This is a genomic window from Flavobacterium sp. UW10123 (genome assembly GCF_040538975.1).
Taxonomy (GTDB): Bacteria; Bacteroidota; Bacteroidia; order Flavobacteriales; family Flavobacteriaceae; genus Flavobacterium.
Genome location: NZ_JBEWQE010000002.1, coordinates 57,672 through 451,504, shown reverse-complemented (window position 1 = coordinate 451,504; position 393,833 = coordinate 57,672). Strand labels below are relative to the sequence as shown.

General features: G+C 33.9%; 316 protein-coding genes, 6 tRNA genes, 2 other RNA genes, 1 pseudogene and 1 riboswitch (1 of these 326 only partly in view). Of the genes and pseudogenes, 173 read left to right on the top strand and 152 right to left on the bottom strand.

The genetic code is table 11. The features are described from left to right. From ABXT06_RS04270 to ABXT06_RS04260, 3 genes are all read left to right on the top strand, one after another. Nucleotides 1–3,712 (top strand): T9SS type B sorting domain-containing protein (locus tag ABXT06_RS04270; protein ID WP_354589631.1); only part of this gene is annotated, 3,712 nt, incomplete at its 5' end. Between the two features lie 137 nt (nucleotides 3,713–3,849). Further along, nucleotides 3,850–4,767, top strand: coding sequence for a PorP/SprF family type IX secretion system membrane protein (locus tag ABXT06_RS04265; protein ID WP_354589630.1), 918 nt, complete (start codon nucleotides 3,850–3,852; stop codon nucleotides 4,765–4,767). Nucleotides 4,768–4,779: 12 nt separating this feature from the next. Next, nucleotides 4,780–6,723 (top strand): OmpA family protein, encoded by a 1,944-nt coding sequence (locus tag ABXT06_RS04260; protein WP_354589629.1) that lies wholly within the window; start codon nucleotides 4,780–4,782, stop codon nucleotides 6,721–6,723. A gap of 118 nt (nucleotides 6,724–6,841) precedes the next feature. Here ABXT06_RS04260 and ABXT06_RS04255 read toward each other — a convergent pair whose 3' ends face one another. From ABXT06_RS04255 to pyrR, 6 genes are all read right to left on the bottom strand, one after another. Beyond that, nucleotides 6,842–7,357, bottom strand: coding sequence for a CAP domain-containing protein (locus ABXT06_RS04255; RefSeq protein ID WP_354589628.1), 516 nt, complete (start codon nucleotides 7,355–7,357; stop codon nucleotides 6,842–6,844). Nucleotides 7,358–7,529: 172 nt separating this feature from the next. Continuing rightward, on the bottom strand, nucleotides 7,530–8,174 hold the full coding sequence (pdxH, locus tag ABXT06_RS04250) for a pyridoxamine 5'-phosphate oxidase (RefSeq protein ID WP_354589627.1): 645 nt from the start codon (nucleotides 8,172–8,174) through the stop codon (nucleotides 7,530–7,532). A gap of 207 nt (nucleotides 8,175–8,381) precedes the next feature. Beyond that, entirely contained in the window at nucleotides 8,382–9,287 is a 906-nt protein-coding gene (locus ABXT06_RS04245) for a ribonuclease Z (protein WP_354589626.1), read from the bottom strand. Between the two features lie 95 nt (nucleotides 9,288–9,382). Next, nucleotides 9,383–9,715 carry a ribonuclease Z gene (locus ABXT06_RS04240; RefSeq protein WP_354589625.1) on the bottom strand — a complete coding sequence of 111 codons (333 nt, stop codon included), beginning with the start codon at nucleotides 9,713–9,715 and terminating at the stop codon, nucleotides 9,383–9,385. 197 nt (nucleotides 9,716–9,912) lie between these two features. Then, entirely contained in the window at nucleotides 9,913–10,839 is a 927-nt protein-coding gene (locus tag ABXT06_RS04235; RefSeq protein ID WP_029273654.1) for an aspartate carbamoyltransferase catalytic subunit, read from the bottom strand. Between the two features lie 107 nt (nucleotides 10,840–10,946). Continuing rightward, on the bottom strand, nucleotides 10,947–11,486 hold the full coding sequence (pyrR, locus tag ABXT06_RS04230) for a bifunctional pyr operon transcriptional regulator/uracil phosphoribosyltransferase PyrR (RefSeq protein ID WP_354589624.1): 540 nt from the start codon (nucleotides 11,484–11,486) through the stop codon (nucleotides 10,947–10,949). Between the two features lie 148 nt (nucleotides 11,487–11,634). Here pyrR and ABXT06_RS04225 point away from each other — a divergent pair, with 148 nt between their 5' ends. Then, entirely contained in the window at nucleotides 11,635–12,105 is a 471-nt protein-coding gene (locus ABXT06_RS04225; RefSeq protein WP_354589623.1) for a hypothetical protein, read from the top strand. 514 nt (nucleotides 12,106–12,619) lie between these two features. Then, nucleotides 12,620–12,793, top strand: coding sequence for a hypothetical protein (locus tag ABXT06_RS04220; RefSeq protein WP_008468862.1), 174 nt, complete (start codon nucleotides 12,620–12,622; stop codon nucleotides 12,791–12,793). A gap of 180 nt (nucleotides 12,794–12,973) precedes the next feature. Here the strand turns inward: ABXT06_RS04220 and ABXT06_RS04215 are convergent, their stop codons facing one another. From ABXT06_RS04215 to ABXT06_RS04180, 8 genes are all read right to left on the bottom strand, one after another. Further along, nucleotides 12,974–14,593, bottom strand: coding sequence for an ABC-F family ATP-binding cassette domain-containing protein (locus ABXT06_RS04215; protein WP_354589622.1), 1,620 nt, complete (start codon nucleotides 14,591–14,593; stop codon nucleotides 12,974–12,976). Between the two features lie 315 nt (nucleotides 14,594–14,908). Beyond that, nucleotides 14,909–15,709: a TlpA family protein disulfide reductase gene (locus ABXT06_RS04210; RefSeq protein ID WP_354589621.1), complete on the bottom strand. Its 801-nt coding sequence runs from the start codon at nucleotides 15,707–15,709 to the stop codon at nucleotides 14,909–14,911. Nucleotides 15,710–15,862: 153 nt separating this feature from the next. Next, the gene (locus tag ABXT06_RS04205; protein WP_354589620.1) at nucleotides 15,863–16,540 is read right to left on the bottom strand and encodes a DUF3592 domain-containing protein; all 678 of its coding nucleotides are present in this window, start codon (nucleotides 16,538–16,540) and stop codon (nucleotides 15,863–15,865) included. Nucleotides 16,541–16,804: 264 nt separating this feature from the next. Next, entirely contained in the window at nucleotides 16,805–21,541 is a 4,737-nt protein-coding gene (gene chiA / locus ABXT06_RS04200; RefSeq protein ID WP_354589619.1) for a T9SS-translocated chitinase ChiA, read from the bottom strand. Between the two features lie 487 nt (nucleotides 21,542–22,028). Continuing rightward, on the bottom strand, nucleotides 22,029–24,095 hold the full coding sequence (locus tag ABXT06_RS04195) for a beta-N-acetylhexosaminidase (protein WP_354589618.1): 2,067 nt from the start codon (nucleotides 24,093–24,095) through the stop codon (nucleotides 22,029–22,031). 155 nt (nucleotides 24,096–24,250) lie between these two features. Next, a complete protein-coding gene (gene nagB / locus ABXT06_RS04190) occupies nucleotides 24,251–26,188 on the bottom strand; it encodes a glucosamine-6-phosphate deaminase (RefSeq protein ID WP_354589617.1) in 1,938 nt (645 codons plus the stop codon). Between the two features lie 105 nt (nucleotides 26,189–26,293). Next, nucleotides 26,294–27,871, bottom strand: coding sequence for a RagB/SusD family nutrient uptake outer membrane protein (locus tag ABXT06_RS04185; protein WP_354589616.1), 1,578 nt, complete (start codon nucleotides 27,869–27,871; stop codon nucleotides 26,294–26,296). A gap of 156 nt (nucleotides 27,872–28,027) precedes the next feature. Then, nucleotides 28,028–31,075 (bottom strand): SusC/RagA family TonB-linked outer membrane protein, encoded by a 3,048-nt coding sequence (locus tag ABXT06_RS04180; RefSeq protein ID WP_354589615.1) that lies wholly within the window; start codon nucleotides 31,073–31,075, stop codon nucleotides 28,028–28,030. Between the two features lie 276 nt (nucleotides 31,076–31,351). On the opposite strand from ABXT06_RS04180, the gene ABXT06_RS04175 reads away from it, so the two are divergent. The 3 genes from ABXT06_RS04175 (at nucleotide 31,352) to ABXT06_RS04165 (ending at nucleotide 34,739) form a co-directional block, all read left to right on the top strand. Continuing rightward, nucleotides 31,352–32,404, top strand: coding sequence for a sensor histidine kinase (locus ABXT06_RS04175; protein ID WP_354589614.1), 1,053 nt, complete (start codon nucleotides 31,352–31,354; stop codon nucleotides 32,402–32,404). Continuing rightward, the gene (locus ABXT06_RS04170; protein WP_354589613.1) at nucleotides 32,394–33,095 is read left to right on the top strand and encodes a LytR/AlgR family response regulator transcription factor; all 702 of its coding nucleotides are present in this window, start codon (nucleotides 32,394–32,396) and stop codon (nucleotides 33,093–33,095) included. Before ABXT06_RS04175 ends, ABXT06_RS04170 begins: the two co-directional genes overlap by 11 nt. Before the next feature lie 174 nt (nucleotides 33,096–33,269). Beyond that, entirely contained in the window at nucleotides 33,270–34,739 is a 1,470-nt protein-coding gene (locus ABXT06_RS04165; protein WP_354589612.1) for an MFS transporter, read from the top strand. 121 nt (nucleotides 34,740–34,860) lie between these two features. Here ABXT06_RS04165 and ABXT06_RS04160 read toward each other — a convergent pair whose 3' ends face one another. The 4 genes from ABXT06_RS04160 to ffs form a co-directional block, all read right to left on the bottom strand. Continuing rightward, nucleotides 34,861–35,358: a hypothetical protein gene (locus ABXT06_RS04160; protein ID WP_354589611.1), complete on the bottom strand. Its 498-nt coding sequence runs from the start codon at nucleotides 35,356–35,358 to the stop codon at nucleotides 34,861–34,863. A gap of 91 nt (nucleotides 35,359–35,449) precedes the next feature. Then, nucleotides 35,450–36,106: a fructose-6-phosphate aldolase gene (gene fsa, locus ABXT06_RS04155; RefSeq protein WP_354589610.1), complete on the bottom strand. Its 657-nt coding sequence runs from the start codon at nucleotides 36,104–36,106 to the stop codon at nucleotides 35,450–35,452. 243 nt (nucleotides 36,107–36,349) lie between these two features. After that, nucleotides 36,350–37,153: an SDR family oxidoreductase gene (locus ABXT06_RS04150; RefSeq protein WP_354589609.1), complete on the bottom strand. Its 804-nt coding sequence runs from the start codon at nucleotides 37,151–37,153 to the stop codon at nucleotides 36,350–36,352. Nucleotides 37,154–37,330: 177 nt separating this feature from the next. Then, nucleotides 37,331–37,428, bottom strand: an RNA gene (gene ffs / locus ABXT06_RS04145) — signal recognition particle sRNA small type. A gap of 88 nt (nucleotides 37,429–37,516) precedes the next feature. On the opposite strand from ffs, the gene ABXT06_RS04140 reads away from it, so the two are divergent. Next, nucleotides 37,517–38,566: a glutaminyl-peptide cyclotransferase gene (locus ABXT06_RS04140; protein ID WP_354589608.1), complete on the top strand. Its 1,050-nt coding sequence runs from the start codon at nucleotides 37,517–37,519 to the stop codon at nucleotides 38,564–38,566. Between the two features lie 97 nt (nucleotides 38,567–38,663). Next, nucleotides 38,664–39,902: an imidazolonepropionase gene (hutI, locus tag ABXT06_RS04135; protein WP_354589607.1), complete on the top strand. Its 1,239-nt coding sequence runs from the start codon at nucleotides 38,664–38,666 to the stop codon at nucleotides 39,900–39,902. Nucleotides 39,903–39,993: 91 nt separating this feature from the next. Here the strand turns inward: hutI and ABXT06_RS04130 are convergent, their stop codons facing one another. After that, complete coding sequence (locus ABXT06_RS04130; RefSeq protein ID WP_198856302.1) at nucleotides 39,994–40,872, bottom strand: DUF8428 domain-containing protein; 879 nt, start codon at nucleotides 40,870–40,872, stop codon at nucleotides 39,994–39,996. A gap of 98 nt (nucleotides 40,873–40,970) precedes the next feature. Between ABXT06_RS04130 and ABXT06_RS04125 the strand changes: the two genes are divergently transcribed. Both ABXT06_RS04125 and ABXT06_RS04120 read left to right on the top strand, forming a co-directional pair. Further along, a complete protein-coding gene (locus ABXT06_RS04125; protein WP_354589606.1) occupies nucleotides 40,971–42,008 on the top strand; it encodes a formimidoylglutamase in 1,038 nt (345 codons plus the stop codon). A gap of 135 nt (nucleotides 42,009–42,143) precedes the next feature. Then, nucleotides 42,144–43,391: a DEAD/DEAH box helicase gene (locus ABXT06_RS04120; RefSeq protein WP_111379190.1), complete on the top strand. Its 1,248-nt coding sequence runs from the start codon at nucleotides 42,144–42,146 to the stop codon at nucleotides 43,389–43,391. On the opposite strand, the gene ABXT06_RS04115 is transcribed toward ABXT06_RS04120, so the two are convergent. The 3 genes from ABXT06_RS04115 to aroC form a co-directional block, all read right to left on the bottom strand. Beyond that, a complete protein-coding gene (locus ABXT06_RS04115) occupies nucleotides 43,388–45,571 on the bottom strand; it encodes a response regulator (protein WP_354589605.1) in 2,184 nt (727 codons plus the stop codon). The genes ABXT06_RS04120 and ABXT06_RS04115 overlap by 4 nt on opposite strands. Nucleotides 45,572–45,693: 122 nt before the next feature. Continuing rightward, on the bottom strand, nucleotides 45,694–46,956 hold the full coding sequence (locus tag ABXT06_RS04110; protein ID WP_354589604.1) for a dicarboxylate/amino acid:cation symporter: 1,263 nt from the start codon (nucleotides 46,954–46,956) through the stop codon (nucleotides 45,694–45,696). A gap of 52 nt (nucleotides 46,957–47,008) precedes the next feature. Further along, nucleotides 47,009–48,067, bottom strand: coding sequence for a chorismate synthase (gene aroC, locus ABXT06_RS04105; protein WP_354589603.1), 1,059 nt, complete (start codon nucleotides 48,065–48,067; stop codon nucleotides 47,009–47,011). Nucleotides 48,068–48,255: 188 nt separating this feature from the next. On the opposite strand from aroC, the gene ABXT06_RS04100 reads away from it, so the two are divergent. Continuing rightward, nucleotides 48,256–49,077: a UDP-2,3-diacylglucosamine diphosphatase gene (locus ABXT06_RS04100; RefSeq protein WP_354589602.1), complete on the top strand. Its 822-nt coding sequence runs from the start codon at nucleotides 48,256–48,258 to the stop codon at nucleotides 49,075–49,077. A gap of 139 nt (nucleotides 49,078–49,216) precedes the next feature. Further along, entirely contained in the window at nucleotides 49,217–49,714 is a 498-nt protein-coding gene (locus tag ABXT06_RS04095; protein WP_095930509.1) for a hypothetical protein, read from the top strand. 181 nt (nucleotides 49,715–49,895) lie between these two features. Here the strand turns inward: ABXT06_RS04095 and ABXT06_RS04090 are convergent, their stop codons facing one another. From ABXT06_RS04090 to ABXT06_RS04060, 7 genes are all read right to left on the bottom strand, one after another. Then, on the bottom strand, nucleotides 49,896–50,318 hold the full coding sequence (locus ABXT06_RS04090; protein ID WP_354589601.1) for a protease complex subunit PrcB family protein: 423 nt from the start codon (nucleotides 50,316–50,318) through the stop codon (nucleotides 49,896–49,898). A 15-nt stretch (nucleotides 50,319–50,333) separates the two neighbouring features. Beyond that, entirely contained in the window at nucleotides 50,334–51,479 is a 1,146-nt protein-coding gene (bshA, locus tag ABXT06_RS04085; RefSeq protein WP_354589600.1) for an N-acetyl-alpha-D-glucosaminyl L-malate synthase BshA, read from the bottom strand. 246 nt (nucleotides 51,480–51,725) lie between these two features. Further along, the gene (locus tag ABXT06_RS04080; protein WP_026730146.1) at nucleotides 51,726–52,208 is read right to left on the bottom strand and encodes a hypothetical protein; all 483 of its coding nucleotides are present in this window, start codon (nucleotides 52,206–52,208) and stop codon (nucleotides 51,726–51,728) included. A gap of 100 nt (nucleotides 52,209–52,308) precedes the next feature. Beyond that, nucleotides 52,309–53,100: a heterodisulfide reductase-related iron-sulfur binding cluster gene (locus tag ABXT06_RS04075; protein ID WP_308069154.1), complete on the bottom strand. Its 792-nt coding sequence runs from the start codon at nucleotides 53,098–53,100 to the stop codon at nucleotides 52,309–52,311. A gap of 136 nt (nucleotides 53,101–53,236) precedes the next feature. Next, nucleotides 53,237–54,577, bottom strand: coding sequence for a 4Fe-4S dicluster domain-containing protein (locus tag ABXT06_RS04070; RefSeq protein WP_354589599.1), 1,341 nt, complete (start codon nucleotides 54,575–54,577; stop codon nucleotides 53,237–53,239). A 6-nt stretch (nucleotides 54,578–54,583) separates the two neighbouring features. Further along, nucleotides 54,584–55,549: an MlaD family protein gene (locus ABXT06_RS04065; RefSeq protein ID WP_354589598.1), complete on the bottom strand. Its 966-nt coding sequence runs from the start codon at nucleotides 55,547–55,549 to the stop codon at nucleotides 54,584–54,586. A gap of 50 nt (nucleotides 55,550–55,599) precedes the next feature. Beyond that, a complete protein-coding gene (locus ABXT06_RS04060; RefSeq protein WP_354589597.1) occupies nucleotides 55,600–56,721 on the bottom strand; it encodes an N-acetylmuramoyl-L-alanine amidase family protein in 1,122 nt (373 codons plus the stop codon). 82 nt (nucleotides 56,722–56,803) lie between these two features. Between ABXT06_RS04060 and ABXT06_RS04055 the strand changes: the two genes are divergently transcribed. Together ABXT06_RS04055 and ABXT06_RS04050 are read left to right on the top strand one after the other, a co-directional pair. Next, a complete protein-coding gene (locus ABXT06_RS04055; protein ID WP_354589596.1) occupies nucleotides 56,804–59,506 on the top strand; it encodes a putative LPS assembly protein LptD in 2,703 nt (900 codons plus the stop codon). 28 nt (nucleotides 59,507–59,534) lie between these two features. Continuing rightward, nucleotides 59,535–59,915 (top strand): RidA family protein, encoded by a 381-nt coding sequence (locus tag ABXT06_RS04050; RefSeq protein ID WP_354589595.1) that lies wholly within the window; start codon nucleotides 59,535–59,537, stop codon nucleotides 59,913–59,915. Here the strand turns inward: ABXT06_RS04050 and ABXT06_RS04045 are convergent. From ABXT06_RS04045 to ABXT06_RS04025, 5 genes are all read right to left on the bottom strand, one after another. Then, nucleotides 59,896–60,270, bottom strand: a complete 375-nt coding sequence (locus ABXT06_RS04045; protein WP_053470300.1) for a methylglyoxal synthase — start codon at nucleotides 60,268–60,270, stop codon at nucleotides 59,896–59,898. The two genes, ABXT06_RS04050 and ABXT06_RS04045, sit on opposite strands and share 20 nt — an antisense overlap. Nucleotides 60,271–60,280: 10 nt before the next feature. Beyond that, nucleotides 60,281–61,132, bottom strand: coding sequence for an N-acetylglucosamine kinase (locus ABXT06_RS04040; protein ID WP_095930500.1), 852 nt, complete (start codon nucleotides 61,130–61,132; stop codon nucleotides 60,281–60,283). A 131-nt stretch (nucleotides 61,133–61,263) separates the two neighbouring features. Next, nucleotides 61,264–62,268 (bottom strand): type I glyceraldehyde-3-phosphate dehydrogenase, encoded by a 1,005-nt coding sequence (gene gap / locus ABXT06_RS04035; RefSeq protein ID WP_012026555.1) that lies wholly within the window; start codon nucleotides 62,266–62,268, stop codon nucleotides 61,264–61,266. Between the two features lie 96 nt (nucleotides 62,269–62,364). Continuing rightward, a complete protein-coding gene (gene pfkA, locus ABXT06_RS04030) occupies nucleotides 62,365–63,351 on the bottom strand; it encodes a 6-phosphofructokinase (protein WP_290965757.1) in 987 nt (328 codons plus the stop codon). A gap of 308 nt (nucleotides 63,352–63,659) precedes the next feature. Next, a complete protein-coding gene (locus ABXT06_RS04025; protein ID WP_354589594.1) occupies nucleotides 63,660–68,186 on the bottom strand; it encodes a translocation/assembly module TamB domain-containing protein in 4,527 nt (1,508 codons plus the stop codon). A gap of 206 nt (nucleotides 68,187–68,392) precedes the next feature. On the opposite strand from ABXT06_RS04025, the gene tsaD reads away from it, so the two are divergent. The 8 genes from tsaD to ABXT06_RS03985 all read left to right on the top strand — a co-directional run bounded on the left by tsaD (nucleotide 68,393) and on the right by ABXT06_RS03985 (nucleotide 75,624). Beyond that, entirely contained in the window at nucleotides 68,393–69,415 is a 1,023-nt protein-coding gene (gene tsaD / locus ABXT06_RS04020; RefSeq protein ID WP_354589593.1) for a tRNA (adenosine(37)-N6)-threonylcarbamoyltransferase complex transferase subunit TsaD, read from the top strand. 3 nt (nucleotides 69,416–69,418) lie between these two features. Continuing rightward, on the top strand, nucleotides 69,419–70,123 hold the full coding sequence (locus tag ABXT06_RS04015) for a 16S rRNA (uracil(1498)-N(3))-methyltransferase (RefSeq protein ID WP_354589592.1): 705 nt from the start codon (nucleotides 69,419–69,421) through the stop codon (nucleotides 70,121–70,123). Nucleotides 70,124–70,267: 144 nt separating this feature from the next. Beyond that, nucleotides 70,268–70,906 carry a DUF4159 domain-containing protein gene (locus ABXT06_RS04010; RefSeq protein ID WP_354589591.1) on the top strand — a complete coding sequence of 213 codons (639 nt, stop codon included), beginning with the start codon at nucleotides 70,268–70,270 and terminating at the stop codon, nucleotides 70,904–70,906. A 10-nt stretch (nucleotides 70,907–70,916) separates the two neighbouring features. Beyond that, on the top strand, nucleotides 70,917–71,414 hold the full coding sequence (locus tag ABXT06_RS04005; protein WP_354589590.1) for a TrmH family RNA methyltransferase: 498 nt from the start codon (nucleotides 70,917–70,919) through the stop codon (nucleotides 71,412–71,414). A gap of 297 nt (nucleotides 71,415–71,711) precedes the next feature. After that, nucleotides 71,712–72,674, top strand: a complete 963-nt coding sequence (locus ABXT06_RS04000; protein ID WP_354589589.1) for a zinc metalloprotease — start codon at nucleotides 71,712–71,714, stop codon at nucleotides 72,672–72,674. Between the two features lie 103 nt (nucleotides 72,675–72,777). After that, a complete protein-coding gene (locus ABXT06_RS03995; RefSeq protein WP_354589588.1) occupies nucleotides 72,778–73,869 on the top strand; it encodes an AI-2E family transporter in 1,092 nt (363 codons plus the stop codon). Nucleotides 73,870–73,871: 2 nt separating this feature from the next. Then, the gene (locus ABXT06_RS03990) at nucleotides 73,872–75,053 is read left to right on the top strand and encodes a class I SAM-dependent methyltransferase (RefSeq protein ID WP_354589587.1); all 1,182 of its coding nucleotides are present in this window, start codon (nucleotides 73,872–73,874) and stop codon (nucleotides 75,051–75,053) included. A gap of 4 nt (nucleotides 75,054–75,057) precedes the next feature. After that, nucleotides 75,058–75,624 carry a hypothetical protein gene (locus tag ABXT06_RS03985; RefSeq protein WP_354589586.1) on the top strand — a complete coding sequence of 189 codons (567 nt, stop codon included), beginning with the start codon at nucleotides 75,058–75,060 and terminating at the stop codon, nucleotides 75,622–75,624. Here ABXT06_RS03985 and ABXT06_RS03980 read toward each other — a convergent pair whose 3' ends face one another. Further along, a complete protein-coding gene (locus tag ABXT06_RS03980; protein WP_354589585.1) occupies nucleotides 75,625–76,272 on the bottom strand; it encodes a M15 family metallopeptidase in 648 nt (215 codons plus the stop codon). It abuts the gene before it with no gap. Between the two features lie 207 nt (nucleotides 76,273–76,479). Here ABXT06_RS03980 and ABXT06_RS03975 point away from each other — a divergent pair, with 207 nt between their 5' ends. Beyond that, nucleotides 76,480–77,001 (top strand): Ivy family c-type lysozyme inhibitor, encoded by a 522-nt coding sequence (locus ABXT06_RS03975; protein ID WP_354589584.1) that lies wholly within the window; start codon nucleotides 76,480–76,482, stop codon nucleotides 76,999–77,001. 75 nt (nucleotides 77,002–77,076) lie between these two features. Here the strand turns inward: ABXT06_RS03975 and ABXT06_RS03970 are convergent, their stop codons facing one another. Together ABXT06_RS03970 and ABXT06_RS03965 are read right to left on the bottom strand one after the other, a co-directional pair. Next, nucleotides 77,077–78,180, bottom strand: coding sequence for a fatty acid desaturase family protein (locus ABXT06_RS03970; RefSeq protein ID WP_354589583.1), 1,104 nt, complete (start codon nucleotides 78,178–78,180; stop codon nucleotides 77,077–77,079). A gap of 171 nt (nucleotides 78,181–78,351) precedes the next feature. Next, complete coding sequence (locus tag ABXT06_RS03965; protein ID WP_354589582.1) at nucleotides 78,352–78,675, bottom strand: helix-turn-helix domain-containing protein; 324 nt, start codon at nucleotides 78,673–78,675, stop codon at nucleotides 78,352–78,354. A 122-nt stretch (nucleotides 78,676–78,797) separates the two neighbouring features. Here ABXT06_RS03965 and ABXT06_RS03960 point away from each other — a divergent pair, with 122 nt between their 5' ends. The 5 genes from ABXT06_RS03960 to ABXT06_RS03940 all read left to right on the top strand — a co-directional run bounded on the left by ABXT06_RS03960 (nucleotide 78,798) and on the right by ABXT06_RS03940 (nucleotide 82,577). Continuing rightward, entirely contained in the window at nucleotides 78,798–79,067 is a 270-nt protein-coding gene (locus ABXT06_RS03960; protein ID WP_354589581.1) for a hypothetical protein, read from the top strand. A 48-nt stretch (nucleotides 79,068–79,115) separates the two neighbouring features. Continuing rightward, the gene (locus ABXT06_RS03955; RefSeq protein WP_354589580.1) at nucleotides 79,116–79,319 is read left to right on the top strand and encodes a hypothetical protein; all 204 of its coding nucleotides are present in this window, start codon (nucleotides 79,116–79,118) and stop codon (nucleotides 79,317–79,319) included. 184 nt (nucleotides 79,320–79,503) lie between these two features. Beyond that, the gene (locus tag ABXT06_RS03950) at nucleotides 79,504–81,273 is read left to right on the top strand and encodes a glycoside hydrolase family 9 protein (RefSeq protein ID WP_354589579.1); all 1,770 of its coding nucleotides are present in this window, start codon (nucleotides 79,504–79,506) and stop codon (nucleotides 81,271–81,273) included. Nucleotides 81,274–81,299: 26 nt separating this feature from the next. Then, nucleotides 81,300–82,073, top strand: a complete 774-nt coding sequence (locus ABXT06_RS03945; RefSeq protein WP_354589578.1) for a ThuA domain-containing protein — start codon at nucleotides 81,300–81,302, stop codon at nucleotides 82,071–82,073. A gap of 60 nt (nucleotides 82,074–82,133) precedes the next feature. After that, a complete protein-coding gene (locus ABXT06_RS03940) occupies nucleotides 82,134–82,577 on the top strand; it encodes a GNAT family N-acetyltransferase (RefSeq protein ID WP_354589577.1) in 444 nt (147 codons plus the stop codon). Between the two features lie 31 nt (nucleotides 82,578–82,608). On the opposite strand, the gene ABXT06_RS03935 is transcribed toward ABXT06_RS03940, so the two are convergent. Next, nucleotides 82,609–83,127, bottom strand: coding sequence for an STM3941 family protein (locus ABXT06_RS03935; RefSeq protein WP_354589576.1), 519 nt, complete (start codon nucleotides 83,125–83,127; stop codon nucleotides 82,609–82,611). Between the two features lie 277 nt (nucleotides 83,128–83,404). On the opposite strand from ABXT06_RS03935, the gene ABXT06_RS03930 reads away from it, so the two are divergent. After that, entirely contained in the window at nucleotides 83,405–83,575 is a 171-nt protein-coding gene (locus tag ABXT06_RS03930; RefSeq protein ID WP_354589575.1) for a hypothetical protein, read from the top strand. A 6-nt stretch (nucleotides 83,576–83,581) separates the two neighbouring features. Continuing rightward, nucleotides 83,582–84,094, top strand: a complete 513-nt coding sequence (locus ABXT06_RS03925; RefSeq protein WP_354589574.1) for a PRC-barrel domain-containing protein — start codon at nucleotides 83,582–83,584, stop codon at nucleotides 84,092–84,094. A gap of 70 nt (nucleotides 84,095–84,164) precedes the next feature. Here ABXT06_RS03925 and ABXT06_RS03920 read toward each other — a convergent pair whose 3' ends face one another. From ABXT06_RS03920 to ABXT06_RS03900, 5 genes are all read right to left on the bottom strand, one after another. After that, complete coding sequence (locus ABXT06_RS03920; RefSeq protein ID WP_354589573.1) at nucleotides 84,165–84,689, bottom strand: AAA family ATPase; 525 nt, start codon at nucleotides 84,687–84,689, stop codon at nucleotides 84,165–84,167. 91 nt (nucleotides 84,690–84,780) lie between these two features. Then, nucleotides 84,781–84,854: transfer RNA gene (locus ABXT06_RS03915), tRNA-Arg, on the bottom strand. An 81-nt stretch (nucleotides 84,855–84,935) separates the two neighbouring features. Then, nucleotides 84,936–85,009: transfer RNA gene (locus ABXT06_RS03910), tRNA-Arg, on the bottom strand. A gap of 16 nt (nucleotides 85,010–85,025) precedes the next feature. Further along, nucleotides 85,026–85,100, bottom strand: a tRNA-Pro gene (locus ABXT06_RS03905). 14 nt (nucleotides 85,101–85,114) lie between these two features. Then, nucleotides 85,115–85,198 (bottom strand) — tRNA-Ser (locus ABXT06_RS03900). Between the two features lie 239 nt (nucleotides 85,199–85,437). Here ABXT06_RS03900 and ABXT06_RS03895 point away from each other — a divergent pair. Beyond that, nucleotides 85,438–86,616, top strand: a complete 1,179-nt coding sequence (locus ABXT06_RS03895; protein WP_354589572.1) for an acetyl-CoA C-acyltransferase — start codon at nucleotides 85,438–85,440, stop codon at nucleotides 86,614–86,616. A gap of 66 nt (nucleotides 86,617–86,682) precedes the next feature. Next, nucleotides 86,683–87,444, top strand: a complete 762-nt coding sequence (locus ABXT06_RS03890; RefSeq protein ID WP_354589571.1) for a C40 family peptidase — start codon at nucleotides 86,683–86,685, stop codon at nucleotides 87,442–87,444. 228 nt (nucleotides 87,445–87,672) lie between these two features. Here the strand turns inward: ABXT06_RS03890 and ABXT06_RS03885 are convergent, their stop codons facing one another. Then, entirely contained in the window at nucleotides 87,673–88,518 is an 846-nt protein-coding gene (locus ABXT06_RS03885) for an AraC family transcriptional regulator (protein WP_354589570.1), read from the bottom strand. 116 nt (nucleotides 88,519–88,634) lie between these two features. Between ABXT06_RS03885 and ABXT06_RS03880 the strand changes: the two genes are divergently transcribed. From ABXT06_RS03880 to ABXT06_RS03865, 4 genes are all read left to right on the top strand, one after another. Next, entirely contained in the window at nucleotides 88,635–89,621 is a 987-nt protein-coding gene (locus tag ABXT06_RS03880; RefSeq protein ID WP_354589569.1) for an aldo/keto reductase, read from the top strand. Nucleotides 89,622–89,829: 208 nt separating this feature from the next. Beyond that, on the top strand, nucleotides 89,830–90,435 hold the full coding sequence (locus ABXT06_RS03875) for an NAD(P)H-dependent oxidoreductase (protein WP_354589568.1): 606 nt from the start codon (nucleotides 89,830–89,832) through the stop codon (nucleotides 90,433–90,435). A gap of 2 nt (nucleotides 90,436–90,437) precedes the next feature. Beyond that, nucleotides 90,438–90,716: a putative quinol monooxygenase gene (locus ABXT06_RS03870; protein ID WP_354589567.1), complete on the top strand. Its 279-nt coding sequence runs from the start codon at nucleotides 90,438–90,440 to the stop codon at nucleotides 90,714–90,716. 163 nt (nucleotides 90,717–90,879) lie between these two features. Further along, a complete protein-coding gene (locus ABXT06_RS03865; protein ID WP_354589566.1) occupies nucleotides 90,880–91,356 on the top strand; it encodes a DUF3291 domain-containing protein in 477 nt (158 codons plus the stop codon). A 72-nt stretch (nucleotides 91,357–91,428) separates the two neighbouring features. On the opposite strand, the gene ABXT06_RS03860 is transcribed toward ABXT06_RS03865, so the two are convergent. Beyond that, nucleotides 91,429–95,106 carry a PKD domain-containing protein gene (locus ABXT06_RS03860; protein WP_354589565.1) on the bottom strand — a complete coding sequence of 1,226 codons (3,678 nt, stop codon included), beginning with the start codon at nucleotides 95,104–95,106 and terminating at the stop codon, nucleotides 91,429–91,431. A gap of 259 nt (nucleotides 95,107–95,365) precedes the next feature. Then, nucleotides 95,366–96,085 (bottom strand): class I SAM-dependent methyltransferase, encoded by a 720-nt coding sequence (locus tag ABXT06_RS03855; protein ID WP_354589564.1) that lies wholly within the window; start codon nucleotides 96,083–96,085, stop codon nucleotides 95,366–95,368. A gap of 302 nt (nucleotides 96,086–96,387) precedes the next feature. Here ABXT06_RS03855 and ABXT06_RS03850 point away from each other — a divergent pair, with 302 nt between their 5' ends. Both ABXT06_RS03850 and ABXT06_RS03845 read left to right on the top strand, forming a co-directional pair. After that, on the top strand, nucleotides 96,388–97,269 hold the full coding sequence (locus tag ABXT06_RS03850) for a LysR family transcriptional regulator (RefSeq protein WP_354589563.1): 882 nt from the start codon (nucleotides 96,388–96,390) through the stop codon (nucleotides 97,267–97,269). 312 nt (nucleotides 97,270–97,581) lie between these two features. Next, nucleotides 97,582–98,868 carry a DUF2130 domain-containing protein gene (locus ABXT06_RS03845; RefSeq protein ID WP_354589562.1) on the top strand — a complete coding sequence of 429 codons (1,287 nt, stop codon included), beginning with the start codon at nucleotides 97,582–97,584 and terminating at the stop codon, nucleotides 98,866–98,868. A gap of 56 nt (nucleotides 98,869–98,924) precedes the next feature. On the opposite strand, the gene ABXT06_RS03840 is transcribed toward ABXT06_RS03845, so the two are convergent. Both ABXT06_RS03840 and ABXT06_RS03835 read right to left on the bottom strand, forming a co-directional pair. Continuing rightward, nucleotides 98,925–99,356 (bottom strand): META domain-containing protein, encoded by a 432-nt coding sequence (locus ABXT06_RS03840; RefSeq protein ID WP_354589561.1) that lies wholly within the window; start codon nucleotides 99,354–99,356, stop codon nucleotides 98,925–98,927. 105 nt (nucleotides 99,357–99,461) lie between these two features. After that, nucleotides 99,462–100,235: an META domain-containing protein gene (locus ABXT06_RS03835; protein ID WP_354589560.1), complete on the bottom strand. Its 774-nt coding sequence runs from the start codon at nucleotides 100,233–100,235 to the stop codon at nucleotides 99,462–99,464. 266 nt (nucleotides 100,236–100,501) lie between these two features. On the opposite strand from ABXT06_RS03835, the gene nirB reads away from it, so the two are divergent. The 10 genes from nirB (at nucleotide 100,502) to ABXT06_RS03785 (ending at nucleotide 112,530) form a co-directional block, all read left to right on the top strand. Next, nucleotides 100,502–103,015: a nitrite reductase large subunit NirB gene (gene nirB, locus ABXT06_RS03830; RefSeq protein ID WP_354589559.1), complete on the top strand. Its 2,514-nt coding sequence runs from the start codon at nucleotides 100,502–100,504 to the stop codon at nucleotides 103,013–103,015. A 251-nt stretch (nucleotides 103,016–103,266) separates the two neighbouring features. After that, nucleotides 103,267–103,644, top strand: coding sequence for a nitrite reductase small subunit NirD (gene nirD, locus ABXT06_RS03825; protein WP_354589558.1), 378 nt, complete (start codon nucleotides 103,267–103,269; stop codon nucleotides 103,642–103,644). A 270-nt stretch (nucleotides 103,645–103,914) separates the two neighbouring features. Next, nucleotides 103,915–104,499, top strand: a complete 585-nt coding sequence (locus ABXT06_RS03820; RefSeq protein ID WP_354589557.1) for a DUF4202 domain-containing protein — start codon at nucleotides 103,915–103,917, stop codon at nucleotides 104,497–104,499. 6 nt (nucleotides 104,500–104,505) lie between these two features. Then, nucleotides 104,506–106,317 carry a sensor histidine kinase gene (locus ABXT06_RS03815; RefSeq protein WP_354589556.1) on the top strand — a complete coding sequence of 604 codons (1,812 nt, stop codon included), beginning with the start codon at nucleotides 104,506–104,508 and terminating at the stop codon, nucleotides 106,315–106,317. Between the two features lie 633 nt (nucleotides 106,318–106,950). Then, nucleotides 106,951–107,610: a response regulator gene (locus ABXT06_RS03810; RefSeq protein ID WP_354589555.1), complete on the top strand. Its 660-nt coding sequence runs from the start codon at nucleotides 106,951–106,953 to the stop codon at nucleotides 107,608–107,610. 97 nt (nucleotides 107,611–107,707) lie between these two features. Then, entirely contained in the window at nucleotides 107,708–109,192 is a 1,485-nt protein-coding gene (locus tag ABXT06_RS03805) for an MFS transporter (protein ID WP_354589554.1), read from the top strand. Nucleotides 109,193–109,287: 95 nt separating this feature from the next. Beyond that, on the top strand, nucleotides 109,288–110,556 hold the full coding sequence (locus tag ABXT06_RS03800; protein ID WP_354589553.1) for an alginate export family protein: 1,269 nt from the start codon (nucleotides 109,288–109,290) through the stop codon (nucleotides 110,554–110,556). Between the two features lie 138 nt (nucleotides 110,557–110,694). Next, on the top strand, nucleotides 110,695–111,060 hold the full coding sequence (locus tag ABXT06_RS03795) for a hypothetical protein (RefSeq protein WP_354589552.1): 366 nt from the start codon (nucleotides 110,695–110,697) through the stop codon (nucleotides 111,058–111,060). Between the two features lie 132 nt (nucleotides 111,061–111,192). Beyond that, nucleotides 111,193–111,906: an endonuclease/exonuclease/phosphatase family protein gene (locus ABXT06_RS03790; RefSeq protein WP_354589551.1), complete on the top strand. Its 714-nt coding sequence runs from the start codon at nucleotides 111,193–111,195 to the stop codon at nucleotides 111,904–111,906. A gap of 3 nt (nucleotides 111,907–111,909) precedes the next feature. Beyond that, on the top strand, nucleotides 111,910–112,530 hold the full coding sequence (locus ABXT06_RS03785) for a class I SAM-dependent methyltransferase (RefSeq protein WP_354589550.1): 621 nt from the start codon (nucleotides 111,910–111,912) through the stop codon (nucleotides 112,528–112,530). Between the two features lie 86 nt (nucleotides 112,531–112,616). Here the strand turns inward: ABXT06_RS03785 and ABXT06_RS03780 are convergent, their stop codons facing one another. Next, complete coding sequence (locus ABXT06_RS03780; RefSeq protein ID WP_354589549.1) at nucleotides 112,617–113,321, bottom strand: Crp/Fnr family transcriptional regulator; 705 nt, start codon at nucleotides 113,319–113,321, stop codon at nucleotides 112,617–112,619. A 177-nt stretch (nucleotides 113,322–113,498) separates the two neighbouring features. Here ABXT06_RS03780 and ABXT06_RS03775 point away from each other — a divergent pair, with 177 nt between their 5' ends. From ABXT06_RS03775 to ABXT06_RS03765, 3 genes are all read left to right on the top strand, one after another. Next, complete coding sequence (locus ABXT06_RS03775; protein ID WP_354589548.1) at nucleotides 113,499–117,014, top strand: molybdopterin-dependent oxidoreductase; 3,516 nt, start codon at nucleotides 113,499–113,501, stop codon at nucleotides 117,012–117,014. Nucleotides 117,015–117,264: 250 nt separating this feature from the next. Further along, nucleotides 117,265–118,695: a rubredoxin gene (locus ABXT06_RS03770; RefSeq protein WP_354589547.1), complete on the top strand. Its 1,431-nt coding sequence runs from the start codon at nucleotides 117,265–117,267 to the stop codon at nucleotides 118,693–118,695. Between the two features lie 143 nt (nucleotides 118,696–118,838). Then, nucleotides 118,839–119,468, top strand: coding sequence for a hypothetical protein (locus tag ABXT06_RS03765; RefSeq protein ID WP_354589546.1), 630 nt, complete (start codon nucleotides 118,839–118,841; stop codon nucleotides 119,466–119,468). 209 nt (nucleotides 119,469–119,677) lie between these two features. On the opposite strand, the gene moaA is transcribed toward ABXT06_RS03765, so the two are convergent. The 9 genes from moaA to ABXT06_RS03720 all read right to left on the bottom strand — a co-directional run bounded on the left by moaA (nucleotide 119,678) and on the right by ABXT06_RS03720 (nucleotide 127,232). Further along, the gene (gene moaA, locus ABXT06_RS03760; protein WP_354589545.1) at nucleotides 119,678–120,685 is read right to left on the bottom strand and encodes a GTP 3',8-cyclase MoaA; all 1,008 of its coding nucleotides are present in this window, start codon (nucleotides 120,683–120,685) and stop codon (nucleotides 119,678–119,680) included. Next, complete coding sequence (gene moaCB, locus ABXT06_RS03755; protein ID WP_354589544.1) at nucleotides 120,672–121,586, bottom strand: bifunctional molybdenum cofactor biosynthesis protein MoaC/MoaB; 915 nt, start codon at nucleotides 121,584–121,586, stop codon at nucleotides 120,672–120,674. Before moaCB ends, moaA begins: the two co-directional genes overlap by 14 nt. Nucleotides 121,587–121,595: 9 nt before the next feature. Beyond that, on the bottom strand, nucleotides 121,596–122,027 hold the full coding sequence (locus ABXT06_RS03750; RefSeq protein ID WP_066034044.1) for a molybdenum cofactor biosynthesis protein MoaE: 432 nt from the start codon (nucleotides 122,025–122,027) through the stop codon (nucleotides 121,596–121,598). A 218-nt stretch (nucleotides 122,028–122,245) separates the two neighbouring features. Continuing rightward, nucleotides 122,246–123,316 (bottom strand): molybdopterin-synthase adenylyltransferase MoeB, encoded by a 1,071-nt coding sequence (moeB, locus tag ABXT06_RS03745; RefSeq protein WP_354589543.1) that lies wholly within the window; start codon nucleotides 123,314–123,316, stop codon nucleotides 122,246–122,248. 3 nt (nucleotides 123,317–123,319) lie between these two features. Beyond that, nucleotides 123,320–123,559, bottom strand: a complete 240-nt coding sequence (locus ABXT06_RS03740; protein ID WP_354589542.1) for a MoaD/ThiS family protein — start codon at nucleotides 123,557–123,559, stop codon at nucleotides 123,320–123,322. A gap of 2 nt (nucleotides 123,560–123,561) precedes the next feature. After that, entirely contained in the window at nucleotides 123,562–124,350 is a 789-nt protein-coding gene (cobA, locus tag ABXT06_RS03735) for a uroporphyrinogen-III C-methyltransferase (protein WP_354589541.1), read from the bottom strand. A gap of 6 nt (nucleotides 124,351–124,356) precedes the next feature. After that, a complete protein-coding gene (locus ABXT06_RS03730; RefSeq protein WP_354589540.1) occupies nucleotides 124,357–124,929 on the bottom strand; it encodes a molybdenum cofactor guanylyltransferase in 573 nt (190 codons plus the stop codon). Nucleotides 124,930–125,159: 230 nt separating this feature from the next. Then, nucleotides 125,160–125,906, bottom strand: coding sequence for a sulfite exporter TauE/SafE family protein (locus ABXT06_RS03725; protein ID WP_354589539.1), 747 nt, complete (start codon nucleotides 125,904–125,906; stop codon nucleotides 125,160–125,162). A 153-nt stretch (nucleotides 125,907–126,059) separates the two neighbouring features. After that, a complete protein-coding gene (locus tag ABXT06_RS03720; protein ID WP_354589538.1) occupies nucleotides 126,060–127,232 on the bottom strand; it encodes a molybdopterin molybdotransferase MoeA in 1,173 nt (390 codons plus the stop codon). Nucleotides 127,233–128,156: 924 nt separating this feature from the next. On the opposite strand from ABXT06_RS03720, the gene ABXT06_RS03715 reads away from it, so the two are divergent. The 10 genes from ABXT06_RS03715 to ABXT06_RS03670 all read left to right on the top strand — a co-directional run bounded on the left by ABXT06_RS03715 (nucleotide 128,157) and on the right by ABXT06_RS03670 (nucleotide 146,903). Next, nucleotides 128,157–131,288, top strand: a complete 3,132-nt coding sequence (locus ABXT06_RS03715) for a SusC/RagA family TonB-linked outer membrane protein (RefSeq protein ID WP_354589537.1) — start codon at nucleotides 128,157–128,159, stop codon at nucleotides 131,286–131,288. Between the two features lie 15 nt (nucleotides 131,289–131,303). Then, complete coding sequence (locus tag ABXT06_RS03710) at nucleotides 131,304–132,776, top strand: RagB/SusD family nutrient uptake outer membrane protein (protein WP_354589536.1); 1,473 nt, start codon at nucleotides 131,304–131,306, stop codon at nucleotides 132,774–132,776. Nucleotides 132,777–132,808: 32 nt separating this feature from the next. Further along, nucleotides 132,809–134,725 (top strand): arylsulfatase, encoded by a 1,917-nt coding sequence (locus ABXT06_RS03705; RefSeq protein WP_354589535.1) that lies wholly within the window; start codon nucleotides 132,809–132,811, stop codon nucleotides 134,723–134,725. Between the two features lie 187 nt (nucleotides 134,726–134,912). Next, nucleotides 134,913–135,971 carry a sterol desaturase family protein gene (locus ABXT06_RS03700; protein WP_354589534.1) on the top strand — a complete coding sequence of 353 codons (1,059 nt, stop codon included), beginning with the start codon at nucleotides 134,913–134,915 and terminating at the stop codon, nucleotides 135,969–135,971. A gap of 11 nt (nucleotides 135,972–135,982) precedes the next feature. Further along, nucleotides 135,983–136,699, top strand: a complete 717-nt coding sequence (locus ABXT06_RS03695) for a thioredoxin domain-containing protein (RefSeq protein ID WP_354589533.1) — start codon at nucleotides 135,983–135,985, stop codon at nucleotides 136,697–136,699. Nucleotides 136,700–136,900: 201 nt separating this feature from the next. After that, nucleotides 136,901–138,520, top strand: coding sequence for a sulfatase-like hydrolase/transferase (locus tag ABXT06_RS03690; protein WP_354589532.1), 1,620 nt, complete (start codon nucleotides 136,901–136,903; stop codon nucleotides 138,518–138,520). Between the two features lie 124 nt (nucleotides 138,521–138,644). Continuing rightward, a complete protein-coding gene (locus ABXT06_RS03685) occupies nucleotides 138,645–139,904 on the top strand; it encodes a YeiH family protein (protein ID WP_354589531.1) in 1,260 nt (419 codons plus the stop codon). Between the two features lie 810 nt (nucleotides 139,905–140,714). Further along, nucleotides 140,715–143,762, top strand: coding sequence for a SusC/RagA family TonB-linked outer membrane protein (locus ABXT06_RS03680; protein WP_354589530.1), 3,048 nt, complete (start codon nucleotides 140,715–140,717; stop codon nucleotides 143,760–143,762). Nucleotides 143,763–143,772: 10 nt separating this feature from the next. After that, nucleotides 143,773–145,221, top strand: coding sequence for a RagB/SusD family nutrient uptake outer membrane protein (locus ABXT06_RS03675; protein WP_354589529.1), 1,449 nt, complete (start codon nucleotides 143,773–143,775; stop codon nucleotides 145,219–145,221). A gap of 29 nt (nucleotides 145,222–145,250) precedes the next feature. Then, nucleotides 145,251–146,903 carry an arylsulfatase gene (locus ABXT06_RS03670; protein ID WP_354589528.1) on the top strand — a complete coding sequence of 551 codons (1,653 nt, stop codon included), beginning with the start codon at nucleotides 145,251–145,253 and terminating at the stop codon, nucleotides 146,901–146,903. Between the two features lie 129 nt (nucleotides 146,904–147,032). Here ABXT06_RS03670 and ABXT06_RS03665 read toward each other — a convergent pair whose 3' ends face one another. Further along, complete coding sequence (locus tag ABXT06_RS03665; RefSeq protein WP_354589527.1) at nucleotides 147,033–148,121, bottom strand: glycosyltransferase; 1,089 nt, start codon at nucleotides 148,119–148,121, stop codon at nucleotides 147,033–147,035. 193 nt (nucleotides 148,122–148,314) lie between these two features. Further along, a complete protein-coding gene (gene rocD / locus ABXT06_RS03660; protein WP_354589526.1) occupies nucleotides 148,315–149,568 on the bottom strand; it encodes an ornithine--oxo-acid transaminase in 1,254 nt (417 codons plus the stop codon). 224 nt (nucleotides 149,569–149,792) lie between these two features. On the opposite strand from rocD, the gene ABXT06_RS03655 reads away from it, so the two are divergent. The 4 genes from ABXT06_RS03655 to ABXT06_RS03640 all read left to right on the top strand — a co-directional run bounded on the left by ABXT06_RS03655 (nucleotide 149,793) and on the right by ABXT06_RS03640 (nucleotide 153,169). Further along, the gene (locus ABXT06_RS03655; protein WP_008468693.1) at nucleotides 149,793–150,245 is read left to right on the top strand and encodes an Lrp/AsnC family transcriptional regulator; all 453 of its coding nucleotides are present in this window, start codon (nucleotides 149,793–149,795) and stop codon (nucleotides 150,243–150,245) included. Nucleotides 150,246–150,353: 108 nt separating this feature from the next. Continuing rightward, the gene (locus ABXT06_RS03650) at nucleotides 150,354–151,127 is read left to right on the top strand and encodes a dienelactone hydrolase family protein (protein ID WP_354589525.1); all 774 of its coding nucleotides are present in this window, start codon (nucleotides 150,354–150,356) and stop codon (nucleotides 151,125–151,127) included. A 42-nt stretch (nucleotides 151,128–151,169) separates the two neighbouring features. Continuing rightward, nucleotides 151,170–152,144, top strand: a complete 975-nt coding sequence (locus ABXT06_RS03645) for a DUF3667 domain-containing protein (RefSeq protein ID WP_354589524.1) — start codon at nucleotides 151,170–151,172, stop codon at nucleotides 152,142–152,144. Nucleotides 152,145–152,152: 8 nt separating this feature from the next. Beyond that, the gene (locus ABXT06_RS03640; protein WP_354589523.1) at nucleotides 152,153–153,169 is read left to right on the top strand and encodes a M28 family peptidase; all 1,017 of its coding nucleotides are present in this window, start codon (nucleotides 152,153–152,155) and stop codon (nucleotides 153,167–153,169) included. A gap of 170 nt (nucleotides 153,170–153,339) precedes the next feature. Here the strand turns inward: ABXT06_RS03640 and rho are convergent, their stop codons facing one another. Beyond that, on the bottom strand, nucleotides 153,340–155,187 hold the full coding sequence (rho, locus tag ABXT06_RS03635; protein WP_354589522.1) for a transcription termination factor Rho: 1,848 nt from the start codon (nucleotides 155,185–155,187) through the stop codon (nucleotides 153,340–153,342). A gap of 181 nt (nucleotides 155,188–155,368) precedes the next feature. Between rho and ABXT06_RS03630 the strand changes: the two genes are divergently transcribed. The 3 genes from ABXT06_RS03630 to ABXT06_RS03620 all read left to right on the top strand — a co-directional run bounded on the left by ABXT06_RS03630 (nucleotide 155,369) and on the right by ABXT06_RS03620 (nucleotide 157,512). Continuing rightward, nucleotides 155,369–155,779, top strand: a complete 411-nt coding sequence (locus ABXT06_RS03630; RefSeq protein WP_354589521.1) for a DUF4293 domain-containing protein — start codon at nucleotides 155,369–155,371, stop codon at nucleotides 155,777–155,779. A 148-nt stretch (nucleotides 155,780–155,927) separates the two neighbouring features. After that, on the top strand, nucleotides 155,928–156,587 hold the full coding sequence (locus tag ABXT06_RS03625) for a response regulator (RefSeq protein ID WP_354589520.1): 660 nt from the start codon (nucleotides 155,928–155,930) through the stop codon (nucleotides 156,585–156,587). Between the two features lie 13 nt (nucleotides 156,588–156,600). After that, nucleotides 156,601–157,512 carry a sensor histidine kinase gene (locus ABXT06_RS03620; RefSeq protein WP_354589519.1) on the top strand — a complete coding sequence of 304 codons (912 nt, stop codon included), beginning with the start codon at nucleotides 156,601–156,603 and terminating at the stop codon, nucleotides 157,510–157,512. Here the strand turns inward: ABXT06_RS03620 and ABXT06_RS03615 are convergent, their stop codons facing one another. Then, nucleotides 157,513–158,007, bottom strand: coding sequence for a metallophosphoesterase family protein (locus ABXT06_RS03615; protein ID WP_354589518.1), 495 nt, complete (start codon nucleotides 158,005–158,007; stop codon nucleotides 157,513–157,515). A gap of 259 nt (nucleotides 158,008–158,266) precedes the next feature. Between ABXT06_RS03615 and truA the strand changes: the two genes are divergently transcribed. From truA to ABXT06_RS03440, 35 genes are all read left to right on the top strand, one after another. Next, a complete protein-coding gene (gene truA / locus ABXT06_RS03610) occupies nucleotides 158,267–159,001 on the top strand; it encodes a tRNA pseudouridine(38-40) synthase TruA (RefSeq protein WP_354589517.1) in 735 nt (244 codons plus the stop codon). 83 nt (nucleotides 159,002–159,084) lie between these two features. Further along, the gene (locus ABXT06_RS03605) at nucleotides 159,085–160,839 is read left to right on the top strand and encodes an ABC transporter ATP-binding protein (RefSeq protein WP_354589516.1); all 1,755 of its coding nucleotides are present in this window, start codon (nucleotides 159,085–159,087) and stop codon (nucleotides 160,837–160,839) included. A gap of 16 nt (nucleotides 160,840–160,855) precedes the next feature. Beyond that, nucleotides 160,856–162,433: a sensor histidine kinase gene (locus ABXT06_RS03600; protein WP_354589515.1), complete on the top strand. Its 1,578-nt coding sequence runs from the start codon at nucleotides 160,856–160,858 to the stop codon at nucleotides 162,431–162,433. An 86-nt stretch (nucleotides 162,434–162,519) separates the two neighbouring features. Further along, nucleotides 162,520–165,114 carry a zinc-dependent metalloprotease gene (locus tag ABXT06_RS03595; protein ID WP_354589514.1) on the top strand — a complete coding sequence of 865 codons (2,595 nt, stop codon included), beginning with the start codon at nucleotides 162,520–162,522 and terminating at the stop codon, nucleotides 165,112–165,114. A gap of 16 nt (nucleotides 165,115–165,130) precedes the next feature. Next, on the top strand, nucleotides 165,131–168,469 hold the full coding sequence (locus tag ABXT06_RS03590) for a SusC/RagA family TonB-linked outer membrane protein (protein WP_354589513.1): 3,339 nt from the start codon (nucleotides 165,131–165,133) through the stop codon (nucleotides 168,467–168,469). A gap of 13 nt (nucleotides 168,470–168,482) precedes the next feature. Continuing rightward, entirely contained in the window at nucleotides 168,483–169,802 is a 1,320-nt protein-coding gene (locus tag ABXT06_RS03585) for a RagB/SusD family nutrient uptake outer membrane protein (protein ID WP_354589512.1), read from the top strand. 149 nt (nucleotides 169,803–169,951) lie between these two features. Further along, complete coding sequence (locus ABXT06_RS03580) at nucleotides 169,952–170,716, top strand: LytR/AlgR family response regulator transcription factor (protein ID WP_354589511.1); 765 nt, start codon at nucleotides 169,952–169,954, stop codon at nucleotides 170,714–170,716. A gap of 225 nt (nucleotides 170,717–170,941) precedes the next feature. Continuing rightward, nucleotides 170,942–171,526, top strand: a complete 585-nt coding sequence (locus ABXT06_RS03575; protein ID WP_354589510.1) for an NUMOD4 domain-containing protein — start codon at nucleotides 170,942–170,944, stop codon at nucleotides 171,524–171,526. A 390-nt stretch (nucleotides 171,527–171,916) separates the two neighbouring features. After that, nucleotides 171,917–173,305 (top strand): dihydrolipoyl dehydrogenase, encoded by a 1,389-nt coding sequence (gene lpdA / locus ABXT06_RS03570; RefSeq protein WP_354589509.1) that lies wholly within the window; start codon nucleotides 171,917–171,919, stop codon nucleotides 173,303–173,305. Nucleotides 173,306–173,703: 398 nt separating this feature from the next. After that, the gene (locus ABXT06_RS03565; protein WP_354589508.1) at nucleotides 173,704–174,453 is read left to right on the top strand and encodes a DUF2314 domain-containing protein; all 750 of its coding nucleotides are present in this window, start codon (nucleotides 173,704–173,706) and stop codon (nucleotides 174,451–174,453) included. Between the two features lie 157 nt (nucleotides 174,454–174,610). Continuing rightward, complete coding sequence (locus tag ABXT06_RS03560; RefSeq protein ID WP_354589507.1) at nucleotides 174,611–175,123, top strand: TPM domain-containing protein; 513 nt, start codon at nucleotides 174,611–174,613, stop codon at nucleotides 175,121–175,123. 82 nt (nucleotides 175,124–175,205) lie between these two features. After that, nucleotides 175,206–175,640 carry a GNAT family N-acetyltransferase gene (locus tag ABXT06_RS03555; protein WP_354589506.1) on the top strand — a complete coding sequence of 145 codons (435 nt, stop codon included), beginning with the start codon at nucleotides 175,206–175,208 and terminating at the stop codon, nucleotides 175,638–175,640. 16 nt (nucleotides 175,641–175,656) lie between these two features. Continuing rightward, nucleotides 175,657–176,043 (top strand): DUF1801 domain-containing protein, encoded by a 387-nt coding sequence (locus ABXT06_RS03550; RefSeq protein WP_354589505.1) that lies wholly within the window; start codon nucleotides 175,657–175,659, stop codon nucleotides 176,041–176,043. Between the two features lie 110 nt (nucleotides 176,044–176,153). Further along, the gene (locus ABXT06_RS03545; RefSeq protein WP_354589504.1) at nucleotides 176,154–176,528 is read left to right on the top strand and encodes a YdeI/OmpD-associated family protein; all 375 of its coding nucleotides are present in this window, start codon (nucleotides 176,154–176,156) and stop codon (nucleotides 176,526–176,528) included. Between the two features lie 57 nt (nucleotides 176,529–176,585). Next, on the top strand, nucleotides 176,586–177,584 hold the full coding sequence (locus tag ABXT06_RS03540) for an ankyrin repeat domain-containing protein (RefSeq protein ID WP_354589503.1): 999 nt from the start codon (nucleotides 176,586–176,588) through the stop codon (nucleotides 177,582–177,584). A 61-nt stretch (nucleotides 177,585–177,645) separates the two neighbouring features. Next, nucleotides 177,646–178,326 carry a DUF4919 domain-containing protein gene (locus ABXT06_RS03535; protein WP_354589502.1) on the top strand — a complete coding sequence of 227 codons (681 nt, stop codon included), beginning with the start codon at nucleotides 177,646–177,648 and terminating at the stop codon, nucleotides 178,324–178,326. A gap of 135 nt (nucleotides 178,327–178,461) precedes the next feature. Further along, nucleotides 178,462–179,004, top strand: coding sequence for a DUF2975 domain-containing protein (locus ABXT06_RS03530; protein WP_354589501.1), 543 nt, complete (start codon nucleotides 178,462–178,464; stop codon nucleotides 179,002–179,004). Nucleotides 179,005–179,014: 10 nt separating this feature from the next. After that, nucleotides 179,015–179,221, top strand: a complete 207-nt coding sequence (locus tag ABXT06_RS03525) for a helix-turn-helix domain-containing protein (protein WP_008468622.1) — start codon at nucleotides 179,015–179,017, stop codon at nucleotides 179,219–179,221. Between the two features lie 79 nt (nucleotides 179,222–179,300). Further along, nucleotides 179,301–179,894: an NAD(P)H-dependent oxidoreductase gene (locus tag ABXT06_RS03520; protein ID WP_354589500.1), complete on the top strand. Its 594-nt coding sequence runs from the start codon at nucleotides 179,301–179,303 to the stop codon at nucleotides 179,892–179,894. A 24-nt stretch (nucleotides 179,895–179,918) separates the two neighbouring features. Beyond that, entirely contained in the window at nucleotides 179,919–180,359 is a 441-nt protein-coding gene (locus ABXT06_RS03515; RefSeq protein WP_354589499.1) for a hypothetical protein, read from the top strand. A 105-nt stretch (nucleotides 180,360–180,464) separates the two neighbouring features. Continuing rightward, a complete protein-coding gene (locus ABXT06_RS03510; protein ID WP_354589498.1) occupies nucleotides 180,465–180,953 on the top strand; it encodes an SRPBCC family protein in 489 nt (162 codons plus the stop codon). A gap of 34 nt (nucleotides 180,954–180,987) precedes the next feature. Further along, complete coding sequence (locus ABXT06_RS03505; RefSeq protein ID WP_354589497.1) at nucleotides 180,988–181,404, top strand: hypothetical protein; 417 nt, start codon at nucleotides 180,988–180,990, stop codon at nucleotides 181,402–181,404. Nucleotides 181,405–181,410: 6 nt separating this feature from the next. Continuing rightward, entirely contained in the window at nucleotides 181,411–181,623 is a 213-nt protein-coding gene (locus ABXT06_RS03500; protein WP_354589496.1) for an ArsR family transcriptional regulator, read from the top strand. A gap of 79 nt (nucleotides 181,624–181,702) precedes the next feature. Next, nucleotides 181,703–182,071 carry a nuclear transport factor 2 family protein gene (locus ABXT06_RS03495; protein ID WP_354589495.1) on the top strand — a complete coding sequence of 123 codons (369 nt, stop codon included), beginning with the start codon at nucleotides 181,703–181,705 and terminating at the stop codon, nucleotides 182,069–182,071. A gap of 126 nt (nucleotides 182,072–182,197) precedes the next feature. After that, the gene (locus ABXT06_RS03490; protein ID WP_354589494.1) at nucleotides 182,198–183,244 is read left to right on the top strand and encodes a serine hydrolase domain-containing protein; all 1,047 of its coding nucleotides are present in this window, start codon (nucleotides 182,198–182,200) and stop codon (nucleotides 183,242–183,244) included. 1 nt (nucleotide 183,245) lies between these two features. Further along, nucleotides 183,246–183,671 carry a DUF1801 domain-containing protein gene (locus tag ABXT06_RS03485; protein ID WP_354589493.1) on the top strand — a complete coding sequence of 142 codons (426 nt, stop codon included), beginning with the start codon at nucleotides 183,246–183,248 and terminating at the stop codon, nucleotides 183,669–183,671. Continuing rightward, nucleotides 183,668–184,771, top strand: coding sequence for an MBL fold metallo-hydrolase (locus ABXT06_RS03480; protein WP_354589492.1), 1,104 nt, complete (start codon nucleotides 183,668–183,670; stop codon nucleotides 184,769–184,771). Before ABXT06_RS03485 ends, ABXT06_RS03480 begins: the two co-directional genes overlap by 4 nt. A gap of 123 nt (nucleotides 184,772–184,894) precedes the next feature. Then, nucleotides 184,895–186,019, top strand: a complete 1,125-nt coding sequence (locus tag ABXT06_RS03475) for a lactonase family protein (RefSeq protein WP_354589491.1) — start codon at nucleotides 184,895–184,897, stop codon at nucleotides 186,017–186,019. Between the two features lie 146 nt (nucleotides 186,020–186,165). Then, nucleotides 186,166–186,690: a GNAT family N-acetyltransferase gene (locus ABXT06_RS03470; protein ID WP_354589490.1), complete on the top strand. Its 525-nt coding sequence runs from the start codon at nucleotides 186,166–186,168 to the stop codon at nucleotides 186,688–186,690. 90 nt (nucleotides 186,691–186,780) lie between these two features. Then, on the top strand, nucleotides 186,781–187,362 hold the full coding sequence (locus tag ABXT06_RS03465; RefSeq protein WP_354589489.1) for an LOG family protein: 582 nt from the start codon (nucleotides 186,781–186,783) through the stop codon (nucleotides 187,360–187,362). A gap of 61 nt (nucleotides 187,363–187,423) precedes the next feature. Beyond that, nucleotides 187,424–188,086 carry a porin family protein gene (locus ABXT06_RS03460; protein ID WP_354589488.1) on the top strand — a complete coding sequence of 221 codons (663 nt, stop codon included), beginning with the start codon at nucleotides 187,424–187,426 and terminating at the stop codon, nucleotides 188,084–188,086. A gap of 111 nt (nucleotides 188,087–188,197) precedes the next feature. Then, the gene (locus ABXT06_RS03455) at nucleotides 188,198–188,665 is read left to right on the top strand and encodes an SRPBCC family protein (protein ID WP_354589487.1); all 468 of its coding nucleotides are present in this window, start codon (nucleotides 188,198–188,200) and stop codon (nucleotides 188,663–188,665) included. A 261-nt stretch (nucleotides 188,666–188,926) separates the two neighbouring features. After that, nucleotides 188,927–189,295: an iron chaperone gene (locus ABXT06_RS03450; protein ID WP_354589486.1), complete on the top strand. Its 369-nt coding sequence runs from the start codon at nucleotides 188,927–188,929 to the stop codon at nucleotides 189,293–189,295. Between the two features lie 41 nt (nucleotides 189,296–189,336). Then, nucleotides 189,337–190,236 (top strand): TlpA family protein disulfide reductase, encoded by a 900-nt coding sequence (locus ABXT06_RS03445; protein WP_354589485.1) that lies wholly within the window; start codon nucleotides 189,337–189,339, stop codon nucleotides 190,234–190,236. Nucleotides 190,237–190,245: 9 nt separating this feature from the next. Beyond that, nucleotides 190,246–190,929 carry a 2'-5' RNA ligase family protein gene (locus ABXT06_RS03440; RefSeq protein WP_354589484.1) on the top strand — a complete coding sequence of 228 codons (684 nt, stop codon included), beginning with the start codon at nucleotides 190,246–190,248 and terminating at the stop codon, nucleotides 190,927–190,929. Between the two features lie 107 nt (nucleotides 190,930–191,036). Here the strand turns inward: ABXT06_RS03440 and ABXT06_RS03435 are convergent, their stop codons facing one another. Genes ABXT06_RS03435 through ABXT06_RS03425 form a run of 3 tightly spaced genes read right to left on the bottom strand, consistent with a single transcriptional unit; the run spans nucleotide 191,037 to nucleotide 194,351 of the window. Further along, entirely contained in the window at nucleotides 191,037–191,396 is a 360-nt protein-coding gene (locus ABXT06_RS03435) for a VOC family protein (protein WP_354589483.1), read from the bottom strand. Between the two features lie 33 nt (nucleotides 191,397–191,429). Beyond that, nucleotides 191,430–192,173, bottom strand: coding sequence for a DUF2625 domain-containing protein (locus tag ABXT06_RS03430; protein WP_354589482.1), 744 nt, complete (start codon nucleotides 192,171–192,173; stop codon nucleotides 191,430–191,432). 30 nt (nucleotides 192,174–192,203) lie between these two features. After that, nucleotides 192,204–194,351, bottom strand: coding sequence for a cation:proton antiporter (locus ABXT06_RS03425; protein WP_354589481.1), 2,148 nt, complete (start codon nucleotides 194,349–194,351; stop codon nucleotides 192,204–192,206). 295 nt (nucleotides 194,352–194,646) lie between these two features. Between ABXT06_RS03425 and ABXT06_RS03420 the strand changes: the two genes are divergently transcribed. From ABXT06_RS03420 to ypfJ, 8 genes are all read left to right on the top strand, one after another. Beyond that, the gene (locus ABXT06_RS03420; protein WP_111366177.1) at nucleotides 194,647–196,074 is read left to right on the top strand and encodes an L-serine ammonia-lyase; all 1,428 of its coding nucleotides are present in this window, start codon (nucleotides 194,647–194,649) and stop codon (nucleotides 196,072–196,074) included. 99 nt (nucleotides 196,075–196,173) lie between these two features. Further along, nucleotides 196,174–197,367 carry an SH3 domain-containing protein gene (locus tag ABXT06_RS03415; RefSeq protein WP_354589480.1) on the top strand — a complete coding sequence of 398 codons (1,194 nt, stop codon included), beginning with the start codon at nucleotides 196,174–196,176 and terminating at the stop codon, nucleotides 197,365–197,367. Between the two features lie 51 nt (nucleotides 197,368–197,418). Then, nucleotides 197,419–198,237 carry a 3-methyl-2-oxobutanoate hydroxymethyltransferase gene (panB, locus tag ABXT06_RS03410; protein ID WP_354589479.1) on the top strand — a complete coding sequence of 273 codons (819 nt, stop codon included), beginning with the start codon at nucleotides 197,419–197,421 and terminating at the stop codon, nucleotides 198,235–198,237. A 174-nt stretch (nucleotides 198,238–198,411) separates the two neighbouring features. Beyond that, nucleotides 198,412–199,101, top strand: a complete 690-nt coding sequence (locus ABXT06_RS03405; RefSeq protein ID WP_354589478.1) for an RluA family pseudouridine synthase — start codon at nucleotides 198,412–198,414, stop codon at nucleotides 199,099–199,101. A 75-nt stretch (nucleotides 199,102–199,176) separates the two neighbouring features. Continuing rightward, nucleotides 199,177–200,505, top strand: a complete 1,329-nt coding sequence (locus ABXT06_RS03400) for an aldehyde dehydrogenase (RefSeq protein ID WP_354589477.1) — start codon at nucleotides 199,177–199,179, stop codon at nucleotides 200,503–200,505. A gap of 120 nt (nucleotides 200,506–200,625) precedes the next feature. Beyond that, a complete protein-coding gene (locus ABXT06_RS03395; RefSeq protein WP_354589476.1) occupies nucleotides 200,626–201,432 on the top strand; it encodes a hypothetical protein in 807 nt (268 codons plus the stop codon). Between the two features lie 87 nt (nucleotides 201,433–201,519). Beyond that, nucleotides 201,520–205,566, top strand: a complete 4,047-nt coding sequence (locus tag ABXT06_RS03390; RefSeq protein WP_354589475.1) for a PAS domain S-box protein — start codon at nucleotides 201,520–201,522, stop codon at nucleotides 205,564–205,566. Nucleotides 205,567–205,694: 128 nt separating this feature from the next. Next, nucleotides 205,695–206,549 (top strand): KPN_02809 family neutral zinc metallopeptidase, encoded by an 855-nt coding sequence (gene ypfJ / locus ABXT06_RS03385; RefSeq protein WP_354589474.1) that lies wholly within the window; start codon nucleotides 205,695–205,697, stop codon nucleotides 206,547–206,549. A gap of 238 nt (nucleotides 206,550–206,787) precedes the next feature. On the opposite strand, the gene ABXT06_RS03380 is transcribed toward ypfJ, so the two are convergent. The 4 genes from ABXT06_RS03380 to ABXT06_RS03365 form a co-directional block, all read right to left on the bottom strand. After that, nucleotides 206,788–206,861, bottom strand: a tRNA-His gene (locus tag ABXT06_RS03380). Nucleotides 206,862–206,940: 79 nt separating this feature from the next. Then, on the bottom strand, nucleotides 206,941–207,657 hold the full coding sequence (gene bshB1 / locus ABXT06_RS03375; protein ID WP_354589473.1) for a bacillithiol biosynthesis deacetylase BshB1: 717 nt from the start codon (nucleotides 207,655–207,657) through the stop codon (nucleotides 206,941–206,943). Between the two features lie 82 nt (nucleotides 207,658–207,739). Further along, nucleotides 207,740–208,804: an isochorismate synthase gene (locus ABXT06_RS03370; protein ID WP_354589472.1), complete on the bottom strand. Its 1,065-nt coding sequence runs from the start codon at nucleotides 208,802–208,804 to the stop codon at nucleotides 207,740–207,742. Nucleotides 208,805–208,806: 2 nt separating this feature from the next. Continuing rightward, nucleotides 208,807–209,238, bottom strand: coding sequence for a PaaI family thioesterase (locus tag ABXT06_RS03365; protein WP_354589471.1), 432 nt, complete (start codon nucleotides 209,236–209,238; stop codon nucleotides 208,807–208,809). Nucleotides 209,239–209,542: 304 nt separating this feature from the next. On the opposite strand from ABXT06_RS03365, the gene ABXT06_RS03360 reads away from it, so the two are divergent. The 6 genes from ABXT06_RS03360 to ABXT06_RS03335 all read left to right on the top strand — a co-directional run bounded on the left by ABXT06_RS03360 (nucleotide 209,543) and on the right by ABXT06_RS03335 (nucleotide 221,553). Continuing rightward, on the top strand, nucleotides 209,543–211,054 hold the full coding sequence (locus ABXT06_RS03360) for a hypothetical protein (RefSeq protein ID WP_354589470.1): 1,512 nt from the start codon (nucleotides 209,543–209,545) through the stop codon (nucleotides 211,052–211,054). A 525-nt stretch (nucleotides 211,055–211,579) separates the two neighbouring features. Next, nucleotides 211,580–215,251 carry a phosphoribosylformylglycinamidine synthase gene (purL, locus tag ABXT06_RS03355; protein ID WP_354589469.1) on the top strand — a complete coding sequence of 1,224 codons (3,672 nt, stop codon included), beginning with the start codon at nucleotides 211,580–211,582 and terminating at the stop codon, nucleotides 215,249–215,251. 298 nt (nucleotides 215,252–215,549) lie between these two features. Then, the gene (locus ABXT06_RS03350) at nucleotides 215,550–217,961 is read left to right on the top strand and encodes a TonB-dependent receptor (protein WP_354589468.1); all 2,412 of its coding nucleotides are present in this window, start codon (nucleotides 215,550–215,552) and stop codon (nucleotides 217,959–217,961) included. A gap of 144 nt (nucleotides 217,962–218,105) precedes the next feature. Further along, on the top strand, nucleotides 218,106–218,540 hold the full coding sequence (locus ABXT06_RS03345; protein ID WP_354589467.1) for a hypothetical protein: 435 nt from the start codon (nucleotides 218,106–218,108) through the stop codon (nucleotides 218,538–218,540). Between the two features lie 177 nt (nucleotides 218,541–218,717). Next, nucleotides 218,718–220,496, top strand: a complete 1,779-nt coding sequence (locus ABXT06_RS03340; RefSeq protein WP_354589466.1) for an AMP-dependent synthetase/ligase — start codon at nucleotides 218,718–218,720, stop codon at nucleotides 220,494–220,496. Nucleotides 220,497–220,638: 142 nt separating this feature from the next. Continuing rightward, the gene (locus ABXT06_RS03335; protein WP_354589465.1) at nucleotides 220,639–221,553 is read left to right on the top strand and encodes a phytanoyl-CoA dioxygenase family protein; all 915 of its coding nucleotides are present in this window, start codon (nucleotides 220,639–220,641) and stop codon (nucleotides 221,551–221,553) included. 6 nt (nucleotides 221,554–221,559) lie between these two features. On the opposite strand, the gene ABXT06_RS03330 is transcribed toward ABXT06_RS03335, so the two are convergent. The 10 genes from ABXT06_RS03330 to ABXT06_RS03285 form a co-directional block, all read right to left on the bottom strand. Next, nucleotides 221,560–222,105, bottom strand: a complete 546-nt coding sequence (locus ABXT06_RS03330) for a 3'-5' exonuclease (protein ID WP_354589464.1) — start codon at nucleotides 222,103–222,105, stop codon at nucleotides 221,560–221,562. A gap of 156 nt (nucleotides 222,106–222,261) precedes the next feature. Then, a complete protein-coding gene (locus ABXT06_RS03325; protein WP_354589463.1) occupies nucleotides 222,262–222,765 on the bottom strand; it encodes a hypothetical protein in 504 nt (167 codons plus the stop codon). A gap of 1,324 nt (nucleotides 222,766–224,089) precedes the next feature. Continuing rightward, the gene (locus tag ABXT06_RS03320; RefSeq protein WP_354589462.1) at nucleotides 224,090–224,371 is read right to left on the bottom strand and encodes a hypothetical protein; all 282 of its coding nucleotides are present in this window, start codon (nucleotides 224,369–224,371) and stop codon (nucleotides 224,090–224,092) included. A 286-nt stretch (nucleotides 224,372–224,657) separates the two neighbouring features. Beyond that, nucleotides 224,658–227,486, bottom strand: a complete 2,829-nt coding sequence (locus ABXT06_RS03315; protein WP_354589461.1) for a KGGVGR-motif variant AAA ATPase — start codon at nucleotides 227,484–227,486, stop codon at nucleotides 224,658–224,660. Continuing rightward, nucleotides 227,483–227,995 carry a hypothetical protein gene (locus ABXT06_RS03310; RefSeq protein WP_354589460.1) on the bottom strand — a complete coding sequence of 171 codons (513 nt, stop codon included), beginning with the start codon at nucleotides 227,993–227,995 and terminating at the stop codon, nucleotides 227,483–227,485. The genes ABXT06_RS03315 and ABXT06_RS03310 overlap by 4 nt, the downstream gene beginning before the upstream one ends. Nucleotides 227,996–228,203: 208 nt before the next feature. After that, nucleotides 228,204–229,001, bottom strand: a complete 798-nt coding sequence (locus tag ABXT06_RS03305; protein ID WP_354589459.1) for a TatD family hydrolase — start codon at nucleotides 228,999–229,001, stop codon at nucleotides 228,204–228,206. A gap of 247 nt (nucleotides 229,002–229,248) precedes the next feature. After that, entirely contained in the window at nucleotides 229,249–230,670 is a 1,422-nt protein-coding gene (locus tag ABXT06_RS03300; protein ID WP_354589458.1) for an RtcB family protein, read from the bottom strand. 73 nt (nucleotides 230,671–230,743) lie between these two features. Continuing rightward, nucleotides 230,744–231,304, bottom strand: a complete 561-nt coding sequence (locus ABXT06_RS03295) for a hypothetical protein (protein WP_354589457.1) — start codon at nucleotides 231,302–231,304, stop codon at nucleotides 230,744–230,746. A 233-nt stretch (nucleotides 231,305–231,537) separates the two neighbouring features. Next, the gene (locus ABXT06_RS03290) at nucleotides 231,538–233,778 is read right to left on the bottom strand and encodes an RING finger protein (RefSeq protein ID WP_354589456.1); all 2,241 of its coding nucleotides are present in this window, start codon (nucleotides 233,776–233,778) and stop codon (nucleotides 231,538–231,540) included. A 246-nt stretch (nucleotides 233,779–234,024) separates the two neighbouring features. Beyond that, nucleotides 234,025–234,141 (bottom strand) — tRNA-OTHER (locus ABXT06_RS03285). Between the two features lie 288 nt (nucleotides 234,142–234,429). Between ABXT06_RS03285 and ABXT06_RS03280 the strand changes: the two genes are divergently transcribed. From ABXT06_RS03280 to ABXT06_RS03245, 8 genes are all read left to right on the top strand, one after another. Next, complete coding sequence (locus ABXT06_RS03280) at nucleotides 234,430–235,044, top strand: HD domain-containing protein (protein WP_354589455.1); 615 nt, start codon at nucleotides 234,430–234,432, stop codon at nucleotides 235,042–235,044. A 133-nt stretch (nucleotides 235,045–235,177) separates the two neighbouring features. Then, nucleotides 235,178–236,215 (top strand): helix-turn-helix transcriptional regulator, encoded by a 1,038-nt coding sequence (locus ABXT06_RS03275; protein ID WP_354589454.1) that lies wholly within the window; start codon nucleotides 235,178–235,180, stop codon nucleotides 236,213–236,215. A 222-nt stretch (nucleotides 236,216–236,437) separates the two neighbouring features. Then, the gene (locus tag ABXT06_RS03270) at nucleotides 236,438–236,896 is read left to right on the top strand and encodes a MarR family winged helix-turn-helix transcriptional regulator (protein WP_111288579.1); all 459 of its coding nucleotides are present in this window, start codon (nucleotides 236,438–236,440) and stop codon (nucleotides 236,894–236,896) included. A gap of 36 nt (nucleotides 236,897–236,932) precedes the next feature. After that, a complete protein-coding gene (locus ABXT06_RS03265) occupies nucleotides 236,933–239,323 on the top strand; it encodes a 3-hydroxyacyl-CoA dehydrogenase/enoyl-CoA hydratase family protein (RefSeq protein WP_354589453.1) in 2,391 nt (796 codons plus the stop codon). 97 nt (nucleotides 239,324–239,420) lie between these two features. Then, a complete protein-coding gene (locus ABXT06_RS03260) occupies nucleotides 239,421–240,602 on the top strand; it encodes a thiolase family protein (protein ID WP_354589452.1) in 1,182 nt (393 codons plus the stop codon). A gap of 127 nt (nucleotides 240,603–240,729) precedes the next feature. Continuing rightward, on the top strand, nucleotides 240,730–241,080 hold the full coding sequence (locus ABXT06_RS03255; protein WP_354589451.1) for a four helix bundle protein: 351 nt from the start codon (nucleotides 240,730–240,732) through the stop codon (nucleotides 241,078–241,080). 52 nt (nucleotides 241,081–241,132) lie between these two features. After that, nucleotides 241,133–242,923 (top strand): acyl-CoA dehydrogenase FadE, encoded by a 1,791-nt coding sequence (locus tag ABXT06_RS03250; protein ID WP_354589450.1) that lies wholly within the window; start codon nucleotides 241,133–241,135, stop codon nucleotides 242,921–242,923. A 231-nt stretch (nucleotides 242,924–243,154) separates the two neighbouring features. Beyond that, on the top strand, nucleotides 243,155–244,249 hold the full coding sequence (locus ABXT06_RS03245) for a glycoside hydrolase family 18 protein (protein ID WP_354589449.1): 1,095 nt from the start codon (nucleotides 243,155–243,157) through the stop codon (nucleotides 244,247–244,249). Between the two features lie 62 nt (nucleotides 244,250–244,311). Here the strand turns inward: ABXT06_RS03245 and ABXT06_RS03240 are convergent, their stop codons facing one another. The 4 genes from ABXT06_RS03240 to ABXT06_RS03225 all read right to left on the bottom strand — a co-directional run bounded on the left by ABXT06_RS03240 (nucleotide 244,312) and on the right by ABXT06_RS03225 (nucleotide 246,790). Then, complete coding sequence (locus ABXT06_RS03240) at nucleotides 244,312–244,797, bottom strand: hypothetical protein (RefSeq protein ID WP_354589448.1); 486 nt, start codon at nucleotides 244,795–244,797, stop codon at nucleotides 244,312–244,314. A gap of 82 nt (nucleotides 244,798–244,879) precedes the next feature. Beyond that, entirely contained in the window at nucleotides 244,880–245,794 is a 915-nt protein-coding gene (locus ABXT06_RS03235) for a transporter (RefSeq protein ID WP_354589447.1), read from the bottom strand. 44 nt (nucleotides 245,795–245,838) lie between these two features. Then, entirely contained in the window at nucleotides 245,839–246,357 is a 519-nt protein-coding gene (locus tag ABXT06_RS03230; protein ID WP_354589446.1) for a DUF4251 domain-containing protein, read from the bottom strand. 4 nt (nucleotides 246,358–246,361) lie between these two features. Further along, nucleotides 246,362–246,790: an META domain-containing protein gene (locus ABXT06_RS03225; RefSeq protein ID WP_354589445.1), complete on the bottom strand. Its 429-nt coding sequence runs from the start codon at nucleotides 246,788–246,790 to the stop codon at nucleotides 246,362–246,364. A 213-nt stretch (nucleotides 246,791–247,003) separates the two neighbouring features. On the opposite strand from ABXT06_RS03225, the gene ABXT06_RS03220 reads away from it, so the two are divergent. Next, complete coding sequence (locus ABXT06_RS03220; RefSeq protein WP_354589444.1) at nucleotides 247,004–247,531, top strand: superoxide dismutase family protein; 528 nt, start codon at nucleotides 247,004–247,006, stop codon at nucleotides 247,529–247,531. A 109-nt stretch (nucleotides 247,532–247,640) separates the two neighbouring features. After that, nucleotides 247,641–248,843 carry an LETM1-related biofilm-associated protein gene (locus ABXT06_RS03215; RefSeq protein WP_354589443.1) on the top strand — a complete coding sequence of 401 codons (1,203 nt, stop codon included), beginning with the start codon at nucleotides 247,641–247,643 and terminating at the stop codon, nucleotides 248,841–248,843. A 41-nt stretch (nucleotides 248,844–248,884) separates the two neighbouring features. Here ABXT06_RS03215 and can read toward each other — a convergent pair whose 3' ends face one another. The 4 genes from can to ABXT06_RS03195 form a co-directional block, all read right to left on the bottom strand. Beyond that, complete coding sequence (can, locus tag ABXT06_RS03210; RefSeq protein WP_111366243.1) at nucleotides 248,885–249,520, bottom strand: carbonate dehydratase; 636 nt, start codon at nucleotides 249,518–249,520, stop codon at nucleotides 248,885–248,887. Nucleotides 249,521–249,634: 114 nt separating this feature from the next. After that, nucleotides 249,635–251,281, bottom strand: a complete 1,647-nt coding sequence (locus tag ABXT06_RS03205) for a SulP family inorganic anion transporter (protein ID WP_354589442.1) — start codon at nucleotides 251,279–251,281, stop codon at nucleotides 249,635–249,637. 83 nt (nucleotides 251,282–251,364) lie between these two features. Then, a complete protein-coding gene (locus ABXT06_RS03200; RefSeq protein WP_354589441.1) occupies nucleotides 251,365–251,646 on the bottom strand; it encodes a hypothetical protein in 282 nt (93 codons plus the stop codon). 122 nt (nucleotides 251,647–251,768) lie between these two features. Beyond that, entirely contained in the window at nucleotides 251,769–252,248 is a 480-nt protein-coding gene (locus ABXT06_RS03195; RefSeq protein ID WP_354589440.1) for a Dps family protein, read from the bottom strand. A gap of 107 nt (nucleotides 252,249–252,355) precedes the next feature. Here ABXT06_RS03195 and ABXT06_RS03190 point away from each other — a divergent pair, with 107 nt between their 5' ends. Beyond that, on the top strand, nucleotides 252,356–253,300 hold the full coding sequence (locus tag ABXT06_RS03190) for a LysR substrate-binding domain-containing protein (RefSeq protein WP_202003428.1): 945 nt from the start codon (nucleotides 252,356–252,358) through the stop codon (nucleotides 253,298–253,300). 30 nt (nucleotides 253,301–253,330) lie between these two features. On the opposite strand, the gene ABXT06_RS03185 is transcribed toward ABXT06_RS03190, so the two are convergent. Next, nucleotides 253,331–253,528 (bottom strand): hypothetical protein, encoded by a 198-nt coding sequence (locus tag ABXT06_RS03185; protein ID WP_202003427.1) that lies wholly within the window; start codon nucleotides 253,526–253,528, stop codon nucleotides 253,331–253,333. A 166-nt stretch (nucleotides 253,529–253,694) separates the two neighbouring features. Continuing rightward, complete coding sequence (gene mnmC2, locus ABXT06_RS03180; protein WP_354589439.1) at nucleotides 253,695–254,357, bottom strand: tRNA (5-methylaminomethyl-2-thiouridine)(34)-methyltransferase MnmC2; 663 nt, start codon at nucleotides 254,355–254,357, stop codon at nucleotides 253,695–253,697. A gap of 308 nt (nucleotides 254,358–254,665) precedes the next feature. Here mnmC2 and ABXT06_RS03175 point away from each other — a divergent pair, with 308 nt between their 5' ends. Next, on the top strand, nucleotides 254,666–255,736 hold the full coding sequence (locus ABXT06_RS03175) for a branched-chain amino acid aminotransferase (RefSeq protein WP_274253832.1): 1,071 nt from the start codon (nucleotides 254,666–254,668) through the stop codon (nucleotides 255,734–255,736). Nucleotides 255,737–255,976: 240 nt separating this feature from the next. On the opposite strand, the gene ABXT06_RS03170 is transcribed toward ABXT06_RS03175, so the two are convergent. After that, entirely contained in the window at nucleotides 255,977–256,357 is a 381-nt protein-coding gene (locus tag ABXT06_RS03170) for a pyrophosphohydrolase domain-containing protein (RefSeq protein WP_057116704.1), read from the bottom strand. A 418-nt stretch (nucleotides 256,358–256,775) separates the two neighbouring features. Here ABXT06_RS03170 and ABXT06_RS03160 point away from each other — a divergent pair, with 418 nt between their 5' ends. The 4 genes from ABXT06_RS03160 to ABXT06_RS03145 all read left to right on the top strand — a co-directional run bounded on the left by ABXT06_RS03160 (nucleotide 256,776) and on the right by ABXT06_RS03145 (nucleotide 259,532). Then, a complete protein-coding gene (locus ABXT06_RS03160) occupies nucleotides 256,776–257,969 on the top strand; it encodes an SRPBCC family protein (protein ID WP_354589438.1) in 1,194 nt (397 codons plus the stop codon). A 77-nt stretch (nucleotides 257,970–258,046) separates the two neighbouring features. Continuing rightward, a complete protein-coding gene (locus tag ABXT06_RS03155) occupies nucleotides 258,047–258,589 on the top strand; it encodes an RNA polymerase sigma factor (protein ID WP_111379018.1) in 543 nt (180 codons plus the stop codon). Between the two features lie 33 nt (nucleotides 258,590–258,622). Continuing rightward, nucleotides 258,623–259,042, top strand: coding sequence for a hypothetical protein (locus tag ABXT06_RS03150; protein ID WP_354589437.1), 420 nt, complete (start codon nucleotides 258,623–258,625; stop codon nucleotides 259,040–259,042). 31 nt (nucleotides 259,043–259,073) lie between these two features. Continuing rightward, a complete protein-coding gene (locus ABXT06_RS03145; protein WP_354589436.1) occupies nucleotides 259,074–259,532 on the top strand; it encodes a sensor of ECF-type sigma factor in 459 nt (152 codons plus the stop codon). A 71-nt stretch (nucleotides 259,533–259,603) separates the two neighbouring features. On the opposite strand, the gene ABXT06_RS03140 is transcribed toward ABXT06_RS03145, so the two are convergent. Beyond that, nucleotides 259,604–260,665, bottom strand: coding sequence for a beta propeller repeat protein (locus ABXT06_RS03140; protein ID WP_354589435.1), 1,062 nt, complete (start codon nucleotides 260,663–260,665; stop codon nucleotides 259,604–259,606). A gap of 120 nt (nucleotides 260,666–260,785) precedes the next feature. On the opposite strand from ABXT06_RS03140, the gene ABXT06_RS03135 reads away from it, so the two are divergent. The 4 genes from ABXT06_RS03135 (at nucleotide 260,786) to ABXT06_RS03120 (ending at nucleotide 266,088) form a co-directional block, all read left to right on the top strand. Continuing rightward, entirely contained in the window at nucleotides 260,786–261,232 is a 447-nt protein-coding gene (locus ABXT06_RS03135) for a hypothetical protein (RefSeq protein ID WP_354589434.1), read from the top strand. A 94-nt stretch (nucleotides 261,233–261,326) separates the two neighbouring features. Then, on the top strand, nucleotides 261,327–262,622 hold the full coding sequence (locus ABXT06_RS03130; RefSeq protein WP_354589433.1) for a hypothetical protein: 1,296 nt from the start codon (nucleotides 261,327–261,329) through the stop codon (nucleotides 262,620–262,622). Nucleotides 262,623–262,755: 133 nt separating this feature from the next. Then, nucleotides 262,756–264,735: a KUP/HAK/KT family potassium transporter gene (locus ABXT06_RS03125; RefSeq protein ID WP_111379013.1), complete on the top strand. Its 1,980-nt coding sequence runs from the start codon at nucleotides 262,756–262,758 to the stop codon at nucleotides 264,733–264,735. Between the two features lie 138 nt (nucleotides 264,736–264,873). Next, nucleotides 264,874–266,088 carry an RsmB/NOP family class I SAM-dependent RNA methyltransferase gene (locus ABXT06_RS03120; protein WP_354589432.1) on the top strand — a complete coding sequence of 405 codons (1,215 nt, stop codon included), beginning with the start codon at nucleotides 264,874–264,876 and terminating at the stop codon, nucleotides 266,086–266,088. Nucleotides 266,089–266,292: 204 nt separating this feature from the next. Here ABXT06_RS03120 and ABXT06_RS03115 read toward each other — a convergent pair whose 3' ends face one another. After that, nucleotides 266,293–267,336: an AMP-binding protein gene (locus ABXT06_RS03115; protein WP_354589431.1), complete on the bottom strand. Its 1,044-nt coding sequence runs from the start codon at nucleotides 267,334–267,336 to the stop codon at nucleotides 266,293–266,295. A gap of 4 nt (nucleotides 267,337–267,340) precedes the next feature. Beyond that, nucleotides 267,341–268,273: a CPBP family intramembrane glutamic endopeptidase gene (locus ABXT06_RS03110; RefSeq protein WP_354589430.1), complete on the bottom strand. Its 933-nt coding sequence runs from the start codon at nucleotides 268,271–268,273 to the stop codon at nucleotides 267,341–267,343. A gap of 115 nt (nucleotides 268,274–268,388) precedes the next feature. On the opposite strand from ABXT06_RS03110, the gene arsC reads away from it, so the two are divergent. Beyond that, nucleotides 268,389–268,733 (top strand): arsenate reductase (glutaredoxin), encoded by a 345-nt coding sequence (gene arsC, locus ABXT06_RS03105; RefSeq protein ID WP_354589429.1) that lies wholly within the window; start codon nucleotides 268,389–268,391, stop codon nucleotides 268,731–268,733. 91 nt (nucleotides 268,734–268,824) lie between these two features. Further along, nucleotides 268,825–271,332 (top strand): TonB-dependent receptor, encoded by a 2,508-nt coding sequence (locus tag ABXT06_RS03100; RefSeq protein ID WP_354589428.1) that lies wholly within the window; start codon nucleotides 268,825–268,827, stop codon nucleotides 271,330–271,332. Nucleotides 271,333–271,545: 213 nt separating this feature from the next. On the opposite strand, the gene ABXT06_RS03095 is transcribed toward ABXT06_RS03100, so the two are convergent. Then, nucleotides 271,546–271,719 carry a hypothetical protein gene (locus tag ABXT06_RS03095; protein WP_111288649.1) on the bottom strand — a complete coding sequence of 58 codons (174 nt, stop codon included), beginning with the start codon at nucleotides 271,717–271,719 and terminating at the stop codon, nucleotides 271,546–271,548. Nucleotides 271,720–272,059: 340 nt separating this feature from the next. Between ABXT06_RS03095 and fumC the strand changes: the two genes are divergently transcribed. Next, complete coding sequence (gene fumC / locus ABXT06_RS03090) at nucleotides 272,060–273,445, top strand: class II fumarate hydratase (RefSeq protein ID WP_354589427.1); 1,386 nt, start codon at nucleotides 272,060–272,062, stop codon at nucleotides 273,443–273,445. 108 nt (nucleotides 273,446–273,553) lie between these two features. Here the strand turns inward: fumC and ABXT06_RS03085 are convergent, their stop codons facing one another. Continuing rightward, nucleotides 273,554–274,756 (bottom strand): NAD(P)-dependent oxidoreductase, encoded by a 1,203-nt coding sequence (locus ABXT06_RS03085; RefSeq protein WP_354589426.1) that lies wholly within the window; start codon nucleotides 274,754–274,756, stop codon nucleotides 273,554–273,556. Nucleotides 274,757–274,997: 241 nt separating this feature from the next. On the opposite strand from ABXT06_RS03085, the gene ABXT06_RS03080 reads away from it, so the two are divergent. Next, a complete protein-coding gene (locus ABXT06_RS03080; RefSeq protein WP_354589425.1) occupies nucleotides 274,998–276,200 on the top strand; it encodes a serine hydrolase domain-containing protein in 1,203 nt (400 codons plus the stop codon). Between the two features lie 67 nt (nucleotides 276,201–276,267). Then, nucleotides 276,268–276,665, top strand: a transfer-messenger RNA (tmRNA) gene (gene ssrA / locus ABXT06_RS03075). A gap of 74 nt (nucleotides 276,666–276,739) precedes the next feature. On the opposite strand, the gene ABXT06_RS03070 is transcribed toward ssrA, so the two are convergent. Next, a complete protein-coding gene (locus ABXT06_RS03070) occupies nucleotides 276,740–280,225 on the bottom strand; it encodes a patatin-like phospholipase family protein (RefSeq protein WP_354589424.1) in 3,486 nt (1,161 codons plus the stop codon). Nucleotides 280,226–280,740: 515 nt separating this feature from the next. On the opposite strand from ABXT06_RS03070, the gene ABXT06_RS03065 reads away from it, so the two are divergent. Beyond that, a complete protein-coding gene (locus tag ABXT06_RS03065) occupies nucleotides 280,741–281,031 on the top strand; it encodes a hypothetical protein (RefSeq protein WP_354589423.1) in 291 nt (96 codons plus the stop codon). Between the two features lie 11 nt (nucleotides 281,032–281,042). Beyond that, complete coding sequence (locus ABXT06_RS03060; RefSeq protein WP_354589422.1) at nucleotides 281,043–281,507, top strand: hypothetical protein; 465 nt, start codon at nucleotides 281,043–281,045, stop codon at nucleotides 281,505–281,507. A gap of 13 nt (nucleotides 281,508–281,520) precedes the next feature. On the opposite strand, the gene ABXT06_RS03055 is transcribed toward ABXT06_RS03060, so the two are convergent. The 13 genes from ABXT06_RS03055 to ABXT06_RS02995 all read right to left on the bottom strand — a co-directional run bounded on the left by ABXT06_RS03055 (nucleotide 281,521) and on the right by ABXT06_RS02995 (nucleotide 298,157). After that, on the bottom strand, nucleotides 281,521–282,699 hold the full coding sequence (locus ABXT06_RS03055; RefSeq protein ID WP_354589421.1) for an MFS transporter: 1,179 nt from the start codon (nucleotides 282,697–282,699) through the stop codon (nucleotides 281,521–281,523). A gap of 45 nt (nucleotides 282,700–282,744) precedes the next feature. Then, nucleotides 282,745–283,965: a DUF763 domain-containing protein gene (locus ABXT06_RS03050; RefSeq protein WP_354589420.1), complete on the bottom strand. Its 1,221-nt coding sequence runs from the start codon at nucleotides 283,963–283,965 to the stop codon at nucleotides 282,745–282,747. A 266-nt stretch (nucleotides 283,966–284,231) separates the two neighbouring features. Continuing rightward, nucleotides 284,232–285,323 carry an AI-2E family transporter gene (locus tag ABXT06_RS03045; RefSeq protein WP_354589419.1) on the bottom strand — a complete coding sequence of 364 codons (1,092 nt, stop codon included), beginning with the start codon at nucleotides 285,321–285,323 and terminating at the stop codon, nucleotides 284,232–284,234. A gap of 107 nt (nucleotides 285,324–285,430) precedes the next feature. Then, nucleotides 285,431–286,135, bottom strand: a complete 705-nt coding sequence (locus ABXT06_RS03040; RefSeq protein WP_354589418.1) for an ion channel — start codon at nucleotides 286,133–286,135, stop codon at nucleotides 285,431–285,433. Between the two features lie 225 nt (nucleotides 286,136–286,360). Next, entirely contained in the window at nucleotides 286,361–287,929 is a 1,569-nt protein-coding gene (locus ABXT06_RS03035; RefSeq protein ID WP_354589417.1) for an efflux MFS transporter permease, read from the bottom strand. Nucleotides 287,930–287,932: 3 nt separating this feature from the next. Continuing rightward, the gene (locus tag ABXT06_RS03030; protein ID WP_354589416.1) at nucleotides 287,933–288,997 is read right to left on the bottom strand and encodes an HlyD family secretion protein; all 1,065 of its coding nucleotides are present in this window, start codon (nucleotides 288,995–288,997) and stop codon (nucleotides 287,933–287,935) included. Nucleotides 288,998–289,008: 11 nt separating this feature from the next. Beyond that, nucleotides 289,009–290,352 carry a TolC family protein gene (locus tag ABXT06_RS03025; protein WP_354589415.1) on the bottom strand — a complete coding sequence of 448 codons (1,344 nt, stop codon included), beginning with the start codon at nucleotides 290,350–290,352 and terminating at the stop codon, nucleotides 289,009–289,011. A 325-nt stretch (nucleotides 290,353–290,677) separates the two neighbouring features. Beyond that, nucleotides 290,678–291,154 (bottom strand): cupin domain-containing protein, encoded by a 477-nt coding sequence (locus ABXT06_RS03020; protein ID WP_354589414.1) that lies wholly within the window; start codon nucleotides 291,152–291,154, stop codon nucleotides 290,678–290,680. 258 nt (nucleotides 291,155–291,412) lie between these two features. Further along, nucleotides 291,413–292,885 (bottom strand): aminotransferase class V-fold PLP-dependent enzyme, encoded by a 1,473-nt coding sequence (locus tag ABXT06_RS03015; RefSeq protein WP_354589413.1) that lies wholly within the window; start codon nucleotides 292,883–292,885, stop codon nucleotides 291,413–291,415. A 176-nt stretch (nucleotides 292,886–293,061) separates the two neighbouring features. Next, nucleotides 293,062–294,051 carry a redoxin domain-containing protein gene (locus ABXT06_RS03010; protein WP_354589412.1) on the bottom strand — a complete coding sequence of 330 codons (990 nt, stop codon included), beginning with the start codon at nucleotides 294,049–294,051 and terminating at the stop codon, nucleotides 293,062–293,064. Nucleotides 294,052–294,289: 238 nt separating this feature from the next. Further along, nucleotides 294,290–294,390, bottom strand: a riboswitch (SAM riboswitch). 218 nt (nucleotides 294,391–294,608) lie between these two features. After that, a complete protein-coding gene (locus tag ABXT06_RS03005; RefSeq protein WP_354589411.1) occupies nucleotides 294,609–295,058 on the bottom strand; it encodes a response regulator in 450 nt (149 codons plus the stop codon). 2 nt (nucleotides 295,059–295,060) lie between these two features. Next, nucleotides 295,061–297,733 carry a PAS domain-containing sensor histidine kinase gene (locus tag ABXT06_RS03000; protein WP_354589410.1) on the bottom strand — a complete coding sequence of 891 codons (2,673 nt, stop codon included), beginning with the start codon at nucleotides 297,731–297,733 and terminating at the stop codon, nucleotides 295,061–295,063. 223 nt (nucleotides 297,734–297,956) lie between these two features. After that, complete coding sequence (locus tag ABXT06_RS02995) at nucleotides 297,957–298,157, bottom strand: hypothetical protein (protein ID WP_354589409.1); 201 nt, start codon at nucleotides 298,155–298,157, stop codon at nucleotides 297,957–297,959. 397 nt (nucleotides 298,158–298,554) lie between these two features. Between ABXT06_RS02995 and ABXT06_RS02990 the strand changes: the two genes are divergently transcribed. Continuing rightward, nucleotides 298,555–300,135 carry an FAD-dependent oxidoreductase gene (locus ABXT06_RS02990; protein WP_354589408.1) on the top strand — a complete coding sequence of 527 codons (1,581 nt, stop codon included), beginning with the start codon at nucleotides 298,555–298,557 and terminating at the stop codon, nucleotides 300,133–300,135. Between the two features lie 156 nt (nucleotides 300,136–300,291). Here the strand turns inward: ABXT06_RS02990 and ABXT06_RS02985 are convergent, their stop codons facing one another. From ABXT06_RS02985 to ABXT06_RS02945, 9 genes are all read right to left on the bottom strand, one after another. Continuing rightward, complete coding sequence (locus tag ABXT06_RS02985; RefSeq protein ID WP_354589407.1) at nucleotides 300,292–300,558, bottom strand: hypothetical protein; 267 nt, start codon at nucleotides 300,556–300,558, stop codon at nucleotides 300,292–300,294. A 251-nt stretch (nucleotides 300,559–300,809) separates the two neighbouring features. Continuing rightward, nucleotides 300,810–302,672: a TonB-dependent receptor plug domain-containing protein gene (locus ABXT06_RS02980; protein ID WP_354589406.1), complete on the bottom strand. Its 1,863-nt coding sequence runs from the start codon at nucleotides 302,670–302,672 to the stop codon at nucleotides 300,810–300,812. A 542-nt stretch (nucleotides 302,673–303,214) separates the two neighbouring features. Further along, complete coding sequence (locus ABXT06_RS02975; RefSeq protein ID WP_354589405.1) at nucleotides 303,215–304,519, bottom strand: serine hydrolase domain-containing protein; 1,305 nt, start codon at nucleotides 304,517–304,519, stop codon at nucleotides 303,215–303,217. 3 nt (nucleotides 304,520–304,522) lie between these two features. After that, on the bottom strand, nucleotides 304,523–307,024 hold the full coding sequence (locus ABXT06_RS02970) for a beta-N-acetylhexosaminidase (protein WP_354589404.1): 2,502 nt from the start codon (nucleotides 307,022–307,024) through the stop codon (nucleotides 304,523–304,525). A 13-nt stretch (nucleotides 307,025–307,037) separates the two neighbouring features. Further along, complete coding sequence (locus tag ABXT06_RS02965) at nucleotides 307,038–308,519, bottom strand: glycoside hydrolase family 10-like protein (RefSeq protein WP_354589403.1); 1,482 nt, start codon at nucleotides 308,517–308,519, stop codon at nucleotides 307,038–307,040. Between the two features lie 225 nt (nucleotides 308,520–308,744). Then, nucleotides 308,745–310,580, bottom strand: a complete 1,836-nt coding sequence (locus tag ABXT06_RS02960) for an outer membrane protein assembly factor BamB family protein (protein ID WP_354589402.1) — start codon at nucleotides 310,578–310,580, stop codon at nucleotides 308,745–308,747. 231 nt (nucleotides 310,581–310,811) lie between these two features. Continuing rightward, entirely contained in the window at nucleotides 310,812–311,639 is an 828-nt protein-coding gene (locus ABXT06_RS02955) for an alpha/beta hydrolase (RefSeq protein WP_354589401.1), read from the bottom strand. A gap of 55 nt (nucleotides 311,640–311,694) precedes the next feature. Continuing rightward, entirely contained in the window at nucleotides 311,695–314,610 is a 2,916-nt protein-coding gene (locus tag ABXT06_RS02950; protein WP_354589400.1) for an FAD-binding and (Fe-S)-binding domain-containing protein, read from the bottom strand. 331 nt (nucleotides 314,611–314,941) lie between these two features. Beyond that, nucleotides 314,942–315,691 carry a DeoR/GlpR family DNA-binding transcription regulator gene (locus ABXT06_RS02945; RefSeq protein WP_354589399.1) on the bottom strand — a complete coding sequence of 250 codons (750 nt, stop codon included), beginning with the start codon at nucleotides 315,689–315,691 and terminating at the stop codon, nucleotides 314,942–314,944. A 249-nt stretch (nucleotides 315,692–315,940) separates the two neighbouring features. On the opposite strand from ABXT06_RS02945, the gene ABXT06_RS02940 reads away from it, so the two are divergent. The 10 genes from ABXT06_RS02940 to ligD all read left to right on the top strand — a co-directional run bounded on the left by ABXT06_RS02940 (nucleotide 315,941) and on the right by ligD (nucleotide 334,900). Further along, complete coding sequence (locus ABXT06_RS02940) at nucleotides 315,941–319,225, top strand: SusC/RagA family TonB-linked outer membrane protein (RefSeq protein ID WP_354589398.1); 3,285 nt, start codon at nucleotides 315,941–315,943, stop codon at nucleotides 319,223–319,225. A 33-nt stretch (nucleotides 319,226–319,258) separates the two neighbouring features. Continuing rightward, entirely contained in the window at nucleotides 319,259–320,992 is a 1,734-nt protein-coding gene (locus ABXT06_RS02935) for a RagB/SusD family nutrient uptake outer membrane protein (RefSeq protein ID WP_354589397.1), read from the top strand. A gap of 252 nt (nucleotides 320,993–321,244) precedes the next feature. Then, entirely contained in the window at nucleotides 321,245–322,447 is a 1,203-nt protein-coding gene (locus ABXT06_RS02930) for an exo-beta-N-acetylmuramidase NamZ family protein (RefSeq protein ID WP_354589396.1), read from the top strand. Between the two features lie 299 nt (nucleotides 322,448–322,746). After that, a complete protein-coding gene (gene murQ / locus ABXT06_RS02925) occupies nucleotides 322,747–323,574 on the top strand; it encodes an N-acetylmuramic acid 6-phosphate etherase (RefSeq protein ID WP_354589395.1) in 828 nt (275 codons plus the stop codon). A gap of 170 nt (nucleotides 323,575–323,744) precedes the next feature. Beyond that, nucleotides 323,745–325,253 (top strand): sodium:solute symporter, encoded by a 1,509-nt coding sequence (locus ABXT06_RS02920; protein ID WP_354589394.1) that lies wholly within the window; start codon nucleotides 323,745–323,747, stop codon nucleotides 325,251–325,253. 76 nt (nucleotides 325,254–325,329) lie between these two features. After that, nucleotides 325,330–328,326: a serine hydrolase domain-containing protein gene (locus tag ABXT06_RS02915; RefSeq protein WP_354589393.1), complete on the top strand. Its 2,997-nt coding sequence runs from the start codon at nucleotides 325,330–325,332 to the stop codon at nucleotides 328,324–328,326. Nucleotides 328,327–328,424: 98 nt separating this feature from the next. Then, nucleotides 328,425–329,696, top strand: a complete 1,272-nt coding sequence (locus tag ABXT06_RS02910; protein ID WP_354589392.1) for an acyltransferase family protein — start codon at nucleotides 328,425–328,427, stop codon at nucleotides 329,694–329,696. A gap of 293 nt (nucleotides 329,697–329,989) precedes the next feature. Then, nucleotides 329,990–331,480, top strand: coding sequence for an aminotransferase-like domain-containing protein (locus ABXT06_RS02905; protein WP_354589391.1), 1,491 nt, complete (start codon nucleotides 329,990–329,992; stop codon nucleotides 331,478–331,480). 392 nt (nucleotides 331,481–331,872) lie between these two features. Further along, the gene (locus ABXT06_RS02900; RefSeq protein WP_354589390.1) at nucleotides 331,873–332,352 is read left to right on the top strand and encodes a hypothetical protein; all 480 of its coding nucleotides are present in this window, start codon (nucleotides 331,873–331,875) and stop codon (nucleotides 332,350–332,352) included. Further along, nucleotides 332,339–334,900, top strand: coding sequence for a DNA ligase D (ligD, locus tag ABXT06_RS02895; protein WP_354589389.1), 2,562 nt, complete (start codon nucleotides 332,339–332,341; stop codon nucleotides 334,898–334,900). The genes ABXT06_RS02900 and ligD overlap by 14 nt, the downstream gene beginning before the upstream one ends. 83 nt (nucleotides 334,901–334,983) lie before the next feature. Here ligD and ku read toward each other — a convergent pair. From ku to ABXT06_RS02785, 22 genes and pseudogenes are all read right to left on the bottom strand, one after another. Continuing rightward, nucleotides 334,984–335,676, bottom strand: a pseudogene (ku, locus tag ABXT06_RS02890) (non-homologous end joining protein Ku); the annotation flags it as partial. A 289-nt stretch (nucleotides 335,677–335,965) separates the two neighbouring features. Then, the gene (gene metQ / locus ABXT06_RS02885; RefSeq protein ID WP_354589387.1) at nucleotides 335,966–336,784 is read right to left on the bottom strand and encodes a methionine ABC transporter substrate-binding lipoprotein MetQ; all 819 of its coding nucleotides are present in this window, start codon (nucleotides 336,782–336,784) and stop codon (nucleotides 335,966–335,968) included. Nucleotides 336,785–336,826: 42 nt separating this feature from the next. Then, a complete protein-coding gene (locus ABXT06_RS02880; RefSeq protein WP_248727742.1) occupies nucleotides 336,827–337,480 on the bottom strand; it encodes a methionine ABC transporter permease MetI in 654 nt (217 codons plus the stop codon). Then, entirely contained in the window at nucleotides 337,473–338,504 is a 1,032-nt protein-coding gene (metN, locus tag ABXT06_RS02875; RefSeq protein ID WP_354589386.1) for a methionine ABC transporter ATP-binding protein MetN, read from the bottom strand. The genes ABXT06_RS02880 and metN overlap by 8 nt, the downstream gene beginning before the upstream one ends. A 329-nt stretch (nucleotides 338,505–338,833) precedes the next feature. After that, entirely contained in the window at nucleotides 338,834–339,862 is a 1,029-nt protein-coding gene (locus ABXT06_RS02870) for an NHL repeat-containing protein (RefSeq protein WP_354589385.1), read from the bottom strand. Further along, on the bottom strand, nucleotides 339,853–341,067 hold the full coding sequence (locus tag ABXT06_RS02865; protein WP_354589384.1) for a hypothetical protein: 1,215 nt from the start codon (nucleotides 341,065–341,067) through the stop codon (nucleotides 339,853–339,855). The genes ABXT06_RS02870 and ABXT06_RS02865 overlap by 10 nt, the downstream gene beginning before the upstream one ends. 176 nt (nucleotides 341,068–341,243) lie before the next feature. Continuing rightward, nucleotides 341,244–342,161, bottom strand: coding sequence for a DMT family transporter (locus tag ABXT06_RS02860; RefSeq protein ID WP_354589383.1), 918 nt, complete (start codon nucleotides 342,159–342,161; stop codon nucleotides 341,244–341,246). A gap of 20 nt (nucleotides 342,162–342,181) precedes the next feature. Then, on the bottom strand, nucleotides 342,182–343,300 hold the full coding sequence (nagA, locus tag ABXT06_RS02855) for an N-acetylglucosamine-6-phosphate deacetylase (RefSeq protein WP_354589382.1): 1,119 nt from the start codon (nucleotides 343,298–343,300) through the stop codon (nucleotides 342,182–342,184). 8 nt (nucleotides 343,301–343,308) lie between these two features. Then, a complete protein-coding gene (locus ABXT06_RS02850) occupies nucleotides 343,309–346,506 on the bottom strand; it encodes a LamG-like jellyroll fold domain-containing protein (RefSeq protein WP_354589381.1) in 3,198 nt (1,065 codons plus the stop codon). A 91-nt stretch (nucleotides 346,507–346,597) separates the two neighbouring features. After that, nucleotides 346,598–347,785, bottom strand: coding sequence for an AGE family epimerase/isomerase (locus ABXT06_RS02845; protein ID WP_354589380.1), 1,188 nt, complete (start codon nucleotides 347,783–347,785; stop codon nucleotides 346,598–346,600). Nucleotides 347,786–347,900: 115 nt separating this feature from the next. Next, nucleotides 347,901–350,006 (bottom strand): GDSL-type esterase/lipase family protein, encoded by a 2,106-nt coding sequence (locus ABXT06_RS02840; RefSeq protein ID WP_354589379.1) that lies wholly within the window; start codon nucleotides 350,004–350,006, stop codon nucleotides 347,901–347,903. A 122-nt stretch (nucleotides 350,007–350,128) separates the two neighbouring features. Next, nucleotides 350,129–351,364, bottom strand: a complete 1,236-nt coding sequence (locus ABXT06_RS02835; RefSeq protein ID WP_354589378.1) for an MFS transporter — start codon at nucleotides 351,362–351,364, stop codon at nucleotides 350,129–350,131. Between the two features lie 115 nt (nucleotides 351,365–351,479). Beyond that, nucleotides 351,480–352,640 carry a galactose oxidase gene (locus tag ABXT06_RS02830; RefSeq protein ID WP_354589377.1) on the bottom strand — a complete coding sequence of 387 codons (1,161 nt, stop codon included), beginning with the start codon at nucleotides 352,638–352,640 and terminating at the stop codon, nucleotides 351,480–351,482. Between the two features lie 31 nt (nucleotides 352,641–352,671). Continuing rightward, nucleotides 352,672–353,592 (bottom strand): dihydrodipicolinate synthase family protein, encoded by a 921-nt coding sequence (locus ABXT06_RS02825; RefSeq protein WP_354589376.1) that lies wholly within the window; start codon nucleotides 353,590–353,592, stop codon nucleotides 352,672–352,674. Nucleotides 353,593–353,685: 93 nt separating this feature from the next. Next, a complete protein-coding gene (locus tag ABXT06_RS02820; RefSeq protein WP_354589375.1) occupies nucleotides 353,686–355,149 on the bottom strand; it encodes a RagB/SusD family nutrient uptake outer membrane protein in 1,464 nt (487 codons plus the stop codon). Nucleotides 355,150–355,167: 18 nt separating this feature from the next. Next, nucleotides 355,168–358,602: a SusC/RagA family TonB-linked outer membrane protein gene (locus ABXT06_RS02815; protein ID WP_354589374.1), complete on the bottom strand. Its 3,435-nt coding sequence runs from the start codon at nucleotides 358,600–358,602 to the stop codon at nucleotides 355,168–355,170. Nucleotides 358,603–358,932: 330 nt separating this feature from the next. Beyond that, nucleotides 358,933–360,165 (bottom strand): ROK family transcriptional regulator, encoded by a 1,233-nt coding sequence (locus tag ABXT06_RS02810; RefSeq protein ID WP_354589373.1) that lies wholly within the window; start codon nucleotides 360,163–360,165, stop codon nucleotides 358,933–358,935. 165 nt (nucleotides 360,166–360,330) lie between these two features. Then, a complete protein-coding gene (locus ABXT06_RS02805; RefSeq protein ID WP_354589372.1) occupies nucleotides 360,331–361,134 on the bottom strand; it encodes a DUF2490 domain-containing protein in 804 nt (267 codons plus the stop codon). A 229-nt stretch (nucleotides 361,135–361,363) separates the two neighbouring features. Then, the gene (locus tag ABXT06_RS02800) at nucleotides 361,364–362,761 is read right to left on the bottom strand and encodes a TolC family protein (RefSeq protein ID WP_354589371.1); all 1,398 of its coding nucleotides are present in this window, start codon (nucleotides 362,759–362,761) and stop codon (nucleotides 361,364–361,366) included. Between the two features lies 1 nt (nucleotide 362,762). After that, complete coding sequence (locus ABXT06_RS02795; RefSeq protein ID WP_354589370.1) at nucleotides 362,763–364,115, bottom strand: HlyD family secretion protein; 1,353 nt, start codon at nucleotides 364,113–364,115, stop codon at nucleotides 362,763–362,765. A 2-nt stretch (nucleotides 364,116–364,117) separates the two neighbouring features. Beyond that, nucleotides 364,118–365,773 carry a peptidase domain-containing ABC transporter gene (locus ABXT06_RS02790; RefSeq protein ID WP_354589369.1) on the bottom strand — a complete coding sequence of 552 codons (1,656 nt, stop codon included), beginning with the start codon at nucleotides 365,771–365,773 and terminating at the stop codon, nucleotides 364,118–364,120. A gap of 102 nt (nucleotides 365,774–365,875) precedes the next feature. Further along, nucleotides 365,876–366,184, bottom strand: a complete 309-nt coding sequence (locus ABXT06_RS02785; RefSeq protein ID WP_354589368.1) for a hypothetical protein — start codon at nucleotides 366,182–366,184, stop codon at nucleotides 365,876–365,878. A gap of 449 nt (nucleotides 366,185–366,633) precedes the next feature. On the opposite strand from ABXT06_RS02785, the gene ABXT06_RS02780 reads away from it, so the two are divergent. Both ABXT06_RS02780 and ABXT06_RS02775 read left to right on the top strand, forming a co-directional pair. Further along, nucleotides 366,634–367,092, top strand: a complete 459-nt coding sequence (locus tag ABXT06_RS02780; RefSeq protein ID WP_354589367.1) for a DUF1810 domain-containing protein — start codon at nucleotides 366,634–366,636, stop codon at nucleotides 367,090–367,092. 185 nt (nucleotides 367,093–367,277) lie between these two features. Then, a complete protein-coding gene (locus ABXT06_RS02775) occupies nucleotides 367,278–367,670 on the top strand; it encodes a DUF4345 domain-containing protein (protein WP_354589366.1) in 393 nt (130 codons plus the stop codon). A 1-nt stretch (nucleotide 367,671) separates the two neighbouring features. Here ABXT06_RS02775 and ABXT06_RS02770 read toward each other — a convergent pair whose 3' ends face one another. Together ABXT06_RS02770 and ABXT06_RS02765 are read right to left on the bottom strand one after the other, a co-directional pair. Beyond that, complete coding sequence (locus tag ABXT06_RS02770) at nucleotides 367,672–368,247, bottom strand: Crp/Fnr family transcriptional regulator (protein WP_354589365.1); 576 nt, start codon at nucleotides 368,245–368,247, stop codon at nucleotides 367,672–367,674. Nucleotides 368,248–368,320: 73 nt separating this feature from the next. Next, on the bottom strand, nucleotides 368,321–368,911 hold the full coding sequence (locus ABXT06_RS02765) for a murein L,D-transpeptidase catalytic domain-containing protein (RefSeq protein WP_354589364.1): 591 nt from the start codon (nucleotides 368,909–368,911) through the stop codon (nucleotides 368,321–368,323). A gap of 204 nt (nucleotides 368,912–369,115) precedes the next feature. Between ABXT06_RS02765 and pdxR the strand changes: the two genes are divergently transcribed. Then, entirely contained in the window at nucleotides 369,116–370,525 is a 1,410-nt protein-coding gene (gene pdxR, locus ABXT06_RS02760) for a MocR-like pyridoxine biosynthesis transcription factor PdxR (protein WP_354589363.1), read from the top strand. A gap of 87 nt (nucleotides 370,526–370,612) precedes the next feature. Here the strand turns inward: pdxR and ABXT06_RS02755 are convergent, their stop codons facing one another. Further along, nucleotides 370,613–370,876 (bottom strand): DUF2024 family protein, encoded by a 264-nt coding sequence (locus ABXT06_RS02755; protein WP_354589362.1) that lies wholly within the window; start codon nucleotides 370,874–370,876, stop codon nucleotides 370,613–370,615. A gap of 157 nt (nucleotides 370,877–371,033) precedes the next feature. Here ABXT06_RS02755 and ABXT06_RS02750 point away from each other — a divergent pair, with 157 nt between their 5' ends. Beyond that, nucleotides 371,034–371,765, top strand: coding sequence for a YggS family pyridoxal phosphate-dependent enzyme (locus ABXT06_RS02750; RefSeq protein WP_354589361.1), 732 nt, complete (start codon nucleotides 371,034–371,036; stop codon nucleotides 371,763–371,765). Between the two features lie 29 nt (nucleotides 371,766–371,794). Beyond that, complete coding sequence (locus ABXT06_RS02745) at nucleotides 371,795–372,508, top strand: AAA family ATPase (protein WP_354589360.1); 714 nt, start codon at nucleotides 371,795–371,797, stop codon at nucleotides 372,506–372,508. A gap of 254 nt (nucleotides 372,509–372,762) precedes the next feature. Here the strand turns inward: ABXT06_RS02745 and ABXT06_RS02740 are convergent, their stop codons facing one another. Beyond that, a complete protein-coding gene (locus ABXT06_RS02740) occupies nucleotides 372,763–374,208 on the bottom strand; it encodes a glycosyltransferase (RefSeq protein WP_354589359.1) in 1,446 nt (481 codons plus the stop codon). Between the two features lie 534 nt (nucleotides 374,209–374,742). On the opposite strand from ABXT06_RS02740, the gene ABXT06_RS02735 reads away from it, so the two are divergent. Then, complete coding sequence (locus ABXT06_RS02735; RefSeq protein WP_354589358.1) at nucleotides 374,743–375,189, top strand: response regulator; 447 nt, start codon at nucleotides 374,743–374,745, stop codon at nucleotides 375,187–375,189. 12 nt (nucleotides 375,190–375,201) lie between these two features. Then, nucleotides 375,202–379,221, top strand: a complete 4,020-nt coding sequence (locus tag ABXT06_RS02730; protein ID WP_354589357.1) for a PAS domain-containing sensor histidine kinase — start codon at nucleotides 375,202–375,204, stop codon at nucleotides 379,219–379,221. A 79-nt stretch (nucleotides 379,222–379,300) separates the two neighbouring features. On the opposite strand, the gene ABXT06_RS02725 is transcribed toward ABXT06_RS02730, so the two are convergent. Beyond that, on the bottom strand, nucleotides 379,301–379,717 hold the full coding sequence (locus ABXT06_RS02725; RefSeq protein ID WP_354589356.1) for a lipocalin family protein: 417 nt from the start codon (nucleotides 379,715–379,717) through the stop codon (nucleotides 379,301–379,303). A 187-nt stretch (nucleotides 379,718–379,904) separates the two neighbouring features. Here ABXT06_RS02725 and ABXT06_RS02720 point away from each other — a divergent pair, with 187 nt between their 5' ends. The 4 genes from ABXT06_RS02720 to ABXT06_RS02705 all read left to right on the top strand — a co-directional run bounded on the left by ABXT06_RS02720 (nucleotide 379,905) and on the right by ABXT06_RS02705 (nucleotide 382,323). After that, nucleotides 379,905–380,096: a hypothetical protein gene (locus ABXT06_RS02720; protein WP_354589355.1), complete on the top strand. Its 192-nt coding sequence runs from the start codon at nucleotides 379,905–379,907 to the stop codon at nucleotides 380,094–380,096. 37 nt (nucleotides 380,097–380,133) lie between these two features. Beyond that, nucleotides 380,134–380,319 carry a hypothetical protein gene (locus tag ABXT06_RS02715; RefSeq protein ID WP_354589354.1) on the top strand — a complete coding sequence of 62 codons (186 nt, stop codon included), beginning with the start codon at nucleotides 380,134–380,136 and terminating at the stop codon, nucleotides 380,317–380,319. Nucleotides 380,320–380,500: 181 nt separating this feature from the next. Continuing rightward, a complete protein-coding gene (locus ABXT06_RS02710) occupies nucleotides 380,501–380,686 on the top strand; it encodes a hypothetical protein (RefSeq protein ID WP_354589353.1) in 186 nt (61 codons plus the stop codon). Between the two features lie 284 nt (nucleotides 380,687–380,970). After that, nucleotides 380,971–382,323: a GH1 family beta-glucosidase gene (locus ABXT06_RS02705; protein WP_354589352.1), complete on the top strand. Its 1,353-nt coding sequence runs from the start codon at nucleotides 380,971–380,973 to the stop codon at nucleotides 382,321–382,323. A 138-nt stretch (nucleotides 382,324–382,461) separates the two neighbouring features. Here the strand turns inward: ABXT06_RS02705 and ABXT06_RS02700 are convergent, their stop codons facing one another. Continuing rightward, nucleotides 382,462–382,824, bottom strand: coding sequence for a hypothetical protein (locus ABXT06_RS02700; RefSeq protein WP_354589351.1), 363 nt, complete (start codon nucleotides 382,822–382,824; stop codon nucleotides 382,462–382,464). A 1,056-nt stretch (nucleotides 382,825–383,880) separates the two neighbouring features. Here ABXT06_RS02700 and ABXT06_RS02695 point away from each other — a divergent pair. Beyond that, entirely contained in the window at nucleotides 383,881–384,054 is a 174-nt protein-coding gene (locus ABXT06_RS02695) for a hypothetical protein (RefSeq protein WP_354589350.1), read from the top strand. 59 nt (nucleotides 384,055–384,113) lie between these two features. Beyond that, the gene (locus ABXT06_RS02690) at nucleotides 384,114–385,859 is read left to right on the top strand and encodes a tetratricopeptide repeat-containing sensor histidine kinase (protein ID WP_354589349.1); all 1,746 of its coding nucleotides are present in this window, start codon (nucleotides 384,114–384,116) and stop codon (nucleotides 385,857–385,859) included. Between the two features lie 68 nt (nucleotides 385,860–385,927). On the opposite strand, the gene ABXT06_RS02685 is transcribed toward ABXT06_RS02690, so the two are convergent. After that, entirely contained in the window at nucleotides 385,928–386,461 is a 534-nt protein-coding gene (locus tag ABXT06_RS02685) for a 5' nucleotidase, NT5C type (protein WP_354589348.1), read from the bottom strand. Nucleotides 386,462–386,549: 88 nt separating this feature from the next. On the opposite strand from ABXT06_RS02685, the gene ABXT06_RS02680 reads away from it, so the two are divergent. From ABXT06_RS02680 to ABXT06_RS02670, 3 genes are all read left to right on the top strand, one after another. After that, nucleotides 386,550–387,299, top strand: a complete 750-nt coding sequence (locus tag ABXT06_RS02680) for a DeoR/GlpR family DNA-binding transcription regulator (protein WP_354589347.1) — start codon at nucleotides 386,550–386,552, stop codon at nucleotides 387,297–387,299. Between the two features lie 46 nt (nucleotides 387,300–387,345). Then, nucleotides 387,346–388,155, top strand: coding sequence for a helix-turn-helix domain-containing protein (locus ABXT06_RS02675; protein WP_354589346.1), 810 nt, complete (start codon nucleotides 387,346–387,348; stop codon nucleotides 388,153–388,155). Nucleotides 388,156–388,308: 153 nt separating this feature from the next. After that, nucleotides 388,309–388,791, top strand: coding sequence for a YybH family protein (locus tag ABXT06_RS02670; RefSeq protein ID WP_354589345.1), 483 nt, complete (start codon nucleotides 388,309–388,311; stop codon nucleotides 388,789–388,791). A gap of 219 nt (nucleotides 388,792–389,010) precedes the next feature. Here ABXT06_RS02670 and ABXT06_RS02665 read toward each other — a convergent pair whose 3' ends face one another. The 5 genes from ABXT06_RS02665 to ABXT06_RS02645 form a co-directional block, all read right to left on the bottom strand. Next, nucleotides 389,011–389,664, bottom strand: coding sequence for a hypothetical protein (locus tag ABXT06_RS02665; RefSeq protein ID WP_354589344.1), 654 nt, complete (start codon nucleotides 389,662–389,664; stop codon nucleotides 389,011–389,013). Between the two features lies 1 nt (nucleotide 389,665). Further along, nucleotides 389,666–391,108 carry a zinc metalloprotease gene (locus tag ABXT06_RS02660; protein ID WP_354589343.1) on the bottom strand — a complete coding sequence of 481 codons (1,443 nt, stop codon included), beginning with the start codon at nucleotides 391,106–391,108 and terminating at the stop codon, nucleotides 389,666–389,668. 3 nt (nucleotides 391,109–391,111) lie between these two features. Further along, nucleotides 391,112–392,965 (bottom strand): phage baseplate assembly protein V, encoded by a 1,854-nt coding sequence (locus tag ABXT06_RS02655; protein WP_354589342.1) that lies wholly within the window; start codon nucleotides 392,963–392,965, stop codon nucleotides 391,112–391,114. 19 nt (nucleotides 392,966–392,984) lie between these two features. Further along, nucleotides 392,985–393,377, bottom strand: a complete 393-nt coding sequence (gene tssD / locus ABXT06_RS02650; protein ID WP_091130700.1) for a type VI secretion system tube protein TssD — start codon at nucleotides 393,375–393,377, stop codon at nucleotides 392,985–392,987. A 332-nt stretch (nucleotides 393,378–393,709) separates the two neighbouring features. Further along, nucleotides 393,710–393,833 carry the end of a TolC family protein gene (locus tag ABXT06_RS02645; protein WP_354589341.1) on the bottom strand. Its footprint extends 1,328 nt past the window's final position, so only the last 124 of its 1,452 coding nucleotides appear in the window; its start codon lies off the right edge, out of view — the gene reads right to left on this strand; the stop codon is at nucleotides 393,710–393,712.

Below are 393,833 nucleotides of genomic sequence, written 5' to 3'. Positions count from 1 at the left end.
TACCGTGGCCGGCACACTAAACGCAACTTTAGAATGCAGCGACACCGAAGGGCTTGCTGCCGCTCAGGCTCAATTCCCTACAGCTTCTGACCTATGCGATGCCGATGTTTCGAACATAACTAAAGTAAGCGGACAGTTTGTGGCTTCTGAAGGATGCGCAAACGCTGGAACATACACCAACACTTGGACTGTAAAAGACGATTGCGGAAACACTTCTGAAACTTTCACTCAGATAATTACAATTGAGGATACTACAAAACCAACTTTCGTAGGCGACCTTCCTTCAGACATTACAGTTTCTTGCGATGCAGTTCCAGAACCATATAATATGGAGGCTTCAGACAATTGCAATGGAGACTTACCAATTGTTTTTAGTGAAACTAAAAGTGATATTAAAAATGAATGCGGTACAGAATATACCTTAACTCGTAATTGGTCTACAAGTGATTGTGGTGGAAATTCAATTTCTTATACTCAAATTATAACAGTAAGAGATACAACACCTCCAACTGGTACTGCACCATCAGATGTTGCTAATCTTCAAAGTGCTTCAGACATTCCAGCTGGAAGCCCTGAAGACATAAAAGATGCGACAGACAACTGTGGAGGAACTGTAACCATTACAGTAAATGACACTAACAATGGAGGCACTGGATGTAATGGCGAATCTTATATTTTAACTAGAACTTACACTCTAACAGACTGTGCAGGTAATAAAACTGAATTAGTTCAGACCTTCACAGTTGAAAATAAAGTTTCTGTAAGTGGTATTCCTACCAATGTAAGCTGCCAAGGAGAAAGTGATGGTTCAATTGCTGTTACCAGCAGTCCTGGCGCTACTGTAGTTATTACAAATCAAAATAATGAGGTAGTTGGAAATACTAATCTACCAGCTGGAACCTATACACTTACTGCAACATCTGTTGTAAATGGCGAGAATGAAACTTGTACAGCAACTGCTACAGTTGTGATTACAGAACCAAATTACAGAGTTAAAATATCTGGACAAATCATAAATGTGGATACTAACACTCCAATTGCAAATGTTCCTGTAACACTGATTCCACAGGGAACAACTACCGGTCCAATACAAATGCGTATTACAGGTGCCGACGGAATGTACAGTTTCACAGGAATGCCAGCAGGAAGTTATTTGGTACAAGTACAAGATGCTAATTTAAATAGTGCATATCAACTATACCCTGTTGATTCAAGTCTGTTCTTTACCACTCTTGAAGAGTGCGCATTCCAAGTTCATAACTTTGAATACGGAAAATCAACGCTTCCTGTTTTAGGAGATTACGTTTGGTATGATCTCAACAATAACGGAATTCAAGACGAGTGGTATGATGCTAATAATGATGGTGTAGTTACTAAGAACATCCCTGATTCTAATGGAGCTATTGATTACAGTCAATGGGAATGGATAGATCTTAACGGAGACGGAAGGTATACAGGTCCTGAAAATAACGGAGAGTTAAATGCTGCAGGTTTTGGAAATGCTCTTAGTGCCAATGTAATCATTGATGGTCCAAACGGATATCACGAAGAAGTTATTGTAGGTATTGAAGGATTCTGGAGAGATCGTCCAGAAACAGCAAACCCTTATGGAGACTATACCATAAAATTGGTACGAGATGCTAATTTTGATGCTGTAGCTGCTGCTCTGGGTGCTACAGGTTTAGTAAAAGTTATACCTTCTTCATCTGCGAAAAACATAACTGCAAAAACAAGCAAAATGCAATTGCATACAGTTTGTACGACAACAACAGATAGTGGCTTTGTTGTAACAGTAACTCCAGAAGATCTGGTTCATTTAGATGCCGACTTCGGTGTAAGCTGTAAAGATTACAGAGACATTGTTGCCAATGACGATAGTGCGGGTCCAATTGCAGGCGTAAATCATACTACACCTAATGTACTAAATGTATTGACAAATGATACTTTAGAAGGAAATGCGATAACTGCATCTGATGTTATCATAACAACTGTAACGCCAAACGAGTTTTTACAGTTAAACCCTGATGGTTCAGTAGATGTATTGCCAAATGCTCCAGTAGGAACATTAACAATGGTATATCAAATTTGCGAAGCCGATCAGACAGATAATTGCGATACCGCAACGGTTACAGTTACAATCGAAGCTCCAGTCATGAATGTTACCGCAACATCAATATGTGTAAATGACGTTCCTTACTTCGATTACACAGTAACACCAGTAAATTTCACTCCAGTAAATGGCGTAACCATTGCTTGGGCAGATATTAATAACAATGTAGTAACAACAATGACCGATCTTCCTTTGAGCGGACGTGTACTATGGCCAGGAGCAGTAGTAGATAATCAAGGAAATGGAATTGACTGGCCAGGCTGGATTTTTGAAAACAACAGATGGGTTGAAGGTGCCGATGGATTCGAGAAATTACGTCCAACGGTAAATGTGACAATATCTGTTAATCCAAGTCAGACTATTACAGTAAATTATCCACCAGCAGATCCATTCTGTACTGCAAGACCTACATTTGCCATTGTTGCAAATGATGATAATCCTTCTCCAATAATGGAAAGTGCAGAACAAGTTAATGTGGGTAATGCTTTAACCAATGACACATTGAATGGTACAGCGGTTAATATAAATGATGTTACTCTAACAACTACTGTTCCCGACCCAACTGGCTCAATAACTTTAAATCCTGATGGATCGATAATTGTCGCACCAAATACGCAAGGCGGTACGTATACATTAACTTACCAGATTTGCGAAAAAGCAGATTTTGGAAACTGTGATACTGCTATAGTGACTGTTATTGTAATTCCTCCTGTAATTGCAAATGATGATGTTTACAATAATATTGGCTGTAACTCTTTTGGACTGGTTGGTAATGTACTAAGCAATGATTTTAAAGGAAGAACTCCAGCAACGATAGAATTAGTAAACTTTACACTTCTTGCTGAAGGAAACAATACTAAAACAGATCCAAACATTACTGTTGATAGTTCTGGAAATGTAAATGTATCCAGCTTAACACCTCCCGGTACTTACATTTACAACTATACAATCTGTGATAAATTGAATTCTCAAAACTGTGATTCTGCAACTGTAACTATTACAGTGCTTCCACAAGGTGTCATTGAAACCAGAAGTACAGCGTGTACAGATGATTCAACATTAATAAATTTGAGCAGCCTACTTCCAGAAGGAAGCCCTCTAACAGGAGTTTGGCAAGATAGAAATAATACGAATGCCCTTCAGGATGGTATTCTTAATCCGTTTGGTTTAGCATTGGGTAATTACATTTTTGAATATATAATAGCTGATGAAAGATGTCCAAGAAGCATCGTTCTGAATATGGAAATCAATGATGATTGTAGAGTTTTAGCATGTGGTGATGTATTAGTACATAATGCTTTTTCTCCAAATGGCGACAACATAAACGATTTCTTCAAAATTGACAATATAGATGACTTAACTTGTTATCCAGGCAATTCTGTAGAAATATACAACCGCTGGGGAGTTTTAGTTTTTGAAACTACGAACTACAATAATACAACAAATGCTTTTGATGGAACTTCAAGAGGAAGAACAACTGTTAAGCAATCTGACGGACTACCAACTGGAACTTATTTTTACATTATTAATTATAAATCTCTGGATGGAAACAACAATGTTCAAGATCATAAATTAGACGGGTACTTGTATCTATCCAAATAGCAACTAAAAGTACGCTGTAAAATAACAATTTACAGCGTACTTAAAAAACCGCAAATTTTGATTAATTTTGAATATAAACCATTGAATTTCATTGATTTAAAAATTCAATAGTAATTATTAAACTAATAAAATCTACTATGAGAACAAAATTATTTTTCTTCGTCATTCTGTTAGTTACATGTTCAGGGTATTCACAGCAAGATGCTCAGTATACACAGTATATGTACAACACAATAAATATAAATCCTGCTTATGCAGGTTCTCGTGGGGTATTTAGTGTTTTTGGTCTCTACCGTACCCAGTGGGTTGGTCTTGATGGAGCACCAGAAACTAGCAGTTTTTCAATTAACACACCTATAAATAATAGCAAACTAGGTATAGGAGCTTCGTTAGTTAATGACAAAATTGGTCCCACAAATGAAAACAACATCTCTGTCGATCTTTCGTATACAATTCAGACATCTGCAGATTTTAAGCTTTCATTTGGTATTAAAGGAACTGCAAATATCTTCAATTTAGATGTAAGCAAATTAAATCCTGCTGATCAGGGAGATCCACAATTTCAGGATTTAAGCAACAAATTTACTCCTAATGTAGGAGCAGGTGTTTACTGGCATTCTGACAAAGCTTATATTGGCTTATCTGTTCCAAACTTTATTGAGACAAATCGTTATGACGATAATGACGTAGCGATTTACAAAGACAAAATCAATTTTTACTTAATGGGAGGATATGTATTCAATCTTGATAAGTATGAATATGTGAAATTCAAACCTGCTATTTTGACCAAAATGGTTGAAGGTGCACCGCTTCAAGTGGATGTTTCTGCCAATTTTATGTTCTACGATAAATTTATGGCTGGTGTAGCTTACAGATGGAGCGCTTCATTAAGTGCTATGGTGGGGTTTCAGATTACAGACGGACTTTATTTAGGTTATGGGTATGATCGAGAAACCACACACTTAAATAATTACAATTCAGGCTCACACGAAATTTTCTTGCGCTATGAATTCTTCTCAAACAAAGGCAAAATGACAACTCCTCGTTTCTTCTAAAAATTAGGTATCATGAAAAACTATACACTACTTTTACTTACAATTATAGGTGCTTTTTCATTTAGCAGTTATGCACAGCAGTCAAAAATCAATAATGCAGACAAAAAATATGACGGCTATGCTTATGTTGATGCAATAAAAACCTATGAAAAAGTTGCTGCTAAAGGCTACAAATCTGAAGACATGTTTAAAAAACTAGGAAATGCCTATTATTTCAATTCAGATTTTCAAAATGCAGCCAAATGGTATGGCGAATTATTTGCAATGAACGCCAACGTTGAACCTGAATACTATTTTAGATATGCGCAATCTTTAAAATCTACTGGAGACATTAACAAAGCAAATAAGCTACTGGATGAATTTAATGCGCTATCAAAAAATGACAGCAGAGGAAAACTTTACAAAGAAGATGCAAACTATCTGGATCAAATTAAAGCAAATTCTGGGAGGTACCAGATAGAAGACGCGGGCATTAACAGTAAATACTCAGATTACGGCTCATTTGTTTATAACAATAAAATTTATTTTGCCTCTGCACGTGATACAGGAAACTTTACGCAACGAAAACACAAATGGACGGGAGAATATTTCACCAATATCTACGATGCCGATCTAGATCCTTCAACAGGAAGCACATCTAAAGTAAATAAGTTTAAATCGGCCATTAACACCAAATTTCATGAGGCCTCTCCTGTTTTTACCAAAGATGGAAAAACAGTTTATTTCACCAGAAATAACTATATTGATGGAAAAAAAGGGAAAGACGAAAACAAAGTTACCTTAATCAAGCTTTACAAAGCGGAACTAGGAAAAGACAACAAATGGACTAATATTACCGAGCTTCCATTCAACAGCAATAATTACAGTACAGCTCATCCAGCTTTAAGTCCAGACGAAAAAACACTGTATTTTGCTTCAGATATGCCAGGTTCTATTGGAGAATCCGATTTGTATAAAGTCAGTATAAATCCAAACGGAGGCTATGGTCCACCAGAAAACCTTGGAAGTAGTATAAATACAGAAGGAAAAGAAACTTACCCATATGTTACCAGTGAAAATGAGATTTATTTTTCATCTAACGGCCATCCTGGTTTGGGAGGTTTAGATGTTTTTGTTGGCAACATTGACAACAACGGGAAAGTAAGTAATATTCAGAATGTGGGAGCAGATATCAATTCTCCAAAAGATGATTTTGCGTACATTATTGATCCTGAATCAAGAAGAGGTTTTTTTACTTCCAATAAAGATGGAGGACATGGATCTGATGACATTTACAGATTTTTGGAAACTAGAAGACTTAGATGCATTCAGGAACTATATGGTACCATCACAGATGCTGAAACTGGCATAGCTTTACCAGGTGCAAAAGTCACTTTATATGATGCTGGAATGGAACTAAAAAACTCTACCGTTGCAGACGGCTCTGGACTATACTCGTTTGCTGTCGAATGCGGAAAAACATATTATGTAAGAGCAGAGAAAACAGATTATACTACAAAAGAAGTAAGTATAGCTATCGACAAAGTAAGTGGCAAAACAAGTCTTCCAATTGCATTGGAAAAATCAACTTGTAAAGTTACTGTGGGAGATGATTTAGGAAAATGCTTCGGTATCAAAATGATTTACTTTGATTTAGACAAATCTAACATCAGAACTGAAGCTGCATTAGACTTAGAAAAAATATTGGCTGTTTTGAATGATTATCCTACTATGAAACTAGATATACGTTCACACACAGATAGCAGAGCTTCCCACCAGTACAACGAAGCTTTATCTGACCGCAGAGCTAAATCAACTATTCAATGGCTGGTTAAAAACGGAATTGCTCCTAACCGATTAACAGGAAAAGGATATGGTGAAACCGAACTTGTTAACAAATGCGCCGATGGCGTTCCGTGTACTGAGGAAGAACATCAAGCCAACAGACGAAGCGAATTTATTATCACTGCTTTATAATCATAAACAAATAGATATAAAAAAAGCTGCCTATACGGCAGCTTTTTTAAATTTAAAAAGTCGTTGCAACTCAATGAATCACAACGACTTTTAAAAAACCAACCTGTTCAATATATTTTTAAAGCTTAACAAATATGTTAGTATAATATTTTTTTCCTGTATTCGGATCTGTTGTTACAGACAATCCAAAATGAGTAAAATCACCTTCTATATTTTCTTTGTGACCCGGACTATCTAACCACGCCTTTAAAGCAGCTTCAGGAGTTTTATAATTGTAAGCAACATTCTCCCCTACTTTTTTTGCTCCCAAAACACTAGTTATATTACTAGATCTAGCAGTAAAGTCATTATGATTTACAACATTATTTGCAATCATATATTTATTATGCTCTTCACATTTAAAAGATATATGATTAACTCTTTCTAAAGCATTTAAACCAATACTCACGCGGTATTCGTTTATTAACCTCATCGTTTCTATTTCGGTATCATTATAAGTATAGTTTGCGACAAGCATTTCTGTTGGAGGAGTATCCAGGCTTGCTTCGGCAGCATCAGCAGAACATGCGTTCATTGCGACTAAAATCGCAATGAACAACATGGTGCGCATAATCTTTTTCATAATCATCAGCATTTTAGCGGTTTAAAGTAAATGTTGGGGCAAATCCTTTAAATTTATCTTTGAATAAATTCGTTCGTATTATTATATCCCAAACGTATTCAATTTACCGTTAAAGTGCAAAATTAATCGATGAAATGCATATATTTTTTTATTTTACATATAAAATTCCTATGTAAAAGTACTTTTACGAAGATAGCCTTTCAATCTTCCAGGAAAAATCTGACTGGCTTGTGTAGCGAATTCGATCATGAAGTCGATTTGGTCTTCCTTGCCAAAATTCAACTTGTAATGGAGTCACAATATATCCTCCCCAATTTTCAGGTCTAGGAATTGGCTTTCCGTCAAATTCTACTTCTAGTTTTTTCAAATTTTCTTCCAAAAATGTTCTCGACGGAATCACTTCGCTCTGATGAGAAACAATTGCTCCAAGCTTACTTCCATCAGGACGTGAATCAAAATAATTGTCTGAAATAATTTCTGATGTTTTCTGCGCAATCCCTTTTATAATAACTTGGCGTTCCATTTCCTGCCAAAAAAAAGACAGACAAATGTTTGGATTTGCTTCTATCGCTTTTCCTTTTTCCGAATTATAATTGGTGTAAAATATAAATCCTTCCTCAGAGAATTTCTTCAATAAAACCACACGAGATTTAGGAAAGCCATCCAATCCGATTGTCGAAACTGTCATGGCATTTACCTCTCCGCTTCCGCCAAAATCTTCTACTTCATGAAACCATCGGTTAAAAAGATTAATTGGATCTTCTGGAATGTTCGTTTCCAGTAATTCACTTTTCTCGTAAGATTTTCTATAATTACTTAAATCGTTCATGATTTATTATTTTAGATTATTGACTTTAGATTTTAGATTTTTTACTTCAAGTTTCAAGTTTCAGGTTTCAAGTTTGTCAGGCTGAGCGGAGTCGAAGCCCATATTTGCAAAGCACGTTCTGCTTAAAAAAGCACTTCTACTCCGCTCAGTGTGACAACAATTTTCAAAACTTCGAACCTTAGCATCTTAGAATCTTAGCATCTTTTTTTAAAACTCAAAACTCACTCCGTCATCTGCTAAAAGCACATTTGGAAAAACTTCTTCTGCTTCTGTTTTAAAAGGCTCCAAGCCATCATAGCGTGTTGAATAATGCCCTAAAATAAGTTGCTTTACATTAGCTTTTAAAGCAATATTTGCCGCTTCTTTTGCTGTCGAATGCAGTGTCTTTTCTGCCAGTCTAGCTTCAGATTCTAAAAAAGTCGATTCGTGATATAAAATATCTGTATTCTGAATAACTGGAATTATCTCTTCGTTATAAACTGTATCAGAACAGAAAGCATAACTTTTTGGTGGCGATGGATCAAAAGTAAGTTTTTCATTTTCAATTACTGTTCCGTCATCAAGCGTAATATCTCCGCCATTTTTTATTTTCTGATAATAAGCGACATGAATATTATAGCGCTGAACTGCTTCGACATTTAATTTCCTTTCATCTGGTTTTTCTTGAAAAAGATATCCATTTGTATAAACGCGATGTTTTAACGGAATTGTTTTCACAATAACTTTCTTGTCTTCAAAAATAACTTCACTTTCTTTCGATTCTAATTCGTGAAAAAACAAAGAATAAGTCGTCCAAGATTCTGTCAGTTTTAATTGAATTAGGATCAATTCCTTAATTCCTTTAGGCCCATAAATATGTAAATCTGTGGTTCTTCCTAAAAGCGAAAAAGTCGAAATAGTTCCTATTAATCCAAACAAATGATCTCCATGAAGATGTGAGATAAAAATGTGATTAATTTTAGAGAATTTAATCTTGTTTTTACGAAGCTGTACTTGAGTTCCTTCGCCACAGTCAATTAAAAACAAACGATTCTTTATTTCTAAAACCTGCGAAGTCGGATTAGTAAGCGTTTTGGGAGTTGCGGCATAACAGCCAAGTATAGTTAGTTTCAATTTTATTGTTTATTCGTTTATTTGGTAAATCGTTTAATCGGTTAAAATTAATCAAATCGATTAAACGGTTAAACGAATAAACAATTAAACCAATATTAAAATCCTAAATCACGTTCGATTTCTTCCATTTCGATAATATCGTGAGCTTCCAAAAGAGAAGGAACTACAGCCAATTTATCTGAAATAGCGTTAAAATCAAGATCGGTTGCTACAATTACAAACGACTTTTTTGCTTTTTTCTGAATCTTAGAAAGCGGTAAAAAAGCTTTTAAATCATTTTCAGAAATATTAGAATCTGATGATAAATCGATTACAATATTTTGTTTTTCAAAGGTTTTAAATTGTTGCGTTACTTTTTCCAAGAAAGCGTTTACATCTCCTTGCGTATCTTTAATCGTAACGGTATGTCCTTTTTGATCTACTTTCATTTTATTATGTATGGGGCTTATATTTTATGATGCTAATTTACTAAGTTTTTTGTTGTTGTTTCAAGTTTCATGTTCGAAGTTTCAAGTTTGTCAGGCTGAGCGGAGTCGAAGCCCAAGTTTGCAAAGCACGTTGAGCTTAAAAAAGCACTTCGACTCTGCTCAGTGTGACACTTATTTCAAAACCGAACACTAAAAAACTACTGTATCTTAGAAGCCAGCAAATAAATAACCGCCATTCTAATCGCAACACCATTTTCCACCTGATTCAAAATCACTGAATGATCAGAATCAGCCACTTCAGAAGTAATTTCTACTCCTCTGTTGATTGGTCCTGGGTGCATGATTACGATTTCTTTTCCTAGCGAATCCAAAAGCGGTTTATCTACTCCGTATTGTTGTGCGTACTCACGTGTTGATGGGAAGAAATTCACATCCATACGTTCGTTTTGTACACGAAGCATATTCGCTACGTCGCACCATTCCAAAGCTTTTCTTAAATTCGGTTCAACTGTAACACCAAGCGATTCAATATATCTTGGAATCAACGTTTTTGGCCCGCAAACTTTTACTTCAGCGCCTTGCATCTGCAAAGCATATATGTTGGATAAGGCAACTCTTGAATGCAGAATATCACCTACAATAACTACTTTTTTTCCTGCAACATCTCCCAATTTTTCTCTGATAGAATAACTGTCTAACAAAGCCTGAGTTGGATGTTCGTGCGCTCCGTCTCCAGCATTTACGATGCTTGCTTTAACGTTTTTTGATAAAAAATAAGCCGCTCCGGGATTAGAGTGGCGCATTACAACCATATCCACTTTCATCGAAAGGATATTGTTTACAGTATCAATCAAGGTCTCTCCTTTTTTAACGGATGATTGAGCTGCAGAAAAACTGATTACATCAGCAGATAAACGTTTCTGCGCTAATTCAAAAGAGAGTTTGGTTCTGGTACTGTTTTCGAAGAAAATATTGGCAATGGTAATATCTCGTAATGAAGGAACTTTTTTAATCGGTCTATTAATGACTTCTTTAAAATGATCTGCCGTTTCAAAAATCAGGTTAATATCATTCTCGTTGATATATTTTATTCCTAATAAATGATTTACGCTTAATTCTTTCATTTGTATTGTTTATTTGTTTAATCGTTGAATTGTTTAATCGTTTTTTTTTCAAATCGCTTAATCGGTGTTATTACCGATTAAACAATTAACCGGTTAACCGATTAAACTTAATTCGTAACTAAGTGAACAACATCTTCACCATCATTTTCTTTCCAGCTTACAATTACTTTTTCACCATTAATAGCATCAACCTGACGACCTCTGTAATCGGGCTGAATTGGTAAATGACGGCTGAAACGTCTGTCAATTAAAACCAATAATTCAATTTCTGAAGGTCTTCCAAAAGATTGAATCGCAGTTAAGGCAGAACGAATGCTACGTCCCGTAAACAAAACGTCATCGATAAAAATGACTTTTTTGTCTTCGACTATAAAATTGATTTGGGTTTTATTGGCTTCAAGCGGTTTATCAGTACGACGGAAATCATCTCTAAAAAAAGTGATGTCCAGATATCCTAAAGAAATTTCAGGAACCTTGTATTCCTTTTCTAATATTTGTTTTAAACGTTCAGCTAAAAAAACGCCTCTTGGCTGAATTCCCACTAAAATAGTTTCAGAGAAATCAAGATGTTTTTCGATTAACTGGCAAGCCAAACGATGGAGTATGATAGTAACTTCTTTCGAATTAAGTAATACTTTTTGACTCATAAGTGATTGTAATGTTTGGTTGCGCAAATATACGGAATCTGATTTTATTTGTTGGGGTGTTGAGGATTGAAATATATTTTTTTTGATTTGGTAATCAATTACAGATAAAATCATATTTTAGCAAAGTCACTGTTAATCAAAACAAAAAATGCTTAATTCGATTAAATATTTCTTCTTTATTTTAGTTCTAATGGCTTCTTGCAAAGAGTCTTCAAATTCAAAAAGCGAAAAATCTAAAATAGATTATAACATCGCTTTAGAATTTATAAATGAATACAACAAAGAATTTTTTAACCCAACATCAGGAAGTATAGACTGGCTCACCAAAAGTAAATATGCTTCAAAAAATTTAATTGAAAACTATAAACAATTACAACACAATGCAGAAATCGCAGATCCAGAACTTGGATTAGATTTTGATCCAATTCTAGATGGACAGGATTCTGATGAGAAAGGATTTGAAATTAAAAAAATAGACTCAATAAATAATTACGTAATTGTTCGTGGAAAATCACTTCAAGATTATGAAATTACTATAAAGCTAATTGAAAATAATGGTAATACTCTGGTTGAAGGTGCAGGAGTATTAAATATTTTAAAATCTAAACTCAAAAAGTAAAATGATATTTTCTTGTCACTAATAATAACAATTTATAATGAAAGAAAATAACTTAAAGTTTCTAACAAAACCCAAAAACATATTTTTATTAGACAGCTTTGGAGCTTTACTAACAACTATACTGCTCTATTTTATCCTTAGAAATTTCAATGATTTTTTTGGGTTATCTAAAACCGTTTACGAATACCTTTCATTCATTGCTCTATTTTTTTTCATTTACTCCATCAGCTGTTATTTTTTCGTCAAGCAGAATTGGAAATCGTTTTTAAAAATAATCTGTACTGCTAATATACTTTATTGTCTTTTGACTTTAGGCGTAATCCTATATAACTACGAAACTATTTCAGTTTATGGCATTGTTTATTTTCTAACAGAAATATTTTTTATTATCGGGCTTGTCATTTTAGAAATCAAAATTATAATCTCCAAATCCTAAAACATTTCCAAAAAATTCTATAACACATTTCGCTGATTCCTGAAGTAATTTTAAGTATCAATTTAAAATATCAGAGTCATGCAAAATAAAATACTAAGATTGTTAATGGTATTTGTAATACTGTTTTCATTTACAAGCTGTGAAGTTATAGGAGACATTTTTAAAGCCGGAATGGGATTCGGGATATTTATCGTAATTTTTATAATTGCGATTATTATCTGGATTTTCGCCAAAATGTTCGGAAGCAAATAAGACATAAAAATCCTCGCTATGCAAATAGCGGGGATCTTTTTTTTGCCACGAATTACACAAATTATCACAAATTTAATTCGTGGAAATTCGTGCAATTCGTGGCTATATTTTTTACATACAAAAAATCCCAAATTCACAGAAATTGGAATTTGGGATTTTAATATATTGGAATTTCAAAAATTAAAGATTGTACATCTTCTTTCTTTGTTCTTGAATTTTTTCATCATCAAGATATTCGTCAAATGTCATGTAACGATCGATAACTCCGTTTGGTGTCAATTCTACGATTCTGTTACCAACAGTTTGCGCGAACTCGTGGTCATGTGTTGTGAAGATTACAGAACCTTTAAAGTTTTTCAATGAGTTGTTGAAAGCTGTAATAGACTCCAAATCTAAGTGGTTTGTTGGCTCATCAAGCATTAAAACATTTGCACGCTCCATCATCATTCTAGACAACATACAACGTACTTTTTCTCCTCCCGATAAAACTCTTGAAGTTTTAAGAGCTTCTTCTCCAGAGAAAATCATTTTTCCTAAGAAACCTCTAATAAATACCTCATCACGCTCTTCTTCTGTTTTAGCATACTGACGTAACCAATCAACTAAAGTCAAATCGTTTTCGAAATATTTGTGGTTTTCAGCTGGCAAATACGCTTGGTTAGTTGTAATTCCCCAATCGAAAGTTCCTGAATCTGCTTTTTGTTCACCGTTTAAGATTTCGTAGAAAGCAGTTGTTGCACGTGAATCTTTAGAGAAAAGAACGATTTTATCGCCTTTTGCCATATTCAAATCAACATCTTTAAACAGCACTTCTCCGTCTACAGAAGCAGATAAGTTTTCTACATTCAAAATCTGATCTCCAGCTTCACGATCTTGATCGAAAATAATCGCAGGGTAACGACGGCTAGATGGTTTGATTTCGGCAATATTCAATTTCGAAATCATTTTTTTACGAGAAGTTGCTTGTTTAGATTTCGCCACGTTTGCACTAAAACGACGAATAAATTCTTCCAACTCTTGTTTCTTCTCTTCTGCTTTTTTGTTCTGCTGCGCACGTTGTTTTGCCGCTAATTGGCTAGACTCGTACCAGAACGTATAGTTTCCTGAGTAGTGGTTGATTTTTCCGAAATCAATATCAGAAATATGTGTACAAACCGCATCCAAAAAGTGACGGTCGTGAGATACAACAATTACAGTGTTTTCGTAGTTTGCTAAGAAGTTTTCTAACCAAGCGATTGTCTCGAAATCCAAATCGTTGGTAGGCTCATCCATAATCAGCAAATCAGGATTTCCGAAAAGTGCCTGCGCCAAAAGCACACGTACTTTCATTTTTCCTTCCATATCTGCCATTAAAGTATAATGATCTGCTTCTGTGATTCCTAAGTTAGATAACATTGCTGCAGCATCAGAATCAGCGTTCCATCCGTTCATTTCTTCAAACTGAACTTGTAACTCCCCTATTCTGTCTGCATTAGCATCATTATAATCTAAATAAAGTTCATCCATTTCTTTTTTAACAGCGTACAGAACTTTATTTCCCATTAAAACGGTTTCCAAAACAGTATGCTCGTCGAACATGTTGTGGTTCTGGTTTAAAACCGACATACGTTTTCCTGGCTCTAAATGAATATGACCAGAAGTTGGATCAATATCACCTGAAATTACTTTTAAGAAAGTAGATTTTCCTGCTCCATTTGCTCCAATAACTCCGTAAATATTTCCGTGAGTAAACGTAGTATTTACTTCGTCAAATAAAATCCTTTTACCAAACTGAACTGATAAATTATTGACTGTTAACATGAATGTCTTTTTAATTAATTTGGTGCAAAAGTACGGAAAAAGGTTCAGAGTTGCAAAGGCGCATAGAGGCAAAGTTTTTTTATGCTGATGAAGATTTCTCGCAAAGTCGCGAAGGCGCAAAGTTTTGTTTTTTTGACGATGATTATTGCGTGATATTGTCATTTCGACGAAGGAGAAATCTTCCCAAGAAACTCCGTCCCTATAATTGCTAATCTTTGTCGAGCTACTTGTGGAGATTTCTCCTTCGTCGAAATGACAAAAATGGGTATACTTTGCTCAAAAAACTTTGCGCCTCTGCGTCTTTGCGAGATTTAATTATAAATTACTTTCCTTTGCTAGTGCCACTTCTAAACTTTCAAAATTAGGAAGAACTTTAGCAATCATTCCTTCTTTATTTATAATAAAATGTGTTGGAAATGAATTTAATTGCAACGATTCATTCATATAAACTTTCATGTCTGGAATTACAGAATATGAAAGCGGTTTTCTAGCCAAAAATGTTTTTAACTGTTCTACTGAATCTTCGGCTAGACTCATAAAAACAATATCGTTTCGGTCTTTGTATTCTGAAACTAATTTGTTGACTTGCGGAAATTCTCTAATGCATGGTGTGCAGTGAATGTACCAGCATTTTATTACGATGATTTTTCCTTTCATGGATTCGTTGGTTACCAGATTTCCGTCTAAATCTTTGAATGAGAATTGCGGAAAAGCGGTTCCTTCCATTTTATAATTTTTAAAAGCATCAAAACCAATTTGGTTAATTGTCGCTTTTATGCTTGTATCTGTTTTTGGCTGAATTTTGAATAGTTTATAAACATAAATATTCGCTTCAGATTTTAATCTAATTGGAATGTAGTTTTCGTTTGCTAATTTATCTAGAAAAGCCTCTTTTGAAATTTCTTTTGATGTAACATCCAAAGCTATAAAATCTCTAGAAAGCATGATGTTTCTACTTTGATAAGCAGACCAATCTGTATATGTTTTTTGAATTTGAATGGGATCTACTTCTGGATTTCCGAATTTAGTTTGGGCTGAACTTGTGAGGACGAAAAGGAATGTAATTAAAGTGATAAATTTCTGCATGGATTCTGAAACAATTGTATTTGATTTCAAAAATAGTGAAAGTTTTTTAACCGCAATCCCGATAGCTATCGAGAGCGAAGGTGTGCGCAAAGTTCGCAAAGTTTTAATTCTGTATTTGTCATCTTGACGAAGGAGAGATCACAATATTGTCTTTAAATCCTAATCAAAGAAAAGCTTTAATCATTAATTCTTTACAGATAAAAAAGAAATATCCATATAATATTCTTCCGGATTTAATGGATCAATTAAAACTTCAATTTCCTGAGGAATTACAATATCTTTAGGATCAAGCCAAATATCTTCACTTTCAAAAGCATAGGTCTTATTATTTGTAGAATCCAGCCATTTGCTACAAATAAAATAAGGATGACTGCTGTTGACAGTCACATGCATATTAAGCTGTAGTCCTTTAAATCTTGTCACAATGCGTTTGCCATTTTGCTGTAAAAAGTGTTTTTTCTTCCTCTTTAAATAATCGGATTTAAAAAATGAGAAGCTAACTAAAACGAAAACTGTTCCAAAAATTCCTGCAACTAATATTCCGAGATATAAAAAAAAGAAAGCATTTAATTTTGCTATTTTAGGATTGTTTGGATCGTACAAAACTTCAACTTTTTCACCTGGACTATAGTTTAACGGATTATTATTGCTATCAGGTCTAAATTGAATCTGTCTGCCCTCTTTTGTAATAAAAGATATAGTTGGACTATTGGTTTCTGCTTCATCTACCACAATACCCGGAACGGCACTTAACTTTTCTAAAAAAGTCTGTTTTTCTTGATAAATGTAAAAGGCTTGCGCCCATATTATCAAACCAATTATACAGAAAATATATTTCATAATAGAGATGCTATTTTTCATCTTACCTTGCATTTAAATATTACTGCAAAATACTTCTAAAAGAAATTAAAGAGCATTATATATTCCATTTTTTTATCAATACAAATAAAAAAACCCGACAATAGTATTGTCGGGTTCATAATGCGCTACTTGAGGCAAAAACCAAATAACAAATTACCTCAATTCACAGCATTTAAGAAATAAAAATTAGGTTAAAAAATAAATAACCAAACTCAATTTTAACCGTCCCAATTTTCTTATTTCTAAATTTTCAATTCTTTTATTTTAGTTTAAAAAGTTCATTACTTTCAATGACTTTTTGTGTCCAGATTTATCTGTTACGATCACAACAAAAATCTGTTTGCTAGCAAAACTTGGGCTATTTAGCAGTACTTCTTTGTTGTTCTGAATATTTCTATGACTTGTAACAGTTTGTCCTATCGTATTAAATACATCAACTTGAGCAATATCTCCTGTGTCATTAGCAACAGATAGTGTATTATTTCTAAAATAAGCAACAGTTGCATTACTCTCAGGCGTAATATCTTCTACAACCAATGTTTTTGCTGTGCCTTGCGATGCAAAATAAGCTGCATATGCTTTAGACAATTCAGATGAATTTCCGCAAGAAGAGGCATCCCAGTTTACAGACCAAGTCATTAACCCTCTTAAAGAAGGATATGGACCGCCTGGCTGCATCGTGTATGTTCTTCCAGAAAAATTGGTTCCGTTTCTTAAATAATCCATAGCATTAATTCCTTCTGTTGGAGTTAGATATCCGCTACCTGCTGCACTTGGACAAGCTGGCAATGCAATAAGAACTTTTGAAGCTGGCAAGCCATCAAAATGCATTCCTGTTGAAGCAATGTTATATCCTTTTATGATCATATCAGTTAAGGCTGTAACCATGTTTGCTTTCTTAGCCGTGCCATAATATTGACCGTCTAATCCGTTTTCTCCTCCTGTATTATACAATTGTACCGCTAACAAATCCAATTCGTTACGCAAGTTTTGAATAATAGGCAAGAACGAACCGAAAGTATCCGTATAAGTCGTATATCCTCCTTGCACATATTGTGTTTCTGGAGCTGCAGTCAATAAGAATCCAGGACCATAGTACGCTTTTAATTCTTTAAAAGCATCTACTACGTTTTTCAATCTTGGATAAGCAGAAATACCCGCATAAGAAATATCTCTTAAACCTCCTGCGCTAAAATTCATAGATCCGCCTTCAAAATCAATATCAACTCCATCAAATTGATATTCATCAATAATCGCTTTTAAACCATTAACGAAAATATTTTTCTGAGTTACATTCTCGAGAACAACGTGACCATTTTGACCTCCAATAGAAACAATAACAGGAACACCGCTATCTCTTAAAGTTTTGATATCATTTTTCAATAATTGCTTATCGAAAACGCCATTGGTCAAATATCTAGCGTCATTTGTAGTTAATATTGGTGTATAACCATCACGATTAACTGTTTCTACGAAAGAATAATCCACAACATTAAACTTACTTCCCTTTATTTGAGAAAAATATAAAAATGGAGCTGAAGTATTTTCCCAAGAATGCGCATATCCTAAAATAATTTTAGACGGAAGCGGAATAAATCTATTACCACTTATTGTAGCAATTTTAATAGTATTGTTTAAAGTAGTCACAGCAGCTTTATTATCTGTTGCTTTGATTACAATTGGATAATCCTGATAAGCAGTTGGCGTAAAATTGTACGTATAAGTATTATTTGTACCAGCTGTCATATTAAATGTACCGCCGTTTATGGTAATGGTAACACCAGAAACTGTTCCGTCGCTGTCAACAGCTGTAACTGAAATTGGCACCGCTTGGAAAGAACTTTGATATACGGTTGTATTTGATGGCGAATTCCAAGTAATTACAGCTAATGTATTTGGACAGTTTGCACCTGAACAAGTTAATGTAAAAGTATAAGTTTTTGAATCTGTTTGTCCGTTTGAAGCAGTCGCTGTAACCGTTAAGGTATGAGAAACTCCAAACTGATTGGCAACTGGTGTCCAAACTGATGTATAAGTTCCTGATGAATTAGTAGCACTTATAGTTTGTCCGTCTAAACTAAATACAACAGATGAGATTGTAGTCGCATCTGCGGCACTTAATCCAACAGTTGCCACAAAATTAATTGATGATCCTAAGTTTATAGCTATCGACGAAGCTGTTGGAGCTGTAATGGCAACCACTGGCTTAGTCACAACTGTTGTTTGTGTATTGAAATTATAAACCGTTGGCGTTGTTGGAACTGCGAAGTTTGCCAAGTTATTTGGGTAATAAGCTACTTCCCCATTTTGCCAAGAATTTAATTTCAAGCTTAGAATTTGTGTATAACCTGCTACAACTGAATTATCGAAAGTATAATTTCCTGATGCATCTGTTGTTGCCAGAACGCTTTTCCAGTTGTGTGTGTTGTCTGTCCAAGGTAAAACAATTTCCACTTTGGCATTTGCTACAGGCGTAGAACCATTTTTCACAGTTCCGCTGATTAAGTTTGTCGCTGCCGCTAATGCTGCTTTAGCCGTTGAACTTGTATTAAAGTTGTAAACTGTTGGAGTTGATGGAACAGGAAAGTTTACCAAATTATTTGGGTAATAATTTACTTCTCCATTTGACCAAGTATTTAATTTTAAACTTGTAATGGTTGTATAACCGTCTGTAACAGAATTATCAAAACTGTATTTTCCTTGTGCATCCGTTGTTGCCAAAACACTTTTCCACGGATGTGCATTATCTGTCCATGGCAAAACGATTTCTACTTTTGCACCTGCAACAGGAATAGTTCCGTTTTTAACTGTTCCGCTAATTTTACTTGTAGTTGTTGCAACATCTTGAGTAAAATTCAATGTTTTATTAGCATTCAAATTAGAATATACTGTTGAAGCTGGTGTAAATGTTTGACCTGTTAAAGCAGCCGTTACGGTATAAGTTCCACCTGAAGCTAAAGTCAATGAATAAGCTCCGCTTGAATTGGTTGTCGCAGTAACATTTCCAGCTGTAGAAGATGCAGTAACTGTTACACCAGAAACTGGAGCACTTCCGTTAAGAACTGTTCCGCTTACAGTATACGTTACCACTGCTGCTCCTTGAGTGAAATTCAATGTTTTGTTGGCATCAATTGCATTGTAAACTGTTGATGCTGGAGTATAAGAGAATCCAGATTTTGCAGCGGTAACTGTAAAGTTTAAACCAGCTGTTAATCCTGCTACGCTATAAGCTCCACTTGCATTTGAAACTCCTGTTAATGTTGTAGTTCCAGAAACTGCAGAAACTGTTACACCAGAAACTCCTGTTGTTCCGTCTAGAACGGTTCCGCTTACAGTATAAGCTGGCTGTGATCCATTGATTGTAACGCCTGTCTGATTGACTGTAACATTCGTTAAACTTACAGGAACAAAAGTATAACTAGCTTTTGCTGCTGTTAACGAATAGTTTTGCCCAGAAGTTAAATTGTTGAATGTGAAATTTCCTGTTGCAGAAACTACTGTCTGAATTACTGCATTGCTTGCATTTCGCAATTCAACTGTAACGTTTGTAACTAAAGTTGCTCCGTTTTTAACAGAACCCGCAATACTTACAGTTCCTGGAACAACGCTACCAAATGAAGTATCGACTTGGTTTAATAATGAATTTGGAATTGCACCTCTCGTATCTTGAGATAATTCCCAAATCATACCTCCCGCTAAGTTTCTAGATTTTATATACTGAACTTTTAAGTCCATTGACTGTTTATCTTCGTAAGAAATAAACTCTTTTCTAGTAGCATTATATAAATAAGGAACTTTTGTAGTGTTATCCCAATATCTCACCCATCCTGCCGAAGCTGCACTTGCAGTAACCTGCATTGTATTTGGATCTAAATAAGCATGCGAATTGGTAACTGGATTTCCGACTAAATCGCAGATTTCGATACTTCCAGATTTTTCACAAGCCCCAGAACCATCCCATGTTCCTGTTGGGTTTTGTGGGTTCGTACATCCAGGAACTACATATCTTGGTGCTGAAACAAACAATCCGTTTGTAGAATTTGCAGCAACGTTATCGAACTTTTTTCCGTAGAAAGGCAATCCCATGATTAATTTATTCGCAGGAAAACCAATTACATTTAAATATTGATTCGTCAATTCGTCTAATGATTCAGATTGTGCTGCACCATACAATGGATCATTTGGATTTCCGCTTGCATATAGAGGAGCATTGTAACAGGTTTTATCATACCAGTTACCTCCAAAATCATACCCGAAATAAGTAATGTAATCACAATAAGTCGAAATGTCTTCTGTCATTCCGTATTGTGCTCTGTTGTTTGGTCCTAAATACTGTTTAGCAACATTTCTAACATTGTTACCAGCAGCAATTGTAACCAATTTATTTGGCATTGCCTGACGCATTGCTTTTAATAAAAGCACTAAATTTTTATTATCGTCTGGGCTATATTTTTGTGGAGGAACAGGCGCACCATTTACTATTTCTGTACCGTCAGTTCCGCCAGAAAGTGGATATTCCCAGTCGATGTCGAAACCATCAATAAACGGATATGTAGTAATGAAGTTTGCCATATCTGCTGCTAAAGCCGCTCTTGCTACAGGACTTGCAGCAATTGGAGAAAGATCTTGACCTTTTGTCCAGCCTCCCACAGAGATTAAAATTTTTAAATGAGGATACTTTTCTTTCAATTTCATTAAATCATAAAAATTTCCTTTTACTGGTGCATCCCACGGAATTCCACCTTCCATATGCTCATAATCAGCATAAGTGTCCAAACATTTTAATTTTGTATTCTCAGGATGTGCGGGATCATAAGTTGTCCCATAAAAAGAATAATTTAAATGCGTCAATTTACTTCCATCGATTTTCGGAACATTAAAGTCCCGAGCATAAATAGACCATTGCGCATAATACCCTACTACTTTTTTTCCGTGGGCTGGTTGTGCCAACGCAAGTAAGGGAAACAGTAACAAAAAGAGCAATCTGTAATAATGTTTCATAATTAATAAATATTAGTTAATAGAAAATAAGTAATTGGGCCACAGCTGCGTTACGCTTCTGGGTTTCGCTCAACCGCAGGTTGGAAGGCTGCTGTCGATTGGAAATAAACTCAAATTAAATTCTATAGATAAATATTACTATTACTGATTTTTACATAATCATTAGCCAATAGTAGTGATTGATATTTATTTATAATTTTTTAAAAAATTAATCTTAAATACAAATGATAAATTTGGGACGACTCATCAATCTATACTCTTTTATTGTCATGTTTTGTTGTATTCTTTCTATTTGGTTTTTTAAAGGTTAATACTCCGTTATTGGTTATTGTTTATATTAATTATTATTGATAACATCTGATATATCGTTCTAAAAAAAGGCTTCAAAATTGTAATTACCCCTGCCATAAATATGGCAGAGATAATCAACACTCTAAAAAAACATTAGTAACTCAAAAACGTACTAAATACTAATTCAAATCCAACTCTAAATTAATTTCTTTAAACTCTCATATACAGACAGTTCTACATCTGCATGATCTTTTGTATTGCATTGTTCAATCAATTTTTTCAGATCTGCCGGCGCTAAAGTTGATTTATTATCTAAAACCAATAACAATTCCTGAGAAGCATCATTTAGTTTTTTAGACAATGGTAATATTGGTTGCACCAATGGCGCATTACTGCTTAATTCTGTTAATCCTTTGTGAACTGCAATCCACTTCGTAAAAAATGCAGCTACTTTGGCTTTGTTATCTGCCGACTTATTTCCTAAATATTGGCTTACCGCTGCATCAAATGCAAGAGCATCTTTTGCGTCTGGCCCGCAAGCGTCTGCAAATAAGGTAAACGGAGAATACATTTGGTATTCTGTTCCGCCTTTATTTCTAGTATATCCTTTCAATGGTTCACTTACATAAGAGAACTCCTCCAATGATTTGATGTCTTGATTGTTTGCAATATTTCTTAAAATCACATCTTTGTTTCGGATATGTGTAATACCCAATTCTTCCAATCTAAAAGAAATATTTTCTAAGCGTTTACGCATATTCTCAACATCAACAACATCTTCTGCCGACCACAATCTTTCTGCAATTGCTGCAGTTCTTGGCCAAATTCTTGAATCAATAGTTGTCGGTGTGGCCAATTCTGTCCACATTGTCGCTTCTCCACCTAGAATTCTTGCTTTTTCGTCACTAGTTAAATTAGCTCCTTTTGGCATTGGGTCGTTTAGGTAATGGCTTGCAATTGGATACATCAAATCGATATAATATCCGTTTGATAAAACTGTTTTATATCCTTTTTTAACAGCATCTACAAGAGATTGTCCTGCTGGCATTCCTTCGTTTGGACCTCTCCAAGAATGCACAATAGCTTCTTTTGATAAATCTTTAGTCAAAATTTCTTCCCACCCCATCAACTGTTTTCCGTGTTTCTTTAACATCGGAGCTAACTGCATTGTAAAATACGTCTGCAGTTCGTGGTTGTTTTTTAAATTATGTTTCTTTTTGAATTCCTGAATTTTAGGATTTGCATCCCAATCTTTTCCTTCGTTTTCATCTCCTCCAATGTGGAAATAAGCTCCTGGAAACAACGGACAAACCTCATCAAAAACTTCGCTTAATAATTGATATGTTTTAGGATTTGAAGGATCTAATGTTGGTGAAAAAATACCAGCATTTCTTTCAATTCCATAGGTAGCGATTGCTGTACCTTGAATATTTTTTTCGGATGTTCCTCCTGTCAGCGTAATCACTTTGCTTCCAATTTCTGGATAAGCTGTTAATATTGCAGATCCGTGACCTGGAACATCTATTTCTGGAACAATTAAAATACCACGCTCATCGGCATATTTTACGATATTTTTAATTTCCTCTTGTGTGTAATACATTCCATCTGAAGCTACTTGCGTAAACCTTGGATGTTTTTTCATTTCGATTCTCCAACCTTGATCGTCAACCAAATGCCAATGGAAAACATTCATTTTCATTGCGGCCAATGCATCAATATTTCTCTTAACTACATCAATAGGCTGAAAATGTCTTGAAACATCCATCATTAAACCTCTCCATGTAAATCTTGGAAAATCTGCAATTTTTGAAACTGGAAAATAAAATGTTTTTGAATTGTTCTGAAGCATTTGCAATAATGTCTCCAAACCATGTAATGCTCCTAAATCGCTTGAAGCATTCAATGTAATTTTGTTTGAAGTAATATCTAAATGATAACTTTCGTCTTCATACAAACCAATTTTACCGCTTTTGGTACAATTAATTTGTAATTCTGCATTTGGAACTTCATTTAGCTTTTCAATAAAACCTTGTTCGAAAAATATACCTGTTCTACCATCTAAACGGCGCAAAAAACGAGTTACTCCTCCAAAAATTCTTGGATTTGGATTTCCTGTAATGTTTACTTTAAAATTTTTGCTTAAATTAAAATTACCGTCATTAATAACAACATTCTGAGGCCAAGGCATAAGGTTCAGCTGCTCTTTCTGGACTTGAGCTCCTGCCGATATACCTGCAAATAATAGTACAAATAGATATTTCATTTTTCTTTTTTTTGGTTGGATAGTTTTTAAATAAGTATCCTAATAATTTATATAAAAAAACAAAACTCAGAATGATTTCAGCTTTTACCTCACTTTTGCAATGAGATCAATCTGAATTTTGCTATTTGATTCATTAAAAAACGAATCGAATTTTTTTAGTAATCAAAACGTTTAAAGGCTTCAATCGCTTCGTATTCAGCCAAACCTAGTTCATCATATAATACGGCTGTGTTTTTATTTCGATCTTCTGCCCTAACCCAGAATTCACGAGAATCATTTCCTTGAAACATCACCCTATCTTTTTGAGACTGGTGGTGTAAAATGGCATGACGTTTTAATAAAACTTCAGACGGACTTAACGGAACAGCCATATCAATTTCATGAATATCCCATTCGTGCCAAGCACCTCTGTACAACCATAACCAGCAATCATTCATATACGGTTCTGGTTTAAGTTCTTTTAATGCAGCGAAAATGGCATTTAAACAAACCTCATGAGTTCCGTGCGGATCAGCAAGATCTCCAGCAGCAAAAACCTGATGTGGTTTTATTTTAGCAATGATATCTTTTACAATCGCAATATCTTCTGGTCCTAACGGATTTTTTTTAACCTGCCCTGTTTCATAAAAAGGAAGATCTAAAAAGTGCGTATTCTCATCTTTCAGTCCGATGTATCTTGTTGCTCCGTAAGATTCTCTTCTTCTAATCAATCCTTTTAATTTTCGAACTTCCAAAGAATCGATTTGATTTTCAGACTTGTTATTCAAAAACTCAATAACCGATTTGAAGTTGATATCTGCTTGACCTTCTCCAATAAAATCACTGGCTACTTCTGCAAATTTTAACGCTTCATCATCTGAAACTGCGATATTTCCTGAAGTCTGGTACACTACATGAACATCGTGTCCTTGTTTGATTAGCTTAGAAAATGTTCCTCCCATAGAAATCACATCATCATCTGGGTGCGGACTAAAAAGAATTACTCTCTTTTTTGCCGGATTTGCCCTTTCTGGACGAAATGAATCATCTGTGTTTGGTTTTCCTCCTGGCCAACCAGTAATAGTATGCTGTAGGATATTAAACATGTTAATGTTCATATCATAAGCAGAACCTTCTTGAGCCAAAAGATCAGACATTCCGTTATTGTTATAATCACGGTCAGTCAATTTTAAAATAGATTGTTTTGTTTTTTGACAAAGCCAAACAATTGCTTTACTTTTTAATTCAGGAGTCCAAAGACATTCGCCTACTAACCAAGGCGTTTTGAAACGAGTTAATTCTGATGCTGCTGACTGATCTAAAACAAAGGTTGCATTGGGATGGTTTTGTAAAAATGTAGCAGGAACTTCTGAACTGATATCTCCTTGAATAGTTCTTTTGATAATATCGGCTTTGTTTTGTCCCCAAGCCATCAAAACAATACGTTTTGATCTCATAATGGTCGAAACCCCCATTGTTATGGCACGTTTCGGCACATTATCTATACCGTTAAAAGCAGATGAAGCATCGACTCTTGTGATATGATCTAAGGTAATAATTCTTGTTCCTGAATTGATGTGAGAACCAGGCTCGTTAAATCCAACGTGTCCTGTTCTACCAATTCCAAGCAATTGAAAATCAAGACCGCCAGCGTTTTTAATATTCATTTCATAATCGATACAATATTGATTAATTTCATCAATTCCCACTGTACCATCAGGAATATTAATATTTTCAGGTTTGATATCAATATGATTAAAAAGATGTTCATGCATGAAATAATGATAGCTCTGATTGTTTTCCTTAGTCATTGGATAATATTCATCCAGATTAAAGGTGATTACATTGCTAAAACTTAGTCCTTCTTCTCTGTGCATTCTCACTAGTTCCTCATAAACTTTGATAGGAGAAGAACCTGTTGCCAGACCTAAAACACAAGGTTTATTTTTTTCTTGCTTAGATCTAATTAGCTGCGCAATTTCATGCGCCACAATTACAGAAGCTTCAATAGAATTTTTGAAGATTTCGTTATGAATTTTCTCAAAACGAGTTTCTTCAAATTTCCCAGCGCTTTTGTAACTAATATCAGGTTTTATTTCTAAAGCACTTTTCATTTTTTCCTTTTTTGTAGTATTTACCATTTTGGTTTTAAGAATGGTATAAACAGCTTTCACCATCTATACCATACCACTAACCAAACTTAATATTCCATTTTTTTTCTAGAATTTGTTTACTCCAGTATCCCACCAAAGTCTTGTTGCTCCAGTATCAGGACCTCCTAAAAGCTGAACACCTTGCGCGTAACCTGTTGGATTCGAAGTTTTCTCATTTACATAGAAATTCAATCTTCTTACAAAAGTTCCATTAGGAATTTTTCCTCCAGAGAAGTTATTTGCTGGCAAGAATAATTTTGGATATCCAGTTCTTCTTGTCTCAGCCCAAGCTTCTTGACCGTCAGGGAAACCAGCGATCCATTTTTGAGTAATAATTTTTTGTAGTTTAACTTCATTAGAAGCCGATTCTGACCATTTTACTGTCACTAAATTTTGCGCTGCAATATTATTCGCTGCATTTAATGGGTCAGTAAAGTTTGCTGGCATTGAAGTATCGTCATTAATGTAAGTAGACGCATCACCTGCTGCTAACTGAGCAAATGAAACTGCAATTCCTGCTTCGTAAAGTGACTGAGCAGATCCACCAACATTCCATCCTTTTAATGCTGCTTCAGCTTTTAAGAAATAAGATTCAGATGCATTAAACCAAGGAATCAAATTATTCTCAACGATTGGTCCAACTTTAGAGAATAAATCAGCTTTTGCTGTTCTATAATTAGCATCAACTAAAGTTCCCATTCTAATACCTTGATAAACACCTCCAGTAGCTTTATGGAAAAATACATCTCTTCTTGGATCATTATAACCATTCATAATAGATGTAATTGCTCCACCTGCATTGATATCTGCCCAAGGACCAGTGTATGTTTTAACAGGATGCTCAGCAATATAAGCCATATTATCAGCATTAGAAGTAATCACTCCTAATCCAGCCAATGCCGCTTCTCCTTCAGCTTTTGCTTTTACAGGATCAATATTAGAAATACGCAATGCTAAACGTAATCTTAAAGAGTTAGCAAATTTTACCCATTTCTGAATATTTCCAGATGCAGTAGTTCCGTCTGTTGCGTCTCCTGCCGCAAAGAAAGTTGCAGAAGCATCTGCCGCTTTTGGAGTTAAAATATCAATCGCAGTTTTTAACTCTGTAAAAAATTGATCATAAACCGCTTTTTGAGAATCATAAGGAGTTGATCCATCAGCATTTCCAAAACCTGAATATACGATTGGTCCGTAATAATCTGTTGTTTTATGCATTGCATAAACTTTTAAGATTAAAGACCAAGCATAAAACTGAGGATATTTTTCTTTTGTTAATTTCTCAAGATTATAAGCATTTACCATCTCCTTTTGGTACTTCTGAACCCATTCAGCACCATTCCATCCATCCAAAAGCGCATATGTTGAGTTATTTGCGTTTCCTTCAAAATCATGAGGTGTTCCCATGTATCCTGAAAAGATATCGGCATTTAAGTTAAATTGAATATCTCCCTGCCAATCATCGGCAACCAAGATATACATTCCTCTCTGCATTGTTTTAAGAGGCGCTTTAACTTGGTTAAAATCTTGTTCCAATTGTTCGTTGCTAAAGCCACTCTCATTGGTGTTTATATCTTCAAAGTCACCTGTACAGCTCCCTAATGCAAGAGCTAAAACTGAACCTAATATTAATAATTTATTTTTCATCTGTGAATTTTTATCGTTAATTAAAATCATTTTTATTGATTTATAAGCCACCCCATTCAAGGGTTTAATTGTTTGCTATTTTACATTATTTCTACATTCAATCAACAAACAAGAGTCTTACAACAACCAGAAGGTTTTGTCCTTTTATTAGTTATTTTAGAAAGTTAAATTCAAATTAACACCAATACTTCTTGTTGAAGGCAATCCGAAAATATCAACACCTTGCAATCCTTCTCCCGAACTTAATGTTACGTTTGGATCAAACGGAGCATCTTTGTAGAAGAAAAATAAGTTTTTACCAACAAGAGAAACATTCACTGCTTTGAAGATTGTAGTTTTACTGAAATCAAAAGTATATCCAAGAGAAAGCTCTCCTAATTTAACATTTGTTGCTTTGTACATATACTCTCCAGTAGCACCAGCTCTATCTCCAACTGAACTATAGTAATTCTGCGCAGACATTGTAGTTACCGGAACTCCGTTTGCATCAATTGCATCTACCTTAATTCCTCCCGCAGCTCTTGCATCTCCACTAGCTTTAGATACACCATAAGAATCAAGCATTGCTTCTGTCATACTCATTACATTACCACCAAATCTTCCATCAATAAGCACATTTAAGAATATTTTTTTGTATTTGAAAGAGTTTGAAAAACCTAGCATAAAATCAGGGTTTGAACTTCCCATGTCTACCCAGTCCGTTTTTTGAACTCTAACATCATTTCCAGAACCAGCAAGCAACATTTGACCTTGTGCATTTCTCAAAATATTCTTCCCTTGAATCGTTCCGAATGGCTGTCCTTCTTTCATAACGTATCTGTAACTATTTGGATCACCATTAGTCAAGATAACTGTATTAAGTTCTCCATTAGCACCTGTACCTAAATCAAGTACTGTATTTTTATTTGAAGCATAATTCAATCCAAGATCCCAAGAGAAATTCTCATTTTGAATTGCTTTAGCAGTTACTGTGATCTCAAAACCTTTATTTTCAATACTTCCTGCATTAAATGCATAGTTAGTATATCCTGTAGTATTTGGGATTGGTGCTGGAGACGTGATTAATTGATTTTTAGTTTCGTTATGGTAGTAAGTAAAATCAAATCCTATTCTATTGTTTAAGAATCTCCATTCTGTACCAAATTCATAAGAATTTTGCATTTCTGGCTTCAAAGAAGTTCCTGGTTGTGGACCAACTATTGGAGGTGTAAGAATACCACCAACTAAAGTATTTACTGGTGAAGTTAAGAAAGGAGAAATATCATTACCCACTTGAGCAAATGAAGCTCTAACTTTTGCATAGCTAATCGCCTCAGGGAATGATACCATTTGGCTTAAGACAGCTGATAGACCTACTGAAGGATAAAAGAAACTTAAATTATCTGTATTTACCAAAGTTGATGACCAGTCATTTCTTCCAGTCAAATCAAGATAAATCATGTCTTTGTATCCAATAGTTGCACTTGCAAAAAGTGATTGAACTTCTTTTTTACCTCCAATAGTATGAGCATTTCTTTCTGCAGATACAAAGTTTCCTGTACTAAACCAATTTGCATATACAAGTCCATTTTTTTGACCTGAATCGCTGATGTAAGCATCATTGATCGTAGATTTTGTGATACTCGTACCAAGGTTAGCACTGAATGAAAAATCTTCACTGAATTTTGTATTGATAGTAGCAATTAAATCTCCATACAATTGATCACTTTCACTATCTGAATAAATATATCTACCTGTAGATGGTGCCAATGTTTCATTTGTACCAGCATACATTCTCTTATCAAAAATATTATCAAATTTATTATAACCACCTCTTGCTTTAATACTCAACCAATCAGTTGCTTTATATGTAATAGCTGCAGAAGTAATTAACGATTGGTTTTTATCAATAGATTGATTTCTGTTTAAGATCCAACCTGGATTTTGAATAATATCCGAAGTTTGAGAAGGCCATCTTTGAGTCATCAAGTTTCTTGCTGGATCAAATACTTCAAAGTTTTTATAGTAATCGTTAAAATCATTTCCTCTTGGAAATAAATAAACTCCAGTCAATGGGTTGAAGTACAATCCGTTTGTTGGTTTATTTATAATTTTTTGCTCTGCATAAGATATCGCACCATCAATAGTTACTTTATCATCAAATAATTTAACGCTTTGACGAAGTGCAATGTTATTTTTCTTAAACTCGTTTGTTGGAATTACACCGTCAACTTTAGTGTTTGCATAAGTAAGACTAGTTGACATTTTATCAGATCCACCATTTACAGATACAGAGTTGATCATAGTAAGACCTGTATTGTAAAAATCTTTTACGTGGTCAGGAGAATTTTTAGGATCACCCCAAGTTTTGTCAGATGATGGCGCTGCACCATAACTAGTTTGAAATTTAGGTAATGAAACTACATTATCAACAAATACACTCGCGTTATAAGACGCTGTTACATTTCCTTCTTTTCCTTTTTTAGTTGTAATTACGATAACACCATTTGCTCCTTGAGAACCATATAAAGCAGCTGCAGAAGCTCCTTTAAGAACTGTCATGGATTCAATATCATCAGGGTTCATCATAGAGATTGCATCTCCACCATCTCTATTTCCTCCAGCTGTATCACCAAAAACCTGATTTGCTTGAGATGAGTTAGAGTTTAACATTGGAATCCCATCAATAACATATAGTGGCTGGTTATTTGTCGCAGATGAGTTACCACGTATTGTCACTTTTGCTGCACCGCCAGCTCCAGCCGAACTTTTTCCAACAATAAGACCAGCAACTTTACCAGATAAACTGTTCATTAAGTTAGCATCTTTTACTCTTGTTACCTCTTCCCCTTTAACTTCTTGGGCTGCGTAAGTCAAAGTCTTTTTTGATCTTTTTAATCCCAATGAAGTTACTACTACTTCATTTAGCGCATTTGATGCAGCCTGTACCATTTTTACATTTATTGTAGCAGCATCGCCTACAACTATGTTCTGTGTTCCAAGACCTACATAACTAAAAACTAATGTCTGTCCTTTTTGAACTTCAATCGTATACAATCCGTCAAAATCGGTAGTTGTTCCTTTTTGACTTCCTTGTACCAAAACAGAAGCTCCTGGTAATGGCATACCTTCAGAATCTGTAATCACACCTTTGACATTTTTTACTTGTGCAAGAGAAACTTGCGCCGTAAAAACAATCATAAAGATTAAGAAAATTTTTTTCATGTTTATTTTTATTTTGTTAGTTATGGAGTAAAATTATTCTTAAGGCATTGTTAAAAAAAATAAATTAAACCAACAGCAATAAAATTTAAACGAACGACATAAATCATTCAATAATACGCTTTACGAAAACGTTCTAATAGAAAAATTAGACACCAATATCCTTTTTTTGCGAAATTTTATTCAAAAAAATTGGCATTTTGCAGTTAATTGTTTAAAGTTGCACAATATTTCAATATTGTTAAGAAAAACCAAAATTCCCTAAATACTCATAATCAGTTGAAAGAAATAAGAAAAGTTAAATTTGATATCAAACTGCAAAATCATGTCTGGTTTTGGGGAGTATATTTTACTTTAAACTTTTTAAGATGGGGCGCATACTTTAATGATTATCCATATTCATTCAAATCAAACTTAATTGAGTTTTCACTGGTTATTCCTTTAGTGTATCTGAATTTATTTGTTTTAGTTCCAAAATATGTATTGAAGCAAAAATATATTATGTATACATTTTTATTGCTTCTGAGCCTATTTGCGATTTATTTGGCTAAAACAGCTCTTACTTATTATATAATATCTGAAAATATCTGGCCAGAAGCCAACAGAGAATATCATCCTTTTGAAATTAACCATATTGTTGCCGTTTGCATCGGAGAGTTATACGTACTAGCAATGGCTTCATCTGTTTATCTTACTTTAACCTGGTTAAAAGAACGAGAGAGAAATAGATCTTTACGAGAAAACCAATTTAAGATTAAACTAAAGTATCTTGAAAATCAGATTCAGCCTCATTTTTTCTTTAACACATTAAATAATCTCTATGCTTTATCGCTAGAATCTTCAAAAAAAGTTCCTGACGTAATTATCAAACTTTCAAACTTGATGGAATATGTTTTGTATGATGTAAAAGGCACCAAGTTTGTTCCGCTTATAAAAGAAATCGATTATATCCAGAATTATATTGAAATTGAAAAGCTTCGTTTTGAAAATGTTGAAGTAACTATAAACTTGGAATCTAATATTGATGATGTTGTTGTTCCGCCACTAATCTTCATTTCATTAGTTGAAAATGCTTTTAAACATGGCGGATTAAACAATAAAAATTTAAAAATAAAGATCAATTGTAGAGTTTTGGACAATAAAACACTTGATTTTGAAATCTTAAATAATTTTGTAATTTCACAAAATCATAATCCAAAAAGAGGAATCGGTTTGGTAAATACAAAAAAGAGACTAAAACTGATTTATAGGAATAATTTTAGTCTTAAACATACCACTAAACTAAATTTCTACATAATCAGATTACAAATACCAACTCAGAATGAAAATTAAATGTGTGTTAATTGATGATGAGCCTTTAGCTATTAAAGTTCTGGAAAACTATTTTACCAATTTTACAGACTTTGAGGTTATTGGAACATTCACTAACTCTCTAGAGGCGCTCGATTTTATAAACAGTACTCCTGTAGATGCCGTCTTTTTAGATATTAACATGCCTATGATGACTGGTTTTGAACTTATCAGTCTTATTGAAAACAAGACCAAAGTTATTATCACCACTGCTTTTAGAGAATTTGCAGCCGAAAGTTACGATTTGGATGTATTGGATTATTTGGTCAAGCCGATTCCGTTACCAAGATTTATAAAATGCATCAATAAAATTACAACCGAATACAATCTCAAAAACAATATTAAAGTTGAAACCTCAAAAGGTGATTCTCATATTTTTATTAAAGTCGATAAAAAAATGATGAAAATCAATATTGAAGAAATTCTATTCGTTGAAGGAATGAAAGAATACATAAAAGTTGTCACTCCTGATAAAACCTATATTACCCATAAATCTCTTACATCACTATCAGAAGAATTACCAGCAGACCGCTTTCTTAGAATCCACAAATCCTATGTAATTGCACTAAATAAGGTGAAATCTATAGAAGGAAACCGCGTTCAAATACAATCTTACAACATTCCGATAGGCAGAAACTACAGTAAAGAAGTTAAAAATAAGATATTGGAATAAATACAATTGCGAATTACATTTTCTAAGTAGGTTAAAATTAACACTTTGTTGAAAAAACACAGCCGTTGGTTTAAATTTAACATTATTTATACCTTTTTATTTTTTTTTGATAATCCTAACAAATATATTTACGGTCTTCAAAAAACAATAAAATAAAAAATTAACCTTATTATTATGAGTTCAGAAAATGTGCAAACCAAATGGGGGCAATTTATCTCTTTGATAATCGTCTTCTTCTTTTGGGGTTTTGTTGGTTCAGCCAATGACATCCTGATTCCAGTATTCAAAAAAGTATTTACGTTATCGCAAGTACAATCTCAATTAGTAGCATGGGCTTTCTATGCAGCTTATTTTGTTGGATCAATTATATTCTTTATCGTATCGTTAAAAGTAGACGTTTTACAAAAATACGGCTACAAAAGAACCTTATCTGCAGGATTAATTTTGTCTGCTGTAGGTTCGTTTTTATTCGTTCCAGCAGCTACAATTCAAAGTTTCCCTTTCTTTTTAACTGCTTTATTTACAGTAGGATTAGGATTCTCAATCCAACAGATTGTAGCAAATCCTTTAGCCATTAAAATGGGAAGTCCAGAAACTGGAGCACACCGTTTAACTCTTGCAGGAGGAATCAACTCTTTTGGAACAACTATCGGAGCAATTTTATTAGGTATTGCTTTATTCGGAATGGGAGATAACAAAAAAACAGCTCTTTCATTAGAAGATATTAAATTGCCTTTTATCATTTTAGGTCTTGCCTTTATTGCTGTTGCAGTTTTTATGAATTTTTCTAAAATTGAAGATCCTGTTAAAGAGGAAGAAGCAATCATTAAAGACAAACACAGTAAATTCAATATTCTTGACTACCCGCAACTATACTTGGGAATGTTAGGGATTTTTATTTATGTAGGAACTGAAGTAACTATCATCAGTAATTTACCTGCTTTACTGCATACTCACGAATTCGGAAATATCTTAGAAGATGCAGTAGCACCATTTATTGCTCTTTATTGGGGAAGTTTAATGATCGGCCGTTGGAATGGTGGAGCAAACGTATTTAACACTTCAAACTTAGTAAATACTGCACTTAAGTTTATTGTTCCTGCTTTAGCATTTGGAGTAATTATCGGAGCAAATATATTTGCCGCTCACGATGTTTCTTCATTCTACATCTACCCAATCTGGATTTTATTATTTATTGCGGTAAGTTTTGTTGGTGGAAAAAACGCTGGAAAAACATTAATGCTTTTCGGAATTTCAGGATTAACAATGATGGCATTAGGATTGGCTTGGCCAGACCCAGAAATTGCTAAATTCTTCTTCATTTCTGGAGGATTGTTCTTATCTATCATGTGGCCTTCAATCTTCGATTTAGCGATTGCTGGATTAGGAAAAAACACAGGAAAAGCATCTTCTTTCTTGATTATGATGATTCTTGGTGGAGGAGTAATACCATTGCTACAAGGAAGTATTTGTGATTTAGATGCAACAAATCCAAACGGAATTTTCGGCATCACATACACACATTTCTCATACATTGTACCACTTATTGGTTTTGCATATTTAGGATTCTACGGTTTCTATTGCCCTAAAATCTTGAAAAAACAAGGAATCAGCCATATTGAAAGCGCTGGTGGCGGACACTAAAAATTAAAAGACTCCAATATATAAAAATCCAAATTCCAATTTTACCAATCGGAATTTGGATTTTTTTTATTGCAAAAGAAAAAAACCTTTGAGCCTTTGCAACTCTGGACCACTGAGCCTTTTACTTCGCATTAATAATATTACTCAAATTCTTCTTAAAAACAGCTTTATTTTGTGCCGATAAAGGATAAACTACATCTTTGTCCGCATGGACAATTACTTTGTCTATATTAGCATTTAAAAGCGCCTGAGGGTCCTTAATCTTTAACGTACAAGCCCCATCAAAAAAACCGTCATCTTCTATAGTTTTTCTAGCCTCAATAACTGTTCCGTCACTTAAAACAGCAGAAATAGTCATCTCGCTGTTTAGCGTTTTCGAATAAAATCCGTCCATTACCAATAAAAGCCGATACGTATTCTTCAATTCTGATCCTTTAAATTCATGTCTCGTAATATTATACCGAAGACCCTTAGCGAGAGTTTGAAATTTAACCGAGCAATCCAACTCATAAGTTGCAACATCTCCCGCTTCATTTACAGAAGTTATAACTTTAGCAGCTTGGGCGCTTATCGAGAAACTCGCTACAAAAAATGACAACATAAATAAGACAACTTTCATATTTAACTATTTAAGATTCAATATAAAAGTAAAAAAAATCGTCTTTTCTCGTTAGAAAAAAGACGATTTTAATTTTGTAAATAACTAAGGATTATTTATTTCCTTTTTCAAAGTCAGCTACGAATTGAGCTAAACCGATATCTGTCAATGGGTGTTTCAATAAACCATAAATTGCAGAAAGAGGTCCAGTCATAACATCAGCACCAATTTTAGCACAGTTTACAATGTGCATCGTGTGACGCACAGAAGCTGCTAAAATTTGAGTTTCGTAACCATAGTTATCATAAACTTCTCTAATTTCCTGAACCAAGTTCAATCCATCAGTAGAAACATCATCTAAACGTCCAACAAACGGAGAAACATAAGTTGCTCCAGCTTTAGCAGCCAAAAGCGCTTGTCCTACAGAGAAAACAAGAGTAACGTTAGTTTTAATTCCTTTATCAGAAAAATATTTAGCTGCCATAACACCTTCTTTAGTCATAGGAAGTTTTACAACAATCTGCTCATGCAATTCAGCTAGCTCCTCGCCTTCTTTAACCATACCGTCAAAGTCAAGAGCATTAACTTCAGCACTTACATCACCTTCAACAAGATTGCAAATATCAACATAATGCTTAAGGATATTGTTTTTTCCAGTGATTCCTTCTTTTGCCATTAATGACGGATTAGTTGTTACACCATCCAAAACACCTAAAGCTTGTGCTTCTTTAATTTGAGCTAAATTAGCTGTGTCAATAAAAAATTTCATAATTTATATTATTTAAATTGTGTTGATTTATTCAGGGCGTGACCAGATTTGCAAAAGGCGCACCAATCAAACCGCTTACAAGCGCCTTTTCCAAATCCGGTCGGGCTATCCGTACTACTTCGGTAGTTTACTTCTATCCCTCACGCAAACGCAGCTGCAAAATTACGAAATCAATACCAATAACAATTTCAAAAATCAAATCAATTTGTGATTTAAATCTAAAATCAAGTAATTAATTGCGATTTATAACTTATAATGATTCATTAACATCTTCTCGTACATTTTATCTGGAAGCGCGCGTTTCAACACAATCGAAAACTTCTGCATAAAAGCACCAACTTTATAATGCACATTCGGTTTTTTGGTCTGAATGATTTTATAAACGGCTTCTGCCATTTCGTTCGGATTGCTTCCTGCGTCAACATGATCGTTCATCGTTGCCAACATATCCCCATAAACTTTTTCGTAAGCTGAATCTTTAATAACTGGAGCATGGTAACGGCCAGCAGCAATATTGGTTGCAAAATCTCCAGGCGCAACATTCGTAATTTCAACTCCAAAAGCCTTCACTTCCATTCTTAAAGCTTCTGTAATTAATTCTAAAGCTCCTTTTGAAGCAGAATAAACACTTCTATACGGAAGTCCCATATAACCCGCAATTGAAGTTATATTTATAATAAGTCCCGAATTTTGTTTACGCATCTGCGGAAGCACAGCTTTCATAACTTCAATAGGTCCGAAAAAGTTTGTTTCAAAATTATTTCGAATTTCTTCCGTCGGAATTTCTTCAAGAGGCCCCGTAATTCCAACTCCAGCGTTGTTAATTACAATATCTAATCTTCCAGAAGTTTCAATAATTCTATTGACTGCCGTTTTTATAGAATCTGCATTTCGGACATCTAAAGCAACCAAAGGGAAAATAGAATTCAGAACTTTTTCGGGATTTCTGCTCGTTCCGTAAACAACGAAACCTTTTTGGTGTAAAAATTCACCAATAGATTTTCCAATTCCTGATGATCCTCCGGTAATTAAAACGACTTTACTCATTTTTTTAAGTTATAAGTTATGGATTATGAGTTATAAGTTTTGGAGAATCGTATTATTTTGAACAGTATATAAAATGCTCAATGTTAACTTTTAACCAATAACATCTAACTTCAGATTGGGTCAAAAATAAAAAAATCCTCCTGAAAGGAAGATTACAAATTAAATTTATTCTAAAAAAAATGGCAAGCGACCTACATCGCACCGCTCAACCACGTACCCTTGCTATGTTCCCATCCTGGGGGAGTCTGCAGGAGCTGGTCGTGTAGGACTTGCCGGTGCAAATATACAATCTTTTTATATTTTTGCAAGAGCTTTGTTGCTATAAAAATAACATCGTATATTGGCTTATTGAAATTTTAAACTATGAAAAAATATAACTTCCTAGCTGTCATTTTATTAGGAATCACATTAATCGGATGTGGAGATACAAAAAAAGGTGAAAATTCTTTGTTTACTATCGACGATTCTGCTTTTCCAGCTCATTTTACACAAAAAGAAGTGCTTAATATTGGAATTTTAAACCCAAATTCGAAAGAAATCGACAGCGTTGCTTACTTCATAAACGACCAAAGAGTTGGAGGTACAAAAGGCAAAGAAAACTTTAGATTTGAATTAATAGATCAGAAATTAGGTTATCAATACCTAAAAGCTACTGTTTATTTTGGAGGAGATTCTTCTGATGCTACTAAAAGAATTGAAGTTGTTTCAGATGTTGAACCAAAACTTTTAAATTATAAAATCGTAAATACTTTTGCACACGATTCTTTAGCTTTTACTGAAGGTTTAGAATTTCACGATGGAAGACTTTTTGAAAGTACGGGACAAAAAGAAGATTCATACTTCAGGGAAGTAGATTATAAAACTGGAAAAGTAATCAAACAAGTTGATCTTCCGAAAGAATATTTTGGAGAAGGAATCACTTTCTTCAATGGAAAATTATATCAGCTTTCATGGCAGGAAAAAACTGGTTTTATTTATGATGCTAAAACTTTTAAACTGGAAAAAACATTCAAATACGATAAAGATATTGAAGGTTGGGGAATGACGCATGATGATAAATACATTTACCATTCTGATGGAACAGAGAAAATTTGGAAAATGGATCCTGCTAATCAAAAACTAATTGATTACATCAATGTTTATTCTGGCAGTTCAAAAATTAAAGCATTAAATGAATTAGAATTAATCAATGGGAAATTTTATGCTAATGTTTGGCAAAAAGACGCCATTGCGGTTGTAGACCCAAAATCTGGTGCAGTTGAAGGAATTATCAATTTATCTGGACTACGCAAATTTGTAAAAAGCAAAAATGCTGAAGTTTTAAACGGTATAGCCTACAACCCTGCTACTAAAACCATTTTTGTTACAGGTAAATATTGGGACAAAATATTCGAAATAACAGTTTCTGAATAATCTTTAGAGAAAAACATTTTTACGAATTTCACAAGTTTTCACATATTAATCCGTGAAAATTTGTGAAATTTGTGTTTTTACATATATCCCATAAAAAATGATCACTTTAATCACAAACATACAAGAGTTACTACAGGTTCGCGAAACTTCAATTGCTAAAGTTTCAGGTTCTGAAATGGCTAATTTACCAACAATTAAAAATGCTTTTTTAGTTTTAAAAGACAATTTAATCGAAGATTTCGGCTCAATGGATAATCTTCCAAAAATAAATGCCGACAAAACAATTGATGCAACAGGAAAAGTTGTGCTTCCGTCTTGGTGCGATAGTCACACACATATTGTTTATGCAGGAAATCGCGAACAAGAGTTCGTAGATAGAATCAACGGACTTTCTTATGAAGAAATTGCAAATCGCGGTGGTGGAATTCTTAATTCGGCTAAAAAATTAAATGAAACTTCTGAAGAAGAAATCTACGAGCAATCTAAAATCCGTTTAGAAGAAGTAATGCATTTAGGAACCGGAGCTGTAGAAATTAAATCTGGCTATGGCTTAACTGTTGATGGAGAATTAAAAATGCTTCGAGTTATTAAAAAACTGGCAGAAAACTACCCTATTGCAATCAAAGCGACATTTCTAGGCGCACATGCGTTTCCTACTCATTACAAAGACGACAAAGCAGGATATATTGATGAAATAATCAATGAAATGCTTCCTGAAATTTCAAAAAATAATCTTGCCGATTATGTAGATGCTTTCTGTGAAAGCGGTTATTTTTCTGTAGAAGAAACCGAAAAAATAATGGAAGCAGGTTTAGCATTTGGCTTAAAGCCAAAAATCCATGTCAATCAATTTAATTCAATTGGTGGAATTCAGGCTGGAGTTAAATTTAACGCGCTTTCTGTAGATCATTTAGAAATAATGAACCCAGAAGATATTCAAGCATTAAAAGGAACCGAAACAATGCCTGTTGCATTACCTTCATGTTCTTATTTTTTAAGCATTCCGTATACTCCTGCCCGCGAAATGATAAAAGCTGGTTTACCAATAGCATTAGCAACAGATTTTAATCCTGGTTCTACTCCATCCGGAAATATGAATTTTGTAGTTGCAACGGCGTGTATTAAAATGAAAATGACTCCAGAAGAAGCAATCAACGCAGCAACAATAAACGGAGCATACGCAATGGGACTTTCAGAAACTCATGGAAGTATCACAAAAGGCAAAAAAGCCAATCTGATTCTAACAAAACCTATTTCTTCTTACTACCAAATTCCTTACGCATTTGGAAGCAATCTTATTGAATCTGTTTTTGTGGAAGGAAAAATTTTAGAATAATTCTTTCAACCATTTAAAATCAACCATAAAAAAAGGTCTGTGAAAATCACAGACCTTTAATATCTAAGTGGTATTTTTCCCTTCGGCAGAATTATCTTAAACTGAAACTAGTTTTAGAAACTAACTCATCATTATCAAAAACATTGATAAAGTAAGTTCCTTTAGCGAAATCTTTTCCTGGTAAATCTTCACTAACTTGAACAGTTTTATTTTCGTATTTTACTGTTGTTTTAAAGCTATAAGTTAATGTATTGTCTCCAAAGTTTTCTGTTTTCTTTTCGCCTAAAACATTGTTTTTAGCATCGATAACTTGAACATAATACGTTTTATCTCCAGATTTTGCAATTTGATTTTCAGCTATTGTAAAACTAACTTTCAACATATCAGCACGGCTTGCTTTATCTGTTTCGATTTGTTTCCCAGAGCTTTTCAATTTATAAGCTGAAGTTTTAGTATTTAATACAGATAATTTAGAACCTTTTTCTACAGTTTTAGCTAATTCTTCGTTTTGACCAACTAATACTTCATTATATTTTTTAGATTCTCCTAAAACTACAATAGTACTATCTCTTTGAGTAGTTAAAACACCATTTTGTTTTTTCAACTCATCGTTTTCAGCAACTAAAGTTTTCATTTTGCTTTGCATTGCCTGAACTTGAGATCTGTATTTAGAAACATCTCCTTTAGATTTGTTCAAATCATCCATTAAAGCTACTACTTTATCTCTTTCTTGGATCAATTCATCAGACATAGAAGTATTTTCAGCAATAGCAGCATCATAAGTCGCTTTTAACTCCTGTAAATCTTTCATTACAGATTCTTTCTCAGTTAAAGTTGTTGTAAGCTCGGTTTTAACTACCTCTGTATCAGAAGACAATTTAAAAATATACACTAAACTACCGATCAGTAGGACTGCTAAAACTGCGATTACCGCCTTTAGACTTGAATTGTTGTTCTTTGGGTTTTCCATATTTAAATAATTTTCTTTAATAACAAATTTAAGAATTAATATAAGGTAATAACGTAAGTTTCTACAATTATATTATTTTTGGAAAATAAATTTTTTTCATGGAAAAATTAATCCCTTTCACTATAAATGATTTAGCAAAAGTCACAAATCATAGAAGTGGTGAATTAAAGTTCGGAGAAAAGATGATTGTCATTCCTTCTGGAGTTGACAAAGTTAATTTTCTCAAAGAAAGCGAAGCAAAGTATGTTCTTTTAGGAATTCCTGAAGATATTGGCGTTCGAGCCAATTACGGAAGACCTGGAGCCGCTTCTGCATGGCAATGTGCTATAAAAAGCATTGCAAACATTCAGCATAATCGTTTTTGCAAAGGAAGCAACATTATTGTTTTAGGACAAATTAATGTTGCAAATGAAATGCGTGAAGTAGAAAATCTTGACTTTAATGATATTGACGATCGTTCAAAATTAAGTCAGCTGGTTGAAAAAATAGACAAAGAAGTATCCCATATTATTTTTACCATAATCAAAGCTGGAAAAACTCCAATTATTATTGGCGGAGGCCATAACAATGCTTACGGAAATATTAAAGGCGCTGCTCTTGCAAAAGGGAAACCTGTAAACGCCGTAAATTTTGACGCACATTCTGATTTTAGAATTTTAGAAGGTCGTCATAGCGGAAATGGATTTTCATACGCTTATGAAGAAGGTTTTTTAAAGAAATATTTCATTTTTGGGCTTCACGAAAATTACACTTCCAAAAGCGTTTTGGACATTATAAAAAAATTGGAGGATCGTGTTCGATATAACACCTATGACAGCGTCAATATTAGAAAAGAAAAAGACTTTAACCGTGAAATGATTACGGCTTTGGATTTTATTAAAAATGATGCTTTCGGAATCGAAATTGATCTTGATGCAATTCCAAATATTGCCAGTAGCGCTATGACAATAAGCGGATTTTCTGTCGAAGAACTGAGACAGTTCGTTTCTTTCTTTGGTGAACATAAAAATGCAGCTTATTTGCATATTTGCGAAGGTGCGCCAGATTTAGACAATTCTCCGAACAATAACTTAATCGGTAAATTAATTGGTTATTTAGTAACCGATTTTGTTAAAGCAAACATTGAAAAAGACTGATTTAAAAAAGCCAATTGCAAGTATAACAAATTGGTTTTTGCCAAATAAAAGCCAATTCAAACAAACGATTGACTGAATAAACCTATCTTTGCACGGCATTTTAGACTTAAAACTAAAATAGTTAATCACTAAGATATGTTATTCGAAGATCTATCACTTTCAAAAAGTATACAAAAAGCCGTATTTGAAGAAGGCTATTTAAATCCGACCCCAATTCAAGAAAAAGCAATTCCGATTGTTTTAGAAGGCCGTGATTTAATTGGCTGTGCGCAAACAGGAACAGGAAAAACGGCAGCATTTGCCATTCCAATCATACACCAATTACATCGTATTGTTGGTTCGTCAAAAAAAGCCAAACAGATTCGTGCGCTTGTAGTTACACCTACTCGTGAGCTAGCAGTGCAAATTGGACAAAGTTTTGACACTTACGCAAAATACACCAATTTAACACAGCTGACTATTTTTGGAGGAGTTTCGCAAAACCCTCAAGTAGACGCTTTAAAAAACGGAGTTGATGTGTTAATTGCTACACCTGGACGTTTGCTTGACCTTCATAAACAAGGTTTTCTTGATTTAAATCATTTGCACACTTTAGTGCTAGATGAAGCCGATCAGATGTTGGATATGGGTTTTATTAACGATGTGAAAAAAATCGTAAAACTTACTCCAAAAAACAGACAAACTTTACTTTTCTCTGCAACAATGCCAATCGCTATTCGTGAACTTGCAGAAATGTTTCTTCAAGATCCAGCAAAAGTAGAAGTTTCTCCCGTTTCATCTACTGCTGAAAATGTAGAACAACGCATTTATTTTGTTGATAAAACAGAAAAAAGAAACTTGCTATATACTTTAATTAAAGAAGAGAATTTATCAAACGTGCTTGTTTTTTCTAGAACAAAACATGGCGCTGATAATGTGGTAAAAGCGCTTCGCAAAAAAGACATTCCTGCGGAGGCAATTCATGGAGATAAATCACAAAATGCAAGACAAAGAGTTCTTGACGCCTTTAAAAATAAAGAAGTTGGAGTACTAGTTGCAACCGATATTGCTGCAAGAGGAATTGATATCGAACAGCTTCCTTATGTAATCAATTTTGACTTACCGAATATTCCTGAAACCTACGTTCACCGTATCGGAAGAACAGGTCGTGCAGGAAATGGCGGAATTGCAATTTCTTTCTGCGGAAAAGATGAACTTCCTTATTGGAAAGACATTCAAAAATTAATCAAAGTAGATGTAAAGACTATTGCCGACCATCCGTATCAATGGCATTCTGGAAGTCCAGAAGCTGGAGAAAAGCCTAAAAACTCAAACAGAAGCGGTGGCGCTCATAAATCGAGAAAATCAACAAACGCTAAGAAAAACAAAAAACGCTGGTACTAAACAGCGTTTTTTTCTTTTATAAGGAAATTGATTATTTTAAATAATTTAACCGGTTCAAAAGGTTTAATTATAATATCATTCATACCAGAGGAAATAGCTTCATCTGTAATTTCATCTTTATCAAAAGCAGTCAAGGCTACAATTGGAGTTTCTATGCCTTGAAGACGTATTCGTTTTGTGGTTTCAAATCCGTTCATCAAAGGCATATTAATATCCATTAAAATTAAATCGAATGTTTCATTTTGTAAGGCTTTAAGAGCCGCAAAACCATCATCAACCACTTTGCAGGAATAATTATTTTTTTCGATAATTTTTTTCGTCACAAGCTGATTAATCAGATTATCTTCTACAACTAAAATTTTATAAATTTCGCTAGAAGTCAAATCAACTTCAATTTCATTAATAATGCTTTTAGTTTTAGCTAAATCGTGTTCAAAAGCAATTGTAAACGAAAATGCGGTTCCTTTTCCGAGATCACTATCCAGCGTAATTGTACTTCCAAAAAGCCCTAACAATCTTTTTACAATACTAAGCCCTAAACCAGTACCTTGATAATCTTCATCCTTTCTGCCAACTTGTACAAACTTCTCAAAAATCTTATTTTGATCTACAACTGCGATTCCTATTCCATTATCTTTAATTAAGAAATCTAAATAATGAAGCTTCCCTTCTACTTTATCGAGCTTTACTATAATCTCTACTTTTCCGTCTTTTGTAAACTTCAATGCATTACTCACCAAATTCATCAAAATCTGAGCTAGACGGAGTTTATCACCAATTAAATACTCTGGAATGTTAGTATCTATATCAATAGAAATACTATTATTATTTTTCTGCGAAAGAAAAGAAAGTGAATTTTTAATTACCGTAATTTCATCAGAAATATTAAAAGTCAGATTTTCAAGTACGATTTTGTTTTCTTCAATTTTATTAATCTGTAAAATATCATTTACTAAGGACAATAAATATCTAGCAGAAAATTTAAGAGAACTTAAATGCTGGCTTCTAGAGATTTCTTTATGTTCTTCGAGCAACATGTTGGTTATTCCCACAACTCCATAAAGCGGCGTACGCAATTCGTGGCTTATGGTAGATATAAATTGAGTTTTGAGTAAAGAAGCTTCTTCTGCAATTTCTTTAGCTTTAAGAAGCTCTAAATTATGCTTTTTCTTGTATCTAATATTCTTTATAAGTGTGATAATTAGAATTAAAAGAATCAACGAAATTAAAATAAAAAGAATTACAATAATTTTTGATTTCCTTAAGCTTTGAGATTGTTCTACTTTTTCTCCCTCAACTTTATCAATCTGCCTTTTATATTCGTCCAATTCTAGACTTAAACCAGCCTGAGAAGCTTTTTTAATTTTCTTAGCATCATATAGATTATCTGAAATATCATAATGCTTAACAAGTGCATCGTACGCCTCTTTATGCCTGTTGGTTTTATTTAAAAAATGCGAATATTCTAAATAAGCACGCGACAGATCTATTTTCTCCTGACATTTTTTGCCTGATTCAATAGCACTTAAAAAATAGGCGTTGGCTTCCTTATTATCATTTTTATAGCTAGAGTAAATACCATTCAACATAGCAACAATAACCTCTGTTGATTCGTCATTGTACTTTATTTTAGTACTATTTACATACTTTAAAAAGAGATATCCCTGATTGTAATTTCCAATATCAAAATAAGCCCATGCAATATTTACGTTTGTAAAATAAACTTCTTTTAAATCATTTATTTTCAAAGCGTAAGCCACTGCTTTTTTATAACTGCGAATTCCTTCATCAAATTGTTCTTTTCCAAAACAATACATGTTTCCTAAATTATTATAAAGGTTACATTTTAAGGAATCATTATTAGTTTTATTAGCATAATACAAACCTTTTTTATAGAAAAAAATGGCTTTATCATACTCTTCTAATTCGTTATAATTGGCAGCTATAATATTATAAGAACGAGCTGTAAGGCAATAATCTTTTATTGCTGTCGCTGCATTTAGGGCAGCTCTGGAATAGATAAGTGATTTTTCGAAATTGGATTCTCTAAAATTTAAAAGCGCTTTCTTTACATTCTTATCAATTTTAGGATCGAGGTTACAATTAGATTGCGCGATTGCTGAATTGGCAAAGCAATTCAGAACCAAGAATAAGAGTAAAAAAATCCGTTTGTGGGGCATTAATCGGCTAATTTGATCAAATATACACTTTAAAATAAAAAAAAGCTGCATTTCAATAAAAAATACAGCTTTTCAAATATTATTACAATAACTAAGATAAAAATTAAAATCTCAGTATATTTTTATTCTTTATTTTCCTCCCATTGTCCTACAACAGAAGTAGCTAATGCATTTCCTAATACATTCGTAGCACTTCTAAACATATCACAGAAATGGTCAATTGGAAGAATTAACGCAATTCCCTCAATCGGAATATCAAACATACCGCAAGTTGCAGCAACTACAACTAAACTTGCTCTTGGCACACCTGCAATACCTTTACTGGTAAGCATCAAAACTAAAAGCATCGCCATTTGCGTTCCCAAATCTAAATGCACGTTATAAAACTGAGCAATAAAGATACTTGCAAAAGTCATGTACATCATACTTCCATCCAGGTTAAAAGAATATCCAAGAGGAAGCATAAAAGAAACGATTTTATCTTTTACTCCAAAACCTTCTAGCTCTTCTGTCAATTTCGGAAATACAGCCTCACTACTTGTTGTTCCAAAAGCAATAGCCAAAGGTCCAGTAATACGTCTTAACAATTCAGTCATTCTTCCTTTAAGGAAAATATATCCAATAGCAATTAAAATAACCCATAGAGTACTGATACCAATTAAAAACGAACCGAAAAATTTGAAGTAAGTAATTACCAATTCTTCTGCATCTCTTATAGCAAACACACCTGCAATTGCTCCAAAAACTCCAATTGGCGCAAATTTCATTACATAGTTTACCATTTTTAAAACGATGTGCGATAATTTATCGAAAGCACCTATTATTGGCTTTACAGTAGGCCCTAAAGAAGCCGCTGCCAATCCAAAGAAAATTGAGAAAACTACAATTTGCAGAATCTCATTAGTTGCCATTGCTTCAACGATACTTTTGGGTACAATATGCTCAACAAAATTATCAAAAGACAGGTTTTGTGTTTTACCTGTAACTTCAGAAGCAGCTGCCATATCTACGTGATCCAGTTTTAGACCAACGCCTGGCTGTAAAATATTTACATAAAACAATCCAATTAGAAGAGAAATAAATGAAGCAGTAAAAAACCATCCAATAGCTTTTCCTCCAATTCTTCCAACAGTTTTAATATCACCTAATTTCGCAATTCCAACCACCAAAGTTGTAAAAACCAATGGAGAAATAATCATTTGAACCAAACGAATAAAGATGGTTGCCAGCATTTTAATTTTACTACTAAATGCCTGCGCAGATTCGGGCGAAATACTATTGTGCAATATAATTCCTAAAATAGCTCCTAGAACCATTGCAATTATAATCTGCCCTGTTAATCCCGAAAGAAATGATTGTTTTTTAGTTTCTGTAACTTCTTGCATTAAATTATTTTTTAATTATTAAAATATAAGACCCTCACTGTCTTACCTTTTATTAATATGTTTTGTTGATTAAATAAAAATCTGCCAAAACAATTGCCGCCATCGCTTCTACGATTGGCACTGCGCGAGGCACTACACACGGATCATGACGTCCTTTTCCTGTCATTGGTGTAATGTTACCTTTATTATCTAAAGAATCTTGAGTCTGCATGATAGTTGCAACAGGTTTAAAAGCAACTCTGAAATAGATATCCATTCCGTTGCTAATACCACCTTGGATTCCGCCAGAAAGATTTGTTTTTGTCGTTCCGTCTGGATTATATAAATCGTTGTGTTCGCTTCCTTTCATTTCAGCACCAGAGAAACCGCTTCCGTATTCAAAACCTTTTACCGCATTAATAGAAAGCATTGCTTTTCCTAATTCAGCATGAAGTTTATCAAATACTGGTTCTCCTAAACCAACTGGAACATTCTGAATTACGCAAGTCACAACACCTCCAACAGTATCTCCCTGCTTGCGAATATCGCGAATATATTCTTCCATAATTGCTGCAGATTTTTCATCTGGACAACGTACCGGATTGTTTTCAATTTTAGAAAAATCCAATTCCTGATAAGGTGTATCTAAATGAATTGGACCAACAGAAGAAACATAAGCATTGATTTTGATTTCTGGCAGCATTTGCTTTGCAATTGCACCCGCTACTACTCTACTTGCTGTTTCTCTTGCAGAACTTCTTCCGCCACCGCGATAATCGCGAAAACCATATTTCTGATCGTAAACATAATCAGCATGGCTTGGTCTGTAATTATCTTTTATATGAGAGTAATCGTCTGATTTTTGATTGGTATTTGGAATAATGAAACCGATTGGAGTTCCAGTTGTTTTTCCTTCAAATATTCCAGATAAAAATTGAACACTGTCTGGTTCTTTTCTTTGCGTAACAATTGCTGACTGACCTGGCTTTCTACGAGCCATATCTACTTCAATTGCTTCAAAATCTAATTGTATTCCTGGAGGACATCCGTCAATAATGCCGCCTAAAGCTTCACCGTGAGATTCTCCAAATGTAGTTACTTTATATAATGTGCCGAAGCTGTTTCCTGCCATTGTGTTTTGTTTTGAGCAAATGTAAGTTTTATGAATTAAATTAAAAAATTTAAAACTGGTATTATTAACGAAACATTAAATGGGATAAAAATCACAATTTGGTAAAATTATCCTCTTTTTAATAACCTTTTAATAAACTCAAATTTCACAAACTTTCTTTCATTTGTAAAACTTCAAATCAAGAAAAATTGAAAAAAAGAAATGTTGAATTGGTCATTCTTTCTGATGTCCATTTAGGAACTTACGGAAGCCACGCAAAGGAATTAAACAACTATCTTTCAAGCATTAAACCAAAAACTTTAGTTTTAAACGGTGATATAATTGATGCTTGGCAGTTTCGCAAATCTTATTTTCCAAAAGCACATTTACGCGTCATTCAGCGTATTATCGGAATGGCTTCTAAAGGAACAAAAGTGTATTATATTACTGGAAATCACGATGAGATCCTTCGAAAATTCAGTGATATGAATATGGGAAATTTTGCTCTTGTTGATAAATTGGTTTTAGAATTAGACGATAAAAAAGCCTGGATTTTTCACGGAGACGTTTTTGATGCCTCTGTTCAGCATTCAAAATGGATTGCTAAATTAGGTGGTTTAGGTTACGATTATCTAATTTTAACAAACAGATTTGCCAACTGGTGCTTGGCAAAATTAGGACGCGAACCTTATTCTTTTTCTAAAAAAATAAAAGCAAGCGTTAAAAAAGCAGTAAAGTTTATTTCTGATTTTGAAACTACTGCCACCGATCTAGCTATAGAAAAAAATTACGACTATGTTATTTGCGGGCACATTCACGAACCAAAAATCGTAACGAAAGAAAACAAACACGGTTCTACTTTATACCTCAATTCTGGTGATTGGGTAGAAAACTTAACGGCTCTTGAATATCATAAAAAACGCTGGAAACTGTTTTCTTATAAAGCCAGTAATTTTGCAGAAGAAGAAAATCTTTTAGAAATGGAAGATATCCTCACTTCTCAGCTAATTTCATCCATAATCCTAAAATAAACACCTCAAAAGCAGGTTTTTAAGAATTTTAACACTCCAAAATCTCGAAAATGTAAATTATATAACAATTTTCAAAAATGTTATACGTTTTGTATCTGACTGTAATAATACATTTGAAAAAAATTAATTTACCATTTTTATGAAAAAGATACTTTTATCTGCCCTTATGCTTCTTGGTTTAGCATTTACGGCTCAATCACAAGAAATTTCAAAACACGCTTTAGGATTACGTTTAGGTGACAACAACGGATTTGGAGGAGAAATATCTTACCAGTTAGGATTAAATCAAAAAAACAGACTTGAATTTGATTTAGGATGGAGAAACAGCAGTGATGTAGACGCAATAAAAGGAGTTGCTCTTTACCAATGGGTTTGGAACATCGACGGAGGTTTTAACTGGTATGCTGGTGTCGGAGGAGGACTAGCAGCTTGGGATCACGATTACTATAACAACAATTACAGATACAGCGATAGCGGAACTTATGTTTTTGCTGCTGGAGATATCGGTATAGAATATAGATTTAAAGAAGTACCGCTTACTTTATCATTAGACGCAAGACCAGAAATTGGTTCAGGTTATTATGACGATGATAATTTCGGATTTGATGTTGGTTTAGGAGTTAAATTTAGATTCTAAATAAAAATAAAAAATAATTGTAAGAAGAAGCCTGTCGTTTAAAAGCGACAGGCTTTTTTTATGGTTTCAAAAGAAATTTAAAAAGGGCTTTGACTCCGCTCAGCTTGACAAACTTTTAAATCGCTTCCTAAAAACAATCAATGTCAGGCTGAGCGGAGTCGAAGCCAGTCTTTATATAATTTTATTTAATAATAATTTCTTTCTTAGAATGAATTTTTACAACCGTATAAGGATACGAAATCACCTGCATTGTCATTGCGTCTTTTGCAGGACTATTTTCTTTTACTGTTATAATAATATTTTTATCTGTTTCTTCAACCTTTTCAACATCGATAGTATAGCCGCTAGTGTTTTTTTCGCCCATATTCAGAATCACATAATTATAATCTTGAACATCTGGATTCTTCATCTTATTAGCCAAAAGCGGATCATTTTCAAGCATTTTAATTTCGTTAGGCTCAGTCAGAATTTCGAAAAATTTAATATTGCCACCGCCATCTGATTGTATTGTTAAAACTTCATACAACGCATTTGATTTTTCAACTTTCTTCACTCCGCACGAAATCAAAACAAAAATCGCTAAAACAGAAATTACTTTTTTCATTTTATCCTTTTTAAATTAGTGTTTCTCCAACTTATAATCATCAACCGCTTTTTGGTATAACGCCTCGTATTTAGGTAAGATGTTTTTAATGTCAAATTTTCTTGCCACTTCTAGAGCATTTGCTTTAAACTGACTTAAAGTAGCATCATCTTTTAATATTTTTAGTGCATTTTGAGCCATTTCTTCAACATTTCCGACATTGCTTAAGTATCCAGAAAAACCATCAAAATTAACTTCAGGCAATCCGCCAGAATTACTTGAAATTACTGGAACACCACATGCCATTGCTTCCAATGCTGCCAAACCAAAACTTTCGGTTTCTGAAGGCAATAAAAACAAATCGGTCATACATAAGATTTTATCAATCTCATGGCTATTTCCAAAGAAAATAACTTTATCTAAGATACCCAATTCCTGACATAAAATCTCTGCCTTTTCTTTTTCAGGTCCATCACCAACCATCATCAGTTTGGCCGGAATTTCTTTTTGAACATTATAGAAAATCTTAATAATATCTGGAATGCGTTTTACTTTTCTAAAATTACTAATATGAGTAATAATACGCTCATTCTCATTGGCCATTACATAACGATGACAAGGCGCATTTGGGTCTTTCTTTACTTTGTCTAGCTCAATAAAGTTTGGAATCACCTTAATTTTATTCTTGATTTTGAATAATTTCAAAGTATCATCTTTCAAACTCTGAGAAACCGAAGTCACATAATCAGATTTATTGATACTAAAAGTTACAGCAGGTTTATAAAAAGGGTGATTCCCTACAAGCGTAATATCAGTTCCGTGAAGAGTCGTAATCATCGGAAGATTTATTCCTTCGTTCTTAAGCATTTGTTTTGCCATATAACCTGCATAAGCATGCGGAATAGCATAATGCACATGCAGAAGCTCTATTTTATACAGTTTAACCATATCAACCAACTTGCTCGATAACGCTAATTCGTATGGCTGATAATGAAACAAAGGATATTCCGGAACATTTACTTCGTGATAATGAACATTCGGATTTAAAAGAGCCAATCTAACTGGCTGACTATATGTAATAAAATGTATTTCGTGTCCTCTTCTGGCTAACTCGAGACCTAACTCTGTGGCGACTACACCACTACCTCCAAAAGTAGGATAACAGACGATTGCTATTTTCATGGATTAAATTTAATTCTACGAAAATACTCAAAAATAGCGTTTCATCAGGCTTTTAAATTGTTAGATTTTTGACAAAATTAGATTAACTCTGGTTGATAAATATTTCGAGAAAGCTCCTAATATCTCAAATAAACCTAACAGGTTTTTAAAACCTGTTAGGTTTCAAATCTTACACTTGAAACCAAAAACCATAAAAAAAGGCACAAAATCTACATTTCATGCCTTTTAAATATATTTTAAATACTTTTAGAAAAATCTGCTATGCCAGCTATCGGCAGCAGGAACTTCCCAAGATTCGTTGAATTCTTCAATATTGTTTACCAAGTTATTGAAAACAATTGTATTTTCAGAAACCGATTTATCTTTAACCATTTTCTTGAAATCAATTAATGGTTTGTGTGCAATGTGTTCTCCAAGCTTAAAAGTAACATTCATTTTATCAAGCAAATCAACGTTATATTTTTTCTCTAAGCTTTGAATAAATTCAACAGAACTATCAATAGAACAGCCTGTCGCAGCTTGCACTTCTTGATTTACTGCTAATATTATAAAACGATTGTATTTCAACAAAAACGAAGCTTCTAAACTTGTGCCGTGCGCAGCCCATTGTTCTACAAAAGCTTTTAAATCAGTTTCTATTTCAGAAAATTCTTCCTCAGAAAATTTTCTGTTAGACTGGTAAATCCAAACTCTAGATTCACCTGGTAAATTTTCAAAAGGTATATACATTTTAAAATTTTGTTTTGTTTGTTTTATTTGTTTCAGGTTTCAAGTTCAAAAAAACTTAGCAACTCAGAACCTTAGCATCTTAGTAACTTAGAACCTCAGATTACAAATCTTGCGCATTTGCAATCAACTCAGCGATATCAAGCACTTTCACTTGACCTTCTTTTTCTTTATTCTTAATTCCATCTGTTAACATCGTATTACAGAACGGACAACCTGCAGCAATAATATCTGGTTGAGTTTCTAAAGCATCTTCAGTACGAAGAACGTTTACTTCTTTGTTTCCAGGTTCTGCATCTTTAAACATCTGCGCTCCACCTGCTCCACAACATAAACCGTTGGCTTTAGAACGCTTCATTTCGACTAATTCAACATCCAATTTCTGAATTAAATCTCTTGGCGCTTCGTAAACTTTATTTGCTCTTCCTAAATAACAAGGATCATGAAAAGTAATTTTTTTCCCTTTAAATTGTCCGCCTTCAACAGTTAATCTTCCGTCATCAATTAATGACTTTAAAAACTCTGTATGATGAATCACTTCGTAATTACCTCCTAATTCTGGATATTCATTTTTCAAAGTATTAAAACAATGCGGACAAGCGGTAACAATTTTTTTTGCTTCATAAGCATTCAAAACCTCGATATTCATCATGGCCTGCATTTGAAACAAAAATTCATTTCCAGCTCTCTTTGCAGGATCGCCAGTACAACTCTCTTCTGTACCTAAAACCGCAAAAGAAACATTAGTGCGATTTAAAATTCGCACGAACGCTTTGGTAATTTTTTTTGCTCTATCATCAAAACTTCCTGCGCAACCTACCCAAAACAAAACCTCTGGCTGTTTTCCTTCGGCAAGCATTTCTGCCATTGTTGGTACTACTAAATTTTCTGACATTTCTCTCACTTTTGTTTAATCGGTTGATCGTGAAATTGTTTAATCGCTAAAAGCAAAATGACAATTCTATAAAAACCGAAATATTATTTTAAAATCGATTAAACGGTTAAACAAATAACCAATTAAACAATAAATCTTAATTCTCGTTTTTCCAATTTAAACGGTCTTGTTGGCTATATTGCCAAGGAGCACCATTATTTTCAATATTAGTCATCATCGCGTTTAATGACATTGGAGCAGCACTTTGTTCCATAACCAAATAACGGCGCATATCCATAATGATAGACAACGGACTAATATTTACAGGACATTCTTCCACACAAGCATTGCAAGACGTACAAGCCCATAGCTCTTCTGGTGTGATATAATCGTTTAAAAGTGATTTATTATCTGGAACAAAAACACCTTTATTTGCATCTATATTTTTACCAACTTCTGTCAAACGATCTCTTGTATCCATCATAATTTTACGCGGAGACAATTTTTTACCTGTTTGATTTGCTGGACACGAAGAAGTACAACGTCCACATTCTGTACAAGTATATGCATTCAATAACTGAACCCAGTTCAAATCCTGAACGTCACTTGCTCCAAATTTAGCTGGCGCTGCATTCTCGTCTGCTGGCGGAGCCGCAGCAAAAGGATCAGCATTTGGATCCATCATTAATTTTACCTCATTAGTAACTGAAGCTAAGTTATCAAACTGCCCTTCTGGTTTTAAATTAGCAAAATATGTATTTGGGAAAGCTAAAAGAATATGTAAGTGTTTTGAGAAGTACAAATAATTCATAAAAATCAAAATACCTACGATATGCAACCACCAGAAAACTTCAAATAATAATCCAACAACTTCGTTGGATGTACCATTAAAAATTGGCGCTATAAACTGGCTTATTGGGTAACTTCCTGCTTTGTGAAAATGAGAATATCCTCCTGGAACATTCTGCAAGTGAAGATCAGAAGCGTTCATCAACAAGAACAGAATCATTAAAACAGTTTCAAAATACAAAATGTAATTGGCATCGCTTTTAGGAAATCCAGTCAAATCAGAATGAATAAAACGCTTTAATCGAATAAAGTTTCTTCTAAGCCAAAAAACTGTAACAGAAAAAATTACAAGTATGGCCAATATTTCAAATGAAGCAATTAGAACATCATAAACTACACCTAAATAAGGCGCAAATATTCTATGAGTACCAAATAAACCATCAATGATGATTTCTAGTAATTCAATATTAATAATTACGAAACCTACATATACAATGATATGAAGAATTCCTGCAACAGGGCGTCTCACCATTTTTGATTGCCCTAGAGCAATCAATGCCATGTTTTTCCAACGAGCTTTAGGATTATCCTTTCGATCTACATCGACTCCTAGATTAATATTTCGGATGATTTTTTTTACGCTCGCTGTAAAAAAACCGAAACCTACTATAAGAAGTACTGCGAATAAAATATTATCTAAATAACTCATTTATAACTATTTTTTATCGGTTGAGTTTGTTTCTTCAGTTGGTGCTACGTATGGTTTATTTTTCTTTCCGAAAAGAGAAACGTTTACGTAACGAGTTGGATAAAGACGAAGATCTTGCAATAACAATTCAAGTTCTTTTGAAGTTTTAGTCAGGTTGTTATACAATGCCTCATCATTAAGTATTTTTCCTGCCGTACCTTTTCCTGAATTCAGATTGCTCATTAAAACATCAACTTTAGCCAAAGTTTGGTTCAAGTTACGAACTGTTTTTCCTAAATCTGCTTTATTTAATGAATCTGAAATTTTATTAAAATTACCAGACATCTTATTGAAGTTTGATACCATTCCATTAATCTGTCCTTTGTTTGTATCCAAGATACTGTTAAGACTACCTGATGCTTTATGAAACTGTGTCATAGTCTGGCTTAGTTCAGTAATTGTTTTCTTTAGATTTTCTTGAGTATTTTTATCTAAAGTATTGTTTAATCCTGTAACCAAATTATCAATATTCACAAGCATTTTATCAAGCTTTTGCTGAATTGGCTCAATTTTTCCGCCTAAAGATTCTGTCAATCCTAATTCAACACTCGAAGCCAATTTTTGCCCGTCTTCTGCTAATTCTTTATCAGCAAAATTTGGAACAATTTTAATTTGCTTTCCTCCAATTAAACTTGGTGAATAAATATAAGCTGTACTTGTTTTAGAAATTGGAAAATCTGTTTTAAGTTGAAGCTCCACTAATAGTTTTCCTGTAACTTCATCAATTGTAATTTTATTTACTTTACCAATCGCAAGTCCGTTAAGTGTTACTGGTGCTGATGGTGATAAATCTTCAACATTATCATATTCAGCATATAATATTGTATAATTAGTAAAAAGGTCTCTTCCCTTTAAAAAACTATATCCCCAAATAAATAGTAGAATGGATCCGATGACTAATATAGCCGTTTTAATTTCTCTTGTTAGTTTCAAAATTCTAAGTGTTTGTACAAAATTAATATAAATATTCGAACTTGCGATTATTATTTAATCGCGTCCTGAATACTGATTTTCTCACCATCTTTAGTTGCTACTAAAAATGCTGCGCCATATCCTTTACTTTTAGCTTCTTGCAGATATTTTTGTGCTGTTTCGTAACTTGTAGTTTCTTCGTAGAAATATTTATAAATATTGTTTTCGTATACCATTGTTACATTTTTAAGCCCTTTAAAGTTTTTAGGCTCTAAAGGTGTTTTTTTGATACTTGCAATAAGCTGCACTTTAAAAAATGTTCCTTTTGGAGCATTCTTCGCAACAGCGACTGGAGCTGTTGCTTTAGATTTTGAAGGAGTCGTATCTCTTATGGGCCGACTATCCTCTGATTCAGTTCCTGAACCAAAGTATTCTCTTTTATAACTTAAGATAGCTTCTGCAATTGCTTTTGCAATATCATCTTGACCTTCTTCAGAATTCAAGATATTTCCTTCTGTTGGATTAGACACAAATCCGGTTTCAACCAAAACTCTAGGCATATATGCTTTATGAAGCACCATAAAGGGTGCTTGTTTTACACCACCGTGTCTAAGCTTTTTTCCTAACTTCTCAAAGTTTTCTTCGATTTTAGTTGCTAAAGTAATACTGTTATCTAAATATTCTTCTTGCATCAAGGTCATACCAATCATAGATTCTGGCGAATTTGGATCGTAACCTTCATATTTACGTTTGTAGTCTTTCTCTAATGTAATTACCGAGTTTTCTTTTTTCGCTGCTTCAAGGTTTGATGCTACTTTACTTAAACCCATTACATAAGTTTCGGTTCCATCTGCTGCAGTATTTTTATTGGCGTTGCAGTGAATCGAGACAAAAATATTTGAATTTGCTCTGTTTGCAATATTTGCTCTTTCAACCAAATCAACAAAAACGTCTGTTTTACGAGTATAAATTACATTAACATTTGGATTTAGCTCTAAAATCTTCCCTACCTTCAAAACAATAGCTAAAGCAATATTTTTCTCAATTCGTCCGCTGTAAACAGCTCCAAAGTCATGATCTCCATGTCCAGCGTCAAGTGTCACTTTAAATACATTTGACTGGCTATGAGCACAAAAGGACGATATAGTTAGAAATAAAGTAAATATTACCTTAAATTTGTTAATTCTATTCATAAATCTAAAAGTTAATTTTAATAAAACGCAGCTGTTATAATTTTTAGAATTGATTATTTTTGCCAAAAAATTATATGTAAGTTTGACGTGTCAAAAAACAAGCCATAATTTTACAAAAATAGCATTTAAACCTTTGCATACAAACTTATTTAATATCGTTTTAGTATCATTTTTCCTAACTATAGGTTGTGGTAATTTATATTCGCAAGAAATAAAAAACAAAAAAAAGCCTTTACCTGCTGTAAAACAAACAGATAAAGAAACTACTGCGATTACAGACACCATAAAACTAGACACTGTTAAACCAAAAAAGACTTTTTTGGACGGAAAAGTTAGATACAAAGCAAAAGATTATGCTAAAATTGATCAGAAAAAAAAGCTGATTACTTTATATAACGAAGCTGAATTATATTATAAAGATGTTGAGTTAAAGTCGGGTATAATTGTACTTAATTATGAAAAGGACGAAGTTTATGCTGGAAGAATTAAAGATTCTGCAGGCGTTTTAACTCAATATCCAAACTTCAAACAAGGGTCAAGCGAGGTACAGCCAGATTCTATCCGTTTTAATTTTAAAACAAAGAAAGCTTTAATTTATAACTCGAGAACAAAACAAGGTGAATTAAACATTAAGGCTTCTGTTACTAAAAAAGAAAACGACTCAGTATACTTTTTAAAAGGCGCTCGTATTACAACTGCCCAAGATATTGACCACCCTGAGTACTACTTTCAAACCAGCAGGATTAAATTTGTACCAGGTAAAAAAATTGTTGCTGGATTGACGCAATTAGTAATTGCTGATGTTCCTACTCCACTTGCATTGCCTTATGGTTTTTTCCCTTTAAGCAAAGAAAAAAGCGTTTCAGGTATTATCATTCCAAGTTATAACGATTCTAACACAAGAGGTTTTTCATTACAAAATGGAGGTTATTATTTTGCTCTAAGCGACAATTACGATTTGACTGTATTGGGAGATTATTACACCAACGGAAGTTACGCCATGAGATTTGAGTCGGCTTATGCAACACGATATAAATATAGGGGAAATGTAAACATCCGTTTTGAAAACTTAATCAATAGTGAACGTGGTTACCCTGATTATTCTAAACAAAGCATTTACAACATTCAGTGGTCGCATTCTAAAGATACTAAATCAAACCCGAATTCTACTTTCTCTGCTTCTGTAAATATGGGTAGTAGTAAGTACTTCAAACAGTCCATCAACCAAGCCAATATTGGATCGAACTTAAACAACACTTTAAGTTCTTCAATTTCATACAATAAAACTTTTAACACAATTCCTGGCTCACGTATTTCGCTATCGGCAACTCACAGCCAGAATACACAGACAGAAGACATTATCATGACGCTTCCGTCTCTACAAGGAAGTATTGACCGTGTATATCCTTTTGTTGGAAAGAACGGCGTAAAAAAGGGATTAATCAAAAATATCAACTTACAGTATAATGTAAGCGGTAAAAACTACTTTAAAACAAAAGATTCATTGTTTTTCAAACCTCAAATGTTTGATGATGCCCAATTAGGATTACAGCAAACAATTCCGTTGAGCACCAATTTCAAGATTTTTAAATATTTTAGTGCCGGTGCTTCTACTACTTATCAGGAAACATGGGTTAACAAGACCATTCAGAAAGTTTATGACCCTGCTGCAGGACAAACTATCAACAAAACAGTAAATGGTTTTGACGCTTTTAGAACGTACAATTTCAGCACCAATTTAGGAACAACAATTTACGGAACTTTTAATTTTGGAGATGATAAAAAAATTCAATCTATTCGACATGTCATGCGTCCAAGTATAACATATGCTTATACTCCAAGTTTTGAAAAATATTATGATACCTATGCCGTAGACGCTTCTGGAAGAATTACTTCTGAATATACCAGATTCGAAAACGGATTATACGGAGCGCCTGGAAAAGAGAATTCTAATATTGTTGGTTTTGCTCTGAGTAATACTTTTGAAGCAAAAGTAAGAGACCGTGACAGCACAAAAACAGAACCTAAAAAGATAATGCTGTTAAACAACTTAAACTTCAGCACAAGCTATAATTTCAATGCTGACGGAAAGTCGACTTTCGGATGGCAACCAGTCTTAGTTAGTGGTGGAACTCAGTTTTTTGACAATAAAATGAATATGAATTTTGGCGCTACATTAGATCCGTATGCGATTGATAATGGAGGCAACAAAATTGATAAATTCAACATTGACAATGGCGGAAGTTTATTTAGAATGACAAGTGCAAACGTAACTTTAAATTATTCATTCTCAAACAAAGGAACTGGAAAAGAAAAGGAGAAAAATAACCAAAGCCAGCGAAACGGTGGTCGAAGTGACGACTTATTCGGTACAAATACAGACTTAAATGACAGTCGTAACAGTCAGTTTGCTAATGAACCAGAAAAGGAAGATGTGATTACAGAATTTTTTAATTCTAAAGTTCCATGGGACATGACTCTTGCCTACTCCTTAACATATTCAAACATAAAACGAGAAAGCACTATTTCTGGAAACTCTATCATGGTCTCTATTAATACTGATCTTACTCCTAAATGGAAAGCTGGGGTTTCAACAGGTTACGATTTTGTACAAAAAGGAGTTACCTTTACACAATTTCGTTTTGAAAGAGATTTGTTAAGCTGGAGAATGGCTTTTAACTGGCAGCCGTTAGGAACAAATTCTAACTGGAACTTCTTTATCGGAATTAAATCTGGTATGCTTAGCGATATCAAATGGAACAAACGTAGCGTTTCAAATAGATAAACTACTTTCGAATCAAAATAATTTTATTATGAAAAAAATCATTTTTACCGAGAAAGCTCCGGCTCCAATCGGACCTTATAATCAAGCGGTATTATCTGGAAACACTCTTTATGCCTCTGGACAGATTGCAATCAATCCTGAGTCAGGAGAATTGGTTACAGACAATATTAATGATGAAACCGATCAGGTTATGAAAAACATTGCAGCTATTCTTGAAGCAGCAAACATGACTTTTGAGAACGTTGTAAAGTCAACTATTTTCATCATGGACATGAATAACTTTGGAGCAATAAATACTGTTTACGGTTCTTATTTTAATGAAAAAACCGCTCCAGCTCGTGAAACGGTTCAAGTGGCTTGTCTGCCAAAAAATGTTAATGTAGAAATTTCTATAATTGCAGTGCAATAGCATCTAATAATAATTGTGCCGTTGCTTCATTCGTTGCTAGCGGCACATTATGCACATCGCAAACACGAATTAGCATATTGATATCTGCTTCATGCGGATGACTAGACAAGGGATCTTTAAAAAAGAAAACCATCTGCGTAATTCCTTCCGCAACTCTTCCTGCAATTTGCGCATCGCCTCCAAGAGGCCCAGAAAGCATTCTCTGAGTTTTAAACCCTGCCGCTTCAGCTTTCCCTCCTGTAGTACCAGTACCAATTAACCTTATTTTTTCATTGTGCAAAACAGCTTCATTTTTGATTAAGAAATCAATCAAATCTGCTTTTTTTCCATCATGAGCAATAATGGCAATTTCCATAAACCCAGAACTATTGATTAGCGACATGGTATGCAATTAATCCATCAATAGGTCTTCTTAAAACATTCCCTAATTGAAGTTCATATTTATTGAATGTTTCTTGTAATTCATCTTTCAAATAAAATGCAATAGAACCAACAAAATGCACTGGAACTTCTTTGCAATTATCAAACTGTTTGATGTAATTCTTAACGAAAGATTTCATTCCTTTAAAAATGATTTTTCTGCAGAACTCAGTGTCTTTATGCTTAATTAAGAATTTAGCATAAGTAGCTAAATAAGCATTTGGATTTGGTTCTTTATATAATTTGTTTTTAATAAAATCTGGATCAACGTCGTACTCTTTTTCAAGTTCAACAGCCAATTCTTTAGGCATTTTATTAAAATAGTATTTTCTAATTAATTCTTTTCCAAAAACATTACCACTGCAATCATCCATTACGATATAACCTAATGATTGAACTTTTTGATGCAATACTTTTCCATCAAAATAACTGCAGTTAGAACCTGTTCCTAAGATAGAAACAATCGCTTCTTCCCCTTTTGGAGTTGTTGCATAAACAGCAGCGTAAGTATCTTCTTGAACGTCTACAATTGCGTTAGAAAAATATTCTTGAAAAATTCTTTTCAACCACTCTTTCATTCTGTCTGTACCACAACCGGCACCATAAAAGAATAAATGTGTAGCATTTTTTTTGTTTTGTAAGATATCAAAACGGTCATTTAATCTTTCGATAATTTCTGGCTCGTCTAGAATTTCAGGATTTAATCCTAAAGTTTGTGTTGTGAATAATACTTTTCCATTATCATCTATCGCAATCCAATCGGCTTTAGTAGATCCACTGTCAACTATTAATTTCATTTGTTTAGTTTTTGGAATTAGGTTTCTCTATTCTTAATTTAAAAGTGTGTTTTTTACATTAATTATAGAAGTAACAAAATAAGAAAATCCCGTTATTGTAAAGTAACGGGATTTTGCAAAAATATATATTATTATTTTAAACCTGCAATATGTACAGATAAATCAATTAATTTGCTTGAGTATCCGTACTCATTGTCGTACCAAGATACTAATTTGAAGAAAGTAGAGTTTAATCCGATTCCTGCACCAGCATCAACGATAGAAGTTCTTTTGTCTGAGATAAAATCTTGAGATACAACAGCATCTTCAGTATATCCTAAAATACCTTTCATTTCATTTTCTGAAGCTTTTTTCAATACAGCTAAGATTTCTTCGTAAGTAGTTTCTTTAGCAACTTTTACTGTTAAATCTACTACAGAAACGTCAGCAGTAGGAACACGGAAAGACATTCCAGTTAATTTTCCATTCAAAGATGGGATAACTTTTCCAACCGCTTTAGCAGCACCTGTTGAAGAAGGAATGATGTTGATTGCAGCAGCACGTCCACCTCTCCAGTCTTTTCTAGAAGGTCCGTCAGCTGTCATTTGAGTTGAAGTAGTTGCGTGAACAGTAGTCATTAAACCTTCAACGATTTCGAAATTATCGTGGATAACTTTAGCTAGTGGAGCTAAACAGTTTGTAGTACAAGAAGCGTTAGAAACAACTAAATCAGAAGCTTTTGCAGTTTCGTGGTTTACTCCCATTACAAACATTGGAGCATCAGCAGAAGGAGCAGAAATGATAACTTTCTTAGCACCACCTTTTAAGTGCTCACTTGCAGTTTCAATAGTTGTAAAGATACCAGTACATTCAGCTACTACATCTACATCAACTTCGTTCCATTTTAAGTCAGCAGGATTTCTTTCTGCAGTGATACGGATATTTCTTCCGTTTACATATAATTTTCCTTCTTTAACTTCTACAGTTCCGTTGAAACGACCGTGAACTGAATCATATTTTAATAAATAAGCTAAGTGGTCTACGTCTAACAAGTCATTGATTGCAACAACTTCTACATTATCTCTATTGAAAGACTCTCTAAAAACGATTCTTCCGATACGTCCAAATCCGTTTATTCCTAATTTTACTTTTGACATTTTACTAAATTTTTTGCTTTTGTTTTTATTACACTATTTCAAAGTCTAATTTCCTCACAATAAACTTCTTTTCTTTTTTTAAACTTTTTATATTGCTTATGTAGACATAATGTCTGACACTCTTAACAATTCTCTATCAATTTCTGATTTTCCTTTAATAGCTTGCTCAAGTGGAGTCAAGATTACTTTATCTTCGCGAAGTCCAACCATATAATTAGATTTTCCTTCAATTAAAGATTCTACTGCTTTTACTCCTAAACGGCTTGCTAAAACACGATCAAAACAAGATGGAGAACCACCACGCTGCATGTGTCCTAAAACAGAAACTCTTACGTCGTACTCTGGAAGGTTAGCCTCTACGTAATCTTTTAATTCGAATACGTTTTTACCAATTTTATCTCCTTCAGCAATAACAACAATACTTGATGATTTTCCTGATGCTTTACTTTTTTGAAGCGAATCTAAAAGACGATCTAAACCTAAATCTTCTTCAGGAATAAGGATTTCTTCTGCTCCTGCACCAATACCTGCATTAAGAGCAATATGACCAGCATCTCTACCCATAACCTCTACAAAGAAAAGACGGTTATGCGAACTTGCCGTGTCTCTAATTTTATCAATACAGTCTACAACAGTATTTAAAGCGGTGTCATACCCTAAAGTAAAACTTGTACCATAAATATCATTATCAATTGTACCTGGAATTCCCATTACAGGAAAACCAAATTCTGAATTAAAAATTAATCCTCCAGTAAAACTTCCATCACCACCAATAACAACCAAAGCATCCACCCCTGCCTTAACAAGATTCTCGTGTGCTTTTTTTCTACCTTCAGGGGTTCTAAACTCAACTGAACGAGCCGATTTTAAGATCGTTCCACCTTTGTTTACAATATTATTTACGCTTCGTGGTCCCATCTCCTTGAAGTCGCCTTCAATCATTCCTTGATACCCTCTATAAATTCCGATGCATTCTATATTATGGTATGCGCAAGTTCGAACAACTGATCGTATTGCAGCATTCATTCCAGGTGAATCTCCTCCTGAGGTAAGAACACCTACTTTTTTTATTGTTTTTGGCATTATTTAAGTATTAAAGTGTAAAATTAGCAAACATTCAGCACTTTTCGGGTTACGATTATCATAAATTAATAAAATCTGTTAAATTCAAACGTTTTCGTTAATAAGTTTTTTCTAGGAAAAAATTTCATTAAAAATAATAAAACGCTATTTTTTTAATTAAATCGTCAAAATTAACAATACCCTAATGAAGTGTTATAAAAATAGAATTTTCCGCTCACATGGAAAATTTTAAAAGAGTGCCTAAATTTAGCATAAAAAAAACCATTATAAGAATAATGGTTTTATAAAAGGTTATTTTTAACAAAGTGTTAATAATCGTTGTCAGGAATTAGTCCTTGATTATTACTTGGTGTTTGTTCCTGTTCTTTTTTCTTTTTCTTTTCTTCTTCTTTTTTCCTTTTCTCTTCATCTTCCTTCGCTTTCTTCTTATTTTTTTCTGAATCTTTCTTGCTTGAGAAATTCATATATTCAGGAAGATACGAATCTTGAAGATCGTCATGAGAAGAATTTTTTACAGCTTTTTCAATTTTATGGTTTTTAAACAGCTTGTTTACAAGCTCGCTAAAGGTATCAAAATCTACTTCGTAAGAAATACCGACACCTTGCGTATATCCAATTCCTTGTCCTATGTAATTAATGTCGTTTTCTTTATTAAATAAACGAAGGTTCATTGTTCCGTCTTCATTTACACGATATAGAATTTCAATATCTCCTACAATTGCAGATTCATTTACACCTCCAACAGGAACTCCTAATTTTCCGTTGATGGTAATTCTTTCATTTATCTGCGAAGATATATTAGCCACAAACTGACCGTCAACCTCCTGCCCTGTTCTTCTATCTGCAGCAATGTAGTTCAAGTCAATATTGACTTTATCATTATCCGATTTAATAATGCCACCCAACAAACTCGAAGCTGTTTCTGTCAATGTTCCAGAAAAATCTCCTTGGCTAAATCCGTCGGTACTCATAAACGAACCAGTCGATAATAAATAAAGTGCTTGTGTCTGACGAATATCTTTATCGTCTAACTTATATTGTATTTCTGATTTTAAAACATTACTTACAGATGGGAACTGAATATCAAAATTAGGTTCTGGACTCGCCAAATCTCCTCTTAATCCAATTACAACTTCTACAGGAACTTTTTTATTGAATGACGAAGTGTTATCTAAAAGAACTGCCGGATTGGCCTGAGTTTTATAAACTGCTTCTAAATTCAGCTGGGCACGCATCGGGTTTCCTTCCCAAATAATTGAACCTCCTTTTTTAACTGTAAACTTTTTATCGATAAGTCCGCCGTATTTAAAATTATAGGTTCCTTCATATGCCTGAAAATCTCCCCACATATTAAATTTACCTAACGTATTGATTTTAAACAAAAGCGATCCATATCCTTTTCCTTTCATACCATGGCCCGAATTTCGATCTAGAATAACCTCTACTTCGGCATCAGGCGTAATATCAAAATCAAATTCCAGCTCAAGTCCGTTATAATCTCTTGTTTTTTCAACAATTCCGTTTTCAAGATTGTACTTTTCTTTTGGCGTTACAAAATGAATCCAACTGCTTTCTCCAACACTTTGCGTATTATTAATTGGAATCTTAACTTCTGTACCTTTTTCAGATTTTGCATCTACCTTAATAAATAAACCTTCTACAGGACCTTTTATGCTGGCCGTTCCATTTATAAATGCTGTTCCAAAATACGCCGCATCATCACTGTCTTTTGTATCCAATGCCACTAAACGTTTCGAAGTAATATTTAAATCTAGTTTCCAATCGCCAAAATTATGATGCTCAATACTTCCGTTTAACAAACCTTTTGTACCGTATTTTGTATCCGTTAACTGGTTATTTCTAAACAGGAATTTCTCATTAGTTAAATCAATAACTGTTCGATCGCTTAATTCATAATCCGTATTAAGGTAAGGAATTGTCATTCCTGCTTTTTCAACATACAAACGTCCATTGATTTCAGGTTTTTTCAAATTACCAACAACAGCAGCATTTCCAGAAACAGAACCGCGTACATTTGATAGAACATCTCCTCCGATAGTTCCTAAAGTAGCCAAATTAAAGCCTTCCAATTTCAGGCTCATATCCATGATGGTTTCCTTATTCTCTACAGCAAAAGTTCCGTTAGCCCTAAACGATTCGGTAAAGCCATTCTGGATCGACGAGTTAACAGTGAATTTCCTAAAAGATTCATCTCCAGAAATATCAAAATTAAGCGTACCGAGTTCAGTCTTGTTCATTACAAGATGGTCAATCTTTATGGATGCCGTGGGCTGATAAACATTTCTATTCTGCTTATAATTGACATTTCCATTCAAATTACCATTAAATACAAACTTGGAATTGACGGGGGTTATTTTATTAATATCAACATCTTCAAAAGTCAGTTCGAGATCTTTATAATCTGTTCCTTTTATAACTCCATTTAAATCAATTTTCTGATTTTCATGAGATAAAACGATATTATCAAACGTGAAATTTTTAAAGAACTGATCAAAAATGATCTGATTATCTTTTTCAGCATCTTCATTCAAGTACCAGATATAGTCCTTAAACTTCATTTCAGATTTCTTGATTCCGACAATATTATTTTTACTCTTGTCTATTGTATGATATAAATCTAGATTAAAATAATCTTCTCCTTTATCTCCGCCTTTAAACTCCGAACGAACAAAAAGTGTATCATTTGCCGTAACATTAATCAAGTTAAAATCACGGATTTTATAATAAGGTGTCTTAATACTATCTAATTCGACATAAGCATTATAAAGCGGATTTTTATTATCAATATTAATACGTATGTTGTCAAATGTATTTTTGTCTGCTGTAATTTTTTTGGATCTGAAACGGAATTTAAATTCCTGTAAATCAGAATCTATTTTTCCTCTTACAACCGTAGACGAATCAATATTTATTTCTGGATAAAGCATTTCGACTACTTTATCATAAACACGGAAATTGAAATTCAGAAATTGACCTTTTCTAACTTTATAAGGTTTGTAATTGGTATATAAACTACCAACCGAATTCATCACCAATTTATCTAATTGATCAAATCTAAATTTACCTACAATTTTTCCATCTACAACATCATTGGAACTTACTGTAATGGTTCTCAAACGATCTGCATCAAAACTCGAATTCAAATTTACTTGATCAAAAACGTAGGTCGCTTTTGGATTTTGATATTCTGCATCATTAATAAAAATATCTCCCTGCAAGTTTTCAATAGAATTTCCAGACAGCTGAACCACAACATCTCCTTTAAAATGAGAAATCGAATCGCCAACGAATTTAAGCTTTCGCAAATCTGAGTTTTCAACATTAATATGAAAATCATATCTATTTTCTTTTCTGCTCAAATCCAATAAACCATCAAAATTTAAATTTAAATTCGGATCATTTATAGCAATTTGACCTTTATAATAAGGAAGCTTAAAATTTCCGTTTACTACTATATTATTATAGGTGTATTTATTGTAATCCAGTTTCGAGATGTCTCCTTTAATAACTGTATTCAAATATTTCTCTGTAAAACCAACTCCATCCACATCAAGATTCAAAGTCGTTTTTCCAATATCCTTTCGATCTAAAACTGCACCTACATCAAAACCATTTAAAACAATATTTCCAGAATAAGAAGCCTTATCAATAAAATCCATGTTATTCAAATGAAGATCAATTTCCCCATTTCCTATATCAGTAGCGATTTTAAAAGCGGTTTCTAATTCCGTTGTCGTCACTTTTGCTTTTCCTACAATATTAAATTTACCGATTCGCTTCATCTCTTTCGGAAGTCTCTTTCCTAAAACAACAGGAAGCAGAACTACCAAATCATCATAGCTGGAAAGCAGTTTATTAAACTTTCCATCCATAGAAAATTTCTGCGTTTTACTGCCCAACAGATTTCTGAAATTGATTGTTCCATTAATTTTCGATCCATTTGTGTCGCTTAGTCTCAATCCTGTAAGCGTAATATTATTTAGTGGACCGTCTAATTTGGTTTTAAGTTTAAAATGCTGATTTTTACCTAATCCATCATAAAAATGGCGAATATCATTTGTTGCAATAGAAGAAGAATCGATCAAAACATCAAATCGGACTTTATCTGTAAAATCAAGAAAATCGGATGGTTTATAATTTAAGATCGCTACACCATAAATAGAGGACCTTTTGGTTTTAATAGCCAGATTTTCAACTTTAATCTGTTTTTTGGTATAACTAAACTTTCCTGCAAAATTAGAAACATACAAACCACGGTGATCCATAAACGAAAACCTATGAATATTTGTATTCACATCTGGCCCATACAATTTAAACTCACTGATATATGCGTTTAATTTTGTAAAATCCAGAAATTTGGGAGTTGTTTTATTTTCGTCAACAACAGAAAATCTTCCTTTTTCGATATACGCGTTTTTAGCTGTTAGCAAAAAATGCTTTGTTGATTTTTTCTTAGGAGTATCTTCAACTTCAAAAGCCTGTATAAATTTGTTGATATTGTTCTCGTCTTCGCCTTTGTAGGTTTTCAGATTAAAAATCAAACCTGTCAGACGCAAATCTCCAAAAATTAAATCTCCGTCTAACAGTCTGCTAAAACTAGCTATATCGGTTGTAATGATATCCGAATAAATCATCGTTTTTTTATGATGATCCAAAATTGTTACTTTCTTCAATTTTACACCGCCAAAAATATTAATTGCTGTTTTTTCAACATTAATATTAACCTTATAATCTTCGTTTAATGAGTTGGTAACATAATTGGCAATCTGAGTCTGAACGACAGGAAGAGATAGTATGATAGCAAGCGCTAACAAAAGTAAAATCAGCCCAATTAGGGTTCTAGATATTATTTTCTTTACTTTTTTGATAGCTTCTTTAATTTTAGTTTTTCTTTTAATTTTTTTGAACAGACAAAGAACGGCTGTTTTTGATAAAAATTCTTTAATTTTGGGGCACTGCTTAAATCAAAGAAATTTAATAATTTGATTTGTCAAATATAATTCAAAATTTGTGCCTTTATATGCAAAATCCAGAGGTTTTTATTCTAGCCATCGAAAGTTCATGCGATGATACTGCTGCCGCGGTTTTACATAACGACAAAGTATTGTCAAATGTTGTAGCCAATCAATTAATTCATAATCAATACGGAGGTGTTGTTCCCGAATTAGCTTCCCGAGCGCATCAGCAGAATATTGTACCAGTGATAGATGCTGCACTTCGTAAAGCAAATGTACAAAAAGAACAGTTAAGCGCAATCGCATTTACACAAGGCCCCGGATTAATGGGCTCTTTATTGGTAGGGACTTCTTTCAGCAAATCATTATCATTAGCCTTAAATGTTCCATTAATTGCTGTAAATCATATGCATGCGCATATTTTGGCTCATTTTATTGATGAAGAAGGCTACGACAAACCAGAATTTCCTTTTTTAGCTTTAACAATTAGCGGAGGACACACTCAGATTGTAAAAGTGAATAGTTTTTTTGATATGGAAATTATCGGAGAAACCACAGATGATGCTGTAGGTGAAGCTTTTGATAAAAGTGCCAAAATTCTCGGACTTCCTTATCCTGGCGGACCTTTGATTGATAAATATGCGAAAGAAGGAAATCCGAAAGCGTTTCCTTTTACAAAACCGAAAGTTCCGGGATTAGATTTTAGTTTCTCTGGATTGAAAACGGCTATTTTATATTTCATTCAAAAGAATAAACAGCAGAATCCAAATTTTATCGAAGAAAACTTAAATGATATTTGCGCTTCTATCCAGCATACAATTATCGAAATTCTGATGGATAAAATTAAACTCGCTGTAAAAGAAACTGGAATTACACAAATCGCAATTGGCGGCGGAGTTTCAGCAAATTCAGGAATTAGAAGTACGCTAAAAGAAACCGAAAGCAAATATGGCTGGAAAACTTTTATTCCGAAATTTGAATATACAACAGACAATGCCGCAATGATTGGAATTGTAGGCTACCAAAAATACTTATCTAATCGTTTTGAAACTTCTGCTGTGGTTTCTAAAGCAAGAATCGAATTTTAAATCATGCAGTTATTTTTTAATCCGAATATAGACGAAACAACAGAAAGCTTTTCTTTTGACAAAGAAGAAAGCCGTCATATTATAAAAGTTCTCAGAAAGAAAGATTCAGATATCCTGCATGTTACAAATGGTTTTGGATTATTGTTTGAAACCCAGATTACATTGGCTTCAGATAATAAATGTACGGTTAAAGTCCTTAACATTACCAATGCCGAAAAACCAAAATTTCACTTGCATTTGGCAGTCGCACCAACCAAAATGAATGATCGTTTTGAATGGTTTCTAGAAAAAGCTACCGAGATTGGCATTCAAGAAATCACGCCAATTTTCTGTGATCGCTCTGAAAGAAAGGTGATTAACCGTGATCGCTTTGAAAAAATCATTCTTTCGGCAATGAAACAATGCAATGAAACTTTTTTGCCAAAATTGAACGAAGCCATTTCGTTTAAAGAATTCATTAAGCAAAAGCAAAATGGTTTATCTTTAATTGCACATTGCGAAGAAACCGATAAAAAATCACTAAAAGAGGTTCTAAAACCAAATGAAGATGTAACGATTCTAATTGGTCCCGAAGGAGATTTTTCGGAGAAAGAAATTGCATTGGCATTAGAAAACAATTACAAGCCCGTAACTCTAGGCAATACGCGTTTAAGAACAGAAACAGCTGCCGTTGTGGCTTGCCATAGTGTTGTTTTTCTTAATGAATAATTAACCGCAAAGTTTGTCATCCTGAGGAACGAAGGATCTCACGCGATTAGACAAAGATTGGCGACAAACTATGCGGAATTTCAAGTGTGATTTCTCCTTCGTCGAAATGACAAAAAATGCGAAAACAAGATATTTAAAACTTACATGAAAAAAATATTTTACTTATTATTACTTTTTTCAATCTCTTCATTTTCACAAGAAATTGCTTTGCTTAAATACAGCGGTGGCGGCGATTGGTATGCCAATCCGACTTCTTTGCCTAATTTAATAAGTTTCTGCAATGCCAATATCAATACGCGCATCAAAAACAAACCCTCAACTGTAGAACCAAGCAATCCAGATTTGTTTTCTTATCCGTTTGTACACATGACGGGACACGGAAATGTTGTTTTTAGCGATGCCGACGTAACAAACCTGAGAAATTATCTGACTGCTGGAGGTTTTCTGCATATTGATGATAATTATGGAATGGATCAATATATTCGAAAAGAAATCAAAAAGATATTTCCGAATAATAATTTAATCGAGCTTCCGGCAAATCATCCTATTTTCCAGAAACCTTTTCCTTTCCCAAATGGATTGCCAAAAATTCATGAGCATGACGGAACTCGTCCACAGGCTTTTGGAATTTTTATAGAAAATAAACTAGTATTACTTTATACTTACGAATGTGATTTGGGCGATGGCTGGGAAGATGCAGAAGTACATAATGATCCTGCTAACGTAAGAGACAAAGCACTTAAAATGGGTGCAAACATTATCAATTATATTTTTACTAATTAAATTTTAGAAGGTGCAACTGACTCACGAAGAAAATCAATTTGAGAGAAAAACATTTCCCATTACTTTAGTTTGCGATCATATTTACTTTCAGCAGAATATAGGTTCTTTGTTCCGAATTTCTGAAGCTTTCGGAGTTGAAAACATTATCTTTTTCGGAAAAGACATTCCATTGACACCTCGTAAAATCAATAAAACTTCTCGGAGTACACATCTTCATGTAGCACATTCTATAATTGAAAATTTTAACGAGCTTCAATCTTATTTACTTGATAATAATTTTGAGATTATCGCTTTGGAAATTGCTTCTAATAGCAAACCATTAAAAGAAGTTAATATTCCGAAAAATAAAAAAATAGCGCTTTTAATAGGAAGCGAAATCAACGGAATATCTGAAGAACTTCTTAAACTTTCTCATCAAATCGTACATATCAATATGTTTGGCAAAAACAGCAGTATGAATGTTGTTCAAGCTGCGAGTATTGCTCTTTATGAAATTACTGCTTTGTAAAAAATTGAACTCGAAAAATCTTTTTTAAAGCAACATTTAGATTTTATATTAAATTTATTTGTTAAAAATTATCGTTAAACGACAGATAATCACGACGAAATACATTTAGAAAACAAAAAGACAGAAAATACTGCATAATATTTTTAAATTAATTTTTGTAGGAATCAATGTTTGTAAGGGGTTGTAAAATTTCTCACAAAATTTTTATTCTAATATTTTGCAAGAAAGGTATTTTGTTATAAAATTGCTGCATTATTCAACTAATCAACATTTTTATAACAAAAAACCCAAATTATTATGAAAAAAGTTATTATTACCACATTTGCAGCATTAATGCTGTTTGCTTGTCAAAATGAACAATCTGATTCTGCTAATGCAGATGCTAGTGTTGCTTCTAGAAGAGGATGTGCCACACAAGAAGTTTTAGAAGCTCAATTGAAAGCTGATCCTTCATTGGCAATTAGAATGAATGAAATAGAAACTTTTACAGCACAACACGCAGGTTCTAATTTCACTGGCCGTTTGGTAAATGGTAAAATCGAAATTCCAGTTGTAGTAAACGTTTTATACAAAACTGCTGCACAAAACATTTCGGATGCGCAAATCCAATCACAAATCGATGTTTTAAACAAAGATTTTAATGCTTTAAACTCTGATTACAATAATGTACCAGCATTATTCGCAGGTGTTAAAGCTAACATTGGAATTACTTTTGTTTTAGATCAAGTTATCAGAAAATCTACTACCAAAACTTCTTGGGGAACAAATGACGCTATGAAGAAAACAGCGCAGGGCGGAATTGCACCTACTTCTCCAACTACAAAATTAAACATGTGGTCATGTGCAATTGGTGGTGGAATCTTAGGTTATGCACAATTTCCTGGTGGTTCTTCATCTACTGATGGTGTTGTAATTGATTCTCGTTACTTCGGATTATCTGGTTCTGCAAATGCGCCATTTAACTTAGGAAGAACAGCTACACACGAAGTGGGTCACTGGATGAACTTACGTCACATTTGGGGAGATGCAACTTGCGGAAGCGATCTTGTTGCAGATACTCCAACTCATAATACAGCAAACTACGGTGTTCCTGCTTACCCTCATTACAGCACTTGTACAGGTACACCTGTAGAAATGACAATGAACTACATGGATTATGTTGATGATGCTGCAATGTACATGTTCTCGACAGGTCAGAAAAATAGAATTTCGGCTATTTTTACAACAGGAGGAGCTAGAGCTTCTTTTGCACAGCCGTGATAAAAGAAACTTAATTAAAAGCGAGATGAAATCATCTCGCTTTTTTTGTTTATCCCCGAATTTTACAATGCTTTTTCCTATATTTATGGTCTAAATTTTAAGCATGATCACATCAAAAACTATTTCGAACGGAATATTAAGAGCTTTAGCTACAATCTTAATAATTAGCATCGTTTTATATTTTTTATATGAAATCCAAACCGTAATTGTCTACTTGTGCATTTCGCTAATATTGTGTCTTATTGCAAATCCGATGGTCTTATTTTTAAAAAATAAATTAAAATTCAACAATTCGCTAGCGGCCACAACGACAATTATCTTTTTCATTTTTCTAATAGTCGGTTTTATTCTATTGTTTGTTCCTTTAATTATTTCTCAGGCAAATAATCTCGCACTTCTTGACACCGCGCATCTTCAGTCTCAGTTTATAGAAACAGAAACCAGTCTTGAAAAATATTTTAATATTCCTCATATTGATTTAAATAAAGTGATAAAAGATTCGAAACTTATTTCATTCTTAGATTTTAGCTATTTTACAGGATTCATCAATACTATAATTAACTTTATGGCCGATATGGGGATGGGATTGGTATCGGTTTTCTTCATCACTTTCTTTTTCATAAAAGATCAAGACATCTTTAAAGATCAAGCAAGAAGAATACTACCAGATTCTAATGAAGACAAAATTTTAAATTCTATCACTAAAATAAATCATTTATTGACTCGCTATTTTATTGGCTTATTATTGCAACTGATGGTTGTGTTTATACTATATCTGATTGTATTGCTGGTTTTTGGAAATAAAAATGCTTTTGTAATTGCTTTTTTATGCGCAATCTTAAACATAATACCATATTTAGGGCCAATTATCGGAACCACTTTAGCAGCAATCCTTACCATGATAAGCATGATTGGAAAAGATTTTCAATCAGAAATTCTGCCAACAACAATTTATGTCGTTATTGGCTTTTTATTGGTTCAGGCAATCGACAACAATATTAGCCAGCCAATAATTTCATCAAAAAGTGTAAATTCGCATCCGTTAGAAATATTCTTGGTTATATTAATCAGCGGTATTACGTTTGGAATTGTGGGCATGATTATAGCGATTCCTGCTTTTACAATGATTAAAGTAATTTTAAAAGAGTTTTTTCCTAACAACAAAATCGTCTCCGTATTAACAGAAAGAATCTAGCTTTGAACAATCCTATTTTGCATCCAGAAATTCAAGAATTTATAAAAAAAAATACTGGTGCAGATATAACAAAATTAGCGCTTCAAAAAAATCCGTTTCCAGAAGTGGACTGGATTTTGATTTTGAATCAGATTGAAGCGCGAACAAAAGCAAAGGAAAAACTTCCGACTTGGTTTGCTGCCGAAAATATTATTTTTCCAAGTAAAATTTCTATAGAACAAACTTCTTCAGAAAAAACAGCAGCATATAAAGCTTCTCTGCTATCTGGAGAATCTTTGATTGATTTAACTGGTGGTTTTGGCGTTGACGATTATTATTTTTCGAAGAAATTTAAATCGACAACACATTGCGAAATAAATGAAGAATTATCCAAAATTGTAGCATACAATTTTAAACAATTGGAAGTTGAAAATTGTACTTTTCATTCAGGTGATTCTATTCATTTATTAGAAGAATCAAATCAAAAATACGATTGGATTTATATTGATCCTTCTCGAAGAAATGACAGCAAAGGAAAAGTCTTCATGCTAAAAGACTGTCTGCCAAATGTTCCTGAATTACTTGATTTTTATTTTGAAAAAACAGATTCCATTTTAATTAAGACTGCACCTTTACTAGATATTTCGGCGGGACTATCAGAATTAAAAAACGTAAAGAATATTCATATTATAGCACTTGAAAACGAAGTAAAAGAATTACTTTTTGAAATTCACAAAGGGTATTCCGGCAAAATAACTTTAAAAACTGCTAACATTTTAAAAGAAAAAATAGAAACTTTTGAATTTGTTTTAGGCACCGAAACCAAATCGTTTTCTTATGGTTTACCACAGCAATATCTTTACGAACCCAATTCAGCAATTATGAAATCTGGTGGTTTTGACGAAGTTAGCGCTACTTTTCAGATTAATAAACTGCATAAACATTCGCATTTATACACTTCAGAAAATTTAATTGATTTTCCTGGAAGAAAATTTGAGGTTCAAAAAGTCATTTCTTATAACAAAAATGAGATGAAAAATGAACTAGCCAATAAGCACGCAAATGTTACAACTCGCAACTTCCCAGAGACTGTAGAAAACATCAGAAAGAAATGGAAAATAAAAAATGGCGGTAATTTGTATTGTTTTTTTACGACAGATGTAAAAGATAACAAAATAGTTTTAATTTGCACCAAAATAATCTAACACAATGAAACAATTAATTACACTAACTCTTTTTTTATTAACCTTTACCGCATTTGCCCAAAAACCGTGTGAATATAGTGTGAATGTAAATGACTCTATTGGATCTTATAAAGTAACAAATGAATATTTGATAAGTGAGAAATATTTTGGCGGAAGCTTTAATTATATTTTCTTCTCCTTGGCTCAAACTGATGGTTTGCCTACACTGAATCTACAATCTATTCAAAAAAGCAAGGATTTTATCAAAGCTAACTGTTTTGATAAAAATTCAAAAGTATTTTTACAGCTAGAAAATGGAAAAATAGTGACATTAATGCACATCAATCAAGAAAATTGCGGTACATTGATTCGCGATGAAAAAGGTTTTGACAACCGCATCAACACTGGGATTTTTATGTTTATGAAAGACAATTATGAGGAACTTAAAAAATCTCCAATTTCTATAATGCGAATAAAATACCTTACCAATACAGAAGATTATATCGTAAAACGAGAACTTACTTCTGAGTTAACCGGAAAGGTAACCAATCCGAATACTTATTTTATGGATAACATTAGATGCGTTGAGTAATTAATTGCATTTCCATTTCTGATTGGACACTTTATCTTTTAAACCTGTTTTCAAATTGTAATGCCACCATTCAGAATCAAAAGAGTTAAAGCCATTTTTAATCATGGTCTTTTTTAAATAAGTTCTATTAGAAAGTATTTCTTTTGAAAGTTGTTTAAAATTATGACTTGCCATAATCCCGAAAAAATCAAAAGAAGTTCCCATATCAACTTCTTTTCCTGTTATATCTACTAAAGAAATATCTACGGCTCCTCCTCTATTATGGATGGAGCCTTTTTTTGGATCTGCAACATAAATCGGATTCGATACAATCTCCCACATTTTCTTTTGGATATCCAAAGGCCTGTAACAATCATATAATTTGATTCTATAGCCTTTCTTCAAAAAATCTTTATTGGCCGCTATTAATGCATTTACAGTCTTTAAACGAAGCATACATTCTGCACAGTCATAAACTTTTGTTTTCAAGAAATTGTCTTCGGTAGCATATTTCATATCATAAACAAAATCGTTGCTGTAATCTCTTAGATTTACAAATGTAGTATCCGAAATTTTAACTTCAGCTGGAGAAGTGTAAGTTTCATTCTGAGCTTGTAAAAAGCTAATTCCTAAAAGAAAAAATATTAAAATTTTGAAAGTATGATTCATTTTAAGATGATTTAAAAATTGAAATTAAACAAAAAAAACTAAAAAACCGATTCTGCGATTTCTCTTTAAGAGCAAAAGTTTGCTTTTTACAAATCTAAAATTCGTCATAAATTCCTTTCAAAACAAAGATTATTTTTAATATCTTTATGAAAATTAGATCATTACGACTTTGTAAAATAAATTATTAATTCTAAAATCAGTTATATTATGAATTACAGAGCCAAGTACATTTCGGCAGCACTTGTAAGCAGTGTAATCTTGTTTTCGTGCAAAAAAGAAATTAGTAAAGAAGTTCCTGAAACAGATTCTACTTCTATAAAAACGGAGGTTATACAGGCAGACAGCACGACTTTAAACCCTAACGATTCTTTATATAATCTAGTAGATAAAAGTGTTGTTGGAATACAGTTTTTAACGAAAAGCAGTTTAGCTCCTAGATTAAAAAAATTATTAGGAGCAGATTATGACCAGATGGTTAAAAATTGGAACACCGAAACTCCTTTTGAAAAACAAGACAATATTCTGCACGCATGGGGCTGCAAACAGCATGATTGCAGCACTTATTCTTATGATTTGTATATTGATGTTAAAAACAATAAAATAAATGTCTACAAATTTGCCGAATCTAAATTGACTGTTTTTAAAGAAGATAATTTTGAAATTGAAATAAAAGGCAACTTCTTGAAAGATCTCGAAATTAAAAAGGAAAATATCACAAATAAAAAATAAGCATAGCGCTAAAAAGGTTCAAAAAAAGGCTAGTTCACTATTGAACTAGCCTTTTTATAAAATATCTTTTGACAACTATATTTCTCCTGTAACTAAAATATTTTCTCTTACACCTTTGTCTCTCAGCATTCTAAAATGAGAACGAACAGCGTGATAAAACGGATACGAGGTGTATGGCAGATTGTATTCTTCTGCATAACGTTTTATAATTGGAGTAATATATGGATAGTATGTATGTCCAACTGCAGGGAAAAGATGATGCGCTACGTGATGCGTAAATCCGCCATAAAGAAAATTAGCCAATTTACTTTCAGTACTAAAATCCTTAGTCACAATCATTTGGTGCATTACCCATGTATCAGAAAGATTTCCATCTTCATCAGTATGTGGAAAGTGAGCATCTTCATCAACATGTGTCGAAACCAATGCTACGACACCAATTGCACTACCACATAAATGCATAGACAGCCAAGCAAGCAAAACCATATACCATGGCTGACTTAATAACATCATCGGAATAAAAAGCAGATAAATAAGATTAACGATCTTAGCCGCAAAAAGTCTATATACTTCTTGTCGAGGAATCTTATCTACAACTCTTTTTACATAATTGTCCTTTGTTCCAAAAAAGTCTTTAAAGTCTCTAATATAAAGCCAGTTTAGACTATAAAAAGGATAAATAAACCACATGTAAATATGCTGGTACTTGTGGTAATTAAACAATGGACTATTTGGAAATATTCTAATAATATCGCTCTGTTTGATATCGACGTCCCAATCAGGCACGTTTGGATAAGCATGATGCAGACTTATATGACGTCGCATCCAAAGCCAGTGATTACTCCCAAAGAGTTCTAAAACATATAAAAACCATTCATTATGCTTTGGCTTTTTAAATAAAGCTCCATGCGCAGCATCATGAAAAGCATTTATAAATAAAACGATCATTGTAATACCAGACAGAATATAAAAAAGAAATAGTAAGGGCGTCTGGTTGCCGAAAATCAATATACAGGCGTAGAACAAAAAAAATACTGCCAGAAGTCCTAAAGACTTCACAACATTTAATACATACAAGGACGAGTTTTTTAAGACCGTTTCATTCACTTCTAAACGCATCTTTTTAAAAAAATCATCTGCTCCTGGTTTAACATAAACCGGTCGTTTTAATTTTTCCATATTGGTTACTGCTAGAAATTGTTAATCAAATTTAGTAAAAAAAAACTTAAACTGTAAGCGTTGATTTAAATAAAAAAGGAGTATTTTAAACAAAAAAGCCACTCAAAAAGAGTGGCTTAAGTTATTACTGAGACATTTTAAATTGTTAGATACTTTTGGAAAAACTTTTTATTATTCCTCAAACTTTTTGTCAGCCAGACGTACACGAATATTATGAATTCGTCCTTCAATTTCTTGCAAGTCATTCAGAATATTCTGCTTCTCATAAACTGGCCCAACTTCATTAACCTTATTTTGCTCATCGGCAAAAAGATCATTCAAATCCACATCTGGAAAATTTTTACTTAAGCTAAGAATAAATTCAGAACCTATGCTAGCTGTTCCATGTAAATATCTTCCAATCATTGCAGGGCTAAATCCTAAAATTGCCCCAACTTCCTTTTGCTTTAATCCTTTATCCTTAAAGAATTTGCTTAGTTTCTCGTGATACATCATTATTAAAATTCAAACAAAATATAGCTATAATACATTTTTTAACACTAAAAAGAATAAATAATATAATATTATTCCTACATTTACACGTAATAAAATACATACAAATAATTATTAGCAAATATATGTCAAAATTAATCAATAATAGCAATTTTAAAGAAGATAATTCTCACAATAAAAAAGCTTATGAATTTATAGATAGGCATTTACCTGTTACTTATGTTGATCTTACTATTGCTTGTATCATTAAAAAAGGTCAGCCAGCTCCAAGCAAAGCGTTAATTAGAAACGTCAGAAATAAAACTATCCTTAGAAACGATATTTTACTTGCATTAGTAGAAGTTGCTAATGAAAACAAACAAGCAATAGAAAAGATAAAATTGTTAACCTCATAATTATAAAAGAATATATCAAAACCGTTTTTTAACCAAAGTCAAAATTTTATGACCACTCACAATACTAACAAAAAAGAAAATAATCAGTCAGATTCTATTCAAAATCAATATAAAATCTCATCTTCAAACGAAACTAGTTTAGAAAACACTCCAAATCTATACGGAATGAGTCTTGAACAGTACAGAGAAGGTCTCGAAATTCATTCTAGATGTTTTAACCAGATGAAAAAAGTGCAAAGAATTGTGAATTAAAATAATCTTAATCCATTCTCAAAAATCACATCAAATACACATCATCGGTTTTTAAATTTTAGCACAAACCCTTATAAAACTTGTCTACATTCTAAATTTCAGTTTTTAGTGCAAGACCTTTTAGCTTAGAAAAATTTTCCCTTTTTTGTAATTTGCCTTTTCTACTAGCTAAAAAACTAAAACCATGCTAAAACTCAGAAAACAATTAAGATGGATTCTAATAGTTTTGTTCCTTTCTATTTCAGCTTATAGCAAAACTATCATACATGTAAACCAAGTAGGCTTTGATCCAAAAAGTCCAAAAATTGCTATTATTGAATATAACAACAATCTTTTGAATTCAACTTTTGACATTATAGATGCCGATTTTGGAAAAACCGTTTTTACTTCAAAAATTGGTAAACCAGAAAGTGTCGATGACTGGAAACTTGGCAATTTTTATTATAAAGCTGATTTTTCGTCTTTCCAAAAACTTGGGAATTACAAAGTATCATTCAAAATTGCAGATCAGATTTATACTTCTGCCCGTTTCTCTATTGAAGAAAACATATTAGCTAAACGCACCATTTCTTCTATAGTTCATTATTATAATAAACAAAGAGCCAATACGCCAGAAGAGCTTGAAGCTGACAAAAAGATGTTATTGTTTGGAAGCACAAAAAAGGTAGACGTACACGGCGGATGGTGTGACGCTTCTGGAGATGTAAGCAAATATTTTTCGCATTTAGCCTACGCTAATTTTGTATCACCTCAACAAACACCATTAGTTACTTGGTCACTCATAAATACGTCTGAAACCATTTCAAAAAAACTGACACAATGGAAAATAAAAGACTCTTTGGATAATGAAGCCATTTGGGGAGCCGATTATATGATGCGCTGTCTTTCTGATGAAGATTATTTTTATATGATTGTTTTCAGCTACTTTGATAAAAACCCTTCAGCAAGAAGAATTGTTGGATTAAAAGCCAATAGTGTTACTACTGACGAATATCAATCTGCTTTTCGCGAAGGCGCTGGAATGGCAATCGCATCACTTGCTAGAATTTCAAAATGGAATAAGAGCGGAGATTTTACTTCAAAACAATATTTGGATGGAGCAAAACGAGCTTATGCCCACCTTTTAATCAATAACACCAAATATGATGACGACGGAAAAGAAAATATCATAGACGATTATTGCGCTTTGATGGCAGCAACAGAATTATGGATTGCTACTAATGATAATTTTTATAAAGATGAAGCAAGAAAATGGGCTCACAAACTCGAGAATCGAATGACAGATCAAGGCTGGTTTAGAAGCAATGATACAAATCGTCCGTTTTGGCATGCAGCTGATGCAGGTTTGCCAGTTGTAGCACTAACGAGATATCTAAAAAAAGAATCTGACGGTAAAGAAAGAGCTGTTGCAGAAAATGTTATCAAAAAAGCTTTGGAATACAATTTAAACGTTACAAACAATGTAGCTAATCCGTTTGGTTATGCAAGGCAAAGTTTTTTATTTAACGATAAAATCCAAGATGGCTTTTTTATTCCGCATGATAATGAAACTGGCTGGTGGTGGCAGGGAGAAAATGCCCGATTGGCTTCATTGGCAACAGCAGCCATAGAAGGAGGAAAAAGTATTTCGCTTCAAAAGAATAGCGATACGAAAAAATCGCTCGATTTATATGCGTCACAGCAATTATCTTGGATTTTAGGCTGTAATCCGTATTCAATGTGCTTTTTATATAAATTCGGAGAAAATAATGTGCCATATATGCATTCTAATTACGGACATGGATCTGAAAAAGGCGGTATTTCTAACGGAATTACAGGAAAAGATGGAAACGGCGATGGTTCGGGAATTGATTTTAAAATGGAAGACAAAGGAAACGAATGGCGCTGGACCGAACAATGGATTCCGCATTCAGCATGGTTTTTACAAGCTATAACTGCAACGGTTGAACCGTAATTAATTCGACTTAACAAATTGCTTTCATGAAAAATTCGATAGTATTTCTTGTACTTATTTTAAGCTGTTTCTTTCAGCAGGACAGTCTGGCTCAAAAACAGAAAAAAACACGTTTTAAAGCTTTAGTTTTATATGAAAATGGCGGACATCATCTTCCGTTTACTAAAGCTGCAAAACCGTGGCTGAATAAACTCGCCATTGATAGCAGTTTTACAATCGATTATATCGAAAGCACCAAAACAATCAACGAAGCACTTTTAAAACAATATCAAGTTTTTATACAATTAGATTATCCACCTTATACTTGGAGCGAAGAATCGATGCAGGCGTTTCAGAAATACATGAACAGTGGAAAAGGCGGATGGGTTGGTTTACATCATGCTACTTTACTTGGGGAGTTTGATGGATACCCGATGTGGAAATGGTTTTCTGATTTTATGGGCGGAATAAGATTTGTAAATTACATTCCAGACTTTGCTAGCGGAAAAGTTACTATTGAAGACAAATCTCATCCTGTAACGAAAGGAATTCCGTCTGATTTTCTTATCCAAAAAGAAGAATGGTATATTTATGACAAAAGTCCGCGACCAAACGTTCATGTTCTAGCTTCAGTTGATGAATCTACTTATCAACCAGACTCAAAAATAAAAATGGGAGACCATCCTGTAGTGTGGACAAACGATCACTTTGCTTCACGAAATGTTTACACTTTTATGGGACACGCCCCAGAATTATTCCAAAACGAAGCATACACTGCCCTACTGCGAAATTCTATTTTCTGGGCAGCAGGCAAAAAATAATTCAACATTACACATAATTGCTATTTTTGCCAGTCATCAAAAAATTAAACAATCAAAACTGTGATTCAAAAAGTAAATAAAACAGAATATCTTGAACTGATTTCAGTTTGGGAATCTTCGGTAAAAGCGACACATGATTTCTTAAAACCTGAAGATTTTATATTTTACAAAGAACTTATTCCAAACTTTTTTGACAATGTTTCTTTGCACTGTATAAAAAATGACCAACAACAGATTATTGGTTTTGTCGGAACTCATGAAGAAAACTTAGAAATGCTATTTGTAACGGCAGACCAAATTGGAAAAGGAATTGGCAAACAACTATTATTGCATGCAATTGAAGAGCTTAAAATCTCGAAAGTTGACGTAAATAAAGATAACCAAACAGCCACTGCATTTTACAAGCACTTTGGATTTGAGATAAAATCTACCTCTGATTTAGACGGCTGTGGAAAACCCTATCCGATTTTGCATTTAGAATTAACAAAAGAGCCACTTCATTAAAGTGGCTCTTTAAATTTTATAACTGACTATTTTATTTTTTCCAACGTTCTAAAAACAGCCTATACAATTCATCTGCATTAATTTCAATTTCTGAAGCCGAGTACATTATATTCAATTTCGAATTTTGCTCATCATAAGCCATTTTCCAAAGAAATTTAGAAACACGGCCATCATACTTAGATATATTGTCAATAGTAATGGCTACCAAAGTATCACCTCCTACTTTCGTTAATTGCAAATCGGTAACATCTTGCCACTCTATTCTTCCGAAAGCTTTCGCTACTGGAGTTGTTCTTCCAGAAAATCCATTTGCATCTATTTGAATTAATGGCGATTTATCTTTTATACTGGCAAGCATTCTAAATATCAAAACAAGCATTATCAAAAAAATAGCACCAGAAGCAATTGAAAGTTTTATTTTAAATACTCCATCAAAGACTCCTATTCCGTATAAAAATGCAATTGCTAATAAAAAACTTAATGCACTAGCATATAAAAGTAAGCTTCTTGTTTTCTTGGCGTTTCGGTAAAAATTTATTTCTTCATTCATGGGGCGTAGTAAAAATTTTTATTTGTTATTAGAATTAAAAATGAAGAAGCAATTTACTACAAAATATTTTAAGAAAGGTAGAAATGCCCGTAAACATTGGGCATATTTAAAATACCCAAGATCAAATAAACATGTTTCAGGCAATTAAGCCTGCAAAAATCTTTTTTCAGCTAACTGGGAATTGTATAAATTCTATCAAAAATTAAATACTTCCCAAGACTTCCCTCATTTGTACCTTTATTTTAAAATTAAATATTCACAATTAAAAATATAGGTTATGGCAGAAATTAAGATTGAGAAAAAGAAGCCAATTTGGCCATGGATTGTAGCAGTCCTATTGATCTCAGCACTTGTATACTATGTCTTTTTGAGAAATGATCAAGTGCAAAACGAAAACAGAATGGAAATCGAAAACAATTCAAGTGCAGATAGTACAGCAAATTATTAAGAAACTATGGAAAATAAAGATAGAAATTTATTCAGATTAGACGAGCTTTCTGATTATAAAGTCGCTTCAAATTATTCTGACGTTAGAGGTTGGAAAATTGTAGATTCGGACAACCGTACAATAGGAAAAATTGATAACCTTTGGGTTAATAAAGATATGCAGCGTGTTGTTTATCTTGACGTTAATTTAGACAAAGGATTAATTGAAGACAGTCGCAATGAAGTGCATGACGCAATAGCGAATGACAATGGAAAAGAATTCGTATATAAAGATGGAGACAGTCACATTATTTTACCAATTGGTTCTGTGAGCATAAATAAAGACACTAAAATTGTCATGGCCAACAACATCGGGTATGATACATTTAGAAAAACAAGCAGATACAACTGGCAAAATGATTTTGATAGGGAGTACGAAAGAAGAGTATTGAATTCTTATTATCCTACTGAAGAATCGCGCCTTGCTTCTGAAAGTAATGACGATACTTTTTACAAACGAAGAGAATTTGACAATTATTGATAAATGTAATTAGCATTAAAAACAAATATTATAAACGAATAAAGACCAAGCGTTCAAGAATGTTTGGTCTTTATTTATTTTTTCTCTTTAATATTTTATTTTGAATTTGATCTGATCTTTCAGATAAACTTCCTTTTACTTCAATTACTTCCAAATCAAAATCATCAATTAATTCTCCGATAATATCATTTACTTCATACCTCAGTTCAGGCAAATCAGAGGCTGAGCACAAAATTCGATCTGGCTTTTCAATAGGAACAAATACAAAAACATCAATTTCCTTAATTGCATTTTGAATTTTATTAAATATTAACGAAAAATTTAATTTATCATCGACCGCTAAAGCATATGCTAAAAGATCAATCGGACAGCGGTCAAAAATAGCGTTTCTGTTACTTCTTACAATTTGCTTTAAAGAATGTTCTAACTGGACCCTATAATCATCTGCAGTAGGTATTTCAGAAAAATCAAAACCTATTTCCTGCAGTTCAAAATACGGTTCTGAATAAAACTCATAATCAGGAAGAGCTTCATGCAGTTTTTCTGCAAATGTGGTTTTACCTACCTTATGAGTTCCAAGTATTGCTATTCTCATATCATTAAAATTTTTTAATCATGAACAACTAAAAATAAGCAAAATAGATCCAAAACAAAAAAGGATGATCAAAAATGATCATCCTATAAAGTGATCCCAGAAGGATTCGAACCTTCGACCTACGCATTAGAAGTGCGTTGCTCTATCCAGCTGAGCTATGGAACCATTATTTTAAAATTTCTAAAGATAGAAATCAAACGTACATACATAAAAACAAAAAAGTCACTCTATTTGAGTGACTTTTTGTGAACGCAGAAGGATTCGAACCTTCGACCGCCTGCTTAGAAGGCAGGTGCTCTATCCAGCTGAGCTATGCGTCCATTATTTCAATTGTAGTCGGGGTGGCAGGATTCGAACCTGCGGCCTCCTGCTCCCAAAGCAGGCGCGATAACCGGGCTACGCTACACCCCGAGGCAAAATTTAAGCGGAGAGACAGGGACTCGAACCCTGGCGACGGTTACCCGTCGACAGATTAGCAATCTGCTCCATTACCGCTCTGGCACCTCTCCTTGCTAGTGGAATTGCTTCCGTTTTGCGAGTGCAAATGTATAACAACATTCCTTTTCTCACAAGCTTTTTTTTGAGTTTTTTTAGTTTTTTTTCATCTTTTTTCAAAAACACTTCACAATCAAACAAATAGAATTAACAAAAATTTCACCTTAAATTTAAAATCAACCCTATTCAATACAAAATTTGAATTTATTCAAATAAACAGTAAATTTGCTTACTAACTATTATTAAACAGAAAATGAACAAAAGAGTTGTTATCGTTTCTGCCGTTAGAACACCTATCGGAAGTTTCATGGGCGGGTTATCTACTGTACCTGCACCAAAATTAGGCGCTGCTGCTATAAAAGGAGCCCTTTCAAAAATTAATCTTGACCCAAAATTAGTCGATGAAGTTTTCATGGGGAATGTAATTCAGGCAGGTGTCGGACAAGCACCGGCGCGCCAAGCAGCACTTTTTGCTGGTTTGTCTGAAGAAGTTGCTGCCACAACAGTCAACAAAGTATGTGCTTCTGGAATGAAAGCGGTAATGTTTGCTGCACAAGCAATCGCATGCGGTGACGCTGAAATTGTAGTAGCGGGCGGAATGGAAAGCATGAGCTTGATTCCTCACTATGTACAAATGCGTGCTGGAAACAAATTTGGTCCTGCAACTATGCTTGACGGAATGCAGAAAGATGGTTTAACAGATGCTTACGACAACAACGCAATGGGAGTTTGCGCTGATTTGTGTGCAACTGAATACAAAATCAGCCGTGAAGAACAAGATGCTTTCGCAATTCAATCTTATGAAAGAAGTGCAAAAGCTTGGGACGCTGGAAAATTCGACAATGAAGTTGTCCCTGTTGAAGTACCGCAAAGACGTGGCGAACCAATTATATTTTCAAAAGATGAAGAATATACTAATGTAAAATTAGATAAGATTCCATCTTTAGCACCAGTTTTCACAAAAGACGGAACTGTAACCGCTGCAAATGCTTCTACAATCAATGACGGAGCCGCTGCTTTGGTTTTAATGTCTGAAGAAAAAGCAAATGCTTTAGGTTTAAAACCTTTAGCTTACATAAAAGGTTACGCAGATGCTGCTCAAGAACCAAAATGGTTTACAACAAGTCCAGCAAAAGCATTACCAAAAGCTTTAAACAAAGCTGGAATTTCAATCTCAGATGTTGATTTCTTCGAATTTAATGAAGCTTTCTCTGTTGTTGGATTAGCTAATGCTAAAATATTAAACCTTGATAACGATAAAGTAAACGTAAACGGTGGCGCTGTTTCTTTAGGACATCCTCTTGGAGCTTCTGGAGCACGTATTATCGTAACTTTACTGAATGTTTTAGAACAAAACAATGCAAAAACTGGAGCTGCTGCAATTTGCAACGGTGGTGGTGGCGCATCGGCAATTGTTATCGAAAGAGCTTAAACAATATCTCAAAAAATCAGGAGTTATAATATGACTCCTGATTTTCAACTTTATAAATTTCCTTAGATGTTTGGAATTTGCAATTTAGCCATAGTACCCGTTCGAGCTGAAGCTAGTGACAGAAGTGAAATCGTAACACAGCTTTTATTTGGCGAACATATCGAAATTTTAGAACGCCATAATCAATGGGCTAAAATAAGAATTCAGTTTGACGACTACGTTGGCTGGGTCGATTCTAAACAATATCAGGAAATTACCAAAGAGCAATTCGATCTTTTGAGCAAAGAATCAATTATCTTAAATGCTGATTTAATTGATTATATCACTGCACCAAATAATCTATTGCTTCCTATTCCGCTTGGAGCTTCTCTATCCTTTTTAAATAATAGCGAAATCAATACTTCCAACTTTGATTTTGAAGGAACAAAAACCAGCGGCATCAAACCTAAAAGCGCCTTAATCAAAACCGCATTTATGTATTTAAATGCTCCGTATTTGTGGGGCGGAAAAACACCTTTTGGAATTGACTGTTCTGGATTTACTCAAATGGTTTATAAGTTAAACGGTTATAAAATTCATCGTGACGCTTCTCAGCAAGCGCTTGAAGGAGATCCGTTAAGTTTTATTGAAGAGTGCGAACCAGGCGATTTAGCTTTCTTTGATAATGACGAAGGAAACATTACTCACGTAGGCATCATAATGGAAAATAACTACATCATTCATGCAAGTGGAAAAGTTCGCATTGACCGTTTGGACCACACTGGAATTTACAATCCTGAATTAAACAAACATACACATAAACTTCGCGTAATTAAGAAGATTATATAATTAAAGGCTTTAAATTAAAGTACACAGATAAAACGGATTCGCTTTGCAAAAACGCGGATTTACACGGATTTTTTATTTTTTTTCTCTCGCAGATTAAGCAGATTAAAAAAAATAAATCTGCTTAATCTGCGAGAGAAAATTAATAAGCAAAAAAAATCATTTTTAATCCACTTAATCTGTGGCAAAAATAAAATTAGTGCAAATTCGGGAAATTCGTGGCTAAATAATCTAAGCACTCAATCGAATCGTCTTTCTAAACTCAGACGGACTATACCCTTTTTGCTTTCTAAAAAACTTATTAAAGTGGCTTTCATCCGTAAAACCAAATTCATACGCAATTTCGTTAATACGCTTCTCGCTGAATTGCAAACGATGCTCTATCAATTTTGTTTTATAATTACTTATGTACTGTTGCATCGTTTCGCTGGCATGTTTCTTAAAATAGCGACCTAAGTACGTATTCGAAATTCCGAAATAATCGCTAATTGATTCCGCTTTGATTTTTTCAGGATAGTAAATATTATTCTGAATATATTGCAGAATATCCATTGCTTTGGCTTCCGTATTTATGGTTACTTGCTCAGGAAGATATTTTGCAATATTTCTTGCCACAATAATAATCAACGTATTCACCAACTGCTGAATCAATTCCTGATTGTAAACATCTTTATCTTTATGTTCTCGACAAATTGCTTCAATCATTACTTTGACCAAACATTTATCAGGATCATTTTTAAGAATGCAGCCTGGCTGATGATTTGCGTTTTGAAGAATATACTCCAATCGCTGAATATTCTCATTCTGCAAACTTGAGTTTTTTAAATAAATATCATTAAACCTCAAAAAGAAAAATTTCGTTTTGGTTTCAATGGTAAAATTATGACAATCCTCAGGCGTCAATAAAAACAAATGCCCAGGATCATATTCAAAAATATTCTTATTGATACACTGTCTTCCTGTTCCTTCTAGAATATAAACCAGTTCGAAAAAATTATGACGATCTCCAACATCTGGATATTCATTCAGCGTTTCAAAAGAAACCGTAAAAGGTTCGTATAAATTTTCTTTTTTCATAATCTCATTTATTTGAAGATGCAAATATACCTAAAAAAGACAAATATATACCAAATAAGAATCACAAAAACAGTATAATTTTGCCTCATCAATTTTAAACATAAAAAATCACAATCATGGAATATAGAAAACTAGGCAACTCAGAACTTGAATTATCAGCTATTACATACGGTGCATTTGCCATTGGCGGAACCATGTGGGGCGGTACAGAAAAGAAAGATTCAATCGAATCTGTTCAAGCTTCTATTGACCACGGAGTTACTACAATTGACACTGCTCCTTTTTACGGATTTGGTTTAAGCGAAGAAATGATCGGCGAAGCTATAAAATCTTACGACCGTTCTAAAATTCAATTACTTACTAAATTTGGTTTGGTTTGGGATGGAAGCAATAACGGAAAGGGCGATTTCTTTTTCGACGCAGATGATAATGGAAAAAAAGTTCCAATCTACAAATACTCATCAAAAGCAAACGTAATTAAAGAGGTTGAAGAAAACTTAAAACGCCTTCAAACCGATTATATCGATTTACTGCAAATTCACTGGCCAGACTCAACAACACCAATTTCTGAAACAATGGAAGCCGCAGAAAGCTTAATTCAGCAAGGAAAAATCAGAGCATTTGGAGTAAGCAATTACAATGTTGCACAAATTCAGGAAGCACAAAAAACAATTCAAGTCGCTTCAAATCAAGTGGCTTATAGTATGTTGAACCGTAAAATTGAAGAAGAGCTAATTCCTTTCACAGTTGCAGAAAACATCGGAATTATCGCTTACAGTCCAATGGAAAGAGGTTTATTGACTGGAAAATATTTTACAGACAGTAAATTAAAAGAAAACGACCATAGAAATGGATATTTCAATCAGTTTGATCTTCAAAAAGTAAAAACTTTAGTCGAAGAATTAACTTCTTTAGCTCATGCAAAAGAAGCAAGTTTATCACAATTAGTATTACGTTGGACATCTTTACAAAAAGGAATTGCAATTGTTCTAGCAGGAGCAAGAAACGCAGAACAAGCTATTTCAAACGCCAAAACAATGGATTTCGACCTATCTGCTTCAGAATTAGAATTCATCAATCAGGCTATTGCTAAAATAAAATAATTTCATCAAACGCATAGAGACATGGTTCCAAGCAATAACAATCTATGCCTCTATGTGTTTAAAAAAATCTCGAAAATTAAATAATTTAGAATTTGTGCGTGTCCCTCCGGGTCGGGCTTTCAGCTATATCTTTTGCTCCATTTCATTACGCAAAAGGATACCGCCTCAATCCCTCACGCATCACGTATCCATAACAACATAAAGTAAAATGAAAAAGATATTCATAATCAACGGCGGGCAAAAATTCGCACATTCAGGAGGACAATTCAATAAAACCGTTCAGGATTGGACAGTTGAATTTCTTTCAAAAAACAATAATTACGAAATAAAAACAACGCACATCGAAGACGAAATAGATCTTCAAAAAGAAGTAGAAAAATTCGTTTGGGCAGATTTAATTATCTATCATACACCGGTTTGGTGGTTTCAAATTCCGAATCTTTTCAAAAAATATATCGATGATGTTTTCACACAAGGACACAACAACGGAATTTACAAAAGCGACGGAAGAAGCCGTGTAAATCCTGACATCAATTACGGAACAGGTGGACTTTTACACGGCCGTAAATACATGCTGACCACAAGTTGGAATGCGCCCGCAACTGCTTTTACCCTTCCAGGAGAATTCTTCGAAGAAACTTCTGTTGATGACGGCGTTATGTTTGGTTTCCACAAAATGAACAAATTTACAGGAATGGAAAAAATAGATGGATTCCATTTTCATGATGTAGAAAAAGGCGCAACCCCAGAAAATATTGCTATATTTAGAGAGAATTATACGAAACATTTAGAACAAACTTTTAAAAACTTATAATTATGATTTCGATTACAGCAATTTTAAAAAGTAAACCAGAGCATTTAATTGAAGTTCAAAACCTGCTGACACATCTAGTAAACGAAACTAGAAAAGAAGTTGCATGTATTCGTTACGATTTACACACTTCCGAGAATGTTTTTATTCTTTGGGAAGAATGGAAAGATCAACCGGGATTAGACTTGCATAACAATCAATCATATCTACAAGAATTTATCAAAAAAACCGAAAATCTGGTTTCAAGCCCAATTCAGGTTTACAAAACTGCACAGATTTTATAAGTTTAGTTTACCACGAATTACACAAATTTTCACGAATTGTTTTTTTAATTTAGAATATAAAAATTAGTGCAATTCGTGTAATTCGTGTAATTCGTAGCAAAAAAAATCCTACACAATATTCAGAAAAAAGCTAAATTGCCTAAAATTCAGAAACCTATATTTTATGAGCAATTATCACCTTGCCGAAATTAATATTGCCAAGATGAAAGGAGTCGATATTAACGACCCAATTATGAAAGAATTTGTAGACAATTTAGATGCTATAAATACCATAGCTGAAGAGAGTGAAGGTTTTGTCTGGCGCTTAAAAGACGAAACTGATAATGCTACAAGCCTGAATCCGTACAATGATGAACAAATTATTATCAACGTTTCTGTTTGGGAAAGCATCGAAACTTTAGAACATTACATGTACAAAACTTTTCACAGCGACTTTTTAAAACGCCGAAAAGAATGGTTTCAGAAATTCGGAAAAGCGCATACTGCCATGTGGTGGATTCCAAAAGGTCACATTCCTACGCTTGAAGAAGCCGTTGGGAAATTAGATTATTTACAACAGAATGGAGCTTCAGAATTAGTTTTTAATTTTAGGTCTAAATTTCCTGCTCCGAAAGTAAAAAACACTTCAGAAATAGAGTAAATATATTTAAAAAACAAAAAAAAGACTGCAATCTATTACGATGCAGTCTTTTCTTTTTATTTTAATTTTAAACTATTGCTTTATTATTTTCTGGCTAAAAGTCTTTTTAGACGAAGAAGTCAAATTTAAAAAATATACTCCTTTTGCCTGCCCTCCCAAATTAATAGCTTTACTATTATTATTTTTGGTTTGGAATTTTTCGTTATAAATCACTTGTCCAGCAACATTAAGAACCGTAACAGTATAATTATCTCCAGAAGATGGTGTTGTCAAGTAAAATACATCGCTTGACGGATTTGGATATATTTGAACGCCATCCAAATTAATTGGTTTCTGAGGTTTTGCACTAGATAAATTTGGTCCATTATCTATTTTAAAATTATCAAACCAAATTCTTGTTCCGTACCCTGAGGTATTCTTTATTTTAAGCAGCACATTCTTTTGATTCTTCACAATGCTTAAATCAATTTTCTCTTCTCTCCAATCAGAGTTTTTAGTCGGAATCCAATCATTTGTTTCATTTGTTGATGGAGTTGACTTATCGTCTTCAATTGGAGGCGAAACAGTCTGCAATTGCAATTGATTTTTTAAATAAACTGAAGTCCATGTTGCTCCACAATCTGAAGACGCGAATATCTCAATTTTATCAGGAGCAGGTGTTGGATCAAAGGCATTTAAATATTGGGTATATGCTAAATCGAAGTATAAAAACGGACTTGAAGCAGAAGAAAAATCAAATGGTTTTAAGATCAGCTCGTCAATCAAACCTGAAGGGTTATCTGCATTATTAATAACCAAACAAGACAAATCTCCTTTTCCAACATCAGAACGTTTCTCCCAAGTTATAGCATCTTTATCAGGGTTAATAATTTCCCAATCCTGAATAGGAAAACTTGGTTCAAAATTCTCAAAATACGGAATACTGTTTTTTTCTTTTACAACCACTACTCCTGTTTTATGCATTACGGTTCCAATTCCATAAAAATTAGTAGCTGTTAAAGTAACATCATAAGTTCCTGGGTTTTCATAAATAACACTTGGCGTTTTGCTTGTAGAAGTAGATGGAGAACCACCTGGAAACGACCACAGCCAAGAAGTTGGTTCTCCTGTTGAAATGTCCTTAAATGCAATTGGCAAATCACTGCATATTTTATCATTTTCTATGGCAAATTCTGAAAACGGACTTTCTTTACTGTCAAAAGTAAATTTAACATTGTCAATCCATATTCTAGATCCATATCCCGAAGTGTTTTTGAATTTAAGCAAAACATTTGAAGAACCTTTAAATTCTGTCAGCAATATTCTTTCTGTCCTCCAATGCGAATCTACGGTCGGAATCCAGTTATTCGGGTCGGAGCTTACAAATGTTTCCAACTCCATATGCGTCTTTAAATAAACACTTTTCCATGTAACGCCACAATCTTTAGAGGCAAGAATTTCCAAAACATCCGGACTTTCAGCATCAAATTTTGCGTAGGCAACATCAAATGAAAAATCGGTTACTCCGATAGACATATCGACTGGTTTTAGAATAATTTCATCAATTGCACCAACCTTATCATTATCAGCATTATTCATTACCATACATGATGGCGAATTATGCCCTGCATCTGCTCGTTTCTCCCAAGTCAATTTATTGTCTGGATTCACAATCTCCCATTCTGCAGGTGGAAAAGAATTTTCAAAATTCTCAGTATAAGAAATCCTGTCTGGATCAACTATCTTTACAAAGTTACTTTTAGTTAAAACTGTTCCTGTTCCATTTGGATTTTTTGTTGAAAGCGTAACTGCATAAGAACCTGGCGAATTATAAGTTACCACAGGATTTTTATCTGTAGAAGTTGCTGGTGATCCTCCTGGAAAAGACCATTCCCAAGATGTAGGGTTTCCTGTTGAAACATCTAGAAACGGAACCGTAAGATTTGTGCATCTTGTGTCTCTAATATTTGAAGTAAAATCAGAAATCGGAGTTGCTGCTTGTGTTACGGCTACATTTACGTTATCAATCCAAATTCTAGTTCCGTAACCAGATACATTTGCAAATCGAATAGAAACATTTGCATTTCCTTGATAGGCACTCAAATCAACAACTTCTTTTCTCCAATTAGCATCGGAAGTTGGCACCCAATTATTTGCTAAAGCAGTTGGCACTTCGGTAGTCTGCAAAACCGTATGTGTTTTAGAGTAAACATCATTCCAAGTCTGTCCGCAATCTGTTGAAACCTGCACTTTTAAAACATCTGGACTTGCATCATCAAATTTTGTATAAGCTACATCAAAAAACATCTGACTATTTTGTCCTGCCGTAAAATCAAAATACGGCAATCTTATATAATCTAAAGAACCCAAAACAGCATTATCTGCATTGTTCATAATCATACAAGAACTGTCGTTATGTCCAATACCATTTCGCTTTTCCCATTCTAATCCATTATCAGGATTAGAAATTTCCCATCCTCGTGGAGGAAAAGTTCTCGAAAAACTCTCCGCTAAATTTACAGCCGATTTTTGGTCTACTTCAGTATAATTAGGTGTTTCTATGGCATTTGTTCCTAAAGAATTTGTAACCTCTAATTTTACCTTGAATACTCCTGAAGTATTATAAACAACAGTCGGATTCGATTCTGTAGATGTAGAAGGAGTTCCGCCTTCAAAAGTCCACAACCTTGAAGTAGGCAAACCTAAAGAGCGATCTTTAAAAACAATTGCTTTTCCAGAACAAACCGCAGTAGTACTACTAGTAAAATTTGCTACAGGCGCAGATTCTATCACTCCAACGGAGCTTAGATTACTTTGCTGCCATAAAAAACCTCTTGGATATTGTGCCACAGAAGTATCATCTAACCAATAAGTCATGGCATTAGTCTGGTCTCTGGTAAACATATTTTGACAGTCTACATTGTAATCCATGTGATTCTCAGCATTGGCATAAACCCCACAACTATTGAGTACATTTCTAGCACAGCCTTCACCAACTTTTGTTGGCGGAGTATCGGCCATACCATCATTTATAAGATCGCAATCATCTTGAAAAGTATGTTTTAATCCAAAATAGTGGCCGAACTCGTGCGTCATTACTTTTGCAAAAGCAGCACTGGCATCAGATCCGCATGTGCTTCCAATATATCTATGATTGTAAGTTACTCGGGGAATAGCATCTTGAATTGGCAAAAATGCATGTCCGGAACCAACAGATCCTTGACCTGTATTAGGCTCATCAACAACTAAAACATCCAGATAATATCTGCTATTTTTACCATACCAAATATAATTGTAGATTTTAGGATCATACCCATCACTCACATGTGCCTCTGGATGCCAGTCCAAACCAGGTATTTCTAATGGGTTTCCGTCTGGATCAACAGTTGCCAAAACAAACTGAATATTCATTTTACTTTTAACACCATCAAAACGAGGGTCCGTTGTAGCATATTCGGGAAACAAACCATTAAAATCTTTATTTACAGTAAGCAAAGCATCATCGATTCTGCATTTCATCTGCTGTTTGGTTAAACCGCTACTAACATTGGTTCCGTCTGTAAGAATATGAAATACAACCGGAATAATATAAGGCGCTGAAGTCATTTTTGCCGTACTCCCTTTTTTCCAGGTTTTAATTTTTGATAATGATTTTACGAAAGCGGCCTCTTCTTTTTGAGATAATTGGGTACCGCATCGGGTTGGATTCTGTCCAAAGGACACAAAAAACTGAAGCAGAAAAACTGCTCCAAAAAAGTAGTGTTTTTTCAAAATGGTAGTTATTAGGTTAGTGATACTGGTTAATTCCCATAAAATCAATAAAGAGACGCGTCACTTTATCCCTTTATTATTTTATGTATTGTTATTTTTTTTGATAAAAATATTTAAATGAGACACAAGAAAATGATATTATCTTATTGTAAATCAATTGTATATTAACTAGTTCCGATCAAAATTTCAAATTACTACCAGAAAATAAAAAACTGCCCCGTAAGGCAGTTTTAGCGAAATATCTATATTTTTTTTGTGTTTAATTGACGCCCTGTTTTATTCCTCCAAAAGCTCCAAAACACATGTTTTTATGCAAAATTTCTGCTTTAGAAAAACCTACTTTTTTCATCAAATCCAATTGATAATTCATAGATCTTGGCGAATCTTCTTTTTCGATATAATCCAAAACTTTCTGGCGGTACTCTGCCCCTCCTATTCCTTCTAAATATTCACCGTAACGTTGCCAAGTATATTCATTCAATAATTCTGTGTCTTGCGTGATCAAATCTGAAATCATTAAACAGCCTCCTGGTTTCAATAATTTAAATAATTTAATGAAAGTAGTTTCCCAGTCCTGATCATCTCTTAAATGATGCAAAACAGCACCCGCCAAAATAATATCAAAGCTATTTTCTTCTAAATCTATTTCTCGAATATCGCCCTGTTTGATTTCGACTTTCCCGTTTGTTTCTGCTGAAACTCTTTCAAAAGCGCGATCTAACATTGGCAAACTCAAATCGGCCAAAGTGCAATTCAAGTTTGGCACTTTTGACAACATTTTTAAAGTATAATTTCCTGCTCCGCAACCTACATCCAAAACATTTGTAGCATTTGGAACAATACGTTTTGAAGCTTCAGTTATTAATTCCAAAGAAATAGTAGCGTCGATTGTAGCGACTTGTCCAGTTTCTAAGTTTGAAAATCGTTCGACATCATTGTCAAATCGTTCTTTGATTTCTGCAATAGTTGATTTTTTCATGGTCTTTTGTTTTTTTAATCTCTCGCAAATCAAGAAGACTGAGCTAATCTTTTTGCTATTATATGATTGGGATATTATTATGATTAAGATGATTTATCTAAATTAATAATCTGCCATATCTTCTCAATCTGCGAGAAACTTATTTTGTTTTAAAAGGTTATAAGTTTTTTGTTATGGGTTATTCGTTACAACTCTCACTTTTAACGTTTCACTTCTAACATTTAACCTAAAATCAAAACTATTCTTTTCATAAATACTTTAAAAATACTATTTTTATCAATTAACAATACCTTTAAAGTATCATGGAATTACGCCACTTAAAATATTTCTTAGCTGTCGCCGAAGAACTGAACTTTACCAAAGCTTCAGAAAAACTCTTTATTTCTCAACCGCCATTAAGTCGGCAGATTGCTGAATTGGAAGAAGAACTTCAGGCAAAACTTTTTATCAGAAACAATAAAAAAGTAGAACTTACCGAAGCTGGAAAATATTTTAAAGAAGAAACTACAGCTCTTTTTCAGAATTTGGAACGTATTTCTGAGAAAACAAAAAAGATAGCAGAAAATGTTTCGGGAGAATTCAGAATCGCCTATATCAGTTCGATATATTCTGCTGTCATTTCAGATTTAATCAAACATTTAAAGGCACAATTTCCTTATGTTAATTTCAAACTTTTCGAAATTTCAACCACAAAACAAATTGATGCTTTAGAACAAGGGAAAATTGAAATGGGAATTATTCGATCACCAATTCAGTCTCCTAAAATAAAACCACATTTATGGTTTAAAGATGGTTTCTCATTAGTTTATAATAAAAAATCCATTCATATAAAGTCAGAAAATGAAATTGCAAATCTAAAAGACGAAACGTTTGTATTCTTCAATAAAGATTACGCTCCACATTATCATGAAGTTTTATTAGAACTTTGTGCTTTTTATGGCTTTACACCAAAGATTATTCACGAAGCGAATAATATTAACTCAATCGTGCAATTAGTCAAAAACGGCTTGGGAATTTCGATTGTTCCCTCAAACGTTACCAAAAATAATCAAGATTCTGAGATCGGTTTTATTGAATTAAAAAAAGTGAATTTATATACGAATGTTTCCTTGATTACTTCAAAAGACGATGATTCTGAGATTACTCGATCTGCTGTTGAGTTTTTATTGCCACAAAGGCGCTAGGACGCTAAATTTTTTTTAAATCTCGCAAAGTCGCAGAAGCGCAAAGTTTTATTTACAAAATGTAAAAAATTAAGTTTCATGCAGATTTAGCAAATTTGATTTTTATAAATCATCTGCAGAATCTGCTTAGATCTTATAAAATCTGCGTGAAATAAAATCTTTGCGCTTCTGCGATTTTGCGAGAGGCATAATCAGAATACATTGTGGCTATAAAAAAATTCGTTACAAATTAGTACAGAAATCCGCATCACAAAAAGAGAACTTTTAAATATCTTAGCAAATTCAAATTCTACAATAAAATTTCAATATAAAATGGCTGAGCAATCTTCAATTCAGTGTCCAAACTGCGGAACTCCTATCGACGTAAATGATGTTTTAAAACATCAATTGGAAGATAGCATCCGTAAAGAATTCCAACAAAAAGCAACTATTCAAAATAAAGAATTAGAGCTTAAAAACGAACAACTGGACAAAGCCAAAGCCGAATTTGAAGCGAAGAAAAAACAGGAAAACGAACTTTTTGCAGAACGTCTAGAACGTGAAAGAAAAATTGCAGAAAAAGAAATCTCTGAAAAACTAAAAACCAAACTTGAAGAAGAGAACAAAGACCGTTTGCTTTTAATGGAAAAAGAACTCTCTGAAAAATCGGAAAAAATCAGGGAATTAAATAAAATGGAAGGTGAAATCGCAAAATTGCAGCGCGAAAAACTGGAAATGAAAGAAGCTATTCAAGCCGAAGCCGAAAAACAATTGAACGCTCAATTGGCTATGGAACGCGAAAAAATCAGAAAGCAAGAAGACGATAAAAACGAACTGAAATTCAAAGAACTTCAGAAACAGCTCGAAGAACAAAAAAAGCTGACGGAAGAAATGAAGCGCAAGCAGGAACAAGGTTCTATGCAGTTGCAGGGCGAAGTAATGGAATTAGCGATTGAAGAATGGCTGGCAAATAATTTTCCTCTTGACAGTATTGATGAAATTAAGAAAGGTGCAAACGGCGCCGATTGTCTTCAGGTTGTAAACACCAGAGAACATCAAAATTGCGGTTCTATTTATTATGAAAGCAAGAGAACAAAAGCATTTCAGCCTTCTTGGATCGAGAAATTCAAAAACGATATCAGAACCAAAAGAGCAAACATTGGAGTTTTGGTTACAGAAGTTATGCCTTCGGGAATGGATCGAATGGGAATGCGCGACGGAATCTGGATTTGTACCTATGAAGAATTTAAGGGTTTGAGCGCTGTTTTGCGTCAATCTTTAATTCAAATTAATCAAGCGGTTCAGGCTCAAGAAAATAAAGGCGATAAAATGTCTATGTTATATGATTTTCTTACGAGCAACGAATTCCGTTTACAGATAGAAGGAATTGTAGAAGGTTTCACTCAAATGCAAAGCGATCTCGATTCTGAAAAAAGAGCGATGCAGAGAATTTGGAAACAGCGCAAAAAACAAATTGAAAAAGTAGTTCATAATACTTTAGGAATGTACGGTTCTATTCGTGGTATTGCTGGAAATGCGGTACAAAGCGTAAGAGCTTTGGAGCTGGATTTTATTGAAGGCAACGATGAAGAGGAAGAAACTAAAGAATTATTTGAATAATAATATTTTGATAAAAAAAAAGGCTTCGAAATCAATCGAAGCCTTTCATTTTTTAATTAACCTTTTTTAAAAGACATTGTTAGTCCAAATTGGTTAGAAAGAAAAAGTTTATTATCCTTAATAGAATAACCAGATGTAGTTTTTAACAACTGTACCAATTCCCCCTCTTTTTTTGCATCGCACTTTTTAGTTTCCGCAGTAAAATTTGAAAATTGAATTTTCCCATCACCTTTTGAAACTAAATTTCCCTTTACAGCATTACATCCAGTCGAACCAGAAAATGCAGATGGCGTAATGACAATTTTCGGAGCACTTGAAAAATCTTTATCGGTAATAACTTTTCCGTTTAAGTTTTCCAAAATCCAAGTTTGCTGTAGTTTCTTTTCAACTAAGTCTTGACTGGTAGCCGACGTTGCTGTTGTTTCCTTAGTCGATTTACAACTGCAAACTAAAACCATTGCAATTAATAACAGTAAAATCCTTTTCATGTAAAATAAATATTTATAAGTTTTATTTTACAAAAATATTTTAGCGCTAAAATGTACAAGATCCGAATAGGCTTTTTTTTAGATACAATAAGACATTTTAAAATCCTAGTCTACCTTCTTAAAAACAGCTAATTTTTTAGAGGGATTTGACAAAATAAGCTGATTATTTTCAATAGAATATGTTGTCGTACTTTGCAACGCTTTTAAGAATTCGCCCTCTTTATTTCCTTGCGGACAAGCCATTAGCGTTGAAATTACTTTAGCGAAACGCAAAACATCTTTTTCAAAAAAGATTTGTCCTGTTACGGAATTACAGCCTCCATAACCCGAAAATCTATTTTCAGTAGAATTAATCTCGATTCTCGGAAACTCTTTCTGAAAATCGGTTGCAAAGACTTTATAACCATTTAATTCTTCCAAAACCCAAATATCATGAAGTCTATAATCTGTCAGATATTTTCCGCAACCACTTAATTTCTTTGTTTCTAAATCTGAATTATTTTTAATTTCGACTTTTACACTATAAGGAGAAATCGCACCAGACATAGAATCTTGACAATCTAGTTGTTGGATGCTAATCATGGCTGAAGCAGTTTCATTACCTACTTTATACATTTTCACATTAGCATCCATCGCTCTAATGGCTTCAACAGCTGGAAAAGTGATTTTTTCCTTTCCCGGAATTAATGATGTAAAAACGATTTCTTCATTTCCCATTTTGATTCCCCAAAACGGTTCGTTTCCAGTTGCTTTAAAATAATATTTTAAATCTTCTTCTGTAGAACTTACAGAAGATGTTGTGCCAGATTCCTTGTTTGCAGTCGTTTTGCAACCGATTATTAAAGCTGATAATAACAATATTGAAAGTATTTTTTTCATGAGATTTTAGTTTAAAAATATTCTTTAATAAAACATCGGTAAAATTCTTATGAATTTACGATATTTTTTTGAAACGCTTATTTAGAATCCTTTCAAATTTAGAAAAATGAAATTACTTCAAAATCATTCAAAACCTATACTACGTAAAAGATCACGACAAAATACGTAGTAAAAAATCCTATCATTTACTTAAAAAATAAATTAATTACGTATTTTTATAAGTACAAATACTTATATTTGCCTTGTAATACTTAATTAAAGAAATCATGATTAGAGTAATAGTAGTTGGAAACGGCATGGTTGGCTATAAATTTTGCGAAAAGTTTGTTGCAAAGTCTGAACAAGAAAAGTATCAAATCACGGTATTTGGAGAAGAACCCAGACGCGCCTACGATCGCGTTCACTTAAGCGAGTACTTTGGAGGAAAAACGGCTGATGATTTATCATTGTCAACAACAGATTGGTACGCAAAAAACAATATTATTCTAAACACTTCTGAGTTAATTACAGATATTAATCGTGATGCAAAAACTATACATACCCACTTAGGTAAAACACATACGTACGACTACTTAGTTTTGGCAACAGGTTCATCGGCTTTTGTTCCGCCAATTGAAGGTGTCGAAAAAGAAGGTGTTTTTGTGTACAGAACTATCGAAGATCTAGACGCCATTATGGCTTACGCTAAAAAGATAAAACAAAAAGGCGCAACCGAAGCGGCAGTTTTAGGTGGCGGTTTATTAGGACTTGAAGCAGCAAAAGCCGTTAGAGATTTAGGATTGAATCCGCATGTGGTCGAATTTGCTCCACGCTTGATGCCGAGACAATTGGATCAAGGCGCGAGTGATATGCTTCAGTCAAAAATTGAAGAATTAAACATCGGAATTCACCTTAACAAAGCAACGCAATATATTGACGGAAAGGAAAGTATAACAGGAATGATGTTTGCAAACGACGAATTGTTAAAAGTAGACATGTTGGTTATATCTGCCGGAATTAAACCTCGCGACGAACTGGCAAGAGTTTCAGGGCTTGAAGTTGGTGTACGAGGCGGAATTGTGGTAAACAATCAAATGCGAACATCAGATCCTTCTATTTTTGCGATTGGCGAAGCGGCTCTTTACAATCATAACATTTACGGACTTGTTGCGCCAGGTTACGAAATGGCCGATGTAGCTGCTGAGCAAATCTTAAATGGTGAGAAAACCATGAGAGAAACCATCGATATGTCAACACAATTGAAATTAATTGGTGTTGAAGTTGCGAGTTTTGGTGATCCTTTTATTGAAAATAATGACGTCACAGCTATTATTTATGAAAATAAATTGAGTGGCGTTTATAAAAGAATCAACGTTACAAAAGATTCTAAAAAATTATTAGGCGGAATTTTAGTTGGAGATTCCAGCGATTACAATTCGCTTTTCCAGATTTACATTAACGAAATGGCATTGCCAAAAAATCCTGAAGATTTGATTTTAGGTTCTCGTGACGGTTCTGAAGGTTCATCTTTAGGAAGTGTGATGGATTTACCAGATACAGCTGTAATCTGTTCTTGCGAAAATGTAACTAAAGGCGCTATTTGCTGTAAAATTTTAGACGAATCTTGCGCGACACTTTCAGATGTTGTAAAAGCAACGAAAGCAACTTCTGGTTGTGGAGGTTGTAAACCAATGGTTTCTGATTTGGTAAAAGCAACTCAAAAATCTTTAGGAAAAGAAGTAAAAGAAGTCATCTGTGAGCATTTTAGCTATACACGTCAAGAATTATTCGATTTGGTAAAAATCAACAAATATGAGAACTTCTACGACGTTCTGGATCATCACGGAAAAGGCGACGGATGCGAAGTCTGCAAACCAGTTGTTGCTTCAATTTTCTCTAGTATTTATAATGATACAGCAAATAAACATGTCACGACGCAAGATACAAACGACAGATTTTTAGCGAATATTCAAAGAAACGGAACCTATTCTGTCGTTCCAAGAGTTGCAGGGGGTGAAATTACCGCCGAAAAACTAATCGTAATTGGTGAAGTTGCAAAACAATTCGATTTGTACACCAAAATTACCGGAGCACAAAGAGTCGATTTATTTGGAGCGCATTTAAGTGATTTACCAAAAATCTGGAAAATCTTAATTGACAATGGTTTTGAAAGCGGTCATGCTTACGGAAAATCACTTCGCGCTGTAAAAAGTTGTGTTGGAAATGCTTGGTGCCGTTACGGAATGGACGACAGCGCAGGATTTGCCATCGAACTAGAAAACAGATATAAAGGAATCCGTTCTCCGCATAAACTAAAAGGTGGTGTATCTGCCTGCATTCGCGAATGCGCCGAAGCACGTGGAAAAGATTTCGGACTAATCGCTGTTGAAGGCGGATGGAATTTATACATCGCAGGAAATGGTGGTGCAAATCCAAAACACGCAGTTTTATTGGCCGAAAAAATTGACAAGGAAACTGTAATTAAATATATGGACAGATTCTTAATGTATTACATCCGAACAGCTGGCCCACTGATTAGAACTTCAACCTGGTTAGAAAAATTAGACGGAGGTTTAGAATATTTAAAACAGGTAATTATAGAAGATAGTTTAGGAATCTGCGAAACGCTAGAAACCGAAATGCAAACTTTGGTAAATACTTTCGAATGCGAATGGAAACAAGTTCTGGAAAAACCAAGATTATTAAAACGTTTCAATCATTTTATAAACTCAGACGAAAAAGATGAGAATGCTGTTTTTGTTCCGCTAAGAGATCAAAAAGCACCAAAAGCCTGGTCGTAAAAAATGTTTTAATCTCGCAAAGACGCAAAGTCGCAAAGTCAAATTACAAAAACTTAAAAAAAGCTTACAGAAAAAAACTTTGAGACTTCGCAACTTTGCGAGCAATCTTCGTCCTACATAAACAAGCTCCAAAAAAAAAGAAAAAATCACAAACGTTTGCTGTCCTTCTTGCCCTCTTTTTTACTGCGCCATCAAATCTCTCTTGATTGTAAAAAGAGGGCCAAGAAACAGGAAATCAAAACAAAAACAAAATGGAAGAAATCTTAAATCAATACGAAACAGTTCACGCAAGCGACGCTACAATTTGGTTCAAAGCAGGCAAAGTAGAAGATTTCCCAACCAATCGAGGCGGATGCATCAAATACAAAAACAAACAAATCGCGATTTTCAATTTCACCCGACGCAACGAATGGTATGCTTGCCAAAACGCCTGCCCGCACAAAATGGAAATGGTGCTTTCTAGAGGAATGACAGGCTCAACAGATGATATCCCGAAAATCGCCTGCCCAATGCACAAAAAAACATTTTCATTAATAGACGGCTCAAACCTAAACGGAGACGATTATAAAATAGCAACCTATCCTATAAAAATTGTTGAAAACGAAGTATTTGTTGGTTTTGCGGACTAATTTTAAAGCCACAGATTACACAGATTAAAAGGATTTTTTCTTTGCCACAAATTTCACGAATTTACACTAATTTAATTCGTGGAGATTCTTGAAATTCGTAGCAAAAACAATTCAAATTATCACCAAAGATTAAAGTTTGCGTTAGAAAAAATCCTTTTAATCTGTGTAATCTGTGGCAAAAACAAAAACAATAATTTGCTCAAATTCGTGAATTCGTGGCGAAAAAAAACATAATTCCGTATCTTTGAAATCTATTACTTAACCAAAAAAATGAACACACCTTTTCAAAAAGCAAGTGAATGGATTGATGCCGAAAACGCACAAGACCCAAACATCGAGACCGACCAAAACAAAGAATATCCAAAAGAATTACTGTATTCTGACAGGATGTACAAAAGACTGATGAACTTTGAACCCGATGCATCCGAAGAAATTCAGATTGCTTCAAAAGCCCAGCATATCTGCCGTTGGAAAGTCGCTCGCGAATCGTATCCAATGGATCGCGTTGGTTATTTGAAATGGAGAGAAGAATTGAAAAAATTCCATGCAAAAACTACTGCTGAAATTCTAGTAAAAGCAGGTTATGATCAAACTTTTATTGATCGTGTTTCTTTTTTAATTGAGAAAAAATTACTTAAAAAAGATGCTGAAACCCAATTACTAGAAGATGTTATTTGTTTGGTATTTTTAGAATATTACTTAGAACCTTTCGTAGAAAAACACGACGAAGAAAAGCTTAAAAACATCATAAAGAAAACTTGGGATAAAATGTCGGACAAAGGACATCAGGAAGCTCTGAAAATCAATTATTCTGAAGAAAACTTAAACTTAATAAAAGCTTCTTTAGGATTGTAAAAAGATATGAAGAAAAGCAATCAAGAAGCTGCAGAAAAAATCACTTTCAAAAATTTACGCCGTCTGTATTTTTTTGCGCTTCTTACTATTGCCTTAACTATAATTGTCAGTCAGTTTTTAGTCCAATACAATCTGAACCAGCAGTTAAGTGATTCTAAAATCATTAATTTTTCTGGAAAACAAAGAATGTTGAGTCAGAAAATTGTTAAAGAAGTTCTGATTCTACATTACGTTTCTGATTCGGCTACAGCCAAAAAAACATCGCATTTAAAAGAAGTTTTAGAGCTTTGGAAGAAAAATCAAAATGCGCTGGAAAACGGAAATGACAGTTTAGCTTTTCCAAAAGAAAAATCAGAAACGCTCAATAAACTGTATTTAGAAATAAATCCAATTTTCAATAAAATTGCCCAAACTACAGATGCTTTTTTACTGAATTTACAGCAAAAAAAATCCGCATCTGAAAACCAAAAATTGGTTCAGATTATTTTAGAAAACGAAGGGATTTTTCTTTCGAAAATGAATCAGATTGTAACCCAATACGATCTTGAAGCACACGAAAAAGTAACAGAACAACGCAAAATCGAATATTGGATTTTTGGTTTTACGCTTTTGGTTCTGCTTCTAGAATTCTTCTTCATTTTCAAACCAACCAACAAGAAAATCGAAAAGTTAATTGCTCAGCTTTTATCTTCTGAAAAGAAAGCATTGAAACTGGCATACGACACCGAAATCATCAGCGAAATCAAAGAAAATTCAGTAAAAGAGTTAAAATCGCTCAATTATGCGATGGAAAATACTTTACTGTATTGCCGAATTTCACCAGACGGTTCCATTATTCATATTGGAGAAAAATTTGCCAAACTTTTAAATTATACAAAATTTTCATCCAATAAAAAATTCTCTGAAGTTCTAACAGAAGATGAAAAAGAACAGGTTAATTTCGACCGTTTAATTTTCGAAAAACAGCGCAGTGGCTGGCAAGGCGAAATCAAAATTGTAAATAAAGACGAAAAAGAAATCTGGCTCGATTTGTCGATGGTTCCAGTAATGATCAAAAAAGATGAACTGGAGCTTTTGATCGTTTGTTTTAACATCACCGAACGCAAAAAAGCACAACGCGAAGTCGAACGTTTAAATCTTGAAAATACAACTGAAAAAATCAATCAGCAGAAGATTATTTCAAGTAAAATAGTTGAAAATCAAGAAAATGAGCAAAACCGAATTGCCAAAGAAATTCACGACGGAATTGGTCAAATGCTAACAGGTTTAAAATTTAGTCTGGAAAGCATCAATCTGAACGACAGAGAAAAATCAGAACAAAAAATTGAGTATCTAAAGAAACTTTCGCTAGACATTATAAAAGGTGTTCGAACAGCAACTTTCAACCTAATGCCACCTGAATTAAGCGACCACGGAATCGTTTCGTCACTTTCAAAACTTACTCAGGAACTTTCAAAATTAACTGGAAAAGAAATTCTTTTTTACAACAAAACTGATTTCGATCAACGTTTAGATTCCTTAATCGAAATCAATATTTACAGACTTACACAAGAAGCAATCAACAACGCGATCAAATATGCCGAATCATCACATATTATCGTTCAGCTTTCGCATAGCGAATCCCTTTTAAGCATCATCATAGATGACAACGGAAAAGGTTTCGACATCAATTCCGTCGACAAAAAACGCAACAGCGAATCCGGAATGGGATTATTATTCATGAACGAACGCATCCAGTACATCAACGGGCGCGTTTTCATCAAATCAATCCCAGGCGAAGGAACTAGAATCACTTTCAATATCCCAATTTTAAAATGAATCAATGTGCCAATTAGAAAATTAGATAATTATTTAACGCATCCAAAGAAATTATCTAATTGACACAATATCTCATTTTCTAATTATCATTTGGGCGAGACAGTATTAGAAAAAGTGGGCTATCAATCTTTATCTATATTCGCCCACTTTCCCTAATACTGTCGGGCTATCCGGGCTACTTCGGTAGCTTGCTCCTATCCCTCTCGCGGGCACTCGTTTTCAAAAGAGGACTTATTTACTTAGCATCTTTTTTGCCATTCTGAGGAACGAAGAATCACACAAGAAACTCCGCAATCAAAATCCACAATCTTTACAGCTTTACAATAAAAAAATCTGTTTAAATCTGCGGAATCTGCGTGCAAACAAAACACAATCAAAATCGCCAATCTTTGTAGAGCTACTTGCGGAGATCCTTCGTTCCTCAGGATGACAAACTGGGTGGGAAAACTGGACAAAAAAACTTTGCCAAAGTTTAAAACTTTGACAAAGTTAAACCCATAAATCCTTTGAAATTTGGAATTTCCAACATTAGAAATTTTAATATTGGAATTTACTTTTAAAAAAAGTACGTATATTAGCATCTTCTTTTTAGATGAATATACGTAAAAATCCAGAATCAAAATTAAGTAAACTATGAGCAATATCATTCGTGTAGTATTGGCAGATGACCATGTTTTTGTTAGAGACGGAATCAAATCTTTGCTTGAAAACGAAGCAAACATAGAGGTTGTAGGCGAAGCAATTGATGGTGCAGATGCTCTGGAAGTTGTTTCGGAAACAAAACCAGATTTACTTATAGTAGATATTCGTATGCCAAACTTAACCGGTATCGAGGTAGTAGAAAAACTTAGAAGCGAAAATAACAGCGTAAAAATCATTATGCTTTCGATGCACGAATCAGAAGAATATGTTTTGAAATCTATCAAAGCAGGAGCCGACGGTTATCTGCTAAAAGGTTCAAGCAAAGAAGAATTTCTAAAAGCACTGCATAGTGTTGCCATTGGAGGAAAATATTTCAGTGGTGATATTTCTTCTATATTAATCAGTCAACTGACTAATTCATCATCATCTTTAGAACCTAAGCAAACTCTAGGCGAAGAAATGATGATTACCAAAAGAGAAAAAGAAATCTTAACGCTTCTTTTATCAGGAAAAGGAAACAAAGAAATCGCTGAAGCACTTGACATCAGTAAACGAACTGCCGAAGTGCATCGCTTTAATCTAATGAAAAAGCTGAAAGTAAAGAACTTGATGGAACTTTCGAACAAAGCGACTGAGTATTCTTTAATTTAAAAAATACGTATAAATACGTAATTATTTTTCTAAAACTGCGTTTTAGCAGGTTTTGATTAAGTTATAGTACTTATTTTTACATAAAAATATAAGTACTATGAAAACGACAAACTCATTATCGCAATCACACAAAATTTTATTTTTGAACACATTGGCATTTACAGTGTGTTTTGCCTGTTGGACATTAAATGGGGTTTTAGTAACCTTTTTAGTTGATAACGGAATTTTCCATTGGGATGTTATTCAAGTTGGATGGCTTTTAGGGATTCCAATTTTAACCGGTTCCATCATGCGTCTTCCTATCGGAATCTTAACCGATAAATTTGGCGGAAAATATGTTTTTTCTCTTTTATTATTATTAAGTTCAATTCCGCTCTTCTTTCTTCCCTATGCCGACAGTTTTTTCATGTTTGCCGTACTTAGTTTTTTCTTCGGAATGGTCGGAACCAGTTTTGCAGTTGGAATTGGATATACATCAATTTGGTATCCAAAAGAATGGCAAGGTCGCGCTTTAGGTATTTTCGGAATGGGAAATGCTGGTGCCGCAATTACCACGTTTTTAGCGCCTTCATTATTAAATCATTTTTCAGTAAATGATCCGCAAAACGGCTGGAAAGTTCTTCCTGTTATTTATGCCGTTTCTTTAGTAGTAATTGGCATTGCCTTTTTACTTTTCACTCAAAACAAAAAACCAGAAAGCAGTACCAAAACGGTTTCACAAATGCTTGTGCCATTAAAATCACAAAGAGTTTGGCGATTTGGAGCTTATTATTTCTTGGTCTTTGGCTGTTTTGTGGCGTATTCACAATGGCTATTACCTAATTTTATGAACGTATATCAAACTAGTTTAGTAATGGGCGGTTTGTTTGCCACTATGTTTAGTTTACCTTCTGGCGTTATTAGAGCCTTTGGAGGTTATTTATCTGATAAATTCGGAGCAAGAAAAGTAATGTATTGGGTTTTGGGTTCTTCAGTAATTTTGAGCGCTTTATTGTCAATTCCTAAAATGGAAATTACGACTTCTGGCCCTGGAATCTTAGCAGCTAAAAAAGGCGTTGTAAACCAAATCAGCGATAAAACCGTAAAAGTTGGAGATAAAGAATATCCAATTGCGCAAAAAACAGCAAACACAGCTCAAAATACGATTTTTCCAACCACTTCAAGCTGGCAAGATGTAGTAGTATCACACAATCAAAACGTTGCGAAAAAAGAGCTTATCGCCAAAGGAGTAACGGTTATTAAATTTGATGCCAACATGTGGGTTTTCTTAGTACTTGTAATTCTAATCGGAATTTCATGGGGAATTGGAAAAGCTGCTGTTTACAAACATATTCCAGAATATTTCCCTAATGAAGTTGGCGTTGTGGGCGGAATGGTTGGAATGATCGGCGGATTAGGAGGTTTCTTTGGTCCAATCATCTTCGGATATTTATTAACAGCAACGGGAATCTGGTCAAGTTCATGGATCTTTATTTTAATCTTTTCAACTGTTTGTCTGGTTTGGATGCATTACACTATAACACAACTATCTAAAGAGAAACAAATTAAAGTAAGTAAAGCAAAATTAGAACCAGCATATTAGACTTAGATTAAAAAAAAATTATAAATATGATTGAAATCATAATAAAAAACGGCTTTTTCTTATAATTTTACCTTCGATAAAACCCTAATAATTTTATGAAAAAACTTAAACTAATTTTAATACTTATCGTAGGATTAAGTTTTGAAATACAAGCTCAAGAATTAGATGTAAATCTGCAAATTAGGCCACGTTTTGAATATCGCAACGGCTACAAAACCCTTCTTCCAGAAGGACAAAAAGGAACTTCTCAAATTTCGCAGCGTTCTCGTTTAAACTTTAATTATAAACAAGAAGATTTAATTGTGAAATTGACTTTGCAAAACACGAGAACATGGGGTGATGTAACTCCTGCAACAGTTGCTGATAAAAATGGTGTGGCTGTTTTCGAGGCTTGGGCACAATATAATTTCACTGAAAAATGGAGTGCCAGAATGGGGCGTCAGGTTCTTTCTTACGATAATCAGCGTATTTTGGGTGAAATGGATTGGGCACAGCAAGGTCAAAGCCACGATGCGTTAACGGTTTCTTTTCATGACGAAACTCAAAAATTAGATTTTGGAGGCGCTTACAATTCAGATGCCGAAAATGTATTTCAAACACCTTATAAAGTTGCGAATTATAAAACAATGCAATATGCTTGGTATCATAATCAATTTAACGAAAAATTAGGTGCAAGCTTTTTACTGCTTAATACTGGTTACGAATATGCTCCCGATCCTGCGCCCTCCAAAAAGCTATTAATAGATTACATGCAAACCTTTGGCCCTTATTTAACTTATAAAAAAGATAAAATTGATACTAGTTTTTGGTTGTATGGCCAAACCGGAAAAAGCACCGATCAGCAAGTTAGTGCTTGGAATGCTGCCGCTAACGTTACTTATAGCATAACTGATTCTTTTAAAGCCGGTTTAGGATACGAATTTTTATCAGGAAAAGCGACAAATGACGGAAGTACGGTAATCAAATCATTCAATCCTATTTTTGGAACCAACCATGGCTTTAATGGTTTTATGGATTATTTCTATGTTGGAAATCACTTAAACAGTGTAGGTCTGCAAGATGCTTTTATCAAGCTAAGTTACAATGTAAACAAATGGCAGTTTGGCTTAAGTCCACATGTTTTTTTGGCAGCTGCAGATGTCGTTACACCATTAAATGAAAAAATGGACTCTTACTTAGGAACTGAGATTGATGCTTCTTTTGGCTACAATTTCAAAAAAGACATTACAGTTACAGGAGGTTATTCTCAAATGTTTGGTTCTAAAACCATGGAATTTATCAAAAATGGAGACGCCAATCATACCAACAATTGGGCTTGGCTTATGGTTTCTGTCAATCCAAGAATTTTTAGCTGGAAAAAATAGTTTTTCTTTAAAATTGACTTATATATTTTACCCTTTTCTTATTTCTGGAAAAGGGTATTTTTTTTGTCTTACTGAAATGCTATTATATCATTTAATTATTTATATTTGAATCGATTATGAACCCCCAATTCTATCCTAATGAAACCATTTCTAAAATTATCTCTGGTGACTTTTATTGTCACACAGACAGGTATCGCACAAAAGTACAATGATGCCTTAGTTTCTAAAAACTCAGAAATAAACTTTGCAAAAACGCAAAAAAGAGGAATCAAGAAAAACAACATTGTTTATTATGTTGAAAATGATTTACAAACCATTTCGGCCTATAAAAGAAGCAAATTGAAATGGCAGACTAATGTAATTTCTGTTTGCGGAAAACCAAAAAAAGGAGAACCTGAAATTAGATATGTAGGCTACAATTCAGATAAACTGCTTATCGTAATCGGAAAACATAATTTTGCAGAAATCGACATTAATAGTGGTGAAACAAAATTTGTTGGCTAAGATTTAAAAAATGAAGAAATTTATATAGAATGCCCTTTTTGAAAACAGAAAAAGGGTATTTTTTTTGGTTTGACAGAAATTTAGTTTGTTCTTTAATCTCTATATTTGAGGTAGAAAAAATTTAATTTTCAAATGAAAATCATCGCTTGGAATTGCAACATGGCATTCAGAAAAAAAGCAGCATTCATTCTCGCTTACAATCCTGATATTGTTGTAATTTCTGAGTGCGAAAATCCAGACAAATTAAAATTCCCAAACGAGATACAAGCTCCAAACGATATTCTTTGGTACGGAACCAATCCGCATAAAGGAGTTGGTGTTTTCTCTTATACTGATTATCGGTTTCAATTATTAGAATGCCACAATCCAGCTTTCAAAAACATCTTGCCAATTTCCGTTACAGGCGGAAAAATTGATTTTATCTTATTCGCAATTTGGGCAAATAATCCTGGCGATAAAGACGGAGCTTATGTTACTCAGATTTGGAAAGCAATTCATTTTTACGAAGATTTGATCAAAGAAACCAAAACCATTTTAATTGGCGATTTCAACAGCAATACGATTTGGGATAAACCGCGTCGCGAAGGAAATCATACAACTGTCGTAAACAAATTGGCCGAAAAAAATATCTTCAGCACTTATCACAAATACTTCAATCAAATTCAAGGCAAAGAAGAGCATCCTACTTGGTATCTGTATCGTCATGAAAACAAACCCTATCATCTTGATTATTGCTTTGCTTCAAATGATTTTATAGAAGCTCTAGAAAGTGTCGAAGTCGGGAATTATAAAGATTGGACTTCGTGCAGCGACCATAAACCTTTAATCATTAATTTCAATATATAAACTATGAATAATTGGACCAAACGTTGGGACGACCGCTACAGCACCGAAGAATTTGCATACGGCGAAGAACCCAACAATTACCTTAAAGAACAAATTGAAAAACTAAATCCTAGCGCGATTCTTTTCCCTGCCGAAGGCGAAGGACGAAATGCCGTTTTTACATCAAAACTAGGCTGGAATGTTTCTGCTTTTGATATTAGTGAAGAAGGAAGGAACAAAGCTTTAAAACTCGCTGAAACAAACAATGTTTCGATTGACTATCAAGTTGGCGAATTAGAAACTTTAGATTTTGAGGAAAATCAATTTGATGCGATTACTTTGATTTATGCGCACTTTCCGGCAGAAATTAAATCGGATATTCACAAACAGCTGAATTTATTATTAAAAAAAGACGGAATTATAATCTTTGAAGCTTTCAGCAAAAAACATTTAGAATATGTAACTAAAAATGAAAAAGTAGGCGGACCAAAAGACATTGAATCTCTTTTTTCAATAGAAGAAATCAAAGCCGATTTTTCTAACTACGAAATCATCGAATTAGAAGAAAAAGAAATCGAACTCAGCGAAGGTTTATTTCATAATGGAACGGGTTCTGTTATTCGATTTGTGGGAAGGAAAAAATAAGCGCATTCGACGTGGAGATGCTCTGTAGTGCATCTCCACAATAGGAAACCTTTGCATCTTTGAACCTTTGAGCCTTTGCCCCTCATCTAAAAATATTTATGCTCCATAATTTCAGCGCGCAAAGCTGAAACTTCCAAAATCCCAATTCGCTTCCCAACTGTCTGAATCAAAGCTTCCTTTTTAAGACTAGAGATAATACGAATAGCTTGCTCTTCCGTCGTTCCTGCAAAATCAGCTATTTCTTTTCTTGAAAGATCAATATCAATTAAACCATTGATTTGTCCGAATTTGCGATGAATATAAAGCAGTAAATCAATCACACGTTCACGAACATTCATGTGAGCGATTTTACGAATATTGTTTTCGCTTTTATTTAATTCTTCTGCGTAAAAAAGCATTAAAGCGTAGGTAAACTCAGGAACTTCTTTTAAAATTTCAAGCATCGTTTCGTTGCTGAAATTACACAAAACAGTATCTTCAAGCGCATAAGCACCAATTAAGTATTTTTTACTTGTTCCGAATCCGCGAAAACCAATAATATCACCATTTGAAGTTAAACGAACTATTTGTTCACGGCCGTTTATTCCCGTTTTAACCGTTTTAGCTTTTCCTTTGCAGATAAAATAAAGCCCTTGCAAAGATGCTCCTTCCACAATAAACGGATCCGCTTTTTTGCAAATTACCTGCTGTTTCTTAGATACATAGTTTTTCATCTGCTCCAAATGCAGATGCTTCTTGATAAAACAATTTTCATTGGTACAAGAATAACAAAGGGTTTGTTCTTCTTTCATGAGTCCAAATTTTTATCAAATTAAAAACTAATTTGTTGTTGCTCATTTTATTGCATCAAAAATAAAAAAATAAATTTAAAAATTACGTATTAATACGTAAAAATACGTATTTTTGTATACGTAATTTATTTACATCGAAAAATAGATTTCAGAATCAGCATCTAAAAAAGTACGCTAATGCAAAATACCAAAATCAAAACTACCTGTTCCTATTGCGGCGTTGGCTGTGGTATCATTGTGACTAACGATGCCAAAAACGGCGTAATGGCTGAAGGTGACAAAGATCATCCTGTAAACAAAGGAATGTTATGTTCAAAAGGAATGAATCTGCATTACGTAGTCAACGATACTTCTGACCGAATTTTATACCCTGAAATGCGAGGCAGTAAATCATATCCGCTTGAGCGAGTGAGTTGGGACACTGCCTTGGATCGTGCGGCAGCCGTTTTTTCTTCTATTATAAAAAAACACGGACCGGACAGCGTTGGTTTTTACATTTCGGGACAATGTTTGACAGAGGAATATTATTTGGTAAACAAACTCGTAAAAGGTTTTTTAAAGACCAATAACATCGATACCAATTCCCGACTTTGCATGAGTTCTGCTGTTGTGGGTTATAAAAAGACTTTTGGGGAAGATTCTGTACCAATTGCTTACGATGATATCGAATTAGCCGATACATTTTTAATTACAGGTGCAAATCCAGCATGGTGTCACCCTATTCTTTTTAGAAGATTAGAAAAACACAAAGAGAAAAATCCGAAAACAAAAATAATCTGCATCGATCCAAGACGCACCGATACGGCCGCTTTCGCCGATTTACATCTTCAAATTCTTCCCGGATCTGATATTATTTTATATCATGCCATTGCCAAACGAATTATCGAAAAAGGCTACGTAGATCATGATTTCGTTAAAAATCATGCAGAAAATTTCAAGCAATACAAAGACTTGGTTTTAGGAACTTCATTAGAAAAAGCTTCTAAACTTTGCGGTATCTCAGTAAACGATATTAAACTCGCTGCAGATCTTATCGGAAAAGCAAAAGGTTTTATTTCGCTTTGGGCAATGGGGTTGAACCAAAGCGCTGTTGGTGTTGATAAAAACACAGCCTTACTAAACTTATCTTTACTAACGGGGCAAATCGGAAAACCAGGTTCAGGACCATTTTCATTGACAGGTCAGCCAAACGCAATGGGCGGACGCGAAGTGGGCGGAATGGCAACACTCCTTGCTGCACATAAAGACATTGCAAATGCAGAACATCGGAAAGAAGTTGCCGATTTTTGGGGCGTTGACGAAATCTCAGATAAACCGGGTTTAACGGCAACGGAAATGTTCGAAGCACTGGAATCAGGAAAAATGAAAGCCGTTTGGATTATCTGCACGAATCCGTTAGTGAGTTTACCAGATTCCCGAAGAGCCGAAAAAGCGCTTAAAAACGCCAAATTTGTGGTCGTTCAGGATATTTCGCATAATGCGGATACTGCTAAATTTGCCGATTTACTTTTACCTGCTGCCGGCTGGTTAGAAAAAGAAGGAACGATGACGAATTCGGAGCGACGTATTTCTTATTTACCAAAAGGAATCAATGCTCCTGGAGAAGCACTTCCAGACATTGAAATTTTGATTCGTTTTGCTCAAAAAATGAATTTCAATGGATTCAATTTCAACAGTGCAGAGGAAATCTACAAAGAACATTGCGCCCTTACCAAAAACACTAATATTGATATTTCATTCTTAAATTATAATCGTTTAAAAACAGAAGGCACTTTTCAATGGCCAGTTCCTGATTACAATCATCCGGGAACTCCAAGATTGTTTACAGATAAAAAATTCTATACGCCTTCGCAAAAAGCAATTTTCAACTTGCCTGTTTCGATTGAAAATACTTCAGTTCAGCCAAACCCCGAATTTCCTTTTATTCTAACAACAGGAAGAATTCGCGATCAATGGCACACAATGACGAAAACTGGAAAAGTGTCAAGATTATTAACCCATATTCCGAGTCCGGTTTTAGAAATTAATCCGATTGACGCTTTTAAAAATGATATTAACAACGGAGATATTGTCACCGTTTCAAGCAAAAATGGCGAAGTTCGGGTAAAAGCAAAAGTGACGGACACAATCAAAGAAAAAGTCCTTTTCTTGCCAATGCATTGGGGAAAACAACTTGAAAATGATTTAAACCGAACGAATAATTTGACGAATACTGTTGTCGATCCCATTTCAAAAGAACCAGATTTTAAGTTTACCACCGTTTCTATCAAAAAATACGTAAAACCATTTCAAAAAATTGCTATTGTGGGCGCGGGGGCGGCTTCGTTCCGATTCATTCAAAACTATCGTGAATTCAATACAACCGATGAAATTATTGTTTTTTCCAATGAAGTAAATCCGTTTTACAATCGTGTTTTGCTTCCAGAATATATGACGGGAGAATTCACTTGGGAACAGCTTTTAAAAGTAAAAGACGGTGAAACTTTCAATAAGTTAAAAATAACGATGAAAGCTGGAGTTGCTATTGATAAAATAGACACTCAAAACAAAATTATAAAAGACAGTCAAGGTGAAACCCATACTTTCGATTCGTTGATTCTTGCAACAGGAAGCCGTCCGTTTGTTCCTGAAAATGCACAGCTTCATCTTCCCGGCCGATTTACCGTTCGAAGAAAAGAAGATGCTGATCGTTTGAAAAAACATCTCGACAGCACCAATCTTCCACCAGAAGAACAACATGTTGTCATTATTGGCGGTGGATTATTAGGATTGGAATTGGCAGCGGCTTTAAAACATAAAAAAGTAAAAACAACAATAGTTCAAAGAGCTTCCCGTTTGATGGAACGTCAACTGGATCGTATTTCGAGTAAGCTTTTAGCCGAAGAAGTACAGCTTCGTGATATTCAGATTTACTTTGATAATGAAGTCAGCACCGTTTTTGAAACCGATAATCCAAACGAAATCGAGATTGCTTTAAAAAGTGGTAAAATATTGACTGCGAATGCGATTGTATATACGATTGGAACGATTCCAAACATTGAAATTGCTCGAGAAAGCGGTTTAATCTGCGGAAGAGGCGTAAAAGTCAATCAATATTTACAGACTTCAAATCCCGATATTTTTGCGATTGGCGAAATAGCCGAATTCAACAACAAACTATTCGGAATCACTTCTGCCGCCGAAGAACAGGCTGATATTCTGGCAAATTTCTTAGCAGGAGATATCAGCAGTTATTACAAAGGTTCGATTTTAATGAATATTCTAAAATTAGAAGACATCAATCTTTGCAGTATTGGCGATTTGACGATTCCGGAAAATGACGATTCGTATGAAGAAATTGTCTTCACAGATTTGAAAAAACGCTATTACAAAAAATGCATCGTAAAAGACGATCTTTTGGTTGGAGCCATTTTAATGGGCGATAAAAACGAGTTTGCCGAATTCAAAACCATGATCGAAAGTAAAATCGAATTATCAGACAAACGAAACACGCTTTTAAGAGGAAGTTCAAATGCAAAACCAGTTCTAGGAAAATTGGTTTGTTCATGCAGTCAAGTCGGTGCCGGAAACATTGAAGAAACCATTAAAAGTGGCGTCAACGATTTCACTGAATTATGCAAAAACACAGGCGCAGGTTTGGGATGCGGAAGTTGTAAAACGGAGGTTAAGGAGATTCTAGCAAAATGTAAATAGGTTTTGTTGTCTTACTTTGAGCATAAATTTTAACGCAAAGAGCGCAAAGTTTTTTCGCAAAGTTTCGCAAAGTATATTTAAAGGAGACAAAGTCCGCAAAGCTTTGAGAATAAATTTTAGTCAAGCTTTATGAACTTAAAAAAACAATTTCACACAAAGAACATAAACCTTAAAAACCTTTGCGCTCTTTGCGTTAAAATCAGCATAATACAACAACCTGAAACAGAGAAAACCTGAAACAAAAAACAAAATGGAACTAACAAGATTAATAGTAAAAGGAGGCGTTATATCGCCGGGGGAACTTAGAGAGGTTGTAAATATTGCTTCGGCAGAAGGTTTGGATTCCATTTCTTTTGGTTCAAGGCAGGATATTATTTTTCCGAAAGGATTCAAATCTTTGGATAAAACCACTTTAGGCAAACATCATTTTGTTTATCCTGATCAAAAGAGCGGGAACAATATCGTTTCGTCTTATGTTTCGACTGATATTTTCAGAAATACCAATTGGCTAACCGGAAATCGTTTTCTCTATATTTTAGAAGAATTCAAGGAACAACCAAAACTAAAAGTCAATATAACCGACCCAAAACAGCAGTTAGTCCCTTTATTTACAGGACAATTGAATTTTATTGCTTCAGAACAAGAAGATTATTGGTATCTATATATTCGTCTTCCAAATTGGCAAAAAATGGAAATTTATCCCGTTTTGCTTTACACTTGGGATTTGGCGAAGATTTATTACGAAATCGAAAAAATCTGCGAAGAAGAATCCATCGATATCGAAATGCTTTTTTCGTTAGTCAGCGAAGCTTTAGACACTAATAATCGTACAATCGACAAACCTCTGAATGTACCATTTTATCCATTTCCATATTACGAAGGAATGAATCATATGGGAATCGATCAATACTGGCTGGGATTGTATTGGCGAAATAATTTATACGATTTAGATTTTCTGAAAGAAATGTGCGATTTGTGTTTTGAATGCAAAATCGGGAAAATCTGCATCACGCCTTGGAAATCTTTCATTATCAAAGGAATCCCAAAAGACCGAAAATTAGAATGGGAAAAATTCCTTGGTAAAAGAGGAATCAACGTTCGTCATTCATTATTAGAATTAAACTGGCATTTACCAGTTGCAATGGAATGGGCTTTGAACTTGAAAACTTTCCTAGTTCGAACATTAGATCAATTCGATATCAGCACTTACGGATTGAATTTCGGAATTTCAGAATACAATCGCGACGGACATTATTTTACATCGATTGTCATCGAAAAAAACGAATTGCCAAAGGATTTAGAATCCATTAAAATCCGAGACACTTATAATGTATTATTTGCCAAGAATTTCGATCCTAATACGCGCGAATACATTGTGCATTCGCAAGATATTGACAAACTGGAGCTTCCAACAATTTTGATCGAATTAAGCCGAAAATATTTTGATGAACTCGGAAATAATACAGCAGAAACAGTCGAAAATCCTCAGAAAAAAGAAAAAATCCAGCAGGAAATTTATCAATGCCAGGAATGTTTGACGCTATATAAATCAGAATTTGGAGATGAAAGTCAGGGAATCCCAAAAGGTATTTTGTTTACTGATTTAGGAGATGATTATTGCTGTTCGTTATGTGAAGCTCCGAAAAGCAATTTTAAAATTTTGGAAGCAATTGAAAACTAACACCTTCTATAAAAAGCTTAACATTTCTGTATTTAAAAATTACGTATATTTAGCTTAACTAAGAATTTCTATTGAAGCTTGGCACTCCAAAAGCTTTTTCTACTCTTAGTTCTAATCTATTTTACTCAATAAAAAATACTGCTATGATAAAAAGAACAACCAAAACTCCTGCTGTACAACCTAGTGATATTCCAGCAGAAACAGCTGTAGAAAGCACAACAGAAGTAATGCCAGAAGCAAAAACAACAGTTAAAAGAACTACAAGAACAGCTGCGAAAACTCCTGCTTCAAAAACAACAACTGCAAAAGCACCAGCTGCAACCGTAAAGCCTGCTGCCAAAACTCCAGTGCGATCAGCATCTAAAACAACTCCTAGAGCAACGGTTAAAAAAGAAGCTGTTACACCAGAAAAAAAAGAACCGATTGTTTCTGAAATTATAGAAATTCAAACGCAAGATAATCCTTCGCCTCTACAAAATGAACCGATCTTAGAAATTGACGGAACCATTCTTGAAATTGTAAAAAATAAAAAGAAGGATATCAAATCACAGCTGAAAGCAAAACTTAAAGCTAAAAAAGAAAAAGAGAAAAAAAGAGAAAAGGCTATAAAAGCCGTAATCAAAAAGCTCGAAAAAGCGAAGAAAGTAAAACTGAAAGCTGCTGAGAAGAAAAAAGCCAAAGCTAAAAAAGCAAAGGAGAAAGAGAAAGCTAAAAAAGCTGCTGAGAAAAGAGCTAAAGCTTTGAAAAAGGCTAAGGCTAAAAAGAAAAAATAATATAGAAAGGTTTGACTTTGAAAAGAAGTTGAACCTTTTTTTTGACTCTGATTCGTCATTCTGAGGCGAAGAATCAAACTAGAAACTCCGTACAGCATGTCGCCAATCTTTGTGGATTCCCGTGTGCGATTCTTCGTACCTTAGAATGACAAACTTTGCGTATTATCTTTATCAAAGTTTTAAACTTTGACAAAGTTATCTCGAAATTATTATCCTCCAATCGCAATCATACTACGATTATCGAAATGAAGCGCAGGATCATCAATTTCTTCTACTGTAGACATTCCAGCACGAACTTTCTTTTTATTTTGAATCGATTCTGAAATCAAATTTGTAATGGATTCCCCATTTCTAAAAGCGGTCAACAAATCAGTTTCAGAATTGGAGAAAAGGCAGTTTTTTATTTTTCCGTCAGCCGTCAAGCGGATTCTGTTGCAGCTGTCGCAAAACGGATTTGTTATAGAACTAATAATCCCGAAATCGCCTTGAAAACCGTTTATTTTATAATTTCTTGAAGTGAAGTTTTTTTCATCTTCCAGTTTTTGGATTTCTTCTGAAGAAAATTGTGTTTCAACTAATGATAAAATTTCTTTCTGCGAAACCATTTTACTTCTGTCCCACTCGTTTCCGGCAAAAGGCATAAACTCTATAAAACGTACCGAAATGGGCAAAAACTGAGTCAGTTTTACAAAATCGACAATTTCGTTATCGTTAAAACCTTTTATCAAAACGACATTTACTTTTACCTGAAAATCGTTATTCAAAAGTAAATGTAAATTGTCAACTACTTTCTCAAACTGGTTTCTGAGCGTTATAGAAGCAAATTTGGATGAAACCAAAGTATCTAAACTCAAATTGATCTTTTTGACTTTAAATTGCTTTAAAGTCTCGATATGTCTGTCTATTAAAATTCCATTTGTGGTTAAGGAAAGTGAAATATCTAAAATTGATAATTTAGAAACAATTTCAGGAAAATCTTTTCTTAACAAAGGCTCTCCGCCTGTTAATCTTATTTTGTCAACACCATTTTTAACGAAAGTTTCGGCAATTGCAAAAATCTCATCAGCCGTCATTAGACTAGCTTTTGGAGAAAGCGCGATTCCGTCAGCGGGCATACAGTACGTACAACGTAGGTTACATTTTTCCAGCAACGAAATACGCAGATAATTATGTTTGCGCCCAAAACCATCCGTCAAAATTGTGTTAGAGGCTATCATGGTTTTTTCCTTTTAAAATATGAAAGACGTGCATTACATGCGGAAATACTGCGTCCATCGATTCTTTTACTCCGTTTGTTGAGCCTGGCAAAGCCAAAACTAAACTTTTACCCAAAGTCCCCGCTACGCTTCTAGAAAGCATTGCATACGGCATTCTCTGCTGTCCGTAATTGCGAATAGCTTCTTCAATTCCCGGAATTCTACTTTCTAAAATTGGTGATAAAGCTTCTGGCGTTACATCTCTTGGCGACAAACCTGTTCCACCTGTAAAAATTACCAGCTGATTTTCTTTAGCGAAAGCTTTAGTTTTTTCCTGAATAATATCCAATTCATCCGGAATGATTTCGTAATGTGAAGTTTCAACTCCGTAAAAATCCAGTTTTTCTACAATTGTTTTTCCAGAACGGTCTTCTTTATCTCCTGCAAAAATAGAATCTGAACAAACAAAAACCGCAGCTTTTATCGCATTCGGGAATTTATTTTTGAAAGACGATTTTCCGCCTTCTTTATTAATCAATTTAATGGTTGAAATTTCGATTTCTTTATCAATCGGTTTCAACATATCGTACATGGTCAATGCCACGATTGATGCGCCGTGCATAGCTTCAACCTCAACTCCGGTTTTGTAAACGGTTTTTACATTGAAAATAATATGGATTTCTAAACCTTCAATTTGATATTCTACCGAAGTAAACTCAATAGGAAGCGGATGACAGTCTGGAATAGACAAATGCGTATTTTTTACCGCAAATAATCCCGCCGTTTTTGCCATTTCAAATACGTTTCCTTTTGGCACTAAATTATTCACAATTGCATCAATTGTTTCCTGTTTGCTAACTTTTACAATTGCAGTTGCGGTTGCGACTCTTAAAGTGCTTATTTTATGCGTAATATCTACCATTTTAATTTCTTAGGTATTTTGTTTCCAAGTGAATGTATCGTTCTCAAACATTTCTTTACCAAAAATCGGAACGTCGGTTTTAATCCAATTTACTATGGCTTCTGTTGCTTCATAAACTTGCTTGCGACGTGTAGCCGAAACAAAAACAAACAAACAGATTTCGCCAGCTTTTACTACGCCTAAACTGTGATAGATATGCATACAAGTCAAATCGAATTTAGCGAAAGCTTTTTCACGAATGGCATACAAAGCTTCGTTCGCCATGTCTTTATAAGCTGAATAATCAATTGCAACGACTGTATTATCATGAATAACATCGGCACGGACTTGTCCTAAAAAGATATTATGCGCCCCGATGGTATGTTTCGATTGATGTTTGGCAATCGACTCGGCTATAAATTCAGGCGAAATTGGGCCTTCTACAAATACATTTTTACTCATTTTTTATGTTTTTTTGCCACAGATTATATGGATTAAAAGGATTTTTTTTCTCTAGCCACGACTCGAGCGATAGCGAACAGGCAGAGCAATTACACGAATTTTCACAAATTTTTATTCGCAAAAATCAAAAAAATAATTCGTGAAAATTCGTGTAATTCGTGGCAAAAAAAACACAACACAAAGTATTTCAAAATCTTTTTAATCCTTTTAATCTGTGGCTATAAATTTATCTCAGCCGTTAATAATTGTTTCATTGCCAAAGCTCCTCCAGCAATGCTCTTTATATTTTTAAATCGATGTCTTTGAAGAAATTCTACTGCAATTTTACTTCTGATTCCGGATTGACAGAAAACATAGATTTTTTGATTTTTATGCAGTTTATCAATTTCTTTTTCTAAGTTCATTAGCGGAATCTGAATCTGATTTTGCAAACTTATTTTTGGTGATTCATCAAAATTTCTAACGTCCAAAAACAAAATCTCATCATTGTTTATTTCATCCAAAACCGAATCAAAACTTACTTCTTCGATCACACATTTATTATATTTTTCTTCGAATGTTTCTCTGTTTATGGTTTGAAAATCACTTTTATCAAAATCATACTTTTGCTGTTCGTTAGTCAGCGTATTATAAACCAATATTTTTCCACTGAGAACTTCCCCAATTTCGAGAATCATTTTTAGAACTTCATTGGCTTGAAACATTCCGATAATTCCAACCGAAACACCAAGAACTCCCGCTTCTTCACAATTTAATGCATCCAAATTTTCTTCTGGATACAAACATCTATAAGTTGGTCCGTTTTGATAATTGAAAACTGAAACTTGTCCCTGAAACCTGAAAATAGATCCGTAAACCATTGGTTTATTGGTTACCAAACAAGCGTCATTTATTAAATATTTAATTGCAATATTATCTGTCGCATCAACAATAATATCATATTTTCCAAATAACGAAAGAGCATTTTTTCCCGATAATTTTTCAGAAATCGCTTTTACTTTTACCAAAGGATTTAAATCTGAAATCATTGCTTTGGCTTCTTTCGCTTTTGATTTTCCGATAGCATCCGTTTTATAAATCACCTGTCGCTGAAGATTCGAAATCTCAATAACATCATGATCTACAATTCCGATTTCGCCAACTCCAGCTGAAGCCAAATAAGGCAAAATCGCAACACCCAAACCTCCGGCACCAATTACCAAAACTTTGGATTCTGCTAATTTTTGCTGTCCCTTCTCTCCTATTTCTGGAAGAATTATTTGTCTGTTATATCGGTTATCTGCATTCATAATCTATCCTCCGGCAAATGGCGGTAATAAAGCTACGATATCACTTGTCTGTAAAGTGTAATCGGATGTTTTTGAAACTATTTTTTGATTGACTGCAACTCGGAAAGTCAGTGATTCCAATTCATATTTTTCGTCTAAATCCTGCAATAATTTTTGCAAAGACAATTCTTCAGAAAAAGATAATTTTTCGAATTCGCATTTTGTCTTTTCAGCGACAGCTCCAAAATATTTAACCTCAATCATTGTTATAAATTTAAATTCTGAAAAATGAATTCATCTTCAAAATGTTCCTGAAAATAAGAAATCCAGCTTGATGTATTTCGCACCACTTCACCAATTACAATAATGGCTGGCGATGATATGTTTTTTTCAGCTACCAATTTAGTAATTGTGCTAATAGTTCCAATCACTTTTTGCTCAGAATTTTTAGTCCCGTTTTGAATAATGGCAATTGGAAGATCGTCATTTCTGTTTTCTTCATAAATCGAAATGATTTCATTCAGTTTATGCATTCCCATTAAAATTACCACCGTTGCTGCCGATTTTGAAGCCAGATGAACATCTTTTGATAATTCGTGAGCCGAAGTTGTTCCAGTAATTACCCAAAAACTCTCCGCTACTTTTCGTTGTGTCAAACTTATTCCAACCGAAGCAGGAACTCCTAATGCCGATGAAATCCCAGGAACAATCGCAGTTTCAATTCCGAAATCTTCTGCAAACTCGATTTCTTCACTTCCTCTTCCAAAAACAAAAGGATCACCACCTTTTAAACGAACGACATGTCCATGTGTTTTTGCCATAGAAACAATCAAATCGTTGATTTGATCCTGCGTATAAGCATGACAACCTAATCGTTTTCCAACAAAAATAATTTCGGCTTGCGGTGCATATTCTAACAATTCTTCGTTTACCAAGGCATCATACAATACTACATCGGCACTTTTTAAAGCTTTTATGGCTTTCATCGTAATTAGTTCAACATCGCCTGGGCCTGCGCCTACGATTGTTAACTTGGGTGTTTTTAAAGTTTCCATACTGCTTTAAATTGAATTGATATTTAAATCATCTAATTCATCTGGTGAATTAACATTGGTCAAATGATAATTTTCACTTTCTTCTATACTGATAATCTGATGAGGCACTTTTGCCAGCAGATCCATCATTCTCAGTTCATTCGAATCGATAGCATTTTTTATAATCGGGACAATTTCTTTAGAATAAATTCCGATTAATGGATGTGTTTTACTTTCGGAAGCAAAAACCGTAATTCCGGCTTCAGTAGTATGTTTTGAAATTAATTCCTGCAATAATTCTGTTGAAATTAAAGGAATATCACAGCTTAAAATCAGATTGAATTCAGTTTCCGAATGTGATAATGCCGTATAAACTCCACCCATTGGGCCTTTTTCAGCAATTAAATCTGGTATTTTTTCATAGTCTAAATAATCGTATTCTTTAGAAGTCGTGATTAATTTTATATGGTTCGTAATGGGCAAAATCGCTTGAATGATATGCTCAATGAATGGTTTTTCCTGAAACAAAACCAATCCTTTTTCTGACTGCATTCTGGAGCTTTTTCCTCCACAAAGAATAAATACTGTTAGTGTTTTCATAGTTTTCTTATTTCAGGTTTCTTTTGTCTATTCTTGCCACAGATTAAAAGGATTAAAAAGATTTTGAAATACTTTGTGTTGTGTTTTTTTGCCACAAATTGCACAAATTTCCACGAATTATTTTTTTGATTTTTGCGAATAAAAATTTGTGTAATTCGTGTAATTCGTGGCAGAAAAAAAATCCTTTTAATCTGTTAAATCTGTGGCAAAACCATATTTTCATTTCATTATCATGGAAAAATCAATTTCACGCTTGCCATTAAAATTACTGTTCCTAGAACCATTTTTAAAGTTCTGTTTGAGAATTTTCCGCTTCCGTAAAATCCGCCTAACATTCCTCCTACAACAGCAATTGGAACTAAGTAAAAACTTTCCATCGGGATTGTATTTCCTCCTAAAAAGAATCCAAGCATTCCAGCAAACGAATTCACAAAAATGAAAAGACTCGAAATTGCCGCTGATTCTTTTACAGATGCCCATCCTAAGAACAATAAAATTGGACTCAAAATAATTCCGCCGCCAATTCCTAGCATTCCAGATAATAATCCGATCGTAAAACCAATTACCAAAGCAAACGGAAGATTTATTTTTACTTCTTCTTTTTCTTTAAAATTAAATACTCCAAACAATCTCAAAGCTGCAAAAACCAATACAATTCCGAGAACTATTTTATAAATCGCATTGTCTAAAGTGATAAAACCGCCAATAAACGCTGCGGGAATCGATGCAATGGCAAACGGAAAAAAGAGCTTTGGTTTGAAATAATTATTTTTATAATAAAATAAAAACGAAATACTCGAAACAAACAAATTCAACAGCAAAGCCGATGGTTTCATTACCGAAACCGGAAAAGCAAAAATGCTCATCAATGCCAAATATCCCGATGCTCCGCCATGTCCAACGCTTGAATATAAAAACGCTATTATAATTAATGCGAAACTAAATAATAGCATATTTTCGGAAGTTAAGAGGCTCATGTTTTTTTGTTTTGTTTATTTATTTCAAGTTAAGGTTTCAAGTTTATAGCTATGTGTTTTTATTTATACAGCGCTTTTCATTTTTTATCTGAAACTATTCTCTTTATTCTATCTTCTATTTTCTATTCTCTTCTTTCTCGAATCTAAAAAAAGCTAATCAATCGGAAGAATGATAACTGATTCTCCTTTTTTCATTTTTTCGCAATCATGTTCTACGATAACTAAACCATTGGCAATAGCAAAAGAATTTAGCATGGACGACGCTTGCCCATCTAAAATGGTCACATTTGTTTCATCATATAATGCCTTTAAAAAAAGTGTTTTTCCTGTGTTATTTATGATCTCGCTATCTAATTTTCGAACAATCTTCGGCAAATGTGTGTTAGAAAATCCCATTTTATTTTTTACTGCCGGATAAACATAAATATAAAAGTTTGTCAACGATGATGCAGGATTTCCTGGCAACGCAAAAACTAAAGTATTCTTTTTAGAACCAAAAAACATTGGCTTTCCCGGTTTTTGATTTATTTTATAAAAGAGTTCTTGTACTCCGTTTTCCAGAAGCGCTTCTTTTACAAAATCATAATCCCCAACCGATATTCCGCCAGAAATCAATATTATATCATTTTTTTTCAATAAGTCTTTTAAAGCGTTTTTAGTTTCTTTCAAACTGTCTTTCACTTTAAAAACCTTTGCATTTTTAATTCCTATCGTTTGCAATGCGGCCTGAAGCATTATGGAATTACTCTCGTAAATTTTCCCTTTTTTCAGCTTTTTTCCTGGCTCTATCAATTCGTTTCCTGTGACTAAAATAGCCACTTTCGGTTTTTTATATACTGTTATTTCTGTAATTCCTAAACAGGCTAAGAAACCAATTGCTGCTGGAGTGATTAATGTATTGGCATCAAAAACAACATCTTCTGCATTAATTTGCTCGCCCTTGCTTCTTACATTGGCAAACGGTTCGGGCATTTTTGCAATCAGAATAGAATCTCCGTTTACCATTACATGTTCCTGCATAACAACTGTATCTGCGCCATTAGGAACATATGCGCCAGTAAAAATACGAACAGCTTCAGTCTCTTTTAGTTTTATATCGGCATGATCTCCAGCTTGAGAAATACCAACCACATCAAACTGATGTCTTCTTGAATGAATAAAAGCATAACCATCCATAGCTGACTGGCGAAAAGGAGGCATTGAAATTGGCGAATAAATTGTTTCTGCTAAAATATATCCCAACGCCTTATCCACTGATATTTTCTGAGTGGTCAAAACAGAACTGTTTGCTGCAACAATTTCTAAAGCTTCTTTTACTTCTATCATTTCTTCGGATTATAAAACTAAGTAAAAATACTTATTACAAATATAAGTATTTATCATTAGGTTGATTAAAAAATTTGAATTTTCTTTTTGCTTCGTATAAAATTACTCTAATTTATTCAAAATCAACTTTAAATTCATGTTTAGATTTTACAAAATAAATGCGAAAATAGCTTTTTGCGCCTTTTTTTGCCTCTTTTTATCATTCATAAACCTATTTAGTGCTATTTTTTAATTGAAAATAAAGTGTAAAATACTACAATTTCACTTAATTTCTAAATTCCTTTTAACATTTGTTTGAAAATTAAAAATTTGGTAAACACCATTAAAATAAGGCCATAACAAAAATAAACCCCTCTACAATATCCTGCAAATGCATATTTTTCAAAAAAAATTCAACAAACTTTTGGTTTTTATTATATAAAATTTAACTTTGTCTATAGGATTAGTAGAGTTTAAAATAATATTTCAAACCATAAAAACTATTATTGTGAAAACAACAGAAAGCATATCGCGTTACATTCTTCCTAAAAAATACACTTATAACACTATTTGTTATATGTGTTTCTGTTGTTAATAATCTACTTTTATTTTGTTTGCCTTTAGATTTCATATCGAAGCAAATCAAAAAACACCACCAAAAATATTTACTGAATTTTAACCAAAAATCTCTCCGATGCATTCAATTGTGTTGGTCAGATTCTTGAAACCATACCTATTTGTTCAACAAATTAAATGACTAACAACTAAAAAAGACTAAAATGAAAACAATGCAAACCTGCTGCTGTAAATAAAAAAAGCCATTTCTGCGGCAACAGAAATGGCAAGGCTTAAAGAACATTTATCACTAAATCAAGAACACTTTTAGAGTGCTGTATAAACAGTGCTCAGGGCGTCTTGTTAATTACTTAAAACCAATACAAAGAAATGAAAAAAAAGTTAAACATACACATACTGCTGTTTCTACTCTTCATAACAGCAGGAATACAAGCCCAGAATACCACCCCGCTTATACAATCAAAACTGGACGGAACAGTTGTTGATGCTATTACAAATCAGCCCATTATAGGTGCTTCTGTAACTATTAAAGGAACAACTCATGGCGTTGTGACAGATGCAGAAGGAAAATTTTATTTTCAGACGGGACAGAAATTTCCTTATACTTTAATTGTAAGCTACATTGGATATAAAAAATTAGAAATAGTTGTTGAGAAAAATCCAGTAATCATTAACCTAAAAGAAGAACGCCAAGAACTTGATGAATTAGTAGTTGTTGGATACGGAACTCAAAAAAGAAAAGACATTACAGGGTCTGTGGCTTCGGTTCCAAAAGCCAATTTATCTCAGGTAACTTCTTCTGCAGACAATTTATTAAGAGGTGCTGTAGCCGGAGTTGTAGTTACACAAAGTTCTGGCCGTCCAGGCGCTTCTTCAAGTGTTCGTATTCGTGGAGGAAACTCTATTACAGCAGGTAACGAACCTCTATATGTTGTTGATGGAATTTTGATTTACAACGACAATAGCAATAGTGGCGCAGGCGTAACTTATGCAGGCGCAAGCGTAAATGTTTTGTCAACAATAAATCCAGCCGATATTGAATCGATTGAGGTTCTTAAAGACGCTTCTGCAACGGCAATTTACGGTTCGCGTGGTGCTAATGGAGTTGTTATTATTACCACGAAAAAAGGAACAAAAGGACAGGACAATATTTCATACCAAGGTTATTTCGGATTTCAGAATATTTCAAAAAAACTAAAACTGATGAATGCCAGCGAATGGGCAAGTTTAAGAAACGACGTTCAGGCAAGTATTGGTCAGGCGCCCTCTTTCTCAGCAGCACAAATCGAGGCTTTAAAAACTTCTGGAAATTACGATTGGCAATCGGCAGCATTTATTACTGCGGCACCTGTACAAAACCATAATTTATCTTTTTCTGGCGGAGATGAAAAATCAAGATACGCCGTTTCTGCAGGATATTTTGATCAAGATGGTATTGTTTTAGGATCTGATTTTAAACGTATTTCTCTTCGAGCAAACTATGAGAGAAATTATTCTCAGAAATTTAAATTCGGAGTAAATGCCAATTATACCAATTCAATTGCAAATGGTGTTGGTACAAATGGAGGCGCGGCGGCCGGAAGAAATCCAAACCCGCTTGTTAGTGTGGTTTTGACAGCTCCTGTTGTTCCTATCAAAAATGCAGATGGGAGTTATAATGTAACGAATAATCCTTATGCAACTTCTGTAAATGGTTATGTTCCGAATCCGATTAATGATTTGGAAAACACAACGAACGAAACCAAATTAAACAGAATCCTAACCAGTTTATTTGGCGAATATAAATTCAATAAAGAATTAACGGCTAAAGTTGCAGTAAGCGGCGATGTTTTAAATACAAAACAAAACTATTACGCGCCATCGAATACAACAACAGGAGCTGGAACAAAAGGATTGGCTTCTATTGGAGAAAGATTGGTAAGCTCTGTTTTAAATGAAAACACACTTACGTATAATACTAATTTTGGCCAAGATCATAAATTCTCTGCTTTGGGAGGTTACACACTTCAATACACAAAAGGCGAAGTGGTAAATGCAGGAGCTCAGACTTTTGTAAATGATGCCAATACTTACAATGCACTTCAAGATGGTGTGGCGGTAAAACCATACAGCGAAGCTTATGAAAGTGTTTTGAAATCTTGGCTGGCAAGGGTCAATTATTCTTATAAAGGGAAATACAACTTTACACTTTCTGGACGAGCAGACGGTTCTTCAAGATTTGGTTCAGAATCGCTTTGGGGCTACTTTCCTTCTGCTGGATTTTCATGGAATATTACTGACGAAGAATTTGCTAATAACATTAAAGGCGTAACCGAAGCAAAACTGAGAATTACAGCTGGAACAACAGGAAACCAAGAAATTGGAAACTACCTGCCTTTGGCTTCAATGGGATCTGTAAACTATTCTTTTGGAGGAACATTATATACAGGTTTAGCTCCTACTCGATTGGCAAATCCAGATTTGAAATGGGAAAAAACAAATCAGTACAACATTGGATTAGATTTATCATTATTAGACCGAAAAATCAATTTTGTTTTTGATGTTTATTATAAGAAAACAAAAGATCTGTTAATCAACGTTCCAGTACCATTGAGTTCAGGTTATGCAACAGTCCTTCAGAATATTGGAGGAGTTGAGAATAAAGGTTTTGAGGTTGGTTTAACAACTGAAAACATAAAAACAAAAAACTTCGCCTGGAACTCAAACATCGTATTCTCTTTAAACAGAAATAAAGTTACTGAGATTGGAAATGGTGTAAACCAGTTTTTTCCAGTAGTTCCAAACGGTTCATTGCTGCAACAGCAGCCTGTTATCGTAAAAGTTGGTTTGCCTCTTGGTACTTTCTGGGGATACAGAACCAACGGAATTTTTCAGACTCAGGAAGAAATTAATACTCAACCAAAAATCAACAGTTTGGCAAACACAAAAGTGGGTGACAGAAAATATGTTGATACCAATGGAGATGGTGTAATTACAGCTCTTGACAAAGGAAACTTAGGCACATCTCAGCCCAAATTTGTTGGAAGTTTCAGCAACACGGTTTCATACAATGATTTTGATTTGAATTTCTCTTTTCAAGGTGCATATGGAGGAAAGATCTTCAATGCTTTAAATCAGCAGTTAGAAATTTCTACACTTGGAACCAATGCAGCGGCAACTTTAAATGATCGCTGGACACCAACCAATCCGAGTAATGAAATTCCGAGAGCTTCTAGTTCTCCGTTAGGAATTGTTTCTGAACGTTATGTAGAAGATGCTTCTTTCTTACGATTAAAATTAATCACATTAGGATACACTTTACCTAAAAGCGTTTCTAAAAAACTGGGAACAAAAAGCGTAAAAATCTACGTCTCTGCAGAAAACTTAATTACATGGACCAAATACACTGGCTATGATCCAGAGGTAAGTTCATACGAACAAAACAACTTATATCCGGGAATTGACTTTGGCTCTTATCCAAACTCCAAAACATTCATCTCGGGCTTGAACGTAACTTTCTAAGTAAAAAAATATATAATGAAAAAGATAATCATAACATTCCTTTTAAGTGCCGGTCTATTGGTATCGTGCGCTGATCTTGAGGTAACGCCAACCTCGTTTGTAACCGAAGACAATTATTTTATCTCTCAAGATGATGCTGTTGCAAGTGTAACCGCTGTGTACGCTTCTTTAAGTCTTGATCCAGGTGAACAGAGTTTATTTGGCCGAAATCTTTATTTCTTAACCGATATGGGTTCTGATTACGCCGCTGCAGGAGTTTCTGCTACAAATCCGCAAGTTAGAGCGATGAGCAGTTTAACTCACGATGCTACTAATGACCGTGTTCAAGTAGCATGGAGACAAATTTACAACGGAATCAACAGGGCTAATGTTTCTATTGATAATATTCCGAAAGTTTCAGGTTCTGAAGCGATCAAAACTAGATTGATTAATGAAGCTAAATTCATCCGAGCATTGCTTTATTTTCAAGCAGTTCGTCTTTGGGGCGGAGTTCCAATTGTTTTGCACGAAGCAACTTCCATCAATTTGGGAGATTTAAAAACAAATCGTTCTACAGTTGATGAAGTTTATACTCAAATCGTTAAAGATTTAACAGATGCTGAAGCGCTACCAAAAACGTACACAGCAGCAGATGCTGGGCGTGCTACTTCTGGAGCTGCAAAAGCCATTTTAGCAAAAGTGTATCTGACTAGAAAAGACTGGCCAAATGCTATTGCAAAATCAAGAGAAGTAATTGATGGCGGTTACGGATATGCTTTGTTTGAAGAGTTTCAGGATATTTTTACTAAAACAAAAAAGAACGGAAAAGAACATATTTTCTCAGTTCAGTTTGAGCAAAATCAGGCAGGAAACGGTTCTAGCGGAAGTACTTTTCAAGCCACATCATTTACTGGATTTACAGCTACAGAACCAGCAGATATTATTTCAGACGTTGCTTTGTTTTATGACATTTATGCCTCTGGAGACAAAAGAAGAGATGTAAGTTATGCCAAACAATTGTTTAATCCGTCAACGGGAACGCTATACACTTTTCCAAAACCAATCTTCAAAAAATACTTGGATTTATCCAATTTGGCTACTCCTGGAAACGTAGCGATCAACTTTCCAGTTATTCGTTATGCAGACATTCTTTTGTCTTTAGCGGAAGCGATAAATGAACAAGGCGGACCAACTGCAGAAGCTTATGAACTAATTAATCAAGTTCGACGAAGAGCTTTTGGAAAAGCCATTACAACTCCAGATGCCACTGTTGATTTAATTGGATTAAATCAGACCACTTTTAGAGCGGCAATTCAGGAAGAACGCAAAAAAGAATTTGTGCAGGAAGGGCAAAGATGGTTCGACTTAGTAAGATGGGGAACATTGGTTACTGAAGTGAAAAAAGTAACGGCTAAAAACTCGGTTTCAGAACGAAACAATCTTTATCCTATTCCGCAAAGCGAAAGAAATATCAACCCTGATGGATTACCTCAGAATCCTGGGTATTAATTAAAAAACCATATAACTAAAAAACTATAAAAATGAAAAATTTAAAAAATAGCATTTCAATCAAAGGCTCTAAGAAAGGGCTTTTGATTACTGCTATCCTAATTGCACAATTAGGATTTGCACAGGACAAACAAGAATTTAAGGGTACAATCGGAAAAACCTTGGCTGATTCTAAAGAATACTGGCCAGATCCTGTAACGACACCAAAAGGCGCTCCAAATATTGTTTGGATTCTTTTGGATGATGTTGGATTTGGAGCTTCAAGCACTTTTGGAGGTTTAATCAATACGCCAACTTTTGACAATCTGGCAAATAACGGTTTGCGTTATACCAACTTCCATACAACAGCGATTTGCGCTCCTACCCGTGCCGCTTTATTGACTGGAAGAAATTCAGGAAGAGTTCACGTAAGCGGATTTTCTCATACTATTTTATCAGCTGGTTTCCCAGGTTGGGACGGAAGAATTCCTTCTGATAAAGGAACTATCGCTGAAATTTTACGTGACAATGGGTACAACACTTTTGCTGTTGGAAAATATGGCGTTACACCAGACGAAGAAGCATCAGATGCAGGTCCGTTTGACAGATGGCCGACTGGAAAAGGTTTCGATCATTTTTACGGATTCTTAGGCTCTCAGACCGATCAGTACAATCCTGATTTGGTGGAAGATCAAGTTCACATAAAACCCGACGGACGCCACTTAAACGAATTGATTACTGACAAAGCGATCAGCTACATTCAGAAACAACAGAAAGCGGCGCCTGGAAAACCATTTTTCTTGTATTATGCACCTGGAGCAGTTCATGCACCTCATCAAGTTGCTGAAAAATGGGTTGAACCGTATAAAGGTAAATTTGACGAAGGCTGGGATGTTTACCGCGAAAAAGTATTAGCAAACCAAAAGAAATTAGGAATATTTCCTCAGAATGCAGGACTGCCAGATCGTAACGCTTTAATCACAGAATGGAAAAAATTAACTCCAGACCAAAAGAAAGTATACGCCAGATTCATGGAAGTTTATGCAGGATTCCTGACATATACTGATTACGAAATTGGAAGAGTTGTAGATTATTTAAAACAAAGCGGACAATTGGATAATACTTTAATCTTTGTTGCCATCGGTGATAACGGAGCTAGTAAAGAAGGAACTTTACAAGGAACAATCAACCAAAGTTTATTTGCTCAAGGAAAAACTGACGAAGAAAACTTCCAAAGCAATTTGAACAATATCGGAGAAATCGGAACGGCAAAAGGTTTAAATACCAATTATCCTTTAGGATGGGCACAAGCGACTAATGCTCCTTTCAAAAACTGGAAACAAGATGCACATTCAGAAGGAGGAACTCGTAATCCGCTGATTGTTTTTTATCCAAAGGGAATTAAAGACAAAGGTGGCATCAGAAATCAATACAGCCACGTAACAGATTTGCTTCCAACTACTTTGGCTATTGCAGGAATTAAAGCACCAGAATATATCAAAGGAATTAAGCAAGATATCATTCAAGGTTCTTCGTTCCAAGCTTCTTTAGATAATCCGAAAGCAGAATCATTGCACAAAGTTCAGTATTACTACATCTTTGGAAACAGAGCCATTTACAAAGACGGATGGAAAGCTTCTGCGGCGCATTTACCAGACTCTTTCGCAGTAAAAAAATCTTTAGGAAGCAATGAAAAACCAGCTCCAAGCAATTTCGATACTGATGTTTGGGAATTATACAATCTTAACGAAGATTTTAACGAACGTAATAATCTGGCAAAAAAATATCCTGAAAAACTGGCGGAGCTTCAAAAATTATTTGACGAACAGGCAAAAGAAAACAATCTATATCCGTTGATTGACTGGCAAGATGTGTACAACAGAAGAATCCATAATACGGGCGCCGATAAAGGAAAAACAGTTTCTGATTTAATCAAACAGGCAACTAAACCAGGCGGAACCAATAACTAATAAATAACTATAGAACCTGCAAGGTTTTCAAATTCTTGCGGGTTTGATTATAAAAAAAATTATGAAACGAGTAGATTATGAAATCATAGGAAAAAAGATTGTCGTGGGGATAATCTTGTTTTTAGTTCCGCTTGCCATTTTAGCTGGCGGATTAGCAGTAGTAAATCAATTTTTAAAATAAGAAATCATGGCAATAGTTCAAAAAGAAAAATTAACGAGAGACTTAACAATAAGTTTCTTCATTTATTCATTGCCTGTAGTGGCAATTTATCTGTATTTTAAACTAACTGGCGGAGCTATAAGTGAATCGCATATTACACTGCCTTCATTTTTAGAATTTGCACAACCCGTTTTTGCTAATATCAGGACTTGGGGATTAACGGTATTTATGATCGTTTTAGGAATTATAGAATTCGCCGCAGGTTTATATGATGACGAATGGACAGGTGAAGAGCGAAAAATAGATATCGTTTGTTTCTTAGCACCAAAATTGCTTTTACCTCCTGTAATTGCTTTTTTCAGTTTAACAGCTTTGCCATATTTGTTGCCAAATTTGGCTAACTCATTATCATGGGTTCCGTTTTGGGGAGGCTTTTTCTTAATCGCCATTGCAGACGATTTAACGCAATATTGGTATCATAGATTACATCATCAAGTTCCGTTTTTATGGCGTTTTCACAGAACACATCATTCAGCTCCATATATGGGAATGGCAATGGCTTCTAGACAAAACTTTATTTATACAGTTTTCTTTTCTCAGATTTATTTGACAGCCACTTTAACCTATTTAGGTTTAGGACTTCCTGCTTTATTTGTTTTAGTAATTAAAAGTTTCATCACTTTGGGAGCACATTCAAGCATTCCATGGGATAAACCTTTTTACAAATACAAAGTGTTGCATCCAATTGCATGGGTTTTAGAAAGACTAATTTCTACTCCTGCAACACATCAAGCGCATCATGCAGATACAAGCGGAGATGGAGTTGGTCACTTTAAAGGAAATTTTGGAAATATGTTTTTTATCTGGGATATCATTTTCGGAACTGGGCTAATAACACGTAAATATCCTAAATCATTCGGAACAAAATCATACAAACAAGAAGAATGGTACGCTCAGTTTCTTTGGCCGATTTTTAAATCTAAAAAAGAAGGTAGTTCTCTTGCCGAGGGAGTATTATCATTTCCATTAAAACCTAAAACGGCTACTGTTGAAGAAACTCCTGCTCCAGTATTAGAACAAGTATAATCCTTCTTGACATGAAAAATAAAATCTTAAAAACCAGTATAACAGCAATTGCCTTTTTATGGGCAGTTGCTGCTTTTTCGCAAAATGAAATTCACAGCTCATTATCGCTCGATTTATTTTATTCGAAAATAAAAAGTCAAAAAAATCCACAGATTGTTGATGCTAGAACTCCTGAAGAATTTGCCTTGAATCATATTGAAGGTGCTGTAAACTTTAATCTTCAATCTGAAAACTATGCGCAATCTGTTGCTAAACTAGATAAATCTAAACCTGTTTTTATTTATTCTATCGGAGCTGGCCGAAGTGTGACTTTAGAAAAAGAATTATTAAAAAATGGCTTTTCAGAAGCCTATAGTTTGGAAGGAGGAATTGCCAATTGGATTGGAAACGGAAAACCTTTTTATTCTAATCTAAAGAGCAAATTGTCTCTAACCGAATTCAATAAAATCATTGCTGACAATAAAACGGTTTTAGTTGATATCGGTTCTAAATATTGCGCACCTTGTAAAAAAGTAAAACCAGTTTTAGAAAACATAAGATCTGAATACGGTTCGAATTTAAAAATCGTAGAAATTGAATTGGAAGACAGTCCGCAAGTTATTGCCGATTTAAAAACCGTAAAAATTTTCCCGACTTTGATTTTATATCAAAACGGAAAAATTGTTTTTAAGAAAGAAGGAATAAATGACTTGAAGAACGAAGTTGATGTTGCATTGGCTTCGAAGTAATGCTTTTCAACCGCATAGTTTGTCAGACTGAGCGAAGTCGAAGCCCCGCAATCAAAATCGACAATCTTTGTAGAGGCTCTTGTGCGATCCTTCGTTCGTCAGGATGACAAAAAATGCGCGTAAAACTTCGTCAAAGTTTCAAACTTTGACAAAGTACCTATAGACACTTCAATTCCATTCAAAAACTAACCAAACCAAACTATGGCAACCTATAAAAAAATAACCAAAATTGTTATCTCCATTTTAATAGTGCTTCTCATTCTGGTTGCATTTTTATTCTGGCCGATTAATACTGATGGCACTTTAGTCAAAGAAGATCAGAAATTGGCAGAAGGAAAAAAAGAATTTTTAGCCTCAAAACCCAAAGATTCTGTTATTGGAAAAAAGACCAATATCATTATTCTGCTTGCCGATGATTTGGGCAAATATGATATTTCGCTCTATGGCGGAAAATCAACTCCTACTCCACAGATCGATTCTTTGGCAGCTTCTGGAGTTACTTTTACAGATGGCTATGCATCTGCTGCAATCTGTTCGCCTTCGCGCGCGGGCTTGATTACGGGAAGATATCAGGAACGTTTTGGACATGAATATCAGCCTGGAGATCGTTATCCGAAAAATAATTTAGAATATTACGGTTTTAAATATCTAATCAATACAGACGGCTGGAGATTGAATGATAAAATCAATTATCCTAACGAAGCTTCTATTAAAACGCAAGGACTGCCAAAATCGGAAATCACTTTTGCAGATTTGGCAAAAAGGCAAGGTTACAGCACAGGAATTATCGGAAAATGGCATTTGGGCCACAACAAAGGATTTTTCCCTTTAGACCGTGGTTTCGATTATCATTACGGATTTTATCAAGCTTTCTCGCTTTATGCTCCAGAAGATGATAATCCAGATATCATTAATCATCATCACAAAGATTTTACCGATAAAACCATTTGGGGCAACGGCCGTGTCGGAATTGGACAGATTCGCAGAGACAGCACAATCATTGATGAAAAAGCATATTTAACTGAAAAGTTTGCTGAAGAAGCAGAAGCTTTTATCGATAAAAATAAAAACAAACCTTTCTTGCTTTATATTCCGTTTAATGCGCCACATACACCTTTTCAAGTCCGCAAAAAATATTACGATCGTTTTCCAAATGTAAAAGATGAAAACAAACGTGTATATTTTGCTATGATCAGCGCTCTAGACGATGCTATTGGAAGAATTCGCGAAAAAGTCAAAAAAGAGGGTCTTGAAGAAAATACTTTAATCATTTTTGCCAGCGATAATGGTGGTGCCGATTATACTTTTGCAACAACAAATGCACCTTTAAAAGGCGGTAAGTTTTCTCATTTTGAAGGCGGAATCAATATTCCTTTTGCACTTTCGTGGAAAGGAAAAATCAAGCCGCATACGATTTATAAAAATCCTGTAAGCACTTTGGATATTTTTACAACCATTGCATCGGCAATTAGTTCTGATTTACCAAAAGACAGAGTTTATGATGGAGTTGATTTAGTGAAAACAGTAAATGAAAATAAAGTAGCACACAAAGATTTATATTGGCGTTCAGGCGATGCAAAAGCCATTAGAAGTGGTGAATGGAAACTAGTTATCAGCGGAAAAACACATGAAAAATGGCTGTACAATCTTGCTTCTGATAAATCGGAAAACAAAGATCTGGCACCGCAAAATCCGCAGAAAGTAAAAGAATTAGAAAGTGCTTTACAAAATTGGGAAAAGGGTTTAATTAAACCGCTTTGGCCAAATTTAACTTATTACGAATTTGACTTTGGCAAACAAAAATACTTTGTCGATTTGTAATATCTAAATACTTATACTCAACTCCTGCAAGGTTTCTAAAACCTTGTAGGTTTGTTTTAACTACTCAAATAATTACTTAATACCTACAAGGTTTTGGAAACCTTGCAGGAAAGCAAAATATATAATGTCAACCTCAACAAAATTTACTATTCACGAAGATTGGACCGTCGTTATTCTCGGTTTTTTAATTATCGGACTTTCTCTTTTTATTTTTCTGCCAGAAGTTCCTGTTTTTAAATGGACAAATGGAACAGACTTAATAAACAATGTTTTCGAAATTAAAAATATTCAAAACATTGGTCTTCAATTCCTTTATTTTATTTCAATCGGAATAATCGGCACTTTCTTAGTTGGAAAATCAATTAAAAATTTCATTTTTGGGTTTCCAATAGTTTACATCCTCACTGTAATTGCATTAATACTCGCTGGAAATTCCGAAGTAAAAGCACTCAATCTAGAAGCTGTAATTTTCAGTTTAGCCATCGGATTGATTATTGGTAATTTTTTCAAGCTTCCAGAATGGTTTCGTTCTGCTTTGTCAACCGAACTTTTTGTCAAAATCGGACTGGTTTTATTGGGAACCAGTGTTATTTTTTCTGATATTTTAAAAGCGGGTTCATTAGGTTTAATTCAGGCTTTGATCGTAGTTTTATCCGTTTGGTATTTTGCCTTCTGGTTATGTAAAAAACTAAAAGTCGACGACGAATTAACCATGATGATCTCAAGCGCGGTTTCTATCTGTGGCGTTTCGGCAGCGATTGCAACTTCGGGCGCTATAAAAGGAGATTCTAAAAAACTGTCTTATGTTATTTCGATGGTTTTGGTTACCGCAATTCCGATGATGATTTTTATGCCAATCATTGCCAGTCATTTTAATTTTCCCGAAGAAGTTACGGGTGCTTGGCTCGGCGGAAGTATTGACACTTCTGGAGCTGTTGTCGCATCTGGAACTTTGGTTGGCGAAACGGCTTTAAAAATAAGCACGATTGTCAAATTTTCTCAAAATGTATTATTGGGTTTAGCCGCTTTTGCCATTTCTATTTATTGGACTTATACTCACAATCAGTCTTCTGAAGTTCAAAAATCGAAACCAACTCTCGGTGTAATCTGGGAACGTTTTCCAAAGTTTGTCATTGGATTTATTGCAGCTTCTGTTGTTTTTTCTTTTTTTGTTGCACCAGAAACCCGCGATGCAATAAAAGAAAGTTTGAAAAATCTCCAAGGACTTTGGTTTGCATTAGCTTTTACAAGTATTGGTTTAGAAACCAATTTTAAAGATCTGCTTCAAAACAATAGCAAAAAACCTTTAATCGCTTTTCTCGCTGCGCAATTCTTTAATATCATTATTACATTGATTATCGCTTTTTTGCTTTTTAAACCTTAAAAAATATTATTAGTATTCTAGTATGAAACCGGACAGGTTTTAAAAACCTGTCCGGTTTCATACTTTTAGGAACATTTGGACCTTATTGACAAATGCATTTATTTCTATAAAATCAGGTGTCCCTACAGGACACACGGTACCAAACAATATTTTTTTCTACCGACGAGATATTCCTACGGAATATTAAAAAACCAAGTAAAAACTGTATAAATCAGATTAAATTTATTTCTCTCTCCGTTTTACCAAACAATAATAAACATTTGAATTTCAACAATTTAAAAACACTAAAAATATATTTCACATTCTTTAAATATACTTTTCCTCAAAAAAAATTAAATAATCTTTTGGTTTTCATTATAATAAAATTAACTTTGTCTATAGGGTTAGTAGAGTTTAAACAATAAAGAACTACATTTTGAAAACAACAGCTTACATATCGCATTACATTCTTCCTGAAAAATTCACTTATAACACTTTTAGTTATATGTGCTTGTGCTGTTAAAAATCCAATCCCCGTTTTCGTTTCTTATCGAAAATAAAATCACAAACTAAATTTCACATTGACAATGAACGATTAATACCTAAAGTATTGAACGATTAACTATGTCAAAACCATATTAACTAAAAAAAATAATAACTAAACAAGATTACAAAATGAAAATAATGCACTGCCCTATCCTTTTATAGTAAAAACCATTTCTGCGGCAACAGAAATGGCAAGACTCAAAGAACATTTATCACTAAAGAAAGCCTTCGGAAATTGAAAATCAATTTTTCCGTAACGCTTTATTATTTAAATCCAAAAAAGTAATGAACAAACAATTACACGCCTTTTTGTGGCTTTTTGTATTTTTAGTTTCAATCGAAATTAAAGCACAAAATACACAGCCCTTAATTAATTCGACCTTAAATGGTACCGTTGTAGATCAAGTTACCAATCAGCCCATTCCTGGCGTAACTATTCAGATTAAAGGAACAACCCACAGTTCTGTAACCGATTTAGACGGAAAATTCTATTTTCAAACGGGACAAAAATTTCCCTACACATTAATCGTAAGCTATTTAGGCTACGTTACCGCAGAACATATTGCAACCAAAGATTTTATTCAGATTTCGTTAAAAGAAGATGTAAAAGAATTGAATGAAATTGTAATCATTGGATACGGAAGCACTTCAAAAAAAGATTATACCGGAGCTGCAGAAACCGTAGCTCAAATGTCTTTAAAAGCGACTCAGAAAACATTGGAAAGTTCGCTTCAAGGTTCTGTTGCGGGTGTTAACGTAACACAGACTTCAGGTCAGCCAGGTGCTGGAATGAGTATTCGTATTCGCGGAGGAAGTTCGATTCAGGGCGGAAACGAGCCGTTATATGTAATCGACGGCTTTCCGTTATACAATTCAGAAGTCACTTCTGGTGTTTTAAGCGGAACACCGACCAATCCACTTTCTACCATAAATCCGTCAGATATAGAATCTATTACAGTTTTAAAAGATGCTTCTTCAACAGCCATTTATGGTTCTAGAGGTGCAAACGGAGTTGTTATTATTACCACCAAAAAAGGTTCAAATAATGCTACAACTGTAAGTTATGATTTTACAATCGGTCAGCAGTCTGTTCGTAAAAAAGTAGATGTTTTAGACGCACAAGGTTTTTCTAGATTGAGAAATGCCGCTTTATACGATTCTAATCCGTCAGGCGGAACAAACCAATATTTAAGCGATGCACAGATTGCTCAATTAGGAAAAGGAACCGATTGGCAAGACGCAGCTTTCCAAAAAGGATTGACACAAAACCATCAATTGAGTATTTCTGGCGGAAACAATCAGACCAAATATGCGGTTTCTGGAAATTATTACAATCAGGAAGGAATCATAAAAAATACAGGTTTTGAGCGTTTCAGTGGACGCGTTAATTTAAATTCAAAAATAAGCAGCAAAGCTAGATTTGGTTTGAATTTAACGATTGCCGAAACCAAATCTAAAGTAGCTCCAAGCGGTTTGGTTACAGCTTTATTGAGCATGCCTCCAACAGCAACGATTTACGAACCAGACGGAAGCTATACTTTAAGAAATCCATTTGAGAATATTTTTGCCAATCCGATTGCTACTTTAAATGAACGCAAAAATCAATCTATTACCGATCGTATTTTAGGTACTATTTACGGCGAATATGATGTTTTGAAAAATCTGGTTTTGAAAGTTTCTTTTGGAACCGATATGATTTTCAATAAAGAAAAAAGCTTTTTGCCATCTAGCATTTATGAAGGTTCTATCACCAACGGAGAAGGAAAAATTGGATCTGCCGATTCTAGAAGCTGGTTAAACGAAAACACCCTAACTTATACAACGGTATTTGGAGAAAAACACCATCTGAATGCGTTGGCGGGATATACACAGCAAAGTTCAACCAGAGAATTTAACACTTCTGGATCGCAGCAATATGTAAACGATATTACAGGTTATTACAGTTTACAAAGCGGAAACGTGGCTTTAATGCCAACTTCTGGCGAAAGTACCTGGGCGTTAAATTCGTTCTTATCAAGAGTAAATTACAATTACGATTCGAAATATTTCTTAACCGGAAGTATTAGAGCCGATGGTTCTTCTCGCTTTGGAAAAGACAATAAATGGGGTTATTTCCCTTCTGTTGCCGCAGCTTGGCAGATTAGTAACGAATCGTTTTTTAATCCTGTAAAAGACGTTATCAATAGTTTAAAAATCAGAACAAGCTGGGGTGCTACAGGAAATCAGGAAATTGGAGAATACCAGTCTTTATCAACTTTGACGAGTGTAAAATATCTTTTTGGAGATCAGATTTATACTGGTTTTACGCCTACGCGAATTGCAAACGACAATTTAGGATGGGAATTAACCAACCAGTTTGATGCTGGTGTTGATGTTGGTTTCTTTAATGATAAATTGAATTTAACGGTTGATGTGTATCGCAAAACAACAAAAGATTTATTACTAGATGTTCAGCTTCCGTATACAACAGGATTTACTTCTTCTTTACAAAATTTTGGATCTGTAAGAAATCAAGGAATTGAATTTGGTTTGAATGCTTCTCTTGGAAATACTGCTTTTTCTTGGACTTCAAATTTCAATATTGCCTTCAATCAAAACAAAATTATTGCTTTAGGAAATGGTGCTGAATTTTACACTTTTGGAAACTATATTTTAAAAGTCGGACAATCATTGGGAACTTTCTACGGTGCTGTGACTGATGGAATTTTGCAAACAGATGAAGTGGCTACAAAAGGAGTTTACACTGGAAATGCAACGCCAAAAGCAGGAGATCGTTTGTATAAAGACATTAATGGAGACGGAGCATTTACAACCGCAGCAGATAGAACTAGCATTGGTGACGCACAGCCCGATTTTGTTTTCGGATTCTCAAATAATTTCACTTATAGAGGTTTTGAATTAGCCATTTTAGTGAATGGTTCAGTTGGAAATAAAATCCTTAACGGAAACCTACAGGCTTTAGAATTGTACAACGGACAGCAAAATGCATCAACGTCAGCTTTAGATGCGTGGACACCAACAAATCCGAGTAATACAACGCCTAGAGCAAAATTAGATCCTGCACCAGTTTTCTCTAATCGTTTTGTAGAAGACGGTTCTTTTGTGAGATTAAAAAACATCGCTTTAAGTTATAATCTTCCTAAAAAGGTATCAGAGAAATTAAGTTTGACCTCGGTAAAATTCCGCGTTATCGGAGAAAACTTATTAACGTGGACAAAATACACTGGCTACGATCCTGAAGTAACAAACGGAACGACAATTTCTCCTGGAACAGATACTGGAATTTATCCTGCTTCTAAAACAATATCTGGAGGTTTAATCGTAACATTCTAAAAGACTTATCATGAAAAAAAATATAATATTCAGTTTAGCAGTACTCTTTTTAGTAAGTGCCTGCAATACTTTAGACGAAGATCCAAAAGCTTTTATCTCGTCTACCAATTTCTATAAAACCACCGAAGATGCAGATGCAGCAGTTATTGCGATTCATAATGCTATAAACAGTTCTACACATACGTTGTATAATCGTTTAATTCAGATTTCTACCGAAATGGCAACTGACGATTACGAAGCGGGCCCGAGAGCGAGAAATGCCCATGTTAGAGCTTTATCCAATTTAACGCACGATGCTTCAAACGACCGTATGATTGAGTTATGGAGGCAAAGCTATGACGGAATTAACAGAGCGAATGTGGCTATTGATAATATCACGAAGAATCCAAACCTTAATTCGCAGAAAGACAAAGATTTAATTAATGAAGCGAAATTTCTGCGAGCGCTTTTATACTTTAATTTAGTAAGATGGTTTGGAGATGTTCCGTTGGTTTTACACGAAACAACAGTTTTAACACCAGAAGCCATCAATGTAAGCAATACGCCAGAAGCAGATGTTTATACTCAAATTGAAAACGATCTGATTGATGCCGAAGCGCTTCCTGTAGTGCAGCAAAATAAAGGTCGCGTAACGGCTGGCGCTGCAAAAAGTATTTTAGCAAAAGTATATTTAACCGAAAAGAAATGGCAGAAAGCGGCAGAAAAAAGTAAAGAAATCATTGACAGTAAAGTTTATGATTTGTTTGAAAATTATGCTGACGTTTTTAATGTCGCAACCAAAAACGGAAAAGAACATATTTTCTCAGCTCAATTTAAAGGTTTAACCAATTGGAACGGAAACATGTTGGCTTCTACAGCTGCTCCAACTTCTGTTCCCGGAATTGCAGGAGATCAAGCCGATGCATTACACAAGGAAGGTAAACTTTTTGAAGCTTTCGCTGAAACTGACAAAAGAAAGTATATCACTTTCGCAGTCGAATTTGTAAGTCCGACTGATGGAAAAACGTATAAAGTGACACCGCATTTCAATAAATATTTTGATCCAGCAACACCTGCTTCGCCAGGACAATCTTCTAAAAATACGCCAATTATACGATTTGCGGAAGTATTGTTGATTTATGCCGAAGCTTTAAACGAACAAAATGGAGGTCCAACTCCAGAAGCATATGCAGCGGTTGACCGAGTGAGAACTAGAGCTGGAGTCGAATTATTGGCAACAACTTCTCCAGCACTAAGTCAAGACGCATTTAGAGAAGCGATTTTTGAAGAAAGAAGAAAAGAATTGGTTTACGAATATCAGCGTTGGTTTGATTTGGCAAGAAGAGGTCCTGATTATTTTGTTGCAAAATTAAAAGCAGCAGGAAAAACAAACGCACAGCCAAAACACGTTCACTTTCCTATTCCGCAGAGAGAATTGGATTTGAATCCGAATTTGAAACAAGTTCCAGCTTGGAGATAAAAATATACTAACAGTAAATTATAAATAAGATGAATAAAAGAATAAACATTTTATTTTCTGTTTTATTGACAGGAATAATTGGTTCTTATGAAACCGAAGCTCAAACCGCATCATCTAAACCCAATGTAATTTTGATTATGGTCGATGATATGGGGTATTCTGATTTAGGAAATTATGGGTCTGAAATTAAAACGCCAAACTTAGATCGTTTGGCAAAAGAAGGAACTCGCCTCCGCGAATTTTACAACAACTCAATCTGTGCGCCTACAAGAGCTTCATTATTAACGGGACAATATCAGCACAAAGCTGGAGTCGGTTATTTTGATGTAAATCTTGGTTTGCCAGCTTATCAAGGTTATCTAAACAAAGAATCTTTGACTTTGGGCGAAGTTTTCCGTTCTGGAGGTTACAGCACTTTAATGTCAGGAAAATGGCATGTAGGTTCTGAAGATCAGGCGCAATGGCCAAATCAGAGAGGTTTTGATAAGTTTTACGGAATTTTAAAAGGTGCAGCAAATTATTTTGATACAAAACCGCTTCCTTTCGGAAAAACGGCTTACCCTGTGAAAATGATCCGTAATAATGAAGAACTGCATCCTAAAGACGATTCGTACTACTTCACAGATGAAATCGGGAATAATGCGGTTACTTTCTTAGACGAACAAAACAAAGAAAACAAACCTTTCTTTTTGTACTTAGCTTTTACAGCGCCTCACTGGCCATTGCAGGCAAAACCTGTTGATATTGCCAAATACAGAGGGAAATTTGATGAAGGTTGGGATGTTTTAAGAGAAAAAAGAATTCAAAAATTAAGAGAAAATGGCATTTTGCTTCCTAACCAAACTATCGCACCTCGCGATCCAGAAGTTCCAGAATGGGACAAATTGACTTACGACGAAAAACAATTTTGGAAAGCCAAAATGGAAGTTTATGCCGCAATGGTAGACAACATGGATCAAAACGTGGGCAAGGTTTTAGATAAACTGAAAGCTTTAAAGAAAGATAAAAACACTTTAATTATTTTTATTGCAGATAATGGCGCTCAAGGCGGATTCAATACGTATAATCCACTAAAAAGAGGTTTAGTTCGAAATGAAGGACCAATAGGAACTTCTGGTTCTTTTGATTATCAGGAACAAAACTGGGCATATTTATCCAATACACCTTTACAGGATTATAAAAATAATATGCACGAAGGCGGATTTAGTTCTCCCTTTATTGCTTGGTATCCGTCAAAAATTAAAGCAGGAAGAATCGATAAAGGAACTGGACATATTATTGACCTTGCGCCTACTTTCTACGAATTGGCTGGAATTGAATATCCAAAAGCTTTAAACGGCGTAAATTCAAATCCTCTTCCTGGAAAAAGTTTACTGCCCGTTTTATTTGACAATGCTTCGGAAGTAAACCGCGGCGCTCCATTATTCTGGGAAAGAGCTGGAAATAGAGCCGTTAGAGAAGGAAAATGGAAATTGGTTTCAATTTATCCGTCTTACCAGTGGGAACTTTATGATCTTGAAGCAGACCGTGGCGAAACTACAAACGTTGCTGCACAAAATCCGGGAATTGTAAATGATCTTTCTGCAAAATATTTTGACTGGGCAGATAAAACAGGAGTGGTTGAATACAGCAAATTCAAACAAAAAGGAGAATTGATTCCGGGCGCTGCTGCTAAGAAATAATTACTTTTTTTGATATTTTTAGTAATTATGACAAAAAGCGATTGTTGTTATAACAATCGCTTTTTTATTATAGATAAACACATTCAGCTTAAAAAACATATCAATCTTAGAAATTGGAATTGTTATCAATTAAACAAAGTAAACTTTATCATTTTTTAGAGAAGCATAATAATTACGGTTATGCAAAACAGAACTATCATTTGGTTTAAACTTTCCCGCCTCTGCATTATGAAAAATTGAATTATTAATATCTCCTATTTTATCGTAACATACCGCCAATTCAATATGAGGAATAAAATTCCAGCATTCATAAGTAGTTATGCAAATATCATTTTCTGGAAATTTTAAAGTTAAAGCTAATTCATACCAGTAAATTGCTTTAACAAAATCATCTTTCTTCTGAAAAACGCTTCCAATTTCACAACAAACCTCTGCACTAGGATTATCAAACGTAAAACTATTAAATAAGGACTTTAATGCTTCGTCAAATTTATTTTGCATTTTTAGAATTTTTCCCAATTCTACACAAGCGTAAACAAAATCATTATTGGATTCGGTTTTAGTTTCTAAAAATTTTTTAAAATAATCTACAGCCTCCGGATACATTTTATGATCCCTTAACTCTCTAGCGTAATAGAAAATTGATCTTGGTGATAAATAATCTCCTCTTTCAACCATTTCCTTATAAATTTTCAAATTTCTATCTGAAGAACCAGATATTCTTTTGTGTGTTATAGCAATTTCTGAAACTAGAAAATTTCCTCCATATTGAATATATTCATGTACTGGATCATTCCATTTATAATTATTTTCTCTTTTAAGTAATCTTTCTCGATAAAATGAAAATAGCGGGTTGTCATTCTCATCTACAGAATAATTATATTTCATTAAAACCATATCTGTATCTAATGAAAGTGTTTTTTTTAACTCTAAAAATAATTTCTGATCTTTTTCAATAAAAATATCATCGGCATCTAGCCATAATTGATAATCTTTGGTCGCTTTAGAAAAAGCAAAATTTCTAGCAACCGAAAAATCATTAATCCATTCAAAATCATATACTTTATCTGTAAACAAATAGGCAATCTCTTTTGTTTTATCTGTTGAACCAGTATCAATTATAATAATCTCATCAACAAGGTTTTTAACTGAGTGCAAACATCTTCCTAATAAATGTTGCTCATTTTTTACAATCATACATAGACTTATTGTAATCATAATATTCAAATTAAACTAATTGATTTTTAATAAATTTCCATGCAAAATTACAAATACAGCACACCTAAAACAGCCCCTAAAAGACTGAAAAATAATAAAATAATGTTTTTTATAATAGTACTAAAAACAAAAAAACATACTCAAAGAACGAGTATGTTTTTTATAAGATATATTATGTTTATATATAGAGTAATTACACCATAAATTCACTCAAAGATTTCTCGATAATCGAAAGACATTCCTTAATTTGCTCTTCGGTCATTACCAAAGGCGGTGCCAATCTAATTTTATTTCCGTGAGTTGGTTTTGCCAATAATCCGTTATCTCTAAATTTTAAGCAGATTTCCCACGCCAGATCTGATTCTTCATCTGTGTTGATTACGATAGCATTCAATAAACCTTTTCCACGAACCAACGTAATTAAGTTGTTTTTTTCAGCGATTTTATTTAATCCGTCTCTTAAAATAACGCCTAAACGTTCTGCATTTTCAGCCAATTTTTCGTCTTTAATTACTTCAAGAGCAGCAATCGCTACGGCCGCTGCAACAGGATTTCCACCAAAAGTAGATCCGTGTTGTCCTGGTTTAATCACATTCATGATTTCGTCATTACACAAAACAGCCGAAACTGGATAAACGCCACCAGAAATTGCTTTTCCTAAAATCAAAACATCAGGCTGTACATTTTCGTGATGAACGGCTAATAATTTTCCCGTACGCGCGATTCCTGTCTGTACCTCATCTGCAATAAAAAGTACATTGTGTTTTTCGCAAAGTGCTTTCGCTTTCGCTAAATAACCTTCAGAAGGAACATAGACACCTGCTTCACCTTGAATTGGTTCAACCAGGAATCCAGCGATATTTTTAGATGAGTTCAAAACATTTTCAAGCGCTTCCAAATTATCATATTCGATTTTGATAAAACCATCCGTAAAAGGTCCGAAGTTTTTGCGTGCTGTTTCATCATTCGAAAATGAAATGATAGTTGTAGTTCTTCCATGAAAATTATTCTCACACACAATAATCTGCGCTTGATTTTCTGGAATTCCTTTTACTTCATAAGCCCATTTTCTAGAAATTTTTAAAGCTGTTTCAACTGCTTCAGCACCTGTATTCATTGGAAGAACTTTATCGAAACCAAAATAGTTCGTCACATATTCTTCGTAATTTCCTAATTTATCATTGTAAAAAGCACGCGAAGTCAAAGTCAGTTTTTGCGCCTGCTCTACCATAGCATTCACAATTTTAGGATGGCAATGACCTTGATTTACCGCAGAATAAGCAGATAAAAAATCATAATATTTCTTTCCGTCTACATCCCATACATATACACCTTCTCCTCGTTCTAAAACCACAGGAAGCGGATGGTAATTATGAGCTCCATATTTGTTTTCTTTTTCAATCAAAACTTCTGATTTTGATGAAAGTGTTTTTTCTGTACTTATCATAATATGCTTTTTATTTTTACAAAAATATTAAAATTAAACAAATAACAATCCAAAAAGCAATATTTTGACTTAAATATAACAAAATAAAAGTCAAAATTTAAATTCAAAGATCATAAAAAAGGCATATTTATTTTTCGAGAAGTTTAATTAGATGACAGTTTATTAAAAAAAAGAATTACTTTTATAAATCGCAAAAGACTCAATTTTAAAACGATTTTTACTGAATGGAATTATTAGACGAATTTGATATTAGTATTCTTAAAGAATTAGAAAAAGATGGAAGAATGGCTTATTCTGCCATAGCCACCAATCTTAAAATATCAAATACAATGGTGCATCAGCGCATTAACAGAATGATTGAACAAGGTGTAATTGGCGGGATTAAACCCATTATTCAGGAAAAGAAAATTGGTTATGACTGGGCTTCTTTCACTGGACTCACATTAAACAAAGATTCTGATTCTGAACGAATTATTGAAGCTCTTAAAGAAATTCCTGAGATTACCGAATGTTATTATGTAACGGGTTCTTTTACGCTTTATATAAAAATCATTGCGAAAAATCATGAGCATATGCGCCGTATTCTTTACGAAAAAATTGATGGAATTCCAGGTATTGACAAAACCGATTCTATTGTAGAATTGGGCTGCGCTTTTAAACGAAATATATCCTTATAAAAAGAAAAACATTCTTTTAAAATATTGGTTACAAACCTCACAACAATTTACCTGTGAGGTTTTTTTGTAACATAATATTTCTGATATTTGTTAAAAATTGAAGAAATCATGAAAAACACCATAATCATTTTATTCAGTGCAATCTTATTTTCAAATCTTATGAATGCGCAATTAAAACCAGTAAAATATACAGAAGGGAGTCAGCAACTAAATGGCTTATTCATAAAATCTGCTAAAAAAAGTGCTAACAATCCAGGAATCTTGCTTTTACCGGCTTGGCTCGGAATTGACAATGCTTCTAAAGGAATTGCTGAAGAATTGTCTAAACTGGGTTATCATGTTTTTATCGCTGATATTTATGGCGAAGGAAATTATCCTAAAAACACAGGAGAAGCCGGAAAACAAGCAGGCTTTTACAAAACAAATTACGAAGCTTATCAAAAACGTATTAATGCTGCTTTGAAAGAATTAGTTAAATCTGGCGCAAATGCCGATAATATTGTTGCCATTGGTTATTGCTTTGGAGGAACAGGAGTTCTTGAAGCTGCCCGCGGACATTTGAATGTTAAGGGTATTGCTTCATTTCACGGCGGTTTAGGAAAAGATGCAAGTAGAAAAAACGAGCCTATATCTACAAAAGTTCTTATTTGTCATGGAGCCGATGATCCGTTTGTTCCTAAAGAAGAAATAGCATCATTCCAGCAGGAAATGCGTGATGGCAAAGCAGACTGGCAAATGATTTATTATGCAAATGCTGTTCACTCTTTTACAAATCCTGAAGCTGGAAATGACAATTCTAAAGGCGCTGCATACAATGCTGTTGCGGCAAAAAGATCTTTTGATCATTTACAGCTTTTCTTAAACGAAGTCTTGAAGAAATAATTTAAAAAATACTACCAGAACAAAATCAATTAATATAAACCAATGTCACATAATAAAATTAGAGAAGACAAAACTTGTCTAAACTGCAGGCATGTTGTTGAACAGAAATACTGCCCAAACTGCGGACAAGAAAACAGCGATAGCCGAAAAACTTTTCATCACTTATTTGTTCATTTCTTTGAAGATTTGACCCATTATGAAAATGCTTTTTGGAAAACAATAAAAAATCTACTGTTCAAACCGTCTACGCTTACAAAAGAATACCTTTCTGGAAAACGTTTATCTTATCTTGCGCCGGTTAGACTTTACATTTTTATAAGTTTTATTACTTTTTTATTGATTGCAATGTTTCCAAATAATGTAAATGAACAAATTGATAAAAGTGAAGAAGCCCTGAACAAAGAAATTTCTAAAACTACAGACAGTATAAGCATAAGCAGAAAGGAAGACAAAAGGTATTTTCATTTTAAAACGATGAAAGAACTAGATTCGATTCAAAAATATGGAAAAGAAAGGGAAAAATTAAACGCTTCATCCTATTGGGTTGCTGAAAAAGCTATACACGTAACTGAAAAATATACTAAAAAAGAGATTTATGTAAAATTTGTTGAATCGTTCTTTCACAATCTTCCTAAAATCCTCTTTATAATCATGCCGTTTTTTGCTTTCTTCTTGTGGCTTTTTCACAACAAAAAGAAATGGTATTATTTTGATCACGGAATTTTTACACTACACTATTTCTCTTTCCTCTTACTAATTTTTCTCATCATGTTTATCATCGACAGATTAATTGGTCTTTTTGGAGAAGATAGTCCGCTGTCTTTTATATCATCAATTACGACATTTGCAGGAACCATTTGGATGTGTTATTACTTTTACCCTGCACACCACCGTTTTTATGGCGAGTCAAGAATAGTCTCTTTTATAAAAAGCTTTTTATTATTTATAATAAACTCTCTATTTATCCTATTTTTACTCACTTTGTACGTTCTTTACACATTTATTAATTTACACTAACTACTAGAATGAAAAAAATACTTATTTTATTCTTAATTGTCTCTGCGTATTCTTGTAAAACTGCGCAGTCAACTACAGCCAAAGACAATTCGGACCCGTCAAAATACGTTAAAGCAATCAGCGAAAAAGATCTTAAAAAAATGCTTTACACGGTTGCCTCTGACGAAATGGAAGGTCGTGAAACTGGCTCTAAAGGGCAGAAAAAAGCAGGTCTTTACATGATTGAGCAATACAAAAAAAGCGGAATTTCTTTTCCAAAAGAAGCTAAAGATTTCTACCAGCCTGTTCCCGCTGCATTTATGAACGCAAGACGTAATCAAAATCTGCCAGACTCTGAAAATATCTGGGCTTACATTGAAGGTTCAGAAAAACCAAATGAAGTTTTGGTAATTTCTGCACATTACGATCACGTAGGCATTAAAGATGGTGAAGTTTATAATGGTGCTGATGATGATGGTTCTGGAACTGTAGCGGTTATCGAAATGGCTAAAGCTTTTGCTAAAGCTAAAAAACAAGGTCATGGTCCAAAACGTTCAATTTTGTTTCTTCACGTAACTGGCGAAGAGCATGGTTTACACGGATCTCGTTATTATTCTGAAAATCCATTATTTCCAATCGAAAATACAATTGCAGACATCAACATCGACATGATCGGACGTCGTGATGTAGAGCATTCAAACACAAACAATTATGTTTATGTAATTGGTGCTGACAGATTATCATCTGATTTGCATAATGCTGTAGTGGCTCAAAATGAAAAATACATCAAAATGGACTTAGATTTTAAATTTAATGATCCAAAAGATCCAAACCATTTCTATGAGCGTTCTGACCATTATAACTTTGCAAAACATGGTATTCCAGCTGTTTTCTTCTTCAATGGAGTTCACGAAGATTACCACGGAAAAGGTGACGAACCTCAAAAAATTGAATATGACGCTCTAACCAAAAGAACTAAACTGGCTTTTGTTGTAGCTTGGGATTTAGCTAATAGAGAAAACAGACCTGTAGTTGATAAAAAATAGACACAAAGGTTCAGAGGTACAAAGGTTCAAAGATTATTAAACAAGAACCTAACTGCAAAAATTAAAAAAACAAAAAGGGATGAATTTTAAAATTCATCCCTTTTTTATATTTTATAGATTCCAAAAGAAAACCTCAGAACCTTTGTAACTTTGAACCTTTGCCCCTTAAATTAGTCATTCATCGAAATCAAAAACTCTTCGTTGTTTTTTGTTTTCTTGAAACGATCGTTTACGAAGTCCATAGATTCTACTGGATTCATATCTGATAGATATTTGCGCATAATCCACATTCTTTGTAATGTTTTCTCGTCTAACAATAAGTCATCACGACGTGTACTTGACGATGTAAGATCGATTGCAGGAAAAATACGTTTATTGGCTATCTTACGATCTAATTGTAATTCCATGTTACCAGTTCCTTTAAATTCTTCGAAGATAACTTCGTCCATTTTAGAACCTGTTTCAGTTAATGCAGTTGCGATAATACTTAAAGAACCTCCGTTTTCTACATTTCTCGCCGCTCCAAAGAAACGTTTTGGTTTTTGTAAAGCATTGGCATCAACACCTCCACTTAATACTTTTCCAGATGCTGGCTGAACCGTGTTATACGCTCTTGCAAGACGAGTGATTGAATCTAACAAAATCACTACATCATGTCCGCATTCTACTAAACGCTTAGATTTTTCTAATACGATATTAGCAATTTTTACGTGTTCTTGTGGCTCTCTATCGAAAGTAGAAGCAATAACTTCACCACGAACACTTCTTTGCATATCGGTCACCTCTTCAGGACGTTCATCAATAAGAAGAACAATTAAGTAAACTTCAGGATGGTTTGCTGCAATCGCGTTTGCAATATCTTTAAGAAGCATTGTTTTACCAGTTTTAGGCTGCGCAACGATCATACCACGCTGACCTTTACCTATTGGTGAAAACAAATCTATAATTCTGGTTGAAATAGAACTGCCTTTTTCGGCTAGTTTAAATTTTTCTGAAGGAAAAACTGGTGTCAAGTGTTCAAAAGAAACTCTATCGCGAACAACTTGCGGATCGTGTCCATTGATTTTTAATACACGAACCAAAGGAAAAAACTTCTCGCCTTCTTTTGGTGGACGAACTACACCTTTTACAGTATCTCCAGTTTTTAAACCAAATAATCTGATTTGTGAAGTTGATAAATAAATATCATCTGGAGAAGCTAAATAATTATAATCTGATGAACGTAAAAATCCGTAACCGTCAGGCATCATTTCTAGAACACCTTCACTTTCAATAATTCCGTCAAATTCAAAATCAGAATCTCTGAAATTATTGTTATTCTTTTTATTCTTGTGGTTAGGATTTTGATTATTGTGATTTCCGTTTCCATTGCCATTCCCGCTCTGATTTTGATTCTGATTCGGGTTTTGATTTTGGTTCTGGTTCTGATTTTTATTCTGATTCGGATTAATCTTTTTTGCTGGAGCAATTGCTGGAGTTTTTTCAGCTGTTTCAACTGTAGTCTCAGAAACAATTGATTCTGATGGAGTTGCTTCTACAACTTCCTCAGTAGCAGTCTCTTCTTTTACTGCTTCTTTCTCTTTTTTCAGCGCTACTTTCTTCTCGTATGCCTGTTTATTGAATTTTCCACCTTTAGGCTCTTTTTTAGCTACTGGCGTTTTATTTTCCTCTACTGCTTCAATTACCGTTTCTGCAATTGGCTGAACTGTTTCAGCAGTATCGTTTTTTTGAACAGTTTCCTCTACTTTATCAAATTCTAAAACGGGAGTATTTTTGGTATTAGCTGCTTTTGTTTTGGCTGGAGCAATTCTGGCACGCTTTGGTTTATCTTCTTTGACATCAGAAACTACTTCTGTTTGAGGAGCTTGAGCAGGCGCAGTAACACTTTCTTGGTGTGCTAAAATCTGACTAATTAAAGTCTCTTTTTTGACACCAGTAATCTTTATTGTTTTAGCTAACTTAGCTATTTCTTGAAGCTCAGAAAGCTTCATTTCTTTTAATGCAGAAATATCAAACATGAATGTTCTATGAATTTAATTATTTTAAGGAATACTGTAAAAAGAATAGGTAGATAATTAATTTGAATTGACCGCAGTATGAAGTGCTTACGGTATTATGATGCAATAATACGAATAAAATTTTATCATACAATAGCATTTTAAAAAAAGAAAATATATTTTTGTAAAACATTTTTAGACCATGATACAAAGAATTCAGACTGTATATTTATTTCTAGCTTTTGCTGCAACTGGCATTTTAATGCTTTTTGTTCCGCTTTGGACAACTAGTGCAGGAAAGCCATTCTTTTTTATGCAGGATCAGCTTTATACTGTTCTATTAGGCTTAACAACTATGCTTAGTCTTATCAGTATTATTTCATTCAAAAAAAGACAAAATCAGTTTGTATTAAACAGACTTAATATAATATTAAATTTAATTTTATTAGGATTATTTGTATATCGATCACTAAATTTATCTGGAGGGACTGAAGTCTCTGAGAAAGGTATTGGGATGTTCATGCCGATTGTTGCTATCGTGTTATTAGTTTTAGCTAATAAGGCCATCAAAAAGGACGAAGATCTTGTAAAATCTGTTGATCGTTTGAGGTAAACCTATAAACTTAGTTTATTTTGTGCGAAGAAAAACCCGAATTTATATTCGGGTTTTTTTTATGCCCTATTATGGTATAAATAGAACCTAAAGAGCATAATAAAATGTGATCTAGATGATAAATTTGTATTTTCAAATTCAAATAATCATGACACCAAAAATAAGGATTCATCTTGCAGACGATCATCAGGTCTTAATTGATGGACTATCCAACTTACTTCAAACCGTTTCAAATTTTGAAGTGGCAGGAACTTCACTAGACGGTACTACTGTCTATGATGACGTTGTGAAAGATAAAGCCGATGTTTTAATTTTGGATATCAGCATGCCGAAAAAAGATGGTATTGAAACGCTTAAAGAATTTAATGAAAAACAATTGCCTTGCAAAGTCATTATTTTATCCAGCTATGATGATCTAAAAATTATTAAGGAAGTTATGAAACTGGGCGCAAAAGGGTATCTCACAAAAAATTGTGCCGGTGAAAATATCATTGAAGCCGTTGAAGCTGTTTATCAAGAACAGGAATATTTTAGTGATGCTGTAAGAGAAAAAATCTTCAACTCTTTTATAGACAGTCCAAAACTAAATCATAATGCAATTACAGAAAACCCAATTTTAAGTCCAAGAGAGATTGAAATCATTATCTTAATTGCTTTGGAATACAGCGGAAAAGAAATCAGCGAAAAACTTTTTATCAGTTCGCATACTGTGGAAACACATCGCAAAAATATCATGAAAAAGCTGAATATTAAAAGTACAATCGGTTTAGTGAAATATGCTCTTAAAAATAATTTGATTAATCCTTAAAAATGCTGCTTGTATGTCTGGTTTTCATTTTTTTATTTCTTTGCTATTATTTTTTGCAGTTAAAGGAACTACAATTGCACAGTCAAATTATTCAACTGCTCAACACATTCAAACCCAAGTTGACAGCGGAACCGCACTAAATCACATCAGTAAATCAGAGCAACTTCGAAATAAAAAAATCGTTAGTTTATCCATTATTCTTGCTATCATTATTTTTCTTTTGCTGTATTTTTTATACCAAAACAATAGACTAAAGCAAAAAATAAAACGAAAAGACACTAAGCAGAAAATACTTCTCGACATCATCAATTCGGGAATCGATTCTCAAGAAGCAGAGCACAAAAAAATCGCTTCTTTTCTACATGACAACATCAACTCGTTATTATCATCCGCTGGATTACATTTAAATACATTTACAGCACAGCACAATGTAAAATCAGACGAAATACAGAAAGCAAAAGCTATTTTATCTGAAGCTCACGAACTTTTAAGAGACATGTCTCATGATCTTGTTCCCTCGCTTTTGGTACGTTTTGGGTTGATTTATTCCTTAGAAGATTTATGCGAAAAAAATTCCAACTCTGCCATTGAATTTGAATTTTCAAGTTTCATTCCGAACAGCAGAAGATATTCTGAAAAATTTGAAATAAAAATCTATTTTATTGTCAGTGAATTATTCAGCAATATCATAAAGCATAGCAACGCTAAAAAAGCAAAACTTTCTCTTACTGAAAAAGAAGACCAATTAGTCTTACGTATTTATGATGATGGAATTGGTTTTAAAAGTCAAAAATTAAAAGATGCCGAAGGTTTTGGTTTAAACAGAATTAGAGCTAGAATTAAAAAATACAAAGGTTCGTTATCGATTGTATCAAAAGAAAACCAAGGAACCAAAATAAAAATTCAGATTCCGTTGCCTCATTAATTACTTCGCTCCTATTTCGACAATTTCTAAATCTTTTATCTTATCATCGTCGATTACGAATCGAAGCATGGTTCTTACTTTATGAAAACCGCTTTTTCCGGCCGCACCCGGATTCATGTGCAATAAATTATTCTTTTTATCAAACATGACTTTCAAAATATGCGAATGTCCGCAGATAAACAATTTCGGAGGATTCAAAGCCAATTCTTCCCTAACATTCTGATTGTATTTTCCGGGATAACCGCCAATGTGCGTAATCCAAACAGAAACATTTTCGCATGAAAAACGATTATTTAACGGAAATTCCAATCTTGCCTTTGCATCGTCAATATTTCCATAAACTGCTCGCAGCGGTTTTAGTTTTTTAATAGTGTCTGTAACACTCAAATCTCCAATATCTCCAGCATGCCAGACTTCATCTGCCTGAGCAACATATTTTAAAATAGTATCATCGATGTGACTGTGAGTATCAGAAAGTAAGAGGATTTTTTTCATTTTTTTTAAAGGCGCAAAGGTTCGGAGGCACAAAGGTACAAAGGTTTTTTTTGTAGAGACGCACTGCTGTGCGTCTTTCGTCCTATCTTCAAGTTTAGTTATTTTCTAATCTTACGTTAGACGCACTGCAGTGCGTCTCTACAGATATGCATGATGAAAAACCTTTTCCTCTTTGCAACTCTGAACCTTTGCACCTTTTAAAAGCATCTTTTAAAAAAACCTTTGTACCTTTGTGCCTTTGAACCTTTGAACCTCAACAGTGAGATATTTTATTCAATTTGCTTATAACGGAACACATTATCATGGCTGGCAAATACAGCCAAATGCTTCTTCAGTCCAAGAAACTTTAAATAAGGCTTTTTCAGTTTTATTAAATGAAACTATCAGCATTATGGGTGCTGGAAGAACGGATACTGGTGTTCATGCAAGCGAAATGTATGGTCATTTTGACACAGAAAAGACCTTAGATATTCCGGTTTTGGTTTATAAACTGAATTCTTATTTGCCAAAAGATATTGCGATTTTTGATATTATATTAGTTCACGATGATGCACATTGCCGATTTGATGCAACAAAAAGAACTTACGAATATCATATCAATACGGTTAAAAATCCGTTCTTACAAGAATTGAGCTGGTATGTCACGCAGAAATTGGATGTGAATTTAATGAACGAGGCTGCTCAACTGTTACTGAAACATACCGATTTCCAGTGTTTCTCAAAAGTTAATACAGACGTAAATACATTTGATTGCACGATTTTTGAAGCATACTGGAAACAAGAAAACGGGAAACTGATTTTTACCATTTCGGCAAATCGGTTTTTGAGAAATATGGTTCGGGCAATTGTGGGTACTTTAATCAATATTGGTTTAAAGAAAATTACTTTAACTGATTTTGAAAATATTATCGCCAGCAAAAGCAGAGAAAAAGCAGGATTTTCGGTTCCAGCACATGGTTTATATTTGACCAATATTTATTACGATTATTTATAGCTATAAGCTATAAGCTGTAGGCTTTAAGCACTAAATGTCAAGCCTATTGCCTAAAGCCTAAAGCTTAAAGCTTGAAAAAACAAATGAAAGCAAAAGCATTCGACACAGGATTATTTAAACGAATTTTAAAATATACCCGCCCTTATAAATGGCGTTATTATGGCGTAATCATATTTGCCATTTCGCTGTCTATTTTTGCCGCACTTCGTCCTTATTTACTAAAAGAAACTGTAGACGGCTACATCAAAACTCATGATAAAATGGGTTTGTTGATGTATATTATTTTAATGGGCGTCGTTTTATTGATGGAAGTTTTCTCGCAGTTTTACTTTGTCTATTGGGCCAACTGGCTCGGACAGGATATTGTAAAAGACATTAGAACAAAACTTTTTCAGCATATTCTTAGTTTTAGAATGAAATATTTCGATTTGGTTCCAGTTGGCCAATTGGTCACACGTGCCGTTTCGGATATTGAATCGATTGCTCGAATTTTCAGTCAAGGTTTATTTATGATTATAAGCGATTTGATGAAAATGGTTGTGGTGCTTATTTTTATGTTTTACATGAACTGGAAATTAACTTGGATTGTTGTAATTGCGATGCCAATTTTGGTTTATGTAACCAGAATTTTTCAACGTAAAATGCAGGTGGCTTTTGAAGAAGTAAGAACTCAGATTGCCAACATGAACTCTTTTGTACAGGAGCGTGTAACGGGAATGAAAATCGTACAGCTTTTTAACCGCGAAAAAATCGAAGCCGAAAACTTTAAAGAAATCAACAACAAACATAGAGTCGCCTGGATTAAGACTATTTTGTACAACTCTATCTTCTTCCCTATCGCAGATATTATTTCGTCTATTACTTTAGGTTTAGTTGTGGTTTATGGCGGTTTTAGAATTTTGAACGGAGATCATTTTACGACTTTTGGAGATTTGTTTTCTTATACCATGTTTATCGGAATGCTTTTTAATCCATTAAGGCAAATTGCGGATAAATTTAATGAGATGCAATTGGGAATGATTGCTGCCAATCGTGTTTTTGATATTATCGACACGCAAGATCATATTCAAGATACAGGAACCATTGAAGCGCCAGTTTTCAACGGAAGCATCGAATTTAAAGACGTTCGTTTCAGCTACATTCCAGAGGAAGAAGTTATAAAAGGAATTGATTTATCGGTTTCGGCTGGACAGACTGTTGCTATTGTAGGTTCTACAGGAGCAGGAAAATCTACGATCATTAATTTATTAAATCGCTTTTACGAAATAAATAGCGGAACAATCTGCATTGACGGCGAAAACATCGAAAACTACACTTTGGCTTCTTTGAGAAAACAAATTGCTGTTGTTTTACAAGATGTCTTTTTGTTTGCCGATACTATTTATAACAATATCACTTTGCACAATCCAGAAATTACTCGAGATAAAGTAATTGATGCGGCAAAGAAAATTGGTGTTCATGATTTTATTATGAATCTGCCAGATAATTATGATTTTGATGTAAAAGAGCGAGGTGTTATGCTTTCTTCTGGACAGCGTCAGCTTATTGCTTTTTTACGTTCTTATGTGAGCAATCCAAGTATTCTGATTTTGGATGAAGCCACTTCTTCGATTGACACATATTCTGAAGAAATGATTCAGCGTGCAACAGAAACAATTACAAAAGGAAGAACTTCTATTATTATTGCGCATAGATTAGCAACAATTGTGAATGCAGACAAAATTGTGGTGATGGATAAGGGATTGATTGTTGAACAAGGTACACATCAGGAGTTATTGCAAAAGACTGATGGGTATTATAAAAATTTATATGACTCGCAGTTTGCTGTGGCAAACTAAGTTATAATACTACTTTTTGAAATTTAGATTAAAAAATATTACTTCTAGACGTGCTTTTTTAATATACGTTATTGTCTCGATTCTGATTACGGTTTCGGCGGTTTACACTCTTAGCAATCTGATTACTGATTTAACCGAAAAATCAAATGATGATATAGCTACGCGCAATTTTTTTAAAAAGCAGGAATTCATGTCCGAAGAACTTTCGAAGTTTTTGGAGCAGGAAAAAAAAATTGAGCATGTTTTAAAAATAAGCAATTCGCGAAACCTAGATAATAACCTCCAGCTTTTATCTTCACTTCAAACGTATAATAAACTGATTGTAAACAATTGGTTTCAGATTAATGAAAATGCCATTCAGTACGGAAATCCTTCTATTTCTAACGGAATTAAAAATGACGTAAAAGCATTTCTTCTTCAAAATAAAAACATTGAACATCTGAGCGTAATTCTTCCGCAAGGAAACGAATGGGTTTGGCGTATTTATTTCAAATTAGTTTCAGAAAACAAAACCACTGTAAAATATGGCTATGACATTAATTTAAGATTGCTTCATAGTTATATTTCTAAAATAGATAAAACAAAAACGGCTACTAACTACGCTTTTGTTTTTGACAAAAACGGAACTTGCATCTATCATCCAGAAATTGCTTTTCTTGGAAAGAATATTTTTAAAATTTCATCTCTTACTCCGTCTGATACTGTTTATACTAAGAAAAAGGATTTTGTCAAAAGGACAACTATCTCTGAATACTTGCAATTGGACGTTATTCGTTTTACCAAAAAACTGGATATAAAAAACTCAAACTGGTTTGTTTGTGTTAACGTTCCGAAAATGGTTGCTGACGAAAATGTAGCTTTGGTTAAAAAGTATTCAACCTCAATTTATTTGATTACTACAATCATGCTGCTTTTGATTTTTTATCTTTTTTCTTATGCCAACAGACGTGCTTATAGAGAAAAGGGAATTGTCATAAAAGAGAAGAATAAACTCTTAGTCGAAAATGAAAAAATCATCAAAGAAAAAGCTCTAATTCAGTTACAGCAACTGAAAGAGCAAATTAATCCGCACTTTTTGTTTAATTCGCTCAATTCGCTTTATATGCTAATTGGAAGCGATATTAAAGTAGCGCAAAAATTTACTTTAAACCTATCTCGTATTTATCGTTATTTAATTGATCCGCCAGAAAAGAACATTGTCTCTTTGAAGGACGAATTATTACTTATCGAAAAATATATCTTTTTGCAACAAACTCGTTTTAGGGAAGAGTTATTCTTTTCTATCCAAATTGAAAACGAAGCCGCATTAAACAAACACATCCCCTATCTTGCTTTTCAGATTGTGGTCGAAAATGCTATTAAGCACAATAGAGCCACTCAGGAAAGTCCACTTACTACAAAAATCCTGGTTAAAAAAGATCAGGTTATCATCAGCAACAATCTCCAAAAGAAGTTGGTTGCAGAACCAAGTACTAAATTTGGGTTAAATTACCTAAAGAGTATTTACAATTATTATTCAAAAACAGAATTTAAGACATCAGAAAAAGATGGCTATTTTGTTTGTATTCTTCCATTAATATCCATTCACTCCTAAAAAAAAGCCACTCACTCCTTTTTGTTTTTTTTCCGAACTAAAATAAAATAGTTTCGGACCTAAAATTAACCTAAACTTAACATCTGATGAAGGAAAAATCATTCCTGCATAATTTGATAATATTTTGCATATCCATATTACTATTATCGTCGCTTACTGTACATTCTCAAAAGAAGAAAAAAGACAAAAAAGAGGACAAAACCGAAATTAAAAAAGATTCTACCGATTCTAAAAAGGGTAAGAAATATGACGACCTTGTCAAAAAAGGTTCTCTCAAAAAAGGACTATTCAATGTTATTCAAGTAAAAACCGATGTTTATTTTGAAATTCAAGACAGTTTATTCCAAAGAGAATTTTTAATTGTAAACAAATTATCTCAAGTTCCTTTTCAAGTAAATGAAGCTGGATTAAACAAAGGAATGAATTATGAAAACAAAGTCATTAGTTTTTATAAAGATACAATCGCGAAAAAGGTTTGGGTAAAATCGTATGTTCCTAAGGTTTCCTCACCAAAAGAAGATGCGATTACACAATCGGTTCAAAATAATTTTGCAGAATCTATTATTGAAGTTTTTGATATTGAAACCAAAAATAACGATTCGACTTCTGTTGTTATTAAAGTAAACAAGATTTTTGACGGAAAACAAAAAAGCTTCAATGATGTTTTGAGCAACACTGGCATTGGAGGTTCTGTAAAATCTGATTTATCATATATAGAAAGTTTAAAAACTTTCCCAAAAAACATTGTCGTAAAATCGCAACTGACAACTTCTTACAGCGATGGCGCATCATCATTACCAATTACGCTTGGTGTGACAAGTAATATTATTTTATTGGACAAAACTCCAATGAAACCACGTTTTTCTGATAAACGAATTGGTTTCTTTTCTGAAAAGCATTGGTATTTTACCGATGCACAGCAAGCAATGGTTGAAAAAGAACTAATTACACGCTGGAGATTAGAACCTAAAAAAGAAGACGAAGAAAGATATTTGAAAGGTGAATTAGTAGAGCCGAAAAAACCAATCGTTTATTACATTGATCCATCGACTCCAAAACAATGGAGAAAATATATTATTGATGGAGTACACGATTGGCAGGCAGCTTTTGAAAAAGCGGGTTTCAAAAACGCTATTATAGCAAAAGAACCTACTGATAAAGATTTGGATTTTGACATTGATGATGTACGCTACTCTGTAATTACGTATGCTGCATCTCCAAAATCAAATGCTATGGGGCCATCTGTAGTTGACCCTAGAAGCGGTGAAATTATCGAAGCCGATATTATCTGGTGGCATAATGTAATGACTTCGCTTCAAAGCTGGATGCGTATTCAGACAGGACCAATTGACCCAAAAGCTAGAGGAAATAAATTTAGTGATGAACATATGGGAGAAGCAATTCGTTTTGTTTCATCTCATGAAGTTGGGCATACTTTTGGGTTAAAACATAATATGGGTTCTTCTTTTGCTTACGATGTAGAATCGTTGCGTTCTAAAGAATTTACAGCAAAAATGGGCGGAACCGCTCCATCAATTATGGATTATGCACGTTACAATTATGTAGCTCAGCCAGAAGACAACGTAACAGTTATTACTCCGAAAATTGGAGAATATGATAAATATGCTATTGAATGGGGTTACAGATGGTACTCGCCTAACGACAACGAAACAACAAAACTAAACGCCTTAATTACAAAACATCAAGATGATCCCATTTATTTTTATGGTGAGCAGCAAGGAAATGTAATTGACCCTCGTTCCCAGTCTGAAGATTTAGGAAATGATGCTATGAAAGCAAGCGAATACGGTTTGAAAAACTTAAAACGTGTTGTAGATAATATCCTAACATGGACTTATGATAAAGATCAGTCTTACTATGAAACAGGCAAACTATATATTGGAGCTATTGGCCAATGGCAAACATACAGTGATCATGTATTGGCTAATATTGGCGGTGTTTATTTAAACACAACGGTTCACGGCGATAACAAACAAAGTTATGTTCCAGTTCCTGCAGCAATGCAGAGAAGAGCAGCAGATTATTTAGTTAAAAATGTAATTACAGTTCCGCAGTGGTTGTTTTTCAATGACATTTTAGAAAAAACAAATCCGCTGAGAGATTCTCCTTTTGGTCCTTATGAGTACACACCATATACAATGGCACGAGGATTACAATACGATGCCATGTATAGTTTATTCAGAGATGACCGTTTACTTCGAATGACAGAAAATGAGTTATATCAGCGAAATAAAACTAAAGACCCTGTTTTTACCGTAAATGATTTGTTTAAAAAAATGCATCAAAACGTTTTTGCAGGAACAATTGCCAATAAATCACTATCAATTCTGGAGCGTATGACACAAAAGAATTATGTAGATGTTTTAATTGTTTCGACAAATAAATTATTTGAAAAAACCGAAGCGAAGAAATCAATCGAAATTCAGCAGACTTTAAGCATGCCACATTTATGCAATTATTTAGAGGATGCATATACGGCAAGAAACATTAATAACGCTTTTTTAAGTAGAGTTGCAGAAGTAACCTCAGATAAAAAAGGCGAATTGATAAAAGTCCTTCAATTATTAAAAACTAAAAAAAATACGGGAGACCAATCTACCCAAAACCATTACCGCGATTTAATACAGCGAATTGAAAAAAGTCTAAACACAACCTTTTAATACACAACCCAAAAACATGAAAAAAATTTTACAAGCCTTACTGCTATTCCTGGCCATCGCAGGATACTCGCAGGAAACCCGAACCATTTCGGGAATCATTCAAGATGCAGCAGATTCATCGCCAATTCCGGGTGCATCAATCTTTGTTGAGAATAATTCGATATCAAATAAAACTGCTATGGCAGGTATTATTCATAGTGAAGCAATTGGAACTACATCAGATTTCGATGGTAAATTCACTTTGAAAATCGCAAAAAATGTTACTACATTGAGAGTTACCTTCATGGGATACAAATCGTACACTATTGAATTAACGGCTCAAAAAGATTATACTATTGCACTAACTTCAGAAACCGCAAAACTTCAGGAAGTTGTAATAACAGGTTATCAGAAAATTGAAAAAAGAAAACTAACCTCTGCCATTACAAAGGTAGATATGGCTTCAATTCAGCAGACAGGTGTTGCTAGTATTGACCAATTATTGATTGGACAAGTTGCCGGAGTTGCCGTTACTACTCCATCAGGAGCACCTGGTGCAGCTGCAAAAATTAGAATTAGAGGTACAGCTTCTTTAAACGGAACACAAGATCCTTTATGGGTTTTAGATGGTCTCCCTTTAGAAAATAATGATGTGCCAAAAAATTACGATAAAGACAATATCGACGTATTAAACAACTATTCTATCGCTGGTTTAAATCCAGACGATATTAAAGATATTACAATTTTAAAAGATGCTGCGGCTACTGCAATCTATGGTGCACGTGCTGCAAATGGTGTAATCGTTGTAACTACTAAAAAAGGTAGAAGCGGTAAAATGACCGTGAGTTTCAATACTAACACTTTTATCACGCAAAAACCAGATTTTTCTAAATTAAACTTAATGAACTCTAATCAGAAAGTTGATCTTGAACTTAATATGGCGAGCCGTGCAGATTTGACTTACAGAGACACCGGTGGAGATGTTGCTCGTATCCTGAATGGAGCGAATGAATTAGACGCATACAGAGCCGGTGGATTCTCTTCTTTGAGTCCGCAAACACAGCAATCAATCAATAATTTAAGAGGCATCAATACAAATTGGGGTAATTTATTATACCAAGGAGCCATCAACACACAGCACGGATTAAGTCTATCTGGAGGTGGAGAAAGATCTGATTACTATTTCTCTTTAGGATATTATGATGAAAAAGGAACAACAATTGGAACTGGTCTTAAACGTTACAACTTAACCTTAAAAAACAACTACGACATTACAGATAAATTTAAAGTGGGTATTGGTATTTTTGGTTCGGATAGTAAAACTACCTCTTACGTAACAGATACTGACGGTTTTACAAATCCTGCAAACTATTCAAGAAACGTAAATCCGTATTTGACACCTTATAATGAAGATGGAAGCTATAAATACGATCCAGATATTGCTTCATATTCTGATATCAAATTGCCTTTTAATTTCTTAGAAGAAAGAAACAATACTTCTTACGATTTAAAAACAAGAGCTATAAAAGCATTGTTTGACGCTGAGTATAAAATCACTAAAGATTTGAAAGTATCAAGCCAATTAGGTTTGCAGCTGGATAATTCTTCTAGCGAAAAATTTGCCGGCAAGGAAACTTTTTACACTAGAAAACAAAAAGAAAAAACAAGCTATTATTCTGGCGGAGTTCAAAAATATTTCCTTCCTGAAGGCGGAATTATTCAAAATACAAACACAGACTTTTTTCAGTACAACCTAAAAACAATGGTTAACTATTCTAAAACTTTAGGAGAGAAACACGAAATTGAAGTTATGGTTGGTAATGAGTTAAGAAGAAATAAAAACACTTCTATCTTGACAAGAGGTTTTGGTTATGATGAAAAGAATTTGACAACACAGCAAATTATTTTCCCTAACTCTAATTCTATTAATGATGCTATTTACAAAACATACATCAAAACAGAAAAAGAAAATGCCTTTGCATCATTCTTTGCAACAGCTGCCTATACTTACAACAGAAAATATAGCTTCTACGGAAGTGTGCGTTACGATGGCTCTGACTTATTTGGTGTAGATCCTAAATACAAATACTTGCCACTTTGGTCAACATCTGGATCTTGGTTAGTATCACAAGAAAATTTCTTAAAAGACAGTAAAACTATTTCTAACTTAAGACTACGTGCTTCTTACGGTTTACAAGGTAATATTGATAAAAATACTTCACCTTATGTAGTTGGAGAAAATAAAACTACTACTATTTTACCAGGACAGACAGAACCTATAATTGAAGTAATGACCCCTCCAAACAGCAAATTGCGTTGGGAAAAAACAGAAAATACCAACTTAGGTTTTGATCTTGGTGTGTTTAATAACCGCATTAGCATTGTAACTGATTTCTACGGAAGAAAAAGTACCGATTTAATTGGTATGAAAGCGCTTCCTTTAGAAAATGGCTTTGAGTTTACCAATATGAACTGGGCGCAAGCAAGCAACAAAGGTTTTGAAATTGCTTTGGCTACAAAAAACATAGACCGTCCTAATTTTAAATGGAATACCACAATTAATTTGGCTCACAACAAAAGTAATGTTGACCGTTTAGAAATAAGAGACAACAGCTACTTGCCAAACCAAGAAGGTCATGCTGTAAATGCTGTTTTCGGATTTAAAACAAACGGAATTGACGAAAATGGTTATCCATTATTTGTAAACAAAAAAGGAGAAACTGTAAATGCACAGACTTTCTTTGGTTTATTTGATCCTTATGCTGAATTCTTGCCTGGAGAAATTACTCAGTCAAGTTTAACACCAGCAGAATTTAGAGATCTATTTGTTTACCTAGGAGACAGAGATCCTAAATTTACAGGAGGTCTTACAAACACATTTAAGATTCGTAATTTTGATCTTACTGTTGCAGCATCATTCAATATCAAACAAACTGTTACAAAAACCCCTCCTTACAACGGAACAATAGTTGACAGAGGACAGAATTATACAACTGATATTTTAAACGCTTGGTCACCAACAAACACTTCATCTAACTTACCAGGTATTACTAGTAAAAATTCTGGTACAGGAGATTCTTGGATGGCATACAGTTGGTTCTCTGGAGCAAGTCAAATTAACACTTACAACTACCTAGATACTTGGGTTAGCGAAATGAGTTATATGAGATTAAGCAGTGTTCGTTTTGGATATACATTCCCAAAAACGTTCACAGATCATATTAATATTCAAAGTATTCGTTTAAATCTAGAAGCAAGAAACTTGTTTGTGATTAGCTCAGATTACAAAGGTTATTTTGATCCAGAAACTTACGGAAACATTTATGCGCAGCCAGTTCCTAGATCATTTACTTTAGGACTTAATGTTACTTTCTAAAAAACTAAAAAAGATGAAAAAATTCTCAAAATATATAACACTATTCGTTGCTGCTATAGCTCTTAGCAGCTGTGATGATTACTTAGATATTACGCCTGTCGGAAAAGTAATTCCAGAATCGCTAGAAGAATTTCGTGCAGTTCTAACAAAAGGATATGCTCAATATCCAGAACACAAATCGTTGTCTGCTGTTCGTACAGACGAATTAGTAATGAACGAGGATAATAGTGAAGTTTCTATTTATAGAGATGTGTATTTATGGAAAGACGCAAATCCTGATAAAAGCACATTAGATTTTCATTATCAAGATTTATACAGTGTCATTTTTTACACCAATGTTGTTATAAATGAAGCTTCAAAAAAAGTAGAGGCATCTGAAGAAAAAAATCAATTATTGGGAGAAGCATATGCTTTGAGAGCAATGGCAAATTTTGATTTGGTAAACCTTTTCGGAAAACCTTACAATGCAACAACTGCTGGCACAGACAAAGGAGTTCCATTAGCGTTAGAAATAGATTTGGAACAAGTTTTTGTACCACAAAGTGTAGAAAATGTTTACAATCAGATTATTTCTGACACTAACGAAGCAGAGAAATTAATCAATATAAACAAGCAGCCAACAGGATTAAACTACCGTTTCTCAAAAATAGCTTTATTCAGTTTAGAAAGCCGCGTGTATTTGTATCAACAGCAATGGCAAAAATCATTAGATGCAGCCAATAAAGCATTGGAAATCAACAATACTTTAATTGACTTAAAAGCAACTCCTGTTCTAGCTACAAAATTTGATGGAAAAGAATCTATTTTAGCGCTCGAAGATGGTTATATAGTGGGTATCCAAAGAGCTTCATTTGCTTCTGTCGATTTAATTTCTGCGTATAACAAAACAACAGATTTGCGTTTCCCGCTTTACTTTACAGCTAGCGGAAGTCGTTTCAGAATTGCAAAAGGAGGAAATGACAATCAAAAATCATCTTTCAGAACTTCGGAATTGTATTTAACAAAAGCTGAAACTTTATTGAAGCTTGATAAAATTAATGATGCTAAAGCAATAGTTTTAAATTTCATAAAAAACAGATATTCAGCAGCTGGATATACACAATTAGAAGGTGAAGTTAATACAATGAACAAAGCCGATTTAACGAACTTCATTTACGAAGAAAGACACCGAGAATTTGCTGTTGAAGGTCACCGTTGGTTTGATTTAAGAAGAACAACTCAAAAACAAATCGTTCATAAATTTTTAAGTACAGAAAGCACTTTAATACAAAATGATCCGCGTTATACTATTATTTATCCAGCAAACGCGAGATTGAATAATCCCAATCTATAATTTTACCTAATTGTTTTTTTTTAAAAGGTCTAGTTTTTACAGCTAGGCCTTTTTTTTATAAAAAACAACACAACAAAATGCACTCTTTTTTGCTTATGAGAATTCCTGAATTTATCTTTGCAGCATAACTGATTACAAATATCTGTAAAATGAAAATTGCTATTGTCGAAGACGAACATCTTGCTTCTAGCTATCTAAAATCTATTTTAGAGCAGCAGGACGTTTTATCGATTGATACAATCAGTGTCTTGAAATCGGTAAAAGAAGCTGTCGCGTTTTTTAGCGAAAACAAAGTAGATCTCGCTTTTATGGACATTCATTTGGGTGACGGAAAAAGTCTTGAAATTTTTGAAAAAGCAGATATCTCTTGCCCTGTTATTTTTGTAACCGCTTACGATTCTTATGCTATTTCCGTTTTCAAACATTTTACAATCGATTATCTTTTAAAACCGTTTGAAGAAGAAGAATTACTAGAAGCCCTTCAGAAATTCAAAAAAATAAAAGATAGCTTTAACAGCAATTCTACACTCCAATCTTTAGTTGCAATCGAAAATCCTGAAAGCAGTAAAATACAGCGACATTTCCTAGTAAATCACGGTTATAAAATGATTTCTATTAATGAAAACGAAATCACCTATTTTGCCGCAACTGGAAAACATCTTTTTATTCATATAAAATCAACAAACAGCTATTTGTATAATAGCACTCTGACAGAAATTATAAACAGTCTTGATCCGTTTCATTTCTTCAAAATAAATCGAAAATATATCGTTAGCCGAGACAGTATTAAAGAAGTTATAAAACATTCCAACCAGAAGGTTGAATTGATTTTAACGGTTCCTGCCGCCGAATCTGACGCTATTTTCATCAGTAAAAAGGAAATCAATAACTTCAAAAACTGGCTAGATCAGTAATTTAATAATTATTTAGCTATAAATTAATTTCAATTCAAAAAACACGAAAACTGCATTTTTGATAATTTGTGATTTAAAATCCGACTAAAAACTATCAAAAACACTTTAAAACGTTAAATTAGCGTTATAGAAATCATAAAATTGCCCTTTCACAATCAATGAGATAGCAGAAATTTTTGGTTTATTATTTATCTTTGAGAGTATAGAAATCAAATGTAAAAGACAATGCCACAAAATAGATTTTATCCTGATGAAAAATTCAAAGAAATAGAAATAAATGCCTCATTGCAATTAAGATACGCCATTTCTAACAGAGGAAGATTAATAAGTTTTACCGACGATATTGAAAACGGACGCATTTTAAAAGGAGGTTTAAGCGACGGATACCCTACTTTCCGTTTTAAGGTTAAAAAAGACGATAAAATCGTAAACAAATATCTCTTCTTATACAAATTAGTGGCGCAGTATTTTATTCCGAAAGAATCGGAAGAACAGACGTATGTTCTACACTTAGATTATAACAGAGCAAACGATGACGAGCGTAATCTACGTTGGGCTACAAAACAAGAAATGATGGCACACAGCCGTAAAAGTCCACGCGTTATTCAGGCAAAAAAGAACTTAATTGAACACAATCTAAAAGCCGACGGACGAAAATTAACCACTACGAAAGTAATGTTAATCAAAAAAATCCTTGCTAGACCTGAACAAAAAACACGTCTTAAAATGATTGCAAAACAATTCGGCGTAAGCGAAATGCAAATTAGAAGAATTGCCAGCGGAGAAAACTGGGGACACGTGAAGATTTAATTGTTAATGGTTAATTATTAATTCTAAAAAAATAGAATAGCCACAGATTACACAGATTAACACAGATTTTTTAAATCATTTTAATCTTTTTAATCTGTGGCTTATTTTTTTGCCATCAGCCACAAACAATAAACAATAAACAATAAACCATCTACCATCAACAATTACTCACCAAATCGCAAAAATCAATTCATAATTCACAATTTGCAATTCACAATTCATTCGGTTTCTGTGAAAAGACCAAAATCTGTGTCTTTAAAAACAAAATTTCAGGTGTTCATATAAAATAAATCCTTAAATTCGCAATCACAAATAACAAAGAAGAAATCGAAAGATGAGTTTCGGAAATATAAACTTCATTTTCGATAGTTAATACTAAAAGCAAAAAAAATGAAATACGACGTTATTGTTTTAGGAAGTGGTCCTGGAGGATATGTAACAGCGATTAGAGCTTCACAATTAGGCTTTAAAACAGCTGTAGTAGAAAAAGAAAATCTTGGTGGAGTTTGCCTTAACTGGGGATGTATCCCAACAAAAGCGCTTTTAAAATCTGCTCAGGTTTTTGATTACCTTAAGCACGCTTCTGACTACGGATTGAAAGTTTCTGAATTTGATAAAGATTTCCCTGCAGTTATTCAACGCAGCCGTGGTGTTGCAGAAGGAATGAGCAAAGGTGTTCAATTCTTAATGAAAAAAAACAAAATTGACGTTATTGAAGGTTTTGGAAAACTAAAACCAGGAAAAAAACTTGACGTTACTGATAAAGACAATAAAGTTACAGAATATAGCGCTGATCACATTATCATCGCTACTGGTGCTCGTTCTCGCGAGTTGCCAAATTTACCTCAAGATGGTGTAAAAGTAATTGGATACCGTCAGGCAATGACATTGCCAACTCAACCAAAATCTATGATCATTGTTGGTTCTGGAGCAATCGGAGTAGAGTTCGCTCACTTCTACAACTCAATGGGAACAGACGTTACTATCGTAGAATTTATGCCAAACGTAGTTCCTGTAGAAGACGAAGATATCTCAAAACAATTTGAGCGTTCTTTGAAAAAATCTGGAATTAAAGTAATGACAAACTCTTCTGTTGAGCGTATCGACACGACAGGTGCTGGAGTTAAAGCTTTCGTTAAAACTTCAAAAGGAGAAGAAGTTCTTGAAGCTGACATCGTACTTTCTGCAGTTGGAATTAAAACAAACATTGAAAACATCGGATTAGAAGAAGTTGGTATCGCTGTTGACAGAGATAAAATCTTAGTAAACGCTTATAACGAAACTAACATTCCAGGATACTACGCAATTGGAGACGTTACTCCAGGTCAAGCTTTAGCTCACGTAGCTTCTGCTGAAGGAATTAACTGTGTGGAGAAAATTAAAGGTTTACACGTAGACCCAATCGATTACGGAAACGTTCCTGGTTGTACTTATGCAACTCCAGAAATCGCTTCTGTTGGTTTAACAGAAAAACAAGCAAAAGAAAAAGGTTACGAATTAAAAATTGGTAAATTCCCATTCTCAGCTTCTGGAAAAGCAAAAGCTGCCGGAAATGCTGACGGATTCGTAAAAGTAATTTTCGATGCTAAATATGGAGAATGGTTAGGATGCCACATGATTGGTGCTGGTGTTACAGATATGATTGCTGAAGCAGTTGTAGCTCGTAAACTAGAAACTACTGGTCACGAAATCCTTAAATCTATCCACCCTCACCCAACAATGAGCGAGGCTGTTATGGAAGCTGTAGCTGACGCTTACGGCGAAGTAATTCACTTGTAAAAATATACCGTTTTACGGTTATATATAATTCTCAATTTATAAAATCCGATTTGTGAAAACAAGTCGGATTTTTTTGTTACGAAAATATAGTTACACTCATTTTGTCATTTCGACCGAAGGGAGAAATCACACTAGAAATTCTACAAAGTAAATCGTCAATATTTGTCATTTCGACGTAAGGAGAAATCTCCATAAGTAGCTCGACTAAGATTAGTAAAAATCTTTGCTAATAACTTTACTTTGCGGAATTTCTCACGAAGATTTCTCCCTTCGGTCGAAATGACAATACTTTGGTTTCAAAAAAAGGCTCCAAACAAATCTCAAAATTCATTAAATAACATTTCTCCCAAAGTACTAAAAAGATTACTTTTATAAATTATTCTAAATATCCTTTTTTTATGGAAGAAACAAAAATATTCTACGCCGACGGAGAAAATCCAAAAATGATTGAAGCTTACAAAAGAGCTCAGGAAACCTTTAAATATTTCTGGAGAGAACTATCTTGGGAATACCGAAGAATAGTTCCTGGTTTAGATGTCGCTTGCGTAAAACTAGCTTTTACACAAGACATTGACAACGAAACTGTTGTAGAACACATGTGGATTAACGACGTAAACTTTGACGGCGAAAACATATACGGAGTTTTAGTAAATGACCCTGATGAATTGACGAATGTAAGTAACGGAGACGAAGTTGCAATTCCCGTAAATCAAATCAGCGATTGGTTATTTGCCATTAATGGACAAACTTACGGCGCATTTACAATTCAGGCAATGCGTTCTGAAATGAGCGAAGACGAAAGAGAATCTCATGATGAAGCTTGGGGACTAGATTTTGGCGATTTCAATGACATTTTGGTCGTAAATGAACAAAAAGAAAAACCTGAAAATCTGATTGAACACCCAATGAGCAAAAATATGAGAGAAAGTCTTATTGATTTTGTAAAAAATAATCCAGAAGAAGTATCCAGCCAAGACGAATTAGGATATACTTTTCTGCATCGTGAAGCTATTGCGGGAAATCAGACTTCTGTAGAGGTTTTACTGGAATCTGGAGCAGACAAAAATGTAAAAACAGAAACTGGTAAAACCCCTTTAGATTTTGCTAAAGAATTAAAATGGGACCACTTACTTCCCCTTCTGCAATAAAAATTTCAAAATCCGATTTGCTTTTGTAAATCGGATTTTATTTTTATGTAAAGTCATGTATATATTTTCAACTCAAAGCCAAAACTATTCTATTTTTCATCTGTTTAAAATTAAAGAATATGCTACTTTTGCTGCACCAAATCTAAACTGCCACAGAATGAAAAAATTATTCTTTACGCTTGTACTGTTAACCTCAGTTCTTATATCTGCCCAAACAAAAAACGACACCGATTTTGCTACTCAATTAAAAAGCTCTTTTTCGGGTTCTACAGACTGTGTTAATGACTTCGAAAAAATACTGAAACCAGCCGAACTTCAGTCTTTAAACACGACATTAAACGGTTTCGAAAAAGCACATCTTTATAAAATTGTTGTGATCACGACTCCTTCTTATGCTCCATTTCAGTCCTTAGAAGAATATACATTGGAACTAGATAAATTTCTATCAAAAGACCCGCGATTAGACCCAACTCTTTTAATAATCCTAAGTAAAACATTAAGACAAATTCAGGTCATAAGTGTCGATTTTATAAAATACAAATTAAGTACTGAAGACACACAAAACATAATTGCTACTTATTCTGTTCCCGAACTTAAAAAAGGAAACTACTATAAAGCTTTGGAACTGGCATCAAATGAATTCATGAAAAAGCTGGAGACTCAAAAATAAATCAAAATCCAATTTGCATAAGCAAGTCGGATTTTTTTATTTATCTTGTCTATGTTCAATAAACAATAAATGTAAATTCGAGATGATAGTTTTAGAAGAAGCAAAAAATGTCACTTTACCACATTTAAGAACTATTTTCTTAAAAGAAAGACAGCGAACATTTACAGAGCAAGACACATCAGAATTTAAATTAGAAGATTTCGACAAACAAACGCAGGGAGAATACATTTTAACTGCACTTATAGACGATATTCCCGTCGGATTTATTTCGATCTGGATGCCCAACAATTTTATACATCACCTTTACGTTGATACTGAATATCAAGGAAAAAACATTGGCACCCAATTGTTAAAAGCCACAATACAGAAAACAGCATTTCCAATTACTCTAAAATGCCTTGCAAACAATATCAAAGCAATTGAATTTTACCTTAAAAAAGGATTTATAGAAAAATCGAGAGGGCAGTCAAGCAACGGAACTTATATTTTATTTGAGCTAAAACAAGATATAAAATAACCAAAATGCTATAAATATGAATCAGATTCAGGAATACAACGATTCTCAGACAGCAGAAAACAAAGAAATCTGCGATCTTCTTTATACCATTATAAATAAAAATCTAACCGAAGCCGAAAACAAAATCTGGCACGCCCATCCTGTCTGGTTTTTAGACGGAAATCCGATTGTGGGTTACAGTAAATTAAAAGACTCCATCAGATTACTATTCTGGAGCGGACAATCTTTTGATGAGGAAAAACTTAAAAACGAAGGTTCTTTTAAAGCTGCCGAAATGCGTTACATAAACTCCAACCAAATAAATGAAGAAGATTTAAAACGCTGGCTCGAGAAAAGTAGAGAAATTCAATGGGACTATAAAAACATTGTCAAACGAAAAGGCGAATTGCTTCGGTTAAAATAAATCACAAACAATTGAAACATCTAGTTTTCAAAACTTTATTTTTAGTTTCATTACTGACATACTGTTGTCAAAAGGTCGCTTTACCTTTATAAAATAAAAAAACTAAAAAGATGGAAACTAAAGACGGAAAATTAGCTGTTTATGCTACAACAAGGCAATATTGGCGTAACTGGCTCGAAGCAAATAGTCAAACAGAAAAATCGGTTTGGCTAATCTTGTTTCATAAAAAAAGTAAAACGCAAAGTGTCAATTTAGTTGAAGCAACCGAAGAAGCGCTCTGTTTTGGCTGGATTGACAGTTTGTGCAAAAAAAGAGATGCCGAAAGCTATTACCTCACCTTCTCTCATCGAAATCCCAAAACCAGTAAATGGAGCAAACCGAATATCGAAAGAGCCGAACGCATGATTCAACAGAATTTAATGACAGAACATGGCCAAAAATTAATTGATATTGCAAAAGAAAAAGGGAAATGGATTGTTGAATAAAAGAAGTTTTTTTATAGTAAAAAACGTACATTTGAAAATTATAAAATCTAATTTAAAATGGGTAATTTCAAATTCATTCCAGAACAGTATTCTTCAACTCTATCTACAGAGATTGCTAAAGGAGAATTCAATTCAGCAAAAAAAATTATAGAAACAAATTCTATTGATGTTGATTCATATTTTAATAATGAATATTATGAGAATTTATTAGTCGCTGTTCTTACTTCATTTGGATGTAAAGATGAAAATGAAAGAGTAAAAATGCTTCATTATTTACTTGAAAAAGGCGCTAATCCAAATACATATTGCAAAGCGGGTTATAATAGTTTACATATTGCTATACAGCAACAAAAATTAGTAAAATCCTTAGATTTATTTCTTGATTATGGAGGCGACGTAAACTTACCTGATAATAATGGCGGAACGGTTTCGTATTGGGCAATTCAAGGATTTCCATGGCGTACAGAAGGAGAAGAACGCCAACTTCATTTAAACATTATCGAAAAAATAATGATGCTCGGCACAGATCTCGATCTTAAAAACAAATTTGGTGTTAATCCAAGAAAATGGCTTGAACACACTTCTGCTGACGTAAGAGAACTTATTGAAAAATGCGAAAAAAGAAATCCAGTTTACAAACCAAGTCATATAGTTTGTCCAAAATTTCCAACTAACTATAAATTTCCTGAAATTGTTGAACAACTGCGTAAACTTATTCCTCCCACTGGAAAGGCCGAAACAATTGAAGCAGAAATGCTACGAGGGCTAGACAAACTTCAAGACGAAGCATATAGAAATGGAAATGTGAATTACAATCAGTTGCATAAAGATTTTGCTCAATTTATCTCCCTTACACTAACTACATCTTCTATTTTTGACGAAAAAGAAATTAAATTAATAAGTAGCAATGTCAAAAAATTAATGAATTCGAAAAAACCATATTTAGATGATGATGTTTATGATTATCTGACAGATCAGATTTGTGTCTATTATAGTCAACACAATCAAAGCAAAAAAGAAATCACTAAGAGAAAATGGTGGCAATTTGGGAAGTAAAACGAATAAAATAATTTGTATTTTAGTAAGACCAGAACCATAACCTAAAACCCTCTAGATCATGCTAAAACAAATTTTTATTCTACTGTTTTTTTGTTTCGGAATCCAGTTAAATGCCCAAGATATCGGCTTTACAAAACCCGATTATAAAACAATCGAAAAAGAAATTAGTGATAAAAATTCCAAATTCTTTTATCCGAAATTAATGGAAAGGCTTATAAAAAATGATACACTTTTAACGCATGATGAATATCGCCATTTATATTTAGGCTATGTTTTTCAGCCCAAATACAATGCTTTTTGGACTTCTCCTGATGATGAAAAACTCCGCACTTATTATGCTAAAGAAAAATTAGAAAGCTCAGATTACGATGAAATTATAAAGCTAATCAATAATTCATTAAGCGATTTTCCATTTGACTTAAGACAACTTAATTATCTAGCCTATATTTATCATTTAAAAGGAGATGAAAATGCAGCAAAAATTGCCTCTTTTAAGTTTCACAGCATTATGAATGTAATTCTTTCCTCTGGCGACGGCAAGAAATGCGAAACTGGTTTTCATGTTTTAATGGTCGATCACGAATATATATTACTCAACCTTTTTGAAATTGAATCGAAAGGACAATCATTGGTTGAAAATTGTGATTACCTGAGTTTCGAAAAGGGCGTTTACAATGTAGATGGCATTTATTTTAACATAGAAAAAATGCTCGAAAACGAAAAGAAGGTTCTTCGATAAACAAAGTTTTTAAAGATACAAAAATAGCTTCAGCATTAAATTGCTGAAGCTATTTTTTTTGATAAAAACTATTTATTTATTGTTTATCAATAAATTTTTATTATTTTAGCAGCATAACTTGTAATTTCAAATAGTATGGAAATTAAAATTGGAACACCGCAGATTCTAAAAATCCTGAATATTTTATCATGGATTATTTTTATTGGCTTATGCGTAGAAACTGGCATGTATCTTTTTAACGGAATATATACCATAACTATAAATTCCTATAATGCCCGTTTTCTTAGTTTGCTTGATTTATACAATTACAATCCTAGTTTTTACATTCAGGAAATATGTTTTATCAGCATTGTCGCAATCTTAAAAGCAATTATGTTTTATCTTATTGTAAAAATGCTGCACGAGAAAAAATTAAATATAGAACAGCCTTTTACTGCCGAAATGGGACGTTTTATATCTTATCTATCCTATTTGGCTTTCGGAATCGGATTGTTTTCTTTTTGGGCTTTCAAATTCAACAATTGGTTAATTATTAAAGGCGTAAAACTTCCTTCTTTAGAGTCACTAAATCTTGAAGGCCACAGCATTTGGATTTTTATGGCAATTGTGATGTTTGTCGTTGGGCAGATTTTTAAAAGAGGAATCGAAATTCAATCTGAAATTGACCTAACTATTTAAACGAAAAATTATGCCTATTATAGTAAATTTAGATGTCATGATGGCAAAAAGAAAAATGTCATTAAATGAACTTTCAGAAAAAGTAGATTTAACATTATCAAATCTTTCAATTTTAAAAACTGGCAAAGCAAAAGCAATTCGTTTCAGTACACTTGAAGCAATCTGTAAAGTTCTAGATTGTCAGCCAGGTGATATTTTGGAATTCTCTGAAGATTAATTTTGTTTCGTTTTAATTCGTATTTTCGTACAAATCAGATCTGAATTTTAAATAGTTGAAAATCTAAAAAAATCTATCGATGAATGTTTTAATTGTTTACGCGCATCCGAGCAAAAAATCGTATACTTTTCAGGTTTTAGAAAGATTAAAATCGGTTTTAGGCAATGAAAATTGGAACATAGAAGTTTCTGATTTGTATGCTTCTAATTTTGCCAGCGATATGTCTGAAGCAGAATATGAGCGCGAAGGATTTGCTAAAATACAGCTTCCTATTCCTGCAGATATTTTAACAGAACAAGAAAAAATAGAAAAAGCAGATTGTATTATTTTCTTGTATCCTGTCTGGTGGAGCGATTGTCCTGCAAAGTTAAAAGGCTGGTTTGATCGCGTGTATTCAGTTGGATATGCCTACGGACAAAATGAAACTTCAAGAAAGATGAAAACCATTCCGTACGGACTTGTAATTTGCACAGCCGGACATCCGAATGAGTTTTTACTTGAAATTGAAATGGCTCAAAGCATGGAAAAAATCATGCTCGAAGACCGTTTAGGAAAACGTTTTACACACAAAGAAATGATCATTCTAGGCGGAACATTGGAGCTTGAAAATGTAATGGCAAAACATTTTGAACTGATTAATAAAATTCCAGAAAAAATTAAGGTAATACAATAAATCACAAATCTTATTTTATAAAAAATGATAGAAGACAATAATTTAGAAAAATCAGTTTTTGAAGAAATTCCAACCGAAAAAATATATTCAGAAAAAGCTATTAGAATAGGGACATTTTTTGCTGGTCCGCTGGTTGCGGGGTATTGCATTGCAGAAAATTTTAAAGCATTTAATGATTCTGAAAAAGCAAGGAACACATGGACTATTACCACACTATCAATGATTGCAATTATTGGGCTCATTTTTATCATTCCTGATAACTTTCCAAGCATACTTTTCCCTGTACTTTATTCGGCTGTGGCTTCTTATTTCTTAAAAAAATTCCAGGAACAGAACATTCAAAAACATATTCAAAATGGCGGTGAAACTTTCGGCGGGTGGAGAGTTACTTTGATTGGCTTATTGAGCATTCTTATATTTTTTGGAATTATAATGAGTGTTGTCTTACTAACCGAAAACGTCTGACAATTTTTCTGTCCGAAATACACCTCAAAATTGTCTTTTAAACACCTTAATCAATTGATTTTTAGATTGTAATTTTACTTTACTAATTTTAAAAATCAATTGATTATGAACACTCACGATTTTACTACAACAATACTTGTCAATCAATCACCAGAGGAAGTTTTTAAAGCTATACAAAATGTCAAAGGCTGGTGGTCTGAAGAAATTGAAGGCAAAACTGCAAACGAAGGTGATGAATTTAAATACCACTACGAAGATGTTCATCGCTGTAAAATAAAATTGACAGAAGTTATTCCGAATCAGAAAATCGTCTGGCTAATTGAAGAAAACTATTTCAGTTTTACCAAAGACGATACCGAATGGACCAATACAACAGCTGTTTTCGACATTTCGAAAGAAGGCAACAAAACAAAACTCACTTTTACACATGTTGGTTTGGTTCCTGAATACGAATGTTTTGATGTTTGCAAAGCTGGCTGGGGCAACTATATCGAGAACAGTTTGAAAAAATTAATAGAAACTGGAAAAGGCCAACCAAACGCAACAGGAAAACCTCAAATAGAAACCGAAAGAGCATTATCATCAAAAGAATAAATTTCATAAATTCGTTATAATAAAAACGAAAATTATGAACCCTATATTTAGAAATACTTTGGCCGTAATTGCAGGTCTTGTTATTGGAAGCATTGTCAACATGAGTATCATTTTAATAAGCGGTTCTATAATTCCGCCTCCAAATGGTGCCGATGTTACCACTACAGAAGGTTTACAGGCAAGCATGCATTTATTCGAGCCAAAGCATTTTCTATTTCCTTTTTTAGCCCACGCAATCGGAACTTTTGCAGGAGCACTTACAACTGCGTTATCCGCTGCGTCTCACAAAACAAAATTAGCTTTTGTCATTGGAGCCTTCTTTTTATTTGGTGGCATCACAATGGTCTTTACACTTCCTTCTCCAATCTGGTTTAGCATTGTCCATTTGGTCTTTGCTTATCTTCCAATGGCTTATTTGGCTTCTAAAATCGCTGTAAAAAAGAAAATCTAAATAAAAATGGAAACCAAAAATACTGCAAAACCAGCAAAAAAATGCTACAGCCATATTGGCGGTAAACTCGGCGAACTGCTTTTGGAAACATTTGCAGACAAAAAATGCATTGCCAAAAATGATGCTTCAGACAAGCATTTCTATATAACAGAATTGGGCGAAAAAGAATTTGCGAAATTGGATATCGATCTTACCAAAATCAAATCGGAAGCCATCTAATTTTATAAATTCCCTGTTATTTTCTGCAAAATTTATAGCACTTAATTTCATAACTTAGTTTGCTTTTAAATTTTGAATTATGACTAAGAAAGAAATCGCTAAAAACTTCCTGAAACTAGCAGCAAAAGGGCATCCTCATGAAGGTTTTCGATTATATGTCGGAAAGAATTTCAAACATCATAACGCCTATTTCAAAGGCGACGCCGACACATTGATGCTTGCTATGGAAGAGTCTGCCAGAACAAACCCGAATAAAGTGTTTAAAATCCATCATATTTTGGAAGACGGAAACTTGGTTGCCGTGCATTCACATCTCAAACAAACCCCTTCAGATATTGGTTTTGCGGTTGTGCACATTATCAAATTCGAATCGGATAAAATCGTAGAGCTTTGGGATTTAGGGCAGCCTGTACCAAAAGATTCTATTAATGAAAATGGAATGTTCTAATTAATTGTGAGTTGTTAATGGTAAATTATTAATTCAAAAACTAAATCTATAAATAGCGGCTAAGGCATATTTTCACATTTCACATTTCACATTTCACATTTTACAATTCACCATCAACAATTATAAATGAACTTCATCACTAAAATCTCTTTATTATTAGTTTTAATCTTCGCTTCTTGCAATTCATCGGCTCAAAAAAAAGACGATTATAAAAAAAGTATTGATAGTATAATTCAAACCTCAAACCCTAAATTTAATGGTGTGGTTTTGATTTCTAAAAACGGAAAAACATTGTATTCAAAAGTTGAAGGTTTGTCAAATTTCGAAAGTAAAAAGCCTTTGAAAATGGATACGCAATTTGAAATCATGTCGAACAGTAAATTAATTGCTGCCGTTTTGCTTTTATTGGAAGTAGAAAGAGGAAAAGTAGATTTGAATGCACCAATAAAAAAATATCTGCCTGAATTAACTCAAACTTGGGCAGATTCTGTTACAGTTCATCAGCTCCTTAATCATTCGCACGGAATTGTCGATTTACAAAAACCTTTGGCTTTTAAGCCAGGAACACAATTCAAATATGGGAATCTAAGCTTTAATTTAATTGCAAAAATTGTCGAATTCAGCTCTAAAAAAAGCTATAGAGAAGTTGCCGAATCACTTTTTAAGCAATTAAAAATGAATTATACTTTTTGCTATTCTGGAGATAAAACTCAAAATTTGGCAATCGGTTATTTCAATGCAAAAACTCAATTGGAACCTATTACAACGAGACAAATTACTAACGAAAGCCTTGGAGCAGATGGCGTTATTTCTACAGCATCAGATTTAGTAGTTTGGAACAATAATCTTCATAAAGGAAAGATTCTAAAACCAGAATCGTATCAATTATTAATTAAAAATACCATTTTATCTCAGCATAATTTCTTCGGAAAAGCAAAACAACCTTATGGTTATGGAATTAGAATTGTTGAAGAAGAACCTATTAAATATCTCGGACATACAGGTTTAGGTGATGGATTTTCTTCTGTAAATTTGTATTTCCCGGAAAGTGATGTGAGTTTGATTGTAATGGAAAATCAGATGCCAGAAGATTCTAATTTGTTTTATGCAACTGAATTTAAAATCAAAAACATGCTTTTGAAAAGCGATTTATTAAATAAAAAAACAAACTGAAATGGCAAAAAATAAAACCACAGAAACTCAAAATAGCGTGACTGATTTTATTAACGCTGTTGAAAATGATGTCAAAAGAAATGATGCTTTTGAACTTCTAAAAATAATTGAGGAAATAACAGGTTTTGAACCAAAAATGTGGGGACCAAGTATTATTGGTTTTGGAAGCTACCATTACAAATACGAAAGCGGTCACGAAGGTGACGCTCCGTTGGCTGGTTTTTCGCCAAGAAAAACAGCAATGACTGTTTATTTTTATCTGCCAGAAGAAAAAAGAGAAGCACTTTTATCTAAACTTGGAAAACATACTTCGTCTAAGGCATGCATTTACATTAAAAAATTGGCTGATATTGATATCGAAACCTTAAAAAAGATAATTTTACTTTCAATTGAATATACCCAAAATTTATATCCTCAAAATCAATGATTACATTCTTAATTCTATTATGCTTGATTGTTTTGGCATTTTACATATTCCTGCAACATCCAAAATTCGGAAAAGCACCTTCGGGAGAAAGACTAGTTCAAATTCAAAATTCACCGCAATATAAAAATGGAAAATTCGAAAATCAGAGTTTTACGCCAGATTTAGCTGAAGGAGCAAGTATGGCTGGAGTTTTATTTGAATTTTTCTTTAAAAAAGTAGATCGAAAAGTCCCGACAGATTTGATTCCGTCTATAAAAACCAATTTATTAGAACTTCCTTTAAATCAGGATATTTTAGTTTGGTTTGGGCATTCGTCATATTATATTCAGCTGGAAGGAAAACGTTTTTTGATTGATCCTGTTTTCAGCGGTAATGCCTCTCCTATTCCTGGCACAACAAAATCGTTTAAAGGTTCTGATATTTATACAGTTGAAGATCTTCCAGAAATTGACTATTTATTGATTACACATGATCATTATGATCATTTGGATTACGATACAATTTTAAAATTAAAACCTAAAACTAAAAAAATAATTACGGCGCTTGGAGTTGGCTCGCACCTAGAATTCTGGGGATTTCCATCTAAAAATATCATTGAAAAAGACTGGTACAGCACTATCAAATTAGATGAAAATCTGACCATTCATACTGCTCCTTCCCGTCATTTTTCGGGCAGAGGTTTTAAAAGATGTAATACACTTTGGACTTCTTTCATTCTCGAAACTAAAGATTTTAAAATGTATTTGGGCGGAGACAGTGGCTACGATTCTCATTTTGTTGAAATTGGCGAAAAATTTGGTCCATTTGATATTGCATTAATCGATAACGGCCAATACAATGAAAAATGGAAATACATTCACAATATGCCAGAAGATGTTATAAGAGCCATGAAAGACCTGAAAGCTAAAAGAGTATTTCCAGTGCACTCATCAAAATTTGCTTTATCGCTACATTCTTGGGATGAACCTTTAAATAAAGTGACTGAATTGAATCGTTTATCTGAAAATCCGATTTCATTAATCACACCAATGATCGGCGAAGTTGTCGAATTGAAGAATAATAAACAAGAATTTAAACAATGGTGGAAAGGGGTTAATTAATTTATGAATTGTTAATTACTATGTCACCCTGAGCGAAGTCGAAGGGCGCTCCAATTGGCACTAGGGCTTCGACTTCGCTCAGTCTGACAAATTGAACAAAGCCTAAAACTCTTAAAACAAAAAATGAAACAAAAAACATACTATTTTGCACTTGTTTTTCTGATAACAATAAACCTGTTTTCTCAAAGCACTTATGTCTTTTTGGGATCATATAATCGTGATAAAACGGCCGAAGCAATTCAGGTTTATCAATTGGACACTTTGAACGGGAAACTAACCAAATTTACTTCAGTTAAAAATATTGTGAATCCGTCTTATTTGACGATTTCTCCAAATGGAAAATATGTTTATGCGTGTACGGATACCAAAACTCCGAATGCAGGAAGTGTGAGCAGTTTTGAATTCAACACAAAAGCAAAAACTTTGACTTTTTTAAATAGTCAGAGAAGCAGAGGCGAAAATCCTGTGTATGTTAGCGTTCATAAAAACGGAAAATGGTTGGCAAATGCCAATTATACAGAAGGAAGCGTTTCTGTTTATCCAATTCTAGAAAATGGTAAAATTGATTCTATTGCGCAGAATTTTCAATATACGGATGGTAGTACAAATAAAGAAAGGCAAACAAGATCTCACGTACACTCGGCTATATTTTCGCCACAATGCGATTATTTATTTTTACCCGATTTAGGCGCCGATAAAATACGCTGTTATGCTTTTGATCAAAATCAGAAGAAGCCTTTAATCGAAACTCAAAGTCCGTTTACAAAAACTGATTTAGAAGCTGGCCCAAGACATTTTACCTTTCATCCTAATCAAAAATGGGGATATTGTATTGAAGAAATGGCGGGACAAATAAGTGTTTACAATTATGAAAATGGCCTCTTGAACAAAATTCAACGCATTGCCACACATCCCGACAAAATCAAAGAAGGTTTTGAAAGCTCCGATGTTCATATTTCTCCTGATGGAAAATTTCTTTATGCAACAAACCGAGGCAAGGAAAACAATATTGCAATATTCTCAATTGATGAAAACGGATTATTGAAAAACATTGGCTATCAATCTACTTTAGGAAAACATCCTCGCGTTTTTGCTATTGACGAAAGTGGAAAATTTCTAGTGGCTTCGAATGTTCAAACTAATAATGTTGTTGTTTTTAAAAGAAATTCTAAAACTGGATTATTAAAGAAAGTGGGAAAACAGATTAAAATGCAAAATGTTTCCTGTGTGCAGATTAAACAGATTTAACTTTTTTGTTTCACGCAGATTTTGCAGATTAAATAGATTTTATTCTGTCTTCCTTAGCGAAGTCGAAGGATCGCTAGTTGAGTCGACAAAGATTGAAAACGAAAAACTGAATGGAATAAAAATTAATCAATCAAAAAACCAAAAAAATGCAAACATCAAATTTCAATTTACAGCCAGATTTTTTAGAAAATGAAATTTCAAAATTAATTCCTTTAGAAGAAAAACATTTTGAAGCATTGTTTGAAGCTGCTTCTGATCCACTAATTTGGGAACAGAATCCAGTAAAAGACCGATACACAAGAGAAGGTTTTAAAACTTATTTTGATATTATAATTACAAAGAATCCATTCTTAATTCTTGATAAGCAAACTAATGAAATAATGGGAACTACTAGTTTTTACGACTACAATCCCGAAAAATCAAACGTTGGAATCGGCTACACTTTTATTACAAGAAAATATTGGGGAGGACCTTATAATAATTCAAACAAAAAACTAATGATGGATTATGCTTTCCAGCATGTCAATTCGGTGCTTTTTCATGTTGGAGCAGAAAATTTCCGATCTCAAAAAGCCGTCTTAAAACTTGGAGCCAAAAAAATTAATGAGTTGACATTTACTATTAACGGCGCTGATTTTCCTTATTTTGAATATGAACTACAAAAAAAATGATGAATTATAAGTTATGAATTATAAGTTGACAATAACTTGTAATTTAGATCCCAACTCATAACTTATAACTCATAACTCATAACTCAAAAGATGAAAAGAATAACTGTTTTCTGTGCCTCTAGTTTTGGCACTGAAAAAATTTACGAAGAACAAGCCATTGTTTTAGGAAAAACTTTGGCCGAACAAAATATAGAGCTCGTTTACGGTGGCGCAAATGTGGGACTGATGGGCGCAGTTGCAGATGGAGCTTTAAATTCTGGTGGAACTGTAATTGGGGTTCTTCCAAATTTTCTACGATCGAAAGAAATCGCTCATTTAGGTTTAACCGAATTAATCTTGGTTGAAAGCATGCACGAAAGAAAAACAAAAATGAATGATTTATGCGATGGTGTCATTGCACTTCCAGGAGGTTTTGGAACTCTAGAAGAACTTTTCGAAATGTTAACTTGGGCACAATTAGGATTACATAAAAAACCAATAGCCATTTTGAACGTAAACGGTTTTTACGATGCTTTGATAACTTTATTGCAAACTATGACAGAAAAGGGATTGCTGAAAGAAGTCAATCGAGAAATGCTTTTAGTAAGCGATAATATTGATGATCTGCTGGAGCAAATGAAGAATTATGTTGCGCCAAGTGTTGGAAAATGGATTGATAAAAAGAAGCTTTAATTACAATAGTAAAAGCCAATTACATATATTCGCTCTTCAAAATTAACCAGCCAATTACTAAATGAAAAAAATTACCTTACTCCTTTTTACAATTACTTTAATCGCATTCAAAACAACTGCACAAGAATCAAAATTTAAATTTGGAGTTCAAGCAGGTTTAACCTACTCAAGTTTTAGAGGCTACGAATCTTTTATAGATGAAGACCCTGGTTTCTCTTATTTATTTGGAGTTTCATTACAATACAAACTGAATGAAAGTCTATCCTTAAAAGCAGATTTGGATTACGATAGAAAAACAAAAACTTCAAAAGGAGAAGGTGCTTATATTTCGGATATATCATATAAATATTATAGTATTAAAACAACTAATTACTTTAACTATATTACACTTCCTATAATGTTAAAATTCAATTTTACCCGAAATAAGAGTTTTTATATTAATGGAGGGCCTTATTTTGGTTATTTGCTTAAGTCTGGTTGGAAATATGAAACTTCTGGTATACAAAACTCAAATGAAAATTTAGAAGACACAAAATACAGCAAATCATTGGATTTTGGAATTTCAGCTGGATTCGGAAAAGAATTTAAACTAAATGACAATCACAACATCTATATTGAATTACGAGAAAATTTAGGTCTAACAGATATTGCTAAATATCCTATTAGATCTGATGGATCAATGAAAACAAATTCTCTTAATTTAATCGCTGGATTTACATTTTAATTAAATTTTAGGACATAATAATATCTGAATTCCTAAATTAGAAGTTTAAATGTAAATTAATTTAAAATTTACATTTAAACTTCTAACAAATAACTTCTAATCTAAAAAGAAATGAAAACAGAAAATAACAAATTTGCAAAAGCCGAAATGCTGATTAGAAAACCTGTTTCAGAAGTTTTTCAGGCTTTTATTGATCCGCAGATAACCAGTAAATTTTGGTTTACAAAAGGATCCGGAAAATTAGAAGAAAACCAGAAAACCGAATGGACTTGGGAAATGTATGGTTTTTCGCTTTCGGTTACCACACTTGTTTTACAAGAAAACAAAAAGATTGTCATAGAATGGGGAAACCCAGACGAAATTACTTTGGTAGAATGGGTTTTTAGTCCATTAAACGAAAATGAAACTTTTGTGAGTATTACCAATTCTGGTTTTCAGGGAGATTCGGATAAAATAATCGATCAGGTTCGTAATTCAACTGAAGGTTTTACTCTGGTTTTAGCGGGAGCAAAAGCTTATTTGGAGCATAATTTACGATTGAATCTGGTTCTAGATCGTTTTCCAAAGGGACTCGCTTAATTTTTTTAACAGCATAGTCTTTTTTTTACCGCAAAGCACGCAAAGATTTACGCAAAGTACGCTAAGTTTTTTGCGAGTCATTTAAAACGAAAAAGTTCACAAAGCTTTGCCTAGACAAAGTTTTTTTATAGACTATGCTTTGCGAACTTAAAATATAGATTTTGCTTAGTCTTCGCATTAAAAAACCTTAGCGCACTTTGCGGTAAAGCTTTAACTGCAAAGAAAGGCAACTTGAAACGTGAAACCTGAAACAAAAAAACTATGGAAGTTAAAAAACCCGAAAACATAGACGAATACATTGGCGGATTTCCGAATGATGTTCAGGAAGTTCTAGAAAAAGTTCGAATGACGATTCAGAAAGCAGCTCCAGATGCTAAGGAAAAAATCAGCTATTCGATGCCAGCTTTTGAGCAGAATGGAATTGTGGTTTATTTTGCAGCTTTTAAAAACCATATTGGGCTATATGCTTTACCAAGCGGACATGAAGCTTTTGCTGAAAAACTTGCTAAATATAAATCAGGAAAAGGTTCTGTTCAATTTCCTTTGAAAGATCCAATGCCTTTTGACTTAATTGCTGAAATTGTTAAGTTTAGGGTAAAAGAAAATCTTGAAAAAGCAAAAAAGAAATAATTTTAAATTCTATTTTCTTATTATTTACAAAGTCTTATTTAATGAAAAAAATAAACCTTCTTCTTTTACTTCTCACCTTTTTTATAAGCTATTTGGGTTTTGCTCAAGACGAAGCTGCAATTGAAAAAGAAATTTTAGAACTTCATAAACCCACAAAAAAAGTTCGTGATTCAATCGTAAAACTACAAAAAGAAGTTTATTCAAAAATTGAAATTGAAAAGGATTCTATAATTAAGAATCAATTAAACCTTCGTTTGGATGAATTGGAAAATGCAAAAGATCAAAATGATATTGAAGAATTAAAACTTGATTTTGTTTTTGCTAAAAACCATCCTAATTCATACCGTGCTTTACAACTTATACGAATTCATGTTGGTCGTTTTATTGGAATGAGTTTTTATGACACTTTCGTAGAAGTTTTTGAAAATTTCACCCCAGAAATAAAGAATTCGGAAAAAGGGCAAGAAATGTCCGAGAAGTTAAAATATTTTAAACAAAGCAAAGTTGGAAGTCCTGCTCCCTACTTTAATCTGAAAGATATTGATAATAAAGACATTTCGCTTGCCGATTTTAAAAACAAACAATATGTTTTAATAGATTTCTGGGCTAGCTGGTGTGCTCCTTGCCGCGAAGAATTACCTTACATTAGAGAGTTATACAAAAAATACAAATCACAAGGTCTTGAAATTATAAGCGTTACAAAAGACGAAAAATCAGATGCTTGGAAAAAGGCCATTGCAAAAGATAAAATCGAATCTTGGAAACACATTTCGATTTTAGAAAATAATAGTTCTATAGATAAGGATTATTTCGTCAGCGGAATTCCGCACAAAGTTCTTATTGATAAAAACGGCATTATTATTGGGAAATGGAAAGGCGGCGGAGAGAACAATAAACATGATTTACAAAAGCTTCTAAAATCGATTTTTGAAGCTGAATAACGTACAAAAATGAATTTAACCGAACATTACAATCAGCTTTATAAAACATCTTCTGAAATCATTTCAGCAGGAAAATACTCGATCGATTTTGATCTTAAAAACGAATCTGATTCCCGTTTCGGAATTACGCTTCTTATTCGTCCAAATGATGAAATTAAAGCTAACATTCAGACTTTTATCAACGAATTAAAAAAGGCTGAACCAGAACAGTATTTTTATCCAGATTCAGATATCCATATTACAGTAATGTCGATTATTTCTTGTTCGGATAAATTTACATTAAATCAGATCTCACCAAACGAATATATTGAAGTAATTTGCAGAAGTCTTGTTGAAGTGGAAAAAATCAAAATCCATTACAAAGGCATAACTGCTTCTCCATCGGCAATTATGATTCAAGGATTTCCAAGTGATGAAACATTGAATAATTTACGAAATAGACTTAGAGAGAATTTCAAAAATTCAGGATTACAGCAATCTATAGACAGCCGATATGAAATTTCAACAGCGCATTCTACTATAATGCGTTTTCAGGAAAAGCTTCAAAATCCTAAAAGATTAATAGAAATAGTAGAAAAGTTTCATGATTATGATTTCAGGGAGTTTGAGGTCAAAAATTTAGAGTTGGTTTATAATGACTGGTATCAAAGAAAAAGCTCAACGCGTGTTTTGGGTGATTTTGGATTGAGATGATTTTTTTTGCTTGCCACTAATTTCACCAATTTACACGAATTTATTTTATTTTCTAATTGAATAACCATTGGTGAAAATTTGTGTAATTCGTGACAAAAAAATACGGCCTATTTAAACTTCCCAAAATGCCATAAAACTCCTGCTGGATCGTGCAGGAAACATTCGCTTCCCCAATCTAAATGGCGAGTTGGGGTTAGTTTTACATCGTATTTTTCAGTCAAACTGAGTGCTAATAATTCATTAAAATAACGATCCACATCATCAACTTCTAGAAAAATCATAGTGTTTTCAATCCAACTTTTATCGTAATAATCTTGAAGATAAAAAGCAATTTCTCCTGTTTTAAAAACCGAAAAATTAGATTCTAAAACCGTTTCTTCGAATCCTAAATCTCGATAGAAACTTCTGGATATTTCAAAATTTTTAGAACCAATAAATGGGCGTATTGACTTAGCATTGTGATTCATTTTGATATTTTTTTGAAATTATTCTTCCTATTTTCACTTTTCAAAACCAAGCTGTTTTCTCAAATCGAGATTAAGACCATACTGCTCTTGAATTGGGATAACTTTTCGTGTATTTTTATTAATATCGCTTCCATCAGCAGTCCAGAGAAAAGGATAGAAATTAAAAACTTCATCACCTTTTAGCTTTGACACTTCTTCGCGCCATCCAGTCCATCTATTGCCTTCATAGAATTTATCAAGATCATTATTAAAACAAAAACCTAAAAACTCAGAATAAGTAATATCAAGCGGTTCATATTCTAAATTATCAGGAGAAAAATAATAAATCTTTCCCAGATCATTTCCTAAACCTCCACCATTCAATAAGTAAAAACCTCCAATTGCATCATCTGCAATCAACAGAAAGTTGGGAGTTTCTCCAAACTCTTGAAATGATTTCCCTTTATTCCAATCAGGTAATGTTCTATTAAATTTTGCACTTCCAGAACCCAAAATTCTAATCCAGCCATCGTCTATTAAAAGACCTCCTGTCATAAAAATTACAGCGCCCATAGTAGACCTCGTTGTAACTTGAGTTTTATATAAAGTCTCTTTTGCTCGTACAGGATCAACTGGTAAAATCTCTACTTTATTTTTTGCAGTTTTAATCCACTCTTCTACAACTGGCCAACCTGGATCAGCTTTATCTATAAGTTCTTCTGTGTTTTTCATTTTATTCTGGGCATTTACTATAGAAGTAATCGCGATCAATACAATTAGCAGGAATTTTTGTTTCATTTATTCGATTGCAGCTTTTAAAAAGATTGCCTAATTTTTCTTCAAAATACTTCCAATGCCTCGACCAATCTGTTCTATAGCTTCAATTCCTTTTGCTAAAGGCGATGCCGTAAAATCTTCATAAGCATCCATCGAACTTTCTTTTCTATCGTCTTGCGGATAAACCAAAATCACATTATTTCCATTGAAATATTTTTCAAATTTCTGTGGCAGTTTATCAAAAATTGACTGATACGAAATAGAACCTTTTCTTGAAAGATTGAAAACTACTAAATCAGTTGTTTTTATTTCATCGGAAATACTTTCAAAATCTTCCCAATCAGAAACATTTTTAAATCCTAATTTGGCATTCAATTTCAAATTATTAGCAATCTGTTGAATGGTTTCGTGAGTTTTATATTCGGCATGAAGTACAATCGGAATGCTTAATTCTTGAGATAAGCGACAGATTTTCTGAAGCAATAAATGAAATCCAACGCCTCTCTCAGAAAATGGCGGACAGATAAAAACCAGTCTTTTTTCTTCAATAAAATTCTTCTGAAACCTACAGATAAACAGATTTTTATCAACATTATTGATTATGGAATCTACATTTTCTCCAAAGATTTTATCAATAAATCCTGTTTTTCTCGGCCATCCAACAATCACAATATCAGACATGATTTCTTTAGAAGTTCTCGCAATTCCGCTCGCAGGATTGTGATCAATTCTGGCAATGGTATTGATCTTAACTTCTGAAGCTGAACCTTGAATAACAAATTTATCGGCCGCTTTTCTGTATTTCAAAATGTTTTTTTCTGCCTGATTATTATTCGGAACAATCGTCAATAAAGTAATTGGGTTAGATGATTTTTTATCTTTTATTAAAAGGGCAAAATCCAATAAACTTGCCGCTGCAGAAGTTTTAGCCAACGGAATCAAAATATGTTCGTCAAGTATTTGGTCTCTTTCTGTATCTTCATGCGAAAATTCTTCTTCGCAGATTGCAATTTTCTTAGCCGCTTTTTCAGTGGCAAATGAAGCCACAATACACGTAATCAGAATCAGAATAATGGTTCCGTTTAAGATATTTTCATCCAAAATTTTAGCTTTATAACCCACCAGAATTACGGCTAAAGTTGCTGCAGCGTGCGCACTGCTTAATCCAAAAATAAGCTGTCTTTCGGTTCTGGTATATTTAAAAACAATCTGAGTAAAAAATGCAGCAATCCATTTTCCGAATATTGCCACAACACTCAAAGTTCCAGCTACAATCAGAGCAGTTGGCCCGCTTAAAATAACGCTAACATCAACAAGCATTCCCACTGAAATCAGGAAGAATGGAATAAATAGAGAATTTCCAATAAACTCAATCCTATTCATCAATGCAGAAGAATGCGGGATTAATGGATTTAACGCCAAACCAGCAACGAAAGCTCCAATGATTGGCTCTACTCCTGCTACCTCGGCCAAAAAGGCTGCAAAGAAAACCACGGAAAGCACAAAAATATAATGAGCATGTTTTTCACTTTCTAATTTTTTGAAAAACCATTTGGCGATTCTTGGAATAAGCAAGAACATTATGGCAGAAAAAATTGCCAGTGAAATAGTCAATTTGATCCAAAAAGCCTGATTTAAGCTTCCTTGAGCACTTCCCATAATTACGGCAAGAATAATCAAAACGGCAGTATCTGTCAAAATTGTTCCTCCAACAGTAATTGCCACTGCTTGATTTTTAGCAATTCCCAGTTTACTTACAATCGGATACGCAACCAAAGTATGGGTTGCAAACATACTCGCTGTTAAGAAACTGGCATTAAAATCGTATTGAAGCAAATAAAAACAAACTGGAAATCCTATCGAAAGTGGCAAAATAAAAGTAAAAAGACCAAAGAGCAAACTCTTATTTCGATTGGCTTTAAACTCATTCATATCCAATTCTAGCCCTGCAATAAACATAATATACAAAAGTCCAATTGTGGAAAAAAGATCAACTGCAGAGTTTTTTGCCAAGATATTTAAACCGTGCGGGCCTATAATAACTCCTGAAATAATAAGTCCAATAATTCCAGGAATGTTTATCTTTTTAAGTAAAATTGGGCAAAGCAGAATTATAAAAAGTATTAATGAAAAAATTAATACAGGGTTGCTTAAAGGTAATTCGAATTCTTGTAATAGATGTCTGAAAAATTCTATCATATGGTAACTTTATCTTCTTGTGGCATTATAATTTGTAAAAAGACATTTCAGAATTCAAACAAAATCCATGAAGTATTAATATTGAAGAATCGAGTATTCTTTACAACTCGTTCTTTTACAAAAATACCTAAAAATAGCTAACTTTTTACGTAAAGCGCATATTAAGGTTTTAAATTTATTTCGTTGCCGAATTATTAAATTTTAATATCTTTTTTAACAAATATGCAAGATTAACATTCAAAAAATAATCATAATTGCATTATTCGATTATCTTTGTCTTAATAAAAATTGAACAATGGAAGAATGTATCTCTGTTTTTGATATGCTTAAAATTGGCGTTGGCCCTTCAAGCTCACATACTTTAGGTCCTTGGCGTGCTGCCGAACGTTTTCTTGAAGAGCTCAAAGACGAAGCAATTTTAGACGACATTACAAGAGTAAAAGTCGACTTATATGGCTCGCTTTCTTTAACCGGAAAAGGCCACGCGACAGATCTTGCCGTAATGCTTGGATTGAGCGGACAAGATCCTGAATATATTCCTGTTGAAGATATCGCGGGAATTATTAAAAAAATCGAAACTACAAACGAAATCAATTTGGGCAACCAAAAAGTGATTCCGTTCTTTTTTCTTCAAGACATTGTTTTCAATAAGGACTTTCTTCCGTTTCATGCCAACGGATTAAAATTTACAGCTTATAAATCTGATGACTCTGAATATGAATCTACTTTTTATTCTATCGGAGGCGGATTTGTGGTTAAAGAAGAGCGTACAAATGCTAAAGAAAAGAAAGCAATAAAATGTGCGTTTCCTTACCCAATTCAAAATGCAGCCGAATTATTGAATTATACGATTACTGAAAACAAAACAATTTCTGAAATTGTATATCAAAATGAAATTTCGATGCGTCCAGAAGCAGAAGTTCATTCTGAATTAATGCGTATTTGGAACACTATGCTTGAGTGTATGTACATTGGCTGTCACTCTGAAGGTATTCTTCCTGGCGGGCTTCACGTGCGCAGAAGAGCTTTTGACATGCACCAAAATTTAATTGGATTATCAAACTATACCGACCCACAAAGCTGGTTGGAAGAAATCAGAAAAACTGAAGTTAAATTTCGCCAGATTTTAAAATGGGTTAGTTGTTTTGCACTTGCCGTGAATGAAGTAAATGCTTCTTTAGGACGTGTTGTTACAGCTCCTACAAATGGAAGTTCTGGAGTAATTCCGGCCGTTTTAATGTATTATATGGTAATTGAAAACCATAATGCAGGCGAAAAAGAAATCAAACAATTTTTGATGGTTGCTGGCGAAATTGGAAGCATCTTCAAAAAAGGTTCTACTATTTCTGCAGCAATGGGCGGATGTCAAGCTGAAATTGGCGTTTCTTCTGCAATGGCCGCAGGAGCTTTATGCGAATTGATGGGCGGAACTCCTGCTCAGGTTCTTATGGCGGCTGAAATTGCAATGGAACATCATTTAGGATTAACCTGCGATCCTATTGGCGGTTTGGTTCAGATTCCTTGCATCGAAAGAAATACAATGGGTGCAATTAAAGCTATAAATGCTGCTGAATTGGCCTTAGAAACGGATTCTAAAAATGCTAAAGTTCCTTTAGATAAAGTAATTAATACGATGTGGGAAACAGCAAAAGATATGAATTCAAAATATAAAGAAACTTCTGAAGGAGGTCTTGCTGTAGCCGTAAATATGGCTGATTGCTAAAATTTAAGTTGCCACGAATTCCACAAATTGTCACGAATTATTTTTATATTAATTAGTGCTAATTTGTGGAATTCGTGGCAAAAAAATATAGAAACATTCATGAAAAAACTTTACTTCTTACTCTTTTTCTGCTCCATTCTACTTCATTCCCAAGAACGCTATTTTTTAAATTCCGACACAAGACTTTTCTCTTCTCCTAATACATCTGCAGATTTTTTAGGGCATTTTAAATATGGAGCTGAAGTCCGTTTATTATCTGAAAATCAAAATGGCTGGTACAAAATACAAGCTGATAATTTGAACGAAGGATATATTCAAGAGAGATATATTGCTAAAAGTCTTAATGCAAAAGATATAAAAATTAAAGATCCTCAAAACCCAATTCTTGAGGGTGGTGATGCTTACTATGGTGGCAATCATCTTTTTGTTCTTGCGGCGGGGCTAAAAGCGAGAGCTTTACCTGATAAGAATTCAAAAATCAGAGAGATTTTATTTACTGGAGATCCCGTTCCTGTAAATTATCTTCCGGTAAATCCCGAGGAATGGGTAAATATAAATGGCAGTTTTAATGAGGAATATTCTAAATATACGCTAAGAAAATTTCTTGGCCCGAGACCTAATTTTGATGTTCTTTTAAAAGAATTTGACAAACTTGATACAAATGCTCTTAACGAACGTAAAACAGTTAGCGAAAGAATTGTAGAATTGGCCTGGAACAGCGAATACGCTAAACTTACACCAGCATATCAAAGATATTATGAAGTTGTAAAGCAAATCAACGACCCAAAATTATTGGCAGAAACCGAATTAAATATGGCTTTAGCCAAAGGACTTGCAAATCATAAATTAGTCGAACAGATAATTGCATTCACACAAAAATCACATTATTCACTGAAAGGTTTTAAAACAAAATCGGTTACTATTTCTAAAACTGATTTAATTAAAACTATGGGAAATCCAACTAAAAAAATTCAGATTTCAGACGAATGCGGAATTTATTTAAGTGATTTGTTTTATTACTATCCAGATTTGGAAGTTTCTGTAGATGAAAAACAAAATCAGGGAGAAATCATTAAAGTTTTTATCAACGAAAACAATAAATTTATTATAAATCCAAACGCAATTTTAGATCATACACTGTCTGAAAAAGCTTTCATTGAAAAATATGGAACTTATATTGAAGCTTCTCTAAAATCGCCCCACATTTATAGTATCATAATGGAAGACAGCCAATTCCGATTAGAATTTAAAAATGAAAAACTATTTTCTGTCGAAATATTCTATTATTGCTGATTCCCATTCTACAATTATTCAATACTTTTACATTATCAAAAAAACAATAAAATGTCAGTAGCAAAAAAAGATTATAAAAGAATCACAACAAAGTCATTAATTGAGATGAAAAGCAACGGAGAAAAAATCTCTATGCTAACTGCGTATGATTACACAATGGCGAAAATTGTTGATACTGCTGGTATCGATGTAATTTTAGTTGGTGATTCGGCATCAAACGTAATGGCTGGTCACGAAACAACGCTACCAATTACTTTAGATCAAATGATTTACCATGCTTCTTCTGTAGTTCGCGCTGTAGAAAGAGGTTTGGTTGTAGTTGACTTGCCTTTCGGAAGTTACCAGTCAGATTCAAAAGAAGCTTTACGTTCTTCTATCAGAATCATGAAAGAAAGCGGCGCACATGCTGTAAAACTTGAAGGCGGAAAAGAAATTAAAGAGTCTATCAAAAAAATATTAAATGCTGGAATCCCAGTTATGGGACATTTGGGTTTAACTCCTCAATCTATCTATAAATTCGGAACTTATACTGTTCGCGCTAAAGAAGAAGAAGAAGCAGATAAATTAATCGAAGATGCTCAAATGCTTGAAAAAGTAGGCTGTTTTGCGGTTGTTTTGGAAAAAATTCCAGCAGCGCTTGCTAAAAAAGTAGCTGAAAGCATTTCTATTCCTGTTATCGGAATTGGAGCTGGAGGCGGTGTTGATGGTCAAGTTTTGGTAATTCACGATATGTTAGGAATGAATAACGAATTCAGCCCTCGTTTCTTACGCCGTTACTTAAATCTTTACGAAGAAATGACTAAAGCAATCGGACAATATGCTGCAGATGTTAAGTCTAGCGACTTTCCTAATGCTAATGAACAATATTAATTTTTTAAGATACTGAGGTTCTGAGTTGCTAAGGTTTCTTTTTAGGTACAAAGAGGCAAAGTAACAAAGGTTCAAAGGTTTTTATAAATTGCCTCCAGCTTTAGCTGGAGGTTTATTTTTAATCCTCCTTAAAGACTTTAGCCAAATCTCTACATATAATTCGAAATTCTCATCATGAAAATTATTTCTACCAAAGACAATTTACAAGTTTTACACGAAGACAATCACATCATTGTGGTTAATAAGCGTGTAGGTGATATTGTGCAAGGCGACAAAACAGGAGACAAACCTTTGTCTGATGTTGTGAGAGAATATATCAAAGAAAAGTACAACAAACCTGGAGATGTTTTCTTGGGCGTTATTCATCGTTTGGATCGTCCTACAACAGGAATTGTGGTTTTCGCTAGAACTAGTAAAGCTTTGTCCCGAATGAATGAATTATTCAGCAATCGTGAAACTAAAAAGACATATTGGGCTGTTGTAAAGAATAAACCAAAAGAAGCCTCAGCAAAATTGGTTCATTATTTAAAAAGAAACGAAAAGAATAACACTTCAAAAGCGCATTTAAAAGAAGTTCTGGACAGCAAATTAGCCAGTTTAGATTACACAATCATAAAAGAACTTCAAAATTATACGGCTCTAGAAATCAATTTGCATACAGGACGCCATCATCAGATTCGTGCTCAGTTATCTGCAATTGGTTCGCCAATAAAAGGAGACTTAAAATATGGCGCAGATCGAAGCAATCCTGACGGAGGAATTCATCTTCATGCCAGAAAACTAACTTTTGTACATCCTGTTTCAAAAGAAAATATTACGATTATTGCTCCTACTCCAGACGATCCGATTTGGAACGCTGTATGATTTTTATGATTTAATTGTTAAAATTTTAAATTTTATAAATTAACTTGCAGAGAGAAAATTCAAGTTAATCGGAAAATGGATTATAAAAGCAACATCGGGTATCGAAAAGAAACTTTAAAAAAGTTATTGTATAATATTCAAAAAAGTGAAGATTTAATCGTAAAAGCTTTATACGACGACTTTAAAAAACCTGAGTTCGAGGCTGTTTTGACCGAAACCAATTATGTCATTTCTGAGCTTAAAGATGTTATAAAAAAAATTAATAAATGGGCAAAACCTGAACGCGTTTTTCCATCACTGCTCAACTTCCCTTCTAGCGATTATATTTATAAAGAACCTTACGGAGATGTATTGATTATTGCTCCTTGGAATTATCCTTTTCAGCTTGCTTTATGCCCTCTTGTTGCAGCAGTTGCTGCTGGAAACAGAGTTGTTTTAAAACCGTCTGAACTTACACCTCATACATCAGCCATAATTGCTAAAATTATAGAAAAAACATTTCATGTGAATCATGTAGAGGTTTATGAAGGCGGTGTTGATGTATCCAATAAACTGTTGGCACAGCGCTGGGATTATATCTTTTTTACCGGAAGTGTCTCTGTAGGCAAAATTGTTGCCAAAGCGGCTGCAGAAAATTTAACTCCAGTTACTCTGGAATTAGGAGGCAAAAATCCATGTATAATTGATGAAACTGCCAATTTAAAGCTCGCGGCAAAACGAATTGTCTGGGGAAAATTTATTAATGCTGGTCAAACTTGCATTGCTCCTGATTATATTCTGATCCAAAAAAATATGAAGGTGAATTTCATTTCATATTTAATTGAAGAAATCATAAAAGCTTATGGCAAAAAAATTGACAAATCTCCTGATTTTGCACGAATTATAAACACCAAAAATTGGTATCGATTGACCAATATGATTCAAAACGAACATGTTTTATTTGGAGGAGAAAGCGATGCCAACAAACTTTATATTGCTCCGACACTTCTTGAAGAACCAGATTTGGACAGCCCGGTTATGAAAGAAGAAATTTTTGGTCCTATTCTGCCTATCCTTGTTTATGAAAATGAAAGCGACATCGAAAAGATTGTTAGCCGTTATGAGAAACCTCTTTCATTTTATATTTTTAGTGAAAATAATTCATTTACACAGAAATTAATTTCAAAATACTCCTTTGGAGGCGGATGCATCAACGATTCTGTTATTCATTTTTCTAATAACAGACTACCTTTTGGCGGTGTCGGCCATAGCGGAATTGGTGCCTATCACGGTAAACGAAGCTTCGATACATTCTCCCACCATAAAGCAATAGTCAAAAAAGGGAATTGGCTTGATCTACCTATGCGCTACGCACCTTACAAAGATAAATTGGCTTCCATAAAACGAATTTTAGACTGGCTATAAATCAGTTGAAAACATTTCGGAATGTTTTATAGATTTTTATACGGAATTGATTAAAAATATTATATTTACGTCAAGATACCTTTCAAATATTATAAGTCTATAAAACAATTTTACATAAAAATGAAATCGACATTTGACCAAATTGAGGACATTAAAAAAAATGGCTTTTCCCTTGATTTTGCTACAGTTTTTAATCACGCTTTCGAAAACTATAAAAAAATAGCTCTTTATTCGGGACTTATCATTTTGGTCTTAACCATTATCATTGTAATGGCATACATGGGAATAATGATTGCCTATTTTGGATTTGAAAGTCTAAAGGAAGATTATCTAAAGGAATTTACAAATCAAAATTTTACAGTTGTTGAGCTTTTAATGCAAACCATTGGCTTTTCTGTTCTAGCAGCATTAATAGCGCCTTTTAGTGCAGGGTTTTTAAAGATGGCAGATTCAGCAGATAAAGACGTTGAATTTAATGTCTCTACGATGTTTTACTACTACAAAGGAAAATATTTTACGCAAATTTTCGTCGCTGCAATTATCACAGCTATTATAGGAAACTTATTTTCAAATTTAATTAAAAGCTTGAATATTCCATTTGGAGATGTAATTGCGATTGCGATTCCGTATATTATAACCTATTTCGTATACTTATCAACCCCTTTAATTGTTTTTGGAAATTTAACAGCAATAGAATCTTTAAAAGCAAGCATTAGTATAGTTACTAAAAATCCACTAAATATATTCGCTTTTTTTATTATCGGTTTTTTAGGTTCTCTAGTAGGACTTGTAGCATGCTGCATAGGAATAATATTTACTGTAGTTTTTAACAGCTCAATGCAATATGCAACTTACTTTGCCATTTTCGGAACAGAATCTGAAGAAGAAGATTCTATTGATTCAATTGGAAAATATGACATAGATTAATCGAAAACTCTTAATTACAAAGAACTTAACCAATTCTTTTAAGAATTTTCAAAACGCTATTTACTAAACCAACATACCCCAAATTCTATGGCCGCAAACTGTAGTTTTTTCAATTCGGTTATTTCAGGAATTTCCGCTTTCGGAAGTGCCTTTGAATCAATTATGACCGGATGGTATGTACTTAATACTGACATTATTTATTACAACAATCACAAACTTGTTGTACTAGGTTTATCTCTTGTTGCCTTTCTTTCTCTATTGGTTTACCAGTTTTTTAAGATTAAAGCTAAAATTGGATATTTCATCGAAAAAAAGAAAGAGCAAGATACCATTAGCAAAGAATATCAACTTTACATTTTGTTTTTTGGTATTGCAGTAATTGTCATCGAAATCATTAATGAAATTTTCAAAATTAGACCCAAAAGTCTATTAATTGTAAATGTTCTAATTGGTGTTTCCGTTCTTGTCATTTACATGATAATAGATAAAATCAAATGGATGAGAGATAAGATCCAGCAGATTTTTATTTCTTGTTTTTTCATTTATATCAGTTACGTTGCTTACAATATTGTCACTTTAAAAAGTGATGTTGTACCAATCATTGTTTTTCTTATTTCTTTTTTCTTTTCATACAACATCCTAAAGCCTATAAAAGTCTACTGGTCTTTTGTCGCTTTAACGTTTGCCTTTCTAATTGTTGCGTTGGGGCTTCATCTCATCCCAATAAAATCGTCCATTTTATTGCTTAATTTCTGCATTCTTATTTTCATTATCAATCAGGTAAAATATGCTGTTTTATTAAACAATCGTGATAATTTTAGGTTTGCAAGTGAAATTGTCCACAAAGGAAATTCACTTACGATAGCATCCAATCAAAAAGGAGAAATACTATTTTGCAGCGAAACCATAACTCCAATTCTCGGATATCAGCCCGAAGAAGTAATGGGATTAAAATTCTGGGAATTAACACAAGATTCAGTAGAAAAATTAAATCCCTCAAAAAATCAAGAAAACAAGCTTTACATCAGAAAATTAAAAACTCAAAATGGTGAGTACAAATACATTCAATGGAAAGACAAAAAGTTCTCAGATGATTTAATCATCAGCATTGGACAAGACGTTACAGAGCAGGTTATTGTTCAGGATCAATACAAAAATCTAATTCAAACAGCAACCGATATCATTTTTGAAATTGATGCCGAAGGTCATTTTACTTTTATAAATGAATTTGGTTTTGCAATTCTTGGTTATACAGAAAATGAAATAATCACAAAACATTATTCCAATTTTATTCAGGAACATTACATCACTAGTGCCGTAGATTTTTATGAAAATTTAGTGCTTAATGAAAGTAATTATCCGATTATTGAAATTCCTATTTTAAAGAAAAATGGCGAAGAAATATGGATTTCGCAAAAAATCATTGTCCGTAAAAACGATTTGGGATTAACGACTGGTTTCTCTGGAATTGCAAGAGATATTACAGAGAAAAAGACTATTGAAAACGAAAAAAAAAGGCGTCTTAAAAAAATTGAAGCCTATAACAATTCGACTAAGAAATTATCAACTACAGATTTTAGCAAATATGACGAATTAAATACTGTTATTGATTTAATATTAAAAGAAGCCGCTTCTATAAGTCAAGTAAACCGTGTAAGCTTCTGGAAATATGACAATGATTTAATTACCTGCAAAAATCTTTTCAGTCTAGACAATCAGAGTTTGAATGATAAAAACATTCTAGACAAAGAGTCCTATCCTATTTATTTTGAAACACTGAACAACAAAGCAATTATAAATGCGCCAGATGTATTCAACAAACTGGAAACATCAGAATTTCAAAAGCTTTACTTTACAAAAAACGATATTAAATCGATGCTAGATGTGCCAATTTTTCTAACTGGTCAATTAGAAGGAGTGGTTTGTTTTGAAAGCACCGAACAACAGCGGGAATGGGACAATGAAGACATTAATTATGCAAGAACGATTTCAGACGTGATTTCACTTGCTATTTCTTCCCAAATGCGATTAGAAGCTGAAAAAAAATTGGAGCTCAAAAGTCAGCTTTTGTCCGCACTTTCTTTATGTACCGAAAAATTCCTGCTTAGCAAAACTACACATCAAATGTTTGAGGAAACCTATAACATTATTGGAAAGGCAGCCAAAGTTGATCATATGTATTACTACGAAAAAGATGTTATTTACAATACTGTCAGCCAAAAATACAAATGGTCTCGAGATGGTATTGCCCATCAGATTACACCTCTTCGTCATATGACAGAAGAAAATCTAAGAGAAATTTATGATGTTGCATCACAGAGAAAAATCTTAAACACATTAACTCGAAATCTTAATGATGGTTTTTTCAAAAAACTTCTCATCGACAATGAAATTAAATCGATTTTAATTTTACCGCTTTACATAAACGATATTTTTACTGGTTTTATTGGTTTTGATGATTGTACAACAGAAAGAAAATGGTCTGAAGACGAAATTAATATCTTTCAAGTCTTAGCAAATAACATCTCATCTGCATTAGAAAGAAACCGAAACGAAACAAAAATCATTGAAAGCGAGGAAAAATTTAAACTGATTGCCAATAATATTCCCGGAACGGTTTATCTATCAAAATTTGATGCTCTTTCGACCAAAATATTCTTAAATGACGAAGTTTTTAACCTTACAGGTTATTCAAAATCTGAATTTATTGAAAATAATTTATCTTTTCTATCGTTAATTCATCCTGATGATAAAGATGAAGTAATCAACAATCAGATCGATAATCTGCAAAACGGCATGCCTTTGCATAATGTGTATCGCATTAAGCGCAAAAGCGGCGAATTTATTTGGATAGAAGAATTTGGAGACGTAATTAAGCGAGACGACGAAATTGAATTTGTCGGTGGAATTTATTTTGATATTACAAGCAAAAAAGAAATCGAAGACGCTATAAAAGCCAAACAGTTGGCAGAAGCCGCAAGCAAATCAAAATCTGACTTTTTGGCCAATATGTCGCACGAAATCAGAACTCCTCTAAACGGAATTATCGGTTTTACACACTTATTAATGAAAACAGATTTGGAGGAAATTCAAGAAAAATACATGACCACAATCAATCAATCGGCTCATTCTCTTCTTGAAATCATAAATGATATTTTGGACTTCTCAAAAATTGAAGCTGGAAAACTAGAGCTCTTTATTGACTTATATGATATAAAAAAAATATTAGGGCAAGTTTTTGATTTAATTGTATATGAATCCAACAAAAAAAATCTGGAACTTGAGTTGAATATTGACCCTGATGTTCCTAAATACATTTGGACCGATATTGTTCGTCTTAAACAAATTTTAATCAACCTGCTTTCAAACGCTGTAAAATTTACAACCGAGGGTTCCATCAAATTAAATGTTTCGGTTTTAGAAAAAAAATCAAACAGTAGTTCCATTATTCGTTTTGCCGTAATTGATACAGGAATTGGCATACTTGAAAAAAATAAAAAGAAAATTTTCAAAGCTTTTTTACAGGAAGACAGCTCTACAACGAGAAAATTTGGAGGAACAGGATTGGGCTTGACCATTTCCAACCAATTGCTTGCTTTAATGGAAAGCCGTTTACAGCTGGAGAGCAAAATTGATGAAGGAAGCACTTTTTTCTTCGATTTGAATTTAAAAACCAGCAACCAAAGTATTAATGACAAATACAATGCCGAACTTAAAAGTTTAAATATTGATTTAGATGCTCACGAAATAGGAACAAACGGCAACAATATTACTTTTTTAATTGTCGAAGATAACAAAGTAAACATGCTTCTTCTTAAGACCATTATAAAAAACTTATACAATAACGCTTTTATTTTTGAATGTGAAAATGGATACGAAGCCATTCAGCAATTTGAAAAAATTAATCCGACCATTATTTTTATGGATATTCAAATGCCAATTATGAATGGTTATGAAACTGCAAAAGCTATTAGAAATACCAAAAAAGGTCGCGATATTCCAATAATTGCGGTTACTGCAGGTGCAGAAAAAGAAGAACGAAATAAATGCATTTCTGCAGGAATGGACGATTACATCTCCAAACCTATTATGAAAGGAACTGTTGAAGAGGCTTTAATTAAATGGCTGGGATAATATTTCGATTCAATTCCAGTTTTCGGTCCTAGAGCGTTAATGAAATTAAAACCAAACATAAACGTTTCAATTATAAAATTTATCATTAAAAATCTATAAATTCGTACAACGTTAAAAAACAATTCAATATGAAATGGCAAGGCAGAAGACAAAGTGATAATGTCGAAGACAGAAGATCGATTTCTGGCGGAGGTAAAGCAATAATTGGCGGTGGAGTTATCGGAATAATTGTTTTGCTTCTTAATGTTTTTGGTGGTGAAACCGGTCAGCAAATAGCGCCTATTCTAGAACAAATGCAAGGCGGACAAGGTCAGCAGACAGAAGCTGCAGCCCCATTAAGCAAGGAAGACGAAGAAATGGGGAATTTTGTGAGAGTTGTTTTGGCTGATAATGAAGACATCTGGAGTAAAATTTTTGCCGATAATGGCATGACATACGAAAAACCTAAATTAGTACTTTTTAAAGGTGCTGTACAAACTGCTTGCGGAGGTGCATCATCAGCTTCTGGTCCGTTTTATTGTCCAGGCGATCGAAAAGTATATATGGATTTAGATTTCTTTGAAGAACTCAAAACCAAATTTGGTGCAAAAGGAGGCGATTTTGCCATTGCTTATGTAATTGCGCATGAAATTGGACATCACATTCAAACTTTGCTAGGAACCTCCGCAAAAATGCGTCAAATGCAACAAGGAAAAAGTGAAGCAGAAGCCAATAAATTATCTGTAGCACTAGAATTACAAGCCGATTTTTATGCTGGGGTCTGGGCACATTACAATCAAACCAATTTAGACACTGGAGACATTGAAGAAGCATTAAGTGCTGCAAATGCTGTTGGAGACGATGCTATTCAAAGTAAAATGCAAGGACACGTTGTTCCCGATTCTTTTACACACGGAACTTCTGAACAAAGAATGTATTGGTTTAATAAAGGTTTTAAAAGTGGCGATATAAAACAAGGAACTACATTTGAAGAAATTAGATAATACATAAACCAAATATAATAACCACCAGAAAAGCACAACTTAAACAGTTGTGCTTTTTTAATTTCCAATATTCTAAAACCCAAATTCCAAATTCTTTGAGATTAGATTCAAAATAAAAAAATTCAAACTCCAAATTTACATGCTTTGGAATTTGGAGTTTCAAAAATTGGAATTTTACTTTTTTTCTTTTCTTAGAAAAACAAAAAAAGCCTTGAATTTCTTCAAGGCTTTCTATCTGGGTGGCTGACCGGGTTCGAACCGGCGACCCGCGGCACCACAAACCGCTACTCTAACCAGCTGAGCTACAACCACCATTTTTCTGCTTAGCGAGTGCAAATATAGAACAAAGGTTGAGTTCTACAAAGAAAAAAATGAAAAATTTTTATAAAAATTAAATCAAATCTTCTAAGCTATTGACTGCCAAACACCTTTCAGCTGTAAAACCTTCGGCAAAATCTTTCCCAACCAGTCTTCCTAAGTCCTGCGCACGATAATTTAAGCTTTCAAAAAAGTTTTTACTTGTAATTGGCGTTGCAGGTTCGCTTGAATTCGGATCGTAAAATTGGGTTTTATAAGCAGAAATCGCTTCTACTTTCTTTTTTTCAAAACCTGTAATATCAACTACAAAATCTGGAGTAATATTTTTCCATTGAATATAGTGGTAAACTACTTTTGGTCTCCACGCCTCTTGTTGCACTCCATCGATCGAAGTTTCAATTTTCATTAATCCCGAAAGAAAGCAAGAATCTGAAACTAATTTACTTCCTTTTCCGTGATCAATATGGCGATCGTCGATTGCGTTGCATAATACAATTTCAGGTTTATACTTACGAATCATTTTAATGACTTCTAATTGATGTTTTTCATCATTAACAAAAAATCCATCGCGCATACGCAGATTCTCACGAACAAGAACGCCTAAAATGTCAGCTGCATCTTTTGCTTCCTGATCTCTAATTTCTGCCGTTCCACGAGTTCCTAATTCACCGCGTGTCAAGTCTACAATACCTACTTTTTTCCCTAAGGATACTTCTTTTAAAATGGTTCCGGCACAACCCAATTCTACATCATCTGGATGCGCACCGAATGCTAATATGTCTAATTTCATTTATTTTTTGTTTCAAGTTTCAAGTTTCAGGTTTCAAGTTGTAGCGAAACTTGAAACCTGGAACTTGAAACAATTTTATAAACTATTTTCTCAAAACTCTTTTCATCGTCATCGATTTATTGACGCTTTCTTCCCATTCTTTTTCAGGAATGCTTTCTTTTGTGATTCCGCAGCCCATATACAAAATTGCTTTATCTTCCTGAATCTGCATGCATCGTAAATTTACAAATAAATCAGAACTTGAATTATTTCCTTCAAAACTGCTGTTTAACTCTCCTAGAAAACCTGTATAAAAAGTTCTCTCATACTTTTCATTTTCTAAAATAAAAGCTTTTGATTTCTTTTTCGGAAGTCCACAAACGGCAGGCGTTGGATGCAAAGTATCAATAACTTCTTCTAAAGTTGAATTTTCTTTTAAAACTCCCGAAATATCCGTTTTGATATGCCAAATCGATCCTGCTTTTAAACTATATGGCTCAGAAACCACAACCGAAGCCGTAAACTCTCTAAGACGTTTTACAATAAAATCAGTCACAAACTGCTGTTCGTCTTTTTCTTTTTGCTGCCAAACGATTTCTGTTTGGTTATTATCTTTTTGCGTTCCCGCTAAAGCCATGGTTTCAAAAGCATTTCTGTTTGCTTTTAAAAGTTTTTCCGGCGTAGCACCCATCCACATTCCAACTTTTGGATGAAAAAAACAATAACAAAAAGTCGCTGGATATAATTGAACCAAATGCTGAAAAGTTTCGATAAAATCAAATTCAGTTAAAGGCACTTCTTCATTTCGTGATAAAACTACTTTTTTGAATTCTTCATTTTTAATCGCCTGAATTCCCTGAACAACTAAATATTCATATTGAAATTTAGCTTCTTGATCAAAACTCAAATCATCAATTTCTATTGGCTCAAATGAAGTCGTTTCTTTTTCGGCAGTAATAATTTCAGATTCATTTTCTGGAATCAGAATTAATTGTTTTTCATCGAAAGAAGCGAAAACAAATCCTTTTTCGCTATAATCTGAAACGATATTTAAAACAGAATTTTGCTGTAAAATCCCAATGTAGTTTGTTGCATTGGGTTTGGAATAAAGTACAAAAGGTAAATTTTGCTCTTTATGATTTTTAATTTTTAAGAAAAATGAATTCATATTTATTCGCTTTTCTTTCTATCTAAAACCATATTCGTCAATTTGCAAAGTGAAACCAAGTTCCCCTCTTCATCAGTAATTTTGATTTCCCAAAGATGAAGGCTTCTTCCTTTGTGAATAATTCTGGCTGTTCCAAAAACAAAACCTTCTCGAATACTTTTCAGGTGATTTGCCGAGATTTCAATGCCTCTTACCTCCTGCTCTTTCGGATTGATAAAAAAGAATGAAGCCGCACTGCCAACACTTTCTGCCAAAGCAACAGATGCACCGCCGTGCAATAATCCCATTGGTTGATGAACGCTAGGATTTACTGGCATTTTTGCAGCTAAAAAATCTTCTCCGGCGTCGATATATTCAATTTTTAGCGTTTCCATTAATGTGTTTTTAGAAAACTCATTACAGCGTGCCAAAATCTGCTCTTTTGTATAATTCATTAAAATAAACTTTAAAATCGTAAAATTAAAGAAAGATAAGACATAAATCTAAAATCCGATTCTAAAATTTAAAATTCAACTTCAAACGTGTAGGTTTTTTGCTATTTTTACAAAAACAATCAAAAATCAATCTTTGGCTTTTTTGGAGCCACAGATTACACAGATTAGAAGGACTTTTTTTAGATAGCCACGAATTTCCACGAGTTTTTATTCAATTTAATTCGTGGAAATTCGCGGAATTAGTGGCGAAAAAAAAATCTTTTTAATCCTTTTAATCTGTGGCAAAAAAAAAAGAAAAACAACAATGCGTCAATACTTTTCAATCTTCGTTCTGGGTTTAATTCTAGCGTTCAGCTCTTGTCGAACTGATTTTGATACTGTAGCCAGTTCCGGAGATTTGAAGTTTTCAAAAGACACGGTTTATCTAGACACTATTTTTAAAAATATTGGTTCAAGCACGTATCAATTAAAAGTTTACAATCAGAGTAAAAATGATATTTCGATTCCGGTCGTTCAACTCAAAAAAGGTTTAAATTCCAAATACAGAATGACTGTCGACGGAATGACAGGCAACAATGGGAAAATTTTTAAAGATGTTACCCTTTTAGCAAAAGACAGCCTGTACATTTTTATAGAAACCACCGCAGATATTACAGACGCCAATCCAACCGATTTTTTATATACCGATGAAATCCAATTTGACAGTGGAGCTAACCTGCAAGAAGTGGCTTTAGTTACTTTGATTCAAGATGCTGTTTTTTTATTTCCAAATCAAAATGCTGATGGAACAAAAGAAAAAATCAAAATCGACGGTAAAGATGTTGACGGATTTTATTTGAGCGAAAATGATTCTGAAAATGGTAATGAATTAATTTTTACCAAACAAAAACCTTACGTCATTTATGGTTACGCAGGAGTTCCAGAAAACAAAACCGTGACTTTTGAAGCTGGTGCGAGAGTTCATTTTCACGCCAATTCTGGTTTATATGTTGACAACAAAGCTTCTTTACAAATTAATGGAGCAACTTCAACCACTAATAAATTGGAAAACGAAGTTGTTTTTGAAGGTGATCGTTTAGAACCAATGTATTCAGATATTCCAGGACAATGGAAATCTGTTATTTTTGAGAGAGGCAGTGTCAATCATTCCATCAATCATTTAACTTTAAAAAATGCGATTGTTGGTTTAGATTTTAGAAGTCCTTCAAACACAATTGAAATTAAAAACTCACAGATTTACAATTGTGCCGAATATGGAATTTTAGCTCAAAACGCTCAAATTACGGGAGAAAATTTAGTAATTAACTATGCTGGTTTGACTAGTTTATCTTGTGTTTATGGTGGAAACTATAAATTCACACATTGTACTTTTAACAATAATTGGTCGGCTCCTTCCCAATTCGCAGTTAGTTTGAGTAATTCATTAGCGGGCGCCAGTCCCGAAACTAACCCTCTGACACAGGCTACTTTTAATAACTGTATAATTTACGGATCGACTACAAATGAATTTAATTTGAGTAAAAACGCTAATTCTCCTTTTGTTTATCAATTGAATAATTGTCTTTTAAAATTCAGCAGTTCATCAACAAATCTGCTTTATCAGTTTAAAACTGATACGGAACATTATAATAATATTATTCTAAATGAGAATCCGAAATTTTATAAACCTTCTGAAAATAAATTCAATATTGATAAAACTTCTGCCGCTTTCGCGAAAGGGAATCAGGCGTATATCATTCCAATAGATATTTTAGGTATTACAAGAACTTCTCCACCAGATTTGGGTGCTTATCAGAATCAGGATTTCCCGAAGTAGTTTTTTTTTGCTACTAAGGCGCTAAGGCACACAAAGTTTTTTTTGCCAAAGCCCTATTAGTTTGTCATTTCGACGAAGGAGAAATCACACACGAAACTCTGCAAAGATTGGAAATTATACATGCGGAAATACTAGTGTGATTTCTCCTTCGTCGAAATGACAAAAAATGACGAAAATCTTTCTATTTTTGATAAAAAATCTTCGCGTCTTCGTGCCTTCGTGGCAATACTTTTTACACAACCTGCAATTTTCTCGGATTTCCTTTAGAAAAATTTGTAATTCAATTTTAAGAATACCTTACTTCTTCATGAAGTGTTTTTCGATTGAAATTTGAAAAATAACAACAGTTTACAAGCAAAAAAAGAAAATCAAAAAATGTTAAATTTCAAGCATAATCAGCAGCAAAAAAATTGCATTTTTAGGGCAAAACAAAGCAAAAATAAATAATTAAAAAGGCGTTGTTCGTTGCTTTTTTTTTTGGTTTAGATTGACTAAATTTGCAGCTCAATACAACAAACTACACAAATGATCCATTTCTTTGAAAACCAAAGCAAAACTGTTTTTGCCGTACAAACGCAAAACGAAATTTCAGCTCAAGACATTTCAAAATTAAACTGGCTTTTTGCCGACGCAAGTAAGATCGAAAAATCTGCATTGACAGGTTTCTTTGTTGGTCCTCGCGCTACTATGATTACACCTTGGAGTACAAATGCTGTAGAAATTACTCAAAATATGGGAATTTCTGGCATTATCAGAATCGAAGAATTTCATCCAGCAACGGAAGATTTTACTGATTTTGACCCAATGCTTTCTCAAAAATTCAACGAATTAGATCAGGAAATCTTCACTATCAACATTCAGCCGGAACCGATTCTGGAAATTGATGATATCGCTGCTTACAACAAAGTAGAAGGTTTAGCTTTAAGCGAAGAAGAAGTTGATTACTTAAACAATCTTTCGACTAAACTTGGAAGAAAATTAACGGATTCTGAGATTTTCGCTTTCTCTCAAGCAAACTCAGAACACTGCCGTCACAAAATCTTCAACGGAACTTTTGTTATTGACGGCGAAGAAAAGGAAACTTCTCTTTTCAAATTAATCAAAAAAACATCTCAGGAAAATCCTAACGATATTGTTTCTGCTTACAAAGACAACGTTGCTTTTGTAAAAGGGCCAAAAGTGCAGCAGTTTGCACCAAAATCGGCAGACAAACCTGATTTTTACGAAATAAAAGAATTCGATTCTGTTATCTCATTAAAAGCAGAAACACACAATTTCCCAACAACAGTTGAGCCTTTCAACGGTGCTGCAACAGGATCAGGAGGAGAAATTCGTGACCGTTTAGCTGGAGGCCAAGGATCATTACCATTAGCAGGAACTGCTGTTTACATGACTTCATATTCTCGTTTAAAGTCCTTCGACTCCGCTCAGGATGACAGAAAATGGGAAAATGCTGTTGAAGAAAGAAAATGGCTATACCAAACACCAATGGACATTTTAATCAAAGCTTCAAACGGAGCTTCTGATTTCGGAAATAAATTCGGTCAGCCGCTTATTACGGGTTCTGTTTTAACTTTCGAGCACGAAGAAGAGAACAGAAAAATTGGTTACGATAAAGTAATCATGCAAGCTGGTGGAATTGGTTACGGAAAACTTGATCAATCTATCAAACACAAACCAAAAGAAGGCGATAAAATCGTTATTCTTGGAGGTGAAAACTATAGAATCGGAATGGGTGGTGCTGCGGTTTCTTCTGCAGATACAGGAGCTTTCGGTTCTGGAATCGAATTAAATGCGATTCAGCGTTCTAACCCTGAAATGCAAAAACGTGCTGCTAACGCGATTCGTGGTTTAGTAGAAAGCGACAATAATCCTATTGTTTCTATTCACGATCATGGTGCGGGTGGACACTTAAACTGTCTTTCTGAATTGGTTGAAGAAACTGGAGGTTTGATCAATTTAGACAAATTACCAGTTGGAGATCCTACTCTTTCAGCAAAAGAAATTATCGGTAACGAATCTCAAGAAAGAATGGGATTGGTTATTGGTCAAAAAGATATCGATACATTGCAAAGAATTGCTGACAGAGAGCGTTCTCCAATGTACGAAGTTGGAGATGTAACGGGAGATCACCGTTTTACTTTCCAATCAAAAACTAACGGTTCAAAACCGATGGATTATGCTTTAGAAGATTTCTTCGGAAGTTCTCCAAAAACGGTTATGACTGACAATACCGTTGACAGAAAATATGCTGACGTTGCTTACAATGCTGCAGATTTCGAATCATACTTAAAAGACGTTTTACGTTTAGAGGCTGTTGCTTCAAAAGACTGGTTAACAAACAAGGTTGACCGTTGCGTTGGAGGAAAAGTTGCTAAACAACAAAATGCAGGTCCTTTACAATTGCCATTAAATAATGTTGGGGTAATGGCTCTGGATTATTTAGGAAAAGAAGGTATTGCAACTTCTATCGGGCACGCTCCTATTGCTGCTTTGATCGATCCTGTTGCAGGATCTAGAAATGCAATTGCAGAATCGTTATCAAATCTTATCTGGGCACCAATTAAAGAGCAATTAAAAGGAGTTTCATTATCTGCAAACTGGATGTGGGCTTGTAAAAACGAAGGTGAAGACGCTCGTTTATACGCTGCTGTTGAAGGTTGTTCAGAATTTGCAATTGAATTGGGAATCAATATTCCGACAGGAAAAGATTCACTTTCAATGAAACAAAAATATCCAAATGACGAAGTAATCGCGCCTGGAACGGTTATTATTTCTGCTGCTGGAAACTGTACAGATATTAGAAAAGTAGTTGAACCAGTTTTACAGAAAAACGGAGATTCAATCTATTATATCAATTTGTCTCAAGATGATTTCAAATTAGGAGGTTCTTCTTTTGCACAAATCAGAAACACAATCGGAAACGAAACTTCTACCATTAAAGATTCAGCTTTCTTCAAAAATGCATTTAATACCATTCAGGAACTAATCGGCGAAAGCCAAATTTTAGCGGGTCACGATATCGGAAGCGGTGGTTTAATCACTACTTTATTAGAATTGTGTTTTGCTGATGTAAATCTTGGAGCTAAAATTGATTTCAGCGCTTTCGCGGAAAAAGACTTATTAAAAATCCTTTTCGCGGAAAACATCGGAATTGTTTTCCAAGCTAAATCTGATGCAGCAGTTGAAGCTAAATTAAATGCAAATAATATAGAATTCTTCAAAATTGGTTCTGTAACTTCTACAGCATCTTTAGAAGTTGGAAACTGGAAATTAGATATACCAACTTACAGAGATGTGTGGTTCGAAACTTCTTATTTGTTAGATCAAAAACAATCTAAAAACGGAAGAGCTCAGGCACGTTTTGAAAACTATAAAAATCAGGTTTTAAATTATACTTTCCCAACACATTTTACAGGAAAGAAACCAGAAATCGACAATTCTAAACCAAGACCAAAAGCAGCGATTATCCGTGAAAAAGGAAGTAATTCTGAGCGTGAAATGGCAAACGCAATGTACTTGGCAGGATTTGACGTAAAAGATGTTCACATGACCGATTTAATTTCTGGACGTGAAACTTTAGAAGATATTCAATTCATCGGAGCAGTTGGAGGATTCTCTAACTCTGACGTTTTAGGTTCTGCTAAAGGTTGGGCTGGAGCTTTCTTATACAACGAAAAAGCAAAAACAGCTTTAGATAATTTCTTCAAAAGAGAAGATACTTTATCTGTTGGAATTTGTAACGGATGTCAGTTGTTTATGGAATTGGAAGTGATTAATCCAGAGCATGAAGTTCATGGAAAAATGCACCATAACGAAAGTCAGAAACACGAAAGTATCTTTACTTCTGTAACTGTTCAGGAAAACAATTCTGTAATGTTATCGACTTTAGCTGGAAGCACTTTAGGAGTTTGGGTTTCTCACGGAGAAGGTAAATTCAAATTGCCTTATGCAGAAGATCAATACAATATTGTTTCTAAATATGCATACGAAGGGTATCCTGCAAATCCAAACGGTTCTGATTACAACACTGCTATGATGTGTGACAAAACTGGAAGACATTTGGTTATGATGCCTCATATTGAGCGCTCGACTTTCCAATGGAACTGGGCGCATTATCCAAAAGACAGAAATGACGAGGTTACGCCTTGGCACGAAGCTTTTGTTAATGCCAGAAAATGGATTGAGAAAAACTAAAAATATATTTTTATGAAAAGCGCCCGAATTTATCGGGCGTTTTTTTTATAGCCACGAATTTTCACGAATTATTTTTTTTAGCCACAGATTATAAGGATTAAAATGATTTTTTTTCATTGTCAAAAAATAATCTGTGAGAATCCTTTTAATCTGTGGCAAACTTTTACACACAATGCATTCGTGGAAATTCGTGTAATTCGTGGCTAACAAAACTATTTAAAACTATTCTAAGATTAATTTAATGGTATCTTAAGACAGCTTAAGCAAGCGTAAACATTCGGATAAATATCTTTGTTTCATGAAAAAAATGATCCAAAATACAGTCCTTATCGCTTTAGTGTTTCTTACAAGCCAATTTGCATTTAGTCAAAAAACTTCTTCTATAAACGGAACCGTTACTGACGGAAAAAATCCTGTAGAATTTGTTGATGTACTTTTAAAGAATGTTGCCGATTCTACAAAAACAATAAATTATACCGTGACAGATGTTTCTGGAAATTTTTCGTTAGAAAATGTAACTACTGGAGAATATCTGCTTCAGTTTAAACTTATCGGTTTTAAAACGAATATTAAAAAAATAAAATATATAGGAACTGCTATTTCTCTCGGAACAATTACTTTACAAGAGGATGCAAACCTGCTTAATACCGTTGTTGTAAACTCACAAAAAAAACAGATCCAGAAAACAAATGAAGGTTTTGTTTTTAATGCTGCTTCTAATATTTCGCAATCTGGCGGAACAGCAATTGATATGCTAAAAAACATTCCGACAGTTTCTGTTGATGCCGATGATGCCATTTCGCTAAGAGGAAAAACACCTTTAATATTAATTAATGGAAAAAATTCTGCCATTAACGATATGAATCAAATTCCAGCGAGCAGTATTGAGAGCATAGAAATTATTACAAGTCCAACAGCAAAATATGATGCTAATGCAGAAAGCGGCATTATCAATATTAAACTCAAGAAAAATAATCTAAATGGTCTAAATGGTTCTGCGGTTCTCGGTGCCGGTTTTGGAGCCAAAGGAAGAATGAATAGTTCGGTACTTTTAAACAATAAAACAGACAAATGGAATATTGGAGTTGCTTATGATAACCGTTTTGCAGGCAGAACAAAAAGCATAAAAGGAGAAAGAACTAATTATTTTATTGAAGACGAACATTATATTGATCAACAGAGAAGCGATCAGCGAACAGAAGGTTTGCAGAATTTAAAATTGAATGTTGACTTTTCGCCAAATGAAAAAAACACATTTTCTTTTGAAGCGCTCGGAAATCTAGAGAACAAAGACAATGATGAGACTTTAAAAACGGATATTTTCAATAATTCTGGTCAGTTTTTTTCTGGAAATCAGCGCCATTCAATGGAAATCCAAAAAGCTAAAGCGGCAGAAATGGCTTTCAATTATGATCGAAAATTTTCTGATGACAGAAAAAGCTTAAATGCCAGCATTACAACTTCATTTAATTTCGGAAGAGAAAACACCGATATCGACACCAATCAATACGATGAAAATGAAACTATAATTGGTGATCCATTTTTACAGCAAACTCATAATTATTCAAAAGAAAACATCTCCAATGCTATTTTAAATTACGCTTTTCCAGTTTCTGAAAAATCAATAATAGAAACAGGATATAAAGGAACTTTCCGATTCTTTAATTCCGATTTTCAAAGTGCCGATATGATCAATGGCGAATATGTGATCAATCCATTAGCCAGCAATATTTTTGATTTTAACGAACAGATCAATGCTTTCTATGCACTTTTAAATTCGTATTCGGGTTCTAAAGAAAATCAGAAATGGAAATACAATGCAGGATTGCGCGCTGAGCAAGTTTCTAATAACGGAAAAACAGAAAATGGAAGCGATAGCTTTTCAAACCATTATATAAAGTTTTTCCCTTCTGCATCTATTCAATTAAACTCAAAGTCGGATGAATTTATAAAATTGGGTTACAGTAAACGAATTAATCGCCCTGATTTAGATGATTTAAATCCGTTTATCGATATAACTGATGCATTGAATCCGCATGGAGGAAATCCGTATTTGAAACCCGAAATCATTCATATTGCCGAATTAAATTATAATAAAGATTGGAACAATTATTCGCTTTCTGCAAATGCTTTTTATAGAAATGCAAAAGACGCGATTAGACAATATGCCATCCTGCAAGATAACGGAGTCGTTTTATTACAGCCTCAAAATATAGGAAGCACGGTAACGTACGGACTGGAAACGATTTTTACTTTTAAGCCATTTTCTTTTTATGATGCCAATATCAGTTTAACCGCGTTTGAGCAGAATATCAATGCAGACAATCTGGAACAAGCCCAAGATGTTGTTAAAAATGCATTTAGCTGGTACGGAAAAATCATAAATAATTTTACTCCGTGGAAAGGCGGGAAACTTCAAATCATTGGAAACTACAATTCATCAGTTGCAACAGCACAAGGAAAAAAGATTCCGGTTTACAATGTTGACATGGGATTTCAACAGAAATTAGGAAAAGGAAATGCCAGATTAGGATTAGTGGTAACAGATATGTTCAACACTTTAGAAAGTGGTTATAAAAACAATACCCTTTTGTTTAGCAATCATCGCACCAACAAATCAGACACGCGTGCGCTGATGGTGACTTTTGCCTACACTTTCAGATCTGATTTTAAAGAAAAATTACTCGAAAATCAGTTTTCTACCGAGTAAAAACTTAGGTGAAATAAATAAAACATAAAAATTTCATTCTTGTATTTTTAAGCTTCCATTCTATAAAAAAAATGGATTATATTCGCTCAGCAAAAAATCAGCCATTAGATTTTTTCTGCCCAAAAACACTTAAACCTACATAGAATGAAATTTTTAAAATTACTTTTTATTTGCTGCATATTCTTTGCTGCTGCCCCATCGCATTCACAAGTTCACGTAGATCAAATTATTCACAATTCTAAAGAACGTTACATTACCACTACAATCGGATATCCAGTTCCTGGAACTTATGCTCCATTAAATCAAAAAGAGCCTATTACGGTTTTAAATCCAGACGGAACAGGTTTTATTCAGGCTGAAGATTTAAGCAAACAAAAAATAAATTGGGGAATTGAATGCACCGAAGAAGGCACTCCTATTTTTAAAGAAGGCTACAATAGTGCCTCTTATACTTTCTGGTACAGACCAAATGATAGTGAAGAATGGTACTACTCTCAATTTTCTATTCATTTTACCAAGAAAAAAATGTTTTTGATGGGAGAAAGAGTAAAAGAATATGTAGATTACAACGTACAATAAGCATTAAAAAAAGTGTCCAAATTAAATTTTTCTTGATTTTTAGGAAATTTCACCGCAAAAAAGAAAACGTTTTCGTTGATTTTTAATAGTCTCTATAAATTTTCCCATAAAATTTCATTAAATAAAAAATCATACCCAAATTTTATTTAATTTGCGATAAAATTCAATATATTAAACATGGTTTCAATCACACGCCTTTTTGATTTTCCCTATTATCAACAAGAAACTTACAACCTTCCAGTTGCTCTTGCAACCAAAAAAAATGGAGTCTGGGAAAAAACATCCAGTGAAGAATATATTGCAAAAGCAAATGCTATTTCGAGAGCATTATTGCGTATGGGCGTTCAGAAAGATGATAAAATTGCTTTAATAAGCTCAAACAACCGTACCGAATGGAATATCATGGATATTGGTATTTTGCAGACTGGCGCACAGAATGTCCCTATTTATCCAACAATTGCAGAAGAAGATTACGAATATATTTTAAACCACAGCGGCAGTATTTATTGCTTTGTTTCTGATGAAGAGGTTTTGCAGAAAGTAAATGCTATTAAAGCCAATGTGCCTTCTTTAAAAGAGGTTTATTCTTTTAATGAAATTTCAGGATGCAAACATTGGTCAGATTTATTGATCTTAGGCGAAGACAATAGCAATCAAAACGAAGTTGAAGCTAGAAAAGACAGCATTCACACAGATGATTTAGCGACAATCATTTATACTTCTGGTACAACAGGAAGACCAAAAGGAGTTATGCTTTCGCACAAAAATATTGTGTCGAATGTTTTAGACAGCTCACCAAGAATTCCGTTTGATCCAGGAAAAAGCACTGCATTAAGCTTCTTACCTATCTGCCATATTTTTGAAAGAATGATTTTGTACATCTATCAATATTATGGTGTATCTGTTTATTTTGGAGAATCTATTGACAAAATCAGTGATAACTTAAAAGAAGTTCGTCCAACTGTAATTACGGCTGTTCCAAGACTTTTAGAAAAAGTTTACGATAAAATTTATGCAAAAGGAGCTGAATTAACAGGTATTAAGAAAAAATTATTTTTCTGGGCTATTGATTTAGGTTTAAGATATGAACCATACGGAGCAAATGGTGCTTGGTATGAATTTCAATTGAAAATCGCACGCAAACTTATTTTCAGCAAATGGAAAGAAGGTTTGGGCGGAAATTTAGATTTAATGGTTTCTGGAAGTGCCGCTTTACAGCCACGTTTAACAAGAGTTTTTGCTGCTGCAGAAATTCCGGTTATGGAAGGTTACGGATTAACTGAAACTTCTCCAGTAATTGCTGTAAACGACCAAAGAAACAAAGGCTTTAAAATTGGAACTGTTGGAAAACCAATTCGTAATGTAGAAGTAAAAATTGCCGAAGACGGAGAAATTCTGTTAAAAGGACCAAACGTAATGTTAGGCTACTATAAAGATCCTGAGAAAACTGCGGAAGCTGTAATTGATGGTTATTTCCATACTGGAGATATCGGAGAAATTGACAGTGAAGGTTTCTTAAAAATTACAGATCGTAAAAAAGAAATGTTCAAAACTTCTGGCGGTAAATATATTGCTCCGCAAATGATCGAAAATGCTATGAAACAATCTCGTTTTATTGAGCAGATTATGGTTATTGGCGAAGGCGAAAAAATGCCTGGAGCTTTCATTCAGCCAAACTTCGAATTTGTAAAAGAATGGGCAAAAATCCATAAAGTTACTTTAGGAAGTTCTGATGCAGAAATAAGCGCTAATCCAGACGTTATTAAGCGTATCGATGAAGAAGTTGAAGGCATCAATAAAAAATTCGGACACTGGGAACAAGTTAAACGTTTTGAACTTACTCCAGATGTTTGGTCTATTGATGGCGGTCAGCTTACTCCAACTCTAAAATTGAAACGTAAAATTATTAAAGAAATTTATAAAGACCTTTACGCTAAAATCTACGGGAACAATTAATAAATCAGAATAATATAACCAAAAACGAAAAGGCTGTCTTAATTAAGACAGCCTTTTTTAGTATCAAAAAACAGGTATTTTTACTTTGAACATTAAACCATAAATGCCGTATTTTAGCTTTATCTTCTACAACAGAAAAGCTATGCCCTGGAATACCCTTGAACAACTTTGGAAACGTACTGTCGCTCCTCAAAATGCTGATCTAAATCAAACTAACTGGGACAATGAACTTAAAACACTCTATCAGTTGGGTATTGCTATGGAAGATGCTTTGCGATTTTTATATTTTGAAAAACCAGATTATGAATCTTTCAAAGACTGGATAAACAACCGAAAACATGATGTAACACTTGAACCGGAAGATTTAACCGAAGATGTTTTATCTGAAGAAGATTTAGAATACTGGAACCAAAATGGCTATGTAATCGTTAAAAATGCTATCTCAAAAGAAGACTGCAAAGACACTCAAAAAGCCATTTGGGAATATCTTAAAATGGATCCCAACAAAAAGGAAAGCTGGTACAAAAGGCATGAAAATCAAAAAGGGCTTATGCTTAGTTTTTCTGATCATGAAACTTTAAATAAGAACCGTTTTTCTCCAAGGGTAAAAAAAGCGTACGAACAGCTTTACAAAACCACCAAAATTTACAAAACGATTGACAAGGTAAGTTTTAATCCGCCAGAAACAGAGAATTTTAGTTTTCTGGGAAGTCCGCTTCATTGGGATATGAGTTTGAAAAAGCCTTTGACTTTTGGCCTTCAGGGTTTACTTTATTTAACCGACTGTGGACCAAATGATGGTGCTTTTCATTGCGTTCCTGGGTTTCATAACCAAATCGATCAGTGGCTGGACGAAGTAGAACCTCATGAAGATGCAAGAACAAAAGCGCTGCAGACTCTAAAAGCAAAACCAATTGTAGGAGATGCTGGAGATTTTATCATTTGGCATCAGGCACTTCCGCATTGTGCGACACCAAATAAAGGTGAAAAACCGCGAATGGTTCAATATCTCACTTATCTTCCAGATGATTATAATGCAACTGGAGAGTGGATTTAAACCATTCTAGTTTTTCAGGCACCAATGCAAAATCTTAGCGATGTTTTTAGCATCGTCAATTCCGCGATGATGTGTTCCTTCTAATGGAATATTTAGTAATTGCAGAGCGCCATTCATTCCTGTAGACCTCTTTAAGCCAAACTTTTCAGCAAAATGCTCTTTTACATTGATATGCTCCTCTCCCATGGGATATCGAATGCCAAACGATTTGCATTGTTTTGTCAGGATATTCAAATCATATTGCCCGTAACTTGCCCAAGTGTACAAATCTGGATTATATTCGTCGACTAACAAATCTACGGCGTCTTCAAAAGAAACTCCATTTTTATCGAGTAAATCCTGAGTAATAGTCGTCAGTTCAGTACAAAACGGACTCACGCTTGAACGTTGCGGTTTGATTAAAATACCAATGTTCTTTGAGATATAGCCCGTTTCAATATCTAAAACTGCTAAACCTATTTCAATAATTTCATTTTGCTGTCCGCTCGGGACTGCGCCTTGCCAACATGTGGCTTCTAAATCGATAATAATAATTTTATCTGTTGTTTTCATTTTTTAAATTTTTAAATAATTGTTTTTTTTAACCGCTAAGAGTGCTCAGATTTGTTTCACGCAGATCTAACAGATTGGAGCAGATTTTTAATCCTTTTAATCTTTATAATCTGTGGCTAAAAAAACTTTGTGTCTTAGCGCCTTAGTGGCAACTCCCTAGAAAAACATGCTTTTAAAATCTAGAAAGAAACTTCTTTTCTTAGACTTTTTTTCAGGCTTTTCCTTTTTAGCAGATTTCTTCTTTTCAAAAACTGCTTTAGCTTTCTCAATCCGTTTAACTGGTTTTATTTCTTCACTTTTAGACATTTCGTAGAACTTTTTGAAAGGACGAGGTTCAAAATCAACCAAAATTGCAGCCATGTTGATAGCATCAATGTTTGACGGATCTGTTTCTCCTTTGAAGAAAGTTTCGATAGGTCTGAACTTATCTTTTTTCTCCTTAAACTTATTCTTTTTACTGTGATCGAAATCTAAACCCAATAGATTACAGAAAACGTTCAAGTCTTCTTTTGTTGGGTTGTTTTCGAAAATCAACCAGCACAAATCACGAAGTTTTCCACGAGAAGGTTTGTACAAATAATCAAAGTATTTACCTTCTTTTTCTATCTCGTATTTTTTTCTAATTGCTTTTTTGTATTTTTCTAGTGTATTGTTTTGCATGGTATTTTTTTTTTTTTGCAATTCTTGGGAATCTCAGGAAATTGAAGGTTTTCTGGGAAATCCAATATCACAAAAGTTTAAAAGCACCCTTGCTTTACCAGAGAAAAATCTCTATATGATATATATAATTTCCCTAAAATTCACCTTCTCCTTCCATAGGTTAATCAGTTCCAAATCTTTCTTTTTAATTGAGGCAAACGACAGTTCACTTGTCTCGAGTTTATCTGTTTGACAACTATGGTCCGACGTAAATCCTATTTCTTGATTCATCCTTAAATTTTTTATTGTTAAACTTAAACTGTTAGCACTTGCTACTAACGGTTCCTATTTTTTACTTCATTTTTATTCTTTAATGAACAAATATTACGATTGTTCTGCGCAGTTATTTTGCGCATTTCTTTCTCTTTCCGCTAAGGCGCTAAGACACAAAGTTTTTCTTTTTTATCTTTTCTTAAATCTTAGCGCCTTTGTGTCTTTGTGGCTAACAAATAGTCACAAAAAAAAGCACCCAATTAAAGGTGCTTCATAACAAATACGATATAACTATCCTATTGCCTATATTGATGCACCGACATGTAAAAGCATTCACGAAACGAAGTCGCGGCTACTAATCCTGGGTTGTGTATGTATAATTTAAAACTCATTTTATTTATTTTTTATAATTGTTGTTGTTGTTGTTTTCTGAAACGCTTTGTTTCAAATTTGTTTGGCAAAGATATGATGGAAAAATTCATATTTCCAAATATTTTTTAAGAATAATTTTCTGACTATCAATTAGTTATACCGAAAATTTAGACAAAGAAATTCCTGTCCGCAAACTGGTGCAGATCTTACTTTTGTATCAAATGACTGTTACTCATCAGATTACTTTCCAAGACTATATCTTTCTATTTTTATTAATCATTAAACATTTTGGTTAAATATTTTTTTAGTTTTTTTAGTTCTGGTTTGTTTTCTTTATCATTTTTATTGTTCTCTTTTGTCACACTGAGCAAAGTCGAAGTGCTTTTTAAGCAAAATCGAAAGGCTTTAAAACAAAAAAAGCGTCCTAAAATGAGGACGCTTTTCTATTTTATGATGAGTTTGACTCTAAATTCTAGATCATAATTTCATAAAAATACATACGCATCCTGAGCTATTAGCTGGAAAATCTCCTGCTAAAGGTTCAAAAAATTGGCTTGATGAAAATTTCATATGTATTTTTTCTATTATTAATTATAGATACAAATGTACTATATTTTACCATAATTTAACAAAATATAGTAAAAATATATTTTTTATAACAAAAAATCCCGACAATTGGTTATTGTCGGGATTTGAATTTTTATTGAGATAATTTACGATTGCTAGTACAAGCCTTATAAATCTGTTTCTCTGAAAATGGCGATAAGGTTTCTGCCAGATTACGGCTGGTTCTTAAACAGCTCAGTATTTTTTGCCTTAAATTGATATCGTCGCCAAACTCTGTATGCATTAATAGCTCGAAGATTTCCTGCAAATACAGGGGCTGTTCTTTGTAATCTCCCTCAAACAATTCGTCTGAAAGGAAATTAATTACGGATGGCACTACATCACGATGTGTTGGTTTTTGATTTTCTTTTTGCATAATAGAAAATTTTAGATGCGCGAATACCCCGCTTTAGGTGTGCAAAACATTCAAAGGAATGATTTAGGACAGTTTCCTGTTCCTTCACCATGACGAGGTATTCGTTTATGTTAACTTAAAAAAGTTTTAAGGATTTCTCCTTTGATTGTTTTGCATCGCAAAGATATACTTTTATTTTAAAAAAGAAAGAAATAACTTACTTTTTTTTTAGAATCCCTAATTTATGGAAATAGTAAAAAAACATTACTTTCTAATGTTCAAAAGTTATTAAAACAATGGAAGGGGTTTAGTAACGTTTTTTACTTTTTCTCCTATTCCCTAAACCTAATCGGTACTTGTAAAGAAACGCAAAAGAATATTTAGTATTACCTCCAACTGGTCTTTTCCTTATTATACCATTTATTATTAGTAACTCTTCAAGCTCTTTTATGCTTTCATTCAGAGCATACGCATTTTTAACGTCTAAAAGAAGTTCGTAAAAATCCTTTTGTAAAGACTCATAATATCTGTATTGATGATTATTATCGATATAATCAAAAATAATTTCTAGATTTTCATTACCTTTTTCCTTAATTAAATCATTAAAGTGATTATCCACCGCTTTTCTCCTCACACTTTTCTCAGTATAATATTTACTCGGCAAAATTGGAGTAAAATCACTATTATTACGATCTAATTTATACCCCTCAATGGACAGTTTTAATAAGTCAATAAAAGGTCGTAAACTAATAGTTTCGTCTGCATTCATTACATTTTTATAAAGCCAATCATAAGAATCTCCGTGAGCTTTAAAATCAGGATACTGTCCGAAAAAAACCCAGCATAACCTCCTTAAAATATATTCCTCTTGGTTACTTTGTTTTTCATTTTGAAAGTTTTTAGTAAATTTTCCTATCCAGCCAATGTCATCATTACTTATGGATTTAAAATCAAACTTATTAGTTGCTAAAATAAAATTCTCTTTTGCATATAATTTAACTAAATTAAAAAAGTAATTAAAAATTTCTTCCTTAGTCCATTCAATTGAAATACTCTTATTAATTAATTCTTGACTATTATTAAGTCCTCTTATTTTCTTAAATAAATCAGATCTTAAGAATAGTTTCGAATGAATTCTTTTATAATTTGAATAGTTCCAGAAATTAATTAAAGGAGCTATCTGATCAACCCATTTTAATGGTTGAACCATTAAATCTAAATTATCGTAAATTACTATCAAATTAATTTCTTTTGAGTTAAGCGTTTTATCTAATTCTTTTAACTCTTCCTCCACATCAATAACATTATCAATTTTTGATATGAAGTTTACTATTTTCTTAATGTTTGCAGTATCATTTTCAATACTAAAATTTGAACTAATTCTAGACTCAAAAGTTATATTTAATTCAGCAATTTTAGTCACTATTGCTTTCCATGAATATACCTTCCAAAACTTTGCATAAAAATCACCAATTGAATCTATTTCATTTGAAAAAGATTCAAATCCATCGGTATTTATAAAATACTTTGTTTTTTTATCTACCAAATGAAGAAATTGAATTTTTAAGGCTGGTTTTTGAGCTATTTTTTGCAATTCAGCTACGATAGTTTTATTTTTTAATGCTTGAAATAAATATGACTTCCCAGTGCCTTTATTCCCTAAAATCAAGAATTTATCAAAATTGAAAAGATCTTTCATTGAATCTCGATAGAAAAATTTTCCACTTTCAAGCTCTATATCAAAATTCAATGAATCACTATCTCCGTATAAATTAGGCCAATTATTATCTAATGCACTAAGAATTTCTTTCTGAATTTCTTCATGTGGAGAATAAGACAACTCTGTAACTTCAACGCTTTTATTATTAACTTGATAACTTTTAATAACAGTTTCTGGAGTATTAGTATCTTTTCTATACTCTTTCATTAGATCATTCAATCTATCGGAAACATCTCCGTAACCTCTGTTGAAACGATTATTATCTAATGAATCAATCCAATTTCTTCTTTTTTCCCTACTCGTACCTATTTCTGCTATTGCAACATCGTAGTTAAAGAAAAACAAATCTGGCGTAAACAATGAATCATCTAATTCATCATCAGATGTCACATTAATATAATCATTTACTTTATCTTTAAATTCATCTTCAAAAAAATCTATATCAGAAAAAGAATTTACAATTAAGGCTCTAAATTCACTTCTTTTTTCTGGAATAGATTTAATACTATCAATAAACTGATAGATTCCAGGCAAATTTTGAACGCTATTACTAAAAAAACCCACAACATGAGATGCTAGTTTTAATCCAACAATCCCAAACATATCTGTAAATCCAGTTCTACTATCTATAAATATGGCATCTGGTTTATATGTATTTTCAATTTTTTCAATTAAAGTTTTAAATTTATTAATTATATTATCTTTTGAAGAAAAATCTAACCTTGATAATCCTTCCAAATAATGAGTTAAATGATTTTCAAATATCAAATTATCAACATTCTCTATATTCAGATTACCTGCAGGGAATATTCTAATTTCACCATCTTTTGAAAAACTTTGCGATACTTCCCATGAATAGTTATCTAAATTAATTTCATCATCAACTTCAACATCAAAAAAATATTCAATCAAACCGTTTTGATATCTTGGGGCTGCTGGATTCTCTAAAAAAAAATTCGAAAATCCTGGTGCTTCAAAATCACAATCTAGTATTATTATTTTTTTATTGTATTTTCTAGCTAAATGGGTAGCAGTTATAGCTAAATGAGTAGATCTTCCCATTCCTCCTTTATAACTGTAATAACCTATAATGGGCGTTTTACTTATATAATCACTTTCTGCATTTAGTAAATTCGTAAGTTTTCTTCTAGAATTTTTGTAATATATTAATTCATCTTTTTCTTGAAATAAATCTAAAAAATATTCATCTTCTTCCAGTTCACTCGGTTTTAGCTTAGTGAATTTAATATCGAATTTTGACAAGTCATCTTTGTTAATATTGTTTTCTGTAACAATTACGACTTGGATAGTATTAGTTTGACTTAACTGTATAAAGTACTTTTCAATGTCTTTCCTTTCTTTCAATAACTTTAATTTTTTTATAATTTCATTGAAAATATCTAATATAAGTATCATGAGAATCTTGAGGTTATTTTTTTATTAATATCTTTAATTGTTTCTATATATTTCGTTATTTCATTATACTCTAAATCAATTTGTTTTATTCCTTTTTTACTTAAATTTAAACTATATCGAATTTGTACATCCCATGAGTCGAAAAGTTTAATAACTTTTTTGTCTAATGAAGTGGTTCCAAAATATGGTATATCAGTAGAGAAAGTTAAACCTTCATTTTGACACAAAATATTAAGTTGGTCAAAATTATGAACCTTCCATTTTTTTTGGAAATCTAAATCTCCATAATTATATACATTTTCATTAGAATCTAAACTTAAATGACTAAAAAGAGAAAACTTATAAAGAAATTCTATCACATATCCCCCTAAATAAAAAGTTTTATATAGAATTTGTTTTTGATTAACTAATTTTTCTGTTTCATAGGTTTTTAGCAAAATCTCACAAACATTAATATTTCTAATTGCTGCTTTTCTAAATTCTGTATAAGACAAAGTTTTATCTGACATAAATTATAAATGGTATTAGTACAAAAATATGTTTTATATTTAAATATTATAAAAATTAAAAAAAAGTAAATTCATCTCAAATCATTTCATTTTTACCTCTAATGCATTTAAATTTTTATTTGAGCCAAATATATACAAACAAAAAGCCCTCAAACCAAGTACATACCCCTGATTTAAAAGCCAACAAATAATTTTTACAAATTAAAATCTAAATCCCAAAAAAGCTTTTAGAATTCCGAGTCGTTTCCTCCGCCACTTTAGCCAAAGTAATTCCTTTAAACTGTGCAATTGTTCCGGCAACATACGGCAGAAAAGCAGGTTCGCAACGGCGTTCGTGGTATTTCTTCAAGAGGCTGTTCGGGACATTTTTAGGAAGCATAAACGGCGCATCGGTTTCAATCATCAATCGGTCGAGCGGTACGTACTGAATGACTTCTTTTAAATGGCTGAAACGTTTGGCATCTGAAATTGCTCCCGTGAAACCCAGATAAAATCCATTATCGAGATAGGTTTTGGCCTCCTGCAAAGTTCCTGTAAAACAATGCACAACGGCTTTTGGCAATTGTGGCAAATAGTCTTTGGTAATATTCATAAAAGAACTAAAAGCGCTTCTTTCGTGCAAAAATAACGGTTTCTGTACTTCAATCGCCAATTCTAACTGCGCTTTGTAACATTCTTCTTGTTTGTTTCGGGGCGAAAAATCACGATCAAAATCGAGTCCACATTCCCCAACAGAAACTACGTGTTTCATCTCTAATAATTTCTTCAGTTTCGAAATACTCTGCGCATCGAAACTCTTAGCATCATGCGGGTGTATTCCTGCCGTAGCGTACAACACGCCCGGATACTGCCTCGCAATCTTAGCAGATTCTTCACTATTTAGTACGCTGGTGCCTGTGAGTATCATTTGCGATACGTCGGCGTCGAGCGCGTCTTGCACGACATCGTCTATGTCGTTTTGGAATTGTTTATTTGTTAAATTAATTCCGATATCTATGTAAGTCATATTTTTTGTTTTTTGCCATGAAGGCACTAAGACACAAAGTTTTTTATTCTTTAGTCTACAATTATTATTTTAATCTCGCAAAGTCGCTGAGTCGCAAAGTTTTTTTTTCACGCAGATTTAAAATGATTTAAGCAGATATGCGCAGATTATTTATAAAAATCTTTTTTAATCCGCTGGAATCTGCAAAATCTGCGTAAAAAAACCTATGCACCTTTGTTACTTTGTCACTTTGAACCTAAAGAAGAAACTAATCTTCTCGGCTTCCGTCGTCCGCCATTCTAACCAGTTTCGGTGTAAATTTGGCAACAACATCAACTAATTCTTTCTGCGCTTCCATCACCTGATTGATATCCTTATATGCCATTGGGGCTTCGTCAAGACCTGCTCCGATAAGCGTAACGCCATGATCTCTCAGGATCGATTTCATTTCGGCTTGTGTGATGTTTTTTATGGCTTGGGTTCTGCTCATTTGTCTTCCTGCTCCATGCGAAGCGGAATTGATGGCGTTCTCCTCGCCTTTTCCTCTCACCAAAAATCCCGGTGCGGTCATACTTCCCGGAATGATTCCCATAACGCCTTTTCCGGCTGGAGTTGCACCTTTTCTATGTACAATCACTTCTTCGCCGTTCCAGATTTCTTTCCAGGCAAAATTATGATGGTTTTCTACTTTGGCTAAAATTGTCGCACCCAAAGCGCGTTCCATTTTGTTATGGATAATCTCGTGACAAGCCGAAGCGTAATCTCCCGCCAAATTCATCGCCAGCCAATATTCCTGACCTAATTGCGAATTCATATCTAAATATGCCAAGTTTTTGGCTACTTCTGGAAGTCTGCACTCGTCTTTGGCAATTTTGGTATAATGTCCGGCAATGGTTGCTCCCATTCCGCGTGAACCTGAATGCGTTAACAAAGCGACGTATTTTCCTTTTGGGATATTTAGAACCGCATCGTCTTTGGCAAATTCCATGATTCCGAATTCTACAAAGTGATTTCCGCCACCCGAAGATCCTAATTGCGACCAGGCTTTATCTTTCAGATTCTTCACAAACGGATTCATATTGAAAGCTTCGTTTTCCAAAACCGCATGATCTGATTTGTACTGACCGTGAAATCCGTGACCTGCTCCAAAAATAGAATTTGCGATTAATTCTCTTTTGAATTTGGCTTCGTTTTCAAAGTAAAAATCTTCTGGAATATCATAAACCGACAGCGCCATTCTACACCCAATATCAACCCCAACACCATACGGAATAATGGCATTTTTTGTGGCTAGAACTCCGCCAATCGGTAATCCGTAACCTTGGTGTGCGTCTGGCATTAAAGCTCCCGCAACCGTCACAGGCAGTTTCATGGCAACTTCCATTTGTTTTCTGGCTCCGTCTTCGATATGGTCCAATCCGTAAGCCGAATACGCATTCGGATTCTGATTTAAAGCAATGAAATCTTCTGGTTTTTCATTCGATTTTTCGATTAAAGCCACAGCCAATTTGCTGAAGATTTTATCGTCGATATAATTCTCAGGAATTTCTAAGACGTTTTTGAAATTTGTTATCATTTCGTCTCTTGTGAATCCGTTTCTTTTGCTGTTTATTTTTAAGGCAATCCCGATTATTTTTCCTTCTGGGAATCCTAATTCTAATATATCTGTTCCGTTTATTTGTGTTTTCATTGTTTCTTTTTTTAAGGGACAAAGGTTCAAAGCGACAAAGGCGCAAAGTTTTTTTTACTGCTTCGCAGTTATTTTAAAATCGTCCACTATTCGCTTTTTGTAATAATAAAATTTCGTGAATTCTCTTGATCTCATTTATAATTGGTTCCATTTCATATTCTACATTGAACATTTTAAAAATATCCTTATCATAAAAATATGCTCTGAAAAATGTTCTATTATCATCTACAAAAGTTAATGGTCCCACATACTTTCGCGTTACTTTCCATGTAGAAAATTCTTTTAAAAAATCATCTAATTTTTCATCAAAATGTTCGATGTGATTCCGCATGTCTCGATTTTTTAAAACATTTGAATCATTAATTTCATAAACTTCTCGTAGTTTTTCCCCTCTAATTTTATGATGTACTTTTTTGCTTGAAGGCCAAAAAAATCTGGAAATTCCTCCCGCAGTAAGAATAATATTCTCAAATAAATCTAGAATCATATCGTCATTTTTACAATGATAGTTCCTCTTCATCCAAAATTTATTTAATGATTTAGCATCATTTAAAACTGAATGTGTTTTCTTTAATAAAGATTCAATGTAGAAAGCTTGATCAAAAGGATGGATTTCAAATTCTGAATTTCTCATAACTATTAATTTATTTTTCAAAGATTCAAAAATCACTGCGCAGTTATTTTGTGTAAATTTTTTTTACGCAGATTCAACAGATAAAAAAATCCTTTTAATCCTTATAATCTGTGGCAAAAAAAACTTTGCGACTCTGCGCCTTTGCGAGATTAAATTTACCAATCTTTGCGGAGACGCACAGCAGTGCGCCTCTACAAAAACCTTTGAACCTTTGCCTCTCTGAACCTTTGTACCTAATCTATTAACAACTGCGTAACAACCGCAGGGTTCATAGCCCATTGTGCTGTATACACCTCATCGGCAATTTCATTTTCGGTGATTGTTAAACCTTGAGCTTCCGCTTTTAGTTGTAACAAATTACCAATATTCAATTTGCTGCTTAGTTTTGCCAATAGCGCCTGAACTCCTTTGAAATCCAAACCACCTACAACCTGACCTCCGAATGTCATCTCTAACCAAACGATTTCTCTTTTGGCTACATCCAACACTCCAAAAACCAAACCTTTGGCAATATTCTGCGTTACACGAACCTGATGATCTACACACGACGGATCGTACGCTACGCCAGTTCTCTCCGAAATTTTCATCGGGTGTTTGCTGTTCATCCAACCTACAGCCAAATTTGGCGTAATACTTCCGTTGCTGTACGCATTGCAAGTAAAAGTTACAAATTTTGCTTTGGCTTTTGCCAATTCGTCGATGTTGATGTTGATATATTCGGCTGTTCCAATTTTATTCGGAATGCTTCGGATATCTCCACTATGCTGACAACCTGTAGTCGTCAATCGGCTGAAAGAACAAATATCTGAACGGTCTTCGTAGGCAATATGACAGCTCAAATCCATATCCAAATGTTGTGCAGGAAGATCTTTACCCCACTGCATAAACAATCGCACTTCGTTACCTTCAACCGGGAAACGTGTTCCCATTAAAGCAACCGGCAAATCCTGAACGGTTTCGCTTCGGTCTCCAATAGAAACCGGAATATTAAACAATTGCGGATCGATATAGATCGTTTTGTTGGTATTAGGAACTGAAGCAAATCGTTTTTTCATAGCCAAAAGACATAATTCTTCGATGTTAGTTTTCATTTCTTCTAACTGAAAATCTTCGTATAATCCCAACAACTGATTTGCACCAATTCGTTTGTTTGTTCCACCCAAAGGTTTCACACTTCTCTGCATGTTTTTATCGAAATAATTTTGAGCATACATGTTCAAAGTAAACACCAATCGAGCCGGAACTTTATCGATGATTTCTTCAAAATGAGCGATTGTTTCATCAGCTCCAAACCATAACATATTCGAAAATAACGAACGGGCAAATAATCCTGGACGCTGTTTCAATAAGGCAAAAGTCTTATCCGCATCAAATTTCAATCTTGACGAATTCACTTTGCTTTGCCAAACGTCGTACACTTGATTGTAGAATACATCCATTAAAAAGTTCAATTTTTCGAACCCTTTTCTTTTGCTGTATTCTGCCAAACGAAGCGCTCGGATAAAACGAACCCACATTCCTCTTTTTGGATGCATCGTTTCGCACATCGCTTCAACGTCCATGTTCATATTATTCAGCCAGTTTGCGACCATTAAACATTCTTTTCGGGAATATTTAAGTTTCAAATCTTTTTGAGACGCAATTCTCGCCTGAACGCTTGTATCTAAAACATTATGGAAATGCTGCGCATTTTTTGATGTTCTTTTGATAATCGTTTTTGGTTCGATAATTTGAAGCATTCCTGTGTTTTTATACCATAAATATCTTAAAATATCAGTTGGCGTTTTCAAAAACTGAGACGCTTGGTCTTCCTTACCATTTTCAATCAAAAGATCGATTACTAGCATTAAAGTTTCCTTCATTGCTACTTCTGTTTTTGGTAAAGGCAAGTATTGCATCGCTATTTTTAAACTATCTACCTGAGTAGCGTCTAAAGCGGTTTTTGATTGCAATAACGATATATAGAAATCATTTAAATCTTTTTCTGACCATAATTCCAATATTTTCAATTTGCTTCCTTGTCCGATATTTTCCAGTTTACCAAATTCAAACGGAGTTCCACAGAACGGACAACCGTTGTATCTTTCTAATGGAAAAGTATTGTCTGGGATAATATGTCCGCATTGTAAAGTTGTTCCGTTTTTAGTCTGGAAAACATTTCCGAAAAAAGTGATGATATGATCTACAACAGATTCATTGGTTGGAATATTCCATTCTTTTACCAATGGCGTCCAGTTTTTATCAGTTCCCAGAACTTCTCTCAAAACTTCTAAAACCTCGATTTTATATTTTGGGTTTACGTTGTTTAAAGCATAAAGCAATGACTCAGAAAATGTAAATCCAAGTTTAGAAACATTGGCTAACAAAACTGATGTTGTTCCTGATAAATTTTTAACGTCATTCGTAATCATTTCTGACGGAATGAAAATTGCATTTTGACGTAAACTGATTTTTAATAATTCTTTTGTTTTCATTTTTTTAATTTTTAAAATTTAGATAATTGCGTTTCTGAGTTCTACCTAAAAGAGTTTTGAAGTAAGAAACACTTGACCTGAAATTGAGTGTAATGAATTAGCTGATTCAAATTGGAAGTTTGTGGGTTTCCCCGAGAAGTAAGCTAATTTTGACCCTCGTTTTTTATTAATGATGATTTTAAAACTTGCCGGACTCGAACCGTAGTAACCAATTTTCTGAAGTAAGTTTCAATTGACCATTAATTGTGGAGCAGGTGGGATTCGAACCCACGACACGGACATTAAAAGTGTAAGAAGTAAATTTTGATTGACCTTTGATGGATAATTTCAAAACTACCTGCTCTACCACTGAGCTACTGCCCCAATTATGATTGTAAAATAAAAAGGTAATGGTGTAAGTGGTACATTGGAAAGTGTTTTCGAAGTAACTCAAACTTGACCTATTTTATTCTTTTTTTATTTCTATGAACGTTTGTTTTTATTTCTGAACAAAGATTTTAAAACTAGTGCGCAGTTATTTTGCGTAGTAAAATTTTTGTTTCCATTTTTTAGAAATACTATTTGTTTTATTTCCTGAACAAAGATTTCAAAACCACTACGCAATTATTTTGCGCAGTAAAAAAAGAATTTTAAATTTGAGTAAAAAACAAGATGAATTTGAATAAAATCTACAGTGATTTACTTCTTAATATTGGTTTTGAGGATAATGAAATTCAGCAAAACTGGTTGGATCTAGAAAAGGCATATTCCAAAAAATCAAGACATTACCATAATCTCACGCATTTAAAAGAAATGATTGCCCTTTTTGAAGTCTATCGTGATAAACTTGAAAACCCAAACGAAATATTATTTTCTATTTTTTATCATGATTTTGTTTATTCGGCTTCCAAAAAAGATAATGAACTCAAAAGTGCCGAATATGCTTTGGCTGTTTTATCTGAAAATAGCAATCTAAATAAACAATTAATCTTTGATGCAATCTGCGCTACACAGCAACATCAGCAAAATGAAATTGAAGATATTAATTGGTTGATCGATTTTGATTTGAAAATCCTCGCCAAAGATTGGGAAGATTATAAAATCTATTTTGAACAAATTAGAAAAGAATATCGCATTTATCCTGATTTTTTTTACAAACCTGGGCGTGCAAAAGCGTTGAAGCATTTTCTGGAAAATGAATTTATTTTTCAAACCGATGAGTTTAGGAATTTATATGAAGAAAAAGCAAGAATTAATATTGAAAAAGAGATTTCATTATTAATGTAGAGACGCAATTCATTGCGTCTACACAACGAATATATCCACAATGTGTTAGACGCACAGCCAATGATTATCCACAACGAATATCTACAATGTTTAGACGCAATGAATTGCGTCTCTACGTTTAAACAACACAACAATGTCACAAAACAAAAACGCCTTAATTCGGTACAAAACGATCGATAAATGCCTGCAGAATAAATACCGGCAATGGACTCTCGAAGATTTAATCGAATGCTGTTCTGAAGCTTTGTTTGAATATGAAGGTCGAGAAAACCCAATCAGCAAGCGAACCATTCAAATGGATATTCAGCTGATGCGAAGTGAAAAATTGGGTTATAATGCGCCAATTGTTGTTTACGACAAAAAGTATTATAAATATGAAGACGAAGATTTTTCGATAACCGATATTCCGCTGACGGAAACGGATATGAATGTTTTGACCGAAACGGTTTCGATGTTAAAGCAATTTAAAGATTTTTCTCTTTTTAATGATGTATCAGATATTCTACAGCGATTGGAAGATAAAATCTACGCCGAAAAGTCGCATACCAAACCCGTTATTTATCTGGACAAAAATGAGAAACTAAAAGGACTTCATTATCTGGATGAAATATATCAGGCGATTATCAAGAAAATGGTTCTGGTTATCACGTATAAATCTTTTAAATCTGCTGAGGAAACAAAATTCCATTTTCATCCTTTTATCTTGAAAGAATTTAATAATCGCTGGTTTTTGATCGGAAAGAAAAAAGCATCACAGCCTATTACCAATTTGGCTTTGGACAGAATCATTTCTATTGACTACGATTTTAATCATCCATATTTAGAAGAAGATTTTGATGCCGATATTTATTATAAAGATGTAATTGGTGTTACTGTAAATTCGGGATTAAACGCAAGGCGTATCGAATTATGGGTTGATGCTTCTAATGCACCTTATGTTCTCACAAAACCTTTACATACTTCTCAGCGCTTGATTAAAGAAAACGAAGACGGAAGTGTTATTATACATATATATGTAATACCAAATTATGAAATGGAAAGACTTCTGTTAGGTTTTGGAAGCTGTTTGGAGATTTTAAAGCCAGAAGGTCTGAGAAATCGTATGAAAAAGATGCTTCAAGATGCTATTTCACGCTACGATTCAGAAAAACCAACTGAAATAAATGCATAATTTTTTACAGAATACAGAATTAAATGCGTTTTAAAAACTAAAAAAGGATTTTTACAGCATTAAAAATGTTAAAATCTAAAAAAAGAATAGTATATTACACTTAAAAATAAACAACCAAAACCCTCTAAATCAGGGATATTTTATAACCAACCAAAAATTTATTAAAAAATTATATGCATGCATAGTATTTTTTAATTATATTTGAAATCGATATAGTTACCTATGAAAGATAAAACGATAGATTATATTTTGAGAGCGACATGGCAAGCTGTTTCAAGAATGTATAATGAAGAGGCTGCAAAGTACGATGCAACAATGGCGACTGGATTTGCTCTTTTAAGTATGGACAAGGAAGAAGGAACTCCGTCAACGGCTCTTGGTCCAAGAATGGGCATGGAAGCAACCAGCTTAACAAGAACCTTAAAGTCTATGGAAGAAAAAGGTTTAATTGTTCGCAAGAAAAACCCAAGCGATGGTAGAGGTGTTTTAATCTATCTAACTGACTTTGGCAAAGAAAAAAGAGATTTATCTAAAAATACAGTTCTAAAGTTTAATGAAACCGTTAGAAAACATGTTTCGGAAGAAAAACTGAATCATTTTATCGAAGTTTCTGAAATCATTAACGAACTGATTCACGATAAAAACATATTTAATCAAACAGAAAACACAGAAAAAGAATAACATTCTTTTCCTCCTACAAACAAATAGTAACAAATTATGAAACGCACAATTAAAAAAGTTGCTGTAATTGGATCCGGAATTATGGGTTCAGGTATAGCTTGTCATTTTGCTAACATTGGTGTCGAAGTTTTACTTCTTGACATTGTACCGCGTGAACTGACCGAAGCTGAAGCTAAAAAAGGATTAACACTTGAAAGTAAAGCCGTTCGCAACCGTGTGGTAAACGAACATTTGGCGAATTCATTAAAATCTAAACCATCTCCTATTTACAGTCAGAAATTCGCAAACCGAATTACGACTGGAAATACAACAGATGATATGGCAAAAATTGCCAATGTTGACTGGATTATTGAGGTTGTTGTTGAGCGTTTAGACATCAAAAAATTGGTTTTTGAACAAATCGAGAAATTCCGTAAACCGGGAACTTTGGTTACTTCTAATACTTCTGGTATTCCAATTCACTTTATGAGTGAAGGAAGAAGCGAAGATTTCCAACAGCATTTCTGCGGAACTCACTTTTTTAACCCTGCGCGTTACTTAAAATTATTTGAAATTATTCCTGGTCCAAAAACTTCAAAAGAAGTATTGGATTTCTTAAATGAATACGGATCTAAATTCTTAGGAAAAACTTCGGTTGTTGCTAAAGATACTCCGGCGTTTATTGGAAACAGAATTGGTATTTACGGAATCCAAAGTTTATTCCACCTTGTAAAAGAAATGGGATTAACTATCGAAGAAGTTGATAAATTGACAGGACCAGTTATTGGCCGTCCAAAATCAGCTACTTTCCGTACAGTTGACGTTGTTGGTTTAGATACTTTGGTACACGTTGCCAATGGTATTTACGAAAACTGTCCGAACGACGAACAACACGAATTGTTCAAACTTCCTGATTTCATCAACAAAATGATGGAGAATAACTGGTTAGGAAGCAAAACTGGACAAGGTTTTTACAAAAAAGTAGATAAAGATATTCTTTCTTTAGACTTAAATACATTAGAATATAGAGCTGCAAAAAAAGCAAATTTTGCAACTTTAGAATTAACTAAAACTATCGATAAACCTATTAATCGTTTTAAAGTTTTAGTAAAAGGAACTGATAAAGCGGGTGAATTCTACCGCAAAAGCTTTGCTGGAATGTTTGCTTACGTTTCTAACAGAGTTCCTGAAATCACAGACGAATTCTACAAAATTGACGATGCCATGAAAGCTGGTTTTGGATGGGAAAATGGTCCATTCGAAATCTGGGATGCAATTGGTGTTGAAAAAGGAATCGAAATCATGAAAGCTGAAGGTTTAGAGCCTGCTGCATGGGTAAATGAAATGTTAGCTTCTGGAAGCAAAAGTTTTTATACTGTAAAAGAAGGCGCTACTTATTTCTACAACATTCCAACAAAATCACAAGAAAAAGTTCCTGGACAAGATTCATTTATTATTCTGAACAACATTCGCGAAAGCAAAAAAGTTTGGAGCAACAGTGGAGCAATTATCCAAGATTTAGGAGACGGAATCTTAAACTTAGAATTCCAATCTAAAATGAATACAATTGGTGGCGATGTTTTACAAGCTATCAATAAAGCAATTGAATTAGCAGAAAAAGAACACCAAGGTTTAGTTATTGGAAACCAAGCAGCGAATTTCTCTGTTGGAGCTAATATCGGAATGATTTTCATGATGGCTGTTGAGCAGGAATACGACGAATTGAATATGGCTATTAAATTGTTCCAAGATACAATGATGCGTGTTCGTTACTCTTCTATTCCAGTTGTTGTTGCACCTCACGGAATGACTTTTGGTGGTGGATGCGAAATGAGCTTACATGCTGATAAAGTAGTTGCTGCTGCAGAAACTTACATGGGATTAGTTGAATTTGGTGTTGGAGTTATACCTGGCGGTGGTGGTTCCAAAGAAATGACTTTAAGAGCTTCAGATTTATTCCGCAAAAACGATGTGGAATTGAACGTTCTTCAAGAATATTTCTTAACAATCGCAATGGCTAAAGTTTCGACTTCTGGTTATGAAGCTTTTGACACTGGACTTCTTCAACACGGAAAAGACATTATCGTTGTAAACAAAGATCGTCAGATCGCTGAAGCTAAAAAACATGCGTTGTTAATGGCTGAAGCTGGTTATACACAGCCAATCAGAAGAAATGATATTAAAGTTTTAGGAAAACAAGCTTTAGGTATGTTCTTAGTTGGAACAGATCAGATGGAAGCTGGAAAATACATTTCTGAACACGATAAGAAAATTGCCAACAAACTGGCTTACGTAATGGCTGGTGGTGATTTATCTGAAGCGACTTTAGTATCTGAACAATATTTATTAGATATCGAACGTGAGGCTTTCTTGAGTTTATGTACAGAACGTAAGACTTTAGAAAGAATTCAATACATGTTGACTAAAGGAAAACCGCTTCGTAACTAGAGAATAAGATGAAAGAGCCAAGAAGCAAGACTTCAAAACAAAGTTTTCTCTTTCCTCTTGCCTCTTGCTTCTACCAATCTTAAAAAAAGAAAAACAAATGAAAACAGCATATATAGTAAAAGCATATAGAACAGCAGTTGGAAAAGCTCCAAAAGGTGTTTTTAGATTTAAAAGACCTGATGAATTAGCTGCAGAAACCATTCAGTTTATGATGGACGAACTGCCTAATTTTGACAAAAACCGTATCGATGATGTTATGGTAGGAAATGCCATGCCGGAAGCAGAACAAGGTCTTAACGTTGGACGTTTGATCTCTTTAATGGGATTAAAAGTAGAAGATGTTCCTGGTGTAACTGTAAACCGTTACTGTGCATCTGGATTAGAAACTATTGGAATGGCAACTGCTAAAATCCAGTCAGGAATGGCAGATTGTATCATCGCGGGTGGTGCAGAAAGTATGAGTTATATTCCGATGGGAGGTTACAAACCAACTCCGGATTATAAAGTTGCCGCAGCAGGTCACGAAGATTACTACTGGGGAATGGGTTTAACTGCTGAAGCGGTGGCGAACCAATACAAAATCTCTAGAGAAGATCAGGATGAGTTTGCTTACAACTCACATATGAAAGCGTTGAAAGCACAGGCAGAAGGAAAATTCGATAAACAAATCGTTCCGATTACTGTTGAACAGACTTTCATCAACGAAAATGGTAAAAAAGAAACTAAATCTTACGTTGTAAACAAAGACGAAGGCCCAAGAGCTGGAACTTCTAAAGAAGCTTTAGCAGGTTTAAAACCAGTTTTTGCTGCTGGCGGAAGTGTAACTGCGGGTAACTCTTCTCAAATGAGCGACGGCGCTGCATTTGTTTTAATCATGAGCGAAGAAATGGTAAAAGAATTAAACCTTGAGCCAATCGCACGTCTAGTAAACTTTGCTTCTTCTGGTGTTGAACCAAGAATTATGGGTATTGGTCCTGTAAAAGCAATTCCGAAAGCATTAAAACAAGCAGGATTAACTTTAAACGATATCGAGTTAATCGAATTAAATGAGGCTTTTGCTTCTCAAGCTTTAGCAGTAACTCGCGAATTGAACATTAATCCAGAAATCGTAAACGTTAACGGTGGAGCAATTGCTTTAGGTCACCCTCTAGGATGTACTGGTGCTAAACTTTCTGTTCAGTTATTTGATGAGATGAAACGTAGAGGAAATAAATACGGAATTGTTTCTATGTGTGTGGGGACTGGGCAAGGTTCTGCGGGGATTTACGAGGTGTTGTAGTTTTTTTGAGAGGAAAGAAGCAAGAAGCAAGACTTATTTTTGGAATGAATAGGTTTTGAAACTAAGGTTTTAAAAAGTAGTAAAAAACTTACTTTAATTTTTCTTTCTTATCTTGCCTCAAAAAAACATGAGACACAATTTTAAGAATTTGAAAATTTGGATTTTAGCTATGGAGATCACTAATGACATCTATAAACTAACTGCCACTTTTCCTAAATCAGAAACTTATAGTTTGACTAGTCAAATGAATCGATGTTCTGTTTCAATGCCTTCTAATATTGCTGAAGGTTCAAACAGAGGAAATAAACACTTTCAACATTATTTGAATATTAGTTTAGGCTCGTCATTTGAATTACAAACACAACTGTTGATAGCTTGTCAAAACAACTATTTAACAAAAGAAAAAACAGAAAAATTAGAAAACAAAATAATTGAATTTCAAAGGATGACAACAGGCTTCATCAGCAAGTTAAATTAAAAATCTTGCTTCTTGCCTCTTTCATCTTATCAATCTAAAAAACAAAAAAGTCATGAGCGACAAAACAAGAGGAGGTCAATTCCTAGTTAAAGAAACAAAATGCGAAGATATCTTCACACCAGAAGATTTCTCGGAAGAGCAGTTAATGATGCGTGACTCTGTAAAAGAGTTCGTTGATAAAGAATTATGGGCGCATAAAGATCGTTTTGAGAAAAAAGATTACGCTTATACAGAAGCTTCTATGCGTAAAGCTGGTGAACTAGGACTTTTAGGAGTTGCAGTTCCAGAAGAATACGGTGGATTAGGAATGGGATTTGTTTCTACAATGTTGGTTTGTGACTACATTTCTGGAGCAACAGGGTCTTTCTCAACTGCTTTCGGTGCGCATACAGGAATTGGAACTATGCCAATTACACTTTATGGTACAGAAGAACAAAAGAAAAAATATGTTCCGTTATTAGCTTCTGGAGAATGGTTTGGTGCTTATTGCTTAACTGAGCCAGGCGCAGGATCTGATGCGAACTCAGGAAAAACAAAAGCTGTTTTATCTGAAGATGGAAAATACTATTCAATCACAGGACAAAAAATGTGGATTTCGAATGCAGGTTTCTGCAGCGTTTTCATCGTTTTTGCTCGTATTGGAGATGATAAAAATATTACAGGTTTCATCGTAGAAAACGATCCTTCAAACGGAATTTCTATGAATGAGGAAGAGCATAAATTAGGAATCCGTGCTTCTTCTACTCGTCAGGTTTTCTTCAACGAAACAAAAGTTCCTGTTGAAAACATGTTGTCTGAAAGAGGAAACGGTTTCAAAATTGCTATGAACGCGTTAAACGTTGGTCGTATTAAATTGGCTGCAGCTTGTTTAGATGCGCAAAGAAGAGTTACTTCTGGAGCTGTAAAATATGCTAACGAAAGAATTCAGTTCAACACGCCTATTGCATCTTTTGGAGCTATCCGTTCTAAATTGGCTGAAATGGCAACTAACGCTTACGCTGGAGAAAGTGCTTCTTACCGTGCTGCAAAAGACATCGAAGACAGAATCGCTGCTCGTGAAGCAGAAGGAACTTCTCATCAAGAAGCAGAATTGAAAGGTGTTGAAGAATATGCTATCGAGTGTTCTATCTTGAAAGTTGCTGTTTCTGAAGACGTTCAATCTTGTTCTGATGAAGGAATTCAGATTTTTGGTGGAATGGGATTCTCTGAAGATACTCCAATGGAAAGTGCTTGGAGAGATGCTCGTATCGCTCGTATCTATGAAGGAACAAACGAAATCAACAGAATGCTTTCTGTGGGTATGTTGATCAAAAAAGCAATGAAAGGACACGTTGATTTACTTGGACCAGCAATGAAAGTTCAAGAAGAATTAATGGGAATTCCTTCTTTTGATACTCCAGATTTCTCTGAATTATTCTCTGAAGAAAAAGGAATTATTGCTAACCTTAAGAAAGTTTTCTTAATGGTTGCAGGAAGTGCTGTTCAAAAATATGGTCCAGAATTAGATGCTCACCAGCAATTATTGATGGCAGCTTCAGATATCTTAATCGAAATCTATATGGCTGAAAGTACAATTTTGAGAACTGAAAAATTAGCAAAAGCTCAAGGCGAAGACAAAGTTCAGGAGCAAATCGCTATGGCAAAATTATACTTATACAAAGCGGTTGATATCGTAAACTTAAGAGGAAAAGAAGGAATCGCTTCTTTCGCTGAAGGTGACGAACAACGTATGATGTTAATGGGACTTAAACGTTTCACTAAATATACTAACCTGCCAAATGTTGTGGCACTTAGAGAAAAAATTGCAGCAAAATTAGTCGCAGAAGATACTTACTGCTTCTAATTTCAAAATAGTTTTTAGCTTTTAATTTGTTATAAACCCGCACAAGTCCGAAACTGTGCGGGTTTATTTTTTTGATATTTTCCAACTAAAGATATTTCTTATATGACGCAATATTTTTGCAGTTATTTGCAAAATATTTGTTAAAATTGGCTTTTGGACTCCAACAGAATAGTTAAACATCAAATGTATTACAGTATATTTAACGTTCTAAAAACTATAAAAAACAAAATAATGAAACAAATTAACCTAATTGCATCATTTTTATTGTGCTTTTGCTTCACCGCTGCTTTCGCACAGAAAAATAAAAAAATGGACATTATTGCCTATTACACTGGCGATTCTCAACTTATTGACAAATATGAAGTTGAAAAATTAAACCAGATTATTTTTAGTTTCTGTCATTTAAAAGATGGTAAATTAAGTGTCGATTCTGCAAAAGATTCTCTTACTATCAAACATTTGGTTTCGCTTAAAGCAAAAAATCCACAGCTTAAAATTATTGTATCTCTTGGAGGATGGGGAGGCTGTGAACCTTGTTCTGAAGCATTCTCAACTGCTGATGGCCGCTTAAAATTTGCAAAATCTGTAAAAGAAGTAAGCGATTATTTTAAAGTTGACGGTTTAGATTTAGATTGGGAATATCCATCTATTGAAGGACTTCCTGGACATTTATACCAACCTGCTGACAAACCTAATTTTACTGAATTGATTAAAATATTACGTTCAACTTTAGGTAAAAAATACGAATTGAGTTTTGCAGCGGGAGGTTTCCAGAAATGTTTAGATGAATCTATAGATTGGAAAGCAGTTGCTCCATTTGTAAACCGCATCAATATTATGAGTTATGATTTAGTAAACGGATACTCAAAAGTTACGGGGCATCATACTCCATTATACAGTACAAATCCTAAAGAAGAATCTACTGACAGAGCTGTTGAGTTTTTATTAAAAGCTGGTGTTCCTGCTGAAAAATTAGTAATTGGAGGGGCATTTTATACCAGACAATGGAAAAACGTAGAAAACATCAATAACGGATTATATCAAGCGGGAGAACACTTTCAAGGTGTTGATTTTAAAAACTATGCTACAACATACACAGAGGCTAACGGTTGGAAATACTTTTATGATGAAAAAGCTCAAGCGCCATATTGGTACAACGCTTCGACTAAAACTTTTGCAACATCAGATGATTTAAGATCTATTAAAGCAAAAGCTGAATATGCAAAAGCTAAAAAACTAGGTGGAATTATGTTTTGGGAACTTACTCTAGATAGTTTCCGTGACGGAATGGTAAATGAAATTTACAAAGTTAAAACTGAAAAATAAAATAAAATGGGCTGTTTCAATTTTGAGACAGCCCATTTTACTTTTATAAAAATCGTAACAATTTACATTACCTTATTCTTATCCAATTCTCCGATAAACGGAATTGCTTCTAAAATTTCGCTTCTAATTATCGTTTGCAAATACACTTCAAGCTGGATAAACTTTGCTGCATTTATTGATCCAATTGCTTTTTTTGCCTGATTGTAAGTTTTAGAATATAATTTCTCATAATCAATATGATTTTTCAAAGTTGCTTTTGCCAATTGATCTGCTTTTGCATCGGTTAAAGTTTCATAATTAGCAGCATAATCGTTTATTAGCTGAAACTTAGTCTGCCCTAGAGCTTTTCTAGATGTTTCATAATTATCATAAACTTTAGCAAAGGCTGTAGCTTGTGCATCAGATAAATTCATGTACTGTTTTACCAGTTCGGCTTTAGATTTTCCATAAACACTTTGTACTACTTCTAAATCTTCTTTATAAGAAGACTGCGCATAAGATGAAAACGAGGCTGCCGCCATAATAAGAATAAGTCCTAATTTTTTCATAGTTTCAATTTTAAATTTGTTTTTAAAAATATATGCATACTCAAATATACTGATTTTAAACACATTAACTCCAAAGTAAATTTTAAAAAAATGAATATTGATAAACTGCTGACAAGGCATAATAATTTAGTCCGTTGTTGGTATAAGCCCCGATATGATATTGAAATCTAATAGACTGTCCTTTTGCTATTGGAGTAGAAAAAGTCCCTCCTACCCGCCAGTTATCAATCTGGCTATCATCTGAAACTCCATCAGTAATAGTTCGACCTCCAAAAAACCAAGTCGTATTGAAGCCAACCCACATTTGGTTTTTAAAATAATAGCTTGCATGCGCCTGAAGGCTATAGGTCGGTTTTTGCTCTAATTTTTTTCCTAGATAGTCGTTATTATCCGTATAAAACCACATCCCACCATAGGCCTCTGCATAAACATGAGCAAACCGTTTCGACACCCCTATTTCGGGCTTAAAAGCCCATCGGTTTGTTCCAATGTTTACTTGTTTATCGCCATAATATCTTCCTGTTGGAACAGAAGTAACCAAACTAACCCCAAGAATTGTTTTTTGCTCAAAACTCCTAAATTCAGATTTATCAAGTGCAGGAGAACCTAGTAAATTAATTCCGAAACGCACTTTCATATCTGCGAAACCAGTTCTTGAGCCAGTAACCAGCTGATCACTGATTACAGCAGATCCATCCATAAAAGTAAAAGGTAGCGCTACCTGTATGCGAGCCAGTTTATCTGCCAACCCAAAAGTTCTAATATAATTTACAGCCATATTATGGCTTTGAAGTGTAAAATCTTTTATGGGTAAAGAAGGATCTGTAAGCACATTTCCATTCATGAAAACATAACCTGCAGCAATTACATTTAAGCTTTTTGGAACATTAGCATATACTCTGGGCTCCAAATCCTGACCAGATACCGTGAACACATCAAAAAAGAAAACCAAAACCAAAAACTGCCACTTCAATAACAAAAAAAAGATTCTTACCATATAATATTCAGACGAATTTGTGACAAGTTTAGTATTGAATTATATCATTGTTTCTCTGCTGTTTTTGGAGCATAAATTACTCCATCATAACTAATTGGACCTCTATTATTACTACTTACAGAAAGTGTTGTGTTTCCGTTATAAAAAATAGAAAACGTTAAATCGTACACATCGCTGGCGCCTCTTACTGTTGCTTTTAGAATAGTATTATTCTTTTTGCTTTCAACCCTAATATTCTCGGGCTTTCCTTCAAATTTTATTCCGCCATCAGTATTATAGCCAACATTATAGCCTCGGCCAAAAAAAGGAAGATCACAGGTTGTATTATCGGTTTTAAACTTTAAAAAATAAGTATTATAATCGAGCTGAATCAATCTCCCGCCTTGAGGTGTTGTTTTTTGAGCCTCAAACACAAAATCCTGAGAATCAATAAGCGCTTTAATTTCGTTTTGTTGCTTTAACTCTCTTTCTTGCTTGAGTTCTTTTTTTGTTTTTTCCTGTGCAGAAACCGAAAAACTAACAACATTTATCAGTAGCAACACAATAGATAATGTAGTTTTCATAATATTATTTTTTATTAAAGCGCATCATGGCAATATCCCCAGAAATAAAGTTTAAAGTCTTGCCATCATCTGTAATATCGTAAGACGTTATTTTTTGAAGCGTACTCAAATAAGTCTGTTCACCTTTCAAGCCGTCCAAACACATCATTTTGGTTACGGCCAATGGTTGAGTAAAATTAATTTTATTGCCATTAACAGCCAATCTTCCTGAGTATGAATTACAGCTTGCGTTACCAGAAACCTGACTTGCTTTGGTATCAAAATTTATGGTTGGTTTTTTATTTGGATATAAGGCATCAAAAGTAGTTGAAGGCTCGGCAACATAATTCAGTTCCCATATTCCGTCAAGTTTAGAGACAGCATCCGTTTTTGCGCATTTGCAGGAAATTAAAAACGAACTAAAAAAAACGAGGGTAAAAATCTTTTTCATCATAACATTAAGGATTAAATGTGAGCGAATTAGACAAGTGGTTTTCAGAAATTATTCGTTAAAAACCTATACGAATTTAAACAATATTTTCGGTTTTTAACTCAATCAATATCAAATTATAACGTATAGTTTGACTTTTTTTTAACTTTTAGAGTTAATCAAATCCGTTATTTTATGTTAAATTTACTTAATCTTTAACTAAAAATGCCCGTAGATATGAAAAAACTAATTGTTTCTTTCGCTATAATTACAGCCTTAATCATTGGCTGTAAAACAAATAACAAATCAAATGATGCTAAAACTCTAACTGTTGCATTAGAACCAAAAAGCAACAGCAAAGTTGCCGGAACTGCCACTTTTGTTGAGAAAAATGGCAAAGTAACTTTTACAGCAAAAATCACTGGATTAGAACCTGGAGTTCACGCAATTCACATCCATGAAAAAGCAGATTGTAGTTCTGCAGACGGAAGTTCTGCTGGAGGACACTGGAATCCAAAGTTCAAAAAACATGGAAAATGGGGAGTTGGAGAATACCATGCAGGTGATATCGGAAACTTTACCGCTGACGCAAAAGGTAACGGATCTATCACTTTAACAACTGACGAATGGTGCATTGGATGTGGGGATGCAAACAAAGATGTTCTTGGAAAAGGCCTAATTGTACATGCTGGAACAGATGATTTTACTACTCAGCCAACTGGAAATGCCGGAGGAAGAGTTGCTTGCGCAGGAATCATTAAATAAGAAAAATTTGAATAACCGCTATTTTTAACAAAATCTAGCGGTTATTTCATTTTAAAATGAATTCTAAAACAAGAAAAAGACATAGCTTTGCATCAGCAAAATAAAGTCAATGATTAACCCATCAGCACCAGGCTGGATCGATAAGTTTTTTAGTGAACAGAAGTTTTCAGAGGCTATTCCTTTTGAAACTGTAGATTCTTTTTACTATAAAGTGAGAGAAACGGGGTTTATTTATGGTCATATTATTGCTATAGATTCTCAAGTTCCAATTCCAATAAAAGGTTGGTTTAAAACCGAAATTTCAAAAGTAGCTTTACTAAATACACTCTATCATGTTTTTTGTTTAGAGAAAAGAAATTCGGAACCTAAAAATTTTATTTCAGAAGTTTTAAAGTTTTACAAACAGATGAACCCAGAAGGATTTAATTTGTTTAAAATTTTATTGCCAAAAGACACTCCTTCTCTATCTCTAGAAAATATTATTGATCAGAGAGTTCAAACCAACGACAGTATCATCAGTAAAAACTTTTCGCATTTGGTAACGAATGCTCTTTTGTTTATTGATGTTTTGGCTTTCAGGCAATATTTGGAGCACGGAGAAATTCCTGAAAAGTATTTAAAGCGTATTGAAGAAACGGTTCTCGGAATTGTTGGTTTGGCTTTGAAAACCAAAACTGTAAAATCTCAGCACGACGATCTTCTGATAAAACTTTTTGAAGCTTCTATACGTTACTCAAAATTTTCAAAAGTTACGGTTGAAACTTTAGAAACTTTGAATCTTGAATACTTTAAAAATAGATTGGAACAATATTACCTAATCGACATGGCTGGAATGGCTTTGTGGAGTGATGGAGTTGTAGAAAATGAAGAATCGTATTTCTTATATGCTTTAGGTTCTACAATGGGAGTTTCAGACGATTTTGTAACCAAAAGTATGGATACAACCAATACTTTTATCACCACGCATAAAAAGAAGATTCCGTACTTTAATTATTCGAATCCTGTTAAGCATTTCTATGATCAAATGACGCATAGCGTTGTTAAACTGATTATTAGAAATAAAAACAGATTAATTAAGGAAATTGTTCAGAGTAAGGAATTAATGGTTCTTCTTGCCTATTCTACAACAAGAGATTTGGACGCAAAAGAAAAGAAGAAAGTCAAAAAACAGCTTTTAGACATTTGTAAAACCATTCCATCTTTGACCATATTTTTACTTCCAGGAGGAAGTTTATTGCTGCCAATACTAATCAAGTTTATTCCAACAATGCTTCCATCGGCATTTAATGAGAATTTAGACGAAAACGAATAAAAAAAATCGCCCTTTTTAAGGGCGATTTCTATTTCTATCTATTAAAGATCTAATTGATAAACCGAATCCAATTCATCGTTTGAACTAATTGTTACATTCAAATCGGTTACAAAACCAGAATTTAATCCGTAAACCCATCCGTGAAGCATTAAATCTTGTCCATTTTTCCAAGCATTTTGAACAATAGATGTTTTTGCTAAGTTGTAAACTTGCTCTTTAGTATTGATTTCAACAAAAGCATTAAAACGCTCTTCTTCATTCTCAATTGAATTCAAGTATTTATCGTGCAAACGGTACTCATCTTTAATATGACGTAACCAGTTATCAATAATACCAACAGATTGATGTCCCATTGCAGCTTTAACACCACCACATCCGTAGTGTCCGCACACAATAATATGCTTTATTTTTAAAACATTTACTGCGTAATCCAAAACACTCAACATGTTCATATCAGAATGCACAACCATATTGGCAATATTTCTGTGTACAAAAACTTCACCTGGTTTTGCACCAACAATTTCGTTAGCAGGAACACGGCTGTCAGAACATCCAATCCATAACAATGGCGGTTGTTGCCCTTTTGCCAAATCAGCAAAATAATTAGGATCTTTTGCTAATGAAGTTTCAACCCACTTTTTATTGTTCTCTAATAACTGCTCATAAAATTTTCTCATTTTTTTATTTTTTTGTGTGGTAATTTCTAAGTTATAATAGTCTCAAAAAATGAACTTGATGTAAAGTTACCTATTTTTTGACATTACTTTGGTCTTAAAAATGCCTTATTTTAATTATTCACTTTTAACAACTTCTCTTTTAACCAGTTCTCTTTTTGCCACATCATAATAATGCTCAATTGTAACATGATTACTATTTTCTGGTGTATTTTCTAATTCATAAGCTTCTTTAAACCCTTTCAGCTTCACTTTAATGTTTTCGTCGAGAGCTCTCGTTTCTTTAAATTCACGAATTAAATCCAAAACATCATGGGCAATATACTCGGTATCATGAGCATTGATAATGACTTTTGAATTTTCTGGAATTTCAGCCAATGTTTGTTTGATCGCCGCTTTATTTAAAAACGAAACTTCCTGTGCTAGATCGATATGAATGATATCTCCATCCTCATATTCTTCTTTCTTAAAGACATAAGCTCTTTTCAAATTTCCTCTCAAAACAAAGATGATACTAATGATAATTCCCAGCGCAACCCCTTTTAGCAAATCTGTCGCAACAACAAAGACCAAAGTTGCAATGAAAGGTACAAACTGGTATTTCCCCTTTTCCCAGAAATGCATAAAGGTTGCTGGTTTTGCTAATTTATATCCGACCAAGATCAAAACAGTAGCCAATGTTGCCAAAGGAATTTTGTTTAAAATTGCTGGTATAGACAATACACTTATTAATAAAAGCACACCATGAATAATGGCTGACATTTTAGATTTTGCTCCTGCATTATTATTCGCAGAAGATCTTACAACTACAGATGTCATTGGCAAACCTCCTAAAAGAGAGCTTATCATATTACCAACACCTTGCGCTCTAAGCTCGACATTTGTATTTGTGTAACGCTTTTGCACATCCATTCTATCTGAAGCCTCAATACATAAAAGAGTTTCAATAGAAGCGACAATGGCAATCGTAATAGCAACTACCCAAACTTGCGGATTTGTAACAGCAGTGAAGTCTGGCGTAATTATAATTGATTTAAAGTCTTCAAAAGATTTTGGAACTGGCAAAGAAACCAAATGTTCTTTCGCAATTGCCAAAGTGCTTCCTGTAGATACAAATATTTCGTTTAAAACTACTCCAGCAATAACAGCAACCAAAGCTCCTGGAACCAGTTTTATTCTTTTTAAGAAAGGAACTTTATCCCAAGCCAATAAAATTACCAATGAAACTCCAGAAACTACAACAGCTCCTAAGTGAATATGATTTAAAACATCGAATAGAAATGAAAATGAATTGCTTCCATCATTTTGAACAAAAGCTTGATCACCTTCAAAATCTGCATCATAACCAAAAGCGTGCGGTATTTGTTTTAAGATGATAATAATTCCGATACCGGCTAACATTCCCTCAATTACGTTTGTCGGAAAATAATTCGATATACTTCCAGCCTTTAAAAATCCTAATGCTAATTGAATTAGTCCAGCAATAAAAACAGACATTAAAAATACATCGAAAGCTCCTAAATCGGTAATTGCGGTTAAAATGATAGCTGTTAACCCAGCTGCTGGACCTGATACACTAATATGTGACTGGCTCAAATATCCTACAACGATACCACCCACAACACCAGCAATAATTCCAGAAAATAACGGCGCTCCAGAAGCCATTGCAATACCTAAACACAACGGAAGAGCCACCAAGAAAACCACTAAACCTGAAGCAAAATCAGATTTAAGGTTGGCAAAAAGATTGATTTTTTTTGTCATAATATAATACTAAAAAAATTATTCATTAAAGATTTACCTCATCTCGATAGAAATGCGGCTAAAGTTCGAAATAATTGGAAGTATTATGCTACGTTAGGTGGTGGAGCAAAAATGCTCGGAGAGATGTTGTCTAGTTTGACAATGTTTTCAGAAATGATTGTTTTTTTCTCGATGTAAACCGGAATCAAAACTTCATGCTCAAGAATAGCAGGATGAACTATATTTTTAAGTTCTTTATGCACTTCTTCTTCAGCGATACTAAAAGATATAGCCGTATTATTTCCTTTCTTAATCGCCTGAACAATTGTCGGGGTCGATAAGAAGGCAATAAATATGAATAATAATATGCGAGCTATAAATTTCATTGAAGCAAAAATAGCGTTAAACAAATAAAATCAAAGAGATTTTTATAGAAATTTAACATAAACAAAAAAGCAGAATGCAATTTTCATTCCATTCTGCTTCTATTTTATTAAAAACCAATATTTTATAATGATTCTTCTAACCAAGCATTCATCATCCAAATTGTTTTTTCCTGCTCAGCAATGAAGTCGCTCATCATAGAATTGGTACCTTCATCATTAATTTCATCAGATTTGTTCAATATTTCTCTTTCGATTTTTAATAAATCTGACAAAGAATGAACAATCAATTGAACTGCTTTTTCATCGTTAGAAATATTTTTCCCAACTGTCAATTTATTATTTTTAATATAATCGTCAAAAGTATGCAGAGGCGTTCCTCCTATTGTTAGTACTCTTTCTGCGATCATATCTATTTTTAATTGCGCATCTGTATATAATTCTTCAAATTTTACATGCAAATCGAAGAAACGTTTTCCACGTATATTCCAATGAATACCTCTCAAGTTCTGATAATATACTTGAAAATTTGATAACAACACATTCAGTTCTTTTACTAATAATTCTGATTCTTTTACTGGTAATCCTAAAATATTTGTCTTCATAATTTAATTTTTTACACTAATTTACTACAAATTTAGAGTAACTTTATTAAAATAAACATAAATAAAAATTATATTTTCCTATTTTTGCATCACAAATTACTATCAACATGACTATAACTCAATTGCAATATGTGTTAGCGGTTGCTGAGCATAAAAATTTCACTCTTGCTGCAGAAAAATGCTTCGTAACACAGCCAACTTTAAGTATGCAAATACAAAAAATCGAAGAAGAACTTAATATTTTAATTTTCGACAGAAGCAAAAAACCGATTCAGCTTACTGATATAGGACAAAAAATTGTAAGTCAGGCAAAAAACATCGTAAACGAGGCTGATCGTATAAAAGATATTGTAGAACAGCAGAAAGGTTTTATTGGTGGAGAATTTCGTCTAGGAATTATTCCAACGATTATGCCTACGCTTCTGCCAATGTTTTTGAATAATTTCATTAAGAAATACCCAAAAGTAAAACTCTTGATTGAAGAGCTTAATACAGAAGAAATTATTCTGAAGTTAAAAAACGGACACCTAGATGCTGCAATTGCCGCAACTCCGCTTGAAGACGAAAAAATTAAAGAAATTGTTTTATACTTTGAACCTTTTGTAGCTTACATTCCAGAGCATCATGCTAGTTTCCAGAAAGAAGAAATTGAAGTTGCCGACTTAAATCTAAATGAAATCCTACTGTTACAAGATGGACATTGCTTTAGAGACGGCATTTTGAATTTGTGCAAAAATGTCTCAGACGCCGATCAAACTAATTTCCAAATTCAAAGCGGTAGCTTCGAAACCTTGATTAAATTGGCAGACGAAGGCCTTGGTACAACGTTACTTCCGTACTTGCACACCTTAGACTTAAAAGAATCCGACAAACTGAAGCTCCGTAATTTTAAGGAGCCAAAACCTGCTCGAGAGGTAAGTTTAATTTACCCAAAGAGCGAATTAAAAATGCAAATCATTGATGCACTTAGATCTACAATTGCAGGCGTTGTAAAAGGTGCAATTGTTTTTCAGAATGTTCAAATCATTAGTCCATTACAAAAGAAAGCGTAATAAAAAAGGAGCCAATTTGGCTCCTTTCTTTTATACTTTAATTAGCTGTAGACTTGGCTTTAATTCTGGTTTTCCGACAACGAAATTAAGTAACCACTCTTGCAATTGTTCCATTTCGTAAGGTAACAGTGTTTTGATAGCTTTTTCTAACTCTTTGCAGAAAAGTATCGGATCGAAACTAACTCTTTCAAGTATTGATTTCGTGTAATCAAACATCATTTTTGACATAATAAAATAAGATTTTCGGGGGTTATCTATTTTTTTAAACTCGAACCAAATTTAAACAAATAACTAACATAAATATTACTTTTAACTTATTTTTTTAAAAACTTTAGCAACGAATACGTTTTCTTAAAACAAATAAATCAATGTAGAATTATTCTAAATTACTCATTTAAACCTTTTTAAAAGCTCGAAACATTTCTCTTTTTCCTGGAGGCCCTGCTAATTTTTCTACTGTAAATCCGACTTCGATCATACTTCTTTTAACAACTCCTCGAGCTGCGTATGTAACCAGAACTCCATTTGGTTTTAAACTATTGTACATTTTCTGAAAAATTTCAGTACTCCAAAGCTCCGGCTGCACTCTATATCCGAAGGCGTCAAAGTAAATCAAATCAAAAATTTCAAAATCGTTTATTTCGTGAAAAAATTGTTTCCTTTTGGTTAACGAGAACAAGTCGCAAATTTCTGCTTTTTCATTCCACTCGCTTTTATGCATTTTCTCAAAAATGTTCTCAAATTCCAATGCGTCAAGTTCTGCTGCATAATTCATTTCCAAGATTTCATCTGAATCAACAGGATACGCTTCTACTCCAACATAATCAATTTTCTGATTTTTTCTAATAGCTTCTAAATACGTGATAAAAGCATTCAAACCAGTCCCGAAACCTATTTCTAATATACTTATAGGATTATCGAATAATGACAATCCATTCTTAATAAAAACATGCTTCGCTTCTTGAATTGCACCATGTTTAGAATGATAACATTCGTCCCATTCAGGCAAACGAATTGTAGTTGAGCCATCTAGCGTTTTAATTATTTCCCTTTTCACCTTTTTAATAATTTAATAATAGCTTTTTATTGATTTTCAAGCTATTTCAATAATCAAATTTAGTCAAAACAAATGCGTAAAGCCTTAAAAAACGACACTTTTTTCATAAATTCTTTATAAAAATCAATCAAATATTTGAGTTTATTATAGGATAAATAAATCTCAGTCAAAACCTATAAATAATGAATTTTCACTAAACGTTTTAGAGATTTTTACGTAATTTTGCATTCAATAAATTCCATTTTACACGATATCATCACTTTAGATTTCTGATAGTGAAGAATATCTCACAAAAAACTTACATAACTATGAGTACAACTCAAACGAGCAAAATTGAAATCATTAAAGCTGCTTCTACAAAAATAAACGAGGTAGATTTTGACAACTTAAGTTTTGGTGCTGTATTTACAGACCATTTATTCGAATGCGATTTTAAAAACGGACAATGGCAAAACCCTGTCATTAAGCCTTATGCACCAATTTTAATGGATCCGTCATCAAAAGTCTTCCATTACGGGCAAGCGATTTTTGAAGGAATGAAAGCTTATAAAGATGACAATAATGATGTTTGGTTGTTTAGACCAGATGAAAACTTTAACCGTTTCAATAAATCGGCTGTAAGGATGGCAATGCCAGAAGTTCCTGAAGCTATTTTTATGGATGGTTTAAATGAATTATTGAAATTAGACAAAGATTGGATTCAAAGAGGAAATGGAGCTAGTATGTACATTCGTCCATTTATGATTGCTACAGGTCCTGGAGTTATTGCAAATCCTTCTGACGAATATAAATTTATGATTTTACTTTCTCCTGCAAAAGCATATTATGGAGGTGAAGTAAAAGTTATCATTGCTGAGCATTTTAGTAGAGCTGCAAATGGTGGAATCGGTGCTGCAAAAGCTGCCGGAAACTACGCTGCTCAGTTTTACCCAACTAACTTGGCAAACAAAGATGGTTTCCAACAAGTTATCTGGACAGATGATGCAACGCATACAAAATTAGAAGAAGCTGGAACAATGAACGTTTTCTTCAGAATCAACGATACTTTATTAACTGCTCCAACAAGCGAAAGAATTTTAGATGGTGTTACTAGAAAAAGTTTGATCGCAATGGCTGAAAAAGAAGGATTAAAAGTTGAAGTTCGTCCAGTAATTGTTTCAGAATTAGTAGAAGCTGCCAAAAACGGATCTTTAAAAGAAATCTTCGGAGCGGGAACTGCTGCAGTTATTAGCGTTATCAAAGGATTCTCTTATAAAGATGAATACTTCGAAATGGCTCCAATCGAAAATTCTTATGCTTCTTTCTTAAAAGAGAAACTAACAAGTCTTCAAAACAAACTTTCTGAAGATACTTTTGGTTGGACAGTGAAAGTTCAATAATCCAAAACCATATTAAAAAGAAACCCGATAAATTTAGTTTTATCGGGTTTTTTATTTTTTCTTTATTATTAAATTTTAGTTTCTCGTTGCGGAGTTACTTGTGAAGATTTGCTTCGCCTGTTCGCTATCACTCGGGTCTCCTTCGTCGAAATGACAAAAAATAACGGAAAGCTTTGCGAACTTTGCCTTTTTATAAGAACTGCAGAAAAAAAACTTAGCGTTCTTTGCGTTTAATCTTCTTTACAACAATTTAGAAAAATCAGGTTTAAAATAATTTGGACCTTTCATCACTTTTCCGTCTTCGCGGTATATTGGTTTTCCATCTTCACCTAATTTACTCATATTACTGCGCTGAATTTCATCAAAAACAGCTTCAATTTTATCTTGAAGTCCGTGCTCGATAATTGTTCCGCACAAAATATACATCATATCTCCAAGTGCATCTGCAATTTCAACCAAATCATTATTTTGAACCGCTTCGTAATATTCTTCATTTTCTTCCTTCATTAAATTATAACGAAGTAATTTTTTCTCTGCTCCTACATCGGCAATTGGAGTTGCACTGTGGCCAATTTTAAAAGCAGTGTGAAATTCGGTTACGGCGTCAAGTTGTTTTTTCATATAGTAGTCTTTCTTTTTTTGCTAATTTAAGTCTCTTTCTAATAAATCTGAAAATTTATTCAATGAAATGAAAAGGCAATTTAGCAGCAAATCGTTTACAAATCTCTAAATTTGCTAAAAATTTTTATAACTATGTTCAGTCAAGGTCAAATACTATTTGGAGTATGTTTTTTTATTGCATTTGTAATCATTATGATATTTGCTTATCGAAAAGATTTGAAATTACACAAAGTCTTTTATAAAGGAAATTACAAAGTACTCCTTGCCTTTCTGCTTTTCATTGTCCTTTTGTTCGTAATTAAAATCTTTCTAAAAAGATAAATTATTCCGGTCGCAATAAAATAAAACCTAATAATTATGGGTTATTAGTAAGACTCATAATAAAATTTATAACTTTACCGAAACCAATTAATCTGCCATGAAAATTCTAAAGTATTTATTTCTTTTTGCACTTTTAAGCTTTGTCGCTCTTACTGTTTTTGTTGCTACTCAGAAAGGAGATTTTTCTGTAGAAAGAAGTAAAGTTATCAATTCGCCTCGCGCAACGGTTTATAACTACCTGAACGACTTTAGAAATTACGAAGATTTTGAATCATGGTCGGTTGAAGATCCTACTATTAAAATGACCTACGCTAATAAAACTAGCGGAAATGGAGCTACATTTTATTGGGATGGTATAGACGGAAAAGGAAATTCTATCATCCTTAAAACAAAAGAAGGCGAAAGCATCGACCAAAAAATGCAGTTTGATGGTACAGAAGCTGATGTAAATTGGACTTTAAAAGACACTTTGAACGGAAAAACAAAAGTTACTTGGAAAGGAAAAGGAACAATGAGTTTTCTATTTAAAATATACACTGCTCTTCATGGCGGTTCTGACCGAGTTATTGGAACTATTTATGAAAAAAGCTTAGCCAATATTGACAAAAACTTAGATTACGAAACCAAAACTTTTGCTGTTACTGTAGACGGAGTGGTAAAGAAAACAGAAACTCCTTATATCAAACAGACTTTTACTAGCGAAATTGCCAAAGTAAGCAAAAATGCCAGAATTGTAATTCCGAAGCTTATTCACTTTAGCGAAACAAATGGATTGTCCGCGGTAGGAAAACCTTTTATCATTTATCATACTTACGACACTAAAACTGGCTTAGCAAAGATTTCAATCTGTTTGCCAATCAATAAAGAGATTTCAACAAGCTCGGGAAGCGATATTTTAGCAGGAAAATTAAATGGTTTTGATGCTGTAAAAACAACCCTTAATGGAGATTACTCTCATAGAAATGAAGCTATTGCAAAAACAACTGCTTATATCAACAATCAAAAGATTATTCCAGATTTAAGCTGGTCGCATCTTGAGATTTTGACATTAAGCAAATTGGATGTCAAAGCTTCTTCTAAATTGGTTACAGAAATTTATTTCCCAATAAAACCAAAAGTAGTTCCAGCTGCTGCTGTTACCGATCCTGTTTATATTCCAGAAAATGCTGGCGAAACTCCAAGCGAGCCACGCACTGAACAGCCTCGTACAGAGCCTGTAAAACGCAAGCCAGCAGCACCAGCTCCTGCTCCAACGCAAACACCTGCACAAGAAGAAGACTCAGAATTTTAAATAATTTTTAAAGGTTCATTAAACCCTTTGCATTAAATTCTGTCTAACTTCTATTAAAAAGTTTACAAAACAAAAGTTTGATAGACGAGAAAGAATTTATAAAACAATTATTAACCCCTGAAACGCAAAATGTTGCGTTTCAAAAACTCTTGTCTGATTATCAGCGCCCTTTGTATTCTCATATTCGAAACATTGTTTTGAATCATGATGATGCCGACGATGTTTTACAGAACACTTTTGTAAAAGTCTTTCAAAATCTTAAAAACTTTAAAGGAGAAAGTAAACTTTTTTCCTGGATGTATCGTATTGCTACCAACGAAGCTTTGACTTTTTTATCGCAAAAGGCAAAACTAAGCGGTATTTCGTCTGAAGACCTTCAAAATAAAACTATTGATGGTTTAAAAGCTGATCTATATTTTGACGGAGATGAAATTCAGATCAAACTTCAAAAAGCAATTGTAACACTTCCGGAGAAACAGCAATTAGTTTTCAAAATGAAATATTTTGAAGAATTAAAGTATGAAGAAATCGCAGATATTTTAGGAACATCTGTTGGTGCTTTAAAGGCATCTTACCATCATGCCGTAAAAAAAATCGAATTATATGTTACATCAAATTAAACCTTTTGTAACTAAAACTATCTTATAAGTATTATGAAAACATTTAAATTAGAAAACGAACCCAAAATAAAATCTGGCTTTAAAACTCCGGATCATTATTTTGATGATTTTTCAGAAAAGGTTTTACAGCAATTAAACGAAAAAGAAGTTAAAGTAATTCCTTTTTACAAACGTAAAAGAATACTTTGGACGGCTGCCGCTGCCGTAGTAGGCTTTGCATTATTAATTCCTGTCATAAATAATTATAAAGCTAATTCAAACGATCTTGACGAAGCTACTTTAGAAAATTATTTATCCTATCATTCTAATATTAGTCAATACGATTTAATTCAAAAATTAGATGATAACGATATTGAAAAATTAGGCAACGATGTTACTTTGGAAGATGAAACATTAGAAGATATCTTGGCAACAAGTCCAAACCTAGAACACTTAATTTCAGAACAAAATTAAATCAAACTTAACTCAACAACTTAGCTTAACAATGAAAATAAAAAACATTTTACCGCTATTGCTATTTCTGACAAGTTTTTCATTTTTTGCGCAAAATGGAAAAATTGATGAAAAGCGAGAAAAAATTAAAGCTTTTAAAGTGTCATTTTTAACGACAGAATTAGAACTAACTTCTACCGAAGCGGAAAAATTCTGGCCAATTTACAACGCTTATGACGATAAGCAATATGAATTGAAGTATTTAAAAATGAAAACTTATCTGAGACAGCTAAAAGATGACAATCTTAAAAATCTTTCAGATAAAGAAGCAACAACTTTATTATCTCAAATTGAAAGTACAGATAAAGAAATATATCAGCTTCGTGAAAAATACACGAACAGTTTGAAAAAAGTACTTCCTGCAAAGAAAATACTATTGCTTAAAAAATCAGAAGACGACTTTAATAGAAAATTATTGCAACAATACCGAGATAAAGGCAATAAAGATTAAGCTTAACAAAACAACAGCGATAAGAACCCTATATAATAATACTTACTTTATTATTTAGGGTTCTTATTTTTTTATTTAAAATTCAATCGAACTACTTTATTATGTCCAGCTGCGATTGCAGTATTTCTATTCACAAATCGAATAGTAAAAAATCTGTTATCTGTAGAAAGCTGCATCCAGTTTTCTCCTCCATTTTGAGAATACTGTATTCCTTCAGAACCTACGCAAACAATTTCTCTTCCATTGCCTCCCGGAACATATTGCACACATGATGCATAACCAAATCCCATATTCTGACCAATTAATTGCCAAGTCTTACCGCCATCTTTTGTAAAAGCTTTATTATTGGCTTTATTATTAGGCAGATCGTAATCTCCTCCTGCAATGAAACCTTGCTTAGAATCGTAGAAATCGGCAGTAAAAATCCCTGTCATTTGTTTTCCCTGTACGATAGGAGTTTCTACAACTTTCCATGTTTTTGCTTTATCCGGAGAATAAAAAACACGCGCTTTTTTTCCACCTGAAACTAGCCAAGTATCATTTCCTTTTATAACAATGTTAGTATTGCTGGCAGCAAAAGCAGCTTCACCTGTGCTATTTGTTGGTAATTTATCAGAAAGCAATTTCGTCCAAGTTTCTCCGCCGTCACGAGTAACAATAATTGAGAATGTATCTTCTGTTGGATCACCAATTGCAATTCCTTCCTTATCATTCCAAAACTGCATGCTATCGTAAAAAACCTTCGGATTAATTTCTTTGTAAACCAATTTAACTTTGCGGTCTTTTTTAGAAACTGAGTAAAGAAGTGCAGGATTTGCCACACTCAATAAAAAAATATCTTTTGAAGTTTGAGCAATACTTCTAAATTCTAATTTTAATGTGTCGCGATAAATATGTTCTTCAAATTTTTCCTTTTTATCCAGATCATAATAACCAAAACGAGAATTATCGGCTCCGTACCAAACTTTATTTTTGTCAATCAGAATTGCCCTAATACTAATTCTGTCTTTAAATAATGTATCTATTGTCATTGATGTAAAGCCATTATTGTAAACAACGTCAGTTTTATAGTTAAATGTCTTAAAAGACATCAGCAAAATAAAAATAACACAAAATAAAGCGAGTTTTTTCATAGGAAATTTAAAATTTGGTTAATGCTAAAATACGATTATTTATAAAATTTCAAAGTCATTCTGCATTCTTTTCTGGCATGGTAATTGTTTTCTTACAAATTAATATTTAACAAGTAAAATATGAAAAATATACTATTTACAGGGATATTTATACTTTTAGTAAATTCTCTCAGTGCGCAAAGAGTTAATGTATATCCTAAAAACTCTTATGTTCAAGAAAATTTAGATCTAAATGCAGTATCATCAATCTTTCAAGAATCGACAGATCTAGCTGATTTCGAAAGAAAACTTAATTATCCTGACTATAGAATCTCTAATCTTGATCTTAATGATGATAATAAAGTTGACTACTTACGTGTGACAAGCAATATTGTAAACAATGTTCAAATCATCCTAATCCAAGCCGAAATAAGCCCAAACATATACGAAGATATTGCAACAATAAATATTGTATTAAACTCATATCTAAATGAAGCTAATAAAAACTCGGGGCATAAATTGATAAACATTCTCTCCCCAATAATCTATACAGCTTTAACGATTATACTTTCAAAAGCAACATACTAATTTAAAAGAACTTTGCATACAAAACAAACAACTAAAAATTTTATGGCACAGTAATTGGATATCACAGAATATTAATCTTCAATATGATTTTATCATGAAAGCGAAAATACTTTTACTAGCCTTATTTGCATTAGGAATTAGTTCTTGTCAAGCACAAGCTGGAGCTACAGTATATGCAAAAAACTCAGATATAAGCGATAACTTAGATTTAAGAGCTGTTGCTTCGATGTTTGGAGAATCAGCTAACCTTCAAGATTTCGAGCGACGTTTAAATGATCCAAAATATCAAATATCAAATCTTGATCTTAACGGTGATGACGAAGTAGATTACTTACGTGTAATTGAAAGCGTTGAAAACAGAACTCACGTTGTTATTATCCAAGCAGTTTTAGATCGTGATGTTTATCAAGACGTTGCTACTATTGATGTAGAAAGAGACAATTATAATAAAGTAAGCGTTCAAATTGTTGGAAACTCTTACTTGTATGGAGCAAATTATATTTATGAGCCTGTTTATAGCGTTGTTCCTGTTATTTACACTTCATTCTGGGTAACAAATTACAGACCTTATTATTCAACTTGGTATTGGGGTTATTATCCAACGTATTATACTGCTTGGAGTCCTTACCCTGTTTACAGATACAGAAATAACATTAACGTTTGCATCAATGTACACAATACATACAATTATGTAAATGTGAGAAGAAGCTACAGGGCTCCAGCAATCTATGAAACAAGACGCACTTACGGTTATGAAAGAATGCGTCCAAACTACAGTTTTGCTGAAAGACATTCTAACACAACAAATAGATACGAATTAGATCAAAGACGCGTAGCGAGCAGAGAAACCAATAGAAATACGTACAACACAAACAGAAATTACACTGGAAGAACAACATCTGATAACGGAAATTCTAACAGAACGTACGCTGAAAATAGAAACGCAACAAACAGATCGTCTGTTGATAGAAGCAACAATAGCAATAGAGGTTACAACTCAACAGGCAGAAGTTCTGAAAGCGTAAATACAGAGAGAAGCACAAATCGTGATTATTCAACTAGAGCAAATAATCCACAAAGAGTTGAGACTACGCCAAGAACACAAAATACTCAGAGAGGAGATTACGGCAGCGGAAATACTTCTGCTACTTCAAGAGGATATTCTAATCGTGAAACATCTGCTCCAAGAACTGAAAGAAATTCAAGAAGCTATTCTGAAAGCCAATCTAGTAATTCAAACAGAGATTATTCTGCTAGACCACAGCAAAGCCAACGTTCAGAATCTCCACGCATGAGCCAAGAATCTTCTAGAGGAAACCAAGAATCTAGAGGTGGACAAAGCCAAAGAGATAACGGTTCAAATTCTAGAGGAAATGGCAGAAGAGGCTAATTTTCAAATTAAATAATACTCAAAAAAGAAAGCACAATTTTACGATTGTGCTTTTTTTTATCTTTTTAATTATAATTGCTGCTAATTTGTTTTAAAACAGTAAATTTGCAACCGTCTTTTTATAAAACTATACATGAGCGCATCGCATAAAAACTTACATAGTAAGTTGTCTATTGGGGGTTTATTGATTACTTTAGGGATTATTTATGGAGATATTGGAACCTCTCCATTGTACGTAATGAAGGCTATTTTGGGCGATCACACGATAAATGCCGATATTGTTTTAGGTGGTATTTCTTGTGTTTTTTGGACCTTAACATTACAAACTACAATTAAATATGTACTTATTACTTTAAGTGCAGACAACCACGGTGAAGGAGGAATTTTTGCTTTATATGCATTGGTCAAGAAAACAAAAATTCAATGGCTCATAGTACCCGCGATTATTGGAGGTAGCGCCCTGCTCGCAGACGGAATTATTACCCCGCCTATCTCTATTTCTTCTGCTGTAGAAGGAATTAGGGCATTCTACCCAACGATGCAAACACAAACTATCGTGTATATCGTAATTACAATTCTATTCGTTTTATTCACCATTCAGCAGTTCGGAACTAAATTGGTTGGTAAATTCTTTGCCCCAATGATGTTAATTTGGTTTGCCATGTTGGGAACTTTAGGAACAATTCAGGTTCTGAATTATCCAGAAGTAATTAAAGCGATTAATCCTTACTATGCTTATCACTTATTATCTATACATCCTGATGGTTTCTTTGTTCTTGGTTTTGTATTCTTATGTACAACGGGAGCTGAGGCTTTGTATTCTGACATGGGTCACTGTGGAAGAAAAAACATCAGAATCAGCTGGATGTTTGTAAAAACTACTTTAGTTTTAAACTATTTCGGTCAAGCAGCTTATTTAATTCACCATGAAGGAAGCACATTACAGCAATTAGGTGGCGAAAACGGAAACCCGTTTTACTTAATTATGCCACATTGGTTTTTACCTTTCGGAATTGTAGTTGCCACTCTTGCGGCTGTAATTGCCTCTCAAGCGCTTATCTCAGGTTCGTTTACATTAATTAACGAAGCAATGCGTCTGAACTTCTGGCCAAAAGTGAAAATCAAATATCCAACAGAAGTAAAAGGTCAATTGTATATTCCATCAATCAACTGGTTATTGTTTTTTGGCTGTGTTGGAATCGTTTTACATTTCGAGAAATCTGGAAACATGGAACATGCTTATGGTCTTGCCATTATATTGTGTATGATCATGACTACCATATTATTAAATTACTACTTAATCATGAAACGTGTAAAACTGTACTTCATGGTACCGTTGATCACTATTTATTTATTAATTGAGTTCAGTTTCCTTTTCGCTAATATTACCAAATTTGCAGAAGGTGGTTACGTAACATTAATCATTGCTAGTTTATTGATTTCTGTAATGACAATCTGGTATTTAGCTAAAAAAATCAACAAAAACTACACGAAAGTGGTTAAGGTTGACGACTACAAACAAGTTCTTGTAGAATTAAGCCAAGATTTATCTATTCCGAAATACGCTACGCATTTAGTTTATATGACCAATGCCAACCGCGTTGATGAATTGGAAGAAAAAATCATCTATTCTATCCTTCAAAAACGACCAAAAAGAGCCGATATCTATTGGTTTGTTCACGTGAATATTTTGACTGAACCATATAAAACGCAATATAAAGTAACCGAAATTGCGAAAGATGATATTTATAGAATTGATTTTAATTTGGGTTTTAGAGAACCAACCAAAATCAATTTGATGTTTAGAGAAGTTATCAAAGATATGGTAAAACGCGGGGAAGTTGATATTACGAGCCGTTATGAATCTTTGAACAAAAACAATATCATTGGAGACTTTAAATTTGTATTGTCTGAGAAATTCCTATCAAACGACAATGATTTAAGATGGCATGAAAATATTATCATGAACTCATATTTCTTTATCAAAAAACTGAGTTTGTCTGAAGAAAGAGCTTTTGGTCTGGACAGCAGCTCTGTTAAAATAGAGAAATTCCCAATGGTGCTTCATGCTCCAGAAAATATTGGATTAACGCGTATTATTTCAAAAGAATAAAAAGCTTAACAATAATTTCAAAAAAAACACTCTAAACTGGAGTGTTTTTTTCATTTAGTGAAAGTCTAAAGTAAGATTCAGTATTAAAAATTTAACTTTCAATCAATTAATAGTACCTTTGCAACTCAAATAATAGAAATGAGATTACACAGAAATTTAGTTTATACTACCATTGACTCTTTAAATGCAATTTTCAACGAAGGAGAATATGCTGATAAAGTGGTAGCAAGAGCATTAAAAAAAGACAAACGTTGGGGAAGTTCTGACAGGAAGTTTGTTGCTGAAACCATATACGAAATTGTTCGCTGGAAACGATTATACGCAGAAATTGCCGAAGTAAAAGAACCTTATGACAGAGACAATCTATGGAGAATGTTTGCTGTTTGGGCTGTTTTACGAGGTTATCCAATTCCAGATTGGAGACAACTGGAAGGAACTCCTGAAAGAAAAATCAAAGGACGTTTTGATGAATTATCTAAGACTAGAGCCATCAAAGAATCTATTCCAGATTGGATGGATGAATTAGGTGTAAAAGAATTAGGCGAAAAAGTTTGGGCGAAAGAAATTGCTGCACAAAATCAGCCAGCAAAAGTTATTCTTAGAACTAATACATTAAAAGGAACTAAAGAAAGCCTTAGAAATACTTTGATGGATTTAAATATTGAAACTGAATATTTAAAAGACCAGCCAGAAGCTCTTGTTTTAAAAGAAAGAGCCAATGTATTTTTGACAGATGCTTTTAAACAAGGCCTTTTTGAAGTTCAAGATGCAAACTCTCAATTAGTTGCAGGATTTTTGGATGTAAAACCAGGAATGCGTGTGGTTGATACTTGCGCAGGAGCAGGTGGAAAAACATTGCACATGGCTTCTTTAATGGAAAATAAAGGACAATTGATTGCAATGGACTTATACGAAAGTAAATTGAAGCAATTGAAATTAAGAGCTAAAAGAAATGGCGCTTTTAATATTGAATACCGCATTATTGATAGCACAAAAGTGATTAAAAAATTACACGAAAAAGCTGATCGTGTTTTAATCGATGCGCCTTGTAGCGGATTAGGTGTTTTGAAAAGAAACCCAGATTCTAAATGGAAATTACAGCCTGAATTTATCGACAACATTCGTAAAGTTCAGAGTGAAGTTTTAGAAAGCTATTCTAAAATTGTAAAACCAGGCGGAAAATTAGTTTATGCAACTTGTTCAGTTTTACCATCAGAAAATCAAGAGCAAGTAGAAAAGTTCTTAAAAACAGAAATTGGACAACAGTTTACATTTGTTGAAGACCGTAAAATGCTGGCTTCAGAATCTGGTTTTGATGGTTTCTATATGGCTTTACTGGAACGTAAAAAATAGGAAATTCCAATATTTAAATTCCAGCCTTGGAATTGCTTAATATTTAAAATCCCAAATTTCAATCTGAGTTATTGAAATTTGGGATTTTTTATTTTTATTCCAACTTTGTCAAAGTTTAAAACTTTGACAAAGTTCTAAACGCACACATTGGAATTTGGACCCGAGCGTTAGCGAACAGGCGAAGCAATTTTAAATATTGAAATTTTAATCCTGAAGGGTAGGTTTACGAAGTAATTTTCCGTTTTCGTTTTCTTTGAATTTTGAAACGAAAACTATTTCTTTTGGTTTTTCGTACTTTCCTAAAACATCAAAGAAATCAGGTTCAAACTCTTGTTTTTCTCCTTCGATAACTAAAACCAGTTTTTCGCCTAAAGTGGTATCTGGAAGTCCAGTTACAAAAAATCTGTTAGCAATTTTTCCGATCAGCTTGGCTTCAATTTGTTCTGGAATTAGCTTTACTCCTCCACTATTGATTACATTATCAATTCGTCCCAGAAATTTAAACTGCTGTTCGTTTAGTAATTCAATCAAATCGTTGGTTACAATTGGTTCATCAGAAATAGAAGCAACGTTAATAACGAGGCACTGACGATCATCCTGAGATATTTTTACATTTGGAAGGATTGAAAAAACAGAATCACCCAAACGTTTCGCAGCAATATGTGTGATTGTTTCAGTCATTCCGTACGTTTCATAGATTTCGGTTTTAAGTGGCAATAATTTTTCCTCAAGAGTCGAATCTAATTTAGCTCCTCCTATAATTAATTTATGCACTTTAGAAAGTCCATCAATAGAGTTTTGAACCTGAAGCGGTACCATCGCAACAAAATCATAAGTAGTTGTATTTAATTCTAACGGATGAAGACTTGGTGAAACAACATCCAATTCTAACCCTAAAATTAAACTGCGAACCAGCATCATCTTTCCTGCTATAAATTGAGTTGGAAGACACAATAAAGCTTTATCTCCTGGTTTTAAATCAAAAAAATCTCCCGTTGCCAAAGCTGATTGGATCATGGCCTGCTTCTTTAATCTGACCAGTTTTGGAAGTCCTGTTGTTCCAGAAGTCGTCATTTCGATATAATCTTTTTTATCAAACCAATCCAAAAAGAATTCTCCTATTGACTGTTCGTAAGTATCACCTTCTTTTATAAAACTATAAGCGACGCGGCACAAATCTTTTGCATTTAAATGATATCCATTTAATTTGAAATAATTGTGAACGTTATTATGAGTTAAGTTTTGCATATTATTAAGCATTTATTTCGACATTATTAATTTTCCCTGTAAGTCTCTCTTTCCAATTAGTCCAGCCATACTTTTTACTAAAAACAAAAAGCAGGATTGGGTAAATAACAACTACTGGCAGAATTACATCAATTCCTGCCGAAGGTTCTGAAAGATCTTTAAATATAGAATTCGTCTGAAAAACGGTCCAATCTGAAGTAACCAATAATGCTCCAACAAGATTGTTTGCAGCATGAAATCCTAGCGCCAATTCCATTCCTTCGTCCATCAAAGTGATAACTCCTAAAAATAATCCTGTTCCTATATAATAAATCATGATAATACTTCCCATTTTTTCAACTTCTGGATTAGTCCAGTGCATGGAACCAAATATTATAGAAGTCATAAGAAGCGGAAACCATCTATTCTGAGCTAAATTGGCAAACCCTTGCATTAGATATCCTCTAAAAACATATTCTTCAGTAGAAGTTTGAATCGGAATTAAAATGCATCCTAAAAAAGCCAATATTAAAAAAGGAACTAATTTAAACTGTAATACAAAATGCTCAGGAGATCTTAAATATACAAACAAAAAACTGAGCAATGAGAAAAACGACCACAAAAAGAAAGAAAACCAAATTCTCTTCCAATCTACTTTTGGTCTTGAAGTGGTAACCGACAATAGAGTTTGATGATGGATATATTTTACAACAAAATAAATTCCTGCAAAAGCAAAAACAAATGAAATCATGACCAGAAAGAGAGTTGTATTAGACTCAAACATTTTCATTACCCCTTCATTTGTAGTTGGAAAAGCTGTATGATCTATAAATGTTTTATAAAATACAGCCGCAGTAATTGGAATTTGCCCTATAAAAGATGCCGAAATAATAAAGACTGATCCTAAAAGATATTTCCAAAATTTGTTTTCGGGTTTAATCCCTTGTTCTAAAAACATAAATCTAAAATTTTAAAAAATGAGAATTCAAATTCGATAAGTTAGTCTTACTTTTGATATTGCTAAAATACCTCCTTTTTTATTGTACGAGTATTAAACATTTAAATATAACAAAATGATACAAATTTACCACAATCCGAGATGCGGAAAATCCAGAAATTGCCTTGCTTTTATTGAACAATCTAAACAAGATTTCGAAATTATACCTTATTTAACCGAAACTCCAACTTTTAGTCAGCTAAAGACACTATTAGACCAGCTAAATCTTGAACCATTACAACTTATCAGAACCAAAGAAAAAATCTGGATCGAAAACTTTAAAGGCAAAACCCTAAGTAATGACGAAATTATTAATGCAATGGTAGAAAATCCTATTTTAATCGAGCGTCCTATTGTTGTAAAAGACGGAAAAGCTATAATTGGCAGAGACCCAGAACTTGTTGCTTCTTTTTTAGATTGATTCTAAAATATTCCATTAACATTTTTTTGTGATTTCTCTCTTTAAACCAAAAACTACATTTGCCGTCTAAAGAGAAAAAGAAAACCAGAAAATGAAAAAAATCAAATTTGCTGTATTGCTTGTATTCTTGTTTACAAGTTTTTACAATTACTCACAACAAGGAGGCCCAGGAGGCAAAAACAAAGTAAAAGTCACCGGAAAAGTCTTTGAGAAAGTAAGCAAACAACCATTAGAATACGCCACAATTTCGCTTACCAAACCAAATGACACAAAAGTTGTTGCTGGTGGCATCACAAACCCAAAAGGAGAATTTGAAGTAGCGGTTTCGCCTGGAACTTACGATATAAAAGTGGAGTTTATTTCATTCAAATCGACTGAAATTAAGCAAAAAAGCATTCAAGATGACACTAATTTAGGTGTTGTAAACCTATCTGAAGATGCTGCACAATTAAACGAAGTAGTAGTTCGTGCTGAAAAATCGACAGTTGAAATTAAACTAGACAAAAAAGTTTACAATGTTGGTCAGGATATGATTGTAAAAGGCGGAAGCGTTAGCGATGTTTTAGACAACGTTCCGTCTGTTTCTGTTGATACTGAAGGAAATGTAAGTTTAAGAGGAAGCGACAACATTCGTATTTTAATTGACGGAAGACCTTCTCAAGCCATAAACATGGCTGAAGCTTTAAGACAGCTTCCTGCTGATGCAATCGACAAAGTTGAAGTAATAACAAATCCATCAGCGCGTTATGATGCAGAAGGTGGTTCTGGAATCATTAATATAATTCTTAAAAAAGGAAAAAACCAAGGTTTCAACGGAACTTTTATTGCTTCAACAGGTTTACCAGAAACTTATGGTTTAAGTGCCAACTTAAATTATAAAACCGAAAAATTAAACTATTTTACAACTGCTGGCTATAACTACAGAACAACAGAAGGTGCTGGACAAACAAATTCTGAATATTTAAATCCAGATGGTACAACAAAAAGTTTCTTAGATGAAGATCGTGATACAAAACGTATCAGAAACGGCTTTAATGGAAGAGCTGGTGTAGAATGGACAATAACCCCATCTACATTCTGGACAAATGCCATCAATTACCAAAAAAATACCGGAGACGACAGAGATTTGATCAATTACTATAATTATGATGCCAATCGTGTTTATACTGGAACATCATACCGTTTAAACGATGCAGATACTGGAAGTGAAAACTTTGAGTATACTTCGAACTTAATTAAAAATTTCAACGATAAAGGGCATAAACTTACTGCAGATCTTTCTATTTCAAGAAATACAGATGACAGCTATAGCACCATTACAGCTTCACCAAATTTCAATAATACATTAAACGACCAAATACAAAAACAAGTATTACTTCAAGCAGATTATGTCCTTCCATTAGGAAAAGGAGGTCAATTTGAAGCAGGATATAAAGGAAGCTTCGGAGATTTAAATAATGAATACTATGTTGCTACTTTAGTAGATGGTGTTTCTATAAAAAACCCTAATTTATCTAATACATTAGAGTACAAAGAAAACATCAACGCGCTTTACACGCAATATGGCTTCAAAGTAAATAAATTCTCTTATTTATTTGGCTTAAGATGGGAAGATACAGATATTCACGTTAACTTATTAGACAACAGTGTTTTCAATACTAAGAAATATAACAACTTGTTTCCAAGTGCTTTTGTTAGTTACGAAATCTCAGATCAAAGCAACTTTTCTGCAAGCTATAGTAAACGTTTATCTAGACCAAGAGGACGTTTCATGAATCCAGCAGTTAACTATGCTAGTAACGTTAACATCTTCCAAGGAAATCCAGACTTAGACCCTTCTTTAACTGATAAATATGATATTGGCTACATCAAAAAATGGGATAAAGTAACCTTCAATACATCGGCATATTTTGAAGACACAAAAGATGTTTTCAGTTTTGTAAGATCTCCTACAGGAGATGTGGTAACTCCAGATGGCGAAGTGGTAACACCTGCTCCAGGCGAGACAGTCGTGGGTACGCCAATAATTAAAAGTCAACCTATTAACTTAGGAAAAGAGCAAAAATTTGGTTTCGAATTTACATTTAATTACACTCCATACAAATGGTGGAAATTAAACAGCAACTTCAACTTTTTCAACGTAAAAACAACTGGAGAACACAGCTATACAGATACGCAAGGAAAAGAGATTGTTCAAGATTTAGACAATCAGGCTACTTCTTGGTTTGCAAGAGTAAACTCTAAAGTTACATTACCATATAAAATTGATTGGCAATTGACAGCAATGTATAACGGAGAGCAAAAAACAGCTCAAGGTAAAAACTTAGGCCAATTCGGAATGAATACCGCTTTCAGTAAAGATGTTATGAAAGACAAGGGAACCATTGCTTTCAACATTAGCGACGTATTCAATTCACGAAAAATGAGATCTTACACTTATTTAGATGATGTAAATTCATATAGTGAATTTCAATTCCGTAAACGTCAGTTCAATTTATCATTCACTTATCGTTTCAACAAACCAAAGAGTGAGAGAGATAAAAATGTACAGCCAAGAAACGATGGCGGTGGAGAAGGCGGTGGAGATTTTCCTGGATAAAACCTTTTAAATCCCAATATCAAAAATTCCAAATTCCAATTTTACAATTGGGATTTGGAATTTTTTATTTCCAGCTTTTTCTAAACTGTGTAGTTTTGTCAAAGTTCCAAATGTTAGTTATAGAAATTTGGATTTTTTGATATTAGCATTTACTTTTTTGAGCAAAAAAAAAAGAACCCTTTTGGGTTCTTTTCTTATGACATCAATCTAAAATTAAATAGATTGTTCTTCTTGTCTTTTTCTGGCTCTTTTTTCTTTGATCATTTCCCAGCTAGCACCCGTAACCCAGTAAGATACGAAACCAACTAAGAAAAACATTAACCAAAACCCTATAGTTAGTATGGTTAAGAAAAGTAAAAAGCCTAAATACTGTGAAAATTCAAACATGTTTTCCGGAATTTTTGAATGTTACGACAAATGTAGCGTATATATTTTTTCTCAGCAATAAAAACTAAATCAATTTTCGTTAAATAACATTTATCCGTATATTTATACTCATTTTAAATAAGCTTTTTTAGAACTTGAAATCCTTTTAAATAAAGAGCTCAGACAATTATAATAATTTTCAGGAGCTATTTCCTGCTGTCCGCTATATCTTTTTGTTTTTAAAGAAAAAACAAAAAGGATACCGCTCCCATCAGGGCTAAAAGACTCATTTCCAAAAGAAACTTTTCATTTCATATTTAGACATTTCACATTTTACAAATAACATTTTACATACTACACAATGAAATATAGAATAGAAAAAGACACCATGGGAGAAGTTCAAGTCCCAGCCGATAAATATTGGGGTGCACAAACAGAACGCTCCAGAAATAATTTCAAAATCGGATCAGCAGCATCAATGCCAAAAGAAATCATTGAAGGTTTCGCCTATCTTAAAAAAGCTGCAGCTTACGCTAATTATGATTTAGGCGTTCTGCCAATTGAAAAAAGAGATGCCATTGCAACGGTTTGCGACGAAATCCTTGAAGGCAAACTGGACGATCAATTTCCGCTTGTAATCTGGCAGACGGGTTCTGGAACGCAAAGCAACATGAATGTAAACGAAGTAATCGCCAACCGTGCTCAAGTTCTTAAAGGCTTTGAAATTGGAGAAGGCGAACAATTCATAAAAGCTAATGACGATGTAAATAAATCACAATCTTCAAACGATACTTTTCCAACTGGAATGCACATTGCAGCTTACAAAATGGTTGTCGAAACGACAATTCCAGGGGTCGAAAAACTCCATGCGACTTTAGCGAAAAAAGCAGCTGAATACAAAGACGTTGTCAAAATCGGAAGAACACATTTAATGGACGCAACTCCATTGACACTTGGTCAGGAAATTTCAGGCTACGCAGCACAATTAGCCTTCGGAATAAAAGCATTAAAAAATACTTTAGCACATTTATCTGAAATCGCTCTTGGAGGAACTGCTGTCGGAACTGGACTAAACACTCCAAAAGGTTACGACGTAAAAGTCGCAGAATACATCGCAAAATTCACAAAACATCCTTTCATAACTGCTGAAAACAAATTTGAAGCGCTTGCCGCACACGATGCCATCGTAGAAACACATGGAGCTTTAAAACAACTGGCCGTTTCATTAAATAAAATTGCTAATGACGTTAGAATGCTTGCTTCTGGCCCACGTTCTGGAATTGGCGAAATTCATATTCCTGAAAACGAGCCAGGATCTTCTATCATGCCTGGAAAAGTAAACCCAACGCAATGTGAAGCTTTAACCATGGTTTGTGCTCAAGTTATCGGAAACGATATGGCAATTGCTGTTGGTGGTATGCAAGGACATTATGAATTGAATGTTTTTAAACCTGTAATGGCAGCCAACTTTTTACAATCAGCACAATTGCTGGGCGATGCTTGTGTTTCTTTCGATGAACATTGCGCCCAAGGAATCGAGCCAAATCATAAACGCATCAAAGAATTGGTAGATAATTCACTTATGCTGGTAACAGCTTTAAATACTAAAATTGGATATTATAAAGCTGCAGAAATCGCTCAAACTGCACATAAAAACGGAACTACTTTAAAAGAAGAAGCCGTTCGTTTAGGTTATGTAACCCCAGAAGATTTTGACGCTTGGGTGAAACCGGCGGATATGGTATAATTTAATGGTTAATTGTGAATTATCAATTGTTAATTCTCATCGATACGAATAAAAAAGAGCTTTCTAAAATTGGAAAGCTCTTTTTCATTAACCATTTATAATTAATAATTAACCATTATTCACGTAGTCTTGCAAATAACTGAATCTTTCAGTCAATTTTCCGTTTTCTGTGATTTTGGCGCGTTTTAAGATTCCGTCTTTATCTCCGTTGAAAAAAGCTGGAATTACGTGTTCCATAAATTGCTCTCCGAAACCTTCGCTGGCATCTTTTGGAATTTCGCAAGGCAAATTATCTACAGCCATAACTGCAACAGCCGCTGGATGAAAGAAATCTACCTCCCTATCTTCTAATGGAAAATAACCATACAACGGGTCTTCGATTGTTGAAGAACGTATTGTACAAGCAATTGGCCCATTAACATCACAAGAAATATCGGCCACAACTTTCAATTTACAATCGCTTGCATTCAGCATTTCTTTTGTTAAAATCATTGGCGCATTATTGGCATAAAAGTGTCCTGCAAAATAAATATCAGAAACTTTTGTAAATCTTTCAAAATCAGATTCATATTCTTCTGGATGATTCACAAAATCTGTAAAATCTAAAACCTGGCCGTCTTTTCTTTTGTTATATTCTAAAACATCCAACTGCACATAAACTGCCTGAGCATATTTTTTTGTCAAATAATTATCAATCGTAATTTCTTTCACTTTTATAGCATCCAAAATTTCTTTTGCTCCACTCCCAACCTTTCCTGTTCCTGTAACAACAAATTTTAGAGCTGGCATGGTAATGCGTTTCAAATGCTTAATTAAATCTTCTTTTCCTGAAAGTGATTCCGCTTTCGGAAGTTTAAACAATTCGAATTTAATCCCGAATGCGCGAATTCCGTTATAAACTCCAACCATTCCAGCATATTTTCCGAAACCAATTAAACGATGATCATGTTCGTTTACAATTGTCTCATGATCGTATAAATCAATATTTTTTTCTAAAATAGCCTGAAGTAATTTTCTGTTATGAGGCTGTTTTTTAATTGTATGAGAAAAAAAGAAATAAGCTTTGTTTGGAATCAAATTGTCGACAGGAACTTCTTTTACACCAAATAAAACATCGCAATCGGATACGTCGTCAGTAACGGTAATTCCCATATTTTTATAATCATCATCAGAAAATATCCTGATATCTGAACTTTCAACTTTTACAGAGGCATCATGATAAAGTTGCTTTAATCTTGTCAATTCATTTGGAGAAAATACGACTCTTCTATCTGGCGGGTTTTTTCTCTCTTTTATGATTCCAAATTTCATTTAATGTGGTTTTTTAGTTTTTAATAATATAACTTTTTAAAACATATTTGTTTCAAATATAACAAATTTAGTTAAAGTTTTGTTTCAAAAATTCTTTTTACAATGATTTAAAACTGTTACAAGCTGAAAAACAACTGACTAAAATTTATATTTCTTAAAAAAAAGTTAAAAAACACAAAATAAAGCCTCAGAACCAAGAATACAACAAAATTGAATTCGATATATTTGTTTTTAAAGAACGATGCAAATGATTTTCCTTAAAAAGACAAAGATACCACAAATACTTTTTTCAATGCTTGTTTTAAGTTCATGTGGTCAAAACAAAACAACAGCAACAGATACAACCCAAACAGTCGAAGATACCTTACCTAAAATGAAGCCGTTAGGAGCTGAACCAAAAGTTTCACAGGCTTATAAAAACTCGGTTGTAGGCAGAATAAATCACTTTTATAACAAAAATTGGCCAAATAATACCATGAATGGAAGCTTCTTAGTAGCCAAAAATGGACAGATTTTATTTGAAAAATATAACGGTTTTGCCAATAAAAATGAAGGAACCGAAATAACTCCTGAGACACCTGTACAAATTGCTTCTGTGAGTAAAGTGTTAACTGCTACAGCAGTTTTAAAACTGGTAAACGCAGGCAAAATTGACTTAGACCAAAAAGTAAATACTATTTTAAAGACTTTCCCTTACGAAGAATGCACCATTAGAATGTTATTGGATCATCGTACAGGAATGCGTAATTATGCTTATTTCACAGATCGCGACAAATCTATTTGGGACAGACATAATCAATTAACCAATAAAGATATTTTAGATATTTTAGCAACAAAAGATATTGGTTTAGAATCTAGAACTGGAACACGTTTTAGTTATTGCAATACCAATTATGCAATGCTGGCTCTGATTATCGAAAAAATAACGGGCTTAAGTTATAAAGAAGCAATGTCTGAAATGATTTTCAAACCTCTTGGAATGAAAAATACCTATGTTTTTGATGATGATAAAGACAGAAAAAAAATTGTTCCTTCTTATAAAGGTAATGGTGTAGAAATTGGTTTTGATTACCTAGACAATGTTTATGGCGATAAAAATGTTTTTTCTACAGCAAGAGACCTTTTAAAATTTGACCGTGCAAGACAATCGCCAGATTTTTTAAAACCTGAATTGCTAAAACAAGTTTATACTGGTTACAGCAACGAACGCAAAGGAACTAAGAATTATGGCCTTGGAATTAGAATGATTAATTGGGAAACTGGACAAAATTTCTATTTCCATAATGGCTGGTGGCACGGAAACACCTCATCTTATATTACTTTGATGAAAGAAGGAGTTACGATTATTGCGTTATCTAATAAGATGACCAGAAACACTTATGCAGTTCGCAAACTGGCTCCAATCTTTGGAGATTACCCTTTTAATTTTAAAGACGAAGAATAACAAAATTTTTCTGAAAATTTTAGCAGAAAGTAATTTCAAATACTCTAAATTTGCAGACTTATTTTTTGGGGTCGACTGGTTTTGACAGCAAGTCGAATTGAACAGTAAGCACGTCGAGCATTGAGACCTTGCTCGTAAATATAAGATCTCGAACTTTTACACGGCGAAAATAATTACGCTTTAGCTGCATAATCCGAATCATAGTACGATTGCGCCACGTCTCTACAAGGTAGAGAAGCTGGATTCTCCTGGAAAGCCTTGGTTTGTGGCGTTCCGTTCAGGGGAACCGTAAAAATAAACCTAGATTTCCATGAGCTTCGGGTGGATTTCGAAAATTAAGAAGATAAGTGTTGGGTGGTTGTTTCTGGCCTAGCTCAACATCGAAAATCCAATCAGGAAATAAGCGTGTAGAAAGCTCTTTAGTTGCTTGTTTGGACCCGGGTTCGATTCCCGGCGACTCCACAAAAAAGCCTGTAAACTATTTGTTTACAGGCTTTTTTTATACTTAAAAATAATAAATTCTATTATACAAACATACTTCACAGTATCAAAGGCAAATGTAATTCGCCTATATCTTTAATTGAATAATAGCCTAACTTGCGGTAACTCTCAAACTGTGCTTCATCAAAAAATTGATCTCCTGTTGATTGTTGCGGGAAATCTGGATTAGCCAAAGCATATTCCCTAATATCAGCTGGTTCCTCTCCTGTCACTACAGTTTTGATATATACGAGTGTTCCAACATTTATTTTATCGCCCGGATACTTGATAGTTCCTTTGACTATATGACTCTTTCTTTTAATAATATCATCAATTGGAATATCAATTTCAACTCCGAAATCTATACGGCATCTTCTTATGGCGTTTGCAAGCCCTTCGCAAGTTCCTTTATTATCCTGTTCCGCGTCACCCAATAAAATATACTGACAACGTCTTCTTATAAGTTCATATAGACCTGTATTGTCAAAATGACCTCCATCGGAAAGACAAACATACTTCATATTAATATCTGACTTACCAATAAGATCTCGCATTAAATACAATAAGCCAAATACTGGATCGGGATTCTTCCATTTAGCGAGTCTCGGATTACCAATCCACCAGCCTAAACGCAGATTAAAAAGCGTAAGTAAAAAAGCCATGGTAGAAGAAGAATGATATCCCCAATTTGGGTTAACTGCAGCGCCCGATATTGCCATTGCAGTTCCCATAGTTGGCCCGCCATTTTTATTGGAAAACTTATTTGTTGGTCTGTATCCGTACTCATATATTCGATCTACATTATAAGTCGAAGAACGCGTCGGACTAAAATCATAGCCACAATATAATGGAGAAAAAACAAATGATTCTCCCTTACGATCCTGTCTATCTAAAGCAAAAACTACAGTAGCATTGAGTGTAGCATTTATAAGTGGAAGCGGTCCAAAATAACCATCCTTAACAGTCATTGAGGACAACAGAACATCATCATAAGCATCAAATCCCGTAAATGCATTTGCTGTCTTTATTCTTTCTTCCCTGCTTCGTGTTGCCCCCATAAAAGCTCTAATGAGTCTATTTCTATAAAAATGATGCAATGAAAATTCATTAACACCTACACGCCAACTTACTAATAATGTAATAATTAATAAACTTATTGTAATACAACCAAATTTAGCCCAGTCCTCTTTTATATTCGGGAAAAAATTAAATTCTTCTATTTTGTCTAAAATCCAAGAACCTATCAACAGAACTCCTACCATAAAAACAAAAGGAACGACTTTAAGCAAAATATTTATGTAGCTTTTCTTTTTGCTATCATTTTCCTCTGTAGCTTCAAAAGCTTTTTTCATTCCCCATCCAATAAATCCAGCCCAACCTGTCCAACCTGTTAAACTTTTCCAATCAAAACCGTCCAAATTGCTTGAATATTTCCCCCATAGATCAGGCATAATCAAAGAAGCAAAACTTATGATAATCCAAAAAAGTATGAAACGATGAACCAAACCGCCTATTCTACCCCACCATTCTCTTCTATAATCTGGAAAAAGATTCCCCATAAGTGCCATTCTAATAATCACAGTAATCGAAAATATTTCAAGGATACAAGGAATACCAATAACAAAAAACACTTTATAAGGATTGGAATAATGATCAATCACCATATTGCAAATACTACTTGTATTGGACCAAAAAACTATCAAAAGAAATACTAACACCGCCGATGCTACAAGAGAAGATAAAGCAATTGCCCAACCAACTTTTTTCTCAAATATTTTTTTAGATTCTTGAATTTCATCTTTAACGGAATCATTTTTCTCTTCTTTTGGCGTAACATTTCCTACTCCTCTTTTCATAAGATCCCATCTTTTATGGTAATTACCCCAAACAGCTACCCAGATAAAACCTGAAAATGCCGCACAAAAAACTAAACCTATAAACCAAAATTTATCATTTCCAATAAAATTTGGATTATATGCCGCAAAATAAGTACTAATTATTAATGCACTAAATCCACCCCAAATCAGAATTATATTAGGAATAAAAGTTCCTAGCTTAAATTTTCTCGTAAAATTTATTATTGATTTCCTTAAATTTATTAACCATACTTTATGCGATTCTTTTTCTTCATCACTATAAAAAGTTCGCATTGGAATTGCAACAATGAGAGAACCTATTATTAGTATGATACTGCTCCAAATAGAAACACATAAAATACTTTGTTGCGTTATACTTTCTCTAACCCAATCCCAAAAGGAATAAATAGTATAGATGAAAGATAAAATAGTCAATAATGTAAGTAACAATACAGTCTGATTAATCATTGTATTGCGTACCCAAGTCATGCCAGAAGTCCATGCGTCTGGAGACATTATTCCAACATTCGGAGATAAATAATTGCTGAACATTCTGAGCCATCGTATTGGACGAACTTCATCGGCCAACGGATCACCAGATTTATCAGGAGAAAGACGGTCATTAATTTTGCTAAAAGAACCTGATCTCTTTACCCATGAATTAAACCAAGTTCCAATATAACCACCACCAGATACAGTTGAGATATAATCAAATCTGTGAAGCGCATTTAATGCTGCCAAACGTTGTAGAATTCCCAGATTAAAAGTTGCGGATCTGATTCCACCTCCTGAAAAGGCAAGTCCCATAAGTTTCATTTCGCTTGCTTCTCCCACAGCATCAAAAACTTGCTCTGCTTTAATAGAATGAGATGCTAAGGTTTCACTATTATAATCATTGCTTACCGAAGCTAGATTTAATTCTTTATCCCTTGCTTTTCGTGCCCTAGAAATTTCTATTAACTCATCTCTAAAGAGTGTTTCAAAAGGAAGTGAACATCCGTTTTTTATTAATTTTTTGAGCAATTCTTGGTCATTTTTGAGGTATGATTGAGCAAACTCCGCCTCTTCACTCTTCCAAAACACAGCATGTGTATCCTTATCTTCCCTAGTCAGTAGATCATGATCATTAAAAGTCACCACCGTTTCTGATTCCTTTTCGACTATTTTCTTTATATAAAATTGATAAAGTCTTATCGTATAATCTTTCTCTTTTTTTAATGTTATAGCCAAAATTACCTGTACTGGCATATATTCTAATAATTCAACTAGTTCAAGACGTTTGTCTGACTCCTTATATAAAATGTGCCTTATTTTCTCCCTCCAAAAAAATGGCGGTTTAAACAAAATTAGATCCGATGTTCCCTCCGCAGATAATAGATCCATCTTTTTTTTACCTATTAATATATTTTCAGAAAGCCAATCCAAAAGCGAAACGGTCCTCTTAAAATATATTCGAGCAAGATCTTTAGTGTTTGCTTTTGTAGGGCTATGCCAGACCAAATCTCTAATTTTCTCTTTTTGATTAGGAGTTAAATTATCAATGAGCAAATTACCTACATTAAGTGATTTCCACTCTGTATTATTATTCAAATTGTTCGATACAACTACTTTGGGCTGGCTTTTTAAAATATCTTGAAATAAGGTGATATAAGAAACCGCTTCTGCTGTAAGATCTGTTACTATATCCATGGCTATTTTTGTTTTTAGAATCTGTCAAATTAGGTATCAAGGAATATCTAAGTAATTTTCAATGCTTTTTTCTAACCCTATAATTGATATAAGAATATGCTAATTGCATATCGCAAAAAATGCTCGACAATGATATTTTATAACTTAAAAATGTCTTTTCGAATATTAGCATAAAACATTGGAGTTGTTCTACTCATATTTTTCTAAAAATGCAGGAAGTGGGCTTGTAAGGAATCTTAGATTTATAAGACAAATTTAATTTTAATATTTAAAAAACAAATAAGTACAATTACCTGTTTTTCAACACATTAAACCTAAAAAAAATCTTAAACAATAAAACTCAAAATAAATTAAAAGAAAAAAACACTTTTGCCTTGTTTTCGACCTAATTTTCCTCTCAGATGAAAATTTGACAACACTATGAGAAAATTATATAAAACAGTGAGCCGTCTTACAATGTAATTTTAGAATAATCTAATTGAAGTTAGATCTAATTACTTTAAAATTTATTAATTATGAGATCAGAAAATTACACATCAGAAGAATTTGGATTTGAAATGAATTCTTATGAAGAACAGCTATTACTAAATTATGATGATTATCTAGACGGCGATTATATCAATAAGCTGTCCGCTTCTAACCATTACAATCTAGAGCTTGGAGAATTGGAAGATAATCTTGAATATGATTTTCATTCAGAGTATGATGAAAATGACTGGGAAGAAGAGGAAGATTTAAATGAAAAACCCGCAGGCGAATACGATGAGAATGAAGAAGAACCTGGAAGTTTTGAAATGTTAAGCTAAAAAATACTATTATGAAAAATTTTTCTCTACTTCTAATTTCAATTTTCTTTTTTTCATGTCAGCAGAAGGAAAACAAAAAAGCTTCTGCTGAATCACCAACGCCCGTTGTTCAAAAAGAAAAAAAGCAAGAGAATAAACAAATTGGCGACACTATTGCTATGAATTTTAAGAATGAAGAAAATGCGTTTTTAGCAGAAGGCCATTTAGATTCTCTCTATTCAAAAGTATATGTTCAATTTAAAAATGAAGATTTGGGCGAATTAAAAGCTCAGATTATTCCAGATGCAGGAAAAGGAAACATTCGTTTTAATCAAATTATTTTTCCTGATAAAACCTCAGAAGGCCCTTTTGGAATGGACTTGAAAATTCCGCTTCAACAAAAAGGAACTCATATTTTAATAATCGGACATTCTTTAATGGCTGATAATCCTTATTATGGAAATTTTAAAGTGCAACTAAATATTCAGAAAAAATAATGCATTGTTAAAATTATGCTTTAATTCTCTTTCTATTTTTTGCCCAATAAGTAAGATATACAATTCCTAGAATTAGCACGAGAATGTCAAATCTAATGATTTGTGGTATGCGGTTGATTTGATCGTTATAATAAGTTCCGCCTAAAAGAGCTCCCAAACCGATTCCGAGTTCCATAGAAATATACATAGTTGCCACAGCTTTTCCTCTATGCTCAGGATTACTCATATCAATCGTCCATGCACTAATTGCTGGCGACAAAATACCGGTACCGACTCCGTAAATTCCGGCTCCAATCAATAACATCTCGATATCTCTTCCTGAACTTATTACAAAAAGAGCAATCGAAGTTATAATTAATCCTGCCATTATCACTTTTGGTCGGCCATATCTATCGGAAACTTTTCCTGCACCAAAACGAACCATAACCGAAGCTACCGTAAAGGCCGTAAAAAATATACCTTTATTTGTCGCTCCCAAATGCTCGCTCCAATCTGGAATTAAAGTTAGAATAAGCCCGAAAGCTGTATAAGAAAGAAAAGTAATAATTCCTGCAGGAAATACATTTTTGTCTACAATATCTTTTCGGCCAATAATAAACATTGATCTGTTCAACTTTTCTTTTGTAGCAAGAGTTTCTTTCATATTCATTACAATAATAATAGAAAAGAAAGCTAGAAAAGACGAACAGTAAAACATTACATTAATTCCGAAATTATTGACAATCATACTTCCCAAGGCTGGTCCAAGTGCTCCTCCAATACTAAAACACAATCCATGCATTCCTAACGCTTCTCCCCATCTATGCTGTGGAATAATATCTGCCACATAAGCCGATGTCGAGGTTGGTTTAAATCCTGTAGAAAAACCATGCACCAAACGCAGTAACAAAAATCCTGAAACAGAACTTAAAATAGGATACAAAAATCCGCATATTACACAAACCGAAGAACCAATTGCCATAACGGGAACACGCCCCCATTTATCGGTAAGCTTTCCGCTAAACGGACGCGAAATTGCAGCTGTTAATGTAAATAATGAGATAATAAGTCCTTTGTATTCTGCTCCTCCTAAACTGCTTAAGTAATTAGGAAGTTCAGGAATCATCATATTAAAACTTGATGAAAATAATAAAGAACTCAAGCAAAGTAAAATGAACTGTAAAGTATAAATTGATTTTTCGTTTTGTGACATTATTGGATTTTTATATAACTAAAGGCTGATAGAAAATTATAATTTTTAGAATAATTCCAGCTGATTGTTTGGGTTTATGGGTTTCTTTTTAGGAGGTTTTGCATCGTCAAAAACGGTTTTTCCGCCATACTTGTACGATTCTTCTCTTTCTCTTTGAACAAGCGCATCAAAATTGGAGTTTGGCGTAAAACTTTCTTCTGCTCTCCGCGAAATCTCAGATAGTTTTTGAATGGCACTCAATTTATCGCTATTTCCGATTTTAGCACGATTTATAGCTCTTTGAAGCGTATCGATAGTTTTATCATAGATTTTAACGGGAACAGGAAACGGATGTCCGTCTTTTCCACCATGAGCAAATGAAAAACGAGCTGGATCATCAAATCTTGTTGGAGTTCCGTAAATGATTTCGCTTACCAAAGCTAAAGACTGCAAAGCTCGTGGTCCCATTCCTTTTAAAAGCAGTAATTCTTCAAAATCTTCTGGTTTGTTTTCGTGAGTAGCCCAAAGCATGGCACCGAGTCTTTTCATATTCACATCTTCCATTCTCACATCGTGATGCGCGGGCATAGAAAGATGTTGCATTTCTTTTATGATTTTAACAGGTTCTTCTTTTATCAATTCTAAAATACCTTCGCGAGATTTTGTAGCAGCATTTGCAGTAAGATTTAAAATTGCGCCTTGATTTTCGCCATAAATAAAAGTGTGCGGTTCATTAATAAAAGACTTTAAATCTTGCGAATGCCAATGGTATCTTCTGGCAGTTCTAGAATTCGGATTCATTCCCTGCTGAATAACAGCCCATTGCCCTTTATTATCAACAATAAAATTATGCTGATACAACTGAAATCCGTCCTGAATGGCGGTATTATCAACTTTTGCGGTGAGTCGGCTGCAGCTGGCAAGATTAATTCCGTCTAGACCAGTTTTTTCTCCAACAAATAAAAGCTCCTGCGGTGTGGCCATAGAATGTTTTCCTTTGCCTCCACAAATATAAATTCCAAGTTCTTTGGAGTGCGGATTAACCGATTTTTTCAAAGCTCCAAGCACCGAAGTTGTAATTCCAGATGAATGCCAATCCATTCCCATAACGGCTCCAAAACTCTGAAACCAAAACGGATTGCTTAATTTGCTGATTACTTCAGAAGTCGAAAATTCCATTGCAATAGTTTCTACAATGGCCAACCCGAGCTTAGACATTCGCTCAGCAAGCCATAATGGAACATGTCCATAATGTAAAGGAAGATCTGCCGTGCCTGAACGTTTCATTTGCTGGAATTATAATCCTGCAAAAATACTTTATTTAATTGTGAATTATAAATTGTGAATTGTTAATTCAAGTGTAAAAGTTTCTAAATAATCAATTGCCTCCATCTTTGGGGAGATACATAAAATTTGCACAAAATTCGATTGTAATTTGGCTAAAGCCTTCTCTATCGACAATTCCGAAAACCCCTAGTTAAAACTGGGCTATGCAAAAACATATCAACGATTGACAATTCGTAGCTAACCATCAACAATCAACAATCAACAATTTAAACAATCTCGATATCGTCCGCTGGTTCTTCGACAGGTTCTGGGTTGTCATCAAGCCAAGCCACAAATAATTTATATCCTATTGAAAATACAATTGGCCCAACAAATAATCCGATAAAACCTGACATGATGAAACCACCAATTACACCTAAGAAAATAACAAGCATAGGCACGAGAGCGCCTTTTCCTAATAGAAGTGGTTTTAGCACATTATCTGACAATCCGCTAATGATAAAAAATATCGTCCAAAAAACGGCATGACCAGAATCTCCTGTTGAGAAAAGATAAATAATAACTCCAATATTAATTATAATTGGTCCAATCTGTAAAATAGAAAATATGAGACAAATCAACGTCAAGATTCCAGCATACGGAATATCGGCCCAAAACAATCCGATGGCTTGAATAATAGTCTGAATCACAGCAACGCCTAAAATCCCTTTCACCACTTGATAAATAGTTGAAACCGAAATCGTCATAATTTCTTCGGCTTCGCTTCCAGCAATTTTTTTAAGGAATTTCATAAAGAAAGCTTTTCCGCCCGGCGATACTAATAAAACACCAGCAATAATAACCGATAAAATAAACTGAAGAAATGCAGCGCCAGAACTCAAAATACTTGCCATGATTTTAGACGACAATTCTTTTATCTGATCTTGATATTTAACAACACCCTGTTCTAAATCTGTTGACATGGAAAGTAAAAACTCGTAAAGAGGCTTCCCAATTATAGGCCATTCTTTTATAGAAGCTCCTGGCGGACTAATTTTAAGTGTTCCAGCTTCAAAACTATCTTTTAGTTCTAAAAAATTTCCTGTTGCTTCTTTCAGAAAATAAATAAGAGGCAGCACCATAATGGCAATAATCAAAATAGTAATGACAACCGATGCTAATGTTTTTCGTCCTTTTAATATTTTCTGCAATGAATTAAACAATGGATAAAATACAACAGACAGTATTACTGCCCAAAGAATAGGCATAAAAAAAGGCAAAAGCAATTTCAGACAAAACCCAACAAGGAGAAATATGAAAAATAACTGCAAAATTGTATCAAAGAGTTCTTTCTTTTTATTCGAATAAGTTGTTTTCATGGTTATTGTTTTTAATGGTGAATGGTAATTATGAGTTGTAAATTATGAGTTGTAAATTGTGAATTGTTAATGATAAATGATTTCTTTAAACCCTTACTCTTGCTTCTCTAATCTTGCTTCTTCTCAGTCTTATTATTCGAAAAATTAGCATCTGAAACAAGCCTTCCAATTAAAATAACGGGATATAAAACACCTGTAAGCACCTCAATCTGGACAAGAGAGCGTGCCAAAGGATGGAGAGGCACTATTTCGCCAAAACCTGTTGACGTGATACAGATATAACTGAAATACATAAAACTGGCCAGATCACTATTGCTTGTAAACTTCGATTCTGTTATTTGAAAAGAACCTTCGATATGCTGAAAAAGAAACAAATAAAGTGTAGACCAAAAGTGAACTAACAACATATAAACGACTATTGAACCCACTATACGATAAGTGGTTACAGGGCCAGGCTCTAAAACTTTTATTAAAACCAATGAAATCAAAAGCAACATGATCGCTATAGAAAGAATAAGATCGGCAAATAGGATAAAAATATTATGTTCAGAATAATTAATCCATTGTGTTACAATAAATAAAAATGGAATTATTGAAATAAGAAATGCTTGTTTTTTATGTTTTGAAAGCACTAAAATTCCCGCAAAGAGAAATAGCATCCAAAATATATTGACCGCTACCATAAAACGAGAATAACTGCCAAAAAACGGAATAACAATAAAATGCATGATAAACAAAAGTATCAGCATACCACTGAGTCCTTTCTCTTGAGTCCAAATGCGATATAAAAAATTTCTTTTTTGTACTATCATAATATAAATTCCTAATATTAAATTCCTAATTCTACGGACTAAATTCCAAAGGCTAAATTCCAAATTCCAATCCTGAGACCTAAAGGCAAATTCCAAATATTAAATCCCAAATTACAATTCCGAAACCTCGGGAAAAATTCTATTTTCTATGTTCTATGTTCTATGTTCCATTTTCTATTTTCTATGTTCTATTTTCTGACTTCTTTACTCTTGCTTCTTTCATCTTCAAATCGGTATCGGTTCTACTTCTACTCTTCCTATTGGTCTTCGCCAAAGTTTGAAAAGGAGAATAATGAAAATCGGCAGAAAACAAACAGCCGACATAACGAGATAGATATCTTTATAGGCCAATAATATTGAGGCTTGAGAGGTTTGATTCGAAAGACTCTTTTCAGCTTTTTTCTGCGCTTCGGCATTTGATAATCCCATGTATAAAAATTGTCTTTTCGAATTTTCCAACTGATTTTCGGCTTGTTTATTTATCGGACTCAGCTGCTGACTCAGACCCGTTTTATGCTGTACATTCATATTCGAAATAAAAGTTCCTAAAACAGCGCCTCCCAATAAAGAAGCAAAAACAGCCTGAGCAATAATTCCCGTCATCATGCGTGATGTGCTCAAAAACGGAGGAATTCCCTCAGAAATGTAAAGCAGCGAAACAGGAAAAAGAAACCCCATTCCTAACCCTTTAAAAATTAATGGCAGATAAAAATCAGATGCATCGATTCCTGGATAAAATCTGAAAAACAGTATAATATGATACATTCCGTAGCAAGCAAAACCAATCACCCAAATCGTAGCCAGATAAATGCGTTTGTATAAAAGATAAGTCGAAAGCGGAATCGAGATACACAATCCAATCAGCAATGAAAGATGTGTGACAGCTCCCAAAACAGGATCAAAACCTAAAATATTGGTCATATAGCCTGTTACGACACTTCCTGTGCCGTTCATTATTCCGATATAAAACATCAAAAATGCACCTGGAATCACATTCTTAAATTTGTAAACATCTGGATTTATTAATGGTTCTTCCGTAAAACGAACATGAAGCAGATAGATTCCTGCCACAATAAATAAAACTGCAAAAGCCAGCGTTATTTTAGGATCGCTAAACCAATTTCTTGTCTGTCCTTCGGCACATAAAAAAAGAATTATCGTAAAAAATAAAATCAAGATAATCCAGCCTCGCCAATCAAATTGAAATTTGGTTTTTAGAGGAGCAACATCGGCTTTATAAAAATACCAAGCCAAAAGAATACAGATTAAAAAATTGACATTCAAGAAATAAATTCCAAACGTCCAATTATGAAAACTCACAAAATGTGCTCCTAAGTATTGATACAAATGCTGGCTTCCTTTTTGTATAAACTGAAAAATGCCATACATCAAAGCCATATTTAAAGCAGGATTGTATTTTAATAAAATAGGCACCATCGAAGCAAATATTCCGATAACCGAAACCATTGCCAAAAGAGATCGGCATAAAACAAACCAAGCAATAGTTGGCGCAAACAAGGAAGCTGTATTAAACAACAGAGACAAAAATGAAACCGATAAAATCATGGTACGAACTTTAATCTGTTTTCCTAGTTTTAATCCCAAAGGCAAAAAAGCCAGCATGACAAAAATGGGAATGTAAACCGCATAGCTAAAAGCTGTTGTAGAAGGTCCAAAATGTCCTAATATCTGCGAATTATCATAAGTCGTAACATTGAGTCCGTTAAAAAAAGGAATCGTCAGGATATACAATCCTGCCAGTGTAAAAACGCTTCCTTTTTTTCCTGCAAACATCTATTATTTTTTTACGTCAACTGTTACATTCATTCCGGGTCTAACTTCCTGAAGCTCTTTTGCAGGAGTTTCAAATTCAATTTTAACTGGGATACGCTGTGTGATTTTAACAAAATTTCCAGTAGAGTTATCTGGTTCTACCATTGAGAATTTAGCTCCCGTAGCTGGAGAAAAACCGACTACTTTTCCCTTAAATTCTTTTCCGTCCAAAGCATCAATCGTGATGGTCACTTCTTGTCCATGTTTTATTTTCTCGATTTGAGTCTCCTTAAAATTCGCTGAAATCCATAATTTTTCAGTCAGTACAATTGTCGCAATGGTTTGGTTGGCATTGATTAATTCTCCAATAGATAAATTTCGTTCGCCAACAAAACCATCTGCTGGCGCCATAATCGCAGTATAAGACAGTTGCAATTTTGCCGCATCAAGATCTGCTTTCTTTCTGGCTACCGTTGCAGTGGCCGCTTCTAGATTAATCGAACTTTGTTTGGTAATGGAGCTGCTGGCATCCAAACCTTTTCTGCCCGCCTTAACATAAGCTTCCTCCGATTTCAATTTAGAAATAACCTGATCGTACTGATTTCGCGTTACGGCCGAATCGGCATACATATTTTTGAAACGCTGATAATCTTTTTGGGCTTTTTCTAAACTTGCCAAATCTCCTGCCAGCTTTTCTTTTCCCGAAGCCTGATTAGAAACCGAAGTCGTAATATTTTGCTGTAGTGAATGCAGATTTCCTTCAGCTATAGCCAAATCTGCTTCTGCTTGTTTGACTTTAATGATATATTCTTCGTCATCTAAAACAACCAACGTATCTCCTTTTTTTACCTGCTGATTGGACTCAAATCGTATTTCTTTTATATGCCCTGTAGCACGTGCGGCAACATTATTGATGTAAGCTTCAACTTGGGCATTATTTGTAGTTTCATACGAGCTGAAATCAAAGAATAAACTTAAAATCCACAATCCTCCTGCAATTAAAAAAACAAAAGACAATACTGTGAGAATTGTGTTTCTCTTTTTTTCACTTTTCTGAACCGCTCCGTTTTGTGTATCTGCTTCGCTCATAACAAGAAATTTTAAAGTTTGCCCATTGCATATTGAAGTGAATAATATTGAATGATTAAATCTAAATTGGCGTTTACAAGTGAAATTCGAGAATTGTTTAACTGTAATTCTGCATCTACAATCTCGCTGATTAAAGCAAAATCGTTATCATATCGGCTTTTTACAATTTTATAGTTGCTCATCGACAGCTCGACATCTTTTTTGTAGGTTTTGATATTTTCTTTGCTTTCTGCATATCTGACAAATGCATTTTTTACTTCTGTAGTAATCTGATCTTTGGTGACTTCTAGAGCTATATTGCTTTTATCAATTTCCAGTTTGTCACCGCTTATGCGATGTTTCAAATTATAAAAACTCGAAATATCCCAATTCAAAGAAACTCCTGCTGCCCAGTAATTGAGAATATTTACATAATTCGGCCATTGTGCCGGATACTCTGTATTCAGAATAAGGTTTGCATTTAAGTTGGGTTTAAATCCGCTTTTGGTTAAACTCAGCGAGGATTCAGATAACTTGATTCTTATTCCTGCTCGTTTTATTTCTTCCCTATTCTCAAAAGCTTCTTCTAAACTTTCCTGCAGATTCATATTTTCTGTCGGAATCATACTTTCTGTCACTTCAGGCTTCAGAATCGTATTGGTTGGAAAACCGATTAAAATGTCCAAATAATTGCTAATAAGCTGAATGGTATTAGTGCTTCTAAAAACCGAAACCTTAAAATTAGACTGCTGCAACTCAGTTCTCAAAAGATCACTTGTTAGATTCTGACCATTTTTCACACGCGATTTCAACTGATTTATTCGAATATCGGTATTGATAATATTCTGCTTCGTAACCTCAATCTGGCGATATAATTTCTCAAGTGTAAAATACTGTTCTGTAATGGCATTTTTGACATCGGCTTCAGTCATTTTTACCGCAGATTCCTGCATCTCACTAATTAATTCCTGCTGATTAATTCTGGTGTTAATGGCATTTCCAGCGTAAATTGGAAGTGAAGAAATAATATTGGCAAAAGCTTGATGATCGTAGTAATCTACCGTAACATTTCTGGCATAAAATCCTTCATAAAGTTTAGGATCACCAATATAATTGTATCCGCCATTTAAGCTTATTCTTGGGGCTTTTGCAATTTTTGCCTGACTAACATTTTCGTTGGCAATAGCCAAATCAGCATTTGCCAGTTTTAATTGCCGGTTATTTTTAATGCCTAATAAAATTGCTTCATCGAGTCTTATTTTTTTTGCAGATGCAAGACTGCTGGTATCCTGCTGTGCAAAATTGAAGTTACAGCAGCACAATAAGACAAGAGTCAGATGTTTTAAATTTAAAACTCTAAATTGCCAATAACACATCCGATTATATTGATTTAATTTTTCATTTTTGGGAATCTGTAATCAATATTCTTCAACAAGCCTTTTGGTAAAACTTGAAATCTTTCTTAAAAAAAGTCACGGCGTAAACTCTGAAATTGTTTTTTGCAATAATTATTCTGACAATAAATTTAAACAATTATTATTCAACACTTTATAGTACAAATACTCAAATTTGTTTCATTTTATAAATTGGAACAATTTTGAATGGTTTAAAGCTTATTTTAAACCAAAAAAAATTGCAACAATCAGATGGATCATTGCAATTTTAGAAAGAAATCAAAATATAATTATCGGCGTATAAGTATTATTTTTCTGTTTTCGCTGCGTCAAGTAAAACCGCCAATTGAATACATGGCGAATTGGATCGATTGCTCCACGCATGATTGGTTCCGCGCTGAATGACAATATCTCCAGCTTGCAGTAAAGTTTCTTCTTCATCGACAATCAGGTAAATTTCACCCGAAATAATGATAATATAATCTAAAGTATCGGTCTGATGCATCAACGGATGCGGTTCTCCTTCTAAAGCTATCACTCCCAAATCTCTGTCGGGCGGAATCTGGACATAACGAAAATAACTTCCGTTTTTTGGCGTATTTGGAAAAGCGGTATTTTCTATAATTTTTTCTTCAAATTTTGCTGGAGTCGAATCTGTTGACCAGATATCTGATATGATTAATCCTTGAAAATGCTCCGATACATTCGTTACAATTTCATCTTGTTCTATAATTGATTTTCCGTTTCGTAAGCCTGTTACAATTCTTCTGGGTATTGTTCTCATTCTTTAATTTTATTTTGGCAAAAAACACAATTCATTCCGTTAGGAATGTCGCATTGGTAGAATCAAATTTCAACGCACATTTTTACGTTCCGTAGGAACGTTTGATTAACATCATCGATACCTAATTCGATTGTACAGGTGTCCCTACAGGACACAACGTAAAACGATACCATTTTTTCTACCAATCAAATATCCCTACGGAATATTGTCTCATTTGAAACCTAACAGGTTTTGAAAACCTGTTAGGTTTACTACTAACTAATCTAACTTAAACCATTCATTTACTTCTCTTGCGATGGTATCTTTAATTTCGAGATTTTCAAATTCATTTGAAACCGAATTATATACATAATCTTTTTTCCACTTTTTATAATTCGAAGCCACTTTTTCAATCGCATCGCAGATATAAAAAAGTTCTTCATTGGTTGTAATTGGATGCAGTGACAAACGTACCCAACCTGGTTTATTGGTCTGATTTCGCTGCAATAATTCATTTGTAATTTCTGCCGATTTCTTTTCGTTGATATTAAACAGATAATGCGCATAAGTACTCGCACACGACCAACCTCCACGAACCTGAATTCCGAAACGGTCATTTAAAAGTCTCACAATCAGATTATAGTGAATATCTTCAATCACAAACGAAACACAGCCAATCCGTTCTGTCGTTAAATCTCCCAAAATAGATAATCCTTGTACTTTTTGCAGTCTTGAAAAACAAAGATCAAGCAGTTCTTTTTCTCTTTCTCTAATTTTCCCGACACCCATTTGTTCTTTTAATTCTAAAGCCAATGCCGTCCTAATAACTTGCAAGAATCCTGGAGTTCCACCATCTTCTCTAACTTCTATCACATCGCTGTAACAATATTTTCCTAACGGATTCGTCCATTTTACATTTCCTCCGCCTGGATTATCTGGAAAATCAGATTGGTATAATTTTTCATTGAAAACCAGAATACCGCAAGTTCCCGGACCTCCTAAAAATTTATGCGGAGAAAAGAAAATCGCATCCAATTGTTCTTCTGGATCTTTTGGATGCATATCGATTTTGACATAAGGTGCCGAAGCTGCAAAATCTACAAAACAGAGTCCGCCGTTTTGATGCATGATTTTGGCCAATTTGTGATATGGCGTAATAATTCCTGTAACATTCGAACAAGCCGTAAACGAACCTATTTTTAAGCTTCGGTCTGCATATTTTTTAATTGCTGACGAAAGTACTTTTGGATCAACTAAATTATTTTCATCTGGTGGCAGAATAACTACTTCTGCATTTGTTTCATACCACGAAACTTGATTGGAATGATGCTCCATGTGTGTTATAAAAACCACAGGTCTATCTTCTTCAGAGTTTGTTCGAAGCGCCATAATACGCTGCAATTTGGATAATGCTGCAGTCATCCCGCTTCCGGTAGTTACCAAAACATCCGATTCGTTGGCGTTAACTGATTTTTTTATAATATCTCTTGCATGCTGATAGGCATAAGTAGAGGTTTTTCCTGTCTGACTTGAAAGTGAATGCGTATTGGCAATCATTGGACCAATTTTATTGAGCATTATATCTTCAATCGGGGCGTATAATCTTCCGCTGGCAACCCAGTCTGCATAGACTAGATTCTGTTCTCCGCAAACCGATTCGAAAGTATGATCAATTCCTACGGTGTTCTCTCTAAATTTAGAAAAGTGACACTCAGGTTCTGTTGGTTTTGTTGTTGGCTCAATAGCATTCATATCCTTATCATTTTAAATTAAATTATACTGTTTAAGTAAACTTTACCACACTATTTGTCATTCCGAGGAACGAGGAATCTCCGTCCTATATTCCGCAAAAAATTAACTCCCTTCTTTGAGGAGTTTCTTGCGGAGATCTTTCCTTCGTCAGGATGACAAGATTGGGTATTTTTTTATCAAATTTTATTTTCTAAAAGTCTTTTCAATGTAGATTGCAATTCTTCTCCGTGCAGGTTTTTTGCAACGATTATTCCTTTAGAATCAATTAAATAATTACCTGGAATGGCTCTTACACCATATAATTTTGCAACAGCACTGTTCCAGAAAAGCAAATCAGAAACTTGTGTCCAGGTTAAATTATCGTCTTTAATTCCTTTAATCCAGTTTTCTTTCTTTTTATCAAGAGAGATTGCCACAATGTTGAATCCTTTGTCGTGAAATTCTTTGTAAGCCGCAACAATATTCGGATTCTCTTTTCGGCAAGGACCGCACCATGAAGCCCAGAAATCTACCAAAGTATAGCCTTTCAAATTGTCATAAAGGCGAACTGGCTTTCCATCAGGATCATTTGCTGTAAAATCTGGGGCTTTTTTACCTACCGCTAATCCGTCTAAAACAATAGCCAGTTCTTTTAATTCTTTCACATAAGTGGTATTTTGAAGGCTTTTATCCAACAAAGCAATATTTTGTGTAATCTGTTCAGGTGTTAATCTGTACGACCAGTTTCTGTATAGAACATAAGCAGAAACAATAGATTTTGGGTTTTCTGTTATGAACTTACTGATTTCTACATCTTTGCTCTTTTTATAGGTTTCAAACAAATCCTGAGAAGCAGAACCTTCAACCACAGAAGCGGTATAATATTTCTTCGGACTTAGTTTTACTGTAATAGGATCTTTCTCAAGGAAAATATACAATGGTGAACTTTGCGTATTTACGCTCAATCCGTACAATTCTGGCGTTTTTACTTTTGTTTTAAAACTAAAATTTCCATCTTTTACTTTTGCCGAATCAATCGTAGTAAACATTTTATTGTGAAACTTCTGCAAATAAACATATTGCGCTACAGTGTCGACAACTGTTCCTTTTAATTGTAAATTATTTTCCTGTGCCTGAATTTGAAAGGCTCCAAGAAACAAAGCAAAACCTAATAGTATTTTTTTCATTTTATTTTTAGTTTTAAGATTAGACAAAAGAATTTCAGGCCAATGCCAAAAGCATTAGCATTATTGCTATTTTATAAAGGGAATCTGGGATAAACTACTGTTTTCGCATTCAGAAAAAAGCAAAGCTGTTTTCTTCAAAAATGGAATTCAAAAGTTCATAACCGGCGTAAAAAATTGATTCTGCTTTCATAATAAAGATTTTATTGGATGAACTTAAACAGATTTACGGATGAAATCTTTCTTATCTGCCCGCATACAGCGGAAGGATTTAGCACCTTATTCGGCAACAGGTTGCTAAGACTTCAATGGGCCTATTCCCTCAGTCTTTCTGGATAAGTATCATTTTATAATTTTTCTGACACAAATATATATTAATTCTATCTAATTAGTCAAGTTTTAAATGTACTTTTTAAAATTTTATTTCACAAAACACATTTCACAAAACATAAACGTATAAAATACAGTATAATAGAATAAAATAATATTTTTATATCATACTTTTTACAACAAAAATTAATACGTATTCTTGCTCAAAAAAGGCAAAAACAAAATTGTTATTAAAGAAAAACGTGCAGGTATTTGTTTTTTTCCAGATTTGGAAGAGCTTCCGTTAATCCTTTTTCGAGATTTGATGTAATTAACCCCAGCATTTCTTTTAGGTCATTAAAACTATTTGGTTTTACAAAATAACAGGCTGCGCCAAGATTTGCGGCAGCTTCCATATCATTTTTATGTGAAGAAGTAGAAATCATAATTACAGGAATGTTTTTATAACGTTCTTCCATTTTTAACTGTCTCAAACATTCCCAGCCATTCATTATTGGCATATTTAAATCCAGAAACACCACCCCAGGATTTTTATCTTGATTTTTTAGCATTTTCAATGCTTCATCACCATTTTCTGCACAATGACAAATAATATTTTGGTCTATATCGGCCAAAGCTTCGCAAAACATTTCTGCGTCATCTTGGTCATCATCGGCTAATAATATTATTTTATTACTCATAATTAAATGTCTTGTTCTTTTTGCTCAAATGGCAGCGTAATGCTAAAAATTGCTCCTTTATCAGCGATTCCTGTTGCGGTAATGCTTCCGCCATGACGTTCTGCAATTTTTTTACAAAGAGATAATCCTAAACCTGTTCCTTCATAACGGTCTTTAGAATTTAAGCGGGTGAAGGTTTCAAAAATGCGTCCAGTCTGATCCAGATCGAACCCGATTCCGTTATCTTCTACCATAATTGTGGCCTTTCTTTTACCGTCTTCGAAATGCTCTTTTGCACTAATTGTAATCTGTGGCGGAACATTTTCTCTAGCAAATTTAATAGAATTATTTATCAGATTATAAAACAGTTGATAAAGCAACACAGAAGCTCCTTCAATAATGGGAAGTTCTTTATAATAAATATTTCCATCTGTTTGTTGAAGCGCAATTTCAAGATCGGTTTCTATATTTTTAATGACTTCATTAAGATCTACTATTGTTGCTTTTTGCGAATCGGCGTTGATTTTAGAATACGCCAACACTCCGTCAATCATATTAAACATACGATCTGCCGCGACATGAATTCTTTCAATATATCTCGATGCCGATTCGTCTAACTGATTTTCAAGATGATCTTCTAAACGGCTTACAAATGTCTTTATTTTTCTAACGGGTTCTTTTAAATCGTGCGAAGCAACATGGGCAAATTGCTGTAAATCGTCATTAGAGCGCTGCAATTCTTTGGTACGGTCTGCCACTAAAATTTCCAGTTTTTCGGTATTTGATTTTTGTTCATGAATATCTGTGCAAGTTCCAAACCAATTGGTTATAATACCTTCTTTATCTCTAATGGGAAGCGCTTTACTCAGAAACCAGCGATATTCTCCTGTACTTCCATTTTTTAAGCGAAATTCTATTTGATACGAAGAACCCGCATGAACACTTTGATACCAAGTTTTTAAAACCGTAGAAACATCGTCTGGATACAGTGTCGGAACCCAGCTCGAATCGCCAAATTCGTGTTCATTAAAGCCTGTATATTCATACCATCTGCTGTTATAATAATCTATAAATCCGTCTTGTTTGGCAGTCCAGATAATTTGCGGAACCAAATCTGCAAGCTGTCTAAATTTCTCCTCACTTTCTGCAATAACGTTTTGAAGTTCTTTTTGCGAAGTAATATCACTAGAAGCGCCAAACCATTCTACAATCTTTTCTTTTTCATCTAATATTGGAACTACTCTAGAGAAAACCCATCTAACAGAATCATCATCATTTACGATTTTGTGTTCCATTTCAAAAATGCTTTTCTCCACGATAGATTTAGAAATAAGATGAACAGCCTGCTGCAAATCACTCGGATGGACAAACTTATCCAGCCAATTGACACCATGCCCTTTGGAACTAGAAAGTCTTCCGCCACCTTCAAGACTGTGCATAATCATCCAATCGGCATCCATACGGTACACCATATCAGATGATGCATTGATTAAAGCCTTAAAACGGTTTTCGCTTTTTTCCATTTTCTGGCGGGCTACAACCTGTTCTGTCACTTCAACAGCAACTTGTATCATTCCCGTTATCTGTCCTTCTTCTATTAACGGACGATAGGCCAGATTATAATAATAGTTTTTTAATTCTCCAGTACGGTTGTGCGGTACAAGAACCTCACTTTGGTCAAAAGGAATTCCTTCGTTATAGACCTTTAAAACCTGTTCCCAAACATATTGCCCTTCAAGTTCTGGCAATACATCAATCAATCGCATGCCAATAATTTCTTCGCCACGGCCTATCATTTGGAGCATATGTTTATTTATCTGCTCAATAATTAGATCGTCTCCCCTTAGCACTAAAGTCGGAGCCGGCGTCTGATGAATCATTTTGCGGAAACGTTTTTCGCTTTGCTGCAACCTTTCTTCGGCTTGTTTACTTTCTGTAATATCTCTTGTTGTTCCAACTACAAGCTTAACTTCTCTATTTTCATTAAATACTGGAACAAATATATAGTCGTAAATTCTTCTTCCGAGTTCTGCATGAGGAAAAGAAACTGTTCCTCTAATCGATCTTTTTTCTGCAACTACAGTATCTATTTCCTGTTCGTGCATTTCGGCATGCCAATCTTCATAACCATTTTCTCTTAATCCACGCCCGATAGCATCTTCTGCCGATTTCCCCCACATTGTTAATAATGCTTTGTTGGCGTAAGTGAATTTATAATCCAAATCAAATACATAAACTAGATCTGGAGTTCCGTTTACTATAGAATTGTATAATATTTTTTGTTTTTCTGCATCAATCAATGCATTATTCAGAATGGTTTCGGCGTGTTTCTTTTCGGTAATATCTTCCATTGTTACCACCAATAGTTCATCTTGTAAAACAGCAGTAAATTTCAAACAGTGTCTTCCTGTTTCATCCTCATACCATTGTTCAAAATTGGCTGTAATTCCTGTTTCTACAGTTTCAATAAACTTTTCGAGAAAAGCAGTCGCTTTTATTTTAGAAAAAACTTTGCTGAATCTTTTGCCTTTGTAGTCTTCATCATTGATCCAGTTTATTATATAACTGTTAAACAACAATATAGAAAAATCTTCGATCCTATTTTTGCTATTGCGCAAAGATTTTAAAACTGCAATACCATTTGGCGCAGCATTAAAAACGGTTTTAAAAAGGTCTAAATTATTTATTAACTCCATTATCGTATTGAGTGAAAATAATTTCTAATGCTGCTTAATTTTACAAAAGACATTTAAATATGTTAAATTCTTTCTCAAATATAGAGAAAAACGCTTTTACTTTAAACATTCTATAAAATGATTTTAATCTAAAAAACATCCTGAAATTCTTTTCTTACAAACATTAAAAAAAGCTGAATCCTTAAAGATTCAGCTTTTGCTTCTTTAAATTACCAAACAATTATCACTTGATAGAATCGGTTTTAACAGTCGTGGTTGTATCAATATTGATGGTATCCATTTCTGGTCCAACTGTGTCCATAGTATTTTGAATAGTATCATTTTCGTACGATTCTGTTGTAGTGCTTTCATTCTTTTTACAAGAAAAGGCCAATCCTGCAAGAAGAATCAACAGTGCTGCTTTCGTTTTTATTTGCGTTTTCATAAGTATATTTTTTTATTGAATAATATCTATTTTAATAATTATAAAAATAGTCGTTTTTATAAATGTGCTCTTTACACAATTTCTAGAACTTATTATATAATGTGATTACTTCTTTTTCTTTTTTATACTATCTCGTTTTAGTTTCATTAAAGGAGCTTATTATTCCTATGAAAATAACAAGAATCAATTTTTTTACTTTATAAATAATAATTTGCTTTTACAGTTTGCGATAAGAAACTATTATTCAAACAATTACACTTACAGCATTTGTTTTTAATTCTTACATAAAACCGTGCTGGAAATCCTATAAAATTTTAGAATCAAAACTGTAAGTCTCTTCCAACATTTACTTACTAGCTTTGAAATGAATGCATTGCGTTCTTTAAAACGATTTAAAATGGAAAATTCAAATCAAAATATTAATGAAGGAAGCATCACCTCTGGTGATAATGTTTCCTTCTGGATCGATTCTACTGATATAATTGCTTTCGAAAAACCAAATCAGGATGTTAAAACCGAAGTTCTAATTATTGGAGGCGGTATTGCCGGACTTACAACTGCTTACAAACTTTTAAAAGCAGGAAAAAAAGTAGTTTTGGCAGAAGACGGTTTTATAGGAAGCGGAGAAACCGGAAGAACTACAGCGCATTTAACTTGCGCTTTGGATGATCGATATTATTATCTTCAGAATACTTTTGGCAAAGAAAACGCGCAACTTGCCGCCGAAAGCCATTCAGCCGCGATTGATGAAATCGAAAAAATCGTTACCGAATTAAACATTGAATGTGATTTTGAAAGAGTAAATGGCTATTTATTCCTTCATCCGAATGACAAAGAAAAAAATCTCGATAAAGAATTTGAAGCCACACAAAATGCTGGTTTAGAAACCGTTCTTTTAAATCACACACCCTCTCTTGCAGAAGCTCAGGATCAAAGATGTCTGGCCTTTAAAAATCAGGCACAATTTCATATTTTACATTATCTCAAAGGACTTTCTAAAGCCATAATCGAACTTGGCGGAACTATCTATACTGAAGCTCATGCCGAAAATATAACCGAAAAGGGTGCAACCGTAAATGGTTTTGAATTTAGCGCCAAATATGTAGTGGTTGCAACCAATACGCCAATAAATGACGTTTTGACTATGCATACCAAACAGCATGCTTATAGAACCTACGTTATCGGGGGAAAAATTCCGAAAGGCAGTCTGCCACATGCTTTGTGGTGGGATACCGGAGATCCAGAATCTAAATGGGTTGCACAACCGTATCATTATGTACGATTGCAAAATTTTGATGAAGAGTATGATTTGCTGATTATTGGCGGTGAAGATCATAAAACGGGACAAGCCGACGAAGAAGGAATTTCTGAATTCTCGCGCTATGAACTCTTAGAAATTTGGGCTAAAAAATATTTCCCATTACTAGATGAAATCAGTTACAAATGGTCTGGGCAAGTAATGGAACCTTTTGATTCTTTAGGTTTTCTAGGCAGAAATCCAGGCGATCAGAATGTCTTTGTCATTACTGGAGATTCTGGAAACGGAATGACGCATGCCACTATTGGAGCCATGATTATTTCTGACATGATTCAGGGAATTGAAAATAAATGGCAGGATTTGTACAGTCCGTCGCGAATTACTTTTAAAGCGATTGGAGATTACATGAAAGAGGCTGGAAATATGGCTTCGCAATATCTTGATTGGATTACGGGAGCTGATCTTGACAACACAGCCGATTTACAAGCTGGAGAAGGCGGTATTCTTTCTTTCGGATTGCGAAAAGTGGCTGTTTACCGAGATTACGACAAAACACTTCATGCCTTTTCCGCTGTTTGTCCGCATTTGGGTTGCATTGTTCAATGGAATTCAGATGAAAAATCTTTTGACTGCCCATGTCACGGTTCAAGATTTGCATCTGACGGAACGGTGCTAAATGGCCCAGCCGAAAGCAATTTAAGCAATATAAAAATCAAATAATACTTTCCACTTTTTCATTTTTTTTACTTGGAAACATCTGTGCAAATTTGTGCAGATGTTTTTTTATGTTGTCAAATTAAACATTTATTTTATCAAAACTGTTTCAAAAAAATAAAGGCTAACTTTTTTGTCCAAGTCAGCCTTTAGTTTTTTAAATCAATCTGTTTTTGTCTCTTCATTTCCAAAAGTACTAATGTTCATATCAGAGCTCTTTTTATGCCTTAGTTCTTCATAATCACTATCATCTCCCCAATCTCCCGTGTTCGGTTTTTGAACAGCTTCGTTTCTTTCCTGTAAATTTTCGTCTATGCTTTCCTCATGCGGAAAATACATATGATATCCCAAAATCGGATCCCAATTTGATTCCTGAGTACGATCTACACCTTCTTGGGATAAATCGTTCTGATTATTTCTTCTGTCCATTTTTTTTCTGGTTTACACTTTCTTAAAATTGAAAGCCTGATTATCATTTAATTCGTAATTCAGTAAAATTCAACAAATTAAACCATAAATTTATTATATCATTTTTTAAAATGTTTATATGATTTCCCAATTAAAAAAAAATTAACATTTTAGAAAAGAACCTCCTTAAAATTCATTCAAAAACAAAACAGCCTGTAAACATAAGCTTACAGGCTGTTCCTAACAATCTAAAGTTCTGAAAAAAATTCTCTTTAAAAAGTAACTAGTTTTACCCCCAAAGTAAACCAGCGTGATGGCAATGGCACTGCCCCTACTTCATAATAAGTTGCATTAAAAATATTCTGTCCATCTAAGAAAATGGTGAATTTATTAATCGCCTGACTTACTCTAAAGTCATTTACCCAATAAGATGGTCCTGTAATTCTTTCGTTAAAACGAGTGGCAAACATTACAGATAAGTTTTTAAACTGATAATCTATTGTATTGGTAATTTGATGTTTTAATGAAGAAATCGCATATTTTGAATACGTTTCTGTACGAGCACTTTTAAATTCTGAATCTAAATAAGTGTAGCCTAGAAGAATATTTAATCTAGAATCTTTAGAAAAATCAAATCTATAAGTTCCTCTCAAATTAATTCCGTTTGTATTTAAATCTCCCGTATTCTGACTCTGCCAAGGCTGTGTGGTAAGATTACGCATCCAATCGATGTAATTGTCGATTTTTCTGTAGAAATAATTCGCATTTAAACTTAAAGCTCTTTTGTTGTATTTAAATCCGATTTCGCTCTGAAAAGCGTTTTCTGAATCTAGATCTGGGTTTCCAACATTTCCTGTTTGTTTCAAATATAAATCTGTAAACGACGGAATTCTTTGGCTTGTTCCCACATTACCAATAATTTTAAAGGCATCAGTAATCGCATAACTTGCATCAATTCCTGGATAAATCTGCCATTTGTAATCTGAATTATAATTTAAATACGTTCCGATATTTACGTCTAATTTTTCAGTGAAGCTTCTTCTGTATTCTGCATAAAGTCCCACATTTTCGCGATCGTGATCTCCAATGTTTGAAGAGTGGATATTTTCATTTCTAAACTCCGCTCCAAAACCAATTTCTCCTTTAGATAATTTTACCGTAGAGTTTAATTCTCCTGCAATAGAATTGGTGTAATGCTGGCTTCTTCCAACAGCAAGATTTGAGTTTCCTAAATAACGGTAATCATCATAATTGTAGCGATATGTAATTCTCGGCATAATTTTCCAACTCTCCGTAATTTGATGATTGGACTGAATATTAGCAAACGTCGTCTGAACGATTTCAGTAGAATTTTTATCTCCAGGTGCGGCATAAAATCCGTTTGCTCCAAATCCGTTTTTGATATAACCTGCCGAACCTAAAATTTCATTTTTATCATTGATCTGCACATTTCCCTGATAGAAAATTTTATTGTTTTCGAATGCTGTATTGTAACGGTAACCGTTGCTTTTATCATGCGAAGCAAAAAGCAAATGCTGTTGTTTTTCTTTGCCTAAAACTGCTCCAGCCTGAACTCCTGCTCCGTAAAAAGTATCACCTGTATCTTGAGTATCTTTTTCGAAGTTAGAACCTGCATAAGTGCTTACCATAAATCCAGAATCGGTTGGTTTTTTGGTAATGATATTAATTGCTCCCGTTAAACTGTTAATTCCGTAAATTCTTGCTGCTGGTCCACGAACTACCTCAATTCTTTCAATTGCTTCAACCGGAAGAGGCAGATTTAGCATATTATGAGCCGTTTGCGAGTCGATTACTTTTGCTCCGTTTAATAAAACAACAGTCTGCTCAAAACTCCCTCCGTCAACACTGATGTCAGCTTGAGTTCCGAATGGCCCTCTTTGTCTGATATCTACTCCGTTAGCATATTGCAATACTTCTTGCAATGTTCTTCCTGGCAGTTTTTTAATGGTTTCGCTCGAAATAACATATACATTTCTGTTTTGCTTAGAAATAGGTGTATTAAAACGGCCTTCATTAATAACGACTTCATCCATTTGGTTGATGGAATCTTTTTTTGTCTGTGCGTAAAAATTGGTACAAATTACTGCAAAGGCAGCAAAATAGATCTTTTTCATTTTGGTTTTTATTTTTTTGGCAAAAGTAGCTTCTTACCGTACCAACAAAGCATACCAGTTTTATAATTGTAACTAGTCCGGATGAATTAATGATCTATTTTGCTAAAAATTAAGCAAAACTGAGAGATATTCCTTATAAATCAAATATTTAGTGCGCATTTTTTTGAATGCAGCAAGACCTTTTTTCTAGCTGCCTCTTATTTCTTCTTCCAAAATTCCAGCTTCAATCAGATTACAATTAATTTTTTTATCACATTTTTTTTGCCACAGATTAAAAGGATTTCCACAGATTTCTTTTTTATTTTGCCACTAATTACACGAATTTTCACTAATTCTTTTTTTACATATTTTTATGTAAAAAAAAATCATTTTAATCCTCTTAATCTGTGGCTGAATTTTTCTCACAGATTGAGAAATTAATTCGTGGAGATTTGTGCAATTCGTGGCTAAAAAATCATTTTAATCCTCTTAATCTGTGGCTAAATTTTCCTTACAGATTGAGAAAATTAATTCGTGGAAATTCGTGTAATTAGTGGCAAACTTTATTTATTAATTTGCTTCCAGATTTTAGCACTAAAATCATCCTTGTACATTAATCTGTTTGTTCTAGTTGGGTTAACTCGATTCGTTAGAATGATTAAAAATCGATTTGTATTTCTATTCATAAAGAAAAAAGTTCCTGTAAAACCCGTATGTCCAAAATCATTTTTTGTAAAAAACTCGTCTGGTTTTCTTTTATCAAAACCTAAACCGCGATAAATGCCTTCTTTTGCAAGCGGAGAATCTGTAAACTCTTTTACAACTTTTGCTTTTAGAATTTGTTTTCCTTTGTAATTTCCATTGTTCATTAACATTTTGCAGATTACGGCAATCGATTCTGCGTTGGCAAACAAACCTGCATTTCCGGAAACACCACCAAAAATCGCTGCCGCTTCATCATGTACATAACCTTTAACCGTATCTTTTCTGAAAAAATTATCCACTTCAGTCGGCATTACATTATCTATCGAAGTCCATTTTAACGGATTATATCCAATCTTTGAAATGCCTAATTCTGAATAAATTTCATTGGTAAACTGATCGAGTTTTTTTCCTGTTTTAGTTTCAATCATTTGCTTCACCAAAAGCAAGTTTAAATCGCTGTACAAATATTTCCCTCTCGGATTTGTATTCGCTTTCGCAATCCTTTCATAAACCGACGGATAAAATTCTGGATTCAACCACATATTTTTATAAATCTGAACCCAATTTTCCTTTGGTTCAAAAATCAAATATTTAGAATCGTAAACAATATTTTTGTTCACGTACATATTATCAAAAGGTTCAACATATTGTTCTGATTTTTGATTGCTTAACAAAGGTGAATTATCTGGCGTAGAAAGCAATGCCTGATAAAAAGTAATACTTGGCGTTAATCCAGAAGTATGTGTTAGCAATTCAAAAAGAGTTAAATCGGCAATAGCTGTATTTTTGTACATCGGAACAATTTCACCTACTTGATCGGTCAATTTAATTTTTCCATCGTCAACCAAACGCATTGTTACAAGAGTTGCTCCTAAAACTTTAGACATTGAAGCCAAATCAAAAACATCATCTGATTTTACCAATTGCTTTTTGGTATAATCGTGATACCCATAATTTTTGGATATCAGATTAGCATCTCCTGTTCCTACGATAATTTGCGCTCCCGGGAAAAAACCTTTTTCGAGCGCATTTGTCATCATTGAATCGATAAAAACTTCATTTCTTTTTAAATCAAAAGATTGCTTTGCGTTTTTCTGTGAATAACCTTTTGCTCCCAGAAAAATGAAGGAAACCATTATAATTTTAATGCCAATATTTTTCATAATTTATGGATTAATTTTTAAGTCTTGACTTGCCATCAAAGGCTCATTATTGGTTCCTGTAATTTGTATTCTAACTGCTTTTATAGGCTGTTTTGGATAAATGGATGCATTTCCGTAATCAAAATTATCGCCTTTAATAAAATCAGTTCCATTGTATGAAAACTCTACAAAACCGTTATTTATTATAAATCTCGGATGATGCGGAATCCCAGTTAAAATATCTATTTTAGAAGAGGTTACAGGATTGGTAAAAGTATACAAAATCCAATCGCCGTCTTTACAGGCAACATCTGTACGCAGATATGATTCTTCGTTATAATCTTGGAGATTCGCAATTGGAAACTTCGGATTTTCTGCCATCGATGAAGTCACTTTCACTTCTGGTTCCTGATAAGGCGAACAAGTGAATTTTACGTTTGCTGCAGACTTTTTATCTTCTTTATTTTCTACTGTAAAATCTAATCTGTATGTATTTTTTTCGTTGTAATTATCAATTAAAAATCTCAAACGTGGTTTTGATTTTAATGCTTTTTCGTCTGCATAAGTCTGAACTAATTTATCGTTTTCAAAAAGCGAAATATTTTTGATTGTTCCATTTGTTCCGTCATCTGTTGGATTAAAACTCAAATACCAAATTCCTTTTTTATCTATATGTTCCGAGATATTTTCAGAAATAGTCAAAACTTCTGCTTTTGATGTGTTCCAATTAGCAACAGGCAATTTTTCAGCTTTCACCGCAGGACTTGCTGAATATTCATTGAAAAACACTCTGAACATAAAGCGTTCGTAATCTTTTGTCTGAATTGGTCCTGTATATAAAGGCGATTGTCTTGTTGGTTCATTTCCGTCTTTATCAAATCGTACAACCGCACCTTCATAAGGTGGCGTTACCGTAATTGTTCCGTTTTTATAAATGGCTGTTGGCGGAAAATCCCTGAAAGCAATTCCCATATCGGCCAATCTTTTTAAATGGCTATTGGTTAATCTTCCATAAAAATCATCCCAGTTTTTATCTTCTTTTTTAGACCAGCCAATTTCAGACAACGCGCTGATTCTCGGATAACTCTGATATTCCATAATTCTTGCAGGACGATCCAAATATTCGCTCCATAAAGCACCTTGAACTCCAATTATATTTTTTTGTTCTTCTGGCGTTAGGTCTGCATCAGGAATTGGTTCAAACGAATAGGCTCTTTTTGTATCGGTAATTGCTGCCCAGCGGTGGCCACGTTCTGTTTCAGATTGCGCCATATCAAAATACAGAAATTGTCCTGGCATCATAATGGTTTTATATCCTTTTTTTGCCGATTCTATTCCGTAACTAATTCCTTGCCAAGCAGAAATCAGCGTATTTGAATCAATTTCTCCTCCTTTCAGAATCTCATTCCAACCATCTGTTTTTTTATGGTATTTGTCTACAATCGTTTGAACTCTTTTAAAGAAATAATTCTGAAGCTGAAAACTGTCTGTAAAACCTTCTTTTGCCATCAAAGCTTGGCATTTTGGGCAATGTTCCCAATTGGCGCGATTCACTTCGTCTCCCGCAACATGAATGTATTCGAAAGGAAATAATCCAGAAACTTCGCGAATAATCGAGTCTAGAAGATCATAATTTTCTTCGCGCCCAACACACCAAACATTTTTCACTTCACCCTGAACACTTTTAAGTTCCTGCGTTATCTCACAACCCACTTCTGGATACGAAGCCGTTACGGCGCGTGAATGTCCCGGAATTTCGATTTCAGGCATCACTGAAATACCTCGATTCGCCGCATAAGCCACGACTTCTTTAATGTCTTCTTGTGTATAAAAACCTCCGTAACGTTTGTCTCCAGAACCGTAAGATGGCAATAAAACTTCGCCTGATCCTCGCCAAGCGCCTTTTAAAGTCAAATCGGGCAATGATTTGATTTCGATTCTCCAACCGTTATCGTCAGTTAAGTGCCAATGAAAAACATTCATTTTATGGGCAGCCAACCAATCGATATAGTTTTTTACGGTTTGTTTGTCGAAGAATTGTCTTGAACAATCAAGCATCATTCCGCGCCAATCAAAACGTGGGTAATCTTCTATTTTTACAAAAGGAATGGTTCCTTTTTTAACTTCTTTTGCCGAGCAAATCTGTATTAAAGTTTGAAATCCGTTTAAAACGCCTTTATCCGTTTTTCCTTTTACGAAAATTCCGTTTTGGTTTATTTCCAATTGATAACCTTCGTTTGGAAGATCTAATTTCTTATCTACTAGAAATGAAATATTATTTTTCCCGTGTTTTTTTCCAATCGAAACAATTGGGGTAATTCCTGTATTTTTTGAGAAACTAGCTGTGATATAATCGGCGCTATTTTTCAGTTTTTTATCGACAACAATTTTTAATGGCGAAGGCAAAACAAACTGTCCTGCGCTTTGCTGAACCGATACAGGTTTTGGAATTATGTCTAATTTTTGGGCTTGTACAAAACTAAGCGAACTTAGAAATATGGCTAATAGAAGAATACTTTTTCTCATTTCTTTTTATATTTTATTTTACTGAAAATTCAATCGGACTGCTTTCCGTCTGGGTCTGGCTCAAAGCGGTGAGTGCATAAACGTAGTTTTCCAAATTGGCATTTGGCACTTCTAGTTTTAGAGCCGCTGTCACATAATAAATATTCTCAGAATTTGAGAAATCGGTTATTCTTCCTTTTGGAAATCTGTAGATTACATATTTTTTGTCGTTAAATGCAGCTTTCCAAGTCAGAACTGCATTATTCCCTTTTTTAGCAATCACAGCATTTGTTGGCGGTTCTGGTTTTAATCTTGTAATTCTGTTTGCTTCAGGAGTTAAAGCAATGTATTTATATTCTTTTTGAATAAGAGCATTTCTTAATGTATCTCCCTTTTTAAAAAATGAGTTGGCTGTAAAATGCATCGAACCATCAATTTGTGGCAGTTTACGAATCATTTCAATCTGCTTCACGATTTGATCTGGACTTCTCCATTCTGGTTCTTTGGCTGTGGGTGAAATTTTATAATCGCCATGTCCAACATAAACATTTGCTCCATATTTATGTTCTGCCCACCATTTTGCCAGAACTTCAAAATTGGCGCGGTCAAAACCAATGTGCCAATATATTTGAGGCGTCACATAATCTATCCAGTTTTCTTTTTGCCATTTTAAAATATTGGCATACAAATCGTCATAATTGGTTGCTCCTGCTCTAGTATTAGAGCCTTGCGAATCTTTGGCAATATTTCTCCATACTCCAAAAGGCGAAATTCCGAATTCAACTTCAGGTTTATTGGCAATTATAGTATCTCTAATTTGTTTGATAATCAAATCGACATTGTCTCTTCTCCAATCGTCTTTGTCTTTAAATTGACGCGGTTCTTTAGCGAAAGCTTTTTCATCAGGAAACTCTTGACCTTCAATTTTATACGGATAAAAATAATCGTCCATATGAACAGCCTGAATATCATAATTTCTAACTATTTCACCCACAACAGACGAAACAAAATCTCTGGTTTCTTTATAACCTGGATTAAAATACCTTGATTTTCCGTATGTTAGAAATAATTCTGGTTTCTTAAAAAATAAATGCGTTTTTGTCAAAACATCTTTTAAAGTGTCTTTTTGTACTCGATATGGATTCAGCCAAACATGAACGTTCATTCCGCGTTTTCCTGCTTCGTCAATCATCATCTGCAACGGATCAAAACCTGGGGCAACGCCTTGAGTTCCGGTTATCCAATGTGACGCTGGTTCTTTTGTAGATTTATAATAGGCATCGGCTGTTGGGCGAATTTGAAAAATTACGGTGTTCAAATTATTCGATCGCAAATTATCTAAAATGCTAATCATTTCAGCTTTCATTTGTTTATCTGATAATCTTGGTTTTGAAGGCCAGTCGATATTATCAACTGTAGAAATCCACGCCGCACGCATTTCTCTTTTTGGAGATTGCTGACTGAAAATTTTGGTCTGAATCAGCAGTATTAGGATTAATAATTTTAGACTTTTCATAAGATTGTATTTTTGGTTAGCTAATGTTTTAAGGAAATTAACCGCAATCCCGATAGCTATCGTGAGCAAAGTTTTTTTTAAGTTGTATCCTTTTTTAATCTCGCTAAGTCGCAGAGTCGCTAAGTTTTATTTTCATTTTAAAATTATCGCAAAAGCGCTTTTGTTCGCCTTTACAAAAAACTCTGTCCCTTTGGGGCTTTGAATCTTTGAACCTCAATTATAAAATTATTCAAGTAAATAAATTCCGCCTTCTATTAAAGATGCCCAAACTTGTCCTTTATCATCAAGTGTAAAGCCATTTATGCTTGAACTTCCCAGATTAATTTGTTTTATGATTTCAAATTTTGTGGCATCAACAATTGCAACTTCGCCTTTTCGGCTTCCTAAATATATTTTATTGTTTTTTTCTAATATTGCTGCCGGATTGTGTTCATAGCCCCATTTTAAATCCAAAACTTTGCTTTGGCTTATAACATTTTCTTCAGTCAATTCAATAGTATCATTAAGCGGTACTCTTACCAGTTCTCCCTCCATTGTTTTGCCATAAAACCATTTTCCGTCTTGGCTTTTACCCATTGATTCTCTGATTTTCCACTTTGAAGTTCTTAAAAGCGTTTTACCTGTTTCAATATCTAAAATGGTTAAGAAACGTTGAGGCGTAACAAAATAAAGTCTGTTTTTTGATGCAACCATATTGACATTTCCTGCAGAATACAGGATTTGTTTATCATTGCCATTATTCCATTTCCAGATCAGTTTTCCTGTATTTTTATCTAAACAATACACATACGAATCCCAAACTCCAAAAATTATTTTGTCGCCTTGTATTAAGGGAGTTCCCTGCGAATAAGAAGCTGGTAAATTACTCTGCCATATTACTTTTCCAGTCACAGCATCTGCACAAATAAATGCTGTAGAACTCGCCGTATAAACTTTATTGTTTTCTGCAATTGGCGAACCTACTAAAACACCACCAACAGGAATAGTCCATTTTTGCTTTCCTGATTGCGTATCAAATCCTTGTAAATTTCCTTCGATGGTACCAATTACAAGTGTATTTTTAATAATTATTGGCGAAAAATAAATCGAATTTCCTGTTTCCGTTTTCCAGTTTACATTTTTATTTTTCAGATTAACCGATTTTATTTCGCCTATAGAATTTGTAAAATAAAGATTCTTTTTGTCGAATGCAGGAAGACTGTAAATAGATGCAATATCTTTTAAGAAAGGAGATTGGAATGCAACACTGTCTTTCGGAATTTCAATTTTGGAAGGTTTTGATGGCACCGAAAATTTAAAAACACCCGGCTTATCAATTTCTTTTTGATAGATACTGATACTGTCTTTGCTAATAATTACTTGGTTATAGCTTTTTGTTTTTCCGTCAAGCGAAGTTATCGAAGTTCCCATTATGCCACTCAAACCTGAGAAATTATATTTTCTTAAAGTATGCCCGTGACCGCAAAAAGTCGCAACAGTTGGATATTTTTCTAAAACTGAAAGCACTTCTTTGTAATTACTCACACTGTTATCTAACGGATAATGAGCAAAATTCAGCACTTTTTTATTGTTGTTTTTAAGATTTTCTTTTAAGGTTTTGTCAAGCCAAAGCACATCTTCATGTTTTACAAAACCATCTCCCATTTTCATGTAAGGCCCGCACGGAAAACCTATAAAAACATAATCCCCTTTTGAAAATACAAATCGATCCTCACCAAATATCTTTTTATATGTCAAACCAGCGCTTTCGCTCCAGTTCGTTTCATGATTTCCAGAAATTACATAATATGGAATTTTCAATTGAGAAAGTATCGAATGTACTTGTTTTAATTCATCATCGGCACCGCGATTGGTTAAATCTCCAGTTACAACCGCAAATTCAAAATCTGAATTATTGATTTCTTTTACGATGTTTTGCAGTAAAAAATCATTGTCATTTCCTACTGAAACGTGCAAATCTGTTAGTTGTACAAATTTGATATTTTCTGATTTTCCTGCATTTTGAGAGAACCCAGAAACTATCACAAAAAGCAATAATATTCTTAAAAATAGATTTTTCATTGGTAATTTTAATTTTATTAAACTATAATTTATTTAGAATCATATCGCAGTTCGTGTTAGACATAATTTCGTGCCTCTCTACAAATCTTGCGGAAAACTGTAATTGTTTTCTATTTTAAAAATTTGATCATTGGCTAAAAAAATACCTAACAGGTTTTGAAAACCTGTTAGGATAACCAACCAAAATTTATGTATTGCCATAAATCAACAAAATGGCAATACATTCAACGTTTACTGCGTTTTTTCGGCATCATTAAAATAATTGTAGAAAAACAGCAATTGATATTTTAAGGAATTCTCCCAGTATTTTAAATTATGTTCGCCTGGGCGTTCTATATAATCGTGATTTATTTTTAGATCTAGCATTTTTGCATGAAGTTCTCTGTTCACTTTCATAAAGAAATCATCAACTCCACAGTCAATAATCAATTTTAATTTATTGTCTTTTACCAAGTCTAACATATTGGTAACTGTATTTTTATCCCAATTTTCAGGATATTCTGTAATTGGACCTAATCGTTTTTTGATATCCCAATTTTCAGGAAACGGACGAAAATCTACGCCTCCGCTCATGCTTCCTGCTGCACCAAATACATCTTGATGTTTGAATGAAAGATACAATGAACCATGTCCGCCCATGCTCAAACCTGAAATAGCTCTCGCTTTGCGATCTGCAATTGTTCTGTATTGTTTATCAATAAACGGCACTAATTCTTTTACGACATAAGTTTCATATTTAAAACTAGGATCTATCGGACTATCAAAATACCAGCTCGAATAATTTCCGTCTACACCAACCACTATAAAACCATATTGATCAACCTGTTTTCCTAGTTCTTTAAAATCTTTTGCCCAAGATCTATAATTTCCGCTGTAGCCGTGAAGCAGATAAACAACCGGAAATCCTTTCTTACTCTTTTTATAATTGTCTGGAACTACCACGCAAGTTTTAATATTCTTCTGCATCGAAGCACTAAAAACCTGTAAAGTATCAACCTTAGCAGCTTTGGCTGTAAAAACGAAAAGCAATAATAAGATTGAGTAAATTGTTTTTTTCATAATTGATGTTTTTATAAAATAATATTTTTGATAAGCATGGGTAAAATACAAAAAATTATTTCAAACAATCTTTCAAAATAGTCACGGGATGCATGGCTTTTCTACTCGTTCCGTCAAAAATCTGATGACGGCAGCTGGTTCCTGCGGCTGCAATTTCGGTTGATAATTCTGTCGCTCTAATTTTAGGAAACAAAGTGTCTTCTCCCATTTTCATACTGATTTCGTAATGTTCTTTTTCATAACCAAACGAACCTGCCATTCCGCAACATCCAGAATTATAAATCGTAACCGTATTATTTTTTGGAACATTCAACATCGCAAAAGAAGCTTCAACAGAACTTAATGACTTTTGATGACAATGCCCATGAATTTTAATATTTTTCTCTTTTTCAGAAAATTGCCCTGCGTGAATTTTTCCGTTTCCGATTTCTCTTTTAAAAAACTCTTCGATTGTAAAAGTATTTTTGGCTACTTTTTCAGCACTTTCTTTATCTGCTGCCAATCGGAGATACTCGTCTCTGAAAGTCAATATTGCCGAAGGTTCAATTCCGATTAAAGGCATATTTGCAGAAATTATATTTTTAAAAATATTGACATTTTTATTGGCAATTTCCTGTGCTTCTTCCAGAAAACCTTTTGAAATGAAAGCTCTTCCGCTTTCTTCATGATCAATTACAATTACTCTGTAACCTAATTCTGTTAAAAGTTCGTAAGCATCAATTCCTACTGAAACATCGTAATAATTGGTAAATTCATCACAAAAAAGATAAACGCTTCCATTCTCAAAAGAGCTGTTTGTGTTATGCTTTTTGTTCTTTTCATACCATTTTCTAAATGTTTTTAGAGCTAATAACGGTACTTGTCTTTCAGGTGCAATTCCTATTCTCTTTTTAACGAATGAAAGATTGGAAGCCCAATTGGTAATAGATGGCGCAATACTTCCCAATTCATTCAATTTTGAATTGAAAGCAAATATTTTATTTCGGAAAGAAAATCCGTTTGCTTTTTGATATTGGTATAAAAATTCGGCTTTTAAAGTCGCTATATCAACATTACTCGGACATTCGCTTGCGCAAGCTTTACAGCTTACACACAATTCAAAAACCTTATATAATTCTTCGTGATCGAATTTATTTTCTTTCTCTGAATTTGTCAGATATTCTCGTAAAGCGTTGGCACGTGCTCGCGTTGTATCTTTTTCGTTTCTTGTGGCACGATAACTCGGACATAAAGTTCCACCCGCCGAAGGCATTTTTCGGCAATCACCCGAACCGTTGCATTTTTCTGCCGCACGTAAAACTCCTAAACTATCCGAGAAATCCTGAATCGTTTTTATTTCTGGCTCTATTCGTCCCGCTTCAAAACGAAGGTTTTCATCCATTTTAGAAGCATTTACGATTTTCCCAACATTCAAAATAGTGTCAGGATCAAATGCTTTTTTAACTCGTTTCAGCAGTTCGTAATTTTTATCGCCAATCATAAACGGCAAAAACTCACCGCGTAAAATTCCGTCGCCGTGTTCACCGCTTAACGAACCTCTATATTTTTTCACCAAATGCGCTACTTCGGTAGATAAATTTCTAAACTGATGTAATCCATCCTTCGTTTTCAAATTTATCTTCGGACGCAAATGCAGTTCTCCCGCTCCAGCATGCGCATAATAAATCGCACTTTGTCCGTGCCTATCCATCATCGCTGCAAAATCGGCAATATAATTGGGAAGATCACTCAGCTCAACCGCTGTATCTTCAATAGAATCGGCTGCTTTATCATCTCCCACAATACTTCCTAAAAGTCCAAGACCTGCTTTTCTTACCTCGTTTACTTTATCGATATCTGTTCCATAAATTTTTGGCAAAGCATATCCAAAACCATTAATTTGAAGATCTTTAATCAAAGCGTCGGCCTGCAATTCGGCATCTTCCATACTAATATGCGATCCAACTTCAAGCATGATAACTGCTTTTGGTTCACCTACAATAAAAAAACGGTTTTTAGCTTGTTCTCTATTGGTTTTGGTACAATCTAAAATCGTGTCGTCCATCATTTCGCAAGTGTACAAATGATGTTTCATTGCCGTAACTACAGCTTCTAAACTTTCATGAATCGAATGAAAATGTGCTACCACCATAATATTATTTGTTGGTGGCAAATCATCTACTTTTAAAGTTATCTCTGTCGTAAATGCCAAAGTTCCTTCGCTTCCGCAAAGCAGTTTTCCTAAATTAATGGTATCTTCTGTTCCTGAAAAAAGTTTTGATTTTAGTAGTACATCAATTGCATAACCTGTATTTCGTCTGTGGATCTCAGGTTTTGGAAATTCTTTTAAGATTTCTTCCTGATTTTCTTTGTTCGAAAGTTCTTCGTAAATCGTTTTGTAAATTTTATTTTCTAAAGAATCTCCTTTTGTTTTCTCGATAAATTCTTCAGAAGTTAAATCTTTAAAAACTGCCGTAGTTCCATCGCTTAAAACGGCTTTTATTTCTACAATTTTATCTCTGGTAACTCCGTAACGAATTGAGGTTGTTCCTGATGAATTATTTCCGACCATTCCGCCAATCATACATCTATTGGTAGTAGATGTTGTTGGTGCAAAAAATAATCCGTGAGGCTTTAAATATAAATTCAGTTCATCTCTAATAACTCCCGGCTGAACTGTTATAGTTTTGTTTTTAGGATCAAAAGAAACAATTTTATTAAAATGTTTAGAAACATCTACAATGATTCCGCTTCCAACAGTTTGGCCAGCTAGTGAAGTCCCTGCTGTTCTTGGCGTTATTGAAATCTTATTTTTTGAAGCAAATCGAATTATACTGACAATATCATTTTCTGATTTTGGAATAGCCACGGCAAGAGGCATAATTCTATAAGCAGAGGCATCTGTGGCATATATTTTTTTATGAAGGTCATCATAAAAAAGAGTTCCTTCTAAAGAAGTTTCTAATTCTTGTAATTGGAGAGAATCGGACATTGAATTGGTTCTGTTGCTTTTGGTTCTTTAATACATGTTTTATTTCTGCACTTCACTAAAAAGCTGTTTGACAAAAACAATACATTCTAAATTCTATTAGAATTCAATATTTATTAAAGTTCTTCTTGGAAGCTTTGAACTTTTTCAAATGCAACACAACAATGGCAAGCAAACGAAGGAATGACTTTCATAAATATATCTGACTAATAAAAAATTAGTTTTAACAAATATAGATACAAAAAGCATACAAATACATTATTATGCGTTTTTTAACATAATTAATTTCAAATAACGCAACAAAACGCAAAATACATATTAGATAAATTTAAAATTACAAGATAAAAACGCCAGATTTTCTATACTCATCTAATCTTTCATCTTCAGGATCCAAATTGGTTACAATAGTATCCAGTTGCTTAAGATCACATACGCTGTGAGGCATTTTTGTATTCAATTTATCCGAAGAAAACATCGAAACTACTCTATCAGAAGCTTCTATCATTGCCTTTTTAACAATAGAAATTTCGTAACCCACTTCCGTAAGACCTTGCTTTACACTTATGCTACTGGCACCGATAAAACAAATATCAGCCTTAATTTTAGAAACGACCTGAATCACATCCATACCTATTGTTACCATTGCATTTTTTTGCATTTTCCCTCCAATAAAAATCAAATCTATATTTGGATGCTGGGACAATTGCATTGCTATCGGCAAACTATACGTATATATTGTAGCTTTTAAATCGGCTGGAATTAACTTTGCAAAAACAAGATTAGTACTTCCTCCACTCATTATAATAACCTGATCGTCACGAAGCAGGGACAATGCCTTTGTCACGATTTTCTTTTTTTCTTCTTCCGCAGAAATAGCAATATCAAATACATTGTCTGACTTTTCTTTTACCTGAACCGCACCGCCATATACTTTCTCTAACAGCTTTTTACTGTCCAATTCATTCAAATCTCTTCTTATAGTATCTTCCGACAAATCGAGAGCCAAAGCTAAATCTGTTGTAACAACTTTTTGGTCTTCAATAAGTTTAGTCATTATATATTTATGTCTTTCGGCTTTCAGCATTTTTTTATAAAAGTTAAAGTTCATCACAAATATATCAAATATTTCAATTTATAGCAGAAAAGAGCGTTAAAACTGCAAAATCATGCATCTATTAAATTTTACGGATAAATTAAATAAATATTTCAAAGCAAAATTTGCGTTATTTTGCGTTATTCAAATTTATTTTCGAAAAAAAATATAAAATAACGCATTTATATGCAATAATTAAATATATTTGCTCAACAACAACCATATAAAACCAGATTAATCATGAAAAAATTACTCTTTATTTCAGTGTTGTTTTTGTGCATTCAAGCAGCATTTGGACAAGCAAAAACGGTTACTGGAACTGTAAAAAACAAGAAGGATGGCTTTCCTCTTCCTGGAGTTAGTGTCCTTATTCAAGGAACATCAAATGGCACAACTACAGATTTTGATGGAAACTACAGCATTAGTGTTGCTTCAGGACGAAGCCTTAGCTTTAGCTACATGGGTTTTGAAACTGCAGTAGTGAAAGTTGAGGGACAACAGAAAATCAACATTGATATGGCAGAAAGTGCTGCAAAGTTAGATGAAGTAGTTGTAGTGGGATTCTCTTCACAAAAGAAAGCAAATCTTACTGGTGCAGTTGCTAAAGTTGATGTTAAAAAAGCTTTAGGAAGTATTCCTGTTACAGATATTACAAAAGGTTTACAAGGAACTACTCCTGGACTTAATATTACTTATAATTCAGGTAGTATCGGTAAACAATCAAAAATTAATATTCGTGGAGCCGGAACTATTGTAAACGGAGAGGTTTCAGGATCGCCACTTATTTTAGTTGATGGTGTTCCAGGTGACCTTTCTTTATTAAATGCAGAAGATGTAGAATCCATGTCTGTCCTTAAAGATGCAGCCTCTGCTTCTATTTATGGTGCACGTGCTGCATTTGGAGTTATATTAGTTACCACTAAAAGCGGTAAAAATGCAAAAGGTAAAGTACGATTTGCTTATAGCGTAAATACTGGAATTAGCAACCCAATTTCTTTGATTCAATTTAATGATCCGACAGTAGAGCTACCTGCAATGATCGAGGCACAAGCTAGAGCGGGTAATGCCAATCCAGAGTCTTTTGGTATGAACTACAAAACATTATTGCCAGGTATTATTAACTGGAAGGAAAAATATGCCGCAACAAGAAATTCTAATGATAAAAACATGATTTTAGGAGAAGATTTTGACGTGATTGGCGGCAGAGAATATTTTTATAGAATCTGGGATCCGCATGCTGAAATGCTAAAAAAGAATTCTATACAAACGCTTCATAATTTATCAGCTCAAGGTTCTTTGGGAGAAAAAAGCTCATTTATTGTTTCGTTAGGTCTTGCTAATCAAGATGGTGTAATGAAAATTAATACAGAAACCAATCAAAGATTCAGTCTTAATATGGGTATGACTACTCAATTAACAAACTGGCTTACTGGAGATTTTAAAGTATTGGGAACTTTCCAAGAATATAATTCTCCTTTTAACTACTATAACAATGGTGTTGATACGGCTGGAAATGGATATTTTGGTTATTATATGCGTTGGGGGTCTTATTTCCCATACGGTACTTACAATGGAACTTACTTCAGACATGCGCCAGGTTATATGGCAAACGCATCTCAAAATGAGAATAAGTCAAATGATATGAGGATAAGCGGAAAACTTACTGCTCAAATTACAAAAGACTTTAATCTTATTGGAGAATACAGTATCAATACTAATTTTTCAAGCCTTAAAATGAATGGTGGTCAAGTGCCACTTTGGGACTGGTGGACAAGTGCTGCTGACTTAGTTGCGGGTAAACCAACATCTATGGAAACTGGAAACGATTTTGTTGCGCAAGCCAAAACATCTTACACTCGAAATGTAGCCAATGTTTATGCAAATTATACTAAAACATTGGGTGAAAACCATAACTTTAAAGCATTAGGAGGTTTAAACACTGAGTGGTACGATCAAGAAAGAACTTATGCTCGTAGAAATACACTCTTAGACAAAACCAAACCAGAGTTTAATCTAGCTATCGGTGATCAATTTACTGCACCTCTTGTGGCTAATGATATCTTAAATCCTGGTTTATCAAGATACGCCATTGCTGGATTCTTTGCACGTGTGAATTATGACTACAAAGGAAAATATCTTTTGGAAGTAAACGGACGTTATGACGGTTCGTCAAAATTCCCTACAGATGAGCAATGGGGATTCTTCCCTTCTGCTTCTGTTGGATACAGAATTTCGGAAGAAGCTTTCATGGAAGGTACAAAAAGCTGGTTAAATGATTTGAAAATTAGAGGATCTGTTGGTTCAATTGGAAATCAGAATATTGCCAACAATGCCTTTTTACCTGTTATGACTAATGTTACTACTAATCCTAACCCTTATTGGATAGGAAGTGGTTCAACTATCCCTCCTACTGTGAATCAGCCATCAAATGTTGATCCGAATTTAACTTGGGAAAAAGTAACTACTCAGGATATTGGTATCGATATTCGTATCTTTAATATGCTTGGATTAACTTTTGATTATTATCAAAGAGATACCAAAGGAATGTTGGCTCCAGGTAAAACACTTCCGGGCTCATTTGGTCAGGCTGCTGCCAATACAAACTCAGGAAATTTAAGAACAAAAGGTTGGGAGCTTGCTCTTAACTTTAACAAACAAATAAACCAAAACATTAGTGTTTATGCAGATCTAACTCTTTCAGACAATACTACTGAAGTAACAGAATGGAACAACTCTGCTAAACTGATCTCAACTTCATCTTTTTACGCAGGTCAAAAATTGGGCGAAATCTGGGGATTAGAAACAGACCGTTTGATTCAAACTACAGATCAAATTGATGCAACCGGATTAATCGTAAATGGTGTTGATTATAAAAATATTAGAACAGGTGCTTTTAAATTTGGCGCTGGAGACGTAATGTATAAAGATTTAGATGGCGATGGTGTAATCTCAAGAGGAGACGGAACAGCTCTTAATCCAGGAGATTTAAAAGTTATTGGTAATACAACTCCTCGTTACCAATATGGAATTCGTTTAGGAAGTGCTCTATACGGATTTGACATTGATGCCTTCTTTCAAGGAGTTGGTAAACGTGAATACTGGGCTACTTCTGATTTAGTATTGCCATTCTACAATAGAACAGATGCAATGTATGTAAACCAGAATGATTACTGGACAACGGAAAACACAGATGCGTATTTCCCTAATCCGTATCCTAACCATGCTGGAAACGCTTTTGGAACTTATGCGCCTGGATCTAACAACTTTGTGGCACAGTCACGTTATTTATTAGACATGTCTTATTTACGTTTAAAATCAGTAACGATTGGATATACTTTTCCTAAAAGCATTACCGAAAAAATCGGAATCGATAAAATTAGACCGTACGTTTCTGGCTTAAACTTAGCAACTTGGAAAAGCAGTAAATTGCCAGTAGATCCTGAGATTAATGAAACTGAAGCGGCATGGGGAAGAACTTTCCCTTATTCTAAAACTATATCATTTGGTATTCAACTTGCTTTCTAAAAAAGGTATTTAAAAATTAAAAAATTAATCAAAATGAGAAAATATATAACAAACTCTAGGATAAAACTAACAGTTGCCTTGTTTGCTATTGCAAGTGTAACGGTTAGCTGTTCAGATTTTTTGGACACACCACCTGAAGATGTTTTTACAGATGACAATTTTTGGACTTCAGAAAATAACGTAAAAACATTCTCTTGGTTGAACTACAATACCTTTAACGGGTATGGAAATAATGCAGGTGTTACGGCTGACTTTTACTTCCATGCAGGAACAGGGTTAATAGATGACAACCTAGCTAATAACGTTTTTACAAATTTCCCAACGGCTCCAAATGCAACTAATGCAAACTGGAACGAATACTACACTTTGGTTCGTCGTTGCAATCTTATGCTAGCAAGAGTACCTAATGTACCAATGGATCAGACAAAGAAAAATCACTACATAGGTGTTGCTAAATTCTTTAGAGCGCATACTTATTTCCGTTTAGCACAGCAGTTTGGCGATGTTCCTTATACAAATGAATATTTAGCTCAAAATGATCCTAACGTGTATAAGCCAGCTTTATCAAGAGCAGAAGTTGTTGACAATGTAATTAAAGATTTGGAAGAAGCAATTCCGATGTTATTAAACGTTGATGACAGCAATGTTACTGTTAATAAATTTACTGCTTATGCTTTATTAAGCCGCGTGTGTTTAAGTGAAGGCACTTACAGAAAATACAATGGAGGGCAAAATGGAAATACTTATCTGCAGAAAGCAAAAGAAGCTTCTTTAGCAGTAATGAACAATAGTTTGTACAAATTAAACACAGACTGGAAATCACTTTATAATTCTGTCGAATTATTAGGAAATGCTGAAGTAATCTTGACAAAAAGATATATCAAAGGTGTTTTAGGAAATTCTGTACAAGCCTATACTAATACCTCTACTGTTCAAAACGGATTGACAAAATTTGCTGCACAAAGTTATGTAACTACTAATGGGCTACCGATCAAACAAGCTGGCAATACTCAATATTTAGGAGATAACACTATCGAGAATACTTTTGCTAACAGAGATCCAAGATTTGCTAAAGCTTTCAGTACAGCAGATTATGCTTACTCTGATAAACCTTATAATGGCTTAACATCTATAACAGGTTATGTATTCCAGTTGTATAATAATCCTGCTACAACAGGTACAGAGGTTACCACTATTGGACAAAATCAAATTGACGCTCCAGTTTTCACACTAAGCGAAGTTTATTTAAACTATGCTGAAGCTTGTGCAGAATTAGGAACTATCACTACTGCAGATCTTAATTTATCTATTAATAAAGTTCGTACACGTGCTGGAATTGCAACTTTGACTACAGATGGCGCAAATGCATCTGCTAATGGTGTACAGATAGATGATCCGCAAAGAACAGCAGCATTAGAACAAATTTCAGGAATAGTTAATCCAATTATATGGGAGATTCGTCGTGAGCGCAGAATCGAGTTTATGAGCTGGACTACGATGAGAAAAGAAGATCTAATGCGTTGGAAAAAAGGAGATTATTTAGACACAAATGCTAATCCTGATGTTGCTTTAGGAGCTAAAATAGTAGCGCTAATAGGAACTAATTCTAAAACAAAAGTAAACGCAGAAGGATATGTAATTCCATATGCTGCTGGTGTGGCAAGAACATTTGTTTCGCCAAAAAATTACTTAACTGCTATACCAACAAATGATATCAATTTATACGCTGCAGAAGGTGTAGAATTAAAACAAAATCCAGGTTGGTAATTCGGTAACAACTGAAAAACTACACCTAATACAACTGCCTCCGACGTGAGACTTTTCGGAGGCAGTATTTTAAAATACTCTTTTTAAAGACTGAGACTAGTAAAAAGATCAAATAAAAAAATTAATCCTGATTCATACAGGTAATATCTTGTTAGTTTTTAGATTCCCCAAATCTGCCTAAAACATTCATATACTCCGATAAAATATTAATTTTATTAGTCCAATTCGTCTTTAACTAATAACTGTATTAAAATGATAAAATTTATAGCAAAAAGTGCTTTTGTTACAGCATTTCTGTTTCATGCTACGTCATATTCGGCAGCCATTCAACCAAATAAAACCGTTATTTCAGTAGAAAACAAAAACGCTGTTATAAAAACAGGTGCTGACAATTACGAAAAATATTTACCGCTTTTAAAAGACAAAAAAGTGGGAATCGTAACCAACCAAACAGGAATTTTAACCAATAAAACACATGTGGTCGATTTCCTTCTGGAGAAAAAAATTGCTGTTCAGACTATTTTTGCTCCAGAGCACGGATTTAGAGGAACAGCCGATGCTGGCGAACATATCGTTGACGGAAAAGATCCGAAAACAGGCTTACCGATTATTTCGCTGTATGGCGATAACAAAAAACCAAAACCAGCGCAGTTATCTGGAATTGATGTTATGATTTTTGACCTTCAAGATGTAGGAGCACGATTCTATACTTACATTTCTTCTTTACACTACGTAATGGAAGCTTGTGCAGAAAACAACGTTCCGCTTATTGTTTTTGATCGTCCAAACCCGAATGGTTCTATTGTAGACGGACCGCTTTTAGAAAAAGAATTTACCAGCTTTGTCGGCATGCACCCTATTCCGCTTCTTCACGGAATGACAATTGGCGAATATGCAAAAATGGTAAATGGTGAAAAATGGCTTAAAGATGGCGCTCAATGTAAACTGACCGTTATTCCTTGTGCAGACTACAGCAGAACAATGCCATACAGTTTATTGGTAAAACCGTCTCCGAATTTACCAAATGATCAATCTATAAATTTATACGCAAGTTTATGTCTTTTTGAAGGAACAAATGTGAGTATGGGGCGCGGAACTGAAAAACAATTTCAAATCTACGGTTCTCCATATTTGACTAAAACCAATTTCAGTTTTACTCCAAAACCCAATTTTGGGGCAAAAGATCCTTTATACAATGGAAAAGAATGCTTTGGCGAAGATTTAGCTGCATATCCAAAATTAAAACAATTAGAATTGAAATGGCTTATTAAAGCTTATCAGAATACCAGCGACAAAACTAAATTCTTTAACGGATTTTTTACCAAACTGGCAGGAACAAAAAAACTGCAGCAGCAAATTGAAAACGGTGTTTCTGAAAAAGACATAAGAAAAACTTGGCAGAAAGATCTTGAAGCTTTCAAAAAAATGCGAACAAAATATCTGATTTATAAATAATATTTCTAAATCAGTTCCTTTAGACTTAATTTTTTAAACAATAGAAACATAGACTTTACAGACTTACAAAAAAACATTCACTAGCTTAAACACACACATATATATTGCTATGTGCAGAAATGTATTTCTCTTTGGTTTTCATTTTAAAGATTGGTTACCTTTTTATACAAAAATCAAAATCTGTGTTTCTATGTTTTAAAAATTAAATTCCATTCTAGATAAGAACAGCAAACTATTAATGTAAAATAGAGATTCTGAAATTGAAAAATTTCAGTTTCAAAAATCAAAAAAAAAGAAAAATGAAAAATAAAAATCCTGAAACTGAACAAGAATCTTTGTACAAAGACTTGGATCAAATGAGCGTGAAAGAACTTCTTACCAACATTAATACAGAAGACAAAAAAGTTCCCAATATTATTGAAGAGCAAATTCCTAAAATAGAAAAACTGGTTAAAGCAATTGTAAAAAAAATGCAGTTGGGCGGAAGACTATTTTACATCGGAGCTGGAACATCTGGAAGAATCGGAATTTTAGATGCATCTGAGTGTCCACCAACTTTTGGTGTTTCCCATGATATGATTATCGGAATTATCGCAGGTGGAGACACTGCAATTAGAAAAGCAGTAGAAAATGCAGAAGACGATACAGAACAAGCATGGAAAGATTTAGCTAAGTATGAAATTTCAAGCTTAGATATGATTATCGGAATTGCCGCTTCAGGAAACACGCCGTATGTTTTAGGAGCACTTAAAAAAGCTAAAGAACACAATATTAAAACAGGAAGTATATCTTGCATCAGTAATGGACTTATCGCTCAAGAAGCTGATTACCCGATTGAATTAATCGTAGGTCCTGAATTCTTAACAGGAAGCACAAGAATGAAAGCAGGAACAGCTCAAAAACTTACTTTAAATATGATTTCTACTTCGGTAATGATCAAATTAGGAAAAGTAAAAGGCAACAAAATGGTTGATATGCAGCTTTCTAACGAAAAACTGGTAAAGCGCGCTATCAAAATGATTATGGAAGAACTGGATTTAAATTATGAAGCAGCCGAAAAATTATTGCAAAAACATAAAAGTGTACGAGCTGTTTTATTAGCGCACACCAAAAATCAGGAAAACTAAAAACCACAAGATCAAAATCTTTTTATAGATTTATACAAATTCAAAAACTGGATAAATTCATTTTTTGGAGTTTTTAACAACGGCCTGACAGATTAAAATCTGTTAGGTCAATTAAAAAATCTCCTTGATCTGAGTTATTTTAAAAAACCAAAAATCACCAAAACTATAAAATGACACCAAGTACCATCCTTCTCCTTATTATCATTTATTTCGGAACATTATTCTATATTTCTCATCGAGTAAGTAAAAAAGACAGCGGAAATGAAGCGTTTTTTACAGCCAATAAAAACTCAAAATGGTATTTAGTGGCTTTCGGAATGATCGGAACAGCTCTTTCTGGAGTAACCTTTATTTCTGTTCCTGGAGAAGTTGGTGCACCAAGTGGTGAACAATTTAAATATTTTCAGTTTGTATTAGGAAATGCTCTTGGATTTATTGTAATTACAAAGCTCTTATTGCCATTGTATTACAGAATGAATCTGACTTCTATTTATGGATATATTGAGCAAAGAATGGGCTTTTTTAGCTATAAAACAGCAGCTTCTATTTTCCTAATTAGCCGTACGATAAGTTCTGCTTTCAGATTGTATTTGGTGGTAATTGTTCTACAGCGTTTTGTGTTCGATTTTTATCATGTGCCTTTTGCGTTTACTGTTTTAATTTCGCTGCTTTTAATCTTCTCTTATACTTACAGAGGCGGATTAAAAACGATTATTATTACAGATACTTTACAGACATTTTTTCTAGTAACTTCTGTTTTTCTTACGATTTATTTCATTTGCGACCGAATGGATTTAAGTGCCATCAGCGCATTTGAAGAAGTAAAAAACAGCAATTATTCTAAGATCTTTTTCTTTGATGATTTTATGGGAAGCAAATTCCATTTTGTAAAACAGATTCTTGGCGGAATGTTCGTAACCATTGCTATGACAGGTTTAGATCAGGATTTAATGCAAAAGAATTTAAGCTGTAAAAACATTGGCGAAGCACAAAAAAACATGTTCACTTTTACAGGAATCTTTGTTATCATTAATATTTTCTTTTTGAGTGTTGGAGCGTTGTTATATATCTATGCAAACAAAAACGGAATTGCTGTTCCGACAGATTTAATTACAGGAAAACCAAGAACCGATTTACTTTTCCCTGAAATTGCTTTAAATCATTTAGCGCTAATTCCTGCAATTGTATTTTTATTAGGAATTATTGCTGCCACTTTTGCAACCACAGATTCTGCCTTAACAGCCTTAACAACTTCTTTTTGTGTTGATTTTTTAGGAATGGACAAAGCAGAAAACAGCCATAAAAAAAACACCGTAAAAATTAGGCATTTAGTACATATCAGTTTTTCTATTTTAATCTTTTTTATCATCCTGATTTTCAACTCGATTAATGACAGTTCGGTAGTAGGAATGATCTTTAAGGTTGCTTCGTACACTTACGGCCCATTATTAGGATTATACGCTTTTGGTTTGTTCCAAAAATCAAGACATGTAAATGACAAACTGGTTCCGTTTATCTGTTTGCTTTCACCGTTATTTACCTATTTCATCAATGAATATTCTAAAGTTTTATTTGCAGGATATGTTTTTGATAACGAATTAATTATACTAAACGGATTAATTACTTATTTAGGATTATTTATTACCAGTTCACGCAGTGACAAAGAAATAAGTTTCTAATTCAGCTTAATACTATTGATGAATTAATTTGAGTTTAAGTACATTAAACTCAAATTGATTCTTAAAAAAAAATGATATGAAAAATCCATTCATAAAAATCAGTTTATACGCCGCTTTTATATTTTTAATTACCAATTGCGCATCCAAAAAAAATAATGGAGCAACAGATGCCAAAAAAGAAATTCCTTTAAAAGACACTGTTGTTTACGTACAAAAAAACACTTCAGACAAAAAAACTTTCTTTAAAGATTCTGATCAGGAAACAGCTTGGGTTGACAGCATTTACAATAAAATGACTGTACAGGAAAAAATCGGACAGTTGTTCATGGTCTCTGCCTATTCCAACAAAGATTCTGTACATGTTAATCAAATCAGCAAACTCATTGAAGATTATAAAATAGGAAACGTTATTTTCTTTCAAGGCGGACCAGTTCGTCAGGCGAAATTAACCAACTTATATCAGTCAAAAGCAAAAGTGCCTTTAATGATCGGGATCGATGCCGAATGGGGATTAGCCATGCGATTGGATTCTACCTATCGTTATCCGTGGAATATGACTTTGGGCGCCATTCAAGATTTAAATTTAATTGAAAATGTGGGAAGAAATATGGCAGCCGAAAACAAACGAATCGGCGTTCATTTCAATTTTGCTCCTGTTTTGGATATTAACACCAATCCTAAAAACCCAATTATCGGAAACCGTTCTTTTGGTGAAGATAAAGTAAATGTAAGCGAGAAAGCCCTTGCTTTAATGAAAGGAATACAAGGCAACGGTGTTTTCTGTACCGGAAAACACTTTCCTGGACACGGAGACACTTCAACCGATTCGCACCACGCATTGCCTACCGTTAATTTTTCTAAAGAGCGTTTAGAATTAGTCGAACTCTATCCGTACAAAAAATTATTCGACGAAGGTCTGGCTTCTGTAATGGTGGCGCATCTTAATATTCCGAGTTTAGAATCGCAGCCAAACTGCCCATCTTCGGCTTCTTACAATGTGGTTACCAATCTGCTTCAAAAAGAATTAGGTTTCAACGGATTGATTTTTACTGATGGTTTAGCAATGAAAGGCGCAGCCAATTTTAAAGGCCCAGGAGATTTGGAAATCGCAGTTCTTTTAGCAGGAAATGATATTTTGCTTTGTCCTGAAAATGTACCCGTTGCTTTCCAAAAATTGGAAGAGGCGTACAACACGCAAGTAATTACGGAAGAACGATTGGCACATTCCGTTAAAAAAATTCTTCATTTTAAATACAAAGCAGGGCTAAACAAATACAAACCGATTGATTTAAATAATTTGTACCAAGATTTGAATCCGTCTCAAAATGATGCTTTACATTATAAATTGTATGAAAATGCGATTACGGTTTTAAAAAACGAAAAAGAAATTCTTCCAATAAAAGATTTAAGCGAAAAAATTGCCTATATAAAACTGGGTGAAGATACCAACAGCACTTTTATTTCAACGCTGAAAAAATATACGGATATCACCGAAGTTAAAGACACTAATCTGGACAGTCTGAATAAAGAATTGAAAAAATTCGACAAGGTGATTATCAGCTACCATAAAGTAAATAAAGCTTGGGAAAAACAAGAATTTACATTACAAGAAATGCTTTGGCTGAAAGAAATTGCAAAACACAACAAAGTAATTTTAGACATTTTTGCAAAACCTTATTCGTTATTGTCTATTAATAATTTTGATGATATTGAAGGTTTAGTGGTTTCGTACCAGAACTCAGATATTAGTCAGGTTGTTTCGGCAGGATTGCTTTTTGGTGCTATCGAAGCCAAAGGGAAACTGCCTGTTTCTATCAACGACGCTTTCCATGTAAATGATGGTTTGACTACAGAAAAACTAAATCGTCTGGCATTTACAGCTCCAGAAAATGTAAATATGAATCCGGCAATTCTATCCAAAATTGATGCTGTGGCGCAAAAAGCAATTGATGGCAAAATGGCTCCGGGAATGCAAGTTTTGGTGGCTAGAAAAGGAAATGTAATTTTTCAGAAATCGTATGGAGCGCAAACTTATGATAACGGAAAAAAAGTAACTGACACCGATTTATATGATGTCGCTTCGATTTCAAAAATGATTTCGACGTTGCCAAATGTGATGCAATTGTATGATAAGAATAAAGTAGAGCTAGATACGAAACTGAAAGATATGCTGCCTTTTTTTGCCAAAACAAACAAAGAAAACATCACTTTCAAAGATCTGTTAAATCATTACGCAGGACTTCAAGCTTGGATTCCGTTTTACAAAGCAACTTTAGATAGCAATAATCAACCTTCTGAAAAATATTATCGAAAAGTAGCCGAAAACGGTTTTACGACAAAAGTAGCCGACAATCTTTATATTCGAAATGATTATCATGACACGATTATGAAAATCATTGCTGAAAGTCCTGTAGCGCTAAAAAAAGAATACAAATACAGCGATTTTACTTTTATCATTCTAAAAGAATATTTAGAAAGAAAAACACATAAAAAGTTAGACGATTTAAGTAAAGAAAATTTCTACAGTACATTAGGAATGACCAATACGCTTTACAATCCGTTGGATAGATTTGACAAAAGCAATATTGCCCCAACTGAAATTGATAACTATTTCAGACACCAGACTATTCAGGGTTACGTGCACGACATGGCCGCAGCAATGGAAGGCGGAGTCGCTGGACATGCGGGAATTTTTTCTAATGCGATGGATGTTGCCAAAATGATGCAGCTGTTTCTACAGAAAGGAAATTACGGCGGTATTGAATATTTTTCTCCACAAACTTTCGATGCTTTTAATACTTGTTATTATAAAAATCAAGGCGTTCTAAGAGGTTTAGGATTTGACAAAAGAGTACACAAAGGCGGACCAACCTGCGACTGTGTTTCTGAAGCCAGTTTTGGCCATACAGGTTTTACAGGCAACATGGCTTGGGCAGATCCCGAAACCGAAATTGTTTATGTATTCCTATCCAACAGAACCTATCCAGAAGTAGTAAATGACGAAAATAAATTAGCCAAAGGAAAAATCAGAGAAGAAATCCAGCAGATCATTCAAGATGCAATTATGAAATAAAAATTCCAAAATTTAAATTCCAAATTCCAAAAGACAAAAATCTATAATCTTGCTTCTTGCATCTTTCATCTTTAAAAAAATCTAAACTATCAAACCCAATGACAAAAGAACGTTTAACTTCACTCGATGTCTTTAGAGGATTTACCATTCTCCTAATGACGATTGTCAATAATCCGGGAAGCTGGTCATCTATTTATCCGCCCCTAGAACACGCCGAATGGCATGGTTGTACGCCTACTGACCTAGTTTTCCCGTTTTTTGTTTTTATAATGGGAACTGCAATTCCGTTTGCAATGCCTGTAAAACATTTTGACGGAAGTGTTTTCAATAAAATTTTAGTCCGCTCGCTTCGAATTTTCTGTTTAGGATTATTTTTAAGTGTTTTCAGCAGAATCCATTTATTTGGTTTAGAAGGAATTCCGTTATTAGGATTAAGATTGATAATTGCTTTTGCGGTTGCTTATGCCCTTTTAGGAAACTTTTCGATGAAAGTAAAAACCATTCTTGCAGTTGGGGTATTTCTGATTTTGATTTCTCTATCCTTTAGCGGTTTGGAGCATTTTGAAGACACAAGAATCCCAGGCGTTTTACAACGAATTGCGATTGTGTATTTCTTTACTTCTATTTTGTATTTAAAGACTAATTTAAAAACACAGCTTTTAGTTTTAGCTGCGCTTTTAATTGGATATTGGCTTGTAATGGCTTTTGTTCCCGTTCCTGGATTTGGTCCTGCCAATTTTGATAAAGGAACAAATCTTGCTGCTTGGATAGACGATACACTTTTAAACGGTCATTTATGGGCATCGTCTAAAACTTGGGATCCAGAAGGAATTTTGAGCACTTTACCAGCCATTGGAACTGGAATTTTAGGAATGTACATTGGTCAGCTGCTAAACTTATCTGTTGATAAAATGGAAATCGTAAAAAAGACCGCCATTGCAGGAATTGCTTTAGTAATTGGAGGTTTAATTTGGAACATCTTCTTCCCTATCAACAAATCGCTTTGGACAAGTTCTTATGTTTTATACACAGCCGGAATTGCAACACTATGTTTGACACTTTTGTATTACATCATCGACATTAAAGGACATAAAAAATGGACAAAATTATTCCTAATCTGGGGAGTAAACCCGATGATTGTATTTTTCTTTTCTGGAATAATTCCTAGAGTTTTAAGCGGTATAAAAGTGGCAGATCCTGAAAAAGTTGGAGAAGAAATTGGTCTTCAAGCCTATATCTATAATCACGGAATTGTTCCTTGTTTTGAAAACCCATTAAACGCATCACTTGTTTACGCTTTATCTTATGCTGTTTTCTGGTCGTTTATCTTATGGATTTTCTACAAAAAGAAATTGATTTTTAAAGTGTAATTTTTTTTTAAACACATAGAAATATAGTCTAACAAACCTAAAAAAAGGCGTTTCACTCATTTAAATAAACATAGCTTGTCTATGTGTAGAAACTTGTTTCTTTTGATCTCTTTTTCGAAACAAAAAACTATGTTTCTATGTGTTAAAATTAAAACATATACTATTTCAGCCGGACTTAATAGTTTGATTTGGTCATCGTTCTAGCACTTATGCAAAGATCATTTTTCTTTTTTCTAAAAATTTTAAGAAAAGCAGTATCTTGCCGTACCAACAAAAGTGTCAGTTTATAAATTATGGATAGTCCGGTTGAAATTCCTTTTAAAAGCTTTATTCAGCTAAAACCAGAAGAAAGCACTGCTATTTATCTGCAGCTTGTTTTTGAATTCATCAAAGCCATACAGACGGGTTTTCTTCCCGAAGGCACCAAACTTCCCGGTACCAGAATTTTATGTAAAGTACTTTCTGTTAATAGAAATACGCTAATCAAAGCCTTTCAGGATTTAGAATCGCAGGGTTGGATTGAAACACTTCCCAATAAAGGAACTTTTATTTTATCGCAGCAAAAACAAAAAAACAAAGCTGAATTTACTGTTTCGAAAGAACAAAATATATCTCCAGATAATATTGGTTTTAATTTTCAGCGTTCTACGATTCTTGAAAGCCCAATAGAAACTAGTAATCTTCCCTATCAGTTTAATGATGGAATGCCCGATTTACGATTGGTACAAACCGATGTTTTGGCAAGATTATATGTTTCGAAATTAAAAAGACGAAAAACATCCAAAACCTACGAACAAATAGAGTTGCGTTCGCATTTAAACTTCAAGACTCATTTCTCGAATTATCTCAATCTTACTCGCGGCATACGCATTTCAACTTCAAATCTACTTACAGCAAGCAGTCACGAAATTGCTTTGTATCTGGTTACAAAAGTACTTATCAGTTCAGGCGATAAAGTTGTCGTTGCCTCGCCGGGATATTATATGTCAAACATGACACTGACCAATACGGGAGCACAGATCATTTCTATTCCGGTAAATGAAGATGGAATTGACACCAAAAAGCTAAAAGAAATTTGTGAAACAACGGCAATCAGGGTTTTATATTTGACATCCAATTATCATTATCCAACCACTATTTCGCTTAGCGCAAAAAAAAGAATCGAAGTTCTGGAATTGGCCAATCAATACGGATTTGTGATTTTGGAAGACGATTACGATTTTGAATTTCATTACGATAATAATCCCGTTCTACCTTTGGCCGCTTTCGATTCTAACCAAAAAGTGGTTTATATTGGTTCTTTCGGAAAATCATTGCCATCAGGATTTAGCTATGGTTTTGTCGCCGCGCCTGCCGAATTTATCAAAGAACTCGAGAAGCATCAAAACATTCTCGAACCAAGAATTGATGTCATAAAAGAACAGGTTTTAACCGAATGGATTACAGAAGGTGAAGTGCATCGCCTTTCTAAAAAAAATAAAAAAATCTATAAAGAACGACGAGATCATTTTGTTTCAATCCTTAATGAAAAACTAAAAGGCAAAATCAAATTTAAGATTCCGCCAAGAGGATTAGCCCTTTGGGTCGAATGGCTGGATCATTTTAATTTGGTTCAGTTTCAAAAAGAATGTTCTAAAGAGGGTTTATTTCTGCCAAAGACCATTTTATATCAAACTAAAAATCTCACTGCAACGCGTTTGGGATTTGGGCATTTGGAAAAAGAAGAAATGGAAAAAGCGGTTTCTATTTTGAGTGAGTGTCTTGAAATAATTTTAGCAAAATAGTTTTTTCTGTTTTTAACCACTGGAATATCTTATTTAAAACATAGCCCGTGGTTTCAACCACGGGGACATGTGCATAAGAAATTTCGTTTCGTTCCCGTGGTTGAAACCATGGGCTATATTTGAATATTATTGCGTTTAAATAATTGCCTATACAAGAAACACTAAAGTTCTTATCTAAGTTATTTTTGCTCATCAAAAGGCTAACAAAGTTAGATTGCTTTTCAAGTTAATTTTATACAATTCATCTTAAGGATTATAACATTCGAACCATAATACAAATGAAAATCAACATATTACTTATAATTATATAAGTGCTACTTTTAATCCTATAAAAGAAAAAAGCCTTTTTAAAGTAACTTTGAAATAGAGTTTTAATTCAAAAAAAGGTCGATATGATTTACATCTTTATACAATTAATTTTAATTTCTATTGGGGCTACATCGGCTATGACTTGGTTTAGTTATGCCATGTCGAAAAACTTTAGAGAATTGTATAAAGAACCTGTTTTATTGAGTTTTGCTTTGAAGAAAACAAACATAAGCCTTTCCGAAGAATCTCAGAAAACTTGGGGCTGGCTGATACATTACATTATTGGTTTTCTATTTGTTATGGGATATCATATAGTATGGGTGAAGAATATTTTGCCAATTTCTCCACTAAGTGCTCTTATATTAGGAGTTATCAGTGGTGTAATTGGCATACTCAGCTGGATTATCATATTTAAAATGACCAATCATCAACCCCCAATTGATTTTAAAGGTTATTATATTCAGCTGTTCTTTGCCCATATTATTTTTGCTGTCACAGCAACGGCACTTTACTCTCTTTCATTAACCATTTTAATTCTTTTGAACGCTTATGTCACTGTCTAAATACAACCAAAAAAGAGATTTTAAACAAACCCGAGAACCAAAAGGAAAAGTTGAAAAATCGGCTAACGAATTGATTTTTGTTGTGCAGAAACATGCTGCATCGCATCTTCATTATGATTTTAGGTTAGAAATGGATGGCGTTTTAAAAAGCTGGGCAGTGCCAAAAGGTCCGTCAATGGATCCTGAAGTAAAACGTCTCGCCATGATGGTCGAAGATCATCCATACAGTTATAAGGACTTTGAAGGCACAATTCCAGAAGGAAATTATGGCGCCGGAAATGTAATTGTTTGGGATAACGGAACGTATACTTCTGATGAAAAAACTGCTTCTGATGAAAAACAATTATTAAGCGATTTAGCAAAAGGCCGTTTGAGTTTTATTCTGAAAGGTAAAAAATTAAAAGGCGAATTTTCGCTGGTTAAACTTCACGGCAAACAGGAAAATGCCTGGCTTTTAATCAAGAAAAATGACAAATATGCTTCGACTGAAGATATTTTAGAAAAAAACAAATCGGTTATTTCTAAAAGAAGTTTAGAACAGCTAATTGAAAAAGCTGAAAAACTTGCTTCAAAAACAGAAGAAAAAACAGCTGAGAAAAAAACCGTAAAAAAAAAGTCCAATCCAAAAGTTGAAATAGCAGAATTTATAAAACCAATGCTTGCCAGTGTTCGAGAAAAGCCTTTTGATGATGACGAATGGATTTTCGAAAATAAATACGACGGCTATAGAACTATTGCGGTTATTAACGCACAGCAAGTCGGTTTATTTAGCAGAAATGAGATTTCTTTTAATGCTAATTTCAAACCCATTGCCGACGAATTAAAACAAATAGATCACACCGTAGTTTTAGATGGCGAAATTGTAGTTGAAAATGATGCTGGAAGAGCCGATTTCCAATTGCTTCAAAACTACATGAAAACGGGAATAGGAAATCTAAAATATTATGTTTTTGATTTATTGAATTTGGATGGAAATCTGATTACCGAATTATCGCTTTTGGAACGAAAAGAACTCCTGAAAATTCTCTTCAATAAATATCCTTTTTCTAATGTATTTTACTCTGAACATACAGTTGGCGACGGAATTAAACAGTTTGAAAAAGCGGTTAGAAATAAAACCGAAGGTATAATCGCTAAAAGAGCCGACAGCACTTACACCATCAATCGAAGAAGTACAAACTGGCTCAAAATAAAAACTGCAAACGAAGAAGAAGCTATCATAATCGGAATTACCGAACCTAAAAATTCGAGAAAATATTTTGGCGCTATTCTTCTAGGTCAATATGATGGCAAAAAACTGGAATATATTGGAAAATGCGGAACAGGTTTTACAGAAACCGTTTTGAAAGATCTTTATACTCAATTAGAACCTTTTTTCATTGACAAATCTCCGCTTGACGAAAAAATCCCAATTCGAGATAAAATTCAATGGGTACGGCCAAAAGTAGTTTGCCAAGTTAAATTCTCCGAATGGACGCAAGATCAGCATTTGCGACATCCTGTTTATCTCGGAACAAGAGTAGACAAAAAAGCAGAAGAAGTATTTTTATCCTTCACAAAAGACGACTCAACTCAACTAAATTCAGATGAAATGACCATTACACCAGAAAATAAAAAGGAAAAAACAGAGAACGATTACGATTTAAAAGTCGGTAAAACGGTATTACATCTTACCAATCAAAACAAAGTGTATTTTCCTAAAGACGGCATCACAAAAGGCGATATTGTTCATTATTATGATGAAGTTTCAGAATTGATTTTACCGTATTTAAAAGACCGCCCTGAGTCGATGAACCGTTTTCCAAACGGAATTGACTCACCAAGTTTTTATCAGAAAGATGTTGATGTCGATAAAATTCCGAAATGGCTAAAAACAAAGAAAATCTTCTCAGAATCCAACAATGCCGATATTGATTATCTTATTTGCAATAATAAAGAAACGTTGCTTTATATGGCAAATTTGGGGTGTATCGAAATGAATCCGTGGAATTCGACCATCAAACATATTCAGAATCCAGATTGGCTCGTAATTGATTTAGATCCTGCAAAAGATGATTTCACCCAAGTAGTGCAAACTGCTTTGGTCGTAAAAGAAGTTTTAGACGAATTGGAAACGGAATGTTTGTGCAAAACTTCTGGTGCTTCTGGACTTCATATTTACATTCCGCTTGGCGCGCAATACGATTATGATTCTATAAAAATTCTAGGCGAATTAATTGCGAAAGAAGTACAATCTAGACTTCCAGATATTACTACGGTAGACAGAAGCATTAAAAAAAGAAACAATAAATTATATATTGATTTTTTACAAAACCGACGCGGACAAACTTTGGCGGCTCCGTATTCTGTTCGTCCAAAACCTGGCGCAACAGTTTCTACACCTTTGGAATGGAGCGAAGTGAATGAAAAACTGCATCCGTCGCAATTTACCATCAAAAATGTATTAAGTCGTTTTGAGAAAAAAGGAGATTTGTGGAAACCTGTTTTATCTAAAGGCGCAAATATTAAGAAGATTATTCACAAACTAGAAAATGATCAAAACGGTTAAGACGATTTTTTCTTTTTGTTTTCTAAACTTGCTTTCAGCATTTCCATTAAATCGTCGCTTTGTTTGTGCACCACTTTTAGTTTTGGAGCTGCTTTTTGTGGTTTTCCTTTGGCTTTCTTTTTAATGATATCCAAAAGCTTGGCAGTATATTCGTCTTTAAAACCAGAAATATCAAATTTCTCCGTCAGCTGATCGATTAGTTTTTCGGCCATATCCATTTCTTTTGTTGATTTTTTGGACATTGGCGGAAGCTTTAATTCAGCTGTACTTCTAATTTCCTGTTCAAAACGAATTCTATTTAAAACAATGACATTTTTATAAGGTTTCAAAATTGCCAGACTTTCTTTGTTTCGCAATACAAATCTGGTAACACCAACTTTTCCTGAAGCTTCAAGCGCATCGCGAAGTAATCCGTACGCATTCATTGCGCCTTTGTCGGGTTCGAGATAGTACGGCTGTTCGTAATAAATACTTTGAATTTCTTTTTCGAAAGCAAAACTTTCAATATCAATTGTTTTGGTTTTAATGGCGTCTGCCGCTTCAAAATCGGAATCCTCCAGAATAATATATTTACCTTCCAGATTATATCCCTTTACGATATTCGCAAAATCAACTTCTTTGCCCGTATTTTCATTGACACGTTTAAACTTGATATTCGCATGATCTTTTGCGTCAAGCATATCCATATCCAAACTGCTTTCCTGCACCGCCGAAAACATTTTTATCGGAATATTAATTAATCCAAAACTTACCGAACCTGTCCAAATTGATCTCATGGCTTTTGTTTTAAAATTGAACATTAAATTTAGTTCAACAAAAAAACGTAAGCCTTACAAAATCAACAAATTGTTTTATATAATTGTTAAGGGTTAAGGGTTAAGGGTTAAGGGTTAAGGGTTAATACGAACCGCATATTCCCGTGGTTGAAACCACGGGTTATGTTTGAATAAATATACACATAGGGCAAAAAAAATATGGGTTATAAATTATAAGTTAGGCAACACTCCTAACTCATAACCCATAACCCATAACCCATAACTTTTAACCTTTTTAACTTAAAAAAAATTACCAGCCTCTTACTGCTCCGCCTTTAAATTCCTGCTCGGCTGCTTTTTCTACTTCTGGAGATTGAAAAGCTTGTAAAAACTGTTTTACTTTTTCTTCGTTTTTATTGTCTTCACGGCTTACTACCAAATTCACATAAGGTGAATCTTTATCTTCAACAAACAAAGCGTCACGAGAAGGAACCAATCCAGCTGCAGAAGCAAAAGTATTGTTGATGATTGCAATAGAAACATTTTGGTCATCTAAAGCTCTTGGCAACTGAGGCGCTTCCAATTCTAAAATTTTTAAGTTTTTAGGATTGCTTACAATGTCAGTTACTTTTGGCAATAAACCAACACCATCTTTCAACTTCAATAATCCGTTTTTCTGCAAAAGCAATAAAGAACGTCCGCCGTTTGTTGGATCATTCGGAATAATAATCGTGCTTTCGTTTTTCAATTCAGAAAGGCTTTTTATTTTTTTAGAATAACCAGCAATTGGGTATACAAATGTATTTCCGATAATAGCCAATTTATAGCCTCTTTGTTTCGATTGCTCATCTAAATATGGTTTGTGCTGAAAAGCATTTGCATCGATATCTCCTTGACTCAAAGCTTCGTTTGGAATTACATAATCGTTGAAAGAAACCAATTCCACTTCTAATCCGAATTTTTCTTTCGCTACTTTTTTAGCCGCTTCCGCCACTTTCAATTCTGGACCTGAAGCCACTCCCACTTTTATAAAATGAGGATCGTTATTTTTTTTGTTTCCGCAATTTGATAAAACAATCGCCAAAGCCAAAACTCCAGCAGTTTTCAAAATATTAAGTTTAATTTTCATCTTCTATTATTTTTTAATTTTTAATTCTAAATTTTTAATTGATTATCGGTGATCAAATCGTTTTGATAATCGATCTCCCGCAAACTGAATCACAAATACCAAAATCACCAATAAAGCCAAAACTGAGTTCATTGTTACGGCATCATAACCAATATATCCGTATTGATAACCGACTTGTCCAAGTCCGCCTGCCCCAACAGCTCCACCCATTGCAGAATATCCGACAAGCGTGATTAACGTAATTGAAGCTGCATTGATTAAAGAAGGGAGAGCTTCTGGCAATAATACTTTGTACACAATTTGCAAAGGAGTTGCTCCTAATGCTCTTGCTGCTTCGATTAATCCAGACGGAAGGCTCAACAAACTGTTTTCTACCAATCGGGCAATAAATGGCGCTGCACCAATACTTAACGGAACCAAAGCTGCACTAACGCCAATTGAAGTTCCAACAATAGCACGTGTAAACGGAATCATCCAAACGATTAAAATAATAAACGGAATAGAACGAAAAACGTTCACTACAACCGATAATGTTCTATTTAAAACAGGCTGTTCCAAAATTTGATTTTTACGGGTTAAGAACAGTAAAATTCCTGTTGGCAATCCTAATAAAAAACCGAAAAAGCCCGATACAAAAGTCATAACAATGGTTTCCCACGTTCCTTTTAACAATAAATCTATAAGAGAATCAGACATAACCTAAAATTTCTGTTTTAATGTGTTTTGAATTAAAATATTGAATCGCTGCATCATAATTTTCGCGTTTTCCTGAAAGTTCAATCAGCATCACGCCAAAATTCACCTCGCCCGCCTGATCCATTTGTGCGCTTACAATTTTGAAATCGGTATCAAAAAGTCTTGAGACTTCCGAGATAACAGGCTCGTTAACTGATTTTCCTGTCATTTCCAGCTTCAATAACGGATTCAAATTCCCGTTGTCTTCTTTTTGCAATTTCTCCTGATAAACAGATGGAATTTCAATATGAAGCGAAGAAGAAATAAACTCTTTTGTCAATTCATGTTTCGGATCAGCAAAGATTTCGCCCACACTTCCCTGCTCAATTAATTTTCCGTGACTGATAACCGCAACTTCATCACAAATCGATTTTACCACTTCCATTTGGTGTGTGATCAATAAAACGGTAATGTTTAAGCGTTTGTTAATGTCTTTCAGTAAATTTAAAATCGATCTTGTTGTTGCAGGATCTAGCGCGCTTGTAGCTTCGTCAGACAAAAGCACTTTTGGGTTATTGGCTAAAGTTCTTGCAATCGCCACTCTTTGTTTTTGTCCTCCCGAAAGACTTGCTGGATAATCGTTGGCTTTTTCTGCAAGCCCAACCAATTGCAATAATTCTAAAACACGCGTTTTGATTTCGCTTTTTGAAGTTCCAGTCAATTCTAACGGAAAAGCCACATTATCAAAAACTGTTCTCGAAGAAAGAAGATTGAAGTGCTGAAAAATCATTCCAATTTGTCTTCTCTCAATCGCTAATTCAGCGTTTGATAATTGCATTAAAGATTTGCCATCAACGATAATTTCACCAGAAGTAGGTCTTTCCAACAAGTTCACACAACGAATCAAAGTACTTTTTCCTGCTCCGGAAGTTCCAATTACACCAAAAATTTTTCCTTCAGGAACCCTTAAAGAGACATCAGACAAAGCAGCGACAATTCTGTCTTTCTGATGAAAAGTTTTGGTTACATTTTTTAATTCAATCATTCTTTACAGTTTAAAAACAAAAAAGCCTTCCATTAATCAGTTGAAAGGCTTTCTTGAAATAAATTTTATCATTTTATATATTAAGCCAGATCAATAAATACCATTACAGCAACACAGCACATCATGCTGCAACGATAATAATTATTCATTTTCTGGTTATCTTTCTTCATAGCGGGTGCAAATTTAAATAGTTATTTTCAATTTATAGCTATAAATCCTTAAAACTTTTATTAACCTATCAATCTAATAGGCTATTTAGAAATCAAACAAAAAAATCCAAATTCCAATTTAGTTTAGAATTTGGATTTTTAATTATTGAATTTAAAAAACTAGTTGTTCTGTTCTGCGATTGTCGATTTATTCAGTTTTACAATTCTAATTTTCTTATTTGTATTATCAGATAAGAAAATACGATCATCAAGCTGTGCAGTCGCTAAAATAGTTCCGAATTTATTCTGACCAAAAATATCTGATGCATTTAAAACCGCTTTGTAATTCTTTCTGATAAATTCTTCTTTTGGATACAGTCTTAAATATGATGTGTTTCCTTCACTTTCTGAAGTCACAGCCCAATCTTTACTGAAAGAAACTGCAATTGGTTTTATGTCCACAAACTGCACTTTTTCTGGCTCAATTGGAGTTGTCAATGAGTTTTTAGCGTTTGCTTTAATGTTGGCAATACTATAGAACAAATAACTTTTTGCATCCCTTCCTGCTACCACAAGGTTTCCGCCATAAACATCCATAGAATATACTTCTGTGTAGCCGTTTAAAGTATTTAATTTAGCAATAGGCTCTAAATTCCAGTTGCTAGTCTCGGTAATCTGAGAAGTTTCAAATACTTTGATGCTTTTTTCTTTTTCTTTAACGAATATCAATCCGTCTTTTACCACAACGCCAAAAACGTGTACAAAAGTCTGCCACCATTGTCCATTTCCAACCGTACTTATTCCTGCATTGGTAGTTTCATCAAAAACAAATAATCTAGATTCTGTACTTCCAACATAGATGCGTCCATTGTCAACAGCAACAGAAGTCAGGCTTGTAAGCGGAATCGTAGTTGTACCTTTTGTATATTCTTTAATTGTTTTGATATGCTGTAATGTCAAAGCATTAAAAATTTCTAAAACATTTCCGTTAATAACGTACAATTTTTCGTTTGAAACTGCTATTCCTTTTGGGTCAAATGCTTCTGTGCTTCCTGGAATGTTTTCCGCTGTAATCGAAGCTTCATCTGTTGGATAATAGTAGCTATAATCTTTGGTTTCATTGTCATCTTTACTGCAATTGGTAAAAAAGCAAAGAGCAAATATCAGGGGCAAAATATGTTTCATTGTTGTTTTATACTTTAATTCCATTTTCCTTCGCCTTTATATTTGACTAAAAATGGATTTTTCGGATTAATTTTAAACACTGGTTTTTTATAATTTCCGCTTACGTAATTTGTCTTCGCATACGTCTTCAAAACGTCTGGATCTGTAAAAGGAAGATCATTCAGATGAATTAAATACTTATAAAAATCTGTCAGCATTTCCTGCTGGCCACCGCCTTCTCCGCTATTTGCTAAATTACTGCTGTGGCTAAAACCAATATGATGTGAGTATTCATGCGACCAAACCGACATTTCTCCAACCCAATGTCCTGTTACGTAGCCAGATTCCCATTGCGACGCTAGATTTCCTCCGCCCCAAGCAGAATCTCCTCCAACCATTGCCATCCAAACGGTTCTTTTATCTAAATAATTCCAGTATATTTTTTCAATTTCCTCTTTAGAATAATAATCGTAAACACCGTCTTTATCTTCTGCATTTCCGTGCCAGTTTAAAGCACCGTTTACGCCTGTTCCTGCTGCTGCAGCCTGTTCCTGTTTGTATTTATCAAAATTGGTGAATGTGCTGTAATACAATGGATGGCTCAACGCATAAGAATAGTTGATAATCATTGTAATCGCTTCTTTTGCCAAAGCAGGATTCATTGGAAGATATTTACCCAATTCATTAAGGTGGTAACCATCATGAAACTGAACTAAATGATTTGATTTTATTTTTTTGAATTTTTGAAATAAAGGATCATCCGATTCAACTGAGAACTGAATAGCTCCAGAAGAAAATCCTTCAATTTTATCTATCGTTACTGTACTTCCTGTTTCTAACAGATAATCATTTTTCTGTTCCGTCAAAGGAATTTTATGAAATGAACGATGAAAAGCTGGGATTTTAGAAAAAGTGTAAAGCACAAATTTTTTATCGTAGTTTGGCAGTTTTGCATAGATTTTCACATTTGTAAGTCCGACTGGAGAATACAAAGAAATCTGTACAGAATCTTTTCCTTTTTGAATAACTTGAAGCGGTTCGTTTACTCGAAACCAGCGATCTGCTTTATTGTACATAATTGAAGGATCTTCATTATCTTCAAACATGGTCATTGGTTTATTCTCTGCAGGCAAAGTTGTGGCATCGATACTTTGCAGATAATTTGGCTTGTACGAATCTCCATCGTCACTACAGCCAAAAATGATACTTGCCAATAGGGCAAATACAAAAAAGTGAGTGTTTTTTCTCATCAGTAAGTAAAGTAGGTTTGGGGTTAAAAATATGGTGCAAAACTATAAATATGATTCTTAAATACAAGCTAATTGAAAGAAAAGTATGATTTTAAAATATACTAAAAATAGTTTTTTGTAATAAATAAAAACATTTAATGATTAGTATTCTAAATGATTATATACGTCAATCATAGTCAATTAATTTTATTTTTTTTTGCAAAAAGATTGATATATAATCCTACTAAAACAAAAATAATCCCTAAAAATGTATACAAAGTTAATGGCTCAGCGACAGCAAAAAAGGCAATTAAGAATCCAAATATTGGGCATAGAAAAAGCCAGTATGAAGCTTTTATGGGATTAATTTTTAAAAGGTACAGCCAAAATTGAATAGCCCCAATAGAAACTGCAATTGCCAACCATGTTGTCGAAAACCAAAAATCTGCATTAAAAGTATTTTTATCTGATTTGTAAGTCAGTACCAAAGCAGGAAGCAGAAATACGGCGCCAATTATGGTCTGCCATCCGTTGATTGTTAAAATGTATAATCCGTTCCATTCTTGTCTAGAATAATAAATTGTTCCTAATGAATAGGCAATCATACTGACAATTAAAATAAGTATTCCGCTGGGAGTTGCAAAGCTGCTTTGTAATAAAGGATAGGCCGCTAAAAAAACACCTGTAAAACAAAGCACTAAACTGATTATACTTTTAAAATTGATTTTATGAGATAACCAAACTGCAGAAATCAAAACGATAAAAACCGGATTAGTCGCCACTGCTAAACTCCCTAAACCTGCGGATACTTTTTGCATGGCAATAACATACAGTCCTAAATAAAAAGTGATATTCAGCAGACCATAAATACTGATCTGAATCCACTCTTTTTTTTGAGGAAGCCGTTTTGCCATTATAAAATGTGAAACAACAAGCATAGTAACTCCAGCAATTAAAAATCTAAAAATAGAAATCACGAAAGGCTGTGCAGAATGCAATCCGATTTTTGTGGCTGTTGAAGCAGATGCCCACAAAAAGGCGAAAATTATTCCAGTAAAAATGATTTTCCATTCTTTTAATCGACTTAAAATTGGAAGCTTTTTTTCTTTAATCATTATAAAATAAATGAGTCTGTTTAAGAGAAATTAAGTGTTTTTATTTCGCTTAAATCAGCATTGAATTTGACAAAACTGGCAGGAAAACCCGATTTAATTTTTCCAACTCTATCTTGCATGCCAATAGCAGAAGCGACTCTTGTAGAAGCCATTTTTATTGCTTCATCAGCCGAAACATTCAGATGATTGTAAGCATTTTGCACTGCTTCTGCCATAGATATTGTAGCTCCCGCCAGATTGCCATCTTCATTTCTGTAAAAACCATTTTCTAAATGAGCATCAAAATTATCCCATTTAAAATTGGCTACTTTTCGCCCTAAAAAAGTAGCATCACTTATAAGAAAGAATTTGTCTTTTTTTAATTTGTACGCCACTCTTGCCGCGGCATAATCACAATGTGCGCCATCTAAAATAACAGGAGCGTAGACATTTTCGTTTTCAAAAACAGCTCCGACCAAACCTGGCTCGCGATGTCCAAACTGTGTCATGGCATTAAACAAATGTGTTACCAGATTGATTCCTTTTGCAAAATAAGGTTGCGCTTCTTTGTGCGAAATGGTTGAATGCCCGATTGAAATGGTAATACCGCTTTCAATCAATTTATTTAATTGTTCTTCTGTAAAACATTCTGGAGCGATTGTAATTACTTTGATGATATCTTTTCCTTTTTCGATAATTTCATCCAGTTCTTCATCGGTCGGTTTTCTAACCTGATCAATGCTGTGCGCGCCGCGTCTTAACGGATTTAAAAATGGTCCTTCCAAATGCATACCGATAACGCCATTATTGTGCTTTTTCATGTAAGCGCGAACCGCTTCAATTCCTTCTAAAATGGTTTCTCTTGAAGAAGATATCAAACAAGGTAAAACATGCGTTGTACCGTATTTCAGACTTGCATCATAAATATCCTGAATGGTTTCCTCGTTTGGAGTTTGACTGAAATAAAGTCTTTCTCCCCCATTGATCTGAATATCTATAAATCCTGCCGAAAGATGGTCTCCTCCCAAATCAATTTTTTCAACATCATTTGGAACTTCTTTTTGCACCGAAATAATTTTTCCGTTTTCTATAATCACAACTCCATTTTCAATTATTTCATCGCCTGTATGCACAACAGCATTTACAATAGCTTGTTTCATGTTTTAATTTATTTCTTTATAATTTTACTGCTAATTGAAGTCTTTGAATCATTTACATTTACTAGATAAATGCCCTGCGGCTGATCTGCTAATGAAAATGAAATTTCTTTTTCGTTCAAATTTACAGAGCTAGATCGGATTAATTTTCCAGATAAATCAAATAATTTAATGTTTGCAATTCCCTCTGCATTATTAAATTTAATTTTCACCAAATCAATAACTGGATTCGGACTTATTTCAATTCCAAAATTCTGATTTTCAATTACAGTTTCTCCTACTTTTTTCGCTGATAAATTTGATAGAGGCAAAAAAGTATCAGCTCCATTTGTCAGCCAGTTTAAACTGAAACGCACAAAATACATTTGATAAGTTGAACTTTCTCCATTTTCATAATAAATTCCGATTGTTCCGTCTGGCAAGATCGTTAAACTGGAATAAGCCGATGCTCCTGCAAAAATAGTTTTTGGTGAGCTCCAAGTTGTTCCTTCGTCGGTACTCATTTGTACGCTCACATTTTTACGGCTGCCAGAAAACGGAATCGAATGCAATAATCTGTTTTTATCATAACCGTCAAGCGTAGAAGTATAACGAATAAAATCGCCATCACAATTTGGATCTGTTATGCTCGTTTGATTATAAGCTGTTCCCCACGTTGCACCTTTATCTGTTGAAATATTAAAACGACGTGTTCCAAGATTTCTTATGCTCATCATGATATTGCCATTGTTCAACTCTACAACTTTGGCTTCATCACCATCTATTTCAGCTCTTCCTGTAGAAGTTGTCCAAGTAACACCATGATCGGCACTTGTAATCATATAATTGCTAATGCGTTCTGTTCCTGAAACATTTTCTCTAACAGCAATTGCCGCAACTAATTTTCCATCACGCAATTGGTGTGCTCTTCCTGAAGCCACAAATAACCCTTTCCAATTTGGGTTTGGTCCGTAAATCTGACTAGTAATATCGACTGGTGTTCCCCAAGTCACTCCGTTATCGGTACTGTGAATAACCAAAACTTTTGCCGGTGCTGCGTTTGTTGAAGCAAAAAAACCTTTTTCAGCCGAAACTAAACACAGTAATTCGCCAGTCGTTTTGTCTAAAACCAAAGCTGCATCTCCTGCTCCTGTTGCCGACCCAAAATTGGCAATTGTAATCGGGGAAGACCAAGTTTTTCCATTATCTGTACTTCTTCGCACAACAGGGTCTATTTTCGCCGCTAAATCGCCTGCTCCATTCCATCTTTTATCGGTTACCGTTACCAGCGAACCATCGGCAGCAGTGATAATTGCTGGAATGCGATAACTTGCTGAACCTGCATCGCCAGGAGTAAACAAAAGTGTATTGGCTAATAAAATCACTCTATTTCCTGCTATTGTATTGGATGTTGTATTGTAGGTAACTCCATTTGCAATTATTGATTCACAAGTTGCATCTAATAAATTTCCTTCTGTTGCGCTGGCTGAAACATCATAAGTAATCCAAAAATAATTATCTCCAGAAACTAATGCTTTTGAGCCATTCGCAGTAAGATTTCCGGTTGACGGAGAAACTGTTGCAAACAAAGTCGCCGTTGTCGGATTGAAAATCGATGTACTGCCACTCGAATAAATTTTAATATTCGTAACATCTGAAATATTCGTAGTTCCTGTCATCGTAAACTTTAAAGCACTCACAGTCAATGGAGTTAAATTGCCCGAAACAGAAGCTTTTACCGCTATAATTCGCTGATCTGTATCACTTAAACCTGTTGGCAATTCGCTTTGTACTAATGAAATCGAATTAATCTGCATTTCGTTTGTCTGTGCAATTACTGATGCTCCATTCATTAAAGTACCAGGATGATTATTTCCTGTAATGTCTGGTACTGTTGTACCGCTTATATTTTCAAAATCCCAAGCTGCAATTAAACCACTTTCTGTTCCTACAATTACGGCTGTTTTGTCTGTTACAACTTCGGCTGCTGTCATGGCTTTACTCCAAAAACGAATATCGTCGATTTGCGCATTCATGTATGAGGCAAAATTGCTTAAAGTTCCAAAAAATAAATCTCCAGTATTGGAAACCGTATTGGTTCCTCCAATATTTGTGGATGTTTTAGTTTGCTGTAAAACTCCGTCGACATAAATTTTACAGCTTGTTGTAGCAACATCTACCACCATTGCTAAATGATGCCATACATTATTGGCGATGTTTGAAGTTCCGTAAGGAGGTCCTGCCGCTCCTGCGCTTGTTGTTAAATTCACTCCAAACTGTCCTCCTCCTGCCGAAGTATTATTGATAAATTCATATCCAATTCCTGATCCATTTGGACGTTTGCTTAAAATACGTTTTCCAAAATCTGTTGTTTTGATTTTGCAGGTTATAGTTAAATTTTGTCCTGCTGCTAAATTAAAATCGTTATGATTCGCAACTAGCATATAATCATTTATTCCATCTAAATTTAAAACCATCGGAAAAGCATTTGAAAATGTAAATGTTCCAACCAGAGTTCCCGTATGGTTATTTCCCGAAACATCTGGAACTGAAGTTCCCGTTATGTTTTCAAAATTCCATGCTGCTAAAAGGTCTGTAGTTGGCGCATTCACAACTGCTGTCATATCTGCCTGTAATTCTGCTGCGGTCATGGCTTTATTCCAAATTCGGACATTATCGATTTGTCCTGCCCATTTGAAACTGTTTGAAGCGTCTGAAGTTGCTCCGATTACAAAGTTTACAGCATTAGAAAAATCAGAAATTACAGAAGTAAATGCTTTTCCTGTATTGGCCAAAACACCATCTAGATAACCATAAATCGTTCGGTTACTCGAAGCATCAATAACCAAAGCAACATGATGCCAGGTTCCGTCAGCAATCGAATTAGCAGAATATCCTGCAGTACTAATATTTGCTGGAGTTCCTGTTCCGCTTGCATTCATGGCAAATTTTCCGGCATTGGTTCCGTTTCCTGTCCAAAATTCATAACCGTTTCCAGATGTTCCGTTTCTTTTGGCAAAGATTCTTGGAGTTCCAGTATTGGTTGTGGTTTTAATCCAACAGGTAATGGTTTTATTCTGACCGGAGCCAAAATCTAAATCAGGATGATCCGCTACTGTCATATAAGCCGAAGTTCCATCAAGGTTTAAAACCTTACCGCTTTGTGCTTTTGCATTTATACTGCATAAACACATCAAACACAAACAAAAATAGAGTAATACATTTTTCATAGTTTTTAATATTTGGTTATAAATTGGTTAATAAGCAAAAAATAGGATCTAAAAACTTGATGGATCGGCGGATAATCAGGAGAAACGGATTTTAATTGTTTTCTAGATATTCCTGTAATATTTGAGTACAATACCACTCTTGTCTTGGCAAATGAAACGGCCCTTTATAAAGATTCCCTTTTGCCGTTTGTGCTACGCTGCCATCTCTGTGCAAATAGCCAAACCATTCGCCATTTTCTTTATCATGAAATTTACTGTAAGAGTAATCGTGAATCATTTTATGCCATTTCGCATATTTCTCATTTCCTGTCATGGTATAAGCCAATAAGGTTGCAATAATCACTTCATTATGTGGCCACCAGAACTTCATATCCTGCCAATATTCCTGAACAGGATTTCCGTAAACATCAAGGAAATATAGAATTCCTCCGTGTTCTTTGTCCCAGCCACGTTCCCACATATAATCGAGCATTTTACAGCCTAATTCAATTAAATGCGGATCGTTGTTTCTGTATTTTGCTTCATGCAGAATAAACCACGCGCCTTCTATAGCATGTCCCGGATTTAATGTTCTTCCGTCAATATGATCAATTATAGAACCATCTGGAGCGACTTGTTCCATCACACATTTTATATCGTGTTTTACGAAATCATTTTCTATTTCGGCTATCCATTTCATAATCCATTCATCACAACGAGGGTCACCAATATTTTCTCTTAATTGTTGTGCAGTATTGATCATAATCATTGGCGAACCAATTCCTTTTGAAGGTCTTACATTGGTATATTTTGGCTCTAACAAACCTGGAGTTGTGGTATATTTGATACATTCTCCAAAAAGATGACGTGCTTGTTCTGCGGTTGCTTCATCTCCGCTCGCTTTTGCGTAAGCACTCAAAGCAATTACTGCAAAAGTTTCAGAAAAATAATAACGGCGTTTACGTATCGGACTTCCATCTTGTGTGACATGAAAAAACATACGTCCATCTGTATCAAAACAATGTTCGTTTATAAAATCGATTCCAGATTTTGCACCATCAAGCCATTCTTGTTTGGGCTCTATTGTATTGTAAAGTGTAGATAGTAGCCAAGAAGTACGCCCTTGAAACCAAACTGACTTATCAGTATCTATTAAGTCTCCAGTTTGGTTCCGCATCAGTAAGTAACCACCATGCTCAGTATCTATGGAACGCGGAAACCAAAATGGAACTGTATTATTTAATAATTGGTTCTGATAAAACTCTTTTAATTCTATTAAATCAGTTTTTGAATAGCTCATTTTATATATGTTTTTACACCTGAAATTCAATTCAGGCTTTGTTATGTTGATAGGTGAAATCGCTTTAGATGTAAATTCAGTTCATCTAAAGAAAAAATATAGTGTGAGATGCTTTCTAGTTTTGGTGCACAGAATCCAATTCTAGCCTAAAAGTAGAACATGGAAGATTGGCTTCGTTTACTAGATTTGCTGTCGTGAAAGGTTTGTAGGCGTATAAAATTTCTTTTATTTTCTGGTCGTTCGGAATGCTAATCTCCACATGATCTTTTACAATTGCAGCTTTACTTTCAATCCGAATTCCTTTATCAGTTACTAATTCAAATCCGATTACCTCTTTTTTATCTGCTGTAAATAATTGTTTGGCATTTGAAAAAGAAACTAGAACAACATCTCCTTTTTGAGTGGCTTTTATTGGTATTGGCCCTTCGGCAGTTATCTTTTTTCCGTACGTATATTTTAAAGCCAGCAATGCCAAGCGATCTCCGATGGGTTCTTTTTTTATCGGATGGACATTAGTTTCGTCGCCAAAATCCATACTGACTGCCATCGCACTATTTGGAATCTTTTTCTGAATTCTATTTTGTGCATCTCTAAACAATGCCCAAGACGGGCGGTTTATGCTTGAAAGCTGCACAAAATAAAACGGTAATGAAATTCCCCACGCTTTCCGCCAGCTTTTAACCAATTCTGGTAATGAATGTTCGTATAATTCGATATTATGTGCGTTACTTTCGCCTTGATACCATAAAATTCCTTTAATTGAAAAATCGGTAAATTGAGAAACTCCTGCTTCGTAATTGTAACAAGGTCCATAAGGATGTCGCTGTTTTGGGTTTACAGCATTTTTTAAATTTTCGTCTGCACGAGATCGAACCCAAGGCATTAGAAAATCAGATTTTCTCCAGTTAGTCATTACGTCTACAACTTTATCGTCGTGTTCTAAAGTATATCGATCGATCCAAGATTCAATTGGAGAACCGCCAACTGCAACTTGAATTAAACCAATTGGCACATTTTCTTCCTGAATAATATTTTCTCCAAAATAATACGCCACTGCCGAAAAATCTTTGGCACTTATCGAATCACAGATTTTCCAGTTTCCTGAAAAGTATTTTAATTGATTTGTTTTCTCTAAAGTGAGAGAATCCCAAGCTTTTTCATCGGTTTCCTGAATGACTTCAAAATTGAATAATCGAAGTTTTGTATTTGAGGCAGCTTTTTTTAATTCGGAAATTCCGTTTTCTGCTTTTTTTAATGGAAATGCCATATTCGATTGTCCCGAACAAAACCACACATCTCCAATTAAAATGTTCTTTAAAACAATATTTTTACTCGAAGTTGAAATCGAAATCTGCTGTATTTCTCCCGATTTCATGGCAGGAAAAACAGCTTTCCATTTTCCGTATTCATTTGCAGAAACTGTTGTTTTTTGATTATCAAAACTCACTTCCACTTTTTCTCCTCCATTTGCTTTTCCATAAATGACAATTGGTTGATTTCGTTGCAAAACCATATTATTAGTAAAAACAGCAGGCAATTTCAATCCTCCAAAATCTTGCGCAACATTCTCGTAAACCGTTTGTGCTAAAATCTTTGCTCCTTCTTTTGTTGGATGTAAAGCATCTGGGAAAAGGTCTGGACGATGGTATAATTTTTCGTGAAGATCAATCAAATGAACTTTATTTGCTTTTGCAATGTCGCTAATATGCTCCTGAATCTGCCAGAACCAATCTCTAGTTCCCGATTTAAAACGAGGATGTTCATTGAAAATCGGAGTCATTCTACAAATGTAAATTTTCACCTTCGGGTTCTCTTTTCTTAATGAATCAATCAACCAAAAATAATCGGCATTAAAATCGTCTTCGTAATTCGGCCAATTTCTCGGATCGGTATCATTTAGTCCCAAATGGATAATCGCAATATCCGGCTGATACGCAATGGCATCAGAGCATTCTTTAGTTTTATAATAAGGTTTGCTTCCTTTTTTTAAAAGAGTTGCACCGCTGTAACCAAAATTTTTTACTTCATATTGACTTCCCATCAAAATCTGCAATTGCGAAGGATACGATTCTGATTTCGGATTGGCTAAAAGATAGCCAGCCGTAACAGAATCTCCGATACAAGCTACTTTTATAGCAGCCTGCTGCGCATTCATCCCAAAATTAAATAGGAAAATGAATGCTGTTATAAGCAGTAGTAAATTTCGTTTTTGTGTTCTCATTCTTCTTTACATCGTACTAAAATTGAGGTGTTATGAGCCGAGCGAAACGGCATAGCTCCGCCCGGGCTTATAAAACCAAAAAAGCAACTAACAATTTAATTTTAAAAAAAGGCTACTTTGACTTAAGCTCCTTCGAAATCATTTACTTTTGGACGCAAAAAGCTAATTTGCGTGATAAGGGCAATCAGGACGATACCGGCCATCAAAGAAAAACCATAACCCAAGTTGCCAGCATCGGCTGATTTCCCTAACAAGGAGGTGACCAATGCGCCACAGCCAACCCCCGTCATATTTAAAATACCATAGGCCGTCGCTCGATATTTTGAAGAAACAAATTGACAGATTATGGGCATATTATTTGCATCAAACATTCCGTATCCTATACCAAAACACAGAACTGCGCCAACCACGTGAAACAAGGAATGCCCAAATCCGATCAATAATAGCGCGGGAATGGTCAAGCTTAAACCAATCGCGCTGGTATAAATTCTTCCTTTTATATTTTTCTGCACCCATTTGTCAGATAAAATTCCGCCAAATACAACTCCCAATAAAGAAGAAAATGAAATTGTAATGGTTGCCAAAGGTCCAGCCTGATCCATAGAAATTCCTAAATTATCCGAGAACAGCGTTGGAAGCCAGTTTTTAGTTGCCCATCCCGGTAAACTTATAATGGCAAAATAGAACAGAATTACCCAAAAAGAAATATTGGTAAATAGTATCGCCAGACCTTTTAGTAAAGGAGCTTTTGCATGGGTTTTGTTAAATTCAGGATCAAAAACCTTTGTCTTTTTCTCGTACAAAAAGAAAACCAAAATAACCGAATAAATTACTCCAATAATTCCGAAATGATGAAAAGTCGAATGCCAAGAATAGCGTGCTGCAATTGTGGCTCCAAAACCGCCTAAAGCCGAACCTACATAAAGTCCCGTCATGTGAATACCAATGGCAAGCGATCTTGTTTTCTGCTGATGATAATCGGCAATTAAAGACAATCCTGCTGGAATGTATAAAGCTTCGCTCACGCCCATAATGGCTCTTAACCAATAAATCTCATCGTAAGTTTTAGCATATCCCATTGCATACGTTACGGCAGACCAAACGAATAAACTCCCGATAATCAGCCATTTTCTATTTAATTTATCAGCGATAATTCCAGACACTGGGCTCATCAAAGCATAAATCCAAAGGAAAACAGCCATCAAACGTCCAAAATTTTCACCGGAAACTAGTTCCGGAATATCATTTTCCATTGATGGTCTCATGGTTGCGAGCATCTGCCTGTCCATGTAGTTTAATAAAGCTACAATCCAAAGTAACGCGACTACGAGCCAAGGATAATATTTAGAGTTTTTCATTTTGGTTTTGGTTGATTTTTGGTTTTTTATTAGCAATCTTTAATTAAACCTGACAGGTTTTAAAAACCTATCAGGTTTCTAAGCAACTTAACTTAATTAACTTAGATTTTTATTTTTATTCTACAGTTCCAATCATAATATCTGGTGTGCGAATACCAGGTTTTATTTCTCCATTTGATAAAACAATTTTATCGTTCCAAAGCACTGCTGTTGTTGTAACATGAGCCAAAAATGGCAGTTCACCAATTTTTGACCATTTATTTTTTAAAGTATCGTACAATAAAATAGCATTGTAAAATCCTTGATGTGTTGTATTTAAGATATTTTTTTCGGCAATTAATTTTGCCTTTTCTTCTTCTGAAGCTGTCTTTGAAATTTGAGATAAATAGGTTTCTATTTTATGAAATGTTTCTCCGTTATCTCCTCCCGTAATAATGATACTGTGTTTCCCAAAAGCGACTCCTGCTCCTGCTGAAAAATTGGTTGTTTTGTTTCCATCTGTTATAACTGCTTTAGTTTCCCAAATTTGTTTTTTCAGGTTGAAAGCTAATGTTGTGTTGTGCAAATCGCTTATTCCAGAAGCTGTTTTGGTTCTTCCTCCAATTACATAAATGACTTCATTCTGAACCACTGCTACCGAATTTGCTAATGCAAAAGGCAATTTTGGTTCTGATTTCCATTCTAATTTTGTTTTATTTAAATCTATACTAAAAACCAAATCAGAACTTTTTGTCGCTTCGTCACCGCCAATTGCATATACTACATTGCTTATATTTACAAGAGCTGTATTGGTTATTTTGATTGGAAAATCGGGTAATGCTTTTATTTCGATTTCATTTTTACCAAAATTCCAATTTAAAATATGTGCTTTGTTTGATAAACCATTTTCATTTTCGCCGCCTACATAAACAATTCCTAAACTGGTTGAAACATTTCCGCAATACGCAATTGGTTCTGGTAATTCTGCTATTGATTTTTTATTCCAATGAAAGGTTTTATCGCTTTTTTCTAAAACATGAATTTCTTTTGAATAATGTTTCTTCCCTCCTTCCCAAGGCATTTTATCTTGAAAATTGGCTCCTCCGGCAACAATCAGAACATCATTATTTATACCATTGATTGGTCCTGCAAAACCCAATGAAATACTACCATCAGCATTTTGAAGCTGTGCTGCTTTTTGCCATTCTATTTTTGAAATATTTTTTTGTTGCGAAAGACCAACTGTTGCTGACATAATTGAAATAGTAAGGATTGAGAAAGAAAAAAATCGATTCATAGTTGTTTGTTTTAGCCGAAAACGAAACGTATTATTTTGATTTAAAGCCGTCGAAATTTAAACCTTCAACATCTTTTTTGAACAATTCAAATTGTGCTGCACTCATGTTTTTGACTGGCAATCTGAATTCGCCTAAATTATGTCCAACCAATTTCATGTAGGCTTTTCCAACTGAAATTCCGCCATACTTTCCTAAGAAACGAATCATATCAATTGACTTCTGCTGTAATTTTCTAGCTTTCGCTAAATCATTATTATTAAAAGCATCAATTAGATCGTAGTACAATGGAGCAGCATAATTAAAAGTACTTCCAACAGCGCCTTTTGCCCCTAAAACCAATGCTGATAGCATATTTTCGTCACGTCCCCAAAGCATATCAAATTTTCCATCAGCATAACTCATACAGCTTTGGAAATCCATAAAATCTTCATGCGTATATTTCACTCCAGCAAAATTTGGCAATTTTCCGTTTAAAGCTCTCACTAAGTCAAACATCGGAATATTAACTCCTGTTAAAACAGGAATATGATAATAGTACAATGGCATGTTTGGAACGCTTTCTCCCACTTTGATACAGATTTCTGCAAGTGTATCTACATTGCCAGGTTTAAAGTAAAACGGAGCTGTGATTGAAACTGCATATAAACCTATTTCATACGAATACTTTGCCAGTTCGATACAATCTGTTAGGCAAGTTCCACCCAAGAAAACCATTACTTTAAAGTCAGCATCATGATTGGAGCAGTCTGCCCATGCTTTTGCAACCGTTTTTTTCTCTTCTAATGACATAGAAACCCCTTCGCCAGTAGAACCAATTATAAATGCACCTGCTACGCCATTTCTTTTTAGAAAAGTATAGTAAGCTGGAATCAGGCTCACATCCAATTTTCCACTCTCATCAAATGGAGTAAATGGAGCAGAAATAAGACCTTGTAAATGTTCGATTTTCATGACTTTTGTTTTTAATTTTAGTTTTGTCAGACTGGAAATTTTCACATTTCCAGCCTGATTTTAAACTTTAGTTTTATTTATTTTTTGTTCTTTTTAATTCGTATATCCAGGATTCTGAATGATTTTAGGATTGAAATTGATTGTGTTTTGAGAGATTGGAAACAACACTGGTTTTCCTGCCATTGATGGAACTATACTTGTTTTATTAAAACGAACAATATCCCACCATGATTTTCCTTCAAAGGCCATTTCTTTTAAACGCTCTCTTAAAATTACGTCGTCATTTGCTGCCGGAGTATCATTTGTAAATGAAACCGATGCGTCAGCTCTTTTCATTACCAAATTCATTTCTGTGGTTGGATCCTGACCTAAAGCGTTTTTAATCTCTGCTTTCATTAATAAAATATCTGCCCAACGGTAAATAATGATATCACTCACAAATCTTCTGATTGTTCCGTCTACAGTTCCGTTGTATTTTACCAAACCTGTAACTACTGGAGTTGTACCGTTATATAAAGTTAAATACGTTGCGTCTTTTCTTGTATCTGTAGCTGCAAAATTGAATCTTGTAATGTCTGGCTGTACTCTCGAAATACCAGCATTTCCTGAACCTGTTCCTAATGTACCGAAAACTGCTGTTGCTTGTGCTGATGTTAATGGTGCAAAATCACTCGGCCCAACAAACATAAACTGATTCCAGTTATCTAATAACGATGACGTTAAATCGGCTAATGAATAACGAACTGCAAAAAGCACTTCAGCATTCCCTTTTTTATCAAAAGCAAAAACATCTTTGAAACTTGGCATTAAAGTCGGTGTTCCCGGAATTGCATTTATTGCTGCCAAAGCATTATTTAAGTCTGCTGTTCCTCCGTTTAATTGTTTTGCTGTCCATAAATTCACTTCTGCTTTTAAAGCATAAACAGATGGAAGAGCCAATTGCGTTTTGTTATTGTTTGCATCGGGAAAATTGGCAATGGCCTGATCAATATCTGATTTTATAAATGTAAATGTTTCTTCGATCGTATTTCGCGGAATTATATATTGCGACTGATTGGTATTTTCTGTTGGTTCTGTTACAATTGGCACACCTCCCCACGAGCGTGCCATAATGAAGTAACATAACGCTCGCATCGTGTACGCTTGAGCAATATATCTTTTCTGTTCTTTTACTGTTGATGGACTAAATGTAATTTGCGGTACATATTTTAGAACCAAATTTGCCGAATGAATTACAGTATATAAACCAGCCCAATCTACATCTATATTTTGTGGCGTAAGGTTATTGTTGTAATAATTTGCCAATGTTAAAGGAGACTGAACTCCTCCTGTGATTTCGGCACTTCTTGCTCCACCTAGCAAATAATAATTTTGCTGTGTCTGGATTCTAAAGTTAACATACATTCCGTTTACCCCTGCTTTGGCATCATCTTCTGTTTTCCAGAAACTATCGGCCGTAATAACACTATCAGATGTTAATTCTAAATCATCCTGACAAGAATTAAAAAGAGCGAGACTTGAAAAAAGTATTGTGTATAAAAGAAATTTCTTTTTCATGATTTTTTAATTAAAAATTTACAAACTGATATTTAAACCAAGAATAATGTTTCTAGGCACTGGGTAAGTTCCTGTAGAACCAGCTGCGTTTAATCCTAAACTAGATCCTCCGTCAATACCTTGTACCTCTGGACTTAATCCTTTGTATTTTGTAAAGTAGTATAAATTACTTCCTGTAACATACAGACGAAGTGATGTTAAACTTGCTTTTTCGATAAGTGTTTTTGGGAAACTATAACTGAACGTAATTTCTCTTATGCATAAATAATCTCCGCTTTCATAGTAACGACTGTTACCTTGGAACATGTTGGTGTTGTAAGCCGCTCCACTTGCTTCAGATCTGAATAAGTTGTTCTGGTTTGTCTGATCTGCCCAACGGTAGCGAGGAACATCTGTGATATCTCCTTCTTTTTGCCATGCTTGTGCGCTTTCCGCCAATAATCCGTAGTTACCCTGAAACTGTCCTAAGAAACGCGCTCTTGCTTCGTTGTAAATTGTTGCTCCTAACGAGTAATCTGTTCTAACAGTTAATGAGAAACCTTTGTATGAAGTATCAAAGTTGAAACCTCCTACGAATGTTGGGAACATGTTCCCCATATATTGTCTGTCTCGGCTATCAATGATTCCGTTATTATCTGTGTCTTCAAAAACTGCATCTCCTGCAAATTTTTTCCCTTCAGGATTACCACCGCTTGCAGCAGTTTTAGTTACGTATGTATCATGAACTTTTGCATTGTATGCATCTGCTTCTGCTTGAGTCGAAAGAATGTAGAGCTGTTTGTGAGCGTAGAAATTTCCAATTTTTTGTCCTTCTTGCAAACCTCCTACATAAACATATTTCCCGCTTTTTGTATCCCAGATTTCTGTTCCACCGATTCTATTGTTTCCATTTCCATTAAATGGAAGTTTTTCGATTGTATTGGTATTGTGTGAAACGTTTGCTCCAACATTTACTTTCCAATCATTTTTATTGTAAACATTTGCCTGTACTTCCAGCTCAAAACCTTTACTTCTTAATCCTCCTAAATTGGTTAAAACCGTAGAGAAACCACTATTTGAAGGCAAAGTCAGATTCGTCAATAAATCTGATGTCAATTTGTTGTAGAAATCTCCAATGATTCTAATTTTATCTTCATTTAATCCGATATCAAAACCACCGTTTATCGTTTCAGATTGTTCCCATTTCAATCCTGGGTTTGCAATCTGAGAGTTGATAATCGCCGATTGTCCATTATAACTATTTGGAAGTCCGTTTGTAGTTCCTGCATATAATCCTCCAGCTTGGAAATCACCTAAAGTCCCTAAGTTTCCGTTTACGCCATAACTTCCACGAAGTTTAAGAGAAGAAAAGAATTTTGGCATTGCATTGGCCCAGAACTTCTCTTCCTGCATATTCCATCCTGCCGAAATTCCAGGAAAAAAACCGTATCGATTATCTGGCCCTAAACTTGAAGAACCGTCATAACGGAAAGAAGCCGTTGCAAAATATCTATTTTTGTAGTCGTAATTAACACGCCCGAAAACACTATTTAAAACCAATTTGGTATTGTTGCTGTAAACCGAAACCGGAATTGGAGATGAATCTAAAGTCTGCGCTAAATCTGAAGGACTACCTTTTCCTGAGGCATTAAAATATTTAATCGTTCTATCGTATTTTGAAACTCCTAATTTGGCATCAAAATCACCAATATTATCCCAACCTTTTTTATAAGCAAAAACTCCTTCATATTGCACTTGATACGTTTGATTGCTTAATCTTGTTGCAGTTCTAGTATTATCAACCAAACCACTGCTTCCGCTTAAGAATGCCTGCTGAAAAGTATTGTCATTTTCATTTTCACTGTATAACGAAATGGCTGGTGTAAAAGTAAAATCTTTTGCAAGTCTTAATTCACCATCTACGCCCATCTGAAGCTTATCGTTTTCATTTTTCCCTTTAACTTTCCCCATCTGGTACAATGGATTTCCGTTAATGTTATTTTGTCCTGGAGCTAAAGTTCCGTCTTCTAAATATAATTTTGTAGTTGGTGAGTTTCCTAAATATCTATTGAAGACTACACTGTTAGCAACTACCTGATTGTTACTTGCTTTTGAAAATAAAACACGTCCGTTAATTGTAAAATTGTCTGCAACTTTTAAAGAAGCGTTTAATTTACTCGTAAACCTTTGGTATCCAGTAAATATCGTAATCCCGTCTCCTTTTAAATATCCTAAACTCAAATCGAATACGCCAGTATCGGTTCCTCCGCTAAAACCAAGTGTGTGACTTTGTGTAATAGCATCCTGAAACAAAATATCATTCCAATCGGTGCTTTTATACATAATCGTACTATTCGCATTTAAAGGATCTGCAATTTCCTGCCAACCCTTTGCCTGAAGCGTACTTATAGTTTCTGGTGATAAATTAGATTTTAATAAAGTAGCAAACGGAGTATTATTTTCTAGATTATTTCCTGTCCCTGCAGGCGTTGCACCAGTCAATTGTCCTAAACGCGCGATACCCGTTGTTGTAGAAAGTCCAGCAAGTTCTGCAGCATTGTATAATCCTTGTCGCTGCATTTTAATGTAATCGCCTCCATCCATAAAATTGTATTTTTTACCAATTCTACTGTTTTGAGTTGAAACATTATAAGTAACTTTTAATTTTCCTGACTTTCCAGTATTTGTAGTGACAATGATTACACCGTTTGAGGCACGTGCACCATAAATAGAAGTTGCTGCAGCATCTTTAAGTACCTGAAGAGAAGCAATATCCAAAGAGTTAATATCATCGATCTGACTTCTGATAACCCCATCAACAATATATAAAGGAGTTGCTCCCGATGGATTATCAATTGAAGTACCTCCACGAACAATTACATTTGAAGCTTTTCCTGGCTGTCCTGATGAAGTTTTAACCACCAAACCTGTAACGCTTCCTTGTAAAGACTGCGTAACGTTTGAGTAGGGTACATTTTCTAGTACTTTTTTATCTAATTTAGAAACTGCTGTACTTAAAGTTCTTCTGTTTTGAGCTCCATATCCTACTACGATTACCTCATTCATTTGCTGTCCTATTTCTTTTAAGACAATATTTAATGGACTTCCTGTAATAGCAACTTCCTGATCTTGTAATCCAATATATGTTACGATTAAAGTGGTAGCGTTATCAGGAACTTCAAAAGCAAAATTTCCGTCAAAATCGGTTTGTGTGCTTACGTTTGTTCCTTTAGCCACAATATTTACACCTGGAAGAGATTCTCCTTTTTCATTGGTCACCTTTCCAGTAACTTTCTTCTGAACTGGATTGTTCTTTTTTACATTTTTGTCCGTAAACACAACGCTTTTTTCTGTTTTAGCAGATGCTAATTGCATAGTAAAAGCTAAAAGTAACGTAGACGTAAGTTTAATAACTTTTACGTGTTTAGGAGTAAACCTAAAATTTTTAGGCTTACTTTTAGGCAATAATTTCATACTTTTGTAATGGTTTGGTTAATAAAACTTTGTTAAGGTCAATTTATTTATTCCTAAATCACCGTTCTTATGAAGAACAAGCCAGCAATGTTCACAGCATTGACTGGCTTTTTTTATGATCAAAAAACAATATTTTTATCCAAATGGTTAGTTTGGTTTTGAACATCAAATCTTAATTCTAAAGTTTTCTTTTTTTGACATCTAATAGTTAAACATTAGATGTAAACTTTCTTTAAACAATTTATTATTATTTTGTAAAGATATAAATTATTTTAAAATAATAATGTTAGTTATTAAATTATTTTAATAAGTATGACTTTATTTTTTAAATCAATTATTAATCAAAGGAAATAATAGCTTTTCTTTGATCACACAGCAAGCACCAATAACGCCCGCTCGGCGCCCTAATGCAGACTTCTTGAGTTTCATATCGCGGTTTACTAAACCAAGCGAATATTTTTTTAAAGCCGATTGTATTGGCAGAAGTGCATAATCGCCAAGTTGTGCGAAATCTCCTCCAATGACTAAAAGATCAGGATTGAATATGTTTAATAAGATAGACAAGTAACGTCCCATTTTTTCACTTTGCTGTGTCACAAGATCGACGCAAAGTGTATCTTCTAAATTTACAGCCCCAGAAATAATAGCATGATGCTGCAATACAGGAGAATTTTCATCCAAGACTACTTTAGATTGCTTACCATCTTTTATTGCCTCTTTAAATTGATTAATTAAAGACCAACCTGAGATTTCGGTTTCCAAACAGCCTAATTTTCCACATTGACACATGATTTCATTATTAAAAATCGTGCTATGCCCAAACTCTCCCGAATAACCTGATTTTCCGTAATAAAGTTTTCCATCTGTAATCATTCCAATTGCAACTCCCCAACTGTAATTGACAAAAATGATGTTTTGTTCGTCATCAACAACTCCTTCACAATATTCGCCAAAAGCCATGGCACGAGTATCATTTTCTAAGTGAACAGGAAGATTCAACTGTTCTGAAATGATTTCTGTTAAGGGTCTATTTTCGCTAAAAAAATAATTATAACTAAAACCTTCCATCGAGTTAATACGTCCAGAAAAGTTGATGCAGACCCCTACAATCATTCTCTTTTCAACAGAACTGTCTTCGATAAAGGAATTAATTAAATTACAAAATTTGAGAAGTGATTCTTGTGTATTTTCTAAAGCAAAAGAAGTTCCTAGTTCAATACTTACCAGTTCGTTCTTTATATTTTGAAGGCCAATAGACATACTGGTTAGACCAACTTCAACACCCAAGAAGTAGGCACAGGTCGGATTTATACTAAACAGTGAAGGCCTTCTCCCACCGCTATTGGTTATTTTTCCTAAATCAATCACATAACCTTCGGCCAATAACTCATTGACTGCTTTTGTAACTGTAGGAACACTGGATTGTAATTCTGTACTTAATTCTGCAATAGTAGAATTTCCGCCAGACAAAAGACGCTTTACAATGGATTGTCTAAGTAAATGCCATTTTTGTTCAGATAAACTTTTGTCTTTACTATTATCTAATAAATCTTTTAAACTCATTGCTTTCCTAGTTTGGTTCACAACAAATTTAAATTATTTTTTAAATCAACATAAAAATCAAGTCTTTAATATTAAATTATTTTAAATATTGTGCCTAGTTTTTAAAAATTAAGACCGGTAAAAAACCGAAAATAAAAAGGAAGAAAAACAAATAACATAAAAATACTAATCTGCACCACCGTCGACACTGTCAAATGTTTCACGCTCTTTTGGTTTTACACTATATTTTAATGAAACCATTGGTCCGTAGTAAACATCAAATTGTGTTCCGTTTGTGCGTAATTGCATTTGACCGATTACGCCCGCCAAGAAGTGAATGTTTGGCGTAATTCCAGCAGTATAATAAACCGATAATCTGAAAATATCAAAATGTTCTTCGGCATAATCTTTAGAGGCAAATTTCAGCATCAATTCCGTATAATAGCCAATATTTGGTGCCAGAAAAATTGGCTTTTCTTTGCTTTGTCTCAAATAATGATTGACTCCAAAACGTGCTCTTAATCTGGGAATCGTTTGATGATTGCCGTTTCTATCATCAAAAAATTTAGTTTCAAAACGCACTTGTTCGAAAAGAGATCCTTTGGGCATTTCCTGCGTATAAGTTCCCATAACAATTAGTCTATTTTCTAAAGTTTTATAATTTCCCGCTTCTTCTATTGCATATTTCTGATTGTGTGCATATCCCAACCAAAGTTTCATGTTTTTAAAACCTGAATAAATAAGCCAAGGTCTTATTACTTTACGCTGTGTATATTCAAAAGGATTTCCATTTGTGTATGCGCCTTGCGTAACGAGTTGCATATCTGCCTGACCGCTCAAATGCCATTTTTCTATTAAAGGAAACGCAACATCAACTTCGCTTATAGATGCCGGAATAAATCCCATTGTGTAAGGAGCGTCTTGGGCTTTTAAAACTTGAGAAAGGATGATGCAACATAATAAAAGGAAACTCTTTTTTAATAAACTCATAATTCATCAACATTAAATTACACGGCTTCGAAATAAGAAAGTCTATCAAATTTAAAGAAAGAAGTTTTTTACTTTAAAAAAAAGCGGTTTCATGTTATAATATGAAACCGCTTTTTATATATTTCTTCAAAACAAAAAAGCTTTAGAAAAATATCTAAAGCTTTTTTTAAATTTAAATTCTGAAAATTAATATGATGCAGATTGGTACAGCCTACATATTTTTTTTAAATTAATCTGGATTTGCCAATATTTTGTACAATTCGGCATTCGACAGATAAAACTGATTCTCTAAACTTATTTGCGAAAGCTTAGCGCTAACCAAATTGTTTTCTCTTGAATTGATTAAGAAAATCGAACTTTCCCCAAAAGAAAATAGTTTCTCTTCTGAATTCAGCATCGTCATATAATCTTTTACCAAATTGTCGATAACGACTTTTTGTTTCCTTAACGAAGCAATTTCAGTCTGCTGCGCTTTGATTTTATTTTTTAATTCTAATCGCTGCTGTCCGATATCAAACTGCATATCCTGAATTTTAAGTTTTGCCATTTTCAAGCTTCCGCGTTCTTTTCTTAAGAAAATCGGAAAACTGAAATCGATATTAAACTTATAATCATCAGCGTTGAAATTATTCCAGTAATTTGGTTCCGAAATGTAGTTATAACCCACATTTATTTTCGGAAGCAACGAATTGGCTTTCAGCTGGCGATTGACTTCTAGAATATTCATTTTAGTTTCTAAAGACTGAATTTTTGGGTGTGAATCTAATGATTCAACATCGACCATCATGGCATCTGTTTTTAAAGTCTCTTCTATGGTCTGAATTAAATTCTGCTCTGGTTTAACTAAATCTCCCAATTCAACAGGGACATTTTCTATCCATAAAAAATTGGCCAATTTCAGTTTTGCTTTTGCGAGTTTTAAATTTCCGCTTTCAACATTCAGCTCTCTGTTTCGTACAGTGATTTTAGCTTCAACACTGTCAATTGCAGGTGAATCTCCCGCTGCAATAAGTTTTTTAACACCTTCAAAGCGAGTGCTGGCAAAACCTAAGTAATTTTTATACAATTCAGCCTCGTTGTAGCTTTTTCTCCATTCAAAATAAGCTTCACTTGCCTGATACAATACCTCGATAGCCCTTAGTTTTCTCTGAGCATCACTTAGTTTCACGTTAAGTTTTCCTTCTCTAACATCGGCCATTCTTTGGTTAATGAACATTCCCTGCCCCAAAGCAACATTGATTCCTAACGAAGTTAAACCTGCTTCTGGGGTTTTGTTCTGCGGGTTGTAATATTGTCCCTCTGTATCGTCAAAACCGGCTTTAACTTCAATTCCGTACCAAGTCGGAATTTTGAAACTGCTGTTTAATAACGAATAATATTCTGTGCCTTTAAATTCTTTCTTATTATAATCTACTTCGATTTTTGGATCAAATCCACCTCGAGCCAGCATTAATTTTGCTTGAGCATTTGTCACTTCAAGATTGGCTTGTTTTACCAGCGGATGATATTTTTTCACATATCCCAAATACTCGATAAAAGTAAGTTCCTCTTGATTAAAATTCTGGCTCTGCAATGTAGAAAAACTCAATAGAAATAAGAAAGAAAACAATTTTACAAGATTTCTCATTTTACTTTTTCTCCTTTCCTTTTTCTTCTTTTTCTCCTGAATTATAATAGTTTGGCGGGAAACCATTTAAGTTTCGCCAAATCTCATACCAAACCGAAACGGTTTCTAACAACGCAATACTTTGTGCTCCAGCACCAATACTCAGTTCTTTTGGCCAATGGCGATCTTCTCCATCCGGCGAAACTAAAATTCTGTATTTCCCGTTCGGGCTAATGAAGTTTTCAATCGCTACAACTTTTCCGCCGTAGGTTCCGTAAGACAATCCTGGCCATCCTGAGAATACAATTCTCGGCCAACCGTCAAACCAAACACGCACTTTTGCACCTTTATGCACAAGCGGCAAATCGATTGGATCTACATACGTTTCTACCGCAATATCATATTTAGACGGCATGATACTTACAACAGGAGTTCCCTCTTTAATTGTTTCTCCAAGACCAGCCAATAAAGCACGGTTTACATAACCGCTCTGTGGCGCTGTAATATAATACAAACCATTTCTAAGCCTGTAATTGGTATATTGATTTTCTAGTTTGTTAACCTGAGCTTCTGTGTCGTATTGCGTGCTTAAAGCAGTAAACTTATCGCTTCTCGATTTTGAGATTTTTTCAGCATATTCAGCAGTGATTCTACTGATTTCTACTTTTGCATTTATCAATTCGTTTTTACTGCTCAACAGTTTATTTTCCTGTGTAATCACATACGCTTCGGCTTCTTGCAGTTTTAATCTTTTCTGTTCGACATCTGTCATTGGTTTTAAACCTTCTTTGTTCAAAGCAGTCGAACGATCAAATTGTGTTTTTGCAATTCGAAGCTGTGTTTTTACCGCAACCAAATCCATACTGTCGCTTTTTATTTTAAGCTGTGACTGACGAATTTTGTTTTGAGCCTGCTGCAGTTTCAATTGTCTTTCTGTGTTTAAAGACTGAGCCTGAACATCAAGAGAATTTACTTTATCGCCATAAGATTCTACAGCCATTTTTTTGGCATCTACCTGCTGTTTGGTATTGTCGACCAAATTCGGATCTAGATAATCTTCTTTAATCTCCGAAATATAAAGTATGGTATCTCCTTTTTTCACATAATCCCCTTCTTTTACAAACCATTTTTCGATTCTACCAGCAATGGCATTATGAACCGTTTGCGGTCTTTGATCAGGTTTTAAAGTCGTAACAGAACCTGTTCCCGAAATATTCTGTGTCCAAGGCAGAAAAAGACAAGCAACACAAAAAATCAAAAATCCGATTATGACTTTGTTTAAAATTTCGTAATGAGGTCTTCGGGCAACGCTTGTAATCGATTTGTACTGGCCCGGCGTTATAAGTACGTTGTTATCTTTAGATAGGTTGAGCATGATTAAAGCTTTATGTCGTTAATAATTTTTCCGTCATCAATCGTAATCATACGACTGCATTTGCTTTTCCAAACATCATTTTTAGAAGTTACAATAACCGTCCAGTCATTTTCATCAGAAAGTAAAAAATCAACAATTTTACTCGAAGTAATTTCGTCCATTTTATCGACTGGATCTTCTAAGAATAAGATATTTGGTTTACCCACAATACTTCTTGCCAAAAGAATCTTTTGAACATCAGAAGCAGAAAGTTCACGACCACCAGGATGGATTTGATTCTCCAGTCCGTTCTCGAAAGTTTTGATGTACGGTGTCAGTCCAACATTATCTAAAGCCCATTTTAAATCATCACTATTTAGTTTTTCATTTCCAAAAACAATATTCTCACGTATGGTTCCCGCAAAAAGTGTATCGCCTTGCAAAAGTGTTCCCGATTGTGCCCTATAAGTGTCTTCGTTAAGACGATTCATATAATTATCAGTCACATACATTGCACCACTTTCTGGTTCTAACACGCCTGAAAGAAGTCGCAGCAAGGTACTTTTTCCTGCTCCATTTGTTCCTGTAAGAATGATTTTCTCTCCCTGAGAAATTTTCAAATTGATATTTTTAAGCGATTTCTTGTTATGTTGTGGATAATGGTAGCTAACGCTTTCTGTCTCAATATTGATTCCTTTTTCTGTTTTGTCTGAAGTCTCAGGAATGCATGAAGTTTCCATATCAGTCACCTGACCAATTTTTTCGACAGAAGTCAATACATCGTAGAAAGATTCCAATCCGAAGATGATTTTTTCTACCGAATTGATCAATAATACAATTACAATCTCAGCTGCTACGAACTGCCCTATGTTCATTTGGTGGTGAATTACCAGAAAACCACCGATCGATAATAAGGCAGCAGTAACAATTACTTTAAAAATAGTAAGCTGAATGTATTGTTTCTTCATTACCTGAAAGTGCTTTTCACGGTAATTAACATAGTTGGTTACGTAACCATCATTTCTTTCCAAGGCATATTCAAAAGCACCTTTTCTGCGAAAGCTTTCTCTATTTCTCGCAATTTCCTGAAGCCAAGCTGCAACTTTATATTTAAATTTCGATTCGTTCAAACTGGTTTCTAAACCGTCTTTGTACGAAAATTTAAAAATGACATATAGTATGACAATAAAAAGGAGTCCGATTACCATAAAGAAAGAATGGTAAAGCACTAATAAAATGATACCCAGACCAACCTGAAGGAACGCTGTACAGAAATCAAGCAATAGTTTTGCAGTTCCTTTCTGTACCATCAAAGTATCAAAAAAGCGATTAGCTTTTTCTGGAGCATACTCCGAGTACATTTCTTTAAATTTAATTAAGGGCATCCTATAAGCAAATTCAAAAGAAGAACGAACAAAAATTCGCTGCTGTAGGTTTTCTACAATACGCAGCTGCAAAATCGTAAGAACTCCGCCAAAGCCTACTCCGACCGTAACCAGAATTACTAGAACGATCCACGAGACGCTCAACTGTCCGCTTTGAATAAAATTAATAATTGCTTGGATTCCCAAAGGCAGAGAGAGATTTACTAACCCTGCAAACGCAGCATAGAAGATAATTTGATATACATCGCGCTTATCTAGCTGCAATAAGTTGTAAAATCGTTTGAATGGTGTCATGAATTTAAAGTATAAATACAAGATTATTACATAGAATAAATATACGGCAAAAACCGCATTATTGGAATAAGATTTTGATCATAATCCTTAAAAAACAAGTATTTATGAATTCAGCCGAGGAGGCGGTATATCTATTTTACCATGAAAACCAAACGAGAAGATCGTATTGTCAATATATTTTTTTCCTTCAGATTCTATTAAAAAATAAAAATTAGGCATCAGTGATTCTGATGAAACCAAATATTCCATCAAAGGAATTCCTTTAGCTAATTTGGCTGTTTTTGTATCTTTTGTTTTGTAGTCATCCAGTTCTTCTGGAATTCCGTCACATTTTAAGATTTTTTTCAAGAAGTTGCAAGTAATGCCTTTTACTGTATAAGTTTCAGCGTTATCGCTTAAGATTCGACCCACACTGTTAGAAATGTTTAAACTGCTAATTAGAAAATAGCCGACTAGTAATGCCTGAAGGCATTTACATAAAAAGCTATTTTTAATTTTGTTCAACATAATTCTAAAAGGCTGAAAGTTTAATTAAGTCACATCGTTTTTGAATCAAAATCTCAGTGATTTAAGGCGTTTACTGTAATTTTTATGAGCGCGCAAGTTAGAGCCATTTTTTTTGCAGAACATTAAAATAACATTAGAATTTAGAACCATTCAAAACTTTAAAATTATATTAACAAGGCATTCTTACACAGCTATCGGAATTATGTAACTACTAACCGCAATTCTATAACTCGTTCAGAAATAGGCATAATACTTTTGGGTATCGAAAATTTGACGAAGTTTAATAAAGATATAATACAGTGTTACCAATTACAGAAACCCGATTTAGAAACCCTTTAATACCTAATCTAGAGATGATCTACGCAAAAGATGATTTGACCCGATTTTTAGATGCTCAGAATAAACTTTATCTGACTGCTTTATCTGAAATTAAAAAAGGAAAGAAAGAGACCAATTGGATGTGGTTTATTTTTCCGCAGATTAAAGGTTTAGGAAAAAGTGCCATTTCTGATTATTATGCTGTTGCCGATTTAAAGGAAGCAACCGAATTTCTAAATCATCCGATTTTGTCTAAGCATTTAATTGAAATCTCCAAACTTCTTTTAACTTTTAAAAAGAAATCTGCTGAAGGTATTTTGGGCGAACTCGATGCTCGAAAATTGCATTCGTCAATGAGCTTATTTGTTCAGGTAGAAAACGCGCATCCTATTTTTCAGGAGATTCTGGATACCTTTTTCTTTGGACATTTGGATCAATTAACTTTAAATTTTACTCAAAAAACTAGTGTTCTGCCAGACACAATACTTTCTTAATATTCTTAGGACTCTAAAAAGAGATATTTCCAAAGTGAGATAATCTCTTTTTTATTTAAAATTATATTCAATTTAATTTAGAAAACAAAAGGCTCTGTTGTGATTTCTTACCTTAAGTCAAGGTTATAACTTTTTCATAGCCATTACATTTGAGAATTATTAATCTAAAACTCAAATTACTGTTTATGAAATCATCAATCTATCTTAAAATTTTGCTTTTTATTGTAGGTCTTATTGGCTTTTCAATTGGTATTGCGCTTTTATTTTTCCCAATCGTTTTTGAAGCTTCGGCAGGTATTTATCTTAACAAAAATGACTTTAGTTTATTAAGCGAAATCCGTTCTTCGGGAGGAACCCTAATTGTTTTTGGAACTGTAATCGTATTAGGCGCGTTCAAGCCTTCATTTACAAAAATTTCTCTGCAAACGGCAATTTTAGTCTATTTCGCTTACGGCCTTTCACGCTTATACTCCATAATTGCAGACGGAATTCCTAGTCCAACAATTCTAAATGCAGCGATATCCGAAATTGTAATCGGAATTATATGTACAGGATTTTATTTGAAACATAAAGAATAAGCTATTTCTGAACTATCCTTTTCCTAATCCTGCTTAATGATTCGGGTGTAATGCTCAAATAACTGGCAATATGAACCAGCGGTATTCGGTTTAAAAAATTAGGATTCGATTTCATAAATTTCAGATAACGTTCTTCTGGATTGTAATTATTTAACAAAGCAATATAACCTTCTGCCTTTCGATAATCTGAGACCATTATTAACGAAGTTATATGCTCCAAAATCGGACTTTTTAACTGCATTTCTAATTCTTTCTCCCGAGTCCCGCTAACTAAAATGGTATCTTCAAGACATTGGATATTAAATTCAGAAGGTTTTCCGTTTAAGTAACTCGAATAAATTACCAATGGCATTTCTTCGATAAAAAAGCCAGAAGTTTTTTCGACATCATCGACCATTCTAAATTGTCTCAAACAGCCTTTTAAAACCAGATAACATTTATCGCTCATTTGTCCTTCTGCAACTACAAAATCGCCTTTTCTAAAAAATTCGATTGTTGTGTTTTCTATAATTAAATCAATATCTGAAGGCCCAAACCTATTGAATTGTTCTAGAAATTTTCGAAGCAGATCGTTCATGATTTCTCTCTTTTATAATAGACGATTTTTACATCTTTTCTTTTATATAAAAATAGAAAAACATTCTTTCCGATTAATAATAAATGTTCAGGATAATATTCGACTTCGAACTATCAATTATCTTTTCGAGTCTTTTAAAAAATACTTCACTAACCATTGGACAACCGTGACTAAGAGCAATATAATGATCTTGTTCATTTTCTGGAACTGCAGAATATGAGTGCAGTACAATCATTCGCTTGGTTGCATTATTATTGGTTTGATCTAGCCCCTTTAAGACATAAGCTTTACCAAAGATTCCTCTATAAGATTTACCTATTGCATAACGTCCGAGCGAAGTACATTTCGAATTAGGTTCATTGCTAAATTTCAACTCTCCTTTTATACCGGTTTCAGAACCTGCTCCGTTTGCGACTAAACCTTCATCAACTACTACATTCTTTTCCAGATCATAAACAAAGAATCTGTTTTTACCCGATTTAATTCTCATATCAATAAAAAATGCAATTTTAGAGTTATAAGCGCCTGAGGCTATCATTTCTTTTACAGTTTCAATTTGTTGATTGAAACGCACTTCATCTGAATCGGTTATTTTTTTATCATTGGGCTTTGGGTTTCCTAAAACACAATTGGCTATTAGGAAAATCATGTTTACTATTTTCATTTTGCATTTCATTTTTTAAAACATTAAAAATCAATTAATTGACAACACAAAATTAAAATGAGTGTTTAAAAAAAATGCTTCCTAAAAGTCTAAAAAACAATAAAATAAGATTTTTTTTCAGCACAAACAATGCTGATTTTTCATCAAAAAAAATTAACTTTGGACTATTAAAAAAACGGGATTTATCAAAAACAAACAGTCCAGATGCTTCGTCCTTGGCCATTGCAAATTCAGCTTGATAAAAAATCAGATAAAGCCATTTATCTGCAAATTGCCGATGCTGTAATTGATGCCATAAAAACTGGAAAATTGGTTAATGGCAATGCATTGCCAGGAAGCAGACAGCTTGCAGAACTGCTGAAAGTAAACCGAAATACGGTTGTAGAAGCTTTGGATGTTTTGATTGCCGAAGGCTGGCTTGTAACAATCGATCGGAAAGGAACATTTGTAACAGATTCACTTCCGTCAATCCATTATTCATTAGAAAATAAAATAGCTTCCGAAATTATAATTGAAGAACCTAAAAGTTTTCTGGTTTTTGATGACGGACTACCTGATAGCCGACTGGCTCCAATGAATGATCTGGCAAGAGCATATCGTGAGTTGTTCAACCGAAAATCGCGCTGGCAGATTATGGGCTACACCAGCGAATTGGGAAATTTAGAGTTTAGAAAATCGATTGCACAAATGCTGAATTTTAAACGCGGCATGAGTATTTCGCACGATCAAATCTGTATTACACGTGGAAGTCAGATGGCTATGTATCTTGCTTCGCATTGTGTTCTAAAACCTGGAGATTTTGTTTTGGTCGAAAATCCCGGCTATAAACCTGCGTGGGAAACTTTTGAAAATGCAGGTGCAACTTTACTTCCTGTAAATGTAGATTCAGACGGATTGGATATTGATCAGGTCGAAAAATATCTGCAACATAAAAATATAAAAGCCATTTATGTTACACCTCATCATCAGTTTCCAACCACAGTAACATTGTCTTTAAAAAAGAGATTAAAACTAATTGAACTTTCTAATCAATATAATTTTACGATTATCGAAGACGACTATGATAATGAATTTCATTTTGGACAGCGCCCAATTCTTCCAATTTCCAGTTATTCGGCTCTGAAAAATTACATTTATATCGGTACTTTTAGCAAAATTGTTGCACCTGCTCTACGTATTGGATATTTAGCCAGCTCCCATGAAAATATTCAGAAGATCGGAAATCATAGAAAGATAATTGATGTTCAGGGCGATAATATTATGGAAGAAGCGATTTTGAACCTCATCAACGAAGGCAAGATAAAGCGTCATCTCAAAAAAACTAATTTGGTTTACAAAAGCAAAAGAGATTATTTTGAGAGCTTGCTAAATCAATATCTCCAAGATAAAATCACTTTCACAAAACCCGAAGGCGGACTTGCTTTTTGGATTGTGCCCAAAAAAGAAATTGATGTTCTTGAAATTTTCGAAAAGCTGAAATCTCAAGGGATTCAGATTATGAGCCCGAACCGATTTAGTTTTGATGAAACTATTAAAGGTTTTCGTTTGGGTTATGCTTCTCTTTCAGAAAAACAAATGGAAGAAGGAATTAAAGCGCTTTCGAAACTGTTATAAAAGCCCTTCGAGTCCGCTCAAGGTGACATGGAGATTGTCTGGCTGAGCGGAGTCGAAGCCTTTCTAGTTATCAATCTTTCAAAAAAATTAATTACAGTTTTCCATTTCTATAATAGAAAACCCATTTGCCCGAATCTGATTTTCAATCTCAACCGGCGCTTTATCAATATGGCAAAAACGACATTCTTTAGAAGATAAAGCCTGTCCTTCCTGCGCTACACTTTTCAAGTATATTTTACCATATTCATATACTTGTTCTGCATCGTTAATATTTTCATCAACCAAAATATCAAAGTGCATAATTTTTCCGTCTTTGCGAGTTACATAAGTATCCCAAACTGCTATTTTCATTTTTTTTAAGGTGCTAAGATTCTAAGTTACTAAGGTTCTAAGTTTTTTTTCTATGCAAATTTATATTGGTTTTCGTGGTGTCAAATCATCCAGTTTTTTCATTTTTTAAAATATACTGGTCCAGCAAGATTTTGCTATTTGAACATAATTTTACAGTATGAAAAAAGATATTATTTTTAATTTGATTAATGTGCATCAGCGTATCGAGAATGCCTGCAAAATGGCTAGTAGAAATCCTGCTGATGTTCAGCTTTTATTGGCAACCAAAACGGTTCCTGCAGAAAAAATACGAATTGCAATTGAAGCTGGCGAAACTTTAATGGGCGAAAACAAAATGCAGGAGTTGCGAGATAAAAATGATGTTTTGAAAATTCTCCCTGTTGAACGCCATTTTATCGGACATCTTCAAACCAACAAAGTAAAAGATGTCTTGAAATATGTGACTTGCATTCAATCTTTGGATCGGATAAATTTGGCGGATGAATTGCACAAACAGCTTCAAAATCAAAACAGAAAATTAGATGTTTTTGTTCAAGTCAATACTTCATACGAGGAAAGCAAATTCGGTTTAGCTCCAGAAGATGTTTTGTCTTTCATTAAAAAAACAAAAACTTATGATACTTTGAATATTAAAGGCTTAATGACTATCGGACTTTTAGATGTTGAAAAAGAAAAAATGATTCCGTCTCTCAGGCTTTTAAGAACTATTCGCGATGAAATTTATTCGGAAGGAATTGAAGGTTTAACCGATTTAAAACTTTCTATGGGAATGTCGCAGGATTTGGAACTTGCCATTGCCGAAGGTTCTAATATGGTGCGAGTTGGTACTTCAATATTCGGAAACCGTTTTTTAGGAAAAGAAATCTGGAACGAAAACATTACAGAATAAAACTTAATTTTGCAGCAAATAATGAGCAGATGAACCTGAATGATCTTACCGTAATTGATACTGAAAAAATTGCTTTAGACGATTTATTTTTTAGTGATGAGAATAAAGCCGCTTTACTTCAGATTATCAAAGAACATCAATATATCGAGGAATTAAAAAAGTATAATCTTAAAGTTGACAATAAAATTTTATTGCACGGAAGTTCTGGCTGCGGTAAAACAACAACGGCAAAAGCTATTGCAAATACGTTAGGCAAAAACATTATTATTGTAAACCTCAGCACTGTTGTAGATTCTAGAATTGGTGAAACTTCTAAGAATTTAAAAGCCATTTTTGATAAAGCAATTAGAGAAAGAGCGGTTTTATTTTTGGATGAATTTGACCAAATAGGAAAAAGCCGAGACAGCGACGATAAAGACGTAGGCGAAATGAGACGTTTGGTAAACACCATTATTCAGCTTTTTGATTATTTCCCTGCTGATAGTTTATTGATTTGTGCAACCAATCATTACGAAATAATTGACAGTGCTTTATTGAGAAGATTTCAGCTTCGTTTGAAATATGAAATGCCTTCAGAAAAACAGCTAAATATTTATTATGATAAAATTTTAAACAGTTTCCCAGAACATTTCCAAAATATCGAAAGACGTTATGCCATTTCGTATGCTGAGGCATTAGATTATATTAATACTACTATGAAAAAGCAGATTATTGCTGCTTTGGATTCAAATAAAAACACATAAAATTTCGACTCAACTTCACGTTTCATTTGTATGTTCCATAGGAACATTTCATCGGTAGAAATTTAGATTGACATCATTGTTTTACGTTCCGTAGGAACGTTTGATTGTCATGCATTTTTTACCAACGACACGTTCCTAGCGGAACGTGGTTTCACTGGTTACCTTTTTTTAAATCAAAAAACCCGCTGCAAATGCTCGCAACGGGTAATTTCTCTTGGGTGGAGTTTTATATATAGAATGAATAGTGTACTTGTTTATAAGCCTCTTGTTAACCAACCTTTTTTGTTGGCAGTTGCGATAGCATAAGGTGCGATCCAGAATAAACTGAAAGTGTAAAAAACACTGTAAGAATAAGCCCAGAATGATTCTGAAAGCGTATATCTTTTTGCATAAAATGCCATAGAAAAAGTTGAAAAAATTAAAATTGCCATTAATGTTGAACTTAAAAACAATACGGGATGAACCGCAATAAAGTAAAACATAAATAATATAAACGGATATGTCATTGCAATTTTAAAGAACTGGTTTAAGAATAGCATTCTTGCTCCAAATTTTGATTCTTTTCTAAAATTTGTAAAAACATATTGAGCCATCATAAGGTTTTCACGAACGTTACTTCTCGCCCATCTGATGAACATTTTATACAATCCTTTGTATTCTTCAGGAACATTTGTCAATACTACTGCATTTCTTTGAAATTTTACTTCAAAACCTTGTTTCAAAATCATATTGGTCAAGGCGCGATCTTCTCCAATATCCGATGGTTCTCCCATAAAAGTCTGGTTGATCCATTCTGGAAGACAGTTAAATACAGCATCTCTTCTGTAGGCTGCCAAAGCTCCTGGCGTGCATAACACAGAACCCAATTCGCTTTCTGCAGAACGCTGAAATTCGAAACTCATTACAAAACTTACATTCAGCATTTTTGGTAAAATCGCTTTTTTATTGTTCAAAACCTGAACGTTTCCTGCAACTGCACCACATTTTTTGTTTACTACAAACGGACTTACTAAGTTTCTTAAAGTATCTTTTTTCACAATAGAATCACTATCTACTGTTACAAAAATTTCTCCCGTTCCTAATTTAAATCCTCTGTATAATGCCTGACGCTTTCCTTGATTTTTTGGCTGCTGAAAAATCGTTACACGATCTCCTAACTTTGCTTTTGCTTCCTGCATCCAATACCAAGTATCATCTTTACTTCCATCGTCAATTGCTAAAAGCTGTAATTTTTCTGCTGGATAATCGCTTTCTGCAAGACTCAATAAAGTGTCCCAAACCAATTTTCCTTCATTATAAGCAGGAACGATAATTGTACAAGTTGGCAATAAATCGTCTGATACAGATGGAATTGCTTTATATCTTAAATACAGATAAGAGCTATACAGGAAAACACCCGCCTGATAAAAGAACAAAATGGTAGTTATAATTAAAAATGGCAACCCCCAAGTCGAAGCAATTCTTTCAAAATGAAATTTCTCAAAATCATCCTGCAATAGAAATACCACTCCAACTCCTGCTAATAGTAATAAAAAAGTTCCGATAAGAACTGCTAAACCAAACGGACTAGTTGGTCTTTCTACATGTACTTTTTGTGATTTTTGTTTAGTTCTGAAAAAAGAACCGTTTATTGTTTTTTCGCTGATCGCCGAACTGCTGTTCGCGTAAAATTGTTCTGAGATAATTGTTTCGCTTTCCATGCTTATACTCCTTTTTTAATTTGCTTAATGTGGCTTTTAGTAAAATCTTTTCTTTTCTAATTATTTGCGACTCTTATTTGAGAAACAATAAAAAAACAAACACATCAAAGATTTTGACATTAACACATTTTGCAAGTGGCGTGCCAACACGATTTCGAACTGGTATAGAGCAATTTAGAAAAACAGGCACAAAAAAGAGTGTATAAATATTTCACACTTTTTGGATACTGTATACACTAAAATTATAGAATTTGGAATTAAAAAAAGTGAGATTTAGAAAGGGTTTCGAGCGCTTTTGCATCTCTTAATTTTAAAAATATATAAATCTCAAAAAACAAATTTTCTAATAAAAAAACGAGAAGAATTAATAAAACGACATTATTAAAATAAAATTGTTCAAAAGAAAGAAAATAGATTGAAAACACTTTTTTTACGTTTCTAAAGAAACATTCTTCCCAAAAAATCAGGAAATCTTACTTAAAAAAGTTAAATTTATCGAAACAAACTTAACCTAAATTTTAAGGAGACTATAAAATGAGTAAAGAGCATTACCATCTTTTACTGGCTGATGACGACGAAGACGACTGCCTTTTCTTTAAAGAAGCTCTCGACGAAATAGTTCTCAGCACCGATCTTTTAACGGTTCATGATGGCGTACAATTAATGGATTATTTAAAAAGCAATATTTCTAATCTTCCAGAAGTTCTTTTTTTGGATTTAAATATGCCCCGAAAAAATGGTATCGAATGTTTGGATGAAATAAAAGATGACGAAAAACTAAAAAACCTACCTATAATTATTTTCTCTACTTCGCTGGATAGCGAAATAGTAAATAAACTTTATCAAAAGGGAGCTTCTTATTATATTCGAAAACCCGGTGAATTTTCTAAGCTCAAAAGTGTAATCCAAAAAGCACTGACAACTGCATCAGAAAACAAATTTAAACAGCCCGAAAGAGCCAATTTCATACTGCAACCTTAATCTTCTTTGGAAATGAACCGCAAAAAAAAGGAACATTATTTTCTTTCCGAAGGAGGAGAAATGGGAGAATTAATTCGTTCTGCAGATTGGAGCCAAACACCATTGGGTGATCCAGAAAAATGGCCACAAAGTTTAAAGACAATGACCGCAATGCTACTCGGAAATCCGTTTGGAATGTACATTGCATGGGGAAAAAACTATACTCAAATATACAATGATGCCTTTCGTCCTATTTTGGGCGCATCTAAGCATCCAGAAGCTTTAGGAGGAAGTTCTAAAGATACATTTGCCGAAATCTGGGATACCATAGGACCAATGTTCGCCGATGTTATGAAGGGAAAAGCAGTAAGTTTTCCTGATTTTAAAGTTTCGCTTCATCGAAATGGATATACAGAAGATTGCTTTTTTGACTTTTCGTATAGTCCGATAAAAATAGAAGATGGTTCTATTGGCGGAATTTTGGTTACCGTTATCGAAACTACCGAAAAGAAAATTGTTGCAGATGCTTTGCAGGAAAGTAATGCACGGTTTGTCAATAATATTATGCAGGCTCCTGTAGCAATGTGTATTTTTAGAGGTGAAAATCATGTTGTTGAAATTGCCAACGAACAAATGCTGCAGCTTTGGGAAACAAAAGCCGCAAACGTAATTAATAAGCCTATTTTTGAAGCTTTGCCAGGATTAAAAAAACAAGGCTTTGATGAAATTCTTCACAACGTTTTTACAGACGGAAAAAAAATTACCACAGACGAATTATTTGTTCAATTAAATCGAAATGGACAAACCGAAAATACCTATATTAATTTTGTTTACGAGGCCTTAAGAGAAACCGACGGCACAATTTCTGGCGTTGCCGCCATTGCAACAGAAGTTACAGCCCAAGTTTTGGCTCGTACAAAAGTAGAAGAAAGCGAACAAAAAATAAGACAGCTGGTTGAAAATGCGCCTTTTCCTATTGCCGTTTATGTCGGGAAAGAAATGCGCATTGAATTGGCAAACGATTCCATAATTAAAGTTTGGGGAAAAGGTCCCGACGTGATTGGAAAAACATACACCGAAATTCTTCCGGAATTAAAAGATGAGCCTATTTTTAAACAAGTCGAAACCGTTTATGAAACTGGAAAATCTTTTCATTCTAAAAATACGCGAATTGATCTTGTAGTAGACAATGTCTTAAAAACATCTTACTTCAATTACAGCTTTACTCCTTTGTATGACTTAAATGGAAAAATTTACGGTGTAATGAATACAGCAGTAGATATTACCGATTTATCCTTGGCCAAGCAGAGAATTGAAGAAAGCGACAAAAGGTTCCGGAATACTGTAAGGCAGGCTCCTGTTGGCATCACGATTCTTCGTGGGCCAGAATATGTGGTTGAAATGGCAAACGAGGCTTATCTTAAGTTGGTAGATCGAGAAGAACAAACTTTTGTAGGCAGACCTTTATATGATTCGCTTCCAGAAGTTAAAGAAACCGTTAGCGCTTTATTAGACAATGTTTTAAATACCGGAATTCCGTTTCATGGAATCGAAGTTCCTGTTCCGTTAAACCGATATGGGAAAATAGAAACTTCTTATTTTGACTTTCTTTACCATCCATTAAAAGAAGAAAACGGAAACATTTCTGGAATTTTAGTAACCGTTACAGAAGTAAGCGAAAAAGTTGAGGCCAGAAAAAAAATCGAGCTCAACGAAGACCGCCTTAAAATTGTTGTTGAAGCTAGCGAATTGGGTACATGGGAATTGAATGTAAAAACTAGAATTCCAACTTATTCTCAAAGATATCTTGAAATTCTTGGCGGGTATACCGAAGAAATAGTATTAACTCACGAAGAATTATTGGCTCATCTTCATCCCGATGATTTGCATATTAGAAATAAAGGTTTTAAGGAAGCTTTAAATACAGGATTTTTAAATTATGAAGTCCGTGTAATTTGGAAAGACCAATCTATACATTGGATTGAAGGAAAAGGAAAAGTTTTTTATGATGAAAATCATGAGCCGGAAAAACTCATTGGAACAATTAGAGATATCACAGAAGAAAAAAAATATCAGCAGAAAATTGAAGACAGCGAAAAGAAACTTCGTAATCTTATTATGCAATCGCCTGTTCCGAAAGCTATTTTACGCGGTACCGATTTTGTAATCGAAATGGCCAATTTTGCACTTCTGAATAATATCTGGAAAAAAGAAGAAACTGAAGTTGAAGGAAAAAAAATATTAGACATTTTTCCAGAACTCAGCAATCAAAAATATGCCACATTACTAAGGAAAGTCTACGAATCTGGAGAAGTATATTCAGAATCTGAATCTTTACTTTTTATTGATAATGAAAAAGGTGGAAATCAATTTTATGTTGATTTTGAATTTGCACCGCTCCGCGAAAGTGACAATTCGATTTCTGGAATTAGAATAACACTTATTGATGTTACCGAAAAAGTAGGAGCCAGAAAAAAAATCGAAGAAAGCGAGAAAAGATTCCGACTGCTTACCGAAAGTATTCCGCAATTAATCTGGGAAACCGATGCTTACGGAAATGCTCTTTTTACTTCGGGAAGATGGCTGGAATATACTGGAATAGAACCTGGAATAGAAGGTTCATGGCAAAAAATGATTCATCCTGATGATTTTGAAGAAAATGTCAAAATCTGGCAGCATGCGCTCGCAACTGGAGAAATGTATCGCTGTGATGTGAGAATGCGCAGAAAAGATGGTTCATACAGATGGCACACCGTTATTGGCGAACCCGTTTTTGCACTCGATAACAAAATAATAAAATGGGTCGGCGCTTTTACGGATATTCATACCGAAAAAGCCTTTACACATGAACTTGAACAACAGGTTACAGCGAGAACGAGAGAATTAATACAAATTAACGAATCGCTCCAAAAAAGTGAAGAGCGCTATCATTTGATGGTAGAAGAGGTTCAGGAATATGCCATTTTATATTTAAATAGCAATGGTATTATTGAAAACTGGAATGCTGGTGCCGAAAAAATAAAAGGCTATAAAGCAGAAGAAATTATCGGAAAATATTTTGCTGTGTTTTATACCGAAAAAGACCAGAAAAACAATCTTCCTCAGAAACTGCTTCAAATTGCTAGAGAGAAAGGAAAAGTGATTCATGAAGGCTGGCGTGCGCGCAAAGACGGAAGTCTATTTTGGGCAAGTGTTGTAATCACGGCCGTTCATAACAAACAGAAAGAAGTTATTGGTTTCTCTAAAGTAACACACGATTTAACCGAAAAAAAGAAAGACGAAGACAAGCTCAGAATGAATTCATTAGAACTGGCTCAGAAAAACAATGAGCTGGAAGAAATGAATAAAGAACTCCAGTCTTTTGCTTATATTTCGAGTCATGATTTACAGGAACCTCTTAGAAAAATTCAGACTTTTGCTTCTCAGATTATAGAAAAAGAAGCTGAACATTTATCAGAAAACGGAAAAGATAAATTTAAAAGAATGCAGAACGCCGCACAGCGAATGCAGACTTTAATTAATGATTTATTAGCTTATTCGAGAACAAATATTCAGGAACGTATTTTTATAAAAACAGATCTTGCCCAGATTATAAATGAAGTAAAAGAAGATTTAAAAGAGGAGCTAGATCAGAAAAGTGCTGTAATTGAAATTGAACAAAGCGTTGAAGTTGATATTATTCCGTTTCAATTCAAACAATTACTTTATAACCTCATCAGTAATTCATTAAAGTTCTCGAATCCTGATATTCCAATTGTAATTAAAATCAGAAGTAAAATTGCATTAGGAAGAGATTTAGAAAATGAAAAACTGATTCCTGCTAAAAAATATTGCCATATAGAAGTTTCAGACAACGGAATTGGCTTTGAAGCGCAGTATAGTAAAAAAATATTCGAAGTTTTCCAGCGCCTTCATGGTAGGGATCGTTACAACGGAACCGGAATTGGATTGGCGATTGTGAAAAAAATTATCGAAAACCACAACGGAATCATCACAGCTTCGGGTATTCAAAATAAAGGAGCATCTTTTGATATTTATATTCCTATAAAGTAAAAATTTCAAATTCAATAAAAAAACGGAAATAACTTTAAAGCTATTTCCGTTTTCAATTTCGGTTCAAAACAAATTAAAATTATCTAGTGTAAACAGTAATTACACCGGTTGTTTTATCTTTAATTTTTAACTCCTTGTTAGTAAGATTCATGATATCACTTGTCGAACTAATATTTCCAACAGTAAGAGTTAAATCATTGTGAGATCTTACATAGGTACCAGTAGTTTCCGTTAATGCACACTCACTTCCATTATAATCACCAATAACTGCTGCATTACTTAATCTTAAGTCTAAATAATCTCCAGGGCATCCACTTTGGTTTTGCGGAGCATCGACTAAAACTTCTTGACCATTAACAATTGTTCCTGTTTTGCTTAGATTATATTTCCCTTGAATTGGAACAATTGTTTCTCCTTCATTATCGTCGTTACTACAAGAGATTACGAACATTCCCGCGCTTAAGGCTAATACGAATAAAAAGTTTCTATTTTTCATGATTTCTTTGTTTTTTATTAATTTAATTCAATAATGCTAAATTAAAAGTATATACTTACAAAAAATTTCATGATTTAATGAATATCTTACATAAATCGCATTTTAGCATTAAGAAACATTTTTTTTACACAAATAACAAATTAAGTGTATTTTAGATATTTTAATAACTTATTTAATTTTATAGAAAATGAAAAAACTAATCGCATTCAGCCTTTTTGCATTGTTTAGCTTTACAGCTTTTTCTTGTACTGCTGACGAAACAGAAACAAACGGAGTAAAAACTGAAGCCAAAAAAGAAAGAGTGCTTTCTGAAGGACAAGCAAGCGAACCAGATGGGCCTGGTGATGATCCAACCAATATTAATCCTCCAAAAAAATAATTCAGATTACAATTGTTTAACCAAAACTATTTTAGCAATGAAAAAATTTCTTTTATTTAGCATTTTTGCGTTAAGTTTTACAACTTACTCCTGTTCTGCAGATGATTCAGAAACTAACAACTCCAAATCGGAAATTAAAAAAAATACAACACCAACAGATGCTGCGATCGCAACTGGTCCAGATGATGATCCTGTTGTTGTTCCACCACCACCAAAAAAGTAATTGAATTTAAATGAGAGTGTCCTTTAGGATACTCTCATTTAAAGAATGCTCCTATTAAAAAAATTGACGATTCTACGACGATGTTCGATAAATTAAATTGCAACATTGAAGTATATTTATTATGGCTTGCATAATTATTACTTTAGAAAAAATATTCATAACCTATTTAATTTTATAAAAAATGAAAAAACAACTACTATTTGGCCTGCTTAACTTATTAAGTTTCGCCACTTATTCCTGTACCGCCGATGATTCGGAAGCGACAGGGGCAAAAACAAAAGTCGCAAAAGAAACAACTCTAACGGGCGCACAAGCAGATGGTCCTGGGGATACTCCTCCACCACCTCCCCCTCCAGAAGATAATTAATTTTAATCATTAAGCTAAAAAATGGAGTAATCTTTGGATACTCCATTTTTCTTTTTAATTATTATTTTCTTTATTTCCACCACCATAATTTTATTTAATCATTTGATAATAATCACTTTACAATAATTTCACATTAGTTTTCTTAATTTGATATAAAACTAATCGTTATGAAACTTTTTAATCTAAAATTCCTGGTATCATTCAAAGAATGGCTTTTTTTAAGAGCAATGCAATCTTCTTTCCTGCATTAATAAACCATTATAAACAAAGGAAAGTACTATTGAATGAATAAAATTGAAAGCTCATTTTTGAACAAAAACCAATTTGGTAACGACTTCTTGTGGGGTATTTCTACCGCCGCTTTCCAAATTGAAGGCGCGCATGACGCCGACGGTAAAGGTTCTTCTATCTGGGATGTTTTTACTTCTCAAAAAGGAAAAATCAAAAACGGACATCATGCCATAACTGCTTGTGATTTTTACAACTCCTATCAGGATGATATTAATTTAATTAGGGAACTAAATATTCCGAATTTTAGGTTTTCTATCAGCTGGCCTAGAATTATGCCGACTGGCGTTCATCCTATCAATCAAGCAGGAATAGATTATTATAACAAAATTATAGATTCGCTTCTGGCTTCTGGAATAGAACCTTGGATAACGCTCTATCATTGGGATTTACCGCACGAACTAGAAGTAAAAGGAGGCTGGACAAATAGAGATTCTGTATCTTGGTTTAAAGAATATGTCGAAGTCTGTGTACAGTATTTTGGCGATCGTGTCAAAAACTGGATGGTGATTAACGAACCTTCTGTATTTACTGGAGCGGGTTATTTTTTAGGCATCCATGCGCCCGGAAAAAAAGGAATTACCAATTATCTAAAAGCTATGCATCATGTTACGCTGGCAACTGCTGCAGGCGGAAAAATTATACGCGAACGAATTCCCGATGCACATATTGGAACCACATTCTCCTGTACGCATATTGAACCTGCAACAGAAAACCCAAAAGATATTGAAGCTGCAAAACGTGTAGATACACTTTTAAACAGAACTTTTATAGAACCCATTTTAGGATTAGGTTATCCGCAGAAAGATCTTCCGGTTCTTAAAAAATTGAATAATTATTTTCTTCAAGACGATTTAAACAATCTCAGTTTCGATTTTGATTTTATCGGATTGCAGTGTTATACGCGAGAGGTTGTAAAACATTCTATTTTAACTCCATACATTGGTGCCGAATTAATAAGTGCTGAAAAAAGAAATGTAATCTCGACCGAAATGGGCTGGGAAGTTTATCCGCCTGCTATGTATCATATTCTTAAAAAGTTTAACGAATATGACGGAATCAAAAAAATAATCATCACCGAAAACGGAGCCGCTTTTCCAGACACCGTACAAAACGGAAAAGTTCATGACATAAAACGAACTCATTTTATTCAGGACAATTTAGAACAAATTTTAAAAGCTAAAAATGATGGTTTAAATGTTGACGGCTATTTTGTATGGACTTTAACTGATAATTTTGAATGGGCCGAAGGATATAATGCCCGATTCGGATTAATTCACGTTGATTTTGAAACGCAAAAAAGAACCATTAAAAACTCTGGATTATGGTTTAAGGATTTCTTATCCTGATTTTACCGCGAAGTACGCGAAGTATTTTAAAATAACTTTCAGTTAAAAACAAAGTTCGCAAAGCTATGTATAAATTGCTTTGCGAACTTTGCGCTTATCTTTGTGCCTTTGCGGTTAAAACGCTAGCCCCAAATAGTATTAGGACTTATATTTATAATTCTGTTTTAAGATTCCAACATGAATTTTCCCATTAGGTTTTAAGTTAGTTATAATCCTGATATATTTCTCTTCGGGATATTTTACCTCAAAACTAAAGGTTGTATCTTTTGCTTTAACTTGAAGCACATGTTTTCCTTCCCCAGATGTTGACAATCCTACTGTTTCGTAAGTAGGCAATGCTTCTGTTGCTTTTAAATTAATTTCTTGAACTTTCTCTTTATCTAGAAAAACTTCCAGCTTTATGTTGTTCAATTTCATGTTTGTTGGCTGTTCAAACGAGACAACGTATTTTTTACAGCCCACAGCGCATAAAATAATTACTAGTAATAATAGCTTTTTCATAAGAGATATTTTTTAAACTGATACTAAATAGAATTCAAAAATCTATTATTTTTTTTTATAAATATAGATAATTTTATGGCAATCCTGCTAATCCAAAAAATCAAGTTTTACTACTTCTATAATCAAAAATTTGGATTAAAAAAAAATCAAAAAAAGAGATGAAAAAACCACTTATTTCATTGATTTTATTAGATTTAACGATATTTTTTTCTTATCTTTATAGTGTAAATAACAGTAAATATATGCCAAAAAACAAACTTTCTAAATGCCTCAATTACCCTTCAAAAAATTATTTTTTTTATTTCTTCAAGCATTTTATTTTTCAAAATGCAGTCCAATTTCATCTCGAAATTAATTCTACCAATCTTTTTTCTGTCCAAAGTGTAAGCGGACAGAAAATATTAGGACAAGAGTTTCAGCCATAATCGTATTTATTTTGCGAAGATCTATTTTCTGAATTCCGCTTTTAGAAAATTGATCTTTCAAATTCATAAAAAGACTTCCTTTTTTTAGGAATCTCTTTCGACTCCTCATGTTTATTTTTTACCAAAACTTTTTTATATGCCATTATTTTTGACTTCGACAATTAAATTGTCACAAGCACTTTCAATCTTTACTTCAATCCTATATTATTTCAGCATCTTTTAACCGTTCGCAACCAACTTTTGACGGACTTATTGCATCTATAATAATAGAGATTTGTTTCAACTTAAACAATTCAAACTAGACTTTTGCATGCTTTTTCTGGGAATTCTCGGGAATCTCAGGAAAACGCAGGAATTCCGGGAATCCCTTGCCAGTTAAGGCCTAGAAGCGCCTTTACTTTGCATCAAGAAATTAGTTCAGGTTTTGTCTGCAGACTAAAACAATAATGAAAACCAGTTCTAATTAAGAGTGTAAAAAAAACTGTAAGACCGAGTTTATTCGGGAAGTATAAATAACGTCTTACTGTTCTACACACTTCACTTCCCAAAACCAATGTTGGTATTGCCACAGAAAGCCTCTGGATGATTCCGGACAGCAATACCTATGTCTAATTTCTTAAAAATAAACAAAATGAAAAAACTAATACTATTTATCGCTTTTGCGGTATTATTCACGATATTTTCTTGTACCGCTGAAGAGTATGAGACACAACCAGTAAAGAAAATTGAAAAAATAGACGGTCACGCTGGTAATGATAAACCTGATGGTCCTGGTGATGAACCAAAACCACCTGTAAAATCATAATACTAATAAATTTATTTTAGTATCTAATTAATTACTATTTTCGGGGAAAGTAAATTTATATGTTACGGTCCCCGTTTTTTTATTTTATTCTACTTATTTTTCTTTTTTCTTGTAAAGAAGAAAGCATCACTCATCCTGATGTAGAATTAATTCGAAAACGAGCACTTAATTTACGAGATACGGCAGACGAAAATTATGTAAAAGAAAACTTTAATACCGCTTTTTATGAATTTAACAAATCAAAAGATCTTTTTGAAACTTTAAAAGATAGTACCAATATTTCTTATGTCCTTATCCAAATGGCCGCTATTCAGCAGATCAATGGAGATTATTATGGCAGTAAAGAAACCGTAACTGAAGCCTTACCTTATGCTAAAAAAAACAAAAACCATAAAAGTTGCATAAATAATGCATTAGGAATTGCTGATAAAGAACTTTCGCTTTACCAAGATGCTATATTTTACTATGAAGAATCGGTTAAAGATTCAGACAGTTTTCAGGAGAAATTCCCTCCTTTAAGTAATATTGCCGTTGTATATATTCTTCAAAAAAAATATGATAAAGCAATTAGACTTTTAGAGTCAATTTTAAGTCAAAGATTGCTAAACGAAAAATCTAATGCTCGTTCCATAGGAAGAATACAAGACAATTTAGGTTATGCTTATTTTAAAATTGGAATGGATGAAAAAGGATTTCATTTAATGGACAAAGCACTCCAGACTAGAATTGAAATTAAAGATACATACGGAAGTATCGAAAGTTATCTGCACCTTGCAGACTATTACTCTAAACAGAATCTTCAAAAATCAGATAAAAACGCTCTTGCAGCATATAATATTTCTACAAAGTTAAATAGTATTGATGAAAGATTAGAAGCCCTGCAAATATTAATCTCAAATGATAATAGTTCTAATACCTCCAAATACACTCAAAAGTACTTTACATTAAATGACAGCATTATTAAAGTTCGAAATAATTTTAAAAATAAGTCTGCGAAAATTAAGTACGACGCCAAAAAGGAAAAAGACGAAAACGAAAAACTTCGCTTAGAAAAGGCAGAGAATCAATTGTCGCTTCAAAGAGCCAAATATCTAAAAATCGTATCCGTAATTGTTTTTGCTTTTCTGGTCATTTTAATATTCATTTTAATACGCTATTATAAAAATAAAAACAAAGCCATCGAATTTAAAACTTCGTACAACACAGAAACTCGAATTGCTAAAAAGATTCATGATGAATTGGCAAACGATGTATTTCAAGTGATTGCTTTTGCAGAATCTCAGCCATTATCTGTAGAAAACACCAAAGAAAATCTACTACAAAAATTAGATGATATTTATAGTCGCGTAAGGGGAATTTCAAGAGAAAACAATAGTATCGATACTGGTGCAAATTTTACTAGAAGCATAAAAGAAATGCTTTCTGCTTATAATACAAGAGAGAGAAATATCATGGTTACTAATCTAGAAAATATAAATTGGGAAAATATTGATGATATTAAAAAAATCACCATCAGCCGAATTTTACAGGAATTAATGGTAAACATGAAAAAGCACAGTGAAGCAAGCATTGTTGTAATACGATTTGAAAGTGACCAAAAATCAATTTCAATAAACTATAGAGATAATGGTAAAGGCTGCGAAAAAAGTATGGTTGTGAAAAATGGCCTTCAAAACATGTCAAATCGAGTTCTAGCTGTTAAGGGTACATTTGATATTGAAACAGAACCTGACAAAGGATTTAAAGTAAAAATATCCATGCCAGAACAAACCCAGATTAAGTTAAAAGAAAAATTCGCGTATTAAAAAACCTTTCAGTATTTATCTGAAAGGCTTTTCTCTTCAAAAACAATAGTATTATAACCTTTACTAGCTTATAATGTTTCGTTTAAAACAGCCACCGCTTCTTTCCAGTTGTTTACTCGTAAATGGTGTGTTTTGTTTATGTTATGAAATGCAGTAAACATAATAGGTTTGCCCATACAGTAATCGAGATTTTTGCAATGGTCGTCTATCAAGTAATCGGTATTGATGATTCTTTTGCTGCCGCATAAAACTATATTTTCCCATTTTATAAAAGGAAAATGTTCACCAAGCCAAGCTACTTTTTCAGCAAGTGAGATTGGAAATTCTGTTGCTGCCGAAACAATAAAAATCTCAAAATTCTTTTGGAGTTCCTGCAGACTTTCAACTGCATCTGGCATTACAGGCAGGTTTCTAAAAAAATTGCCTTTATTTAAAATTCCGTGCAAAAGCGCTCTTTCCTTAAAAGCTTCTTCTTCACTTAATCCCTGAATTTCCTCTTTCGAAAGGTTCATTCCGTATTCTTTATTGTATTCTTCAATCAATTGGGATTCTATATCGGCTAGTACCCCATCCATATCGACTGCAATGGTTTTCTTTCTCATGATAATTTTATTTTGCGGTAAAATTATGCAAAAATTGCAGAATATTGCAATTTTTAACTTATTTTTGCAATACAAAACCGCAAACAAAATGAAGAAGGAAGAACGCCAAAAGGCAATTTTAGAATATTTATCTAAGGAACATCGTGTTAGCTCTATCGAATTAAGTGAATATTTGAGCGTTTCAGAAGATACAATTCGACGTGATTTAAAAGAACTTTCAGATCAAGGACTTTTGAAGGCGGTTCGTGGCGGTGCAGTTGCTCCTTCTCCGATTCCGCTTCATTATCGCAAAAGAGAAAAACACGATATTGAAAACAAAAAGATTATTGCTCAGAAAGCTATTTCTTATTTGAAAGATGGACAAGTGGTTTTTATTGATGGAGGAACTACTTCTTTGGCTTTGGTTGCGAGTTTTCCTTACGATTTAAAATTAACGGTTATTACCAATAGTTTTCCCATTGCTTCATTGGTTGAAGATTTACCTAATATTGATCTGATTTTTGCTGGCGGAAAAATGTGCAAAACTTCTTTTGCAACTTCGAGTATTGAAACAATTGACTTCTTTAGGAATTTCAGAGCAGACGTGTTCATTTTAGGAATTTGCAGTATCCATCACGAACGCGGTATTACGGGAATCTTATACGACGATTCTGTGCTGAAAAAAAATATGATTAAAAACTCCAACTTTGTTATTGCTTTAAGTTCTATCGAAAAAGTTGAAACTGCCGAATCTTACTTTGTTTGCCCAATAAAAGACATCGATGTTTTGGTGACCAATGTTTCTCCCGAAGATGAAATTTTAAAACCGTATAAAAATACTGGTTTGACTATTCTTTAATTTCATAACTTTGGTCTAGACAATGAATTAACATTAATCTGACGCAATGGAATTCCAATATTTTCTACCATCAGAAATTCTGAAACCTTATATAAAACATTATTATATTTTTGAATCAGATTCTGATATAGAATTTCAAGATACTGTTTTTCCAAGCGGCGAAATGGAAATGATTTTTAATCTCGGCGATGGTATTTGGGAATCTCTAATTGATGAAAAATTTCATAAAACTCCAAAAATTGAATTGTGGGGACAAATAACAAAACCGCTTGCCATAAAATCAAAAGGCAGACACACTATGCTTGGCATTCGGTTTTATACACACTCTGCAGCTTATTTTTTTAATGATGAAGTCGGAATCTTTAATGATCAGATTTTAAATTTAGAAGATGTTATTGGTAAACCCATAACAACACTCCATTTACAGCTTTTAGAAACTCCAGAAATTCAAAAGCGAATTGAACTTATCGAATCTTTCTTAATCAAGAAATTGATAACGAACGATAACAAGTCGCAGAAAATTCAAAAAGTGGCTCATATACTGTCGAGTTTAGTCCAAGATCCATCGGGCAACGAAATCAATACTATTGCTGCCAAATACGGAATGACTCCTCGTTATCTTCATAAATTGGTTTTTCAGCACACAGGTCTGGCTCCAAAATCCTTTAATAAGATTATCCGTTTTCAGCGCAGTTTAAAATTGATTGCCAACAACGATTCTCCACTAACTTCAATTGCTTACGATTCTGGTTACTTTGACCAATCGCATTTTATAAGAGATTTTAAAGCATTTACAGGGACTACGCCTACTTCTTACTTAGAAAACCTATCTCCAATAAATAACTTAATTATATAAAATCAATATTCGCACAACTTCTTAGCAACTTAAAAACTCAGAATCTTAGAATCTCGAAAAAACTGTTCCGATTTGTACAATTTTAAAGTTTTCAAGCGTAATACCTTTGATTAAAATAATATCAATTTATCCTTTTAATTAAAAACTAACGTTATGAAAAATTACACTCTTGGTACAATCTTAAAACTAATTGTATTTGCTATATTATTAAACAGCTGTAATTCGGCATCAAAAAAAGAAACGGTCAATTTAGACGAAGCAAAAAAAGCAATTCAGGAAAGCAACGCGATTTACTTTAATTCATTCAAAAATAATGATCCGTCCATTTTTATAGATCGTTATGCTGATGATGCTTCAATATTACTTCCAAATGCGCCACAAATTTATGGAAAAGAAGGCGCAGCCAAATTCTTCAGAAAAGCCTATGACGAATATGGTCTAAGAGGCGGTAAATTTATTACGACAGCAGTTTATGGTGATGGCGTAGAATATGTTACCGAAGAAGGTTTATGGCAATCCTTAAATGCTAAAGGCGAACTTATGGACGATGGCAAATTTCTTGTTCTTTGGAAAAAAACTCCTAAAGGCTGGAAAATGTTTAGAGATTCTTTTAGCAGTAATCGCGAAGCAAAATAATTTGCTTCTTTGAAACAAAAAAAGCCTTTCAGAACTTTACTTCCGAAAGGCTTCTCTACTACAAATTAATTGGCAAAATTATTTCCATCCGCCGCCCAAATCTCTGTAAACATGGACTGTAGCCCCGATGGCGCGAGCGTCTCGCTCGTGCACTTAAGTATTAACTTGGTTAAAAAAACTTGTGTTCACGAGCGAGACGCTCGCGCTAGCAAGGGAGAATTAATTATTAGTGTACTCTGCCTCCTGACGTTTTAAAACTTTTCCTGTATTACCGTCAAGTGTAATTATTTCTATAGTGTTAGGCTTTTTAAGCCATTCTATCTGCCACCATGAGCCTTCAGAATTAAAGTTTCTTCTTATTACAGTATGATATCCTGTACTCTGCAAAATGGGACCTTTTTGCAATGGAATTTTTTCGTTTTCACAGAATTTTACAATTTCTTCAAAAGTAAATTGGTAGGGCTTATCATAGTCTGTTTCCTTGATTACATTTCCTGATTCGTCAAACTCATACCAAGTTCCAACATGAAAACCATTACCATTAAATCCTACGCCTTTGATTTTTATATTTCCGTTTTTATAATATAATTTTAAAATTTGATAGAAAGAATTCTTGGGTGTTAACTTATATCCTTTGCCATAACTACCTTGGTCTAATTCGAGATAATTACCATCTGATAAAAATTCCCTTAATACATATGGATTCTCTTTTTTAGAATTGTTAAATTTTTGTGAATCAAATACTTCAAAATTTTTATCTATTGTTGGTATCATTTCTTTACTTATTTTTTTTTCTTTTGACTTAGTAGTATTTTGTGCTGTACAATTACTTAATATTCCTGTTAACAGAAATAACAAAATTATTTTTCTCATATTACAATAATGATTTATTTGCTTTGTCCCATTGCCATTTCCATAAAGAATACCTAGTTTGAGGTAGATGGTGAGAATAGTCTAAAATATTTTCGGTTGTTGCATATCTGTAAGTGAAAATTGCATCTGAATCTGCTTCTTCATTCGTGAAAGAATGTGGCAAATTGAATGAATGCAAAAATTCATGAGCTGCAGTCTGATCATTTTTGGTTGGGAATAAAACTACATTTTTACCAGAAGAGTAACCATTTAATCCAGAAATTCTACCATCAGCTTTGAGTTGTCCTCCACCTTCCCCAAGATAAAAAGCTTTAAAATAATCGTCATATTTATTTTCATCTGATGGGTTTATAGTTTTTAGGTTCTCTTTTAGTTTATTATACATGTGATCTTCTAGTGTTATGAAACCTGATGGATAGGCTCCATTCGGATAATGTGATACTATTTGGCCATTTAACACATAATGTCCTCCAGATTGAAATTTAATATCAGAAGATAAATCTATTGTTTCACTATTAATATTTGTTTCAATTAAAGCTTGTTTCAGATAATTTTCGAATAATTCTTTTTGTCCGTGCGATGATCCTGTATTTGAGCCTTTTGCTGGAACAATTTCTGGAGTTTTAACTTCCACTAACAAAACTTTAGCTTTTTTTTGTTTAGCACTATTATTTGCCCAAACATTTAATTTACCTGCCTGCAATTTTTGCTCTATGCAGTTTTCATCTTCTTTTATAGCATTTGTAATAATGGTTTGGTCGCTGTTGAACTCTTGCAAACATTCTATTGTTATATGATTCGCAAGTGCCTTTTTTCCTTTACCTTTTATGACAATTTCTTTTGGTGTAATTGTAAAAAATTTATTGTCTTCAAAACGTAATAAATCTGGCTCTTCTTCGATATCTACAATCAAACTAATAGTTGCTTTTGTATTTGGATACATAGATAGCCAAGAACAATAATATTGTTCGGGAATACAGTTTCCTGTGCCGTCATCAATTTCTTTCCACGGTATGTTGTGGGCATCGTAGATGTTTGTGAGTTTATTGTATAATATCTGGTCGTTCTTAAAAATACCATAACATTCGTTTCTGTCCGTAACTAATGTTCCAAATGTGTTATCGGTATATTGTTTTGCTACAATGTTTTTATAGTTGTTATCTCCAAAAGTAGTCTGTCCATTTATTAAATTAATGTCACCAATTCTCATCCAGTCAAAGCCATAATCTTCTCCTAGCCAATTCTTTTTTGGTCTAAAATGTACAATGCATTTTGCTGGCAGTTCTGGTTTTGGAGCATTTATAGGGAAGCCATAAGTATGACTCTCTGCCGTTTCATGAATAAAACCTGTAGCATTAAATGTTATGTTCCCATCGGAATACATATAATGATTTCCGCTTGTATTTTTAGTAATAGTACCACCAACAATTCTTATTCTGCTCATAATCTAGTTTTGTGTAGTCTGCTCTCCGCTATTGTTATTTATTTCTTTTTGAGCATTTTTACTCAAATTGCCTTCTGTATTATTATGAAAACCTTCTTTTCCTACCTCATGTCTCTCTTTATCAGTTTTAGATTCAAGATTTCCCTTAATATGTTCAGAATATTTTCCATCTACTACAGCATTAAAATCTCCAGCGACTCCAATTTCTTTAAATCCGCCAATGCTTTCACTATGATTTATTCCGACTATGTCTGTTTTATTTATTGTAACATTAGTATCCATATTGTTGCCCACATTTATAATAAGATCTTTGCAATTAAGGGTCAAAGTACCTAGAGTTGTCAATGTCATATTTTTGCCTTCTTCATCCAAATGAATCTCATTTCCACTTGGGTCAGAAAGCCAGATGCCCACTTTTTCTATAAATTTTAATAATTGCCCAAACCTAAATTTCCAACCCTTTATTCGATTGTCGGGTGTTGAGAAATCTGATTTCTCTTTTCTGCTGGTCATGGTTCCCATTACAATAGGCAGTTCGGCATTATTGCCCTGAAAGTCTACAAAAACGGTGTCGCCAATTTCAGGTATGACATGGGTTCCTCTGGCATCACCTCCGTAATTCTGCACTAAAGGAATGTAAGGCGTAGTTTCGCCTTTTGCTTCCTGCCATGGCATCTGTACCTGTATACAGCTGAGTCCGTCAGGATCTGCATTGGCAGTTACAATGGCGGTCTGGCTTTTGCAGTAAGGCACTAAATCTGGATCTGTTTCTGGTGAGAATACAGAACCGTTAAAATTTATGGCTGTAAAGTGGTTTTCGTAACCGCCGCCGTCATCGCAAATGTGTGTAATCTGAGTTACGCGGTAAGAGCTCTCCAACTGCATGTCGACACCCAAAACGCGCACTTCGTTTCCTACGGTAATTCCCGGAACTTCGCTCGATGCTTTCATTTCTACCAAACTGCTTAAAACAGCGCGCATTTTGTTTTTTGCATATTCCTCAGAAGATTTTCTTCCAGATCCGCCAACGGGAGTCTGGTTAAGCTGTATTACGGTTTCTTTGTTAAAAACTTCATTAGATCTGTTTAAAAAATTTTGATGGAATCCGTCGGCTTCTTTTCTGTATCTTAAAGTTTCGTCGGTTCTATACTCGCCGCCATTATTGTCATTTTCTATTACTTTAAATTGGGCTGGCAGAAGCTTAATGGTATAATCAAAATCCTGCATGTTTATTCCGTAGATTAATTTTGGCTGTCCGCCAACACCTCCGGGACTTCCAAAAATGGTCGTTCGCCCATTATAATATAGCCAGTGTCCGTTTCTTTTTGCCAAACGGTTTAAAAAAGAGAAATTGCTTTCGTTATACTGCACTGTATAAGGCAGATTGTCTAAATAAAAAGGTCTGACATCCATATCGATATCACAGCCCGATTTTACTCTGCTTACAATATCGCTCAAAGACATATTGGTAAAAGAATTGCATTCGGGGCCGTTTTCTAGAACTATCGTAGAACTTTTCCCTTTTATCACAATGGTTTCCTCTATGTCTTTGATTCGTGATTTCTGCAGTTTGACTTCGGTCACAATACCATAAAACTGCATAATATAATCTTTAGGATCTGCTCCAATAATAAGGTCTTCAAGTCCATCTATAGGTTTTATCTCTATGCTTATTTTTTCTCCATATAATTTCTGGGAAAAAGGCATAACGCTTTTAAACTCTTCCACCAATAAATCCTGTCTTACTTCAAATGAGAAAGTGTGGTGGTCGTGAATGGTCTGAAAAACTTCTAATTTGTTGAAATTGGTAATTCTGATCTCGCCAATTTTAATATTTGTGATTGTCTGTAATGCCATAATTAGTCATTTAGAAGGTCTATGAGTTTTTCCAATTATTTTCAAAAAGCGTGTTTCCGATTTTTACTTCATTTGATGAAATTAAAATCTCAGTAACCATAGGAACTGATCCTTCGCTTCTAAAACTTTTATGGAACGATATGCAGTAGCCTTTTTTGAAGGTTACATTTTTCATGGTGCTCATCGCGTCTCTGCGATAGAAAATGACTTTCCCGTCTTTTACGCTGGTCTGAGATACCATCCAATCTGAAAACAGGTCTGTCTGCGTGCTTTCTATTACAAGTTTTATCTGTCCGCCTTTTGTTTTGTTGGCAGGTTTTCCGTTGTTATCGACATTCTGGGTAAAATGAACGTCAAATTCTAAAACATTAAACACTTCATTGTCTAATTCTAATTTTGCTAAAAAGCTCATATTTAAAGGGTATTGATTATTGTACAGGCTTTTGTAGATTTTATAACCTTAATCAATAAATGAGAAGTGGTATTTAAGTAAATAAAATATTACATAATTGTATTGTAAATATAATAAATAGTTTTAAATAAGTAAGAAAAGTATTAAATTTAAGAATAGGCAGAAAATTAAAAAGCATAAAAAAACCCCAAGAACTAATAAATAGCTCCCGAGGTTTATGGTCACTTTTTTCGGAATAGTGAATTGTAAATATAGAATAATTTTCTTACAAAAAAAAGCCTTTCAGAATTTTACTTCCGAAAGGCTTTTCTACTACAAATTAATTGGCAAAATTATTTCCATCCGCCGCCCAAGTCTCTATAAACATGAACTGCAGCATTTAATTGTTCTTTTTTAGTATCAATTAATTCCAGTTTAGCTTCTAATGCATCTCTTTGCGTCATTAAAACTTCGAAA

What these genes read in the sequence shown, in the direction of transcription:
- ABXT06_RS03200 (WP_354589441.1), bottom strand. Translation starts at nt 251,646, where the DNA reads ATGAAATTTATAGCTCGCATATTATTATTCATATTTATTGCCTTCTTA.
- ABXT06_RS03710 (WP_354589536.1), top strand. Translation starts at nt 131,304, where the DNA reads ATGAAAAAGATAATCATAACATTCCTTTTAAGTGCCGGTCTATTGGTA.
- ABXT06_RS04160 (WP_354589611.1), bottom strand. Translation starts at nt 35,358, where the DNA reads ATGAAAGTTGTCTTATTTATGTTGTCATTTTTTGTAGCGAGTTTCTCG.
- ABXT06_RS03770 (WP_354589547.1), top strand. Translation starts at nt 117,265, where the DNA reads ATGGAACTAACAAGATTAATAGTAAAAGGAGGCGTTATATCGCCGGGG.
- ABXT06_RS03420 (WP_111366177.1), top strand. Translation starts at nt 194,647, where the DNA reads ATGGAAGAATGTATCTCTGTTTTTGATATGCTTAAAATTGGCGTTGGC.
- ABXT06_RS02790 (WP_354589369.1), bottom strand. Translation starts at nt 365,773, where the DNA reads ATGACACCATTCAAACGATTTTACAACTTATTGCAGCTAGATAAGCGC.
- ABXT06_RS03260 (WP_354589452.1), top strand. Translation starts at nt 239,421, where the DNA reads ATGAAAACAGCATATATAGTAAAAGCATATAGAACAGCAGTTGGAAAA.
- ABXT06_RS03465 (WP_354589489.1), top strand. Translation starts at nt 186,781, where the DNA reads ATGAAAAGAATAACTGTTTTCTGTGCCTCTAGTTTTGGCACTGAAAAA.
- ABXT06_RS03895 (WP_354589572.1), top strand. Translation starts at nt 85,438, where the DNA reads ATGAACAAAAGAGTTGTTATCGTTTCTGCCGTTAGAACACCTATCGGA.
- ABXT06_RS03120 (WP_354589432.1), top strand. Translation starts at nt 264,874, where the DNA reads ATGAGATTACACAGAAATTTAGTTTATACTACCATTGACTCTTTAAAT.
- panB (WP_354589479.1), top strand. Translation starts at nt 197,419, where the DNA reads ATGTCAGTAGCAAAAAAAGATTATAAAAGAATCACAACAAAGTCATTA.
- ABXT06_RS03400 (WP_354589477.1), top strand. Translation starts at nt 199,177, where the DNA reads ATGGATTATAAAAGCAACATCGGGTATCGAAAAGAAACTTTAAAAAAG.
- ABXT06_RS02720 (WP_354589355.1), top strand. Translation starts at nt 379,905, where the DNA reads ATGAAAAAACTAATCGCATTCAGCCTTTTTGCATTGTTTAGCTTTACA.
- ABXT06_RS03515 (WP_354589499.1), top strand. Translation starts at nt 179,919, where the DNA reads ATGATAGAAGACAATAATTTAGAAAAATCAGTTTTTGAAGAAATTCCA.
- metQ (WP_354589387.1), bottom strand. Translation starts at nt 336,784, where the DNA reads ATGAAAATTAAACTTAATATTTTGAAAACTGCTGGAGTTTTGGCTTTG.
- ABXT06_RS03785 (WP_354589550.1), top strand. Translation starts at nt 111,910, where the DNA reads ATGAATAATTGGACCAAACGTTGGGACGACCGCTACAGCACCGAAGAA.
- ABXT06_RS04010 (WP_354589591.1), top strand. Translation starts at nt 70,268, where the DNA reads ATGAAAAAAATATTTTACTTATTATTACTTTTTTCAATCTCTTCATTT.
- ABXT06_RS02825 (WP_354589376.1), bottom strand. Translation starts at nt 353,592, where the DNA reads ATGAAAATCGAACATTTACAAGGTCTTATTTCTGCTCCATTTACTCCA.
- ABXT06_RS03035 (WP_354589417.1), bottom strand. Translation starts at nt 287,929, where the DNA reads ATGTTTGCAGGAAAAAAAGGAAGCGTTTTTACACTGGCAGGATTGTAT.
- ABXT06_RS03680 (WP_354589530.1), top strand. Translation starts at nt 140,715, where the DNA reads ATGAACAAACAATTACACGCCTTTTTGTGGCTTTTTGTATTTTTAGTT.
- ABXT06_RS02715 (WP_354589354.1), top strand. Translation starts at nt 380,134, where the DNA reads ATGAAAAAATTTCTTTTATTTAGCATTTTTGCGTTAAGTTTTACAACT.
- ABXT06_RS03360 (WP_354589470.1), top strand. Translation starts at nt 209,543, where the DNA reads ATGCGTCAATACTTTTCAATCTTCGTTCTGGGTTTAATTCTAGCGTTC.
- chiA (WP_354589619.1), bottom strand. Translation starts at nt 21,541, where the DNA reads ATGAAACATTATTACAGATTGCTCTTTTTGTTACTGTTTCCCTTACTT.
- ABXT06_RS03110 (WP_354589430.1), bottom strand. Translation starts at nt 268,273, where the DNA reads ATGTTTTTAGAACAAGGGATTAAACCCGAAAACAAATTTTGGAAATAT.
- ABXT06_RS03555 (WP_354589506.1), top strand. Translation starts at nt 175,206, where the DNA reads ATGATAGTTTTAGAAGAAGCAAAAAATGTCACTTTACCACATTTAAGA.
- ABXT06_RS03615 (WP_354589518.1), bottom strand. Translation starts at nt 158,007, where the DNA reads ATGAAAAAAATCCTCTTACTTTCTGATACTCACAGTCACATCGATGAT.
- ABXT06_RS03030 (WP_354589416.1), bottom strand. Translation starts at nt 288,997, where the DNA reads ATGAGCGAAGCAGATACACAAAACGGAGCGGTTCAGAAAAGTGAAAAA.
- ABXT06_RS03295 (WP_354589457.1), bottom strand. Translation starts at nt 231,304, where the DNA reads ATGAGAAATTCAGAATTTGAAATCCATCCTTTTGATCAAGCTTTCTAC.
- ABXT06_RS03890 (WP_354589571.1), top strand. Translation starts at nt 86,683, where the DNA reads ATGTTTGGAATTTGCAATTTAGCCATAGTACCCGTTCGAGCTGAAGCT.
- ABXT06_RS02970 (WP_354589404.1), bottom strand. Translation starts at nt 307,024, where the DNA reads ATGAGAAAAAGTATTCTTCTATTAGCCATATTTCTAAGTTCGCTTAGT.
- ABXT06_RS03720 (WP_354589538.1), bottom strand. Translation starts at nt 127,232, where the DNA reads ATGATAGAAGTAAAAGAAGCTTTAGAAATTGTTGCAGCAAACAGTTCT.
- ABXT06_RS03565 (WP_354589508.1), top strand. Translation starts at nt 173,704, where the DNA reads ATGGAAGAAACAAAAATATTCTACGCCGACGGAGAAAATCCAAAAATG.
- ABXT06_RS03175 (WP_274253832.1), top strand. Translation starts at nt 254,666, where the DNA reads ATGAGTACAACTCAAACGAGCAAAATTGAAATCATTAAAGCTGCTTCT.
- ABXT06_RS03455 (WP_354589487.1), top strand. Translation starts at nt 188,198, where the DNA reads ATGAAAACAGAAAATAACAAATTTGCAAAAGCCGAAATGCTGATTAGA.
- ABXT06_RS03630 (WP_354589521.1), top strand. Translation starts at nt 155,369, where the DNA reads ATGATACAAAGAATTCAGACTGTATATTTATTTCTAGCTTTTGCTGCA.
- ABXT06_RS02860 (WP_354589383.1), bottom strand. Translation starts at nt 342,161, where the DNA reads ATGATTAAAGAAAAAAAGCTTCCAATTTTAAGTCGATTAAAAGAATGG.
- ABXT06_RS03865 (WP_354589566.1), top strand. Translation starts at nt 90,880, where the DNA reads ATGAGCAATTATCACCTTGCCGAAATTAATATTGCCAAGATGAAAGGA.
- ABXT06_RS03350 (WP_354589468.1), top strand. Translation starts at nt 215,550, where the DNA reads ATGAAAAAAATGATCCAAAATACAGTCCTTATCGCTTTAGTGTTTCTT.
- ABXT06_RS02985 (WP_354589407.1), bottom strand. Translation starts at nt 300,558, where the DNA reads ATGGACAGAAGAAATAATCAGAACGATTTATCCCAAGAAGGTGTAGAT.
- ABXT06_RS03225 (WP_354589445.1), bottom strand. Translation starts at nt 246,790, where the DNA reads ATGATGAAAAAGATTTTTACCCTCGTTTTTTTTAGTTCGTTTTTAATT.
- ABXT06_RS02755 (WP_354589362.1), bottom strand. Translation starts at nt 370,876, where the DNA reads ATGAAAATAGCAGTTTGGGATACTTATGTAACTCGCAAAGACGGAAAA.
- ABXT06_RS03820 (WP_354589557.1), top strand. Translation starts at nt 103,915, where the DNA reads ATGAACACACCTTTTCAAAAAGCAAGTGAATGGATTGATGCCGAAAAC.
- ABXT06_RS03955 (WP_354589580.1), top strand. Translation starts at nt 79,116, where the DNA reads ATGACCACTCACAATACTAACAAAAAAGAAAATAATCAGTCAGATTCT.
- ABXT06_RS04265 (WP_354589630.1), top strand. Translation starts at nt 3,850, where the DNA reads ATGAGAACAAAATTATTTTTCTTCGTCATTCTGTTAGTTACATGTTCA.
- fumC (WP_354589427.1), top strand. Translation starts at nt 272,060, where the DNA reads ATGAAATATAGAATAGAAAAAGACACCATGGGAGAAGTTCAAGTCCCA.
- ABXT06_RS04125 (WP_354589606.1), top strand. Translation starts at nt 40,971, where the DNA reads ATGGAAAAATTAATCCCTTTCACTATAAATGATTTAGCAAAAGTCACA.
- aroC (WP_354589603.1), bottom strand. Translation starts at nt 48,067, where the DNA reads ATGGCAGGAAACAGCTTCGGCACATTATATAAAGTAACTACATTTGGA.
- ABXT06_RS03765 (WP_354589546.1), top strand. Translation starts at nt 118,839, where the DNA reads ATGATAAAAAGAACAACCAAAACTCCTGCTGTACAACCTAGTGATATT.
- ABXT06_RS03525 (WP_008468622.1), top strand. Translation starts at nt 179,015, where the DNA reads ATGCCTATTATAGTAAATTTAGATGTCATGATGGCAAAAAGAAAAATG.
- ypfJ (WP_354589474.1), top strand. Translation starts at nt 205,695, where the DNA reads ATGAAATGGCAAGGCAGAAGACAAAGTGATAATGTCGAAGACAGAAGA.
- ABXT06_RS03305 (WP_354589459.1), bottom strand. Translation starts at nt 229,001, where the DNA reads ATGACTTACATAGATATCGGAATTAATTTAACAAATAAACAATTCCAA.
- ABXT06_RS03095 (WP_111288649.1), bottom strand. Translation starts at nt 271,719, where the DNA reads ATGTTTGAATTTTCACAGTATTTAGGCTTTTTACTTTTCTTAACCATA.
- ABXT06_RS03255 (WP_354589451.1), top strand. Translation starts at nt 240,730, where the DNA reads ATGAGACACAATTTTAAGAATTTGAAAATTTGGATTTTAGCTATGGAG.
- ABXT06_RS02995 (WP_354589409.1), bottom strand. Translation starts at nt 298,157, where the DNA reads ATGAAAACGCAAATAAAAACGAAAGCAGCACTGTTGATTCTTCTTGCA.
- ABXT06_RS03185 (WP_202003427.1), bottom strand. Translation starts at nt 253,528, where the DNA reads ATGTCAAAAATGATGTTTGATTACACGAAATCAATACTTGAAAGAGTT.
- ABXT06_RS03715 (WP_354589537.1), top strand. Translation starts at nt 128,157, where the DNA reads ATGAAAAAAAAGTTAAACATACACATACTGCTGTTTCTACTCTTCATA.
- ABXT06_RS03440 (WP_354589484.1), top strand. Translation starts at nt 190,246, where the DNA reads ATGAATTTAACCGAACATTACAATCAGCTTTATAAAACATCTTCTGAA.
- ABXT06_RS03650 (WP_354589525.1), top strand. Translation starts at nt 150,354, where the DNA reads ATGAAAAACACCATAATCATTTTATTCAGTGCAATCTTATTTTCAAAT.
- ABXT06_RS02975 (WP_354589405.1), bottom strand. Translation starts at nt 304,519, where the DNA reads ATGAAAAATATTGGCATTAAAATTATAATGGTTTCCTTCATTTTTCTG.
- ABXT06_RS02675 (WP_354589346.1), top strand. Translation starts at nt 387,346, where the DNA reads ATGGAATTCCAATATTTTCTACCATCAGAAATTCTGAAACCTTATATA.
- moeB (WP_354589543.1), bottom strand. Translation starts at nt 123,316, where the DNA reads ATGAATGCAGATAACCGATATAACAGACAAATAATTCTTCCAGAAATA.
- ABXT06_RS03435 (WP_354589483.1), bottom strand. Translation starts at nt 191,396, where the DNA reads ATGAATCACAATGCTAAGTCAATACGCCCATTTATTGGTTCTAAAAAT.
- ABXT06_RS02960 (WP_354589402.1), bottom strand. Translation starts at nt 310,580, where the DNA reads ATGAAAAATCTATTTTTAAGAATATTATTGCTTTTTGTGATAGTTTCT.
- ABXT06_RS03740 (WP_354589542.1), bottom strand. Translation starts at nt 123,559, where the DNA reads ATGATTGAGGTTAAATATTTTGGAGCTGTCGCTGAAAAGACAAAATGC.
- nagB (WP_354589617.1), bottom strand. Translation starts at nt 26,188, where the DNA reads ATGAAAAGTGCTTTAGAAATAAAACCTGATATTAGTTACAAAAGCGCT.
- ABXT06_RS03245 (WP_354589449.1), top strand. Translation starts at nt 243,155, where the DNA reads ATGAAACAAATTAACCTAATTGCATCATTTTTATTGTGCTTTTGCTTC.
- ABXT06_RS03445 (WP_354589485.1), top strand. Translation starts at nt 189,337, where the DNA reads ATGAAAAAAATAAACCTTCTTCTTTTACTTCTCACCTTTTTTATAAGC.
- ABXT06_RS02695 (WP_354589350.1), top strand. Translation starts at nt 383,881, where the DNA reads ATGAAAAAACTAATACTATTTATCGCTTTTGCGGTATTATTCACGATA.
- ABXT06_RS03170 (WP_057116704.1), bottom strand. Translation starts at nt 256,357, where the DNA reads ATGAAAAAACAACTTGACGCCGTAACCGAATTTCACACTGCTTTTAAA.
- ABXT06_RS03480 (WP_354589492.1), top strand. Translation starts at nt 183,668, where the DNA reads ATGATTACATTCTTAATTCTATTATGCTTGATTGTTTTGGCATTTTAC.
- ABXT06_RS03365 (WP_354589471.1), bottom strand. Translation starts at nt 209,238, where the DNA reads ATGAATTATACAAAAGAGCAGATTTTGGCACGCTGTAATGAGTTTTCT.
- ABXT06_RS03500 (WP_354589496.1), top strand. Translation starts at nt 181,411, where the DNA reads ATGGAAACCAAAAATACTGCAAAACCAGCAAAAAAATGCTACAGCCAT.
- ABXT06_RS03015 (WP_354589413.1), bottom strand. Translation starts at nt 292,885, where the DNA reads ATGAATGCTATTGAGCCAACAACAAAACCAACAGAACCTGAGTGTCAC.
- ABXT06_RS03840 (WP_354589561.1), bottom strand. Translation starts at nt 99,356, where the DNA reads ATGAAAAGGATTTTACTGTTATTAATTGCAATGGTTTTAGTTTGCAGT.
- ABXT06_RS03450 (WP_354589486.1), top strand. Translation starts at nt 188,927, where the DNA reads ATGGAAGTTAAAAAACCCGAAAACATAGACGAATACATTGGCGGATTT.
- ABXT06_RS03780 (WP_354589549.1), bottom strand. Translation starts at nt 113,321, where the DNA reads ATGAAAGAAGAACAAACCCTTTGTTATTCTTGTACCAATGAAAATTGT.
- purL (WP_354589469.1), top strand. Translation starts at nt 211,580, where the DNA reads ATGATCCATTTCTTTGAAAACCAAAGCAAAACTGTTTTTGCCGTACAA.
- fsa (WP_354589610.1), bottom strand. Translation starts at nt 36,106, where the DNA reads ATGAAATTTTTTATTGACACAGCTAATTTAGCTCAAATTAAAGAAGCA.
- ABXT06_RS03415 (WP_354589480.1), top strand. Translation starts at nt 196,174, where the DNA reads ATGAAAAAACTTTACTTCTTACTCTTTTTCTGCTCCATTCTACTTCAT.
- ABXT06_RS03195 (WP_354589440.1), bottom strand. Translation starts at nt 252,248, where the DNA reads ATGAAGACAAATATTTTAGGATTACCAGTAAAAGAATCAGAATTATTA.
- ABXT06_RS03010 (WP_354589412.1), bottom strand. Translation starts at nt 294,051, where the DNA reads ATGAAAAAAATACTATTAGGTTTTGCTTTGTTTCTTGGAGCCTTTCAA.
- ABXT06_RS04050 (WP_354589595.1), top strand. Translation starts at nt 59,535, where the DNA reads ATGAAAAAAATCATTTTTACCGAGAAAGCTCCGGCTCCAATCGGACCT.
- ABXT06_RS03220 (WP_354589444.1), top strand. Translation starts at nt 247,004, where the DNA reads ATGAAAAAACTAATTGTTTCTTTCGCTATAATTACAGCCTTAATCATT.
- ABXT06_RS03670 (WP_354589528.1), top strand. Translation starts at nt 145,251, where the DNA reads ATGAATAAAAGAATAAACATTTTATTTTCTGTTTTATTGACAGGAATA.
- ABXT06_RS03100 (WP_354589428.1), top strand. Translation starts at nt 268,825, where the DNA reads ATGAAAAAAATCAAATTTGCTGTATTGCTTGTATTCTTGTTTACAAGT.
- ABXT06_RS03330 (WP_354589464.1), bottom strand. Translation starts at nt 222,105, where the DNA reads ATGAAAACAACAGATAAAATTATTATTATCGATTTAGAAGCCACATGT.
- ABXT06_RS02965 (WP_354589403.1), bottom strand. Translation starts at nt 308,519, where the DNA reads ATGAAAAGTCTAAAATTATTAATCCTAATACTGCTGATTCAGACCAAA.
- ABXT06_RS03965 (WP_354589582.1), bottom strand. Translation starts at nt 78,675, where the DNA reads ATGATGTATCACGAGAAACTAAGCAAATTCTTTAAGGATAAAGGATTA.
- ABXT06_RS02820 (WP_354589375.1), bottom strand. Translation starts at nt 355,149, where the DNA reads ATGAAAAAGAAATTTCTTTTATACACAATACTTTTTTCAAGTCTCGCT.
- ABXT06_RS03540 (WP_354589503.1), top strand. Translation starts at nt 176,586, where the DNA reads ATGGGTAATTTCAAATTCATTCCAGAACAGTATTCTTCAACTCTATCT.
- bshA (WP_354589600.1), bottom strand. Translation starts at nt 51,479, where the DNA reads ATGAAAATAGCAATCGTCTGTTATCCTACTTTTGGAGGTAGTGGTGTA.
- ABXT06_RS03725 (WP_354589539.1), bottom strand. Translation starts at nt 125,906, where the DNA reads ATGAGCCTCTTAACTTCCGAAAATATGCTATTATTTAGTTTCGCATTA.
- ABXT06_RS03685 (WP_354589531.1), top strand. Translation starts at nt 138,645, where the DNA reads ATGTCAACCTCAACAAAATTTACTATTCACGAAGATTGGACCGTCGTT.
- ABXT06_RS04220 (WP_008468862.1), top strand. Translation starts at nt 12,620, where the DNA reads ATGCAAAATAAAATACTAAGATTGTTAATGGTATTTGTAATACTGTTT.
- ABXT06_RS03265 (WP_354589453.1), top strand. Translation starts at nt 236,933, where the DNA reads ATGAAACGCACAATTAAAAAAGTTGCTGTAATTGGATCCGGAATTATG.
- ABXT06_RS04150 (WP_354589609.1), bottom strand. Translation starts at nt 37,153, where the DNA reads ATGAGTAAAGTCGTTTTAATTACCGGAGGATCATCAGGAATTGGAAAA.
- ABXT06_RS03880 (WP_354589569.1), top strand. Translation starts at nt 88,635, where the DNA reads ATGGAATATAGAAAACTAGGCAACTCAGAACTTGAATTATCAGCTATT.
- ABXT06_RS03605 (WP_354589516.1), top strand. Translation starts at nt 159,085, where the DNA reads ATGAAAGCAAAAGCATTCGACACAGGATTATTTAAACGAATTTTAAAA.
- ABXT06_RS03695 (WP_354589533.1), top strand. Translation starts at nt 135,983, where the DNA reads ATGAAAAATAAAATCTTAAAAACCAGTATAACAGCAATTGCCTTTTTA.
- ABXT06_RS03530 (WP_354589501.1), top strand. Translation starts at nt 178,462, where the DNA reads ATGGAAATTAAAATTGGAACACCGCAGATTCTAAAAATCCTGAATATT.
- ABXT06_RS04255 (WP_354589628.1), bottom strand. Translation starts at nt 7,357, where the DNA reads ATGCTGATGATTATGAAAAAGATTATGCGCACCATGTTGTTCATTGCG.
- ABXT06_RS04095 (WP_095930509.1), top strand. Translation starts at nt 49,217, where the DNA reads ATGAAAAAGATACTTTTATCTGCCCTTATGCTTCTTGGTTTAGCATTT.
- ABXT06_RS03345 (WP_354589467.1), top strand. Translation starts at nt 218,106, where the DNA reads ATGAAATTTTTAAAATTACTTTTTATTTGCTGCATATTCTTTGCTGCT.
- ABXT06_RS02865 (WP_354589384.1), bottom strand. Translation starts at nt 341,067, where the DNA reads ATGAGAAAAAACACTCACTTTTTTGTATTTGCCCTATTGGCAAGTATC.
- ABXT06_RS04215 (WP_354589622.1), bottom strand. Translation starts at nt 14,593, where the DNA reads ATGTTAACAGTCAATAATTTATCAGTTCAGTTTGGTAAAAGGATTTTA.
- ABXT06_RS03580 (WP_354589511.1), top strand. Translation starts at nt 169,952, where the DNA reads ATGAAAATTGCTATTGTCGAAGACGAACATCTTGCTTCTAGCTATCTA.
- ABXT06_RS03060 (WP_354589422.1), top strand. Translation starts at nt 281,043, where the DNA reads ATGAAAAATTTTTCTCTACTTCTAATTTCAATTTTCTTTTTTTCATGT.
- ABXT06_RS03320 (WP_354589462.1), bottom strand. Translation starts at nt 224,371, where the DNA reads ATGCAAAAAGAAAATCAAAAACCAACACATCGTGATGTAGTGCCATCC.
- ABXT06_RS02800 (WP_354589371.1), bottom strand. Translation starts at nt 362,761, where the DNA reads ATGAGAAATCTTGTAAAATTGTTTTCTTTCTTATTTCTATTGAGTTTT.
- ABXT06_RS04090 (WP_354589601.1), bottom strand. Translation starts at nt 50,318, where the DNA reads ATGAAAAAAGTAATTTCTGTTTTAGCGATTTTTGTTTTGATTTCGTGC.
- ABXT06_RS03290 (WP_354589456.1), bottom strand. Translation starts at nt 233,778, where the DNA reads ATGAAAACAAAAGAATTATTAAAAATCAGTTTACGTCAAAATGCAATT.
- rocD (WP_354589526.1), bottom strand. Translation starts at nt 149,568, where the DNA reads ATGATAAGTACAGAAAAAACACTTTCATCAAAATCAGAAGTTTTGATT.
- ABXT06_RS04170 (WP_354589613.1), top strand. Translation starts at nt 32,394, where the DNA reads ATGAAAATTAAATGTGTGTTAATTGATGATGAGCCTTTAGCTATTAAA.
- ABXT06_RS03310 (WP_354589460.1), bottom strand. Translation starts at nt 227,995, where the DNA reads ATGTCAGATAAAACTTTGTCTTATACAGAATTTAGAAAAGCAGCAATT.
- ABXT06_RS04070 (WP_354589599.1), bottom strand. Translation starts at nt 54,577, where the DNA reads ATGAGTTATTTAGATAATATTTTATTCGCAGTACTTCTTATAGTAGGT.
- ABXT06_RS02840 (WP_354589379.1), bottom strand. Translation starts at nt 350,006, where the DNA reads ATGAGAACACAAAAACGAAATTTACTACTGCTTATAACAGCATTCATT.
- ABXT06_RS04260 (WP_354589629.1), top strand. Translation starts at nt 4,780, where the DNA reads ATGAAAAACTATACACTACTTTTACTTACAATTATAGGTGCTTTTTCA.
- ABXT06_RS03325 (WP_354589463.1), bottom strand. Translation starts at nt 222,765, where the DNA reads ATGCAAAACAATACACTAGAAAAATACAAAAAAGCAATTAGAAAAAAA.
- ABXT06_RS03985 (WP_354589586.1), top strand. Translation starts at nt 75,058, where the DNA reads ATGAAACAATTAATTACACTAACTCTTTTTTTATTAACCTTTACCGCA.
- ABXT06_RS02850 (WP_354589381.1), bottom strand. Translation starts at nt 346,506, where the DNA reads ATGAAAAATGTATTACTCTATTTTTGTTTGTGTTTGATGTGTTTATGC.
- ABXT06_RS02775 (WP_354589366.1), top strand. Translation starts at nt 367,278, where the DNA reads ATGAAATCATCAATCTATCTTAAAATTTTGCTTTTTATTGTAGGTCTT.
- ABXT06_RS02780 (WP_354589367.1), top strand. Translation starts at nt 366,634, where the DNA reads ATGATCTACGCAAAAGATGATTTGACCCGATTTTTAGATGCTCAGAAT.
- ABXT06_RS03805 (WP_354589554.1), top strand. Translation starts at nt 107,708, where the DNA reads ATGAAAACGACAAACTCATTATCGCAATCACACAAAATTTTATTTTTG.
- ABXT06_RS04115 (WP_354589605.1), bottom strand. Translation starts at nt 45,571, where the DNA reads ATGCCCCACAAACGGATTTTTTTACTCTTATTCTTGGTTCTGAATTGC.
- ABXT06_RS03705 (WP_354589535.1), top strand. Translation starts at nt 132,809, where the DNA reads ATGAAAAATTTAAAAAATAGCATTTCAATCAAAGGCTCTAAGAAAGGG.
- ABXT06_RS02935 (WP_354589397.1), top strand. Translation starts at nt 319,259, where the DNA reads ATGAGAAAATATATAACAAACTCTAGGATAAAACTAACAGTTGCCTTG.
- ABXT06_RS03815 (WP_354589556.1), top strand. Translation starts at nt 104,506, where the DNA reads ATGAAGAAAAGCAATCAAGAAGCTGCAGAAAAAATCACTTTCAAAAAT.
- ABXT06_RS03150 (WP_354589437.1), top strand. Translation starts at nt 258,623, where the DNA reads ATGAAAACATTTAAATTAGAAAACGAACCCAAAATAAAATCTGGCTTT.
- ABXT06_RS03135 (WP_354589434.1), top strand. Translation starts at nt 260,786, where the DNA reads ATGAAAAATATACTATTTACAGGGATATTTATACTTTTAGTAAATTCT.
- ABXT06_RS03340 (WP_354589466.1), top strand. Translation starts at nt 218,718, where the DNA reads ATGGTTTCAATCACACGCCTTTTTGATTTTCCCTATTATCAACAAGAA.
- ABXT06_RS03855 (WP_354589564.1), bottom strand. Translation starts at nt 96,085, where the DNA reads ATGAAAAAATCAACTATTGCAGAAATCAAAGAACGATTTGACAATGAT.
- ABXT06_RS03640 (WP_354589523.1), top strand. Translation starts at nt 152,153, where the DNA reads ATGAAAAAAATACTTATTTTATTCTTAATTGTCTCTGCGTATTCTTGT.
- ABXT06_RS03645 (WP_354589524.1), top strand. Translation starts at nt 151,170, where the DNA reads ATGTCACATAATAAAATTAGAGAAGACAAAACTTGTCTAAACTGCAGG.
- ABXT06_RS02830 (WP_354589377.1), bottom strand. Translation starts at nt 352,640, where the DNA reads ATGAATCGATTTTTTTCTTTCTCAATCCTTACTATTTCAATTATGTCA.
- ABXT06_RS02915 (WP_354589393.1), top strand. Translation starts at nt 325,330, where the DNA reads ATGAAAAATCCATTCATAAAAATCAGTTTATACGCCGCTTTTATATTT.
- ABXT06_RS03300 (WP_354589458.1), bottom strand. Translation starts at nt 230,670, where the DNA reads ATGAAAACACAAATAAACGGAACAGATATATTAGAATTAGGATTCCCA.
- ABXT06_RS03885 (WP_354589570.1), bottom strand. Translation starts at nt 88,518, where the DNA reads ATGAAAAAAGAAAATTTATACGAACCTTTTACGGTTTCTTTTGAAACG.
- ABXT06_RS03405 (WP_354589478.1), top strand. Translation starts at nt 198,412, where the DNA reads ATGAAAATTATTTCTACCAAAGACAATTTACAAGTTTTACACGAAGAC.
- ABXT06_RS03130 (WP_354589433.1), top strand. Translation starts at nt 261,327, where the DNA reads ATGAAAGCGAAAATACTTTTACTAGCCTTATTTGCATTAGGAATTAGT.
- ABXT06_RS03145 (WP_354589436.1), top strand. Translation starts at nt 259,074, where the DNA reads ATGAAAATAAAAAACATTTTACCGCTATTGCTATTTCTGACAAGTTTT.
- ABXT06_RS04225 (WP_354589623.1), top strand. Translation starts at nt 11,635, where the DNA reads ATGCTTAATTCGATTAAATATTTCTTCTTTATTTTAGTTCTAATGGCT.
- ABXT06_RS02690 (WP_354589349.1), top strand. Translation starts at nt 384,114, where the DNA reads ATGTTACGGTCCCCGTTTTTTTATTTTATTCTACTTATTTTTCTTTTT.
- ABXT06_RS02910 (WP_354589392.1), top strand. Translation starts at nt 328,425, where the DNA reads ATGACAAAAGAACGTTTAACTTCACTCGATGTCTTTAGAGGATTTACC.
- ABXT06_RS02920 (WP_354589394.1), top strand. Translation starts at nt 323,745, where the DNA reads ATGACACCAAGTACCATCCTTCTCCTTATTATCATTTATTTCGGAACA.
- ABXT06_RS03595 (WP_354589514.1), top strand. Translation starts at nt 162,520, where the DNA reads ATGAAGGAAAAATCATTCCTGCATAATTTGATAATATTTTGCATATCC.
- ABXT06_RS03115 (WP_354589431.1), bottom strand. Translation starts at nt 267,336, where the DNA reads ATGCAAAACTTAACTCATAATAACGTTCACAATTATTTCAAATTAAAT.
- ABXT06_RS03270 (WP_111288579.1), top strand. Translation starts at nt 236,438, where the DNA reads ATGAAAGATAAAACGATAGATTATATTTTGAGAGCGACATGGCAAGCT.
- ABXT06_RS03495 (WP_354589495.1), top strand. Translation starts at nt 181,703, where the DNA reads ATGACTAAGAAAGAAATCGCTAAAAACTTCCTGAAACTAGCAGCAAAA.
- ABXT06_RS03505 (WP_354589497.1), top strand. Translation starts at nt 180,988, where the DNA reads ATGAACCCTATATTTAGAAATACTTTGGCCGTAATTGCAGGTCTTGTT.
- ABXT06_RS03425 (WP_354589481.1), bottom strand. Translation starts at nt 194,351, where the DNA reads ATGATAGAATTTTTCAGACATCTATTACAAGAATTCGAATTACCTTTA.
- ABXT06_RS03230 (WP_354589446.1), bottom strand. Translation starts at nt 246,357, where the DNA reads ATGAAAACTACATTATCTATTGTGTTGCTACTGATAAATGTTGTTAGT.
- ABXT06_RS03995 (WP_354589588.1), top strand. Translation starts at nt 72,778, where the DNA reads ATGATCACATCAAAAACTATTTCGAACGGAATATTAAGAGCTTTAGCT.
- ABXT06_RS03625 (WP_354589520.1), top strand. Translation starts at nt 155,928, where the DNA reads ATGACACCAAAAATAAGGATTCATCTTGCAGACGATCATCAGGTCTTA.
- ABXT06_RS04110 (WP_354589604.1), bottom strand. Translation starts at nt 46,956, where the DNA reads ATGCAAGAAGTTACAGAAACTAAAAAACAATCATTTCTTTCGGGATTA.
- ABXT06_RS03655 (WP_008468693.1), top strand. Translation starts at nt 149,793, where the DNA reads ATGGAATTATTAGACGAATTTGATATTAGTATTCTTAAAGAATTAGAA.
- ABXT06_RS03000 (WP_354589410.1), bottom strand. Translation starts at nt 297,733, where the DNA reads ATGGAGTTAATAAATAATTTAGACCTTTTTAAAACCGTTTTTAATGCT.
- ABXT06_RS03470 (WP_354589490.1), top strand. Translation starts at nt 186,166, where the DNA reads ATGCAAACATCAAATTTCAATTTACAGCCAGATTTTTTAGAAAATGAA.
- ABXT06_RS03950 (WP_354589579.1), top strand. Translation starts at nt 79,504, where the DNA reads ATGCTAAAACTCAGAAAACAATTAAGATGGATTCTAATAGTTTTGTTC.
- ABXT06_RS03970 (WP_354589583.1), bottom strand. Translation starts at nt 78,180, where the DNA reads ATGGAAAAATTAAAACGACCGGTTTATGTTAAACCAGGAGCAGATGAT.
- ABXT06_RS02955 (WP_354589401.1), bottom strand. Translation starts at nt 311,639, where the DNA reads ATGAAAAAAACAATTTACTCAATCTTATTATTGCTTTTCGTTTTTACA.
- ABXT06_RS03235 (WP_354589447.1), bottom strand. Translation starts at nt 245,794, where the DNA reads ATGGTAAGAATCTTTTTTTTGTTATTGAAGTGGCAGTTTTTGGTTTTG.
- ABXT06_RS03485 (WP_354589493.1), top strand. Translation starts at nt 183,246, where the DNA reads ATGGCAAAAAATAAAACCACAGAAACTCAAAATAGCGTGACTGATTTT.
- ABXT06_RS04130 (WP_198856302.1), bottom strand. Translation starts at nt 40,872, where the DNA reads ATGGAAAACCCAAAGAACAACAATTCAAGTCTAAAGGCGGTAATCGCA.
- ABXT06_RS03730 (WP_354589540.1), bottom strand. Translation starts at nt 124,929, where the DNA reads ATGAAAACACTAACAGTATTTATTCTTTGTGGAGGAAAAAGCTCCAGA.
- ABXT06_RS03875 (WP_354589568.1), top strand. Translation starts at nt 89,830, where the DNA reads ATGAAAAAGATATTCATAATCAACGGCGGGCAAAAATTCGCACATTCA.
- ABXT06_RS03275 (WP_354589454.1), top strand. Translation starts at nt 235,178, where the DNA reads ATGTCACAAAACAAAAACGCCTTAATTCGGTACAAAACGATCGATAAA.
- arsC (WP_354589429.1), top strand. Translation starts at nt 268,389, where the DNA reads ATGATACAAATTTACCACAATCCGAGATGCGGAAAATCCAGAAATTGC.
- ABXT06_RS04180 (WP_354589615.1), bottom strand. Translation starts at nt 31,075, where the DNA reads ATGAAAAAAATTTTCTTAATCTTTATGATTGTTTTTACGGCGCAAGTT.
- ABXT06_RS03775 (WP_354589548.1), top strand. Translation starts at nt 113,499, where the DNA reads ATGCAAAATACCAAAATCAAAACTACCTGTTCCTATTGCGGCGTTGGC.
- ABXT06_RS03520 (WP_354589500.1), top strand. Translation starts at nt 179,301, where the DNA reads ATGAATGTTTTAATTGTTTACGCGCATCCGAGCAAAAAATCGTATACT.
- ABXT06_RS03390 (WP_354589475.1), top strand. Translation starts at nt 201,520, where the DNA reads ATGGCCGCAAACTGTAGTTTTTTCAATTCGGTTATTTCAGGAATTTCC.
- ABXT06_RS04060 (WP_354589597.1), bottom strand. Translation starts at nt 56,721, where the DNA reads ATGAATAGAATTAACAAATTTAAGGTAATATTTACTTTATTTCTAACT.
- ABXT06_RS03810 (WP_354589555.1), top strand. Translation starts at nt 106,951, where the DNA reads ATGAGCAATATCATTCGTGTAGTATTGGCAGATGACCATGTTTTTGTT.
- ABXT06_RS02815 (WP_354589374.1), bottom strand. Translation starts at nt 358,602, where the DNA reads ATGAAATTATTGCCTAAAAGTAAGCCTAAAAATTTTAGGTTTACTCCT.
- ABXT06_RS02750 (WP_354589361.1), top strand. Translation starts at nt 371,034, where the DNA reads ATGAAAAAAGATATTATTTTTAATTTGATTAATGTGCATCAGCGTATC.
- ABXT06_RS03920 (WP_354589573.1), bottom strand. Translation starts at nt 84,689, where the DNA reads ATGAGAATAGCAATACTTGGAACTCATAAGGTAGGTAAAACCACATTT.
- nirD (WP_354589558.1), top strand. Translation starts at nt 103,267, where the DNA reads ATGGAAGAAATCTTAAATCAATACGAAACAGTTCACGCAAGCGACGCT.
- ABXT06_RS04205 (WP_354589620.1), bottom strand. Translation starts at nt 16,540, where the DNA reads ATGAAAAATAGCATCTCTATTATGAAATATATTTTCTGTATAATTGGT.
- nirB (WP_354589559.1), top strand. Translation starts at nt 100,502, where the DNA reads ATGATTAGAGTAATAGTAGTTGGAAACGGCATGGTTGGCTATAAATTT.
- metN (WP_354589386.1), bottom strand. Translation starts at nt 338,504, where the DNA reads ATGATTGAATTAAAAAATGTAACCAAAACTTTTCATCAGAAAGACAGA.
- ABXT06_RS02745 (WP_354589360.1), top strand. Translation starts at nt 371,795, where the DNA reads ATGAACCTGAATGATCTTACCGTAATTGATACTGAAAAAATTGCTTTA.
- ABXT06_RS03250 (WP_354589450.1), top strand. Translation starts at nt 241,133, where the DNA reads ATGAGCGACAAAACAAGAGGAGGTCAATTCCTAGTTAAAGAAACAAAA.
- ABXT06_RS02990 (WP_354589408.1), top strand. Translation starts at nt 298,555, where the DNA reads ATGGAAAATTCAAATCAAAATATTAATGAAGGAAGCATCACCTCTGGT.
- can (WP_111366243.1), bottom strand. Translation starts at nt 249,520, where the DNA reads ATGAGAAAATTTTATGAGCAGTTATTAGAGAACAATAAAAAGTGGGTT.
- ABXT06_RS03665 (WP_354589527.1), bottom strand. Translation starts at nt 148,121, where the DNA reads ATGATTACAATAAGTCTATGTATGATTGTAAAAAATGAGCAACATTTA.
- ligD (WP_354589389.1), top strand. Translation starts at nt 332,339, where the DNA reads ATGTCACTGTCTAAATACAACCAAAAAAGAGATTTTAAACAAACCCGA.
- ABXT06_RS03550 (WP_354589505.1), top strand. Translation starts at nt 175,657, where the DNA reads ATGAATCAGATTCAGGAATACAACGATTCTCAGACAGCAGAAAACAAA.
- ABXT06_RS03560 (WP_354589507.1), top strand. Translation starts at nt 174,611, where the DNA reads ATGAAAAAATTATTCTTTACGCTTGTACTGTTAACCTCAGTTCTTATA.
- ABXT06_RS02700 (WP_354589351.1), bottom strand. Translation starts at nt 382,824, where the DNA reads ATGAAAAAGCTATTATTACTAGTAATTATTTTATGCGCTGTGGGCTGT.
- ABXT06_RS03215 (WP_354589443.1), top strand. Translation starts at nt 247,641, where the DNA reads ATGATTAACCCATCAGCACCAGGCTGGATCGATAAGTTTTTTAGTGAA.
- ABXT06_RS02980 (WP_354589406.1), bottom strand. Translation starts at nt 302,672, where the DNA reads ATGAAAAAGATCTATTTTGCTGCCTTTGCAGTAATTTGTACCAATTTT.
- ABXT06_RS03870 (WP_354589567.1), top strand. Translation starts at nt 90,438, where the DNA reads ATGATTTCGATTACAGCAATTTTAAAAAGTAAACCAGAGCATTTAATT.
- ABXT06_RS03930 (WP_354589575.1), top strand. Translation starts at nt 83,405, where the DNA reads ATGGCAGAAATTAAGATTGAGAAAAAGAAGCCAATTTGGCCATGGATT.
- hutI (WP_354589607.1), top strand. Translation starts at nt 38,664, where the DNA reads ATGATCACTTTAATCACAAACATACAAGAGTTACTACAGGTTCGCGAA.
- lpdA (WP_354589509.1), top strand. Translation starts at nt 171,917, where the DNA reads ATGAAATACGACGTTATTGTTTTAGGAAGTGGTCCTGGAGGATATGTA.
- ABXT06_RS02765 (WP_354589364.1), bottom strand. Translation starts at nt 368,911, where the DNA reads ATGAAAATAGTAAACATGATTTTCCTAATAGCCAATTGTGTTTTAGGA.
- ABXT06_RS03085 (WP_354589426.1), bottom strand. Translation starts at nt 274,756, where the DNA reads ATGAAATTTGGAATCATAAAAGAGAGAAAAAACCCGCCAGATAGAAGA.
- ABXT06_RS03080 (WP_354589425.1), top strand. Translation starts at nt 274,998, where the DNA reads ATGCAAATGATTTTCCTTAAAAAGACAAAGATACCACAAATACTTTTT.
- pdxR (WP_354589363.1), top strand. Translation starts at nt 369,116, where the DNA reads ATGCTTCGTCCTTGGCCATTGCAAATTCAGCTTGATAAAAAATCAGAT.
- ABXT06_RS03510 (WP_354589498.1), top strand. Translation starts at nt 180,465, where the DNA reads ATGAACACTCACGATTTTACTACAACAATACTTGTCAATCAATCACCA.
- ABXT06_RS03535 (WP_354589502.1), top strand. Translation starts at nt 177,646, where the DNA reads ATGCTAAAACAAATTTTTATTCTACTGTTTTTTTGTTTCGGAATCCAG.
- ABXT06_RS03980 (WP_354589585.1), bottom strand. Translation starts at nt 76,272, where the DNA reads ATGAATCATACTTTCAAAATTTTAATATTTTTTCTTTTAGGAATTAGC.
- ABXT06_RS04080 (WP_026730146.1), bottom strand. Translation starts at nt 52,208, where the DNA reads ATGTATATACCTTTTGAAAATTTACCAGGTGAATCTAGAGTTTGGATT.
- ABXT06_RS02705 (WP_354589352.1), top strand. Translation starts at nt 380,971, where the DNA reads ATGAATAAAATTGAAAGCTCATTTTTGAACAAAAACCAATTTGGTAAC.
- ABXT06_RS02945 (WP_354589399.1), bottom strand. Translation starts at nt 315,691, where the DNA reads ATGCTGAAAGCCGAAAGACATAAATATATAATGACTAAACTTATTGAA.
- rho (WP_354589522.1), bottom strand. Translation starts at nt 155,187, where the DNA reads ATGTTTGATATTTCTGCATTAAAAGAAATGAAGCTTTCTGAGCTTCAA.
- ABXT06_RS03960 (WP_354589581.1), top strand. Translation starts at nt 78,798, where the DNA reads ATGTCAAAATTAATCAATAATAGCAATTTTAAAGAAGATAATTCTCAC.
- moaA (WP_354589545.1), bottom strand. Translation starts at nt 120,685, where the DNA reads ATGATAGCCTCTAACACAATTTTGACGGATGGTTTTGGGCGCAAACAT.
- ABXT06_RS03025 (WP_354589415.1), bottom strand. Translation starts at nt 290,352, where the DNA reads ATGTGTTATTGGCAATTTAGAGTTTTAAATTTAAAACATCTGACTCTT.
- ABXT06_RS04140 (WP_354589608.1), top strand. Translation starts at nt 37,517, where the DNA reads ATGAAAAAATATAACTTCCTAGCTGTCATTTTATTAGGAATCACATTA.
- murQ (WP_354589395.1), top strand. Translation starts at nt 322,747, where the DNA reads ATGAAAAATAAAAATCCTGAAACTGAACAAGAATCTTTGTACAAAGAC.
- ABXT06_RS03280 (WP_354589455.1), top strand. Translation starts at nt 234,430, where the DNA reads ATGAATTTGAATAAAATCTACAGTGATTTACTTCTTAATATTGGTTTT.
- ABXT06_RS03575 (WP_354589510.1), top strand. Translation starts at nt 170,942, where the DNA reads ATGCCACAAAATAGATTTTATCCTGATGAAAAATTCAAAGAAATAGAA.
- ABXT06_RS03140 (WP_354589435.1), bottom strand. Translation starts at nt 260,665, where the DNA reads ATGAAAAAACTCGCTTTATTTTGTGTTATTTTTATTTTGCTGATGTCT.
- ABXT06_RS03925 (WP_354589574.1), top strand. Translation starts at nt 83,582, where the DNA reads ATGGAAAATAAAGATAGAAATTTATTCAGATTAGACGAGCTTTCTGAT.
- bshB1 (WP_354589473.1), bottom strand. Translation starts at nt 207,657, where the DNA reads ATGAAATTAGACATATTAGCATTCGGTGCGCATCCAGATGATGTAGAA.
- ABXT06_RS03750 (WP_066034044.1), bottom strand. Translation starts at nt 122,027, where the DNA reads ATGAGTAAAAATGTATTTGTAGAAGGCCCAATTTCGCCTGAATTTATA.
- ABXT06_RS03620 (WP_354589519.1), top strand. Translation starts at nt 156,601, where the DNA reads ATGTCTGGTTTTCATTTTTTTATTTCTTTGCTATTATTTTTTGCAGTT.
- ABXT06_RS03430 (WP_354589482.1), bottom strand. Translation starts at nt 192,173, where the DNA reads ATGAAACAAAAATTCCTGCTAATTGTATTGATCGCGATTACTTCTATA.
- ABXT06_RS03690 (WP_354589532.1), top strand. Translation starts at nt 136,901, where the DNA reads ATGGCAACCTATAAAAAAATAACCAAAATTGTTATCTCCATTTTAATA.
- ABXT06_RS03700 (WP_354589534.1), top strand. Translation starts at nt 134,913, where the DNA reads ATGGCAATAGTTCAAAAAGAAAAATTAACGAGAGACTTAACAATAAGT.
- ABXT06_RS04015 (WP_354589592.1), top strand. Translation starts at nt 69,419, where the DNA reads ATGCAGTTATTTTTTAATCCGAATATAGACGAAACAACAGAAAGCTTT.
- ABXT06_RS03800 (WP_354589553.1), top strand. Translation starts at nt 109,288, where the DNA reads ATGAAAAAACTTAAACTAATTTTAATACTTATCGTAGGATTAAGTTTT.
- ABXT06_RS02835 (WP_354589378.1), bottom strand. Translation starts at nt 351,364, where the DNA reads ATGAAAAACTCTAAATATTATCCTTGGCTCGTAGTCGCGTTACTTTGG.
- ABXT06_RS03315 (WP_354589461.1), bottom strand. Translation starts at nt 227,486, where the DNA reads ATGATACTTATATTAGATATTTTCAATGAAATTATAAAAAAATTAAAG.
- ABXT06_RS02845 (WP_354589380.1), bottom strand. Translation starts at nt 347,785, where the DNA reads ATGAGCTATTCAAAAACTGATTTAATAGAATTAAAAGAGTTTTATCAG.
- ABXT06_RS03045 (WP_354589419.1), bottom strand. Translation starts at nt 285,323, where the DNA reads ATGAAAACAACTTATTCGAATAAAAAGAAAGAACTCTTTGATACAATT.
- ABXT06_RS02880 (WP_248727742.1), bottom strand. Translation starts at nt 337,480, where the DNA reads ATGTCTGATTCTCTTATAGATTTATTGTTAAAAGGAACGTGGGAAACC.
- ABXT06_RS03240 (WP_354589448.1), bottom strand. Translation starts at nt 244,797, where the DNA reads ATGAAAAAATTAGGACTTATTCTTATTATGGCGGCAGCCTCGTTTTCA.
- ABXT06_RS03040 (WP_354589418.1), bottom strand. Translation starts at nt 286,135, where the DNA reads ATGATAGTACAAAAAAGAAATTTTTTATATCGCATTTGGACTCAAGAG.
- ABXT06_RS03020 (WP_354589414.1), bottom strand. Translation starts at nt 291,154, where the DNA reads ATGAGAACAATACCCAGAAGAATTGTAACAGGCTTACGAAACGGAAAA.
- ABXT06_RS04185 (WP_354589616.1), bottom strand. Translation starts at nt 27,871, where the DNA reads ATGAAAAATAAATTATTAATATTAGGTTCAGTTTTAGCTCTTGCATTA.
- ABXT06_RS03590 (WP_354589513.1), top strand. Translation starts at nt 165,131, where the DNA reads ATGAAAAAAATTTTACAAGCCTTACTGCTATTCCTGGCCATCGCAGGA.
- ABXT06_RS03055 (WP_354589421.1), bottom strand. Translation starts at nt 282,699, where the DNA reads ATGTCACAAAACGAAAAATCAATTTATACTTTACAGTTCATTTTACTT.
- ABXT06_RS02870 (WP_354589385.1), bottom strand. Translation starts at nt 339,862, where the DNA reads ATGGAATTAAAGTATAAAACAACAATGAAACATATTTTGCCCCTGATA.
- ABXT06_RS03790 (WP_354589551.1), top strand. Translation starts at nt 111,193, where the DNA reads ATGAAAATCATCGCTTGGAATTGCAACATGGCATTCAGAAAAAAAGCA.
- ABXT06_RS02900 (WP_354589390.1), top strand. Translation starts at nt 331,873, where the DNA reads ATGATTTACATCTTTATACAATTAATTTTAATTTCTATTGGGGCTACA.
- ABXT06_RS02680 (WP_354589347.1), top strand. Translation starts at nt 386,550, where the DNA reads ATGAAGAAGGAAGAACGCCAAAAGGCAATTTTAGAATATTTATCTAAG.
- ABXT06_RS03475 (WP_354589491.1), top strand. Translation starts at nt 184,895, where the DNA reads ATGAAACAAAAAACATACTATTTTGCACTTGTTTTTCTGATAACAATA.
- ABXT06_RS02905 (WP_354589391.1), top strand. Translation starts at nt 329,990, where the DNA reads ATGGATAGTCCGGTTGAAATTCCTTTTAAAAGCTTTATTCAGCTAAAA.
- gap (WP_012026555.1), bottom strand. Translation starts at nt 62,268, where the DNA reads ATGTCAAAAGTAAAATTAGGAATAAACGGATTTGGACGTATCGGAAGA.
- ABXT06_RS03675 (WP_354589529.1), top strand. Translation starts at nt 143,773, where the DNA reads ATGAAAAAAAATATAATATTCAGTTTAGCAGTACTCTTTTTAGTAAGT.
- ABXT06_RS03070 (WP_354589424.1), bottom strand. Translation starts at nt 280,225, where the DNA reads ATGGATATAGTAACAGATCTTACAGCAGAAGCGGTTTCTTATATCACC.
- ABXT06_RS02940 (WP_354589398.1), top strand. Translation starts at nt 315,941, where the DNA reads ATGAAAAAATTACTCTTTATTTCAGTGTTGTTTTTGTGCATTCAAGCA.
- ABXT06_RS04040 (WP_095930500.1), bottom strand. Translation starts at nt 61,132, where the DNA reads ATGAAATTAATAGTTGACAGTGGATCTACTAAAGCCGATTGGATTGCG.
- ABXT06_RS02740 (WP_354589359.1), bottom strand. Translation starts at nt 374,208, where the DNA reads ATGGAAAGCGAAACAATTATCTCAGAACAATTTTACGCGAACAGCAGT.
- ABXT06_RS04000 (WP_354589589.1), top strand. Translation starts at nt 71,712, where the DNA reads ATGAAAAAAGTTATTATTACCACATTTGCAGCATTAATGCTGTTTGCT.
- ABXT06_RS03490 (WP_354589494.1), top strand. Translation starts at nt 182,198, where the DNA reads ATGAACTTCATCACTAAAATCTCTTTATTATTAGTTTTAATCTTCGCT.
- ABXT06_RS02810 (WP_354589373.1), bottom strand. Translation starts at nt 360,165, where the DNA reads ATGAGTTTAAAAGATTTATTAGATAATAGTAAAGACAAAAGTTTATCT.
- pyrR (WP_354589624.1), bottom strand. Translation starts at nt 11,486, where the DNA reads ATGAGTCAAAAAGTATTACTTAATTCGAAAGAAGTTACTATCATACTC.
- ABXT06_RS02770 (WP_354589365.1), bottom strand. Translation starts at nt 368,247, where the DNA reads ATGAACGATCTGCTTCGAAAATTTCTAGAACAATTCAATAGGTTTGGG.
- ABXT06_RS03335 (WP_354589465.1), top strand. Translation starts at nt 220,639, where the DNA reads ATGCCCTGGAATACCCTTGAACAACTTTGGAAACGTACTGTCGCTCCT.
- ABXT06_RS02725 (WP_354589356.1), bottom strand. Translation starts at nt 379,717, where the DNA reads ATGAAAAATAGAAACTTTTTATTCGTATTAGCCTTAAGCGCGGGAATG.
- pfkA (WP_290965757.1), bottom strand. Translation starts at nt 63,351, where the DNA reads ATGCCAAAAACAATAAAAAAAGTAGGTGTTCTTACCTCAGGAGGAGAT.
- ABXT06_RS03935 (WP_354589576.1), bottom strand. Translation starts at nt 83,127, where the DNA reads ATGAATGAAGAAATAAATTTTTACCGAAACGCCAAGAAAACAAGAAGC.
- ABXT06_RS03945 (WP_354589578.1), top strand. Translation starts at nt 81,300, where the DNA reads ATGAAAAATTCGATAGTATTTCTTGTACTTATTTTAAGCTGTTTCTTT.
- ABXT06_RS02660 (WP_354589343.1), bottom strand. Translation starts at nt 391,108, where the DNA reads ATGAGCAGAATAAGAATTGTTGGTGGTACTATTACTAAAAATACAAGC.
- nagA (WP_354589382.1), bottom strand. Translation starts at nt 343,300, where the DNA reads ATGAAACAAGCTATTGTAAATGCTGTTGTGCATACAGGCGATGAAATA.
- ABXT06_RS03975 (WP_354589584.1), top strand. Translation starts at nt 76,480, where the DNA reads ATGAATTACAGAGCCAAGTACATTTCGGCAGCACTTGTAAGCAGTGTA.
- ABXT06_RS02710 (WP_354589353.1), top strand. Translation starts at nt 380,501, where the DNA reads ATGAAAAAACAACTACTATTTGGCCTGCTTAACTTATTAAGTTTCGCC.
- tssD (WP_091130700.1), bottom strand. Translation starts at nt 393,377, where the DNA reads ATGAGCTTTTTAGCAAAATTAGAATTAGACAATGAAGTGTTTAATGTT.
- ABXT06_RS02805 (WP_354589372.1), bottom strand. Translation starts at nt 361,134, where the DNA reads ATGAGTTTATTAAAAAAGAGTTTCCTTTTATTATGTTGCATCATCCTT.
- ABXT06_RS03395 (WP_354589476.1), top strand. Translation starts at nt 200,626, where the DNA reads ATGAAATCGACATTTGACCAAATTGAGGACATTAAAAAAAATGGCTTT.
- ABXT06_RS03585 (WP_354589512.1), top strand. Translation starts at nt 168,483, where the DNA reads ATGAAAAAATTCTCAAAATATATAACACTATTCGTTGCTGCTATAGCT.
- ABXT06_RS04045 (WP_053470300.1), bottom strand. Translation starts at nt 60,270, where the DNA reads ATGGAAATTGCCATTATTGCTCATGATGGAAAAAAAGCAGATTTGATT.
- ABXT06_RS03835 (WP_354589560.1), bottom strand. Translation starts at nt 100,235, where the DNA reads ATGAAAAAAATACTTTCAATATTGTTATTATCAGCTTTAATAATCGGT.
- ABXT06_RS04075 (WP_308069154.1), bottom strand. Translation starts at nt 53,100, where the DNA reads ATGTCAGAAAATTTAGTAGTACCAACAATGGCAGAAATGCTTGCCGAA.
- moaCB (WP_354589544.1), bottom strand. Translation starts at nt 121,586, where the DNA reads ATGGTAGATATTACGCATAAAATAAGCACTTTAAGAGTCGCAACCGCA.
- ABXT06_RS02670 (WP_354589345.1), top strand. Translation starts at nt 388,309, where the DNA reads ATGAAAAATTACACTCTTGGTACAATCTTAAAACTAATTGTATTTGCT.
- ABXT06_RS03545 (WP_354589504.1), top strand. Translation starts at nt 176,154, where the DNA reads ATGGAAACTAAAGACGGAAAATTAGCTGTTTATGCTACAACAAGGCAA.
- ABXT06_RS02665 (WP_354589344.1), bottom strand. Translation starts at nt 389,664, where the DNA reads ATGAGAAAAATAATTTTGTTATTTCTGTTAACAGGAATATTAAGTAAT.
- ABXT06_RS03460 (WP_354589488.1), top strand. Translation starts at nt 187,424, where the DNA reads ATGAAAAAAATTACCTTACTCCTTTTTACAATTACTTTAATCGCATTC.
- ABXT06_RS02795 (WP_354589370.1), bottom strand. Translation starts at nt 364,115, where the DNA reads ATGCTCAACCTATCTAAAGATAACAACGTACTTATAACGCCGGGCCAG.
- tsaD (WP_354589593.1), top strand. Translation starts at nt 68,393, where the DNA reads ATGCAAAATCCAGAGGTTTTTATTCTAGCCATCGAAAGTTCATGCGAT.
- ABXT06_RS02685 (WP_354589348.1), bottom strand. Translation starts at nt 386,461, where the DNA reads ATGAGAAAGAAAACCATTGCAGTCGATATGGATGGGGTACTAGCCGAT.
- ABXT06_RS02950 (WP_354589400.1), bottom strand. Translation starts at nt 314,610, where the DNA reads ATGTCCGATTCTCTCCAATTACAAGAATTAGAAACTTCTTTAGAAGGA.
- ABXT06_RS04165 (WP_354589612.1), top strand. Translation starts at nt 33,270, where the DNA reads ATGAGTTCAGAAAATGTGCAAACCAAATGGGGGCAATTTATCTCTTTG.
- ABXT06_RS03190 (WP_202003428.1), top strand. Translation starts at nt 252,356, where the DNA reads ATGACTATAACTCAATTGCAATATGTGTTAGCGGTTGCTGAGCATAAA.
- ABXT06_RS03005 (WP_354589411.1), bottom strand. Translation starts at nt 295,058, where the DNA reads ATGAGTAATAAAATAATATTATTAGCCGATGATGACCAAGATGACGCA.
- ABXT06_RS03370 (WP_354589472.1), bottom strand. Translation starts at nt 208,804, where the DNA reads ATGAATTCATTTTTCTTAAAAATTAAAAATCATAAAGAGCAAAATTTA.
- ABXT06_RS03125 (WP_111379013.1), top strand. Translation starts at nt 262,756, where the DNA reads ATGAGCGCATCGCATAAAAACTTACATAGTAAGTTGTCTATTGGGGGT.
- ABXT06_RS04235 (WP_029273654.1), bottom strand. Translation starts at nt 10,839, where the DNA reads ATGAAAGAATTAAGCGTAAATCATTTATTAGGAATAAAATATATCAAC.
- ABXT06_RS03065 (WP_354589423.1), top strand. Translation starts at nt 280,741, where the DNA reads ATGAGATCAGAAAATTACACATCAGAAGAATTTGGATTTGAAATGAAT.
- ABXT06_RS04120 (WP_111379190.1), top strand. Translation starts at nt 42,144, where the DNA reads ATGTTATTCGAAGATCTATCACTTTCAAAAAGTATACAAAAAGCCGTA.
- ABXT06_RS02930 (WP_354589396.1), top strand. Translation starts at nt 321,245, where the DNA reads ATGATAAAATTTATAGCAAAAAGTGCTTTTGTTACAGCATTTCTGTTT.
- ABXT06_RS02735 (WP_354589358.1), top strand. Translation starts at nt 374,743, where the DNA reads ATGAGTAAAGAGCATTACCATCTTTTACTGGCTGATGACGACGAAGAC.
- ABXT06_RS04240 (WP_354589625.1), bottom strand. Translation starts at nt 9,715, where the DNA reads ATGAAAGTAGATCAAAAAGGACATACCGTTACGATTAAAGATACGCAA.
- ABXT06_RS03160 (WP_354589438.1), top strand. Translation starts at nt 256,776, where the DNA reads ATGAAAATTCTAAAGTATTTATTTCTTTTTGCACTTTTAAGCTTTGTC.
- ABXT06_RS03845 (WP_354589562.1), top strand. Translation starts at nt 97,582, where the DNA reads ATGGCTGAGCAATCTTCAATTCAGTGTCCAAACTGCGGAACTCCTATC.
- ABXT06_RS04195 (WP_354589618.1), bottom strand. Translation starts at nt 24,095, where the DNA reads ATGAAATATCTATTTGTACTATTATTTGCAGGTATATCGGCAGGAGCT.
- ABXT06_RS02730 (WP_354589357.1), top strand. Translation starts at nt 375,202, where the DNA reads ATGAACCGCAAAAAAAAGGAACATTATTTTCTTTCCGAAGGAGGAGAA.
- ABXT06_RS03795 (WP_354589552.1), top strand. Translation starts at nt 110,695, where the DNA reads ATGAAACCATTTCTAAAATTATCTCTGGTGACTTTTATTGTCACACAG.
- ABXT06_RS03850 (WP_354589563.1), top strand. Translation starts at nt 96,388, where the DNA reads ATGGAATTACGCCACTTAAAATATTTCTTAGCTGTCGCCGAAGAACTG.
- ABXT06_RS03050 (WP_354589420.1), bottom strand. Translation starts at nt 283,965, where the DNA reads ATGAAACGTTCAGGCACGGCAGATCTTCCTTTACATTATGGACATGTT.
- ABXT06_RS03205 (WP_354589442.1), bottom strand. Translation starts at nt 251,281, where the DNA reads ATGACAAAAAAAATCAATCTTTTTGCCAACCTTAAATCTGATTTTGCT.
- cobA (WP_354589541.1), bottom strand. Translation starts at nt 124,350, where the DNA reads ATGGAAACTTTAAAAACACCCAAGTTAACAATCGTAGGCGCAGGCCCA.
- ABXT06_RS02655 (WP_354589342.1), bottom strand. Translation starts at nt 392,965, where the DNA reads ATGGCATTACAGACAATCACAAATATTAAAATTGGCGAGATCAGAATT.
- pdxH (WP_354589627.1), bottom strand. Translation starts at nt 8,174, where the DNA reads ATGAACGATTTAAGTAATTATAGAAAATCTTACGAGAAAAGTGAATTA.